Origin of the sequence: Paraburkholderia sp. BL10I2N1, assembly GCF_004361815.1 — a bacterium.
Classification (GTDB): Bacteria; Pseudomonadota; Gammaproteobacteria; order Burkholderiales; family Burkholderiaceae; genus Paraburkholderia.
Genome location: NZ_SNWA01000002.1, coordinates 2,917,644 through 3,379,016, shown reverse-complemented (window position 1 = coordinate 3,379,016; position 461,373 = coordinate 2,917,644). Strand labels below are relative to the sequence as shown.

Annotated in this window: 405 protein-coding genes, 19 pseudogenes and 1 riboswitch (2 of these 425 running past the window's edge); of the genes and pseudogenes, 181 read left to right on the top strand and 243 right to left on the bottom strand. The window is 61.7% G+C overall.

Annotated features, from left to right (window positions below):
* Positions 1 to 55, top strand: partial view of an epoxide hydrolase family protein gene (locus B0G77_RS37610; protein WP_133666783.1) — the 3' portion only. The gene continues 1,100 nt to the left of window position 1, outside the view; the window shows 55 of its 1,155 coding nt (coding positions 1,101-1,155); its start codon lies beyond the left edge, outside the window; it ends in the stop codon at positions 53 to 55.
* 44 nt (positions 56 to 99) lie between these two features.
* A riboswitch (ZMP/ZTP riboswitch) is annotated at positions 100 to 194 on the top strand.
* 34 nt (positions 195 to 228) lie between these two features.
* On the top strand, positions 229 to 861 hold the full coding sequence (locus tag B0G77_RS37605; RefSeq protein WP_133666782.1) for a LysE family translocator: 633 nt from the start codon (positions 229 to 231) through the stop codon (positions 859 to 861).
* A gap of 125 nt (positions 862 to 986) precedes the next feature.
* On the opposite strand, the gene B0G77_RS37600 is transcribed toward B0G77_RS37605, so the two are convergent.
* The 4 genes from B0G77_RS37600 to B0G77_RS37585 form a co-directional block, all read right to left on the bottom strand.
* The gene (locus B0G77_RS37600; RefSeq protein WP_133666781.1) at positions 987 to 1,274 is read right to left on the bottom strand and encodes a YodC family protein; all 288 of its coding nucleotides are present in this window, start codon (positions 1,272 to 1,274) and stop codon (positions 987 to 989) included.
* Positions 1,275 to 1,935: 661 nt separating this feature from the next.
* On the bottom strand, positions 1,936 to 3,411 hold the full coding sequence (locus B0G77_RS37595; protein WP_243751374.1) for an MFS transporter: 1,476 nt from the start codon (positions 3,409 to 3,411) through the stop codon (positions 1,936 to 1,938).
* A gap of 68 nt (positions 3,412 to 3,479) precedes the next feature.
* Positions 3,480 to 4,100 (bottom strand): TetR/AcrR family transcriptional regulator, encoded by a 621-nt coding sequence (locus tag B0G77_RS37590; protein ID WP_133666779.1) that lies wholly within the window; start codon positions 4,098 to 4,100, stop codon positions 3,480 to 3,482.
* 130 nt (positions 4,101 to 4,230) lie between these two features.
* The gene (locus tag B0G77_RS37585; protein ID WP_133666778.1) at positions 4,231 to 4,656 is read right to left on the bottom strand and encodes an OsmC family protein; all 426 of its coding nucleotides are present in this window, start codon (positions 4,654 to 4,656) and stop codon (positions 4,231 to 4,233) included.
* Positions 4,657 to 5,040: 384 nt separating this feature from the next.
* Here B0G77_RS37585 and B0G77_RS37580 point away from each other — a divergent pair, with 384 nt between their 5' ends.
* From B0G77_RS37580 to B0G77_RS37570, 3 genes are all read left to right on the top strand, one after another.
* Positions 5,041 to 5,352: a DUF4148 domain-containing protein gene (locus B0G77_RS37580; protein WP_133666777.1), complete on the top strand. Its 312-nt coding sequence runs from the start codon at positions 5,041 to 5,043 to the stop codon at positions 5,350 to 5,352.
* Positions 5,353 to 5,586: 234 nt separating this feature from the next.
* Entirely contained in the window at positions 5,587 to 5,958 is a 372-nt protein-coding gene (locus tag B0G77_RS37575; protein ID WP_133666776.1) for a helix-turn-helix transcriptional regulator, read from the top strand.
* Positions 5,958 to 7,265, top strand: a complete 1,308-nt coding sequence (locus tag B0G77_RS37570) for a HipA domain-containing protein (RefSeq protein WP_133666775.1) — start codon at positions 5,958 to 5,960, stop codon at positions 7,263 to 7,265. The genes B0G77_RS37575 and B0G77_RS37570 overlap by 1 nt, the downstream gene beginning before the upstream one ends.
* Before the next feature lie 67 nt (positions 7,266 to 7,332).
* On the opposite strand, the gene B0G77_RS37565 is transcribed toward B0G77_RS37570, so the two are convergent.
* The 7 genes from B0G77_RS37565 to B0G77_RS37535 form a co-directional block, all read right to left on the bottom strand.
* Positions 7,333 to 7,887, bottom strand: a complete 555-nt coding sequence (locus tag B0G77_RS37565; protein WP_133666774.1) for a carboxymuconolactone decarboxylase family protein — start codon at positions 7,885 to 7,887, stop codon at positions 7,333 to 7,335.
* Between the two features lie 243 nt (positions 7,888 to 8,130).
* Positions 8,131 to 8,991, bottom strand: a complete 861-nt coding sequence (locus B0G77_RS37560; protein WP_133666773.1) for a MurR/RpiR family transcriptional regulator — start codon at positions 8,989 to 8,991, stop codon at positions 8,131 to 8,133.
* Between the two features lie 104 nt (positions 8,992 to 9,095).
* Positions 9,096 to 11,378 carry a glycogen debranching N-terminal domain-containing protein gene (locus B0G77_RS37555; protein WP_133666772.1) on the bottom strand — a complete coding sequence of 761 codons (2,283 nt, stop codon included), beginning with the start codon at positions 11,376 to 11,378 and terminating at the stop codon, positions 9,096 to 9,098.
* Between the two features lie 278 nt (positions 11,379 to 11,656).
* The gene (gene gltA, locus B0G77_RS37550) at positions 11,657 to 12,961 is read right to left on the bottom strand and encodes a citrate synthase (protein WP_133666771.1); all 1,305 of its coding nucleotides are present in this window, start codon (positions 12,959 to 12,961) and stop codon (positions 11,657 to 11,659) included.
* A gap of 202 nt (positions 12,962 to 13,163) precedes the next feature.
* Entirely contained in the window at positions 13,164 to 13,961 is a 798-nt protein-coding gene (locus B0G77_RS37545) for an alpha/beta hydrolase (protein ID WP_133667052.1), read from the bottom strand.
* A gap of 319 nt (positions 13,962 to 14,280) precedes the next feature.
* Positions 14,281 to 15,327 (bottom strand): rod shape-determining protein, encoded by a 1,047-nt coding sequence (locus B0G77_RS37540; RefSeq protein WP_133666770.1) that lies wholly within the window; start codon positions 15,325 to 15,327, stop codon positions 14,281 to 14,283.
* A gap of 222 nt (positions 15,328 to 15,549) precedes the next feature.
* Positions 15,550 to 16,209, bottom strand: a complete 660-nt coding sequence (locus B0G77_RS37535) for a dienelactone hydrolase family protein (RefSeq protein WP_133666769.1) — start codon at positions 16,207 to 16,209, stop codon at positions 15,550 to 15,552.
* A 244-nt stretch (positions 16,210 to 16,453) separates the two neighbouring features.
* Here B0G77_RS37535 and B0G77_RS37530 point away from each other — a divergent pair, with 244 nt between their 5' ends.
* A complete protein-coding gene (locus B0G77_RS37530) occupies positions 16,454 to 18,088 on the top strand; it encodes a DHA2 family efflux MFS transporter permease subunit (protein ID WP_243751373.1) in 1,635 nt (544 codons plus the stop codon).
* A gap of 32 nt (positions 18,089 to 18,120) precedes the next feature.
* Here the strand turns inward: B0G77_RS37530 and B0G77_RS37525 are convergent, their stop codons facing one another.
* Positions 18,121 to 18,870: an AraC family transcriptional regulator gene (locus B0G77_RS37525; RefSeq protein ID WP_133666767.1), complete on the bottom strand. Its 750-nt coding sequence runs from the start codon at positions 18,868 to 18,870 to the stop codon at positions 18,121 to 18,123.
* 124 nt (positions 18,871 to 18,994) lie between these two features.
* Here B0G77_RS37525 and B0G77_RS37520 point away from each other — a divergent pair, with 124 nt between their 5' ends.
* Positions 18,995 to 19,909, top strand: coding sequence for a glutaminase (locus B0G77_RS37520; RefSeq protein WP_133666766.1), 915 nt, complete (start codon positions 18,995 to 18,997; stop codon positions 19,907 to 19,909).
* Between the two features lie 372 nt (positions 19,910 to 20,281).
* On the opposite strand, the gene B0G77_RS37515 is transcribed toward B0G77_RS37520, so the two are convergent.
* The 4 genes from B0G77_RS37515 to B0G77_RS37500 form a co-directional block, all read right to left on the bottom strand.
* Entirely contained in the window at positions 20,282 to 21,427 is a 1,146-nt protein-coding gene (locus B0G77_RS37515) for a porin (protein WP_133666765.1), read from the bottom strand.
* A 75-nt stretch (positions 21,428 to 21,502) separates the two neighbouring features.
* A complete protein-coding gene (locus B0G77_RS37510) occupies positions 21,503 to 23,143 on the bottom strand; it encodes a 3-(methylthio)propionyl-CoA ligase (protein ID WP_133666764.1) in 1,641 nt (546 codons plus the stop codon).
* Positions 23,144 to 23,257: 114 nt separating this feature from the next.
* Positions 23,258 to 24,097 carry an SDR family NAD(P)-dependent oxidoreductase gene (locus B0G77_RS37505; protein WP_133666763.1) on the bottom strand — a complete coding sequence of 280 codons (840 nt, stop codon included), beginning with the start codon at positions 24,095 to 24,097 and terminating at the stop codon, positions 23,258 to 23,260.
* Between the two features lie 81 nt (positions 24,098 to 24,178).
* On the bottom strand, positions 24,179 to 24,652 hold the full coding sequence (locus tag B0G77_RS37500; RefSeq protein ID WP_133666762.1) for a 2,4'-dihydroxyacetophenone dioxygenase family protein: 474 nt from the start codon (positions 24,650 to 24,652) through the stop codon (positions 24,179 to 24,181).
* Between the two features lie 194 nt (positions 24,653 to 24,846).
* Between B0G77_RS37500 and B0G77_RS37495 the strand changes: the two genes are divergently transcribed.
* A complete protein-coding gene (locus B0G77_RS37495; protein WP_243751372.1) occupies positions 24,847 to 25,884 on the top strand; it encodes an AraC family transcriptional regulator in 1,038 nt (345 codons plus the stop codon).
* 105 nt (positions 25,885 to 25,989) lie between these two features.
* On the opposite strand, the gene B0G77_RS37490 is transcribed toward B0G77_RS37495, so the two are convergent.
* The 5 genes from B0G77_RS37490 to B0G77_RS37470 form a co-directional block, all read right to left on the bottom strand.
* Complete coding sequence (locus tag B0G77_RS37490) at positions 25,990 to 27,492, bottom strand: DUF1254 domain-containing protein (protein WP_133666761.1); 1,503 nt, start codon at positions 27,490 to 27,492, stop codon at positions 25,990 to 25,992.
* A gap of 592 nt (positions 27,493 to 28,084) precedes the next feature.
* Positions 28,085 to 28,504: a DoxX family protein gene (locus B0G77_RS37485; RefSeq protein ID WP_243751438.1), complete on the bottom strand. Its 420-nt coding sequence runs from the start codon at positions 28,502 to 28,504 to the stop codon at positions 28,085 to 28,087.
* Between the two features lie 65 nt (positions 28,505 to 28,569).
* The gene (locus B0G77_RS37480; RefSeq protein ID WP_133666759.1) at positions 28,570 to 29,382 is read right to left on the bottom strand and encodes a DNA-binding domain-containing protein; all 813 of its coding nucleotides are present in this window, start codon (positions 29,380 to 29,382) and stop codon (positions 28,570 to 28,572) included.
* On the bottom strand, positions 29,354 to 30,244 hold the full coding sequence (locus B0G77_RS37475; protein ID WP_133666758.1) for a DUF692 domain-containing protein: 891 nt from the start codon (positions 30,242 to 30,244) through the stop codon (positions 29,354 to 29,356). Before B0G77_RS37475 ends, B0G77_RS37480 begins: the two co-directional genes overlap by 29 nt.
* Positions 30,245 to 30,258: 14 nt before the next feature.
* Complete coding sequence (locus B0G77_RS37470) at positions 30,259 to 30,570, bottom strand: DUF2282 domain-containing protein (protein WP_133666757.1); 312 nt, start codon at positions 30,568 to 30,570, stop codon at positions 30,259 to 30,261.
* Between the two features lie 127 nt (positions 30,571 to 30,697).
* On the opposite strand from B0G77_RS37470, the gene B0G77_RS37465 reads away from it, so the two are divergent.
* A complete protein-coding gene (locus tag B0G77_RS37465) occupies positions 30,698 to 31,354 on the top strand; it encodes a sigma-70 family RNA polymerase sigma factor (RefSeq protein WP_133666756.1) in 657 nt (218 codons plus the stop codon).
* A complete protein-coding gene (locus tag B0G77_RS37460; RefSeq protein ID WP_133666755.1) occupies positions 31,351 to 32,010 on the top strand; it encodes an NrsF family protein in 660 nt (219 codons plus the stop codon). Before B0G77_RS37465 ends, B0G77_RS37460 begins: the two co-directional genes overlap by 4 nt.
* 295 nt (positions 32,011 to 32,305) lie before the next feature.
* Here the strand turns inward: B0G77_RS37460 and B0G77_RS37455 are convergent, their stop codons facing one another.
* Entirely contained in the window at positions 32,306 to 33,928 is a 1,623-nt protein-coding gene (locus B0G77_RS37455; protein WP_243751371.1) for a sialidase family protein, read from the bottom strand.
* A 604-nt stretch (positions 33,929 to 34,532) separates the two neighbouring features.
* Between B0G77_RS37455 and B0G77_RS44945 the strand changes: the two are divergent.
* The 3 genes and pseudogenes from B0G77_RS44945 to B0G77_RS44940 form a co-directional block, all read left to right on the top strand.
* Positions 34,533 to 34,652 (top strand): annotated as a pseudogene (locus tag B0G77_RS44945) (integrase); the annotation flags it as partial.
* A 153-nt stretch (positions 34,653 to 34,805) separates the two neighbouring features.
* On the top strand, positions 34,806 to 36,035 hold the full coding sequence (locus B0G77_RS37445; RefSeq protein WP_133662124.1) for an ISL3 family transposase: 1,230 nt from the start codon (positions 34,806 to 34,808) through the stop codon (positions 36,033 to 36,035).
* A 33-nt stretch (positions 36,036 to 36,068) separates the two neighbouring features.
* A pseudogene (locus B0G77_RS44940) lies at positions 36,069 to 36,266 on the top strand (hypothetical protein); the annotation flags it as partial.
* A 538-nt stretch (positions 36,267 to 36,804) separates the two neighbouring features.
* Here B0G77_RS44940 and B0G77_RS37435 read toward each other — a convergent pair.
* The 5 genes from B0G77_RS37435 to B0G77_RS37415 all read right to left on the bottom strand — a co-directional run bounded on the left by B0G77_RS37435 (position 36,805) and on the right by B0G77_RS37415 (position 45,485).
* Positions 36,805 to 38,649, bottom strand: coding sequence for a TnsD family Tn7-like transposition protein (locus tag B0G77_RS37435; protein ID WP_133666754.1), 1,845 nt, complete (start codon positions 38,647 to 38,649; stop codon positions 36,805 to 36,807).
* A gap of 238 nt (positions 38,650 to 38,887) precedes the next feature.
* Entirely contained in the window at positions 38,888 to 40,390 is a 1,503-nt protein-coding gene (locus B0G77_RS37430) for a TniQ family protein (RefSeq protein ID WP_133666753.1), read from the bottom strand.
* 256 nt (positions 40,391 to 40,646) lie between these two features.
* Positions 40,647 to 42,185: an ATP-binding protein gene (locus B0G77_RS37425; RefSeq protein WP_133666752.1), complete on the bottom strand. Its 1,539-nt coding sequence runs from the start codon at positions 42,183 to 42,185 to the stop codon at positions 40,647 to 40,649.
* 9 nt (positions 42,186 to 42,194) lie between these two features.
* Positions 42,195 to 43,931 carry an integrase gene (locus B0G77_RS37420; RefSeq protein ID WP_243751370.1) on the bottom strand — a complete coding sequence of 579 codons (1,737 nt, stop codon included), beginning with the start codon at positions 43,929 to 43,931 and terminating at the stop codon, positions 42,195 to 42,197.
* 738 nt (positions 43,932 to 44,669) lie between these two features.
* Positions 44,670 to 45,485, bottom strand: a complete 816-nt coding sequence (locus B0G77_RS37415) for a TnsA endonuclease C-terminal domain-containing protein (RefSeq protein WP_133666750.1) — start codon at positions 45,483 to 45,485, stop codon at positions 44,670 to 44,672.
* A gap of 1,755 nt (positions 45,486 to 47,240) precedes the next feature.
* On the opposite strand from B0G77_RS37415, the gene B0G77_RS37410 reads away from it, so the two are divergent.
* Complete coding sequence (locus tag B0G77_RS37410; protein ID WP_166656341.1) at positions 47,241 to 48,272, top strand: hypothetical protein; 1,032 nt, start codon at positions 47,241 to 47,243, stop codon at positions 48,270 to 48,272.
* 299 nt (positions 48,273 to 48,571) lie between these two features.
* Here B0G77_RS37410 and B0G77_RS37405 read toward each other — a convergent pair whose 3' ends face one another.
* The 14 genes and pseudogenes from B0G77_RS37405 to B0G77_RS37345 form a co-directional block, all read right to left on the bottom strand.
* The gene (locus tag B0G77_RS37405) at positions 48,572 to 50,059 is read right to left on the bottom strand and encodes an ISNCY family transposase (RefSeq protein ID WP_243751369.1); all 1,488 of its coding nucleotides are present in this window, start codon (positions 50,057 to 50,059) and stop codon (positions 48,572 to 48,574) included.
* A gap of 330 nt (positions 50,060 to 50,389) precedes the next feature.
* Positions 50,390 to 50,890 (bottom strand): hypothetical protein, encoded by a 501-nt coding sequence (locus B0G77_RS37400; RefSeq protein ID WP_133666748.1) that lies wholly within the window; start codon positions 50,888 to 50,890, stop codon positions 50,390 to 50,392.
* Positions 50,891 to 50,988: 98 nt separating this feature from the next.
* Positions 50,989 to 51,477 carry a hypothetical protein gene (locus tag B0G77_RS37395; protein WP_133666747.1) on the bottom strand — a complete coding sequence of 163 codons (489 nt, stop codon included), beginning with the start codon at positions 51,475 to 51,477 and terminating at the stop codon, positions 50,989 to 50,991.
* Positions 51,470 to 53,785 (bottom strand): hypothetical protein, encoded by a 2,316-nt coding sequence (locus B0G77_RS37390; protein WP_133666746.1) that lies wholly within the window; start codon positions 53,783 to 53,785, stop codon positions 51,470 to 51,472. Before B0G77_RS37390 ends, B0G77_RS37395 begins: the two co-directional genes overlap by 8 nt.
* Positions 53,785 to 55,326, bottom strand: a complete 1,542-nt coding sequence (locus tag B0G77_RS37385) for a site-specific integrase (protein ID WP_133666745.1) — start codon at positions 55,324 to 55,326, stop codon at positions 53,785 to 53,787. Before B0G77_RS37385 ends, B0G77_RS37390 begins: the two co-directional genes overlap by 1 nt.
* 2 nt (positions 55,327 to 55,328) lie before the next feature.
* The gene (locus B0G77_RS37380; protein ID WP_243751368.1) at positions 55,329 to 56,567 is read right to left on the bottom strand and encodes a tyrosine-type recombinase/integrase; all 1,239 of its coding nucleotides are present in this window, start codon (positions 56,565 to 56,567) and stop codon (positions 55,329 to 55,331) included.
* A 507-nt stretch (positions 56,568 to 57,074) separates the two neighbouring features.
* Complete coding sequence (locus tag B0G77_RS37375; RefSeq protein ID WP_279571373.1) at positions 57,075 to 57,800, bottom strand: sensor histidine kinase; 726 nt, start codon at positions 57,798 to 57,800, stop codon at positions 57,075 to 57,077.
* Between the two features lie 12 nt (positions 57,801 to 57,812).
* Positions 57,813 to 58,349, bottom strand: a pseudogene (locus B0G77_RS44935) (electron transfer flavoprotein subunit beta/FixA family protein); the annotation flags it as partial.
* Between the two features lie 682 nt (positions 58,350 to 59,031).
* On the bottom strand, positions 59,032 to 59,421 hold the full coding sequence (locus B0G77_RS37370) for a GMC oxidoreductase (protein WP_133666744.1): 390 nt from the start codon (positions 59,419 to 59,421) through the stop codon (positions 59,032 to 59,034).
* Positions 59,418 to 60,893, bottom strand: a complete 1,476-nt coding sequence (locus B0G77_RS37365; RefSeq protein WP_243751367.1) for an MFS transporter — start codon at positions 60,891 to 60,893, stop codon at positions 59,418 to 59,420. Before B0G77_RS37365 ends, B0G77_RS37370 begins: the two co-directional genes overlap by 4 nt.
* Before the next feature lie 671 nt (positions 60,894 to 61,564).
* Positions 61,565 to 62,752 (bottom strand): thiolase family protein, encoded by a 1,188-nt coding sequence (locus B0G77_RS37360; RefSeq protein ID WP_133666742.1) that lies wholly within the window; start codon positions 62,750 to 62,752, stop codon positions 61,565 to 61,567.
* Between the two features lie 102 nt (positions 62,753 to 62,854).
* Positions 62,855 to 63,853, bottom strand: a complete 999-nt coding sequence (locus B0G77_RS37355) for a ketopantoate reductase family protein (protein WP_243751366.1) — start codon at positions 63,851 to 63,853, stop codon at positions 62,855 to 62,857.
* A gap of 40 nt (positions 63,854 to 63,893) precedes the next feature.
* Positions 63,894 to 64,475, bottom strand: a complete 582-nt coding sequence (locus B0G77_RS37350; RefSeq protein WP_133666741.1) for a DUF302 domain-containing protein — start codon at positions 64,473 to 64,475, stop codon at positions 63,894 to 63,896.
* Positions 64,476 to 64,543: 68 nt separating this feature from the next.
* On the bottom strand, positions 64,544 to 65,476 hold the full coding sequence (locus B0G77_RS37345; protein WP_133666740.1) for a 3-keto-5-aminohexanoate cleavage protein: 933 nt from the start codon (positions 65,474 to 65,476) through the stop codon (positions 64,544 to 64,546).
* Positions 65,477 to 65,677: 201 nt separating this feature from the next.
* Here B0G77_RS37345 and B0G77_RS37340 point away from each other — a divergent pair, with 201 nt between their 5' ends.
* From B0G77_RS37340 to B0G77_RS37320, 5 genes are all read left to right on the top strand, one after another.
* Complete coding sequence (locus B0G77_RS37340; protein ID WP_133666739.1) at positions 65,678 to 66,052, top strand: DUF485 domain-containing protein; 375 nt, start codon at positions 65,678 to 65,680, stop codon at positions 66,050 to 66,052.
* Positions 66,045 to 67,631, top strand: a complete 1,587-nt coding sequence (locus B0G77_RS37335; protein WP_133666738.1) for a cation acetate symporter — start codon at positions 66,045 to 66,047, stop codon at positions 67,629 to 67,631. The genes B0G77_RS37340 and B0G77_RS37335 overlap by 8 nt, the downstream gene beginning before the upstream one ends.
* 46 nt (positions 67,632 to 67,677) lie before the next feature.
* Complete coding sequence (locus tag B0G77_RS37330; protein WP_133666737.1) at positions 67,678 to 68,457, top strand: enoyl-CoA hydratase/isomerase family protein; 780 nt, start codon at positions 67,678 to 67,680, stop codon at positions 68,455 to 68,457.
* 13 nt (positions 68,458 to 68,470) lie between these two features.
* Positions 68,471 to 69,691, top strand: coding sequence for a CaiB/BaiF CoA-transferase family protein (locus B0G77_RS37325; protein ID WP_133666736.1), 1,221 nt, complete (start codon positions 68,471 to 68,473; stop codon positions 69,689 to 69,691).
* Positions 69,692 to 69,825: 134 nt separating this feature from the next.
* Positions 69,826 to 70,275 carry a MarR family winged helix-turn-helix transcriptional regulator gene (locus B0G77_RS37320; RefSeq protein ID WP_133666735.1) on the top strand — a complete coding sequence of 150 codons (450 nt, stop codon included), beginning with the start codon at positions 69,826 to 69,828 and terminating at the stop codon, positions 70,273 to 70,275.
* Positions 70,276 to 70,708: 433 nt separating this feature from the next.
* On the opposite strand, the pseudogene B0G77_RS37315 reads toward B0G77_RS37320, so the two are convergent.
* The 8 genes and pseudogenes from B0G77_RS37315 to B0G77_RS45370 all read right to left on the bottom strand — a co-directional run bounded on the left by B0G77_RS37315 (position 70,709) and on the right by B0G77_RS45370 (position 79,347).
* Positions 70,709 to 71,097 (bottom strand): annotated as a pseudogene (locus B0G77_RS37315) (carboxymuconolactone decarboxylase family protein).
* A 116-nt stretch (positions 71,098 to 71,213) separates the two neighbouring features.
* A complete protein-coding gene (locus B0G77_RS37310; RefSeq protein ID WP_208116548.1) occupies positions 71,214 to 72,401 on the bottom strand; it encodes a porin in 1,188 nt (395 codons plus the stop codon).
* Between the two features lie 544 nt (positions 72,402 to 72,945).
* Positions 72,946 to 73,993: pseudogene (locus B0G77_RS37305) on the bottom strand (ISNCY family transposase); the annotation flags it as partial.
* 186 nt (positions 73,994 to 74,179) lie between these two features.
* Positions 74,180 to 75,598, bottom strand: coding sequence for a methyl-accepting chemotaxis protein (locus tag B0G77_RS37300; protein ID WP_347814202.1), 1,419 nt, complete (start codon positions 75,596 to 75,598; stop codon positions 74,180 to 74,182).
* Positions 75,599 to 75,745 carry an MCP four helix bundle domain-containing protein gene (locus tag B0G77_RS44930; RefSeq protein WP_243751364.1) on the bottom strand — a complete coding sequence of 49 codons (147 nt, stop codon included), beginning with the start codon at positions 75,743 to 75,745 and terminating at the stop codon, positions 75,599 to 75,601.
* A 701-nt stretch (positions 75,746 to 76,446) separates the two neighbouring features.
* Positions 76,447 to 76,848, bottom strand: coding sequence for a hypothetical protein (locus B0G77_RS37295; protein WP_133666734.1), 402 nt, complete (start codon positions 76,846 to 76,848; stop codon positions 76,447 to 76,449).
* An 815-nt stretch (positions 76,849 to 77,663) separates the two neighbouring features.
* On the bottom strand, positions 77,664 to 78,113 hold the full coding sequence (locus B0G77_RS37290; protein WP_133666733.1) for a MarR family transcriptional regulator: 450 nt from the start codon (positions 78,111 to 78,113) through the stop codon (positions 77,664 to 77,666).
* Between the two features lie 1,105 nt (positions 78,114 to 79,218).
* Complete coding sequence (locus B0G77_RS45370) at positions 79,219 to 79,347, bottom strand: hypothetical protein (protein ID WP_279571362.1); 129 nt, start codon at positions 79,345 to 79,347, stop codon at positions 79,219 to 79,221.
* A gap of 527 nt (positions 79,348 to 79,874) precedes the next feature.
* Here B0G77_RS45370 and B0G77_RS37285 point away from each other — a divergent pair.
* Positions 79,875 to 80,807: a 3-keto-5-aminohexanoate cleavage protein gene (locus B0G77_RS37285; RefSeq protein ID WP_133666732.1), complete on the top strand. Its 933-nt coding sequence runs from the start codon at positions 79,875 to 79,877 to the stop codon at positions 80,805 to 80,807.
* Between the two features lie 673 nt (positions 80,808 to 81,480).
* Here B0G77_RS37285 and B0G77_RS44925 read toward each other — a convergent pair.
* The 3 genes from B0G77_RS44925 to B0G77_RS37270 form a co-directional block, all read right to left on the bottom strand.
* Positions 81,481 to 81,879: a tautomerase gene (locus B0G77_RS44925; RefSeq protein ID WP_133666731.1), complete on the bottom strand. Its 399-nt coding sequence runs from the start codon at positions 81,877 to 81,879 to the stop codon at positions 81,481 to 81,483.
* A gap of 103 nt (positions 81,880 to 81,982) precedes the next feature.
* Positions 81,983 to 83,377: an amidase gene (locus B0G77_RS37275; RefSeq protein WP_133666730.1), complete on the bottom strand. Its 1,395-nt coding sequence runs from the start codon at positions 83,375 to 83,377 to the stop codon at positions 81,983 to 81,985.
* The gene (locus B0G77_RS37270; RefSeq protein WP_133666729.1) at positions 83,374 to 84,747 is read right to left on the bottom strand and encodes an MFS transporter; all 1,374 of its coding nucleotides are present in this window, start codon (positions 84,745 to 84,747) and stop codon (positions 83,374 to 83,376) included. Before B0G77_RS37270 ends, B0G77_RS37275 begins: the two co-directional genes overlap by 4 nt.
* Before the next feature lie 88 nt (positions 84,748 to 84,835).
* On the opposite strand from B0G77_RS37270, the gene B0G77_RS37265 reads away from it, so the two are divergent.
* The 4 genes and pseudogenes from B0G77_RS37265 to B0G77_RS37250 all read left to right on the top strand — a co-directional run bounded on the left by B0G77_RS37265 (position 84,836) and on the right by B0G77_RS37250 (position 88,821).
* A complete protein-coding gene (locus B0G77_RS37265; protein WP_133666728.1) occupies positions 84,836 to 85,513 on the top strand; it encodes a LysR family transcriptional regulator in 678 nt (225 codons plus the stop codon).
* Positions 85,510 to 86,739 carry an ISL3 family transposase gene (locus tag B0G77_RS37260; RefSeq protein WP_133662124.1) on the top strand — a complete coding sequence of 410 codons (1,230 nt, stop codon included), beginning with the start codon at positions 85,510 to 85,512 and terminating at the stop codon, positions 86,737 to 86,739. Before B0G77_RS37265 ends, B0G77_RS37260 begins: the two co-directional genes overlap by 4 nt.
* A gap of 46 nt (positions 86,740 to 86,785) precedes the next feature.
* A pseudogene (locus tag B0G77_RS37255) lies at positions 86,786 to 87,217 on the top strand (LysR substrate-binding domain-containing protein); the annotation flags it as partial.
* A 426-nt stretch (positions 87,218 to 87,643) separates the two neighbouring features.
* Positions 87,644 to 88,821 (top strand): IS3 family transposase gene (locus tag B0G77_RS37250; protein WP_208116547.1). Its coding sequence is split into 2 segments (ribosomal slippage): positions 87,644 to 87,911 and positions 87,911 to 88,821, totalling 1,179 coding nucleotides; the frame shifts between segments, so codons are not numbered across the junction.
* On the opposite strand, the gene B0G77_RS37245 is transcribed toward B0G77_RS37250, so the two are convergent.
* Entirely contained in the window at positions 88,796 to 89,500 is a 705-nt protein-coding gene (locus B0G77_RS37245) for a GNAT family N-acetyltransferase (protein WP_243751435.1), read from the bottom strand. The two genes, B0G77_RS37250 and B0G77_RS37245, sit on opposite strands and share 26 nt — an antisense overlap.
* A gap of 319 nt (positions 89,501 to 89,819) precedes the next feature.
* Positions 89,820 to 90,413 (bottom strand): TetR/AcrR family transcriptional regulator, encoded by a 594-nt coding sequence (locus B0G77_RS37240; RefSeq protein ID WP_166656339.1) that lies wholly within the window; start codon positions 90,411 to 90,413, stop codon positions 89,820 to 89,822.
* A gap of 378 nt (positions 90,414 to 90,791) precedes the next feature.
* Between B0G77_RS37240 and B0G77_RS37235 the strand changes: the two genes are divergently transcribed.
* Complete coding sequence (locus tag B0G77_RS37235) at positions 90,792 to 91,793, top strand: LysR family transcriptional regulator (RefSeq protein WP_133666724.1); 1,002 nt, start codon at positions 90,792 to 90,794, stop codon at positions 91,791 to 91,793.
* Between the two features lie 216 nt (positions 91,794 to 92,009).
* On the opposite strand, the gene B0G77_RS37230 is transcribed toward B0G77_RS37235, so the two are convergent.
* The 3 genes from B0G77_RS37230 to B0G77_RS37220 form a co-directional block, all read right to left on the bottom strand.
* A complete protein-coding gene (locus B0G77_RS37230; protein ID WP_243751362.1) occupies positions 92,010 to 93,617 on the bottom strand; it encodes an amidase family protein in 1,608 nt (535 codons plus the stop codon).
* Between the two features lie 265 nt (positions 93,618 to 93,882).
* Positions 93,883 to 94,284, bottom strand: a complete 402-nt coding sequence (locus B0G77_RS37225) for a response regulator (RefSeq protein ID WP_133666723.1) — start codon at positions 94,282 to 94,284, stop codon at positions 93,883 to 93,885.
* A 450-nt stretch (positions 94,285 to 94,734) separates the two neighbouring features.
* Entirely contained in the window at positions 94,735 to 95,856 is a 1,122-nt protein-coding gene (locus B0G77_RS37220; protein WP_133666722.1) for an alkene reductase, read from the bottom strand.
* 478 nt (positions 95,857 to 96,334) lie between these two features.
* Between B0G77_RS37220 and B0G77_RS37215 the strand changes: the two genes are divergently transcribed.
* Positions 96,335 to 97,651: an IS701 family transposase gene (locus B0G77_RS37215; RefSeq protein WP_133666721.1), complete on the top strand. Its 1,317-nt coding sequence runs from the start codon at positions 96,335 to 96,337 to the stop codon at positions 97,649 to 97,651.
* Positions 97,652 to 98,054: 403 nt separating this feature from the next.
* Here the strand turns inward: B0G77_RS37215 and B0G77_RS37210 are convergent, their stop codons facing one another.
* The 4 genes from B0G77_RS37210 to B0G77_RS37195 all read right to left on the bottom strand — a co-directional run bounded on the left by B0G77_RS37210 (position 98,055) and on the right by B0G77_RS37195 (position 101,686).
* A complete protein-coding gene (locus B0G77_RS37210; RefSeq protein WP_133666720.1) occupies positions 98,055 to 98,636 on the bottom strand; it encodes a TetR/AcrR family transcriptional regulator in 582 nt (193 codons plus the stop codon).
* 26 nt (positions 98,637 to 98,662) lie between these two features.
* Positions 98,663 to 99,154, bottom strand: coding sequence for a DUF302 domain-containing protein (locus B0G77_RS37205; protein WP_133666719.1), 492 nt, complete (start codon positions 99,152 to 99,154; stop codon positions 98,663 to 98,665).
* 61 nt (positions 99,155 to 99,215) lie between these two features.
* Positions 99,216 to 100,682 (bottom strand): amidase family protein, encoded by a 1,467-nt coding sequence (locus B0G77_RS37200; protein ID WP_133666718.1) that lies wholly within the window; start codon positions 100,680 to 100,682, stop codon positions 99,216 to 99,218.
* 602 nt (positions 100,683 to 101,284) lie between these two features.
* A complete protein-coding gene (locus B0G77_RS37195; protein ID WP_133666717.1) occupies positions 101,285 to 101,686 on the bottom strand; it encodes a hypothetical protein in 402 nt (133 codons plus the stop codon).
* Here B0G77_RS37195 and B0G77_RS37190 point away from each other — a divergent pair.
* Positions 101,685 to 103,199 (top strand): winged helix-turn-helix domain-containing protein, encoded by a 1,515-nt coding sequence (locus B0G77_RS37190; RefSeq protein ID WP_133660315.1) that lies wholly within the window; start codon positions 101,685 to 101,687, stop codon positions 103,197 to 103,199. The genes B0G77_RS37195 and B0G77_RS37190 overlap by 2 nt on opposite strands.
* A gap of 7 nt (positions 103,200 to 103,206) precedes the next feature.
* On the opposite strand, the gene B0G77_RS37185 is transcribed toward B0G77_RS37190, so the two are convergent.
* Positions 103,207 to 103,818 carry a hypothetical protein gene (locus tag B0G77_RS37185; RefSeq protein ID WP_133666716.1) on the bottom strand — a complete coding sequence of 204 codons (612 nt, stop codon included), beginning with the start codon at positions 103,816 to 103,818 and terminating at the stop codon, positions 103,207 to 103,209.
* 315 nt (positions 103,819 to 104,133) lie between these two features.
* Between B0G77_RS37185 and B0G77_RS37180 the strand changes: the two genes are divergently transcribed.
* The gene (locus B0G77_RS37180; protein ID WP_133666715.1) at positions 104,134 to 104,457 is read left to right on the top strand and encodes a type II toxin-antitoxin system RelE/ParE family toxin; all 324 of its coding nucleotides are present in this window, start codon (positions 104,134 to 104,136) and stop codon (positions 104,455 to 104,457) included.
* 578 nt (positions 104,458 to 105,035) lie between these two features.
* Here the strand turns inward: B0G77_RS37180 and B0G77_RS37170 are convergent.
* Together B0G77_RS37170 and B0G77_RS37165 are read right to left on the bottom strand one after the other, a co-directional pair.
* Positions 105,036 to 106,300: pseudogene (locus tag B0G77_RS37170) on the bottom strand (IS110 family transposase).
* A gap of 250 nt (positions 106,301 to 106,550) precedes the next feature.
* A complete protein-coding gene (locus B0G77_RS37165; RefSeq protein WP_133666714.1) occupies positions 106,551 to 106,829 on the bottom strand; it encodes an HU family DNA-binding protein in 279 nt (92 codons plus the stop codon).
* A gap of 968 nt (positions 106,830 to 107,797) precedes the next feature.
* Between B0G77_RS37165 and B0G77_RS37160 the strand changes: the two genes are divergently transcribed.
* The 7 genes from B0G77_RS37160 (at position 107,798) to B0G77_RS37130 (ending at position 115,010) form a co-directional block, all read left to right on the top strand.
* Positions 107,798 to 108,418: a hypothetical protein gene (locus B0G77_RS37160; protein ID WP_133666713.1), complete on the top strand. Its 621-nt coding sequence runs from the start codon at positions 107,798 to 107,800 to the stop codon at positions 108,416 to 108,418.
* A 395-nt stretch (positions 108,419 to 108,813) separates the two neighbouring features.
* Positions 108,814 to 109,866, top strand: a complete 1,053-nt coding sequence (locus B0G77_RS37155; protein WP_133666712.1) for a ParA family protein — start codon at positions 108,814 to 108,816, stop codon at positions 109,864 to 109,866.
* Positions 109,859 to 110,287 carry a hypothetical protein gene (locus B0G77_RS37150; RefSeq protein WP_133666711.1) on the top strand — a complete coding sequence of 143 codons (429 nt, stop codon included), beginning with the start codon at positions 109,859 to 109,861 and terminating at the stop codon, positions 110,285 to 110,287. The genes B0G77_RS37155 and B0G77_RS37150 overlap by 8 nt, the downstream gene beginning before the upstream one ends.
* A complete protein-coding gene (locus tag B0G77_RS37145) occupies positions 110,284 to 110,751 on the top strand; it encodes a transposase (protein WP_133666710.1) in 468 nt (155 codons plus the stop codon). Before B0G77_RS37150 ends, B0G77_RS37145 begins: the two co-directional genes overlap by 4 nt.
* Positions 110,751 to 111,104: an IS66 family insertion sequence element accessory protein TnpB gene (gene tnpB, locus B0G77_RS37140; RefSeq protein WP_166656338.1), complete on the top strand. Its 354-nt coding sequence runs from the start codon at positions 110,751 to 110,753 to the stop codon at positions 111,102 to 111,104. The genes B0G77_RS37145 and tnpB overlap by 1 nt, the downstream gene beginning before the upstream one ends.
* Positions 111,105 to 111,191: 87 nt before the next feature.
* Positions 111,192 to 112,775 (top strand): IS66 family transposase, encoded by a 1,584-nt coding sequence (locus B0G77_RS37135; protein ID WP_133666708.1) that lies wholly within the window; start codon positions 111,192 to 111,194, stop codon positions 112,773 to 112,775.
* A gap of 658 nt (positions 112,776 to 113,433) precedes the next feature.
* Positions 113,434 to 115,010 (top strand): IS3 family transposase gene (locus B0G77_RS37130; protein ID WP_243751304.1). Its coding sequence is split into 2 segments (ribosomal slippage): positions 113,434 to 113,893 and positions 113,893 to 115,010, totalling 1,578 coding nucleotides; the frame shifts between segments, so codons are not numbered across the junction.
* Between the two features lie 406 nt (positions 115,011 to 115,416).
* Here the strand turns inward: B0G77_RS37130 and B0G77_RS37125 are convergent.
* The 5 genes from B0G77_RS37125 to B0G77_RS37105 form a co-directional block, all read right to left on the bottom strand.
* Positions 115,417 to 115,965 (bottom strand): MbcA/ParS/Xre antitoxin family protein, encoded by a 549-nt coding sequence (locus tag B0G77_RS37125; RefSeq protein ID WP_133666707.1) that lies wholly within the window; start codon positions 115,963 to 115,965, stop codon positions 115,417 to 115,419.
* A 3-nt stretch (positions 115,966 to 115,968) separates the two neighbouring features.
* Entirely contained in the window at positions 115,969 to 116,355 is a 387-nt protein-coding gene (locus tag B0G77_RS37120) for a hypothetical protein (RefSeq protein ID WP_243751361.1), read from the bottom strand.
* Positions 116,356 to 116,515: 160 nt separating this feature from the next.
* Positions 116,516 to 116,911 carry a hypothetical protein gene (locus B0G77_RS37115; protein ID WP_133666706.1) on the bottom strand — a complete coding sequence of 132 codons (396 nt, stop codon included), beginning with the start codon at positions 116,909 to 116,911 and terminating at the stop codon, positions 116,516 to 116,518.
* Between the two features lie 258 nt (positions 116,912 to 117,169).
* Entirely contained in the window at positions 117,170 to 117,955 is a 786-nt protein-coding gene (locus B0G77_RS37110; RefSeq protein WP_133666705.1) for a metallophosphoesterase, read from the bottom strand.
* Between the two features lie 4 nt (positions 117,956 to 117,959).
* Complete coding sequence (locus B0G77_RS37105) at positions 117,960 to 118,445, bottom strand: hypothetical protein (protein WP_133666704.1); 486 nt, start codon at positions 118,443 to 118,445, stop codon at positions 117,960 to 117,962.
* Between the two features lie 307 nt (positions 118,446 to 118,752).
* Here B0G77_RS37105 and B0G77_RS43640 point away from each other — a divergent pair, with 307 nt between their 5' ends.
* The 3 genes from B0G77_RS43640 (at position 118,753) to B0G77_RS37090 (ending at position 122,115) form a co-directional block, all read left to right on the top strand.
* Positions 118,753 to 119,136, top strand: a complete 384-nt coding sequence (locus B0G77_RS43640) for a helix-turn-helix transcriptional regulator (protein WP_166656337.1) — start codon at positions 118,753 to 118,755, stop codon at positions 119,134 to 119,136.
* A gap of 262 nt (positions 119,137 to 119,398) precedes the next feature.
* Entirely contained in the window at positions 119,399 to 120,469 is a 1,071-nt protein-coding gene (locus B0G77_RS37095) for a DNA-binding protein (protein ID WP_133666702.1), read from the top strand.
* Positions 120,466 to 122,115, top strand: a complete 1,650-nt coding sequence (locus B0G77_RS37090; protein WP_133666701.1) for a tyrosine-type recombinase/integrase — start codon at positions 120,466 to 120,468, stop codon at positions 122,113 to 122,115. Before B0G77_RS37095 ends, B0G77_RS37090 begins: the two co-directional genes overlap by 4 nt.
* A gap of 564 nt (positions 122,116 to 122,679) precedes the next feature.
* On the opposite strand, the pseudogene B0G77_RS37085 reads toward B0G77_RS37090, so the two are convergent.
* Together B0G77_RS37085 and B0G77_RS37080 are read right to left on the bottom strand one after the other, a co-directional pair.
* Positions 122,680 to 122,795 (bottom strand): annotated as a pseudogene (locus B0G77_RS37085) (IS5/IS1182 family transposase); the annotation flags it as partial.
* The gene (locus B0G77_RS37080) at positions 122,789 to 123,421 is read right to left on the bottom strand and encodes a TetR/AcrR family transcriptional regulator (protein WP_018421953.1); all 633 of its coding nucleotides are present in this window, start codon (positions 123,419 to 123,421) and stop codon (positions 122,789 to 122,791) included. The gene B0G77_RS37080 and the pseudogene B0G77_RS37085, both read right to left, overlap by 7 nt.
* A 285-nt stretch (positions 123,422 to 123,706) precedes the next feature.
* Here B0G77_RS37080 and B0G77_RS37075 point away from each other — a divergent pair, with 285 nt between their 5' ends.
* The 3 genes from B0G77_RS37075 to B0G77_RS37065 all read left to right on the top strand — a co-directional run bounded on the left by B0G77_RS37075 (position 123,707) and on the right by B0G77_RS37065 (position 127,192).
* A complete protein-coding gene (locus tag B0G77_RS37075) occupies positions 123,707 to 124,600 on the top strand; it encodes an NAD(P)/FAD-dependent oxidoreductase (protein ID WP_133666700.1) in 894 nt (297 codons plus the stop codon).
* Between the two features lie 95 nt (positions 124,601 to 124,695).
* Complete coding sequence (locus B0G77_RS37070; protein WP_026226061.1) at positions 124,696 to 125,559, top strand: class I SAM-dependent methyltransferase; 864 nt, start codon at positions 124,696 to 124,698, stop codon at positions 125,557 to 125,559.
* Positions 125,560 to 125,797: 238 nt separating this feature from the next.
* A complete protein-coding gene (locus B0G77_RS37065; RefSeq protein ID WP_243751360.1) occupies positions 125,798 to 127,192 on the top strand; it encodes an NRAMP family divalent metal transporter in 1,395 nt (464 codons plus the stop codon).
* Between the two features lie 277 nt (positions 127,193 to 127,469).
* Here B0G77_RS37065 and B0G77_RS37060 read toward each other — a convergent pair whose 3' ends face one another.
* Positions 127,470 to 128,771: an SH3 domain-containing protein gene (locus tag B0G77_RS37060; protein ID WP_166656336.1), complete on the bottom strand. Its 1,302-nt coding sequence runs from the start codon at positions 128,769 to 128,771 to the stop codon at positions 127,470 to 127,472.
* A gap of 524 nt (positions 128,772 to 129,295) precedes the next feature.
* Between B0G77_RS37060 and B0G77_RS37055 the strand changes: the two genes are divergently transcribed.
* Entirely contained in the window at positions 129,296 to 130,498 is a 1,203-nt protein-coding gene (locus B0G77_RS37055) for a restriction endonuclease (RefSeq protein WP_133666698.1), read from the top strand.
* A gap of 445 nt (positions 130,499 to 130,943) precedes the next feature.
* On the opposite strand, the gene B0G77_RS37050 is transcribed toward B0G77_RS37055, so the two are convergent.
* Entirely contained in the window at positions 130,944 to 132,215 is a 1,272-nt protein-coding gene (locus B0G77_RS37050) for a hypothetical protein (RefSeq protein WP_133666697.1), read from the bottom strand.
* An 828-nt stretch (positions 132,216 to 133,043) separates the two neighbouring features.
* Here B0G77_RS37050 and B0G77_RS37045 point away from each other — a divergent pair.
* The 5 genes and pseudogenes from B0G77_RS37045 to B0G77_RS44920 all read left to right on the top strand — a co-directional run.
* Positions 133,044 to 134,738: a phage integrase family protein gene (locus B0G77_RS37045; RefSeq protein ID WP_133666696.1), complete on the top strand. Its 1,695-nt coding sequence runs from the start codon at positions 133,044 to 133,046 to the stop codon at positions 134,736 to 134,738.
* A 333-nt stretch (positions 134,739 to 135,071) separates the two neighbouring features.
* Positions 135,072 to 136,031: a site-specific integrase gene (locus B0G77_RS37040; RefSeq protein WP_208116516.1), complete on the top strand. Its 960-nt coding sequence runs from the start codon at positions 135,072 to 135,074 to the stop codon at positions 136,029 to 136,031.
* Positions 136,028 to 136,972, top strand: a complete 945-nt coding sequence (locus B0G77_RS37035; RefSeq protein ID WP_133665280.1) for a tyrosine-type recombinase/integrase — start codon at positions 136,028 to 136,030, stop codon at positions 136,970 to 136,972. The genes B0G77_RS37040 and B0G77_RS37035 overlap by 4 nt, the downstream gene beginning before the upstream one ends.
* Positions 136,969 to 137,967 carry a site-specific integrase gene (locus B0G77_RS37030; RefSeq protein WP_133665279.1) on the top strand — a complete coding sequence of 333 codons (999 nt, stop codon included), beginning with the start codon at positions 136,969 to 136,971 and terminating at the stop codon, positions 137,965 to 137,967. Before B0G77_RS37035 ends, B0G77_RS37030 begins: the two co-directional genes overlap by 4 nt.
* 142 nt (positions 137,968 to 138,109) lie before the next feature.
* Positions 138,110 to 138,289, top strand: a pseudogene (locus B0G77_RS44920) (integrase); the annotation flags it as partial.
* 11 nt (positions 138,290 to 138,300) lie between these two features.
* Here B0G77_RS44920 and B0G77_RS37015 read toward each other — a convergent pair.
* The 5 genes from B0G77_RS37015 to B0G77_RS36995 all read right to left on the bottom strand — a co-directional run bounded on the left by B0G77_RS37015 (position 138,301) and on the right by B0G77_RS36995 (position 145,377).
* Entirely contained in the window at positions 138,301 to 139,197 is an 897-nt protein-coding gene (locus B0G77_RS37015) for a nucleotidyltransferase (RefSeq protein WP_133666695.1), read from the bottom strand.
* Positions 139,198 to 139,211: 14 nt separating this feature from the next.
* Positions 139,212 to 140,138, bottom strand: a complete 927-nt coding sequence (locus tag B0G77_RS37010) for a patatin-like phospholipase family protein (RefSeq protein WP_243751359.1) — start codon at positions 140,136 to 140,138, stop codon at positions 139,212 to 139,214.
* Between the two features lie 366 nt (positions 140,139 to 140,504).
* Positions 140,505 to 141,011 (bottom strand): hypothetical protein, encoded by a 507-nt coding sequence (locus tag B0G77_RS37005; RefSeq protein ID WP_133666693.1) that lies wholly within the window; start codon positions 141,009 to 141,011, stop codon positions 140,505 to 140,507.
* On the bottom strand, positions 141,011 to 141,235 hold the full coding sequence (locus B0G77_RS43635) for a hypothetical protein (protein ID WP_166656335.1): 225 nt from the start codon (positions 141,233 to 141,235) through the stop codon (positions 141,011 to 141,013). Before B0G77_RS43635 ends, B0G77_RS37005 begins: the two co-directional genes overlap by 1 nt.
* Before the next feature lie 449 nt (positions 141,236 to 141,684).
* Positions 141,685 to 145,377, bottom strand: coding sequence for an SIR2 family protein (locus B0G77_RS36995; protein ID WP_133666691.1), 3,693 nt, complete (start codon positions 145,375 to 145,377; stop codon positions 141,685 to 141,687).
* Between the two features lie 808 nt (positions 145,378 to 146,185).
* On the opposite strand from B0G77_RS36995, the gene B0G77_RS36990 reads away from it, so the two are divergent.
* Together B0G77_RS36990 and B0G77_RS36985 are read left to right on the top strand one after the other, a co-directional pair.
* A complete protein-coding gene (locus tag B0G77_RS36990; protein WP_133666690.1) occupies positions 146,186 to 146,911 on the top strand; it encodes a PadR family transcriptional regulator in 726 nt (241 codons plus the stop codon).
* 29 nt (positions 146,912 to 146,940) lie between these two features.
* Positions 146,941 to 147,771 (top strand): siderophore-interacting protein, encoded by an 831-nt coding sequence (locus B0G77_RS36985; RefSeq protein ID WP_133666689.1) that lies wholly within the window; start codon positions 146,941 to 146,943, stop codon positions 147,769 to 147,771.
* Positions 147,772 to 147,866: 95 nt separating this feature from the next.
* Here B0G77_RS36985 and B0G77_RS36980 read toward each other — a convergent pair whose 3' ends face one another.
* The 6 genes from B0G77_RS36980 to B0G77_RS36955 all read right to left on the bottom strand — a co-directional run bounded on the left by B0G77_RS36980 (position 147,867) and on the right by B0G77_RS36955 (position 155,316).
* Complete coding sequence (locus B0G77_RS36980; RefSeq protein WP_133667040.1) at positions 147,867 to 149,042, bottom strand: enoyl-CoA hydratase/isomerase family protein; 1,176 nt, start codon at positions 149,040 to 149,042, stop codon at positions 147,867 to 147,869.
* An 8-nt stretch (positions 149,043 to 149,050) separates the two neighbouring features.
* On the bottom strand, positions 149,051 to 149,866 hold the full coding sequence (locus B0G77_RS36975; RefSeq protein WP_133666688.1) for an enoyl-CoA hydratase: 816 nt from the start codon (positions 149,864 to 149,866) through the stop codon (positions 149,051 to 149,053).
* Positions 149,866 to 150,759 (bottom strand): 3-hydroxyisobutyrate dehydrogenase, encoded by an 894-nt coding sequence (gene mmsB, locus B0G77_RS36970; protein ID WP_133666687.1) that lies wholly within the window; start codon positions 150,757 to 150,759, stop codon positions 149,866 to 149,868. The genes B0G77_RS36975 and mmsB overlap by 1 nt, the downstream gene beginning before the upstream one ends.
* A gap of 34 nt (positions 150,760 to 150,793) precedes the next feature.
* Positions 150,794 to 152,320, bottom strand: a complete 1,527-nt coding sequence (locus B0G77_RS36965) for a CoA-acylating methylmalonate-semialdehyde dehydrogenase (protein ID WP_133666686.1) — start codon at positions 152,318 to 152,320, stop codon at positions 150,794 to 150,796.
* Between the two features lie 118 nt (positions 152,321 to 152,438).
* On the bottom strand, positions 152,439 to 154,130 hold the full coding sequence (locus tag B0G77_RS36960) for an AMP-binding protein (RefSeq protein WP_133666685.1): 1,692 nt from the start codon (positions 154,128 to 154,130) through the stop codon (positions 152,439 to 152,441).
* 52 nt (positions 154,131 to 154,182) lie between these two features.
* Positions 154,183 to 155,316, bottom strand: a complete 1,134-nt coding sequence (locus tag B0G77_RS36955) for an acyl-CoA dehydrogenase (protein WP_133667038.1) — start codon at positions 155,314 to 155,316, stop codon at positions 154,183 to 154,185.
* 249 nt (positions 155,317 to 155,565) lie between these two features.
* Here B0G77_RS36955 and B0G77_RS36950 point away from each other — a divergent pair, with 249 nt between their 5' ends.
* The 6 genes from B0G77_RS36950 (at position 155,566) to B0G77_RS36925 (ending at position 161,660) form a co-directional block, all read left to right on the top strand.
* Positions 155,566 to 156,603: an AraC family transcriptional regulator gene (locus B0G77_RS36950; protein WP_133667039.1), complete on the top strand. Its 1,038-nt coding sequence runs from the start codon at positions 155,566 to 155,568 to the stop codon at positions 156,601 to 156,603.
* 65 nt (positions 156,604 to 156,668) lie between these two features.
* On the top strand, positions 156,669 to 158,195 hold the full coding sequence (locus tag B0G77_RS36945; RefSeq protein ID WP_133666684.1) for a nodulation protein NfeD: 1,527 nt from the start codon (positions 156,669 to 156,671) through the stop codon (positions 158,193 to 158,195).
* 29 nt (positions 158,196 to 158,224) lie between these two features.
* Complete coding sequence (locus B0G77_RS36940) at positions 158,225 to 158,998, top strand: slipin family protein (protein WP_133666683.1); 774 nt, start codon at positions 158,225 to 158,227, stop codon at positions 158,996 to 158,998.
* A gap of 164 nt (positions 158,999 to 159,162) precedes the next feature.
* Positions 159,163 to 159,432, top strand: a complete 270-nt coding sequence (locus B0G77_RS36935; protein WP_133666682.1) for a DUF4148 domain-containing protein — start codon at positions 159,163 to 159,165, stop codon at positions 159,430 to 159,432.
* A gap of 244 nt (positions 159,433 to 159,676) precedes the next feature.
* The gene (locus B0G77_RS36930; protein ID WP_133666681.1) at positions 159,677 to 160,180 is read left to right on the top strand and encodes a YaiI/YqxD family protein; all 504 of its coding nucleotides are present in this window, start codon (positions 159,677 to 159,679) and stop codon (positions 160,178 to 160,180) included.
* A gap of 178 nt (positions 160,181 to 160,358) precedes the next feature.
* Positions 160,359 to 161,660, top strand: coding sequence for an NCS2 family permease (locus tag B0G77_RS36925; protein WP_133666680.1), 1,302 nt, complete (start codon positions 160,359 to 160,361; stop codon positions 161,658 to 161,660).
* Between the two features lie 197 nt (positions 161,661 to 161,857).
* On the opposite strand, the gene B0G77_RS36920 is transcribed toward B0G77_RS36925, so the two are convergent.
* Both B0G77_RS36920 and B0G77_RS36915 read right to left on the bottom strand, forming a co-directional pair.
* Positions 161,858 to 162,148 (bottom strand): DUF1488 domain-containing protein, encoded by a 291-nt coding sequence (locus tag B0G77_RS36920; RefSeq protein WP_133666679.1) that lies wholly within the window; start codon positions 162,146 to 162,148, stop codon positions 161,858 to 161,860.
* A 252-nt stretch (positions 162,149 to 162,400) separates the two neighbouring features.
* On the bottom strand, positions 162,401 to 162,592 hold the full coding sequence (locus B0G77_RS36915; RefSeq protein WP_133666678.1) for a DUF2964 family protein: 192 nt from the start codon (positions 162,590 to 162,592) through the stop codon (positions 162,401 to 162,403).
* Between the two features lie 294 nt (positions 162,593 to 162,886).
* On the opposite strand from B0G77_RS36915, the gene B0G77_RS36910 reads away from it, so the two are divergent.
* On the top strand, positions 162,887 to 164,833 hold the full coding sequence (locus tag B0G77_RS36910) for a sigma-54-dependent Fis family transcriptional regulator (RefSeq protein WP_133666677.1): 1,947 nt from the start codon (positions 162,887 to 162,889) through the stop codon (positions 164,831 to 164,833).
* A 100-nt stretch (positions 164,834 to 164,933) separates the two neighbouring features.
* A complete protein-coding gene (locus tag B0G77_RS36905; RefSeq protein ID WP_133666676.1) occupies positions 164,934 to 165,251 on the top strand; it encodes a 2Fe-2S iron-sulfur cluster-binding protein in 318 nt (105 codons plus the stop codon).
* A gap of 20 nt (positions 165,252 to 165,271) precedes the next feature.
* Here the strand turns inward: B0G77_RS36905 and B0G77_RS36900 are convergent, their stop codons facing one another.
* From B0G77_RS36900 to B0G77_RS36885, 4 genes are all read right to left on the bottom strand, one after another.
* A complete protein-coding gene (locus B0G77_RS36900; protein WP_133666675.1) occupies positions 165,272 to 165,466 on the bottom strand; it encodes a YqaE/Pmp3 family membrane protein in 195 nt (64 codons plus the stop codon).
* 48 nt (positions 165,467 to 165,514) lie between these two features.
* Complete coding sequence (locus B0G77_RS36895; protein WP_133666674.1) at positions 165,515 to 165,706, bottom strand: DUF1653 domain-containing protein; 192 nt, start codon at positions 165,704 to 165,706, stop codon at positions 165,515 to 165,517.
* A 67-nt stretch (positions 165,707 to 165,773) separates the two neighbouring features.
* Entirely contained in the window at positions 165,774 to 166,418 is a 645-nt protein-coding gene (locus B0G77_RS36890) for a PAS domain-containing protein (protein ID WP_133666673.1), read from the bottom strand.
* Between the two features lie 107 nt (positions 166,419 to 166,525).
* A complete protein-coding gene (locus B0G77_RS36885) occupies positions 166,526 to 167,497 on the bottom strand; it encodes an ornithine cyclodeaminase family protein (protein WP_133666672.1) in 972 nt (323 codons plus the stop codon).
* Between the two features lie 222 nt (positions 167,498 to 167,719).
* Between B0G77_RS36885 and B0G77_RS36880 the strand changes: the two genes are divergently transcribed.
* From B0G77_RS36880 to infA, 5 genes are all read left to right on the top strand, one after another.
* Positions 167,720 to 168,502, top strand: a complete 783-nt coding sequence (locus B0G77_RS36880) for an ABC transporter substrate-binding protein (protein WP_133666671.1) — start codon at positions 167,720 to 167,722, stop codon at positions 168,500 to 168,502.
* Positions 168,503 to 168,615: 113 nt separating this feature from the next.
* Positions 168,616 to 169,857 carry an FAD-binding oxidoreductase gene (locus B0G77_RS36875; protein ID WP_133666670.1) on the top strand — a complete coding sequence of 414 codons (1,242 nt, stop codon included), beginning with the start codon at positions 168,616 to 168,618 and terminating at the stop codon, positions 169,855 to 169,857.
* 136 nt (positions 169,858 to 169,993) lie between these two features.
* Positions 169,994 to 170,212, top strand: coding sequence for a hypothetical protein (locus tag B0G77_RS36870; RefSeq protein ID WP_133666669.1), 219 nt, complete (start codon positions 169,994 to 169,996; stop codon positions 170,210 to 170,212).
* A 528-nt stretch (positions 170,213 to 170,740) separates the two neighbouring features.
* Complete coding sequence (locus tag B0G77_RS36865) at positions 170,741 to 171,022, top strand: hypothetical protein (RefSeq protein WP_133666668.1); 282 nt, start codon at positions 170,741 to 170,743, stop codon at positions 171,020 to 171,022.
* A 130-nt stretch (positions 171,023 to 171,152) separates the two neighbouring features.
* Positions 171,153 to 171,428 carry a translation initiation factor IF-1 gene (gene infA / locus B0G77_RS36860; protein WP_133666667.1) on the top strand — a complete coding sequence of 92 codons (276 nt, stop codon included), beginning with the start codon at positions 171,153 to 171,155 and terminating at the stop codon, positions 171,426 to 171,428.
* Between the two features lie 331 nt (positions 171,429 to 171,759).
* On the opposite strand, the gene B0G77_RS36855 is transcribed toward infA, so the two are convergent.
* Positions 171,760 to 172,494 (bottom strand): GntR family transcriptional regulator, encoded by a 735-nt coding sequence (locus B0G77_RS36855; RefSeq protein WP_133666666.1) that lies wholly within the window; start codon positions 172,492 to 172,494, stop codon positions 171,760 to 171,762.
* On the opposite strand from B0G77_RS36855, the gene B0G77_RS36850 reads away from it, so the two are divergent.
* From B0G77_RS36850 to B0G77_RS36820, 7 genes are all read left to right on the top strand, one after another.
* A complete protein-coding gene (locus B0G77_RS36850) occupies positions 172,493 to 173,656 on the top strand; it encodes a cyanate transporter (protein ID WP_243751433.1) in 1,164 nt (387 codons plus the stop codon). The genes B0G77_RS36855 and B0G77_RS36850 overlap by 2 nt on opposite strands.
* A gap of 347 nt (positions 173,657 to 174,003) precedes the next feature.
* The gene (locus tag B0G77_RS36845; protein ID WP_133666664.1) at positions 174,004 to 174,264 is read left to right on the top strand and encodes a hypothetical protein; all 261 of its coding nucleotides are present in this window, start codon (positions 174,004 to 174,006) and stop codon (positions 174,262 to 174,264) included.
* A gap of 17 nt (positions 174,265 to 174,281) precedes the next feature.
* The gene (gene nirB / locus B0G77_RS36840) at positions 174,282 to 176,714 is read left to right on the top strand and encodes a nitrite reductase large subunit NirB (protein ID WP_133666663.1); all 2,433 of its coding nucleotides are present in this window, start codon (positions 174,282 to 174,284) and stop codon (positions 176,712 to 176,714) included.
* A gap of 16 nt (positions 176,715 to 176,730) precedes the next feature.
* Complete coding sequence (gene nirD, locus B0G77_RS36835; RefSeq protein WP_208116545.1) at positions 176,731 to 177,054, top strand: nitrite reductase small subunit NirD; 324 nt, start codon at positions 176,731 to 176,733, stop codon at positions 177,052 to 177,054.
* 19 nt (positions 177,055 to 177,073) lie between these two features.
* Positions 177,074 to 179,755 (top strand): nitrate reductase, encoded by a 2,682-nt coding sequence (locus B0G77_RS36830; RefSeq protein ID WP_133666661.1) that lies wholly within the window; start codon positions 177,074 to 177,076, stop codon positions 179,753 to 179,755.
* Between the two features lie 30 nt (positions 179,756 to 179,785).
* Positions 179,786 to 180,361 carry an ANTAR domain-containing protein gene (locus B0G77_RS36825; protein ID WP_133666660.1) on the top strand — a complete coding sequence of 192 codons (576 nt, stop codon included), beginning with the start codon at positions 179,786 to 179,788 and terminating at the stop codon, positions 180,359 to 180,361.
* 10 nt (positions 180,362 to 180,371) lie between these two features.
* Positions 180,372 to 181,520: a CmpA/NrtA family ABC transporter substrate-binding protein gene (locus B0G77_RS36820; protein WP_133666659.1), complete on the top strand. Its 1,149-nt coding sequence runs from the start codon at positions 180,372 to 180,374 to the stop codon at positions 181,518 to 181,520.
* Between the two features lie 88 nt (positions 181,521 to 181,608).
* On the opposite strand, the pseudogene B0G77_RS36815 reads toward B0G77_RS36820, so the two are convergent.
* Positions 181,609 to 182,061, bottom strand: a pseudogene (locus tag B0G77_RS36815) (phospholipase D-like domain-containing protein); the annotation flags it as partial.
* A 156-nt stretch (positions 182,062 to 182,217) separates the two neighbouring features.
* Between B0G77_RS36815 and B0G77_RS43630 the strand changes: the two are divergent.
* A complete protein-coding gene (locus tag B0G77_RS43630) occupies positions 182,218 to 182,382 on the top strand; it encodes a hypothetical protein (protein ID WP_166656334.1) in 165 nt (54 codons plus the stop codon).
* 58 nt (positions 182,383 to 182,440) lie between these two features.
* On the opposite strand, the gene B0G77_RS36810 is transcribed toward B0G77_RS43630, so the two are convergent.
* The 13 genes and pseudogenes from B0G77_RS36810 to rhaM all read right to left on the bottom strand — a co-directional run bounded on the left by B0G77_RS36810 (position 182,441) and on the right by rhaM (position 194,385).
* Positions 182,441 to 183,382 (bottom strand): choline ABC transporter substrate-binding protein, encoded by a 942-nt coding sequence (locus tag B0G77_RS36810; protein WP_133666658.1) that lies wholly within the window; start codon positions 183,380 to 183,382, stop codon positions 182,441 to 182,443.
* A gap of 20 nt (positions 183,383 to 183,402) precedes the next feature.
* Positions 183,403 to 184,404, bottom strand: a complete 1,002-nt coding sequence (locus tag B0G77_RS36805; RefSeq protein ID WP_133666657.1) for a GlxA family transcriptional regulator — start codon at positions 184,402 to 184,404, stop codon at positions 183,403 to 183,405.
* Between the two features lie 84 nt (positions 184,405 to 184,488).
* The gene (gene choW, locus B0G77_RS36800) at positions 184,489 to 185,391 is read right to left on the bottom strand and encodes a choline ABC transporter permease subunit (RefSeq protein ID WP_133666656.1); all 903 of its coding nucleotides are present in this window, start codon (positions 185,389 to 185,391) and stop codon (positions 184,489 to 184,491) included.
* Positions 185,384 to 186,667, bottom strand: a pseudogene (locus tag B0G77_RS36795) (glycine betaine/L-proline ABC transporter ATP-binding protein); the annotation flags it as partial. The gene choW and the pseudogene B0G77_RS36795, both read right to left, overlap by 8 nt.
* 20 nt (positions 186,668 to 186,687) lie before the next feature.
* Entirely contained in the window at positions 186,688 to 186,987 is a 300-nt protein-coding gene (locus tag B0G77_RS36790; protein ID WP_133666654.1) for a hypothetical protein, read from the bottom strand.
* Between the two features lie 11 nt (positions 186,988 to 186,998).
* Positions 186,999 to 187,607 (bottom strand): hypothetical protein, encoded by a 609-nt coding sequence (locus B0G77_RS36785; protein ID WP_133666653.1) that lies wholly within the window; start codon positions 187,605 to 187,607, stop codon positions 186,999 to 187,001.
* 184 nt (positions 187,608 to 187,791) lie between these two features.
* A complete protein-coding gene (locus tag B0G77_RS36780) occupies positions 187,792 to 188,205 on the bottom strand; it encodes an FKBP-type peptidyl-prolyl cis-trans isomerase (RefSeq protein ID WP_133666652.1) in 414 nt (137 codons plus the stop codon).
* Positions 188,206 to 188,396: 191 nt separating this feature from the next.
* A complete protein-coding gene (gene rhaS / locus B0G77_RS36775; RefSeq protein WP_133666651.1) occupies positions 188,397 to 189,404 on the bottom strand; it encodes a rhamnose ABC transporter substrate-binding protein in 1,008 nt (335 codons plus the stop codon).
* Positions 189,405 to 189,489: 85 nt separating this feature from the next.
* Complete coding sequence (locus B0G77_RS36770; RefSeq protein WP_133666650.1) at positions 189,490 to 190,500, bottom strand: ABC transporter permease; 1,011 nt, start codon at positions 190,498 to 190,500, stop codon at positions 189,490 to 189,492.
* On the bottom strand, positions 190,493 to 191,557 hold the full coding sequence (locus B0G77_RS36765; RefSeq protein WP_133666649.1) for an ABC transporter permease: 1,065 nt from the start codon (positions 191,555 to 191,557) through the stop codon (positions 190,493 to 190,495). The genes B0G77_RS36770 and B0G77_RS36765 overlap by 8 nt, the downstream gene beginning before the upstream one ends.
* The gene (locus B0G77_RS36760) at positions 191,554 to 193,083 is read right to left on the bottom strand and encodes a sugar ABC transporter ATP-binding protein (RefSeq protein ID WP_133666648.1); all 1,530 of its coding nucleotides are present in this window, start codon (positions 193,081 to 193,083) and stop codon (positions 191,554 to 191,556) included. The genes B0G77_RS36765 and B0G77_RS36760 overlap by 4 nt, the downstream gene beginning before the upstream one ends.
* A 57-nt stretch (positions 193,084 to 193,140) precedes the next feature.
* Positions 193,141 to 194,034 carry an amidohydrolase family protein gene (locus tag B0G77_RS36755; RefSeq protein ID WP_133666647.1) on the bottom strand — a complete coding sequence of 298 codons (894 nt, stop codon included), beginning with the start codon at positions 194,032 to 194,034 and terminating at the stop codon, positions 193,141 to 193,143.
* Between the two features lie 36 nt (positions 194,035 to 194,070).
* On the bottom strand, positions 194,071 to 194,385 hold the full coding sequence (gene rhaM / locus B0G77_RS36750) for an L-rhamnose mutarotase (protein ID WP_133666646.1): 315 nt from the start codon (positions 194,383 to 194,385) through the stop codon (positions 194,071 to 194,073).
* A 131-nt stretch (positions 194,386 to 194,516) separates the two neighbouring features.
* Here rhaM and B0G77_RS36745 point away from each other — a divergent pair, with 131 nt between their 5' ends.
* The gene (locus B0G77_RS36745) at positions 194,517 to 195,512 is read left to right on the top strand and encodes a LysR family transcriptional regulator (protein WP_133666645.1); all 996 of its coding nucleotides are present in this window, start codon (positions 194,517 to 194,519) and stop codon (positions 195,510 to 195,512) included.
* On the opposite strand, the gene B0G77_RS36740 is transcribed toward B0G77_RS36745, so the two are convergent.
* The 8 genes from B0G77_RS36740 to B0G77_RS36705 form a co-directional block, all read right to left on the bottom strand.
* Complete coding sequence (locus B0G77_RS36740) at positions 195,506 to 196,288, bottom strand: SDR family NAD(P)-dependent oxidoreductase (RefSeq protein ID WP_133666644.1); 783 nt, start codon at positions 196,286 to 196,288, stop codon at positions 195,506 to 195,508. The two genes, B0G77_RS36745 and B0G77_RS36740, sit on opposite strands and share 7 nt — an antisense overlap.
* Before the next feature lie 53 nt (positions 196,289 to 196,341).
* Positions 196,342 to 197,520, bottom strand: coding sequence for an L-rhamnonate dehydratase (gene rhmD, locus B0G77_RS36735; RefSeq protein ID WP_133666643.1), 1,179 nt, complete (start codon positions 197,518 to 197,520; stop codon positions 196,342 to 196,344).
* A gap of 56 nt (positions 197,521 to 197,576) precedes the next feature.
* Complete coding sequence (locus tag B0G77_RS36730) at positions 197,577 to 198,905, bottom strand: MFS transporter (RefSeq protein ID WP_133666642.1); 1,329 nt, start codon at positions 198,903 to 198,905, stop codon at positions 197,577 to 197,579.
* A 108-nt stretch (positions 198,906 to 199,013) separates the two neighbouring features.
* The gene (locus tag B0G77_RS36725) at positions 199,014 to 199,766 is read right to left on the bottom strand and encodes an SDR family NAD(P)-dependent oxidoreductase (protein WP_133666641.1); all 753 of its coding nucleotides are present in this window, start codon (positions 199,764 to 199,766) and stop codon (positions 199,014 to 199,016) included.
* Positions 199,767 to 200,182: 416 nt separating this feature from the next.
* On the bottom strand, positions 200,183 to 200,407 hold the full coding sequence (locus B0G77_RS44915; RefSeq protein WP_133666640.1) for a hypothetical protein: 225 nt from the start codon (positions 200,405 to 200,407) through the stop codon (positions 200,183 to 200,185).
* A 308-nt stretch (positions 200,408 to 200,715) separates the two neighbouring features.
* Positions 200,716 to 201,555, bottom strand: a complete 840-nt coding sequence (locus B0G77_RS36715; RefSeq protein ID WP_133666639.1) for a tetratricopeptide repeat protein — start codon at positions 201,553 to 201,555, stop codon at positions 200,716 to 200,718.
* Positions 201,552 to 202,466, bottom strand: a complete 915-nt coding sequence (locus B0G77_RS36710) for a Ku protein (protein ID WP_133666638.1) — start codon at positions 202,464 to 202,466, stop codon at positions 201,552 to 201,554. Before B0G77_RS36710 ends, B0G77_RS36715 begins: the two co-directional genes overlap by 4 nt.
* Positions 202,467 to 202,894: 428 nt before the next feature.
* Complete coding sequence (locus B0G77_RS36705) at positions 202,895 to 203,506, bottom strand: hypothetical protein (RefSeq protein WP_133666637.1); 612 nt, start codon at positions 203,504 to 203,506, stop codon at positions 202,895 to 202,897.
* Between the two features lie 848 nt (positions 203,507 to 204,354).
* Here B0G77_RS36705 and B0G77_RS36700 point away from each other — a divergent pair.
* The 7 genes and pseudogenes from B0G77_RS36700 (at position 204,355) to B0G77_RS36670 (ending at position 209,855) form a co-directional block, all read left to right on the top strand.
* Entirely contained in the window at positions 204,355 to 204,816 is a 462-nt protein-coding gene (locus B0G77_RS36700) for a hypothetical protein (protein ID WP_133666636.1), read from the top strand.
* 234 nt (positions 204,817 to 205,050) lie between these two features.
* Positions 205,051 to 205,707, top strand: coding sequence for an NAD(P)H-dependent oxidoreductase (locus B0G77_RS36695; protein WP_133666635.1), 657 nt, complete (start codon positions 205,051 to 205,053; stop codon positions 205,705 to 205,707).
* A gap of 396 nt (positions 205,708 to 206,103) precedes the next feature.
* Positions 206,104 to 206,319, top strand: coding sequence for a transcriptional regulator (locus B0G77_RS36690; protein WP_133667037.1), 216 nt, complete (start codon positions 206,104 to 206,106; stop codon positions 206,317 to 206,319).
* A gap of 108 nt (positions 206,320 to 206,427) precedes the next feature.
* Positions 206,428 to 206,679: pseudogene (locus tag B0G77_RS36685) on the top strand (ferritin-like domain-containing protein); the annotation flags it as partial.
* 82 nt (positions 206,680 to 206,761) lie between these two features.
* Positions 206,762 to 208,216, top strand: a complete 1,455-nt coding sequence (gene iaaH, locus B0G77_RS36680) for an indoleacetamide hydrolase (RefSeq protein WP_133666633.1) — start codon at positions 206,762 to 206,764, stop codon at positions 208,214 to 208,216.
* A gap of 138 nt (positions 208,217 to 208,354) precedes the next feature.
* Entirely contained in the window at positions 208,355 to 209,086 is a 732-nt protein-coding gene (locus B0G77_RS36675; protein WP_133666632.1) for a FadR/GntR family transcriptional regulator, read from the top strand.
* Positions 209,076 to 209,855, top strand: a complete 780-nt coding sequence (locus B0G77_RS36670; protein ID WP_243751358.1) for a CDP-diacylglycerol diphosphatase — start codon at positions 209,076 to 209,078, stop codon at positions 209,853 to 209,855. Before B0G77_RS36675 ends, B0G77_RS36670 begins: the two co-directional genes overlap by 11 nt.
* A gap of 80 nt (positions 209,856 to 209,935) precedes the next feature.
* Here the strand turns inward: B0G77_RS36670 and B0G77_RS36665 are convergent, their stop codons facing one another.
* Positions 209,936 to 210,856 (bottom strand): lysozyme inhibitor LprI family protein, encoded by a 921-nt coding sequence (locus B0G77_RS36665; RefSeq protein ID WP_133666630.1) that lies wholly within the window; start codon positions 210,854 to 210,856, stop codon positions 209,936 to 209,938.
* A gap of 263 nt (positions 210,857 to 211,119) precedes the next feature.
* Here B0G77_RS36665 and B0G77_RS36660 point away from each other — a divergent pair, with 263 nt between their 5' ends.
* The 5 genes from B0G77_RS36660 to B0G77_RS36640 all read left to right on the top strand — a co-directional run bounded on the left by B0G77_RS36660 (position 211,120) and on the right by B0G77_RS36640 (position 215,792).
* Positions 211,120 to 212,382, top strand: coding sequence for an ABC transporter substrate-binding protein (locus B0G77_RS36660; protein WP_133666629.1), 1,263 nt, complete (start codon positions 211,120 to 211,122; stop codon positions 212,380 to 212,382).
* 131 nt (positions 212,383 to 212,513) lie between these two features.
* Positions 212,514 to 213,383 (top strand): branched-chain amino acid ABC transporter permease, encoded by an 870-nt coding sequence (locus tag B0G77_RS36655; protein WP_133666628.1) that lies wholly within the window; start codon positions 212,514 to 212,516, stop codon positions 213,381 to 213,383.
* Positions 213,380 to 214,339 carry a branched-chain amino acid ABC transporter permease gene (locus B0G77_RS36650; RefSeq protein WP_133666627.1) on the top strand — a complete coding sequence of 320 codons (960 nt, stop codon included), beginning with the start codon at positions 213,380 to 213,382 and terminating at the stop codon, positions 214,337 to 214,339. Before B0G77_RS36655 ends, B0G77_RS36650 begins: the two co-directional genes overlap by 4 nt.
* Positions 214,336 to 215,085, top strand: a complete 750-nt coding sequence (locus B0G77_RS36645; RefSeq protein WP_133666626.1) for an ABC transporter ATP-binding protein — start codon at positions 214,336 to 214,338, stop codon at positions 215,083 to 215,085. Before B0G77_RS36650 ends, B0G77_RS36645 begins: the two co-directional genes overlap by 4 nt.
* Positions 215,082 to 215,792: an ABC transporter ATP-binding protein gene (locus B0G77_RS36640; RefSeq protein WP_133666625.1), complete on the top strand. Its 711-nt coding sequence runs from the start codon at positions 215,082 to 215,084 to the stop codon at positions 215,790 to 215,792. Before B0G77_RS36645 ends, B0G77_RS36640 begins: the two co-directional genes overlap by 4 nt.
* Before the next feature lie 170 nt (positions 215,793 to 215,962).
* Here B0G77_RS36640 and B0G77_RS36635 read toward each other — a convergent pair whose 3' ends face one another.
* The 7 genes from B0G77_RS36635 to B0G77_RS43625 form a co-directional block, all read right to left on the bottom strand.
* On the bottom strand, positions 215,963 to 216,670 hold the full coding sequence (locus B0G77_RS36635) for a substrate-binding domain-containing protein (protein ID WP_133666624.1): 708 nt from the start codon (positions 216,668 to 216,670) through the stop codon (positions 215,963 to 215,965).
* A 14-nt stretch (positions 216,671 to 216,684) separates the two neighbouring features.
* Positions 216,685 to 217,368: a 4-carboxy-4-hydroxy-2-oxoadipate aldolase/oxaloacetate decarboxylase gene (gene ligK, locus B0G77_RS36630; protein WP_133666623.1), complete on the bottom strand. Its 684-nt coding sequence runs from the start codon at positions 217,366 to 217,368 to the stop codon at positions 216,685 to 216,687.
* Positions 217,369 to 217,571: 203 nt separating this feature from the next.
* Positions 217,572 to 218,921, bottom strand: coding sequence for an aromatic acid/H+ symport family MFS transporter (locus B0G77_RS36625; protein ID WP_133666622.1), 1,350 nt, complete (start codon positions 218,919 to 218,921; stop codon positions 217,572 to 217,574).
* A 122-nt stretch (positions 218,922 to 219,043) separates the two neighbouring features.
* Entirely contained in the window at positions 219,044 to 220,348 is a 1,305-nt protein-coding gene (locus B0G77_RS36620; protein ID WP_133666621.1) for a gallate dioxygenase, read from the bottom strand.
* Positions 220,349 to 220,584: 236 nt separating this feature from the next.
* Entirely contained in the window at positions 220,585 to 221,142 is a 558-nt protein-coding gene (locus B0G77_RS36615; RefSeq protein ID WP_133666620.1) for a hypothetical protein, read from the bottom strand.
* A 753-nt stretch (positions 221,143 to 221,895) separates the two neighbouring features.
* Positions 221,896 to 222,327, bottom strand: coding sequence for a hypothetical protein (locus tag B0G77_RS36610; RefSeq protein ID WP_133666619.1), 432 nt, complete (start codon positions 222,325 to 222,327; stop codon positions 221,896 to 221,898).
* 264 nt (positions 222,328 to 222,591) lie between these two features.
* Entirely contained in the window at positions 222,592 to 222,750 is a 159-nt protein-coding gene (locus tag B0G77_RS43625) for a hypothetical protein (RefSeq protein WP_166656333.1), read from the bottom strand.
* Between B0G77_RS43625 and B0G77_RS36600 the strand changes: the two genes are divergently transcribed.
* A complete protein-coding gene (locus B0G77_RS36600) occupies positions 222,749 to 223,540 on the top strand; it encodes a PhnD/SsuA/transferrin family substrate-binding protein (protein WP_133666618.1) in 792 nt (263 codons plus the stop codon). The genes B0G77_RS43625 and B0G77_RS36600 overlap by 2 nt on opposite strands.
* 13 nt (positions 223,541 to 223,553) lie before the next feature.
* Here the strand turns inward: B0G77_RS36600 and B0G77_RS36595 are convergent, their stop codons facing one another.
* The 4 genes and pseudogenes from B0G77_RS36595 to B0G77_RS36580 all read right to left on the bottom strand — a co-directional run bounded on the left by B0G77_RS36595 (position 223,554) and on the right by B0G77_RS36580 (position 229,261).
* Complete coding sequence (locus B0G77_RS36595) at positions 223,554 to 225,563, bottom strand: acetyl/propionyl/methylcrotonyl-CoA carboxylase subunit alpha (protein WP_133666617.1); 2,010 nt, start codon at positions 225,561 to 225,563, stop codon at positions 223,554 to 223,556.
* A 64-nt stretch (positions 225,564 to 225,627) separates the two neighbouring features.
* Entirely contained in the window at positions 225,628 to 226,413 is a 786-nt protein-coding gene (locus tag B0G77_RS36590; protein ID WP_133666616.1) for an enoyl-CoA hydratase/isomerase family protein, read from the bottom strand.
* A 23-nt stretch (positions 226,414 to 226,436) separates the two neighbouring features.
* A pseudogene (locus tag B0G77_RS36585) lies at positions 226,437 to 228,045 on the bottom strand (carboxyl transferase domain-containing protein).
* Between the two features lie 34 nt (positions 228,046 to 228,079).
* Complete coding sequence (locus B0G77_RS36580; RefSeq protein WP_133666615.1) at positions 228,080 to 229,261, bottom strand: isovaleryl-CoA dehydrogenase; 1,182 nt, start codon at positions 229,259 to 229,261, stop codon at positions 228,080 to 228,082.
* Positions 229,262 to 229,526: 265 nt separating this feature from the next.
* Between B0G77_RS36580 and B0G77_RS36575 the strand changes: the two genes are divergently transcribed.
* Entirely contained in the window at positions 229,527 to 230,312 is a 786-nt protein-coding gene (locus B0G77_RS36575; RefSeq protein ID WP_133667036.1) for a TetR/AcrR family transcriptional regulator, read from the top strand.
* Between the two features lie 381 nt (positions 230,313 to 230,693).
* The gene (locus B0G77_RS36570) at positions 230,694 to 230,951 is read left to right on the top strand and encodes a hypothetical protein (protein ID WP_133666614.1); all 258 of its coding nucleotides are present in this window, start codon (positions 230,694 to 230,696) and stop codon (positions 230,949 to 230,951) included.
* 74 nt (positions 230,952 to 231,025) lie between these two features.
* On the opposite strand, the gene B0G77_RS36565 is transcribed toward B0G77_RS36570, so the two are convergent.
* The 3 genes from B0G77_RS36565 to B0G77_RS36550 all read right to left on the bottom strand — a co-directional run bounded on the left by B0G77_RS36565 (position 231,026) and on the right by B0G77_RS36550 (position 234,658).
* Positions 231,026 to 231,694 carry a type IV pili methyl-accepting chemotaxis transducer N-terminal domain-containing protein gene (locus B0G77_RS36565; protein WP_243751357.1) on the bottom strand — a complete coding sequence of 223 codons (669 nt, stop codon included), beginning with the start codon at positions 231,692 to 231,694 and terminating at the stop codon, positions 231,026 to 231,028.
* Between the two features lie 105 nt (positions 231,695 to 231,799).
* Positions 231,800 to 233,161 (bottom strand): MFS transporter, encoded by a 1,362-nt coding sequence (locus B0G77_RS36560; protein ID WP_133666612.1) that lies wholly within the window; start codon positions 233,159 to 233,161, stop codon positions 231,800 to 231,802.
* A gap of 1,218 nt (positions 233,162 to 234,379) precedes the next feature.
* The gene (locus B0G77_RS36550) at positions 234,380 to 234,658 is read right to left on the bottom strand and encodes an HU family DNA-binding protein (RefSeq protein ID WP_133666611.1); all 279 of its coding nucleotides are present in this window, start codon (positions 234,656 to 234,658) and stop codon (positions 234,380 to 234,382) included.
* 301 nt (positions 234,659 to 234,959) lie between these two features.
* Here B0G77_RS36550 and B0G77_RS43620 point away from each other — a divergent pair, with 301 nt between their 5' ends.
* Complete coding sequence (locus B0G77_RS43620) at positions 234,960 to 235,244, top strand: hypothetical protein (protein ID WP_166656245.1); 285 nt, start codon at positions 234,960 to 234,962, stop codon at positions 235,242 to 235,244.
* A 58-nt stretch (positions 235,245 to 235,302) separates the two neighbouring features.
* Here the strand turns inward: B0G77_RS43620 and B0G77_RS36545 are convergent.
* The 5 genes and pseudogenes from B0G77_RS36545 to B0G77_RS36525 all read right to left on the bottom strand — a co-directional run.
* Positions 235,303 to 235,505 (bottom strand): annotated as a pseudogene (locus B0G77_RS36545) (porin); the annotation flags it as partial.
* 175 nt (positions 235,506 to 235,680) lie between these two features.
* Positions 235,681 to 236,394, bottom strand: coding sequence for a response regulator (locus tag B0G77_RS36540; protein WP_133666610.1), 714 nt, complete (start codon positions 236,392 to 236,394; stop codon positions 235,681 to 235,683).
* Positions 236,391 to 237,806 (bottom strand): sensor histidine kinase, encoded by a 1,416-nt coding sequence (locus B0G77_RS36535; protein WP_133666609.1) that lies wholly within the window; start codon positions 237,804 to 237,806, stop codon positions 236,391 to 236,393. Before B0G77_RS36535 ends, B0G77_RS36540 begins: the two co-directional genes overlap by 4 nt.
* 170 nt (positions 237,807 to 237,976) lie before the next feature.
* Entirely contained in the window at positions 237,977 to 239,014 is a 1,038-nt protein-coding gene (locus B0G77_RS36530) for an ABC transporter substrate-binding protein (protein ID WP_133666608.1), read from the bottom strand.
* 300 nt (positions 239,015 to 239,314) lie between these two features.
* On the bottom strand, positions 239,315 to 239,701 hold the full coding sequence (locus B0G77_RS36525) for a BON domain-containing protein (protein WP_133666607.1): 387 nt from the start codon (positions 239,699 to 239,701) through the stop codon (positions 239,315 to 239,317).
* An 847-nt stretch (positions 239,702 to 240,548) separates the two neighbouring features.
* Between B0G77_RS36525 and B0G77_RS36520 the strand changes: the two genes are divergently transcribed.
* On the top strand, positions 240,549 to 241,535 hold the full coding sequence (locus tag B0G77_RS36520) for a patatin-like phospholipase family protein (RefSeq protein ID WP_133667035.1): 987 nt from the start codon (positions 240,549 to 240,551) through the stop codon (positions 241,533 to 241,535).
* Between the two features lie 231 nt (positions 241,536 to 241,766).
* Positions 241,767 to 242,969 (top strand): sodium/glutamate symporter, encoded by a 1,203-nt coding sequence (gene gltS, locus B0G77_RS36515; RefSeq protein WP_133666606.1) that lies wholly within the window; start codon positions 241,767 to 241,769, stop codon positions 242,967 to 242,969.
* A gap of 24 nt (positions 242,970 to 242,993) precedes the next feature.
* Here gltS and B0G77_RS36510 read toward each other — a convergent pair whose 3' ends face one another.
* The 3 genes from B0G77_RS36510 to B0G77_RS36500 form a co-directional block, all read right to left on the bottom strand.
* Positions 242,994 to 244,004 carry a LysR family transcriptional regulator gene (locus B0G77_RS36510; RefSeq protein WP_133666605.1) on the bottom strand — a complete coding sequence of 337 codons (1,011 nt, stop codon included), beginning with the start codon at positions 244,002 to 244,004 and terminating at the stop codon, positions 242,994 to 242,996.
* A 381-nt stretch (positions 244,005 to 244,385) separates the two neighbouring features.
* A complete protein-coding gene (locus B0G77_RS36505; RefSeq protein WP_208116544.1) occupies positions 244,386 to 244,850 on the bottom strand; it encodes a hypothetical protein in 465 nt (154 codons plus the stop codon).
* Between the two features lie 235 nt (positions 244,851 to 245,085).
* Positions 245,086 to 246,159: an AI-2E family transporter gene (locus tag B0G77_RS36500; RefSeq protein ID WP_133666604.1), complete on the bottom strand. Its 1,074-nt coding sequence runs from the start codon at positions 246,157 to 246,159 to the stop codon at positions 245,086 to 245,088.
* Between the two features lie 428 nt (positions 246,160 to 246,587).
* On the opposite strand from B0G77_RS36500, the gene B0G77_RS36495 reads away from it, so the two are divergent.
* Positions 246,588 to 247,880: a phospholipase A gene (locus B0G77_RS36495; protein ID WP_243751356.1), complete on the top strand. Its 1,293-nt coding sequence runs from the start codon at positions 246,588 to 246,590 to the stop codon at positions 247,878 to 247,880.
* Positions 247,881 to 247,912: 32 nt separating this feature from the next.
* Here the strand turns inward: B0G77_RS36495 and B0G77_RS36490 are convergent, their stop codons facing one another.
* From B0G77_RS36490 to arcA, 4 genes are all read right to left on the bottom strand, one after another.
* A complete protein-coding gene (locus B0G77_RS36490) occupies positions 247,913 to 249,466 on the bottom strand; it encodes an efflux transporter outer membrane subunit (RefSeq protein WP_133666603.1) in 1,554 nt (517 codons plus the stop codon).
* Positions 249,453 to 252,524 carry an efflux RND transporter permease subunit gene (locus tag B0G77_RS36485; protein ID WP_133666602.1) on the bottom strand — a complete coding sequence of 1,024 codons (3,072 nt, stop codon included), beginning with the start codon at positions 252,522 to 252,524 and terminating at the stop codon, positions 249,453 to 249,455. Before B0G77_RS36485 ends, B0G77_RS36490 begins: the two co-directional genes overlap by 14 nt.
* Positions 252,521 to 253,642, bottom strand: a complete 1,122-nt coding sequence (locus B0G77_RS36480; RefSeq protein ID WP_243751355.1) for an efflux RND transporter periplasmic adaptor subunit — start codon at positions 253,640 to 253,642, stop codon at positions 252,521 to 252,523. Before B0G77_RS36480 ends, B0G77_RS36485 begins: the two co-directional genes overlap by 4 nt.
* Before the next feature lie 220 nt (positions 253,643 to 253,862).
* Positions 253,863 to 255,125: an arginine deiminase gene (gene arcA, locus B0G77_RS36475; RefSeq protein WP_133666601.1), complete on the bottom strand. Its 1,263-nt coding sequence runs from the start codon at positions 255,123 to 255,125 to the stop codon at positions 253,863 to 253,865.
* An 833-nt stretch (positions 255,126 to 255,958) separates the two neighbouring features.
* Between arcA and B0G77_RS36470 the strand changes: the two genes are divergently transcribed.
* The 5 genes from B0G77_RS36470 (at position 255,959) to B0G77_RS36450 (ending at position 259,864) form a co-directional block, all read left to right on the top strand.
* A complete protein-coding gene (locus B0G77_RS36470; RefSeq protein ID WP_133666600.1) occupies positions 255,959 to 256,342 on the top strand; it encodes a hypothetical protein in 384 nt (127 codons plus the stop codon).
* 111 nt (positions 256,343 to 256,453) lie between these two features.
* Complete coding sequence (locus B0G77_RS36465; RefSeq protein ID WP_133666599.1) at positions 256,454 to 257,044, top strand: phosphatase PAP2 family protein; 591 nt, start codon at positions 256,454 to 256,456, stop codon at positions 257,042 to 257,044.
* A gap of 247 nt (positions 257,045 to 257,291) precedes the next feature.
* Positions 257,292 to 258,002, top strand: coding sequence for a response regulator transcription factor (locus B0G77_RS36460; protein WP_133667031.1), 711 nt, complete (start codon positions 257,292 to 257,294; stop codon positions 258,000 to 258,002).
* A gap of 141 nt (positions 258,003 to 258,143) precedes the next feature.
* Positions 258,144 to 258,677: a MarR family winged helix-turn-helix transcriptional regulator gene (locus B0G77_RS36455; protein ID WP_133666598.1), complete on the top strand. Its 534-nt coding sequence runs from the start codon at positions 258,144 to 258,146 to the stop codon at positions 258,675 to 258,677.
* On the top strand, positions 258,674 to 259,864 hold the full coding sequence (locus tag B0G77_RS36450; RefSeq protein WP_133666597.1) for an MFS transporter: 1,191 nt from the start codon (positions 258,674 to 258,676) through the stop codon (positions 259,862 to 259,864). Before B0G77_RS36455 ends, B0G77_RS36450 begins: the two co-directional genes overlap by 4 nt.
* Positions 259,865 to 259,880: 16 nt before the next feature.
* Here the strand turns inward: B0G77_RS36450 and speB are convergent, their stop codons facing one another.
* From speB to B0G77_RS36435, 3 genes are all read right to left on the bottom strand, one after another.
* Entirely contained in the window at positions 259,881 to 260,846 is a 966-nt protein-coding gene (speB, locus tag B0G77_RS36445; protein WP_133666596.1) for an agmatinase, read from the bottom strand.
* Between the two features lie 132 nt (positions 260,847 to 260,978).
* On the bottom strand, positions 260,979 to 262,469 hold the full coding sequence (locus tag B0G77_RS36440; RefSeq protein WP_133666595.1) for an aldehyde dehydrogenase: 1,491 nt from the start codon (positions 262,467 to 262,469) through the stop codon (positions 260,979 to 260,981).
* Between the two features lie 85 nt (positions 262,470 to 262,554).
* Entirely contained in the window at positions 262,555 to 263,106 is a 552-nt protein-coding gene (locus tag B0G77_RS36435) for a cupin domain-containing protein (protein WP_133666594.1), read from the bottom strand.
* Positions 263,107 to 263,515: 409 nt separating this feature from the next.
* Here B0G77_RS36435 and B0G77_RS44910 point away from each other — a divergent pair, with 409 nt between their 5' ends.
* The 12 genes from B0G77_RS44910 to B0G77_RS36375 all read left to right on the top strand — a co-directional run bounded on the left by B0G77_RS44910 (position 263,516) and on the right by B0G77_RS36375 (position 277,523).
* Positions 263,516 to 263,740: a hypothetical protein gene (locus tag B0G77_RS44910; protein WP_243751354.1), complete on the top strand. Its 225-nt coding sequence runs from the start codon at positions 263,516 to 263,518 to the stop codon at positions 263,738 to 263,740.
* Positions 263,741 to 264,038: 298 nt separating this feature from the next.
* On the top strand, positions 264,039 to 264,827 hold the full coding sequence (locus B0G77_RS36425) for a gamma-glutamyl-gamma-aminobutyrate hydrolase family protein (RefSeq protein ID WP_133666593.1): 789 nt from the start codon (positions 264,039 to 264,041) through the stop codon (positions 264,825 to 264,827).
* A 44-nt stretch (positions 264,828 to 264,871) separates the two neighbouring features.
* Entirely contained in the window at positions 264,872 to 266,206 is a 1,335-nt protein-coding gene (locus tag B0G77_RS36420; RefSeq protein WP_133666592.1) for a glutamine synthetase family protein, read from the top strand.
* A 36-nt stretch (positions 266,207 to 266,242) separates the two neighbouring features.
* Positions 266,243 to 267,685: an aspartate aminotransferase family protein gene (locus B0G77_RS36415; RefSeq protein WP_133666591.1), complete on the top strand. Its 1,443-nt coding sequence runs from the start codon at positions 266,243 to 266,245 to the stop codon at positions 267,683 to 267,685.
* A gap of 72 nt (positions 267,686 to 267,757) precedes the next feature.
* Positions 267,758 to 268,879 carry a polyamine ABC transporter substrate-binding protein gene (locus B0G77_RS36410; protein WP_133666590.1) on the top strand — a complete coding sequence of 374 codons (1,122 nt, stop codon included), beginning with the start codon at positions 267,758 to 267,760 and terminating at the stop codon, positions 268,877 to 268,879.
* 197 nt (positions 268,880 to 269,076) lie between these two features.
* The gene (gene potA / locus B0G77_RS36405; RefSeq protein WP_133666589.1) at positions 269,077 to 270,231 is read left to right on the top strand and encodes a polyamine ABC transporter ATP-binding protein; all 1,155 of its coding nucleotides are present in this window, start codon (positions 269,077 to 269,079) and stop codon (positions 270,229 to 270,231) included.
* Positions 270,228 to 271,199 (top strand): ABC transporter permease subunit, encoded by a 972-nt coding sequence (locus B0G77_RS36400; RefSeq protein WP_133666588.1) that lies wholly within the window; start codon positions 270,228 to 270,230, stop codon positions 271,197 to 271,199. Before potA ends, B0G77_RS36400 begins: the two co-directional genes overlap by 4 nt.
* Positions 271,196 to 272,107: an ABC transporter permease subunit gene (locus B0G77_RS36395; RefSeq protein WP_133666587.1), complete on the top strand. Its 912-nt coding sequence runs from the start codon at positions 271,196 to 271,198 to the stop codon at positions 272,105 to 272,107. Before B0G77_RS36400 ends, B0G77_RS36395 begins: the two co-directional genes overlap by 4 nt.
* Before the next feature lie 38 nt (positions 272,108 to 272,145).
* Complete coding sequence (locus B0G77_RS36390; protein ID WP_133666586.1) at positions 272,146 to 273,726, top strand: DUF3138 family protein; 1,581 nt, start codon at positions 272,146 to 272,148, stop codon at positions 273,724 to 273,726.
* A 70-nt stretch (positions 273,727 to 273,796) separates the two neighbouring features.
* Positions 273,797 to 275,089, top strand: coding sequence for an FAD-binding oxidoreductase (locus B0G77_RS36385; protein WP_133667029.1), 1,293 nt, complete (start codon positions 273,797 to 273,799; stop codon positions 275,087 to 275,089).
* A complete protein-coding gene (locus B0G77_RS36380; RefSeq protein ID WP_133666585.1) occupies positions 275,089 to 276,396 on the top strand; it encodes an FAD-binding oxidoreductase in 1,308 nt (435 codons plus the stop codon). The genes B0G77_RS36385 and B0G77_RS36380 overlap by 1 nt, the downstream gene beginning before the upstream one ends.
* Before the next feature lie 116 nt (positions 276,397 to 276,512).
* Positions 276,513 to 277,523, top strand: a complete 1,011-nt coding sequence (locus B0G77_RS36375; RefSeq protein ID WP_133666584.1) for a DUF2891 domain-containing protein — start codon at positions 276,513 to 276,515, stop codon at positions 277,521 to 277,523.
* Between the two features lie 178 nt (positions 277,524 to 277,701).
* On the opposite strand, the pseudogene B0G77_RS45640 reads toward B0G77_RS36375, so the two are convergent.
* Positions 277,702 to 277,878: pseudogene (locus B0G77_RS45640) on the bottom strand (LysR family transcriptional regulator); the annotation flags it as partial.
* Positions 277,879 to 277,954: 76 nt separating this feature from the next.
* Positions 277,955 to 280,072: a D-(-)-3-hydroxybutyrate oligomer hydrolase gene (locus tag B0G77_RS36365; protein ID WP_133666583.1), complete on the bottom strand. Its 2,118-nt coding sequence runs from the start codon at positions 280,070 to 280,072 to the stop codon at positions 277,955 to 277,957.
* Positions 280,073 to 280,338: 266 nt separating this feature from the next.
* Between B0G77_RS36365 and B0G77_RS36360 the strand changes: the two genes are divergently transcribed.
* Positions 280,339 to 280,719 carry a nucleotide pyrophosphohydrolase gene (locus tag B0G77_RS36360; RefSeq protein ID WP_133666582.1) on the top strand — a complete coding sequence of 127 codons (381 nt, stop codon included), beginning with the start codon at positions 280,339 to 280,341 and terminating at the stop codon, positions 280,717 to 280,719.
* A gap of 65 nt (positions 280,720 to 280,784) precedes the next feature.
* On the opposite strand, the gene B0G77_RS36355 is transcribed toward B0G77_RS36360, so the two are convergent.
* Complete coding sequence (locus B0G77_RS36355) at positions 280,785 to 281,225, bottom strand: hypothetical protein (RefSeq protein ID WP_243751353.1); 441 nt, start codon at positions 281,223 to 281,225, stop codon at positions 280,785 to 280,787.
* Between the two features lie 340 nt (positions 281,226 to 281,565).
* Positions 281,566 to 281,946: an SHOCT domain-containing protein gene (locus B0G77_RS36350; protein WP_133666581.1), complete on the bottom strand. Its 381-nt coding sequence runs from the start codon at positions 281,944 to 281,946 to the stop codon at positions 281,566 to 281,568.
* A gap of 592 nt (positions 281,947 to 282,538) precedes the next feature.
* Between B0G77_RS36350 and B0G77_RS36345 the strand changes: the two genes are divergently transcribed.
* The 3 genes from B0G77_RS36345 to B0G77_RS36335 all read left to right on the top strand — a co-directional run bounded on the left by B0G77_RS36345 (position 282,539) and on the right by B0G77_RS36335 (position 285,147).
* The gene (locus B0G77_RS36345; RefSeq protein WP_133666580.1) at positions 282,539 to 283,198 is read left to right on the top strand and encodes a glutathione S-transferase family protein; all 660 of its coding nucleotides are present in this window, start codon (positions 282,539 to 282,541) and stop codon (positions 283,196 to 283,198) included.
* A 54-nt stretch (positions 283,199 to 283,252) separates the two neighbouring features.
* Positions 283,253 to 283,963, top strand: a complete 711-nt coding sequence (locus B0G77_RS36340; RefSeq protein ID WP_133667027.1) for a DUF899 family protein — start codon at positions 283,253 to 283,255, stop codon at positions 283,961 to 283,963.
* Positions 283,964 to 284,064: 101 nt separating this feature from the next.
* On the top strand, positions 284,065 to 285,147 hold the full coding sequence (locus B0G77_RS36335) for an MBL fold metallo-hydrolase (RefSeq protein ID WP_208116577.1): 1,083 nt from the start codon (positions 284,065 to 284,067) through the stop codon (positions 285,145 to 285,147).
* A gap of 1 nt (position 285,148) precedes the next feature.
* On the opposite strand, the gene B0G77_RS36330 is transcribed toward B0G77_RS36335, so the two are convergent.
* The 14 genes from B0G77_RS36330 to B0G77_RS36265 form a co-directional block, all read right to left on the bottom strand.
* On the bottom strand, positions 285,149 to 285,517 hold the full coding sequence (locus tag B0G77_RS36330) for a Rieske 2Fe-2S domain-containing protein (RefSeq protein WP_133666578.1): 369 nt from the start codon (positions 285,515 to 285,517) through the stop codon (positions 285,149 to 285,151).
* Between the two features lie 9 nt (positions 285,518 to 285,526).
* Positions 285,527 to 286,390, bottom strand: a complete 864-nt coding sequence (locus tag B0G77_RS36325; RefSeq protein ID WP_133666577.1) for an intradiol ring-cleavage dioxygenase — start codon at positions 286,388 to 286,390, stop codon at positions 285,527 to 285,529.
* A gap of 8 nt (positions 286,391 to 286,398) precedes the next feature.
* A complete protein-coding gene (locus tag B0G77_RS36320) occupies positions 286,399 to 287,490 on the bottom strand; it encodes a branched-chain amino acid ABC transporter permease (RefSeq protein WP_133666576.1) in 1,092 nt (363 codons plus the stop codon).
* Positions 287,491 to 287,500: 10 nt separating this feature from the next.
* Complete coding sequence (locus tag B0G77_RS36315; protein WP_133666575.1) at positions 287,501 to 288,367, bottom strand: branched-chain amino acid ABC transporter permease; 867 nt, start codon at positions 288,365 to 288,367, stop codon at positions 287,501 to 287,503.
* Positions 288,364 to 289,071, bottom strand: coding sequence for an ABC transporter ATP-binding protein (locus B0G77_RS36310; protein ID WP_133666574.1), 708 nt, complete (start codon positions 289,069 to 289,071; stop codon positions 288,364 to 288,366). Before B0G77_RS36310 ends, B0G77_RS36315 begins: the two co-directional genes overlap by 4 nt.
* Positions 289,072 to 289,073: 2 nt before the next feature.
* Entirely contained in the window at positions 289,074 to 289,796 is a 723-nt protein-coding gene (locus B0G77_RS36305; RefSeq protein WP_133666573.1) for an ABC transporter ATP-binding protein, read from the bottom strand.
* Positions 289,797 to 289,816: 20 nt separating this feature from the next.
* Positions 289,817 to 291,118 carry an ABC transporter substrate-binding protein gene (locus B0G77_RS36300; protein WP_133666572.1) on the bottom strand — a complete coding sequence of 434 codons (1,302 nt, stop codon included), beginning with the start codon at positions 291,116 to 291,118 and terminating at the stop codon, positions 289,817 to 289,819.
* Between the two features lie 39 nt (positions 291,119 to 291,157).
* Entirely contained in the window at positions 291,158 to 292,216 is a 1,059-nt protein-coding gene (locus B0G77_RS36295) for a maleylacetate reductase (RefSeq protein WP_133666571.1), read from the bottom strand.
* Positions 292,217 to 292,222: 6 nt separating this feature from the next.
* Positions 292,223 to 293,686 carry an aldehyde dehydrogenase family protein gene (locus B0G77_RS36290; RefSeq protein WP_133666570.1) on the bottom strand — a complete coding sequence of 488 codons (1,464 nt, stop codon included), beginning with the start codon at positions 293,684 to 293,686 and terminating at the stop codon, positions 292,223 to 292,225.
* A gap of 105 nt (positions 293,687 to 293,791) precedes the next feature.
* Positions 293,792 to 294,787 carry a hydroxyquinol 1,2-dioxygenase gene (locus B0G77_RS36285; RefSeq protein WP_133666569.1) on the bottom strand — a complete coding sequence of 332 codons (996 nt, stop codon included), beginning with the start codon at positions 294,785 to 294,787 and terminating at the stop codon, positions 293,792 to 293,794.
* 37 nt (positions 294,788 to 294,824) lie between these two features.
* The gene (locus B0G77_RS36280; protein ID WP_133666568.1) at positions 294,825 to 295,316 is read right to left on the bottom strand and encodes a hydroxyquinol 1,2-dioxygenase; all 492 of its coding nucleotides are present in this window, start codon (positions 295,314 to 295,316) and stop codon (positions 294,825 to 294,827) included.
* 163 nt (positions 295,317 to 295,479) lie between these two features.
* Positions 295,480 to 296,445, bottom strand: coding sequence for a LysR family transcriptional regulator (locus B0G77_RS36275; RefSeq protein WP_133666567.1), 966 nt, complete (start codon positions 296,443 to 296,445; stop codon positions 295,480 to 295,482).
* A gap of 351 nt (positions 296,446 to 296,796) precedes the next feature.
* Positions 296,797 to 297,192: a nuclear transport factor 2 family protein gene (locus B0G77_RS36270; protein ID WP_133666566.1), complete on the bottom strand. Its 396-nt coding sequence runs from the start codon at positions 297,190 to 297,192 to the stop codon at positions 296,797 to 296,799.
* A gap of 87 nt (positions 297,193 to 297,279) precedes the next feature.
* Entirely contained in the window at positions 297,280 to 298,929 is a 1,650-nt protein-coding gene (locus B0G77_RS36265; protein WP_133666565.1) for an FAD-dependent oxidoreductase, read from the bottom strand.
* A 145-nt stretch (positions 298,930 to 299,074) separates the two neighbouring features.
* Between B0G77_RS36265 and B0G77_RS36260 the strand changes: the two genes are divergently transcribed.
* The 5 genes from B0G77_RS36260 (at position 299,075) to B0G77_RS36240 (ending at position 303,638) form a co-directional block, all read left to right on the top strand.
* The gene (locus B0G77_RS36260) at positions 299,075 to 299,350 is read left to right on the top strand and encodes a hypothetical protein (RefSeq protein WP_133666564.1); all 276 of its coding nucleotides are present in this window, start codon (positions 299,075 to 299,077) and stop codon (positions 299,348 to 299,350) included.
* A gap of 136 nt (positions 299,351 to 299,486) precedes the next feature.
* Positions 299,487 to 300,491: a sugar ABC transporter substrate-binding protein gene (locus B0G77_RS36255; protein ID WP_133666563.1), complete on the top strand. Its 1,005-nt coding sequence runs from the start codon at positions 299,487 to 299,489 to the stop codon at positions 300,489 to 300,491.
* 102 nt (positions 300,492 to 300,593) lie between these two features.
* Positions 300,594 to 301,571, top strand: coding sequence for an ABC transporter permease (locus tag B0G77_RS36250; protein ID WP_133666562.1), 978 nt, complete (start codon positions 300,594 to 300,596; stop codon positions 301,569 to 301,571).
* A 20-nt stretch (positions 301,572 to 301,591) separates the two neighbouring features.
* Entirely contained in the window at positions 301,592 to 302,389 is a 798-nt protein-coding gene (locus B0G77_RS36245) for an ATP-binding cassette domain-containing protein (RefSeq protein ID WP_133666561.1), read from the top strand.
* Positions 302,390 to 302,417: 28 nt separating this feature from the next.
* Positions 302,418 to 303,638 (top strand): ROK family transcriptional regulator, encoded by a 1,221-nt coding sequence (locus B0G77_RS36240; RefSeq protein ID WP_133666560.1) that lies wholly within the window; start codon positions 302,418 to 302,420, stop codon positions 303,636 to 303,638.
* On the opposite strand, the gene B0G77_RS36235 is transcribed toward B0G77_RS36240, so the two are convergent.
* From B0G77_RS36235 to ugpC, 6 genes are all read right to left on the bottom strand, one after another.
* Positions 303,632 to 306,706 (bottom strand): transglycosylase domain-containing protein, encoded by a 3,075-nt coding sequence (locus B0G77_RS36235; RefSeq protein WP_133666559.1) that lies wholly within the window; start codon positions 306,704 to 306,706, stop codon positions 303,632 to 303,634. The genes B0G77_RS36240 and B0G77_RS36235 overlap by 7 nt on opposite strands.
* 154 nt (positions 306,707 to 306,860) lie before the next feature.
* Positions 306,861 to 307,712: a carbohydrate ABC transporter permease gene (locus B0G77_RS36230; RefSeq protein WP_133666558.1), complete on the bottom strand. Its 852-nt coding sequence runs from the start codon at positions 307,710 to 307,712 to the stop codon at positions 306,861 to 306,863.
* An 11-nt stretch (positions 307,713 to 307,723) separates the two neighbouring features.
* The gene (locus B0G77_RS36225; RefSeq protein WP_133666557.1) at positions 307,724 to 308,659 is read right to left on the bottom strand and encodes a sugar ABC transporter permease; all 936 of its coding nucleotides are present in this window, start codon (positions 308,657 to 308,659) and stop codon (positions 307,724 to 307,726) included.
* Between the two features lie 88 nt (positions 308,660 to 308,747).
* Entirely contained in the window at positions 308,748 to 309,968 is a 1,221-nt protein-coding gene (locus B0G77_RS36220) for an extracellular solute-binding protein (protein WP_133667026.1), read from the bottom strand.
* Between the two features lie 69 nt (positions 309,969 to 310,037).
* A complete protein-coding gene (locus B0G77_RS36215) occupies positions 310,038 to 311,999 on the bottom strand; it encodes a beta-galactosidase (protein ID WP_133666556.1) in 1,962 nt (653 codons plus the stop codon).
* 9 nt (positions 312,000 to 312,008) lie between these two features.
* Positions 312,009 to 313,196 carry a sn-glycerol-3-phosphate ABC transporter ATP-binding protein UgpC gene (gene ugpC, locus B0G77_RS36210; protein WP_133666555.1) on the bottom strand — a complete coding sequence of 396 codons (1,188 nt, stop codon included), beginning with the start codon at positions 313,194 to 313,196 and terminating at the stop codon, positions 312,009 to 312,011.
* A gap of 220 nt (positions 313,197 to 313,416) precedes the next feature.
* Here ugpC and B0G77_RS36205 point away from each other — a divergent pair, with 220 nt between their 5' ends.
* The gene (locus tag B0G77_RS36205) at positions 313,417 to 314,514 is read left to right on the top strand and encodes a LacI family DNA-binding transcriptional regulator (protein WP_133666554.1); all 1,098 of its coding nucleotides are present in this window, start codon (positions 313,417 to 313,419) and stop codon (positions 314,512 to 314,514) included.
* On the opposite strand, the gene B0G77_RS36200 is transcribed toward B0G77_RS36205, so the two are convergent.
* From B0G77_RS36200 to B0G77_RS45360, 3 genes and pseudogenes are all read right to left on the bottom strand, one after another.
* Complete coding sequence (locus B0G77_RS36200; protein WP_133666553.1) at positions 314,481 to 315,416, bottom strand: LysR family transcriptional regulator; 936 nt, start codon at positions 315,414 to 315,416, stop codon at positions 314,481 to 314,483. The genes B0G77_RS36205 and B0G77_RS36200 overlap by 34 nt on opposite strands.
* A gap of 93 nt (positions 315,417 to 315,509) precedes the next feature.
* Positions 315,510 to 316,304 carry a zinc-binding alcohol dehydrogenase family protein gene (locus B0G77_RS45365; RefSeq protein WP_279571371.1) on the bottom strand — a complete coding sequence of 265 codons (795 nt, stop codon included), beginning with the start codon at positions 316,302 to 316,304 and terminating at the stop codon, positions 315,510 to 315,512.
* A gap of 125 nt (positions 316,305 to 316,429) precedes the next feature.
* Positions 316,430 to 316,648: pseudogene (locus B0G77_RS45360) on the bottom strand (alcohol dehydrogenase catalytic domain-containing protein); the annotation flags it as partial.
* Between the two features lie 218 nt (positions 316,649 to 316,866).
* On the opposite strand from B0G77_RS45360, the gene B0G77_RS36185 reads away from it, so the two are divergent.
* The 4 genes from B0G77_RS36185 (at position 316,867) to B0G77_RS36170 (ending at position 320,381) form a co-directional block, all read left to right on the top strand.
* Complete coding sequence (locus B0G77_RS36185; protein ID WP_133666550.1) at positions 316,867 to 317,436, top strand: sigma-70 family RNA polymerase sigma factor; 570 nt, start codon at positions 316,867 to 316,869, stop codon at positions 317,434 to 317,436.
* Positions 317,436 to 318,230, top strand: a complete 795-nt coding sequence (locus tag B0G77_RS36180) for an anti-sigma factor (protein ID WP_133666549.1) — start codon at positions 317,436 to 317,438, stop codon at positions 318,228 to 318,230. Before B0G77_RS36185 ends, B0G77_RS36180 begins: the two co-directional genes overlap by 1 nt.
* A 50-nt stretch (positions 318,231 to 318,280) precedes the next feature.
* Complete coding sequence (locus B0G77_RS36175) at positions 318,281 to 319,567, top strand: FAD-binding oxidoreductase (protein WP_133666548.1); 1,287 nt, start codon at positions 318,281 to 318,283, stop codon at positions 319,565 to 319,567.
* A 133-nt stretch (positions 319,568 to 319,700) separates the two neighbouring features.
* The gene (locus B0G77_RS36170) at positions 319,701 to 320,381 is read left to right on the top strand and encodes a TetR family transcriptional regulator (protein WP_133666547.1); all 681 of its coding nucleotides are present in this window, start codon (positions 319,701 to 319,703) and stop codon (positions 320,379 to 320,381) included.
* Between the two features lie 67 nt (positions 320,382 to 320,448).
* On the opposite strand, the gene B0G77_RS36165 is transcribed toward B0G77_RS36170, so the two are convergent.
* From B0G77_RS36165 to aroQ, 3 genes are all read right to left on the bottom strand, one after another.
* Entirely contained in the window at positions 320,449 to 321,735 is a 1,287-nt protein-coding gene (locus B0G77_RS36165; RefSeq protein WP_243751431.1) for an MFS transporter, read from the bottom strand.
* 103 nt (positions 321,736 to 321,838) lie between these two features.
* Entirely contained in the window at positions 321,839 to 322,696 is an 858-nt protein-coding gene (locus tag B0G77_RS36160) for a shikimate dehydrogenase (RefSeq protein WP_133666545.1), read from the bottom strand.
* Complete coding sequence (gene aroQ, locus B0G77_RS36155; RefSeq protein WP_133666544.1) at positions 322,693 to 323,148, bottom strand: type II 3-dehydroquinate dehydratase; 456 nt, start codon at positions 323,146 to 323,148, stop codon at positions 322,693 to 322,695. Before aroQ ends, B0G77_RS36160 begins: the two co-directional genes overlap by 4 nt.
* Before the next feature lie 296 nt (positions 323,149 to 323,444).
* Between aroQ and B0G77_RS36150 the strand changes: the two genes are divergently transcribed.
* The 4 genes from B0G77_RS36150 to B0G77_RS36135 all read left to right on the top strand — a co-directional run bounded on the left by B0G77_RS36150 (position 323,445) and on the right by B0G77_RS36135 (position 327,673).
* On the top strand, positions 323,445 to 325,340 hold the full coding sequence (locus B0G77_RS36150; protein ID WP_133666543.1) for a sugar phosphate isomerase/epimerase and 4-hydroxyphenylpyruvate domain-containing protein: 1,896 nt from the start codon (positions 323,445 to 323,447) through the stop codon (positions 325,338 to 325,340).
* Positions 325,341 to 325,468: 128 nt separating this feature from the next.
* On the top strand, positions 325,469 to 326,671 hold the full coding sequence (locus B0G77_RS36145) for a porin (protein WP_133666542.1): 1,203 nt from the start codon (positions 325,469 to 325,471) through the stop codon (positions 326,669 to 326,671).
* A gap of 303 nt (positions 326,672 to 326,974) precedes the next feature.
* Positions 326,975 to 327,304 carry a hypothetical protein gene (locus B0G77_RS36140; RefSeq protein WP_133666541.1) on the top strand — a complete coding sequence of 110 codons (330 nt, stop codon included), beginning with the start codon at positions 326,975 to 326,977 and terminating at the stop codon, positions 327,302 to 327,304.
* Positions 327,305 to 327,403: 99 nt separating this feature from the next.
* Complete coding sequence (locus B0G77_RS36135; protein WP_133666540.1) at positions 327,404 to 327,673, top strand: hypothetical protein; 270 nt, start codon at positions 327,404 to 327,406, stop codon at positions 327,671 to 327,673.
* 83 nt (positions 327,674 to 327,756) lie between these two features.
* Here B0G77_RS36135 and B0G77_RS36130 read toward each other — a convergent pair whose 3' ends face one another.
* The 6 genes from B0G77_RS36130 to B0G77_RS36105 form a co-directional block, all read right to left on the bottom strand.
* The gene (locus B0G77_RS36130) at positions 327,757 to 328,092 is read right to left on the bottom strand and encodes a hypothetical protein (protein WP_133666539.1); all 336 of its coding nucleotides are present in this window, start codon (positions 328,090 to 328,092) and stop codon (positions 327,757 to 327,759) included.
* Positions 328,093 to 328,103: 11 nt separating this feature from the next.
* Positions 328,104 to 328,871, bottom strand: a complete 768-nt coding sequence (locus tag B0G77_RS36125; RefSeq protein ID WP_133666538.1) for an AraC family transcriptional regulator — start codon at positions 328,869 to 328,871, stop codon at positions 328,104 to 328,106.
* Positions 328,872 to 329,020: 149 nt separating this feature from the next.
* Entirely contained in the window at positions 329,021 to 330,304 is a 1,284-nt protein-coding gene (locus B0G77_RS36120) for an FAD-dependent oxidoreductase (protein WP_133666537.1), read from the bottom strand.
* Positions 330,301 to 330,567 carry a 2Fe-2S iron-sulfur cluster-binding protein gene (locus B0G77_RS36115; RefSeq protein WP_133666536.1) on the bottom strand — a complete coding sequence of 89 codons (267 nt, stop codon included), beginning with the start codon at positions 330,565 to 330,567 and terminating at the stop codon, positions 330,301 to 330,303. Before B0G77_RS36115 ends, B0G77_RS36120 begins: the two co-directional genes overlap by 4 nt.
* Positions 330,560 to 331,687 (bottom strand): FAD-dependent oxidoreductase, encoded by a 1,128-nt coding sequence (locus B0G77_RS36110; RefSeq protein WP_133666535.1) that lies wholly within the window; start codon positions 331,685 to 331,687, stop codon positions 330,560 to 330,562. Before B0G77_RS36110 ends, B0G77_RS36115 begins: the two co-directional genes overlap by 8 nt.
* A complete protein-coding gene (locus B0G77_RS36105; RefSeq protein WP_133666534.1) occupies positions 331,684 to 332,631 on the bottom strand; it encodes a 4-hydroxyproline epimerase in 948 nt (315 codons plus the stop codon). The genes B0G77_RS36110 and B0G77_RS36105 overlap by 4 nt, the downstream gene beginning before the upstream one ends.
* A gap of 358 nt (positions 332,632 to 332,989) precedes the next feature.
* On the opposite strand from B0G77_RS36105, the gene B0G77_RS36100 reads away from it, so the two are divergent.
* Positions 332,990 to 333,895 carry a dihydrodipicolinate synthase family protein gene (locus B0G77_RS36100; protein ID WP_133666533.1) on the top strand — a complete coding sequence of 302 codons (906 nt, stop codon included), beginning with the start codon at positions 332,990 to 332,992 and terminating at the stop codon, positions 333,893 to 333,895.
* 169 nt (positions 333,896 to 334,064) lie between these two features.
* Here the strand turns inward: B0G77_RS36100 and B0G77_RS36095 are convergent, their stop codons facing one another.
* The 4 genes from B0G77_RS36095 to B0G77_RS36080 all read right to left on the bottom strand — a co-directional run bounded on the left by B0G77_RS36095 (position 334,065) and on the right by B0G77_RS36080 (position 336,636).
* Entirely contained in the window at positions 334,065 to 334,304 is a 240-nt protein-coding gene (locus tag B0G77_RS36095) for a hypothetical protein (protein WP_133666532.1), read from the bottom strand.
* A gap of 91 nt (positions 334,305 to 334,395) precedes the next feature.
* Positions 334,396 to 335,901 (bottom strand): type I glutamate--ammonia ligase, encoded by a 1,506-nt coding sequence (glnA, locus tag B0G77_RS36090; protein ID WP_133666531.1) that lies wholly within the window; start codon positions 335,899 to 335,901, stop codon positions 334,396 to 334,398.
* Between the two features lie 80 nt (positions 335,902 to 335,981).
* Positions 335,982 to 336,185, bottom strand: a complete 204-nt coding sequence (locus tag B0G77_RS36085) for a hypothetical protein (protein WP_133666530.1) — start codon at positions 336,183 to 336,185, stop codon at positions 335,982 to 335,984.
* A 166-nt stretch (positions 336,186 to 336,351) separates the two neighbouring features.
* Complete coding sequence (locus B0G77_RS36080) at positions 336,352 to 336,636, bottom strand: hypothetical protein (protein WP_133666529.1); 285 nt, start codon at positions 336,634 to 336,636, stop codon at positions 336,352 to 336,354.
* 423 nt (positions 336,637 to 337,059) lie between these two features.
* Between B0G77_RS36080 and B0G77_RS36075 the strand changes: the two genes are divergently transcribed.
* The 8 genes from B0G77_RS36075 to B0G77_RS36040 all read left to right on the top strand — a co-directional run bounded on the left by B0G77_RS36075 (position 337,060) and on the right by B0G77_RS36040 (position 344,048).
* Positions 337,060 to 337,887, top strand: a complete 828-nt coding sequence (locus B0G77_RS36075; protein ID WP_133666528.1) for a transporter substrate-binding domain-containing protein — start codon at positions 337,060 to 337,062, stop codon at positions 337,885 to 337,887.
* A gap of 94 nt (positions 337,888 to 337,981) precedes the next feature.
* Positions 337,982 to 338,629 (top strand): amino acid ABC transporter permease, encoded by a 648-nt coding sequence (locus B0G77_RS36070; RefSeq protein WP_133666527.1) that lies wholly within the window; start codon positions 337,982 to 337,984, stop codon positions 338,627 to 338,629.
* 9 nt (positions 338,630 to 338,638) lie between these two features.
* On the top strand, positions 338,639 to 339,301 hold the full coding sequence (locus B0G77_RS36065) for an amino acid ABC transporter permease (protein WP_133666526.1): 663 nt from the start codon (positions 338,639 to 338,641) through the stop codon (positions 339,299 to 339,301).
* 15 nt (positions 339,302 to 339,316) lie between these two features.
* Positions 339,317 to 340,180: an amino acid ABC transporter ATP-binding protein gene (locus B0G77_RS36060; RefSeq protein ID WP_133666525.1), complete on the top strand. Its 864-nt coding sequence runs from the start codon at positions 339,317 to 339,319 to the stop codon at positions 340,178 to 340,180.
* The gene (gene hisC, locus B0G77_RS36055) at positions 340,177 to 341,319 is read left to right on the top strand and encodes a histidinol-phosphate transaminase (protein ID WP_133666524.1); all 1,143 of its coding nucleotides are present in this window, start codon (positions 340,177 to 340,179) and stop codon (positions 341,317 to 341,319) included. Before B0G77_RS36060 ends, hisC begins: the two co-directional genes overlap by 4 nt.
* Before the next feature lie 77 nt (positions 341,320 to 341,396).
* Positions 341,397 to 342,155 (top strand): histidine utilization repressor, encoded by a 759-nt coding sequence (gene hutC, locus B0G77_RS36050; protein ID WP_243751429.1) that lies wholly within the window; start codon positions 341,397 to 341,399, stop codon positions 342,153 to 342,155.
* 44 nt (positions 342,156 to 342,199) lie between these two features.
* Positions 342,200 to 343,750 (top strand): histidine ammonia-lyase, encoded by a 1,551-nt coding sequence (gene hutH, locus B0G77_RS36045; RefSeq protein ID WP_133666523.1) that lies wholly within the window; start codon positions 342,200 to 342,202, stop codon positions 343,748 to 343,750.
* A 10-nt stretch (positions 343,751 to 343,760) separates the two neighbouring features.
* Complete coding sequence (locus B0G77_RS36040; RefSeq protein WP_133666522.1) at positions 343,761 to 344,048, top strand: hypothetical protein; 288 nt, start codon at positions 343,761 to 343,763, stop codon at positions 344,046 to 344,048.
* A 59-nt stretch (positions 344,049 to 344,107) separates the two neighbouring features.
* Here the strand turns inward: B0G77_RS36040 and B0G77_RS36035 are convergent, their stop codons facing one another.
* On the bottom strand, positions 344,108 to 344,578 hold the full coding sequence (locus tag B0G77_RS36035; RefSeq protein ID WP_133666521.1) for a universal stress protein: 471 nt from the start codon (positions 344,576 to 344,578) through the stop codon (positions 344,108 to 344,110).
* Positions 344,579 to 345,152: 574 nt separating this feature from the next.
* Here B0G77_RS36035 and B0G77_RS36030 point away from each other — a divergent pair.
* From B0G77_RS36030 to B0G77_RS36010, 5 genes are all read left to right on the top strand, one after another.
* Complete coding sequence (locus tag B0G77_RS36030; protein WP_133666520.1) at positions 345,153 to 345,926, top strand: ABC transporter substrate-binding protein; 774 nt, start codon at positions 345,153 to 345,155, stop codon at positions 345,924 to 345,926.
* 125 nt (positions 345,927 to 346,051) lie between these two features.
* The gene (locus B0G77_RS36025) at positions 346,052 to 346,741 is read left to right on the top strand and encodes an ABC transporter permease (RefSeq protein WP_133666519.1); all 690 of its coding nucleotides are present in this window, start codon (positions 346,052 to 346,054) and stop codon (positions 346,739 to 346,741) included.
* Positions 346,738 to 347,451: an ABC transporter permease gene (locus B0G77_RS36020; RefSeq protein ID WP_133666518.1), complete on the top strand. Its 714-nt coding sequence runs from the start codon at positions 346,738 to 346,740 to the stop codon at positions 347,449 to 347,451. Before B0G77_RS36025 ends, B0G77_RS36020 begins: the two co-directional genes overlap by 4 nt.
* Before the next feature lie 37 nt (positions 347,452 to 347,488).
* Complete coding sequence (locus B0G77_RS36015; RefSeq protein ID WP_133666517.1) at positions 347,489 to 348,256, top strand: ATP-binding cassette domain-containing protein; 768 nt, start codon at positions 347,489 to 347,491, stop codon at positions 348,254 to 348,256.
* A 167-nt stretch (positions 348,257 to 348,423) separates the two neighbouring features.
* The gene (locus B0G77_RS36010; RefSeq protein WP_133666516.1) at positions 348,424 to 349,539 is read left to right on the top strand and encodes a M14 family metallopeptidase; all 1,116 of its coding nucleotides are present in this window, start codon (positions 348,424 to 348,426) and stop codon (positions 349,537 to 349,539) included.
* A 149-nt stretch (positions 349,540 to 349,688) separates the two neighbouring features.
* Here the strand turns inward: B0G77_RS36010 and B0G77_RS36005 are convergent, their stop codons facing one another.
* Complete coding sequence (locus B0G77_RS36005; RefSeq protein WP_133666515.1) at positions 349,689 to 350,405, bottom strand: response regulator transcription factor; 717 nt, start codon at positions 350,403 to 350,405, stop codon at positions 349,689 to 349,691.
* Positions 350,406 to 350,757: 352 nt separating this feature from the next.
* On the opposite strand from B0G77_RS36005, the gene B0G77_RS36000 reads away from it, so the two are divergent.
* Together B0G77_RS36000 and B0G77_RS35995 are read left to right on the top strand one after the other, a co-directional pair.
* Positions 350,758 to 352,059 carry an MFS transporter gene (locus B0G77_RS36000; protein ID WP_133666514.1) on the top strand — a complete coding sequence of 434 codons (1,302 nt, stop codon included), beginning with the start codon at positions 350,758 to 350,760 and terminating at the stop codon, positions 352,057 to 352,059.
* Positions 352,060 to 352,267: 208 nt separating this feature from the next.
* Complete coding sequence (locus B0G77_RS35995) at positions 352,268 to 353,728, top strand: MFS transporter (protein WP_133666513.1); 1,461 nt, start codon at positions 352,268 to 352,270, stop codon at positions 353,726 to 353,728.
* A gap of 79 nt (positions 353,729 to 353,807) precedes the next feature.
* Here the strand turns inward: B0G77_RS35995 and B0G77_RS35990 are convergent, their stop codons facing one another.
* The 3 genes from B0G77_RS35990 to B0G77_RS35980 all read right to left on the bottom strand — a co-directional run bounded on the left by B0G77_RS35990 (position 353,808) and on the right by B0G77_RS35980 (position 355,467).
* The gene (locus tag B0G77_RS35990; RefSeq protein WP_133666512.1) at positions 353,808 to 354,080 is read right to left on the bottom strand and encodes a hypothetical protein; all 273 of its coding nucleotides are present in this window, start codon (positions 354,078 to 354,080) and stop codon (positions 353,808 to 353,810) included.
* Between the two features lie 115 nt (positions 354,081 to 354,195).
* Entirely contained in the window at positions 354,196 to 354,630 is a 435-nt protein-coding gene (locus tag B0G77_RS35985) for a DoxX family protein (RefSeq protein WP_133666511.1), read from the bottom strand.
* A gap of 396 nt (positions 354,631 to 355,026) precedes the next feature.
* Positions 355,027 to 355,467, bottom strand: a complete 441-nt coding sequence (locus tag B0G77_RS35980) for an RbsD/FucU domain-containing protein (protein WP_279571370.1) — start codon at positions 355,465 to 355,467, stop codon at positions 355,027 to 355,029.
* A gap of 285 nt (positions 355,468 to 355,752) precedes the next feature.
* Here B0G77_RS35980 and B0G77_RS35975 point away from each other — a divergent pair, with 285 nt between their 5' ends.
* From B0G77_RS35975 to flhC, 5 genes are all read left to right on the top strand, one after another.
* Positions 355,753 to 356,625 (top strand): helix-turn-helix transcriptional regulator, encoded by an 873-nt coding sequence (locus B0G77_RS35975; protein WP_243751352.1) that lies wholly within the window; start codon positions 355,753 to 355,755, stop codon positions 356,623 to 356,625.
* A gap of 51 nt (positions 356,626 to 356,676) precedes the next feature.
* Positions 356,677 to 357,213, top strand: a complete 537-nt coding sequence (locus tag B0G77_RS35970) for a GNAT family N-acetyltransferase (RefSeq protein WP_133666509.1) — start codon at positions 356,677 to 356,679, stop codon at positions 357,211 to 357,213.
* Positions 357,214 to 357,310: 97 nt separating this feature from the next.
* Positions 357,311 to 358,141 (top strand): 2OG-Fe(II) oxygenase, encoded by an 831-nt coding sequence (locus tag B0G77_RS35965; RefSeq protein ID WP_133666508.1) that lies wholly within the window; start codon positions 357,311 to 357,313, stop codon positions 358,139 to 358,141.
* An 821-nt stretch (positions 358,142 to 358,962) separates the two neighbouring features.
* The gene (gene flhD, locus B0G77_RS35960; protein ID WP_133666507.1) at positions 358,963 to 359,283 is read left to right on the top strand and encodes a flagellar transcriptional regulator FlhD; all 321 of its coding nucleotides are present in this window, start codon (positions 358,963 to 358,965) and stop codon (positions 359,281 to 359,283) included.
* A gap of 12 nt (positions 359,284 to 359,295) precedes the next feature.
* Positions 359,296 to 359,859, top strand: a complete 564-nt coding sequence (gene flhC / locus B0G77_RS35955; RefSeq protein ID WP_133666506.1) for a flagellar transcriptional regulator FlhC — start codon at positions 359,296 to 359,298, stop codon at positions 359,857 to 359,859.
* 118 nt (positions 359,860 to 359,977) lie between these two features.
* Here flhC and B0G77_RS35950 read toward each other — a convergent pair whose 3' ends face one another.
* From B0G77_RS35950 to B0G77_RS35925, 6 genes and pseudogenes are all read right to left on the bottom strand, one after another.
* Positions 359,978 to 361,306, bottom strand: a complete 1,329-nt coding sequence (locus B0G77_RS35950) for an Nramp family divalent metal transporter (RefSeq protein WP_133666505.1) — start codon at positions 361,304 to 361,306, stop codon at positions 359,978 to 359,980.
* Between the two features lie 55 nt (positions 361,307 to 361,361).
* Positions 361,362 to 361,469 (bottom strand): annotated as a pseudogene (locus B0G77_RS35945) (acyl-CoA dehydrogenase); the annotation flags it as partial.
* Between the two features lie 196 nt (positions 361,470 to 361,665).
* Positions 361,666 to 363,192, bottom strand: a complete 1,527-nt coding sequence (locus B0G77_RS35940) for an efflux transporter outer membrane subunit (RefSeq protein WP_133666504.1) — start codon at positions 363,190 to 363,192, stop codon at positions 361,666 to 361,668.
* Positions 363,193 to 363,205: 13 nt separating this feature from the next.
* Positions 363,206 to 366,400 (bottom strand): efflux RND transporter permease subunit, encoded by a 3,195-nt coding sequence (locus B0G77_RS35935; RefSeq protein WP_133666503.1) that lies wholly within the window; start codon positions 366,398 to 366,400, stop codon positions 363,206 to 363,208.
* 76 nt (positions 366,401 to 366,476) lie between these two features.
* Positions 366,477 to 367,706, bottom strand: coding sequence for an efflux RND transporter periplasmic adaptor subunit (locus tag B0G77_RS35930; protein ID WP_133666502.1), 1,230 nt, complete (start codon positions 367,704 to 367,706; stop codon positions 366,477 to 366,479).
* A gap of 46 nt (positions 367,707 to 367,752) precedes the next feature.
* Complete coding sequence (locus tag B0G77_RS35925) at positions 367,753 to 368,604, bottom strand: alpha/beta hydrolase (RefSeq protein ID WP_133667023.1); 852 nt, start codon at positions 368,602 to 368,604, stop codon at positions 367,753 to 367,755.
* Between the two features lie 173 nt (positions 368,605 to 368,777).
* Here B0G77_RS35925 and B0G77_RS35920 point away from each other — a divergent pair, with 173 nt between their 5' ends.
* Both B0G77_RS35920 and B0G77_RS35915 read left to right on the top strand, forming a co-directional pair.
* Positions 368,778 to 369,782 (top strand): LysR family transcriptional regulator, encoded by a 1,005-nt coding sequence (locus tag B0G77_RS35920; RefSeq protein WP_133666501.1) that lies wholly within the window; start codon positions 368,778 to 368,780, stop codon positions 369,780 to 369,782.
* Between the two features lie 161 nt (positions 369,783 to 369,943).
* Complete coding sequence (locus B0G77_RS35915; RefSeq protein WP_133666500.1) at positions 369,944 to 370,258, top strand: DUF4148 domain-containing protein; 315 nt, start codon at positions 369,944 to 369,946, stop codon at positions 370,256 to 370,258.
* A 208-nt stretch (positions 370,259 to 370,466) separates the two neighbouring features.
* On the opposite strand, the gene B0G77_RS35910 is transcribed toward B0G77_RS35915, so the two are convergent.
* The gene (locus tag B0G77_RS35910) at positions 370,467 to 371,543 is read right to left on the bottom strand and encodes a purine nucleoside permease (RefSeq protein ID WP_133666499.1); all 1,077 of its coding nucleotides are present in this window, start codon (positions 371,541 to 371,543) and stop codon (positions 370,467 to 370,469) included.
* A 425-nt stretch (positions 371,544 to 371,968) separates the two neighbouring features.
* On the opposite strand from B0G77_RS35910, the gene B0G77_RS35905 reads away from it, so the two are divergent.
* Complete coding sequence (locus tag B0G77_RS35905) at positions 371,969 to 372,739, top strand: hypothetical protein (RefSeq protein WP_133666498.1); 771 nt, start codon at positions 371,969 to 371,971, stop codon at positions 372,737 to 372,739.
* A gap of 110 nt (positions 372,740 to 372,849) precedes the next feature.
* Here B0G77_RS35905 and B0G77_RS35900 read toward each other — a convergent pair whose 3' ends face one another.
* The gene (locus B0G77_RS35900) at positions 372,850 to 373,122 is read right to left on the bottom strand and encodes a hypothetical protein (protein WP_133666497.1); all 273 of its coding nucleotides are present in this window, start codon (positions 373,120 to 373,122) and stop codon (positions 372,850 to 372,852) included.
* A 188-nt stretch (positions 373,123 to 373,310) separates the two neighbouring features.
* Between B0G77_RS35900 and B0G77_RS35895 the strand changes: the two genes are divergently transcribed.
* Complete coding sequence (locus B0G77_RS35895) at positions 373,311 to 374,117, top strand: hypothetical protein (protein ID WP_133666496.1); 807 nt, start codon at positions 373,311 to 373,313, stop codon at positions 374,115 to 374,117.
* A 101-nt stretch (positions 374,118 to 374,218) separates the two neighbouring features.
* Here B0G77_RS35895 and selD read toward each other — a convergent pair whose 3' ends face one another.
* Both selD and B0G77_RS35885 read right to left on the bottom strand, forming a co-directional pair.
* Positions 374,219 to 375,283 (bottom strand): selenide, water dikinase SelD, encoded by a 1,065-nt coding sequence (gene selD, locus B0G77_RS35890; protein WP_133666495.1) that lies wholly within the window; start codon positions 375,281 to 375,283, stop codon positions 374,219 to 374,221.
* A 182-nt stretch (positions 375,284 to 375,465) separates the two neighbouring features.
* On the bottom strand, positions 375,466 to 380,307 hold the full coding sequence (locus tag B0G77_RS35885; RefSeq protein ID WP_133666494.1) for an NAD-glutamate dehydrogenase: 4,842 nt from the start codon (positions 380,305 to 380,307) through the stop codon (positions 375,466 to 375,468).
* Positions 380,308 to 380,925: 618 nt separating this feature from the next.
* Here B0G77_RS35885 and B0G77_RS35880 point away from each other — a divergent pair.
* Positions 380,926 to 382,428 (top strand): acetate kinase, encoded by a 1,503-nt coding sequence (locus B0G77_RS35880; protein WP_133666493.1) that lies wholly within the window; start codon positions 380,926 to 380,928, stop codon positions 382,426 to 382,428.
* A 50-nt stretch (positions 382,429 to 382,478) separates the two neighbouring features.
* On the opposite strand, the gene B0G77_RS44900 is transcribed toward B0G77_RS35880, so the two are convergent.
* The 7 genes from B0G77_RS44900 to B0G77_RS35840 form a co-directional block, all read right to left on the bottom strand.
* The gene (locus tag B0G77_RS44900) at positions 382,479 to 384,272 is read right to left on the bottom strand and encodes a hypothetical protein (protein WP_243751351.1); all 1,794 of its coding nucleotides are present in this window, start codon (positions 384,270 to 384,272) and stop codon (positions 382,479 to 382,481) included.
* 8 nt (positions 384,273 to 384,280) lie between these two features.
* The gene (locus B0G77_RS35870; RefSeq protein WP_133666492.1) at positions 384,281 to 384,967 is read right to left on the bottom strand and encodes a C39 family peptidase; all 687 of its coding nucleotides are present in this window, start codon (positions 384,965 to 384,967) and stop codon (positions 384,281 to 384,283) included.
* A 3-nt stretch (positions 384,968 to 384,970) separates the two neighbouring features.
* Positions 384,971 to 385,465, bottom strand: coding sequence for a hypothetical protein (locus tag B0G77_RS35865; RefSeq protein WP_133666491.1), 495 nt, complete (start codon positions 385,463 to 385,465; stop codon positions 384,971 to 384,973).
* 191 nt (positions 385,466 to 385,656) lie between these two features.
* Positions 385,657 to 386,889 (bottom strand): hypothetical protein, encoded by a 1,233-nt coding sequence (locus B0G77_RS35860; protein ID WP_133666490.1) that lies wholly within the window; start codon positions 386,887 to 386,889, stop codon positions 385,657 to 385,659.
* Between the two features lie 16 nt (positions 386,890 to 386,905).
* Positions 386,906 to 388,138 (bottom strand): hypothetical protein, encoded by a 1,233-nt coding sequence (locus B0G77_RS43935; protein ID WP_208116543.1) that lies wholly within the window; start codon positions 388,136 to 388,138, stop codon positions 386,906 to 386,908.
* Positions 388,139 to 388,756: 618 nt separating this feature from the next.
* Positions 388,757 to 389,548 carry an alpha/beta hydrolase gene (locus B0G77_RS35845; RefSeq protein ID WP_133666489.1) on the bottom strand — a complete coding sequence of 264 codons (792 nt, stop codon included), beginning with the start codon at positions 389,546 to 389,548 and terminating at the stop codon, positions 388,757 to 388,759.
* A complete protein-coding gene (locus B0G77_RS35840; protein WP_133666488.1) occupies positions 389,545 to 390,579 on the bottom strand; it encodes a M14 family zinc carboxypeptidase in 1,035 nt (344 codons plus the stop codon). Before B0G77_RS35840 ends, B0G77_RS35845 begins: the two co-directional genes overlap by 4 nt.
* Before the next feature lie 279 nt (positions 390,580 to 390,858).
* Between B0G77_RS35840 and phnC the strand changes: the two genes are divergently transcribed.
* From phnC to B0G77_RS35820, 4 genes are all read left to right on the top strand, one after another.
* On the top strand, positions 390,859 to 391,707 hold the full coding sequence (gene phnC / locus B0G77_RS35835) for a phosphonate ABC transporter ATP-binding protein (protein ID WP_243751350.1): 849 nt from the start codon (positions 390,859 to 390,861) through the stop codon (positions 391,705 to 391,707).
* Between the two features lie 82 nt (positions 391,708 to 391,789).
* Positions 391,790 to 392,764 (top strand): phosphonate ABC transporter substrate-binding protein, encoded by a 975-nt coding sequence (gene phnD / locus B0G77_RS35830; protein WP_133666487.1) that lies wholly within the window; start codon positions 391,790 to 391,792, stop codon positions 392,762 to 392,764.
* Positions 392,761 to 393,603, top strand: coding sequence for a phosphonate ABC transporter, permease protein PhnE (gene phnE, locus B0G77_RS35825; RefSeq protein ID WP_133666486.1), 843 nt, complete (start codon positions 392,761 to 392,763; stop codon positions 393,601 to 393,603). Before phnD ends, phnE begins: the two co-directional genes overlap by 4 nt.
* Before the next feature lie 253 nt (positions 393,604 to 393,856).
* Positions 393,857 to 394,693 (top strand): DMT family transporter, encoded by an 837-nt coding sequence (locus B0G77_RS35820; RefSeq protein WP_133666485.1) that lies wholly within the window; start codon positions 393,857 to 393,859, stop codon positions 394,691 to 394,693.
* Between the two features lie 26 nt (positions 394,694 to 394,719).
* Here the strand turns inward: B0G77_RS35820 and B0G77_RS35815 are convergent, their stop codons facing one another.
* Entirely contained in the window at positions 394,720 to 396,240 is a 1,521-nt protein-coding gene (locus tag B0G77_RS35815; protein WP_133666484.1) for a PLP-dependent aminotransferase family protein, read from the bottom strand.
* Positions 396,241 to 396,368: 128 nt separating this feature from the next.
* Between B0G77_RS35815 and B0G77_RS35810 the strand changes: the two genes are divergently transcribed.
* Positions 396,369 to 397,658 (top strand): 4-aminobutyrate--2-oxoglutarate transaminase, encoded by a 1,290-nt coding sequence (locus B0G77_RS35810; protein ID WP_133666483.1) that lies wholly within the window; start codon positions 396,369 to 396,371, stop codon positions 397,656 to 397,658.
* A 36-nt stretch (positions 397,659 to 397,694) separates the two neighbouring features.
* Complete coding sequence (locus B0G77_RS35805) at positions 397,695 to 399,161, top strand: NAD-dependent succinate-semialdehyde dehydrogenase (RefSeq protein WP_133666482.1); 1,467 nt, start codon at positions 397,695 to 397,697, stop codon at positions 399,159 to 399,161.
* 38 nt (positions 399,162 to 399,199) lie between these two features.
* On the opposite strand, the gene B0G77_RS35800 is transcribed toward B0G77_RS35805, so the two are convergent.
* The 4 genes from B0G77_RS35800 to B0G77_RS35785 are packed head-to-tail and all read right to left on the bottom strand — an operon-like array spanning position 399,200 to position 403,891.
* Positions 399,200 to 399,970, bottom strand: a complete 771-nt coding sequence (locus B0G77_RS35800; RefSeq protein ID WP_133666481.1) for an ABC transporter ATP-binding protein — start codon at positions 399,968 to 399,970, stop codon at positions 399,200 to 399,202.
* Positions 399,958 to 401,769 carry an ATP-binding cassette domain-containing protein gene (locus tag B0G77_RS35795; protein WP_133666480.1) on the bottom strand — a complete coding sequence of 604 codons (1,812 nt, stop codon included), beginning with the start codon at positions 401,767 to 401,769 and terminating at the stop codon, positions 399,958 to 399,960. Before B0G77_RS35795 ends, B0G77_RS35800 begins: the two co-directional genes overlap by 13 nt.
* A 3-nt stretch (positions 401,770 to 401,772) precedes the next feature.
* Complete coding sequence (locus tag B0G77_RS35790; RefSeq protein WP_133666479.1) at positions 401,773 to 402,672, bottom strand: branched-chain amino acid ABC transporter permease; 900 nt, start codon at positions 402,670 to 402,672, stop codon at positions 401,773 to 401,775.
* A 25-nt stretch (positions 402,673 to 402,697) separates the two neighbouring features.
* A complete protein-coding gene (locus B0G77_RS35785; protein WP_133666478.1) occupies positions 402,698 to 403,891 on the bottom strand; it encodes a branched-chain amino acid ABC transporter substrate-binding protein in 1,194 nt (397 codons plus the stop codon).
* Positions 403,892 to 404,150: 259 nt separating this feature from the next.
* Between B0G77_RS35785 and B0G77_RS35780 the strand changes: the two genes are divergently transcribed.
* Complete coding sequence (locus B0G77_RS35780; RefSeq protein WP_133666477.1) at positions 404,151 to 405,395, top strand: D-amino acid dehydrogenase; 1,245 nt, start codon at positions 404,151 to 404,153, stop codon at positions 405,393 to 405,395.
* A complete protein-coding gene (locus B0G77_RS35775) occupies positions 405,392 to 406,168 on the top strand; it encodes an aspartate/glutamate racemase family protein (protein ID WP_133666476.1) in 777 nt (258 codons plus the stop codon). Before B0G77_RS35780 ends, B0G77_RS35775 begins: the two co-directional genes overlap by 4 nt.
* Here the strand turns inward: B0G77_RS35775 and B0G77_RS35770 are convergent.
* From B0G77_RS35770 to B0G77_RS35740, 7 genes and pseudogenes are all read right to left on the bottom strand, one after another.
* Positions 406,109 to 406,318: pseudogene (locus B0G77_RS35770) on the bottom strand (hypothetical protein); the annotation flags it as partial. The gene B0G77_RS35775 and the pseudogene B0G77_RS35770 sit on opposite strands and share 60 nt — an antisense overlap.
* A gap of 138 nt (positions 406,319 to 406,456) precedes the next feature.
* On the bottom strand, positions 406,457 to 407,338 hold the full coding sequence (locus tag B0G77_RS35765; RefSeq protein ID WP_133666475.1) for an RNA polymerase sigma-70 factor: 882 nt from the start codon (positions 407,336 to 407,338) through the stop codon (positions 406,457 to 406,459).
* Between the two features lie 217 nt (positions 407,339 to 407,555).
* Complete coding sequence (gene lipA / locus B0G77_RS35760) at positions 407,556 to 408,521, bottom strand: lipoyl synthase (RefSeq protein WP_133666474.1); 966 nt, start codon at positions 408,519 to 408,521, stop codon at positions 407,556 to 407,558.
* A gap of 2 nt (positions 408,522 to 408,523) precedes the next feature.
* The gene (locus B0G77_RS35755) at positions 408,524 to 409,636 is read right to left on the bottom strand and encodes an acetoin dehydrogenase dihydrolipoyllysine-residue acetyltransferase subunit (protein ID WP_133666473.1); all 1,113 of its coding nucleotides are present in this window, start codon (positions 409,634 to 409,636) and stop codon (positions 408,524 to 408,526) included.
* Between the two features lie 3 nt (positions 409,637 to 409,639).
* Positions 409,640 to 410,644: an alpha-ketoacid dehydrogenase subunit beta gene (locus tag B0G77_RS35750; protein ID WP_133666472.1), complete on the bottom strand. Its 1,005-nt coding sequence runs from the start codon at positions 410,642 to 410,644 to the stop codon at positions 409,640 to 409,642.
* 37 nt (positions 410,645 to 410,681) lie between these two features.
* Positions 410,682 to 411,665, bottom strand: coding sequence for a thiamine pyrophosphate-dependent dehydrogenase E1 component subunit alpha (locus tag B0G77_RS35745; RefSeq protein ID WP_133666471.1), 984 nt, complete (start codon positions 411,663 to 411,665; stop codon positions 410,682 to 410,684).
* An 80-nt stretch (positions 411,666 to 411,745) separates the two neighbouring features.
* Positions 411,746 to 412,804 (bottom strand): NAD(+)/NADH kinase, encoded by a 1,059-nt coding sequence (locus B0G77_RS35740; protein WP_133666470.1) that lies wholly within the window; start codon positions 412,802 to 412,804, stop codon positions 411,746 to 411,748.
* Between the two features lie 428 nt (positions 412,805 to 413,232).
* On the opposite strand from B0G77_RS35740, the gene B0G77_RS35735 reads away from it, so the two are divergent.
* On the top strand, positions 413,233 to 415,161 hold the full coding sequence (locus B0G77_RS35735; protein WP_133666469.1) for a sigma-54-dependent Fis family transcriptional regulator: 1,929 nt from the start codon (positions 413,233 to 413,235) through the stop codon (positions 415,159 to 415,161).
* Between the two features lie 9 nt (positions 415,162 to 415,170).
* On the opposite strand, the gene B0G77_RS35730 is transcribed toward B0G77_RS35735, so the two are convergent.
* The gene (locus B0G77_RS35730) at positions 415,171 to 415,854 is read right to left on the bottom strand and encodes a transcriptional regulator (RefSeq protein WP_133666468.1); all 684 of its coding nucleotides are present in this window, start codon (positions 415,852 to 415,854) and stop codon (positions 415,171 to 415,173) included.
* Positions 415,855 to 415,969: 115 nt separating this feature from the next.
* Between B0G77_RS35730 and B0G77_RS35725 the strand changes: the two genes are divergently transcribed.
* Positions 415,970 to 417,316 carry an amino acid permease gene (locus B0G77_RS35725; RefSeq protein WP_133666467.1) on the top strand — a complete coding sequence of 449 codons (1,347 nt, stop codon included), beginning with the start codon at positions 415,970 to 415,972 and terminating at the stop codon, positions 417,314 to 417,316.
* A gap of 16 nt (positions 417,317 to 417,332) precedes the next feature.
* Here the strand turns inward: B0G77_RS35725 and pcaF are convergent, their stop codons facing one another.
* The 8 genes from pcaF to B0G77_RS35685 form a co-directional block, all read right to left on the bottom strand.
* On the bottom strand, positions 417,333 to 418,535 hold the full coding sequence (pcaF, locus tag B0G77_RS35720) for a 3-oxoadipyl-CoA thiolase (RefSeq protein WP_133666466.1): 1,203 nt from the start codon (positions 418,533 to 418,535) through the stop codon (positions 417,333 to 417,335).
* 405 nt (positions 418,536 to 418,940) lie between these two features.
* On the bottom strand, positions 418,941 to 419,927 hold the full coding sequence (gene denD / locus B0G77_RS35715) for a D-erythronate dehydrogenase (protein ID WP_133666465.1): 987 nt from the start codon (positions 419,925 to 419,927) through the stop codon (positions 418,941 to 418,943).
* A 19-nt stretch (positions 419,928 to 419,946) separates the two neighbouring features.
* Positions 419,947 to 420,732 (bottom strand): 2-oxo-tetronate isomerase, encoded by a 786-nt coding sequence (otnI, locus tag B0G77_RS35710; RefSeq protein WP_133666464.1) that lies wholly within the window; start codon positions 420,730 to 420,732, stop codon positions 419,947 to 419,949.
* 97 nt (positions 420,733 to 420,829) lie between these two features.
* The gene (locus B0G77_RS35705) at positions 420,830 to 422,161 is read right to left on the bottom strand and encodes an MFS transporter (RefSeq protein ID WP_133666463.1); all 1,332 of its coding nucleotides are present in this window, start codon (positions 422,159 to 422,161) and stop codon (positions 420,830 to 420,832) included.
* A 140-nt stretch (positions 422,162 to 422,301) separates the two neighbouring features.
* Positions 422,302 to 422,955 (bottom strand): aldolase, encoded by a 654-nt coding sequence (locus tag B0G77_RS35700; protein WP_208116542.1) that lies wholly within the window; start codon positions 422,953 to 422,955, stop codon positions 422,302 to 422,304.
* Positions 422,955 to 424,274: a 3-oxo-tetronate kinase gene (otnK, locus tag B0G77_RS35695; RefSeq protein ID WP_133666461.1), complete on the bottom strand. Its 1,320-nt coding sequence runs from the start codon at positions 424,272 to 424,274 to the stop codon at positions 422,955 to 422,957. Before otnK ends, B0G77_RS35700 begins: the two co-directional genes overlap by 1 nt.
* Positions 424,275 to 424,293: 19 nt before the next feature.
* Entirely contained in the window at positions 424,294 to 425,184 is an 891-nt protein-coding gene (gene ltnD, locus B0G77_RS35690) for an L-threonate dehydrogenase (RefSeq protein ID WP_133666460.1), read from the bottom strand.
* A gap of 51 nt (positions 425,185 to 425,235) precedes the next feature.
* Positions 425,236 to 425,940 carry a FadR/GntR family transcriptional regulator gene (locus B0G77_RS35685; RefSeq protein ID WP_133666459.1) on the bottom strand — a complete coding sequence of 235 codons (705 nt, stop codon included), beginning with the start codon at positions 425,938 to 425,940 and terminating at the stop codon, positions 425,236 to 425,238.
* Between the two features lie 266 nt (positions 425,941 to 426,206).
* Between B0G77_RS35685 and B0G77_RS35680 the strand changes: the two genes are divergently transcribed.
* On the top strand, positions 426,207 to 427,025 hold the full coding sequence (locus tag B0G77_RS35680) for an IclR family transcriptional regulator (protein WP_133667021.1): 819 nt from the start codon (positions 426,207 to 426,209) through the stop codon (positions 427,023 to 427,025).
* A 108-nt stretch (positions 427,026 to 427,133) separates the two neighbouring features.
* Here B0G77_RS35680 and B0G77_RS35675 read toward each other — a convergent pair whose 3' ends face one another.
* The gene (locus B0G77_RS35675) at positions 427,134 to 428,324 is read right to left on the bottom strand and encodes a M20 aminoacylase family protein (RefSeq protein WP_133666458.1); all 1,191 of its coding nucleotides are present in this window, start codon (positions 428,322 to 428,324) and stop codon (positions 427,134 to 427,136) included.
* A gap of 131 nt (positions 428,325 to 428,455) precedes the next feature.
* On the opposite strand from B0G77_RS35675, the gene B0G77_RS35670 reads away from it, so the two are divergent.
* Positions 428,456 to 429,370, top strand: a complete 915-nt coding sequence (locus tag B0G77_RS35670; protein WP_133666457.1) for a LysR substrate-binding domain-containing protein — start codon at positions 428,456 to 428,458, stop codon at positions 429,368 to 429,370.
* Between the two features lie 78 nt (positions 429,371 to 429,448).
* Here B0G77_RS35670 and B0G77_RS35665 read toward each other — a convergent pair whose 3' ends face one another.
* Positions 429,449 to 430,237, bottom strand: a complete 789-nt coding sequence (locus tag B0G77_RS35665; RefSeq protein ID WP_133666456.1) for an alpha/beta hydrolase — start codon at positions 430,235 to 430,237, stop codon at positions 429,449 to 429,451.
* Between the two features lie 149 nt (positions 430,238 to 430,386).
* On the opposite strand from B0G77_RS35665, the gene B0G77_RS35660 reads away from it, so the two are divergent.
* Positions 430,387 to 431,871 carry an HD domain-containing phosphohydrolase gene (locus tag B0G77_RS35660; protein WP_133666455.1) on the top strand — a complete coding sequence of 495 codons (1,485 nt, stop codon included), beginning with the start codon at positions 430,387 to 430,389 and terminating at the stop codon, positions 431,869 to 431,871.
* A 32-nt stretch (positions 431,872 to 431,903) separates the two neighbouring features.
* On the opposite strand, the gene phnN is transcribed toward B0G77_RS35660, so the two are convergent.
* The 3 genes from phnN to phnF all read right to left on the bottom strand — a co-directional run bounded on the left by phnN (position 431,904) and on the right by phnF (position 433,963).
* A complete protein-coding gene (gene phnN / locus B0G77_RS35655; RefSeq protein WP_133666454.1) occupies positions 431,904 to 432,458 on the bottom strand; it encodes a phosphonate metabolism protein/1,5-bisphosphokinase (PRPP-forming) PhnN in 555 nt (184 codons plus the stop codon).
* Positions 432,455 to 433,117: a DUF1045 domain-containing protein gene (locus tag B0G77_RS35650; protein ID WP_133666453.1), complete on the bottom strand. Its 663-nt coding sequence runs from the start codon at positions 433,115 to 433,117 to the stop codon at positions 432,455 to 432,457. The genes phnN and B0G77_RS35650 overlap by 4 nt, the downstream gene beginning before the upstream one ends.
* A gap of 87 nt (positions 433,118 to 433,204) precedes the next feature.
* A complete protein-coding gene (gene phnF / locus B0G77_RS35645; RefSeq protein ID WP_133666452.1) occupies positions 433,205 to 433,963 on the bottom strand; it encodes a phosphonate metabolism transcriptional regulator PhnF in 759 nt (252 codons plus the stop codon).
* A gap of 176 nt (positions 433,964 to 434,139) precedes the next feature.
* On the opposite strand from phnF, the gene phnG reads away from it, so the two are divergent.
* The 13 genes from phnG (at position 434,140) to B0G77_RS35580 (ending at position 446,794) form a co-directional block, all read left to right on the top strand.
* Positions 434,140 to 434,622: a phosphonate C-P lyase system protein PhnG gene (phnG, locus tag B0G77_RS35640; RefSeq protein ID WP_133666451.1), complete on the top strand. Its 483-nt coding sequence runs from the start codon at positions 434,140 to 434,142 to the stop codon at positions 434,620 to 434,622.
* Positions 434,622 to 435,263 (top strand): phosphonate C-P lyase system protein PhnH, encoded by a 642-nt coding sequence (phnH, locus tag B0G77_RS35635; RefSeq protein WP_133666450.1) that lies wholly within the window; start codon positions 434,622 to 434,624, stop codon positions 435,261 to 435,263. The genes phnG and phnH overlap by 1 nt, the downstream gene beginning before the upstream one ends.
* Entirely contained in the window at positions 435,263 to 436,393 is a 1,131-nt protein-coding gene (locus tag B0G77_RS35630; protein ID WP_133666449.1) for a carbon-phosphorus lyase complex subunit PhnI, read from the top strand. Before phnH ends, B0G77_RS35630 begins: the two co-directional genes overlap by 1 nt.
* Complete coding sequence (locus B0G77_RS35625; RefSeq protein ID WP_133666448.1) at positions 436,390 to 437,298, top strand: alpha-D-ribose 1-methylphosphonate 5-phosphate C-P-lyase PhnJ; 909 nt, start codon at positions 436,390 to 436,392, stop codon at positions 437,296 to 437,298. Before B0G77_RS35630 ends, B0G77_RS35625 begins: the two co-directional genes overlap by 4 nt.
* Positions 437,295 to 438,065 carry a phosphonate C-P lyase system protein PhnK gene (gene phnK / locus B0G77_RS35620; protein ID WP_133666447.1) on the top strand — a complete coding sequence of 257 codons (771 nt, stop codon included), beginning with the start codon at positions 437,295 to 437,297 and terminating at the stop codon, positions 438,063 to 438,065. The genes B0G77_RS35625 and phnK overlap by 4 nt, the downstream gene beginning before the upstream one ends.
* A gap of 8 nt (positions 438,066 to 438,073) precedes the next feature.
* Entirely contained in the window at positions 438,074 to 438,865 is a 792-nt protein-coding gene (gene phnL, locus B0G77_RS35615) for a phosphonate C-P lyase system protein PhnL (RefSeq protein WP_133666446.1), read from the top strand.
* Between the two features lie 3 nt (positions 438,866 to 438,868).
* Positions 438,869 to 440,026 (top strand): alpha-D-ribose 1-methylphosphonate 5-triphosphate diphosphatase, encoded by a 1,158-nt coding sequence (locus B0G77_RS35610; RefSeq protein WP_279571369.1) that lies wholly within the window; start codon positions 438,869 to 438,871, stop codon positions 440,024 to 440,026.
* Between the two features lie 502 nt (positions 440,027 to 440,528).
* Entirely contained in the window at positions 440,529 to 441,311 is a 783-nt protein-coding gene (locus B0G77_RS35605) for an ABC transporter substrate-binding protein (RefSeq protein ID WP_133666444.1), read from the top strand.
* A 291-nt stretch (positions 441,312 to 441,602) separates the two neighbouring features.
* Complete coding sequence (locus B0G77_RS35600; protein WP_133666443.1) at positions 441,603 to 442,724, top strand: succinylglutamate desuccinylase/aspartoacylase family protein; 1,122 nt, start codon at positions 441,603 to 441,605, stop codon at positions 442,722 to 442,724.
* Positions 442,725 to 443,171: 447 nt separating this feature from the next.
* Positions 443,172 to 444,335, top strand: coding sequence for a porin (locus B0G77_RS35595; RefSeq protein WP_133666442.1), 1,164 nt, complete (start codon positions 443,172 to 443,174; stop codon positions 444,333 to 444,335).
* A gap of 242 nt (positions 444,336 to 444,577) precedes the next feature.
* Positions 444,578 to 444,991, top strand: a complete 414-nt coding sequence (locus B0G77_RS35590; RefSeq protein ID WP_133666441.1) for a DUF6232 family protein — start codon at positions 444,578 to 444,580, stop codon at positions 444,989 to 444,991.
* A gap of 140 nt (positions 444,992 to 445,131) precedes the next feature.
* Positions 445,132 to 445,482 (top strand): hypothetical protein, encoded by a 351-nt coding sequence (locus B0G77_RS35585; RefSeq protein ID WP_133666440.1) that lies wholly within the window; start codon positions 445,132 to 445,134, stop codon positions 445,480 to 445,482.
* A 241-nt stretch (positions 445,483 to 445,723) separates the two neighbouring features.
* Positions 445,724 to 446,794 (top strand): hypothetical protein, encoded by a 1,071-nt coding sequence (locus B0G77_RS35580; RefSeq protein ID WP_133666439.1) that lies wholly within the window; start codon positions 445,724 to 445,726, stop codon positions 446,792 to 446,794.
* Positions 446,795 to 446,876: 82 nt separating this feature from the next.
* On the opposite strand, the gene B0G77_RS35575 is transcribed toward B0G77_RS35580, so the two are convergent.
* Positions 446,877 to 449,330, bottom strand: a complete 2,454-nt coding sequence (locus B0G77_RS35575; protein ID WP_133666438.1) for a glycogen/starch/alpha-glucan phosphorylase — start codon at positions 449,328 to 449,330, stop codon at positions 446,877 to 446,879.
* Positions 449,331 to 449,641: 311 nt separating this feature from the next.
* On the opposite strand from B0G77_RS35575, the gene B0G77_RS35570 reads away from it, so the two are divergent.
* On the top strand, positions 449,642 to 449,869 hold the full coding sequence (locus B0G77_RS35570) for a hypothetical protein (protein WP_133666437.1): 228 nt from the start codon (positions 449,642 to 449,644) through the stop codon (positions 449,867 to 449,869).
* Positions 449,870 to 450,196: 327 nt separating this feature from the next.
* Positions 450,197 to 451,591, top strand: coding sequence for an MFS transporter (locus B0G77_RS35565; RefSeq protein ID WP_133667020.1), 1,395 nt, complete (start codon positions 450,197 to 450,199; stop codon positions 451,589 to 451,591).
* A 40-nt stretch (positions 451,592 to 451,631) separates the two neighbouring features.
* On the opposite strand, the gene ltaE is transcribed toward B0G77_RS35565, so the two are convergent.
* The 3 genes from ltaE to B0G77_RS35550 all read right to left on the bottom strand — a co-directional run bounded on the left by ltaE (position 451,632) and on the right by B0G77_RS35550 (position 453,962).
* Positions 451,632 to 452,636 carry a low-specificity L-threonine aldolase gene (ltaE, locus tag B0G77_RS35560; protein ID WP_133667019.1) on the bottom strand — a complete coding sequence of 335 codons (1,005 nt, stop codon included), beginning with the start codon at positions 452,634 to 452,636 and terminating at the stop codon, positions 451,632 to 451,634.
* Between the two features lie 189 nt (positions 452,637 to 452,825).
* Positions 452,826 to 453,545, bottom strand: coding sequence for a LysM peptidoglycan-binding domain-containing M23 family metallopeptidase (locus B0G77_RS35555; RefSeq protein ID WP_243751428.1), 720 nt, complete (start codon positions 453,543 to 453,545; stop codon positions 452,826 to 452,828).
* A 105-nt stretch (positions 453,546 to 453,650) separates the two neighbouring features.
* Entirely contained in the window at positions 453,651 to 453,962 is a 312-nt protein-coding gene (locus B0G77_RS35550; RefSeq protein WP_133666435.1) for a cupin domain-containing protein, read from the bottom strand.
* A 270-nt stretch (positions 453,963 to 454,232) separates the two neighbouring features.
* Here B0G77_RS35550 and B0G77_RS35545 point away from each other — a divergent pair, with 270 nt between their 5' ends.
* A complete protein-coding gene (locus B0G77_RS35545; protein ID WP_133666434.1) occupies positions 454,233 to 454,553 on the top strand; it encodes a hypothetical protein in 321 nt (106 codons plus the stop codon).
* Between the two features lie 77 nt (positions 454,554 to 454,630).
* Here B0G77_RS35545 and B0G77_RS35540 read toward each other — a convergent pair whose 3' ends face one another.
* From B0G77_RS35540 to B0G77_RS35510, 7 genes are all read right to left on the bottom strand, one after another.
* Positions 454,631 to 454,954: a DUF4148 domain-containing protein gene (locus tag B0G77_RS35540; RefSeq protein ID WP_133666433.1), complete on the bottom strand. Its 324-nt coding sequence runs from the start codon at positions 454,952 to 454,954 to the stop codon at positions 454,631 to 454,633.
* A 242-nt stretch (positions 454,955 to 455,196) separates the two neighbouring features.
* On the bottom strand, positions 455,197 to 456,606 hold the full coding sequence (gene gndA / locus B0G77_RS35535; RefSeq protein WP_133666432.1) for an NADP-dependent phosphogluconate dehydrogenase: 1,410 nt from the start codon (positions 456,604 to 456,606) through the stop codon (positions 455,197 to 455,199).
* Between the two features lie 204 nt (positions 456,607 to 456,810).
* The gene (locus tag B0G77_RS35530; RefSeq protein WP_133666431.1) at positions 456,811 to 457,425 is read right to left on the bottom strand and encodes a DUF938 domain-containing protein; all 615 of its coding nucleotides are present in this window, start codon (positions 457,423 to 457,425) and stop codon (positions 456,811 to 456,813) included.
* A 3-nt stretch (positions 457,426 to 457,428) separates the two neighbouring features.
* The gene (locus B0G77_RS35525; RefSeq protein WP_133667018.1) at positions 457,429 to 458,034 is read right to left on the bottom strand and encodes a pyridoxamine 5'-phosphate oxidase family protein; all 606 of its coding nucleotides are present in this window, start codon (positions 458,032 to 458,034) and stop codon (positions 457,429 to 457,431) included.
* Between the two features lie 64 nt (positions 458,035 to 458,098).
* Positions 458,099 to 458,965: an NAD-dependent protein deacetylase gene (locus B0G77_RS35520; protein WP_133666430.1), complete on the bottom strand. Its 867-nt coding sequence runs from the start codon at positions 458,963 to 458,965 to the stop codon at positions 458,099 to 458,101.
* Positions 458,962 to 459,159 carry an oxidoreductase-like domain-containing protein gene (locus B0G77_RS35515; RefSeq protein WP_243751427.1) on the bottom strand — a complete coding sequence of 66 codons (198 nt, stop codon included), beginning with the start codon at positions 459,157 to 459,159 and terminating at the stop codon, positions 458,962 to 458,964. The genes B0G77_RS35520 and B0G77_RS35515 overlap by 4 nt, the downstream gene beginning before the upstream one ends.
* A 170-nt stretch (positions 459,160 to 459,329) precedes the next feature.
* Positions 459,330 to 460,097, bottom strand: a complete 768-nt coding sequence (locus tag B0G77_RS35510; protein ID WP_133666428.1) for an SDR family oxidoreductase — start codon at positions 460,095 to 460,097, stop codon at positions 459,330 to 459,332.
* A gap of 311 nt (positions 460,098 to 460,408) precedes the next feature.
* Here B0G77_RS35510 and B0G77_RS35505 point away from each other — a divergent pair, with 311 nt between their 5' ends.
* A complete protein-coding gene (locus tag B0G77_RS35505; protein WP_133666427.1) occupies positions 460,409 to 461,269 on the top strand; it encodes a polysaccharide deacetylase family protein in 861 nt (286 codons plus the stop codon).
* Between the two features lie 37 nt (positions 461,270 to 461,306).
* On the opposite strand, the pseudogene B0G77_RS35500 reads toward B0G77_RS35505, so the two are convergent.
* Positions 461,307 to 461,373: pseudogene (locus tag B0G77_RS35500) on the bottom strand (DUF2252 family protein) (its annotated part continues 170 nt past the right edge of the window); the annotation flags it as partial.

Genomic DNA, 461,373 nt, shown 5'->3' with positions numbered 1-461,373 from the left:
ACCGGCCTTGCTCGCCGAAGAAATCCGCCGCTTCTTCCGGCCGCTGCGCCGCTGACATGGACGCCGGGTGCGCGTCTTCCTGCGCCGTGGATATAATCACCCGGTCCGCGTAACTGGCGCTGAAGATGGAAACACCATCGGGGAACGTGGACCGCGAGCCCGCTCGCGTTGCGCCGCGCGCCTGGGCATTGCCTGATCAACCTGGATCAACCTCTACGGAACCCTGCAATGCCGCACACTTCCAGTCTGCTGACCTTCGCACTCGTCGCGCTCGGGATGGCGCTCACGCCAGGCCCGAACATGATCTATCTGATTTCCCGCTCTATCTGCCAGGGGCGCACCGCCGGTCTGATTTCTCTTGGCGGCGTCGCGCTCGGCTTCCTGTTCTATATGCTGTCCGCAGCGTTCGGAATCACGGCGCTGCTGCTGGCAGTGCCATTCGCTTATGACACGTTGCGCTTTGGCGGCGCATTGTATCTGCTCTGGCTTGCATGGCAGGCCGTGAAGCCCGGCGGCCGCTCGCCGTTCCAGGTGCGCGACCTGCCCGCCGACAGTCCGCGCAAGCTGTTTACGATGGGCTTTGTCACCAACCTGCTGAATCCGAAGATCGCGGTGCTGTATCTGTCGCTGCTGCCGCAATTCATCGATCCGGAGCACGGCAGTGTGCTCGGTCAATCGCTGACACTTGGGGTCGTGCAGGTCGCGCTCAGTCTGACGATCAATTCGATCGTTGCGGTGACGGCAGGGTCGATCGCCACATTCCTTGCCAGGCGTCCGACATGGGTCGTCATCCAGCGCTGGTTGATGGGCACCGTGCTCGCCGGCCTCGCCGTGCGGATGGCGACCGAGGCGCGTCGTTAGTCTGCGATTGCCGGAGATTGAGTGCCGCGTGCCATGGTGCAGCGGCCGCATCTAAAGCGCGGATTTACCGCGGCTGTGTCAATGCAGCCGTGCTGCAGAACTGAAGCGGAGCGTGAACCCTGGTGTCACGCGCGTCCGGAATATCCGAAGCGGGCGAATTTCTGCAACTGCACCGAGCCCGCCGGAATGGAGCGCGGTTCGAGCCGCACCCTGTCTGGCTCGAACAGTTCCTGGCGCAGTTCGCCATCATCGTCGAACCACTGGCACACGAGCCAGTCGCCTTCGACCAACGCGACGGGACCGACGTGCGTCACCGTCATGCGTGGGCCGCCTGACCTCAGCGTCACCACGTCGCCAACGCTGAATGAGGCGGTTTGCGGCGTGTCAGATGTGTCGAAGGTAGCGGTCAGCATGGGATCCCCGGTACGAAAGCATCATTGCGCCCCTGCTGTCCCTGGCCGCGGCTTGCGCCGTTATGGCAACAACCGCGCGGCAAGACAGACTATCCGTCAGCCTCAAAAAATGGGCTAACAACACAGTTGACAGCGAGGTCGGAAACGCCCGAACCAGAAAACCGGTGAATGCCGATGATGAAAACCAGGAAGCGACCGACTGCCAGGGATAACCCACATTTCGACCGCAAAACTGTTTATCGCCGGACTCACAACCACCGGATAGGCGAGCGATTTAAAAGACGAGTCAAGATTAACAATTGAATTTATTTGAAGCAAGTGATTTTTAAAGATACGGTTTTATTGCTGCGTGGATTAGCCCTCCGCCACGCCCCAGACCTGTGACGCACCGCCGCACGGCTTATCTGTCTAGCACCGCCAGAATAAAAACAAACCACCTGGTTACTTTTTAAAGTCGTAAAACACACTACCGCCATTTGTCAGACATGCGAAACCAGACGGCCATGAAATCGATATTATTTTGAATAGATACCCTCTTTTTCATCACCCATAAATACATGGTGCATCAATGATCGCAGCAAACCGCCATTATTTGATTAGATGAAACGCTGAAAACGTTTCCGCATTGCAGTATTCGCGGAGGAACACTGCAACACGCCCGTTAGCGATCGGGCTGGGCTCGCTGCAGCACAGCACGCTGATGTCTCACCAGCAGCACGCTCAAACCAATGCAAGCGACCAGCAACGCCGCGGTGATGCCGATACAGAACTGGAAGGCCTGGGCGTATGCCTCTGGCGTCGCGCGCTGGCCCAGAACACCGAAGAACGCGCCGCTGATCGCGGCCGTGCCGAACGCGGCGCCTATCTGCAGCGTCGACGAGACGACGCCCGATGCCAACCCGGCCTTCTCCGGCACGACTTCGGCGAGCACGATGCGCATGAGCGAAGGCAGCACGAGACCGTGTCCGATGCCGGCGCACACGAGGCTCACGTAAAAGATCAGATCGGGCAAGGCGCTCTGGCCAGCGGCCCATGTCGTCACAGAAAAACCGACCGCCAGCATCGAGAACCCGAGCGTCAGGACGTGGGCACCGATATGCCGCACGACAACCGGCGACAGCAACGGACCGACGATGAAACCCGCCGCGAACGGCATGATGGCGATGCCCGACTCGAGCGGTGTCCAGCGCAGGCCGGTTTGCAGATAGATACCGTAAGTCAGGAAAAATGCGCTTTCACAATAGAACAGGAATGCGAGCACCAGGCCGATCGCAAAAGCCGGGTTGCGGAACAACTGGAGATCGACGAGCGGGTGGCCGCCTGCGCGCTCGATCCCGCGTTCCGTCGCGATGAATAACGCCAGCACGGGCAGGCTAAGCGCGAACATCATGAACGTCCATGCGGGCCAGCCGGCTTCCCGCCCGTGAGTCATCGGATAGATGATCAGCAACAGCAGCAGCGACAGCAGCGCGACCCCCTTCAAGTCGACACCCGTGCGAACAGCCGGCTGACTTTCCGGCACGAACTTCCACGTTCCGAAGAACGCAACCAGCCCAACCGGGATGTTGATCAAAAAGATGATTCGCCAGTCGAGGCCGAACGGATGGTAAGTGATCAGGGCGCCGCCGCCGAGCTGGCCCGCGATCGACGAGAGTCCGAACACAAAGCCGTAGAAGCTCATCACTTTGGTCTGCTGGTGCGCCGGAACGACGGCCCGGATCGTGGCGAGCACCTGTGGCGCCATCACGGCCGCCGCAATCCCCTGAACGATCCGGGAGAGCACGAGCGCGTGGCCGCTCGTCGCGAAGCCGCACAACGCCGACGCGATCACAAACCCCGCCATGCCGGCCATGAACATCCGCTTGCGGCCGAACAGGTCGCCAAGCCGTCCGCCCGTAATCAGCAAAACCGCGTAGGCCGACGCGTACGCCGAGACAATCAGTTGCAGCTGCGCGTCGGTGGCGCCAAGGCCGGCATGAATCGATGGCAGCGCCAGGTTAACGATGAAGTAATCGAGTGGCGCCAGAAACGCGCCGATGAAGAGCACGGCCAGCGCGAGTCCCTGGCGCTCGAAACGCTGGGGAGACGCGGCAGGCGGCGCGCCTGCCACGAACGGGCTGGTTGCTGACTCTGTCATACCCACTCTGGCGGACTTCAGGCATTCACTATTCATGACTGATCGTTCAACAATTATCCAAAAAAATTTCAGACCAACGCGCGCATCGCCAGATCGACGATGGCGCTCAGCTGAGCTTCGTCCCGCGGCACTTTGCCGAGTACACGCAAGCCTTGCGTGATACACAGCAGAAAATCGCCGACGGCTTTTTCATCGAGACTGGAACTGAATGCGCCACTGGCCTGCCCGCGGATGACCGCGGCTGCCAGCAAGGTGGCGGTACGGCGCTGGATCGATTCGATGCGTGCACGTAGCACCTCATCGCCCGGCAGCATTTCAAGGGTGGCGTTCGTGATGAAGCAGCCACGTTGTCCGCTCAGCGCCGAAGCGGCCCGGGCGTAGTGCATCAGTGCGTTACGCAATGCCTCTTCCGGCGGAACGTTGGCATTGAGGCGCTCGACGAGCCGCGCAACCGAACCATCTGCGTAATGATCCAGCGCCGCCAGCATGATGCTGTGCTTGTCGCCGAATACACCGTACAGGCTGCCGCGCAGCACGCCGGTGGCCTTGCAAAGGTCATCGATCGAGGTGGCGTGATAGCCGTGCTTCCAGAACACCTCGCTCGCGTTCGCCAGCACGGTTTCCGTATCGAACTCGCGTGGGCGGCCGCGGGCAGCGGCAGATTTTTTCGAAGCGGCGGGCTTGTCCATTGATCGATATTATGACCAATCGTTCAAGAATTCAAGCCCGCTTTTTGACGTGAGGCAAAAGAGCTGGCACCTGCCCCACGTCTGCGACGCTTTCGCGAACAGTCGACCTGACAGGTACGACTGGCCGCGCTCAGGTTTCGAGCTTCGCCTCCATCGTGATGGTGGCGTTCAGCACCTTCGATACCGGGCAACCTGCTTTGGCGTCGGCAGTGGCCTTGTCGAATGCGGCCTTGTCGCCGCCCGGAATCTTGACGTTCACGTCGAGATGAACCGCCGTAATTGCGAAGCCGCCATCGGACTTGTCGAGCGTGACCGTGGCGGTCGTGCCGATGCGTTCGGGCTTGATGCCGGCCTTCCCCAATTCGGCCGAGAGCGCCATGGAGAAGCAGCCCGCGTGCGCCGCTGCGATCAGTTCTTCAGGGTTCGTGCCGATGCCGCTTTCGAAGCGCGTTGCAAACGAATACTGGGTGTCCTTGAGTACGCCGCTATCGGTGGAGATCGAGCCTTTGCCGTCCTGCAGGCCACCTTGCCAGACTGCTGATGCCTTACGCTTCATCGTCTTCTCCTGTTGTGCCCTGTCTGCGCAGCCGTGATGCCGCCTTCATGCCGGGTGCAACGGTCTCGCCCGAGAGGTTTGCGGTTCGGCATGCGTCACGTGCGCCGCGCTTCGCGACAGGCGCGGGCGTGGACCGGCTTTCATCATAGGCTGTTCGCAGTGTCAGCGCAGTGAAGGTGAGGTGAAAGGCCAGGGCAGATGCCGTTGCATACTCCGCCTGCCATGCCGCGCTTTCGAACCCACCAGCTATTTCATCAAAATTCGCAATAATTCATATCTAAAATCGTGATTTATCACCCATGAGACGAGGAATAAACTTGATTCAACGGTTCAGGCAAGGCGATTAAGCCGCAAAGAACCAATAATCAAACCTCGGAGGTTGTCATGAAGTCAGTTCTTTCCGCAGCACTCATTGCATCGGTTCTCGCTATTCCGGCGGTCTCGTTCGCGCAGCAATCGAATGGCCCGGTGACCCGCGCCCAGGTTCGCGCCGAGGTTGTCGAAGCGCAAAAGGCCGGCCTGCTTAACCAGAACGACACGACTTACCCGAAGCTGTACGCGGCGCAAACCTCAACCCCGGACTCGGTTACGCCGCGACAAGCCGAAGCAGTCGGTGGCGTGAACACCGGGACGTTGCAAGCGGGTGCCCGCCCGACAGTCGAAAACCCGATCTTCTCGACCTATCGCGGGCAGTAAGTCCAGGCGTAGGTTCAAGCAGCAAAGCATCAGACTCAAGAGAAACGCCCCGGCTGGCAGCGCCAGTCGGGGCGTTTTTCATGTGATTTTCGGGCGCGCAGAGCGTTGGTGCACTCACCCCACAGCAGACATTATCGGTCACTTAAGACCTCTTATATCGCTTAAAGGTCACATATGAATCCATAAAATGAACCGCACTGGCATCACCGCGTTCCTTGATCTATAATCGGTCACATGAAACTCGAAAACGCCCCTAATGAGTCATTTAAGGCCTCGATCAGCGAGCGGCTACCGCTCCCCGTTCGCCGGGGCCTCGAGAAACTCGGGCACGATATCTCGTTGGCGCGTCGCCGCCGCCACATTTCCACCCAGTCGATGGCTGAGCGGCTCAATGTGTCGCTCAAGACCTTGCAGCGACTGGAAAAAGGCGACCCGACGGTGGCAGTCGGAACCATTGCAACGGCGATCTTCGTTCTGAACGAACTCGACCGCCTTGCAAACCTGCTGGACACGGCCAGGGACGACGTCGGCCTGGGCCTGATGGATCAGGCGGTCCCCAAGCGGATTCGCCGCCGGAAAGATACCTCGCCAGCCGGGGTAATCTGATGGCGCCGCCCGTCGAGCGTGTCGTGCGCGTGGCGCTAGGGGCATCTGCGCTGCCACTCGGTCAGTTGGCCTACGCGAGACAAGGGGCTCGCGAGAGTTCGGCATTCGCCTACGCGCCTAGCTGGCTGCAAAACAAAAGCAGCTTCAACATCTCACCCGATCTCGCGTTGACGACGGAACGCCAGTTCCGCAAGGCGTCGACCAGAAGCGATTCAGTGTTTCACTTCGCTTTTGCGGATACCGAGCCTGATGGCTGGGGTTGCCGGGTTATTGCACGCGACCATGCGAAGCGGCGCAAGCTGGCACTCGACCAAGGCGTATCGTTCGTCGGCGGTGCGCTGACGGAGATGGACTACCTTCTGGGTGTGGACGACGAAAGTCGTATCGGCGCGATCCGTTTCGCAGACGACCACGGCGGATTCCTGCGCACGATGGAAGACGGCGGTCGTCGCGCGCCTCCCCTGCTCGAGTTGTCGCAATTGCTGGGGGCGTCCCAGGCGATCGAACGCGGCACGGAAACCGAGGCTGACCTGCGCTATCTGCGTGGCCGCGGCACATCGCTCGGCGGCATGCGGCCCAAATGCACGATCATCGACGACGATGGCCATCTCGCGATAGGCAAATTCCCCAGCATCAGCGATGAACGCGCCGTCACGCGGGCAGAAGTGATGGCGCTACGTCTCGCACGCAAGGCCGGTATCGAGGCCTCCGACGCACGCATCGTACTTTCCGACGGAATCCCGGTTGCGCTCGTGCGCCGCTTCGACCGCCACAATGGAGGACGGATTCCGTACCTGTCGGCGGCATCGATGCTGCAGGCGTCGCGCGAGGAAGACCACGCCTACACCGAGATCGCGGAGCGCATTCTTGTCGTGAGCGATACCCCCCGGCGCGATCTCGCTGAGCTGTGGCGTCGCATCGTGTTCAGCATACTGATCACCAATGTCGACGATCATTTGCAAAATCATGGTTTCCTGCACGTTGGCCACGGCCAGTGGCGTCTTGCCCCGGCCTTCGACATCAATCCGATGCCCGACAAGGATCGGGAACTCAAGACGTGGCTGACCGAAGATTCGGGGCCGAGCGGCTCCATCGAAGAAGCGCTCGGCGCTGCCCGGCATTTTCATTTGACGCGTCCGGAAGCGCTCGACGTACTGGCATCTGTGTACCGTGCAGTATTGAACTGGCGTGATGATGCGCGCACGCCGCACGTGGGCATGACGGCGCGCGAAGTCGCCGAGTTCGAGCCGGCATTTGAACATGCGGAACTCGCTGCAGCAAAACGGCTGGTGGAAGGTGGCCGATAACATCCGCCTGCTCTCTACCTCACGCGCGTGGGAGCCGCGTGCATGCACGTTAAGCAGGCACCTGTCGCTACTCCGCAAACGGCAACGTCTCCTGCCCCTCTGCTCGCATGCCGAACACGTTCAGCGTCATCGCAACGAGCGCGTAATAACCAAGCAGTGCGACGAGATTGATCGTCACTCCATGCCCAAAGCGCGCGACCGTTTTCGCATACGTCGCGTCCGACACGCGTTTCTCGTCGTAAAGCTCGCTTGCGAAATCGAAGATCAATGCATCGTCGGGATCGGCCATGGACGGCCGCTGGCCCTGGCGGATGGCTTCAGCCACCGCTTCCGGCACGCCGGCCTTCAGCGCGATCGGATAGTGGATGTACCACTCTGCCTGAGCCTGCCAGCGCTGAGCCGTCACGAGGATCGCCAGTTCCGAAAGACGCAGCGGCAAGCCCGTCTCATAGCGGCAGAACGCACCCAGCCGCTGCGCGTGCTGCGCGAGTTCCGGGCTGTGAATCCAGCCGAGGAAAGGCCCGTTCAGATTGCCGCGCGGCCCCGACAGGATCTCGTCCAGCACGGCTTTCTGTTCCGGCGTCGCTTGCGACGGGTCGAAGGGAGGTAAACGATCGGTCACTGCCAGGCTCCTCGTAACGGTTCAACGCGCATCGCGGTGCGATCGACGTGGCCCCGACGTATCCGCGATGCTTGCCCATCAACCTGCCGATGTCACACCCGCTTCAGATAGACGGCAGCGCCTGCGGTTGAACACTGCCGCACCATCAACACGCGATGCACATTTATACATTACAACAACATATGTTGTCAAAAATGGATGCGGCACGCAGAGACGCGATCCACCGCCGTGACCGGGCAGGGATCAGGTCACGTACGCGCCTCTGGAATGCAGCGAGCGCTCCACCTTCTCGAGTTGTTCGACGGCGCCCGCACCTTCGAGCGCGAGCAGATGGGCGACAAGCGATTCCGCAATTGCCGTCGCCGCGACGAGCGAAGGAAAGAACGAAGGACTCTCGTGCGAAAAGATCAGCACCTTGTCGGCGTTCAGCGCGATGGGGGAAACGGCGCTGTCGGTGATCGCAATCAGCTTGCTGCCCTTCTCGAGCGCTGCCTCCGCAACGCGCACCGCTTCGACCGAATACGGCGCGAAGCTGATGACGATCGTGGCACTATCCCGATCGATGCCGCGCAGTTGCATCTCGAGCGTGCCGGCCTCGCCCGTCAAAAGCGACACTGACGAGCGGAACAGCCGGTAGCCGTACACCAGCCCGAACGCGACCGCATAGCATGAGCGAAATCCCGCGACATGCACATGCTGCGCGCGGCGCAGCACGCGCGCCGCTTCGACTGTCACGCGGGCGTTGTGCGCGGCGGTCAGTTCAAGGTTGTGTTGTTGCGCGACGAGCAGATCCTGCGCCAGCGCGTCCCGCGCGTTGGTTTTGACGAGCGAACGTGCACGGCTCGTAAGCGGCTCCGGCCGTGTACGCACCCGGGCGACGAACAGATCGCGCAGTTCGTTCCAGCCGGGAAAGCCGAGTTGCTGCGACAGCCGCACGAGCGACGCCGGCTGCACCAGTGCACGCTCGGCCACCTTGCGCATCGACGAGACCGCGACTTCGTCCGGGTGATCGAGCAGGAATGCCGCCCCCGTCTGGAATTGCGGACTCAGTTCGGAGAAGCGCGCCCGGATCAGGGCGGCAAGCTGGTCAAAACTGTCGGGCATGCGATGTACCAGGAACGAGGTTGGCGATCGGTTAAACAACAACTTAGACGACAAGGTTTAACCGCAAATGTTACCACCCGATGCATCGCACGCGACCCTGGTTTCTACAGCAACGCGATCACCCTCACATCGCCCTGCTCCGCGGACGCGACCACCTTGCCGGCCACACGCCTGAACGTGATCGACACCGTCGAATCGCCCACCCGCAGATCGCCGACTTCGAGCCAGTCGATACCTTCCGGCAGCATCGGCTGTTCGATGATGACCTCGCGTTTCGCGGCATCAATCGTGAGGCCGAGACACGCTTCGAGCATCATGAACGGCGATCCTGCGGCCCACGCCTGCGGCAGGCAGGCGACCGGATACGCAGTCGGCGGCTCGCCCCGCCGGCGCGGAAAACCGCAGAAGAGTTCGGGCAGGCGCATGTCGAAATTGACGGCCGCCTGGAACAGCGCCTGCAACAGGCGCACGGCCGCCGCCTTTGCGCCGTAGCGCGCGAGGCCGCGCGCACACAATGCGTTGTCGTGCGGCCAGACCGAGCCGTTGTGATAGGCCATCGGATTGAAGCGCGCCTGACCCGCCGCGAGCGTGCGTACGCCCCAGCCCGTGTGAAAGAGCGTCGATTCGAGCCCGCGCGCGACCGCCTCGCCACGCTCCTTCGAAGGCAGCCCGAACGCCAGCAGATGTCCCGCGTTCGATGCGAGCACGCGACACAGTTCGCCGCGACCGTCGAGCGCGATGCCGTAGAAGCTCGAATCTTCCATCCAGTATTTCTCTTCGACGCACGCGCGAATCGACGTTGCGCGCTTTGCGTAGCGCGCGGCGTCGTCATGCTGGTCGCGCAACGTGGCGAAATGCGCCATCGTGTCGAATGCGGCGCTCGCGTAGGCTTGCACTTCGACGAGCGCGATCGGCCCGTCCGGAAAGTGGCCATCCGCGTGAAAAACCGAATCGTGACTGTCCTTCCAGCCCTGGTTCGCCAGACCACCGTCGGAGGCGCGCTGATAGTCGAGCAGCCCCAGACGGTTCCTGTCGCACACGCCCGCGACCCACTGCGCCGCGCGTTGCAACGCGGGCCACAATTCGTCGACGAGCCCCGTATCGCCCGTGCGCGCGACGTAAGCGCCTGCCAGCACGATAAAGAGCGGCGTGGTGTCGACGCCACCGTAATACAGCGCGAACGGGACTTCGCCGGTAGCGGCCATCTCGCCCTTGCGCATCTCATGCATGATCTTGCCGGGCGCGGCGTCGCGAAACGCGGAATCCTCGCGCGCCTGATGCTCGGCAAGAAAACGCAGCACGCCACCCGCAAGCCCTGGTTGCAGCCACAACGTCTGCAACGACGTAATGACGGCGTCGCGGCCAAACGGTGTCGAGAACCACGGAATGCCTGCATACGGATACGGGCCCGTGGCGAGATCGGTGGTCAGCAGACCAAGGTCGGCAAGCGAGCGGTCGATCCATGCATTGAAGAGCGGATTGCTCGAGCGCACGCGGGCGGTTGCCCGGCGGCGTTCGCGCATCACCAGGTGAGCGTCGACGAGCGCTGCGCGCACTGCGGCCCGGCCGACGCGCGGACGCGCGGTATCGATCTGCGACAGATGCGCTTCACTTACGCCGTGCGTCGGCTGCGAAACATCGACGCCACGCGACGACGCATCGCGGCCCCGCACCTGTACCGCCACCGACAGATAGATCGATACGCATGCCTGTGCGGGCAGGTTCACCGAATAGTCCGCGCGATCCGCGAGCAGTTTGGGCGGGGCCGGCGAAAACGCAAGGCGCACGCCGCGCGTGACGTCGTCGAGACCAACGTACTCGAGCAGCACTTCGCCATTCTCGATGCGCGGCGCCTTGATCGTGCCCTGCTTCGGCCGTTTCAGACCGCGCACCTCGAACATGTCGCGAAAGTCGCTCGAGAACGAGATCGACAGGGGCACCACTGCATCGCTCGTGCCGTAGTTGGTCAATTCGATTGCTTCGTTCAGCACGGTGCCTGACAGCACGCGGATGCGTTGGACGTGGATCACGCCTTCCGGCGTACTCGTGCCGCCGAGCGGCGGCAGCGGCCGGTTTGTCAGGTGCGCGGTGAACGCGGTGTTGTCGCTGCTGACGCTGCCAGACAGCAGCGAGGGGGCACGGCCGCCAAAGGTGAGCCGCAAGCCGGACAGCACGCGCATATCGTTGACGAACAGGCCGTCGTCGCGGCCTGTGATGTCGCCGAGCGGATCGTTGACGATGAATGTGTCGCCCGATTTCAGCACGTACTGGTTCGCGCTGGCGACGTTCAGATTTTCAGTCGGGATGAATACGGCGTCCGGATCCGGCGCCGTCAGGTCCGGCTTGCCTGCATGGGTCAGTCCACCGAGTGCTTCTGGATCCTGCATCAGCTTGCTCCTTCCAGTTGGCTTCGTACCGATTGTAGAAGGTCTTCGGCGATCGCACGAGTTTAGAGCGGCCGCGCAACCTGAATGGTGCTGCGTTCAGGCTACGGGAGTAGCGGACGAGGCAACACTGCATCGAGTGTGCCAGCAGGCGCGTTTCCCGCCGCGGCGTCCCGCACGGGCGCGCGCCAAGTACAGATGACAACGGGCGCTTTTCCCTGTTCACGGAAAAAGCGCCCGTCTGTTGAGGCCCGAAAGCGCGATTGAAGTGCGATAACTGTTTAAGCGCGCTTTGCAATCGACTTTGCTTCACGCGGCGTTTCGCCGACGAAAAGCTGACGCGGACGGCCAATCTTCTGCTCCGGATCGGCAATCATCTCGTTCCACTGACCGATCCAGCCGACCGTGCGTGCCATCGCGAAGATGCACGTGAACATCGACGTCGGAATGCCCAGCGCGCGCTGCACGATGCCCGAGTAGAAATCGACGTTCGGGTACAGCTTGCGCGACACGAAGTATTCGTCTTCCAGCGCGATCTTTTCGAGCGCCATGGCCAGCTTGAACAGCGGGTCGTCGTGCAGGCCCAGTTCTTCGAGCACTTCGTGGCACGTTTCGCGCATCAGCTTCGCACGCGGATCGTAGTTCTTGTACACACGGTGACCGAAGCCCATCAGCTTCACGCCCGAGTTCTTGTCCTTCACCTGCCTGATGAACTCGGGAATGTTGTCGACCGAGCCGATTTCTTCCAGCATGTTCAGCGCGGCTTCGTTCGCACCACCGTGCGCCGGGCCCCACAGACAGGCAATACCCGCGGCGATACATGCAAACGGATTGGCGCCCGACGAACCGGCCAGACGCACGGTCGAGGTCGAAGCGTTCTGTTCGTGGTCCGCGTGCAGGATCAGGATGCGGTCGAGCGCGCGCACCAGCACGTCGTTGACCTTGTACTCTTCAGCAGGCGTCGAGAACATCATGCGCATGAAGTTCGCGCTGTACGACAGGTCGTTCTTCGGATACACGAACGGCTGGCCGATGCTGTACTTGTACGCCATCGCGACGAGCGTCGGCAGCTTCGCGATCATGCGGATCTGCGACACTTCGCGGTGACGCGCATTATTGATGTCGAGCGAGTCGTGATAGAAGGCCGACAGTGCGCCGACCGCAGCGACCAGAATCGCCATCGGGTGCGCATCGCGGCGGAAGCCTCGGAAGAAGAACTGCATCTGCTCGTGCACCATTGTGTGCTGCTTGACGGTGTCGACGAATTCTTTCTTCTGCTTCGCGTTCGGCAGCTCGCCCTTCAGCAGCAGGTAGCAGGTTTCGAGGAAGTCGGCGCTCTGCGCGAGATTGTCGATCGGGTAGCCGCGATACAGCAGTTCACCCTTGTCGCCGTCGATGTACGTGAGCGCCGAATTACACGCCGCCGTCGACATGAAGCCCGGATCGTAAGTGAATTTGCCGGTCTGGCCGTACAGTTTGCGGATGTCGATGACGTCAGGGCCCATCGTGCCCTTGTAGACCGGCAATTCGACCGTCTGATCGCTGTCGGAAAACTTCAGTATTGCGTGTGTGGTCGAGTTGTTCATCTGCGCGTGTCCTTTTCACTGTGTCATCGCACGAGTGCCGGTTCGCATGAGGGGCATGCACCGGCTCTGGCAACGCATTCTACGGCTCGGAACGCGATTAATTGCGTCGATGGAACGCAACAATCCATCTCGGCGTCAGCAACATTCATCGGGTTTTCACCGCGTCATAGCGCCCGCGCACGCCGCAAACCGGGGCGGAACCTCAGCCTGCGCGGCCTTCGCCAGCGCTCCGGATGAATTCGTCGACGTAGCGGTTGAACGCCGCCGGATGCGCGAGATTCATGCCGTGCGACGCGCCATTCACCGTCTGGCGCCGGGCATCGGGCAGCCAGGACGCGAGCGTTTCGGCAGTGCGGCGGAACATGAGCGGACTTTTCTCACCATCGACCAGCAACACGGGGCAGCGCACCTGGGCGGCCTCTTCTGGCGTGTACGGCGGCAATGGGTCGCGGAACTGACGCGCCAGCGTGTGCGCGTTGTCGATCGCCATTCGCTGGAAGGCCGCCGTGCTCTTCGCCCAGAAACCGGGACGGCTGACTGAATCGACGAAGAGTTGCAGGCCGGCATCGAGGTCGCCTTCTTCGATCAATTGCGCTGCGCGGGCGCGCAGCGCGTTGACGGGCTCCGGCAACTTCGCGGGCGGCCGGCCCGCGACCTGTAGTGGGCCGCCGGGATCGGCCAGCGTCAGCGTGCGAACCTGCCGCGGATGACGCCGCGCACAATGAAACGTCACGCACCCGCCACGCGAGTGACCCACCACATGAGCCGGCCCCGCGCCGAAACGCCTGATGAATTCAGCGACCTCGTCAGCATGCCGGCTCCAGCTGAATGGCATGTCGGCGGGCGTGCCGGCAGCGGGCCAGTAATGCGTGAGACTGACCGCGACGCATTGATAGTGCTTCGACAGCCCGGATACCTGCGGCTGCCAGTAGCGGTAGTCGCACAACGAACCATGCACGAACAGCAGCAACTCACCATCGCCTTGAACGACGTACGGCATACGCAGACCATTCTGCAATTCGATGAACGACGACGAGGAAACGGGATCGGAATGCGTCACGGAAGAAAGGTGGAGACAGAGACAGAGACCCAGACAGAGACGCAGGCAGCGCCGCTGCGCCTGTGCGGAGGGCGAGCAGATTGAAACCGGAGTCGCCACTTGCCGGGCGGCGGCGGTCAGGCTCATCGCGCACGACGGCGGATGTACTCAGCAAGGCAGCATTGTTACACAGCCGGTCCGGGTTCGCCGGGCGGCCGGCGCGCGGGAATGGCGGGAATGGCCGGAATGACTGGATTCGCGGCTGCCGCCGCGCCCTGCATCAGTCGAACGCGTGCGGATCGAGCACAGCGGAGGCTGCGCCGGCGCCACGCACGGCGCACGTCAGCGGCTCGTCGGCAAGCCGCACATCGAGACCGATCTGGTCGGACACACAGCGGTCCAGATTACCCAGCAGCGAGCCGCCACCCGTCAGTACGATACCGGCGTCCGCGATATCCGTGACGAGTTCCGGCGGCGCCGATTCGAGCGCCGCCTTCACCGCGCCGATCACATGGGCGAGCGGCGACGCGATGGCTTCCGCGATATCGTGATTGGTCAGCTGGACGGTGCGCGGCAGGCCGTCGTCGAGACTGCGCCCGGTTGCGTTCATGCGTTCGGTGGGCACGTCGCGAATCGCCGTGCCGATGGTCTTTTTCACATGCTCGGCAGTCTGGTCGCCGAGCACCACGCCGTAGACATTTCGGACGTAGTTGACGATTGCCAGATCGAACTGGTCACCACCGACGCGGATGGAACCGCTATACGCCATGCCGCCCAGCGCGATCACGCCGACTTCGGTCGTGCCGCCGCCGATATCGACGACCATCGAGCCGGTCGCCTCCGATACCGGCAAACCGGCGCCCACTGCCGACGCGAGCGATTCGCCGATCAGGTTCACTTTCCACCCGCCGGCCGCGATGGCCGCCTCGCGAATCGCACGCCGCTCGACCTGGGTCGCGCCGGCCGGCACGCAGATCGTGAACGACGGACGCCGGCCGAGACGTGAACGGGTGCTCGACATGTCGACGAACTGCCGGATCATGTGTTCGGCGGCGGCGAAGTTGGCGATGACGCCGTGCCGCATCGGCCGCACCGCTTCAAGGTTGACCGGCACCCGTCCGAGCAGTTGCTTGGCTTCCTTGCCGACGGCCGCGACGCGTTCGCGCCCGACCGTCGCGTGCTTCTGGAAGCAGACTACCGAGGGCTGGTTGAGCACGATGCCCTGATCGTGCGTATAGATGAGCGTGTTGGCCGTGCCGAGGTCCACTGCCACGTCGTGGCTGAACAGACGTTTGAAAAATGAAGGTTGCGGCATCGCTCTGGCCATGGGCGGCTCTACTGGTTTCGGTGCCGCCCGTTGCCGGGCCTGCACAAATGGTCTCCCCGGCAACGTGTCGCGCCTTGGCGGGCACAACGTCGATCGGCGCGTCGGGTGCTTTTTTCGCGGCTATTGAACCATTAACGGCACCCACGCCTAAATCTTTAGGCTTTGTCTGACATTACAGATGGTCACAAAAGATCAAACGCAGCCGGACGCAGCCAAACGCAATCAGCCGCGCGCCGGCCCAGCGAACGCCCGCATCAATGCATCGCGCCCCAGTGCGACGCCGTCCGCCGAAATCGCATGACCGACGCCCGGTAACGCGTAGGCCTCGACGGCGAATCCTGCGTCGCTGAAAGCGAGCGCGGCGCGCTCCAGTTCCTGCGCTGGAATGACCGGATCGGCTTCGCCATGGATCAGCGTGAGCGGCGTCCGACTTTTCGCGGTTACCCGCGATGCCAGCCGTCCCGAATAGGCCACCACGGCCGCCGCGCCCTGCGGATTCGTCGCGACGTGATGCATCGCCATGATGGATCCCTGCGAAAAGCCGACTAGCGCCAGTTGCGTAAAATCGAGATGCCAGTGCGCGAGTTCGGTCGTCAGGATCCTTTCGACCGCAGGCCACGCATCGGCGACGCGCTCCGCACGCAGACTTTTATCCACGTTACGCACACTAAACCACTGCCGGCCGCCGAACCCGCCATCGAACGGCTCACCGCCGTCGAGCGAGGCGAAGGCCGTCGACGGCAGGGATTGGCGCCAGACATCCGCGAGCGGCACAAGGTCGCGCGCATTGCTGCCTACGCCATGCATCAGCACAACGAGCGATTGCGCCGGTGCGTTGGCCGGCTCGAGCCGCCAGCCATGTTCGAACTGCTCCCAGGCCATGTTGGGGTCCTCTGCTGGTGAGGTTTTTCGGGGGCTCCCGGCTGCGTCGCGGGCGGGTCCGCGAGCACATCCGGGGTGCGCTACAAGACGCATCAAGTGCGATGCCGCGAGCATACCTTCTGCATCGTGATCGCGCTGCGGGAGAATGCCCATGCCGCCCGTTCAATGCCGTGTTCGACGGCATCGGCGCACGAATGAAGGTATCCTCTCCCAAGCCGTTTGACCGTCTGACCGCCCGCGCCGCATGCACCGTGGCAGGCCCGATCCGGAGAATTGCTTGAGCCAGCCACCGTCCGCACCCGGTCGTCCCGAAGGCACCCGGAATCCGCCCGCCCTTCCCGCGCCCCCGCCTCCATTGCATGGCGGCCAGCTCGTGCTGGCGACCATCGCGGTCGCGCTCGCCACCTTCATGAACGTGCTGGACACGTCGATCGCGAACGTCGCGATTCCGACGATCTCGGGAAACCTCGGCGTCTCGGTCGACGAAGGCACCTGGGTCATCACGGTGTTCGCGGCAGCCAACGCCGTGTCGATTCCGCTCACTGGCTGGCTCACGCAGCGTCTCGGCCAGATCAGGCTGTTCGTCGGCGCGATCCTGATGTTCGTGCTGGCGTCGTGGCTGTGCGGCGTGGCGCCGACCCTGCCGATCCTGCTCGTCTCCCGTGTTCTGCAAGGCGCGGTGGCCGGTCCGCTGATTCCGCTGTCGCAGGCGATCCTGCTCAGTTCATGGTCGAAGGAAAAATCATCGACCGCGCTCGCGCTCTGGGCCATGACCGCCACGGTCGGCCCGATTGCCGGGCCTGCGCTCGGCGGCTGGATCACCGACAGCTATTCGTGGTCGTGGATTTTCTACATCAACATTCCGGTCGGCATCTTCGCCGCGGGCGTCACGTGGATGATCTACCGGAACCGCGAAACGCCCACCAGAAAACTGCCGATCGACGTGGTCGGGCTGGGGCTCCTGATCGCGTGGGTTGCATCGCTACAGGTCATGCTCGACAAAGGCAAGGATCTCGACTGGTTCTCGTCGCCGGTGATCGTCACGCTCGGTATTACGGCGGTGATCAGTTTCGCGTTCTTCCTTGTCTGGGAGCTCACTGAAGAGAATCCGATCGTCGATCTGCGGCTTTTCACGCAGCGCAACTTTCTCGGCGGGACGATCGCAATTTCCGTCGCGTACGGCGTGTTCTTCGGCAACCTCGTGCTGCTGCCGCAATGGATGCAGGAATACCTGAACTACCGTTCGGTCGATGCCGGTCTCGTCACCGCGCCGCTCGGCATTTTCGCAGTGATTCTTGCGCCGGTGATGGGGCGCGTGCTGCCACGCTCCGACGCGCGGATCATCGCCACGCTCGCGTTCGTCGGCTTTGCGATCGTCTTTTACATGCGCTCGAAGTACGTGATCGAGATCGACACGTGGCACCTCGTGCTGCCGACGCTGCTGCAGGGCATCCCGATGGCGATGTTCTTCGTCCCGCTGACGGCGATCATCCTGTCCGGCCAACCGCCGCAGAAGATACCGGCCGCGGCGGGGCTGTCGAACTTCGTGCGGGTGTTCTGCGGCGCCGTGGGAACGTCGATTGCGGGCAATGCGTGGAACAACCGGACGGTGCTGCATCACGAACGGCTCACCGAACAGGCGTCGCTCAACAACCCGACGTTCACCCAGCAGATGGACACCACACAATCGCTGCTGCATCTGAACACGCCGTCGGCGCACGCGCTGTTCGATTTTCAGCTGAACACGCAGGCCGCGATGATGGGACTGAACGACATCTTCTATGTGTCGGCGATCATTTTTATTCTGATCATTCCGCTGATCTGGATCACGAAGCCGGCCAAAGGCGGCAGCGGGCCGGGCGCAGCCGGCGCGCATTGAGATCTGACCCGCCCCGTCCGCCGGACGGCACGTCAGCGGAAATACCGCGCAGGTGTCTCGCCCAGCGCCTGCCGGAATACCGCGATGAACGACGATACGTCGTGGTAGCCCACCCTGAGCGCGACCTGCGTGACGCTCTCGCCGGAGCCGAGCTGTTCCAGCGCAATCAGTAACCGCAGCTGCTGTCGCCACTGGCCGAACGTCAACCCGGTTTCCTTGACGAAGAGCCGTGCCGCCGTGCGCGCAGTCACGCCCGCCGCGCTCGAGAAGTCGTCGAGTACGCCGGTGTCCGCCGGGTCGGCCACCAGCGCGTCGGCGATGTGCTGGGTACGCGGATCCTGCGGCCAGTTCAACGAGAGCGGCACGACGGCCAGATGCGGAAGATGGTCGAGTAGCACGCGCACGATACGCGCCTGCGGTCCGTCCGGCGCATAACCAGCGCCGAATGTGGCCGCCTCCGTCAGCAGCACATCCGCCAGAGAATCGACCGCCACGACGCAACAGCCTGACGGCACCACGTCGACATCGGCGTCGGCGTACAGCGAGCGCAAAGCCACGCCCACTGTCGACGACACCCGATGCAGCGTACCCGGCAATACCCACACCGCGCACTTCGGTGGCGCGACCAGTCGGCCGGTTTCCGTGTGCAGGGTCAGTACCGTGTCACCGGCGACGATGAGCCGGGCACGCGGATTCGCGTGCCACATCTCCTCGGCGGACTCATACAGTTCCGACAGGACAAACACGGCACCGCCGTCCGCATCCTGATCGATGACGTTCATTGATTGTCCGTTTTGCCGTAAAAAATGTTAAAACGGAGCCAGATTAGCACGCGAAGCGCCCGCGTGCAGGCGCCGCAGAGCGGCGTCTGACACGCGCACTGTCACTAGAGTCGCAACCCATCTCATGAACTATTCAGGCATCCTCGAACAGATCCATCACGATCTCAAACCCTGGCTCGGAACGGGCCGCGTGGCTGATTACATCCCCGAACTGGCGAAAATTTCCGCCGACCGGTTCGGCATGGCGGTCGTCACCATCGCAGGCGACGTTTTCCGCACCGGCGAGGCTGATACGCGCTTCTCGATCCAGAGCATTTCGAAACTGTTCGCCTGCACCATGGCCTTCCAGCTGCTCGGCGACGCGCTCTGGCAGCGTGTCGGGCGCGAGCCGTCGGGAACGGCGTTCAACTCGCTCGTGCAACTCGAAGCCGAACAGGGCAAACCGCGCAATCCGTTCATCAACGCCGGCGCGCTCGTCGTAACCGATGTTCTGTGCCGCCGCTTCGTGCAGGCGGAAACCGCGCAAGTGGAATTCATCCGGCGGCTGACGGGAGAGCGCGGCATCGGCTACGACATACAGGTCGCGCAATCGGAGCTGCAGCACGCGCACCGCAATCGCGCGATGGCGCACTTCATGGCGAGCTTCGGCAATCTGGAGATGCCGCCCGAAGTCGTCGTGGATGCGTACTGCCGGCAGTGCGCAATCTCGATGAGTTGCGTGGAACTCGCGAAGGCGGCACTCTTCCTTTCCAACCATGGCGTGGTGCCGTCGACCGGCGAGCGTATCGTCGATGCCAGTTCCGCCAAGCGGCTGTCAGCGCTGATGCTGACCTGCGGCACCTACGACGCAGCCGGCGACTTCGTCTATCGCGTCGGCTTGCCGGCGAAAAGCGGCGTCGGCGGCGGGATCGTCGCGGTGCTGCCGGGCGAGATGGCGGTGTGCGTCTGGTCGCCCGGGCTGGACGCGAATGGTAATTCGCTGGCCGGCACGCTGTCATTGGAATGGTTGACCACGCTTACCAGGCAGTCGATTTTTTGATAGCACTCGCACAGATACCACCCAAAAGTCTACTTCTGCTGAACGCAAGCACGCTCCAAAGCGAACGTCATCCGGCTGACTCCGGGCCACTAGCCGCCGTTGGAGGATCGGTAAATCTACGCTTCCGAGCGTCCGGAGTTCGCCATAAAGGGGACATCTGCTGGGATTCGCATGGCGCCGCCACCACGGCCGAACCCACCGCTGAGGCTCTTTTGATAGCGCACAGTCTATAAGGCACTGCATCGTTTTGCGCGCCATGTCCGAGGTGGCAATCTCATGGCCACACTCGTGTGAAAAACGAGCCGAGCGTTTTAGCGAATAGGCGACGGGTCCCGCGTCCAACAGTTGCGCGCGGGCCACTTTCCGGATCGATCAGAAGGCGTGACGCAGGCCCAGCATGACCGCCGTGGTCCCCATTCCTGGCGCGGCTGGCTGGCCGTACGCAATCGTCTGGGTCATATCGCCATGGTTATTGACCCAACCCACCTGGCCGTAGACCACCGTACTCTTGGACAGGCTGTACTCCGCGCCCCCGGCAACCTCGAGCGATTTGTTGTCCGAGTTGTTCCTGTCCTTCAGGTAATAGACGCCGCTGGTGACCTTCAACGCCGCCGACACCTGATAGCCGAGACCGGCTGAATACATGTCAAGGCTCGTGCCACCAAAAGGATTCGATGCGCTCTTCGCAGCCGGGTTCGCGCCGTTGCTGTACGACGCGGACATCGAGATGCCATTGAGCGTCGTATATTTCGCCCCAAGATACCAGAAGCGGTTGTTCTGGAGACCGGTGGCGATGCTCGTCGGACCAGGGTTGGTGTCATGTCCGCTGTAGTACACGGCGGACAGGTTAAGCCCATAGTTCGAGTACTTCAGCACCGCCGACTCACGCGTGCCGCCCTGGAAGCTCCCCGCGACGCCGCCGGGCGCGTATTCGAGCAAAGCGCTCGCGCCGTGGAATTTCGGCGACTCATAGACGATCGCATTGCTGTCGTACAGCGCGCCGATCGGCCCGTTGGTGCTGGTGCCGGGCCATCCTGCCGCGGTGTTCATGCCGATCCACGCGGTCAGGATGCTGCCGAAGTAATTCGCCGAACGAACGTCGGTCTCAGCCATGGCGTAGGCCATCGGCACGATCTGCCGCCCGGCTGTGACGGAGCCGAACGGGCTGGACACGCCGACAGTCGCCACCTGGTTGAAGATTGCAGTGGCGCCCGCCGTATCGGCGAGACCAAACTTGCCCGTGCCGCTGTCGAACGACCCTTGCAGCCTGAAGTTGACGTGATAGCCACCGCCAATATCCTCGGTACCCTTCATGCCCCAGATACTCGAGTAGATACCGCCATCCTTGTAGCGATATACCGCGCCCAGGTTGGGCGCTTTAGGATTAAACGAGGCCGCCGCCGTGCTTTGATATAACAGCCCCGAATCGGTGACGCCATACAGCGTCACCGATGATTGCGCGTGCGCCGTGCCGCCGACTGCAGCCAACGCGGCCGCCGCTACCCATTTCAGTTTCATTGCGTCTCCAGTTTTATAGCTCTAAAACAACCCGTAACGACCTACGTCCATGCTCAACACAACAGGCCTGCCCGTTCACGAGGGCAGCAGATAGTCCTGAAACTCTTCGCGCAACTGGTTTTTCAGCACCTTGCCGGTGGCGCCCAGGGGCACCGCATCGACAAATACGACGGCGTCGGGGGTCCACCACTTCGCGATTTTTCCTTCGAGGAACGCCAGCAATTGCTCTGCCGTCACCTGTGCATCGGGCACTTTCACGGCGACTAGCAGCGGCCGCTCATCCCACTTCGGATGCCTTGCCGCAATGCAGGCCGCACTCGCTATCGCGGGGTGCGCCGCTGCAATGTTCTCGATTTCGATCGAGCTGATCCACTCGCCGCCGGACTTGATCACGTCCTTGCTGCGATCCGTGATCTGCATGAAGCCGTCAGCATCGATGGTCGCGACATCGCCGGTCGGGAACCAGCCATGCGTATCGGCATCGATGCGCAGCGGGTTTCCGCCCTCGTTCCGGAAGTAGTTGCGCACCACCCATGGGCCGCGCACCAGCAGGTCGCCTGAAGTCGCGCCATCCCATGGCAGTTCCTGACCGTCTGCGCCGATGATTTTCATATCGACGCCAAACACGGCACGACCTTGCTTCGACTGCACAGCGCAACGGTCTTCCTGGCGCATCGCCAGGTGTTTGTGTTTCAGTGCGCCGACCGTCCCGAGCGGACTCAGTTCGGTCATGCCCCACGCGTGCAATACCTCAACGCCGTAGCCATCCTGAAACCTGTGCAGCATGGCGGGCGGACAGGCTGCGCCGCCAACGACGGTGCGCTTCAGGGTCGAGAACTTCAGGCCGGCCTGTTCGAGGTGGGTCAGCAGGCCTTGCCATACGGTTGGCACGCCGGCCGCAAATGTCACCTGCTCGGCTTCAAGAAGCTCGTGCAGCGATTCGCCATCCAGCCCGGGACCGGGGAAAACCAGCTTGGCCCCGACCATGCACGCGACGTACGGGAGGCCCCAGGCGTTGACATGGAACATCGGCACCACCGGCAGGATCACGTCGCGCGCCGAGCAGTTCAGCGCATCCGGCAAGGCTGCGGCATAGGTGTGCAGCAGCGCCGAGCGATGGGAGTACAGCACGCCCTTCGGGTTTCCCGTCGTGCCCGACGTGTAGCACAGCGTACAGGCGGAATCCTCGTCGAAGTTCGGCCACGCGTAAGTGGCGGAACTCCGCTCAAGCAGATCCTCGTAGCACAGCAGGTTGACGATGCCAGTATCCCGCGGCATATGTGCGAGGTCGGTCATCGCGATGAACGCCTTGACCGTCTTGCAGCGGGCGGCAATGGCCTTGACCAGTGGCAGGAACGTCAGGTCGAAGAACAGATACTGGTCCTCCGCATGGTCGATGATGTAGGCGATCTGGTCTGCGTGCAGGCGCGGATTGATCGTATGCATCACTGCGCCCATGCCGGATATGCTGTAGTACAGCTCCATGTGGCGATAGCCGTTCCACGCCAGCGTGCCGATGCGGTCGGACTCCTTGACGCCGAGACGGGTCAGCGCATTGGCCATCTGCCGGGCGCGGCGGTGACAGTCGCGGAAGGTGTAGCGATGGATGTCACCCTCTACCCGGCGTGACACGATCTCCGTATCGCCATGATGGCGATCGGCGTGCACGATCAGCGAGGAAATCAGCAACTGCTTTTGCAGCATCAAACCGTTCATTTCGGCAGTCCATTCTCTAAAGCGGAGTCGCGAGGCGACACCGCGCTCCGAGGACGAGGCCATCGACGTGCGTCCTTGCGGCGCCCGGTTAGCGGAGTCCTCCGATTGCGAGTGTTACGAGTAGCCGAGCTTCTTTGCCTCGGCGAGCATCAGCTTTTCGACCAGACGGCGTGACAGCCGCTTCGCGTTGTACATGAGGCGCGCGAATGGCCCGACCAGCACGATCGCCTCTCCGGCCATCACGGCATTGACGATCGCACCGGCGACGAGATCGGCACTTGCCCCGTTCTTCCGGTAGTAGGCCTGAAGTGTGGACAACTGCGCGTCGCTGATTGCGTCTGCGACGTTGGCACGCGAACTGGTGATATCGGTGTTGATAACCCCCGGACACACAGTGGTAACGCCAACTGAAGTCCCGGCGATTTTCAGTTCCATCGTCAGCACGTCCGAGAATCCCAGAACGGCGGATTTTGTCGCCGCATACGCGCTCATGTTCGGTGCCGGCGCAATCGCCGCCAGCGAGGCGACGTTGACAATCCGCCTACAACCGCCGGCCGCGATCATCCTTGGCAGGAAGTAATGGCAGCCGTGCACCACCCCCATCACGTTGACGCCAAACGTGCGGTTCCATGATTCGAGCGGGCTGCCGATAAACGGCCCCAGATAGCCGATGCCTGCGTTGTTGACAAGGACGTCTACGGCGCCCACCTGATCGTGGACGGCATCGGCGAAGGCCTGCATGGTGGCTTGGTTCGAAACGTCGGCTATCCTGGCAAAGCAGTGAACGCCCAGCTCGTCGATCGCCTTGCGCGCCGCGTCCAGCCGCCGCTCATCAATATCGGTGATGACGAGATTTGCGCCTCGCCGCGCGAACGCCAGTGCGGTTGCGTAGCCGATGCCCGCTGCAGCGCCCGTAACAAGGACCTGCTTACCCCGCAAATTACTGATTTTCATATGCATCTCATGAACTAGCGAACTTGAGCCGCCGGTCGGCAGGCGGCCGTAAGGATTTGCGGCGCGCCGACCAGCGTGCGGTCAACCACCGAATGCCGTCAGGTCCTTGGGGATCAGGCGGTTTGCCTCGCAGTACGCGAGATAGCGCTCCATGCCTGTCTTCCAGTTTTCCTTCGCGATCACCTGATCGTTGTCGTTCAGGTAGAGGAGATCGCCCTGGACGATGTTCAGCGCGATGATCTCGTCATCGCCGGGCAAGGCCAGCGGCGTGTGACTGGAACCGGCCGTTTCGAAAACGATGCTGCCCGGACCAGCGACCCAGTCATGCTCGGCATATTTCCAGCGACCCTTTATCGTGTAGACGATGACCGTGCCGGTGTGGTGGTGCTTCGGCATCTGTACGCCCGCGGGTGCCTTCAGAAGCGTGATTGTTTCGCCGCGTGTGGGGTCGAGCTTGAAGTACTTCACGAGGACATCAGTCGAGTACGGCGCAAACGGTACCCACGGAATCGACGCATCATCAATGCACTCGGTGGCCACTTTTTCATAAAACATGCTTGAGTCTCCAGATCAGGGTTATCAGCGCTATCACGCGGAACACCTTTATCCGTACGATGTGCCCCGCTGTGCTTGCGTAACGACATGATCGAGCTTGAATAGCATCGCTGGCTTGGTCAGAATGAGACACCTGCTTGTCACTTTCAGACAGGTGAAATATTTGGCAATCAGACCAGATACGGAGACAATTTGTGGGCATCACTGCGGACCGTGTTCCCAGTCGCTACTACGCGGTGATTGGAGAGATCCTGCGTGCACACACTCCCGACTACGAGCGCTTGCTCGCGAACGCGAACATCAATGTGCAGGCTCTCGAGGACCCGGAGGGCACGCTCACGATCACCGAGCTTGAAGCCCTCATTGACGTCGCATCCCGGATAACTGGGCGTAATGACCTCGGCTACGAACTGGGACGACAGGTACGCCTCAATTCACACGGCCCGCTTGGCTACGCGCTGCTCAGCAGCCGAAACGTCGACCAGATTCTGCGGCTCGCGGTGCGCTTTTATCACCTGATCGTTCCGATTTTCACGATGCGCTACGAGCGGCGCGGAAAATACGCAGAAATCGCATTTACGCCCTCCGCGGTGATGCACAACCGCACGCTGCAGTTTTTCCTCGAAGCGCTAGCGATGTCGTTCCATGTGCAAGCCCAGATGCTCCTGGGAACGGACAACGAAGGCTACGACATTTATCTCTCGATGGAGGCACCGCCTCATGCCCACCGTTATCACGGGAACGCACCGGCGCGCTTTCACTTCGGCGGATCGCGGGTACCCGGCGTGACCGTCAGAATCTCGACTGATATGCTGGACAAGCCACTACCCATGGCGGACGAGCGCGTCGTACGACAGGCAGAGGCCCAGTGCGAAGTACTGTCTCGCAGATCGCCCCGGCGAGGCGAGTGGGGCGAGTTCGTCACGATGATGGTGCGCGAGAGTGAGAATCTGCAGCTCACGCTTGAGGATGTGGCACGCTCGCTAAATATCACGTCGCGTACGATCAGCCGCTACCTCAGTCGGGAGGGCTTAAGTTTTCGCGATGTTTCGCAGCGTGTTCGATTTGAGCGTGCATGCGAACTTCTGGAGGCCGGCGAATTGACGGTTTCACAAATTGCTTTCCGGCTTGGCTTTACGGACATCGCCAATTTCAGCCGGGGGTTCCGCCGTTACAAGGGCATCAGTCCCACTGGTTACGCTGAATCGCATCGATCCCAACGATCACATTAGATACCGGACGCGGTGCCGCACACGCCACATCCACGACGTTGTGCTGCGCGGCACTTCCTGACAGCTGCGGCGAGAGGTTCACTCGCCGTTCCACCGCAGCAATAATTACCCGTTTGTCAGCTGCTGAACGGACGGGGGAACCCATTTCCCGTCAAGAACCTCCGCCTTGGGGTCGTATAGGCGCAGCATGAGTTTGAATCGACCCGGGGGGGCCGGGAGCCAGTTCGACACTTTTTCGTCGCTGGGCCGCGAATGTTGAAGCCATAGATCAAGCGAACCATCGGGATTGAAGTGCAAAGCGTCGCGATCGCCAATTGCGTATCGTCTGATGGGATTATCGACAAAGAACATCCTGTCGTCATACATCGTGAGCGACCAGAATGCCTTCGCGGGCGGTAGCTTGTCGCGGTCGAAATGCAGAACGTACCGGGTTTCTCCGGTTAGCGGATTCCCCTTTGCGTCAATCGCGGTCATGGGGTAGACCGCATCCTTCGGCCCGTTCGCTCCGAACCCAACAAGGCTCACAATGGCGCGTAGAGGATAGTGTGTCTCGTATTGCCCCAGGTTCAGCGGAATCCGCCAGCCATTGCGGACATTGAGCAGGACTTTGTCCATTGCCGATGTCGTCGCGCTGAACAACGCACGTTCTACTGGATTGGTATCTGGCAGACCTTGGGTTCCCGGCGATCTCGCGTCGAACAACGCCCGCACAAACCAGACCGAATCTTCGAGAGCGCGGCGTGTCGTCGGGTCCATCCGCTTCCAGACGAGGGGCATACCCGGTTCAATGCCGAGGTGGCGAAGTTTCTCCACCATAGCCGCGTCCGCTCGACTTGGCGGATTGTCTCCCATCAGCATGGACATACGCGAAAAGTAGTCCTGTGCATTCAGGCGAGCGACCTGCGTCACAACGGGTGTTTGGGTATCGATCGACACATCAGTGTGAGCCGTCGCGGCATCATTTTCCTGATGCTGCAGAAACCTCGAAAGCGGGACCAAATGGTATTGGGCCTGAACCTGGTGTACCGCAGCAAAATCTGCGGGATCGCGCGTATAGGTGCGGCCAATGATCCAGTTCATGGCAGTGGGTGACTTTACCTGGATCATCCCTTCTGGTACGGCTCCGTTCCAACCTGGCCCGGAGATCAGGTACTGCTTCGGCTCACCACCATATTGGCGGGTGCCTAGGGACGCGAACGCGTTTGTCCAGGCGTCCAGGACCTCCATCAGCACCCATCGACCGTGCATGTCCGGCATGCTGAGCACCATTGGCTCCGCCTTCAGCTCAAGCCAGGCGATGCTGTACAGTGTATCGGCATTGGGAGCGACAACGTCTTTGAATGTATTGTCGGGAAATGCCCTTACGTGACTGAACTGATTAGCCGGACCAGTTCCGGGTTTGCGATGTACGTCACCCTCGGTCATCGGGGCGGGCGCGGTCATTACGCGCTTCGTCATGTCCATTGTGATCAATGGATACGCGTATAGATAAGCTTGCACCCCGTTTTTGAACGCCAGCCAATAGGGCAAATTTATAAGACTGACGATTCCGACGAAAGTAACAAAGGCAATCGGCACCGCAATTCGGAGTTTAAGTCGACTAGTCATTCGTTCTAGTACCCAGCGTGACGAAGAAGTTGAAAGCCGCCCGGCGATTATCGTCGGGCAACGCGTTTTCGGAGCGCGTCAAACGAGGAGTTCCCGGACGGCGTAGATGTCCCTCTGCTGAACAGGACGCGTCAGCACGCCTGCCAGCACCTTGCATGATGACGCGGTGTTGACGGTCTTGGCTCGGTCAGATCCGGACAACCGTTTGTCATTTTCGGACAGCCGGGCAGCCACCTTCATCGTGTCACCCGTCTTACGGGTTCGAGCACGCATGACGGTTCGAATCACGCTTAAAATCGATCACCTGCGTTGCCGATAGCAGCGCGGAAGATGCGGGCGCTGATCGGTCAATGGACTCCGGCGGCGATAAAGCCCGTTGATGGAGCAGATGTTTTCCGCAGCAGCGAATACGCCAGTCGGCCGCAGCAGCCGACGGACACCTCTCCGAGCTAATTTTCTAAATATGTTCGCTGTACGCCTTTGAGCGGAAGGCGGGCAGTCGGAGGTCGATTGTCTCTTCAGGGTCGTTTTCGGCCGCCCATGCAACCGAATCGGGCCAGCAAACAACGTTCACCTGCTCCGTGACAAGCGGCTAAAGGTCGAGCTCCGACGAAGCCACCCTCCCCCATCGCTGACGTATCAGATGGTCCAGCGACAATGCCCCCGCGCCCCGGCAGAGCAGGACGAGCAACATGGCTGCCCACTGAATATGCGTCGGCCACGCCTGCGGATAGACAAATATCTCAATCACCAAGGTCATCCCGAGCAGCACCAATGTTGCAGGCCTGACGCCCAGGCCGAGCACCAGCAACACCGGCGTGCTCAGTTCTATCGACACGGCGATGTGCGCAGCCACATCCGGCGGCAGCACCGGCACCTTGTATTCCTCGCGAAACAGTTCAAGCGCTGCGTTCCAGTCGGCGAGCTTGGTCATCGCCGAATTCCAGAAGACTGTCGCAACCGCGAGGCGCAGCGGGATGGCCAGCAGCCAGTAAGGCACGCGTTCCAGCATCCGCACTGCGCGCAGGTAACCGTTGCGGGCAGGCGCCCGAGTGTCAGCCGCATGAGAGAGGCGAGTCATGATGGTGATCCTTCGTCGACCAGACTGTGGCTAGCAGGCGGTAACCCCTGAGCGAAGCATCTCCGCGCAAGGTATGCGCCGACGAGCGCATACCCGTCCGCTTCGGGAGCGCAAGCCAGCGCATCGCCGACAGCCTCGCCCGCAAAAAGCGCGGCGCTGATGCGCCACTCTCCAACGCTCAAACGGAGCGTATCCACGCCTTCTGTCACGCGTTGCACGAGCAGGTGCACGGGTCCGTCCGCGAGCTGGATCGCACCCAGGGCACGATCGTCCTGTTCGAGCACGGCGCGCCAGACGACGTCAGCGGGATACTCGCAGCGCAGCAGGCGCGCGGCCGGATGAGGTCGCAACCGCAGCGCGCCAAGCGCATCCTCGTCGAGTTGTGCGAGACACGCAAGATCGAGCGGCGCAACGTCAGGCGCGTGCAGCACGCAATTCACCTGCCATTCGAGCCGGGCAACGTCGGCCACGTACGGCACCGAGGCGATTTGCGGCATCTGCGCGAGGAATTCTGGAAACGCTGCGCCGAATTCATCGAGCCACGCGCTGCGCGGCGGTGCAGCAGTGCAGAAGAGGCGCGCGGCGCCTTCGAAAAAGTCCGTGCCAACGAGACGCTGCAGGCAAGGAAAGGCGAGACGCAGCGCATTGACCAGCACGCCTGCTGCCGTGTTCCGGTAGATGTTCAGACGTGCCTGCGGGTCGAGCCCATCTGCGAGCACGACGGCCGCCACATCGTCGTGCTCATGGTGCAGCAGGCTCTGTCGCATGGCCTGTTGCAGTTCAGTCAGCGAGGGCGTACGCGTATTCATGTCGAACCGCCTCCAGGGCCGATTCTGCCGTTGCAGCTTCATCGATGAGAACTTCGAGAGATGGCATATCGGTGTCCCATTCGATCAGCGTCGGCACGGGTCCAAAGCGGTTCAACGCCGCTTGGTACAGTGCCCAGACTTCCGGCGCGACACGCGAGCCGTGATCGTCGATGCGCAACGTGCTGCCGTTGTCGAGTTGCCTCACACTGTGGCCGGCAAGATGGATTTCGCCGACGGCCATCGGCGGCAGCGCTGCAAGATAAGTACCAGGATCCCAGCCGTGATTGCACGCGCTGACGTAGATGTTGTTCACGTCACACAGGATTCCACAACCCGTGCGTTGTGCGACCTGCGCGAGGAACTCCCATTCCGGAATCGTCGAATGCGCAAAGCGGAGATAGGTGGACGGGTTTTCCACCAGAATCTGCCGGCCAAGCGCCGTCTGCACCTGATCGACATGCCGGCAAACGACGTCGAGCGCTTCTTCGGTCAGCGGCAACGGCAACAGATCTGCAAGGTAGGTACCACCCGCCACGCTCCAGGCCAGGTGCTCGGAGACGAGGCCGGGCTGTACGCGCGCCGCGACCTCGCACACGCGGGCCAGATGCGCGGCGTCCAGCCCGTCGGCGCTGCCGAGGGAGAGGCCCACGCCGTGCAGGGAAACCGGATAGTCGCGGCGAATGGCATCCAGGTCGCGCGTGCCCGGAACGCCGCCCATGTAATTCTCGGTATGCACCTCGAACCACGCCACCGCCGGGCGTTCGTCGAGCACGGTCCGATGATGGCAAAAGCGCAGGCCCACACCGGCCCTGGCGGGCATCTGGCTGGCTGGCGTGCGTGGCGGGGTCACTGTTGCGCTCATGGTCATAGCGGCTCTCAGCCTGCCTTCGACTGCCCACCCGCGATCTTGCTGCAATCGCCTGCCGGCAGTAATACGAATGACTTCGGATCACGCGCCTGCGAGGCCTGGCCGGCACACGAATGCGCGCCTTCGGCGCAGTCGTTCCTGGCTGCCGCGTTGACCCCGTAGCATTTCTCGAGGTGGTTCTGCGCCATCCTCGCCATGTTGTCTTTCACGACCTGCGGCGGATTACCCATGCCCTGCGCCTGCGCGGGCAGCGCCTGCATCGCGAGCGCCATGCCGACTGCTGCCGACAGCGACGAAATGGTCAAAGCGGACTTGCTCATAGTATCTTCTCCAAGGGTGGGATCGCGAACACGCGACCCTGTAAGCAAGTTCGGTCCGGCGCGGCCAAAGGTTACGCGGCGTGCCGGGATTTTTTCGCGCCGCTTGCCTCCTCCACTAATTGCAACGATGTCCGACTTCCGACACCGCCGCGCCACGCACATCCGTCTGGTCCGGTCTTCGCCGGCAGGCACTCAGCCGCCGGACGCCACACGTGATGAAGCAACTCGTCCCGACGGCTCGCCCGACTGGTCCGTATTGATGGCGCACGCGCAGCGAGGCGATCGCGACGCCTACCGCCGGCTGCTGCAAAGCATCACGCCGTATCTGCGGGGCGTCGCGAGCCGCCACGGCGTCCGTCCGGACGCCGTCGAGGACGTCGTGCAGGACATTCTTGCTACCGTGCACCTCGTGCGCCACACATACGACCCCACGCGGCCGTTTGGCCCGTGGCTGCTGACGGTCGCCATGCGCCGCGTGGTCGACACGCTTCGGCGCGAAGGGCGTCTTGACGCGCGGGAAGTGCCGCTGGACGATGAGCATGAAACCTTGGCCGGCGCCACAGCGAATCTGATGGAAGAAGCCACCGATGCGCGCGTGCTGCGTGAGGCAATCGAGCGTCTGCCTCCCGGGCAGCGCGACGCGATCCGGATGCTCAAACTCGAGGAGATGTCATTGAAAGAGGCGGCCGTGGCAAGCGGAATGACCGTTGCCGCGTTGAAGGTTGCGGTGCACCGCGGGCTGAAAAGCCTGCGCAAGCTGCTGGCAAAGGGCGACGGCAAATGAAAACGACCCCCGACCTGATCGAATCGCTCGTCGCCGATGCAAGGCCGGTGCGTCCGCTGCGCGCGCCCGCGCTGCGGGCGGCGGGCTGGCTGCTGTTTGCTGTCCTTGTGCTCATTCTCGTCGGCGTTGCGAACGGCACGCGGCCCAGCCTCGTGGCAAAGCTCCATCAGCCGGTTTTCGTGGCGGGCGTGGCGGCAGCCGCGCTGACAGGGGTGCTGGCCGCCATCTCGTCGTTCGTTGCCAGCGTGCCGGGACGGTCCCTGCGCTGGTTGCTGCTGCCGCTGCCATCACTAGCGGCCTGGCTGTCGACAGTCGGTTACGGGTGTCTGACGAACTGGGTGGAGATCGGCCCGAACGGCATATCGCTCGGGGAAACTGCGCGCTGCTTTGCGACGCTCGGGCTCACAGGCATCCCCATGTCGCTCGCCCTTCTGATCATGCTGCGCCACGTGGCCCGGCTCGCCCCTGCGCCCGTCGTGATGACGGGAAGCCTGGCGGTATCCGCGCTGACGGCCGTGGCGCTTTCGATGTTTCATCCGCTCGACGCGACGGTCATGATCCTGGTCTGGAATTTCGGCGTCGCGGCCGTTCTGCTGATGGTCAGCGGGCGCTACGCACGCCGGATGTTCGCGTGGGTCACATCGACAGTCCGATGACAGCGTCGGCGGTTGGCGCCCCGATGTACCGAACGGGCGCACGTCGACCCGGCATTCGGACCTTGGGCAGACGTCGGGCCATGTACGGTCCCCCGCTCACGCTGGCTCCGGTCATTGAAACGGCTGATCGGCATCCAACTGTGGTCGTTCGCTGGGCTGTTACCACCAGGCCGTGCGCTAGAGGTAATCGGCCCAGCCGGACATCGGCTCCTCCCGTACGCATTCATTTCCGAATGGCTTGCCTTAGCGCGTTCCAGGGGACTGGGCGGCGACCTCCGGTCGCCGCCCGTCACGCTCAAGGCAATGTGATTTTGCGGGTGAATTCGGCCGTCACGTTGAGACCGGTGGCTATGCCGAATACCGGGTACACGTTATCGGGTCCGCTAGCAGCCAGCCCCATGTAATCGCCGAGAAAATGGCCAGCCGCTACCGGAGCGTTCAGTATGTTGAACGAGGTTGTGGTCAGCCGCTTCTCATGGTGCCAGTTGGCGGAGTTCGCGCAGTCGGTGGCGGTAGAGCAGAAGAGCGCGAAATAGTCAGTACCCTCGAAGCCGGCAGGTGTGTTCGTGTCGTTACGAAAGTCGTAGTAGGTCACCACGATCGACTGGCCGTCCCCCGACGCCACCACTGCGGGGATGAAAGCCTGCTGCCGGCACGGGTTTGTGGCATTCGCGGGCGTCTTGTTGACCATCACCGGTGCCGACCAGGTGGCCCCGCGGTCACGCGACTCGCTGAAATAGATCCCGTCGACCGGGATTGACCCAGTGGGCGTGGTGCAGGTGGCTGTCGAAAAGCGATCGTCCTGCCAGGCGAGATAGATCGCCCCCGTCACCCGGTTCACAGCGACACTGTAGAGTATGGAGGCATCGCGCACCGGCTGGCCTGTGTCCGGAGTGACTACCCCGACCACTTGAATGTCGCTGGCGAACGCTGGCCCGCTCCAGTGCGCGCCCTTATCCGTGGACCTAATATAGCCGATGTCGAGGCCTGTTGCCGTGACACCGATCGCGGTGAAGAAATCGAGCACGGTCCCATCAGGCAACACCTGCACGATGTTGTCGATCGTCTGATTGTTCGTGCCGGGCTGATAGATCGGAGCGGCCGTGCTCCAGGTCACGCCATTGTCAAGGGATCGGGAGAAGAACGTCGGTCCGACAGTATTGAACGTGACGGCCTGGGCACTGGCGGCCTTGCACGGCGACTTCGTGACCGGCGCGCACACCAAAGACGCGCCCGCCGTAGAGTTAAGCAATTTGCGCGCGATTGCGACACCCTCGCCTTGCGCGAGCATCTGGGCGCCGGCGGTGGTTGCCGGGAAGACGCGCAGCTGATCCCACACCGCATAGACTAAACCGTTCGCGGTCGGATCGGCGGTGAGCGAGTTCTTGTCATTTAGCACGTCCTGCGTGCTGTTGCTGATCAGCGTAACCGGAGCTTGCCACGTCGCGGCGTGGTCGACGGAGCGGCTGACCATCATCCCGCTTCTTCGTGTCCCAAAGGGTGTCGTCGGCTTCGCGGGGTCCAACACCAGTGAGAAGAAGAAGGCCGTTCCGTCCTTCGCAAAGTCTACCCAGGGATCGGAGGCGCGACGGAATTTACCTCCGGTGCAATCGGTAACGCCGGACGGGATCGTATTGGTCCAGTTGCTGCCCGCATCGTTGGAGACGACGCCAACGAGCCCGCGTGAGCCACCGTCGCTCCAGCGGTCCTGCTGGTGACCGACGAGGAGGCGAGACGGGTTCGTCGGATCGGATGCCACCCATGGCTCGATCGACGTGGCTGGATAGAGGATGCTCCCGAATGCGGTCTCCTGCTTGTGCACCTGGTCGGCAGTGCATCCGCTGAATGGATCGCCCGCGGCCACCTGGACGAGCGGACCGAGCGTTTGCGCCTGGGCGCCTGGGCAGAACGCGCACATGAGTGCGACGGCGCTGCCACCAGCGAGACCTTGAGAAACAAAACTGGATAGGCGTCTGAAAGTTGATTTCATTCTGTGCCTCGCGAAAAAGGGTAAAACGCCAAATGCCGGCTTTACACCACCGGCACCTTGACTCTCGCACTGTGATCGGCCGATCCAGGTGCGAAAACGACTTGCCCGACCGCAATACCAACGCCTGCTGCGACCCACCGAGACAATCGACTGCAGAAATGCCCCCGCAGAAACACACTAGGTCGCGGCAGCCTCATTTGTGTGAAAAGTTCATTACGGATGCTGGTTTGTCGCGTTGCGTCCCCACCCCGATTGACATGGCATGGGGCATGCAGAAGAGCGGTCAAAACATGTATGCGCTTGCAGAAGCACTGCGCCCCAGAATGGTGGCCTCAGCGATGCCAAGTCGCTGCGCATCGAAGTCTGCACGTTGGACGGCAGAACCGGGCCGCCTCGGCTGCTTCGTACCCGCGATAAGGTTGAGAGCCAAAGGCCGCTCTGAAGTACCCGCCCCGCAGTGTCCGAACTACTGCTCATTGGGGGCATTGGTGAGGTTAACTTGCGAGTGGCAGCACCGGGTCGGGTAGCGCCCATTACCGAACAGACTCGCGAGAGTGTCGCGGCATGGATAGGGCATGCGGGGCTGCACGCAACCGACTTCCTGTTCCCGGGCAGAATTCACGACTCTCCGCACTTGTCGACACGGCAATATGGCCTATTTCAAATTCCGAGTGGCTGGTTTGGCGGGTCAAGTACGGGCGTCAGCCCGGCGAAGCGAATACTTGACGCGCGTTGAAGAAGTAAGCTGGGACAGGGCTGGTTGCGGCAGAATGCGGCAACCAGCCCTGCAAGACAACGTGAACCGATGAACCAGACCCAACTGTTTGAAGCCGCCTTGGGAATCAAGGCCCCGTGGTACGTGCAAGGCGTCGATTTCGATGCCGCGCGGCGTGAACTGACCATTGCCGTGGACTTTGTCGCGGGTACGCGCTTTCCCTATCCCGGCGTCGCGGGCGAGCATCCGGCTCACGACACCCAGATCAAGCGGCTGCGCCACCTCAACTTCTTTCAGCACGAGTGCTATCTGGAGGTTCGGGTGCCGCGGGTGCGTCTGCCGGACGGCTCGGTGCGCCTGGTCGAACCCGACTGGATAGGCAAGCTGGACGGCTTCACGCTGCTGTTTGAAGCGCTCGTGCTGACGCTGTGCCGGGAGATGACATTTGCCGCGGTGGCCCGCGTGGTGAACCTGTCGTGGCATCGGGTGAAGGCCATCTGTGACCGTTACGTGGACCTGGCCGTGGCCGCGACCGACCTGTCCGAAGTTACCGCGGTGGCCATTGACGAAACGTCGGCCCGACGTGGGCAGGACTATATCTCGCTGGTCGCCGACATGGACGCAAGGCGCGTGGTCTTCGTCACGCCAGGCAAGGATGCCGGCGTTGTCGAACGCTTTGCCCGGCACCTGGAGGAACATAATGCCACGCCTGCACAGATCGAATCGGTCAGCATCGACATGTCGGCTGCCTTCATCAAGGGCGTGGACGAACACCTGCCCGACGCGCGTGTGACCTTCGACAAGTTTCATGTCGTGGCGCATGCGTCCAAAGCGCTTGATGGTGTGCGCCGCGCGCAGCAGAAAACCGATCCCTCGCTGAAGGGCATGCGCTGGTCGCTGCTCAAGGATGCCGAGAAACTCGATCTCGCGCAACTGACCGATCTCGAGGCGCTGATCAGCCAGTACGCCACCAACCGCACGGCCCGAGCGTGGATGTACCGCGAGCAACTGCGCGAGATTCTCGATCGCAAACAGATCCACGTCGTCTCCAAAATGCTGCGCCGGTGGTGCGGCAACGTCATGCGTTCCAAGGTCGAGCCCATGAAGGACGTCGCGCGCATGATCCGTCGTCATTTCGACGGCATCATCGCGTGGGCGCAGACACGCCAGACCAATGGATTCATTGAGGCGATCAACGGCCTGTTTCAGGCCGCCAAGCGCAAGGCACGGGGATACGCCAGCTTCAAGACCATGCGCACCGTGCTGTTTCTCATCGCGGGCAAACTCGACTTCTCAGCACTCAATCCGCATGCCTCGTGAGCCGCATTACCCACTGCGCTTTTAAAAGAGCCGCAATATGCCCGGCTGGTTCATCGGTGGATCGCGTCAATCGGCTTTGACGACACTGCCTATGGATCCCACACGATGCGCCGGACCAAGGCGTCGTTGATCTATCGACGCACCAAGAATCTAATTCGACTACATACGTTTCGACGTAGGCGAACATCGAATCGAAGAGCGCAATCTTTTCTTCATTGCTGGGTGGTTTGAGGTTCCGAAGATTCGCGCGCGCAACGAAGCATCTAGCGATTCAGACATGGCCGTCGTTCCTCTGGGTCCACTGAATGAATAACAACCATAGAGTATGGCTGACGCGCGGGCCTGCGAGGTCAGCGCGCGCCTGCCCTCGTATGGAGATACATCAAAGTCCGCGGGGAAAAACGCTCAGAGGGCTGTAGTCACCGTTGCGGTCCCGAGTGCAAAAAAGAATCAAAGTCTGCAGCAGCGATCGCGATCTTTTGAATTGTATCGATTCCAGTTCAGCAAAGTCTGCGAGACCGCCGGCCGGCAAGGCTCGGGAAAGCAAATACAAAAAGGGGCACATCAAAATCATGCTGCATCGCCCAAGCCCGTATAACCGGCATTGCTTTCGAAATTCCGTTGGCGGATAGGTGCGATTCGCCGCGATGCGTCAGCAGAATTGGCCACCTCGTCAGTGACATGCTCAATCAGGGCGCCTGTTACAGGATTGATGACTACGAGAGAGGATCCCACGATTGCACTGCGCAGCCGGAAGGGCCCAGCAAGTTTAAATAGAGTGATTATCTTCCCAATGAACATTTGCCAGTGGAGGGACCTCGGCAGAACCCATCCGTTCGATTTCCCGGATTCGCTCCTGCTGCTCCCTAGTAAAGCTACGTCGCCGCAACCCGGCCATGTATATGGCTTCGTCGCAGTCGCCCAACTGTCGTTTCGATGCCATCGTGGCAAGCCAAGAAACGACGCGTTCGCAATAGGCCGGTCGGCATTCCACAACTTCTGCCAAAACGGCCGAAAAAGATCGGCTCGGGGTCCGTACTCGTCGGAAACCTGTTCGATCGAGGATAGCGCTTTGAGTTGCCATGATCGGGGGCTCGATTAACATTAATCTGCGCCACGCCTCGCGAATCTCGACAGAGGTTGGTTCGTACAGAATGCACGGCCGGTGCGACCGGTGGCGTCGATTAAATGAGCGTAGCCAATCCCGGTCATTTTTTAGCAGTGCCGCATATACAGCTGGATCCGTTTCAGCAGCGAAGGTGATGCGTCTTTCCGGTGAGGCATTTTCAACCAGCCGGCGCCACGTCACGCGCAATCTCCTGACTTCGCTCTGAGGCAACAGTTTGATATTTTCCACATCTTTCCTGCCCGCCCAACGAGAGGCAGTAGTCCTTCCCAAACGTAACGCTTGTGCTGCACGGAAAGCGCTCGCACCTGTAGCAATCAACTCGTGAAACCGGTCGCGGTAGCGAGAACCATATGAGAGTGGTATCAATTGTGCAGTAACACGTGGCGTTGCCTCCGACATCCGATACGATATCCCGCAGGTACACACGAGCTTCCAACCGCCTGTCTTCAGTGATGAAGAGTTAAGGACATCACCATCTCGATGCAACGCACCCGTGCATGAGGGTGGTCCTAAAATGGGAGAAACTATTTTGCTCTCACCTGAGGAGGTCGAAGCTTTACACCGGATCCGCGGCAAATATGACCCCGGCAATTCGACATGATGTTCAAGAAACGACTGACCTGCAATAAACATGAATGGATGACGGCATTCGAAAACGGGAGCACGTTCCCTCAAGCTCGAAAGCCAACTTGAGATTCTTTCCGCAGTCATGCCCGTCATATGACAATATTCACGTCCAAAATAATCAAGCCAGCTGGAAATCAAAGCGTGTTTTTTTATTTTTGAATTTTCTCGCAGAAATCCTGCCTCCAGAATAAAACTTAGAAAGGCTTCTGCTGGCTTGCATGGACCGCCCTCCGCTCTCTGCTGCACGCTTCTTTTTGCAATATCATCAATGGCATGCTTTTCTGATGCTGCCGTCCTTTGCAAAACCTGCTCATCTGAAGCACTAATCAAGTGCATTACAGTTGGGTCAAAGGTACCCCGAGGAAATATTTTATTTACTGACTTCAATATAGAAGAGTGCCTAACACAGCAGTACACTCCGGCCAACTGGTGATCGATTTTCCAATAGGGTATTTCCTGTTTCTCAATCCATTCGACTAGACATTCCTTGCAGTATCGCAATGCCACGGTGCGCTCACCATTCAATCGAATAATTCTCGGCACGAATTCTGTGTTTTTTGGATGCTCTAGCATTCCTCGAAGTATCTTTTCTCTTGTCGGTGACGAGGCCATCATCGTTGCATATCTGAATTCCGTATGCTCATTAATTATGACTTCTGCTTTAAGATTCCAGTAGTCACGCGTTTGCTCTGCAAGATATCCAATGCCACCAGGAAGCCGCGTAAGTCGCCTGGAAGCATAGCCGAAAAGCGATCGCTTAAAATTGTGAACCAACTTCAAATCCGCTAACTCGGCGTAACGTCCGAAATTACCCCCAAGAGTCTCACCTTCCTTCAACGGTAAAAGTGCAATAGCCATCGAATCAATCCTAGTTTTGACAGTTCAGAGTTTTGACCGCACGCGATATCGACACACCAGCTTTTCGCTAATTCCTTGGATTTTCCGCGCATTTCACGCGGCAATCCGATACCACCAAGCGTTGACCAGTCGGTCCACACTTCGCATCGAATTTTCCCGGTCTCAGAAAACTTCTGACGGCTTATACTCCGATCACGAACGCATTCACCATCGCGAAGAACTGCTTGATTCCGCGAACCTAATGGCTAACAGGTTCCGTCCCCCTCCGGTGGACAACGAATGCAAGGCGTGTTCGATTCGCGAAGTTGAAAGCCGCAAACCACTCGTGGTCGTGTCGACACAAGGTTCTATAGAGTGCAGGATCAACGCGATAGGCCGAGGTAATTTTCTTGCTCCGCGGAGCATTTTGAACGAGCGAGCACCAGCGGTCACGCATGCGTTGAACCTCATCTCGGGACAAATCCGTGTTTTTGCGAAATCCCGCATAGCGCGCCCAACGAAGGAACCTCTCACGTACTGCGCGTGATGCGGTTGGAGCGCTACCGTCATCGGCGAGCCCCATGAGAATGAGGTCTCGATATCGCGCTCCATACGCCTCCACTGTCAACGGCGCTTTTTCAGATGACGACAAGCCGGGCACCCGATAGGATACTCCGCATGAGCAGACAAGCTTCCATCCAGCCCTTTCACTCAAGCATTCTCTCCAGGTGTCGTTCCTCCGATGAAGGATTCCGACGCATGACAGCTCACGCATTTTTTTATTGACAGAATTATCACGACAATCCAGCCAATCAGTTCCACGAGCAATCATCGTATTCCATGTCGCAGGCACAAACGATCCGGGCAACGAGCAACGGCGATTCAGTAACGACTCGGCTGCGATGAACATAAGCGGATGGGAAGCATCCTTGTCTCTACTTTGATCTGCGATGTTACGCAGCCAGACTGTCATTTTTTGCCAATCCAAACCAGCCAATCGGCAATATTCGTGGCCGAAATGCTTCAAAAAACATGCAATAAAGGCACGATGGTCCATCCTACCGTCAGGCCACACAAACCCCGCTTCCCGAAGCAATTCTCGATAGGTCGTCGCCGATGGGAGACCATCATTCGGCATCCTGTACTGCACGCTACGTTTAGCTACATCCTCAATCGCGCTCCTCTCTGAAACTGACAACCGAGTCAAAACCTCTTCATCGGCACGCCCCCTCAGTTCCACTACCGTCGTGTCCGTGAGATTTTTGGAGAAATCCGAGACCGTTACTTTGAGCATGCGTGAATGCGTGCAACAGACATACACGCCCGGGATTTGATGGTCGACCATCCAATGGGCTGGAATCCGCTTCGCTTTCCAATCCAATAGGCAGTCTTCGCAATATCGGAACCTTGATACGATTTCCCCACTCCAGCCACAGGCGCTTCTTCGTGAACATCTACCGGCAGGTCGACCGAGCATATCCGAGCGCATCGCCTCTCTTTGTTTCTCCGAGACCGTCAAGGTCGCGTAATGGAACTCCGTGTAATCACGGATAATTGCCTCTGCGTCCAGATCCCAATAGTCTCTGGTTTCCGCGACGAGATGATCAAGTCCGCTCGGGAGTCTGGTATCCGGCATACAGGCATAGCCAAAGAGACGTTGCCTAAGCGGCAGCGTAGTTTCTAGACCAATGAAGTTCCCATAGCGGCCTAGATTGCTGCCAATAGTTTCACCATTTAAAAGCGGAAACAACGCGATAGCCATAACCTTTCTCCGTGTTCTCCCAACCGCATTACCCTACGTATCCTCGTCTACTCTCGTCCAAGTCACTTTAAAATCCAGCGCTCACAGACCTCTTCACCAAGTATGGCGGCGTGATTCAGCAGACGACGGATCGCCTCTCACAACCCAACGCGCTCGCATGAGACCGGAATGGGTGAACCGACTGCTGGTGGCAACTGAATTTCAAGATGGAGGCCCACCGAAGCCACCCCCGGCTTCGGAGTTGTCAAATAATCTCCTATTTCGACTCCTTGCCGCTTGTCTTCAGAGATTCCGCAGGAGATTTGTGTTTATAGAAACGGCGCGCTGCCTCGTTACTCAGATCTTGCGATGATGCGGAAGGGTACTCCTTTTGGACCGTGCAAATGAGCGACGACGCCACCTCTTGCGGCACGCCCAGAAGCATCAGTCTGGAGACTGCACTGATCGCTGACTCGTTCCTGTCATGCTCCATGGCCACCTCATAGTAACCATGTCGCTTCGCCGCCGCCTCCATCGAGTCGACGATGTCGTCCAGCGTGTCGCCCAACAGGTCGTCATATTCCACCATTCTTGCCTTATTCCCAGATCGCACCGCGTTCATCATCGGCCTCAACGAAGCCATCTTTTCATCGAATACATCTCTAATGATTTTTCGCGACAACCGCTCCTCCCCTGACGAGATTGCCGCGTACTGCGCCAGCTGAAACAGAGGAATCGCAATCCCAGGCAGCCCCTGAGTCAAGAAATACAAGTACTTCCTCATGGCATCCGAAAGAGGCACCGGGTCGGCAATCCACTGATATTTCTGTAGCTGATCACAGAATCGCTTCCAGTCGTCCTCATTCCTCATACCGCTCCAGACGGTAACGCCCTGACTGCTAATGCGCCGCGCAGACCGCAACGTCTTCCGAAAAAGCTGAGCTGCTTTCGGAGTGCCGCTCACGATGACTGGAATTCCAACCACGTTAGTAAGATTGACAAAGAAGTCAAAGAGCGGGTCGTTCCTTGCCACCGCCTGTAGCGCGTTCTGCATCTCGTCAATAACAATGAGGCCCGTGTGATGCCGTTGGCAGATACGGTGTAGCTTATTCGCGTAGTCAGCCAACGTGGCTCTGAGCCCAATCTCCTTCGTATAGTCCGTCCCAAGCAGGTCATCAAATTTCAATATGAGAAGCTTGAGTGTGTCTTTGAGACTGGCACTCTTGGGACAATCAACCTTTATCCAGACAACCTGACTCATCCCATATTCCTTATGCAGGATCACCTTGGGGAACAAGCGTAGCGCAGCTTCCAGCGCTGTGGTTTTGCCACCACCCGAAAGGCCGAAGATGCCGGCACAATACGCATGTGAACGCTGATGCAGGTAAACAGGAGAGAGCTGCCCATCTTGGTTCGCCCTATATCGGTCCTTGAGTCCTTCTGCGTAATCGTCCCGTAGCTCGCTTCCAATATAATGCTGACGAATAATGATCTGAATTGTGCTGACCACGTCAACATGAGCAGGAAGTGCGACGACAAGTCGAGACAGTCGCCCAATCGCATGCAAGCGATACTCTTCAGACTTCGTGCGCTCCTTCTCATCGAAGGCGACGGGCACGTTGAGCGCCTTCAAAATCGACTTCTGATCCCAAACAGGCCCCAATGCTGAAATCAACGGATTGCTTCGGTACTCGGGCAAGAGCGTTTCACCGCCGTAGTAACATGCCTCCACTGCTTCGACACATTGCCTCACCGGCTCAGGTTGGCTCGATGTTTGGTTTTTCGTCTGATTGGTGACGATTTTCTTGATGGTCATGATGCGCTCCTATGCGTCCATTTCCGCAAGTAACTCCCTCGTGCGCTTCTCACGGAGTTCCTTCGCGGTCATGCGATCAGCCTCGGGAGAGGCCGCGTTACCTTGATTTTCCAACTCGTCGTACGCGTCTCCTTCCTCGTCATACGTTTCTTGCGTTTCCGGGTCATCCAAGTTTTTTCCTTGCTGAATCGTCTTGATGATTTTCTTGAACGACGCACCATTCCTTTTGCGCCTCCCGTTTCGCTCAGACTTCTTCGAACCTTTCCCTGCACGCGACGTCGATTCAGCGGCTCGCTCAAGGTTACGCATTTCGTCCATATCACTGATGTTCGATCGCATCATCCCTGCGTCTTTTAGCGCCCTCGAAGTTTTGGAGACGGCGTCTTTGGCGATCTTTGCAATGTTGAAGTCCGTCATCGCGCGATCGGACTCGGACGCCTCCTTACTCATGCCTCCATTAGTTGCATTGTGCTCTGTATAAAGCAACTGTTCGGCGTATGTCAGCCCGCACATCTTGTCGAGTTCGTGCTCAGAAAGCTGGCAAGACACGGGCTCGCCCAGTCCATGAAGTTGAATGCTGCTGTTATCCGCGGAGTCGTAACCGATCTCGACCATGGACTCCACGTTCTGGGCGCGAAACATTGCCTGGCGCTCAATGAGCGAAGGCGTAGGACAGTCGTAGTGCATCCCGTTATGAAGGATCCCATCGCCATCGATCGGAACTGTTGTTCGCGGCATGACTTTCGCACGAAAATCGTCTATATCGACACGCCTCCCGCAACCATTAATCTCAGTACCGCATTTCCAAAGGTTGAGCGGCGTTGGTGCGAGGCCTCGCTCTACCATTTCTGGTGGCGTTGGATAACCGCGGATGAGCCGATTGATATAGCTAAGTATTGCATAGCAAACGATGCGCCGAAATTCGATAATGTCCAAGGCCGCGTGATATGCGGGGTGTTCAATGCCACGGTCAAACGAACTCTTTTCAACGACCCCAGGCACGAGCGAGTTCCAGATCGCCGGAATGATGCCGAATCGCCTTTCCATAACAGATCGCAGGTCTGGGCGATAGGCCGGAGGGTTTTGCATTTCTACGCGAAAGTGCGCGATCAGAGGGTGTGCCTTATGCACACTGCTTAGCTCACCCTGATCCCCATAGACGATTTCACACAAGCGATCCGCTGGCCACTGCTCTTCTCGGATCGCAATGTCAATTGACGCGCAAAACTGGACTTTGGGACTGACGGCGTTGGCAAGCGCCATCATTGCTCCATCCCATGAGGGCGGCTCAAATGTCACATAGAAGCCAACAACCATCGCTGTATAGTCGTCGATAACAAGATAAAGCGTCGGTCTGCCGATTACCTTCGTCCGCAACACTTGCCCCACCAGATAGATATCAGCGATCGTCGCGTCAATGTGGAAGCGTTCACCGGGCCCACGTGACCTTCTAAGTCGACCGGTCAAAGGGCGCTCGTGCAGCAAATACCGCCTCAGACCAACCTTGTGGATGCGACGTTCTTCGTAACTGTAGTTCCGATAGATATGGTATTGAAGTTGGCGGGCAGTTATAACGATACGGCGACCGAGTTCCAACGCGATCATTTCTCCACGTTCGTTGTAGACGACCCTATCATGCAGAAAGGTTGCGTTGATCCAGTTTATGGCTTGTTCTAACGTTTTTTGGGCCCGCTTTCCTTTCGAGTATTCGAACGCAAAGTAGTGATCGGCCGCCAGTTCGAGCAAGCACTGCACCTCGTGGTTACGAGCTGAACCCTTCAACTTCCTGCGTTTCGGCTTTCTACCGGGTGCGCACTCCCAGTTCCGAAGCTGACCTCTCCCTCCGCACCGATCGTAATCATCTGCGGCCGCTGCCGGTGTCATCCCCTGCTGGCAAAATCGCCTGAACGTCCTGTAAACCGTTGACTCTGTCACGCCCGATGCCGCGCAATATCGCAAGATTCGCTTCCTGCGGGTTTCGCGGTGAAGCAACTCCTCGAATGCATCCCCATAAATCGAAGGTTGCGGTGAAGATCCGTCGTCGTTCGGTGGTAAATCGAATGTTAGTAATCCCGATATAAGGATCCAGCCTTTAGACTTGGTTGGTTCATCGGCGATCTCCCGATATTTTCTGGACCGACGAGAGAGACCAAAAGCCAGTACACATCTTCGCTCTGACACGTTACCCGGAAGCTTTGCAAGTTTTTCGAGAGCACGTTCAGGCTCGACATTGGTTGACAGTCGCAACAGCAGATCGTCCGTTTTTTCCTTAAACGGTGATGCTCTTCGACCGGCTGCCGATTTTGCGTTATGTTCAATGTCGATAAGATGGGTCCACCTGGCGTTCCTCCCTGTTTTCAACACTATATATATGTGATCACCGTTGCGATCCCTGAGCACGTCTCCCACAGCGATTTCGTGTGGGCACGTCGATTTCATGAGCATTCGTGCCTCCGTCAAGTAAGCACAAAACAGTGGCGCCCTTCAAAGCTTTGGCCGCCAGACTTCACCGAGCTTCAAGTCCAGCGGGTCGGAAACGTCGAAGTCAAACGCTATTCGTTTGGCGCCAGCTAGTTGCCGAAAGGCCTGTACGCCCGAGCCCGCCGGGAGACCTCGTGTTCTGTCAACGAGTCCACATGCCTCGATAACTCGTAACTCCTTCCTCCATCGAACCAGATGAAGCAACTCGCGCTGCGCCGCCTTCTCGAAGTCAGACAGACTTCGGCCTACCGTGTCGTTGTGCGCTCGAAAGATCCACGCCAGATTTTTGGAGCGCCGCGCATGCATACCGTTAGCCCTGACGGCAGAGTACGAAGCGCCGTCGTCTTCCCATGTTTTTTGCTCTATAAGTTGCGAGCGCGTTCGTTTGCGTGGTTTGTTAGTGCTGCTCGACCTGACTGACCTCGCCTCCCGCTTGTGCGTCGTCCCGTGCTCCGTCAGGTACACGAGGGCCGTACTAATCACCGCGGGTTCGCCGAGTTGCCGATAGAATGGATGTGCAACATTGATGGACGCCGCCGCTCTCTGGGTCTTGTCGCGCTCGAGGGCTACCTGATCGTAGATAATCTTCACATCGTGCCGGTACCATCCTTCAAGGAATTCGGCGTGCTCTGCCTCGGATAACAGGTGCAGTTCCCCGCCTGCTGCCTTGTCGCACACAAGTCGCGTTCTGATTCCAGCGCCTGGCCTGTCCCGCGTATGCAGCCAACGTTGATGCAATCCGCTCTCTTTGGCGTTCGTCTGTTCCTTCAGCTTGCGCGATAGCGTTCCTTTTCGAATTCTCAACGCATCTGTCGTCATGTCACTCTCCAATATGTTGGATATCCCGGAGCGTCTTATAGGCGCCTCGGGAGGAAAGGAGAAAGCGCTATGTCGAATCACAGCCCATCGCTAAATCGAGGACGACGCAATTTCGTTGCCCTTTGCTTTTCTGATCATTGCGCCGCGGTCGGGCGATTGATGCGCCTGCTGCGCGCGACCTGCTGAAGACCAGGATGGCCTCACACGCAGCAGTTCAGCGTCGCTGTGATCGCTCCCGTGCCTAGACGTCAAACAACTCACGCAAAAGGCGATTGATGGCAAAGTGGTTCCGATATACCCGCGCGTATTCGTTCTGTTTGTATTGGGAAAAAGCGGAATGAGTCCCGCCTTCGCTTGACCAGCGGTGCGTCAACTCCCGCTGCTGGCCGGCCCGGTTATTCCGCGTAGGTTGCAACTTGACGTGTTGGAGGTCGGACGCGTATGCAGCCAGTGCCGGGATCTGGACACTGGGGAATCGCCGAACTGGTACCCCACACTCCGCTTCAGGCGAGAGACGCTGCGTCTCGGGGTCAGTCGAAACACTGGTCAGCCTTTTCGGGAGACGAGGCTCACGGATCACCTCGATCCCAAGAATGCGCAGGTGAAGTGTCAGCAAACGGAAATCACCATATCTCGAGTCGACCGCGCATACGACCTCGGCGCCGACGTTGAGTAACGCTCGCAGTTGAGACGCAGCTGCACTCGCTGATGTCAGCCATTGGTCCATTCCGTCTATGCCGACAACAACCGGCCGCATGGGACTTCGGACACATCGTTCTGTCGCCCATGTCCTGACGTGATCAAGCTGCTCGTCGAGTCCACCTTGCTTGCGTGGCACGACCAGCTTCTGTCCTCGCGGACCCGCGAGATGATTCACACATGCAGCCAACTCCCTTCTCCGGCTGGGTGTGTCTGGCCCAATGACAAATCGGATCTCTTGCCGCTCGTGATCGCTGCTGACGGCACGCGGCGAAAGCGGCGGAAGCCTTCGGTCCACAAGCGATTCCTTGGCGGCGAAGATCCGTTCCACCACGTTCCTGGCGCACGGAACTACTGCTCGCGGTGTCTGCGAGAGCGCTCCGTGCAGTCGCCTACAACTCGCATTCACCATCTTTGAATCACCGCCTGGAGCTTTACTGCCCCTGATAATGCCGCCAGCTACGGGTTTGTCCGACTGCACGAAATCTACAGACGAGTTCATATCAGCCTCCATTAAACAAAGCTTGACTTGAGGCCGGATTCGGCAGATTATGGATTTGTAGATTGTCCACTCTGCCGATCAGGCCGAGACGAACGGGCGTCTGGTCTTGAGAGGACCGGGTGCCCGTTTTTTATTGCTTGGCGATTTTCACGGACCTTGCTTCATAACTGAAGTACCTCGTGAATTTGCATTGCTTGAGAAGGTTGTAAAAGCTCCCGGCACTCCGCCCTGACGGACGTCCAGGCAGGCGCCCAGCACGATTGACTACCCCGCAATCTATATATTTTTCCTATCGACTACTGGCAACCGATTCCCAACTGAGAGTTGCCGAGCCTCGAAGCACAAGGTCATTTCGTTAAGTTCCTGAGTGCTACTCGTGACCCAATATCCGCCTCCAGGACTGCGTACTGCGCGCCAATGTGAAGCTTAGCCACAGAAGTCAAACTCACGACGTCGAGACGACAACTCGATGCGAAAACCCTCACCAGCCAAGGCTCCGAGGGAATCGGCAACGGCTCGCGCTGGCGGTGCATTAGTGTATTTGGGGTCCCCCAATGGCTGACGAAGCTGTAAACCGCTCTTCCATGCAGGACTACCGATACTGGCGCCGACTTTTGCCGGCCCCGGCGGATATTCAAGATCGAAAGGAGATGTCACTTTCTCGACGTCTGCGGGGATTGAAGGGAATGTCATGGGCAGCAGCCGCCGTACTCAAAATTGGCCAAACGGCCTCACGACTCAGCTGTTTAGGACGCTCAGTCGCTTCACGATCAGACGGCCGGGCACGGCGGGGCGATCGCTGCGCCCCTAACAGCAAAATCATGCACCAGTACTTGCGCGGAGACCGGTGTCCAGTGGAAGGGCCGCGCGGCAAATACAAGGTTGATCTGACTGGCGCAGTGCACGCCCTACCCGGTGGGGCGACGGCTCGTCTCTGGTTGCATTCCTTGCTATGGGAAGTGCTCGACAGCACTATCACGCTGGACCGCCTGACGACCATCCGTCTTACGATCGACTCTGCTCCTCAAAATCTTTTTCTAGGGAAATATATCGAGTTATGGATCCGATATCGGCTGCTGACACTTACGGGTAGCGGCGATACGGACCTGCAAGGGCTGGCAAATGCAATCGACGCGTGCCACGACGAACTGCGCAAGACCGACGCGGTCTTCAATCACATATCTCAGCCGCTGCTGCGTTACTTGAAAATAGCCGAGCCGCGACTGCCCTTGGCGCGCAGTTATTCATCTCTTTTACCCTGCAAAACTGCCCCTTCGTCTACAGTCCGCCTTTGGGCGGCATTCGAGGCAAAAATGCGATACGTGGAACAGCGGAGAAACCGATTTAACAACGGCGTAACCCGATATCTTCGCTCAGGTCGAGTTCGACTGCCCGATCATCGGTTCTTAGCCTTTTTTCGCGCGCAGTGGGAGCGTTTCCTCAGAATCGAAAAGGCGGCGGATTCGTTGGACTGGGACTGGAAGGTAATCAAAGGGATGGCTCCGAGAGGCGTCGGCTGGGAGTGTCTTTACGAGGCATGGGGCATAAACTTCCCCGAGATACGCCCGAAATCGGCACGGCGTTAGAATCCTCCGCAGGGGACGCGAGGAGCTAATTTGGGCGTGGCTATCGGGTTACTGACCGCACCGCAACTGCACATGGCAGTATGTTGCGAACAGATCTCGCCGTGCATGTTGTCCGATGCCGCGATAAGGCGCGGGTTATCACCGCTACGCCCCGGGCAACTCCGGCGCAGTCTCCCTACGTGCTGACGCGTATGGTTCGGATGGGACCGTGGTTTAGAAAACATCCGCACCTATGCCAAGCACTCCTACGGACTCCTACGGAAAAATGTCAAAGCCAGATTGAAATGTCGGGGTCTTAGCTAGATACAGATGTCGGGGTTGAGGTCGGTTCTGGGTGTTGGGCTAGGGTTGTCTTGCGGTCCTTTTATATCTCTCTGGAGGGGGGTTTTTAGCACCGAGCCTCCCGGGTTCTGGTGTGTCCCCATGACTGCCGCATTCCAGTCATCGAGCGTCACTTCGCGCTGCTTCTTCGTGCCAGGTAGCCGCGCCTTCGCACGCACGGGTTCACCGCGGTTCGTGCGTGACGGTGAGCCGGAGATCCGGCGGTTGTCGCGCTGGGCCTGGAGCGCCTGCGCGACCTGCAGCGCATGACCAAGACGCTTGTGCTCGATCACCGCGCCCTGGTCGATCTCGGCAAGCTTGTCGTACTGGACACAGGGCAGTGCGACACCATCGGCACGGATCTCGAGGCGTCCGTCCGGATACTCCCACACGTCGATATAGCGGTGAATCAGCCTGCGGTTGGCCGGCGTATCGTCAAGCAGCCAGATCACGCGGTCGTTCAGCAGCGTCAGTGAATCCGAGACCTTGCGCAGAACCCGCCAGGTCAGGACCGCGTCGAGATCCTCGTCAGCGCGCACGGGTCGATGCGCATCGAAAGCGCTGCGTGGCGGCTTCGCAAAGCGCGCGTTATAGGCTGCCATGAACGCGGGCGCCCAGGCGTTGGCAGCCTCGATGGTGCTGATACCGCGCAGCCGGAGCTCCTTGACGAGCCGGTCCTGCAGCGTGAGGTGGGCGCGCTCGACGCGTCCCTTGGCGGGGCTTGAGTTCGCGCAGAACGTGTCGATGTTCAGCTCGTACATCGCCCGGCCGAACTGTGTAACACCTTTACCCGCTGTCTCCGAGCGTCGCTTCACGTAAAAGACGCTGGCCCTGTCACTGTAGAACGCCACCGGCTTGCCATGCTGCTCAAGATACGCGCGCGTCGCCTCAAAGTAGCTGAAGGTCGATTCGGTCGACGTAAAGTGCAGCATCATCAGGCGGCTCGTGGCGTCATCGACGTACACCAGCAGCGTGCAGGCCGGCGCCCGGTCCTCGAACCAATGATGGTCGCTGCCGTCGATCTGCACCAGCTCACCCAGGCATGCACGCCGCGCACGCGGCTGGTAGATCTTCGGTGGCCGCTGCCGGCGCGGTACCCACAGGCCGGCGTCCATCATCAGGTGCCGCACGGTTTCCTTCGACAGCACGAGGCCATGACATTCGCGCAGCTTCTCGCACGCCAGCGTCGGCCCAAAATCGGCGTAGCGCTCGCGAATGGTGGTCAGGGCCCGCACGGCCAGTCCTTCATCGAGCTTCCGGTTGCCGGGCGACTTGCGCTTGCGTGAAGCCAGTCCCGCCGCGCCCGATTCCCGATATCGCGTTACCAGCCGCTCGACCTGACGCACGGTCAGACCCAGTCGCCCGGCGGCACGCCCTGGCTTGAGCCCCATGTCCACCACGGCCTGGATCACCTTCAAACGGTCGAGTTCGCGCATGTTCAATGTCACCAGTGCGGCTGGGCTCATGACTGGCTCCTGCGATCACGCTGCAAAACGCCAGCTTGCCAGCCACCGTAAAACACGACATTTGTATCTTGCTAGAACACGACATTCTCATATTGCCGCTACAAAAAAAATGTTGATTCTTGGCACCTCGGGCATCGTGTTGCGAAGGTTTGTTCTTCAACTCTCCCTTTATCTATAGGGGGGAAGTTATCCACAGGCGCCGCTATTCGCTGAAGGGCTGTTGCATCACCGAAGTGCAACGTCTGTTGCGCGATGGGACGTGCGACTGCGCAACAACGGCGGCCGGGTCGTGGCATCGCGTGATCGGATGTTGTTGCGGATCCGCGCTACCTAGGCAGGAAGGGTAGACTTCGTTCCGAGCTGCCACAGCATGTCGATGTTCTTCAGATAGGTCGCGACGTTTTCAGCAGACGCCTGGATGATCGAATGTTGTGTGCTATCCAGGCTGTTGATTTCTGCTGTCCACGGATCATCAAGATGGGCGCATACGGCGACGATGTCCTCGCGATATTGCTGGAACGTGTCATTGTCCCAGGTCTTGACGGTTGAAGGTGCAAGCAGCACTGAGAGCACGCCTTTGCGTTCGCCGATGAATCGCACGGGCGCAAGCAGGCCAGTGAGGTACATGATCAGGATCGCATCGAGCACCCGGTCGTCGTGATCTTCGTCCCAGATAATTGCGAAGTCGAGGAACCTGCCGTACTGAAGCTGGTTCATCAGTTCGTCGTGCCACGTCGGTATGCGTAAAACAGAATAATGCGTACCTCGCCCGAGGTATCCGACTGGACCGGCCTCATCGTGCAGTCTCTGGAAGCAGGGTGGGTAAGACATTTCGTGCTCCTTTCGGGAGAGAGGCGGCTTCCGCCGCCGAACCGCAGCCATTTCGTAGCTGCGGCGATCACGCAAACACTATCACGTCACGCTGCCAGTCAACGCTGCCTTCTATCTCCACGTCGCACCGGGATATCTACCGGCATTGGAGAAACTTCCGCCTCGGGAATCGCGCCGTGCTTCGCAAGTGTGTCTCGCGCCTCGCGATGATGTTCATAGAACCTGGCCCATTTACTGAAACCACCCATCTCGCCGACGGCACGCAGCATGGCGAGGTGGGAAGCGGTCAGCAATTGCACAGTCGCTTCAAGTTCGGCAATCCGGATGTCCTTGTCGGCGAGCGATGCTGCGGTGTCGGCACCAGAGCGTTTCGCCACGCGGCCTCGCCAGCGCCGGTATTCGGTCTGCCGTTGCTGATATTCAGCGAGCAGCGCTCTCCGTGATTCGCTACGGGTGATCGACGATGCCGCACAGATGGACGGATGCAACCGTGCAACAGCGCGAGCCGTAATGTCTTCATCATCGGCGAGCAACGCTTCGAGCGTCTCGCGCATCGCGTCGTCGCCGGACCCTTTCGGTTCAGTCATCAAGTACTCCTCGTTGCCGCGGCATTGACAGGTCAACGCCGTCAGGGAAGGGGCGCTTCCCCGATGGTGTTGCAAGGAGCCTCTGTACGCCGGCCAGCCGTTTTTCCGCGTGATCAAGCTGGTTTTTCCAGCCAATGCTGGTCGATGGCCGGGCCCTGATTGTTTCCAGCGCAAGCTTGAACTTGCCCTCGAGCTGGATCAGGTTCTGCCGGTTCTCCGGCAGATCGGTCGCCGAGAGGTGACGGCAATCCGCGAAGCATTCGAGGTGTCTCGGGCAGGGGTCAACCGTGAACGAATTCAGGCAGTGCCCATACGGCGTGGCATGGAAGCCGTCCGCTTCGGCGCGCAGGTACGCGTACGCGGCAGCGTCGCCCTCTGTTGCCTGAATGCGTCGGAACGCATCAACGATCGGGCCGTTGGCCTTGCCGCCCTTGATGAGCCTGGCAACCGTGCTGGCCTTCTCGCCGAGCATGACCTCGATGTCCTGCGGGATTTCGATCTGGTCGAGCTCTTCTGCAAGACTGCGATGGTCGTACTCGTAGCTCTGTGCGACGCTGCGCCGGTTGAAGCGCTTCGAGATGATCGTATCGGCCACGCCCAGGCGGAACAGTTCGGTGTTTTGCAGATGGCGCAGCATGTGCGACTCGATCTTCATTGCCCTGTCTTCGTCGGTCTGCCCGTATTTTTCGAACAGTGACGGTATTCGCTTGTCGTCACCCAGCGCGAGTCCTATAAAGCGTGGTACAGGGCGGCTAACTGACATGCAGCGGGTGACGTCACACAAGCCATCGTTGCGCTCCTCCGAGAGCGATCGCTTCGGCTGGACGAACAGGAATTCCCACGACCGTACGACGCCGACCGCGAGTGGCAGCGGCATTGTGTCGGAGACCTTGGTCGGTATTGTGGCCCGGATATGGTCTTCGAGCTCGCCCACATGGAGATAGGTGTTGTGCCAGCTCATGCGTTCCCGCACCCCCTGCACCTGTCCGTCCGCTCGACGGAAGCGCAATTCGATCTGCCCGTCACGCATCCTGTCGAGCAGCCGTTTTCCGAACTGATATACCGCCATGTCCAGCGAGATCGGACCATTCCGGGCTCTTTCTGCCTGATATCGCTGGAGGTCGATCAGCACATCAGGATCGAAGCTTTTCCGATAACGTTCGATGAACGGCTCGCGCTCGATGTCCAGCCAGAACGGGTTGCCCATCAGCCGCACATACGCTTCCGTGAACGGCACGACGTCATTGGCCCGATACCAGGGCAGTAGCCGACCGGTCTCGCACTGCAACTTCAGCGTCGCGCGCAGCGGCTCCGTGAGCTTTGCGACGTGATCGAGCGTGTCGGTCAGCAATTGCCGGAACATGTCTGGCACAGGCTGCGCATTCTCGAACAGAACACGGCCATCCGACTCCTCGATCTGTTGCTTTTCCGCGAAGTGGCGAATCATGAGCGACGTCGAGATGCCGCCGGCTTCGCCGGCAGGGCGGCCCTTGGCATCGACGTAAGTTCGCTCACGCTTCCAGCCAACAGGTAGCAGCGCGGCTTCGCCTATCCGGAGCCCCGTCACGATCATTGTCCGGATCGCGGCGAATCGGAGATCGTCCATGAACGTACGCGGCTTTTCGGTCATCACGATGCGGGTCAGCTCCCAGAACGCCTGGCGCTCCGGCAACCGCTCCTCACGCTTGCGCGCATCGAGGTCAGTGCGCAACTCCTCCTGCGACCAGGTATGCTTCGCCTTGATCGCATTTTTCATTTTCATACGGGGAACGGCGAGCGACGAGTACAACTGACCAGCGTCGCAGAGGTGCTGGGCGTCGAACACTATTTTGATGATGCCGGCCACCAGGTCTCCCAGCTTCCCTGTGGCCTGGATCGCCTTTCCGACGCGGATCGCCAGACACAGATCGTCGACGGTCAGTTGCCATGGCTCCCTGTTCACGCATGTAGCGATTACACGCAGCGGACGTGCGATGGACTGCGAGACATACCCGGAGGTGTTCCGTTTGAACAGCAACTGTTCGGCGACTGCTGCCTTGACCAGGTCCTGCCATGCGGGCGACAGCGGTTGGCGTGCCAGTGGCGTCAGGTCGCGCTCGGCGTTAATGATCGCCAGCGCCTTCGCATCAGCTCCAAGGTCTCGCAGATAATGCGTGGGCGGCGGCACGTCATTGGCAATAGCGGTCAGGTTCCAGCCGACACCATCGAGTGCGGCGCCTGTTTCATCGAGAGGCATGTCCCACGACAGGCCTTTCTCACGGGCCAGCGTTTTGCCCAGCTCGATGAACGCGGAGTAGTGTGGGTTCATCAGTCGTCGCCTTCCAGTTCGTCAATGACCGTCTGGATCTCGGCGATCGTGCGCTGCAGCTGCAGATAGGCCGGCGACCGGGTGTCGCCGCGGGAACTCCTGTCGAAGAACACAACCACTTCACGCATGGTGGCCAGCACCCGCTCATGCATCGATCTATCGTGTAACGGCATGAACTTCCTGCATCCATAGCACGACGTGACCGGGTTATAGGGGCAGGCCGGCTGCCCCGAAGAGCATCCGCCGATACCTGCAATCGGAATGCCGTGAGGCACACCAGCGATCTGTTGCTCACCTTTAAGAAGGGTGAGCTCTTCCGGGAGGATGAACCGGTCGTGCGCAATTTTCGCCACACGCCGGTATATGTCCGACGCGCCGAGCGCCCGGTTGACCCGTTCCGCGTGGGAGGCCGATGTCGCAAAGTACACCAGCCCCCTCTGGACATGAGAATGCCCCAGGAATTCCGCAAGTTCCTCATGAGTTGCACCAGCGTCAACGAGCCGTTGCGCTGCGGTGTGCCGCAAATCCGTGGCCGTACCGAGGTCATCCGAGCCGATCAGTTTCCTGACGAGCGCGGCAATCCGGGCTCCAGCCTCGTAGTTCGACTGCACAGCGAAGAAGCGCGCAGCGCCAGCGGCCCCTTCAGACCGCCGCCATGTATTGAGTACAACGAAGATCGGGACCCACTCACGTTTGACGCGGCGTGTAAGCGGCTTTCTTTTCGAGTCGCTTCGCTGCTTGGCCATATGGAAGGTTAAATGAACCGTCGGCAGTCCATCCGGCGCATCCTGCCAGATGCGAACATTGCGCATGCCCAGCATCGCAATCTGGATCGGGCGCATGGCGAACTGGTAGGCGCACAGCAACATGCCAGCGTCGCAGACGTCCTCGTACGCTAACGGCGTTTTCACTGACGACGTGAGAACCGAAACCACTTCGTCAAGATGCCGAACGATCGCGGCCTCTTCGTCGGCCGACAGGAAGGCGTCGCCGGAATGCACTCCCGCGTAGGCGTCGCTCGCAGGGCCCGGCAGGGAAGATCGGATGAATTCCGCAAATGTTGGAGACCAGCCGCCAAGCCGGTGAGCACAAAGCAACCGTAGCAGCGTTTTACCAAACCGGTACGCGTCCTGAGGCAGATCGCGTGCGCGCATGACAGTCCATTCGCGGCTAATCTTGTGGGGGCCGGCGTCGATCAGCTTTTCGACTTCAGCAACCGGGAAGTGCATCGCTCCACTTGCCGCCTTGAAGGCCGAAACGACGTGGAGATCTTCCCCCAGCAGATACAGGAAGAGCTGCTTCACCAGCATGGCGTATGCACCTGGATAACGATCGAAGTCCAGCCTGTGCGGTCGCCCGTATATCGACAGCTCGAATACTGTTGCGTCGGCAGGCGCAGGGATCGAACGGGTAGCGTTATCAAACTCGTCGTAGTAGCGGATGACAGGGGGAAGAGCAGGGAGTCGCGAGACCACGTCGATGATCAGTTGCCCGGCCCCAACGGCAACATCTGCGCCGTCGCGACGATGGGGCGGCCGCATGGTCAGAGCCCCTTCGGGATGGCGCGCAGCAGCGCCACCCGGTCATCGAAGCTGTCGTTCCAGACGTCAGCGAGCCGGTCTTCGAAGACGGCCCGCGCGTAGCGCAAGGGCATCACAGATTTTTTCGACCAGCCGAAGAACGTGCGCATCTTCTGAAGCGCCTCATCGATCGAATCGCCGTTATCGATCAGCTGCTGTAACCGGACAACGGCGCCTGTGTGCCGCAGGTCGTGTGGCATCACGGAAGCCTTGCCAGTGCGATCGCGCAATTCCTGGCGTACGGCGTCAGGCAACGCATTCGATATCTCGCGAAACGCTTTCGTCAGCGATTCCGTCGCGAACGGGCTGTCGAAATGCGAATTGAGCAGGAAGGGGTGGCCAGGGCGACCGCGATAGTTCTCGATGTATGTCTGAACCAGCTGCGCCGTCACTGGGCTGACCGGCATCTGACGAACAGAATGGGCTGTTTTGATGCTCGGCTTCGAGTAGCGCGAGTCGATCGAACCATCCGTGTCGTCGTCCTCGTACTCATTTTGCTGCACGTTGAGCCAATGGCGCAGCGTCTGCCGTTTTCGGTCAAATCCTGTCTTGATGGCGTCGGCCGCCAGGAGCAGTAACTCTCCACGCCGCAGACCTTGGTGCAGCATCAGAATGAAAGCAATGTAAATACGCCAGCGGGTCTTTGTATGTCTGAATGGGTTCCGGCTTGACACGGGGTCCAGCAGATCGTACAGCGTCTCGACCACTGCGGCAGGCAACGAGCGGATCATCTCCGTCTGCCTGCATTTCCGGACGTGCAATTGGCCGTACAGCGTTGAGAGCCTGTGCAAGCGTGTCTCGATGTCCCGTAGCCGGTCATCTGGAATGCGGCTCCTGGAAAGCCACGTCAGCACGTCTGTCAGGAATCCCAGGCCCGCATGCCAGCGCAGTTCGTCGGCTCGCGTGACGCGTGGCCGGTTCCGGATCGAGACAAACCACGATTCGAGCACATCGGCCAGCGCGGCATCGTTCATATCCGCGAGCGCGTCATCGAGACCGCTCGGTCCCAGCAACCGGTCCGCATGCTGATACAGATCTTCAATGTACCGAAGCTTGCCCGCCTGGGTCGATGCGGCCAGATGACCCATCGAAACAATCGACCAGATGTTCGCCCAGTATCGCGGAACGGCGGCTTCGCTCACCAGTGTGGGACTTCTGAGATGCGGCGGCACCAGCGGATCCGATAGCTGTAGAAATGCCATTGATTCACGCAACAGTGATCAGGTACCAAATGGTACGAAGCCGTTGCGTCGAATTCGTGAAAGGAACGGGAAATCCGCAACGCTCTTTCCCGTACCACTGACGATGACAAACTTAATTATGTCAAATGCGCGGGGCTAATCTGTGGCCGTGATCGAACGCCGATGCAGACTTAGTCCGGGCAATCACGGCAGGCAGCCAGTATCGACACAATCCCATTAGGCATCCGGTGCCCCAGCCCACAGTCGTAGGTGGCAATGCGGCGAGCACCGTCGGAAGGTTCTTATGCGAACGCATTCGCGCAAATGACTGCTTGAGCCCGGAAAGCCGAGAGCCGATGCTCAGTGTGTTGATGAGCAAGCGAGCTTGGCCCCAAAGGCAACGAAAATCCCGTCCGTCACGCGAACACCTCGGCCGTTCTTAGATCGGGAGTAAACTGCGACACTATGCAGAGTATATCATTGTGACATTTACGAGAACTCGATGGATGCTTGTTATCGTTCGTAAAACTACGTGATGCCGATACTGGCCTCTGGGAAAGGTGTTTCCACAGGGATGCGCGCGACGATTGAAGTACCCTTACCTTGTGCACTTGTGATCGAGAGTTGGCCACCAAGAATAAGTGCCCTCTCCCTCATGCCCAAGAGGCCAAAAGACCTCGGGCGCGCGGATTCGCTATCGAATCCGCACCCGTCGTCATGTACTTCGAGCAACCAAAAAGAATCGGCCTGCGAAAGCGAGACGGTGACCTGATTCGCGTGCGCATGGCGTGCGGCGTTCGTCAACGCCTCTTGTGCGATCCGAAACATCGCAGCTTCCCGCTCCTCGTCGAGCACCACGGTGACCTTGGGAGTCTGAAGCCGACAAGCTATGTTGTTGTCCCGGGAAAACGTCGTAGCGAGCAATTCCAATGCGGGAATAATGCCGGCGTCCAGTGCAGCTGGTCGCATGGACACTATTGCATGGCGCACGACCTGCATCGTCTGATCGCAAAGGCTCAACAATCCCTGCAACCGGTCGAGAAGTTCGGGGTTGTCGGCTCCAAATTCGATCCGCAGCGCAGAGATGTTCAGTCGCAATGCGGTCAGTTGTTGGCCTAACTCGTCGTGCATCTCGCGGGCAATACGCTTACGCTCCTCTTCGCATGCCGTTTCACGTCTCGTCGTTGCTTCCTGCAGTAGCAGATATGATTCACGTAGACTTCCGCTGGCCTCAGGCTGCTCCGTGCGAGTCAACGAAACAGCTGGGAGGTCTTCAGGTTTGATCGTTTCCAACGGTTTCTTCTTCGCCTTCATGATGTTGGGCAGCGTCACATAACGCGGCTCGTTCAGGCGCAGATCCGTCGTCACCACCGCCGGCACCGTCAAGGCGAGCGTCTCGCCACCCCCGTCCACTTCACGCGCGACCGTCGCTTTGCCCTCGGCAATCGCCTGCTTGCCCAGGATAACGAGCTGCGGCTGCTTTTTGTCGCTGAGCATCTTGAGCAGCTTTGCCACAGCCAGCGGCTGCAGATCTTCGTTCGATTCGATCAGGATCACGCGATCGGCACCGATCGCCAGTGCCGTGCGCAGCGTCTCTTGGCGTTGCGCCACACCGGCCGACACCGCCACCACTTCCGTGGCCACGCCCGCCTCCTTCAGACGCACCGCTTCTTCAATCGCGATTTCGTCGAAAGGGTTCATCGACATCTTCACGTTCGCAATGTCGGCGCCCGTGCCATCCGATTTCGCGGCGACTTTGATGTTCGCATCGATCACACGCGTTACCGCTACCAATATCTTCATCCATGCTCTCCTGGGTGCGGTCGGTCGGCAACAACGTAGATACACGGACGACCGAAACTCTTGACCAGTAAAAAATTAAAAGTGACCGCGATGGGGTAAATTTCCTTTCGTGTGGAAAATGGCGGTTAGGGAAGGTCCGCACAACCCGCTTTTGAAGCGTTATCTTTCACATCGAGCGCAGCCTCGGCCTCCGGACTTTGTTGGTGAGTTGGTTGCCATGGTTTTTCTGCGCGCCGGAACGCCCCCACCCGACATATGACCTTCATCAGCCCGGTGTTTCAGCACATCCCCTAATCTCGTCATTGCGCGGCAACACCAGGCGCCATGTGCAACTGGCCGGCGTCCAACCCAATAGCCGCCCAGGTGATTTCTCGCAAAGGCCGATAAAACATGCTCGCTGCGGTGTGCCGTCCATGACAAAGATCAGAAGCAGCACGATGCCTACGACTTCCCGAGAGATGCCCTTTGAAGATAGGGTGCAAGCAGAGAGCGATACTATAGAAACGTTGTTGAATACCGAACAGGATGCCGGTCTGTTGGGCAACCGCCAGATCAATTGAGCACAACAGGCGTCGATGTGATTCATACACACGACGGCCAAAAGCATCACGACGCCTATAAGCAAGCGCCCGCCCGCTCCCCCCTCGACGGACCTCGCTCGCATCGATGCGCAACCCGCACGTCAGTTCCGCCCCATCATGATGTCAACTCCTCTGTCCGCGACTGCCATGACCGTTGCATTGGTATTTGCGCTAATGACCGACGGCATCATGGAGGCATCGAATACGCGCAAACCCGCTACGCCCTTCACCCGAAGATCGGCAGTCAAAACGGCCATGGGATCGCCAGATCGGTCCATACGGCAAGTCCCGCAAGGGTGATAGTTGCTGTCCGTTGTACGGCGCATATAGCTCAGCAACTGCTCGTCCGACGGAATGGCTGCACCGGGCTGACTCTCTTCGCTGATCACGTTGGAAAGCGGCGCAGTAGCTGCGATGCGACGCAGGTAATTCATCGCGTACAGCAGCCGGGACTGGTCAGAGGGATCACTCAACCAGTTTGGATCAATCAATGCGTCATCTTAGGCTGGGGAGCAGTTTCCCAAACATCGACAAGTAGATAAGTGAGCATTGCGCAGACTGCAGCAACAGCGGCTGCAACGAACAACACCGAGGAAAAGCCAAGCTCAAAGCTATTGCGGGCCACAAAAATCACTTGATCTGTCACAGCCGGGACGGTACGTCCCCCGGTGTCCCCGGCGACAATATGCGAGACAACCAGTTCGATCGTCTTCCCATCGAGTTGCGGGAGCCCTTCATTCGCTGCGGCCCGTATGAACTGACGCCTTGTCTCGCTGGTCAAGATCGCGCCAAGGCATGTGATACCGAGTACAAGTCCAACGAAGCGCAACGTGGCACCAATTCCAGATGCCATTCCACTGCGTTCGGGCGGGATCACAGTCATAGAAACCTTCGTTGTTTCACCGTTGAGCAGACCTGCCCCGCAACCAGTGATCAACATCCCAATCCAAAGCAACTTCAGCGAACCACCCGAAAGTACCACCAGCGCAGTACTGAGGTTGCCGCAAGCAACAATGCATAGGCCGATCGTGAGAATGGCTCGCCCTGACATGCTGCGAGCGAGAATCGCCCCGACGCGGGGAAGAAAAAACAAGGGGAGCGCGAACGGCATCATGGTAAATCCAGCCAAGGCCGGATTGAAGCCGAAGCTATTCTGCAGGTACAAAGGCAGATACGTCATCATGACTTGGGCCGCTGATGCAAATCCAAGCATGGCAATACTGCTGCCCAAGAACGTCCGCCTGCGAAACAGCGAAAAATCAACCATGGGGCGCTTTTGAACCAGTTCAGCGATCACGAAACAAAACAGCAGTGCGGCCGCGACGGAAAGCTTGCCGAGAGTTACGTTGCTGAGCCAGCCGTCAACGTTGGCGTTTATCAGCCCCCAAACCGAACAAAAGAGCCCGCCTCCGAAAAACGTTATCCCGGCGAAATCCAACTTCTGCGAATGCGGGTCGTTTGATTCGTCGACTGATGAGAATCCGACGGCGATCAGCGCGGCCCCAACAGGGACGTTGACCAGGAACGCCCATCGCCAGCCGACGGTAGACGTAATAAAGCCGCCAATTAGAGGGCCTATCGCTACAGCTACTCCGACGAGCGTTCCCCAAAATGCGAACGCTCGTGCCCTCTCGGCGCCGCGAAAAGTATGACCCAGTACTGCCAGAGCAGCACTAAGCTGGAGTGCCGATCCAACACCTTGCAGCCCACGCGAGGCATTTAGAATAAGGAAATTGGGCGCCAGACCGCAAACAAAGGAGGCAGCCGTAAAGAGCAACATGCCGGTCAGTAACAAACGGCGCCGTCCGAATCGGTCAGCGAGGGCTCCCGCAGGCATCAGGAACGCCGCAAACGGCAAAACGTATGCGCTGACGACCCACTCGATGTCTGTAAAACTAGCGTTAAGATCTCTAGCTATCGTCGGTAGCGATACCGCGACAATATTCGAATCCAGCATGATCATGAAAGATACGCCAGATGTGCAAAGCAGAACTCGAGCACTTCGCGTCGACAACCAGCGCCTCACTCTTGCGCGGCGAGCGCTGTTCGGCAGGGCTTTTTTGGCGGAATCGCCGAAAGCACGTGACCTTTCATCCATATGAGTGCTCCAATCTCGATTTTAGACGCCTCCGAGCCGCTGCGGATGCTGACGAATCAGATCGACGTTCAACGGTCAACGGCCCCAACCGCTCATCGTTTGTTTGCGTCGCCAATATTGGGCGTATGTGCACATACCGCCAAAGGCGACCCTTGTGCTCGATGTTCAGCGAGTCGCGGCGAGTTGGAATTCTTATGCAGGCAAGGGCCCTGGGATCGACTGGGCCATCCGTTTGCCCACCCCACAACGTTCATCGCACCGTTGAACGATGAAAACGGGAAGTCCGTCAATACGAATTTCCGGCTGCTGCCACACCAGAACTCCGAGCGCTTGGTCCTGGAGAGACTGAGCGCCCGCTCACCAAGCGGCGGAAAGGCTGGACCCTGACGGGCGCAGGAAACATGAAAGTCAACGTAGAGGAAGACCCGTGCAATAGTCTGGACGGGACCTCTGCGGCTACGCGTCTTATACCCGCGTCAGCGTCGTTTGCTCGGTGGGGCCAACGACTCAGTGATCCTTTGCTGCTCATGAAGGGGTCACAGAAGTTCGACCGCAAGCGCAATACCTTGGCCACCGCCAATGCACAGCGTGACGATGCCACGCTTCAAGCCATCGCGCAGTAAGGAGTGAAGCAGGCGGGTCGTGAGTACAGCGCCCGTTGCGCCGATCGCGTGACCATGCGCAATCGCACCACCCTCCACGTTGACTATTTCGTCTGGCAGACCAATCCGTTTCATGACGGCTAGCGGGACAGCGGCGAAAGCCTCATTGATTTCAACTCGATCGACATCCGTCAGGCGCCATCCCGCGCGCTCAAGCACCAGCCCGACTGCGGGGGCAGGCGCGATACCAAAGATGCCCGGCTCGACCGCAGATACTGCGAATGCAACGAGCTTCGCTACAGGCTCGAGATTGTTCTTGTCAGCGAAGGCCCGGGTCGAGACGAGCATGCCCGATGCTCCGGAGTTCAAGCCTGGCGCGTTGCCTGCAGTAATAGTGCCGTCCGGCCTGAAGGCTGGCCGCAACTTCGAGAGGGTCTCGAACGTCGAATCGGGGCGGGGCTGCTCGTCGACAGAAAACTCGACGAGTCGTTTCCCGAGGGATATCTCAAGGGGGACGATCTCATTTTTGAATCTTCCTTCTGCCTGGGCATTCGAAAAGCGGGTCTGTGACCGCTCTGCCCAACGATCCTGCGCCTCCCGGCTGATACAGTATTCCTTGACCAGGTCTTCAGTGTGCCATCCGGAATGCTCGTTTGAAAACGCATCGTTGAGGCCATCGCGCAGCATGCTATCAATGATCAACGTATTCCCCATGCGGCTGCCCCATCGGCCGTCAGGAAAGAGATAAGGCGCTCTGTCCATGTTTTCCATCCCCCCGGCAATCACAGCCGCGGCTGTGCCAAGGGCTACTTCCTGAGCGGCTGTTACGATGGCCTGCGCACCGGAGCCGCATACGCGGTTGACCGTGAGGGCGGGGGAAGACACCGGAAGGCCGCCTTTAATTGATGCCTGGCGCGCCGGATTCATGCCGTTACCAGCCTGAATCACGTTGCCGAGGACGGCAGAGTCCACCTTCGAAGCGGGCAACCCGGTTCGACGAAGGACCTCCTTGACCACTGAGGCACCCAAGTCGGTGGCAGGTACGCCCTTGAGAGAGCCGTTGAACGCGCCAATCGCCGTACGAACCGGTGCGGTCAATACAATTTCCGTGTCTTTGAACATATCATTTCTCCGTGTGCTGCATATCTGCGCTGACAGCGACGCACGCCCATGCGTGCGTCAAACCTATTGGAGGCGTGGAACGGACTGCATCGTCGCGCCGGTTTACGATGCGGTACGCTGGAGTCCGTATGCCTGAAGGTGCGAATAAGCGACGTCCAGATAAGGGGTGTCGATCGAGTGCTGCTTTGCGCGCTGGATCATGTCGCCAGCGATGGCGTCTGCCTCAATCTGCCGCGCCCCAACGTCAATATCGCGCATCATCGAAGCCGCCCACGTTGAGTCCGGATCAAGCAGAGAACCTTCCAAGCTGCGGACAGCGGCATCCTCAAGCGCAAATCCCGATCTCAGCGCAACTTGCTGGCATTCGCTGATCAACGCGCGAATCAGGTGCTCGCCCTTGGCCGTATGCATGATTTGGCCGATCGTCGAGCGCATCAGACAAGTCGCTGCGGCGCCTGCGCAAACCATGACCCATTTTTCCCAAAGCTGAGCTTCAATCCGTTGGGACAGAGTGCGGTCCCCCGCGGTGCGAGAAAAACATTCAAAAATCTTCCGGGCAGCATCCGCCTGGACCGGATCGCGCGTCCCGATAATCAACTTGTCGAATGGACTCAGATGAGCGATATCACCATTCGGCAACAACTTTGTGGCGATGTAAGCGATACCACCAAGCACGCGGTGACGACCGAAGTGGCGGTCGAGAGCGTCGTAAGTCGCAAGTCCGTTAAGCAAGGGAAGGATGACAGAGTTTTCTGCAACGGCGGGCGCAATGGAGACAATAGCCGCATTGAGGTCGTAAGCCTTGCAAGTGAGAAGCACCAGGTCATACCGGGGGTCTACATCCTCTGCCAGTACAGTTTTGACGTTTGACAGGATGTCACCGGAGGCACTTTTCACGACAATCCCGTTGGCCTGTAGGACCTCCCGGCGCTTGGGCCTGACGAGGAAGGTCACATCGGCTCCTGCCTCTAAAAGACGAGCACCGTAATATCCACCCAGCGCGCCTGCTCCCAGCACTAGAATTCTCATCTCATCACCATTGTGAAGACATTGGCAATCGCGCAAGATAATCGCGCGCTCGCGAGGAATAACACCCGCCATTTCACATTCCGATGGCGGGTAGAGGTGCGTCAGAAACCGTTTATTGAAGCACCGCGTTGCAAAGCTTCGCGAGGCGCTCGTCGAGTGACCGACCCTGTACGTCGATTGCAGCGCTGTGGTACTGACCCAACAGACTTGACGGCTTGTCGTACTCGATGGTCGTACCGCCCTGAGAGTTTTCATAGACCATGATGCGCAATGGTGCATATAGACCGGCACCCATGTTCTGACTTGTCATCTCCACGGCCGTCAAAATGTTGCCGGTAAAGTACTCGGTTCCATGCTTCTGAACCCCCTTCAGAGCCAACCAGTTGGTAAAGGAGCCTGTGTAATGGATCATCAGGCCGTATTTTCCCGCTGCCTTCTGGAGCTCGGTCTGAAGTTCATCTGTACGCTTCTCCTTTGCCATTTGGCGGTAGCGGTCATCGAGCTTTGAGAGACTGCCCTCAATGTCCGCAATCACCGCCGGGTAAGGCTTGCTCGAAGAGACAGTCACGTGTTGCACAACCATCGACGTTTCCGAAACGTCCACAGTTGCCGCGTGGGCGGACATGCTCGCGAAGAAGGATGCAGACAGGCAAAGGGTGGCCAATCGGCGTGCGACGTTGACGGTTGACTTCACGATAAATATCTCCTTATTGATGATGGTTCGAGTACCTGATTCTTTACACGCGACACGCGATGCTTTGCTCAGAAGCTAACGTTGTCTCCGCCCTTCAGGTGCAGCATCTCCCTCGCTTCGTCCGGCGTTGCGACTTCCAGCGAGAACTCGCTAAGCATGCGCGTTATCTTGGTAACTTGATCCGCGTTACTTCTGGCAAGCTGGCCTCGTTCGATATACAGGCTGTCTTCAAGCCCCACGCGGACGTTTCCTCCCATAAGAGCCGACTGCGTTGCCACCGGCATCTGGTGGCGGCCCGCAGCAAGAACGGACCAGATGTAATCGGTACCGAAAAGACGGTCCGCGGTACGTCGCATGAAAACGACGTTGTCCGCCTCAGGCCCAATTCCGCCCAAGATGCCGAACACACTCTGAATAAAGAAAGGCGGTTTGACGAGTCCCTTATCGAGGAAATACGCGAGGTTATATAGATGGCCGATGTCATAGCATTCGTGTTCGAAGCGGGTGCCGTGGTCGGTCATCAACTCATAGATTCTTGCAATGTCTCGGAACGTGTTGCGAAAGATGAATGCCTCGCTCGCCAGAAGGTATTCCTTCTCCCACGGAAATTTCCATTCAGAAATTTTCCCCGCAAGCGGATGCATTGAGAAATTAATGGAGCCCATGTTCAGCGAGCACATCTCTGGATGAAACATGAGCGCTGCCGCGAGCCGGTCTTCAACTGTCATTTCGGGACTACCGCCCGTTGTCAGGTTAATGACGGCGTTCGTACGTTCCTTAATAACTGGCAGAAACTTCGAGAAAATCTCTGGATTGCCGGTCGGGGCGCCCGTCTCCGGGTCGCGTGCGTGAAGATGAAGGATTGATGCACCTGCTTCTGCAGCGGCAATCGCCTGCTCTGCGATGTCCTCAGGCTTATACGGCAGATAGTCGGAAAGCGTAGGGGTGTGAATAGCGCCTGTCACGGCACAAGTGACAATGACTTTACGCTGCTTCTTCATGGCGGCTCCTGATTGATTGCAACCTGACAGCGCAGGTCCCTGTTGGTGTTTACACCAAGTGATGCGAATTGCTTTGATGACGCTATATTGCGTGTATATACTCGCATTGTCAACGGTGTTTACGCGAGTACAACGCATACACGGAAGACGCAGCGCAATGAAGTCAGCGCGTCACGAAAACATTGAGGCAAGGAGGCGGAGATGCACCCGACAGAGTTTGGAAATCTTGAGTTCGACCGGCTGGAATCGGCAGGAGCGGTGGAAGAGTCGACAGAGCTTGTTGCGAAGACGTGGGAGTTGGCCAAGACCCGGAACCGGTTTGTCTGGCCGCTGCTTGGGGGATCGCTCGCTATCTACTTTGGTCTGTTGATTTTGGTCCTGTCATCGCCCGCTGCGATGAGCCAGTCTCTGTATGGTGAGATCAACATCGGCCTGGCAGCGGTGGCTGCGCAACTGCTTGTAACGGTGGCTGCTTTCTGGGCCTATTGCACGTGGGCGGCCGCGAAGTTCGACGCACGCGCGGCCTCTTTGAGGTTGCATGCGCAACAAGCTACTCGCGAGGTCCAACATGTCTAATTTCATATCTGGCGGCGGCGTCCGGATTGCTGCATTCGCCGCGTTCATTCTGCTCAGTCTGTTGTTGACGAGTTGGGCTTCGCGTCGGTCAAAAGGAGCGGCTGGATTCTTTGTTGCAGGGCGCAATCTCACGCCAATGCAAAATGGGCTTGCGATTTCTGGCGACTTCATGTCCGCCGCGTCGTTCTTGGGGGTAACAGGGCTCGTGGCGCTGTTCGGGTTTGACGGTCTCGTTTATCAGGTTGGGTTTATCGTCGGTTGGTTGATGATCATGTTGATTGTCGCCGAGCCGGTGCGCAACTGCGGCAAATACACTCTGTCGGACGTTGTTGCGCTTCGTCTGCCGTCGGCATCGGTGCGGGGGGCAACTGCCGTGTCGTCGCTGCTCATTGCCCTGGCCTATCTGCTTGCGCAACTCGTGGGTGCTGGCGCGCTCGCAAGCCTCTTGCTGCCGATTGGCACGGATGCAGCAGTGATTCTGATCGGCGTGCTCATGATCGCCTATGTGCTGTTCGGCGGCATGGTCGGAGCGACGTATGTTCAGATCGTCAAAGCTATCCTCGTATGGTCTGCGGCAGCTTTTCTGCTCGTGCTAGCGCTCGCACATTTTTCGTTTGACGTTGGGGCGATGTTCACGAAGGCTAAAGCCTCTTCTTTGCATCCGGATCACTATCTGATTCCAGGGGCGTACCTTAAAAACCCTCTGGACACCGTTTCGCTCGCGATCGCTCTCGCTCTTGGAACGGCTGGACTTCCGCACGTCATGACACGTTTCTACACCGTACCGTCGGCGGTCGACGCAAGGCATTCGGCAAAGATCGCACTCGTTGTCATGACATCATTTGCAATCATGGTCTGTCTCTTAGGCTTTGCAGCATGCGCAATCGTGGGTCCGCAGTCGATCCTCCAATCAAACAAGGCAGGTAATAGCGCAATAACGCTGCTCGCTGTCTCGTTGGGCGGTGGCGTGGGATCGTTCGGCGGGGAAATGTTGCTTGCCTGTGTATCCGCGATCGCGTTCGCGACGATCCTCGCGGTTGTGTCCGGCATCATGATTTCCTCCGCATCGACGATTGCCCACGACATTTTTGCGATGCTGATCTTCCGCAACGACGCGCAGGACAAGCGTCAGGTTCGTGTGGCCAAGATTGCGACTGTGACGTTTGGGATAGTCGCAATCTGCCTCGCGCTGGCAGTGAAGTCCTTGAACGTCGCGTTTCTTGTCGGACTTGCTTTTGTCATTGCGGCCAGCGCGAATCTGCCCGTCATCCTCTTGACACTCTACTGGCGCCGATTCACTGACGCAGGCGCCGTCGCGGCCGTCGTTGTTGGTGTTCTCTCTTCAATAGGACTTGTCCTTGTGGGACCGGCCGTCATTGGCGCACATGGTCTCGTGTTCAAAACTACTACGCCACTGATTTCCCTCGCCAATCCGGGAATCATCAGCATCCCTTGCGGCTTTGTGGCTGGTTGGCTCGTCTCGTTGATCACTTCTCAAAGAACGTCTGCCAGTAGCTTCGAAGAGCAGCAGTTGCGGATGCTTAGCGGGTACGGTGCCGAGGAGGCGATCGAGCACTGACGCCGGCACCCTCGCTCAACTACACGTTATCTATAAAGGAAACAAGATGACTTCACTTGATACCGAAGCGATCCAATTCGCGAAAGACGGCGATGTTGCCGTCATCACAATGCAGTTCGCCCCCCATAACCTTGTGGGAAAAACGCTGTCAGAAGCGTTGATCGACAACCTGAAGCGTGCCGAAAGAGAGAAGGCGCGAGCGGTCGTCATCAAAAGCGGATTGCGACATTTTTCGGCTGGAGCGGAGATGTCGCTTTTTGAAAACGCAGGCGCGCGTCGTAACGACGTTGACTTCGTCGGTGTCCTTCGCGCCTTTGATGAACTTCCGATCCCGATCATTTCCTCCGTCCATGGTATCGCCGTTGGCGGTGGATTTGAGATTGCTCTTGCTTCAGATCTGATTATCGCCGCAGCATCCGCAAAGATGGGCCTAGTCGAAGCGACGCTGGGGCTGCACCCTCTCATGGGGGGCGTGCAGCGCCTTATCGACCGCGTCGGCCTCGCGAGGGCGAAAGAAATCGTCTTGCTTGCTCGCAGGCACGACGCGGCGACGCTCGAGCGCTGGAACGTGATCAATCGTGTCGTCCCCGACTCTGAACTGGAAGCTGTGACGATGTCGGTCGCTCGAGAAATTGCGGCTGGTCCGACCGTCGCTCATGCCGCCACCAAGCGGCTCGCCTCGCTTTACAGTAACAATGGGATGCGTGCAGCGGATGAGGCAATGGCCGATATCGCTGATGCCATCTACCGGACCGCTGACCTTCAGCGCGGTCTAGACGCATTTGCAACGACGGGACCCGGTAGTGCGGTCTTTGAAGGCAACTGAAAACGAGGATGACATGAGCAAGGGGCCACTTTCAGGCATCAAGGTAATAGACTTCTCGCGCGTGCTTGCGGGACCGCACTGTGCGAAGACGTTGCATGACCTCGGCGCCGATGTAATTAAGGTCGAGCCGCCGCGACCTGACATTTCGCGTTCGGCGTTGCCGCAATACAACTCGATTTCGTATTACTATATTCAGCAAAATGCTGGAAAGCGCAACGTCAGCCTTGACCTGAATTACCCGGAAGCGCGGGAGATTGCGAAGAAGCTGATCAGTGAAGCCGATATTCTGGTTGAGAACTTCAGAGCCGGGACACTGGCGTTCTTCGGTCTTGACTACGAGTCCGTGCGCGAGATTAACCCGAGACTCATCTACGTCTCCATCAGCGGATATGGTCAAGGCGGCCCGCTGTCGCATCGTGCTGCCTATGCGCCTACTGTGCATGCAGAGTCAGGGTTCACGTCCACTTTCCTCTCCCATCTGGGAGACGACCTCGCGCAAGACCGACACGATCCCTATTCGCACGCTGACATTTACACCGGTCTTGAAGCTACCATCGGGGTGCTCGCAGCCTTGCATCGCCGCGGCGTAACCGGTGAGGGGCAGCATATCGACGTGGCAATGGCTGCCACCATGCTGGCCATTAACGAGCGGGTGCACGTGGACTTGTCCGATGCCGATCTCGGGGCCGAACCTCCGGCGCTGGGGCCGTCATTCTCGCCATTCTTCCGGACGAGCACCGGCGAGAAGATCACAATTGCTACGAGCGTCGTTGCGAGCCTGTCGTTCCCCCTCTACATCGGCGCAATGCGACGTGCGGACCTTGCGCGCGATCCACGCTTCCAGACGCCGGAACTTCGCAAAAAAAATCTCGCCGAGTTTCATCAGATCGTACAGGACTGGATCCTTACGTTCGATAGCCTTGCGGCGTTGGACGCTCAACTGGACGAGGCCAAGCTGGCGTTCGGCGTGGTTAGGGACATCAAGGATTTCGCCGAATCAGAGTGGGCGCAATGGTGGGGTGCGACCGAAGCTATCGATGACCGCGCGGGCGGCACAGCACGTGTGCCGGGGAAGCCGTGGCGATTTTCGGCCAATGAACTCGAGCATCCCGGCATTCCCGCCTTCCGCGGAGAACATAACTGCGAAGTGCTTCGCGAGTTGGGCTACACCTCGGAACAGATTGCGGAGCTGACTAACCGGAACGTCATGACGAAAGACCCAGCTGTTCAGTAGTCGCTGATCCAAGGAAGAATCTCTGCGCCGGTGGCAGAGATTCCCAGTTTTGTACTGTCGTTTTGCAACGTCGATAACAAAATGCATATGCCCGTATACTAACTTTTGACATGGATTTTTCCTGAGAGGCCCCGATGGAATTGCTGCAATGTAACTGTTCGTTTTTGCGCAGTGCGACCCGTGCCCTTTCACTAGCGTACGACGAAGTACTTAGACCAAGCGGACTACGTATCACTCAATTCTCCATGCTTGCGCGTGCGTCGGCAGTGGGGGAGATGTCGTTGAGTGAGTTGGCAGATTTGATGGCAATGGATCGCACAACACTGGGCCGCAATCTGCAGCCACTCGAACGGGAGGGCCTCGTACAAATCAACGTTGGGGAAGACAGGCGCGAGAGACTTGTCAGCGTCACTCCGGCTGGCCGGAAGCTCTTGGCTCGTGCATTGCCCCTATGGGAGAGCGTGCATCTGCGGTTTGAGCAGAAGTTGGGGAAACGCGAATCTAAGGAACTACGCCACACGCTCAAGAGGATTGTGAATGTAGGCAGGGAATTGTCTGCGGAGAATGAGACAGTCATTGGTTGAAGTGGCTCATTGGCCTCATCGACTGCGGATCGGCGATCGACTTACGTCATCGAAAGCTGGAGGCGACGATGTAAGCACCAACCGACGGCTGCATTGCACAGCAATATCGTATCCACTGATATGCGGGCTTCGCGGATTTGGATGGCTTCGACCGCACTTACCGGGTAGTCGTCAGGGCCATACTGGATCGTGCTTATACCTCTGTTGCCTTAAAGCCCGGAGCGAAACCGGGGCGGAGCGTTGCACACCACTTTGATTTGGTCAGCGGGTTACTGTCGCGATGCCTTGATCAGGTGAATTGCGTCGATGAAAGTGGGAACTCGGGGACTGGTGGGCCCGGTACGAGATCGCGGTCTTTCTTGATACTGACGTGTTTGCGACACGACGCTTTCTTGGAGCGTGTTGTTGCGGGATCCTTTTGGCGGAGGTTCGGCTATTCGGGGATGCTCGCACCAAGTTCCTGCAGCACTTCGCCAGCGTTTCGAAACGCTTCGACAGCTGCAGGCGCCCCAGCATATATTGCACTGTGAAGTAAGACCTCGCGGATTTCGGTTGTAGTCGCACCATTGTTAATGGCGCCACGTATATGGCCTTTCAGTTCGGCACCTTTTCGAGCGCGGCAAGCATTGCGCATGTGCAGAGGCTCCGGGTCTTGAGATCAAGCCCGTCGCGTAACCACGTCGTGCCCCACGCATGCTCATTCAGCCATTCCTGCAAAGGGCGGGAAAACGCGTCAGCAGACGACATCGCACGCTCGACGAAGTCTGCCCCCATCACTTGGGTGCGGCGGGCCATACCGGCCTCTTGTGAATTGTTGCTCATCATGTGCTCCTTAGTTCTCGCGTACATGGTCTACTAGCGCGTTCTTCAGCGGGTCCCAATGCTGCCTCGTTGGCGGTGGGGTGCAGCACCGAGCCGGGTTGCGTCTTCTGCGAAAATCAAAACTTGTGACGAAGCCCAACGCGAGTCACGAGTTGTGAGTTCGCACCTGCGTTCCCGATGAAAGAAGGTGCGGAACCGATCTCAGCCTGAACTTGGACAGAGCGGCCGGCAACCGAGTTGCTGCCCGATGCCTTTTGATAAACCGCCAGGAAGTAAATGTCCGTACGCTTCGACAGCGCGTAGTCAACTGCTCCATTGACCTGGTGCCATTTCCCTTCGAAACGATCACTGAGGTCGGAGAATGTGTAGCCTAATCCGACATTAAGTGCTGCAGTGAACAGATATCGGCCGCCAATTTCGTAGTTGTTCAGTGTTGACGATCGACCCGCCAGCGGTTCCAACTTTGTGCGCGTCCAGTTAGCCCATGCCAGGCCAGCGCCAATTGCATACCGGCTCCCGATGCCGAACGTTTCGAGGTCGCGGAGGCCTCCGGTATTTACGTTCGCGACGCTCACGCCAAACGGTGGTGTTGCTCCGTTGGGATAGCGAGTATTGGTGTAGGCGGCGCCGATGGCGAAGGGACCGTTCGTATAATTCGCACCGAAGCTATAGGCGCTCGATGAACCTTGGGTGGTCGTGGTGCCGGCGGTTGTCGTCGGCGCACCGGAAAAGTTCGTCGAGTTTGAGAAAGCGTACATCGCGCCGAATGTCAATCCCGCAAAATTTGCGCTGCTGAACTTTACGGCATTGTTGAGACGACTCTGAACGAGCTGGTCGAGGTCGTTAATGTGATAAGCGTAATTGCCCGCAGGTGTCTGACTACCCGTCGTGTACCCAGCGCCGAGAATATCGGTTGAAAGCGAGTACTGGCGGCCAAGCGTTAGGGAGCCGATTCCAACCTTCGCCAGACCGACGTACGCTTGGCGTCCGAACATTGCACCGCCTTGTCCCAGCGTGCCATCACCGCTGTTGAAACCATTTTCCAGCACAAACAGTGCTTTGAGGGCGCCCCCGAGGTCTCCGGCACCTCGAATTCCGAAGCGGCTACCTTGCGAGACACCGTCACCATATTTTAGAACGCTGCCATGTCCTGTGGCGCTCGCTACCTTGTTGACGTATGGGAAACCAGCGTCAATAACGCCGTAAAGCGTCACGCTATTTTGTGCGTGACTATCGACAGGTAATGCGCTGGCAGGGCTGCCAGCGGCTGCGGCTGCGGCTGCAAAGAAGGTTTTCTTCATCATGACGTCTCCGTTGACTCTTGTCTTGCTGTATGGTCGTTTTCATAGCGCCAGCCTTCTGCCCGCCCCGATTCCCAGTTCGCGCCGAAGACGAGAGAAGGGCGTACAGGCCTGCCTTCCACAGCCTGTTGCTGTCAGTGCCGCCGACGGCAGTCTCCAGCCGCGCGGACACAGCCGGTTCCTACCTTTGAGCACTTCCCAAACTGCATCGTGAACTACCTCACGTTAACGACGTTTTCACGAAACGCCGTAAGCCAGTGTTCACATCGGAGCTGAATAATGGGTGCATATACGCGCAATGTCAACTGGGAGTCTTGCGGATTAACGGGGTGAGCAAAACGTACCGTAGGCCACTGCGAAGGGTTCCGCCGTGGCATCATGGGTTGCGTCGAGTAGGCGATGGCAGGGGCGCCTGCCTTGTCGCACAGGGGCGGCATGCCTTGCTTGCGGGGCGTAGTGAGCCAACGTGGAATCGCAGAGAATGGGATTCGACGATGAGATCGCAGGGAGAAAATTTTTGAGCAGGCTGGTGTCTGGCGCAATAGGCTTTCTGGTTTTCCGGCGTGTCGTCCAGTCGATACATGACCCGGGCGTACTGCACCGTCAACGACTTCGTCACCTTTCGCGGCTCGCGCTACGTCATCACCAGCTCAGGGCTCTCATTCGCGCGTAGCGGCCGGTGCGCATCCAGGTCGCTCTTCGGCGGCTTAGCGAAGCGTGCGTTACAGGGCCGCCATGAAAACACGTGCATAGGCGTTGGCTTCGCCGACTGTGCTGATACCACGTAGTCGCAGTTCCTTGACGAGCCGGTCAGGCGACGTCACATGCGCACGGTCCACGCGCCTCGTGGCCGGACTGCCATTTGCGCAGAATGTATCGACGTTCAATTCGTACGCATCGAGCGGCTAAAGTGAGTCAGGCTATTGCCGTCCTTGTTCGCGCCCGTCTCGCGAAACACGCTGTACTTGTTGCTGTACAGCGCCACCGTCTTGCCACGCTGTTTAAGGTACGCGCCATCGCCTCGAAATAGCTGAAGGTCAATTCGGTGGCGAAGTGCAGTGCCATCAGCCGGTTCGTGGCATCGTCCACATAGCCCAGCAGCGTGCACGCCGGCGCCCGTTCCTCGAACCAGCGATGATCGCTGCCGTCGATCTGGATCAGCTCGCCCAGACAGGCACGACGGCTTCTCGGCTGGTAGATCTTCGGCGGTCGCTGCCGGCGCGGAATCCACAAGCCAGCCTCCGTCATCAGGTGACGCACCGTTTCCTTTGACAGCGCCAGCCCATGACATTCACGCAGTTTCTCGCACGCCAGCGTCGGCCCAAATCCGTGTAGCAGTCCCGGATCAGGTTCAACGCCCGCTCAGCCACGCCATCGGCCAGCTGGTAGTTGCTCGGATGCCCACGATGCCGTGACAGGACGCCTGATGCGCCCTGGCTACGATACCGCACCGTCAGCCGCTCGACCTGACGCCGGCTCAGATGGAGCCGCTCCGCAGCCTGCCACGTCATCAGCATGCCATCGACTACCGACTGGATCGTCCTGAGCCGGTCAACCTCGCGCATCGTCATGGTGATCGTCCCGGATGTCGTCATGTGAGCCTCCCATCAAAGGTCAGCCAGCATGACATGCGACGCTTCAGCTTTGCCCAGGTACGACACTACAGCTTTGCCGTAACATTCGGCCGGCAAACCTGAGGCGTCGCAGCCGGAATTCCGACTGGACTGCAGCAAGCTCTGCGGCCGCTCCGCGACGGCCGGATCTTGGCGTAATAGGACTGGCTATCTGTCGAAATCGGGCACCTTGAATACCGACACCACGTCGCGCAAAGAACGCGACTGAGCCGCCATCGATTGAGCCGCCGCCGAAACCTGTTCCACCAACGCCGCATTGCGCTGCGTCACCTCGTCCATTTGCGAGATAGCAACGGTCGCCTGCGCAATTCCCGAATCCTGTTCCTCGGATGCAGCGCTAATTTTTTGCATCAATTCGGCAACCCGTTGCACGGATTCCAGAATCTCACGCATTGTGAGTCCAGCATCTTCGACCAAGGCGCTGCCATCGCTGACCGTTGCGACGGCCTGAGTTATCAGGTCCTTCACCTCCTTGGCAGCCGAAGCGCTTCGCTGTGCTAGCGTACGCACCTCGCTGGCCACTACAGCAAATCCCCTTCCCTGCTCGCCAGCGCGCGCGGCCTCGACTGCGGCATTGAGCGCCAGAATGTTTGTCTGGAAGGCGATGCCTTCGATCACCGAAATTATCTGCGTTACTTTCCCGGAACTGGTCGATATGTCGCTCATGGTCTGGACAACCCGGCCTACGATCGCCTCGCCGCGGCTAGCAGTCTGGCAAGCCTGCGAAGCGAGCGAATTACCTTTTCCTGCGTCGTCTGTATTTCGCCGTACGGTCGCCGCTAGCTGTTCCATGCTGGCAGCCGTTTCTTGCAAGGAGGCCGCCTGCTCTTCGGTACGCTGGCTCAGGTCCGCGTTTCCCGTCGCGATCTCCGCAGAGCTGATCGCAATGCTTCCGCTGCCAGAAAACACGCGTGCTACCGTCTCGCGAAGACCCTCGTTCATGCGCCCAAGCGACGCGAGCAGTAGGCTGATCTCATCTTCACCGTCCGCTTGTATCGTTGATGTTAGGTCGCCTTTTGCGACGCGCTCGGCTAATTGCACGGACTGTTGCAGTGGAACAGTAATAGACCGGGTGATGAGGAAGGCGATCGAAACACCCCCGATCAATGCAGCAATCATGAGGACAAATGTCCATACGCGCGCGCTAACGAACGCCGCATTTGCAGCCTCAACTTCCCGCACAGACCCATCATGATTAAGCTTGCTGTCCGCGTCTATGAACGACAGAGTAGTCGCAAAGCGCGTAACGCCTTCGCTGGCCGCAAGCTGACGGGCGCTGGACAAATTGGCGTCTGCTGACCCCATCAACCGTTCAATCTGGTCGCTCGTATCAAGATAACGCGCCCACGACGATTCGATACCTTCGTAAAGCCTTCTTTCATCGTCAGAGGAAAGATACCTTTTATATTCTTGCATCGCAGCCGCAAATCCGATCACCCCTGCCGCGCGACGTGCGTGCAATTCGCTGATCCCCTTTTCGTCTGCCGGAAGCAGTTCGCGCAGGGAAATGCGACGCACGTCGTCGGCCCTGCGCCGGATTTCGCTCAACGCCTCAACACTAGGCAATCAGTCTTCCGAGATGGCGCGGGTCCCGGCGTAGATCCTGGACGACTGCACCACGCCAATGCAACCGACAGCAGTCAATAGCAGCAGTACGAGTGCAAAGCCGACACCGAGGCGTCGCCCAACCTTCATGTTCTTGATAAACGCCATCTTGGCAAACCTCGAGTTGAACCCATCGGGACCTCGATCTAAGGATCGGTCTTCGATTACTGTTGAGCTAACGCGGCTTCGGCAACCGCTCGGCTAAAACCGAGCAGTTGTCGGAAACCGTCGCCGGCCCCGTTCCATGGACGGCGAGCGAGCTCAGATCTGTTGTTGGCAGCGCAGCTTTCCGGGCGTTCTGATCCAGGGATAGCGCCGCATCTGCTGCATGTAACGCTCACATCCTGCTTGCCCACTCGGGACCTATAGCTGCGGATGACATACGGATTGCGCAACGGACAATACGTGTATATACGCGCATTATATCCTTAATTCGCGCACACGGCGGCCAGTTTCCGGCGTGAGACATTCCATTGCCACGCGGGCAAACAATGGTTGGCGAACGGTGAAGAGTTCTGCGACGGCTGCTGCCGGTATGCGCTATAAGGGAACCGCGCTACGCTGGCCCACAGTCGTACGGGATGGCATCGCTATCTGTTCGCGCGAGCATTGCGGTCGGTCTTTGGACGTTGCAGCGCAAGCTCTACGGCATGGCCTAAGCAATCATGCCGCACAGTAATCCGCCGATTACGGAAGGCGCCGCTGCCTGGCCTCCAGGTAGCTAACGCCCTGAACTTTCGTGCTACTTCAGCGACCGCAGCGTAGCGACCTGGTGCCTTCGCGAAGGCGGCTCAAAGCACATGGATCTGTCAATAAGCCCACAAATCCGCCGGCACAATGTCTTTGATAAGAGGATAAAGCAGGTCACGGAATATCTCGACAGCGGGCAGCGGACGATACGCGATTGTCCGCTCAACTAGAAGGCCTGCGGCGTCATCAACTAATATCTCGATGCTTTCAAGTAAGTGACCCTGAACGGTGCCTTGCCATCTCAGAACCGTCGTGACTGCGTCAACGCGGTACTCCGATACATACTGTCCCCCGATACCCCGAGCGAGCGCCGACGCTGCGAGTACAGCAGAGACGATTTCTGCGCCAGCTAACGGCCGGGTCAGAACCGGGGAATTGAAGACTACATCTTCGGCAAGTATTGCCCTTATATCCTGTGGACTGTGTACCCCGGATTCTCTGAGCGCTCGCAGTGCATGCATTTTTGGTCTCTCCCACGGTTTAATCTCAAGGCGCGGCCACTTCGACGCGATCCTTAGATCACGCACGCCACGAAGATCACCGCAAGTGCGCTTGCCGTCAATACGTTCTGTTACCTATCTGTAAGATCCAAGTAACTATCAACGTGACACCCAAACGCAAGGGGCCGGCGCGTCGGGTTCGCCGGACATCGCAACGTAAGCGGCACTTCGATTTTTCAGTCGGTTGCGGTTGCGATAGAGGCGCCGGCCCGATTAGAAGTGCGCGTGGCGCGCCTGCAAAACCGGTGATGCAAGCGTCGCCACGCCCTCGTGGCCGCCCCAGTGACCACGGGCCGCCACCGTGCCGGCGCGCATCAGCAGCGCCAGGGATCGTGGCGGTGTTACAACGACGGCTTATGCGGGACCAAGCAGCCGCTGATCCGAAAGTACCTCAGGGAAGGGGCCTTTCGATTCTCAGTCACCCGGATAACCGCTTTCCGGGTCGGTAATAATCCTGATACGGCCCTCATTGTCACGGTTCGCGTGCCCTGCCCTTGGGTAGCTTTGGCAACCGCAATCGTGACGATGGGTGTCGATCTGACCAGCGGACAACGACATCCTTTTGATGCCTCAATCTATCACGGCATCGGCCAGCGTCGACAGCCGCAGAGCAACTGCGTACAGGTTGTCAGAACCATCCTGACGTTGTCCCCGTCGAGGCTCCGCACCCCGGCGGTCACACCGCACGCGAAACGCTTGGGATACCGAGCATCACGAGGATGGAGCGCACGGACTATGCCCTGCCAGCAGCGGACCGCGATGGCCACTGGCAACGCTCATTGAGGATGGCACGCGTTTTCCGCAGACAACTCTCGGCCCACGCTTACAAGCCGTTTCAGAGCAAATCGCAACTCTTTAGCTTCACGTTTACCCACCTTTCGCTCAAAACGTTGGTGCACTTGCTCCCACAACGGCAGGGCACTAGCCAGGACCTTCACGCCAGCGGGCGTCACGGTAACCAGCCTTTCACGCCTGTCTTCCCCGATGTCAACTTGCACGAGGCCCTCGCGCTCGAGGGGCCGCAAGTTTCTTCCGAGAGTAGTACGGTCCATCGCCATCAGGTCGGCCAGCTCGCTCAGTGAAATTTCGCCTACCGCTGACGCTCGCGCGAGCATGGAGAATTGCGTCATACGCAAGCCGCTTGGCCTGAGCACCTCGTCATATGCCTGCGTCAACGCACGCGTTGCACTGCGTAGAAACGAACAGTTACATTGAAGCAATTCCATCGAACGTCTCCGGGTGGTTGTGGCAACTTGGAACAGTATACGCGCATATGCATCCAGTTCGCACGCGTCCGAAAGGGACCGGCGCCTGGGCAATCTCGCCACACTAAGCAGCGCTCCGTATCTCCACAACAAAGGCAACCAGCGACTCAATCAGATGACATAACCTTCCTGACAACGACATCGTCAAATACGTCTGCGCTGTACCCAAGTTCGGACAGTGCTTCTCGGATATGCTCGTCGTGGAAAGCCGGGATTCCGAGGTGTTCGGGTGCATCTCAGGAAGATTTCCACGGCTTGCCCCGGTACGCGGGCTGTACCTCTCGAGCGGTTGTCACCCTCCTCGGTGGTGCCCCACTATCTCGTCCATTCCGGCGAACCGAAGTCCTTGCTATGGCGCAACATCCCCAAGACGCAAGCTTGGCCTAGTCGAGCGGAGCATCCAGCGCCTCGACGCTAAAGCTCGGGAGTAAGGAACCGCGTATCGCGAACAAGGTCGGCACGCCGCATCGCGCCAATTTAGAGGCGGAATGCGAGGCTACCGATTACACCTGCTGCGACTGTGATTTTCCTTTTCGTACTCGTCCTGAAGGATGGCGAAATCGGTGCCCGCAAACGGGGGCGGCTCACGCGAGAAAGTTTCCGATAAATTAACATGCACGCGCTCATTCACGGCCTGGTTGCGGCCGTGGCAACATCGATGTGCCAGACCCCATTGCAAGTCCGCTGACTTGTAGCACGGTGAAAAAATGTCACGGATTCCTTCGCCGCGGCGTGCGCGCCCTAATTGTTTAAAGCAGGGCATGCTCTATGGTTGAGCCGGCCGCGATCTCGTAAGCAAGCCACATAGTTGGAATTTGGAGCTCGGCGCCGCACGCCTCCCGTAAGCAGATGAACGCCGGGCATCGTCGCTCCGATAAAACTGTTGAAGAAACAGCCGCAACGATGAGATCGGAAGTGAGCGCAATCTCCAATTACCCACCACCAACCGCAATGCCGTGAACCGACGGGATATCCGAGATCGGCAATTGGTCGACAGTACGAGAACACCGGCGAAATCTACTTCGGGCTGGTGAGGCCTCCCTCGTCGACGCGGGACACCTCCGTCTCAGCCGAAAATCGCCTTGAGCCGCTTCTGATTACCGTTGCCGTGCGCTTTCGGTCCCGGCACGCAGCACGCACTCATCAGCAGCTTCCACAGCACGCTGTGCACCAGATTATGGGGAGCGAGTTGCATGGCAATGACGGCGACGTTACCTCTTTCTGAACAGCATCAGTTCTTCGGAAAGGCAGTTATCCCATATCCTCGGTAGCTAGCGTGCAGCCTCGGGGCAAGGCACAGACATGGATCTTTACTTCACCGCCCTCTCGGCACCAAACCGCTGAGCGCGCAGGGTTGCTGGTTTTCTGATGTTGTCGCAAATCCTTTCCAGCGGAAACGGTTAAGCACTTTGGCGCGAGCCCATGTTCGGGCTCAATTTCTTCAAACTCATTCTTCAGTTCAGCAGCCTACCAGCGGTCAAGCTCTCAATTTCCAGCCTACATCGGATGCGTTCTACCTCGTTGCGTCTGAACATTTCGTGTCGCGTCGGTCCGTCATCGCCTTCGCTCAATGACGTCAACGTTAGCCCGTAGTTAACACCGTTGACAATGCGCGTATATACACCCAATATCATCATCAAAGCAATTCGCGTCACGTAGCATACATCTCAGCGCGCTTGCGCCAGCAGCAGCGCGTAGCTTGCGGTTATACAAGGAGTAGACATGAAGAAGCAACGCAAAGTCATTGTTACCTGCGCCGTCACAGGTGCAATCCACACTCCCACACTCTCCGATTATCTGCCCTATAAACCAGCGGACATCGCAGCGCAGGCGGTCGCGGCAGCGGACGCAGGCGCGTCAATTCTCCACCTCCACGCGCGCGACCCCGAAACCGGAGCACCCACAGGCAACCCGGAGACTTTCAACAAGTTCCTACCTGTTATTAAGGAACGTACGAACGCTGTCATCAATCTCACGACGGGAGGCAGTCCAGAGATGACGGTGGAGGACCGGCTTGCGGCCGCGCTCAGGTTTCGCCCCGAAATGTGTTCGTTGAATATGGGTTCAATCAACTTTTCCATGCATCCGCTCGAAGAGAAGATTTCTGAATGGAAGTTTTCGTGGGAACGGGAGTATCTTGCCGCCAGCGAAGCGTTCATCTTCCGCAATACCTTCCGTGACATAGCCCGCATCTATGAGCTAATGGCGGATCATGGTACCCGCTTCGAGCACGAGTGCTACGACATTGGTCATCTCTATAATCTTGCATACTTTCTTGATAAGGGCGTTGTCAAACCGCCGCTTTTCATTCAAAGCGTCTTCGGCATTCTTGGGGGTATCGGTCCCGATGGGGATAATGTAGTCTTCATGCGCCAAACGGCCGATCGCCTATTTGGCGACGACTACATCTGGTCAGTACTCGCCGCAGGGCGGCACCAAATGCCTGTCGCGACACAAGCGGCCATTATGGGCGGAAACGTCCGTGTCGGGCTTGAGGACAGCCTGTATATAAAGAAAGGACGCTTGGCAAAAGACAATGCAGACCAAGTCCGAAAGGTCCGGCGACTGCTCAGCGAATTTTCGCTCGAAGTGGCGACGCCGGAGGAAGCCAGAACGATCCTTTCGCTAAAAGGCGCAGACAACGTTAACTTCTAAGTCGAAGTAGTTCCACAACCAATGCTCCGTGGCGAGCACCGAGGCGGATGCTTCTTTGGCCATATCGAAAAGATCCCCTTCCGATGGCGTAGCGAACGCACACTGCATGTTGTGGCCGTCATGACGTTCTCGGCTGCCATGTCGGAACAGGTGTGTGCGCGATTCACGGGAACATATCGGTGACTCCTAGAGACGGCATCAAATTTATTGGATCGTGAATATGTCGACGACAATCAGGAGGTGTGCGTCTATAGGGCGGTGGACCCTTAGGAGCCGCGCCAGAAATTTCGCCAATCCTCCTCCAAATCCGACCTCCGGTCCGGCGAGTTCGAAAATCCAAAATTGGCATTTCGACGATGCCTGTACTCGCCTGTTTGATGTCTTCTGCGAACGCCGAAGGATTGTCCAGCTTGCTTACCTGTTGCGCGCCTGGCCGGTGACGTCGGAGAGCGGCTCGTCGATCAGTGAACTACTGTCGGCGTTGCACGAGTTACTTCGAGGACACGGGGAGAGCATGGAGACGGATGAGACGGCCCTGCTGGTCCTCGCTATTACGCTGGCCGAGCACAGCGGATTGCCATCGGATGCCTTATCAACAGGAGGCATCCGCTAGGCGTCGGCGCAGTCGTGTTCCCGGGCTGGGAACGTTCAGAACTGCCCTATATAAGAACGATCACGCCCCTGACCTCTCGTCTTCAGACCACTCCGGGCTGTACCCACCTAGTGTCGGGTGGTACATTTCATCGCCGGCATGCTGAGTGAACTCAACATTTAGGCGGTCCTCGTGAAGCCCGAGGATTTCGATACAGTGCCGGCAGAGCGATTTAGCGACTTCGAGCCGCAACTCAGCGGAGCGTCCCCTTCGGATGTCGCACATTAGAACTGCGACAGGTTGCGGGCGGCCATCAATCATTCGCCAAACACCACCGTCTCCGCACTCCCTCACCGCGACACTAATGCGGCGGATGTCGACGCTCATCATGCTTGCATACGTTTCGCAAAGAAGCTGCGCAAGCCGCGCCTTTGCCTCTGGCGGGTACTGACCGTTTACATCGAGCTGCAAATATGGCATCTGCCTACTTCCTATATGTTAGGTTGGATAAAAAAGGAAAACGGACGGTGCAGTCGCGGGCATCCCGATCGTCCCCAAAGTGTTCGCTGATCTAAAAATAGCTTCAGCGTCCAGTGCCCGCAATGATTGATTCGATCGCGTTGGCTACTTTCAGCAGTTGCCAGTCGCCGTTCCTGTGTCCAGCAACCATCAGGCCGACCGGAGCTTCGCCTGGGCGGTGTACAGGCAGCGAAATCGAACAGCAGTCGAGAAAATTGAACGGGGCGGTATTTCGTAGTAGTTTCGTCCGGACAGCATCTTCCGCAGCCATACATTCGTCGAACGTCGGAGCGATAATTGAGGTCGTCGGGAGTAACAACGCGTCGAACCCTGACGTAGCGCCGTCGAACTCTCGCATGAGGCGACGACGATGTGAAAGCATCGACAGGTACTCGGCAGCCAGTATCTGTGCTCCACTTCTCACCCGGGCGCTAATGCGGGGATCGTAGTCGGTGCCACGCCGCTCGAGCAGTTCCCGATGCCATGCATATGCTTCTGCTAATTGAATTACGCGATTGCCATTGAGCGCATCCACTTCGCGAAGTGCTGTGAAAGAGACTAGTTGTATCCGCGCCCCAGCTTCCGAAATTAGCGCACAGGCGCGCTCGAACGCGCGCCCAACTTCGATGTCCAAGTCGTCAAGCACTATTTCGCGAGGCACGCCGAAGGTCAACCCACGGACACCAACCATATCCAGAGGTACTGCGGCTTCGCCTGAAATGACTGCATGAATCGCGGCGCAATCAGCCACCGATCGGGCAAGCGGTCCAATCGAATCAAGTGTCGCCGACAGCGGAACCGCTCCTGACAATGGCACCGCGCGCTGAGTAGGTTTGAAGCCGACAACGCCGCAAAGGGCTGCCGGGACGCGAATAGAGCCAACGGTATCAGAGCCGATCGCGGCGGCAACCATGCCGTCAGCCACCGAGACCGCCGCACCAGACGACGATCCTCCGGGAATGCGATCGCGGTCCCACGGGTTCCCTGGGGTGCCAAAATGAGAGTTGAGCCCGACCACCGAGAATGCAAAAGGCGTCATGTTGGTACGGCCAATGAGCACCGCCCCCGACGACCGTAGCCGAGATACCACAGGCGCATCGCACGCAGCTACCGGCATATCGTCGAGCGCGAGTGCACCAGCTCGCGTTACTTCCCCTTTAACGTCTAGTAGATCTTTTATAGACACCGGTATGCCGGCGATTGGGGAGGCCCGGTAGCCCGACCGAAGTAGCGTGTCCTGGGCGACGGCAACGTCTCGTGCTTGCTCGCGCCACACCTTTGTAAAAGTGCGAATTCCCTCGCCCATTGGATCGTCGATCCGGGCAATGCACAGTTCCACTTGTTCCGAGCTGCTTGCCTGCCCGGCTTCCATCGCAGCGGACTGCGCAAGTATCGTTGCACAATTACCGTCGTCGTCCGCCCCCTTGGACGCGCTGATTTTGGATTGATGTTTCGTCATGATGTTCTGTTGCCGTTGTCCGGAATTTCTGCCCGGCGTGCGTCAGGCTGCACAAGAGCGAGCTTACGTTTGACGAATACACCTGGCACTACGGATAACATCGCAATCATTCCGACAAGCGAGACTAGTCCGGCGGCAAAGAACATGGCGTTGTAGCCATTAACCTTGACCAGGTATCCGGTGAGCGTAGGTGCCGCGACAGACGAGATGTTCGCAATAAAGTGCGTCATACCACTAAATGTACCGATGCGGGCGCGCGGGGCGGTATCCAACACGACAACCCAATACACTGCATTTGGCAAGGTGTTCAGTGCGTTCGCGATCGTCATCAGCGCTAGAACACCTGCTGCAGATCCCGCCTTCGGGACCAGCAAAAAGCACACGCCCGCAAGCAGCAGACAGGCGGCCGCGAACTGGCCGCGTGCGATCCGCAAGTCACCCGTCTTTGTCAATATCAAATCCGAGAGTCGGCCGCCGATCAAGACCGCAAGACACGATCCGAGCCATGGGATGGCGCCGACGTACGAAAGAGATGAAAGACTATAGTGGAATTGGTTCTGAAGGTACTTTGGCGTCCATGTGAGCAGCAGAAACGTCACGTAAAGAAACGCAAAGTAGCCAATAGCGTTACATACCAATGTGCGACTTGAGAAAAACGAAAGCCAGCCCGGGATTTCTTCGTTCGAGTCCGGAGGGGGCGCTGTCGGTGAGACTGTTGGTGCGTGATGCCGAATCTTTCGGAGTTCGGCGGCATTGACCCGGCGACTCTCTTCTGGACTATCAGTGAACACCCACGCAAATATAGCGATCAGGAGAAGACTGCCAGCGCCAAGTATCGCGAATGTCATACGCCAGTTGCCAGTAGCGGTAAGCAGTCCGACAGTGATCGGCGCCGCAAGCATTGCACCAAACGGAGTACTCGCGAGCGCGAAAGATGAAAGCATCGCACGTTCACTCGGCGCCGCCCATCTCACAATTGTTTTGTTAATGCTTGAGAAGGCGGGGCCCTCACTAAAACCGAAAATGCTCCGCATGACTGCAAAGCCGGCAAGAGCGCTGCCTCCGAAGACGGTCAACCCGAGCTCTCCTGCAATGGCAGTGCCGCCCTCAAATATCGACCAGGCGACCCCTGCAACCATCCAGACCTTGCGGGCGCCCCAGCGGTCCAGCAACACACCACCGATTAGAGCTCCGAACATGTAACCGTAGCCGAAAAATCCCAGTATTTCACCCCACTGTGCGCTGTCGAATCCGAAAGCTCCGATAATGTGTTCTGACGCGAACGATAGCGCACCGCGGTCAACATAGTTCACAGTGGCGATCATGAACAGCAGTCCTACGACCACGAAACGAAAGCGCGTCGGTGCCATGGTGCCTCTGCCTCCGGCGTAATCTCTTCCATCGCTTGTTTTTCGCACGAGTTATCCCTTCAGTGTATTTGCGTTTCGGGCCCATGATATGGGGGCTGCGACCACACATCCAACGATAAATACTCGTGCTAAACGTTACTTCAATTCACATATGCCTCGTCCTCATTTACCCTTGTCAGCACTTCGTGCATTTGAAGCGGCGTTTCGCCAACGTGGGTACAGTCGCGCCGCTGACGAACTAGGCTTGAGCCATGGAGCCGTGAGCCATCACATCAAGAGTCTCGAACAATTGTTAGGTGTGAAGTTGTTCCGCCGCGATGGCCATGTCATGGTGCCTACCGAGGCGGGCCAACGGCTGGCGCTGCACGTTTCGGAAGGCATGTCGCGTCTTGCGCAAGGCATTGAAGAAGTCAGAGCGCGAAAACTACGCTCAAGGATTGTCACGGTCAGTGTTCTACCAGCCTTTGCTGCCAGATGGCTCATTCCCCGGCTCGCGAGTTTGCATCAAAGCAATCCGGATATCGAAGTCAACATACGGGCTTCCGCTCTGCTTGCAGACTTGTCGCACGAAGGGGTGGACGTTGGCTTGCGATATGGACCTGGAAAATGGGCCTATTTCAAATTCCGAGTGGCTGGTTTGGCGGGTCAAGTACGGGCGTCAGCCCGGCGAAGCGAATACTTGACGCGCGTTGAAGAAGTAAGCTGGGACAGGGCTGGTTGCGGCAGAATGCGGCAACCAGCCCTGCAAGACAACGTGAACCGATGAACCAGACCCAACTGTTTGAAGCCGCCTTGGGAATCAAGGCCCCGTGGTACGTGCAAGGCGTCGATTTCGATGCCGCGCGGCGTGAACTGACCATTGCCGTGGACTTTGTCGCGGGTACGCGCTTTCCCTATCCCGGCGTCGCGGGCGAGCATCCGGCTCACGACACCCAGATCAAGCGGCTGCGCCACCTCAACTTCTTTCAGCACGAGTGCTATCTGGAGGTTCGGGTGCCGCGGGTGCGTCTGCCGGACGGCTCGGTGCGCCTGGTCGAACCCGACTGGATAGGCAAGCTGGACGGCTTCACGCTGCTGTTTGAAGCGCTCGTGCTGACGCTGTGCCGGGAGATGACATTTGCCGCGGTGGCCCGCGTGGTGAACCTGTCGTGGCATCGGGTGAAGGCCATCTGTGACCGTTACGTGGACCTGGCCGTGGCCGCGACCGACCTGTCCGAAGTTACCGCGGTGGCCATTGACGAAACGTCGGCCCGACGTGGGCAGGACTATATCTCGCTGGTCGCCGACATGGACGCAAGGCGCGTGGTCTTCGTCACGCCAGGCAAGGATGCCGGCGTTGTCGAACGCTTTGCCCGGCACCTGGAGGAACATAATGCCACGCCTGCACAGATCGAATCGGTCAGCATCGACATGTCGGCTGCCTTCATCAAGGGCGTGGACGAACACCTGCCCGACGCGCGTGTGACCTTCGACAAGTTTCATGTCGTGGCGCATGCGTCCAAAGCGCTTGATGGTGTGCGCCGCGCGCAGCAGAAAACCGATCCCTCGCTGAAGGGCATGCGCTGGTCGCTGCTCAAGGATGCCGAGAAACTCGATCTCGCGCAACTGACCGATCTCGAGGCGCTGATCAGCCAGTACGCCACCAACCGCACGGCCCGAGCGTGGATGTACCGCGAGCAACTGCGCGAGATTCTCGATCGCAAACAGATCCACGTCGTCTCCAAAATGCTGCGCCGGTGGTGCGGCAACGTCATGCGTTCCAAGGTCGAGCCCATGAAGGACGTCGCGCGCATGATCCGTCGTCATTTCGACGGCATCATCGCGTGGGCGCAGACACGCCAGACCAATGGATTCATTGAGGCGATCAACGGCCTGTTTCAGGCCGCCAAGCGCAAGGCACGGGGATACGCCAGCTTCAAGACCATGCGCACCGTGCTGTTTCTCATCGCGGGCAAACTCGACTTCTCAGCACTCAATCCGCATGCCTCGTGAGCCGCATTACCCACTGCGCTTTTAAAAGAGCCGAAAATGGGACGGCCTTACGGCGGAGCTTTTATACACCGAGGACATCTTTCCAGTGTGCAGCCCTCAGTTTTTGGAGGAGAACAATCTTAAGGAACCGCGCGACCTGCTGAAAGTGGCACTATTGCGCGACCAACGCATACCTTGGTCGGTCTGGTTCCGCCATGTCGGCATGAACGACGATGTGCCGATCGCGGCTGGCTCGACTTATGGCGATGCAGGTTTGTTACTGCATGCCGCGGCTGCGGGACACGGCGTGGCGCTCGCTCGCAGTGCCTTGGCAGACAACGACCTGAGCGCAGGGCTGCTCGTACGGCCATTTCCCGAGAAGCTCGCCGCCGACTTTGCATACTATCTGGTTTATCCGAGTGACCGTCCTCTAAGAGAGCCTGCGGCAGGGTTTCGTCAATGGTTGTTCATGCAACTGGGCCGAGGCCATCTCCTCTAGGGTTATTGCGTCGAGCTTCGAAGGCAGACCGTGGTTTCTAAACACTTCTCGGGGACGCAAACTTTCCTTACGAACAAGACGGTGGCCGCAGCCATCTGCATCGGCGCCGTCCCATCGTTCTTGAGCTTATCGTTGAATCAGCAGACGGCCTGGTCGCTTATAGAACAGATTTTTGCTGTGCCTTCTCCGAGTGATACCGGATGCTATTTTTTTCAGCCGTAGCGAGGCCGGCCGCCCCAGCGATGTGCGTTTCGCCGCCAAAAAACAGCTTTTCAGCGCCCTATCGCCGTGCTTTCTTAATCACTATCGGAAGCTTGGCCGACGCTTTAACTGCTCACGCTTTCTCCGACAGGCTTATGTGATGGTCTAATTTCCTCGGACAGGTCGATAGGAGGACAATCCTGAATCGACGAGGAAAAACAATAGATGACAAGAAGGCGCCGACAATTTGACGCCAGCTTCAAGCTGGAAGTGGTACGGATGATACGAGACCAGGGTTTATCGGTCGGTGAAGTCAGCCGGTCGATGGACCTTGTTGAGACAGCCGTACGGCGGTGGGTGGCGCAGTACGATGCGGAACGTGCCGGCGGCCCCGGTGAGGGCAAACCGCTGACGGCGGAACAGCAGCGCATCCGGCAACTTGAAGCTGAGAACCGGCAATTGCGAGAGGACAACGCGCTGCTAAAAAAAGCGTCGGCCTTCTTTGCCCGGGAACTGAAGTGACTTACCGCGTGGTAAGTCACTTGCAACAGGAGGCCGTATCGGTCAGTCACGCCTGCCGGGTTTTGCAGGTGAGCCGCTCTGGCTACTATGCACACCGGCGCGCAAAGCCGAGTGCAAAGAGTCAGCAGGAGCGGACCCACGTCAAGGCAGCATTCGCCGCCAGCGGCGCGAGCTATGGCAGCCGGCGTGTGATGCATGCGCTGCGGCAGCAAGGGCTGCATATTGGTCGCTATCGGGTGCGTGCATTGATGCGCGAAGCGGGCCTGCGCACGAGCTGGAAGCGCAAGTTCGTCTCGACGACCGACAGCAGGCATACGCTACCTGTTGCGGAGAACGTGCTTGACCGGCAGTTTGACGTGGCCGAGCCGAATCGAGCGTGGGTTTCAGACATCACGTATATCCGCACGGCGCAGGGCTGGCTCTATCTGGCGGTCGTGCTCGACCTGTACTCACGCAAGGTCGACGGCTGGGCCATGTCGCCCACCATGCCGGCCGGACTGGTCATGTCGGCACTGACAATGGCGTTGCAGCAACGCCGGCCAGCGCCGGGCCTGGTCCTGCATTCGGACAGGGGCAGTCAATATGCGAGTGACCAGTACCAAGCCTTGCTGAAGCAGCATCACGTCGTTTGTAGCATGAGCCGAAAGGGAAATTGTTGGGACAACTCGGTGATGGAACGGTTCTTCCTGAACCTGAAGATGGAGCGCGTGTGGCAGCGTCTTTACGCCAACCACGACGAGGCACGGCGAGACATCAGTCAGTACATCGTCGGTTTCTACAATACCGTACGCCTGCATTCGACTTTGGGCTATCTGTCGCCCGCTGCCTACGAGGCGAAACCGACAGTGAAAGAACCTATCGGCCTGTCCGAAATAACTTGACCACTACAGACAGGCTTACAGCAACAATAGGTGTGACACTTCGTTCCGCAAACCCGAGTCGGCTATAGAGTGAGACAGCTCGGCGATTGTCCTGGCGGACGTGCAGGAAAGCTGTGTCTCCGCGCTCCACTATTCCCGCGGTGATTGCAGTTGTTACCATTTCCGCGAAACCTTTCCCCGAGTGCGCCGGATCCGTACACACGCTCGCTACCTCAACGTATCCCGGAAATGCGAGCCTCTCACCGGCCATAGACACCAGTTTCCCACCCGATTTGATCCCGACATAGCGTCCCATGTCTACTGTGCGGCGCTCCATCGGCCCCGGCTTTGCGGCGCTGACCAACTGCAGCATCGCGCGCGTATCCATCTTTGTGAGTGCCAGGACGTCGGCCGCGTTGCAACTGCCCCGAAAGGTGTCCACCGTGCATGTCATTTGCACAAACGGGAAATGCCAATGAATCGTCCATCCATCAGGGAGCAGTTCCGGCGCAACCCCAACCAGACCGACGACTTCGTTAGCGGCAAGCCTGCCAAGCGCAAGCCATCCCCTCTCATTGGCAAAATCAGCAAGTGCCGCGATCGGCGATACGTCAGCCAGGTAGCGCCGCGCGCACTCATCGCCCACCGAAATCGACCGGTGGTTGGTGGTCATAGCATGCCAGGCCGGATTATCCAGCACATGAGTCAAGATTAAGCCTCCCTTCAAACGGTGATACTGCGCCGCGCTTCATCCCTTCCAAAAAGGCGCTGCTGTCGGCCAGTTGCCCGTTTCCGTAGTTCCGAGCTTGCATGGACACGGGCCGCGAAGACGCCTTAGTGATAACGAACGCGACTCGTAACCGGTGGCGGCGATGGAGGCTAGCGGCTAGCTCCGACGACTGCGGTGACCTTTGGCACTAACCCACTGCTCGTTCAAGTAAGGCACTAGCCGCGTTTGCCGCCGATGAGTTGGACGTTTGCATAAACTTTTCAACATCGCTTCAACTTCGTCAGCCTCTCTATGCAGCTGCGGGGCGTCGCTGATACGCATCCAGCGTTCGTCTGACCATGCGGATAACATGCTCGGAGTCCCGCGCGATTGCAGCACGGCTGCGACCACACGACACCAATGCTTGCCACATCATATACAGTTCTATGCCAAGATTGACCCCCTCATCGGGAGCGATCGATCCTCCGATCTGCACAAAACGTGCGAGATCTGCGTCACGCTGTCGACATAGTGCCTGATGCAATTCTCCGAATCGCCCCGCCGCTTCCGTCGACAGCTTCAATAATGGGTCGCCAAGAATCGCATCATTAAGCACGAGCTCCCGTTGTTGCAGGAAGTAATTCATCACTAAGCGTTCGGGTCGTTGATCAGAGCGCAGAAGCAGGCCGGTCATCTCCCTATTGCGTTGCTCGCACAGCTTCCGTGCATAGGTCATCCAGACATCGTTCTTCGACCCAATTGCTCGATAGATTGACATCTTGTAGGTGCCAGCTTCTCTTGCAATTTCATCCATCGTGGCGCCGTGCAGGCCGGCCCGATAAAGGAAGGGGCCGATCCTTTCAATCATTGATTTCCGCTCTTCGGCTGCGTCACGACTCTGCATACTGGCGTTTCCTCGGCTACATCTCTGCTTTTCGACTGACGTCGCATGGTGCGCATGGATCCGCGAACGGGCCGTGGCCACCGTCGGCACCGTCGGCATCTGGTACGGGTTCCCTCGGTTCGATTCGCCGCATCAACGGTGGCCTAGTCGGCGCCTGCCTTCGTGGGATGCACCCTGTGCAGGAAGGCGCGGTGCAGCCGAGGCGCTATCGCAGATCCGCATCGGCTCGACAATGCTGGTATAATACGTGTATATGCACCTTCATGTAAACCGTATAGGGGCGGCAATGCCGGCCCGCGCCGGCGAGTTCGAAATACGCCGGTAGATCCTCTGACGAGTTTTTCCACAGACACCCAAGAACACTCTTTCGGCGCAGTTATGTTCAACCGTTTTCAGGCGATGGTTGTTTTTACCAGGATCGTGGAGACCAATAGTTTCTCTCGCGCCGCGGTCTCTTTGAATCTTCCTCGTGCATCAGCTTCGAACATCATCAAGAGCCTAGAGGCTCATCTCAGGGTTCGGCTACTGTACCGCACGACGCGCCGCATTAATTTGACCGCAGAGGGCGCTCAGTACTATGAGCGTTGCGTTCAGATCCTTTCTGAACTGGAGGAAACCGAATACTCGCTAACCAGTGGCGCGAGCGGGATTCACGGCACCCTGAGAATCAACCTGCCGCCGGCTATTGGCAGAACCGTCATCGTGCCGCGGATCCATGAATTTTGTAGCATGTATCCCCAAGTGGACCTTAGAATCGGCTTCAGCGACAGACGTGTCGACCTTGTTCAAGAAGGCGTAGACTGCGCAATCCGCGTAGGGCTGTTGGAGGACTCCAGTCTGATAGCCAGGCAGTTCGGACACATGGAAATGGTAACCTCGGCTAGCCCGCGGTACGTACAACGGCATGGCTGTCCTTTCGAAATCGACGATCTTCCACGGCACTTTGCCGTTCACCTGCTTTCCGGATCCGGAAGAAACCTTGACTTCAACTTCGTTCGTAATGGCCATGCTGCTCAAATCCGCATACCAGGAACCGTTGCGGTCACCGACGTTGATGCGTACATCAGATGCGGCCTTGACGGAATGGGGCTTATCCAAGTCCCCGCTTTCATGGTTAGAGAGCACTTGCGAAGCGGCGAACTGCTGGAGCTGATCTGCCATCACCGACCGCGACCAATCCCAGTTTCAGCGATATATCCCGCGAACCGGCACTTGTCATCAAAAGTACGCGCGTTTGTCGAATGGGCTGGGAGTCTTTTTGAAAACTACTTGAAACCTCAGGCCAACGCAGTCCACCGGAGACGCGCCTCCACTTCACATCTCGCAGTTATGCCAAATTCGTACAGCACCGACGCGGACACAAGAACCCCCGTCACCTGAAAGGCTTGCTAGATTGTGCCGCTGATCAAACGCTTGCCGTCGCAACGCGGGACGATGACAGTTGACGCTGCTTCGGACTCGACATCACCGGAAGGAAGCAAGTCCGATTCCGGCTACGTATTCATCCCAACAGCAAGCAGCGTCACATCATCTTCCCAAGAGCCGCAACGCTATGTGCATTCAGCCCGGAACCTGCGGATATCTGCCACGCAAAGATCAGGCCGAAACCGACGGTGGCCGCACGAAGCCAATGACCTGTTCGACACGTCGCGCAAGAGTTAATAGGGCTTTATCGCTTCCACTGCTTGCGTCCAACTCTAGCCCGAGCGGTAGGCCGTTCTGCGTCAGTCCCATCGGAATTGATATCCCCGGCAGTCCAGCAAAGCTAGCCGGATAGGTGTTCCTCGACAGAAAGACGTCGTTTACCGTCCGACCCGCAACCGTATATTGCCACTGCTCTGCAATGGCCGGAGCGGCGCACAGGGTTGTTGGAAACACGATCGCATCTGCGCGAGAGAAAACCTGACTGTCAAAGCGGCGTCGGACTTCTGGCCGGCGCCGGAAAAGAGCGTCGTTGTAGGCGCCGTCCCGCGTATAGCCGGCTCCAGTTGTCAGGACAAATCGTTGCCAGCGAGCTTTAATATGCGGCTCTAGCCCATCGTAGATCTCTTCGAACGTAAGAGGGATATTCTGGTCTCGCAGGAACGCCGTTACATCTGGCTGGGTATCATGAAAGAACAGCGCCCAGTTAGCTTCCTCGACCATGGGGCCGAAGTCTGTGCCAAGATCGACCTCTACGACACTGGCTCCCGCATCTTTCAGTTTAGAGATCGTGTCGTTGAAGACCTTTTCTACTTCCGCGTCCGCGCCGTCGAGATAATAGTGACGCGCGACTGCGAGTCTCGTGCCCCTTAAGCTTGCTGGAAGCCGTTGTGGGGACGAATAATTCCCCGTCGCGATCGAGTCTAGCAGGTCGCAATCCGACACCCGCCTTGCTATCGGACCGGTCGTATCCAATGTGTTTGAGATCGGTGCGACTCCACTTCCTGACCATCGGCCGGGTGTTGGTTTGAAGCCAACGACGCCGCATAGCGCTGCAGGAACGCGAATTGACCCGACCGTGTCCCCACCCAGCGCTGCCGGGACCAGTCTCGCGGCCACGCTAGCTGCGCCGCCGCATGACGACCCTCCCGTGATGTGAAGCACGTTGTACGGGTTCTTCGCCTGCCCGTAATGACCGTTAAGACCGGTGAGACCATACGACATTTCGACCAGGTTGTTCTTCCCGAGCACAATGCAACCAGCATCTTTCATCGCAGTCACGACCCTTGCGTCCGTCGCAGGCTTGAAGTCACGCGCCACGGCTGTCCCGAAGCTGGTAGGCAGGTCCATGGTCAGGTAGCTATCCTTGACGCCAATAGGCAGCCCAGGAAGTGCCCTTCTCTTGCCCGCGAGACGCGCCTTGTCGGCTGCTCGGGCTGCCGACAGTGCCTTGTCATCGTCGACGGTGATGAAAGCATTAAGGGATGCGAACTTATGCGTACGTTCGAGCAGGAGCTCCGTGTACCGCTCCGATGTTAGCCGGTTGGTGTTAATAGCGCGCGCCGCCTCGAACAAACTAACTTCGTGCACTTGCGATACGTCTACCAACGACCCTGCGGGCTCGATCGCTGCGGCAGCGTACGACATACTGGGCCCGACCGCAGTGCTGAGCAAAACTGCCGAGGTATCTCTTACGAAGCGACGTCGAGCAGGCGAATCGATCGTGTAAGGCTCATTCGGTTCGTCGTGAGTTGGTAGTGGGATGATCCGGGTCATTTTCATGTGATGGCGCCTGAGTTGACAAGTGAATGCGGCGTGGTATTGCAAGTAGCTCGGCCCTCAGCGATCCGAGGGTGACACCGTCAAGATTCGATGTCAACGGAGGATCTGAATCGGAGCGGTTCAGCCAAACGGTCTGGTGTTCAATTGAAGATGCAACCGCTGATGTAGCATTGCGTGCGTGAGGCAAGGCGCGGCTCATGCGCCGCGGACAAAGGACTATTAACGGCTACGGGCCTGCGCAACATAGGTGCGGTCGTTCGTCACATCAATATCTGAGGCCCGCCACACGGGCGGCTTTTCGACGACCATTGACGTCGCGTTCAGCAACGATTCGGTCTATCTCTGATATCAACATGGAGGCGGCAAGAGGTTTGTGAAGGATCGCATCACAGTACAGAAATGCAGGTGGACTTGGATCATCCGAAACAAGGATGAATACAACTTCGGCAAGCCTCCTGTCGTTGCGCAGGGAATAGCACAAGTCACATCCCGACATGTCCGGCATCTTGCGGTCCGCCACTACGACGTCGACCTCATTGGCCAGCAGAATGCCCAACGCGGCTTTGCCATTAGCAGCAGAAAACGTTGCATAGCCGCGCATCTCGCACATGGCCTGCCATGACGCGGCCGTTCCCTTTTCATCTTCCACCATCAGCACCGAAAGCACGACAGCCTCCTTCACATACGGTCTTGGAACGAGATGTCAGCTATGGTTGTTCGTAGGCGAGACGGAACGCGTGGAACGCAAAATTCGCTGAATCTCATTGCAGCAGTTAATCGTCTTGCGATTCTGCCGCTGGATGAACACAGCACTGCGGCAGGCAGACATGAGTCTTTCTCTCTTCGGACCTTCAAAGGCAATTGGCGAACTTCCGGTTCAGCACATCGCCACATAGCCTGAGGCATCGCCTCTTTGCATTCTCATGGCGGTTCAACTGGTTAAATTTGCACGGTCTTCGTCATCGACAGAGACGAGATGCGCCGTCGCCGCGGTCGACCGACAGGGACATCGAACTAAAGATGAATAAGGCAAACGCAAAGTCAGGCTAGGCAAAGAGCAAATACTCCAGCGCTATTCCGTGCGTAGTCAGACAGCGCCTCTGCTCTGACCGGACAATCAGGCCACGCCTTCGCCCTGAGACAGGAAAGGGTAATCCGTATAGCCTACAGCGTGACCGCCATAGAAAGTTGCCCTGTCATAGCGATTCAGGCGTGCATCGCATTTGAGTCGCAATGGCAGATCTGGATTCGCAATAAATAACCTGCCGAACGCTATTGCGTCGGCGTGGCCGTTCGCGATCGCAGCTAACGCCCCATCACGTGTATAGTTGCCGGCAGCGATAAGCACCCGAGGCCAAACCGGGCGGAAAATCTGAGACGCCGAAGGAACGTCCTTGTGATCGACCTCCGCCTGACCCGCCCCACTCGCTCTCGGCTCGACCAGATGCAAATATGCCAAATTGAGGCTTGCGAGCCGTCGGATGAGATACGTATATAAAGAGACCGGATCAGTCCCGCCACTGTCGTTCGCGGTTCCGAACGGCGACAGTCGAATGCCGACTCTATCTTCACCCCAAACCTCGGTCACCGCTTCAGCGATCTCGACTGCAAAGCGGCACCTATTTTCTAGTGACCCACCATATGCGTCTGTGCGTTGGTTGGTCCTGTCATGAAGGAATTGTTCAATGAGATAACCATTCGCCGCATGGATTTCAATTCCATCAAAGCCAGCTGCCATTGCATTTCGGGCAGCGTGAACGAAGTCCTGAACTACAGCAGCGACTTCTTTCGTCGATAGGGCACGAGGCTCTTCGTATGGCACGCGCTGGAAGTCAGCCGACATTCCATAGCCGCTCGCTGCGATCGCAGAGGGCGCGACTGGACGAGCGTCACGTGGCTGATGCGAGCGATGCGATATTCGTCCGACGTGCCACAGTTGCAAAAAAATGCGGCCGCCTCTCTGATGTACGGCATCCGTCACTTTTTGCCAGCCAGCGACTTGCTCCGAAGTGTAAATCCCAGGTGTCCCCGGCAGTCCGTGTGCAGCTTCTGAAACAGGCGATCCCTCTGAAATTATCAATCCTCCAGCCGACGCCCGCTGTCCATAGTACTCGGCGTTCAGTTGATGCGGTGTGCGTCCTGGATCCTTCGCACGCGTTCGCGTCAGGGGCGCCATGACGACCCGATGCTCGAGCTGAATGTTGCCGACCCTGAGGGGAGAAAAAAGCTGTTCGGGCATCTTAGGACTCCGTTGATACTTGACCGATTGCGCTGCGACGTGCTGAGAACTTTCACAGATATGTCGAAAGCATGATGCGAGTATATACGCGCATTATCCCGATCACAAGTCGATCTTCGACACGTGTCGCGACTTGTCGTCGGCTCGCCGCGCGACGCTCTACGAGGCGGCAAAGCAGCGCAATCCGCTACGATGGAAAGGCCCCACGCGAAACTGGAAGCGCGTACACACAGTCCACCTGAATCCCGATCAGACAGACAACTTCGAACCCATCAAACGCGACCACCGACAGGAGCAAAAAGCCGCCTAAATTTAATCGTTGAGGCGACATCTAGCTTGAAATTTACCGCAGTTCGCGCCGGTCGAACTCGGCGCGAACCGAACATCGGGAGCCGCCTAGTCTGACTGTGTCATAAAAAATATTTGCGGTGGAGTGATACCTGGTACTATTGAATAATACAGACTCCGGGCGATCGCGATGAGAGAAGATGTCGACGAATTTGACGCGTATCTGGACCATCTGGCGCAGGTGTTAGGGCACGCCGATCGGCATGCCGGCCTCAAGGGCTACTGTTCGGGCCTGGTCTTGCCGTTGTCACGCAAGAGCGTCGAGCCAATGGCCGCACATATTGACCCACTTCACGCGAGTGCGAAGCACCAGTCACTCCACCACTTTGTAGCCAAGGCAGAATGGTCAGACCGGGCGGTCTTGCAGCGGGTACGCGAATGGGTGATGCCCGCGTTAGGCGCGCACGCTGCTGAAGAATCCGGCTACTACTGGATTATTGACGACACAGGTTTTCCAAAGAAGGGGCGTCATTCGGTCGGGGTGGCACGTCAGTACTGTGGGCAGCTCGGCAAACAGGACAACTGTCAGGTCGCCGTGAGCCTGTCGATCGCGACGCAACGCGGCAGCCTGCCGATTGCCTGGCAGCTGTATGTCCCCAAGGAATGGATTGACGACCGGGAGCGTGCCCGTCGCGCGGGCATTCCCGACGGGCTTGCCTTCGAGACCAAGCCCCAGATTGCGCTGGCCCAACTTCGCCAGGCGATAGCATCCGGCGTTGCGCCGGGCATCGTGCTGGCCGATGCTGGTTACGGCGACGAAACCGCTTTCCGGGAGGGCGTAACTGAACTGGGTTTGTTGTACGCGGTAGGGATCCGGCCGGGCACCTCTGTGTGGGCGCCAGGTACGGCGCCGCTTCCGCCCAGGCCCTGGAGCGGGCGCGGCAAGCCACCGACATTGTTGCGCCGTGGGCCCGGCCACGAACCGATCGCGGTAAAGGAACTGGCCATGCAATTACCCGTGAACGGCTGGCAAACCGTCACCTGGCGGGAAGGCAGCAACGCAGCACTTTCCTCCCGCTTTGCCGCCGTACGGGTTCGTCCCGCACATCGCGACAATGAGCGAAGTACCGTTCGTGACGAAGAATGGCTGCTCGTTGAATGGCCCGATGGCGATACGGAGCCGCTCAAGTACTTTCTCACGACTGCCCCCGAGGAGGCGACACTTGAACAGCTTGTGTTCGTAACCAAGATGCGCTGGCGCATCGAGCGCGACTACCAGGATCTGAAGCAGGAGTTCGGACTGGGTCATTACGAAGGGCGTGGCTGGCGCGGCTTTCACCACCACGCCACACTGAGTATCGCTGCGTATGGGTTTCTGATGGCTCAGCGACTCAGAATGCAATCAGATGGACGCGATAAAAAAAACTTCGTTGAACGCGCGCTGCCTTCCCTTCCCCCGGATTACATCCCCCGGGGCAGTCCAGCGCGCTCAACGTCACGTTCCTGATTCCATAACTACGTTGCGCATCCTGCTTGGACTAAGGCTCATGCAACGATGGCTCTCTCTTCCTGTACGGCAATAGAGCGCGCAACTAATTATATGACACAGTACGACTAGTCAGTTGGAAGGAGCGCCTTCCGGAAGGAGCCATGCATTAGATAGGAAGCGGAGAATTGCACGGAGCGAAGTACGCCGCCCACATTGCGCATGACCACGTGAATTGCTCCGAGGAAACCTTGAACGAGTGGACTGGGACCTCTGCGCTAGGCGCCTGCGCTGTTCATTACGCCGAGGGGCAGAAACTGGAACGGCTCGCTGCACGCTCGCAGCCGGCGGCTACCAGTAGGTCCTTAAGCACCGAAACTTTGAAATGGATCGGTCGGGAACATCGGCACGCGCCTCAAGGCCCTCACTCGCGCGGTTCTCCAGCAAGAAGGAGCGCTGCTTCGACCCCCGCTTCCAGGATTTGCTCCGCCCTTGCGATGCTCGGAACCGCCCGCGCTAATTGAAGGGTTCCAACCATCAGACCGAAGATGGCTGTCGCCCGACGATCGGCGCGATTGGAATCAGCCTCGGGGAGCAATGCAGCCAATGTTGAAACGAAGCATTTCAGCCCGTGCTCATAAGTTGTCCGGGTTGGCTCAGACTGCCGTGCGATCTCAGGGAGCAAAGCCGCCGACGGGCATCCGCATGCAGGGTCTGCCCGATGAGCCTGATTGAGATAGCTTCGGATTACTTCCTCGAGGTCAGCGCCCATTTCAACTTTCTCTTCGAGGCTCTGCTGCCGTTCCGCGAGGGCGCTACTTACCGCCTCTCGGACAAGCGCGTCCTTAGAGTCAAAGTGCGCATAAAAGGCGCCGTTGGTCAGGCCTGCCGCTCCCATGATCCCGCTGATGCCTGCGCCGGAAACCCCTTCGCTGCGAAAGCATTTTGAGGCAGCCTCGAGAATATGCTGTCGAGTCGCGGCTTTGTGACCTTTTTCAAAACGCATCTTCTCTTCCTTGGTGCGCGCAGCCGTCAGCCTGCAGCCGCCTCCAACAAGGTTTGGAGGTCGCGATCGAGCTGACGAGCCACGATATTGACTTCTTCGCTGCCGAACTGGCCGAAAACCGAGGCCGGACGATCGTATTCAAACACAGCACCGCGATCACCACTGTCGTGTAGCAACACGCGGATGGGCGCATAAAGCCCAGCAGATAATTGATGACGGGTCATCTTCGATGCGGTGAGCGGATTGCCAATATCGTACTGTACCGACCGGTGGCGCAGACCAGCAATAGCCAGCAGTGCTCCGTGGTCACGCTGCCCGAAAATCGTTAGCGGAGGAGATGCTAGCAGTTCTTGCAGCGCGCGCGTGCTTTCACCGTACCTCAGAAGAGTAAAGATGCCGTCATCGATTTGGGGCGTCAAGCTCTCGAGCTTGGCTCGCACGTCATCGAAGGCATTCGTCGATCTGATGGTGACGTGCTCGATTGAAACTGTATGGGTGGAACACATTACATTGGCCATCTGTTAATCCTCGGTTCAGTGGTGTGAGGTCAGCCCCTTTGCTCGGAAAGGGGCGGCGGCATCAAAGCGACGGCGGCACAGTGCCCAAGATGCGCTCGATATGGCGACTAAGGCTCAAAAGCGCCCGGTCGCTCCCCAAGGGCGCGTCGAGCTCAAGACCAATCGGAAGACCGGCGCGAGAGAGGCCCGCCGGTAGGCTGATACCCGGAAGACCTACGCTGCTGGCCAACAAAGTGTGATTCGCCAAAGCGAGCGTGCTGACTTCCTGGCCAGCGATGCGAAGCCCCTCTTGCTCTCCGATCAAAGGCGCCGTGCAGGGTGTGGTCGGCTGCAGAATGGCATTGGCACCCTGACTTACGAACGCCTGATTCAGCCTGCGCTGGATTTCGGGACGACTCACACTGAGTGCAACCTTGTAGTCCTGCACGGATGTAGCACCGGCACCGCTGGGCAGTACCATGTACTCCCACGCTTGGCGAAGCTGCGGCTTCAGGCCCTCGTAGATCTCGCCGAAAGTAGTCGGGATACCATGCAGACGCAGGAAGTCCGAAATGGCGCCTTGCGTCTCGTGGCCGAAAATTCCCCACGTAGCTGTCTGGATGAGTGAGTTGAAATCTTCCCCGAGATCAATCTCGAACACCTCCGCGCCGGCGTCCTTCAACTGGCGTACCACCTCGCGAAATCGCTCCTCGACTTCCGGGTCCACCAACTCCAAAAACTGTCGGGGCGCGAACGCCAGCCGAGCTCCGACGAGGTTGGAATCCCGCTCGACGGACTCGGCAGTCTGATCGCCGGTCACGACTTCGTCCAACAGTATGCAATCCTCAACGCTACGCGCGAATACGCCCGTTGTGTCGAGAGTGTGGGAAATCGGTGCGACGCCGTTACGGGGCCAGCGTCCCGTAGTCGGCTTAAACCCGACGACGCCACAGAGTGATGCTGGCACACGAATGGATCCGACTGTATCGCCTCCCAAGGAAGCGGGCACTATCCCGGCAGCCACGGAGGCTGCAGAACCGCTTGACGACCCACCCGTAACACGCTCCAAGGCGCGCGGGTTCTTGACTTGGCCGAAGTGCTCGTTATGCCCAGTCAGCCCATAGGACATCTCTACCAGGTTGTTCTTGCCGAAGACGAGAGCTCCTGCATCCTTAACGGCGCGGACTGCATCGGCGTCCTCGGTGGGGACGAAATGCGCCAGGCGTTCAAGGCCGATGCTTGTGGCCAGCCCCGCCGTCAGATAGCTGTCCTTGATCCCAACGGGGACACCCAATAGGGGCGCCTCTACTCCTGCGGAGCGTGCCTTGTCCGCGTCTTTCGCAGCCTGAAGCAAGGCGTCTTCGTCAATGGCGATGAAGGCATTCAGGTCAGCATGCGCTCGAGCCTGGTATAGCAACGCGCTGGCGTACGACTCTGAGGTGATATCACCACTGCGTATCGCGTCCGCAGCTGCAGCGAGCCCGAGTGAGGCGAACTCCAGCACTTGTGATCCGGGAGTTTCAGTTGAAGCGGCGATCTTATCGTTCATATGTCCTCACATAAATAATGTGACGCAGTAGTACGGACCTCGACAAGAGGTTCGTCACGACCGATGTAATTACGATCATAATATAGCATTACGATCGTAATGCAACCGCTTTTTTTCATCGATTCGCGCTAAGCGCGGCAAGTGGTCGACGACATCAACTTGCGGATATGGACCGCGAGCGTTGCATCAAAATGTTTTAGCTGGTGATGTGCGATGACGACATCGATTGGGAACATTTGTCAGTAGCCGAGGCCGGGACAAAGCGAGCTCGGAATGGGATTTACGCGGCAGAAAAACCCGGTCGGCCAGCACCAGTTCTTGCGAGAATGAAAAGATTGCCCCTCGCCGTTCGCGCGATAGGCTTTCGAAGTTGCTGGACTTTTCAGAAGATGATGTGGGCAACCTTCAGCGGATTTCGGACTGATGCGCCGTCGCCACATGCTGGAGCAGACTTGCAACCGGATTGCTTCAAGTAGGACTTTGGAACCAGCTGCCCGGCCTCCGGCTCGAGCGCCATCTTGTGGAGTTGTCCTTTCAAGTGCTTGCGGCGGCAATTCGTTTGCTGCCCAAACTGACTGTGACGCGTGATGCCCGGACCCATGTCAATGATATGTGCCCCGAGTCGCTGCGGTCTCAATTCGGATGTCGACGCTGTTTGAACGTAGCAGTGCGGCTTTTGCCGCAGCGAAGTTGGTTGCGTGCGACCGTTGTTGTCCCTCGGGATAGAAATCGTGAGGCCGATCTGCCATGAATAGCCGGAGGGCAAGAATAGCGACGAAGTATCCACTAATGGTCGTGGCCGCGTCGGCGTACGCCCGCAAAGCGACGGTGGCGAAACGCGATGCCATCTCATTCTTCACGGCTTGGCTCAACACTGGCTCCATCAGCGTGCCGCTTGCGATCCAGGACGACAGCAAACTTGTGCTGCCTAAGCCGGACGAGCCGGAACCAAACAGGTAGTACGATGCGTAGCCATATAGCCAGCCGATGCCGAAGTGAACCATGAAGGCCGATCTGATTGAGCGTTACGCGGCGAATTTGCACGGCGTGCTGTCGTGCTTTGACCGAATCCTGATCACGGGCACGCTGCCTGGCGCGTGCTACGCAGCGGGCATGACGAGTTTTCTGAACGCCAACGGCATTCGCCTATTCGACTACGCCAGGTTCGCCGAACCGCTGCGCGAACGCATCCGTGTGCGCGCGCAAGAGGTCTGCGCTGCCGCCGGCATCGAGATTGAGCACGTCAACAAGAGCCACATCCGCAAGGAAGATCTGGTGGCACGCGTGCTGCAGGGGCGTGGCGATGCACCCGGGCTGGTGCACGTCATCTCGGCGATGGAGGCCTGCCCGAGCTACAAGCCGTGGCACGACAAGAGCAGCGGCAAGACCTACCTGCGCCCCGAGACGGGCAAGTGTCTGCACTACTACTTCTACTTCATCGATGACGAACTCGGGCTGTGCTACCTCAGGGTCCCGACCTGGGCACCGTTCGGCTTGCAGTTCTACTGCAATGGCCACGGCGCCGTGGCCCGTGCGCTCAAGCGCGAGGGCATCGGGTTCGTGCAGGCCGACAACGCCTTTTTGCGCATTGCCGATATGGACCGTGCACAGGCCATCGCCGACGCGCTGAGCCCCGATATGCTGCATGAGCGACTGGACCGCTACGCGCAGTGGCTGTGCCCGGTGCTCGACGTGTTCGGCCAGACCTACCACTGGAGCCTGCGGCAGGCCGAGTATTCCACTGACCTGATGTTCCGCAGCCAACAGACGCTGGTGCCGCTGTACGACGTGCTGTCGCGTCAGGCGGTGCTGGCCGCGCACGCCGGGAAAGTAGCCGGCTTCCTGGGCAAGAAGGTCACGCCGCAATTGGCGCAGGAGATCGGCTCGCGGCTGTCCACCCGCATCGAGGGACGCTGCATCAAGCACCATATGGGCGTTGCCAGCGTCAAGGTTTACGACAAGTTCTCCCATGTGTTGCGGATAGAAACCACCATCAACGACGTGAGCTTCTTCAAACACCACCGCAAGGTGGAACACAGGAATGGCCAAAGCACCTACGAACTCGCAGCGTTGAGGAAAACCATCTACAGCCTGTTCGACCTGCGCGAGATCATGCTGGGCTGCAACCAGCGCTACCTCGCGTTTTTGTCGAGTCTGGATGACCCCAGCGCAGGTGAGCGCGACCTTCAACGTTTGAGCCAGTCCCGCGTGGGCAGTAATGAGCGCAGGGTCAAAGGACTCAACTTCTTCAACGGCGGCGAGCAAGCACTGCTGCGTGCCTTGCAGCGCGGCGAGTTCAACGTGCATGGCCTGCGCCGTGCCGATCTGGCCAGGCATGTGGACATGAGCGCCCCGGTGCTGTCCCGACAGCTCTCGCGACTGCGCACACTCGGCTTGATCAAGAAGGTGGCCCATACCTACCGCTACTACCTCACGCGTCTGGGCCGCGCCGCCATCGCTGCTGCCTGTTCTCTCACCCGTTTCAACATCGTTCCAATTCTGGCCGCAGCACACTGAAGTCTTCTCACAAATCGCGAAGACTTAACTTTTTAGTTACTAAAGGTTCATTAACAGCGAGGTCAAAGGAGCGCATAAGCGCGCGGACAAAGTCCTTATCGACAGCGGGTTCGAGCTCGGTTAACGCTGCTTTAATTCGGGGCAGAATGCTCGAGGACAGTTCGAAGTACCTTACCGCAAAACTGGCGAGGCCCAAAACGGCATCGAAGATAGTCAGACGGTCGGTTGAATGTTCCAGCCGTGCGAAGTACACGTCCACAGCTGTCGGTCCCATCCACGTCGCGGCTAAAGCGCTCTGGATCGCCGGCACCAGCATCCGCTCCCGGGACAGAAAAAGTGACGGCGTCCACGTCTTTAGCCGTGGAAGCGTCGCGAGTTCGCGAAGCCAAGGCGTATCCGTCGCCGTGCTCGAGAGTGACATCAGCAGTCTCAACGACGAAACGACATTGTGGTAGTCGTTAAGGGCTGTCGTGTGGTGCGTTGACCTCAACCTAACCTGTCGTTGAATGGAATACCGGGTTTCGTCGACAGCAGCCGCCATGGCGGCTATCCATTTGTAGGCACTGGCGGCAAGCAAATGCCTCCACCGGAATAGATCCGAGAAGTCCTTGCGGGTCAACGTCTATTGCCTATCATGTAGAGGTGGCTCGTGCTAACAGCGCGTGGCCGCAAAACGGAGCACAGGCGGGGCTGGCGGGAGACTGGCCGCCCGTCTGTGCTCTGCCACGACGGGTCCGCGAAGGGTGCGGGCCGTTTTTTTGTCGGCTTCAATGGTGTCAGGTCGTATCACCGTTGCGTTTAATGGCTGACGTGCGGTGTGGCAGACGTACGTGTGCGTTCGACGACAGGCGTTATGTCAAGGGGCATTCATTCCTTCGCGTCGCTCGCCGGGTGATTGTTACACGGCCTCCGGCCTTTTCCGTCGAAGGATTCGGTGCCCGAGACTCGACTGGCCCAGGAGGACGTAGAAGACGAGCTCACGCACTACTTCCTGGACGAAGGATCGGAAGACGCCGCCCTCAGGTTCATCGGGGAGATCGAGCGGGCATACGCGCATCTCGCCAGGCACCCCAGCACCGGGTCTCCCCGTTACGCCTACGAGATGGATATACCGGGCCTGCGTTCATGGCCTCTTGTTCGGTACCCGCATCTGATCTTCTACATCGAGCGCAAGCATCACGTCGAGGTCTGGCGTGTCCTCAACGGCAAGCGCGATATCCCGGCGTGGCTGTCGAGCGACGACGGCGAGACTTACTGACACCGTCGGTACGGCAAAAGGCCCGCGAGCAGCCTATCAGCGTCGCTGAACTTCTTCAATTCTGCGCTTTGCGCGCTTGTGCACAAAGATCCGCGTGCCGGACATCGGGCAGGCGCTCATGGGCGCGAGCAGCTGGAGGGTTGCTACCATCGGCCCGATCGCAGCAAAGAATATTCGACGACGCGATCGTCCATCCAGGCTTGCCTGCTACGGTCGACAATGTCCGCCAGGCTGTCGATTCAAGCGAGCCTTGATATTACCTTCAGGACGGTGAATCGTGCGAATGTGTTAAGCCGATACGCACAGCCTGTCCGGAGCGGCGTTGCTTCGCGCATGCGGGCTCTGCCGCGGTTTCAGGTACCGACGACGTGCGCAGCGTCAGCCTGGTTCGTTGCATGCCGGAGGGTGCCGCGGTCGCTGCACCGGTTTTTCCCCGAGCGGCACCGGTTCCCGGGCACAGCCGTCCTGAGGCGTGACAGAAGGCAAGTCATCGCCGCAGCATGCATGGACCGGGAAGCCGTATGCATTCGTGCCCACTATGGTCGTCGGGCTGCGGGGGGTGCCCCCTATGTGTTTCGTCAAGCATTAGAGGCGGATTTCGGCTGGTAGAGGGTACCGTCGCGCAGCATTGCGAACAGCACGTCGCAGCGCCGTCTGGCAAGGGCGATGAGAGCCTGATTGTGGCGCTTGCCCTGCTGGACCTTGCGGGCGTAATAGTCCCTTGAGATCGGGTCTCGCAGGGCGGCAAAGGCAGAGAGAAAGAGCGCACGCTTGAGCACCTTGTTGCCCCGCCTGGATGGGTGTTCGCCACGGATAGAAGAGCCTGAGCGTCGGGTGACAGGGGCGAGGCCGGCGTAGGCGGCAAGATGCGCAGCTGAAGCGAAGGCTTTGTGGGCGACTTCCGTGAGGAGTCTGGCGGCGGTCCTGACGCCGACTCCCGGCATGCTGGTCAGGACCGGCCAAAGAGGGTGTGCATGCACCAGCCGTTCAACTTCGCTGGCAACCTCGTCGCGTTGTTTGCGCAAAGATGCGAGCTGCTGGGCTAGGCGCGGCATGACGATGGTCGCGGCCTGTGTACCGGGTACGACCACAGCCTGTTCGCTGAGCGCCTGAACGATTTCGGCAGCGAGGCTTTTGCCCATGCGAGGTGCAAGTTTGGTGAGGCGGTTGGCGAGTGTTTTCTCGCTGGTCGCGGCAAGCTCGGCGGGTGACGGGTATCGCTCAAGCAGATCGAGCACGGCCGGATGGTCGAGGCGCGGTCCCAGAACCCGTTCCAGCGCGGGATGGATCTGGGTAAGCAGCCCGCGAATGCGGTTGCTGGTCTGCGTGATCTGTGCGGCGAGATCATCGTCGAAACCGCGCAACATGGTGAGTTCGGCGAGCGGTTCGTCAGCCAGCCGAAGCGAGCGCAGCGCGTGCGGCATCGAGCGGGCAGCTTCGGCAATGATGGCGGCATCGCGGGCGTCGGCTTTGGCTTCGCCTGCATGCAGATCGGCGATGCGGCGCATGGCCAGTTTTGGCAGATAGGCGACCAGAACGCCTTCGTCGCGAGCGACTGCCAGCGGCAGCGCACCAATGGTGGCGGGCTGGTCGACGACGAATAGAAGTTGGCCGTGCGCCTTGAGTTCGGTGATGAGGGCGCGCAGTTTGGTCTCATCGTTTGGAAGCGCTTTGTTATACAGGCGCTTTCCGGTCCGGTCGAGAGCGACGGCGTGATGATGGCCTTTACCTACGTCAACGCCGACGAAGACATCGACGGAATCATGTTGTTGGTTTCTTGCTTCGAAGTGTTTATGCAGATTGAGCTGGTTTGGCCTGCAACATCGGTGGCAAGTCTCGGCATCCACGTTACGGACGGCCTCAAGATGTTCCCGGCCGAGCCCCTATTAGCGATCACCAGCCACCCACCAGGCCCGGTGACAACACCCCCCGGATCATGACTGCGACTGGGGGCGAGAATCATGCCGGGCCTAGCTGGCCAAATCCTCAATTATCGAGGAGTGAAGATAGTAACGGGGCACACCGCCTTTCGGGTATCTCCAAGAACATATTCGTCAACTCAAGGCGTACCGGGAGACCGGATGCAGCCGGTCTCAGGCGCCGTTCACTGCCTCCTTGAACGCCTTGCCCGCCGTGAACTTGACTGTCTTCGCGGCCGCGATCTGGATCTCGGCACCGGTCGCCGGGTTACGGCCGACCCGCGCCGCACGTGCCCCGGTCGAAAACGACCCGAACCCGACCAGCTGGACCGTGTCGCCCTTTGTGACCGCCGCCGTGATGGTGCCGAACAGCGCATCGAGAGTTTCGGCGGCCAACGCCTTGCTCGTACCGGCCTTCGCGGCGACCGCGTCGACGAGTTCCTGCTTGTTCATTGAGGTGTCCTGTTGACGTGATGAGAATCTGCCACCCTACCCGATTAACCGGCCTGAGCGCAATCCGCCCCGGGGCCCGTCGCTTTTCCGGCAGTCGGGCACCCGTCGGCGGGGACCGCGTCGTCCGGTGTCCGGCCGGACGGGTCCTGCGGACCCAAAGCCGGGGACGCTGGGGGCAAGGTGTACGGCTAGGGTTCTGCGCCTCAGGGCTCGATTGACGCCGCAAGGCAACGACCGGCGTCGATCACGGCTGGTGAGTTCTTCTGCCCTGCTTCCCGGCGCCGCAGTCATCCGCCGCCCCTCCAGACAAGGTCTGTTCACGCCCGCACGTTCGCCTACGGGCTGCTGCGGACGGCTCCGGGCTTTCAACCCGTTGAATTCAGTCACCGGAAAAGAACAAAATATCCTGAAACGAAGGGTCGGATAACTACTATCCGGGCCTTCATACCGACCGTGTCCGATCGGTCAGCCGTGGTAACTGCCTGTTATCGCGGCAATAGGCGTATCCAAAAGCGATAGACCGGTGTCGACCCTATGCCGCCCTTCGACCCAAACCGACTTCGCCGGCAGTTTACGAGGTGCAACGGCCGTTCGCGCGGCTGACCTCGAACGTAGGTGATGGTCGACTTCCAACGTTGAGCGGGCGGGCGGCCGTCCTAGTGCTGCCGAATGATCAAGCCTCAGCGGTCGTTGGCGAAGCGACGCGAATTTGGATTGTCGCCAGCAACGTCCCCGAAACAGGAAGTAGCTGGGGTCTGACCAAGCAGTTGAATCCTGCTACTCTTAAGGGAAGGGACTCGCATCCTAACCCGCTCTGCCGAGGTTCCTAGGTCGACTGACACAAGGCCCAAGCCGTAAAAAATGGTACCCGGCAGCAGTCGTGATTCAAAATCGCGACGTTCGAACCCTCCTAAGCGGGCTCTTCGGACGGAACCGGGCCTTTGAGATCGCGATGCTGGAGACAAGCTATGAGTACAGAGCCGTCAGAAGGGCATGCGCCGAATAAGAGTGCTTTTCGCCGTGTGTTAAAAAGCGACTCGTTTATTGAAAATGCCTTTTTGCTGATTCTCACTGCGGCGCTTTCTGGAGCCGTTGTTCCCCTAATTATCAAGTCAGTTGATGTTGCGAGTGATCGGCGGACGGAGCTAACGCGTGCTCAAGCAAAGCTATTCGATGATATCTCTGAGACCATCATGACCTGCGAGGCGCTTGCGCTCGATGTGAGTTGGTTCGGGACAGCGCAAGCCAAGAATGTTGAAATGCAAAAGAAAGCCTTCGACCGCTATACGGAGAGGACCGTCGACCTGATTGCACGTTGGCGAACTGAATCGGCGCGCGCGCAATCTTTAGCCTCGCCCGAAGTCGCAAAAAGAATTGACGCGTTTCAGTATCGTTTCTTCGCCGAACAGGATACGCCGATGAACGGACTATGGATCAAATGCAATACCAGTTGTGATTGGAAAGAGCAACACGCCCATAACGAGGCAATGCTTGCGCAAGCTAACCTGCTCATTCTTGACCTCGCGCATGAGCTGGGAATGGCGCGCGATAGTCAATCATCTTCTCCGGGCACGTCGAAAGAACGTTGAGAACATAATCGCTGTTGATCAACTGCAAGAGTTGATTTGCAGGCTGTCGTCCCTGGTCCGAAGCAATTCGGCTAATCCACCGCATGTGCGACCTCCAACTTTGCGTTGCAAATGGCCGTTTACGCGAAGCAGCAGTCGTTTGTGCGACCTAACTTAGTCAGCACTGACAGTCCGTTCCTGGCCGGGTGCTACCTGACGCTAATGGCGGACGACGACCAGATTCGGTCCGCGAACGCCGCAGCGGGTCAATGGCGGGTTTGCAGGGGCCGTTCCGTCACGCCAACCGTCTCCAGGTTGTCGGCAACATGAGCCGCACGCGTTGCTGATCAATCTTGGTAGGGCATAATTGCTCAATTCGTTGTCCACCTCCGACGCACAGTCAAAAAGGTTTCGTAATGACAGTCAGAATTTCGCTTTTCAATCATAAGGGCGGAGTCAGTAAAACGACGACCACCTTCAATCTGGGCTGGAAGCTAGGGCAAATGGGGCATCGAGTGCTCTTGGTTGATGCGGATCCTCAATGCAATCTAAGCGGCCTAATTTTGGGCGACCCCGACGAGAACCAGCTTGAGACGTTCTACAGGGGAGAGTCATCTCTAAGAAATATCAGGGCGGGACTTGCTCCGGCCTTCGAGTCCCAGCCGCGACCGATCCAAGCAGTCGAATGTGTAGAGGTTCCCGGACAAGCCAATATGTTTTTGCTTCCAGGGCATATCCGGCTGTCCGAATACGAAGTCACCCTCGGAATTGCACAGGAATTGTCGGGCTCCATTCAAACGCTGCAAAACCTTCCTGGCGCTCTCAGTCATCTCATCGACGCTACAGCAGACCGATACCACGCGGACTTTGTGCTCGTTGACATGAACCCTGGCCTTGGTTCCATCAACCAGAACCTGCTGATGACCAGTGATTATTTCATTGTGCCAACAACGCCAGACTACTTCTCAGTGATGGCACTTGAGTCGCTGACCTCAGTTCTTCCTCGCTGGCATTCATGGTCCGTCCGCGCGCAGCAGAATTCGGTCCTTCAAGCCGCGGCATACCCATATCCGACGCGCACGCCAAAATTCTTGGGCACTGTTATTCAAAAATATCGCCCGCGGGGTGGATCGCCAACGGCGGGATTTCAGCGTTGGATAGACGATATCAATGCGATGGTTTCCGGTCCATTTCAAGCAGCGCTTTCCGGCGCTGGGATGATGTTGCCCCTGCCAAAATATCAGCAAGTATACGGAGCCGATACGAGTCTCTGCCTTTGCCAGATCGCTGACTTCAATACGCTGATTGCAAAATCGCAGGACAAGAGGACCCCCGTGTTCGCTTTAACCGACGCCCAGTTTGAGACCGAGGGCGTAGTTCTTGATAGCTACAGGAGACAGGCACGCGATTTCGACGAGGTTTTTGCGCAGCTCACAACTCGAGTGCTCAACCTGACTCAAGATGAATGACGCGCTGAATAACTTCAGGGAAAACCTCAGACGCGCGCACGATCTTTTGGCGTTGGCGGATCGAATTTCCATCTTGACCACCAACGCTGTGGATGTGAGTGATTGCCTTCGAGCCGCGTTAATGCAAGGCGTAAGCGCTCTTGATCACTTTGTGCATGAAATCGTCCGAATTGGCATGCTCGAGGTCCAGCGCGGAAGGCGAGCCGCCACCGTAGCTCACTTGTCTTTTAAAGTTCCTATGTCCGCCACCCGGCGGGCTGTAGCCGACGCAGCAGACATGCAATGGCTCGATGAGGCGGTTCGCGAGGCACATAGCTGGTTGTCATTCCAGCGTAAGCGCGCGATTTCCCCCACCTGGCTTTTGCGTCTGGCAGGATCCACGATTGCGTCCGCAACCACAACTTGCGGACGCAATTTATGACCCAGGATGACCTTTCATTTTTGCCGTTGCGGGTGACACGCGTTGGGGTGGGCGGCAAGCGCAGCTTCGATTCTATGGACAAGCGACGGCTGGTGGAGGCCTGCCTGCAGCCGGGTGCATCTTTGTCTGCGCTGGCGCTGAAGGCCGGGGTGAACGCCAACCAGCTGCGTAAATGGGTTCGGCTGCATCGGCAGGCGGAAATGCCCTTGAGCGACAACGACATGGCCGCTTCAGCGTCGGCGTTTGTGCCGGTCGTCGCGATCGCCAATCCCGCACCGGCGCCTCCTTCGATGCCGTCTGCAAGCGCGCAGCAACAACATCGGTCGTCGCATCTGTCTTCGCGCTCGCCGACATCAGCATGGCTATCGGCCCAGTTGCCCAATGGCGTGAAGCTTGAGCTCGAATGCTCGGAACGCGATGCCGCCCTCGTGAGCGCCATGATCGCGGCATTGGGACGGTGCTGATGTTTCGCTTCGAAGCTGATTTGAAGGTGTTCCTGCACCGCGAGCCGATCGACTTCCGGGCAGGCATCAACAGTCTGGTGACGCTGGTCGAGCAATCCATGCAACTGGACCCGTTTGCGCGTGCCGTATACGCCTTCCACAACCGCAGACGCAACCGGATCAAGCTGCTCTTTTACGAGCGCAACGGTTTCTGGCTGATGTTGCGGCGCCTCGAGGAAGATCACTTCATCTGGCCGCGCCGGCAACAGGCGGTAATCGAGCTGACGACCGAGCAGCTACGCTGGCTGCTCGAGGGCATCGACATCGATGCAATGCACCGTCATCCGGCGCGGCGGTACCGCCACGCCAGCTAACGACCGGCATGCAGGTCAATACGCAACGAGGAACGGTTACAAATCTCCGTAAACCTGTAGCGCGTTGCTTTCGGCTATCCTGGGAGCATGAATGAAGATGACTTCTCCCGGTTGCCGCCGGCCGCCCAGGCCTATATTCGTGAACTTGAGTCAAGCAATCGTCAACTGGGCGAACGCATTGCCCAGCTGGAGGAGCAGTTCCGCCTGGCGCTGAGCAAACGCTTCGCCCCGAGCAGTGAGAAGCTACGCGATCGTGTGTTCGACGAGGCTGAGCAGATCGCTGCCACCGAAGCGCATGACGAGGACGTCGCTGACAACACCTTCACACTGCCCGATACTGGCCTTCCGGATGCGCCGGAACCGGTACGGCGCAGTCCTGGACGCAAACCGCTGCCGGCGGATCTGCCACGTCAGCGCATCGAATACGACCTGCCTGATGACCAGAAGATATGTCCGTGCTGCGCACACGAGCTTCACCGTATGGGAGAAGAGGTCAGCGAGCAGTTGCATATCGAGGCGAAGGCGTCGGTGTTGCAGCACGTGCGTTTCAAGTACGCGTGTCGGCATTGCGAGCGCCACGCCGAACGCACGCCGGTGATCACCGCACCGATGCCGCCGCAGCCATTGCCGGGCAGCAACGCCAGTGCGGCGATGATCGCCACCGTGACTGCTGGCAAGTATGTTGACGGAACACCGCTATACCGGATGGCAAACGCATTGGGGCGCGCCGACATTGAAGTTGGACGCGGCACACTGGCCAACTGGATCATCCGGCCCGCCGAGCTGCACTATAGCCGGCTCTATGAGGCCCTACGCAGGACGCTGCTGGCGCAGTCGTTGATTCACGGTGACGAGACGACGGTTCAGGTACTCAAGGAACCGGGCCGTGCTGCGCAGAGCACCTCGTACATGTGGACGTATCGCAGTGCCGAAGACAGCACGCAGCCGGTCGTGCTGTTCGACTACCAGCCGGGGCGCGGGCAGGAATATCCGCAGGCGTTCCTCGCGGGCTATCAAGGCCTGCTGATGACGGATGGATATGCCGCCTGGCGCACGCTCGAAGGCCCCACCCACTTCGGCTGCCTGGCTCACGCCCGTCGCGCCTTCGTTGATGCGCTCAAGGGGATGAAGAAACCGGGCGGCCGTGCCGCGCAGGCGCTCGAATACTTCAAGGCGCTGTATCAGGTCGAAACGCTCACCAAAGCCGATCTACCCGAAGGCGAGACACGCGCTGACTACACATATCGCCTGCGTCAGCAGCACAGCGTGCCACTACTCGAAGCATTCAGAAAGTGGCTGGACGACCAGGCCCCGCAAGTCCTGCCAGAAAGTCTGCTGGGCAAGGCGATCTCATACACGCGCAACCAGTGGGCGTATCTGCGTCGCTACGTGAGCGACGGGCTGGCCCCCATCGACAATAACGTCATCGAGCGAGACATCCGTCCATTCTGTACCGGCAGAAATTCATGGCTGTTCAGTGACACGGTTGCCGGCGCGAAGGCAAGCGCCATGATCTACAGTCTTATGCTGACCTGCAGGGCCTGCAACGTCGAACCCTACGCCTACCTTGTGCACGTGCTCACCGAACTACCGAAGCGCGAACCGCATGCCGACGTGACTGACCTCTTACCGTTCAACTACGCGAAGCTCACAGAAACAGCAGCGCGTTGAGCTTGATTCGGTCGCCACCTCGCAAAACCTCTATCGATCGATTTGCTCTCGCATACCCGTTCGCCTTCGCGCGTCGATGCGCGCTCGGTGTGCTAGATCGCGCGCTTACATTCCAGCAACCAGAAAAGATCGCTGATGCAGTTCGATTGATATCATCAGTCCCGCTTTGGGATGCGCTAAGTGCCCATCTGAACATCCCGAAGCGGGACCTAAAGGCAGAGTTGATGCTGATCGTGGATCGACGCAACAAGATTGCACATGAAGCTGATATAGACCCTACCAATCCGCCAGCTAGATGGCCCATAAGCGTCGCCTTGGTCCACGACGCTCTGAACTATCTCGACCGCCTTGGTACGGCGATAATTGCGGTCGTGTAACAGCGGGTGCTCCGAAATTGTTCAGTCAATCCGCCTGTAACTTCTAGCTCAATTTTCGAATGTTCGCTATTGAGACGTCGACCGGGTCGGATAGGTTCGAACGTGCCTGTAGGCCAGGCGCGAAAATAGACTTGTGGCCGTCGCATTTGTTTCTGGCGCGCGGGTCGGATTGGCCGATGACTGCGCGCCTGTAATCGGGAGGGTGAAGGTCCGCTACCCCCCTGCGTCACACTAGATGTCGCCTCTGAATTTTCTTAATTTGAAGAACTCAGAGGTGCAGGTTGAATGCCAAACGGACGTATTCTGTCGAATTCAGGGAGCAGGCGCTGGCAAAGGTCCTGCAACGAGGCAACCGGTCCGTAGGAACGGTTGCCTCGGAACTGAACATGAACGTATTAACCTTGAGGAAGTGGATCCGCGTGTCTAACGCCGCAAACCGCAACCCGGGGCCAGTCGATGCACGGCGCCCGGAAGACTGGTCTTTGGAAGAGCGCCTGCTGGCCTTGCAGCAGAGCCATGGACTGAGCGACGAGGCACTGAACGCGTGGTGCCGTGAACGGGGTCTGTTTGCCCATCACCTGGACCAGTGGCGCGCCCAGTTCTGCTCGGCCGGCACCTCAGGCAGCGCACGTGCAAACGCTCCAGAGCTGCGCGAGCTGAAACAGGCCAATGCGCAACTGCAGCGCGAACTGAAACGCAAGGAAAAGGCTTTAGCGGAGGCGGCCGCGTTGCTGGTACTTTCAAAAAAGTATCAGGCGCTGTTCGGGGACGAGGACGAATGAGCTCCCCCGAAGAGCGCGCGACATTGCGGGAGCTGATCGGTGAGGCGACCACAGCCGGGGCTCGTCAGGCACGCGCATGTGCCGTGCTCGGGCTAAGCGCGCGCACCGTGCAACGCTGGCAAGGCGGCGGTCCTGAAGCAGTGGATGGGCGCACCTTACGCCATCATGATGCTGTTCACAAGCTGTCGACCGATGAGCGCGCTGAACTACTGGCGGTGGCCAACTCTGTCGAATTCGGCCATCTGCCACCGAGCCAAATCGTGCCTCGCCTGGCCGACCAGGGCCGCTACATCGCCTCTGAATCGACGTTCTACCGGGTGCTGCGTGAAGAGAAACAGCTTGCTCATCGGCGCAGTGAACGACCAGCCCGCGCCCGCAGCAAGCCTCGCGCAGTATGTGCCGACGGGCCCAATCAGTTGTTCAGCTGGGATATTACTTACCTGCCGACGACAGTTCGCGGGCAGTATTTCTATCTCTATCTGTTCATGGACGTGTTCAGCAGGATGGTCGTCGGCTGGCAGGTCTACGCCGAAGAGAGCAGCGCCCAGGCCAGCGAGCTCCTGAAGGATCTATGTGCGCGGGAAGCAATCAAACCGGGCCAGGTGATTCTGCATTCGGATAACGGCGGCCCAATGAAGGGTGCCACGATGCTCGCCACCCTGCAGGCTCTGGGCGTCATGCCGTCATTGAGTCGACCGGGCGTGAGCAACGACAACCCGTTCTCGGAATCGTTGTTCAAAACACTGAAGTACCGGCCGGCCTATCCTCTGCAGGCGTTCGACACGCTGTTTGCCGCGCGCGCCTGGGTCACGGGGCTGGTGCGCTGGTATAACCACGAACATCGTCACAGCGCGATCCGTTTCGTCACGCCTGCCCAACGGCACGCCAACCTCGACCAGCAGGTCCTCGATCGCCGCGCGACGCTCTACGAGGCGGCAAAGCAGCGCAATCCGCTACGATGGAAAGGCCCCACGCGAAACTGGAAGCGCGTACACACAGTCCACCTGAATCCCGATCAGACAGACAACTTCGAACCCATCAAACGCGACCACCGACAGGAGCAAAAAGCCGCCTAAATTTAATCGTTGAGGCGACATCTAGCTTGAAATTTACCGCTACCTTGGTGATGCGGACGTCCGAGCGTCCGCCTGAACCAGTGGGTGAACGGCTGAAATTGGCCGACTGTACGCGTTCAGCAACGGAACCTTGATCAGCCATTCGCAGGCTCGCACGATGCCACCGGCCGCTTGGTGGCTTGATAGCTCAGTGAGCGCAACCCGAGCGCACCGGTCAGCCGGATGTCGGGGCTAAAGACGTTTTTCCGGTTGCGTCCGAAACTGCGCGGCGAAAAGGCTTGCTCAAGGGGATGCCCAGCGACAACATACAAGTTATCGCATCGGATGATCGTCGGCTTCAGGCGATGTGCGCATGCGCAATCGGGCAACAAGTTCTGCAGTCGCGCCCCCAAAGTCCGGCCTTTTGCTATCCGTACCCTTCGTCAATCCGCACCAGCGCTTCCTCAACCAGCCGTGCGTCATCCTCGGTCTTCGCCATTTCGAGCGCAGTTCGGCCGGCAAACTGCCTGTGCGGCATGACCAGCCACCGGATCGCCTTATCCTGCTCCCGGAAGACGGCTATCGCCTGCGCGACTATTTTCGCGAGACGTGTCGCAAGGAGTAACGTGCCACGGGACTCGTCTTGCTCGCCGAACAGCAATGGATTCATCTGGTCCACAGTTACCCGCACGTCGGGTCGGGAAACGACGCCCTTCAAGGCTTCAATCACGTTATCCGTTGCGGACGGCGGATCGACCCGCAGCCATGACCCGAGCGTATCGCGGAGACACTGCTGACAAAGGTCAATGCTCAGATGGGCACCGTCGCCAAAAACCGAGCCAAAACCGCCGCGCCAGTCGAGCGACACTTTTTCATACCACTCCCCCTGGTCATCATCGGGCGACATGCGCTGGCTGCAGCGGTCGCATGTGCAGGCGGCGATCTCCTGCACCATCCTGTCACGGTATTCGCGCATGACCTACTCCCTTTCCCAGCCCGACTTTTTCCACCCCGGAGGCACGAGACCGAGCTGCTTCGCGGTGGCGACCGGCAGGCGCAACAGCACCGTGCCCGGCCCGCGCTCCAGGTTCCCGAGCATCGTGACTTCAGCGGCTACACCGTCAAGTTCCAGATACACGACGTCCTCTGGCTCAAAAATCTCGGCGTAAAGATCCCAGCCGGGCTGATCGTCCTCTTTCGCCTGATACCGGATGCGGTCCTTGCTGCTCATAAATCGCTGTTCCTTTTGCGGGCGTTTAGCCGACGCGCCACGTGTCACGGGCAGTCGCTTCAGATACTGGACGCAATCCGCGTCGTCAATGACATAAGCCTTTTTCTGCCACGCGGCGGTCGCGCGTTCGGACATGTGCCCATCAGATCGAGCTGACACCTGCATCCTGGCACCAGCGATGACCGTTGAGAAAGTCGAACCAGTCTTGCGCGTAAGCGCACCCTTGATCGGGAATGCCCGAACCGGACAGTTTCCGGTCGGAAAGGTCCTGTCGGGTCGGGAAATTCGTCCATGGTTATGCTTCAAATGTTCCGCGGAACCGGCGTGCGGCATCAACGACCGCAACGTGGTGATCAAGCGCATCCTTGGGCGCGATCGGGGCGGTACCACCCTCCTCCACAATCCAGCCGTTGGGAAAGTGAAACCAGGCGGCAATTGTCCACGGGTCCGTGGCGGGTCCGAGCTCCGCCAGAATCTCCCTGATGACCGGCAGCGGCTGATCACGATCATCGAACTGGTATCGGGCAAAGTACCGCTGACCTTCAGCTTCCACGCCAAAGATCCAGCCGCGTTGCTGCCATCCGGCTACGTCCGCGGGAACGGTGTCTGCCCCGATCCACTCGCCCTCGGCCAGTATTTTCAGTATCGTGTCTTCCCGCTGAACCTGAAGACTGTGCAGGGCTGTAGGCATCGCTGTTCCTGTGTTACGCGTGGCGAGCGCAAAGGCCTTCAGGCGCGCCCGTAACTGTGCGCTGCTCTCGTCAGGCGGCAATGACTGTCGCCGTCTTTTTCGCCGGTTCGCCCTGGTCAAGCGCGCTCCATGTCGGGATGCTCCCTCGAGTCCGTAGTCCTGGGGGTCAACCATTTTTTTGCAGGCGATCTCCTCGCGGCAGCGCCCATGCGCATCGCCAGACGTTTGCGCCGCCTCAGCGCGCCACGGCACAGCTGCTCACAACTCGATCATCAGCGCCGGATCAAACGCCGGGTTTTCCCATTCCAGGTCGGTCGGCGCACCCGCCATCAGACGGTTCGTCGCATAGCCACGCGGGTTGGCAATCACCCGCGACTGGCCAACGCGATAATCGAACGAGTCATGCACGTGACCGTGAATCCACACGTCGGCCAGCTCGAGCACAGGTCGCAGGTCACTCACGAATGCAGCGTTGACCGGGTCGTTCGCATAGCGCGGATGCACCGACGGCGGAGCAACGCCGTGATGGGTTACGACGACCGTGCGCCCGTCGAAGGGCTTTGCCAGCTCGGTCCGCAGCCACTTCACTGTCTTTTCGTGCTCCGCCAGCGCGTGCTCCGGCCGAAAACGTGTGCCGTCGCCGACGCGGATCACACGATGGTCATGCAGCATCCGCCCGGCCAGCGCCATACTCCGGTCGCGCACGCCACTGAGCGCATAGTCTGTCCAGAGGCAACAACCGAGAAACCGCACATGACCCATGACAAACGTGTCGCGCTCAAGGTAATGAATCGCAGTACCGGCCGCGCGCATCCGGATGGAGTTGGCAAGCGTGTCGTACTCCGTGCCATACGCTTCATGGTTGCCATGCACGTAGATGACGGGCACCGGCCAGCGCGCAAACGGCTCAACCGCATCGGCCCCTTTCGCAATGTCGCCCGCGAGCACCAGCACGTCCGCATTCGTCAGCCTGACGGGGTTGTGACCCGGAAAACTCTGGTGCACGATCTCCAGATGCAGATCCGAGGCGATCTGGATACGCATGCCGTCAGCTCATACCTGCGACATCAACCGTCGGTTTCCGGCGACCAGCCTTCGACGAACGCGCCGGCGTGGACGGGTAAATGCGCTTTCCGAGGGAGTGTTTCTCCGCGATACCGACAGGCATCGAGAATTCCTCACCCGCTGCTGTCGTGAATCGCGCAAACGACACCAGCGGATGGTCCTCGTCATAGGCTGCCGTTGCGCCGATGTGAATTTCGCTCAGCGGCTGCAGACTCCATTGTGCCGAGTCCTTGTGCGGCTTCGCGCTCAGCACTGCCGCGCCCCGCACGATCTGGCCGTCTGCCGTCAGTTGTAGCAGCGTCTTCGCGGCACCAGAGGCGAATTCCACCATGACAACCCGGGGCAGGTCGCGTTTTCCAGCGGCAAATTGCAGGATGAGCACGTCCCCGCAACCCGCCATCTCGGCAACAGCCGACAACGTCACTCCGGGCCATGCCGGCAGAAGGTTCTGCTCAGAAATCAGAAACATACACTCACTCTTTCAACGACAGGCTGAAAAACCGGCGCGACACGCGATGCGTTGGGATACATGAAATGGCATGACGGCCCGGCCACGATGGGCATGCCGGGTGACCGTGCATGCATGGGCCCGCGCTGCCACACACGGGCTGGCCGAGTCATCGTTACGCAACTTCAGTGAGCACACAGGCCGCACCTCGAACCACCAGTTCGATATAGGCATATTTTGCCTACATTGTAGGCGTTTGGCGATGTTACCAGATTACGCGAACACAGCGACGATTCCACGTCGATCAACAACCAAAGGTGTTCACCCGGTGGCTTCGCGCGCAGAAGAAGAATTTACGGTTCAGGTAGGGCAGGCGCTGGCCAATGCGCGTCTTGAAGCTGGAAAGACGCAGGAAGAAGTCGCGGAAATTCTCGATCTCGACAAACAGACCATCAGCCGGATTGAAACGGGCAAGTCCTGGCCATCGCCAGCGCGACTCGTTGCCCTGTCCTCGCTCTACGGGGTTGAAGTCAACAGCCTCTTCATGTCCCCGTCCAGCAGGTCCAGGCAGGTGGCTGGCGACATCGTAGAGATGCTAGCGTCGCTCAGCCCGACCGACCGCGTCTGGGTCCGGCGCTGGCTCAAGCAGTTGTGCGGGCGCCTCGCGCGGACACCGGCGCGGGCAGCGCGCCGCAGCAAACCGCGCGGTTGAACCCCGACGACCGCCCGCCGCAGGACGAAGCGACCCTCCGCCGCGTGCTGGCGCCGTCAGTCAGCCTCCATCACCCAAGAATTGCACGTCAGTCCCGCCGGCGCCGCGCGACGCTTTCCGGTGATAAGGAGGTTTATCACCGCAATTGCCGCCATTCCCGCACGAAAAACGGTTTCCTGACGTCCGGTGCGTGCGTAATCCCGGCCGTGAACTAGACTGCAGTGAGCGCCCAGTTCCTTCCACCGGGCTCCGGAGTCCCGCCATGGCCCGTCCCGCCGCCGTCACCGCCGACCAGATCCGCGCGACCGTGCTCGCGATGCTCGCCGAAGCGGGCGACGCTGCACCCACCGCGTCGGCCTCGCCGCCCTCGCCGGCCTCACCGGCTGTCCCCGCCGCGCCCGTGACGCGCGAGCGCTTCCGCCGCGCGGTGTCGGTGCGGCGCCTGCGCGCGCGCCTCGGCGCCGGCGACCCAGCGTTGCTGTCGCGCGCGCTGAACGACCTCGAGGCGGAGCTCGTGCAGGCGGGCATGGCGGACATTGCGCTGCCCGGTCTGCCCGTCGCGATCGCCGAACAGATGCGCGCCCTGTGGGCCGCGGCCGTCGGCGTGCAGCTCGATGACGTCGTCCGGCTGCAACAGCACGCGCGACAGGCGGCGGCGGAGGCCGACACCGCGCGACACGACGCGGATGTGCGCAGCGAAATGCTGCGCCTCGAGCTCGGCGAGCTGCGCGAGCGGCTCACCGCCCGCGACGCCGAACTGATCGAATTACGCGCCAGCAGCCGCCACGCGACCGAGCGCGCGCAGACCCTGAGCGCCGACGCGGCGGCGCTGCAGGCGCGGCTCGATACCGCGCGCGACACGCTCGAGGCCCTCCGACACACCCACACGAAGGAACTGGCCGATGTGCGGACCCGCTACGACGGTCTGTCGAAGCGCCTGCTGCAGGAGACCGAGCACCAACGGCATGCGCTCGCCGCCGAACGCGAGCGGCTCACGACGCAGCTCGCCGACGCCCAGACCCGGCTCACCGCGCTCGAGGGTCTGCGCGAGCGGCTGCTCGACGAGCTCGCGACCGGACGCGACGCGCACCGGCAGGCAGCCGCCGAGGCCGCGGCACTCGCAACCGTGGTCGCCGAACAGCGCCATGCACTGCAGGCGCTGCAGGCCCTTCAGGCACTGCCAGCGGCGCACGCAACGCAGTCCGCCGTGCAGAAACAACCCGCCCGGCACAAGCCCCCACGGCACGTGAGCTCCGGCCACGCCGCCGCGGTGGCCGCTGCACCGCGCCCAGGATCCCGCTCATCCCGTTCACGTAAAGACCCGTCATCATGACGCCCGCCGACTGGATCGATGCGGGCGTCCGGCCACCGCAGCGGCTGCCGCCCGGCGTGGACGCCGCGCTCGCCTATCTTGAGGAGGCACTGGGTCACGCGGTCTACCGCCGCTGGACCCTCGCCGACCTGAAACGCGCTGCGCCGTCGCTTGCCGACGCGAAGCACGCGCATCCCGCCGTGTTCGCGCTGCTGCTGGAGCACGATGCCGCGATCGAATACTGGACACAGGGGCGCCTGCATCTCGCGGCCGCCGCCGCAGCGCCCTCACCCGATGCCGTGCTCGCCCGTGCGCTGCACGCGCACCGCCGCCGGTTCCGTTACCTGCCCGACGGAACAGTGAACAACACGGACCGGACCGGCGTGAGCGCAGGCAGTGAGAGTGACGGGGTCATCCCGTCCGCTGAGGCACTGACCCAACCCGCCAGTACCGGGGTCGCTGACACGGTGTCACTGGCCGCCCTGGTCTCGAAGCATGGTAGCGATCCGGCAGCGCTGCGCGCGTGGCTCACGCGCGCCGGCCGCTTCATGAACGCGACGACCACCAATTCCCTCGGTGTCACCGACGACGCCCGGGCCCTCGCGCTGTTCCTGCGCGACCGCGCGCAGCGCTCACCGCACACCTTGCGCGCGTACCGCACCGAAGTGCGCCGCCTGATCGGCTGGTGCGAGGCGCACCGGCGCGGGCCGCTATCCGACCTGACGCGCGACGACCTGCTCGCCTTCCGGCACACGCTCGGCCCCGCGGGCAGCATCGATGCCCCCTCCATGGTCCCGTCCCGACCCCACGCCGCGCGTGCGAGCAAGCCGTCCCGCAGCGACGCGAGCCGCCGCCGAACGCTCGCGGTCATCTCAAGCCTGTTCCGTTACTGGCAGAAGACCGGCTACCTGGTGATCAACCCGGCCGCCGAGCTGTCGGGTGATGGCGCTGCGCGCATGACGTGGACACCAGCGAGGATCCTGCCCGCCCGGGTGCTGACGCTGTGCGACACGGTGACGGCCGGCGCGCGGCCGCCGGGGGTATCTGCCCTCGTCTGGGCGCGCCGCTGTGCGATCTGGTCGCTGTACCGCTTCGCCGGGGTGCGGCTGGCCGAACTCGAGTGGTCCGCGGAACAGGGTCTGCCGCGCCTGAGTGTCGAGCCGCACTCAACGACGCCGGGCGACCCGGCGAACAGGCCGTCTGCCGCGAAAGATGGCCAATGGACGCTGCACGTACGCGGCAAGGGCGGCAAGCTCCGGGCGATCCCGCTGCCGTCGCGCTGCGCGCCCGTGCTGCGTGGCTATCGGGTTCTGCGGGGTCTGCCCGCCGAACCCGCGCCGTTCGAATCGGTCCCGCTGGTTCACAGCGAGAAGCGCGACGCGCTCGGACACAGCGGCCTGTACGATGAGGTGAAGGCGGTGCTGCTGGCGGCGGAAGCAACGGTTCCGGCCGACGACACGGCGACCCGCGCGCTGATCCACGCGGCGTCGACGCACTGGCTGCGGCACGGCTATGCGCGCACGCTGGTCGTCGATCACGCCGTCCCGCTGCCCGTCGCGCAGACCCTATTGGGACACGCGTCGGTGCAGACGACGGCCGCGTACGCGCGCACCGATCTCACGCAGCTGCGGGATTTCGTCGAGGGGAGCTTTCCTCAATCAAGCTGAGAGCCTCCGAACACGAAGAGTACTCAGATATCTGGCCGCTCGTCGGCCAAAGCCGACGATCGCTGATCGGACGGCGTGCGGCGGCTGCCCGTCGCCTTGCTGACATTCGCAAACGGGTGCCGGCGAATGTCAGCTCCCGTTACTAACGAGTGAGTCTTCTCGACCCGTTGCAGCCGGTCGAGCAGTCTCTGTTCTAAGGGTAGGTATCGGAGTGGAACGGTCATTCCGTGCCGTCGCCTGGGGGACAAGTCATCGGCCTCTGCGGACGCTTAGACCCGTGAGTTGGTGAGGCGGCTTACGCCGTGCAAGAATGACGTCTTGCTCGACCCTCGAATTGCTCTCGAACTTAAGTTTGATTTCTCTATAAGCAATCAGCTTGTCGTTCACCAGATCGAAAGGAAGCGCCCGCAAGGTTAGGGATGGTGTTCAGAACTCGTTTTGCCGCACTGAGCCATCCACATAGGGCCGATGCGGTGGAAGCGGTGCGGCACCTGGCTCGAATGCAGCGCTACGTTCGGTATAAGGAAGGCGCCGATTGCCTGCCCGCGCGGGCGGCTTTTGCGCTCATGCAGCGGCCTCGCGCATCAGTCGTTCGCGCGTCATCCACAGATTGCTTAGAGCGAACAGCGTGTGCAACTCTGCGGGTTCTTCATCAAGCCGCGATAGCCCACCTTTAGATGCCACCGTGCGCGGCGATGAACATGGCGACGGCCGACCGGCAATAGGATTCGATTTCGTTGTCATCCTCTGCTCTCGCCTCATCGAAGCGTGCGACAAGCAGAAGATCGGATCCTTTGAAAAGCGCGGCAAACAAGCGGGCGGATCGGAGAGCATCGGGTACGTTCAGAATCGCTTTCGCGTGCAACTGACGCAACACGGCCTCGATTTGGGCGATGACATGGGCGGGCCCGGCTTCGTAATGGAGCTTGCTTAACGACTTTTGATTCGTCTTGTCGGCCAAAACCATGGCTTCGACACTGCGGACGTCCGGGCTCAACAGCGTGCGAAGCAGGGATGATCCCACCGCCATGAGCTGATCTTCGGCTGAACCGTCGACGCTTTCAGAAAGGGCCTGGGGTGCAAATTGATGGCAGTGGGCCACCATGGCCGCGCTGAACAGCGCCTCCTTGTTCTCGAAGTGCCGATAGATGCTGAGCTTGGATATCTTCGCCCGCTGCGCGACCTTGTCCATGGTCGTCGCTTGAAAACCCAATTCCACAAAGAGTTCGCAGGCGGCGTCGACGATCGTTTGGCGAAGCGCCTCGTTGGCGGGCCGGCCGCGCCGGCTCTGGCTGTTTTCGGTCACAACAATTCCAGTACTTGACAGTATTCAAATTCTTGCACTACGATACCACGCAGTATCTTAAATGTGCAAGCCAAGGACAGGTTTCAACCAGTTGCCCAAATCAGGTTTCCCCGGGGCGCCTGGCGATATCGAATGCGGGATTGTGGGGCCGATCAATACAGCCATCAGCAACTTTCTCGCCAATGCCGAAGCCCTACTCGCTGACCGTCTCAAGCGCGTATCGCTGGACGATATTGCACACCACGCCCAGCCCACCCCTCCAATCACAACACGGAGCCCATCACCATGGATGACGTCATCATCATCGGCGGCAGCTTTGCCGGCCTCGCCGCCGCCCTGCAGCTCGGCCGTGCCCGCCGCAAGGTCACGGTTCTCGATACCGGCCGGCCGCGCAACCGCTTTGCAGGCCACTCGCATGGCTTGCTCGGCCACGATCACAAGCCACCGCTGGACATCCTGGTCGAGGCGCGGCAGCAGTTGACGCGCTATCCAACGATCAGGCTGGTCAATGCCCAGGCCGAGAGCGTGTCTGGCGCCATCGACGATTTCTGCGTCGTCACTGACGATAACGAAAGCCTGAGGGCGCACCGCCTGATCCTGAGCTATGGCGTCGCCGACCAGATGCCTGATGTTCCGGGCTTTGCCGAAAGCTGGGGCACGTCCATCGTGCCCTGCCCCTATTGCGACGGCTTTGAAGTCGCCGGCCAGCATTGGGGCCTCGTCTGGTCCAGCCCGCAGTCGCACCAGTCTGCCAGGCTGTTCCGCGATTGGACGGACAAGCTGACTGTCTTCGCCGATGGTCATGACATTGCGCCCGATATCCAAGTCGATCTGGCGCGTCGCAACATACCTGTCGTCGATGGCCGGATCGTCGAGATCGCCCATCACAAGGGCCATATCAACACCGTCAATCTCGATACCCGCCGCAATGTCGCGGTCGACGTCCTGTTCGCCCATCCGCGCAACAAGCCGTCCGCACGCCTACATGAATCACTGGGCCTCGCCACGGTCGATACGCCCACCGGCATCGTCCTCAAAGTCGACGAGCGCCGCCAAACCAGCATGCCCGGCATCTACGCCGCTGGCGACCTCGCCACGCCCTTCTTGCCCTCGGTCACCCAGGCTTCATCGCAGGGCGCGATGGCGGGTATCTTCGCCCAGCAGTCGATGGTGGTTTGAGAGCACAGATCCCTGCTCTTGTTGCGTCGTCGCCTTCGAAAAGGTTGGCGTAAATCGACGCGGCGAAAGGCGGATCGTCGAGTCAAGGAGATGACATGGCAAAGCAAAGTGCTGATCAGGTGGGTGACTGGAATGGTCAAAGCGGGGAGCGCTGGGTCGCCAACCAGGCCCGGCTCGACGCTCTGGTGGCGGTGTTCGGCCAGGCCGCGATCGAAGCCGCCGCGCCCGCGACGGGTGAGCGCGTGCTGGACATCGGCTGCGGCGCGGGTGCGTCAAGTCTGGCTCTGGCCGCTCGCGTCGGCGCGGGGGGCCAAGTGCTGGGCGTGGACATATCCGAACCGCTGATCGATCGAGCGCGCGCGCTTGCGCGCCACGATACGCCGGCCCTGTTTCAGGTGGCCGACGCCAGCAGCGCAGAGCTGCCCGAAGGCGCGTTCGACATTCTGTTCTCGCGTTTCGGCGTGATGTTTTTCCCCGATCCGACAGCGGCATTCGCCCATATGCGACGCGCGCTCCGGCCGGGCGGCCGGGTCGCTTTCGTCTGCTGGCGCGGTGCGGCCGAGAACGATTGGATGCGACTGCCGGTGGGCGCGCTCAAGGACATCGTCCCGCCGAGCGCGCTCCCCGATCCCGAAGCGCCCGGCCCGTTTTCGTTCGGCGACCGGGAGCACGTGGCGCGCATCCTGACGGCGGCCGGTTTCACCGAAATCGTTATCTCGCCCTTCGACGCGGCCGTCCCATTCGGCGAGGGCGAAACGCGGGACGCGGCGATCGACGACGCAGTGAGGATGACGCTTGAGGTCGGCCCGCTGTCGCGTGCGCTCGCTGGTCAGCCCGACGACATCCGCGCCCGTGCCTCCGCCGCAGTTCGTGCCGCCTTCGCGAGCCTCCCCGGCGAGGGGTCGGTGATGATCAACGGCGCGGCATGGGTCGTCATGGCACGAAATCCGGCAAGCTGACAGGGATTAACAGGGGAGATGCCTCCGCTCGGTGGAACAGGGCGTCTTTGGCCGGCCAGATTGATGTCCCTTCTGGCCGCTGAACGAGCGCTCGCCTTGCGACAATCAGATGGCCGGTTGCGAAGCAGAGCCGGCGCCTGAGCGGCCTTCCGGCGGCGCATGTGACCGGCAGTTTGTGGCCGACCTCTGCCTGACGGCGATCGGCGGCACGCGGCTCACTTCGGCCGGTGGACGCCTCATGAACCAAGCGACAGCTTTCGCCCCGTGGCCGACGGCACGGAAGAAACCAACTTTTGGCACCCTGGCCCTGCGGCTTACGGTCGCATTCACACCACGTCTATTGCACGCGATCATCTCGTTTCTAGTAATGAATCGCATTCTCAATAAATCGATGAGTTCACCCACACTCGCCTCGCAATCGCGCTGGTGGATCCGAGTTTTCGCCATCGCCGGACCGGGGTTGGTCGTGATGCTGGCCGACACGGACGCGGGTAGCGTCATCACCGCGGCGCAAAGTGGCGCCCAATGGGGATACCGGTTATTGCTGCTGCAGCTGCTATTGATTCCGGTCTTGTTCATCGTTCAGGAGTTGACCGTTCGCCTTGGCATGGTCACGCGCAAGGGGCACGGCGATTTGATCAGGCAGCATTTTGGCCCTCGTTGGGCGTGGCTGTCGGTAGGCACCTTGATGCTGGCGTGCCTGGGTGCCTTGTTATCGGAGATGAGCGGGTTGGCCGGAGTTGGCCTGATGTATGGCATTCCGTCCTGGCTTACGTTGACGCTAACGGTCGTCGGGCTATCCTGGATGGCGTATACGGGGTCATACCTGTCGGTGGAGCGGATCGCGATTCTGCTTGGCGCCTTCGAATTGGTGTTCGTGCTGGTGGCCTGGCGCGCCGATCCGGATGCTGCGAGCATACACGCCGAGCTTGCCAGCATGCCGCTCGGCAACCACGACTACCTGTTCCTGCTGTCAGCCAACATTGGCGCTGTGATCATGCCGTGGATGGTGTTCTATCAGCAATCGGCCGTGGTGGAGAAAGAGCTCGAACTCGAAGACCTGCGCGCCGCTCGCTGGGATACAGCGGTCGGCGCGGTATTGACCCAGTTGATTATGGCGGCCGTGCTGGTGGTCACAGCAGCGACCTTGGCGCGTTCCGGCCTGCATAAACCGCTCGACACAGTGCAGCAAATCGGTGATGCCCTTACCCCGTTCCTTGGCGCGCAGACCGGCAAGCTACTGTTCGGCATGGGAATGGTTGGCGCGGCGCTCGTGGCCGCCATCGTCGTGACGCTGACTGCGGCTCGCGCGCTTGGCGAGATACTGGGCTACCGGCATGCGCTTGAGCATACGCCGCGCGAAGCGCCGTGGTTTTACGCTACCTATACCACGGTGTTGATCATCGCCGCGTTCATCGCGGGCTCCGGCGCGAACCTGGTCTCGCTGGGCGTCGGCGTGCAGGTGATGAACGCGCTGCTGTTGCCGATCGTGCTCGGCTTCCTGTACCTGCTCGCCCGGCGCCTGCCCGAGCCGTATCGACTAAGGGGAGGCTACGGGATGTTGGCCGGAGCGGTGATCGCCATTACGATAGGCCTGGGCTTGTACTCTGGAATTGCCGGAACGTTTTCCTAATCCGCCCGATGACGATCGGCGGCAAGCGACCCCGAACAGGCCTTCAGATTGGCGCAACACCAATGACTGTTCTTGGGGATACAACTGCCCGCCCTATGTCCCGAAGTTGTCGAGGCGCATGAACAGCCTTTTCGGGAACTTCGGACTCTACTTGGCATGGTTTCCCGACCGTCGTGCTCCGCGCCGGGTTGAATGCGCTCAAAAGGGAAAACCTGCGCGAGAGCGACGAGCGCGATGCAGTGGTTGCTGCTATCAGCGACGCGACTTGCGCATAACTCTAGACGATCTTGCTCACATAGCGCGAGTACACCCACCCGTGGACTGCGGGTGACTCGTCATCGGCAGTCCACGCGACGGAAGACCACGCTTTCTGCCTCTCGAGCAGCATAACCACCTGCCCGAGCGCGAGATTCCCGACAGCCGGAGACTTGCTCGACGGGTGGGTGTGTACTTCCAGTTCTTCTTTCAAGACGAACCGGAACGACTGAAGTTGTTCCCGATCTGCGGCATAGATCACGGCTTTCTTGCGGACGTTCTGTTTGACCTCGCGCGGCGAGGCGGTGCGGGAGTGTTCCTCAAGCGCCCGTTTTATATAGAAATCGGCGACGGGATTCAGGATCATGTAAATCGCGCTGATTAGAACTGGGACGATAAAGAGCACCACAAAGGCCTTAAGGCGTGAGTCCTTCATCGACTGGATTTCGTCAACAATCGTCTTCACGAACGGCGCCATCCTGGCTTCTGCCTGCTGTGCGGCGCGATCGATGGCCCTGTCAACGATTGCTTGCACATCAGCGATGTCCCCAGCTGTCATCGATACGGGTGCCGGGGGATTCGTCGCAATCAGACGGGTCGCCGATTCGACGAGCCCATTCGACCTCATCGCCTCGACCACTTCACTGAGTTCCGTGATGGGATTGGCGGCCTTCCATGTCCTCAGTAAGTCGGTGAACTTGTCAGTCTGCAAATCTTGCAGCCACTTGTTCACGTGCATATCGGCATAAGCGGATTCGAACGCCTTCGCCGAAGCCACGAACGAAGGTTCCAATCTGAACGCGTCGATTGCGCTAAGCTGCCGCGCCCAAGCAGGATTGAGAGCAGCCTCAATCGCCTTATGGTGCTTAGCCCATCCAGTGACCAAAGTGTCCTGAATCGCTCTGATCTGCTGTTCCCGCCCGGTATCGAAGGAAGCCTGAAGCGTCCTGATTTGCTGTCCCAATCCGTTGTCGAAGGAAGCTTGGAGCGCTCTGATCTGCTGTCCCAATCCGTTGTCGAAGGAAGCCTGGAGCGCTCTGATCTGCTGTCCCAACCCGTTGTCGAAGGAAGCCTGGAGCGACTTGATCTGCTGTAGTAAGCCGGTGTCGGCTTTCAGCGCCTCCATCGCCTTGAAGGAAGATGTCATCGAGGGTTCGAGCTTAAGGGCGTCGATCACTTTAAGTTGCTGGGCCCAGCTCGCGGTCTGCATTGCATCAATTCCTTTGACGGACTGCATTATCGAAGGATCCAGTCCGAGCCGCTCCATCTCCGGCATCGGCCCCGCGCCCGGTCCCTTCGCTTTATCTAACGGTCCCTTTTCCATTTCGAGTCGTCCCCGGATCACTCTACAGAATCGCTTAAGGCCTAGTCTCCGGCGCATGTCGATTTTATCGGATTAGCCGAGATACGGGCGTCGTTCCTTCTCTACCTAGCGCGTCGTGATGCCATATGCCTGCATCACGCGTACGGCGCGCGCGGCACCTACAGCCGGTCCTGTGGATATAAGGAACAATCCCTCGTTGTTACCTCGTGTCTCGGGAGGAGAGCCGCCATTCGAACTGCAGGTTTCAAAGTGACTGAGCGACTCTTAATGGCCGGACGTCGCCCGACGCGGCCGGCGACGTCCGACCCCGAAGCAGCCCGTGTGTGTTGTCGATTTTCAAATCGGCTTTGCGATTGAAGCGAAGTGGGCGGGCGGTTATGCTTCGGCGTGGATCGAATGCGGGCTTAGGTGGTCGCAACGCAATTAATGCAAGACGTCTTTCTAACATTGCAGGGTTTGCAGTGTAGATTTAATTGGCAAGATGATGGCTACCAAACAACAGATTTACAGTCTGGAGAGAATTCGTGATCTACCAATGTACTTCGTGCAGACGCAAATCATTCGAAACTAAGTGTCCATGGTGTACGAATGCTCCGGTCCAAGCATCGGGCCAGCCCGCGCCTGCGGCGCTCCAGGTCCCGCTTGACCCTTCCTTCTACCCGGAATTCCAGTATCAGACGAAGGGGTTTCTGAAAGATCTGCTCGGCAAGAAAAAGGAGCAGGCGCAGCTTAACGACCTTCTTCGCGCGGTGCTCAGAAAATATTCCGAGCTCAAAAAGCCTTACTTTGCCAACTTCTTTCACACAGTTCGAAACGTGGGCGTCGAGCCCAGTGACGCCGAGACGCCTAGCGCACGAGAAAATGGAACATATTCTAACCGGGAACTTTTTCGCGAAGTTCTGATCCGCAAGGGCTTTACCGAACTGGAAGAGCTCCCGCATCTGTTGGACAAACTTTTGCTGACGACCGGGTTCAACTCGGCATACCTTGGTTTCTCCACCGAGATATCGAGACACATCAAGGGTTCACTGCGTGAGATTCTCCGGTCTAGGATAGCGGAAGCAGGGGTGAGCTATCGCGATGATCTCAGCCTGTTGTTCTATTTCCTCTGGGATAACAACATCCGGCACCCGGAGATACAGTACGCGGATCAGGCGTCCTCGGCATTCGGCACGCCGCTCTTGCCCTGGCAGACCGTGAAAACCTGGCTTGACGTCTGCGAACAGATCAACTTCGACATCCTTGTCAAGAGGCTGGCAACGAAACTGGAGTTCTTCGATCCCAATCAGTTCGTCACGATGTACCACGTGGACGCCATGAATGGATACGAATTTGAGAAATTTCTCGCCCAGATCTTCCAGACAGCGGGCTACGATGTCGAGGCAACCAAATTAAGCGGTGACCAAGGCGCAGACCTGTTCGTAAGCAAGTTCGGCAAAAAGATGGTGATTCAGGCGAAAAATTATTCAGGAAACGTTGGTAACTCGGCGGTCCAGGAAGCCATCTCTGCGAAGAGCTTTTATGGTTGCGATGACGCCATGGTCGTCACAAACTCATATTTCACACGATCAGCCACCGAACTCGCCAACGCTGCATCAGTGCGGCTGATAGGGCGCCGTGAGTTGCAAGCCTACCTTGACGACCACAACCAACGGATCATCGAGCAGTTCCGTCTGGACGGTAATGATACGGAGGAATCTACATCCCAAGCCTTCACGGGGGCGTGACCAGGCTACTTCGCAACTGTTTGAGCGGTCAACCCTAGACCTCTCCTCGCAAAGCCGACGTGCGAAGTCAGCTTTCTACAAGCATTGGCCGCTTTCGGGGGGGCAAAGCGGTCGGCTAGATGCCGCTATCACAGCGAGGGTGAACGGCGGCAATTGGCCGACCGTACGCATTCACGAAAGCCGTCCGAAAGCTCGTCGAAGATTTCAACGGCAGCTCTACAACACCTTCATTGAACTGGTGCTCTCGACCATAACCGGCCGCTCGGTGATCGCGGAACGGCGAAGTCGAGTTCGGACGTCTTGGACCGCTTGTGGGCTGCGATGCGAGCACACGCAACACGCATCGCTTCCTGTGCATTGGAGCCTCGGCGACTGATAGCTATCACTATCCAATGGCATTCTTATCAAAGATAGATCGAGGTTCCGACCGGAAAATCGCCGCGCGTCATAGATGCTGCCCAGCCGATCGTATTAGCGCAAGCTTTTCAGCAGTCGTGCACAAAACACCGTCGACCTGATCCGAGCAATCGCCAATGCGGATCAGATGCTGCATTGCCTTTTGAACGGTTTGCGGTCTGAGTTGCAACTGCGCAGCCACTGTTTGGTGTACTCCTTTTGGCCAAGGTTGCTTCGGAAGCGCTTGGCGTACTCGATCGACGATCTCTGGTGTAATGGGCTGGAGTGCTTTGGGCTGTCGAAGCACGACACGAAGGTCTTTGCCAGCGTCAGCCCGCGATACTCGAATTACTTCTTGGCATTGGGGGCATGCGGTATTCGAGGACGCCGACGGCCATTCATCCAGATCAACGGTGAAAGGGAAGTTGCACTCTGGACAATGTATGGGTTCAGGAATCTCTTGCCGCTGGCGTAGGATAATGCCCTTATCTTCACGGTACTCAGCGATAAGGTTCGACTCACAGTGCTTGCACTGAACGGCTTTAATTTCTCCGTCTCGCTCACGAAGCCGGAAGCTCACATCTACGTTGCAGACAGGACAAGGTGCGACCACTTCTCGGTAGGGTAGACGGACTTTTTTGGGGCGGAACGAGATTCCGTTGATGTCTGCGGCAAGAGCCCTGACTTCGCGCTTAAGCGCCTTTATCTCAAGGTCCTCTGTTACGGGAACATTTTCGGCTGACGCGCGCTCAAGGGTTGCGAGCCGATCTGTAAGTTCGCCGAGGGCCTCGGCTCGCACTTCTTCCGTTTGTCTTTGCTCGTCCAACTCCGCGCCAATTACTCCTTGCCAATCGCTTAAGCTTGTGTCGTTGATAGATCGAAGGGAGCCCAGAATATGGATGGCGCTTTCAATCCGTTCCTCTTTTGCAAACAGCTCCTCCTCGGCGCTTTGATATTCAGTGTACTGCAGTTCTTCCTGCAAGTAAGTCGAAAGCCTGCTTAGTTCCTTTGATAGATTTGTGACTTTTTCTGCAGCCTTGAGCGCGTATGTTCTAAGATTCCTCTGCTCGAACTCGCGAACCTCAGTCACTGCCTGCGCCTTGTCCATTGAAGCATAGTAGTGAGAGATGCCCCAGCCGATACCGACCGCAAGTAGGGTAAGAAGCGTCCCCAGCAGAGTGCTTTCCTTGCTTGTCAGAGTTTCAACGCTAATAACAATGAGGATTGCGACGATGAAGCCGATCCCTGCGATGAGCGCCCAGATCAAGGCTCTGGGTGCTTCTTTTTTGAATTGCGGGGTTTGTGGATTGGATTTCGTCATCTTAGATGTCTGCAAAAGCAATTCTATTTTTTGATGTCGGGTCGCCCCCTTTCCGGGGCTTACTTTCTATGAAAGTCGAGTGAAATCCGAAGTCTCAGCGTACTAGGCTTGGGTCTTCTTTCCCGCAGCAAGTACTTTATCCAGTGTGATCGAGTCTCCGAATATGTCAAGCGGCGTTCCTGAACCCCAACGCGCGATCCTCGCGTGTATTTCGCGCGCGTCCCCCACTCGCGGATCAATCATTTGACGGTAGCTATCGAAAGAGGTAACCGTTCGCGCAAGCAGCGTATATGCGGTGTCCGTGATCCTACCCGGCTTAAGAATTCGCTGCATTAAATCGATAGTCGCTTTGTAAGCCACAAAAATCGAAGTTGATGAATTTATTTTTGATTCAAAGACTTATCATTCGAACGAGTGTGAGAGGGGCCTCCGTTGCTAAACTCGCCAGCTTTTCCGGTTTTTTCGGAATGCCGCGTCCCCGACATAATAAAACCACCAGGAGTCTGAACATGGAGCACGAGGGTACCACATGCCCAGACCGTCAGTTTCGATCGGTTGGCTACAAACGGCCGGATCACGGCGATCAGCCGCCTTTCCAGAGAGAGGTCATGAACGTCCGCAATGGCCGACTTTGAGACGCTCATGCGCTTTCGCCGAACGTTGGCAACGTGATCCAACCCTTATGCAGGCAGCGTGCAGGCCGACACCGCAGCGCGTGACCGAAGGGCCCGGGAGCGAGCACGGCGCCTCACTACCCTGCCAGCTAATACGGCTCTTGCGATAAATCGCCTTATCGCAAGTACCTTCCGCGCGACCTAAACTGTTTCCATGAAAACCGCCCCTGTCCCCCGCGCGCGGCCGGGATGCCGGCCTTCGCGTGAAACGCCCGCCGCGCTGACCGACCCACCCGACCTGCCCGGCCTGGCCGCGCTCGCCGCGCTGCGCGCGTGGTACGAGGGGCTCACCGCGCGTGAGGCGGTCACGCACTACCTCGCTCACGTGCGGGTCGACGGCCAGTCCTCGCGCGGCCTGATCGCCCGCCTCCGCCGCCAGCTCATCGCCTGCGCCCGCGTGCGCCAGCGCGACGATCTCATTCCACTCTTCACGCAGCCGGCTGCCGGGCGCACGCAGTGCGCCGCGCGGGTCGTGGCTGCGCTCGACGCGCTGCGCGCCACCGCCGTCGCCGCGCCGCAGCCGGCGGATGCTGTTGCCCGCTGGCTCGCCCCGCGCACGGCGCGGGCACTCGACGCCGCCGGAATCGGCACGCTCGCGGAACTGCTGCTCTTCGTGCCACGCCTGCGCCGCTGGTGGAAACGGATGCCGGGGCTTGGGACAACCGGTGCCCAGGCGGTCACGGCGTGGCTTGACGCACACCCGGAACTCACGCGGCGCGCCGCGCAGGTCATGACAGCCAGTCCGGGCACGGGGCAGTTAGTCCCGGTCTGGTCCCTCGCGTCACTGCCCGCGGCGCTCGACGGTTCGCAGGGTCGCTATCGCGCCCCGCGCGAGACGTGCGGCCTCGCGGCCACGAACGATGCCGAAGCGATTGCGGCGTGGCTCGCGCTGCACGAATCGGCGCATACGGCACGCGCCTACCGGCGCGAGGCCGAGCGCTTGCTGCTGTGGGCCGTCGTCGAGCGCCGCCTGCCACTCTCGTCGCTGACCACCGAGGACGCGACCGCCTACCGTGCCTTCCTGCGGCGTCCGGCGGGCGCTGCGCGCTGGGTCGGTCCACCCTGCCCGCGCACCTCGCCCGCGTGGCGCCCGTTCGTGCGGGGACTGTCTCCGCGCTCCGTCGCCTACGCGCTGGCCGTCCTGCGCGCGCTCTTTGCGTGGCTGGTCGACCAGCACTACGTCGTCGTCAATCCGTTTGCGGGAGTGACGGTGCGCGGTGGCCGCCCGCGTACCCCGTTCGACGCGGCGCATGCGCTCGATGGCCGCGAGTGGAAGACCGTGCGGGCGTTTGCGGACCGGCTAGAACGTCGGGGCTGGACGGCGCTGGCTGCGCAGCGCCTGCGCTTCGTGCTCGATTTCGGCTATGCCACGGGGCCACGCGCACACGAATTCGTCGCGGCGACGCTCGGTGACATCGAGTTGGAGGGGCGCGGCACGTGGTGGCTTGCGGTAACCGGCAAGGGCGCGAAACCGGGACGCGTGGCGCTGCCGCCGCTCGCGCGTGACGCGCTGCGGCACTACCTGAAGTCACGACACCTGCCGGTGACGCGGGCCCGGTGGGCACCATCCACGCCACTGGTGGCGACGCTCGTTACCAATCAGGAAACAGGCCGGCGTGGTACGCGCGACACGCCGAGCAGGACCGGCATCTGTCCGGCGCGGCTACGCCAGGTGATGGGTGAGTTTTTCCAGGAGGCGGCGGACCATGTGGAGACACGCAATCCGTCGCTCGCCGCAAAGCTTCGTAATGCGAGCCCGCACTGGCTGCGGCACTATGTTCCCTGCCGGACTATGTCTTGTAAGCCCGGGATGCTGCTCTTTTCGAGGGCAATGGGCGAAGCCAGATAGAGATAGTCTGGGGCTCCTTTCCACTGCACCCCAACATCGGGGAAGGAGCTCAACGTGAAGTACGTCATCCATGATCAGGCGGTCCTTTCACGACCACCTGAGGGGCCACTTGCGACGCTTCTCGCCTCGTTTGCAAGAGCGCTGAGTGAACAGGGATACAGTGCGTATTCCCTGCATCGGCAAGTGCGCATTGCAGCAGACTTTAGCAGATGGCTTGAACACACAGATATCGGAATACGCCGCATCTGCGCTGACCATGCCAGACGGTATTTGCGACATCGCGCACGAATCGTTCGACTGTGCCGCGGAGATCGCGCCGCGCTTGGACACCTCATGGAGTTCCTACGCAGTAGGCAAGCAATTCCCGCTGAGAAGGCACCGGTTTCCCAGCCGTCGCCTATTGAGCGCTGTATCAATACCTACGTAGCGTACTTACGCGAAGCACGCGCCCTGACCGAGGCGACGATTCGCAACTACGTGCCCTTTGTCCGCGGTTTCCTCGAGGACTGCTTCGGCAATCATCGGGTCAAGCTTTCCCGCTTGCGCGCGAGCGATATCGTGAGATTCGTGCGACGTCAGGCGCCACGTTTACACCCGAAGCGTGCGAAGGTCTTGACCGCTGCGCTGCGATCCTTTCTACGCTATGCGAGCTATCGGGGCGACGTGGCGCTCGATCTCGCCGCAGCCGTGCCCGTTGTCGCAAACTGGTCGATGCCTGCGATTCCTCGCGCGATTGCGCCGGATCAAACCCGACGATTGCTTGCAAGCATCGATCGACGAAGCGCCGTTGGCCGTCGCGACTATGCCATTGTGCTCCTGCTTGCCAGACTTGGATTGCGATCGGGAGAAGTAGCTTTCCTTGAACTCAGTGACATCGACTGGGCCGAGGGACGCCTGACCGTTCGCAACAACAATGGGTTGCGCAACGAGTTGCCCTTACCCGCCGACGTCGGCAGGGCAATCGCTGCATATCTGAGCCACGACCGACCGCCTGGCCCATGTCGGCGGGTATTCTTGCGCTCAAGAGCTCCATTCACCGGATTTCGCAGCGCGTGCGCGGTCGGCTCCGTTGTGAGTCATTCGCTCCAGCGTGCCGGCATCGTTGCACCGACTATGGGAGCACACCAGTTTCGCCATGGATTGGCCACTGAGATGCTGTGCCATGGTGCGTCGCTTGGCGAGATCGGCGAACTCCTTGGACACCGGCATGCGCAGACCACGAGGATCTACACGAAGGTCGATATTAAGGCGCTGCGTGCGCTGGCCGTTCCATGGCCGGGAGGTCAGCGATGAACACGCTTCGGCAAGCCATTCAGGAGTACGTTGTCGTGAGACGTGCCCTGGGATTCAAGCTGTATGAGGCAGACAAGGGATTGCGCGACTTTGTCTCGTTCATGGAGAAACGCCACGCCTCTTATATCACGCAATCGCTCGCTCTCGAGTGGGCCCAGCAACCATCACATTACCAACCTGCAAGCTGGGCACAGAGGCTAAGCTTCGTTCGTATGTTCGCGCGTTATCGCAGAGCGACCGATCCACGCACTCAGATCCCAGCACAGGGCCTGCTTCCATTTCGTCCGAGGCACGCACGACCATATCTCTATTCGGACGGCGAGATTCGGGCGCTGTTGGGCGCAGCACTGCAAATGCCATGTAGGTTTCAACGCGATAAACTGCAGCCATGGACTTATCACTGCCTGTTTGGACTCCTCAGCGTGACGGGAATGCGTCTGGGCGAAGTCAGAAACCTTGAGCTTGAAGACGTCGATCTGACGACAGGAGTGTTGACGATCCGCGGCACCAAGTTCGGCAAGTCGAGACTTGTGCCTTTACATGCCTCGACCTGCAAGGTACTGGCCGCCTACATTGCACGACGGGGATGTCATTGGACAGGGCGAACCGTGTCACCCTATGTGTTCGCTTCCAACAGGGGGAACCGGCTGGCCAGCAGCGAGATTCATCGCACCTTTTATCGACTCTCCCGTCAGATTGGACTGCGCGGCGAATCCGAAAGCCACGGGCCACGCCTGCACGACATGAGGCACGTCTTTGCGACGAGAACACTTTTACATTGGTACCGCTCTGGACAGGACCCCGAGCGCCGTCTGCCCATCCTCTCAGCCTACCTCGGTCATGTCCATGTGGCCGATACGCAGTGGTACCTCAGCGCATCGCCGGAACTCATGCGCGAGTCGATGCGCCGACTCGAGGGGCAGTGGGAGAACCGCTCATGAACACATCAGCCAGCTTTGCTCCGCTTCTGGAGCGTTTCTTTATGCAGCGCCTGATGCAGCAGCGGCAGGCCAGTCCTCACACGATCATCTCGTATCGCGACACCTTTCGTCAGTTTCTGAGGTTCGCCCAGCAACACCTGCATAAGCCGCCGTCAAGTATGGACCTCAAGGAGATTGACGCTCCTTTGGTCGTCGCATTTCTGGACGACCTGGAGAAGCATCATGGCGTAAGCGTTCGCAGCCGCAATCTTCGTCTCACTGCAATTCATTCGTTCTTCCGGTTCGCGGCACTCGAAGCCCCGGAGCATTCCGCGCAGATCCAGCGCGTGCTTGCCATTCCCAGCAAGCGCTTCACCCGCACGCTTGTCAACTTCCTGACCCGTCCGGAGGTTGACGCACTGCTTGCCGCACCTGATCAACGTACCTGGTCCGGTCGACGTGATCACGCCTTCCTGCTAGTGGCTGCGCAGACCGGCCTGCGTTTATCCGAGATGACTGGTCTCAAACGGGAGGACCTCGTTCTCGGTGCCGGCGCTCACGTGCGCGTGATCGGCAAGGGACGCAAGGAGCGCTGCACGCCGGTCACAAGGTCTACGCGTGCCGTACTGGAATCCTGGTTGCGTGAGCCGCAGCGCGGTGATGGTGATGTGCTGTTTCCGAGCGCTAGCGGAGGGCGTCTCAGTGTCCACGGCGTTCAGTATTTGCTAAACAAACATCGCGAAGCGGCGTCAAGAATGTGTCCCTCCTTGAACAAGAAGCGGATCACTGTCCACTGCTTGAGGCATACGGTAGCTATGGACCTTCTTCAATCGGGCGTCCCCCGTTCAGTGATTGCGTTGTGGCTCGGACACGAATCGGTAGAAACGACGCAGATCTATCTCGAGGCGACGCTTGCAATGAAGGAGCAGGCCCTTGCGAAGATGTCGCCTTTACGCGGCAAGGCGGGACGCTTCCGCCCTCCAGACCAGCTGCTCGCCTTCCTGAACAGCCTGTAGGGTCACGAAACTATGTCGGGTGACCGGAGCGGTGCTTCTGTTCTGAGGCGCGCAACCGTTGGGCCAATATGAACTCTCATCCATATCGCCCGACATAGTCCGGCAGGGAAGATAGTGCCGCCTATCTCTTTGAAGAGATAGGAGACACACACACGCGACACACGCGCTGGGCGCCGGGGTCGAACTCGTGGCGGTGCGAGACAACCTCCGCCATGCCTCCGTTGCGACGACGTCGACCTACCTACACGGGGAAGATCTGAAACGGTCTCGTCAGGTCAATGCGGCGTTCCGGCGAGCTTCACGGCCCAGGTCGCACCCCTAGACCCATTCCGCCTAAGCTTGCCAAGCGTTCCAATACTCCCTCACCGCCGTGAGGTACGCTTCAAAGTTTGCCGTCGCCCAGCAGACGCTTGTGTTGTCGCGCACGAGCCAGTGCAGGTCGCTCGCACATGCAAGATTCGTCTTGTCGGTGTTTGAGATCCAGTTGAAAGCATTCACGAACGTATCTTCATAGCTCTGGACGAACTTGTCGTTGGGAACGTTCCACAGCATCCCCTCAAGAAAGTAGGAAGGCGCCACACCATCCGCGATGTAACCGTCGTCGATCATACGGTTCCGCATGTTCTTATAAACGCGGACGATGCGTTTGAACTGCGAGTTTGTGCTCTGGTGCTTGGTCGTACAGTTCGCTGCGTGCTGCTTCGGGAAGTTTATGATTTGGGTGCCGTCGCTTGTCCAAAAAGTAATGCCCTCGTCGTACTGACCGTCCAAACCGTTGCTCGTCGCGCGGTAGCGTCGATGTTGCGCACAAACAAGTACGTCCGCGTCACGACGGGTGCCCTTTCCCTTGATAACGATAGCCTTCTTTCCCGGCGTCACATCGGTGCCAAACTTCTTCTGAAGCCACGCAAGGACATCCCTTTTGAAGTCCGGATACGCGTAACCCGCCAGACTGAACGCTTTGTCGTAGTTTGCCTTCGCCCCCGCGTCTAGCTTGACGGTGTCCGCATAATAAGTCTGGTTTAGGCGGATTACGATATCGACGTCACTATCGCGGAACACGTTTGTTTCGTTTCCATACGACCCTTGAAGGAAGATCGAGAAGTCCTTCGCGTAGTATGGCGAGTTGCCGTCATTTAACACGTTCCGCATCGTATCGTACGTCTGGGCAGACTGCACCACCGATCCTATGTGGGACCATGTTTCGATCTGAGATTCCGGAATTGCCATTTGCTGCGCCCCCGTCAAAGAAGAAAAGCCTGAAGCGTTTGCTCGTGTTCAGCAAACGACTGGACTCCTCGCTGCATCAGCACGTTAAGCTTTTTTAAGTCGTGCTCGAACAGGTCGGCCGCCATCGCTGGCTCAGAGAACGACTGGCTGATGCGGATCGTCTGAATGTGCTTGTAAAGAATCACCCGGAGTTGGTCCATCGACTGCGTGTTGATTTCCAACGTCTTTTGCAGGAGTTGGACGCCCGGGGTCTTCTGCTTCCAATAGTCGAGTGTCCACCAGTTCACAGGCGGGGGCGGATAGTTGCCGCAGCCAAGGCTCACCACCCGGATGTTGTCGGGAACAATGCCCAATGCGACTGTCGCATCAGCGATGGCGTACAGCGTCGGATTGTTTGCACAGAAGCCTCCATCAATCAACTCAATGCTGTCGCCGTCCGACGTGACTACGGTCTTCCGGTTGAAATATGGATATGCTGAGCAGGAGGCCTGAACCGCATCACCGAGTTTCACGCCGAATCCAGGCACGAATGAACCCTTCATCCCGTGCGCCTGCCCGATATGTGCCTTGAAAATCATCGGCTTCTCGAGCATCCACTTCGTGGCGACGATGCCGACACTCGTCTTGAGGTCCGTGAACATCGCGTCGCCAAAGATGGTCTCAGAAAGGTTGGCCAGTGCCCCCGATCTGCCATTTGCATCCTTGTTCTTCATGACAGTAGGGACGTGCTCCTGGTACAGCGCGATAATCTCAGGAACGCTCTTTCCCAAGGCGAGCATTGCAGTGATGATTGACCCGGTACTCGTCCCGAAAATCAGATCGAACCGCTCGTGAATGGCGCACTTAATCATTGCTTCGATTTCACGCAATATTCCAAGGGTGTAAAAACCCTTGGCCCCGCCGCCGTCAAGACAGAGTACGCGAAAGGGTTTCCCAGACATAAGCATCCTCTCCAAAGTTAATCACCTCAGGTGTCACATCTGCCCTCCTGGCCGCTAACAGCTTCCCCAGCACCCGCGAGCCTTGCAATTCTGTGGCGGCTCTGCGGATGTAAGGCGACGCGCGCAATACAACAGTGCCATACCGACAACAGGACAAATGGCGGCGGAGCCGGCGCTCGCTTGGCGGTATGCGTGTCTCATTTCACGTACCAGAGCGGTCCCACCGGCCACTTCTGGGCAGCGTCTTCATAGCGCTTTATCTCACCTGGGCGCGTCGACACACGCCGCATGATCAACGAACCGTGAGTCGGGCTACTGGTCCAATAGCTGCCTTTGAGAACCGTATTTCCAGCGAGCAACTCAAGGTCACCCGCACCATTGACCAACTTGCGTGCACCAGGGTATTCGTTCTTTAGCTCGAAAACGTAAGCGAGTCGCGTCGTCGTTACGCGCATTGCAAATGATTGCCTCCACTCTCGAATCCCCAGTTTGTCTCTGCGTGAAACTTTGAATCGATAGAGTGAGATACGTCTGTCTGATGACAAAGACGATAGGTAACGTGAGCGCAGGAGTGCCGGGCGCTTGACCGTAGTCAGACGACAGGAATCCAACCCATACGCCTTGAAGTAGCGGCCGCCCGCTCCAAGCTGGCAATGGGCCAACGCGCCATGCCCATTTATAAAAGATAAAAAATAGTAAAGATGCCGCTGACAGGCCTGTCGTGAAGCAACGAAATAAACTCGTCGCGCTCAACGGGGTATGAGAGAAGCGAATGTTAAACACCGCGACTGCGCCCGCCACCAACGCCACGGTCCAGGCGAAAGACTTCTTCAACAGATTGAATTGCTGATGGGTGAGCGTGAGATTTTCCATCAACCGCCCCTCCGCATCACACGAACACCGCCGGAAAAGACGACCGGATCGGAGGTTTTGCTCAGCAGCCCAGTACAAGCCACCGTATCCATTCGAGAGCCTGCCATTGCTGCCAATTGGCGAGCGCCCATCGGCGTGCCATGTTGCACCGACGCCTGCAAAATCTCGACAGGTGGAGCAAAGAACTGGGACGCATGCGTCAGTTGAGTCGTTTCGACATCCACGAGGTGAAATCCATCATGCCAAACAGATGCGACTGTAGAGATGGACGCGAGGACTCGGGCAATGTTCTCGAATCCGGCTACTGGTAGAGCCGGATCGAAAAGAGTCTGGTCGCCGAGAGGTACCACTGGCAGACGCAGTGGCCCGCGGTAAAAGAGAATTCCGAGACCACTGAAGTTCTCGGTAGCGATGCTGCTCACGGCGTCCAGGAGGTGGAACGCAAATTCTGTGTGGAATGACATGGGTTAGGGAGAGCTCAATGAAGCAACCAGCCATCGTCGACACCGAACACCATGAGGTCGACGAGGCGCTTGATGACCGTGCTGCGCCAAATCCCCTGCCGGCGCATCTCGAAGTTTCCGCGCACATCCGTTAAACAGATGGGTAACGAGCGCTCATTCTGTCTTCAATATGCGCGAGCAGGAATCTCGGGACTCCGTCAAAAGTATTATCAAATCCTATTCAGCAAGGAAAATCGCACCTCAGGCAGTGGGTCTTTCTCTGCTTCGTTTAACACATCAAGTAGCGGTTTATTTTCGTCGATCTGCGTGACCAGTAACTTAGCCAATCCTGCGCACCCCGCGCGTATAGTGGATGCAGTAACAGCCTCGCGACCATGCGGATCGACGTTGCTGTAGTCCATAGCATGGAACACTTCAGGTACAACTTCCGCTAGTATAAGACGCTGCTCTTCCGTCAATCTCTCTACCTCACAAAGCTCCAACGCGAGCCACAGAAGTTGCTGGAACTCGATCAAACGGCCAGACTCGATTGCACCAATCACCTTCGAAGTAAGAATTCTTAGTTCTTGAGATTCATCCGAGCCCTCCAATTCCAGCCACTTCTTTATCGCGAACAAAGCATACGAAACCCGATCAGACGTCCTATCTCGAAGAGATATAGCTATCATTTTTCCAACTTCATGCTCCATTCCCGCATTGACATTCACAAACTGCACGAAGGCAGGAAGCGCAGTATGCGCGCCAACTACATCCGTATAAAACTCCTGTAAAGCGAGGAACCGTGCAAACGTCTTTGCATCTGTGTCCAACGCAGGCGCAATACTGTATGCGAGTGCTCGTCCAATACTCGACACAATTGCGCGACGCTCCGATCTGACCCATTCCCCGTTACGCTCCTCATCCTCCACCGGCCGCCATGCGACTAGTCGGTCGAACAGTCTTACAGCCTGCTCGGCCGTCGGATACATAGATGCCTCCGGATCCTTCGCTGCATTTGCGAGTCCTTCGTACAGAGCCATTGCAGTATTGAAATCCTGAGATGGTCTGACGTTTTGCGTCGCTTGAGTCGCGTCTAATATTTCCGGACCGTGATCGTAAAGTATTGCGCGTACCGCTGCCTCAACACGATTCTTATCGAGCGAAGGTAGCGCCAAGAAGACGTGAGGATAGAAATTGGTTTTGGGGAAAACACTGATTTCGTTTTCGGCTCCCCAAATGGCCTTAGCCAGCTTCACACGCTCGCTTTCTGTCAGGAAGTTAGTGCGCCCACTGAGGGGCAACAATCTCTCCAAGGCCGCATGGTTGACTCCTCCGTTGATATCACGAACAAGGCCTATCAGCTGATCGATACGCTCGTCGAGCCACAGCGCCACCGGCCGATTACCGGGATTTTTGACTACTATATTCGGCCAATTATATGGATTTGAATCTTCCAATTCGCTCGCCAGTGGAAACAACATCGCAGCTTGCAGCAGTTCTCCTTGTCGCGGCGAGGGAACACTTTTCATCGCGTTATGCAGCAGCGATCTCTGTGAATCAGCGAGCCAAGGATGTTGCATTTCCGGCTGCTTCCCCAACGAAACAGCAAATTCAAACAAATCCTTCGCCCGCTCCACGGAAACCCGTACAGCGAGGCGCGCCAAGATTTCGATAAGAACTCTAAGTCGTCCCGTACGATTGGTCGACTTTTTGCCAATACGCACGCCTGCATGCTGCCAAAATTTGACTGCTTCAAGGACTCGGTCAACCAGTATATGGATCGTTTCGTCGCTGCAGCGTGCGATCTGGATTCGGCCAAATACCTCCTTGATAGCCTTGGAATCCTCGCTACTCGCCGAACGGATCACCAAAGTGCAGTCAGTAATCTCACTGCTGGTTCCACCGTGTCGCAGTAACTCCTCCGCGTGGCCAGAGAGCATCGACACACCAAAGTTTTCGCCCTCCATTCTCAATGGGATACCACAAATTCGGCCTATGCCATCGAACACGAAGAAATGATCTGAACGTGCGTCATCGCCCGAGTCATTTGAGTGGTCTCGGTACCGCCCCTGCTCAAACTGCGGCTCTATCGGGTTGCGACGTTGCAATTCTCTTTCTCGACGATTGTCGACGTCCCTGTCAAGGGCCTCCAACCATGTCCATGGATCACATTTCCATTTTCTGTAGTTCGCGTCGACAAACGCACTCAGCTCTTCGGACTCGTCGTGAATACTTCCACGACTGACCGCGACAAGCAGCCAGTGAGCCCAAAGCAAACGAGACATAATGGGAATAGATTGCCGATCTCGTCGATGATGTTCCCTTAGTATCCCGTAAGCTTCTGCGAGCAATTCGCGGGCATCATTGCCGCGGTCGATCTCCGAGAGCAGTGCCGCTTTACGAAGCATCCAGACGGGGTCTTCCCCCTTAATGCTGTCAGCCAGACCTTCCAAGGTCTCGTAATCCAATCGATCACGAGCCGTGAGCGCTTGGTGATACTTAATCTCGGCCTCGCAATCCCGCACAGAAAACGCCCTGTTTCGCAAAATATCGAGCAATTCGTCTATGCGTCCGTCGACGACCTTCTGCTCGTCCTCACCACTTGGCACGAGCCACCTAGTATTGTTTAGCAAGAGTAGAGCGATTTCTGCTTGCTGTCTTTCGTTCAGTGCGTATGGTCGATCCCGCTTTGCCACGTCAAATAGGGCATCCGAAAGCCAAGGAGCGATGTATTCAAATGAATGACTGAGTCTCCATGCGACTTCGTACAGAAGCTTCTCTCGCGTCTCTCGATCCAGCTCTTCAACAATTGCGGGCGTTGGAAATGGAGTAGATATTTGTCTACTGAGTTGAGATCTAAGCGACGGCGGGCACACGAGCCACCCGGGATATGTCTCCCGATCGTGCTGCATAACGGGCAACTGCGAAGCGAGCAATTTTGCGCCAAATTTTGCATCTCGATAGATTCGACCGTGATCCGCTGGGTCGATTTCCTTTGCAGAAAGCAAAGATGGCACCCAGTCTTGCGGTTTGGGCCGAGACGCCACCTCGCCTTTCATCGTCTCCAAAAACAACTTGATCGCTGCTTCGTGACGGGCGTCTGGCTCAGTGATATGAGCGACCGCGGGGTACAAGTCTACGGGAGCAACGTTTGTTAGCTCAAGCTGCTTGCGGCGCGCTGCAGAGAGATTCAATGCCCCGACTAAGTATATTTTGCGAGCATGGTCGGCGAGATGATCGCGCACCCACCCTGCCCATTGGAGGAAATTCGGATCCTCACCAGAAAATCCCAGCAGACACAACTCATTCTCAATGAATACCTGTCTGGCAAAGTTCACAAACGGAGCATAGCGCTCGGGATAAGTCCGATAATCCTCTTGTGCAGCGATGAAAGCGTCGGTGACTCCAATGGTTCCATGAAGTTTGACGATTCGAGGCGACTGCGCCCAAGCCAGATCGGACGCTTTCGTGACTGTAGTGTAGAAGGGGCTGTGAACGCTTTGAGCCGCCCGTTCAAGCAGGGTATCCCAGTTCGTGGTCAACATCTCTGCCCACGGCAACGAGAGAAGCGAATCATACAGCGGTCCAGTTAGCCAAGCGCTATCATCAATTTCGAAGCGAATTCGATCGTTGAGTGCGCCTTGCCCAAAGTAGGCCCGGTACTCCTCGGCAACACGCAGTGGATCAGCAAAGGTCAAAGCCTTATCGCTTCCGTAGAGCTCGTCCGCCAGCTTTCTCGTGAAATTCGTCCAAAGGGGCACCCTCTGGTTTCCGCTAACGTGGCGTGCAGCACTTCGGCTAAAACCCGCACCAATCATGACAGCAGCGCCATGATGATTCGCATCCATGCGATGTAATGCCGAGGCGAGCTTCTTGATGGCCGGATAATCCTGCAGATCGGTGATATTTTTAGTTGTTTGCATTAAAGCGTTGTCGTTATCTTGAGCTGGATGGCGCACCCGAAGTTGATAGGCTCATGCGTTGCGATTCATATCACCGGACCCTGTAGCTAGAGTACTCATATACGTATGGTGGCAAGTTTGGCAGCTACGTTACCAGAATCGCGATCCCAAAAACGAGCTCGCAACTCGCTGAAAGCTGAGCGCCTTTCAAGTTTCTGACAGCAACCGTGGGGAAATTGGCGACGACAACGCGCTGATATGCAGTAACTCGAGGCGTCGTGGATTCTCGACGCATCATTGACGCCAATCGGCAAAGCGTAAGTCCAGCCCTAGTCTAGTGTGCGCTAGCTGCCCATTGGCTGAGATCGCGCCCTTCGCGCTACCGCGAGCCAGCCATCATTGCGTATCTGCGCAAACTCGGCCTTGCGTCTGAAATTTAACATCGCCATCAGCGATTTGTGCGTACGACGGTGCGCTGCGCCGTTTCAGACCTGAGCGAAAGTTCTCGCCGTAACAGACAACCTAGAGGCTCCCGCGCGCGCGTGGCCATTTCGCGAATTCGATATCCGACCATAGCGAATTACCGCATTCCCAGACCCCAAGGCGCCCAATCAAACTACTATCAAAATAAAAAGGTGATAGTCGATACGATCACAATTGTGCATTGCACAACAAATTTTCCCGATGCAGCAAACTTTGTTGTCTCCAGACGCCGGCTTTCCCGTTACTGCAGACTTTGTTGTGCGCCCATACCTCGTGATTTTCCGGTTGACAAGCTATCTTAAGATATATATCTTAAGACATGTTTTAAGACAATCGGAGCATCACCATGCGTCATCACAATCATCATCAGCACGCTCATTCGCGCTGGCACAATCACCGGGCCCTCGCCGGGCGCTTCTCGCTGCACTCGCTTTGGCACGCCATCGGGCGCCATCACCACCGTCGCGGCGGCGGCGCTTCCGGTGCAGGTCCCTTTGGTGGCGGCCCATTTGGCGGCGGCCCGGGAGGGTTTGGCGGCGAAGGCGACGGGTTTCCCCGCGGCCGCAAATTCACATCCGACGACCTGCAACTCATGCTGCTCGCCCTGCTCGCCGAGCAGCCGAGCCACGGGTACGAGTTGATCCGGGCGCTCGACGCGCGTTCCAACGGCTTTTACTCGCCCAGCCCCGGCATGGTGTATCCCGCGCTGACGTACCTCGAGGAAGTCGGCCAGGTCACGGTCGAAGTCGAAGGCAACCGCAAGCGGTACGCCTTGTCGGAAGCGGGCCGCGAGCAACTCACCGCCAACCGCGAGCGCGTCGACCTGATCTTTGCGAAGCTCACCCATATTGCCCGCAAGATGGATTCGGTGCGCCGCGCATTTGCCGGCGAAGAGCCTGCCGACGTGAGTGAAGGCGGCTGGGTGCCGGAACTGATCGAAGCCCGCCGCGCGCTGAAACGAGCGCTGCTTCTGCGCACCGATGCGCCCGCCGACGAACAGCGCCGCATCGCCGCGATCCTTGCCCGCGCGACCGCCGAGATCGAAGGCAAGACCAGCACTGCAAGCGTCTGAGCTCACGCCGCCAATCTGGAGAAGAACACATGTCCAACAGCGACAACAACGCCGGACTGACGGTCACCCGTGTCCGCCATCCGCTGAAATTCCGCCTGGTGCAGGTATCGCGCGTCGAATCGCTGACGCCGCATCTGGCGCGCATCACCTTGACTGGCGATGATCTGCGCGACTTCACGTCCGCTTCGTTCGACGATCACATCAAGGTCTTTTTCCCCGAACCGGGCGCGGACAAGCCGGTCCTGCCCGTCGCCGGCCCTGACGGCCCGGTGTTCGCCGCGGGCCAGCGCCCGGTCGCACGCGATTACACGCCGCGCCGCTTCGATCGCGAGACGGGCAAACTGGTCATCGACTTCGTCCTGCACGATGTCGGACCAGCATCGACATGGGCCATGCAGGCGAAAGCCGGACAGTATCTCGGGATTGGCGGGCCACGCGGCTCGTTCGTGATTCCGGACGGTTTCGACTGGCATCTGCTGATCGGCGACGAAACCGCGCTGCCAGCCATCAGCCGGCGTCTCGAAGAACTGCCCGTCGGCACACGAGTCGCGGCGGTCGTGGAAGTGCGCGACCCGTCCGCACGAATCGAATTCGACACGCAGGCAGATCTGTATGCGGTGTGGTGCTACCGGAACGAAGAGCACGGCACGGCAAACACCGGAGACGAACTCCTGCGCGCAGTGCGCGAGACCTTTCTGCCCGAAGGCGAAGGTTACGTGTGGGCCGCAGGTGAATCGGCGACGATCCGCGCGGTCCGTCAACACCTGAACAGCGAACGCGGCATCGACAAATCACGCATCCGCGCTGCCAGCTACTGGAAACGGGGCGCCGCTGCCGTGCACGAATCGATCGACGATTGATGCCCGCCGCCCTGACAGTCGGCGAGCCGCTGACTGAAGCCTGAGAACCGGCAGGCGCTCGCCCAAGCACGAGCGCGCTGCCGGAGGCTGCATCGTTACGCGACCGCCCGCTCCTCGCCGAGCGCGGCAAGCGGATGCGCGTCGCACCGCCATGGCGACGACAGGAAATGCCGCACCCGCTCCGGCCGCACTTCGGCGAGCGTCGCCGGCGCCCAGCGTGGCTTGCGATCCTTGTCGACGAGATGTGCGCGCACGCCCTCGCAAAAGTCGCCCTCCCCGATCACACGCGTGACGATACCAAGCTCCATCCGGAAGCATTCGGCGAGCGTCATCTGGCGTCCGCGCAGCAGCGCTTCGCGGGTGACGTGGAGCATCGTCGGCGAATGCGTCGTGAGCGCATCGTAGGTCGACTGCAGCCATTGACGCACTTCGCGCGGCGGCTCGCGGTCGAGATCGTGGTACAGCGACGCGACGATCCGGTCGACACCCGAGCGTCGATCGAAGTGCCGCAGGATCAATTGCGTAAACGGCCCGAGCGCCGAATGCGGAATGATGTTGCAAGGCGGCTCGAACACGTTGCGCAAGGCGGGCAACAGCGCGCCGTCAGTCGGCATGCGTTGCAGCCGCTCTTCGAACGTGGCGAGCCATTCCGCCGGCACGCAGAGATCCGCCAGCTGACAGCGCAACGCGTCTGCGCCCGACAGCGTGACGCCCGTCAGCCCGACATATAGTTCGACCTCGACCGGCATCACGCTGAGAAAGCGCGTCGCGCCGACGTCGGGCAGAAAGCCGATGCGCGTCTCCGGCATCGCGATTTTCGTACGCTCGGTGACGATGCGCAGTTGCGCACCCTGTCCGAGCCCCATGCCGCCGCCCATCGAAATGCCGTCAAGCAGTGCGACGACCGGCTTGGGAAACGTATGCAGCACGTAGTCGAGCCGGTATTCGTCGACAAAGAACTGCTGCCAGCCGTGCTCGCCCTCTTTTTGGCCGAGCCGGGCCAGACGATGCAGTTCGCGCACGTCGCCGCCAGCACAGAAGCCTTTTTCGCCCGCCCCGCGCAGTATCACAGCGACGATGTCGTCATCCGTGCGGCAACGTTCGATCAGCACGGCCAGTTCACGCACCATCTCATGCGACAGCGCATTCAGGGCGGACGGCCGGTTCAGCGTGATGATCGCAACGCGGTTGACGACCCGATAGAGAACCGCCGGTTCGGCCTCGACAGGCTGCCCAGTTTCCGGGGCGCGCATTTTTTGCGCGGCGTTCATCGCTGCATTCATCTTTGCCCCTCCTGCTCGATCTGTACACCCTGCTGCAAACCCGACTGCCAGCGCGGCGCCCGCTTTTCGAGGAACGCATTGACGCCCTCGCGCTGGTCGGCGCCGTCGAACAGATTGACGAAGCATTCGCGCTCAACCGCCAGCGCCGCCGAACGCGACACGCCGTTGCGCGCCTGATGGATCAGCGACTTGCTGAAGGTCACGGCCTGCGGACTCAGCGTCGTGACGCGCGTGGCCATTGCCAGCGCGGCTTCGCGTGCGGCGCCCGTTTCGACCACCTCTTCGACGAGACCGATGCGCAACGCCGTCTGTGTATCGACGCGCTCGCCGGTGAGGATCATCCGCTTCGCCCAGCCCTCGCCGACAAGCCAGGGCAAGGTCTGCGTGCCGCAGCCGCAGGGCAGCAATCCGACTGCGGTTTCCGGCAACGCGAGAAGCGCATGTTTCTCTGCGATGCGGATATCGCACGCGAGCGCGCATTCGAGCCCGCCGCCCATCGCGTAACCGTTGATCGCCGCAATCACGACAAAGCGCGCATTCTGCAGCGCTTCGAACGCCGCGCCGAAGCGCGCGGCCGCCACGCGGGCGACTTCGCGGTTGCCATCGGCGAATGTGTTCAGGTCCGCGCCTGCGCTGAAGAATTTCGGACCATCGCCGGTGATCACGAGCACGCGCACGCGTGGCTCGCCGTTGAGACGCTCGACCGTCTTCTGCAACTTGAGCAACCCGTCCGGCGTGAACGCATTCGCGGGCGGACGCTTGAGCGTCAGCAGCGCGACCGCGCCATCGTGTTGATAGTCGAGATCGAACATCACGCCTCTCCGTCCGGACGGTACAGCTTGATCACCGCCGAAAAATCCAGTTTGCCCGCGCCCTTGACGCTCATCGTTTGATACAGCTGCTGGGCGAGTGCACCGAGAAACACCGGCTGACGCGCAGCCTTCGCCGCATCGGTGGCGAGGCCGAGGTCTTTGAGCATCAGGTCCGTGCCGAAGCCGCCGGTATAGCCGCGCGACGAAGGTGCGGTTTCGATGACACCGGGAAACGGGTTGTACGTATCCGAACTCCAGCAACGTCCGGTCGATGTGTTGATGATTCCGCCGAGCACTTTCGGATCGATGCCGAGCGTCTCGCCCAGCGACATCGCTTCCGCCACGCCCGCCATCGTGATGCCCAGCACGAGGTTGTTGCAGATCTTCGCAACCTGTCCTGTGCCGGTCTCGCCGCAATGGACGATGTTCTTCCCCATCGCCGACAGCACCGGCTTGACCTGCTCGAATGCGGCAACACTGCCGCCGACCATGAACGTCAACGTGCCCGCCGCCGCGCCGCCCGTGCCGCCCGAAACAGGTGCATCGACAAACGTGTTGCCATGCTTTGCTGCCAGCTCCGCGCATGCCTCGACGGTCGCCGGGTCGATCGTGCTCGAATCGATGATCGTCACGCCTTTCGGAATGCCGGCCAGCACGCCGTCTTCGGCGGTGAGCACGCTCTTCACGTGGGCCGCGGCCGGCAGCATCGTGATCACGCATTTGACGTCCGTCACCGCTGCTTTCGCCGAACCCGATGCTCTCGCGCCCGCATCGACCAGCGTCTGCACCGCCTGCGCGTTCAGGTCGAACACGTTGACCGTGTGGCCCGCCTTCAGCAGGTTGAGCGCCATCGGTGCGCCCATGTTGCCGAGTCCGATGAAACCGATTTTCATGATGTCGTCTCCATACATCCGCGGGTAGGCGTGGTTAGCGCAGGCTGATCGTCGTGTTGACGCCGTCGTTCACGGTCGCGTCATCGAACCAGCGCGCCGTGACGGTCTTGGTCTGCGTGTAGAACTGCACGACCTGCTTGCCATACGGGCCAAGATCGCCGAGCTTCGAACCGCGCGAACCCGTGAAGCTGAAAAACGGCACCGGCACCGGAATCGGAATGTTGATACCGACCTGACCCACATCGATATCGCTCTGGAACTTGCGCGCCGCCGCGCCGCTTTGCGTGAACAGACCCACGCCGTTGCCGAACGGATTGCGGTTGACGAGTTCGATCGCGTCGTCGAGCGTCGGTACCGTCAGGACCAGCAGCACCGGGCCGAAGATCTCGGTGCGATAGATTTCCATGTCGGTCGTGACGTCGGTGAAGATCGTCGGCCCGATGAAGTTGCCGTCTTCGTAACCGCGCACCTTGATGTTGCGGCCGTCGAGCGCGAGCGTCGCACCTTCCTTCACGCCCGCTTCGATCAGCCCGAGAATGCGCTGCTTCGCGGCACGCGACACAACCGGGCCGATATCCGTTCCTGGCTCGTTACCGGCGTTGACCTTCAGCGTCTTCGCCTTCTCGACGAGATCCGGCAGCCATTGCTGCGACGCGCCCACCAGCACGACCACCGAGGTCGCCATGCAGCGTTGCCCCGCCGCGCCAAAACCGGCCCCGGCGAGCGCGTTGAGCGTCTGCTCACGGTTCGCATCGGGCGACACGACGGCGTGATTCTTCGCGCCCATCATCGACTGCACGCGCTTGCCATGCTCGCTGCCGAGGCGATACACGTGCGTGCCGACCGCCGTCGACCCGACGAACGAAATCGCCTTCACCAGTTCATGCGTGCACAGCGCATCGACGACTTCCTTGCCGCCGTGGACCACGTTCAACACACCCGCCGGCACACCTGCTTCGATCGCCAGTTCGACGAGCTGCATCGTCGACAGCGGATCCTGCTCGGATGGCTTCAGCACGAAGGTATTGCCGCAGACGATGGCCATCGGGAACATCCACAGCGGAATCATCGCGGGGAAATTGAACGGCGTAATACCTGCGCAGACGCCGATCGGCTGCCGCAGCGTGTACGTATCGACACTGCCCGCCACGTTTTCCGCGAATTCGCCCTGCTGCAGGGTTCCGATCGAGCATGCATGCTCGACCACCTCAAGGCCACGAAAGATATCGCCTTCGGCATCGGGCAGCGTTTTACCCTGTTCGGCGGAAAGCGTCTTCGCGATGCGCGGCATATGCTCGCGAATCAGCGCCTGGTACTTCAGCATGATCCGCATGCGCGCGCCGACCGGAGTGGTCTTCCACGTCGCGAACGCGGCATGCGCGGAACGGATGGCGGCATCCACCTCGTCGACGGTCGCGAACGGTACACGCGCCAGCACCTCCTGGGTCGCGGGATTGACGATGTCGCGCCATTCGGTGGTTTTCGATTCGACGAACTCGCCGCCAATCAGCAGTTTGACCGTTGACACCTTGTCGGCGATGGTCGAAGGAATTGCGCTCATGCTGGGTCTCCTGTGGCATGGCCGCAGCGCGGCCGGATAGCAATTCAAGTGATAGGCGGCAGCACGCCGCCCGCGGCTTCAATGCGTGGATTCAGGACATGCGTCCAGCGCGGCGTGCTCAGCGAAGATCGGGAAAATCCTCTTCCCAGTACTCGCCCGGCAGACGCGCAGGTTCGGTCTCGCGCTCCAGTTCGCGCCGACGCAGTTCGACGCGGCGGATCTTGCCGGAGATCGTCTTGGGCAGTTCGCTGAACTGCAGCCTGCGAATGCGCTTGTACGGGGCGAGCTTTGCGCGCGAGAAGCTGAAGACGGCGCGCGCCAATTCCGGACCCGCTTCAAAGCCCTGGCGCACGGTGACGAACGCTTTCGGCACCGCCAGACGCACGGCATCAGCGCTAGGTACGACAGCCGCTTCGGCAATCGCTTCATGTTCGATGAGCACGCTTTCGAGTTCGAACGGGCTCAGCCGGTAGTCGGACGACTTGAACACGTCGTCGGCGCGGCCGACGTAGACGTAGTAGCCGTCGTCACGCCGCATCGCAACATCCGACGTGTGATAGAAACCGTTGCGCATGGCCTCTCCGGTGGCCTTCTCGTTGTTCGCGTAGCCGGTCATCAAGCCGAGCGGACACTGCGCGAGCGGCAGCGCAATTTCGCCTTCGCTGGCGGGCTGATCGTCGGCATCTACGAGTTCGATCCGGTAGCCCGGCAGCGGCCGGCCCATCGACCCCGGCACGACGACCTGGCCCGGTGAGTTGCCAATCTGGCAGGTGGTTTCGGTCTGCCCGAAGCCATCGCGGATCGTCACGCCCCACGCATGACGAACGCGTTCGATGACCTCTGGATTCAGCGGCTCGCCAGCGCCGACGATCTCGCGCAGCTTCACCGCATACGACGCCAGCGGCTCCTGAACGAGCATGCGCCAGACGGTGGGCGGCGCACATAGCGTCGTGACATTGAAGCGCACGAGCACGTCGAGCGTTTCCTTCGGCACGAAGCGCGCGAAGTTGAAGACGAAGACGCACGCCTGGGCATTCCACGGCGCAAAGAAGCAGCTCCACGCATGCTTCGCCCAGCCGGGCGAGCTGATGTTCCAGTGGACGTCTCCCGGCTGCAGGCCGATCCAGTACATCGTCGACAGATGGCCCACCGGATAGCTCTGATGGGTATGCTCGACGAGCTTCGGCTTCGATGTCGTACCCGACGTGAAATACAGCAGCATGGGATCGGTTGCGCGCGTGGGTCCGTCGGGTGTGAACGACGGCGACGCATCGTAAGCCTGGGACAGGTCCGTCCAGCCTTCGCGTGGCGTGCCGACCGAGATACGCTTCACATCCGCATCCATCGCATCGAACTTCGCCAGTTCACCACTATCGACCACCACAAACTGCGCGCCGCCGATCTCTACCCGGTCACGCACGTCGTCGGGGGAAAGCTGCGTCGTGGCAGGCAGCACGATCGCGCCCAGCTTCATCGCCGCGAGCATCACGTCCCACAGTTCGACGCGATTCGGCAGCATCAGCAGCAACCTGTCTCCGCGTCCGACGCCGATGCCGCGCAGGAAGTTGGCCATGCGCGCCGAGCGCTCCGACATCTGCGCGTACGAATACTGCGTGCCCCGGCCGGAAAGGTCATCGACGATCCACAGCGCCGGCTTGTCGTTATCGCGGGCGATCACATCGAAGTAGTCGAGCGCCCAGTTGAACTCGCCGAGGACCGGCCATGCGAACTCGCGATATGCGCGGTCGTAGTCCGTTCGATGGCGCAACAACAGGTCGCGCGCATCGAGAAAGCCCTTCGCTGCAGTCATCGTCGTCTCCTGATCGGCGCGGATGCGCTCTATGTGGCGGATTATTCTGCGCTCAAACGTGCCGCGCAATCACCATTCGTTGTACTTCGCTGGTCCCTTCGTAAATCTGCGTAATGCGGGCATCGCGATAGTGACGCTCGACGGCGTAGTCCTGCAGGTAGCCGTAGCCGCCGTGGATCTGGATCGCCCTCGAGCAGACTTCTTCCGCCAGTTCGGATGCGTACAGCTTCGCCTGCGAAGCCTCCGACAGGCAGGGTTTGCCCTCACTGCGCAGACGTGCGGCGTGATGAACCAGCAGACGCGCGGCGTTCAGCCGGGTCGCCATGTCGGCGAGCATGTTGGCGATGGTTTGATGCTCCTTCAGCGACTTGCCGAACTGAACGCGCTCATTCGCATAGACCCGCGCCGCATCGAACGCCGCCCGTGCAATGCCGACCGCCTGCGCCGCAATGCCAATGCGCCCTCCTTCGAGGTTCGACAGCGCGATGCGAAGGCCCTCGCCCGGCTCGCCTAGCAGGTTTGCTTCGGGCACCGCGCATTCGTCGAGAGAGATCGGGCAGGTATCCGACGCGCGAATGCCCAGCTTGTGCTCCGGTCTGCCGACGTTGAACCCGGGCGTATCGGTCGGGACGATGAAGGCGGACAGGCCGCGCTTGCCGCGATCCGGGTTGGTGACTGCAAATACGATGGCGACGCTCGCGCGCGCCCCGTTCGTCACGAACTGCTTGTTGCCGTTGATGACCCACTGCCCATCGCACAGGACGGCGCGCGTGCGCAGGTTGTTCGCCTCCGAACCGGCCTGCGGCTCGGTCAGGCAGAATGCGCCAATGCGGCGCCCCGTCGCGAGATCGTGCAGATAGCGGTCTTTCTGGGCGCCAGTGCCAAAGTTCAGGATCGGCCCACAGCCGACCGAGTTGTGCACGCTCATCAAGGTGGCGCTTGCGGCACAGCCCGCGGCGATCTCTTCAAGTGCGAGCGCATAGGCCACATAGTCGGTGTACGACCCGCCCCACTCCGGCGGCACCATCATGCCGAGCAAGCCGAGATCGCCCATCTGCTTCACGACCTCATCCGGCAGCTGACCGTTGCGGTCCCACTCGCCGGCATGGGGGGCGAGGCAATCGACGGCGAACTCGCGCGCTGCATCGCGAATCATCCGTTGTTCGTCGGTGTAGAAGTCGTTCATCGCGTCCGCCTTGCCTGTTGCGTCTTCATGGAATGCCGGAGGGCGGCCCATGGCGCGCCGCATGTGGCCTCGTCTACACTATGTCGCCTTCCGCCACGCCGTAAGCGCGCCGGGAGGGCTCGATAGTTGAGATCCATCCGGTTGGGAAAAGTGTAGGCAGTCCGGCATGCGGGTTCGATGCTCAGCCCGATCAATCTGGGTGAGCGCATTTGCCATACCGGCCGGCCACGCGTCGGCTTCAGCAAACACATGAAAAGCGAAAAAGGCACCATCTCCGTCAGCCTCGTCGAAGAAACGCTGGCGCTCGCGCGGGCGCAGGGAATCGACGTGCGGCCGCTCCTCGACGTGGCCGGCATTGCGCCGCAGATGCTCGCGTCACCGAAAAGCCGGGTGACATCGACGCAATACGGCGCGCTATGGGCGAACATCGCCCGCGCGCTCGACGATGAGTTCTTTGGCCAGGACTCACACCCGATGCGCAGCGGCAGTTTCATCGCGATGACACAGACTGCGCTCACGGCACGCTCAGGCGCCCATGCGCTTGCGCGCGTGGTCGGCTTCATGCGGCTCGTGCTGGACGATCTCGGTATGCGGGTGGTGCCGGACAAGACCCACGTACGGCTCGAATTCACGCATCGCGAAGGCACAGCCACACCGACCATGTTTGCCTATGCGACGTATTTCATCCTGATCTACGGGTTGATGTGCTGGCTCGTCGGGCGCCGCATTCCGTTGCTCAAGGCGCGGTTTCGCTGCGCCAGGCCGCCTGCTGCGCACGAATACCGGCTGATGTTCTGCGACGACATGGCGTTCGATCAGGACGCGTCGTATGTCGACCTGTCGCCGGCCTTTCTGGATCTGCCGGTGGTACAGACGACGAAAACAGTCAGGCCGTTTCTGCGCGATGCGCCAGGCAGCTTTGTCGTGAAGTACCGCAATCCGGGATCGTTCGCGGCGCGGGTGCGCAAGCTGCTGCGCGCGCTGCCGATCACTGCGTGGCCCGGCGCCGACGACATGGCGCTACGCCTGCACGTCGCGGAAGCGACGATGCGGCGCCGGCTGAAGCAGGAAGGCTACACGTATCAGTCGATCAAGGACGACCTGCGGCGCGACATCGCGATCGGCGAACTGCAGGACACCGAGCGCACGGTCGCCGACATCGCGGCGGCGGTGGGCTTCGCGGAACCGAGCGCGTTTCACCGCGCGTTCCGCAAATGGACGGGCATGCGTCCGTCCGATTACCGGATGGCCGAGGCCGATCTCACGCAACGCGCAGAAGCAGACTAAGCTATAAATATCAGGCCAGTCCTTCAAGGCTGGCGCCAACCGACAAGGTGCGCCAGTCGTCCGCGATGAGAACGCACCGGTTTCTCCCGTTCCGGCAGTCTGGTCCGCGCAGGCCACCCACCTGCGGCGGCGTTGCGGCCCGGTTCTTCCGGCTCCTGCGCGGCGCCCGCGCGCTCGGACTTCTGCTGGCGCTCGGCAGCGCCCCCTTCCTGTTGCAATCGTCGCTCCATGCGGCGGCCGCTCGAGGGGTTGTGGTGGTTATCCCCGTGAACGGCGCCATCGACCCGGCGAGTGCCGACTTCATCGTCCGCGGGCTGACACGCGCGGCACAAAGCCAGGCGCAACTCGCGGTAATCGAACTCGACACGCCCGGCGGGCTCGATACGTCGATGCGGCAGATCATCAAGGCGATCCTGTCGTCGCCGGTGCCGGTTGCGTCGTTCATCGCGCCGGGTGGCGCGCGCGCAGCAAGCGCCGGCACCTATATCGTCTATGCCAGCCACATTGCCGCCATGGCGCCGGGCACCAACCTTGGCGCCGCGACACCCATTCAGGTCGGCATGGGCGGCGCTGCACCGCAACAACCGGAATCGCCGCTGTCGCCACCTTCGCCCCCTGGCGGCAAGCCTGGCGAGGCAGGCAAGGCGGCGTCGGGAGCCAGCGCGGCGTCCGCAGCGCCCGCACTCGATGCGCAGTCAACCGAAATCCGCAAGCAGGTTCACGACGCCGCCGCTTACATCCGCGGGCTCGCGCAACTGCGCGGCCGCAATCAGGCCTGGGGGGAGAAAGCGGTACGTGAAGCCGTCAGCCTGTCCGCCACCGAAGCGCTCAACCAGCACGTCGTCGACCTGCTTGCGCGCGACGTGCCTGACCTTTTGCGCCAGGTGGACGGCCGCACGATCAACACCGCCACCGGAGACCAGCGGCTCGCGACGGCCGGCGCATCCATCGTCACACTCGAACCGGACTGGCGCACCCATTTCCTTTCCGTCATCACCGACCCGAACGTCGCCCTGATCCTGATGATGATTGGCATGTACGGACTCTTCTTCGAGTTCGCCAATCCGGGCTTTGTGTTGCCGGGCGTGGCGGGTGCGATCAGCCTGCTCGTTGGGCTCTTCGCGCTGCAACTGCTGCCGATCAATTTCGTCGGTCTCGGACTGGTGTTTCTCGGCATCGCATTTCTGATCGCCGAAGCCTTCCTGCCGACCTTCGGCACGCTCGGCTTCGGCGGCATCGTGGCGTTTGCGATCGGCGGGCTGATGCTGATCGATACCGATGTGCCCGGCTATGGCATCCCGTTTCCGCTGATCGCCGCGCTCACCCTGTTCAGCGCGCTCTTTATCTTCACGGTCTCGGGCGTCGCGCTGCGCGCGCGCCGACGGCCCGTCGTGACGGGCCCGGAAGCCATCATCGGCAGCATCGGTGTCGTGCTCGACGACGGGCTGCAGCCGGACGGCGACGTGGTGATCGGCTGGGCCCGTGTGCGCGGAGAGCGCTGGCGCGTGACGAGCCCCGGGCCACTCGCCGCGGGACGCGAGGTACGCGTCACCGGACGGCGCGGCCTCATGCTGACCGTCGTTCCCGTCTGAGCAAACCAGTCACAGCAGGGAGAACCCTCATGATCGGATTCACCTTCGGCTTCAGCAGCATCCTGCTTGTCCTCGTCATCTTCCTGATCGCTTCGTCGGTGCGCATCTTCCGCGAATACGAACGCGGCGTGGTCTTCATGCTGGGGCGTTTCTGGAAGGTCAAGGGGCCCGGCCTTGTGCTGATCATCCCGATCGTGCAGCAGGTCGTGCGGATGGATCTGCGTACTGTCGTCTTCGACGTGCCGCCGCAGGATGTGATCACGCGCGACAACGTGTCGGTGAAGGTGAACGCCGTAATCTATTTTCGCGTCGTCGATCCGGAACGCGCGGTGATTCAGGTCGCGCGCTATTTCGAGGCCACCAGCCAGCTGTCGCAGACCACACTGCGGGCGGTGCTCGGCAAGCACGAACTCGACGACCTGCTCGCCGAACGCGAGCGACTCAACGCGGACATCCAGAAAGTGCTCGATTCGCAAACCGACGCGTGGGGCATCAAGGTATCGACGGTCGAGATCAAGCATGTCGACATCAATGAAACGATGATCCGGGCGATTGCGCGGCAGGCGGAAGCCGAGCGCGAACGGCGCGCGAAGGTGATTCACGCGGAAGGCGAACTGCAGGCATCGGCACACCTGCTTCAGGCCGCGCAGATGCTCGCCCAGCAACCGCAGGCCATGCAGTTGCGCTATCTGCAGACGCTCACCAGCATCGCGGCCGACAAGAATTCGACAATCGTTTTCCCGCTGCCGATCGACGTGCTCAACGCCGTGCTCGACCGGATCGGGAAGCCGTCGAACGCGTGAGGTCCTGTCTGTCCTCCTGCCGGACGGTGACGGCAGACGACTGCGATGAGCCGGCTCGACTGTATCTGGCGGCGCAACGCAGAATTGTTACTTTTGACCTTACTTATTGCCTGATCGAGACCTAGAATGTAGGGGTTACCACCGATAGATTTTCCCCTGCCACCATGAATCCAATTTCACGCCTCGCTGCGGGCGCGCTGCTCGGTGCGCTGCTTGCACCGTCAGTCTTTGCCCAGCCAACACAGTCCTACGACCCTTCTGCGCCGAAAACACGCGCCGAAGTCCGCGCCGATCTCGCCGCGTGGCGTGCGGCAGGCTACGATCCGGACGACTGGATCAACTATCCGTGCAACGCGCAACGTGCAGGCCGTATCGTTGCTGCGCAGCGGGCGCAGTCGATGGGTGTCGGCGCAGGTTCGGGCACGACCCAGTAATCGTTCGATTTCACAGTGTTGGTTTCGCCGCATGGTGCGGAACGGGCAATCTTGTGCGCCTCGATCAGCATGAAGCCGACGCCCCCAGGTTTTACTCGCCGCTGCATACGATCGAGCCGCGCCAAACCCATGCGTCATGCGCGCTGTTCTCGTCGCAGCACGCGTGAGCACTGCGCCTTCTGCCGGGCCGCGCTATCCACCGGCGGGTTATCATCCCGCCCCTTCGACACCTGAAGCCGACACGATGCAAATCTGGATAGACGCGGACGCCTGTCCCGTCGTGATCAAGGACATGCTGTTTCGCGCCGCACGTCGGGTCGGTGTGACGCTCACGCTGGTGGCGAACCAGTTCCTGCGGGTGCCACCGTCGCCGTTGATCCGTGCAATCCAGGTGCCGGCCGGCTTCGACGCCGCCGACGACCTGATCGCCGAACGCGTCGCGGCGGGCGACCTCGTGATTACCGCCGATATCCCGCTGGCCGCCGCCGTGCTCGCGAAAAACGCCCACGCGCTTGATCCGCGCGGCAACTGGTACTCCGGCGACACCATCGAAGAGCGCCTGCGCATGCGCTCGATGCTCGACCAGTTGCGCAGCAGCGGCGTCGATACCGGCGGCCCGCCGGCTTTCAGCGCACGCGACAGCCGGACCTTTGCCGCCGAACTCGACCGCTGGCTGGCCCGCCACGTCAAACGCCCCGCTGCGCCGCAGGACAACGCGCCTGCGGTCCCCGACCCGCACGACGGCTGATGCACGTCAACCGCGTGTTGCAGCGGCTACACGCGGCGCACGCCGATGCGGCACCTGACGGACATTCGTGTTTACAATCCGCCCGTAGCCTTGCGGCAAGGGCCGACTGCATTGCGCCGGCCCCGTTCCGGCCGACCCTCACAAGAAGACAACTCAGCAATAACGAGAGGCGCGACTCATGGACTCCATCAAACGCTACTTCGGCTTCGACGAAGCGGGCACCAATCTGCGTACGGAGGTGCTCGCCGGCGTGACGACCTTTCTCACGATGGCCTACATCATCTTCGTGAATCCAGCGATTCTCGGCGATGCGGGGATGCCGAAAGATGCCGTATTCGTCGCGACCTGCCTCGTCGCCGCGCTCGGCACGCTGATCATGGGGCTGTACGCAAACTACCCGATCGCCTGCGCGCCAGGCATGGGCCTCAACGCCTATTTCGCGTACACGGTCGTCAAGGGGATGGGATTCACGTGGCAGGCGGCGCTCGGCGCGGTCTTCATTTCGGGCTGCCTGTTCATGATCGTCACGCTGTTTCGCGTACGCGAAGTGATCGTCAACGGCATCCCGCATTCGATCCGCATCGCGATCACAGGGGGCATCGGGCTCTTCCTCGCGATCATTTCGCTCAAGGCTGCCGGCATCGTGGTCGGCAATCCGGCGACACTCGTCACTCTCGGCAATCTGCACGACCCGCACGCGATCCTCGCGATCGTCGGCTTCTTCACCATCGTCACGCTCGATTTTCTGCGCGTGCGCGGCGCGATCCTGATCGGTATCGTCGCCGTGACGATCCTGAGCTTCTTTTTTGGCGGCAACCAGTTCAACGGCGTGGTGTCGGCGCCGCCGTCGATCGCGCCCGCGCTGTTTCAACTCGATATCCGCGCTGCGCTGTCGACCGGCGTGCTCAACGTCGTGCTCGTGTTCTTCCTCGTCGAACTGTTCGATGCGACCGGCACGCTGATGGGCGTCGCCAATCGCGCCGGACTGCTGGTCGAGGGCAAGATGCATCGTCTGAACAGGGCGCTGCTCGCGGATAGCACCGCGATTCTGGCGGGCTCGATGCTGGGAACATCGTCGACGACGGCCTATATCGAAAGCGCATCGGGCGTGCAGGCTGGCGGTCGTACAGGCGTGACGGCGATCACCGTCGCCGTGCTGTTTCTGGCATCGCTGTTCTTCGCGCCGCTCGCCGGCGTCGTGCCGGGCTACGCGACGGCGCCGGCGCTGCTTTACGTGTCGTGCCTGATGCTGCGCGAGATGGCGGATCTGCCGTGGGACGACGCCACCGAGGTCGTGCCGGCCGCGCTCACCGCGCTTTTGATGCCGTTCACGTATTCCATCGCGAACGGTGTGGCGTTCGGGTTCATTTCATACGCCGGGCTCAAGCTGCTGACCGGGCACGCGCGAAAGGTGAAGCTGGTCGTCTGGATCATCGCCGCCGTGTTCCTGTTCCGCTACTTTTATCTCGGCGCCGAGTAAGCCTTGCCTTGTGCGGGTAACGCCAGGCAACCCCTCGTCCCGTGGTTCCGGCAGTTGGCTGCGGCAGGCGTTTTCCGACGGCACGACGCCTGCAAAGACGCAGCCGTCCAGAGGGAGAATCGCGGGTGCGCGTTTCGCGCGGAGGTCTACGCGCCGCCGGTTGCACGCGGCGGCGGTCTCATGATGCCCGGCTCGAGTCAGTTACGCCAGTTCGCCTCGTAGAAGCGGACATAGCCGCTGCGCAGCACCAGACACTGCGCGCGCGTTTCCGACAGCAACCGGCGCGTCGCGGCTTCGATTCGTTCGCGATGCGTATCGAAAGCCCCGATCATATCTTCCTGACGTGGCGACGCCGCGCCAAAATGGTCTTCGAGTGCTTCCGCGGTGATCATGCATTCCACCCTTTCACCATCGACCATCGCCGGGAACGCCAGGGTCAGTTCTCGCCCTGAATACTCAGGGGTTTCGTTCAGGAAAATGATCTGCATGGGAATCGCCTTCAGGGTGATGAACAGTCCAGAGGGTCGCGCAGGCCTGCTTTTAACGCCTCCTTGATTCTTTGCATGCGCGGGCGGCAGCCGCACGATCCGCAACAATCCGCGCTCGACGGCTGATTTCATCACTTTAGACGACTTCCGGCAGGCCGCAAGTTTTCCCTTCGAAGTACACCCTCGTGGTGCACAACGAAACGGAAATCCTGTGCGCCAGTGCATCAGTCCCGCTGCCGGCGAACGGCGCGGCTAGGCGCTCTTCTTGTGCAACGGGTTGAGCATCACGACCATTGCGGCAATACCGAGGCCGATCGCCACGACGCCCGACCACATCACCTGGTCCTCGTCGTATAACAAGCCGTGGATCGACACCGCTATGCCGCCCAGCGCGACAAACGTCGCGATGGCGGCCAGTATTATCCTTGGTTCAAGTCGCACCATGACGTTCTCCCGAACGGGCGCTGATCGAGGCTGGCACCGCCTGCATGGGCCGCGGCGCGAGCGCGTCCCTGCCATGTTCCTCTTTTTGACTGTCTAATCCTCTTTAATCATTGCACCTGCGGGCCGGAATGCAAGTGAGATTGGAGCGCCGCGCATCGTGCTGTTCGCGGCGGCGGCACATCTTGTATGATGGGCAATCACCGTGCGTTTCTGTTGCAGTGCGCAACAAGAGCCATGGATGCCGGGCGAGGCACCGCACCTCGCCTGCGTATGGAAACAAACCGGAGACATGCAGTGACCCATCGTTCCGCCACGCCCCCCGTGGCGGGCCGGCCCGACGTGATTGCGCAGGCTCATGCGCGCTCGCTCCGGGTTGGCCTGCGCGAATCTGAGACGCCCGATTTCCATCCGTTGCGCCGCCCGGTGCTGCGCGAGCTCGTCGAGCGCAATCACTCGCTGTACACGCATGCGCTGCCGGTCATGGAGACGCTGCACGCGCAGATCGTCGATACGCAAAGCATGGTGCTGCTCACCGACAACCACGGCGTGATCCTGCACAGCCTCGGCGACAGCGATTTCGTCGAAAAGGCGAATCGCGTCGCGCTGTGCCCCGGCGTGTCGTGGGCGGAAGCGGATCGCGGCACGAACGCGATCGGGACGGCACTCGTCGACGGGCAACCGACCATCGTGCATGCCGACGAGCATTTTCTGCACGCGAATCACATCCTCACCTGCTCGTGCGCCCCCATCGTCGATCCGTTCGGCCGCACGATCGGCGCGCTCGACGTAAGCGGCGACACGCGCGGCTTTCACAAGCACACGCTGGCGCTGGTGCGGATGTCCGCGCAGATGATCGAAAACCATCTGTTCGCCAACCAGTTCGCGGACTTGATCCGCATCCACTTTCACGCACGCACCGAATTCATCGGCACGCTGTTCGAAGGGCTCGCCGCGTTCGCGCCGGACGGCGCGTTTCTGTCCGCAAACCGCAGTGCGCTGTTCCAGTTCGGGCAGCCGCTTGCGACCCTCCAGCGGCAGACGTTCCCCGAGCTTTTCGGCATGCCGATCGCCGCGCTGTTGCAGCACACGGCCCGCAAGCCCGGCGAATGCGTCACCCTGACCCTCCCGAGCGGCGTGCGCGTCATCGCCCGCAGCGACTATGCGGCGGCCGTCCGGCAGGTGTTCAGCCCGGCCTCGGCCGACGCTGAAGGCGAGATCGGCCTGCGGCCGGCGAGAGCGCGTGGTACGCAGCAGCCCGCAGCCAGCGTTACGTTCGAGACGCTCGATACCGGCGATGTGCAGATGGCCGCAGTGCTCCGGCGGGTCGAAAGGGTGCGCGGCCGCGACATTCCCATTCTGGTGCTCGGCCGCACGGGTACCGGCAAGGAGTGGCTCGCGCGCGCGATCCATCGCGATTCACCGCGCCGCGATGCGCCGTTCGTCGCGGTGAACTGTGCATCGCTGCCGGATACGCTGATCGAAGCCGAACTGTTCGGCTACGAAGACGGTGCATTCACGGGGGCGAAAAAGCGCGGCAGCGTCGGCAAAATCGTCCAGGCCGACGGCGGCACCCTGTTTCTCGATGAAATCGGCGACATGCCGCTCGCGCAGCAGGTGCGCCTGATGCGCGTGCTGCAGGAACGCACCGTGGTGCCGCTCGGCGGCACGCGCGCGATTCCCGTCGATCTGCGCGTCGTCTGCGCGACCCACCGCAACCTGCGATCGATGATCCAGGCGGGTACGTTCAGGGAAGACCTGTACTACCGGATCAACGGGCTGGTCGTGACGTTGCCCGCGCTCGTCGAGCGGTCGGATCTGTGCGTACTGGTCAAGCGGATTCTCGAATTGCAGCGCGACAGCGACGCCGTGCCGTTGCGCGTCTCCGCTGCAGTCCTCGGACGCTTTACCCGTTGCCGCTGGCCGGGGAATCTGCGGCAACTCGCCAACGTGCTGCGCACGGCGGGCATCATGGCCGAAGGCGAAGACGAGATCGGCGTCGAGCATCTGCCGGAGGATTTCCTGCAGGATTGCGACGCTGCGCCTTGTGACGATCCGGTTTGGGCTGACGCTGCGCAACCCGGCAACGCACCTGCCGCACCGTCCCGCATGCAGGACGTGCAGACGACGTTAATCGAACAGACGCTGACGCGTCACGGCGGCAACGTCTCCGCGACCGCGCGCGAACTGGGGCTGGCGCGCAATACCATCTACCGCTATCTGCGCCAGCGCCCTTCACATTGACGCACGTGGCGCGCTGCGGTTGGGCCCGGTATGCTACGTGTGCTGCTCGCGAAGCCGCGACTGAAAGCGTCCACGCGCCTCACCACGTACTGCCGGAAAGATGTCCGAAAACTCCTCTCCCGTCCCTGCCTGCCGGGTTTTTGCCGTCCGCGTCGAACCGTCGGGACGCACATTCGAAGCGCCCGAGTCGCTCACCATTCTGGAAGCCGCCAGCTTTGACGGTTTGCGTTTGCCGAGGTCGTGCCGCAATGGCACGTGCCGGACCTGCATGTGCCATATGAACGCAGGCCGCGTGCGGTATACGATCGAATGGCCGGGTCTGAGCAAGGAGGAGAAGGTTGAGGGCTTTATCCTGCCCTGCGTCGCGATCGCTGAGTCGGATCTCGTCATCGAGGTGCCGCACGCGACGGAAATCTGAGCGGCGCCGGCACCGTTGAATCAGCGCCGTGGCCCCAGCGCGCGCTCGATCTTGCGGTCGGTGTTGTACTGGCTGAGCGCATAGACGGACCAGATCGCAGCCGGAATCCAGCCGACGATCGTCAGTTGCAGGATCAGGCAGATGATCCCAGCGAGCGGACGCCCAATCGTGAAAAACTGAAACCACGGCACGATGAGGGCAAGCAATAGACGCATTCCTGTTTCTCCTTCGATACGGCGCGCCAGGACGCCGGGCGCGTGGGATCAATCGATCGGTTTGAAGCGCGGCACCATCGTGCCGTCGCGCTCGACCAGTTCGAAGAACACCGAAGCTGGACGTGTCCAGATCGTACCATTGGCCGCTCGGTAGACGATCATGGTGACCGTCGGGTCCGATTCGAGCGTCGCCTCGCAGACCAGTTCGTAAATGCCGCCCTTGTAGTGCTGAAAGCGCACAGGTTTTCCCTCTTCGATTGAACCGGTTAGCGGAAGAATTCCAGGAGAGTGTGGCGGCTGCGCCGCTTCAGTTCCCACTTTCCTTCATCTGCTTCAAATGCTTGTATACCGTCGCGCGGCCCATACCGAGCACTGCCGCGACGTAATTCGCCGAGCTCTTGCCGCGGAATGCGCCTTCGGCATACAACGCCTCCACCAGTTCACGACGATGATCGCGGGTCAGCGAATTGAGGCCGATCTGCCGCTCGCGCAGCCAGGCATGCAGAAACGTGTTGATGCGGTCCTGCCAGTCGTCGCGGAACAGTTCGTCCGGCTGCGCGACGACGCCCGCACCCTTGATGAAGAGATCGAGCGTCGAGCGCACGTCCTCGAACACCGCGATATTGAAGTTGATGCACATCATGCCGGCCGGTTCGCCGCTGTCGTCGAACAGCACGTTGCTCACGCAGCGCATGCGCCGGCCATCCCAGTTCAGCTTCTCGTACGGGCCGATCACGCGCTCGCGCGCGGCGTGATCGATTTCCTCCAGCGCCGAGTCGTCGCCGACTTCGCGCTTCGACAGATTGTTCGCCAGATACAGCACGGTTTGGTCATGCAGATCGTGAATCACGACCTCGGCGTACGGAAAAAAGAGTGTCGCGATACCGTCCGCGATCGGCGCATAGCGGTTCAGCAGCAGATCCTTGACGGGGGAAGTCTTTTTCTTGCGCATGGTTATCGCAACCTTCTTTGAGTGCTGTGGGCGGGTTCGGCGCGCACCAGGCCAATCAAACGGCGTTCACAGGCGCGCTGGAATCCTGGACATCCCCGTCATTTCTGTCAAGCGCGCTCGCCCTGGGTCAGATGCCGCAGCAACTCGTAAGCAATCGCGACGTCCTCCAGCCCGAGCCCGATCGAGCGGAAAAATGCATGCTTGCGGTACGACGGTTTTTCACACGTGCCGCACACCAGTTCCGGCAGATCGCCCACGACGCTCGCAGCCGTCCACCCGTGCCGTTCGGCGGCAAGCTTCATCTCGCCGGCGCTGCCAGGCGTCGTGCGGCGGTAGTCGCAATAGACGTCCATGTCCGGCAGCCAGGCCGGCGGAATTTCATGCGCGTTCGCGACGTTCGTGCTGATCGACGTGATCAGCGCCGGCTTCGTCAACATGCCATCGGACAGCACCGGCGTACCCGAGGACGTACACAGCATCACCACGTCGGCATCGCCAACGCATGCCTCGATGCTCTCGCTGATGGTCGCGCGCGACTCGATTGCTGCAATTGCCGCGCGTTTCGCCGCATCGTGAGGCAAATCCGGCGAAAACACGCTGATCGATTCCCACGCACGCAGCCGCGCGACGTGCCGCAGATGGGCCTGCCCCACCGCGCCGGCCCCGACGATCGCCAGTCGCCGCGCGTCGGCACGCGCGAGATGATCGACGGCAAGCGCAGTGGCGCCCGCGGTGCGCTCGGTCGTGAGCAGCCCCGCGTCGCACCAGATCAGCGGCTGCCCGGTTTCCATCGACATCAGCGCTGTCCACGCAGTCACGATCGGGCGCCCGCCGGTGACGATGTACGGCGACAGCTTGGCGCCGAACACCTTCGCCTCGGCGATCGCGCCGAGATAAGTGATGAAGTCGCCGGCATCGGCGGGAAACAGCGTCAGCGTCTGCGGCGGCTGCACCGCGCTGCCGCTCCCCAGTTCGCGAAACATCTGCGTCAGCGCGCGACGCACATCCAGCGCGGGCAACGCGCCCTGCACAGCGTGTTCATTGACGATCAACGGAACGGTTTTTTCGTTGCTGCTCATGGCGGGCTTCTCCAGATCGATACCGCTTGCGGAATATTGGTGAGTGGACGTGATAGAGACTTTAAGTCTATTCTAGACTTTTAACAACACCTATCAGGCGCATCCCCTATAGTCCACAATAGACTTTTCGTCTATATTTGATCCACGCGATGAAGCCGCCTCCCGCCACAGACGCCCAGCTACGGCCGATTTCGCCTTTCCCAACCCATGCCAGGAACCGTCATGAACCTGAAGCCTTCCCTTTGCATCGCCCTCGCGTTCGCAAGCATCGCCGGCGTCGCCCACGCCGAATCCAACGGCACGCTGCGTTTCGGCGTTGAAGCCGCCTATCCCCCGTTCGAGAGCAAGAGCCCGTCGGGTCAACTGCAAGGCTTCGACATCGATGTCGGCAATGCCGTCTGCAAGAAGTTGAATGTGAAGTGCGTGTGGGTCGAAAACGCGTTCGACGGCCTGATCCCGGCGTTGCAGGCACGCAAGTTCGACGTGATCAATTCAGCGATGAACATCACCGACAAGCGCAAGCAGAGCATCGATTTCACGCCAGCGGTCTATGTCGTGCCGATCGTGATGGTGGCAAAGCGCGATTCGAAACTGCTGCCGGACGTGAAGAGCCTGCAGGGCAAGCGTGTGGGTGTGCTGCAAGGGTCGTCGCAGGAAGATTTTCTGAAGGCGCATTGGGCGAATGCGGGTGTTTCGGTGGTCTCGTATCAGGATCAGGACCAGGTTTATTCCGACCTCATCGCCGGCCGCCTCGACGCCGCGGTGCAGGAAGCGCAGACGGTGCAGGACGGCTTCCTCGGCAAGCCCGAAGCGCGTGACTACGCGATCCTCGGCGAGCCGCTGCACGATCCGGCGACGCTCGGCGAAGGCACCGGTCTCGGTCTGCGCAAGGGCGACCAGGCGTTGAAGACGAAGGTCGTCGCCGCGCTCGACTCGCTGAAGAAGGACGGCACGCTGAGCTCGCTGTCGCAGAAGTATTTCAAGCGCGACATCATTGCGAAGTAGCCCGACCCTGATTTAGAGTCGACAGCTTCGAGGCACGTGCATGCGCCTCGAAGCCTCATTTTTTCTGGCGGCGCACCTGAGTCGCCCGACGGCTGAAACGGACAAGCGAGTCTATGGATTTCGACGTGATCGTACTGGGGGCCGGCATCGTCGGCGTATCGTCGGCGCTGCATCTGCAAGACCGCGGGCGGCGCGTCGCGCTCGTCGACCGGCGCGGCCCCGGGGAGGAAACCAGTTTCGGCAATGCCGGGTTGATCGAGCGCTCGTCGATCGTGCCGTATGGCTTTCCGCGCCGTCTCGGTACGCTGCTGCGCTATGCGCGCAACCAGTCGACCGATCTCTACTGGGACTATAAGGCCATCCCGTCATATGCATCGTGGCTCGCCCGTTTCTGGTGGCATTCGTCGCCGCAAAGGCTCGCCGCCGCCGCACGGGACATGCTGCCGCTGATCCGGCAAAGCGTAACTGAACACGACGCGCTGATCGCGCGCGCCGGCCTCGGCGCTCTCGTCCACGATGGCGGCTGGATCGAGGCGTTCCGTACCCAGACCGAATTCGACACCGAAGCCGCCGCCGCTGAAGTCTCCGCGCGCGAGAACGGCCTGCGGATGACGCCCCTCGATAGCACGACGCTGCGTGTCCGCGAACCTGGCATCGCCGAAAGCTTTTGCGGCGCGCTGCATTGGCAGGACCCGAAGAGCGTCGCGACCCCGGGTGAACTGACGAAGGGTTACGCGCGCCTCTTCGAGGCGGGCGGCGGCACGCTGTTCACCGGCGATGCGACTACCGTGCGCGCTGAAGGCGACGCCTGGACCGTGCAGACCACGGCAGGCCGGATCAGCGCGAAGGAAGTTGTCGTCGCGCTCGGGCCGTGGTCGGACACGGTCTTCGCGCCCCTTGGCTACCGCATCCCGCTGCGGGCGAAACGTGGCTATCACATGCATTACCAGCCCGAGCGCCAGATTCTGTCGGTACCGGTCGTCGATACCGAGAAGGGATATGTGATCGCGCCGATGCAGGGGCGTCTACGGCTCACTACGGGCGTCGAAATCGCGAAGCGCGGCGCGCCGCCGACGGGCATCCAGCTCGAACGGGCGGAACGTTTCGCAAAGCCGGTCTTCGGCCTGGGGGCGCGCATCGACCCGGCGCCATGGCTCGGCATGCGGCCGTGTACGCCGGACATGCGGCCTGTGATCGGCCGCGCGACGCGGCATCGCGGGCTGTGGTTCGCCTTCGGCCACAATCATCACGGCCTCACGCTTGGCCCCGTCACGGGACGCCTGCTGGCAGAAATGATGACGGGCGCCACGCCCTTCACCGATGTGCGGCCGTACCGTCCAGAACGGTTCGAGTAACGTCGCTGTCATCGGGATCCCTGGGCTAAAAGCAACCGCGCGCTGACGTGCTTGCCGGCGTGTGGGGAATTTTGTCCGGTTGGCGCGTCACTATTGGCGTGCGATAAGACGCCAATCCAATTCCCGGAGCGACACGATGGCCACGCTAGAAGCGTTTCGTGCGGTGCTCGACGACGAAGGCACGCCCGAAATCATCCGCAACCACATCATCGATTCGCTGCAGTACGCGCTGCGCAATCACGGACAGGTTTTCACCGCGAAGGAAGTCGAATGGCTCGCGGCTTGGGACGATGCCCGGATCCCGCTTGCCGCGTCGCACGAACTGAAAAAAAGGGCGCCCGCCAGAGCCAGCTGAACCTCGATTAGCGACGCAGCCGCCCTGGCCGGGCAGCGGGACGGCCCCTCTCCGGCCGCGCCGTCCTGGGGCGCCCAGTAGAACGCGTTCGTCGCCAATTGGCGGCGCAGGAAACTTTTTGCTATCCAATCGGGCCTATTTAGTGCATCATATTGGTATAGCTGTATTCCGGATTTGCAGTACCGGAGCTTTCAATCGGCATTTCCGCAGTACCCCCGACAGTTCGACCGTCGCCCGTCGGCGGTCCCGTCAATCCGGCAATGCGCATCGCGCATTCGCTGTCGCGAGTTGTGCAGCTTTTCATGCGCCCAGTGCCCACGCGGCATCGGCGTGTTTCTTCTCCATCGAATCCGCGAATCGCCGCGGCCAAGCGCAAGCAAGTGCAACTGGGCGCAAGCTTCGTTGAATCGGGCTGGCGCCATTCTTTTTCCGTGGCAGCGCGCCGTTGTCTGGCTGCGCCGCCGGGTCGGCCGTTCCGGCGCGTCCATGCGCAGGGAGCGGCGGCCAGTATTACAGGACAGGTGTTTTATGACTCAAGCTGTCAGAACCTATAAGGGCTTTGAAATTCATCCGCTCGTCTATCCGCGCCGTCCCGCAGACGGCCAGACGAGTCGCAACCCCGACGCCGGCTATGAAGCGTCGGTGCGTATCTGCCGCGTCGGCGCGAATCCGTCGTCCGACGGCCGCGTTTTCCGACTGCCGCATCTGTGGCCGTTCGAAGGCACGGGCAAGGCGCGTATTGCGTGTATGGCGCACGCCGAACAGCTGATCGACGGCCGTGTGGACGGCCAGTCGGTGGCCGACCTTTAAGCGGCATCGTTTCGATCCGCACGACGGGCGCACGGCACATCGACGCGCCGCCCGCCAACGTATTACCGGCATTACACGCTTCGTCGGCATTCGAGCGAAGCGACCCCCTCTCATTGACCAGGAGCTATGCATGGCAAAAGAAGAACTGCTTGAACTGGACGGTATCGTCGACGAAGTACTTCCGGATAGCCGTTACCGCGTGACGCTCGACAATGGCGTCGTGGTAGGCGCATACGCGTCCGGCCGCATGCGCAAGAATCACATCCGTATCCTCGCGGGCGACCGCGTGACGCTCGAACTGTCGGTCTATGACCTGACGAAGGGCCGTATCAATTTCCGCCACAAGGACGAGCGCAGTGGTGGTGGCGGCGGCGCAGCCCGCAGCTCGCAATTCCGTCGGCGCTGAAGCCGGCTGGCGGCGGTTTGTTCCGGCGCATGCCGGCGCTTTAATGCTGGTTTCAATCCAGTTGCCGCCGCAACCCCTGGTACTTGCAACACCATTGTCCAGCCCGTTTGACGCGCTTTGGCGAATCCGCTCAACCGCGGTTCAGCGCGTCTTCGCGGGTTTGAGGAGCTCGAGTTCCGCATGCGGCAGTGCCGCGTCGCCGCCCAGCATCCCGCTCGCTTCGATCGCGGTCTGGGACATCATGCGGTGAAAGGGCTGGAACTGGAGCGCATCTCGCACTGAGCACACAACGCTCTAAACGACACGCGGCATGGATTCCATGCCGCGTTTTTCATTGGCTGAAGACGGCGCTGAGATCGTCGCCGGAATGCAGACGGACCTGCTGCACGACACGTTCCTCCAGTTCGTCAAGGTGCGCACGCATGACGCCAAGCGCCGCTTCGAGGTTGCCGCCATCGAGCGCTTCGATGATCTGCGCGTGTTCATCCCCGGCACAGGTCGAACCCTTCGACGGGTCGTAGAGCGCCTTGTACAGTTCAGTCTTCGCGACGAGCTGCGACACGAGACCTAGCAGCTCCGTGCCGCCCGCGAGTTCTGTGAGCAGTACGTGAAACTGTCCCGCAAGACGCACCGCATCATCGACACGTCCATCGCGCTGCGCTTTTTCTTCACAGCGCACATGCGCGTTGAGACGGCGTTTCTGCTGCGCCGACAGCTCGCCGCATAGCGATGCGACGATCCCCGCCTCAACGATCTGTCGTGCGCGATACACCTGCCGGATGTCCTCTTCGGAAGGCGACGGTACAAATGCGCCGCGATTCGCTTCCAGCACCAGCTTGCCTTCGAACCCCAGCCGGGCGAGCACCTTGCGCAACGCCCCGCGCGTGCAACCGAACGCGGCCGCCAGATCGCGCTCCACGAGCTGCGCTCCGGGCCGCAATCTGCCCTGCAACAACGCCGAAGTGATCGACGCGTAAATGCGCGCTTCGACAGAAGTGGACACGTCGGCGGCATCGCCTGATGGCGACGCAGCGGTGGTTGAAGTCGAGCGGGTGCGTGAGGCCATGGATGCGAATCGGGGAAGCCGGCGTGGCGATATCAGCCCGCTGATGACGACGATCCGCGCCTCGACCGGTCTCAGCTTCTACGGCGCCTCGCTGTTGACCAGCCTGCCTGTGGTAGCGATGGGTCTCGGCGCGTTCGGCGCGAACGCCCTTGCCCGATCGGTCGGGGAGGCGCGCGGTGTGGCGCTTGGTCTGATCGCGATTGCGCTGGCATGTGGCGCACGTTGGTCCACGAGCAGCGGCGCGGCATTGCTTCTGACGGCCGCGCTTGCCGGTATCGGTGTCGCATCGATTCAGGCTCTGCTGCCGGGCGTCATCAAACAGCGGTTCCGCATGCGCATGCCGCTCGCGATGGGTATGTTTTCCGCGTCGATCATGGGCGGTGGCGGACTCGGCGCGAGCGTGAGTCCGTGGATCGCAGACGTGTTGGAGTCATGGCACGCAGCCCTTGCGGTGTGGGCGATACCGGCGCTGATCGCCCTTATCTACTGGTTCCGCCTGAACCGGCGAACATCGGACGCGGTCTCTCACAACGATGAAATCGCCAGACAGCCTGTATCCACCGTCAATCTCTGGCGCAAGCGGCGCGCGTGGGCGCTCGGTTTGCACTTCGGGCTGGTGAATGGCGGCTATACGAGTCTGGTCGCATGGCTGCCCGCTTACTACCAGCAGCATGGCGCCAACGTCGCGAGCAGCGGCTCGCTGCTCGGTGCAATGGCGGTATTTCAGGCTGCATCCGCCCTGCTGCTGCCGCTCGCCGCCGCGTCGTTTCGCGATCGACGGCCATGGCTGGTCGCAGGCCTGTCGGCGCAACTGGCGGGCGTCGTCGGCCTCGTCGTCTGGCCTGAGGCCATGCCGTTGCTCTGGGTCGCCCTGGCGGGCGCGGGGCTGGGCGGCACGTTTTCGGTGACGCTCGTCACCACCCTCGATCACTCCGACGACCATCACGTCGCCGCCCGACTGATCGCGTTCGTTCAGGGCGTCGGCTTCGTCGTGGCCGCCGCGGCGCCGATGATCGCAGGGTTCGTGCGCGATCTCACGGGCACCTTCACGGCAGCGTGGATCATGCTCGCATGCAGCATCTCGGCGATGATCCTGCTCACTTTTGCGTTTTCGCCGCGCAGCTATGCAGGCGCATTGAGCACGCGTGCGGCGCGCGATTGAAAATGCATTTCGCCCTTCTTCACTTGCCCCGCCATTGATCCAGTGGCGCTAAACCAGTGCAGCCCTGCTTGCCCGCGCACTGCTGCGGTGCAATATCCCACCTCGGCCATTTCGACCGAACCCAATCGCATCAGGCCTCAGCGCCGATGACGCAGCATGGCATATCTGTTGCTACACAGGTTTCGCTCCCTGCAATGATGCAGGGGCGCAAGGCTCGGGCACCTGACGGAACATCAGACCCGGGCCAGGCAGCGAAACGGCAACCTGCCGTTCATCAGGTCGGGCAATGACGTTCGACGTTTGTCGCAACCGGTACGATCCGGGCGCGATCCAACGACGGAACCATCATGGACCGCAGCTTCTGGCGCCACGCCCATCTCCGCACGCTGTTTGCCGCACTCCCGCATTTCGATCTGAGCCGCATGGTCTGGCATCTGTGCGGCATGCAGCAAATCCAGATCGTCCCCACCTTCCCGCTGACCACATCGCACTGTCCGTCGACGGCCGTCACGTCCACCCGCGCCGCGCTCTGCCTGCCCGTCATGAACGACGCGATGCGTCGGGCGCTCCGCGCCCGGCCGGTAGTAACCGTGTGCGCCTGCGCGTGAAACAGGAGACCTTCGTCATGAACAAACCTCGTCTGGTCGTCATTGGCAACGGCATGGCCGGTATCCGCACGATCGAAGAACTGCTGGCGATCGCGCCCGGCCACTATGACATCACCGTGTTCGGTGCCGAGCCTCATCCGAATTACAACCGCATCCTGCTGTCACCGGTACTCGCCGGCGAGCAGGCGTTCGGCGACATCATCCTCAATACCGTCGAGTGGTATCAGCAAAACGACATCACGTTGCATCTGGGCAAGACGATCGACCGGATCGATCGCGTGCGGCGCGTGGTCGTGGCCGACGACGGCAGCGAAGCGCCGTATGACCGTCTGCTGATCGCAACGGGATCAACGCCCTTCATCCTGCCAGTGCCCGGCCGAGATCTGAACGGCGTGATCACGTATCGCGACATCCGCGACACGCAGGCGATGATCGATACCGCCGCGCTCAAGCGTCACGCCGTCGTGATCGGCGGCGGGCTGCTGGGCCTCGAAGCGGCCAACGGCCTGAAACTGCGCGGCATGGACGTCACCGTCGTTCATCTCGCCGATACGCTGCTCGAACGTCAGCTCGACTCGACTGCCGGCAAACTATTGCAACGCTCGCTCGAAGAACGCGGCCTGAACTTCCTGCTCAACAAGGCGACCTCGGAGATCATCGGCAACGACGCGGGCGAAGTCAGCGCGGTCCGCTTCAAGGACGGCGACAGCATTCGCGCCGATCTCGTCGTGATGGCCGCCGGCATCCGCCCGAATACCGCGCTCGCCGAAGCAGCGGGCCTGTACTGCAATCGGGGCATCGTCGTCAGCGACTCGCTGCAGACCTATGACCCGCGCGTCTATGCGGTGGGCGAATGCGTGAGCCATCGCGGCATCGCGTACGGCCTCGTCGCGCCGCTCTTCGAGCAGGCCAAGGTTTGCGCAAACCATCTGGCGCTGCTGGGCATCGGCAGCTACAAGGGCTCGGTGCTGTCGACCAAGCTGAAGGTGACGGGCATCGACCTCTTCTCCGCCGGCGACTTCATGGGCAGCGACGGCACCGAGGAAATCGTGCTGTCCGATCCGTCCGGCGGCGTCTACAAGAAGCTCGTGATCAAGGACGATCAGCTCGTCGGCGCATGCCTTTACGGCGACACCGCCGATGGTGCGTGGTACTTCAAGTTGCTGCGCGAAGGCCGCAAGCTCGGCGAACTGCGCGACCACATCATGTTCGGCGAATCGCATGTGGGCGATTCCGGCGTGCAGGGCCAAAGCCGCGCCGCGGCGATGGCCGATAGCGACGAAGTGTGCGGCTGCAACGGTGTATGCAAGGGCACCATCGTCAAGGCGATCACCGAAAAAGGACTCTTCACGCTCGACGAAGTCCGCAAACACACCAAGGCGTCAAGCTCATGCGGCTCGTGCACGGGCCTCGTCGAACAGATCCTGATGAGCACCGTCGGCTCCGACTTCCAGGAAACGCCGAAGACGAAAGCAATCTGCCCCTGCACCGAACACAGCCACGGCGATATCCGCAGGGTGATTCGCGAGCAGCATCTGCTGTCGCATCGCGAGGTGTACGACTTCTTCGAATGGCGCACGCCGAACGGTTGCGCGACCTGCCGCCCGGCGCTCAACTACTACCTGCTGTCGACGTGGCCGCGTGAAGCCGTCGACGATCCGCAAAGCCGCTTCGTCAACGAGCGTGTGCATGCAAACATCCAGAAAGACAACACGTTCTCGGTGATTCCCCAGATGAAGGGAGGCGTGACCACGGCCGCCGAACTGCGCCGCATCGCCGACGTCGCGGACAAATACAACGTGCCGATGGTCAAGGTGACGGGTGGTCAACGCATCGACCTGCTTGGTGTGAAGAAGGAAGACCTGCCCAATGTGTGGAAAGACCTCGGCATGAAGTCGGGCCACGCGTACGGCAAGTCGATCCGCACCGTCAAGACCTGCGTGGGCAGCGAGTTCTGCCGCTTCGGCACGCAGAACAGCACGCAGATGGGCATCGATCTCGAAACGATGCTGGCGAACATGTGGTCGCCGCACAAGGTGAAGCTCGCCGTCTCCGGTTGCCCGCGCAACTGCGCGGAAGCAGGCATCAAGGACGTTGGCGTGATCGCGGTCGATAGCGGCTGGGAACTCTATGTCGGCGGCAACGGCGGCATCAAGACCGAAGTCGCGCAGTTCCTCGTCAAGGTCAAGACCGCGGATGAGGTCAAGGAATACACCGGCGCCTTCCTGCAACTCTATCGCGAGGAAGCGTGGTACCTCGACCGCACGGTGCACTACATCGAGCGTGTCGGTCTCGACTACATCAGGAAGAAGGTCGTCGACGACGACGCGAATCGCCGCGCCCTGTTCGAGCGCCTGCTGTATTCGCTCGACGGCTTGCCGGACCCATGGGAAGCACGCATCGCCGGCAGGCAGAAGCACGAATACATTCCGCTCAAGGTCGTGGCCTGAGGACGACATCATGGACATGAAAGTGACTCAACAATGGACCCGTATCTGCGAAATCGCGGATATCCCTCAACTGGGCAGCCGCGTGCTGCAACGCGCGGAAGGCAACGTGGCGATTTTCCGCACCGCGCAGGACAAGGTGTTCGCGTTGCTCGACCACTGCCCGCACAAGGGCGGCGCGCTGTCGCAGGGCATCGTGCACGGCGAGAGCGTCACGTGCCCCCTGCATGCATGGAACATCGATCTCGCAAGCGGTGAAGCCCGCGCACCCGATGAGGGTTGCGCGCGCCACTTTCCGGTGCGGGTCGACGATGACGGCTCGATTTTCCTGAGCCTCGCCTGAACACACGCACGGAGACACGATGAAGACCGTCACCCGTTCCACCTGCTGCTATTGCGGCGTCGGCTGCGGCGTGCTCATCGAGGCGCAGAACGGCCGCATCACCGGTGTGCAGGGCGACCCGGACCATCCGGCGAACTTCGGCAAGCTCTGCACGAAAGGGTTGTCGCTCGCGCTGACGGCGCACAGCGACACCGGTCGCGCGCTGGCTCCGGAAATGCGTCTGCGTCGTGACGAGCCGCGCGAACAGGTGTCATGGCCGGCGGCGCTCGATACGGTCGCTGCGCGTTTTGCGGAAGTCGTCGAACAGCACGGCCCGGATGCGGTGGCGTTTTACGTATCGGGCCAGTTGCTCACCGAAGACTATTACGTCTTCAACAAGCTCGCGAAAGGCCTGATCGGCACCAACAACATCGATACGAACTCGCGGCTGTGCATGTCGAGTGCGGTCACCGCGTACAAGATGGCGCTCGGCGCGGACGGACCGCCCACCTGCTACGAGGATCTCGAACAGGCGAAAACCGTGCTGTTCGCCGGCAGCAACATGGCATGGGCACATCCCGTGCTGTTTCGCCGGCTCGAGGAAGCGAAGGCGGCGGATCCGTCGATCCGCTGGATCGTCGTCGACCCGCGCCGCACCGATACCGCGGCGATGGCGGACCTGCATCTGCCGATCCAGCCCGGCACCGATGTCGCGCTCTTCAACGGGATGCTGCATCACCTGATCTGGGAAGGCCTCGTCGATCGCGATTTCATCGGTCGCCATACCGCTGGTTTCGACGAGCTCAAGGCGCTCGTGCGCGACTTCACGCCGCCCATGGTCGCAGGCCTGTGCGGCATCACCGAGCGCGAAGTCATGCAGGCAGCCGAATGGTTCGGCGCGAGCGATGCCGCGCTGTCGCTGTACTGCATGGGTCTCAACCAGTCGAGCCATGGCACCGACAAGAACCTCGCGCTGATCAACCTGCATCTTGCGACCGCACAGATCGGCCGCCCCGGCGCCGGGCCGTTCTCGCTGACCGGGCAACCGAACGCGATGGGTGGCCGCGAAGTAGGCGGCATGGCAACCATGCTTGCGGCGCACCGCGACATCGGCAATCCCGCCCACCGCGAAGAAGTTGCGCGCCTGTGGGGCGTGTCGCAACTTTCCGACCGGCCGGGCCTGCCCGCTGTCGACATGTTCGAAGCGGTCCATAGCGGCAAGATCAAGGCAATCTGGATCGCCTGCACGAACCCGATTCACTCGATGCCCGATATCGCACGCGTGCGTGAAGCGCTCGAGAACGCCGAATTCGTCGTCGTGCAGGACGCCTTCATGCAGACGGATACGGTGCCGTTCGCCGACGTGGTGCTCCCCGCCACAACGTGGGGCGAGAAATCCGGCACGGTCACCAACTCCGAACGCCGTATTTCCCGCGTGCGCGCGGCTGTCGCAGCGCCTGGCGAAGCGAAGCCCGACTGGTGGATCGTCAACGAAGTCGCCCGGCGCATCGAACAGCGCAATCAGGCTGCTTCGACACTCTTCGCGTTCGACAAACCGGAAGACGTCTTCAACGAACATCGCAAGCTCACCGAGGGCCGCGACCTGGATATCGGCGGCCTCAGCTACGACACGCTCGAAGCAGCCGGTCCGCAACAATGGCCGTTTCCCGCGCAAGGGGCACAAGGCCAGGCACGTCGCTATACGGACGGCGTGTTCGCAACCGCCGACGGCCGCGCGCGCTTTCATGCGACCCGCTATCTGCCGGTCGCCGAGGCCACGAATCCGCGCTATCCCTTCCGTCTTTTGACGGGCCGCCTGCGCGATCAATGGCACGGCATGAGCCGCACAGGCCGCGTCGGCAAACTGTTCTCTCACGCCCCCGAACCGGCGCTCAGCATGCAGCGCGGCGACGCCGCGCGACGCGGCTTCAGCGAAGGCGATCTGGTACGGATAGCGAGCCGCCGCGGCGAACTCGTGCTGCCGTTGCAATTGTCCGACGATGTCCAGTCGGGGACCGTTTTTGCGCCGATGCACTGGAACGCCCAGTTTCTCGCCAGCGGCGGCATCAATGAAACCACCGTCGCCGCAGTCGATCCGCTGTCGTCGCAACCCGAACTGAAGCACGCCGCCGTGCGCATCGAACCGGCGGAACTGCCCTGGCGGCTCGTCGCCGCCCGCCGCGGCGACGTGCTCGCCCTCCATGCAGCCGTCCAGCCGCTGCTGAGAGACTGCGGCTACGCCTCGCTCAGCATCGAAGACGACGACCTGCTCGTGCTGCGCGCCGCACACACGGCGGCGCCGGAACACTGGCTCGCCCGTCTTTACGAAGCGATGGCACTGCGCACCGGCGAAGACACGCTCGAATACCGTGACGCGCGGCGCGGTCTTGACAAGCGGGTCGTCTGGCGCGACAACGTCATTGATGGCTTCGTATTTGCAGGCGACGCGGCGAACGCCGACGCGCTGCTGGCAAAATTGCGCGAGGCCGCGCCGTGGCAAGGTCCGCGCTTCGCGGTGTTCTCGACCCGGCAGCAGGCCGGCGCGGTGCGCGACCGCGTGGTGTGCAACTGCACGCAGATCACGGAGTCGCGCATTCAGGAGGCGATTACCCATGGCGCCACGGTGCCCGAACTGAAAGCGCAGCTGGGTTGCGGCACCGTCTGCGGCTCATGCGTGCCCGAACTCAAACGAATGTGCGCCGCGCCAGCGCTTGCAATCTGAACCGAAGCCGCCGATGACAACAGACAGAAGATGCTGCGCGTACTACTCGTAACCGACACCGACAAGCCGATCGGCGATCTGCGCGATGCGCTCGCGCGGCTCGGCTACGATATGCTGGCCGACACGGCGACGCCGGATGCGCTGCATCGCGTGGTCGCAAGCGAACGGCCGGACGTCATCATCATCGATACGGAATCGCCGTCGCGCGACACGCTCGAACAGCTTGCCGTGATGAATGCAACCGCGCCGCGCCCGGTGCTGATGTTCAGTCCCGATGCGAGCCACCAGCTGATCCGCGACGCGGTGAGCGCGGGTGTCACGGCGTATCTCGTCGAAGGCCTCGCGACGGAGCGCCTCGCGCCGATTCTCGAAGTCGCGCTGGCCCGCTTCGCCCAGGAATCGCAGTTGCGCGAACGTCTCGCGCAGGCCGAGAACGAACTGGCCGAACGAAAACTGATCGACCGCGCCAAACGCCTGCTGATGGACCGGCAGAAAATGACCGAGAATGCCGCGTATGCGACGCTGCGCAAACGCGCGATGAACCAGGGGGTGAAGCTGGCCGAAATCGCGCGCCAGATCGTCGCTTCCGCGGACGCGCCCAAATGAAGCCCTGCTCATGAACGAACCCGCCAATCACGCCCGACCGGAATCCGCGGAACGGCTCGAGAAAACGCATCTGCGGCTCGGCTTTGTCGCGCTCTCCGACGCCGCCCCGCTGGTGGCCGCCAAGCTGTTCGAATTCGGTCACGCGCACGGACTGACGCTGGAGTTGTGCCGCCAGCCATCGTGGGCTGCCGTGCGCGACAAGCTGCTGTCCGGCGACCTCGACGCGGCTCACGCGCTGTACGGTCTGGTCTACGGCGTGCAGCTGGGACTGGGCGGTCCGCAAACGGATATGGCCGCGCTGATGGTGCTCAATCGCAACGGCCAGGCGATCACCGTATCGAATCGCCTCGCTGACGCGCTGGCCGAACACCAGAGCCTGCGCGCGGCGCTCGCGACCCTTGGGCGCAAACCGGTGTTCGCGCAGACCTTCCCGACCGGCACGCACGCGATGTGGCTGTATTACTGGCTGGCGGCGCAAGGCGTTCATCCATTGCGCGATATCGAGAGCGTGGTCATTCCGCCGCCACAGATGGTCGATGCGCTCGCGTCGGAACGGCTCGACGGGCTGTGCGTGGGCGAACCGTGGAATGCTGTTGCAGAAGCGCACGGCGTGGGCAAGACCGTGGCCTATACCAGCGAAGTCTGGCCGGATCATCCCGAGAAAATACTCGCCTGCCGGCGCGACTTTGTCAGCCATCATCCGAACACGGCGCGCGCCCTCGTGCAGACGATGCTCGAAGCGTGCCGCTGGCTGGACGACGGCGAACATCGCATCGAAATCGCGCGCCGGCTCGCGCAACCGGAATTCCTCGGCGTGCCGGAGGAACTGATCGCGGCGCGGCTCTCCAGCGAGGGGGGCAACGCCGTGCGGCTGCCGGTGCGGTTTTTCGAAGGCGGCGCGGTCAACTATCCGCGGCCATCGGAAGGCGCCTGGTTCCTGACGCAATATCAGCGATGGGGCATGATCGACAGTGGCCGCAGCGAAGATTACGCGGCAATCGCCGCTGCGATCAACCAGAGCTCGCTGTATCGCGAGGCCGCGCTGAAAATGGGGATTCCGGTGCCGACCAGCGAAGCATCGCCGGTGCTGATCGATGGTCGTGCATGGGACGGTCGCGATCCCGATGCGTATGTGAAGGGGTTCGCGATACGCCATTGACCGGACGGCGGTTCGCTACCGGAAGCGCCCGCCGCCCCTGCCTACCGCAACGCAACGCCTACAAAAGCGACTCGATCGGCAGAATCGACAGCATCCGGTCAACCGGATAGGCCGAGGCGCTCGCCCAGTAGCGGTCGAAGTCCCGTGCGACATCGGCTGCCGGCGGCCCCACGGCGAGCACGTCGAGGTCGGCGAACACAACGCCGTCGGTTGCATCGAAGTACTCGTCGCCGATGTTGCGGCCGCCCACGATGGTCGCCGTGCTGTCCGCGGTCGGCGACTTGTTGTGCATGCGCCGGTTGGCGCGCGGGAAGTCCGTCAGAAAGCCCACGAATTTGGGCTTGCGGATCACGAACGGATTGAACAGCCGAACCTCGACGTTCGGATGCGCCTCCAGAGCCGCCAGCGTCTCGTCGAGCGACGACCCGATGCCGTGTTCGTCCAGCAGCAGGCGCACGTGCACGCCGCGGTCGGCGGCCTCGTGAAACTCTTCCAGCAGCAGCGTGCCGGTCAGGTCATTGCGCCAGATGTAGTACTGGACGCGCGCGTCAACCCGTCTGGAATCGAGCAACCTGAACACCGCCCGACTGCCAGCGTGTCAGCTGGGTACAGATGCTGATCATGGTCGTGGCATCGACGGGAACGGTCGGATACTGGCTGGTAACGGGCAGCCTCCGGCCCTATGCGATCGTGCAGTTTGGTCGGCGCAACCATCGCCCGCAAGGTCGACGCACCGCTGGGTTGGGCGACGGTGATTGTCTTCTATGCGATTGCCAAAGTCTTCGAAAGCCTCGACTGGCAGATATGGACGCTAACGGGCCACCTGGTCGCCGGACACGCACTGAAACACACCGCACGGTGACAATGCAGCGCCAGTCCGCCTCTGCATCCCGCCGGTTGACCCGCTATGCCAGCGAGTCTCAATGCGACGCGATATACGCCTTGACCGCCGGCAGTCCATCCTTGCCGTCAATCGTCTGCACGCCAGCCAGCCACTGGTTCAGCACCTGCGGGTTCGACTTGAGCCAGTCGAGCGCAGCCTTGTTCGCGTCCGTCTTGTTCATGATCGGCGCCATCACGTGATTCTCGATCGCCGTCGTGAACTGCAGATTGGACACGAGCTTCGCCGCATTCGGGCAACGCGCGGCGTAGTCAGGCGGTGTCGCCGTGAACACCTTCGCTTCGCCGTAGTTCGGCCCGAACACATCGTCGCCGCCGCTCAGATAATCGATCTTCATCTGCACGTTCATCGGATGAGGTTCCCAGCCAAGAAACACAATCCACTTCTTTTCTCGAATCGCACGATTGACCTCGACGAGCATCCCCGCTTCGCTCGACTCGACCAGCTTGAACTTGCCAAGGCCGAACTGGTTGCCGTCGATCATCTTCTTGATGAGCGCATTCCCATCGTTGCCGGGCTCGATGCCGTAGACTCGGCCGTCGAGCTTGTCCACGTACTTCTGGATATCGGCGAAGGTCTTGAGACCGCCGTTGTACACATAGTCCGGCACGGCGAGCGTGTATTTGGCGCCGGTCAGGTTCGGCGTCGGCAGCACCTTGATCGTGCCCGCTTTCACGAACGGCGTGATGATCGGATCCATCGTCGGCGCCCAGTAGCCGAGGAACACGTCGATCTGCTTGCTCTTGATACCCGCGAAGGTAATCGGCACCGACGCGATGGTCTTCGTCGGGTTATAGCCGAGCCCCTGGAACACCGTTGAGGCGAGGCCCGTGGTGGCCGCGATATCGGTCCAGCCGACATCGGCAAAGCGCACGTTCCTGCACACTTCCGGATCGGCCGCATGCGCCATCGTGGTCGCAAGAGCCAGTACGCACGCAGTGGTCGTCAGCTTTCGTTTCATCTTTCTCTCTCCTCGGAGATTCATCGGTTCTGGTTGGGGTGACGTCTTTCAATGCTCGGGGCGTGGCCAAACTGCGCGCGATACGCCTTGCTGAAATGGCATGGCGAGTGAAAACCGCAGACGGTCGTTACGCGAGCGATCGACGCGTCGGTCGTGCGCAGCAGATCCCGCGCGCGACGCAATCGCAGCGACAGGTAGTAGTGGGTCGGCGAAACGTTCAGATACACCTTGAACATCCGCTGCAGATGCCGTTGCGAAAGCTGCACGAGGCGGGCCAGCTCGTCGAGCGACAATGGCTCTTCGATGTTCGCTTCCATCAGGCGCACCACTTCGATCAACTCGGCGCGCGAGAAGCCCACACGTGCATCGACGGGGATCGGCTGCGGATCGCTGGCGCTGCGGATGCGTTCGAGAATGAATTGCTCCGACACCTGGGCGGCAAGCTTTTCCCCAAGCCGGCTGCCAACCAGGTTCAGCATCAGATCGAGCGGCGCCGTCCCGCCCGTGCAGGTCAGGCGATCGCGGTCGATCACGAACAGTTCGTCCGCGAAAAGGACGCGCGGAAATTCCCTGTAGAGCGTCGACAGGTCTTCCCAATGCACGGTGCAACGATAGTCGTCGAGCAGACCCGCCGACATCAGCGCATACGCCCCCGTGCAGATGCCGCCGAGCGGTATGCCCCGACCGGCGACTTCGCCAAGCAGCGTCTTGATGTTGCTGTCCACGGCGCTGCGAATCTGCGTGCCGCCGCACACGATCAGCACATCGGGCGTGCCCGCTTCCTCCAGCGTACGTGTCGGCTTGACCGTGATGCCGTTGCTGGCGCGTACCGGCACGCCATCGGGCGTCAGGATCGACCATCGATAGTGCTGGGCCCGGCCGACGTAGTTCGCCATGCGCAGGACTTCGACCGCGCTCGTGAACGCGATCATCGAAAAACTCGGCAGGGTGAGAAATCCGAAATGCGCAAGGCTCGACAACGGCGATCCGGCGGCCGGCGATCCGGTCGTGGCTGAGCTCACGTCGCGCTCTCCAAAATGCACAGGGTATGTTCAGCCATCGCGAAAGCCCTGAGGCTTTCGCGAGGCATGCTGTTTTCCACGTGTTCAGCTTTGGGCGACTGGCTGCTCGCGGCGTACGCGCATCACGTTGCGCAGCCCGGCAAAGCGCGGTGCGTTGGCGGTTCCTGGCGAACGGCCGAAGCTTTCGGTGATGCGGTCGAGAATGATCGCCAGCAGCACGACCGAAAGACCGCTTTCGAAACCCAGCCCGATATCGAGACGCTGGATGCTGGCCAGCACATCGTTGCCGAGGCCGCCCGCGCCCACCATCGACGCGATGATCACCATCGACAGCGCCATCATGATGGTCTGGTTGACGCCTTGCATGATCGACGGCAATGCGTTCGGAAACTGCACCTTGTAGAGCAGTTGCCACGGCGTGCAGCCGAACGCCTGCCCTGCCTCGACGATTTCGCGGTTCACGTGCCGGATGCCGAGGCTCGTCAGACGCACGGCGGGCGGCATGGCGAAAATCACGGTCGACAGAATCCCCGGCACGCGGCCAAGGCCGAACAGCATCGCCGCGGGAATCAGGTAGACGAACGCGGGCATCGTCTGCATCAGGTCGAGAATCGGACGCACGATCATGGCCACGTTCTTGCTCTTGGCGGTCCAGATGCCGAGCGGGATGCCGAACAGCAGGCTGATCAACGTCGACGACAACGTGAGGCCCAGCGTCACAACTGTCTGGTCCCAGAAGCCGGTTGCATAGATCAGCAATAGCGACAACGTGGCAAAGATCGCGAACCGCCAGCCGACCCGCCAGAGACCGATGCCGATGAAGAACGCCATCAGCGCCCACATCGGGATCGCCTGGAGGCCGTGTTCGATCAGTGCGGCAAAACTCTCGATCGCCTTGCCGATCGAATCGAAGGTGCTTGCGTCGTGGTCGAGAAGATAGTGGACAGACTCATCGACCCAGCGGCCGAGCGGGATGATCTCAGACATGGGAACCTCGATTACGCGTAAGAACCTTCAGGACGCCCGCCCGATCGACGGAACCGCAATAGCGGGCTTCGTCGTCGACAACGGGCAGCGCGGTCGAATTTGCGCACACGCGCGACACGACATGGTCGAGCGACGCGCTGCGCGACAGCACCTCGACGTGATTGACCCGCGGCGATGCATGACCGATGGCATCGCGTGTGACGAAACCCTGAATGCGGCGTTCGCCATCGAGCACGAAGGCATACTCGGCGCTGCCGTTCAGCGACTCCGCCACGCTCGACGCATCGAGATCGCGCAGGAGCGGCACGTCATTGGTCCGCATCAGGTCGCCCGCCGTCAGATAACGGCTCGTGTCGACGCCTTCGAAGAACGCCTGGACGTAATCGTCGGCGGGGTTGCTGATGATGTCCTGCGGCGTGCCGATCTGCACCACGCGGCCGCCTTCCATGATCGCGATACGGTTGCCGATGCGTAGCGCTTCTTCGAGATCGTGCGACACGAACATGATCGTTCGTCGCTGGTTCTTCTGCAGTTCCAGCAGCACGTTCTGCATTTCCTTGCGCTTCAACGGATCGAGCGCGGAGAACGCCTCGTCCATGATCATCAGCGACGGGTTGACCGCAAGCGCCCGTGCGAGACCGACGCGCTGCTGCATGCCGCCCGACAGCTCCGACGGTAGTTTCTGCGCAAACTGCGCGAGCCCCACCTGTTCGAGCACCTGCAGCGCCCGCTTCTCGCGTTCCTTGCGGCTGACGCCGCCAACCTCCAGCCCGAACGCCGCATTCGACAGCACGGTGCGCTGTGGCATCAGTGCGAACGACTGGAACACCATGCTCATGTCGGTGCGGCGCAGCGCGGTCAGTTCCGAGCGTCGCACGGCGGCGATATCGCGGCCATCGACGAGCACCTTGCCTGCCGTCGGCTCGACCAGACGGTTGATCAGGCGAATCAGCGTCGATTTGCCCGAACCGGACAGGCCCATCAGCACGAAAATCTCGCCTTCCTGAACGTCGAACGACACGTTGTGAACGCCGACTATCTGGCCGGTTTTCGCAAAGATCTCGTCCTTGGTTGCGCCGCGAGCGAGCAAGTCGACCGCTGCCTTGGGATTGGCTCCGAAAACCTTACAGAGACCTTCGACCACGACTTTTGGGGAATTCATCGAATCCATCTCCTTCGTGGTGCAGGCGCCGGCCCGCACAATGTGCCTACATGGTTGCCAGAAAAAAGGTCGACTGGCCGACTAATTGCGACAGACGCTTGCGCAAATACGACACAGGCCGAAAAGCACGGTCGTCAACCTGCCGCCTGAAGCCTTGGCAGACAAGGATTTCGGACGATTCTGAGCTGCGCCGCACCATGATGGGCGATGTCGCGAGAAGGAAGATTCGCGTCCGGAATCGGATGCAGGTTGGCGGGATTTTGCAGGGTTTTCGGGATGTCCGGGGTGAACGCGTCGGGACGGAGAACCCGCGAGCGCAAAAAACCGGGGATGCGGGCTTGCGCGAACGCTAACCGTGCGGTGGAGCAGCCATGCGTGAGGCTCGGGCCGGTCGGCTCAGTCGCCCCGGCAGCGTCGCTTTCCTGGATGAACACGCAGCGGCGGCCTACTGAGGCTTTGCTCCGCCGCGCGTCACCGCCGCCGCAATAGCGGACACGAACACGGCACGCACCGAATCGCCCTCCTTCAGGTTGTCGAGCGGAATGTCCGGAGCGACGTCCAGGACCTCCGTGCGTGTCGGGCCACGGAGCGTCACCCGGCGATTCTGCCTGTCGATCTTCTGCACGGTCGCCAGCACCTCCACCATGTGCCCGGTTGCGACGACACCACCGGAAGCCGGTTGTACCGCTTCCGTATCGACGCGTGCCCGGATGCCGTTCGGCGCCACCTTGTCCACGTGGACGAGAACGGCCCTCTTGTAGGCGATGGTCAGCATATCGCCGACATGCAGCTTCTTCACGTCGGCGATGTCGGGATTCACATTGATGACGGCGATATTGCCGCGCGAACCCTGCAGGATGAGGCTGTTCGAATCGGGTTCGATACCGATGACGCGCGCCTGAACATGCAGCACAGCTTCGGCGCCGACTGCCGGCTGGCCGGCATTGGGCGCGGGCGTCTGAGCCATGCCCGACTGGAAGCCCAGCAGTGCGATGACCGATACGGTAGCCACGACAGTGGCGCGCAGGGATGGAACAACACGGGCATGGATCATCGAAGTGCTCCTCGAGGGACGGACATTCCGCGTAGGGTCCTGATGGACAGCGCCGTAGAACCGCCCTGCCGGGCAGCCCTGACGAACAGGATATCGCACACCGGTAAACGAACGGGCCCTACCACCGGCCGTTCGAACAGGCGACGCCCCCTGCCCGTGATGAAGAAAGCGCCTCGCGAGCGGTTTACTTCACGATATCAAGAAGTTCGACTTCGAACGTCAGGTCGCTATTCGGCGGAATCGCGCCCACGCCGCGCGAACCATATGCCGTCGCTGCCGGGCACGTCAGCTTCGCCTTGCCGCCCACCTTCATCGTCGCGACGCCTTGTGTCCAGCAGGGAATGACGCGTCCGAGCGGGAACGTCGCGGGGCCGCCATGCTTTGCCGAACTATCGAACTCCGTGCCGTCGGCAAGCGTGCCGCGATAATTCACCTTCACGACATTGTCAGCGGTCGGCTGCGCGCCCGTGCCCTGCGTCAGGTGTTCGACAACGACGCCGGAAGGGAGCTTTTCGACGGAACCCGCATTGGCAGGCGTAGCGGCGAATGCCATCGAAGTCAGCGTAGCGGCAGCAAGCATAAGAAAACCAGATTTCACACAGATCTCCTGATCGACAGTTCAATAACCGGCCCCCATTCTATCGGATAGGGGCGCCCAGGCGGTCACTATTGACGTGCTTGCGGGCCTCTACGCGAAACGCCTCTGAACTCCGGCCTCATATGAAAAGACGCCCCGAAGGGCGTCTGCGTCAATTCGTGAAATAACGGCGGTTTGCAGTCGCGCTATCTCTAGAAATTGAAATTATCGATGTTGCTCGCATCGAAAGTCGTCGGCGGTCCAAGAATGATTTCGCCCTTGGGACCGATCGTGCGCTTGCCCAGCTTGCCCGCCTCGAACGACTCGCCTTCCTTGCCCGAGATCGTCCCCGACGCAAGATTCGCCGCTGCATACGCCGCGAGGTAGCCGAGTTGACCCGGATCCCACAACTGGAACGCCGTCACGGTGCCGTTCTTGACGAACGCGCGCATCTGGTTCGGCGTGCCGAGGCCGGTGACCGCCACCTTGCCCTTGCTCGACGACGTCGAGATATAGCGCGCCGCAGCCGCAATCCCGACCGAGGTCGGTGCGACGATCGCCTTCAGGTTCGGGTACGCCTGCAACAGCCCTTGCGTTTCAACGAACGACTTCTGATCGTCATCATTTCCATACGCGATCTTGACGAGCTTCATCTTCGAATACTCGGGCTTTTTCAGCTCTTCCTGCATCCACTTGATCCAGGTATTCTGGTTCGTCGCGTTGGGCGTGGCGGAAAGAATCGCGAATTCGCCTTCGCCGCCCATCAGTTTCGACACCAGTTGGATCTGCCCGCGGCCGATGCTCTCCGCGTTGGCCTGATTGACGAACAGTTGCCGCCCTTCAGGCGCCGTGTCGGAATCGAACGTCACGACCTTGATACCCTGCGACATCGCCTTTTTCAAATACGGCACGAGCGCGTTCGCGTCGTTGGCGGCGATCACGATGGCGTCCTGGTGCTGCGTGGTCAGCGTGTTGATGTACTGCACCTGCGACGACGCGCCCGCGTCCGATGGCCCGACCACCTTGCCGACGCCGTTGAAGTCCTTGATCGCAGCCAGGCCGCCGTCGTCCGCGATCACTTCATAGGGGTTGTTGATCTGCTTGGGGACAAACGCGATTTTCAAGCCGCTCTTGAGGTCCGCCGCGCCCGCAGCGCAACTGAGACCGAGCAGGGCCGCGCACAGCGCTACCGCGCCGGCGCTACGTAGTGGTCTAAACATGAAATGTCTCCTGGCTGTGTTGTCGGACGTAGGCCGCCCGGGGTTGTTAATCGTTCGGATGTGGACTGCCACCTTCTCCCTGTCTTCAGGGCGTGGATTTCGCAATGAAGCGCCGGTCGCGCATGGCGCGCCAGCGCGCCACCAGATTCGGAATCAGCACCGACGCGAGCAGCAGCACGCCGGTGACGATGGTGAGCGTTTCGCTGGAGACGTCGTCGAGCGTGAGCGCATTCTTCAGCACGCCGACGATCAGCAGCGACAGCAACACGCCATACATCGAGCCGCGTCCGCCGAAGATGCTCACACCGCCGAACAGCACCGCAGCGATCACCGACAGTTCGAACCCTTCACCGTTATCGCCGCGCGCACTGGTGAAGCGCAGCGTGTACACGATGCCCGCCAGCGCGCTCAGCGTGCCGGACAGGATGAACAGACGCAGACGGATCCAGGCGACATCGATACCCGAAAACGCGGCAGCCGTCGGATTCGCGCCGATCGCATACAGGCTGCGGCCGAACGCCGTCGCCTGCAGCAGCACCGTGAACACCACGGCGCAGACAATGACGATCACAAACGGCAAGGGAATGAACGTGGACCACAACGAATCCATGCCGAACGCGGTATAGGCCGGCGGGAAATCCGCGACGGCCTGATCGCCCAGCAGCACATACGCGAGACCGCGAAACAGCGCCAGCGTACCGATCGTGACCGCCAGCGAAGGCAGATTCAGCTTCACGATCACGAGCCCGTTCAGCAGGCCGGCGAGCGCGCCGCCGACCAGCACCAGCACGATGACCACCGGCATCGGCAAGCCCATGTGCCACAGCACACCCATCAGGGCGCTCGACGCGCCCAGCACCGACGCCACCGACAGATCGATTTCCGCGGCCACGATGATGAGCGTCATAGGCAGTGCCATCAAGGCGATTTCGGTCAGATCGGCGAGCACGTTGCCCAGATTCGCCGAGGTCAGGAACACGGGCGACAGCACGCGGCCCAGCACAAGCGCGAGAACCAGCACGACGACAAGCAGCACTTCCCATTGCAGCGGCGTCTCGCGCCGCCGGGTCAACAAGCCGGAATCGGGTTTAGCCATGATCGCGTTTCCTCATCATGCGTTTAGCCACGGAGCGCGCGAGCAACGTGTCCGCAGCGATAGCCGCGACGATCAGCGCGCCCTGGATCGCCTGTTCCCAGAATGGCGAGACGTGCAGTACGACCAGCGCGATACTGATCACGCCCAGCACGAGTGCGCCCAGCGTCGCGCCGAGTATCGTGCCGACGCCACCGGTAATCGCCACGCTACCCACGACCGCTGCGGCCACGACCTGCAACTCGATGCCCTTCGCCGTGCTGGCGTCGACGGTGCCGAAACGCGCGAGCCACAGTGCGCCCGCAAATCCTGCAATCGCGCCCGAGATGAGGAACCCGGCCATCACCCTCCGTTCGACGTTCACGCCGGCGAGGCGCGCCGCCTCCGGGTTCGAACCAATCGCGTAGTGCTCGCGGCCACCGCGAAACTGCTTCAGGTAGATGGACAGACCGGCGAGCACCGCGGCTGCGATCAAGGCGAGCGAGGGGATGCCAAAAACGGTGCCCGTCGCAAGCCGTGAGAATGCCTCCGGCAGACTGGTCGCGTTGATCTGGCCGCCGTGGACCCACGCGTAGTCGGCGCCGCGGAAGATGTAGAGCGTCGAGAGCGTCGCGACCAGCGAAGGCACGCGGCCCACGGCCACCAGCAACGCGTTGATCCCGCCTGCGACAAGACCGATCGCGAGCCCCGCCGCCAGCGCGACGACCACCGGCATGTGTGGAAACACGACGTACAGGCTGCCGACCGCATAGGCACTCACGCCGACCGTCGACCCCACCGACAGATCGATGTGCCGCATCAGGATCACCACTGTCATCCCGGCTGTCAGCAAACCGACGATCGACACGTTCAGCAGCACATCCCGCAGATTCTGCAAATTGAGGAACTGCGGCTGCGCAAGCCCGGTGCCGACGATCAGCAGGATCAGCACGACGAACAGCGTCGTTTCGCGGCTCTTCGCAATGCCGGCCACGAGTCCGCCCGCGCCGGACGCGGATCGCTTCATACCGGGCTGCTCCAGCTTTGCCACGGGCGAGTGAGTGGTGGAGTGGCGCATCATGCCGCGTGCCCCAGTGTCACCGGGGACTGGCCCAGCGCCGCGCCCATGATCCGTTCCTCGTTGGCATCGGCGCGCGCGATGTCAGCCGTGATACGCCCTTCATGCATCACGAGCACGCGGTCGGCCATGCCGAGCACTTCAGGCAATTCGCTTGAAATCATCAACACGGCCATGCCGTCGCGCACCAGTTCCGCAAGCGCGCCGTAGACTTCCGCTTTGGCGCCGACGTCGATGCCACGGGTGGGCTCGTCGATGATGAGCACCTTTGGACTCGTGGCCAGCCATTTGCCTAACACCACCTTCTGCTGATTACCGCCCGACAACGTGCCGACCGGGGCGGACGGATCGCCTGCCTTGAGATGAAGCTTCGCGCCCCACTGCGTCGCGAGGTTGCGCTCGCTCTTCGTGGAGATCAAACCATGCCGGACCAGCCTGCCGAGCACGGTCATCGAGGCGTTGCGCGCGATGCTCAGTTCCAGCGCGAGGCCCTGTTGGCGGCGATCTTCCGGCACCAGCGCAAGCCCGGCCTGAACGGCGGCGGCGGGACGTCCCGGGCTTAAGCGCTTGCCTGCAATGTGAATCTCCCCAGCGTCCAGAGGATCGATACCAAAGATCGCCCGCGCCACTTCGCTGCGCCCCGCGCCGACGAGCCCCGCAAGCGCGACGATCTCCCCGGCGCGGACATCGAACGAGATGTCCTTGAACACGCCGATGCGCGTCAGTCCGCGCACCGAGAGACGCACTTCACCAGGCGTCACATCGGCCTTCGGATAGAAACTTTCCAGATCGCGTCCGACCATCTTTGCAACGATCGCCGGGGTGGTGAGATCAGCGGTCGGCGCGTCGAAAACCTTGGCGCCGTCGCGCATGATCGTCACATGCTGCGAGAGTGCGAAGACTTCGTCGAGACGGTGCGTGATGAACAGAATGGCGACGTCGCGCTCGCGCAGCCGGCGCACGATCGTGAAGAGCCGCTCGACCTCCGGCAACGAAAGCGCGGCGGTCGGCTCATCCATGATCAGCACGTTGGCATTCAATGACAGCGCCTTGGCGATTTCGATGACCTGCTGGTCGGCAATCGACAGTCCCCGCACCAGTTGCTCCGGACGCAGATCGACACCCAGCGACGCCAGAAGATCGCGCACTTCCCGATGCATCGCGTCGTACTGGATGCGGCCCACGCGGTCGACCGGCTGGCGGCCCATGAAGATGTTCTCGGCAATCGACAGATCGAAGAACAGCGTGGGTTCCTGATAGATCACCGCGATGCCGGCGTCACGCGCCTCGGCTGGCCTGATGAACTGCCGGGCGATGCCATCGATGTGCAGGTCGCCTGAGTCGGGGCGATGCACGCCCGCCAGTATCTTGACGAGCGTCGACTTGCCCGCGCCATTTTCGCCGAGCAGCGCGTGCACTTCGCCCGGCCACAGCACCAGTTCGCCGTCGGACAGCGCACGTACACGTCCGAACGATTTGCTCGCATGCCTGAGTTCGAGCCGCGGTAGGCGTGAAGTTTGATCCTGCACAGCGTTGTCTCCTTCCCTGCAGCGCGTTTGACGCCGCCTGAAATTATGATGCCGGGGCTAGATGCGGTAAAACCGTTCCGCGTTGCTTCTGAAAAGCGCCGTTTTCTCATCTGCACTGGCGCCTTCGACAATCGACGCATACGCATGCCACAGATCGGTGTACGACCCGAACAGTCGGTCGACCGGAAAGTTCGATGCAAACATCGCGCGTGCCGTGCCGAACGTATCGATCGTTTCGAGCACGTACGGGCGCAGGCTCTCCACCGTCCATCGATGGTCGAACATGGCAAGCCCGCTGATCTTCACCGCGACGTTGCCGCAGGCGGAGAGGCGCCGCATGCCGTCGCGCCAGGCGCGATATCCTTCGACGCTGCTGCGATCCACGAACATGCCCGCGTGATTGACGATGAACTGCGTATCCGGATGCGCATTCGCGAGCGCGACGGCTTCGTCCATTTGCGACGGATAAAGCTGCATGTCGAACGACAGCCCGTAACGCCGTAACAGCGAAAAGTTCTCGCACCACAACGGATCGCGCATCAGATGCCGGCCGACATAGTCATAAAGCGGGTCCGAGTGAACGTTCAGAATCTGCCGCACGCCGCGCAGATTCGCAAAGGCTGTATGCCCTTCCAGCACCTGCGCCGCATTCGGCGCGCACAGGTCCACCGCTGCCACGATAGCCTGCGGCATGCCACGCGACCCAGCCGAGTCCGCAACGGACTGCAACCAGCGCGTCTCCTCGACCGGATCCGCCGGATCGTGATTCGCCTCGACATGCACGACCTTGAGCACGTCGATATCCTGCGCATCGGCATGCAAATCCGCGACCAGATAGTCATGCTTCAGGTCTCGCGCATTGCCGACGAATGACACACCCGGCTTCGCCAGCCACGGATAGTGATGCGCCTTCAGGTCCCACAGATGAATGTGCGGGTCGACCACTTGCATGGGACACCCTCCGCCCGTTGAAGGTTTGATGATCATTCAGGGAAGATGAAATACCGGCACGAGCGGCTGCTGCAGCGGCGCGTGATCGGGCTGTGTCTGCATGATGTCGGCCATGTAGTCCCACCATTTGCGCATCACGTCGAGCGTCGGCAGTTGGTCCATCCGGTGATCGTCCGGCCGGCTCAACACCGCAAAAAGGTGGTGGGTTTCCTCGTCGAGAAAGATCCGGTAGTCGCGCACCCCCGCGTTGTGCAGCGCATCAACCAGCTCAGGCCAGATGTCCCGATGCCGGCGTTCGTATTCTTCTCGCATGCCGGGATTGAGCGCCATCCGGAAAGCCACTGTCTCCATTACGGCCTGTCTCCAGTTGTGTTCCGCGCTTTCTCGGGCGAAGCGTCTGGAACGACTATAATTCGGGCGTCGATAGCATCTCAATCCGAAGTTGGGATTGGGCGATCCAGAAACCGAATCGCACAGGGTCCATGAACCACAACGCCGCCACGGTCGCCCTCGTCAACCGGCTCAAGTTCAAGCATCTCGCGCTGCTCGTCGCACTCGACGACGCCCGCAATGTCCATCTGGCCGCCGACGCCATCAACGTCGCGCAGCCCAGTGCAAGCCGTATGCTTGGCGACATCGAAGAGGCTTTCGGCTTCCTGCTGTTCGAGCGCAATGCCCGTGGCATGCAGCCCACGCCGCTTGGCGTCGTGACCCTCGCCTATGCGCGGCGTGCGCTCGCCGAATTGACCCGCTTCGCCGAAGATCTCGACGTGAAACGTAAAGGCGGGCACGGTCAGTTGACGGTCGGCGCGATCATGGGCGCGGCGCCCGATCTGCTCGCGATGGCCGTGGCTGCGCTCAAAACCGGGCGGCCGCTCCTTAACGTGCGCATCCTCGGCGAAACCAGCGATCAGGTCGTCCAGTTGCTGCATCGCCGCGAAATCGACCTTGCACTCGGCCGCCTGACCAATCCGCTCCAGCACAACGACTTCAGCTTCGAACCGCTTGCCCGCGAGACCTTGCTGCTGGTTGTGCGAAGCGCGCACCCGCTTGCCGGCTGCACATCCATTATGCTGCGCGAGTTGATCGAGTGGCCGTGGGTCGCTCAACCGCTTTCCAGTCCAGCACGGGTGCTCTTCGAAGAGGAACTCGCCCGCGCGGGTCTTGCGACGCCGGTGAATCTGACCGAATGCGCATCCATCTTCGCCACGCTCCAACTGCTCGAAAACTACGACGCCGTTGCGATGTTGCCGGAATCCGTCGTGCGCGATCATGTGCGCGGCGGACTGCTTGTCGCGCTGCCGGTCGAGATCGGCAAAAGCCTGCCGGGTTTCGGCCTGCTGACACGCAAGGGCGAGCCGCTTGCCGAGCCGGCCGAACACTTCGTCAGCCTGCTGCGCGGTTTTTCGCATGCGCTCGTTCGCGACGACCCAGGTACGGCCGACGCACCCACCATCACGACGCAGCCCGCTCACTGAAGGTTGACGAAGAGGCCGCCGTCCACCAACAACGCCGCGCCCGTTACATAGCGCGCGCGGTCGGACGCGAGAAATACCACGCAATCCGCGACATCTTCGGGACGGCCCAGCCTGCCAAGCGGTATGCGCTTCTCGAAGTACGCTTTTTTTGCTTCATCGGCGAGATCTTCGGCATTCAGGTCGGTGGCGATCGTGCCCGGCATCACCGAATTGCAGCGGATGCCGTAAGGCCCAAGCGCAATCGCGCACGACTGCATCAGCGAATGCACGCCCGACTTCGTCGGTGTGTAATGCGTCTGCATGCCGCCGCCGACGAGCGCACTGATCGAGCTTGTCGCGATGATCGCGCCACCGGTGCCCTGCGCCTTCATCTGCCGCGCAACGGCCTGCGTCACGTAAAACGCACCGTTCAGGTTCACACCCACGGTCGTTTCGAGCACCGACGCCGGCATGTCGAGAAATGCATGGAACGGACAGATGCCCGCATTGCTTGCAAGCACGTCGACCTTGCCGAACGCACCGACCGTGCGACTCACGAGTTCTGTGGCCGTCTCAGGCTTTGCCACATTGCCTTCGACCGCGATCACGCGACGGCCAAGCGCCTCGATTTCCACGACCACCTCGGCAACCGCTGAACGACGGCCATATGAGGCATCGTTGTCGCCCCAGAAGTTGATCGCCACGTCGGCGCCTTCGGTTGCACATGCAACGGCAATGGCCCGGCCAATGCCGCGCGACCCGCCTGTGACGATGACTACCTTGTTCTCGAGCAGCACGTCTTATCCCCCAGGTTCTTCGCCCTATCACGCTCAAACTTCAGCTTCAGCACTCAGTGCGCGTAAGGCCGCGCGAGCGCGCATTCCGGATTGATCCGTACGCCGAAGCCCGGCGTGTCGGGCACCTTCATACGGCCGTTGACAGGCACCGGTTCGTCGAGCAGCAATGGCGTGAACATCGGCACGACCTGGTCCGCTTTCGGTGCCATCATCAGGAACTCCGCAAACGGCGAGTTGTGACGCGTGACCACGAAGTGATAGCTGTATACCGACGAACCGTGCGGCACGACCATCACATTGTGCGCGTCGGCAAGCGCCGAGATCCTGATCAGTTCGGTGATGCCGCCACACCAGCCGACGTCCGGCTGGATCAGGTCGCAGCACTGCATCTCGAGCAGCATGCGGAAACCCCAGCGTGTCGCCTCGTGCTCGCCCGTCGACACCATCATGCCGCGCGGCACGTTGCGGCGCAGTTCGGCGTAACCCCAGTAGTCGTCGGGCGGGAGGCACTCTTCGAGCCACTTCAGGCCATACTCATGCGCCGCCTGCGCAAGACGCGTCGCATACGGCACGTCGAGGCTCATCCAGCAATCGAACATCAGCCAGAAGTCGTCGCCGACTTTCGAGCGCATGTCGGCGAGCTTCTCGATGTTCTTCTTGAACCCTTCCCCGCCTTCGGCCGGCCCATGTTGCAACGGCATCTTGCCGCCGATAAAACCCATCTGCTTCGCAAGGTCCGGCCGCGCGCCGGTCGCATAGAACACGAGCTCATCGCGCACCGGACCGCCCAGCAACTGGTACACCGGTTCCTTGCGGATCTTTGCGAGCAGATCCCACAACGCGAGATCGACACCCGAGATCGTGTTCAGCACCACGCCCTTGCGGCCGTAATACAGCGTGGAGAAATACATCTGATCCCACATTTTCTCGATGTCCGTAACCCGTTGCCCCTCGAGAAAACGGGCAAGATGTTTTTCGACGATGAAGGCGCCGATCTCTCCGCCCGTTGTCACCGCAAAGCCGACGGTTCCGTCGCTCGCTTCGATTTCGACCACGAGCGTGCCCAGCACATTGATACCGAACGACTGACGGCTCTGACGATATTCCGGGTAGCGCGCCATGGGTGTCGCGATGTGATCGTCGATCCAGTGACCGCCTGGCTGATCGTGGTAATCGGCGCCGCCGCCGCGAACGATGAAGGCACGCACGTGCCGTATGGTGGGCATGGTCATGAGAACGGGCTCCGTTTTTCCGTTTGCGATTCGCGTCCGCTAGCGTTGCTGCATGGTTATCTGGCGCGATGCATCGGGTGGTGAAAGAGAGAGGTCGAAGGGGCGTCGTTGCGGCGAAACAGCGTGCCGATCAGCAGTGCCGCGAGGATGCTGGCGGCTCCGAGCACGGCAAGGCCCGCGGATGTTGCGGGAAACGCGTGATCGACGCTGGTTCTGAGCGTCGGCGCGACAAAGCCGCCGAGGCTGCCGAGCGAATTGATGAGCGCGATGCCCCCCGCCGCGGCGGCGCCCGTGAGATACCGCGTGGGCAAGGTCCAGAAAAGCGGCTGCGCGGCGATGAAGCCACTGGCTGCGAAGCACAGCGCAACCAGAGCCAGGGCGGGGCCGTGCAACATCCCGGACAGCGCAATGCCAAGCCCTGCGACGACCAGCAACAGGACGGCCCAGCGACGATGACCGCCAAAGCGGTCCGCGCGACGCGGCACCCACCAGGTCACGGCGACCGCGCACAACCAGGGCAAGGCCGTCACGAGACCCACGCGCAGACCCACTTTCGCGCCGAGCAATGCAGCAACCTGCTGCGGCAGATAGAAGATCACGCCATATACGCTGACCTGGATCAGCAGATAGATCAACGCAAGCGAAAGCACCCGGCGATCGAACAGCGCGGCCAGCACGCTGCGCGGGCCGTGTGCCGCGGCATCGCGCGCATCCGCGTCGATCGCGGCTGCCAGCACATCGCGTTGTGGGGCATCGAGCCAGCGTGCGTCGGCGGGCCGGTTGTCGAGATACCAGAAAGCCCAGACGCCCACGGCCGACGCGAGGCCGCCTTCGATCAGAAACAGCCATTGCCAGCCGGCGAGACCGAATGCGCCATGCAGTTCGAGCAACAGACCCGATAGCGGGCTACCGAAAATAAACGCCAGCGGCGCACCGAAGTAAAAGACGCCGAGTGCACGTGCGCGCGCCGCTTGCGGAAACCAGTATGTCAGGTAGTAGATGATGCCCGGGAAAAAGCCCGCTTCCGCGACACCCAGCAGAAAGCGCAGCGTATAGAACGCCGACGGCGTGTGCGCTACGGCCATGGCCGCGGAGACCATGCCCCACGTCACCATGATCCGGCACATCCAGAGCCGCGCACCGACCCGATGCAAGAGCAGGTTGCTGGGCACCTCGAACAGCGCGTAGCCGACGAAGAACACCCCTGCACCGAAGGCGAACGCGGCATCGGAAAGACCCGTGTCATGTTGCAGGGCCTTTTGCGCAAATCCGATATTCGCGCGATCGAGGAACGCCAGCACATACATCAGCAGCAGAAACGGCAGCAGGCGCCGCATGACCTTGCCGACAACGGCCTCTGTCGAGGCAGGCGACGTCGCATCCATGGTGTCTCCTGATACGCCCGGCGTCGTGACCGGGTCGGCTAGCTTGTCTGATGCAGGCACGAACGGATCTTTCAGGTGTTGCTGGTGTCAGGCATTCGCACGGCGAACTCAGTACGTCGCCCGGCCACCCGAGAGATCGAATACAGCGCCGGTGCTGAACGCGCAGTCTTCCGAAGAGAGCCAGAGGATGAGCGATGCCGCCTCTTCAGGCAGCAGGAAGCGGTTCATCGGGATCTTCGACAGCATGTAGTCGATGTGCTCCTGAGCCATCGAGTCGAAGATTTCGGTCTTCGCTGCGGCGGGAGTCACGGCGTTGACGAGGATGTTGCTGGTGGCCAGTTCCTTGCCGAGCGATTTGGTGAGGCCGATGAGACCGGCCTTTGACGCGCTGTAGTGCGACGCGTTGGGATTGCCTTCCTTGCCGGCCACCGAAGCAATATTGACGATGCGGCCGTAGCCCTGCTTCAGCATGACCGGAACGATGGCGCGGCTGGTGAGGTACGGGCCGATCAGGTTCACGTCGATGACGCGGCGCCAGACTTCCGGCTCCAGTTCCCAGGTTTTGCCGTTGCCGCCCGTGATGCCGGCGCAGTTGATCAGTACGTGGATGCCGCCGTGCCGTTGCACCGTTGTGGCGGTGGCGTCGGCCACAGAGGATTCGCTGGTCAGTTCGACCACGACCGACGATACCTTGCCGCGTTCGCTCAATTCCCGTTCGCTGCGGGCAAGGCGGTCTGCATCGACATCCCAGAGCGCGACCGAGCCCCCCGACTCCAGCGCCCGCTGTGCCACGGCGTAGCCGATGCCACGTGCGCCCCCGGTTATGACGACTACGCGGCCTTCGAGATCGATCCGGTTCATACCTGTCTCCTGTGTCGACCAGAGTTGGCGCTTTAGCGCCTACTCTGGTCCCATGCAACATGTATGTCGACCAGAGTTGGCGCTTTAGCGCCTACTCTGGTCCCATGCAAGATGGTTGTTGTACCTGGAGTTGGCGCTTTAGCGCCTACTCCGGTCCCATGCAAGATGGTTGTTGTACCTGGAGTTGGCGCTTTAGCGCCTACTCCGGTCCCATGCAAGATGGTTGTTGTACCTGGCTTGTGTGCCTGTCGGCTTGTGACGCCAATATACGGGGAGACCGATACCTCAACAATTCGAGTATTGGATGAAGCGATAACAAAAGCGGATTGGACGGCTGGGGCAGCTCGTGGCGGATGGTCCGTCACAGGGATGTTGGGCGTCTCGCCGCAGGCACGAGGACATCTGAGGCAGCCAGGCTACCGGAATAGCGTTTCCGGGTCGGCACGGTCTTCCACCGGTGTTTCGCTGAGCTCGCGAAACGTCGCAATAAGGCTCTGCCACGATGCGGACCACGTGGTTTCCCTCAAGCGGGCGCCTGTGGGGTCGGTGATTCGCAAGACACCAGTGTCGGGCAAGAATGTGAGCGTGACAGCGACGCCGTCAATTACACAGGTTGCGATGCAGGGTTTCGTCGCCAGCACGTTTGCCTCCATTGAGATTCGGCAGTCTGAGAGCCGCGCCAGAAGCGGGCTCTGAGCCTTTTACGCAATGAGTGTGCCTGTGCAGGCACCGCTCGCCCCTCTGGCCTCTTACACAAGCCTTCAGCGCGCTACTTTGGCAGGATCAGGTCAACGGCGGGCGGAAAGGATGTCGCAGTGTCGGGTTCTGGCTAACACCTGCATCAGCCTGCCAATGCGGAAAGCCAACACTTGCATTCCACCGGTGCTGGGAGGCGTGTGAACCACCGATCCATGGGTCCTGGCTCAAGCGCAGCCGGGCCGGTTTCCTGTCAGCTGTTGAGCCGGCGCCAGGCGCTCAAATGACGCACGAGCCCTTGCTTGTCCCCGCGCCTGTCCCGAAGCAAACCGAGGTTATGGTGCGCGTCCGCGTAGGAGGGATTGATCTCGAGACAGCGCGCATAGCTGCGCTCCGCGTCTTCCAGGCGGCCGACGCCTTCGAGGGCCACGGCCCGGTTAAAGTGCAGGACGGCGTCTTCCGGAAAAAGAGCCAGAGCCTGCTCGAAGATGCCGAGCGCATCCTCGCATCGCTGTTCGTCCTCGCAAAGGAGCGCGCCCAAATCCACATACGCAGCGTAAAACGGTTCCGGGGAGAGCTCGATGGCCTTTCGATACGCCTGCTCCGCGCCCCCGGCGTCCACATCGGCCAGTTGCTCAGCCAGTGCGTACCATTCCTCGGCATGAACTACAGCGTCCTTTTGCTCTGGCGATGTCTCCAGAAATACGACATCGCCCTTGATTTCAGCGATTTCGAAATCCAGAAAAAGCTGGCCGGTATTGGCGTCCCATTTCGAAGGCCCGGTTTTCACCGCAACCGTGTTACCCACAGCGGTGACTCGAATGCCTGAAAGAGGAAGCTCATCGGGCAGTTCAGCTTTCAGGCGGGCAAGTGCAGCAAGAATTTTGCGCGAGGATATCTTCGCGGACTGCAGTTGAAAGGCGGTGCGGAGCACGACGACGTCCCGGAAAGTAAATCGCAGCTCATTTCGTGGCCCCCGCGAAGGTGTCACGAATCCGGCTGCGATCAAACCGGACAACACTCGCCGGGAGACACCCAGCAGCGACTGGAGCTTGCGTAACGAGATGTCGTGTTGATTGCGTTTGCGTGTCACTTGCGAGCCCGAACCCTGGCTGGAATGGCGGGCGCCTTTTCGGCGCGTTGCGCCGGCTTCCTCGTCCGCGGTGGCGCGCTCGCAGCGATTTCGTCAGCCTCCTTGCTCTTGCGGACGCCTGTTTTCGCCTTGGCGCCTCCCTTTGCAAGGCTTGCCCGCAATGCCTCCATCAGATCGATGACCTGCCCACCGGAAGCCGGCTCTACCGGCTCGGCCGAGACAACCTGCTTGCCTTCGATCTTCCGGTCAATCGCGGCGAGTACCCGCTTTTTCTCCTCGTCCTCATAAGCGGTCGGGTCGTAGTTGTCTTCAGTGCCCTGTTCGATGATCCGCAGCGCGAGGCTCAGCTCCGCGTCGGATACCGGTACGTGCTCGATGTGCAGGTCCGCCAGAGACCTGACTTCGTCGGCATAGAAGAGCTGCTGGAAAATCAGCCCCTCGTCGGTCGGTCTGACAAGAACAATGTGGGTCTTTCCCTTGGAAGCCCATTTTGCAAGCGCACATCGATGGCTTTCGAGCAACGCCTGCTGCAGCAGGCTGTACGGTTTGCCGCCGCGCTTGTCCGGTGCGATGAAGTAGGCTTTGTCGTAGTAAATCGGGTCGACGGATTTTTCGGGAATGAAGGCCACTATCTCTACGACATGGCTCGCACCTTCTTCGAGCGCCTTTAGTTCGTCGGCAGTGAAAACGACGAATCTGTCCTTCTCGAACTCATAACCCTTGTTCATCGACGACCGTTCGACGACTTCCCCCGTCGACTCCGACACGTACTGCTGCTTTACGCGGGATCCGTCCGGCGCCATCAGGTTGAACCTGACGTCCGAAGCGCTTTCGGTGGCCGAATATAGCTTGACGGGGATGGAAACCAGACCGAAGGATAACGATAGCGATGCGATTGAGCGCGCAGGCATGTGCTTCTCCTCGCAAGCCAGCACCGTGCGCCGGCTCGGTATGGCCGGCTCCCCGATGCCTGCCGGATTTAGATGCGGCCCCTATTCATGGCCGAACGATGCCAAAAGCTTACCACCGCGAAAGTTCCAATTCCCGGCCGTCGCATGGGCGCCCCAGCGGTTCGATTGCCGTCTTGCGGGGCCGTTCGGTCAAGTTAACGAAACTGTAATCTTGGCGATGAAATCCGGCAAGCGCGGGCGCGCCTGGGTTGGTCGCCAATCGCTAACCTTCTTTCAACTTGCGAATGCGCGGGGAGATGGACTGTCGGTCTCAAGTTAATCACTCTCTCTAGAGCGTTCCGCAAAAGTGTTCATCAATATATAAACGTCTCTGACCTTATATTTCTTATATACGCAGTACGAATCAAATCATTGATTTCCTGAGTACATCATTCGGGCGCGGCCCCCTCCCGCGCAACCGATACCGCGACAGCACTGACAAAGACCGCGCGAACCGAATCACCGACCTTCAGGTTACCGAGCGAGATGTCCGGCGCAACATCGAAGACCTCCGTCTGGATCGGACCGCGCAGCGTGACCTGGCGATGCTTTCGGTCGACTACCAGCACTGTCGCCGATACTTCCACGCTGCGAGTGGATGTCACCACGCCTCCCGACGCTGGCTGCACGACTTCGGTTTCGACGCGCGCCCGGATTCCACTCGACGCCACCTTGTCCAGATGAATCAGAATGGCGCTCCTGTAGGCAATGTTCACTCTGTCACCGACCTCCAGCTTCGTTATGTCGGCGACATCCGGATTGACTTCGATCACGGCCATCTCGCCGCGAGGGTCACGCAAGGTCACACTGTTGTGCACGGGGTCTATCCCGGCGACACGGGCCTGAATATGCCGAAGCGCCATCGCGCCGATCGCCTGCCGTCCCGGAGGGGGACTGGCCTTCTGCTTCTGGGCAGCGACCGGTTGCAGCAACAGAAAACCGACCGAAACAGCCAGCGCAACCCGGGCCAGGCGGGATGCATCAGTCTTGTATCCACTCATCTGCGTTTCCCCCGGGAGTATGGGCCGCTACGAAAAGCCGGTCAGGACGAAACCATCGCGAACATGAACCGGAACATACCAAAAAGAACGCTCGCGCGTATGACCGCTGTTGCTCCCCCGCTCTGGACGCGGGGCAACCAGCCCTGCACGGTGCCTCGCAGACTCCAGCGGGCAATCCGGTGCCTCCCTCATTACCCGGCGGCGCCGCTCCGCGCGGCCATCCCGAAGTCCGGTGCGCCGCCATCCGGCGAATTACGCGGGCAATTGCCCTCGCTTCGAGCGATTGCCGACGCGCTTTTTTCCTTAAACTGCTTTCCATGGGCGCAACAAGTCATTGAACCCATCGACGCGGTTCCCCTCCGCGTTGGTTTGAACCGTACCGTTGATAGCAGTTTGTCCTTGTTGTTCGTTGAAGCACCGGGCAGTAAACGCAGTCGTTGGTGAAACAGATAGTGTTGCCGTGCATTGCAAAGAAAGTCGCCAGGCGACAAAAGTTGTGGGGTTCGCACCAAGCAGCAGGTGAAGGACCAGTCGTGACGCAACAGGTGGTTGAATCAACAATATGGTTGTTGTAGTGGGACGAGATCCACAGGCCTCCACGGGCCTGATCGACTCTTCCATCCTGCCGGGCCCTGTTCCCTCGTGGAACAGGGCTTTTTTTCGTCAACCTCCACGACCGCGGCCTCGCTCCCCCCGACGATTAAGCCTGTCTTAATAATCGCTTGCCATGATGAATCCAAGCGTGTGCAGCAACTCTGTTCCGGTCGCTGGCGGATCGTATGGCGTTTTTCCGGCCAGCAGCGCTTTAGTGGCGGTATCGAGAGTTACGGAAGGAGATTCAACCCATCATGTCAGGCAAATCGCGAACCCGCAAACCTACGCAGCCGGCCATGTCACCGCTGCTTCGTGCACTCACCTATACCCGAGCCGCACATGAGCCCGTCACCGAGGCAATGCTTTTGCAGTGCTACACCGCTCTGGATGCCTTCCGGCGAGGCCATGGCTCGCGCGACCTCTTCGTGACCCTGGCTCGACAACTGCTGGTCGCCGAGGAGTTGTGTCGTCTCGGACACGAACCGTACGCACTTCCGGATGTCGAGGCAGCGCATTCGACAATGATGCATATCGATATCGGTGAAAAGAGAGAAGGCACATGGTTCATCTGCGATGCAGACTACGCGCAGCTTTGCGTTGCGCTCGAGATCTTCGACCGGCAACTGTCCGTCGCATCGCTTGGCGACATCGCAAGGGCCGAAGCGCAAATGCTTGAAGGCATCCTTCGCTCCGCGCGCAACACCGCCATTGCCTGACGCACGGCTTGCAGGAACCCGTAGGTCAGTGTCGTCGAATGCAGGGGCCGCACGGGCGGTTCTGGCTCGGCCAGTCACCCGCAGCACTCCTCCCGCTTATATCGTTAGAACAAAAAACACGTTCGCGCCGGCGCAATCAGTCACTAAGATGGCGATTCAAGTCTGGTTCGTTCGGGTTCCCGCGCGCGCAGCCCGCCGCATGGGCCTGACGGCCACCGTTGAAGGAGCATTTCCTTGACCCGTTTCGATCATCATCGCCGGCCACTCGTCGTGGGAATCGGTGGCACGACGCGCGCGGCGTCGTCTACCGAGCGTGCGCTCGGTTTCGCGTTGCGCGGTGCCGAAAGCGCTGGTGCGCGCACCCATCTGTTTGGGGGCATCTTTCTGCACAGCTTGCCGCATTACGCGCCGGAAAATTCGCAACGTACCGACGAACAGCTTCAACTGATCGAAGCGGTTCGCGACGCCGACGCGATCATCATCGCGACGCCGGGCTATCACGGCGGCGTCTCCGGCCTTGTCAAGAACGCACTCGACACGCTGGAAGAACTGCGTTCCGACGAGCGTCCGTATCTGGACGGCCGCGCGGTCGGCTGCATCGTGACTGCGTACGGGTGGCAGGCGGCCGGTTCGGTACTCACGTCGCTGCGCTCGATCGTTCATGCATTGCGCGGCTGGCCAACGCCGTTCGGCGCGGGCATCAATACACTCGAGACACGCTTTGAAACCGTCGATACCTGCTCCGATCCAAAGGTCGTCGAGCAACTCGCAACCGTCGGCCGTCAGGCGGCGCAATTCGCACTCGCATTCGGGGCACAGCACACACCATCCCGACAGGCTGGCGTATCGCAGGAAAACCGTTCGGCAAAGGTCCTGACGTTCGCAAACTGAGCGCGGCGTCATCCGCAGATACCGTGACGTCAGAGGCGAGGTCATCGCGCCTCGTCGCCCCCTCGCCCCGTCGTCGTTTGCCTCGTGCGACGGGCCACCTGTCGGCAAGGCGGTCAGGGTGCGCCACCGCACACATCCCGTCCTGCGCCCCCGTCTTTCGTGTGCCAAACCACAGACGCCCCCTGACGCGCGCGGGATATTGCTCTCAAGCGCATACGACACCGCCACATCCGAATCTCAGATGACCGTTACAGGCCGCCCCTGATTTGCTTGCGACGAAAGCCTGGTTCACGCGGTACGCGGCGCGGCCTACGCCTGGTCCCTGCCCGCACATTAATCGACCTTCGCTTGATGCGTGAACCCAGAACGCAAGCGGGCACGATCATCGCCACGACCATGACTCGAAATATTCGCTATAAAGGCTACGAGGTCGCGCCCATGGCGCAGCGGCTTCCGAACGGCCTGTTCGCCGCCAATCTGACCATCGAGAAGCTCACTGCCAGCCGCGGCCCTGCGTATTCGTTCGACGCACTCGACTACTTCTTCGACGAAGAGCACGCCCTCGCCTACGCGTTCCGCTGGGGACGTTTGTGGATCGATAGCCATCAGTGATCGACGGACCGGATCCGGGCGCAGGCGGTGCACTGGCGGCTTCGGCATCATGTTTTTGCAGGCTGTGCCAGAATAGGCGAACTGTTCGCTCGCCCATTTTCGCCTGCCATGTCCGATACCCTGACGCATGCACCCGAAGATCGCGCCTTGCGCCAATGGACGTTTCGTCATCCAGCACGCGTCAAGATCGGCTCCGACGCGCACACGCAGATGTTCAGCCGCCTGCTGCTGGAAGCGCACAATCCCTGCAAAGCTGCCGTTCCAGACTGGCCGCCGCTCCCGCCTGATGCGCTCAGGCGTCTGACCTCGCTGCCGGTCTGGAACATTGCCCGTCGGACCGAAGGCCGCGGCTCCTCGCGCTACTTCCACTGCGCTTCATGAAACGATAGCGCGCGGCGGACGTCTTCACCGCGCACCCCTGGTACGGACAGAGAGGCACAGCATGGCATGGACGGTCGATGAACAACTGGCGCTGACAGCCACCGAGGCGGTCGCGGCAATTCAGGCGGGGCGTCTTTCGGCTACCGACTATGTCGCCACGCTGCTTGCCCGCGCGGCCGCGCTCTCCACGCTCAATGCGCTGACGGCGCTCAATATGGAAGGAGCACTCGACGCCGCCGCGCGCATCGATGCACTGTCCGCAAGGGAGAAAGCGCGCCTCCCACTGGCCGGCCTGCCTGTCGTCATCAAGGACAACATCAATACGATTGGCCTCGTGACTTCGGCCGGCACGCCCGCACTCGAGAATTTCGTTCCGCAGACCAACGCGCCTTCGGTACAACGGCTGCTCGATGCCGGCGCGATCGTGCTCGGCAAGGCCAACATGCACGAACTGGCGTTCGGGATCACGAGCACCAATCTGAGCCTGCACGCTGGCATCGTGCGCAATCCGTATGACGCGGCGCTGATTCCCGGCGGATCATCGGGCGGCACGGCGGCGGCCATTGCCGCGCGCATCGCCCCGGCCGGACTCGGCACCGACACCGGCGGCTCGACGCGCATTCCCGCCGCACTCACGGGCACAGCCGGCTTTCGTCCCTCGGTCGGCAATGGCGGGCGCGAACGGCGCTATCACGACACGAATGCAGTCGTGCCGATCAGCCGCACGCGCGACACGGTCGGGCCCATGGCGCGCACGGTCGCGGATATTGCGCTGCTCGACGGTGTCGTGACCGGCGATACCGCGTTGCCGGCCATTGCACTCCCGGGCCTGCGCATCGGCCTGCCTGCACAGTTGTGGGCCGGGCTGGAGCAGGCGCTTGAACAGGTCGTCCGTGCCGCGCTGGGCCGGCTCGCGGCTGTCGGCGTGACCTTCGTCGAGGTCGATATGCCAGAACTGCTCACGTTCAACGACAGGATCAGTTCGCCCGTGGCGCTGCATGAAGCCGCCGATGACGTGCCGGCCTGGCTCGTCGCCAACCAGGCGCCCGTGAAAACCCTCAACGCACTGGCCGCGCGAATCGCCAGCCCGGACGTGCGCGGCGTCTACGATGCCGTCATCGCCGATGTCTTCGCCGGACAATACGAAGACGCCATGAAGACATGGCGTCCGCAACTTCAGCGGCTCTACGCCGATACGTTCGCGACGCACGGGATCGACGCGCTGCTGTTTCCGACCACCCTGCTCGCAGCCGTGCCGATCGACGAGGTGAACGGTTCGTCGTCGGTGTCGGTCGATGGAGGGCCGACCGTCGACGAGATGGCGGCGTTCCTGCGCAATACCGCTCCAGCCAGCAACGCCGGTATTCCCGGACTGTCGCTGCCGGCTGGCATGACTGGCGACGGCCGTCCCGTTGGTCTCGAACTCGATGGCCCGACCGGCAGCGACCGGCACCTCCTCGCGATCGGCGTGGCGTTCGAGACGGTGCTCGGATCGTTGCCCCCGCCGGTGCTGTGACGCCCGCAAGGGCTCGCGGCACGCCGGCGCGGGCTCCAGCTGACGGGCGCTATAATCCCTCCGTTCCGTCGGCGGTCCGCGTTTGCGCGTGTCGAGCGCCGGGACACGCCGCCGTCCATCGCCACGCCCGCTGATCTCATGCAATTTCGCCCGATCCCGACCTTCACCCGCAAGCGCCTTTCCGACGTCGTATCGGACCAGATTAAGCAGCTGATCTCGGACGGCGCGCTGCGTCCGGGCGACCGTTTGCCTGCGGAGCGCGATCTGGCAACACAGCTGGGCGTGTCGCGTCCGTCGCTGCGCGAAGCGTTGATCCGGCTCGAAGCGGACGGCTACATCGAAATGACCGGACGCGGCGGCTTTGTGGTCGTCGACATGACGGCCGCCGTGATCTCGAAGCCGCTCGCCGAACTGCTGCTGCAAAATCCACGCACGAGCGCGGATATTCTCGAATTGCGGCAAGGTCTGGAAGCCATTGCAACCGTCTATGCCACCGAGCGCGCGACACCCGGCGATCTCGAAGCCATCCGCGCCGCATTCGAGGCGCTGAAGGCCTGCGCGCTGTCGTCCGATCGCACGCAACTGGCCGACCTCGATGCCGCCTTTCACCTCGCAATCGCCGACTCGACCCACAACATCGCGCTTGCACATGTGATGCACGGCATCCACACGTTGATCCGCGAATCGATGCGGCAATCGCACCGGCTCATCGACTACGACGACGCAATGGAACGGCAACTGCTCGACCAGCACCAGGCGATCTACGACGCCGTGATGGCGCGCGATTCGCAGCAAGCACGCAAGGCCGCCGAACAGCATCTGATCTACGTGCGCCATCTCTACGAACAGCATGCCGCAAATGAGACCTGAATCGCGTAACAGACGCCCCCTGCGCGTCGCGCTGTGGACAATCGCCAGCATGCTGCTCGCCGCAGCAAGCGCCGGCTGCGCGCAACTCGCCGCGGCCGATTCGAATGCACTGTGGAAGATCGTCGACGGACAGTGCGTGATGTCGATGAGGTCGGCAGGCAATCCGGGCTTCTGCACGCGCGTCGATCTGGCCGGGCATTATGCGATCCTGAAGGACATCAACGGCTCGTCGCAGTATCTGCTGATTCCGACGGAGCGCGTGCCCGGCATCGAAAGCCCAAGCCTTCTCGATCGCGATGCGCCCGGATACTGGTCTGACGCGTGGGATTCGCGCACCTACGTCGAAAAGGCCGTCAAGAGGCCGCTTGGCGACGATCAAATGGGGGTTGAGATCAACTCGGCATATCGCCGCTCGCAGTCGCAACTGCATATCCATATCGACTGCATGCGCGCCGACGTAATCGACGCGCTCGCGCGGCATCGCGAGAATATCCCCGGCAAATGGCACTGGGACACACTCGACGGCAACCGTTACCGGGTCATGCGCGTGACGGCGTTGACACAGGGCGATGACCCGTTTCGCATCGTCGCGCGCGATCGCGCTGCGTCCGATGCAATGGCTTCGCAGACCGTGCTGGTTACCGGCGCGGGACCATCGGCTGCGCGCGACGGCTGGCTGATCGTCAACAGTGGTCTCGATCTCGATGAAGGCAGCGGGTCGGCGGAACCCCTGCTCGATCACACCTGCAAGATCGCGCGCCAACCGTAGCCGTGTTTCAACCGCTGCTGGTCGCGCTCGAGGCGCCCACGCTCCGGCGGTTGAGCGTGGCCAACTCAGTCAGCACATCATTACGACCGCATCCGATTAAGTTCATCGATGCGGAGACGATAGCTTCGCAGTAGACAAGCTTTATCACCACACACGTTGCGAGAATCGCGAAGCCATGCTCGTTGATCCGCTCGTAATCGCGTCTTGTTAGCCGATACTTTCATCTTTTGGCTATAGAGTTCTGCCAATGTTTTATCGACACGGGTGAGCTCCGCATCCCCGCAGATAAGCTGCGCTTGAACAGATATAAGCTTGCTGCAATCGAGACTTTGCATCAATGCAGCCTTCGTCCCATAGCGGATTTCCATTAGCCCTGGTTTGCATAGCCCTTGCAACGACTTGCAAGCAGCGTCGTGCCCGACCCATGCCATGTCTCCCGCACCAAATTGCTTAACGAAGTGATTGATGCCTGAGTGGCTTACCCCCCTTCGCATGGCGTTTGCCGCGATTATTTCGTTGCAGAGCGAGTCCTCGGTGGAGGTTCGCCCGTCGCGCCGGTAGCAACTGTGAAAACCGAGCAGCCCAGTCCCGAAGACACTTCGGCGTTCCCCGGAAGCGAACAGGATAGAAGCGCAAGCGGACGCGCACTTGAATTTATCGGGAACTGCTGTATAGACGCGTACTTTATCCATTGCGTCAACGACCCGGAAAGCGGCTTCAACATTCCCTCCTGGACTATTTAAAACGAGGATAACGAGTCCTTCGTCATCACGGTCGGCCGTCCTGGCGAGCGCCAGAAACTTCTCCGCGTCACCGTCCTGAATCCTCCCTTCACCGACAACCATTTTCAGCTTTAGTTGTGGTTGGTAGGAGATGCTGAAATCCATCCCTGGCGCCGCACCGGGAATCATCAGCAAAGTGAAACAAAGCCACGAAAGCAACCGCTGGATCAAGCTTTGTACGGCCGCGCTTTTGGCTATTGGGTACTCAGTGCCGCGCATACGCTTCTCCTCGGAATATCAGAAGCATAGTCTCGAGTCTGTCTTGAGCGGTGTCATGGAGCGATCGATCCATGCAAGCCGGTGTACCGTCGACCGAAGCGTGCTCGTGAACACTACGGTTACCCGAACTCCGAAGCGCCATAAGGAGGACTTGTGGATCCCCTCCAACAAGATCAAGATTGAGCTGACCGAGGATGCTCAAGCTTCGGTTCAGGATTCAGGCGTTTGACCGGTTCGACGTAAAAAAATCAGGGAGAACCCCTATGAAAAGTCCGGGTCATATCCGCGCCGTCAGTCGTCGCACGGTGCTCAAGGGGGCCGCTGCTGCTGCAGCGTTGCAGCTCGCCTCGCCCTTCATCATCAAGGCACGTGGCGAGACACCGCTGCGCATCGGCATGGTCGATCCGATGACCGGCGTTTATGCTGCAGTCGCACAGAATGAAGTGACGGGCGCCAGGCTCGCCGTGCAACAGGTCAATGCCAACGGCGGCATTCTCGGGCGCCCCATCGAGCTGCTGGTAGAAGACTCGGCGAACGACGTCGGCACTGGCGTGCAGAAGGCGCGCAAGCTGATCGATCGTGATCAGGTCACGTTTCTGATCGGGGACGTGAATTCCGGCATCGCTCAGGCCATCGCCCAGGTCAGCAACGAGAAGAAGGTGTTGCACATCGTCTCGGGCGGCCACACCGACACGATCACCGGCAGCGATTGCAAGTGGAACGTCTTTCGCGTCTGCAATACGACAAGCATGGAGGCCAACGCGGTCGCCGACCTCCTCTTCACCAGGTATGGCAAGAAGTGGCATTTCATTACCCCGGACTACGCCTTCGGTCATACGCTGCAAAAGGCCGCGCTGGGGGATTTGCAAAGGCTCGGCGGCACGATGACCGGCAACGAACTCACGCCGCTCGGCACGACCGATTTCTCCGCGTACCTGATCAAGGCGCGCGCAGCCAACCCCGATGTTCTGCTGGTGCTGCCGCAAGGTTCCGACATGGTCAACTGCCTGAAGCAGATCGCGCAGTTCGGCATTGGAAAGCAGATCCACGTTGCCGGGCTTCAGCAGGAGCTCGAATCGCTCGAGGCGATGCCGCCGGAGGCGCGCGTCGGCATCTGGATGTTCGAGTGGTACTGGAAGCAGCCGGGTGTTCCGGGCGTCGAGAAGTTCGTCGCCGACATCCGCAAGATGAATGGCGGCAAAGTCCCCACCGCACGCCACTGGTTTGGCTACACGTCGGTTCATACACTCGCCGCGGTCGCCAATAAGGAAAAGAGCCTCGATGCGAAAAAGCTCGCCGAGGCGCTCGGCGGGTTCGAACTCGCGGACGACGTCAAGCTGCAGCCCAACAAGTGCTACTACCGCAAGGGAGACCACCAGCTGATGACCTCTTCGTTCGTCGGCGAAGCGCTGTCTCAGCCGGCGGGCGACCCAGAGGATCTGTTTCGCGTCGAGCGCGTGGTCGCCGGCGACAAGACTGCCCCGCCCGAGGCTGCGACCGGCTGCCAGCTGCAGTGGCCGGCCTGATCCCGAGGACGATGTCCGCGCGGTAATGCCGGAAACCGTTGCCACGAACCTGCCACGCATGCGTGGCAACACAGCGGCCCAGGCTGCCCGACGCGGCGCGTGCATGGGTTGCGTCAGGACATGAGCGGCCGATGACTCAACTACTCCTTTTCAACGTCACCAACGGGCTGATCATCGGAGCGTTTTACGTGCTGATGGCGCTTGGCCTGTCGCTCATTCTCAACCTGAGCAACGTGATCAACTTCGCCCATGGCGGCTTTCTCGTGATCGGCGGCTACATTGCCTATACGATCACGCCGTATGTCGGGTTTTGGGGTGCATTGCTGATCGCGCCAATATGCACGGCCGTCATCGGTCTCGCCGTCGAGCGGGTACTCATCCGGCGAGTCTACGGGCGCGATCCGCTCTACAGTCTGTTGCTGACGTTCGGCCTCGCCTTCATGATCGAGGACGGCACCCGTTCCATCTGGGGTGCGCAGGGCAAGCCCGTGACCATCCCGCCCGTGCTGGCGCGGCCCCTGAGCAACGAGTTCTTCTTCATCACCGGCTACCGCCTGTTCATGGTCTGCACCGTGACCGTCGCCGTTGCACTGCTCTTCATGCTTTTGCGCTACAGCCGGCTCGGCATACGCATCCGCGCCGGCACGCTCGACCTCGAGACCGTCGCGGCGCTTGGCATCAACGTGGGCAGGCTGCGCGCACTCAATTTCGCCGTCGGCATCTTTCTCGCCGGTCTGAGCGGCGTGCTCGCCGCGGGCCAGCTCGGGCTGGAGCCGACAATGGGAACCGGCCTCCTGATGCCGAGCTTCATCGCCATCATCGTCGGCGGGGTTGGCAGCCTCACCGGTACACTGCTCGGCGGCTTGCTGATCGGCGTCGCTTCCGGCATCACCGCCGTGTTCCTCCCTGCGGCGAGCGAGGCCATCATGTACGTGCTGATGGCCGTGGTCTTGCTGATCCGCCCGCGCGGCCTGCTCGGCGAAGAAGGCATGATGACATGAGCACATACCCCCACGCTCCCCGGCTGGTCGTCATCGCGGCGCTCTGGGCAACGCTCCTGCTCGCGCCCTACTGGATGCCGTTGCTGGGCGGCTACACCGCGCTCGGCACGCGCGTGCTCGTGCTCGGACTGGCAGCCATGTCGGTCAACTTCCTGCTCGGCTTCACCGGCGTGCTGTCCTTCGGACACGCGGCGTATTTCGGACTCGGCGCCTATGGCGCCGGCCTCGCGCTGAAGTTTATCGCGCCGAGCACACCGCTCGCGCTGCTGTGCGGCACGCTGCTCGGCGGCATTGCCGGCACGCTGCTGGGCGCGCTCATCGCACGGCGACGCGGCGTCTACTTCGCCATGGTCACCATCGCGTTCGGGCAGGTCTTCTACTACATCGCCTTTCAATGGAGCGCCGTCACCGGCGGCGACGACGGGTTGCGCGGCTTTTCACGCCAGCCGCTCGATCTCGGCGTCGCCCGCATCGACATCCTGTCGAACGCAAACGCGTTCTACTACTTCGTGCTGTTTTGCCTTGCGTTGGCGATCGGCGTGATGGGCTTCATCCTGCGCTCCCCGTTCGGGCGCACCATGATCGCAATCCGCGAAAATGAGCGGCGTGCGCGCTTTCTCGGCATTCCCGTCGATTGGCACATCTGGATCGCCTTCACGCTGTCCTGTTTCTTCATGGGGTTCGCCGGTGCGCTCTACGCTCTCCTGAACAACTTCGCCGATCCGCGCGGGCTGCACTACAGCCAGTCGGGCGATTTCGTGATGATGGCGGTGATGGGCGGCATGCGCAGCTTGTGGGGGCCGCTGCTCGGCGCCGCGGTATTCGTCGTGCTGCAGGATTATCTTTCGAGCATCACGGTCAACTGGATGTCGTTCGTCGGCATGCTGTTCGTCGCAATCGTGCTGTTTTTCCCGCGCGGGCTGCTCGGCTTCATTCAGCGCAGGAGCGACTCATGAGCGTGCTCGAAGTCAGGCGCGTCAGCAAGCGCTTTGGCAGCCTGACCGCGGTGCGCGACGTATCGCTCACGGTCGAGAAGGGCGAGCTGCGCGCTGTCATTGGGCCGAACGGCGCCGGCAAGACCACATTTTTCAATCTCATCAGCGGCTTTTTCCCACCTAGCGTGGGAACGATCGTGTTCGACGGACTCGACATCACGGCGCTTCCTGCGTATCGGCGCGTTGCGGCCGGCATCGCCCGCACGTTCCAGATCACCGAGATTTTTCCTGAACTGACCGTATTCGAGAACGTGCGCATCAGTGCGGAGGTGACGGAGGGCTTTCGCCTGCGCCCGTGGATCAGCAGCACCGGGCGGGCGCGGGTTCGTCGTCACATCGAAGAGACGCTTGAGCTCACGGGTCTTGCTGGCAAATCGCACCGGCTGGTCGGCGAGCTGCCGCACGGTGACCAGCGGGTTGCCGAGATCGCCATGGCGCTGGCGCTGCGGCCGCGCCTCCTGCTGCTCGACGAGCCCACCGCCGGCATGGGCGATCAGGAGACTCACGAGATTACGCAGCTCGTGCGCCGCCTGCACAGCGGCGGCAATTTCACCATCGTGCTGATCGAGCATGACATGCGCGTGGTCTTCCATCTCGCCGATCGAATCACGGTGCTCGATCAGGGCGGCCTCCTCGCCGAAGGCTCGCCAGCTGAGATCGCTTCCAACGAGGCCGTACAGGCCGCCTATCTGGGTAACACAGCATGAGCGCCGCACTGACCGCCGAAGGGCTGCATACCTACTACGGCAAGAGCCATATCCTGCATGGCGTGAGCCTGAAGGTTGCGGAAGGCCGGATCACGGCACTGCTCGGTCGCAATGGAGCCGGCAAGACCACGACCTTGCGTACCCTCGTGGGTTTGACGCCCGCACGCCAGGGGTGTGTGACGATTTTCGGCGCGGATACCACGCGCTGGCCGACCTTCCAGATCGCCGCGAGCGGCGTCGGCTACGTGCCCGAGGGGCGAAGAATCTTCGCCAATCTCAGCGTCGAGGAAAATCTGATGGTCCCGTTGGAGCGCGGCGGACCATGGACGATCGCACGAATCTACGAGCTGTTTCCACGCCTCGCCGAGCGCAGGTTCAGTCGCGGGCGCCTGCTGTCCGGCGGCGAACAGGAGATGCTATCGATTGCCCGCGCACTCCTGCTCAATCCCCGGCTGCTCATTCTCGATGAGCCATCGCAAGGTCTGGCCCCGCTGATCGTTCGGGAGGTGTTTCGAGTCGTGTCGCAGATGCGCGGTGATGGGATTTCGGTATTGCTGGTGGAGCAGAACGCACGCATGAGTCTCGAGATCGCCGATGATGCTTACGTGCTGGACGATGGCGGCATCGTCTACTCGGGAGACGCGGGCACGCTCGCCGCCGATGAAAGCCGGGTACGAGCCCTAACCGGTGCCAGCGTGGAGCAGTAGACGCCATGCGCGCCTGTCTTACTGCACCTCGTTCCCGCCCATGCGGGATTCGAAATGCTGGTGCAGCAGACTCCGGAGTACCAGCGGTTTTTCGGCAGGCCGAAGCTCGCTCAGGAATTGCAGGACGACATCTCAGAAGTGCGCGCTCTGCTCTATCCGAAGTGACGGCATCATGCCGACTCCATACCGTGACCACGCTTGGCGGAGTCAGCCTTGGGTGAGGCCAGAAAGGAGAGCAGCGCCTTCGCGGCTTCATGCCGCGCGGATGCCGTGCAGATGGCAGCCGTGAAGACGGTAACGACCTGGATCTCAACCGGCAGAGAGCCGATGACCTCAATGCCTTGCAAGTGCATCAATTCGCTCAGTTGCTGGAAACCTAGCTCGACCTCCCCGCGCGCGACGAGCGTGCCCACCGGCACGCCGGGGGGCGCCTGCACGATGGGCGGCGCGATTGTCTCGGCGATGCCCCAGCGCTCGAACAGGCGAGTCAGGTGCGAACCGCTCGGACCCGTCGAATAGCCGATGCTGCGCGCGGCCAGAATGGCGTCGCGAACTGCGGCTTCAGTGCCGATGTCGGGTCGCGGTGCCCCGGCCGCCACCGCAATTGCCACGCCCGAACGGGCCAGGTCGACCCGACTGCGCGGATCGACTCGGCCAGCGGCGGCCAGCCGATCGATCGCGTCGGCTGCAAGTACGACAAAATCGAACGGCTCCCCGTGCTGGACGCGCCGGGCAGCCTCAACGCCCCCGACCGACTCGACGACCACCTGCTGCCCCGACAGCCGCTCATACTCTTCAACCAGATCGGCAAGCACGTTGCGGGTGGACATCGAAGAGATGCCGGTGATCGGTTCATTGATGGTTTGACCCGTGACCATGGTTGCTGCCCTTTTCAATCGATATAGCGCAGTCCAGCTTGTTGCAACGGTTCGCGCATGTTGTACATATCCAGACCGAGCACGCCGGCGGCCAGCTTCGCGCGCTTCCCGCTTTCGTTGGCTTCGCGCGCGGCTGCCTTTTCCAAAACCTTCCGCGCCGAGGCCGCAGGCACCACGACCACACCGTCGTCGTCCGCCACGATGACATCGCCCGGCGTCACCAGCGCCCCAGCGCATATCACGGGTATGTTCACGGAACCCAGCGTCGCCTTGACGGTCCCTTTGGAGGAGATCGCCTTGCTCCATACCGGGAAGTTCATGTCGGCCAGCACACTCACATCGCGCACGCCACCATCGATTACCAGTCCCTGGGCTCCGCGGGCCTTGAAGCTCGTCGCCAGCAGGTCGCCGAAATAGCCGTCCGTGCTGTCGGCCGTGACCGCCGCAACGACGACGTCGCCTGGCTGGATCTGCTCGGCCGCCACATGCAGCATCCAGTTGTCGCCCGGTTGCAGCAGGACTGTGACGGCGGTGCCGCCCGCCTGCCCGCCGTTATAGATCGGGCGCATATAGGGCTTCATCAGGCCCACGCGCCCCATCGCCTCGTGAACAGTCGCGGACCCGAGCGCGCCAAGTCTGGTGGCCGTATCGCGATCCGCGCGCTGAATGTTTCGATATACGACTCCGAGTTCATACATGATCAATTACCTTTCGTTTTGAGCGCTGCATCGAGGCGCGGGTAGACACGTCGCGGACGGGTTCCCGATGCTCGAAATCTGGCGGTTGCGCCACGTCTCCAGCGCTTTCGGCGCGGTGGTGTAATGGCCATGGATGTCGATGATCATCGCCTCTCCCAAGAACTGATCCGGTTGTCGGCGCGGTGCCACCCGCGCCGACTCCCTTAATGTGCCGCGTTTGGTTGCGGAGCAGCCTCGCCAGCTTTTGTGCGCTGGGCCAGCAAGATAGCGATCCCAGCCAGCGTAGCGGGGATAGCCAGCATTGCCAGAATCGCGCCAAATTGCCAGCCGAGCCCGAGCAGCGCTCCGCCGATGGCGGACCCAAAGATGCTGCCGAAGCGGCCCATGCCGAGCATCCAGCTAACCCCGGTCGCGCGCGCGACCGTCGGGTACCGGCCCGGTGCGAAGGCGTTCAACCCCGTCTGCGCACCGCTCATGCAGAAGCCCGCGGCGAAAACCAGCAAGGTGAGCGACGAGGACAAGGCGCCAATCCATCCCAAGCCGAGCACGCAGAGGGCGCCGCCGACATAGGCAGCACTGATCACGGGGGCCGGCCGGACCTTGTCCATGAGCCAGCCGACGAGGATTGCGCCAATCGTTCCGCCGATCTGGAACATTGCCGTGGTGTTGGCCGCCGTGGTGACGCTCAGGCCGGCGTCCTTCATCAGCGTAGGCAGCCAGCCGGTCAGCAGATAAATGACGAGCAGGCCCATGAAATAGGTGACCCAAAGTGCCACGGTCATCAGGCCGTACCCATGCGAGAACAGCACGCCAATTGGCTTGCGCGTGGGCAATGGCGGTTCGTTGGAGACGAACACCTCATCGCCGGAAAACCGCTCGCCGCACACCCGGCCCAGGACAGCGCCGATACGCGCGTCCGGTGCTCCGCGCACTGCCAGCAGTCGGGCCGACTCCGGCAGCAGCCACAGTTGCAATGGAATCAACGCCAGCGGCAGGGCGCCACCGAAAATCAACACCGAACGCCAGCCCTCTACGGGAATGAGCCAACCGGCAGCAAAACCGATCAGGGCCGATCCCAGGTTGAAGCCGGTGAACATGATCGTGATCAACAGCGAGCGCTTGCGTTGCGGCGCATATTCCGACAGCAGCGTCGTCGTGTTAGGCATGGCGGCACCCAAACCGATGCCGGTCAGCAGTCGCAACAAGGCCATCGCCATCGGCGTCTGGGTAAATGCCGTTGCAATCGTAAAAACGCCAAAGAGGAAAACCGATGTAATCAATACGCCCTTTCGCCCAGCACGATCGGAAGCGGGTCCTGCCGCCAGGGCGCCGATCACCAGACCAATCGGCGCGGCGCTCATCACCAGACCGAACGCGGGGCGCGAAATCCCCCAGTCGTGAATGATCGATGGCGCTACAAAACCCATGATGGCCACATCCATGCCATCGGTAATCACCACGAGAAAACATAGCGCTACCAGTAGCCACTGGTAAGGCGAGATCGGTCGATCGTCAATAAAGGCCTTGATATCAATCATTTTTCCACTTGTCATCAGCTTTCTCCTGTCTCCTTGCGTTGGTGTTCTGGCATGACCGCCCTCTTCCCGCTTGCCATGCGTCTTGCTCGACCTGGACGGCGCCCGGCGCGCAAGCACCGGGGCGCTCGATCCGCTCGTCAGCTCTTTTGTGTATCTGCACTACTGTCCCAATCAAGTTTCCCGGCTGTTTTGCCTGCCACCGAATACAGCGCGCCGGGTGCGTTTCGCGTGCGCTGGAAGGCTTCCAGCGTTTCCCCGCGCATGGTGGCGTAGATGTGCAGGTTCGACACTCCGGTCACTGCCCCCAGCTTCTCGAGCATGAAGAAGATCACGCCGTAATGCAGCAGGCCGCGCCAGTCGCGTCGGCGGATCAGGTCCTGCTCCTCCGCGGTCAAACCAGCCGCCGCGAAGCTGGCCTCGGGATCGCGCAAAAAGGCTTCACGATGACTGGGCTCCACCATCCGATGCAGGTATTTGTTGATCCGGTACGCCTTCACCGCAAGCTCGATAGTGAAGGGATACGTACCATCGAGCTTCTCGGCACCGGCCAGCTCATTCGCCATCTGCCGCCGGTGGCGCTCGACGATCGCAGGGTTCGTATCCCCATCTTCCCCTTCGTAGATTGCGGTCGCGATACCTGCCATCGATGGCAGGTAGTAGCTGCGATGCTTGCACACGACGTTGGCCGACAGCGCACCGCGCATCGTGAGCCACATGACCACTTCCGCGCCCTCATATCCGCCCAGCTCGGCGTATTCGGCGAGAGTCATCGCGGCCAGCTGCTCGGGGTCGCGCTCAAAGAGATCGAGAAAGCGCTGGTCCCATTCCGTGTTGTTGAATCCGGCTCGCTCTCCATGCACCTGGTGTGACAGGCCACCCGTTGCGAGGATCGCGACTTTAAGATCCTCCGGATAGCTTTCGATTGCGCGTCTTAGCGCTTGCCCAAGCTTGTAGAAGCGGCGCGCACTCGGGACCGGCAATTGCAGCACGCCCATCTGCAGCGGCACCAGTTTCACGGGCCACTCGGGCTTATGCGGGCAAAGCATGGACAAGGGCGAAAAGCAGCCGTGATCAAGCGCCTTGTTCTGAAAGAAGGACATGTCGAACTCATCGGTCATGAGCGAGTTCCCAATGTGCGCGGCCAACTCCGGATGCCCCTTGATCGGGGGAAGATCACGGGCGCCGCCGCCTTCGTCCGCGACGTGCCACTCTGGCCCGACGCCTAGCGTGAACGCTGAATAGTGATCGAAGAAGAACGAAGTGACATGATCGTTGTAGATGATCAGAATCACGTCAGGTTGCTTTTCAGCGAGCCAGTCAGCCAACGGTGCGAAATTTTCGAAGATGGGTGCCCAGACAGGATCGTCGCGCTTGTTCTTGTCGAAAGCGAAACCGATGGTGGGTGTGTGCGAGGCGGCGATACCTCCAATGATCCGTGCCATTCCTGTACTCCTTCAAACGACTCATCTAAACCGCTAGTCGAGCCCCAACACCTGATACATGACGGGCAAGCGCAACTTCGGTCACGATGGCTGGCGCCACGGGAAGCGTCATCGCTCTGGCATAAAGTGCAGGTGTCAAGGCCGCAGCGTGCGCAAGCGCTAGATGGCGTTTCTCTCCCATGACGTCACTACATCATCACGCCGTCACGAAGTGCGATCCGAAGGCATGCCTTTGCTTATCGTGCCGACGTTTCGGGCGTGACCGGAGCCAGCATTCTTTTCACGATGAGGGCAAGCGTAACCGTGAAGCAGAAGTGAGACATGAATCCACCAATGATCACGACGGGGTCATAGTAATTGGGGTGGTTATCGCCAGCGATTATGATTGCCACATGCATCACGATCCACGCGAACATGGCGTAAAACAACGCCACGAACGTCGCTTCATACCCGCGCCGGCGGAAATACGGCCAGATCATCGCAAACAGGATGCCCCATGCAATCGAGAAGAAAAAGTGAATGCCGGTGCCAAGAAAATACGCCCATACACCGAGCGAATCCTGCACCGCCTTGCCGAACACAAGGCCTGTTGCATTACGCGGAATGCCTGCCAGGGGCATCAAGTGCTGAGCGCCTACCCAGATAAGAGCCTCGTAAATCCAGATGCACACTGCCCCAGCGAGTCCGCCGATCACTCCCGCACGAATGGTCACGTTGAGACCGGGTTTGTCCGAAACCGCCGGCACCAAGCCTTGGTTGACATCATTCCCGCTCGCGCTGAAATCTCCACCCATGACTGCTCTCCTCGAATAAACTGAAGTTACCGACTAAATACCGTGGTCTATAACTACCTGCGCAAGACCTTTGTTAAACAAACGTGCGTATCGCCCACCGGGATGGTCGTGCCTCTGAGTTCCCGTTGTTGTTTGAACATTGCCGGGGTATCGGACGCTCGCACGAACAACGAGCACTTCCGTCGCAAGGCATGTCATGCCTCCGGTGTGCGGGGAGCTGGATCGAACATTCGGCATTTAGCCAGGAGCTCGAACCGCCGACTGAGACGGAAGGTACCCAGGCGGCCTCGGATTTCAAAGGGGCGGGTTAACCAGATGCAATGACGAAAACGTCCGCCTTTTTTGCTGTTCCATGTCTCGCTCTGCAAGGCAGGAATCCCACTCGAAGCCCCGTCAATCAAGGCCAAGGCGAATATCCTCAGGTCCTCGCAGGGAACGTTTGCGACGACCTGCTGCAATACCGCGTCGATAAGTGGATCAGATGGGAAGATAGCGAAGTTGCAGTAGGACGGGCAACGGCCGACGACTCGACGGACATCATCGGCGCGCGTATGTCCGTTACTTATGCGGAGGCGACGGTCGAATGTCCGTGTATCAGCGCGGGTCAACAGCCGAGGCTGGCCAGACCCGGTCCCACGACGACGGGCTCAGCTCGCCCCACAAGAGGTCAAGGCGACCTGGAAAAAGTCAACGGCGTGCGCACCGAGGCGACCTATGTCATTGCTGGTTCGTGTGATCGGGGTGCGCGCGTAGTCAATGGTACGTCGTCTTAGACGACTGCAGCTTCGTCAGGACGCCGCCTTTGAATCGGAACCAGCCTTGCGAGCTTTGCATCACAACTTCATCGCCTTGCCAGAATACGCGCTTGACCGTCATACGCTTACCCAAGCGTTGCACCAGTGGCGGATGGTGGCGAAAGTCGTACAGCACCGGCCCGGAGTCAGTCTGCACGAGCGTGCGCGTGACGCTGTCATTTGCGTTGCCGACATCATCGAAATGCGTGAGGGTGCTTGCGCTGAAGCGATCGAAAATTTCCTTGTCGAGCATCCCCTCGAAATCGCGGTCGACACGCACGAATTGCAATTTACCCCCAGGTGTGAAGAGCGGGCCGGACGCGTGACTTTGCGCATGAACGCAAGTCACGAAAGAGGTGGCTGCAAGCGCAGCGAGGAATAGCCGTCTCATGGTTCCTTTCAGATTCAGCGGCGTCTCCGACGACGGAGCACGACTCGCATTCGTTCCCTGGGAACATTGTCGTCAATTTTGGTCGACACGTCGACGGACTTTAACTGGCCGCACCCGGTCCAACATTGACCGGCTCGCCGCCGGCATTGACGAACAGCACATCGATGCGACCTGTCTCTGCCTTCACGCGCTCGTAGAGGCGGACAGTTCCTCGAACGTAGGTGCCGCTATAGTGATTATGGGCTACGGCGAATGGGTTGGACGTTACGCGCTGAAGCCTGCCACATAAGTCGTCCATCCGTTTGCCAATGGTGTGCCCATGCACCCGGCGAGCGTCGATTCATCGACGCTCGTTGCAAACGCCGCCATCAGCAATGCCGGAAGCACGCGCCTCGTCGGCAGATGTGCCAGAATCGCCTGCATGAACTGGATCGCCGCGCTACCGATGTACAACGTCACGCCCGCACTCGCTGCCGACTGGTGCAGCCTGCTGGCCGACGTGCTGCACGAGGCCGCGCCACAGACGCGCATCGTCGATCCCGGCGACGATCTGGTCACCTTCTGGCGACGCCCCGATCTCCTGATTTCGCAAACCTGTGGTTATCCGCTGATGCGGGGATTGTGTGAGCGCGTGCAGTTGATCGCGACACCTCACTTCGATACGCCTGGCTGCGTGGGCGCGAATTATTCGAGCGTGCTGGTCACGTGCGCAGGCGCGACGGGCGAAGCGATCGAAGATTTTCGTGGCGCGCGGGCAGCCTATAACCAGGACGATTCGAATAGCGGCATGAACGCGCTGCGGCATAGCGTTGCCCCGTTTTCACGCAACGGCTCATTCTTCGCTGAAACCATTCGCACCGGTTCGCATCTCGCTTCGCTGAGGGCGGTTGCGGACGCTCGCGCGGATATCGCCGCGATCGACTGCGTGACGATGGCGTTTGTACGCGACGCACTACCGGAACTGGCGCAGACCGTCCGCGAAATCGGCTGGACATCGACTTCGCCGGGATTGCCGCTGATTGCGGCGAGAGAGGTGCCGCCGGCAATGATCGAGGCTCTGCGCACAGCACTCGAAGAGGCACGCAAAGCGGACCCCGTGCGCGCGGAACGTCTCCGTTTGAAGGGCTTTTCGACGCTCACGCTCGCAGACTACGCGCGCATCGAACAACTGCAAGACGAGGCGCTCGCCGCCGGCTACGCGCGCCTCGTCTGACACGCGTGGTCGTTCAGCCCACTTCCATCACGAGCAACTGCGCACCGTCGGCAACCTGATCGCCGACGGCATACAACACCTCGGCCACCTTTCCCGCTGCCGGCGCGCCGATCGTGTGCTCCATCTTCATCGCTTCCATCACGATGAGCGGCGCGCCCTTCTCCACCACGGCACCCGGTTCCACCAGCACCGCGATCACCTTGCCAGGCATTGGTGCGGTAAGACGCCCTTCTCCGTGCTCGGCGTCGGCCGCGTGGGCGAGCAGGTTCTGCCATTCGAACGCGAGCGCTGCGCCGCCGCAGAACACGTGAAACGTATCGCCATCGATAAACACGCGCCCTGTCACATGTGTATCGCCGATGGTCGCGCCGAATTCATGCGCGCCTTTGGCACTCCACCACGTAAAAGCATCGCGATGTCCGGCGTATTCCAGCGTCTGCGTCGCGCCCTCGCGAGCGAACGTGACCGCGAAGGCTGTTTCGCTATCGATGTCGCGCCATGCCAGCGTCTGCGTGTAGCCGCTGTTCAGTCGCCAGTGCGACAGCGCGTCCCACGGCGACGCACCGTGAGCCGTGCCGCCCTCGCGGGTGAGCAATGCCCCGCACGCGAGCGCCAGCGCTTCCTTGAACGGCTTTTGCACCGGCGCAAACAACGCATCGTAATGACGCTCGATCAGCCCGGTATCGAGATCGGCCGTCGAGAAGGGCTCGCTCGTCACGATCCGCTGCAAAAATTCCACGTTCGTATGCGGTCCGACCACTTCGCATTGACGCAATGCGCGACTCATTCGCGCCAGCGCATCTTCACGCGTCGCGCCATGAACGATCAGCTTCGCGATCATCGGATCGTAGAACGGTGTGATCGTATCGCCTTCGCGCACGCCGCTGTCGATCCGCACGGGCGCGCGCAAGCCCACCTCGCCCAGGCTGAACTCAACGCCAGCCGACATGCGCAGGTGCTTGAGCGTTCCGGTCGACGGCAGAAAGCCGCGCGCCGGATGTTCGGCATAGATGCGCGCTTCGATTGCATGACCTTCGATGCGCAGCTGGCTTTGAGTGAGCGGCAGCGTTTCATCCGCCGCGACGCGCAACTGCCATTCCACCAGATCCTGGCCCGTCACCATTTCAGTAACCGGGTGCTCGACCTGCAGCCGCGTGTTCATCTCCATGAAGTAGAACGCGCCACCCGTCATGATGAACTCGACGGTACCCGCGCCGACGTAATTCACTGCCCGAGCCGCGGCCACTGCCGCTTCGCCCATCGCGCGACGCAACTCGCTCGTAAGGCCAGGCGCCGGCGCCTCTTCCAGCACCTTCTGATGCCGGCGTTGCACCGAGCAGTCGCGATCGAACAGCCACACCGCGCCGCCGTGACGATCGGCGAACACCTGCACTTCAACGTGACGCGGCCGGGTCAGATATTTTTCGATCAGCACGCGATCGTTGCCGAAGCTGCTGGCGGCTTCACGTTTGCACGACGCAAGCGCCGCCGCGAAGTCCTCGCTGCGCTCGACCACGCGCATGCCCTTGCCGCCGCCGCCCGCACTCGCCTTGAGCAGCACCGGATAGCCGATCCTGTCGGCTTCGCGCTGCAGCAGTAGAGGGTCCTGATCGTCGCCGTGATAGCCTGGCACGAGCGGTACCGCCGCCGCATGCATCAACGCCTTGGCGGCCGCTTTCGAACCCATCGCGGCGATGGCCTCGACCGGTGGTCCAATGAAAACGATGCCCGCCTTTTCGCAGGCGTGCGCGAAGTCCTCGTTTTCCGAAAGAAAGCCGTAGCCGGGGTGCACGGCCTGCGCACCGGTCGCGAGTGCGGCCTCGATGATGCGCTCGATACGCAGATAGCTTTCCGTTGCCGTCGAGCCGCCGATATGCACGGCTTCGTCGCACGCCGCGACGTGCTTGGCGTTCGCGTCTGCATCGGAATACACCGCAACGCTTGCAATGCCAAGCCGCTTGCAGGTTGCGGCGACGCGGCACGCAATCTCGCCCCGGTTCGCAATCAGGATCTTGTTGAACATGAGGTGTCTCGCTCTCGTGCTGTTCTATCTGCTGTATGTCGTGGGACGCGCGGTGTCACGCGCATCAGTTGCGCCAGAGAGGCGTACGCTTTTCGAGGAACGACGCGACGCCTTCGCGGCCTTCCGCGCCCGCACGCACGCGTGCGATGCGCACTGCGGTGTCTTCGATCAGCCCGGCATCGAGCGGCCAGCCCGCTACGTCCTGCACGAGCTGCTTGCATTCGCGCACCGCATGTGGGCCATTCGCGCAGAGCGTGTCGGCAAGCTGCTGCACCGTGGCGTCGAGTTGATCCGCAGCCACGGCTTCGCTTACAAGGCCGAGACGCAGCGCCGTCGCGCAATCGAACTGCTCCGCAGTAATGAAGTAACGGCGCGAAGCCTGCTCGCCCAGCGCGCGGATCACGTACGGCGCGATCGTCGCGGGAATCAGGCCGAGGCGCGCTTCGGACAGACAGAATCGCGCCGTATCCACAGCCACGACGATGTCGCATGCGCAGACGAGACCCATGCCGCCCGCGTACGCGTCCCCACTGACCTTGGCGATGACGGGCTTGCCGCACCGATAGATTGCGCTCAGCATGTTCGCAAGACGCAGCGCATCCGCACGGTTCTCCTCGTCGGAGAAGCCGGCCATCTTCTTCATCCAGTTCAGATCCGCGCCTGCGCAGAACGCCTTGCCATTCGCCGCCAGCACGACCGCGCGAACATCGTCACGATCGTTTAGCGCTTCGAATGCGACGGTAAGTTCCGCGATCATCCCTTCGTTGAACGCGTTACGCACTTCCGGGCGATTCAGTGTGACAGTTGCCACCTGCCCGGCGAACGTGACACTCAGGTTCTCGTATTGCATGTTCCTTGCCTCCTGCGCCTGCGTCACATTCTGAACACGCCGAAGCGCGTCTCTTCGATCGGTGCATTCATGGCCGCCGAAAGACCCAGACCGAGCACATCGCGCGTTTGCGCCGGATCGATCACGCCGTCGTCCCATAAGCGCGCGCTGGCGTAATACGGGTGACCCTGATGTTCGTATTGATCGCGAATCGGCTTCTTGAACGCTTCTTCCTGCTCCGCCGTCCACGCGCCGCCTTTCGCCTCGATGCCGTCGCGCTTGACGGTCGCGAGCACCGACGCGGCCTGCTCACCGCCCATCACCGAAATGCGCGCATTCGGCCACATCCACAGGAAACGCGGTGAATACGCACGGCCACACATGCCGTAGTTGCCCGCACCGAACGAGCCGCCGATGATCACCGTGAACTTCGGCACCTTCGCCGTCGCAACCGCGGTCACCATCTTGGCGCCGTTACGTGCGATGCCTTCGTTTTCGTATTTGCGGCCCACCATGAAGCCAGTGATGTTCTGCAGGAAGATGAGTGGGATCTTGCGCTGGCAGCACAGCTCGATGAAGTGCGTGCCCTTTAACGCGGACTCGGAAAAAGAGAATCCCGTTGTTCGCGATGATGCCGACCGGATGCCCCCAGATATGCGCGAAGCCGCAAACCAGCGTGGTGCCATAGCGCGCCTTGAACTCGTCGAACGCGGAATCGTCGACGATGCGGGCGATGACTTCACGGATATCGAATGGCTTGCGCGTGTCGACGGGTATCACGCCGTACAGGCTCTTGACGTCGTAGCGCGGCGGCTTCGGCTCCTGCAAGGTGACCGGCACCGTCTTCGCGCGATTCAGATTGCCGACTATGCTGCGCGCAATCGCGAGCGCGTGTGCGTCGTTTTGCGCCAGATGATCGACGACGCCCGACAGACGGGTATGCACATCCCCGCCGCCAAGGTCCTCGGCCGTCACAACTTCGCCCGTGGCCGCCTTCACGAGCGGCGGGCCGCCGAGAAAAATCGTGCCCTGGTTCTTGACGATGATCGACTCGTCGCTCATTGCGGGCACATATGCGCCGCCGGCCGTGCACGACCCCATCACGACGGCGATCTGCGGAATGCCCGCCGCCGACAGGTTCGCCTGGTTGTAGAAAATGCGACCGAAGTGATCGCGGTCGGGAAACACGTCGTCCTGATTCGGCAGGTTAGCGCCGCCGGAATCGACCAGATACACGCAGGGCAAACGGTTTTCCGCCGCGATTTCCTGGGCGCGCACGTGCTTCTTCACGGTGACGGGATAGTAGGTTCCGCCCTTCACCGTCGCGTCGTTACAGACGATCATGCATTCCTGCCCGGCAATGCGCCCGATACCTGTGATGACACCCGCGCCGGGCGCATCGTCGTGATACATGCCGAACGCCGCGAGTTGCGACAGTTCGAGAAACGGCGTACCCGGATCGAGCAGTTGCGCGATGCGCTCGCGCGGCAACAGCTTGCCGCGCGATATGTGCTTGTCGCGGGCAGCCTGCCCACCGCCCAGCGACAGTTTCTCGATCTTTGCCCGCAGGTCGGCAACCAGCGCTTCGAGCGCGGCGGCATTGGCCCGGAAATCGTCCGAGCGCGGATTCAGCTTTGTTTCGATGATCGGCATCGCCGTGACTCTCCCGTTCGCAGCGTGATCTGTCTCACATCGTTTCCGCGAACAGTTCGCGGCCGATCAGCATGCGGCGGATTTCGCTGGTGCCCGCACCGATCTCATAGAGTTTCGCGTCGCGCCAGAGACGGCCGACCGGATACTCGTTGATATAACCATTGCCGCCGAGAATCTGGATCGCCTCGCCGGCCATCCATGTCGCTTTTTCCGCGGTGTAGAGGATCACGCCGGCGCAGTCCTTGCGAACCTGGCGGACATGGTCGCCGCCGATGGTGTCCAGTTGACGGCCGACCGCATACAGATACGCGCGGCATGCCTGCAACGTGGTGTACAGATCGGCGACCTTGCCCTGGATCAACTGGAATTCGCCGATCGATTGCCCGAACTGCTTGCGGTCGTGGATATATGGCACGACCGCATCCATCACCGCGACCATGATGCCGGTCGGGCCGCCGGCCAACACGGCGCGCTCGTAATCGAGCCCGCTCATCAGCACCTTCACGCCGCCATTGAGCTGACCAAGAACGTTTTCCTCCGGCACCTCAACGTTCTCGAACACGAGTTCGCCGGTATGCGAGCCGCGCATGCCGAGCTTGTCGAGCTTCTGCGCGACCGAAAAGCCCTTCATGCCCTTTTCGACGATAAATGCCGTGATACCGCGCGGCCCGGCTTCGATATCGGTTTTCGCGTAGACCACGAGCGTGTCGCAGTCCGGGCCGTTGGTAATCCACATCTTGGTGCCGTTCAGCACGTAACGGTCGCCCTTTTTGTCCGCACGCAGTTTCATGCTGACGACATCCGAACCGGCGTTCGGCTCGCTCATGGCGAGCGCGCCGACGTGTTCACCCGACACGAGCTTCGGCAGATATTTCTGCTTTTGCGCTTCCGTGCCGTTGCGGTGAATCTGGTTCACGCACAGGTTGGAGTGCGCGCCATAAGACAGGCCGACTGATGCCGAGGCCCGCGAGATTTCCTCCATGGCCACCATGTGCGCCGTGTAACCCATGTTCGCGCCGCCATATTCTTCGGAGACGGTCATGCCGAGCACGCCCAGGTCACCGAACTTGCGCCACAGGTCCATCGGGAATTGATCGGTGCGGTCGATTTCGCCGGCACGCGGCGCGATCTCCTTCGCCGCAAACCCTGCGATGCTGTCACGCAGCATCTCGATCTCTTCACCAAGTGGAAATTGCAAACCGGGCAGATTGGTCATCTATGTCTCCTGGAATTCTCTGGCGGCAGCCCGAGCGCTGGGGCAGCCGGCTTCTGAGCGTTGCTCAGCGATCTTCTCGGGCCGTCCCCATCATCCTCCGCCAGGCACGACCGTTCAAGGCGAATTTCACGCCACATTTACGTATACGTCAAGAGGTTTTTTGAGTGTTACTCAAATCCGGATTTTGCGGAATTTATCCATGACCTGCCGTGCTACTATGGTCGTCACGGGAATCCTCCCGCTCCAGAAACTGACCTTGACTCATATGATGGCCGCCCCGAAGGCCGAACGCCCTCTGTCGCGCCGCCAGCCAGCCGGACGCAAGTCGCAACAGCGTGTGAAGGAAATCCTTCAAACCGGCCGCGACGTGTTCTCCGAGAAAGGCTACGAGCGCGCGACCACAGCCGAAATCGCGCAGCGCCTGGGCATTTCCGAGGCGACCGTGTTCAGCTACTTCCGCGGCAAGCGGGAATTGTGTGCGCGCGTGATTGGCGACTGGTACGACGAAATCATCGATGCGATCGAATCCGGCCTGCCGCGCGACGGCACCGTGCGACAGCAGTTCGCATTCATCGTACGGATGCATTTGCGGCTGATGCTGGTGAACGGCACAGGGTTGTGCGCGCTCGTGCTATCCGAAGGCCGCTCGCGGCAACATGAACTCAGCGAAGCGCTGGTCGACCTGCAACGGCGCTATACGGCGCCGCTGATGCGGGTGCTCGCGCACGGTCAGGAAACCGGTCAGATTCGTCGCGACATGCCGTTGCGGCTCTTGCGATCGATGGTGTTCGGCCCGATGGAACACGTGCTCTGGGACGCGACGCTCGTCAATCGCCGCACCGACATCGAAGCTACCGCGGAGCGGCTCATCGACGTGCTGTGGTCTGCCTTGCAGCCACCCGACGCGTCGCTCGCCGCGTTGAGGCAGTTCCGCAATGTCGTCGGCGAAGCGACCCGCCAGCTGGAAGAGGCGGAAGCCGCGCACAAGGCCGGCGATGCCGCAGCGGTCACGCGGCGCACGCGCAAGGTAACGGCCAGCGGCGCCGCATAAGACCTGAACGCGATCGTCCTGAAGGCTTGAGGCGCGCTGCAATGCACCGGCAGCGTTAGCGGATATTTTCAGGCCCGTCTGGCCCACTTTTTTGCCGCGCCGAATTTTTTTCCAGTTCTCGCGCGCTGAACCGATATGGTACTTTAGCGGCTCGGTAATACACGAGCCGGCAAAGGTGCAGCCCGTGTGGTTATCAGACCGTCCCTTACTGGTCGACGGCAGAAACAGACATAAGGACAACGGCGTCCCCTCGTGCCACGACACGAGCGGACGCCGTTTTTTTCGGGCTCGCCTAAGGTGGGTCGATAAGCGCTACACGAACATGCGAGGGCGCAGGCCATGCCAAACGGCTGGCCTGCGAACACGTCAAGGAAGATCGCCATGAACAAGCATTCGCTCGTCGCTTCAGGAAACGGCACGGCCCGTGATTTCTTCGACAGAAATGACGCCGACCCGATCAACGTGCCCGAGCTTCCCGTCGGCAGCGATGCGCGTCAACGACACACAGCGGACCTGCGTCCAGCGGGTCTGCGCGCAAGACGGACCCGCCAGGAAACGCGGCATCGTGGACGCAACCCGCATGGCGTAGCCCGGCCAGGCGCGAAACCGTGCCGCTCGCTCGACGGCGAGCGTGACTGAGGTCCACGCGAGAGAAGCATCCCATCCAGGGATTCAGACCGGCGATCGATCAACGATAGAACCCATCACGTCCGTCACGCCAGCGCGGTTCGCTTCGCAAAGACACTCACCACGTTCTCCATCTCGCGGGTGATGTTGGTCATCACCCCGGCCACGACAGCGAACTCGCGCCCGGCGATGCCCGCGCGGCTCGCCACAATCTGACCGTTGAACGAAACGATGTGCGCCTCCTTTGCGATCGCCTTGATTCTGCCGATCAATTCCTGCTGCCCCTTCCTCTGAGCCAGCGCAATTCGCCTGCTTTCCTGTTCGTACACCGATGTGACCTGATGCAGATGGTTCAGCAACGGATCGACCATGCCGATCAGTTCATGGAGCGCCGCTTCAGCCTGTGAGGACTGACAGTCGATCGCATCGAGCACACTCGCGGCCCGATTGATGAAACCGTCGATCTTCGTCGCGACGTTCCCGCTGCCGTAAAAGGCCTCGCGTATCGCGGCCGAGAAAAGTCCTGGCAAGCCATTGCGTCCGTGTAACAACGTCGCATGGCTTTCCGAAAAGACCCGCAGCGCTTCCCTTGCCACGGCATATGCGCCTTCGAACTGCTGAAACGCCAGCATGGCCTGCAGCGCAATGCGTTGGGAAAGCATGCGTTGACGGCCAGCCATATTGAGGAGCGTGCCCAGTGTCTCGCCGGACACGCCCGCCTCAGGCTGTGCGGTCTGGTCATGTTCCCGCTTCATGCCCATGTTCATTCTTCTTTTGCCTGTTTGCACGGCCAGCCGGATCGGCGCGAACGGAGTCCCGGACACGCCAACCGGCTGAAGTTTCCAGTCACGCCTTGCGCGTTATTCGGTGGCATGCACGATGCTGGTCTGCATCGACCACGCCATCCAGGGCCGGCGCAGCGCTACGATCGCCAGAAACCCGCAGCCCGCCACCACGCCGAACGTCGCAAAGCCCATCTGATAGCTACCGGTGCTTTCTCGCGCGATGCCCATCACCACCGGAAGGTAGAAGCCGCCAATGCCGCCTGCCGCGCCAACGATGCCTGACAGCAAACCCGTGCGTCCCGCCCAACGATGCGGCACGAGCTGGAACGTTGCTCCATTGCCGAGTCCAAATGCGACGTAAAGGCAAAGCAGCAGCGCGATGCCGCCAGCAAGAGAAGGCATCGCCGCAGCGAACACGAAGTCGGCAATGGAGATAACCGCGAGCAGAATCGTCAGCGCGCGCACGCCCGATACCTTGTCGGCGATCAGGCCGCCCAGCGGCCGCACCATCGCCCCCGTCGCGGCAAGCAGCGCCATGAAGAGACCGGCCTCGATCTTGGGCATCTGATACAGGTTCGTCAGCAGCAGCGTCACATACGACGACATGCCGACGAAGCCGCCAAACGTCACGCTATAAACCAGCATGATGACCCACGTATCGCGTTCTGCCAGTACCGCACGATAACGCTTCGGCAGCACGGCGATAGCGAGCAGCGCGCCGATCACCGGCAGGAGCAGCACGCCCGTCTTGCCCGGACCGAACAGGCCCGCCTCCACCAGCAGCACGAGGACAATCAGTCCTGCGAGCGTTATCGCGAAGCTGCCGAAAGCACGTACCGCGCTGCCCGACTTGAGGCCGGCATCGTTCGCCCAGAACAGCAGTGCCAGCCCGGCTATCGCCAGCAAAGGAAGCGCACCGCCTGCGGCCACCTGCCAGCCGAAATGCGTGGCGAGTTGCGGGAACAGGAAGCCATCGAGCACCGCACCGATATTGCCTGCGGCGGCCAGCCCGAGCACGAGCCCCTGCACTTTCGGCGGATAGTTGCTGCCGGCCATCGGCAACGCAACCGAGAAGCTCGCCCCACCCATACCGAGAAACACCCCGAGCACCAGCAAGAGCGTGTAGGACGGCACGAACGGCAGCAGCGGCAACACGATAGTCGGAATCGCCGAGAGCGCGACGCCAAAGAGTGCGATCCGCTTACCGTTCGCCGACTGGTACAGATTGCCTAACGTCACGCGCAGGATTGCCGCGGACAGAACCGGCACCGCGACGAGAAAGCCCTGTTCGGCCTGCGTCATCGCGACGCTCTTGCCGATGAACGGAGCGAGCGGGCCATATAGCACCCACACGGTAAAGCCCGTGTCGAAATACAGGAAGCACGCGAGCAACGCACGCCAGTCGCCGCTTTTAAGGGAGCCAATCACGTTCTTCATTAGAGTTCCTCATAAGTCCGAATAGTCGTTCGGTTCGGGCTTCCTGGTCCGCCCGGTGGTTTGCCGGAAAACAAAAACGGCATCCCGCGATCTCAGCCGGAAGACTGGGTTCGGGGGACGCCGTTGTCCAAAAGTCTGAAGATAATGGCTGCCACTCACCTGCATGTTGCAGCCAGAAGGATCACCGTTGATCCGACGAAGATTCCAACAGCAAATGCCGTGCCATGTCGCCAAACTCCGCCGGCGCGGCCTTAGACGGGATATCCGCCAGAACATCCGATGCGCCGGGCGACGCTTTCTGACGCAGGCAGGCACAGCTATGGTGCGACGCAGCACTGAGCACGTGCGGGACCACGTGGCCCACAAGGGACGCTTTTTGCCCAATCTCGTGCCTGCTGCACACCGTGACCGTGACGGTGAGGTATTCGCGACAACCGCACCAATCCCTCACGCTCGCGCGACAATTGCAGGCGGAAACGGACCTCTTGTCGATTGTCAATTGCACATACCGGTCGAGCAGATTCGACGTGCTTACTTCGATGCGACTCGAAGTCGATGAGCAGGCGGCAAGGGAAGCGCTGCGGGAAGGTATCAATAGACTTCGGGCATGGGGTGTCGTCGCAACCGGTCACTACTCGGCCGGGAACGCAATTGACGGGATATCCCGTCTCGCCGAAGCACTCGGAATCGACCAGATCGTCATCTGGACATCACCCGCACGGCTATTTTGCCAGATGGTGGATCGGGGAAAATCATGCACTGCTGCTGGACCAGGTCTCATGCGGCGTGCTATTTGAGGTCGAGGGCTGACGCGCGTACATCCACTCGAAGTGCAGGCTTGAACGATCGCGGATACGAAAAAGACACGACGACTTGTTGGAGCACTGTCGCGCAACGATCCGCTCAAACCGTCGATTGGCCAGTTTGAAGAAGCGCACAAGAGGGAACACTTCCGGCGCCTGAAATTCAACTCAGGCAGGCGTCGGTCTCCTGCGGTTCGCCAGGCCGCAGGAAGCGATACCTGGCTTCTGCGCCCGGATTTCGGGCTGCATCCGCGCTGGTGTCCGTTGATCAGGTACAGCTACCGGATCAACGAACCACCCGGCAATCTTCCGCGCGTTTCGCCAGTCAGCCTACGCAATGTGTCATGCAATAAGCCACGCAACGAGCCACGCAATGAGCCGTGCCGGGTAGCCAGGTAAGGCGTCAGCCAGCCATTCAGGACCCGTTCACGGCTTCCTTGAATGCCTTGCCCGCGACAAACTTCACGGTCTTTGCGGCGGCGATCTGGATCTCTTCGCCCGTCGCCGGGTTGCGACCCACGCGGGCGGCCCGGGAGCCGGTCGCAAACGAACCGAAACCGATCAATTGCACGGTTTCTCCCTGTACGACTGCGGCAGTCACCGCATTGACGATGGCGTCGATGGCCTCGCCGGTGGCCGCCTTGCTTTCGCCTGTCGCCGCGGCGACCGCATCAATCAGTTCCTGTTTGTTCATAGCACGTCCTGTTTCGTATTCATGGAACCAGCGCCGCCTCCGCAGCGCCGGGGAATACACAGTAACGCATGGTTGTGCCTCCGTGCAAATCCGCTGAGTTGCCGGCCTGGCGCGCCCGCTCACGTTTTCTGGCACGCACGCTGCAGTGGACAGCGGATTTTGCCAGTCGGAACCGGGGTTTGCAAATCTTATGACAGCCTTAAGCGAGGCCTTATAGCGCGAAAAATATAGGTCTAAAGTGCCTCAGATATCCGCCGATACCCCGACTGCAGTACAGGTGTTTTAACCTCGGGAGTGTCAAATGTCAGTTCAGGCCATCAGTCAAAACACGGCGCAAATGCCGGAATTACCCACCACTACGTCAGGCGCGACCGGCACGGCGTCGGCTACCGCCCAGTCGACCACCGGCAACCCGGCTGGCAGTGGCACGCCGCCGGCGTCGTATAGCGTGAGCATCAGCAGCGCCGGTCGCGCGGCCCTCGCCGAAGCGACCGAAACCTCGGTTCAAACCGCGAAGGAAGCGGGCGCTGGCGATCTGCAGGCGAGGAGACTGCTCGCGAAGGAGGCAGTTGCCAAAGCAGCCTGATCGAGGAGGTAACGGGTTGGACCAGACCGCCGCCAGCATCTGGGGCGGTCCGGGTGCGATACTCGGCTTCATGCCTGAAGATCGCCTTCAGGCCGCCGCCGAGGTCCTCGGCGCCCTTCATGCCGAAGCGGCTGCCGCTAAACCACGGCCCATCGAAATCACATGCTTGCCGTGGGCGTTCGCATTCGTCTGATAAGACAGGACGCTCAAGTCCATCAGACCATACAGCTGCACGCTCGACTGCGCGTGCACACTCCCCATCGCCAAAGCAACGCTGCCCGCTACAGCCAGCAACCGGGTCTTCTTTACCACCCTCTCCTCTAATCCCCCACTACGTTGAAATGATCTGTTTCCTACTTTCGTAGTAGACCAAAGCATAGCGAAACCGACCGTTCGCAGCTCTTCAACGGCGAGAGAGGAAACGTCGGCGAAAACACTAGTCGCATTTCGCAGCCATTGCACTCGCGAACACCTCGCGCGGTTCGTGTTCGCGAAGGATGTAGCCGAGACCGCGCAAGGTCATGATCTGCGCGCTCGATTTCGTGAGATGTTTGCGCAGCCGGTGGATATAGATATCAATCGCATCGGCGCTCGGTTCGTCGTCGAGGTTAAAGACACTGTCCATCAGCGTCGTCTTCGAGACCGTCTTGCCCTGCTTCAGGATCAACGCCTCGAGAATCGCGTGCTCGCGGCGGCGCAACTGCAACGGCTCGTCGTGCAGCACGAACTCGCGTGAGTCGAAAAGATAATGCAGATCGCCGCAGACGAGGCGTTGCCCCTTGTCGCCGGCAGCCTGACGGCGAATCAGCGCCTTGATGCGCGCGACGAGTTCGCGCGCATCGAACGGCTTGACGACATAGTCGTCGGCGCCGACCGAAAAGCAGGCCACCTTGTCATCGGTCGACCCGTTGGCGGTGAGCATCAGCACGGGCACGTTGTCGCGTTTGCGGCGCAGACGCGCCAGCACGTCCTTGCCGCTGATTCCCGGCAGACGGAGATCGAGCAGTACCGCGTCGTAGCGCTGCAGGTTCAGCAGTGTTTCGGCGCGCTTCCCATCCGGCGCCCAGTCCAGCGCAAAGTTCTCGACCTGCATGAGGTTGATGATCCAGCGCGCAAGATCGGCATCGTCTTCGACAAGCAGCAGTTTCATATGTCTCCCCTGGTTCCTGCTGTCGACGCGACAGCTTCCCATAGCCGCATCTCGACGGTCACCACGAGCCCGATGCCGCCCTCACCCGGCTCAAGCGTGACCGTGCCGCCGTGTCGATGCGCGATTTCCCGCACGATCGGCAAGCCAAGGCCGGTGCCATCCGTTCCGCTCGACGCACGATAGAAGCGCTCGAACACGCGCGCCCGCGCCTCAGCCGTAATACCCGGACCATCGTCGACGACCCGTATCAGCGCCCTATCATGGTCTTCATTGCAATGCGCCTCGACCGTCACTCGACCACCCGCCTGCGTGTAGCGCAACGCGTTGTCGACGAGGTTGGTCACCAGCGCCGCGGTCAGCGCTTCATCGCCCATCACGAACAGATCGTCTTCGAGTTCCGCGCCCAGGTCGATCTGCCGTGTCTGGGCGAATGCGATGAGCCCTTCGAGCACCCCAGCGATCACCGCGTTCAGATCGACCCGCTCCCGCACCCGGGAAGGCTGCGCCGATTCTGCTTGCGCGAGCAGCAGGAGCTTGTTGGTCAGTCTTGTCATCCGGTGGCTGCTCTTGTGCATGCCTAGCAGGGCATCCGCAAGCGGCGCGTCGCTGTTCTCACGCTGGCGTGCGAACTGGATCTGCGCGTCGAGCAACGTGAGCGGCGTACGCAACTGATGAGCTGCGTCGGAAATGAACTGGCGCTGCGTTGCGGTCTGCTCGCTCATGCGCGCAATGCAACGGTTGATCGCGTCGACGATCGGCCGCAGCTCGAAGTGAAGTCGAGCCACGCGAATCGGTTCGAGCTGCGAGGGATTGCGATCGGCGACATCGTCTTTCAGCTTCATCAGGGGACGCAGTTCGAACGTGAGCCCGAGATAGACGAACACCATCGCAAGCACGAGCGTGAGCACCTCTCCCAACAGTTGAGGACGCAACAGTTGCCAGACCATCGCGTCGCGCGAGCCCGGCGTCTTCGCGACCACCACGGTGACTTCTTCTCTGCGCCCTGAATCGTACAGTTGCCGGACATAAGCGACGGCCCTAACGGTGCGTCCGTCATCGAGGCGCGTGGAGAAAAAGGTGGGGTCGTAGCCGGTCCGGGGCGGCAGCGGCAGCTCCGTGCTGCCGGCAAGCAGACGGTGTCCGCTCGCCTCGACACGGTAGAACACACTGTCCTGCTCCGGGGACTCGAAGAGTTCCAGCGCGGCAGGCGGAATCTGCACCACGACGCTACCGTTATCCCAATCGATGTCCTCGCCGATGATCCGCATCGAGGACACAAGCGCATTGTCCTGCATCAGATCGGCAGTCGCCTGGGCGCTACGCAGGGACATCCAGCCGGAAACGGACACGAACGCAGCCAGTGGCAACAACAGCCACCAAAGCAAGCGACCACGAAGACTGCCCAGAAACACCGTACGCCTTTCCTTTTTTGTGTTACCGGCGTGCCCGCAACGCCGCCGGCCTCCATGCCAAGAATCGCCTGCCGACGCGTGCCGGCAGATGGTTCGCTATGAACGCATCCATGCCCGGCGTGATGATCGCAGCGCAGAGATCGCTCACGATGCCGGGCCTGGAAATGGTCTTACTTGACCTGATTCACAAAGTCGTTCGTATATGTCCTCGACAGGTCGATGTGCTTGCCCTTGACCGACGGGTTAAAAGCACCAAGCACCTTCAACACTGTCCCGGGGCCGTCGGCGGGCATCTTGCCGTCCGCCGTGTACATCGGCAGCGAAGCCTTCAGTGCGCTGACGTAAAGCTGTTTGTCGCTGCCGTAGTAGTCCTTCGGCATCTGTGCGGCAATTTCATCCGCGCTGTGCGTGTGCAGATACTGCAACGTGCGCACGAAAGCGCGTGCGAGTTTCGCCGCCTCGTCCTTGTGACCGTCGAGCCACGCGCTCTGGACGTACAGGCTCGACGCGGGATAGGTTCCGCCGAGTGCCGCGCGGGTGCCCTCCACACTGCGCATGTCGACCAGCACACGGGCGTCGCCGGATTTGAGCAACTGCGACACGGTGGGTTCGGTCGTCATGCCGGCGTCGATACGCTCCTGCTTGATCGCTGCGATAAAGCTGTTGTCCGCCCCGACGGGCAGAAGCGTGTATTGCGAACTGGCAACGCCCTGCAGACGCGCGAGATACTGCGTCAGAAAGCTGGTCGAGGAGCCCAGTCCGGTCACGCCGAGCGTCTTGCCCTTCACGTCGGCCATGCTTTTGATCGAACCGGCGGCCTTGCTCCCCACCATCTCCACTTCGCCCGGCACCTGCCCGAATACGACGATCGCCTTCACTTCCTTGCCTTTCGCCTGCAGGTCGATCGAGTGATCGTAGAAGCCGACCACAGCCTGCACGGCGCCGGCGAGCAGTTCGTTCTCGGCGTCGACGCCTGCCGGTTGCGACAGCAGTTCGACATCCAGACCCTCGGCCTTGAAGTAGCCAAGTTGTTCCGTCAGGCGCGCGGGAAGGTAGATCAGCTTGGTCATGCCACCGACCATGATGGTCAGTTTTTCAGGCTCTGCCGCCCGGGCGCCGTTCGCGACGGACGCGCCGACGCCGAGTGCGAGCGAGGCCGCTACGGCAATGCGGACGGCGCGCGTGGCGACGCCAAAGCCATGCTTCATTGATGTGTCTCCGCTATATTCCACGCGCAATCCGGAGCGCGGGCCGGCGTCTGCTTGAGCGCCATGGAAAATTCTATGGGCGCGAACCCTTCTCGAAGCTTTCGCACCTTCGCTTTTGGAGTGCGGGTTTGTCCTGAGAACCCCGCGATCACATCGTTACGACCGGAATAGTCCCCATTTATGAACGACCCGCATCCCTCGGGCCGAGCGGGAAAACCGGGCATGTTGGCAGAAAAATGCTTGATGCACAACTCGGTGCAGGCGCGCGCCGCGCTATGGATCGGCAGCGACGTGCAGGGTCTACCTTGAGTTACCGCCCCTGGTTTGTACCGTCAGCCTGTTCGAAACGGACCTTACCCCTCGAACCGACCTTGCGACACTCCCGGCCCGCTGGACCTGTGCGCGCTGGGGCACGCGGCCAGTTAGCGTCACCACGCCATTACGTGCCTGCACGTGAATCCCCGAAGCATTCACCCCCGATGCACGCGAGAGCGCGCGGCGAACGTCGCGAACCAACTCGCTATCCGGCCTGCGTCGTGATGAGGAAGTGGTGATTGGCTGGCTTTGCGTGGACGCACCGGGCGCCGTGCCGCCGCTTGTCTGCGCATCCGCGTATGTCGCGAAGACCGCGCAAGTCGCGACGGCCGCAATCGCGCCGATTATTCTGATTGCGCCGCTCGTTTTCACTATTCCTCCTTCGCCGCTTTTCCGGATCTGCCGTTTCTGCCGCGTCGAGCCACGGGCGGCGAGGCAACGAAAAGCGACGCCACCTCGAAATTATTATTCGCCCGCCTGATCGATCGAATTATATGCTGCCTTGACGCGCGGGAAATGCATGAATACAAAACATATTTTCCACATTGAACTGGGTCGATCTTCGATTACATGAAAGATCAGCCAATCATGAATCAAACGCCCAGAGAAAACTTTTACCTGCTTTACAGATAATGTTCGCCAACCAATAATCGGCTCAATATTCGTTAGCAGCATCCAGAAAATATTTAAACCCGCATCCCAAAATAAACACCAGGTTGTCCTTTACTATCCGCAAGCCATATCACGCAACCATGAAGCATCGCATCAATGTCTTGCCCGATCCTCGAAAACGGTGTCGTGAAGCACGCAGCGCTATGCGCCTGATCCACTTATAGTCCTTACCACTTTCGCTGTACCGGGAAACCAGCATTACTACCATCCCGACATCGCTCCAGTCACCTGGGAAATCCACGATACCCCAAGAAAGCAATTATTCACCAAACACACACGGCCAGATTCTCACACCAACCATTGAAAGCCAGCGTTAATATTTACCTGCAGCCCAGATCACCACACAAAACAATCCCGCCATAATTTCATCTTCCGAAATTCATCCATTATTTGTTCTTGCACCTGGAGCGGTCAGCTAGAATTGCAACGGAATTGACGCATCTGCCGGCATCTCCCTCGCCGGCGTCGACCACACCGCAGCGGGGTCATTGTGAACACGTCAACCGGTCAATCTACGCGCAGCGTGCCCAAACCCGTCGACCTCGCCTTGCAGGGCGGCGGCTCACACGGCGCCTTTACGTGGGGGGTGCTCGACCGCCTGCTCGAAGAGCCGTGGCTGCAGATCGACGGCATTTCCGGCACGTCGGCCGGCGCGATGAACGCCGCCGTGCTCGCCAGCGGATATCTGCAAAACGGTGCGGCCGGCGCCCGCACGGCTCTGGAAGACTTCTGGCGGCGCGTGTCGGACGCAGCACGCCTCAGCCCATTTAGCCGCACGCCGCTCGACGTGCTGATGGGCCGCTGGACGCTGGATCACTCGCCGATGTTCATTTCATTCGATCTGGCCGCGCGCCTCTTTTCGCCGTACGACCTCAACCCTTCGGGTGTCAATCCCCTGACCCGCATTCTGCTCGACAGCATCGACTTCGATCACCTGCGTGAAGCGCCAATCAAACTCTTCATCACCGCCACACGCGTGCGCACAGGCCAGGGCCGCGTGTTCCGCAACGCCGACCTGACGCCAGACGTACTGCTCGCGTCCGCCTGTCTGCCGACCATGTTCCAGGCCGTCGAGATCGACGGTGACGCGTACTGGGACGGCGGTTACGCCGGCAACCCGACCATCACGCCGCTCGTGCGTGAATGTAGCGCGAGCGATACGTTGCTGGTCCAGGTGAACCCGATCGAGCGCGACGAAACCCCACGCAGCGCGCGCGACATCATCAGCCGGCTTAACGAAGTCGCCTTCAATGCGCCACTGCTGAAGGAATTGCGGATGATCGCCCTGCTGCATCATGCCGCCGACGCCGGCAGCGACGAAGGACGACACTGGGCGGAAATGCGCATCCATCGCATCGCCAGTCCGATGATGACCTCGCTTGGGTACTCGTCGAAACTCAACGCGGAATGGGCGTTTCTCACGATGCTGCGCGACGAGGGGCGTCGAGCGGCCGAGGCATTCCTGGCCGCCCATGCCGATCGGATCGGCGTGAGTTCGTCGTTCGATCTCGACGCGCTGCTGGAAGGGGTCTGACAATGCGCATCGCCAGCGCGGGGGCGCTTTCTCGCGTGGCCGGTTCCCGCAGGCATGAGTTGGAGACATCGCTCACCACATACCTGGTCGTAGATAGAAACTGATGCAGGCGTGACAGGAGTCAAGGGCCGAGGCAACCGTTCAGGATCATGACGTCGAGCGGTTAGCCGGTTCACCGCGAAAGTCGCGCTTCGGAATGACACGTTTCATGTTCGCGCTCCGAGGTCACTCATGAATATTGGAGTATTCGCCACGCTGGTCGCAGCGTCGCTTGTTCTGCTTTTCGGCGAAAAGCTCGTTGGGTGGGTCGCGTTTCTGCGAACTTACTCCATTCCCGCTCCGGTCGTGGGTGGATTGATCGTGGCTCTCATCGTCCTGCTGATACGCATTGCATTTAATGTTCAGGTGCGATTCGACGCCGTTCTGCAAACACCCTTGATGCTTTCGTTCTTTGCGACTATCGGTCTTAGCGCAAACGTGTCCAGCCTTAAAGCGGGCGGTCCGGTGCTGATCAAATTCCTCGCGGTCGTTTCCGGGCTGCTGATATTGCAAAACGTCGTCGGCGTGCTGCTGACTTTCGCTCTCGGCGTCGATCCGCTGTACGGACTCCTGGGCGGGTCAATCACGTTGTCAGGCGGCCACGGCACCGGCACCGCCTGGAGCAAGGTCTTCATCGAACACCACGGACTGCAGTCAGCGACAGAAGTCGCCATCGGCTGCGCGACGTTTGGACTCGTGGCGGGCGGCGTATTGGGCGGTCCGGTTGCGCGCCTGCTCATGCGCAAGCTCGGTAGCAACGAAATGCCGCAGACGAAAGACCTGGCAGACGAGGCACTGGCATTCGAAGAACCCAAAGCAGAACAGCCGACCACACCGTCGGCGTTTATCGCAACGCTTGCCCTGATCTGCGTCTGTCTGGCCGCAGGTGAAGTCGTCTACGGATGGTTGTCTGGAACCGCCTTTCAATTGCCGAACTTCGTCTGCGTGCTGTTCATCGGCGTCGTCCTGAACAACGTGCTGGCGCTGATGCATGTGCAACTTGCCCAGCATGCCGTCGCGCTGCTGGGCAATGTCAGTCTCGGGCTCTTTCTGGGGATGGCGCTCATGACACTCGATCTTTGGGGACTTGCGGCGCTTGCGTTACCTGTGCTCGTGATCCTCATCGCACAGATGATCCTCATGGCGCTCTATGCCGTGTTCGTGACGTTCCGCATGATGGGTCGCGACTACAACGCGGTCGTTCTGGCTACCGCCCATTGTGGCCTGAGCCTCGGTGCCACGCCAACGGCAATAGCCAACATGCAGGCTGTCACCAACCGCTACGGTCATTCACATGTCGCGTTTCTGATCGTCCCGATGGTCGGCGCATTCTTCATCGACATCATCAACGCGATTGTCATCAAACTATTTCTCCTGCTGCCGTTTTTTTCATGATCCAGCGCGGGCATATCGCGCGGCCTATCGCGCTGCGTGAATCGCGCCATACACTGCGGCGGGAATCGAAAAACCGTGGTGCGAGGCGGCCTTTAGCGCCTCGACATCCGGTTCGCCTCTTCGCAGGTCAACCTGTTCGCCGAAGCTGAAACAGGCGAGTACGTGTTCCACAAAGAGCCGCGTCTTCGCCGCGAGATATTTCCGGCTCGGATAGACAATCGACATGCTCACTTCAGGGTCATCGATCGAATAGTCCGGGATGAGTCGAACCAGCGTGCCGTCCTTCAGATCGGCGGCTGCAACGTCCTGAGGCACAATGGCCGGCCCCATGCCAGCGAGCGCAGCCTGCCGGACCATCAACGCGTTGTTGACCGTATAGCTCGGCTCCAGCTTGACCGATTGTGAAGACCCGTCATGGTGACGGAAGCCCCAGGCGGCGTCGCGCGACTCCTGCGGGAGCCCGATGAAACCATGCCGGGTGAGATCCTCGGGGGACTCGGGCACGTCGTGTTGACGCAAATAGGCGGGAGACGCCACTGCAACCATCGGATTAGTCACGAGAGGATGTTCGACGACTTCGGCACCCGATGGCATAGAGCCCGTGACGAATCCGGCGTCGAAGCCGCCTTCGATGAGATCGACACGCTTGTCACTGAGGGTGACGTGCAATTTAACCTTGGGATAACGCTTCCGGTAGCCGTCGAGAAGGCCGGTCAGCGACGTCATCGAAAGCGCGCCGGCCGCAACGATGCGCAGTGTGCCACCCGGCTCGCCATCGCTGCACAATATCGCCGCCTCAAGTTGATCGAGTTCCTCCAGCAGCGACCGGCAGCCGTCCAGGTACTGTGCGCCAGCCTCCGTCAACGAGAGTGTCCGTGTCGTGCGATTAAGCAGCCGCACATGCAACTGCGCTTCAAGCATCGCGATCGCCCGTGTTGCAAGCGCATTAGAGACTGTGAGGTGCTGGGCTGCCCGGCGAAAGCTATGGTTCTCGGCCACCTGAACAAAGACACGCATCGCCTGAATGTGATCCATGGAATATCTCCGTCATGAGGTTGCCCAGACCGTCGGCACATCGTTTCAATTCATGAAACACTGTCCCGACCATGCAGTTTCATCGAGGGATAGCATTTTCAATATGATGCGCCGGTCATGCATACGAGATTGCTATTGACACTGTGTTGCGCGGCAGGTCGAACTTTCGGTTCCAGTTGCCTGGCAAGACAGAAAACAGTTGCTGCAATCAATTCAAGAACCCGATACCTCAATACCTCAACGATAGGGCCGCAGCAAATCAGTCCGCGGCCTTCTGGACAACGCTACGGAACAGGGAAAACAGAGAGCCGGGTTGCATGCAAGCCAGGATGACGAACAAAAGTTACGACCGGCTTGCGATCACACACAGCAAAGATCGATCTAGCGTGTGACGCGGGTCACGCCACCGCCACTCAACACGCGCACCCGGTCGCCAGGGCTGATTGGCTGGTCGGCGTCCTGCGTCACCGCGATCAACTGACCGGAGTCAAGCCGCACGCCTATCTCGACACCAGCGCGGCGCGTGACACGCGATTCGACTGCATTGCCCGCCATACCGCCAAGCAACGCGCCGCCCAACCCGGCGAGAATCGAACCGTTTCCACCGCCTATGGTGCTACCCGCGGCGATGCCGCCCATTGCGCCCCCCGCTACTGCGCCCACGCCGGTAGGTCCGGGCTGGATCGTCACGGGCCGCACCGTTTCAACCACACCCATCGTCACCGATTGAACCTGTTGCGCCTGGCCAGGTGTAAAGGTGGAAGCGGAAGTGGGATGCGCGCAACCTTGCAGAAGACTCACTGCGGCCGGCAAGAAAAGGAGTGGCGCCAGATGGTTCAATTTCATCGTTATCCTTTGCTCTCATAGTCGATATCAGGACCGGCCCTCGATGAAATAATAGGGCAAAAATCGACCGGTTCAAGGTCGGCGTTACCTGTTACTTCGTGCCGGAGCGGCGAGCGTCGCAAAGCCGCTGGATGGCACGCTGGGCATCCCTTCGATAGCAGCGGCCTGCATGTTTTCCTGCGGCAAATGACGCTATTTTTAAGGGCTTTCCGATTTGAACTCTTCGACGCGTCAATCAGGTCAGCGGCGGGCTTTCTCCGTAAGACAGCCGGCCGTTTTTCGACAGCAGAACGGCAACGGGTCTCGTCATCTCGAACTCGGAGAAGATGATGGTCATGCTGACTGTGATCGGCACTGCCAGGAAAGCGCCAGCCACGCCCCATATCGAAGACCAGATCGCCATGCTCGCCAGTATCGCGAACGGACTCAGGTTGAGCGAGTTGCCCATCAGGTACGGATCGAGCACGTTGCCGATCGCAAAATGGACGACCGACAGCGATATCAGCACGATGAGCACTTCGTTCCATTGCCCGAACTGCAGGACAGACATGAGCGTGGGAAAGACAATGCCGAGCACCGAACCGATATAAGGCACGTAGTTGAGGAGCGCGATGAGCACGGCCCATAGCCCGGCGAATTCAAGTCCGACGCCGCGCATCGCTATCCAGCACACGCCCCCCTGCAAAACGCCCAGGATCGTTTTGAGCGCGAGATAGGCGCCGATACGCCCGTTGATGTCGATGATCACGCTCTTGATCCGCGCCGCGTTACGTGCATTCGCTGCGACATTTGTCAGCTTCTCGCTGAACGTTCGTTGCTCGAGCAGCAGAAAACTGGCGTACAGGGCCACGACAAATACGTTGACGATCACAGACGACAACGAGGCCAGCATACCGGTGAGGATGGCCTGAAGATTGAACTGCGCGAGCATGTCACGCCGTAGCGAATCCCACGTGGGCTCGGTTTCGAGATGCAACAGTGCGGCGATTTTCTGGATCAGTGCGAGTATCGAATCCTGGTATCGCGGCGCCAATGCCATCAGGCCGTCCCTGTTCGCCACCAGCATGTCCACCGCAAAGAATATCCCGGCCCCAATGAGCAACACGGAAAGCGCATACCGCAACTGCGCAGGCAGTTGGCTCCCCACGACAGGAATGCGCTGTAACAGCCGCGTAAAACCGACAACCACATACACCGCGATGACGCCGAACACGATCGGAACGAAAACGGCGCGCCCAACATAGAGCACCCAGCCCACAATCAGCAACAGCACGACAACGCATACTGACGCCTGCAATCTGTCGTTCATGTGTCAGTGCTCCATTGAGCGGCGAACTGCCAACCTGTTCGGGTATCACTGCTACAGCCAGGCCGCGAGGCCGCCTTCCAGCACCCTTGTCCATCACCGGACGACTGCCCTGAACGGCGGTCACGCGAAGACTGAACGGCGAGTTTCAGCACCATTCAATCGATGCCACGACGGGTGCCCTATTGCACTTCAGCTTCTAAAAGTGCGCGCATTTTATGGGGAATATCTTCGCACATAAACCCCGTTTGCTATATAAAATGCTTGAATGATCGTCTCTGAACCAGGCTTCTCCCACGCTGATCGCTTAGGAGTTCAATGTGCGCAATCTGCCGGGTCCGGCGCCATATCGTGCTGGTCGTCTCGACATCGAATTCCTGTCACCACGGTCATTTATCCGTGTGCCATCAACCGGGGCGACCCTCGAGTCGATGCGGTCACTGAAGCGTGGCGGGCACGGCGTGCCCCGGGTTGTCGCGATGTCCGCGCTGTCCATTGCGCTGGCGTGCCCCGCACTGTCCCATGCCACGGTTTCCATACTGCAACCACCGCGCGAAGCGACCACACAGCAACCGCTTGAAGTCACGCTGATGTATAGCGGCGACCAGCAGACGCCCAGCGACTTCGAGATACCCTCCCAGCTTACAGTCACGCTCACGAACGGCGACGCCCCTCCGAAGCCGGTCGTCCTGACCCGCGAGCCGGGCGCACCGGACCATCTCACGTTGCCCGCGGGGCAGTTCCGCAAGATACGCTTTTCCGCTGCGTGGCCTGACTGGGCACGAGGCTTCCTGAAAATCGACGTGGTGGGTCTCGATGTCTCTCCGGTGATCGTCGCGCTTACCCGGACTGGACCTGGCGCAGCGGTGGCGACGGCCGGGCAGCCTGCCGCCACTTCGCAAACGAGCCTGCCGGCGCAACCGGATCAATCGGCCGTGCAAGCCTCGACGCAACCTGTATCGACAGCGTCGGGCAACAGACCGCTTCCAGGTATGGACAACCTGTTCATGAGCCGCTTCTCGATTTTCGAACCGATCTATTTCGCGGATGGCTCGAACGGCAGGAATATGGCGAGGTTCCAGTTCAGCCTGAAGTTCAGGGTCGCGATTCCGGATGACCCACGTTCGCGCGGCTTGTTCGACAACCTGTATTTCGGGTACACGCAGACGTCGGTCTGGGACATCCGTGGGGACCAGTCGCCGTTTCACGATACTGCCTATCAGCCGCAAGTGTTCTACTCCATTCCGGATACGGGATGGACAAGCCCCATCTTCAAACAGATGTCGGCCATGGCCGGGCTCGGACACGAATCCAACGGCCGGGATGGTGACGAGTCACGCAGCATCGATATCGTCTTCGTGCGTCCCACCTGGGAAATCGGCGACCCCCAGACGACTCATCTGACGATCTCGCCGAAGGTCTACTACTACTTCCCCTCCCGAAAGGAAGACAATCCCGACATCGCGGACTACCGTGGCTATGTCGATCTGCTCATCAAGTACGGCAACCCCAACGGCTGGGAGCTTGCAACAACGCTGCGCAAGGGCACGAAAAGCTGGTACGGCAGCATCGATACGCAGTTGACCTATCCGCTCGCGAGGATCTTTGGCAACAAATGGGGCGGCTATCTCTGGCTCGGTTACTTCAACGGCTTCGGCGAGACCATTCTCGACTACAACAAGAAGCACTGGATCGCCCGCATTGGCCTGAGCCTCGCCCGCTGACTCCCGTGGTCATTGCGGCAAATGTGCCTCGGCTACTGGTTCGCCGCTGGCGCCGGGTACGGCGGTGACACACTGACGGCGGAACCCGCCGGTTGCCAGCCGCCACCCATCGCGCGGAACAACGCGACCTGGGCCTGCAACTGCCCGACCTGCTCCCGCACCAGCGCCGCCTGGCTCTCGAGCAGCGCGAGACGTGCCTGATCGATATCCAGCCGTCCAACATCGCCCACCGTGTACTGACGCGTCGTTTTCCTGAGCACCTCGTTGCGCCGTGCGACCTCTTCATTGCGCGCCTTCTGCAACGCTTCCTGCCGGTTCAATCTGGACAGCGCCTGCTCGACGTCGAATAGCGCGCCCGACGCGGCTTTTTCATAAGCGCGAAGCGCCTGTTGCGCCTGCGCATCCGACGATTCCACCTGCGATTCACGCGCGCCGAAATCGATCAATGGCAACGCCGCGGCCGCGCCGAACAGCCAGAACGTGCTGGGCCCCAGCCCTTGGCCAGCAATATTCCAGCCATTACGCGCCAGCAGCGCGCTCAGTGAGAACGTCGGCCAGTAGTTCAGACGCGCGGCGTCCGACTGCTTCACGCTCGCCAACAGCCTGTCACGCGCGGCGATAAGATCGGGGCGCCGCATCAATAGATCGACCGGCTGTCCCGGCGTGATGTCCGGCAGCGGCTTGGGCAGACCGCTTACCGAGCTCAGCGTGGCGGTGAGTTCACCCGGTTGGACCGCGCACAGATTCTCAAGCGACAGCTGCGTAGCGGCGATGGCTGTCTCCACATCCTGTTGTCGCGCCTCGACCTGCGCGAGCCCTGCGCGGGCCACGTCGATGTCCGTGCTCAACACCACGCCAGCGGTAAAGCTGTGCTCGGCAATGACAACGAAGTCGGCGGCTATCTGGCGGCTTTGCGCGAGCAGCTCCCGCTGCTGCAATAGCCCACGGTAGGTCATATACAGATCGGCGGTCGCACCGATCACGCTGAGCCGCACGGCCTCCGCGTCGCCCGCTGCGGCGAGCGTCGTCGCGCGCGCGGCGGCAAGACGCGCGCGTCCGCGACCGAACACGTCGATCTCCCATTGCGTCTGAAGCCCGATGCGCCAGAACTTCGCATCGACATCGTTGATCCCGAGAAACTCCTGAAACTCCAGCTGGGTTTCCCCACCGTGATAGCTCGCGGCCTGTGCGCCCACGCCCACTGAAGGCAGCAGTTGCGAGCGCGCGAGGCGTATGCTGGCGCGCGCCTGATCGACCCGCGCGGCGGCGATCGAGATGTCGTAGTTGTGCGCAATCGCCGTCTCGATCAACTGGGTCAATGCCGGGTCGTTGAACTGCGTCCACCACGCCGCGAGCTGCTCGTCGCTCAGAGAGGCGTGCGTGTCGGCGACGCCCGGCGACAACTCGTTGAAGCGCTGCGGAAGCGTCTGCGGCGAATCAAGTTTCAGTGAACCCGTGCAGCCCGATGCTATCGCCACTACAAGCGAAGCCAGCGGCAAATGACGCGCGGCGCGCCACGTCGAACGCTGCGCAAGCAGCGACGCGAGCGGCGCCACGGAGCAGATCCGGTTTTCAGGGCTTTCCATGTTGATCCCCGGGTTGCTGGCCTTCTTCCCACTCCGTACCCTTGATCGAGAAGAACAGCACATAGAGCGCAGGAACCGCAACCATCGTCAGGACCGTCGCGAACGCGAGCCCTGCCATCATCGTGATCGCCATGTCCTTGAAGAAGGGATCCCATAACAGCGGCGCCATGCCGAGAATCGTCGTGCCCGCGGCCAGCGCCACCGGCCGCAGCCGACTCATCGAGCCATAGATCACCGCCTGCATGCGCGGCACGCCCGAGGAAATCTGGCCATCGATCTCCTCCACCAGCACTACGCCGTTCTTGATCATCATGCCAATGAGGCTGAGCAGCCCGAGCAGCGCCATGAAGCCGAACGCGCCGCGAAACAGCAGCAGACCGACCGTCACACCACAGATCGACATCGGCACGACGAGCAGCACCACCAGCGCAGGCTTGAGGCGGCCGAACATGAACAGCACCAGCAAGATCATGCCGACAAAGCCCATCGGCAACTGACGGAACAAGCTCTCCTGCGCAATGCTCGACGATTCGTGTTCGCCGCCCCACTCGAAGCTGTAACCGGGCGGCAACGGAATCGCTTCAATCGCATGCCGCACCCGCTCGAACGCAGCCACGCTGTTGCTGCCGTACGTGACGCCAGACGATACGGTCAGCGTTCGAATACGGTCGTTACGCGAAATGATGCTTTCTTCTGTCTGCGGCGAGACTCCGTTCAGCACGTCGCCTAGCGGAACATAGCGCCGCTGTCCGGCACTGAAGACCTGCATCGTGAGCAGCCGCTCCATACCCTGCTCGCTATCCGGTGCCCGCAGGACGATCGGCAGCAACTGGTCGTGTTCCCGGAAGATCCCGGTGGTGATGCCTTCGGTGGCATACGCGAACACGTCGTTGACCTGGCGCCGCGTCACACCGGCGGAGCGGGCGCGCGAGTCATCGAACACCGGCCGCACCACGTTGACCGGGTTTTCCCAGTCGTCGCGGATCGAAACCATGCCGCCGTCCTTGTGCAGGATCGCCTGAGCCTGGCGGCCCAGGGCGCGCAACACTCCCGGGTCCGGGCCTATGAAGCGCGCCTGGATCGGCGTGCCGCCGCCGGGGCCGAAGCTCGGCCGGCTCACCGTCCAGCTCGCGTCGGGGAAGCGCTTCTCCAGTTGCTCCGTAATGGGCGGGATCATCCCGTCGATGTCTCGTTGATCCTTGACCGTGACGATGAATTGCGCATATCTCGGGTCACGGGTTTCCGGGTCGTAGACGAGGAAGAAGCGCGTCGCGCCGCCGCCGATATAGGTACCGATATTAGCCACGCCCTTTTGCGCGAGCAGGAACTTCTCCGCGTCACGGGTCTTTTCAGCGACCGCGCGAATATCGGTGCCGAGCGGCAAACGCATGTCTACATAGAATATCGGCGTCGTCGAGCTGGGAAAGAAGCTCTGTTCGACAAAGCGAAACCCCCACATGCACACGCCCGTGACCACCGCCAGAAAAATGACCACCGGCACCCGGCGGCCCGCCACCCAGCCCAGCACGCGCCCGTATCCGCGATACAACCGCGAATCGAAGGGATTGGGTTGCTCGCCCTCGTCGGCCTTGAACAGGTAGTAGCCAAAGAGCGGCGTAAGTCCAATTGCAACCACCCAGCTGAACAGCAGCGAGATTGCCGCCACCGCGAAGAGCGACGCGCAGAACTCGCCGACCGCGTCCGGCGAAAGACCGATGCCCGAAAACGCGAGAATCCCCACTACGGTCGAAGCCAGCAGAATCCACTGGCCCTGTTGCAGCACTTCATTTGCCGCGTCGATATGCGACATGCCTTTCTGCACCCGCACGAGCATGCCTTCGCACACGACGATCGTATTGTCGGTGAGCATCCCCATGACGATGATCAGCGCACCCAGCGAGATCCGCTGCAACTCGATACCCGCGGCATACATGACAAACAGCGTACCGATAATCGTCAGGAACAGTTCGACACCGAGCACCACCCCCGCACGCCAGCCGAGCCCGATGCCCAGCGCCACGCCCACAATGGCCACCGCCAGTATCACGTCAAATACAAAGCCGCTGACAGCGGCGTCGACGGCTTCCGGCTGATCGTATAGCACATGCAGTTCCATCCCGAGCGGGCGGCTGCGCTCCAGCTCCTGCATCTTTGCCTTTACGTCCATGCCCACCTTCACGACGTTCACCCGTGCACGCGCACTGATACCGATCGTGAGCGCCGGCTCGCCGTTATAACGGATCAAAGATGTCGGAATCTTCGAGTATCCGTAAGACACGCGCCCCAGGTCGCCCAGCAGAACCGGCCCGGAGGTCGTACCCACCGGCAGTGAGCGGACGGCCTCAAGCGAATCCAGCGTGCCCGTGGGCGCGACCCGCATCAGCAGATCGCCCACCCGCTCACGGCCCGCTGGACGGATATCGTTTTGCAGGGCGAGCGTTTGCGCGAGATCGTCGGTCGAAAGATTGTTGGCCACCAGTTTGGTCTGGTCCGCCTCGACCGTGACCTGCTCCTGCTGGTTTCCCGCGATCACGATGTCAGCGACATCCGGCACCGTCAGCAATTGCTTGCGCAACTCGCGTGCGTATTCAAAGAGCTGCGCCTGAGTGTAGCCCTTGCCCGTGATGGCATAGAACATCCCGTAGACGTCGCCGAACCTGTCGACGACCTGCGACGGCCCCGCGCCAGGCGGCAGGCGCGGCTGAACGTCGCTCACCGCGCGGCGCAGTTCATCCCAGACCTGAGGCAGGTCGGCAGACGTATACCGGTCCCGGATCTGGACGCGAACTTCCGAATAACCCGGCAGCGAGCGCGAGCGCAGAAAATCGATCTGCTGCATCTGCTGAATCGAGCTCTCGATCCGGTCGGTCACCTCGTTCTCCACCTCCTTCGCGCTGGCGCCAGGATAGAGCGTGACGACGACCGCCGTCTTGATGGTGAATTTCGGATCTTCGAGCCGCCCAATGTTGTCGTACGCAAAAAGTCCGCCGAACAGCGAGACGAGCGTGATAACCCACGCGATCAACGGCTTTTCGATAAGGGGGCGCGCGAGGCTCATTGATTCACGTCCATTGGCCGCACCGCCTGCCCTTCAGCGACAAACTGCGAGCCGCCCCCTACGACCTTATCCCCCGCCTGCAAATCGCCCGCCACGATCGCCGTGTTATCGCGGATCTCGCGCAGATCGACTGGCACAGCATGCACCTTGCTCGACGCGGCGTCATAGCGCCACAGCCTGTGCTTGCCGTCGGGCGCGACGGAGAGCGCAGCGATAGGCACTGAGAGCGCAAGGTTCGCTGCCGGCGCCTGGTTCACGCCGATCCGCACGCGCACCGCCATGCCCGGCAGCAGCGTCAACTTCTCGGGCTGTCTGACGCTGAACAGCAACCGGTACGAACTCGAGGTGGGCGTGCTCTGCGTAGCGTGCTCGCGATAGACAAGCGGGAACACGTTGTCCGGGCGGTCCGGCGTCCACGCCTCGGCGCGCAAGGTGTTGTTGAGCGGCAGGCTTTCGGCGATGTTTTGCGGCAGCTCCACACCGATTTCGATGCGCTCCGCGTTCTCCAAGTTGAACACGGGTGCGCCTGCCTGAACCGTCTGCTCGGTCTCGATGGTACGTCGCGCGATCCGGCCGTCGAACGGAGCGAGAAGACGGGTATTGCGCAAGTCCCTGCGTGCGAGATCGCGTTGCACACCGGCGACTTCCACTGCCGCCTTCAACTGATCGAACGCGCCACCCGACAGGATGCTTTCGCTGTGCAGCACCGCCTTGCGCTTGAGGTCATCGGCAAGCTGGGTGTACTGCGCCTCGGCTCGACGCACCTGCAGTTCATAGGGTTCAGGGTCGATTCTCGCGATCAGTTGCCCCTTGCGCACACGTGCCCCGTCGAGCACGGCGATCTGGACTACGCGCCCGGACACCTCGAAGGCAAGCTGTGAAATGCTGGTCTGCTCGACCCGGCCGGTGAATTCCCGAAGCTCGTTCGCCCCCTCCTGCGTAACAGGCACCAGTTGCACCATGCGCGGCCCGGTTTCGGTGGCGACCTCCTGATGTCGGCTGCAAGCACCCAGCATCACGAGTGCCAGAACGACGACTATCTGCGAACGGCGCGCCGGTCGCTTTACCTCGTGCAGCACGCAGGACCGCACTGCAGGGCGGCTTTCGTGAGCGGTCATTCGAGCCCCTCGCTATGGTTGATCCTACCTCGCGATATGACGACACCTGCCACCGCCTTCAGCGACGCCTCGATCGAAGCATCACCGAAAGCGTAGTCCACGCAGACAGCGGCCCCGTTCTGGCGTTGACGCAGGCCGTGCGACGCAGGCAGGCGGCACGAGGTGGAGGCTACGCTGCCACCTGCGTGCCTGGCTTCGCGACTGTCGGTATTCGTGAGCGCTAGTAATCCACCGCGTCACGCACGATCGGACAGGTCATGCAGTGACCGCCGCCACGTCCGCGACCCAGCTCCGCACCGACGATCGTCACGACCTCGATGCCTTCCTTGCGCAGCAGCGTGTTCGTGTACGTGTTGCGGTCGTACGCGAAGACCACGCCCGGCGATGCGCACACCAGGTTCGCGCCGCTGTCCCACTGCGTGCGTTCACGCTGGTAGTCGCTGCCGCCCGCCTCGACCACGCGCAGCTTCTTTAACCCCAGCGCGTCGGCCACCACATCGACGAAAGGCTTTTCTTCCTTGTGCAGTTCCACCCCGCTCGGGTGGCTACTCGGGCGATACGAGAACGTGCGCGTCTGGTTCATGAAGTCCGGTGCCAGCAGCACGCAGTCGCGGTCCGCGAAGGTGAACACCGTGTCCAGGTGCATCGCCGCGCGGATCTTCGGCATCGCCGCCACGATCATCCGCTCGGCCGCCCCCTTCCTGAACAGCGTCGCGGCAAGCTGGCTGATCGCCTGGCGCGACGTGCGCTCGCTCATGCCGATCAGCACGACGCCCTTGCCGATCGGCATCACGTCGCCGCCTTCCAGCGTCGCCAGCCCGTGATCCTCGGTCGGGTCGCCCCACCACACGTTGACCTTGCCGGCAAAGTCCGGATGAAACCGGTAGATCGCCGCCGTGAGGATGGTCTCCTCATGGCGCGCCGGCCAGTACAGCGCATTGAGCGTCACGCCGCCGTAGATCCAGCAGGTGGTGTCGCGCGTGTACAGGGTGTTCGGCAACGGCGGCAGCAGGTACTCCGTCGTCCCGGCGGCCTCGCGCACCATCGCCAGCGCCTTGCCGCCGTGTGCTTCCGGAAAGTCGTGGGTCGACAGCCCGCCAATCAGCGTCTCGGCCAGCTTGCGGTTGTCCAGCCCCTCAAGATAGCTCCTCAGTTCGTCGATGAAGCCCAGCCCGACCTGATTCGGCACCACCTGGTTGTCGAGAATCCATTTTTTGCCCTCGGCCACCGCCACGGTCTCGGCCAGCAGGTTGTGCATTTCCAGCACCTCGACGCCCCGGTCGCGCATCTTGGTGATGAAATCGAAGTGGTCGCGCCTGGCGTTCTCGACCCACAGCACATCGTCGAACAGCAGTTCATCGCAATTGCTCGGCGTCAGCCGCGAATGCGCCAGACCCGGCGCGCAGACCATCACCTTGCGCAATTGCCCAACTTCCGAGTACACGCCGTAGCCACCCGACGAACTTGCAGTTGCATTAGCCATATCACCCTCGCTTAAAGTGGGATCCGACCAGTCGTGGGTCCGCTGATTTTCGTCACGGCACCGGGGACGGCGGCCGTAACGAACGCTCGCTCAGCCCCGGTGAAGGTCGACTTCCCTTGCTCGCGTCGCGCGATTAAAGACGACAACGTTGCAGGTGCACACAGCAACGCCTGAATGACCAGGTATCTGCGTTTGCAACGGTAGAATGGGAACACCGCGAAGACGGGTAGCGACCGCGGCGGTAATGCGGGCCGAAGATTGTACCGGGGCACACCGGCTGTGGTCCACGCGATGAATGCAACAGCAGGAACACCGGCCATTCGCGAGAATGACTGTGGCAACGAGAACAGCTCCACTACGGACATAGCGCCAGCAAGCTTCGCGGCAAGCCCCCGAAGAGACATCATTCCCGTCTGGTTCATTTCCAACGTCCTCGTCGAAATTCCAACCCGGCAAGTATGTTGCTTAGTCTTACTTATTCCGATGCGTTGTCAAGGTCATTTTTTCAAGATTTAACATTGGATTTACCCCGATCTTCTGCTATGACCCGGCGCGCCTGACAGCCGTCGATTTTTCGCCGATGTTCGCCTGGTCGGCAGGAAACCCATCCACTACTAACGACTCACGCAAATCAGACAACGTGACTCTACCGCCTCGCGCTTGCATGTGCATCCGTGCGGGATGCAGGTGAGGCGTCGTTGCGTAGACAACCCTGTACCCGGACACACCGTCCCATATGACAAAAGCGTCGCGCGACCCCACTCGCAAGCCCTCATACACCGCCCCGAAACGTCTCACCCAATGTATCTACCAGCTGGTATTCGATACCACCTGTGAAACAGTACCTTCCACTATTTCAGATTGCGCCTGCCTTTCATCGATACAATCGCACGCTGCCCGTCGCTTATGAGATTTATCGCTGTCAATTTGATTATTTCAAAATTGGAATTAACATCACGCTGGTCTTCCGCGCCTCGGATTTCTCCTCAACTCCGGTAGCGTTTGCGCTTCCCAACATCCAGAACATCGATCACGAGGCGAAAGCCCGGCAAGGTCGGGGGGTATCCGGGATGCTGGTTGGCTCGCGTCTGAAGTTCATGGATGCTGAGAGCCAACATAAGGTTAGGCATGCACACTTTATATTGACTCAAATCGAGCCACCGAAACCCTCGAACAAGATTTCGACGCGGGCGAGCGCGAGCAATGACTCCGGGTGAGCACTGCGTCTCTCGATAAAGAATGAACCTCCCCCGCTGCCAGTATCCTGCGCGCCGCCTCGTGCTCATGCGCTAAACTGCGCCGTTTATCTCCGCTCATGCCAACACCCTATGTGGAACGCTATCAGTAACGTGGGCGATGCCGCGTTGACCATTCCCGTCGCCATTACCTGCGCCGTCTGGCTCGCGCTCTCCGATCGCACGCTCGCGATGCGCTGGACGCTACTTCTTGCGGCGGGCATGGCGCTCGTCGGAGTGACGAAGATCCTGTACGCCGGCTGCGGCATCGAAGTCTCTACGATCGGGTTTCGCGTGATTAGCGGTCACTCCACCCTGTCAACGGCCGTCTGGACGGTCGCCATCACGCTGCTTTGCCGGGGAGCCGGAGGTCGCGTGCTCGCCGGAGCCGCGAGTGGTCTCCTGGTCGGCGCGCTCACCGCTATCGCCCGTCTTATTGATCATGCGCATACCGTTCCGGAAGTCATCGCGGGTTGGCTTCTGGGTGCCGCGATTGCGGCCTTGTTCATACGCTCACTGACGCGCTCTGACGTCAAGCTGTTCCGGCCGGCAGTTGCCGCCATCGGGCTATCGCTCGTGACAACCCTGGCGTACGGACATCACGCGCCCTTTCAGGCCATGATCGAGGACTATTCTCCTGGCCTATGCAGCGGCGTGCTGGCCGACTTTTTTGGCAGATTCTGATCCGTTGCTCCCTGCGAAAGCGCTTATCGAACACTCATCGCATCACACCAGAGGCCGGGTGCGTTAAGGTCCGCCTCCATCGCGAAAAACGGATAGCCCCCTGCGTACAACACCAGGACCCAGCCTATCCCGGGCGACATCGTTTCTGACATGTCCGACATTCCCACGCCCGCTACCAGGATAAATTCCAGCCGTACTGCGCATCGACGCAGCAAATTCCTCTATCGGAATCCTGAATATGTCAACCATGACGATCAAGCTCGCGCTGGCGGACGACCACCCAGCGGTACTTGCCGGGATCAAGCACGAACTGGCCGGAATTCCAACGATCGACATCGTCGGCACCGCTCGCAACTCAACCGAAATCATCGAACTGCTGGACCGCACGCCGTGCGACATACTCGTCACTGACTACGCTATGCCTGGCGGCGCGTACGGCGACGGGATGACACTCCTGTCTTTTTTGCGGCGCCATTATCCAGCCCTGAAAATCATCGTATTCACGACCATCGACAATGCGGCGATTGTCGGCGAGGTCTCGAAGCTCGGCATCCAGGCCGTGCTCAACAAGGTCAGTGAAGTCGGGCATCTGATTTACGCAATCTATGCCGTATACGCGGGCGCGTCGTATTTTTCACCCGGCGCGGAGCAGCAGACATTGCGGATCCGCCATGGTCGCGCCACGACAGACCGCGTCAGGCAGTTGACCCCGCGCGAAACCGAAGTGATACGACTCTACCTGTCCGGTCTGTCGATCAACGAGATCGCGGGAGTGGTGAGCCGCGCCAAGCAGACCGTCAGTGCGCAAAAAAAGACTGCGATGCGCAAGCTCGGCATCGAGCGCAACGCGGATCTGTTCCGGTTTGCCAATGAAACCGGCTTGATCATCTCGACCGGCCCATCGGGCCAAGGCGACACGCCCATGCCCCTTCCTGCCCCACCACCGACCGAAATCTGAATTCGAGTGCGGGCGGGAGGGGGCGAAACGTCTGGCAGATGCCGGAATAAGTCCGCCAAGGGGAGCGTAACGACATCTTGCGTTTTCGCCCAAATATGTGCATTATGCACATATGCACGATGCACATGTTGAGGTATCGCCATGACGCAGCGCACAGAGAATCTCCTGGGCGTCCTCGCCCTTCTCGTCACCGACGAACTGAACGCTCAGCCGGCGATTCCCGCCTTGGGCGGCCCGACCGCCCGCGCGATGCTCAACGCGGTCGGCATGTACCCCGATTCGTCTATCGAACTGCTGCGCGATGCCGTCGATCTGTCCCATCCTGCTGCAGTTCGCGCAGTGGCGGGGCTGGTCGACGCCGGTCTCGTCGAGAAAAAGCCTGGTCCGGATAAGCGTTCGGTTGCGCTTGCCCTCACCGCGTCTGGAAAGCGCGAAGTGAACAGCATGCGGCTCGCGCGCGAACGTATGCTAAAGCGCGTCGTCGGCCATCTCGATGAAGCGGAACACCAGGTTCTGGAAAACCTGCTGATCAAGATCCTCTGGCACGAAACGCGCGACGCATCGCATGCGATGCAACTCTGCCGTCTGTGCGACGAAGCACCGTGCCTCAAGGCCGGCTGTCCTGTCGAATGCCGCGACCAGGGACTGCCGATGCCGCAGCGGAGCGGATCATGACCTCGCCCGCCCCTATCCGGTGGCACGCAATTGCGGCGCTGACGGCCGTCTCGACGCTGTCGCAGATCGGTCAGTTCGGCATGGGCTTCGTCGTGCTGCCGGTATGGCTCGCGCACGAGGGTCTCGACGCGCCGCGCGCCGGTCTCTTTTCTGCTGCGCAGTGGGCCGGCATCCTTGCGGGCCTGCTCGCCGCCCCCGTCCTTGTAGAGCGGATCGGCTCAAAACGGACGGTATTGATCGGGCTCGCTTCGTCGATTCTCGCCTTCGTTAGCATGGGCATGCTGTGGTGGCCGCTCTGGATAGCGCCCGGCGCGCTGATCGGCCTGGGCATCGGACTGCGCTGGATCGCCAACGAAACATGGCTATATCGGCTCGTGCCGCCCGAATCGAGCGGACGTGTCGTTGGTTTTCATGAAGCGCTGATCGCGACAGCCGGTGTCGTAGCGCCGGGACTCGCGGTATGGTGCGGGACCAGCGGGCAGATCACCTTCATCAGCGGCGCGGCGTTCACCCTCGCCGCAGCGATTCCGCTCTGCCTCACGCGCGGCGATAAGCCTGCCGAAGCCGCAACCCGGCCGCAACCCACTCGCGCGCAAGGAGCATCACTATCCATTGGCCCGCTGGTTGCGCTGGGCATGGTCGTCGGGGCCGTTGCTGGTCTTGCGGACGGCGCACTCTATGGACTCTTTCCGTTCTTCGCCAGCGGTCGTGGATTGACCAGCTCGCAGACGTCGACGCTGCTGATGCTCTTTGGCATCGGCGCGATGGCCTGCCAGTATCCGGTCGGCTGGCTCGCCGACCGGCTTGGCCTGACGGCTACCGTTATCGCGTTCGGTGCGGCCGATACGCTGGCGATCCTCGCGTTCACGTTCGCCGCGCCGTCATCCGCGTGGCTTGTTGTGAGTGCGCTGCTGCTAGGCGGCATGAACGCCGCCCTGCTGACGCTAAGCATGTATGCGGGAGCGGCCGGCGACAAGGCAACGCTGGCGCGCAGCATGCGGCTGATCTCGCTCGCGTTCACGGCGAGTTCCATTGTCGGACCGCTCGTGGCGGGTGTCGCAATGAAGGCGCTAGGCAGCGACATGCTGATGTGGCAACTTGCGCTGATCAGCGGCGCCGTCACGGTGTACGCACTCGGGATCCGTCAGGGTCGGCGTCAGCCTGCGGCACAGTCGTCCGCGGGCTGACGCCGACGTGGTACTACTAGCGTGATGCAGCAACCTTGCGCTGCCGCCACATGCACAGCAGATCACACGCGATGTGCGCTGCGGCGATCGCCGTGATGTCGCTCTGGTCGTATGCCGGGGCCACCTCGACGACATCCGCGCCCACGATGTTCACCGCGCCGAGCCCGCGCACGATCGAAAGACCCTGTGCAGACGACAGGCCGCCCGCCACCGGCGTGCCTGTTCCCGGCGCGAAAGCCGGGTCGAGGCAGTCGATATCGAAAGTCAGATACGTGGGCCGGTCACCGACAATCGACACAATCCGCTCGACCGCTGCGCGCGGTCCATGATCATGCACCCATGCCGCATCGAGGATGTTGATGCCGAGAAAGTCCTCGTTCCACGTGCGGATGCCGACCTGCACCGACGTCTTCGGATCGATTAGCCCTTCCTTGACGGCCTTGTAGAACATCGTGCCGTGATTCAGGCTGTCCGGATTGTCGTCGGCCCAGGTATCGCAATGCGCGTCGAAGTGGATCAGCGACAAGGGCTTGCCGTACTTCTCCGCGTGCGCCACCAGCAGCGGATAAGTGATGTAGTGGTCGCCGCCGAGCGTCAGCATCTTCGCGTTCGAACGCAGAATGGTGCGTGCGTGTTCCATGATCGCCGGCTTGATCGACGACGGATTGTGAGCGTCGAACCAGCAGTCGCCGTAATCGGTCACGGCAAGATCGTCGAAGGGGTTGAAGCCCCACGGATACGGATGCAGCTCGGCAAGCTGCACGCTCGCCGCGCGCACCGCCGATGGGCCGAGACGCGCGCCGGAGCGGAAGGTCGTGGCGACATCGAGCGGCACGCCCGACACAACGACATCCACGCCATCGAGTTCGCGTGTGTACTTGCGTCGCATGAACGAAAGTACGCCGGCATAGGTGTTTTCGATCGAAGACCCGTAGAGGGACGGACGGCGGATTGCACCGTCGCCATAGAGAAGTTCAGTCATGGGATGACCTGATGGAACATGCCGGCAACGCACGCGAAGTGTCCTGGGTTGTGCGCGTGTCGCACGGCGTCGGATTCATTGGGAACGCGACGGCACGGACAAGGTGTGCCGCCGCGCTGGCTTGCGAATCCTTTAGCGCAGCCGCACCAGCGTAGACTTCAGCTCGGTGTACTTCTCCAGTGCGTGCAACGACTTGTCACGGCCGTTACCCGATTGTTTGTAGCCGCCAAACGGGAAGTTCATGTCGCCTCCCTCGTCATAGCAGTTGACCCATACCGTGCCCGCGCGCAGGCTGCGTGCGACTTCATGCGCGGTGGTCAGGTTTGACGTCCAGACGGCGGCGGCCAGGCCGTAGTCGCTGTCGTTGGCGATCTTCACGGCCTCCTCGACCGTATCGAACGTGATGACCGACAACACAGGCCCGAAGATCTCTTCGCGCGCGATCTTCGAATCGGCCTTCGTGTCGAAGATCGTCGGCTCGATGTAGAAGCCGCCCGCTTCCGGAGTCACACGGCCGCCACCCAGCAACAGCTTCGCTTCGGCGCGGCCCGCTTCGATGTAGCCCAGCACGCGATCGAGCTGAACCTGGTCAACGATTGCTCCCATCGACGTGCCCGGATCGAGCGGATTGCCAGGCGTATAGCTACGGGCCGCGGCGACGAGCTTGTCGAGGAAAACGTCTTTGATGTCGCGATGCACGAGCAGCCGCGAACCCGCTGTGCACATCTCGCCCATGTTGTAGAAAATCGCGCCCGCGGCGGCATTTGCCGCGCGATCCAGATCGGGACAGTCGGGCATGACGATATTCGGCGACTTGCCACCGAGTTCGAGCCACACCCGCTTCAGGTTCGATTGCCCCGCGTATTGCATGATGAGCTTGCCGACGTTCGTCGAACCCGTAAACGCCAGACAGTCGACGTCCTGATGCAATGCCAGCAGCTTGCCAGGCTCGCCGCCGCCCGGCACCACGTTGAACACGCCTCGCGGAATGCCTGCTTCGAGCGCGAGTTGCGCGAGACGGATCGCAGTAAGCGGCGACTTCTCCGAAGGCTTCAACACGACGCTATTACCCGCCGCCAGTGCGGGACCGAATTTCCAGGATGCCATCAAGATCGGGAAATTCCACGGCACAACCGCCGCCACGACGCCGATTGGCTCACGCGTCACGAGGCCGACGAGATGATGATCGCTCGGCACGACCTCGCCGCCGACCTTGTCGATCGCCTCGGCGAACCATTCCACGCAATAGGCCGCCCCCGGCACATCAACCGATGTCGTATCGCCGATCGGCTTGCCGGCATCGAGCGTTTCAAGCAGCGACAGCTCATCGAGATGTTCGCGGATGAGCCCCGCCCAGCGCAGCAGGATCGCCTTGCGCGCACGCGGATTCAGGCCCGCCCATCCACGCGCGTCGAATGCGCGGCGCGCGGCCGCTACGGCGGCGTCGACGTCCGCCGCACCGCTATCCGCGACCTTGACCAGCACCTTGCCGTCGATCGGGCTCACGCAGTCGAACGTGCGCCCCGATTGCGCGTCGCGATACTCGCCGTCGATAAACGCCCGGCCCTCGATCGAGAGCGTTGCGGCCTTGTCTTTCCAGTAAGCAAGTGTCTTCTTTTCCATCAGGATGCCTCAATTGTTAGGCGACCGACGTCGATGTGGAGCCGGGCGGCGGCCCGGCGTTCGCGTCGGACGCATGGGCGCGGCGTCAGAAGCTCGGCGGTGAATTCGCGGACACGACCTCGCAGACCTGCTCCGCGCTGGGATTGCGAAAGCGATGCGGCAAACGGCTTTCGAAGTAATAGCTGTCGCCGGGGTCGAGCAGCCACGTCGTGCCGTCGACGGTCAGTTCGAGTTGACCGCTGACGACTACGCCGCCCTCGTGTCCTGTGTGCTGCAACATCTCCCCTCCGGTATCGGAGAGTGGTTGGTAGACCTCGCGCATGATGCACATGTTGCGGTCCTTCACGCTCGAGGCCGCGAGATAGAACTCGATCGACTCCGTGCCGAGATTGGGCATTTCGGCGCGGCGCGACACGATCGAGCGGCTAGCCTCGATCTCGAACGTGAAAAATTCCGCGAGACTCATCGGTATGCATTCGAGCAGCTTTTTCAGCGATCCGACGGAAGGACTCACCCGGTTCTGTTCGATCAGTGAGATCGTGCCGTTCGTGACGCCCGCGCGCTTGGCCAGCTCGCGTTGAGAAAGACCATTCTTCTTACGGATGTACTGAAGACGGGTCGCTACTTCGATGGACATCGATCGACTCTCGAAACAGGTTGAAGGATCTGCTGCTGTGTCATGCGCGAGTGTTGAATATTCTAATCACTTTAATTCGGGCGCAGTACGGAAAAACCCCTGAAAGCTAATCGAAATATTTCTTTAGCATGCCTCATTCCTGCGCCGCCAGTTTCGCGTGCACGGTAAGGGAAAGCCCTGATCAAGCTTTTTAAAAAATGATTTGACGGCCTTTTTGGCTCGTATATGCTGAACTACAGGTCACCGTCATACCGGTGTAACGGAACCAGGCAACAGTTTCCGGAGCGCGGCGAAGTTGGGTTCGCAACGGCATGAACGGATGGTCAATGTCCCGTTTCTTTAAACGCTGTACGCGTTTCATCGAACGAGGCGTTCAATACTTTCAACGTCGCCCCAGTCGAGTGTAATCGTGAGAGTCCGCGGCCCTTTGGTTAGGTGGGAAAGAAGTCAGCATGCGAGGTGTCTTCGCGCTGACCGTACCATCGCCGACGGCAGCAACGGCAGCCTTGCGTTTCGCCGGTTTCTGTCCGTCTACACGATCCTTTCCCGCCGCTCCGTTCGTCGTCACAACGCCATTTCAGCACGCGCCTTCATTGCCGTCCGTACGGACGAAGTCGCGTCACTGCTGCCGTAGGTCCTCTCCCTCTTTAGCGGTTCGATTCATCCGTTTGCACAAGCGCGTCGCAGCTGCGTCTGGCCGCATATTGCCTGCGCAATTCGCACGCCTCGCGCTTGCCGCGCAATGCAGCGGACCGGATCGAACCGCGTATCTGATTGCTACGCGCGGCGCGGTCCGCTGACGACCGTCGCACGCCTGCACCACTTTGCGGCTTTGCGCCTGGCGCTAGCCGCGGAACCGTGCCGCGCGTACGTCATGCTGTTTCCGCCGCGTCCCGCGGTGACCCAATACGATTGTCAGTTTTCTGTCAGTTATGCAAACAAAACCATTGGTCGGCGTGAGCGCCGACAGAACGATGATGGGTGCGCATGCGTCGCACGTGGTCGGCGAAAAGTACATCGCCGCGATCGTCGACGGTTCGGACGCACTGGCCATGCTATTGCCCGCGCTCGGCGCGAAGCAATCCGCTACGGACATTCTCGCGGCGGTCGATGGCCTGCTGTTCACCGGCAGCTATTCGAACGTGGAACCGCATCACTATGGCGGCGATGCGAGCGCACCCGGCACGCTGCACGACGCCGCACGCGATGCGACGACCTTGCCGCTGATGCGCGCGGCCATCGAAGCCGGTGTTCCGGTGCTGGCCATCTGCCGTGGTTTTCAGGAAATGAACGTCGTGTTCGGCGGGACGCTGCATCAAAGCGTTCACGCAGTGGAGGGCTTTAACGACCACCGCGAGAACAAGGACGACGAACTGGCCGTGCAGTACTCACCTTCCCATCCGATCCAGCTCACCGAAGGCGGCTTGCTGCAGCGCCTCGCAGCGGGCGCGAATGAGGCGCGGGTGAATTCGCTGCATGGACAGGGCGTCGAGCGGCTGGGCAACGGTCTCGTGACCGAAGCCACCGCGCCGGATGGCTTGATCGAAGCGGTCAGCGTCAAGGGGGCCCGCGCTTTCGCCCTGGGTGTGCAGTGGCACCCCGAGTGGAAGCATGCCGACGACGCGCTGTCCACCGCGATCTTTCAGGCGTTCGGCGCAGCCTGCCGCGATCGAATGCGCATCAGGGCTGGTCTTGCCGCGGCATCCGCCGCGGCGCTGTGAACGACACAGCCAGGACCAGCCGCGCAAACAATAGAGAGAACATCATGCATGACATCGACGAGTTTCTGAAGAAACACCGCATCACCGAGATCGAAGCAATTATTCCCGACATGGCCGGGATCGCACGCGGCAAGATCATTCCTCGCAGCAAGTTCGAATCCGGCGAATCCATGCGCCTGCCGCAAGCGGTGATGATCCAGACCGTAACGGGTGACTATCCGGAAGACGGCACCCTGACCGGCGTCACCGATCCCGACATGGTTTGCGTACCCGACCCGTCGACGATCCGCATCATTCCGTGGGCTGTCGACCCCACCGCCCAGGTGATCCACGACTGCGTCCACTTCGACGGCACGCCCGTCGCCATCTCGCCGCGCCGCGTTCTGCGCCGCGTGCTCGAAATGTACAAGGCCAAGGGCTGGAAACCGGTTGTCGCACCGGAGCTGGAGTTCTACCTGGTCGACATGAACAAGGATCCGGATCTGCCACTGCAACCGCCGATCGGCCGGACGGGCCGTCCGGAAACGGGACGTCAGGCGTATTCGATCGAAGCCGTCAACGAATTCGATCCGCTCTTCGAAGACATCTACGAGTACTGCGATATCCAGGAACTGGAAGTCGACACGCTGATCCATGAGGTCGGCGCCGCGCAGATGGAAATCAACTTCCTGCATGGCGACCCGCTCAATCTGGCCGACCGCGTGTTCCTCTTCAAGCGGACCGTGCGCGAAGCCGCGCTGCGCCACAAGATGTATGCGACGTTCATGGCCAAGCCGATGGAAGGCGAGCCAGGTTCGGCCATGCACGTCCATCAGAGCCTCGTGGATGAAGAAACCGGCCATAACCTCTTCACCGGCGCGGACGGCAAGCCGACCGAACTGTTCGACGGCTATATCGCCGGCCTGCAGAAGTACACGCCTGCTTTGATGCCGATTTTCGCGCCCTATATCAACTCGTACCGCCGGCTGTCGCGCTTCATGGCCGCGCCGATCAATGTGCAATGGGGTTACGACAATCGCACGGTGGGTTTCCGGATTCCGCATTCCGGCCCGCAGGCGCGCCGGATCGAAAACCGCATCCCCGGCGTGGATTGCAATCCGTATCTGGCGATTGCCGCGACGCTTGCGGCGGGCTATCTCGGCATGACGCAGCGCCTCAAGCCGACCGAGCCGCTGATCAGCGACGGCTACGAGCTGCCGTATCAACTGCCGCGCAATCTCGAAGAGGGTCTGACGTTGATGGGCGCCTGCGAACCGATGGCCGAAATGCTCGGCGACAAGTTCGTCAAGGCCTACCTCGCCCTGAAAGAAACCGAGTATGAAGCGTTCTTCCGCGTGATCAGTTCGTGGGAACGCAGGCATTTGCTGCTGCATGTTTAAGACGGCGCAAGCAAAGGCAGAACAACTGGAGGCAACATGAGCTACAGAACAGAAGAAGTCGCATACGTACAACCCGCTCAGCCAGCGGCGAGCGCGCAGGTCGCACAGGTCACGCAAGGACGCAGCACCGCCGAGTATCGCGCGCTCGATGCCGCGCACCACATCCATCCGTTCTCGGACATGGGATCGCTCAATCAGGCTGGCAGCCGCGTGATCGTGAAGGCGCAAGGCGTCTATCTGTGGGATTCGGAAGGCAACAAGATCATCGACGGCATGGCGGGCCTGTGGTGCGTGAACGTCGGCTACGGCCGCAAGGAACTCGCCGACGCCGCCTACAGGCAGTTGCAGGAACTGCCGTTCTATAACACGTTCTTCAAGACGACCCATCCGCCCGTCATCGAACTGTCCGCACTGCTCGCGGAACTGGCGCCCGCGCCGTTCAATCACTTCTTCTACTGCAACAGCGGCTCCGAAGGCAACGACACCGTGCTGCGCATCGTCCATCAGTACTGGGCCACGCAGGGCAAGAAGCTGAAGAAGTATGTGATCTCGCGCAAGAACGGCTATCACGGCTCGACGATCGCCGGCGGCACGCTCGGCGGCATGGGCTACATGCATGAACAGATGCCGTCGCAGGTCGAACACATCGTGCATATCGACCAGCCCTACTGGTTCGGCGAAGGCGGCGACAGGACGCCGGAAGAGTTCGGCCTCGAGCGCGCGCGGCAACTGGAGACCGAGATCCTCGAACTCGGGCCGGAGAACGTTGCGGCCTTCATCGGTGAGCCTTTCCAGGGAGCGGGCGGCGTGATCTTCCCGCCGTCGACGTACTGGCCGGAAATCCAGCGGATCTGCCGCAAGTACGACATTTTGCTCGTCGCGGACGAAGTGATCGGTGGCTTTGGCCGCACCGGCGAATGGTTCGCCCATCAGCACTTCGGCTTCGAACCCGACCTGATCACGATGGCCAAGGGGCTGACGAGCGGCTATGTGCCGATGGGCGCAGTCGGCCTGCACGACCGCGTGGCGAAAGCGATCATCGAGAACGGCGACTTCAATCACGGCCTCACCTATTCCGGTCACCCGGTTGCGGCAGCGGTCGCGGTCGCGAACCTGAAGCTCCTGCGCGACGAGAAGATCATCGAGCGCGTGAAGAACGAGACGGGTCCCTACTTCCAGAAGCGCCTGCGCGAGACGTTCGCCAATCACCCGATCGTCGGCGATATCTCCGGCGTGGGGCTCGTCGCCGGCATCCAGCTCGCGAAGGATCCGAAAACACGCACGCGCTTCGAAAACGGTGGCGACGTCGGGACGATCTGCCGCGACTTCTGCTTCAACGGCAACCTGATTATGCGCGCCACCGGTGACAGGATGCTGCTGTCGCCGCCGCTCGTGATCACGAAGGAAGAAATCGATGAAATCGTATCGAAGGCGAAAAAGGCCATCGACGCGACCGCACAACAACTCGGCCTTTCATAACGGCAGTCCTTACCGGTGCGGGCGCGTGGCGACGCGCGCTCATGCCGGACCTTACCTTCAGGGGAAAAAAGCATGAGCGTTTGTCATCTTCGTCACGCGGTCGCGGGGGCCGCTCTTCTCGCCATGACGGGTCTGTCAGCGCTGTCCGCGACTCCGGCACTGGCGGCGGACACCGAACTGAACGTGTACAACTGGTCGGATTACATCGCCAAGGACACGATTCCGAACTTCGAGAAGCAGACCGGCATCAAGGTCAAGTACGACAACTACGACAGCGACGACACGTTGCAGGCCAAGCTGCTTGCAGGCAGCTCGGGCTATGACATCGTCGTGCCGACCTCGAACTACATGGCCAAGCAGATTCAGGCCGGTGTCTACCAGAAGCTCGATAAGTCGCAGATGCCGAACCTCAAGAACCTCAATCCGGTTCTGATGAAGATGATCTCCGACGCCGATCCGGGCAACCAGTACGGCGTGCCCTGGGCCTACGGCACGGACGGTATCGGCTACAACGTGCAGGCCGTGCAAAAAGCGCTCGGCGCGAATGCGCCGGTGGACAGCTGGGCACTCGTATTCGATCCCGCCAATCTGTCGAAGCTCAAGGGTTGCGGCGTGTCCTTCCTCGATCAGGCAGTCGACGTATTCGCCGCAACACTGCAGTACATGCACAAGGATCCGAACAGCACGAACCCGGCCGACTATCAGGCCGCTTTCGAAGTGCTGAAGAAAGTCCGCCCGTACATCACCCAGTTCAATTCGTCGGGCTACATCAACGACCTGGCGAACAACGACATCTGCGTCGCGCTGGGCTGGTCAGGCGACGTCGGTATCGCCCGACGCCGATCGATGGAAGCCAAGCGCTCGTACGAAGTCAAATTCTCGAACGCGAAGGAAGGCGGCCTGCTGTGGTTCGACGTGATGGTCGTGCCGAAGGATGCACCGCATCCGGAAGCGGCGATGAAGTGGATCAACTACATCGAAGATGCGAAGGTCAACTCGGAAATCACCAACGAAGTGTTCTATCCGACGGCGAACCTCGCCGCACGCCAGTTCGTGACGCCGGCCGTCGCACAGGACCAGACCGTTTATCCGCCGGACGACGTGCTCGGCAAGATGACGCTGATGAAGCCGATGCCGACCGACATCCTGCGGCTTGAAAACCGCCTCTGGGCCCAACTGAAAACGGGTCACTAACCGCCTCACCAAAACCGATATCCCCGGTACAGGGGTCGCTTGACCCCTGTACCGATCGAAGCAAGCTTTATCGCAGTCAGCCTGCGCCGTTAAACGCGCAGTCCCCTGTTTCCCGATCGCCGCGAACCTTTGTGAGCCGCCTCCCGCGCCTCGCACGGGGACGCTTACGCCTGCGATCCGCACGGAATGGCACCACCATGAACTTGACACCCACTCTCAGCGCCACTCCGGTGGCCCGCAACACGGCCGCGACGGCAAAGAAGCCGGACGAATTCGTCCGCATCGAAAACGTCGTGAAGAAATTCGGCGACAGCACCGCGGTCGACAACGTCAACCTGACGATCGCGAAGAACGAACTCTTCGCGTTGCTCGGCAGCTCCGGCTGCGGCAAGTCGACCCTGCTGCGCATGCTCGCGGGACTGGAGACCGCGACCTCCGGCAAGATCTTCGTCGATGGCGAAGACCTCGCCTCGCTGCCGCCCTACCGACGGCCCGTGAACATGATGTTCCAGTCGTACGCGCTGTTTCCGCACATGAGCGTCGAGGCCAACGTGGCGTTCGGCCTCAAGCAGGAAGGCACGCCGAAGAACGAGATCAGGGAGCGCGTGGGCGATGCGCTCCATCTGGTGCAGATGAGCAGGTATGCGCAGCGCAAGCCGCATCAGCTCTCCGGCGGCCAGCAGCAGCGCGTGGCGCTCGCCCGCTCGCTGGTCAAGCGGCCGAAGCTGCTGCTGCTCGATGAACCGATGTCCGCGCTGGATAAAAAGATCCGCCAGAAGACCCAGCTCGAACTGGTCAACATTATCGAGAAGGTCGATGTCACCTGCGTGATGGTCACGCACGATCAGGAAGAAGCGATGACGATGGCAAGCCGCCTTGCCGTCATGAGCGAAGGCCGCATCGTGCAGATCGGCTCGCCCAGCCAGGTCTATGAATTTCCGAACAGCCGCTTCTCGGCCGAATTCATCGGTTCGACCAATCTGTTCGAGGGCCTCGTCGTGGAAGACGAGCCGGATCACATCTTCGTCGAAAGCGAAGACCTCGAAGCCCGCATGTACGTGAGCCACGGCATCACCGGGCCGCTTGGCATGCCGGTGGGCATCTCGGTGCGCCCGGAGCGCGTCAGGGTGTCACGCGAGCGTCCCGCCTCGCCGCACAACTGGGCCCGCGGCGTGGTCTCGGATGTCGCCTACATGGGCAGCTATTCGCTCTATCACGTGCGCCTGCCCAGCGGCAAAACCGTGATGTCGAATCTCTCCAGTTCGTACCTGATGAACGAAGGTGCGCCCGCCTACAACGACGATGTCTTCGTCTCCTGGTCGCCCGCAAGCGGCGTGGTGCTGACGCAATGAGAACGCCTGCCCCCACCTCCGTGCTGCCTGGTGCAGCCCCCGCGAATCCGCGCTTCGTCGCGCTGCGCGCGTTTCTCTCGCGCTTCGTGCCCTCTGGCCGCACGACCGTCATCGGCGTGCCCTTCCTGTGGCTGACGGTCTTCTTCGCGTTACCGTTCGTGCTGGTGCTGAAGATCAGCTTCGCGGACCTGCGCATGGGCATTCCGCCCTACTCGGAACTCGTGACCATCAAGGACGGCGTCGTGCATTTCGCCATCCAGCTGAGTCACTACGCGTTCCTGCTGCAGGACGACCTGTATATCGCGACCTACATCAGTTCGCTGAAGATGGCTGCGGTCTCAACCATCTGCTGCCTGCTGATCGGTTACCTGATTGCGTACTACATCGCGCGCTCGGAACCGCAGACACGCAACCTGCTGATGATGGGTGTGATGCTGCCGTTCTGGACGTCGTTTTTGATCCGCGTCTATGCGTGGATCGGCATTCTGAAAGACGACGGTCTGCTCAATCACACACTGATCTCCATCGGTCTGATCCACTCGCCGTTGCGGCTGTACCACACTGATATTGGCGTCTATATCGGCATGGTCTATTCGTACCTGCCGTTCATGGTGATGCCGCTGTACGCGCACCTCGTGAAGATGGATCTGACGCTGCTCGAAGCCGCGTACGACCTCGGCGCGAAGCCATGGACCGCCTTTACCCGCATTACGTTGCCGCTGTCGAAGAACGGGATCATCGCGGGCAGCCTGCTGGTGTTCATTCCGGCGGTGGGCGAGTACGTGATTCCTGAACTGTTGGGTGGCGCCGACACGCTGATGATCGGCCGCGTGATGTGGGATGAGTTCTTCAACAATATGGACTGGCCAATGGCTTCCGCGGTGACGGTGGCGATGGTGCTGCTGTTGCTGGTGCCGATGGCCGTCTTCCAGTACTACCAGGTGAAGGAGCTGGAGGGCACAAAATGATCAAGCCAAACAAACCCCTTTCCGCCGGTGTGCTGACGCTCGGGTTCCTGTTTCTTTACATCCCGATCTTCAGCCTCGTCGTCTACTCATTCAATGAATCGAAACTCGTCACGGTCTGGTCCGGCTTCTCGCTGAAGTGGTACGCGGCGCTGCTGCAGGACGATGAACTGCTGACCGCCGCCTGGCTGTCGCTCAAGATCGGCTTGTTGACGGCGTGTGCGTCGGTCGTGATCGGCACCTGGGCGGGCTTCGTGCTGGCGCGCTTCGGCAGGTTTCGCGGCTTTACGTTCTTCGCCGGGATGATCAACGCGCCGCTCGTGATTCCCGAGGTGATCCAGGGCATCTCGCTGCTGCTGCTGTTCGTCGCGCTCGAACAGATGCTCGGCTGGCCAAGAGGCCGCGGCGTGCTGACGATCTGGATCGGCCACGTGATGCTGTGCGTGTCCTATGTGGCGATCATCGTGCAGTCGCGCGTCAAGGAAATGAACCGGTCGCTCGAAGAGGCGGCGCTTGATCTCGGCGCCACGCCGCTCAAGGTGTTCTTCCTGATCACGCTGCCGTTGATTTCGCAGGCGCTGATGTCGGGCTGGTTGCTGTCGTTCACGCTGTCGATCGATGACCTCGTGCTGTCCGCGTTCCTCTCCGGCCCCGGCTCCACGACGCTGCCGCTCGTCGTCTTCTCGCGCGTGCGGCTCGGCCTGAATCCGGAGATGAATGCGCTCGCCACCATCTTTATCGCTGCGGTGACGATCGGGGTGATCGCCGTCAACAAGTGGATGCTGGCACGCGAGCGCAAGCGCACCCGTGACATGCAGATCGCGTTCGCCCAGGCCGAACCAGCCGATGCCAGTCCCGCAGTACCGCAACCCGCCACCGTACGGCAGTCACTCGATACGGCAAAAGCATAAGAAGTTCTTTGCAATACGACCAACAAGGAGAAATTTGCATGAGAAAGAAACTCATCTGTCTGCTGGTGGCGGGGAGTCTGCCTGGCCTTGCCATGGCAGATGCCACCAGCGACCAGATCAAGGCCCTGCAGGCCCAGCTCAACGCGCTGCAAAAAGAAGTCAAGCAGCTGCGCGCAGAGGTGGCCAGCAAGCCGAAGGCCGCTGCAACAGCGGCGGCCCCGGTGGCGCCTGTCGCTGCGCCGGTCGCGGCAGCGCCGCTGGACATCACTTCGCCTGAATACGGCAAGGCTCAGGCAACGTTGACCAACGACGAAGTAACCGCGATGAAGCAGCAGATCGCGAACCAGCAGTTGAAGGTCGATTCGCTTGAAGACGCGGCCAATACCGGGCCGATCGCAGGTCTTTCGGTGACGGGCTATATCGATCCGACCTACGTCTACAACCGTGCGCAAAGTTCCTCGTCGTTCCTGTTCGCGAACCACGAAAACGCCTACACGTACTACAACAGCACGTTCGGCGACCTCTACCTCGACATCAAGAAGACCTTCGGCGTAGGCCCGATGGCGCCGTCGGCGGAAGTCACGTTGATGCCGAACCGCGGCAACGGCATCACGTTGCTGCAGAATTCGCACGGCGAGATCGGCAACAACATCCTGAACACGGCCGTGGTCAACGTGCCGATGACGGCGGAAGCGACCTTCGTCGCCGGTCTGATCCCAAGCTTCGGCGGCTACGAAGTGCAGCAGTCCAACCAGATGCTGACGCTGACGCACAACCTGCTGTATGACTTCTCCGATCCGGGCAGCTATGTCGGTATCGGCGCGAACTACACCAAGGGTAACTGGGCCTCGAAGTTCTTCCTCGGCAACGAGCAGTATCGTACGTTCGGCTCGATCACGCAGACGGGCGTCAATGCGTTGGGCGACCCGATCACGACCAGCAACAAGGTACCGACCTTCACGGCACGTACGGACTACACGTGGTCGAGCGCGCTGGATATCGGCGGCTCGTTCAACATTGGCCGGCAGACACTCCCGAGCGCGTTCAACGCGGCGACGAACACCACCGCATTCGGTGTCGGCGGCCAGGCGCCTAGCGCCTATGGCGCGTTCCTCTTCGGCGAGGTCGACCTCACGTATACGTTGGCGGACGTGCAGTACAACGCCGAAGTCGACTACGGTCAGCAGGACCATGCGGCCTTCAACGGTGGCCAGGCACAGTGGTACGGTATCTCGCTGCTCGCCCACCGCAAGTTCAACCTCGAGGGCATCGGGCGGATGGGTGCAACGCTGCGCTATGACTACCTCGCTGACAGCAAGAACGGCGGCGGTGGCGGTGGCATCGCGCTGAACTCGAACGGCATGGATACCGCCAACGGCTTCGGCATCGGCGCTGACTGTCTGGCGAACTCGCAGGCGAACGGCGGCCTCGGCTTCGAATGCAAGGGCGCGAACCGTCAGGACGTCGCACTCGACCTGCTGTTCTATCCGACCCAGCAGATCCAGGTCAAGGTGGAATATCGCCACGACTGGGCCAACAACAAGGTGTTCCTGCGTAACGACGGTTCGTACGGCAAGTCCAACGACCTGCTCGCCACGCAGTTCATCTACTCGTTCTAACGCTGCACGCCGAAACATCGCGCCCGGTTTTCAAGGCGCGATGTTTCGGCCCATCCTGTCCTTCCTGCCTATGCTCAGGCTTTCGAACCAGCCCCACGCCGCGTCGTACTACGCGGCCACCGTCAACGACACAACCCGCCATCCCGCGCTCGACGATTCCATCACGGTGGACGTCTGCGTGATCGGCGCCGGGCTGACCGGCATCTCCGCCGCGCTCAATCTCGCAGAACGCGGCCATTCCGTCGCGGTCCTCGAAGCATCGAAGGTCGGCTGGGCCGCGAGCGGCCGCAACGGCGGCCAGCTGATCGGCGGCTTCGCGTGCGACATCGATACGTTCGCGAAGTACCTGCCCGCCGACGACGTAAAACGCGTCTGGGATATGGGCGCGGAAACACTCGATATCGTCAGGGAGCGGGTCGAGAGACACCAGATCGACTGCGCGTTGACCCCCGGTTACCTCACCGCGGCGAACAAGCCGCGGGACGTCGAAGCGTTGCAGCAATGGCGCGACGAAGCTGCAAGGCGTTTCGGCTACGACCGTTTCAAGTATGTGGACGGCAACGCGATGTCGCACTATGTGCAATCGTCGCGCTACCTGGGCGGATTGTTCGACCCGGACAGCGGTCATCTTCATCCGCTCAATTACACGCTCGGCCTCGCTCGCGCCGCCGTCGCTGCTGGCGCGCGCATCTTCGAAGACAGCTGCGTCACCGCACTGCGCGCCGAAGGTGGGCGGCACGTCGTCGAAAGCGCCCGCGGCAAGGTGCATGCGAAGTTCGTTGTGCTCGCATGCAATACGTATCTCGGCTCGCTTGCGCCCGCCGTCGCGCGCAAGATCATGCCGGTCGGCACCTACGTCGTCGCGACCGAGCCGCTCGATGAAGCGCGCGCCAACGCCTTGATGCCCGCGCAGGCTGCAGTCTGCGACAGCCGTTTTGTGCTTGACTATTTCCGGCCGTCGAAGGATCGCCGCCTGCTGTGGGGCGGCAAGGTCAGTTACTCGAAGCTTGCGCCGCGAAATCTGGCACAAGCCATGCGCAGCGATATGCTGAAGACCTTTCCGCAACTCGCCGATGTCAAAATCGACTATGTGTGGGGCGGTTTTGTCGATATCACGATGAATCGGGCGCCGCATTTCGGACGCCTTTCGCCCACCGTCTACTTCGCGCAGGGTTTCTCGGGGCACGGCGTCAACACGACGGGGCTCGCGGGCAAGCTGATCGCGGAAGCGATCGACGGGCAGGCGGCTCGCTTCGATCTCTTCGGCAAGATCCCGCACCGCGATTTCCCCGGTGGCGATACACTGCGTACCCCTGCCCTCGTGCTCGCGATGGCCTGGTATCGGATGAAGGATCTGCTGTGATGACCAACGACAGTCTCGACCGCCGCGCCGACGCGCTCGCGCGCGACTCTTACTACGAAGCGACAGCCAGCCGGCCGCTCGCGGACGACCCGATGCTCGACGGCATCCATGAAGCCGACGTCTGCGTGATCGGCGCGGGTTTTGCGGGCCTTTCCGTCGCGCTCGAATGCCGGGCACGCGGCCTGTCGGTGATCGTCGTCGACGCCCATCGTCCGGGCTGGGGCGCATCGGGACGCAACGGCGGGCAGACGCTCGTCGGTTTTGCGAAAGATGAAGTCATCGAAAAGCAGCTCGGTCTCGACGGCGCGCGCGCCGCCTGGGCCATGTCGGTCGAAGGCGTGGCACTCGTGCGCGAGCGAATCGCGCGCTACGGCATCGACTGCGATTTCACGCCCGGCTATCTGACCGTTGCGACGAAGCCCAAGCGCGTGCCGGATCTGCGCGCGTGGATGGAAGCTGCTTCGTCCCGCTGGGGCTATGGGAATCTGTCATGGCTCGACACCGACGCGATACGCGCGCGCATTGCGTCGCGCAACTATCTCGCGGGCGTCTACGATCCGCTTTCGGGCCATCTGCACCCGCTCAAATATTGCCTCGGTCTCGCCGATGCTGCGCGGCTTGAAGGCGCGCAGCTCTTTGCGCATTCGCCGGTGCTGGAAGTGGTACGCGGCTCGCGCCCCGTCGTCCGCACCGCGACGGGAGAAGTGCGCTGCCGCTTCGTCGCTGCCTGCGGCAACGCAACACTCGGCGACGTGCTGCCCGCCGAAGTCGCTTCGCGCATTGCGCCGATCGCTTCCTACATCGTCGCGACCGAGCCGCTCGGCCGCGAGCGCGCAAATTCGCTGATAGCGGGACGCGCTGCCGTGTGCGACAACAATTTCTTTCTCGACTACTACCGCGTCGCCGCAGACCATCGCCTGCTGTTCGGCGGCCGCGCCAGTTCCACCGGCGCATCGCCCGCGCAGCTCGGGGAAGAGATCCGCCAACGGATGACGGGCGTCTTTCCGCAACTATCCGACGTCAAGATCGAATTCGCGTGGGGCGGCTTTGTCGATGTCACGCGCAATCGCGCGCCGGATTTTGGTTCGATCGATTCGAACTACTACTACGTGCAGGGCTTTTCCGGACATGGTGTGGCATTGACGGGCGTTGCAGGGCGCGTCGTCGCGCAGGCGATGGCGGGCGAGACCGGCGCCTTCGATCTCTTTGCGAAACTTAGGCATGCGCGTTTTCCTGGCGGGCCGGCGTTTCGCGGCCCGGCGCTCGAACTCGGCATGCTGTATCACCGGATTCGCGAACTGTTCTGAGCGGCTGCCAGTGTGACGACAACCAGGGCGTAATCGAGGCACAATGGTTCACTGCCTGCGGCAGCAGCATGATCCTTGCCGCAGGCCTTCATGGACCGTTTCCTGACGATACGCCAATGACTACCCAACTGACCTCCGCCATAGCGTCGAAATTCGCTGCGCTGGCGCTCGACCACCTCACGCGCGAGTATCCGAACAAGCTCACCCATTCGCTTGCCGGTCCGCAGGACGTGCAGGGTCCACGCGCGCTCCATCCGATCTTTTACGGCAGCTACGACTGGCATTCGTGCGTGCACGGCTACTGGCTCGTGCTGCGCCTGATCGATCGCTTTCCGGACCTGCCTGAGGCGGATCGCATCATCGCGGTCGTTGAAGAACATTTCACGGAGAGGAATGTCGCCGGCGAACGTGTGTATCTGGATCTGCCCCACAATCGCGGCTTTGAACGGCCGTACGGCTGGGCCTGGCTGCTTGCGCTTGCCGCGCAGGTGCAGTCGATGAAACTGCCGCAGGCCCAGCGCTGGACGCAAACGATCGCGCCGCTGACGGACACCTTCGTCGAGCGCTTCGAGGAGTTTTTGCCGAAGGCAACGTACCCGTTGCGCGTCGGCACGCACTTCAACATGGCGTTTGCACTCGCGCTGTCACTCGACTTCGCGCGCCAGACCTCACGCGATTCGCTCGCCGGCCTGATCGTCGAAACGGCGAAGCGCTGGTATCTGAATGACGCGGGGTGCCAGGCGTGGGAGCCGGCCGGCGACGAATTCCTGTCGCCGTCGCTGATGGAAGCCGAGTTGATGCACCGCGTGTTGCAGCCCACGGAATTCGTCGAGTGGTTCGGCCGTTTCCTGCCCGACGTTGCCCGACGCGAACCGGCCACGCTATTCCTGCCAGCCACCGTCACCGATCGCAGCGACGGCAAGATTGCGCACCTCGACGGCCTCAATCTGAGCCGTGCGTGGTGCCAGCGGTCCATTGCGCGTGCGCTGCCCGATGGCGATGCGCGTGTCGCCGTCCTGCGCGAAGCGGCGGACACGCATCTCGGCGTGGCACTCGCGCACGTCGCGGGCGACTACATGGGCGAACATTGGCTCGCGACCTTCGCGCTGCTTGCGCTGGAAGCGTAGAAAAACAAAAGCGGACGGTCCCAGCCTGGGGCATCCGCCTGTCCGGTTGCGCGACCCGGCTACCGGGCGCTAGCGCGAAATCGTCTCCAGCGCCCGCCCTTTGGTGCGCGGCCCCATCAGACCGATCACGGCCATTACGATCAGCATCGCACCCGCAATAAAGACGAACACGCCGGTCGCTCATCCGTTCGATGTTCGCGATGATCGTTTGCGCGTAACGCAGCACGGTTTCGCCTACCGGTGTGACCGTCACGCCGCGCGACTGCCGCTGGATCACGGGCAGGCCGACCAATGCCTCGATCTCCGCGATGCGCCGGCTGACCGCGGACGAGGCGCAGCACGACAAAAAGTGGATATTTGCGGCGGGCCGCGTTCGGCGGCCCGTTCGTTCGTCACAGTCCACGTATCGCTGTGAATGGCGCAACGCGTCTTTAGTGCGGTACGTTCACCACCCCGCGGTTCACGCCGATCGCATTGCTGCCGGGGTTCGCCACGATGGCCGGCAGGTTCGCCACGCTCAACTCGGGCACACCGCTCGCCGTGACGCCGCGCGGCACCGTGCGGATCACCTGCGACGGCGGTAGCGGCGTGCCGTTCTTCAGGTGGCTCCACATCAGGTTGAGCGCCTGGATGTTGTAGTAGTGGACCGGCACGAAGCGTGAGTCAAAGCCGGACACGCCGAGGAACGCGTCGAAATGCTGTCCGTTCGTCACCTCGTAGAACGACAGCTGGCTGCGCGAGCCTTCCCTCACGCTGTTTGCCGCAAGATACGCGCGCGACGCATGATTCACCGGCACGAGTGCATCGCTGCGGCCCTGAACGATGATCGCGGGCTTGCCATGCAGGTTTGCATTCACGCGGATCGCCTCGACACTCGCCAGCATGCGCGAGTCCCTACCTGTCCATAGCCTGCGTACGCATGCCGCACCCGCGAAGCTTGCATCGGCTGTCGCGAGCCGGTGGTCGGCCCCCCCTGGCGGCGTGACGTTGTAGACGAGACTGATGCCGTTGGTCGGCGGCACACCGTTGCCCAGCGCGAACACGGTCAGCATCGGCGAGACGGCTGGTGTCACGCCCGCTGCGCCTGAAGGGTTCGTCGTGCCGAAGCTGAAGCCGCAAAGGTTGTCGATCACGCTCGACCTCGTGTACGCATCGGCGTACGTGACGGCGACGGCCGGCACGGCCTGCGAGTCCCACATGGGTGCGTGCAGGAGATCGGAATCGGCTTCATAACCTGCCTCGTGCAGCAACGTGAGCGCGTCGTTCGCCTGGGTTTGCGTGTCGGTGCCGTGTATGTAGCCTGCCGCTGCCAGCGAAGCGCAGCGGGCCTGGCGGATGGCCGACGTTGTCGCGGTGGGCAACGCCGTCAGATACGGAGCGCCCGAGGCCGCCTCCGCGAGTGCGGCGCATGGCTGGAGCAGGTTGGCGAGCGTCATGTAGTCCGCCAGCGGTTTGCCGGCCGCGGCGATACGCTGGCCGCCCTCGATCACCTGCGCGTTGTCGGGCATCCGGACGTTGACCTGTGGCTCGCCGACCACTACCGCCGTGATCCACCCTCCCGTATCCTGCTCGGCGGCCTCGAGCGACGCGCCACCGCCGTTGCTCACAGACGCCGCGATCGTCGTGATGCTGCCCTGCCGGTAGCGCACGCCGTGATTCGACGGGCCGACGCGCGGCGCAAACTGCTGGTTCAACGCCCAGTACGCGAACTGCACAGCCGCGAGCGTGTCCCTGCCCCAGTCCTCTTCCGGGTTCTGCTGCGAATGTGCATGCTTGAACGCATAGCGGTTCGGAAACGCCTGATTGTAGGTCGCCAGGCTGCCTGCGGGCACTCTGGCGGTGAAGAGACTGCTGCCCCCGGCGGCGGCGGCATCGGCGAGGCGGCCATCAATCAGCGTGACGAGACCGGTCATCAGTTCGTGGGCTCCATTGCCGGTGCCCTTGTCGGTATAGGCGACCGCACAGCCGCGCTTGAGTCCCCACTCGCCAGCCGCCGATATCGCGCCGTAGACCCCGCGCGAACCCGATGATGTCGCCGTGACAATGCACGGGTTCGCCGGATCGAAGCTCGCCGGCACCTGAACCAGCAGGCTGACGTTCTGCCGGCCACGGCCGTCATCGGCATACGCCAGGTATTCGGTGCCGGCGATTTTTCCCTCGCCAAGCGTGTCATTCCCGGTCAGATCAACATTGGGCCCCCAGAGACGACCGTAACCACCGCTCGGCTTTATGTCGACGAGCGCGCGGTAATTCGTCCAGATCGCGAGCCGCCGCAACTCGGCTGCCGTCGGGCTCGCCGGGTTTGCAATAGCGGGTGCCGCGCCTGCGAGCCCCGTCTTGCCAAGGCCGGCTGTCAGCAGATCGTCGCTGACGCCGTCATACGTGGTGGTCCTGAGGCTGCTTGCCACGACGAACGACGGCAGGCGATTCAGGGCGGGCCGCCCACCGTCGTGATCGTCGGCCCACGCGCCGGGGACGAGTACTGCACCCACTAGCGCGGCACTGAGCAATACCGCTGCACGCCGGGTTGCGGTCGATTTGTCTCTCATCGGTTTCTCCTTGTCTGTTCTTCGGATGCGCCGCTCACCGCCCGTCTTCCAGATGAATGCGGAACACCTGGCGTGGCCTGCCAGCGTCCCGGGTGGGGCGAGTTCGGCCGACCGTACAGTGCAAAGGGCGGCCGTCTGGGAACGTCGGGTCACGGCGTCAATAGACATTAGAACGTCGGGGCCCCGGATACAATGAAGGTTTGCGCGGTCGGCATGCCCGTCGTGCAGGCGGTGTCAATCATTTCAGATCTGCAGCAGGGAGCGGCATGACGAAGGTTGAACAGAGAAACGACCTGATGGAACTGCGCGAACTCGTTCGTCAGTTCGTGAGCGAGCGCGACTGGGACAAATTCCACACCCCAAAGAACCTGGCCACAGCGCTCAGCGTAGAAGCGAGCGAGTTGCTCGAACCTTTTCAATGGCTTGTCTCGGGCGACAAAAGCGAACTGGACGAAGCGAAGCTGACCGCCATCCGGCACGAGATGGCCGACGTGCTGGTGTACCTCGTTCGCCTCGCGGACAAGATGGATGTCAATCTCTTTCAGGCTGTGCTGGAAAAGATGGCCCTCAATCGGGCGAAGTACCCAGCCGATAAAGTGCGCGGCGACTCGCGAAAATACTCCGAGTACAAAGACGGAAAGCAATGAGACGATCAACCGGGACGTCCGCCGCGACACCGACGCCTGGACAGTTCAGACTTGCCCTTTGCGACTTATTTCGGATGACACTCGAAGGCGAGTTCGGAGTCGTGCTCGTCAAGCATCCGCACGCCGCTCGTCGTTTCGAGTTTGACGCTGCTTCGCATGCCGCGCTGTGCGCACCAGGCATCGGCCTGGGCGAGCGCGGCCTCGTGCGCGCGCGCCCACGCGAGGTGCCCGCCGCGGGCGTTTGCCGTCACCTTGAAGACGTCGGGCTTGTCCGTCGCGACTACGCTGCTGGCGGTTGCACAACCGCCTAGCAGGAACGCCCCGGCAACAATGGCCGAGACGAGCCGCGTCACCCTGTGGCGCGCAGCCAACGCCGACTTCGCGAACGCGGTCATGCCCGTCGTTCGTTCATCCGGGATACACGCCGCGCCTGCCTGCTCTACGCCCGTTAGCAACTGAAAACGCTCACTTTCGGCTCGGGTGCGAAGATAGATCTCGCTCTTCATTGAAGACTTCCATGCGGTCGCAAGCCGTGTCGCGAGAACGCATCACGCGCCCGAAAACCGGCCTGCCATCTGTCGGACAGGCCCACGCACCTCATATTCGACGCGTAGGCCGAAAGCTGGAAGTATGGCGGATGCCGGACGCAAGATCAGCCAGCATGTGATGAACACTGCGTTTCGGTGACGTTAACAATCGCCGTCGACTCCACCGCTGGAGGTTCGTCTTCCAGCGGGCCGGCGTGAGTGCCATCCGGGACGAAGCGCACCGAGTGCCGGCACGCACAGGCAGTGGCCGGACGACGCGGCTCGAATACCTGCCGTCCGGCGCAAGGCGCTTCCCGGGCTACTGCACGACCCGGGCTCTCAGCCGCGCGTACTCGTCTTCCGAAATCGCCCCTGTCGACTTCAGGCGGTCAAGCTTTTCGATCTCGTCGGCAGCACTGAAACCGACGACCTGACGCAATTCATCGCGAGCCTGTTTCGCTCGCGCTTCGTTGCGCTCAGCCATGCCACGCCCCTGCGTCAAGAGGTACGCAAAAATGCCGATATAAGGCAACAGAATCAACAGAATGACCCATAGCACCTTGCCAAATCCCGACACATCGTGGCGGCGGAACAGGTCGCTCGATACGGTGATGAGCAGCCAGAACCACAAGATAAACATGAACACGGAAAAGATGTCGACCACAAAATTGGTGAATGTAAAGCCACCTGAAAATAGCATTGTCGTTCTCCCGTTATTCCGCTTGCGATTGAAATAATCAGCGTGCCGATGCATCCTTCATTACAGGCCGTAGCACAACAACGTGCATCATCATTCGAATTGCCACGCAATTATAGGTTCTTTTCGCACGTCACTTAGAAAAGCTAATCAAACCGGCTGATAAATTCTGTGTCGGGGGCACGCCAGCATAGGTGAACACGGCAATGAAGATATCGAAACGTCGTTTAAAGCGAATTCGGGCAATGCAATATGCATCCACCATTCTCTCGTCTGCGACTTTGCCGCAAGCATCCGCACTTCAGACAAACCGATCCTCCTTCGACCCACCGCGGGACCTCTGCGCCCCAAAAGGGGGGACGGAATTCTTTGCCGGCGTCGGGGTTTCATCCTGACCCGAACCTCTCCTGTGACGCGTTTGTCACAAACGGCCAGGCGTGCAGCGGAAGCCGCTCCAAAAATATTCCCAGCCGGATGTCGATTTCGTCCGGGCTCGTTCGTCGTCAGGTAAAGCGGTGCTTCCAGCCGGCTCCCTCTGCATGGAACGCCTCCTTCAGGCACGGCTGTGCCTCCTTTTCCACTGAGGTAAAACCCGATGAAACCCAGGCTCTACGCCCACCCTTTTTCCTCATACTGTCAAAAGGTTCTGGTTGCGCTGTACGAAAACGACACGCCGTTCGAGTGGCGCCTGCTGTCGCACGATAACCCGCAAATAGTGGAAGAATTCTCCGCGCTTTGGCCGCTCAAGCGCTTTCCCGTGCTCGTGGACGCCGGTCGCACGGTGATCGAGGCGAGCATCATCATCGAGCATCTTGGCCTGCACCATCCGGGGCCGGTGAGGCTTTTGCCCGCGGATGCCCGAGCCGCGCTGGACGTTCGCACCATGGACCGCTTCTTTGACAACTACATCTCGACGCCGCAGCAGAAGATCGTGTACGACAGCCTGCGCCCGGAGTCGGAGCGCGACGCGCGCGGCGTCGCCGAGGCGCGCGCGATGCTAGACACCGCTTACGGCTGGCTCGACGGGATCATGGCCGGCCGTGAGTGGGCGGCCGGTGACGACTTCAGTCTGGCTGATTGCGGCGCCGCGCCATCGCTGTTCTATGCCGACTGGACGCATCGCATCGCCCCATCGTTCCCGCACGTGATCGCCTACCGGCAACGACTGCTCGAGCGCCCGTCATTTGCACGCGCCGTCAACGAAGCGCGGCCGTATCGCCCGCTATTCCCGCTTGGCGCGCCAGATCGAGATTGAGCGCACCTAAGCACCATTGAGCGCCGTTGATTCGCCCACTCCAGGAGACTGATGATGACACCCGTCCCGCCCTTCGTTCCCGCCACCGAACTCGCCAGGCGCAACAGCATGACCCTCCCGAACGAAAGCGACGCATACCGCCGCGCACGCAACGCACTGCTCGCCGAAGAAATCGAACTACGGCGGCACATCGAACGTGTCGCCGAACAGCGTCGCGCCCTACCGCCCGGCGGCAAGGTGACTGTCGACTACCGCTTCCAGGGCGAAGCCGGCCCGCTCGATCTCGCTGGCCTTTTCGGCGACAAGCCGACCCTCGTCGTCTACAGTTTCATGTTCGGCCCGCAGCGCGAGCGGCCCTGCCCGATGTGCACGTCGTTGCTGGGCGCCTGGAACGGTGAAGCGCGCGACATCGAACAGCGCGTGGCGCTGGCCGTCGTCGCGCGCTCGCCCATCGAGCGCCTCCTCGCGTTCGGCAAGGAGCGCGGCTGGCGCGATATCAAGCTCTATTCCGATACCGACGGCCGCTACAGCCGCGACTACCATGCGCTGACCAAAGACGGCGGCGACGACGCGGCCATCACGGTCTTTACCCGTCGCGACGGCGTCATCTGTCACTTCTGGAGCGGTGAAATGGGCTTCGAAACCGCGGACCCCGGCCAGGACCCGCGCGGCGCACCCGACCTGATGCCGATCTGGACCATCCTCGACATGACGCCCGAAGGGCGAGACGCCAACTGGTACCCGAAACTCGACTACCGGGACTAACGCACATTCGCCGGGCCACGGCACTTGCTGCCTCCTCCCGGTCGGCATAGAGTGTTCGCACAATCTACAGGCCGACCGCGGAGGGTCTGATGTTTGGCAACCTGATCTTTCGACAACTGTATGACGTAACGTCGTCGACCTATACCTACCTGTTGGGCGACCGGCAAAGCAGACAGGCCGTGATCATCGACACCGTGTTCGAACAGCATGCCCGCGACCGCGCGCTGGTAGAGGAACTCGGGCTGCAACTGACTGCCGCGCTCGACACGCATTGCCACGCCGACCATGTCACCGGCGCCTGGCTGATGCAGCAAGCCACCGGATGCAGGATCGGCGTCTCCGGACGCTACGGCGATGCGTTGCAGGGCGCCGACCTGCGGCTCGATCATGGCGACCGGGTGACGTTTGGGAAAATGCACCTGGATGTGGTCGCCACGCCTGGGCATACCATCGGATGCCTCACCTACATCACCCACGACCGGCGCATGGCCTTCACCGGCGACGCCCTGCTGATCCGCGGGGCCGGCCGCTGCGATTTCCAGCAAGGCAATGCGGCTATGCTCTACCGCTCGATTACGACGCAGATCTTCAGCCTGCCCGACGACTGCCTCGTCTTCCCGGGGCATGACTATGCCGGCCGGACCGTATCGTCCGTCGCCGAGGAGCGGGCATACAACCCGCGCATCGGCGGCCACGCCGATGAGCGCGACTTTGTCGGCTTCATGGAAAACATGCAGTTGCCGCACCCCAAGAAAATCGACGTCGCAGTCCCCGCCAACCTGCGTTCGGGTAAACCGGAGAACGGCGAGGTGCCTCGCCCGGCGGACTGGGGGCCGGTGCGGCAGAGCTATGCCGGACTGCTCGAAATCGAACCGGAGTGGGTTGCCGAGCATCTGGGCGACGTGCACGTGCTCGATGTTCGTCAGCGCGAGGAACTGGATGAGCCGCTGGGCCGCATCCCCGGCGCGCTGTTCATTCCACTGAACGAACTCCAGAACCGCCTGACGGAAATTCCCAACGACCAGCCGGTGGTCCCCGTGTGTCACTCCGGGATGCGTTCGGGCCAGGCGACGGTCATGCTGCGCCAGGCTGGCTTCCCGCGTGTCGCCAACCTGCGAGGGGGCATGCTGCTCTGGCAACAGACAGGGCTACCGGTGGTGCACGGCGAAGGGCCGCAGGCTTAGGCTAGCCGGTGATATCGAAGATCCTTCGCTGCTCGATCCGGATCGGGACAGGCGTCAGCGCCGAGCCCTCGCATGGCCCGTCGACGCACATCCCGTCCTCGAAGCGAAACATCGCACTGTGATGCGCGCACATCAGCAGTTCGGCGTCGTAGGCCCAGAATGTGTTCGGCTCGTAGTTCAGCGGAATCGAAAAGTGCGGGCAGACGTTGCGATAGGCCCAGGCGGCATCGCCGCGGCGCAGCACGACGATGCCCGGCCCGCCGGCCTGCCCGCTGAACTGCCTGAGCGGTATTTCGAGCGCGCCGCCGTCAGGAATGTCGTCGAGCGCGCATAGATAGCCGGGCTGCTGTTCGAGACTCACCGCATTCATGGCCGCCTCTCAGGAGCGTTGCCGCACGAGCACGAAGTCGCGCTCGACTTCGAAGAACGGGCCAGGCAAGTCCCACTCTTTTGCGCTCGCCGCATTGTCGTTCGGCACGTAGTCGACCACGAGCGATGGCTTGACGCCGAACACCGCATCCGACTGGACATACGGATCGCCCGCGGAGAAAAGCGCCGTGGTCAGCGTCTCGTACCCCGGCGCTTCGATCAGGAAGTGCACGTGCGCAGGCCGCATCGGATGACGTCCGGTTGCGAGGAGCATTTGCCCGACAGGGCCATCGGTCGGGATCGGATAGCTCGTCGGCTTGATGGTCCGAAACGCGTATTCGCCGTTCGGTCCCGAGCGGAATTTGCCGCGCAGATTGCTCTCCGGCTGGTCGGGGTCCTGGCCTTCGTACATGCCGTTGTTCGCGGTCTCCCACACTTCGATCAACGCGCCGGCCACCGCTTTGCCCTCTTCGTCGACAAGGCGTCCACGAATCAGCGCCGGTTCGCCGTCGGTGCGCGCGATGTTCGCGCCGAAGTCTTCCTCTTTCGCGCCTTCGCGATAAAATGGCCCGAGCAGGCTGGTCTCGGTGGATTCGTCCGGGCGCCCGTGATTGATCGCATCAACCAGGGTCGACAGCCCTAGCGTATCCGAGAGCAGGATGAATTCCTGGCGTATGCCGACGCACTTGTTGCCGGTCGCGGTCAGGAACTCGATGCCGCGGCGCCATTCGTCACCGGTCAGCTCGACCTCGGTCGCGAACGCGTGCAGGTGTTTCACGAGCGCCGTCATGATCTGCTTAAGGCGAGCGTCGGTGCACTCCGAAAACGTATCGAGCACGGTGGCTGTAATGGAATGGGTTGTCTCTCTGCTCATTTGTCACCTCATGCACGGTGGGTGGCCTGCGGCGTATCGAGGGTATCCGTCATGCCGCCGGTTGACCGTTTCTGCGCCGGGTCCGCGTCAACGAACACCACGCGCCGGCCCACCGGAAACAATTGCAGACCGAAGCGGCTCGACACAAAGCCCCACAGACCCTGTGGAAAAAACATCGTCACGACGATAGCCAGCGCTCCGAGCCCGATCAGATACCAGGTGCCATAGTCGGACAGAAACCGGTTCAATACAAAGAAAATCAGTGCGCCGATAATCGGCCCTTCAAGCGTACCCAGACCGCCGATCATCACGATGAAGATGCCGAACGCGGTCCAGTTCACGGAGAACGCGGCATCCGGCGAGATGCGCAGATTGCCGAGAAAGTACAGGCCGCCAGCCAGCGCCGCGCCGCACGCAGAAACCAGATAAACGATGAGGCGCGCGCGCTTCACATCGACGCCCTGACTGCTGGCGGCAACGGCATTGTCGCGCATGGCGGTCAACGCGAGGCCGGCTCTGGAGCGCAGAAACACATACACCAGACCGATGGCCGCCGCGACGATGGCAAGCGCGAGCCACAGCGTAAGCGACTCCCGCAACGCACGCGGCACGTCCTGCAGCGCCGTTAGACTCGTCCCTGAGCCTCCGCCCAGCACCGATACGTTCGCCACCGTCAGGCGGAACACCTCTGCGATCACCCATGTCCCGATCGCGAAGTATCCGCCTTCCAGACGGAACGCCACCCGCGACACCGGGATCGCCACCACCGTGGCGACGACTGCCGCAAGCGGCACCGCGACGAATGGTGACACCCCGCCGTAGTTCGAGAGTATCAGCATCCCATAGCCGCCGATGCCGAAGAACGCCTGCTGTCCGATCGACACCATGCCGCCGTATCCGGCGAGCAGATTCCACATCATTGCGAAAACCAGATACGACGCGAGTTGCACGAAGTCGTGCAGCGCATCGCGCCCGGCCCACCAGGGGGCGCTGGCAACCGCCAGCGCGACGATCAGCAATCCGGCCACGGCCACCCTGCTCGCGCGCGTCGCACGGTGCACTTCGAAAGATGAGGCGGGTCGGTTCAAATGCATGGTCATGTCGACACCTCTATGCGGTTTTGGGCAACAAGCCCTGCGGCCGGGCAACCAGCACGCAGAGAAACACCACGTGGCCAAGCCAGATGCCCCAGCCGGGGTCGAAATAGAAGCCCGCCTGCTGCGCAATGCCGAGCGCCATGCCACCGACGAACGTTCCCCAGAACGAGCCCATGCCACCGATGATCACCGCCTCGAAGGCATACAACAGCAAGGCAGGTCCATCTGTCGGGGACACGGCAGTGCGCATCGAATAGAGTGCGGCGGCCACCGCGATCAGCACGAACGCGATACCCATCGCCAGCGCATAGGTGCGACGGTACGAGACGCCCATCAACTGAACGATCTCGCGGTCGTCCGAGGTCGCGCGAAAGGCGCGGCCGAGTGGCGTTTTGCCGAACAGCCACTGCATCGCGAATGCGAGCGCCACGGCTGCGGCGAGTGTGGCAAGCGGCAGATAGCCGAGCGTGATGCCGCCCGCGAGGGTGATGCTCTTCGCTTCGAAGCTGCCTGTGGCAATCGAGCGCGGGTCTGCGGAAAACACCTGCTGCAGCACGTTCTGGATCACGATCGACAGCCCGAAGGTGACGATCAGCGAAGGCAGCGGGTCGCGGCTGCTAACCCGGTTCAAAATCGCGTATTGCACCGCGTAGCCGGCGCCGAACGCGATTACGAGCAACAACACGATCGCAACGGCAAGCGGCAGATGAGCGAACGCCGTCAGGGCGAACAGCACGAACACCAGCAACACGATGAAGTCGCCGTGCGCGGTATTGGTGAGCCGCATCACGCCGAATACGAGCGACTGCCCCATTGCAAAGAGCCCATACAATGCCCCCAGCAGCACGCCCTGCACGACGATATTGATGACCGTATTCATGCGACAGCTCCAAAATACGCCTGCGTGATTGCCTCGTCGGAGACATCGGCCGATATGCCCGACAGCGACACACGCCCTTCCTGGAAGCAGTAGAAACGCGATGACACGCGGCGCGCGAGCTGCACGTCCTGCTCGACCACGATCGCGCTCATGCCGTCGGCCACAATGGCGGGCAACGCCGCATAGATCTCGCGCACGATGACCGGCGCGAGGCCGAGCGAAAGCTCGTCGCACATCAGCAGGTCCGGGTTGCTCATCAACGCGCGGCCGATCGCGACCATCTGCTGCTGGCCACCCGAGAGCGCAGTGGCGGCATGATGGCGGCGCTCGCGCAACGCCGGGAACAACGCATAGATGGTTTGCAGGTTCCATCGCCCCGGACGTTTGCTATACGCGCCTAACAGGAGGTTTTCTTCGACAGTGAGGCTCGCGAAGAGCCGCCGGCCTTCCGGCACGAGCGCAATGCCCTTGCCGACGATATGCTCCGGTGCCGTCCCGCCAAGCGGCTCACCGCGGTACAGAATCTGCCCGGCACGCGAGCGCAGCAGCCCGGCCACCGATTTCAGAAAGGTCGATTTGCCCGCGCCATTCGAACCGATCAGCGCAATCACTTCGCCTTGCGCCACCGTCACGTCGATTCCGAACAGTGCCTGGAAATCACCGTAGAACGCAGTGAGAGCGTGCGCCTCCAGAAGAGCCGACATGGTCATGCCTCCAGTCCGAGATAGACCCGCCGCACCTCGGGATCGTCCATCACAGCGGCAGGCAGGCCTTCGGCGAGCCGCTTGCCGAAGTTGATGACGAGCAGCCGGTCGGCCACCGCGAGCAAGGCATGCACGACGTGCTCGATCCACACGATCGTCACGCCGCGCTCCTTTACGCTGCGAATTTCATCTACGAGTTCATGTGTCTCCGGTTCGGTCAAACCGCCGGCGATCTCGTCGAGCAACAGCAGTTGCGGCTGCGTCGCGAGTGCGCGTGCCAGTTCGAGGCGCTTGCGGTCGAGCAGCCCAAGCGTGCCCGCCAGCTGGTTTGCGCGCGCCTTGAGGCCGGTGCGTTCGAGGACGTCGATGCAGACCTCATAGGCGGCATGTTCTGTCAGCTGGCCGCCGAAGGTCGCGCCGACCAGCAGGTTCTCGAACACCGTCATGCCGCCGAACGGGCGCGGCACCTGATACGACCTGCCGATTCCAGCAGCGCAGCGGCGATGCGGCGGCAGGTGCCGGACGTCGGCGCCGTCGAACTCGACGCCGCCCTTATCGGGCCGCACGTCGCCGCTGACGAGATTGAACAGCGTCGTCTTGCCGGCGCCGTTCGGTCCGAGGATGCCGTACGTCTCACCCCGTTCGACGGCGAAGCTGATATCGTCGGTCACCAGCAACGCCCCGTAACGCTTCGAGACGCCAGTCAGTTTCAGCACAGCACTCATCGCAGTTCTCCACGCACAGGTCACGCGATCAGCTTGAGCGGGCCGCCAAGCGGCACAGAAGGCTCAAGCTGGTTGTTGACGATCGTCAGATCGAAGGGATGCTTTTTCCCCGGTCCCTGTGCCTTGAGCCACTGGCCACCGACAAGCGGTGTCTTCGCGACGTTCTTCACCGGCCCGCTACCCCAGGCCACGTGCCCGACCAGCGTATCGAGCTTCGTCGACGCCACGGCGTCGCGAATCGCTTCGTTCGAGTCGACGTCTTTCGCGCGTTTCAACGCATCGACTGCGATTTCGAACAGCGCGTGTGCGAAGCCGATTGGCTGGGTCCATTGCTTTGATGTGGCCCGCTCGTAATCGTCGGCGACCTGCCGGGCGCTTTGGCCCGTCAGCGACGATTTGAACGGATGCGACGGCGACCACCACACTTCGGTCGAAAGGCCGTCGCCGAGATCGCCGAGCGCCTCGATCGAGGTGGGAAACAGCAGTGCCTTGCCGATCGAGATCACCTTGGGCTTCAACCCTTGCTGATGCGCCTGCACGAGGAAGTTCTTCGCATCGGGCGGAATCACCACGCCGGTCACGATCTGCGCATTCGCCTGCCTGAACGATGCAATCTGCGCGGAGAAGTCCTGCGTCATGCTCTGAAAGCGGCCAGGGTCTTTCAACGCAAAGCCCTTTTGCGCCAGCACGGGAGGAAAACCGAGTTTCGCGTCGCCCCATGCGTTGCCGTCGCCGTCGTTCGGAAACAGGCCGCCCACGCTGCGATTGGTCTGCACCGATTGCCACATGCCGGTGTAGACGGCGATCACGTCCTCCAGCCCCCAGAAGAAGTGATACGTAAAACGGAAACCCTTCTTCGGATCACCTTTTCTGCCGAAAAACCACGGCTGCCACGGCACCACGGTCGACACACACGGCATCTCGTTCAGCTCGCAGACGTCGCTGACGGGATTCGCCGTTTCAGGCGTGCCGGACACCAGCATGATGTCGACCTTGTCCTTGAGGATCAGATCGTTCGCGACTTCACCGGCGCGATTCGGATTCGACTGGCTGTCCTTCACCAGGATCGATACCGGATACGGCTTGCCGCCGATGACGATGCCGTTCTTCAACACCGTCTGCATCTGCTGGATCGTGAAGCGATCAGCTTCGCCAAACGGCGCCAGTGGACCTGTTTGCGGGGATACGTAGCCGATCTTGAGCGTGCGCGTGCCTGCGCCGAATACCAGCGGCGACAGCACCGACGTCGACGCGGCAAGCGCGCCGCCCGCAGCGACGGTGACGAAGCGGCGCCGTCCGGCATCGAAGGAATGTCCGTCCATGGTTGTCTCCTGTATTTATGTATGTGCTGATGCGTGCGGCTACGTCGGCCTTCGCCCCTCGAATGCGGCTTCAAGCAACGCTCGCAGCGGTGCAGGTTCGACCGGCCGCGGGTTCCAGTACGGGTTCTTCAATGCGAGATTAAGCGCCACGTCCAGTTCCGTTGCCGTGAGGCCGATGTCTTTCAGCGCGGTCGGCGCACCGTAGTCTTGGGCGAGATCGAAGGCCCCTTGCGCGGCATCGTCGGCTCGCAAAGCCCGCGCGATGCGCTTCATTGCTTCCGGCGCGGCCTCGCGGTTATACGCGAGCACATGCGGCAATACAATCGTGTGCGTTTCCGCGTGCGGCAGATTGAAGGTACCGCCCAGCGTGTGACACAGCTTGTGGTGCAACGCCATGCCGACGCTCCCGAGCACCGCGCCGCACAGCCACGCGCCATACAGGCAATCGGCGCGGGCGGCGAGGTTGCCGGGCTCGTCCATGACGAGCGGCAAGCCATTTCCGAGCGCCCTGATGCCCTCCTCCGCCATCAGGCTCACGATCGGGTTCGCATCCTGTGCGTACAGCCCTTCAGCCGCATGCGCGATGGCGTTGATGCCACTCGTGAGCGACAGCGCCGGCGGCAGCGATGTTGTGAGCGCGGGATCGTAGATGACCGTCCTCGGCAACACGCGCAGGTCTCGGCCGGTCTTCTTCACGTCGCCTTCGGTCAGCCCGTAGATCGGCGTCATCTCGGAGCCCGCGTAAGTCGTCGGGATCGCAATGATCGGCAGCGACGTTTCGAGTGCGATGGCCTTGCCGAGACCCGTGGTCGATCCGCCGCCAATCGCAATCGCGCAATCGGCGCCGACCTCGGTCGCGAAAACGCGCGCCTGTCGCGCCGTTTCGACCGGCACGTGCATGACGGCTTCGGCAAACAGACCCGCTGCGCGCTCACCCAGCTGCCCGGCGAGCGCCTCGGCCTGGGCGCGCTGCTGCGGCGTGGACAGCACGAGCGCGCGGGTTGCGCCGAGCAGTTCGATCTCGCGGCCCAGTTGCGCGAGGCTGCCCGCACCGAAGATCACGCGCGAAGGCAGGCCGTTGTAGACGAAGGGTTGCATGACGGTTCACCGCGGGTAGTAAGGGGAAATCTGCGCGTCCACATTGACCCAGACCGACTTGGGCTGTGTGTATTCGCGCATCGCTTCGAAGCCCATCTCCCGGCCATAGCCGCTCGCGCCGACTCCGCCGAACGGCGATGCGGGGCTCACGCGCTTGTAGCAGTTGATCCACACCATGCCGGCGCGAATCTCACGCGCAATCAGGTGTGCCCGTTGCAGATCGCGCGTCCACAGACCCGCGCCCAGACCGTACTCGGTGCCGTTCGCGATCGCGAGGGCTTCCTCATCGGTGCGGAACGTGGTGACCGTCATGAACGGGCCGAACACCTCTTCCTGCGACACCCGGTGCTCAGGCTGCGCAGCGACGATAGTCGGTTCGACATAGCAGCCATTGGCCAGCGCCGCCGCATCGGGCGCCTTGCCGCCGGCCAGCACGCTGCCGCCCTGCTCCCGTGCGATGTCCACGTAGGACAGCACGCGGTCGCGATGCTGACGCGACGTGAGCGGGCCCATTTCGGTCAACGGGTCGAGCGGATCGCCGATCCGGATCGTGCGGCTCAATGCAGCGAACTTCTCCAGCACTTCGTCGGCGATGGATTCATGCACGATCATCCGCGAGCCCGCGATGCACGCCTGCCCCTGGTTGTGGAAGATCGCGAACGCAGAGCCTTGCACGACCGCATCGATATCGGCGTCGCCGAAGACGATGTTCGCGCCTTTACCGCCCAGTTCGAGCTGCACCTTCTTCAGGTTGCCGCTCGACGCCTGCACGATTTTGCGGCCGACCGCCGTCGAACCGGTGAACGCGACCTTGCTGATCTCCGGATGCTCGGCGATGTACTGGCCCGCCACGTGACCCAGACCCGGCAGGATATTGACGACCCCTTCGGGAAACCCGACTTCCGCCATCAGTTCGGCAATCGCGAGACTCGACAGCGGCGTGAGTTCGGCGGGCTTCATGATCACGCAGTTGCCTGCGGCGAGCGCCGGGGCCATCTTCCAGCTTGTGAACATCAGCGGGAAATTCCACGGCACCACCTGCCCGACGATCCCGACCGGCTCACGCGTCAGATAGTTCAGAAAGCCCTGCTCGACCGGAATCACCGAGCCTTCGAACTTGTCTGCCATGCCGCCGAAATAGCGGAACGTGGCCGCCGTGCGCGGCACATCCAGATTACGTGTGTCACGGATCGGATGGCCGGTGTCGAGCGATTCGAGCCGGGCGAGCGCATCGGCGTTCGCCTCGATGACGTCGGCCAGTTTCAGGAGCAGACGGCCCCGCTCCATCGCGGCGAGCTTGCTCCACTTCGGAAATGCTGCCTTCGCAGCCACGACGGCGCGGTCGACATCGGCGGGGCCGGCTATCGCAACGTCTGCGATCACCGAGTTGTCATGCGGATTCAGGGTGGCGAGCGTTTCGCCGTTTGCAGCCGGCACGAAGCGGCCGCCGATGAAGAGTTGCGTTTGCATGTCAGTCCTGCACGAGTGAGACCTGGCTGGAAGCCCGGACGCGACATCCCCCGCGACGCCAGCGGTCTGGAGCCGTTCGATCGACGATCGGAGGATGCCGGGAAGTTACATCTGGATCGGGTACGGCGGCAGTTCGCCGCTTTCGTAACGCTTCGGCAGATCGGGCGTTGCGTTCTCCCACACCAGCAGCATCGAACGCTTCTGCGAGTAGCCCTTGTGGCGGATGTCGGCGGGCATCGCGGCGATATCGCCCGCGTTCATCGTGATGCGCGCGCGCGGCTCGCCGCTATCCTTGTCGGCGACGTCCCAGATGATCTGGTCGGACAGTTGCAGGAACCACTCGACGCGGTCGTTGCCGTGAAAGATCGGCAGCACGAACTCTTCCGTGGTCGGGCAAAACAGGCTCTGCTGGCAGACCGACGTCACCGACGGATTCCATGTCACATCGGAACGCGACAGGTACTTGAACAGGCTGAACGCATGCAGCGCCTTCTCGAAACCGGGCTCTGCGTGAATCTCCGGCTCGTCCTGCACGACGTCCGCGAACTGGCGGTTGACCGGTAGATCGTCGCGCAACGGCGAATCGCCTTCGAGACCGGGCATGCGCTTCGTCGCAATGCGGGTGCGCTCGATCGCCGCGATGTTGTCGCCATGCTTCGTGCCGAATGCAGAGCCCGTCTCTTCGGGCGCGGCGAACGGATCGAAGCCTTCGTTGACCCAGTCCTTCAGGATCGCCTTGAAGGTCGCCATGATGACCGGCGTATCGAACTGCTGCGTGTGGTCGACGCCCGCTTCCTTGAAGCTCGCGTTGTACGCACCGGCGTACATGTCGACCTTGCCGTAGTGATTGCGCGTGCCGATCACTTCGTCGAAATTGACCCAGCCGTAGAAGAAGCCCCATGCGACGTCGCGCATCATCGCGCGCAGGAAGTCGTCGGCGTGCATCTGATGCGAACGCGTCTGACCATTCGCGGGCCACTTGATCGTGGCGAAATAGGCGTCGCGGCTGAATTCGAAGTCGCCCAGCCTGAATACGCGATAGCCGGAGGCCTGATCGGGTTCGCTTGCGGTGACGTTTTGCAGCCCGGTTACTTTGTCCATGATTGACTCCATGTGTTGATCGATCGTGTAGGGAGGGTCACTGGATGCAGATGTCGGCCCACCTCTCGACCGAGCAGCGTCCGAGGATCGTTTGCACGAGCACCACACCTTTCTTCACCGCTTCGAAACGGTACGCAGCGCCTGCGGGCAAGAGCGCCTGGTGGCCGCGACGCAGCCGCACATAGCCCATCGACTGCCCTGAAGGTTGGCCTTCGAGACGCACCGTGCCTTCCGTCTGCGCATCGACGAGCGGGCCATCCGAGGGCTTGATGAAGTGCACGTCGATCTCGCCGTCGAGCACGACTGCGAATTCGTCGTGCGACGCCCCAAACCACGGCGACGAACCTTCCGCGCGCAGCGTCTCGATCACGTACTTGAGATTCTTGCCGACGACGATTTTCTGCCAGGGCTCTGCGCGGCTCGCGACTTCGAACACGTTCGACATCGCGTAATGCTCCGGCTTGCCCTTGATGATTTCGATGGAGCCCTTGCGGAAATTGTCCAGGCTGCCGAACCAGGTCTGTTGCATGTCTGCCTCCGTTAATCTGTAAATGCGTTTTGCCTGCATTGAAGATTAGGTGGCAACGGGTCTGACGGCAATGATCTGAGGGTCGGGATTCGCGAACGATGAGTGCGTCAAAAACCCGCCAGGGAAACTACGTGGTGGGCGTCTCAGTCAGGCCTGCGCAGGCTCAATCCTCGGCCAGTTCCTCGCCTACGCTCTTTGTCTCGTCGTCGGGCGGCGCGATGCCGAGCGCCTTGTCCCATTGCGGCTCGCGCAGATAACGGGCGCGCAGGAAATCGACGAACGCCTTGACCTTGGTCGTCGAGCGATGCGACGCCGGATAGACAGCGGAGAGCCACAGCGGCGGTGCGGCGTAGTCCGGCAGGACACGCTCCAGACGCCGCTCGAGCAGATCGGCAGCGGCGACCATCGTCGGCAGATAGACGACGCCCGCGCCGGCTCGCGCGAACTCGAGCAGCAGATGCACGCTATTGGTTTTGAGCACCGGGTTGAGGGCAATTTCGAAGCACTCGTTGCCCTTCATCAACGGCCACTTGTCGCCCCAAGGGTAGTAGGAATAACGCGCGAAGTCGTGCCGCAGCAGGTCGAGCGGCGTCTCGATCACAGGCTCTTCCTTCAGGTAGCCGGGCGCGGCGCACAGCACGCCACGCACGGGAAAGAGCCTTCGTTCGACGAGCAGGTTCGACGCCGGTGGGTAGATCTGCAGCGCAAGATCGAAGCCTTCCTGAACGGGATCGATGACCCTGTCGTTGACGGTGACCACGAACTCGACGCGCGGGTACGCTGCGCGAAATTCGATAAGCGTCTGCGAAAAATGCCCGAGCGCAAAGCCCGGCAATACATGGACGTTGAGCGTACCGGATAGCGAATCGGCCTCGCCGCGCGAACGCCCCGATAGATCATGGACCCTGGTGACCAGTTCGGCGCATTCGCGGTAGTACGTCTCCCCGAGTTCAGACAGGCGCACCGCCCGCGTGGAACGGTGAAAAAGCGGCACGCCGAAGTGCTCTTCGAGCTGCTTCACGCGCGAGGTCACGACGGATTTGGCGACGCCCAGCTGGCGCGCGGCGCTCGCAAAGCTCTGAGCCTCGGCAGCCCGCACGAAGGCCTCCATCGATATGAACAGGTCCATCCTGTCTCCTGGGGGCCACTGTGGTCGCGGCCTGATCTGATGGACTCAAGTGTAATTTGTTTCGCTCGGCGTTGCCGTCCGCGGCGTCACGTATTAAATGAAAACTTAACGGCTTGTCATGGGACCTCGTGAGGTTTTTATCAAACCTCGCAGGCAACCGGCCAGAAATACCCAGGCGAGGCGTGCAGGCTTTTATCCGAGCGGCAAGACTCCATACGCAAGCTCGGCGTCGCACCCGAGGCGCCGAAGGATACCGAGTGGTCCATGTTCGAATGGCTGCGCGAAGGCATGCCCAAGCTGCATGAGCTTTCCACCTGAAGGGCGCGCGCCCGGGCACCAGGCCTGCGCTCGCTAGTCCTGATTGAGCCACGGATAGCGGGCGGTATCGCGGCCCGCATAGTCGGGGTCCAGGTAGATATAGACGCGCTGGATCTTCCAGTCGCGATGCTCGCCGTGACTCGTCCCTTCGCATATCACAGTATCGCTCCCTGAGAACACCCAGTTGAAATGCGCATAGTGGTGAACGATCGACTTCAATGTGCCGCCGACGTCGGTGAACAGCTTGCCGATCTGATCCTTCCCGTTCGCCAGTCCCCACTTGGGGAAGAACACCTGCGCGTCGTCAGCGAAGAGGTCGAGGATGCTGCCTCCTGCCGATGTGACGCCGCCGTTGTCGAAGGCCTTCAGATACTCGATGGCGACCGATTTTCTCTGCTCGTCGGTCATGGTTTGCGTGGTCAACGCCATGGTTGTCTCCTGTTGATGGATTCGTTCGCCAGGGATGGTCGGCAGCACTGATGATGCCCAACGGCTAAAGGCAGTTCACGTCGAGTTTCAACGCGGGGTCTGTCTGTGTGCGCTGCGCGCCGCAAGATACGAGAAGGCGAGGATCGGCCCGAGTGTCGCACCGCCCGCCCAGTAAGCGCGCGCCGACGCCGATGCAACACAGTTTCCGACGCCGTATAAGCCCGGAATGGCCTGCCCCGTATGGTCGAGCACCTGCCCTTCTGGATTCGTGACTGGGCCACCCTTCGTATCGAGGTTGCCGCCCGTCAGGAGCGTTGCATAGAAGGGACCGCTCTCGCTGAGCGGATACATCGTCGGATTGGGACACGCTGGCCCGGGTGCCGTCGCACCATTGAACAGCAGTTCGACAGGCCGCTCGCCACGCGCGAAATCAAGGTCCTTGCCACTCCGCGCAAACCCGTTGAAGCGCTCGACAGTTGCCGGAAGATTGGCGTCGAAGTCGTCCTCGAAGGTCAGATTGCCGATCTGCGGTGCGAGCTTCGCCACACGCTCACGGATCTTCCGTGCGAGTTCGGTGAGTGTGTCGGCCTTGATCACATGCGCATCGTTGACGCCTTCGGGCACGATGAAGCGTCCGTACTCGGTGCTTGCAGAGTGCTGCTGACTGCGCGCATCCCAGATCGCCGCGAGGACGAGGTTCGGATACTCCGACTTCGCGGGGTCCCACTTAAAGAAGGCCTGCGCGGATTCGTTGTAGGCGAGCTTTTCGTTGGTGACGCGCTCGCCATGCCGGTTCACATAGATCATCGAATCGCCCGATGGCGAGAACGTCCCGATCAGGCCCGGATCGTCGTTAAGCGCCTTTTCGAGGACGATCGGACACATCCACGAATAGTTCATGTTGCGCAACTCGGCGCCGACCGCCGTGCCAATACGGACGAAGTCCCCTTCGTTGGTGCGCGCGGCACATCCGCCGAAGACGGGCGCGCTCAGGAAGTTCTTGCGCATCGTCTTGTTGTGCGTAAACCCGCCTGTGCCGAAGATGACCGCCTTGCGCGCCTTGACGATCATCGCGCCACGTTGCGCATCATCCACTTCGACGCCTGTTACAGCGCTCGTCTCGTCAGTCACGAGGCGCTTCACCGGACAACTCGTACGGATATCGACGCCCGCCCGGCGCGCAGCTTCGGTCATTGAACGCACCGCCACCGCGCCGCCATCGGACATCGATTCGCAAGCGCCTTTGGGCAACAGCACGCGGCCTTTCGGCGCTTTGTCCTCCGGCAACTCGGCCCAGTAGTCCGGCACATCCGGGCAGTGGCGGTATTCGAGCGCGCCCTTGTCCGCGAGCAACTCGGCAGCAAGCGACGCGTTGTCGTAGATCGCCTCGCACATATCGAACTCCCACTGCGTCATACCGAAGCGCGGCAGTTCCGGGCTGTATGTCTCCGGCCTCGATAGACGAGCCATGTAGCGCAGACAATCCTCCTTCCGGTCTTCGATACCCTGTTCACGCATCGGCCGGTTGTTCGGCACCCAGTACCAGAACGCGGCCTTCTTCGCCGTCCCGCCCAGCTCGGGCGCCTTCTCTAGCAGCAGGACCTTGTTGTCCTGCCACGCTGCGAACAATGCGCAGGCGAGGCCAGCGGCTCCCGCGCCCACCACCACGATGTCGAACTGCTCATCGAACTTCCCGGCGCCTTGCGGCGCGGCAGTCTCGCGTGTCATCACACTCATGGACGTCTCCTGGTTTGCGTATCGACCTGACCGGTGCGCGGACTCGCTATGGATGGCTTCGGCTCAAACGGTCTCGTTCTCTGTAACGAAGAGTAGGGAGCGAGGGACCCGAGGGCAATGCTTCGAGGGTCGGCAATGGCGAACGATGGGTGCTTCGAAAACCTGCCAGGGAAAGTACCTGGCGGGCGATGCAAGGAAGACCCTGACGCCGGATTCCGGCTGGCGAGTCACTGTTATTCGTCCTCCGGTCATCCTGATTTACCCCAACCAGACGGGCTCCGGCAAACGCCGCACGACATCGCTCGACGCCTTACGTGGCGGGCGTTCCAGCCTCTCCGACGGCAACTTCGTTGCGCACCGCAGCATTTCTCCTTTCTTGACACGCCTCGGCTTGGCTGGTGTACTAAATAAAACAAAGTGATTTAGTCACGGGCGCCCCGGTTTCCAGCAGCCGTATTCACCGGGCGCGATATTGAGAGGCGTCATCAGCGCCCGCTGTCATTGAGTCGACCGTCAGTTCGAAACGTCGCTGTCAACAACCCGGAGGAGCGTCCCCCATGAATCTGAATTCAAGCAGGCAACCTGTCGCAAGACGAATCGTATCGATGTGCGTGGCCGCCACGGTCGTGTGGTGTGCGGGTGCTTCGCACGCCGCCGATCAGCCTGTCATTGGCCTCATCACGAAGACCGACACCAACCCGTTCTTCGTCAAGATGAAACAGGGCGCCGATGCCGAAGCGCAAAAGGACGGCGTGAAGCTGATCAGTGCGGCCGGCAAGTTCGACGGCGATAACGCGAGCCAGGTCACCGCGATCGAAAACATGCTGACGGCCGGCGCCAAGGCGATCCTGATCACCCCTAGCGACACGAAGGCCATCGTGCCGAGCATCAAGAAGGCGCGTGCGGCCGGCGCACTCGTGATTGCCCTCGACACACCAACCGACCCGCAGGACGCCACCGACGCCCTCTTCGCCACCGACAATTTCAAGGCCGGCGTGCTCATCGGCGAATACGCGAAGGCGGCGATGGCAGGCAAGCCCGCGAAGATCGCCACGCTCGACCTGGCGCCTGGCGTATCGGTCGGCGTGCTCCGGCATAACGGCTTCCTGCAGGGCTTCGGCGTGAAGGAAGGCGATGCGTCCATCGTCTGCAGCCAGGATACGCGCGGCGACCAGGCGAAGGGCCAGACGGCGATGGAAAACTGCCTGCAGAAGTCGCCCGATATCAACGTCGTCTATACGATCAACGAGCCGGCCGCGGCAGGCGCTTATCGCGCGCTGAAGGCAGCAGGCAAGGACAAGAGCGTGATGATCGTTTCGATCGACGGTGGCTGTGAAGGCGTGCGCAATGTGAAGGCTGGCGCCATCGCGGCAACCTCACAGCAGTATCCGCTGAAGATGGCGTCGCTCGGCGTCGCCGCTGGCGTCGACTACGCCAGGAGCGGCAAGAAGGCGACGGGCTATCACGACACCGGCGTCACGCTGATCTCCGACAAACCCATGTCGGGTGTCGACAGCAAGGACTCGAAGTTCGGTCTCGACAATTGCTGGGGTAACAAGTAACACCGCTCCAACAGGGCCCGCGCCCGCGGGCCCTGACAGGATTCGTTAGCGGATTTGTTTGCGTGGGTCACCTGCCACGCTGTTGCATCGAGGAATCAGATCATGTCCACTCCGTCGGCTACCAGCGCTCGCCGCCTTGGCGATCGCCTGCCTTCTCTCGCTGAAATCGGCCCCCTGCTCGCGCTCCTGCTTGCGTGCGCATTCTTCATTTCGCAGAGCAGCCGCTTTCTTTCGTTCCAGAATCTTTCGTTGATCCTGCAACAAACGATGGTCGTCGCCGTCATCGCGATCGGTCAGACCTTGATCGTTCTCACCGGCGGCATCGATCTGTCGTGCGGGATGTTGATGGCGTTCGGCTCGATCGTGATGACCAAGTTCGCCGTCGTGCTCGGCGTGCCGCCAGTCCTTGCGATTCTCTGCGGCGTCGCGGCCAGCACGGCGTTTGGCCTCCTCAATGGCGTGCTCATCACGCGCATTAAGCTGCCCGCGTTCATCGTGACACTGGGTACGCTGAACATCGCGTTTGCGCTCACGCAGATCTATTCGAACGCCGAGAGCGTGTCGAACCTGCCGGACGCCATGATGTTCTTCGGCAACACGTTCAGCATCGGGCCGGCCGAGGTAACCTACGGCACCGTGCTCACGTTGCTGATGTATCTGCTGACCTGGTTCGTGCTGCGCGATACGGTGCCTGGACGACACCTCTACGCACTCGGCAATAACGCCGAAGCGGCACGGCTGATGGGCCTGTCGTCGCAAAAGATCCTGCTCACCGTGTACACACTGGCCGGCGCGATCTACGGGATTGCCGCGCTGCTGTCGGTATCGCGTACCGGCGTGGGCGATCCGCAGGCGGGGCAAACCGAAAACCTCGACAGCATTACCGCGGTCGTGCTCGGCGGCACGAGTCTTTTCGGCGGGCGTGGGTCGATCGTGGGGACGCTGCTGGGCGCGCTGATCGTCGGCGTGTTCCGTAATGGCCTCACACTGATTGGGGTGTCCTCGGTGTATCAGGTGCTGATTACCGGCATGCTGGTGATTCTCGCCGTCGCCGCCGACAAACTGTCACATCGCCGCTAACGCGAACGAGGGAATCTGTCATGTCGACTACTCACACCGCCTCCAATGCCACGCCGGTTCTGCAGGCACGCGGACTCATCAAGCGTTATGGCCATGTCACCGCACTCGACGGTTGCGATTTCGAAGTGCTGCCCGGCGAGATTCTTGCCGTCATCGGCGATAACGGCGCCGGCAAATCTTCGCTGATCAAGGCGCTTTCGGGCGCAACCGTGCCCGACGAAGGCGAGATCCTGCTCGACGGTCAAGCAGTGAAATTCCGCAGTCCGCTCGATGCACGCGAACAGGGCATCGAAACCGTGTATCAGGAACTCGCTGTTGCTCCAGCGATGAGCATCGCGGAAAACCTGTTTCTCGCCCGCGAACTGGTCAAGCCTGGCTGGCGCGGCTCGATCCTCAAGATGATCGACAAACGCCGCATGCTGGAAGAAGCGACCGCGCACATGAAGGGCCTGCAGATCGGCATCCGTTCGATGCGGCAGGCCGTCGAAACGCTGTCAGGCGGACAGCGTCAGGGTGTCGCCGTTGCGCGCAGCGCGGCGTTCGCGCGGCACGTCGTGATTCTCGACGAACCCACTGCGGCGCTCGGCGTGAAGGAAGGCAACATGGTGCTCGAACTGATCCGGCGCGTTCGCGATCGCGGCTTGCCCGTGATCCTGATCAGCCACAACATGCCGCACGTCTTCGAAGTCGCCGATCGCATCCACATCCAGCGGCTTGGCCGGCGCGCCGCGCTTGTCAACCGCGCGGACATCCACATGTCCGAGGCCGTGGCGATCATGACCGGCGCGAAGGAAGCGGACGTGAAGGCAATCGCATGATGCACCGCCCCCTCACCGGCCTTTGACGATGGATACCGGTAGCCGCTCGCCGCTCAAACGCACGGTCGGATCGAATCAGGTCGGCATGCGGCAGTTCAACGAACGGATCGTCCTGCAGGCGATCCGGCTGCATGGTCCATTGCCGAAAGCCGACGTCGCGAGGCTCACGCGGCTGTCGATGCAAACCGTCTCGATGATCGTCGAGCGCCTGATCGATGACGGTCTGCTCGCGAAACAGCCGCGCGTGCGGGGGCGAATCGGCCAGCCTTCGGTGCCGATCGCGTTGCGTCCCGATGGCGCGTTCACGATCGGCATCAAGGTCGGGCGCCGCAGTCTCGACGTGCTGGCGATGGATTTTACCGGCCAGGTGTGCAGCCGCGATGTATTCGAGTACGCGTATCCCGATCCCGTCACGCTGTTTCCGGCGCTGGAAAGCAGGCTCGCGCGCACGAACGAAGCGCTCGGCGCGCGCGCCAAGAAAGTCGTCGGTGTCGGCGTGGCCGCGCCTTTATGGCTCGGAGGCTGGCGTGATTTTCTGGGCGCACCGCCCGACGCGCTCAACGCATGGAACGATATCGACATCCGTTCGCGCATCGAGACATTGACCGGGCTGCCCGTCGAGTTCGCCAAGGACACGATGGCCGCCTGCGCCGCTGAACTGGTGATGGGCCAGGGGCGCGGCATCCACAATTTTCTCTACCTCTTTGTCGGCACGTTCATTGGCGGCGGCCTCGTGATCGACGGACGGTTGCACGGCGGTCCGCATGGCAATGCGGGCGCAGTGGGATCGATCCCGCTTGCCCGCGATGGCTCGAAGCCCGCACGGCAGTTGCTGCATGCGGCCTCGGGCTTCGTGCTCGAAAAGCTGTTCACGGATGCCGGCGCACCGCCTGCGGCCGCGCACGATCATCGCGCCTTATCTCCGGATCTATGGCGTTTGACGGAACAGTGGCTCGACACGGCCTGCCCGGCCATCGCATCGGCATTGACCAACGCAGCGGCATTACTCGATCTCGAAGCGGTGGTGATCGACGGCGAGTTCGACCGGCAGCTGGTGCGCGAAATCATCCGTCGCACGGAGCGCGTACTCGATCGCTTCGAATGGGAGGGCATGGCGCGGCCACAGCTGCTGGAAGGCGCAATCGGCGCCGACGCGCGCGCGATGGGCGGCGCCATCCTGCCGCTGTATGCGCATTTCGCGCCGATGCATGAACTGTTTCTGAAGCCTGCCGCAGACGTCGATTATTGATCCGTGCGCACAGTCACTTTTGCCGCCTCGCCCTTGTCCGACGGCAACGCAAGCAACGGTTGCAACGCGGGTGCCAGCGACTTCAGCAACTGCACCGCCAGAGCGCTCGTAAAGTCATAGCGCGCCGCGTAAGGCTCGTGAACCCACGCGGTCAGGGAGCCATAGAAACGATCGCCGATCACGAACACGAAGGTCGCGCTCCGGTTGACCTTGCGCGACTCGATCAGCCGCGCGCCGCGGGCGAATACGTTAAAGCGCTGATCCCCGGTGCCAGTCTTGCCGTACACCTCGAGCGTGCGCCCGTTCGGGAATGTCATGCCCTGCGCCAGGCGCTTTGCGGTTCCACCGGTTACGACGTCGCGCAGCAGACCGTGCACGATATCGACCACTTCTGGCGGCAAGGTCGTCTGCGGCGCAATCGACGCGTGGGTGAAGCGTGTTTCGTAGGGCGTGCCCTTTGCAAACTCGAGTTCCGCAATGCTGTGCGTCGGGACCTTGTTTCCGCCGTTCGCGATCAGGCCGATCAACTGCGCAAGTGCGGCGGGCCGGTCGCCCGATGCACCGATTGCAGTCGCATAGGAAGGGGTCAGCGTAGCGAACGGGTAACCCAGCTCACGCCATGACCGCCCTATCACCGCATACGCCTGCAGCTCCACCATCCGCCTGATGCGCCGGTCCTGCGTGGCGTGATAGCGGGTCTTGAAGAGCCACGAATAGGCATCCGTACGCGCCGGGCGGCTCGCGTCGAGCAGCTCATCGAGCTTCGCCGCTGGATGACTGCGCAGATAGTTGAGCGTCCACAGTTCCAGCGGATGCACACTCGATATGTAGCCGCGGTCGTTCAGATTGAAACGGTCGATACCGTACTTGGCGTAGAGCTTCGCAAGATCGTCATCCGATAGAGACGCGGCAGGCGTCTTCTTCAGTGCGGCCCGCATCTGCACGTCAAACCACGCCTGCGGCTCGTCAGGCGCCACGCTGCGCAAGACGGTCGCGATCTTCGGCGGCGATTTGCGGACATTGCGAAGAAGCAGCGCGAGCGCATCATCCGGCGTCTTGCCCTGATACTTCGTGTAGAAACGCTTCATGTACACCTGGCTTTCCTGATCGGCGAAACGCGTCAGGTAGACATGCCGCGAAGCCGGATCGTCCAGCCATTGCGACGTCGGTCCTGCCACCTGGAGAGTCTCGTAGTGCACGATGTCGCGCATCAACCTGACGAACACCAGATTCACCGAATGCTGGAAGGCGCGATGCACCGTCAGGATCTGGCTGTTGTCGCTCGATTCGAAATTGTTGAAGGTCTGTGCCCCGCCACCCGTAAAGAACGTCTCGCCAGGATTCGCCGAGTATTTCCGTTCGATTGCGGCAGCCAGCATCGACTGCAGTGAACGGTCTGACGTGTGCGCCAGATAATCGACAGCCCAGCGCGTCAACGCGTCCTGCCTTTCGGGCTTGACCGCGCGCAACTGGGCCGCGCTTAACGACGCATAGCGCTCATGCAGTTGCGTCATGATCTGCAGGTAAGTGATGACCGTACGCAACTTCGCTGTCGAGCCGAGGTTAAGACGCGCGCCCTGATTGACGTCGAAAGGCTGGTTGAGGCTATCCGTCTGCACGCGCAGCACGTTTTCGGTACCACGCCGCTCGAACAGCGTGAAGCTGTACGCAATTTTCGAAGGATCGTCGTGCGTGCGCAGCATCTCGAAGCCATACAGACCGGCGGCGCTCGCCCCGTCGCGCGTGCCGGCGCTCGCGAGCCGGGCGCTCACGACCTGCTGTACCGCATCGTCGAGGGTCGCGCGTACCGTGACATCGAGCCGGTCGAGATCGTAGAAGTTGCGCACACCCAGCGCCGACAGCAGTTGCGCCCGCAACGACATGACGGCCTTGCGGGAGACGTAGGACATCGGCGGATGAATGACACGTGTGCGGTCCAGTTGAAGGGACGCCGCGAGTGCCGCATCCCGCAGCGAGGCGGAAATAATGCCGCCGCCCGCCAGCAAGCGCAGATAACTGTCCGTCAACCTGCCGAGTTCCGCATTACCGCTGCGAAGAAAGTACGACGGCGCACGCTGCGCGATCATCAGCGACAGCACCTCGCGAAACGCAAGCGCCTGCTCGCCGAGCGTGTCCTCGGTGACGGGTGCCCTCAGGATGCGATTGACCTCGTCGAAATCGCGGCCATACCACGCGGCGAGTCCGTCGCCGATGCCATTGATTTCACCGACGCCCGCCTTTGCGGACAGCGGCACCGAATTCAGATAATGCACGACGATCTGCCGTCGCGCGGGCAGCGTCTGCGGCCCGTCGAGATAGGCCCTCACCGAGGCGGAAGCGATCTGCCGCAGTTTTTCCATCGGCGTGCCGGTCTTGCCGTCCGGCGAATGGCGGAATTTCTCGATCTGGGTCGCCAGCGTGCTGCCGCCGGGCGTTTGCTGATGGCGGTCGAAAACCCGTACGCCCTGATCGACCAGCGCCCGGCTGAACCGGCCCCAGTCGAGCGCCGGATTGCGGTTCGGCTGGTCGGCGTTGAGCAGATTGCGGTCTTCGATGAAAAGCAGCGAGTCGACCACGAGCGGCGGAATCTCGTCGAACTCCGTGTAAATCCGGGCGGGGTAGCTTGCACCGAAAAGAGGCGTGCCGCTGGCGTCGAAGAGCCTGAGCCCCGCCTGATCCTTTTCTTCGTAGGGAAGGAAGAGGCCCTCGTCGGCGAGCGAAAGCATCTTTTCGGAATCGCGCGCCTGGGTCGCGACAGCAAAGCCGCGCTCAGTCAGACGCTGTTCGAAGGAAGGCAGCCACGCGTAGCCTAGCCGCTCGTCATACGGCCCGCCGGACGGAAAACGGATGCTGTTGCTGGGACCGTCGGCGGCGGTAAAGGCAATATCGCGCGTCAATTCGGACAGGTAGCGCGCCTGAAGGCGCGACGTCTCGATTTCGATCTGCGCGAAGCGCGCCCCAATGACAAGAACGACAAGGAAAGCTGCTATAAGCAGCCATTTAATCCACTTCCAGACCGAACGTGCACCGGTCAAGCGAAGCGGAATCCGAACCACCGGCCGATTCATGACGGCTTCTCCATGGCAAGGGCCTGGCCGCAAAAGCACCTCCCATTAGTCTAATACTTCATGGAAAAAGTGCTCGGTCCGGACTTACCCGAGAGTGTGCGCCGCGCAACATACGGCTGGCCGGCCCGCGGCAAACGCCTTCGGGCGGCCGGATCTAGCCTTTGGTTGCCCCAAAAGTGAGCCCGGCGACGAACTGCCGCTGCATCGCGAAGAACATCGCCACCGACGGCAGCGCCGCCAGTATCGAACCGGCGGAAACCAGGTTCCACGCCGTCGTCCATTGGCCCTTGAGCGCCGCGACGCCGACGGTGATGGGCGCGGCGTCGTCGCCCTGCGTCAGGCACAGTGCCCAGAAATAATCGTTCCAGACAAAGGTAAAGACGAGAATCCCGAGCGCCGCGAGCGCCGGGCGGATCAGCGGCAGCACGATGCGGAAAAACACGGTCCATTCGCTCGCGCCCTCGATGCGCGCCGCCTCGACGAGCTCGAATGGCAACTGCTTGATGAAGTTGCGCAGGAACAGCGCGCAGAAGCCGGTCTGGAACGAAACGTGAAACAGGATCAGCGCGCCGAGCGTATTGAACAGGCCCATCCGCAGCGACAGATCGCGAACCGGAATCATCAGGATCTGGATCGGCACGAAATTGCCGGCCACGAACGTGCCGAACAGCAGCATGTTGCCGCGAAAACGATAGATCGCCAGCGCGAAGCCGGCCATCGCGGCCAGCGTGATCGAACCGATTACCGATGGAATCGTGATCAGGCAACTGTTCCAGAAGTAGTGAAGCATGGGCGACGTCGTGAGCGCTTCGCGATAGTTGGCGATCAGCGAGATGTGCTCGGGCCAGCCCCAGTAATTGCCTCTCGATAGCTCGTCGGTCGAGCGCACGGAAGTCACGAGCACGGCGATCATCGGCAGCAGCCAGATCAACAGCGCGACCGGCAGCGACATCTTGTACAGCGCACGGTTGGCCGGTTTCCATTTCTCGACGGGAAGCGGGTACATGGCGTCTCTCCTTACTGCTCTTCGCGCACCATGCGGCGCAACTGGAAGCCGATATAAACCAGCACGATCGCAAACAGCACCACGGCGATCGCGGCCGAATAGCCGAGGCGGTAATACTTGATCGCCTGGTCGTACATGTAATACGCAAGCACCGTCGAGCTTTCGAAGGGGCCGCCGCCGCTCATCACGGCGATCAGGTCGAAGCTGCGCAGCGCACCGATCACGGTCACGACGATCGCCATGAAGGTGGTGGGCCGCAATTGCGGCAGCACGACGTGCCACAGCATGGCCCAGCCTTTGGCGCCTTCCATCCGTGCAGCTTCGAGCTGCTCCGAACTGAGGGTCGTCAGCCCGGTCAGATACAGGATCATGCAGTAAGCGGTTTGCGGCCACAGCGCCGCGAAGATGATGCCGAACGTCACGTAGCGCGGATCGCCAAGAACCGGGACACCGTGCCCAAGGATGACTTTCAGCAAGCCAAAGGTCGGATCGTAAAACCAGCTGAAGATCAGCCCCACCACCACGCCGGACAGCACAAACGGCGCGAAGAAGAGCGACTTCACGAAGCGGATGCCGCGCACCGCCTGATTCAGGTACAGCGCAATCGCAAGGCCCATCGGCGGCGCGAGCATGAAGAACACCAGCCACAGCACGTTGTTCTTCAACGCCGTATAGAAGGTCGGCGCATGCAGCAGTTCGATGTAGTTGCCAAGACCGATGAACACCTTGTCCGTCATGCCATCCCAGTTGTAGAGGCTGAGTGCGAGCGACGACAGAATCGGATATACGACGTAGATCGCGACCATGATGCACGCGGGCGCAAGGAACAGAAAGGCCGCACGGCGCTGCTGCCTGGCACTGGGCGACGCGCGCCTCGGCTTCGCGCGGCGCGGCGTGACCGCCTGCGGCACGTTCACCTCCACGCTCCGGGTCGAGACAGTTTTCATGACGATTACCTCTACGGCCTCTTCGATTGCCAGCGATACCGGCACGCGTGAAACGGCACACGTGTACCGGTATCGTTCTGTGCTGCGATTACTTCTTGTAGATCCGCTTGCGCGTCGTTTCGAGCTGAGCGAGGATTTCGTCGATCTTCGTCGGGTCGGACATGAACTGCTGCATGCCCTTCATGCCTTCGTCAGCCATTTCCTTGGTCATATCACGATCATAGAACTGCGCGATGCCACCCTTCGTGTTCGACAGGATCTGGAAGCCGATCTTTGAAATCGGATCGTCCGGTTCCGGCGACTTGCTGTTCGCGGGCAGCGAACCGAGTCCCTGCGCAAGTTTCGCGCTGATCTCGGGCGTTTCCATGAACGCGAGGAACGTGTGGGCGTCGGCCTTGTTCTTCGCTTTCGACGGAATATGCAGCGATTCGACCGGGCCATCTTCAGCGGTCGGAACCTTCGGGTCGATGATCGGGAACTGGAAGAAGCCCATTTTCGGCTTCACGTCCGCCGGAAATCCACCGGTGATGAACGTGCCCATCAGCATCATCGCGGCCTTGCCCTGGAACAGGAACGGCTGTGCCGCATCGAGATCGTATGACAGCGAGTTGTCGATGAAGACCTTGTCGTCGATCAACTGCTTCCACGTCGTGTAGACCTTCTTCACCCGCGGATCGGTGTACGGTACTTCACCCGCCATCAGCTTCTGATGGAACGCATTGCCGTTGATGCGCAGGTCGAGGTAATCGAACCAGCCCGCGAGCGTCCATGCGTCGCGCCCTGCCACGGCAACGGGCGTAATGCCAGCGGCCTTGAGCTTTTTCGATGCTTCAAGAAACTCGTCCCACGTCTTCGGTTCGCTGGTGATGCCCGCCTTTTCAAACAGGTCCTTGCGATAGAACATGCCCCACGCGTAGTACACGGTCGGCGCCGCGTACTGCTTGCCGTTATACGACGACGCTTCCTTCGTCGACGCGTACATGCTGTTCCAGTTGTTCCTGTTCCAGTCGTTCGTCAGGTCCTCGAGCAGACCACGTCGCGCGTAGTACGCCATGCGTTCGCCGTCGTGCCAGTTCACGACGTCCGGTGCGACCGTCGACAGCCAGCCGGGCAACTGCACCTTGTACGCCTCTTCATCGACGAACGACACCTTCACGTCGATATCCGGATGCGCCTTCTTGAAGTCGTCGATGGCAGATTGCCAGACGGCCCGCTGGCTCGCGCCCTTGAACGCGATGTTGACGGCGAGCGTGCCCGCGTGGGCAATGTTGCCGGCAATCATCGTTAGCCCCGCGGCTGCGAGCAGCATGCCGATCAGCCCTTTGCGTACCGCACTTTTCGTGCTTGTCATGCCTGTCTCCTGATGGGTGATGGAATCTTATGCGGCGCGAAAAACCGCCACGCCCTGCGGTTCGACCAACGACGACCCGATCACGAACGCGTCCGCACGGACATTGTCGATCGTGTAGGCGGTATCGCCGTAGTTGAAAACATAAGTCAGCGCGCCACGCCGGCTCACACGGACCGTCTCTGCGAGCGGCGCGGCATCGAGTTGCGCCGCCCTGGCTACCTGCTGGAAGATGCGTTGCGTCAGTGCGTCGTCGAAGAGGCTCGCGCAGTAGTGTAGCGAGCCGTGCCGCACGAACGCCGGGTGACCATCGTCGAAGCGCGCGAGCACGTCGATACCGGATGGTGCCTGCAACAGGTCGCGCCAGTGGTGCGCCGTGCCTTGCGGTGCGCCGTCCCCGCCCGCTACGGGTACGCTGACGTTCGGACGGATCGAGTCGACACGCCATACGCGGATCGGCAGGACATCGGCAAGTGCGCCGGGCGGGAGGTTCGCGGGAATCTGCAGATCGCGCGTTTTCGAGCCGGTACGCGGACCCAGCACGACCTGCGCACCGCTCGCTACGAGCCGTGCGCCGAAGTCATCGGCGACAACGGGCAGCGGCGGCACGACGATCATCCGGTAGCCATCGAATGGCGCGTCCGACGGAATCACGTCGACATCGAGACCGAGCGAACGCAGCGCCGAGTAATACTCGAACGCGAAACGCGGATAGTGGAAATCGGCGGCCTGCGGATGGATCTCGAAGAGCCACTTCGCCTCATAGTCGTAGACCAGCGCGACTTTCGAACGGACCTGCGGCTCACCATCGGCCGCCACGACGGCACGGATTTCCTCGGCCACGCGCGCCGCCTCTTCACCGCCGATGTCGAGTTTGTTGTCTGGCGTGTTCAGCCCTGCATGCATCTGTTCCTGCGCGAACGGCGCCTGCCGCCAGCGGAAATACGACACACAACCTGCGCCGTGCGCGAACGCTTCCCAGCTCCACAGACGCACCATGCCAGGCAGCGGCGCCGGATTCCACATCGCCCAGTTCACCGGGCCCGGCTGTTGCTCCATCACCCAGAACGGCTGCTTCGACATGCCGCGATACACGTCGTGATTGAACGACGCGAAATCCGGATGGCCAGTGCGCAGGAAGCGCGCCTTGATTTCAGGCGCGAACCATTGCTCTTCGAGCGCCCCGAGCGGATAGCTGTCCCAGCTTGCGATGTCGAGATCGGCGGCGACCTTGTAGTGATCGAATTCCGTGAACAGTTGCATGAAGTTATGCGCGATCGGACGGCCCGGCGAATGCTGGCGCACAATCTCCGTCTGCATACGGTTGAACCGCACCACTTCGTCAGACGCAAACCGCCGATAGTCGAGCCGATGCGACGGATGCGCTTCCGTCACGGTGCCGATGGGCGGATCGATTTCGTCGAAGCTGCGGTATTCCATGCTCCAGAACACTGTGCCCCATGCTTCATTCAACGCATCGATGGTGCCGTAGCGCGTGGCGAGCCAGCCGCGAAAACGCCTGGCCGCCGCAGGCGAATAGCTGACCACGGTGTGATGGCAACCGTATTCGTTATCGGTCTGCCAGAACGCGACGGCCGGATGCGAACCATAGCGGCGCGCCACCGCTTCGCAGATCACGCGTGCCGCCTCGAAGTACGAGGGCGACGAGAAATCGTAGTGACGTCGCGAGCCGAACGCACGAGGCCGCCCGTCGGCACCGATCGCGAGAATATCCGGATGCTGGTCGATCAACCACTTCGGCGGCGTTGCGGTCGGCGTGCACATCACGACCTGCAGGCCGGCCGAGCCGAGAATATCGACCGCTTCATCGAGCCAGTCCCATCGATATACGCCCGGTTCCGGTTCGATGCGGCTCCACGCAAATTCGCCGATACGGACGCGCTCGATGCCGAGCACTTTCATGCGCGCGGCGTCGTCGCGCCACATGGCGGGCGACCAGTGTTCCGGGTAATAGCAGACTCCTAAACGCATGCAGCGCTCCTACGCGAGCTGAGTGACGGAATGATTCGAGGTGTCCGCGCGATGCGTCAGCGCGAAACCATCCTCGGTGAAGAGATGACACGACGCAGCCGGGACGTTGAAACCGAGACGCTCACCGCTCTGCACCGCGATGTCGCCGGGCGCCTTGGCGATCAGCACGTCGCCGCCCGGCTGATCGAGATGCAGATAGCTGTGCTCGCCAAGCTGTTCGATCAGCGTCACGCTGCGATGAATCAACTGGGTGGCCGCCGTCGCCGAAGGCGCGCCGGTTGCGTGTGCAACGGTCTGAGTCTCGAGATGTTCGGGCCGGATACCCAGCGTGACCGGTTGCCCGACGGTGAGCGTCCCCGCCTCGACCGGCACGTCGAGCGATTCACCCGTGTGTGAAAGCGTGATCCGTACGTGTTGCGCATTGAGCGCCGCGACCGTCGCAGGCAGAAAATTCATGCGCGGCGAACCGATGAAACCCGCGACGAAGCGGCTCTTCGGCCGGTGATACAACTCGAGCGGCGAGCCGACCTGTGCAATGCTGCCGTGGCGCTCCGTATCCTTGCTCGCATGCAGCAGCACGATGCGGTCGGCAAGCGTCATCGCCTCGATCTGGTCATGCGTCACGTACACCACGCTTGCCTTCGCGAACTGCTTGTGCAACCGCGCGATTTCGATACGCGTCTGGCCGCGCAAGGTGGCATCGAGATTCGACAACGGCTCGTCGAACAGGAACACGCCCGGCTCACGCACGATCGCGCGGCCGATCGCCACGCGCTGGCGCTGCCCACCCGACAGCGCGCGCGGCTTACGCTCGAGCAACGCTTCGAGTTGCAGCACGCGCGCGGCTTCCCTGACCTTGCGGTCAATTTCGTCCCTGGGCTTTTTCGCGAGCTTGAGTCCGAACGCCATGTTCTCGTACACGCTCATATGCGGGAACAGCGCGTAGCTCTGGAACACCATCGCCACGCCGCGCTCCGCCGCGGGCACCTCGTTGACAAGCCGGCCGCCGATGTACAGGTCGCCGTCGGTGACATCCTCCAGACCGGCGATCATCCGCAGCAAGGTGGACTTGCCGCAGCCCGACGGCCCGAGGAACACGCAGAATTCGTTTTCGCCGATCTCCAGATCCACGCCGCGGATCACCGGCGGATGGTCGCCGTACGCTTTGTGCACTGCTTTCAACGAGATACTGGCCATTGCCTCGCCTCCATGCTTTAATGCGTCACAACAGGAGGTTAAGCGCTTAATCAGGCGGCAGAGAAAAAGACGATTGATGAACAATCGCCTGATCTTGCGCTGTCTCCAGTACGTTCTGTTTTGCGGACTCTATCGCGATGACTACTGACGTTGCAAATGTCAGGACGCCATCCCAAATGCTGATCAACCCCGCTCAACCCTGTTTAACTGCGTTACACCGATGACCACGCTCAATGAAGTCGCCCTCCACGCAGGCGTCACGCCCGCGACGGTCTCCAACGTGCTGCGCAATCGCGGCCGGGTTGGCGCGGCGACGCGCGAACGCGTGCTCGAAGCGATCAGGGAGTTAGGTTATCGCCCTCACCTCGCGGCGCGCGCACTGGCCGAAGGCCGGGCACCAACATTCGCGCTGATGGTATCGAGCATCGCCAATCCGTTCTACCCGGAATTTACCCTTGCCGCCGAGCGCGCCGCGCGCACCAGCGGGCACTTCCTGATCGTGTGCAACACCAACGACGACCAGCAGATCGGCCGCGCGTACCTCGAACAGATTGCGGGCACGTTATCGGAAGGCTTGCTCGTGACGAACGCCGAACTGGCGTTCGACGATCTGCGCGCAACCGCCGAACGCGGCACGCCGGTCGTGCTGTGCATGTGGGAACGCCCCGACGATCCGCCGGATCTGCCGTGCGTCGCGGTCGATTTCAGCCTCGCGGGATCGCTTGCCGCCCAACACCTGCTTGAGCTTGGGCATACGCGCGTGGGCGCGCTCGTCGGCAGCAAGAGCCACGACCAGGACAAATGGCCTTGCGGGATTCATGGCGCGCGTCGGGACGGATTTGTGGCGACCTTCAATGCAGCAGGCGTCGGTCCGCTGGTTGCGGAATTCACCTGCGAGTCGGACACGATACGCGGTGGCTACGACGCGGCACGGCAACTGCTCGAGACGCATCCCGAGATCACGGCGATTTTCGGCACGAACGACCTGCCCGCCCTCGGCGCGATGCACGCCGCCGCCGACTTGGGGTTGTCGGTGCCGGAAGATCTGTCGGTGATCGGCATTACCGACATCCAGCTTGCACGTGATTCACGCCCTGCGTTGTCGACGGTTGCCGTGCCGACCGAGGAAGCGGCGCGCATGGCGGTCGACTTGCTGCGCGAACTGATCGAGCGCGCGCCACACGATACGCGTGCGAACCCGGGCTCCGTGCCGATGCTGGTAACGTCTGCGCCCGTGCTGGTGCCACGCGCATCCACCGCGCCGCCGCGCCGCGTGGCAGGCGCTCAGCGCGCCCGTGCCCCATCGCGCAGGCGTTGAATGAAGGCCTGCGCGGGTGGAGAAAGCACGCCGCCCTTGCGCGTCACGATGCCAAACGTCGGCGATGGCGACTTCAATGTGACGGGCAGGATCCGCAGCATCTTCTTGCGCACGAACAGTTCAGCGATATCGGTCGGCAGCAGTGAAACCAGATCGGCGCTGTGCTGAAGCAGCGCGACCGTCACGAATGTCGATGCGGTCGAGATCGGGTTCGCGGGCATGCTCAGCCCGGCGAGATCGAGTTCGCGCTCCAGCAGCGCATGCAACGGCATGTGGCCAGGGTACGTCACCCATCGATAGCCGTTGAGGTCCTGCAACCCCATCTCCTTCGCCGCCATGCGCCGATGGCCATAGCCCACCACGACCGACAGCGGTTCATCGCCCAAGGGCCGGTAGTGGTAACGCGCAGGCTCGTCGCTGACGATCGACCGCCCGATCACGAGATCCAGCCGGCCTTCGTCGAGGAGCATCAGCATCCGCGCGCTCGTATCCTCGACGATCTCGATCGACAGGTTCAGCTGGCTTCTATGCAGTTCATCGAGAATGGGGACGACTACGTCCGGAATCGCGCCCATGATCGTGCCGATCGCAAGACGCCCGCCTTTACCCGAACGGATTTCCGCCAGGTCCTGGCAGAGCGACGTCAGATCCGTCGCGAGGAGTCGCGCATAGCGAATCACGCAATGCCCGAACTGATTCGGAATGAGACCGCTCTTCGCGCGCTCGAAAAGCGGCGCCTCCAGCATCGATTCGAGTTCGTGCAGCGCCTTGCTCGCCGCTGACTGCGTCATCGACATCGCACCCGCCGCCTTATGCAAAGACTTGTGATCGTCGAGCGCGATGAGCAGTTGCAGCTGTCTCATCCGCAGCCTCGACATCAGCACGTTCAGGGTGTTCTTCATGTGAGTCGTAAAAGTGATCGTCATCTGGAAACGATTCACTATACCGCGCGGGCAAGCGGGCCGTACACCCGTCGTCGTACGGTCAACCCACGCTCAACACTCGACGATCGCCTTCACCACACCCGCCTTCGCATCGAGCAACCCTGGGAATTGCGTGGGCACGTCAGCCAGTTGCAGACGATGTGTATTGAGCGCCGCGCCCGGCACCTTGCCTGCGCGTATCGCCGCGAGCACTGTTTCGAAGTCTTTGGCTGTTGCATTGCGGCTGCTGAGCAGGGTTGCTTCGCGTTTGTGAAACTCAGGGTCGGGAAAGGAGATGTTGTCGCGCACGATCGAGATCAGCACGTAGCGCCTGCCATGCGCGATGAATTCGAAACCCCGTTCCATCGCTTTTGCATTGCAGGTGGCATCGAACACGACGTCGAAGAATTCGCCGTCGGTTAGCTGCGAAAGCTCGGCCTTGTCGTTGTCCCCGATTCGCACCGCTGCGTTCACACCCAGTTCGCGCCTGCAGAAGTCTAGCCGGTCCTGGCGCGTATCGAGTGCCGTCACGTTCGCGCCGCGCAAACGCGCGAACAGAATCGCGGCCATGCCGATCGGCCCGGTCCCGACAACCAGCACACGCTCGCCTGCCTTCACGTCGCCCCGCCGGGCCGCATGGGCGCCGATCGCGAGAAATTCGACCATCGCGGCTTCGTCGAGCGATACGCCTTCGGCCTTGTGCACGAACTGCGCAGGCAGGCTCAGATACTCCGTGAATGCGCCGTCGCGATGGACGCCGAGCACCTGGATATTGACACAGCAATTGGTCTTGCCTTGCCGGCAAGCGATACAGTGACCGCACGACAGATAGGGCATGACGTAGACAGGCTCAGATACTCCGTGAATGCGCCGTCGCGATGGACGCCGAGCACCTGGATATTGACACAGCAATTGGTCTTGCCTTGCCGGCAAGCGATACAGTGACCGCACGACAGATAGGGCATGACGTAGACAGGGTCTCCTGCGCGCAGGCCGCTGTCAGCATCCGCCTCCTCCACGACACCGGATAGCTCGTGTCCCATCACGCGCGGATACGCGAGATACGGCTGATTGCCCGTGAAAATATGCAGATCGGTGCCGCATACGCCGACGCGCTTCACGCGCAGCAGAACCTGGCCTTGTTCACGTTGCGGCTTCGTACGGTCAACGGCAACGAGCTTGCCGGGTGTTTCGCAAACGACAGTCAGCATGGCATTCCTTGATGACCGGACACGGGCCGGTCGCGAATCGATGACGAAGGCAATTTAGCGAGAACCCGGCAATCTGGTCAAGCCAATTTATAACATCACTTGATTGGTCTGACCTTATGACCGTGGCTTCGGTCCCGTGCCCTCGTCGCCGGGAACCGGTGTAGGCCGCCTTGCAAAAGTTGAGTAACATAGCCGCGCATGCCATCACTCATCTCTCCATGACTGCCAACCCACAGGAATCGACACCGGAAACGCTTGTCGCCTTGCTCGAGCGAGTCGCCGGTGAAGATGCGTCGGCGTTGCGGGAGCTGTATGACGTCGCGTCGCCGAAACTGTTTGGCCTCGCCCTCCGTATATTGAGCAAACCCGAGTGGGCCGAGGAGGTGCTGCAGGACAGTTTCGTCAATATCTGGCGCTTCGCGGGCGACTACCGCCGTGGCTTGTCAGCGCCGATGACGTGGATGTCCGCCATTGTGAGAAACCGTGCCTTCGACCAGCTGAGGCGGGTCAACGCGACGGAAACCGAATGGAACGATATGTTGGATGAGCTGGTCGCGTCAGGCGACCCGACCCCCGAGGAACTGTCATCGATGAGTGCTGAAGCGCGCCAGCTCGCGCGCTGCATGGAAACGCTCGAACCGGTGCAGCGGCAGGCGGTGGCGCTCGCGTATCTGCGCGACCAGAGCCATAGCGAGATCGCCGAGGTTCTGACCGTGCCGCTCGGCACCGTCAAGTCGTGGATCCGGCGCGGCCTCCAGAAGCTCAAGACCTGTCTCGGGGGTGTCTGATGAATCTGCATCGGTATCCCGAACTGATGGATCGCCTCGCCGCCGAATTTGTGATCGGCACGCTGCGCGGCGGCGCCCGCCGCAGGTTTCAACGCTATGCCGACCACGATCCGGTGATCCGGGGCGCGCTGCAGGACTGGGAACGGCGGCTCGCGCCGATGGCCGAACTGGGGCCCGCCGCCACGCCGCCGACGCGGGTCTGGCAAGCCATCGAGGAACAACTGGGATTCGCCGCACGTCGTCAGCTTGAGTCGCGCGCGGCCGAAGCTGCGCGTCCGACGCCAGCCGCGCAGTCCGAACGGCGCCCATGGTTTGAAAGTCTTTCGTTCTGGCGCGGCTGGGCGATCGGTGTCACCGCACTCGCCGCGATTGCTTTCGTGCTCGCGGTGCGTAGCATCCTGCCGCTTTCACCGACCCAGCCGACGCCGCCTACCGTTGCGCAACAGCCTGAAAGCGAGATTTCGCACGTCGCCGTGCTGGACAACAAGGACGCGCAGGCGGTGATGCTGATCTCGTGGGACCCAGTCCACGCGAAGGTCAAGCTGCACCGGCTCACCGACGCCGCGCCGCCGGCAGGCCGCTCGATGCAGCTATGGGGCTTGCCGGCGAATGGCCATCCGGTGTCGCTCGGGGTGATGCCGGATCACGGCGACGCCACGATGCCGGCCGGCGAGCAGCAGCCTCAGCAATATCCCGTGCTGGCGGTGTCGATCGAACCGTCGGGCGGCTCGCCGAATCCGAATGGACCGACAGGACCCGTCGTGTTCACCGGCAAACTTCTGCCGGTTTCCTGATTACCTGAAGATGACCGGCGCCGCCATACGGCGCCCGCAAAACCCATCATATGCAAAGCTTTTACGAAGCAACCGTCGCCCGTCCTGCACGGCCGCCGCTGACCGGCAAACGCAGCGCCGAGGTGTGTATCGTCGGTGCGGGTCTCGCCGGCCTGTCGACTGCGCTGGGTCTTGTCGAGCGTGGCGTGCGCGAAGTAGTCGTGCTGGAAGCGAAGCAGGTTGGCTTCGGTGCGTCGGGACGCAATGGCGGCTTTGTCTTCGGCGGCTATAGCCTCGACTGCGCGGACCTGCTAAAGGCGCTCGGCCCGCAACGCGCGCGCGAACTCTACACACTTACTACCGATGCGGTCGATCTGATGCGCAAGCGTATCGAGCGCTATCGCATCGACTGCGACGACACGCATGCCGGCGTGATCCTCGCGAACTGGTTCGATGAACCCGCGCGCCTCGAGGCGCAGCGGCGTCTGATGAAAGAGTCATTCGGGGTCGACTGGGAACCGGTGGGCAATGCGGAGCTTGCCGAGCGGCTGAAGACGCGCCGTTATCACGGCGGCCTGCTCGAACATAACGCGTTCCATTTCCATCCGCTGAAATACGTGCTTGGCGTGGCGAGAGCCGCTGTCGACGCCGGCGTCGACGTCTACGAGCAATCGCCCGTCATCGGTCTTCATCGGCAAGGCAGCGGCTTTCTGGTCGAAACCGCGAACGGCGCGATCGACGCGAAGCACGTCGTCATGGCAGGTGGCGGCTATGCGCGCAACGTCTATCGACGCGTGGAGCGTGCCGTGCTGCCTATCGCAACGTATGTGATGGCCACTGAACCGCTCGGCCCGCGTCTGAAGGATGCGATCGATTGCGCATCGGCAATCTACGACACGCGCTTCGCTTTCGACTACTACCGGCCCCTGCCCGACACGCGCATCCTGTGGGGCGGCCGCATTTCCGTGCTCGACCGCCAGCCGGAAGTGATCGCACGCCTGCTGCGGCGCGATCTGCTGAAGGTGTATCCGCAACTGCACGACGTGCGCATCGACTACGCGTGGGGTGGCCTGATGAGCTACGCGCGGCACAAGATGCCGCAGATCGGCCAGAGCGCGGATGGTGTCTGGTACGCGGTCGGCTTTGGCGGACATGGCATGGCGCCCACCACCGCGTCAGGCGAACTGCTGGCGGCCGCCATCTCCGGCGAGCGGCCGGTGCCCGAAGCCTTCGGCAGTTTTGGATTGACCCGCACCTTCGGCGCGCTTGGTCTCGCGGCTGCGCAGCTCACCTATACGACGATGCAAACGCGCGACGCGCTCGCTGCGCGGAACACACAGAACAGGCAGACATCCTGAAAGCAGGCGCGCCAGAAGCGCGCAGCCCAACGCCCGTTTATGCCGGAAACCCGCGTCTAACGGGCGTCTAACGGGGCGCCTGGCGGGGATTTGGCCATGCTAGAATGACCCGTCATCGCCGCTTATACGCAAAATGAAAATGGGAAGCAAGGCCGCCGAGCCCGACAACCACGGCATCGTGTCCGAAGCCCGGCGCAAGTACGATCCCGAAGAGACAAAGCGCAACATCCTCGACGTCGCAACGCAGGAATTCTCCGCGATGGGTCTCACCGGCGCCCGCGTCGATGCTATCGCGGAGCGCACGAACACCACCAAGCGCATGCTCTACTACTACTTCGGCAGCAAGGAAGGGTTGTACGAGGCCGTGCTCGACAAGGTGTACGGCGACATCCGCGCGCTGGAGCAGGATCTGCACATCGATGAACTGGATCCGCGCGAAGGCCTGCGCAAGCTCGTCGAATTCACGTTCGACTATCACGACAAGCATCGCGATTTCGTTCGCCTCGTCAACATCGAGAACATTCACGGCGCGAAATACATCGAGCAGATGAAGACGTTCAAGAGCCGCAATGCAAGCGTGGTGAGAACGATTGAAGATCTGCTCGGGCGCGGCGTGGCGGCGGGACAGTTCCGCGGCGACGTCGATGCCATCGATCTGCATCTGATGATCAGTTCGCTGTGCTTTCACCGCGTCGCGAACCGTCACACGTTTGGCGCGGCGTTCGGTCGCGATCCCTCGCATCCGCGTCTGCGGGCGCGGCATCGGGCGATGGTCGTCGACGCGATATTGCGCTTTGTGAAGCAGGAAAACTAGGAACAAACCGGCGCGTTCGATACTGCAACGCGCCGGTGTGCTGGTTCAAACAGCGTGCGGATGGGCTTCAGTCAGTCAGCACGATCCGCTTGATATCGCCGACGATAAAAATATACGAAAGCGCGCCAATCAACGCGACGACGCCGATGAACACCAGCGCGCCGACGAACGACCCCGTCGCCGAAACGATGAAGCCGACCGCAAGCGGCGTCACGATCCCGGCCAGGTTCGCCGCGAAGTTGAAGATGCCCCCCGTCACGCCGAGCAGGCCGTCCGGTGCGATATCGGACACGAGCGTCCAGCCGAGTGCCGCCATCCCCTGTGCAAAGAACGCCACCGACAGGATCACGATGACCGTGACATTGCTGTCGACGTAGTTGGCCAGAATGATCGTCGAGGCAAGCAGCAGGCCGGCGATGATCGGCAGCTTGCGCGCCACGTTCGGCGAGACACCGCGACGCAGCAGCCAGTCGGAGAACGTGCCGCCGAACATCACGCCGACCGAAGCCGCAATGAACGGCATGATTGCGAAGAAGCCGATCTTGAGCCAGCCCATGTGCCGCTCGGTCGCGAGATAGGTCGGGAACCACGTGAGGAAGAACACCAGCGTCGAGTTGCCGGCGAACTGGCCAAGGCAGATGCCGGTAAGTTGACGATGCTTCAGCAGGCGGCCGATCGTGCGCCATTCGAAGCCGCTCTTCTTTTTCTGGCCGGATTCCTTGTTCGCGTGCGTCAGCCCGCCACCCTCTTCGATATAGGCGAGTTCAGCCGCATTCGCGCCCTTGTGATCGAACGGCTCGCGATAGAACATCCACCAGATCCCGCCGAACACGATGCCCACCGCGCCCACCACATAGAACAGCGAACGCCAGCCAAAGGCGCCCATCAACGCAAACAGGAACGGGCTGAAGAACGCCAGGCCAATGTATTCGCCGACGGTGTACGTGCCGGTCGCCATCGCGCGTTCGCTTTGCGGGAACCATGTCGCGACGACCCGGCTATTGGTCGGGAAGCACGGCGCCTCCGACACCCCTAGCCCGAGACGGAACGCAACCAGCCCGCCGATGCCATGCACGAGCCCCTGCGCCAACGTGCACAGCGACCAGAACGTCATCGACAGGAAATAGGTGACCTTGCTGCCGAAGCGGTCGAGGAACAGTCCGCCTGGAATCTGCGCGAGCACATAGCTCCATGAAAACATCGAGAAAATCACGCCCATGACGGCCGCACTGATGCCGAGTTCTTTGGTCAGCTGCGGCGCGGCGATGCCGAGAATGGTGCGATCAAGGTAGTTGATCATCGTCCCGATCGCGAGCAGCGCCAGGATGCCGTAGCGCGCGTTCGAACGACGCATCCCGCTGACGCCGGCTGCAGATCCTGCCGGTGGCGACACCGGAGTTTCCGGCCGGGTTGCTTGAGAGCTTTGCGACATTTTAGTCTCCACGTTTTGTAGTGTATTAGCGGCTCAACAGCGACTGAAAGTGCGTAAACATGCGTTCGGCGTCAGGCTCGAGTCCGGTGAAAAGCCGGAACGCGTCGACAGCCTGATAGACCGCCATCCCGCCACCCGTCAGCGTGCGGCAACCCACGGCCTCGGCAGCCTGCAGGAGCGCGGTGCGAATCGGGAAGTACACGACATCGGCAACCCACAGGCCCTTGTGCAGTAGTTCCGCCGGTAACGGCAGGCCAGGGAGCTTGGCCATGCCGGTCGGGGTTGCATGGATCAGGCCGGTGGCGGCCGCCATTGCTTCCGGCAGCGAACCGCCCGCCTTGACCGTTGAAGCGGGGAATCGCTTCTGCAGTTCGTCCGCCAGTGCGCTTGCGCGCGCGGCATCGACATCGAACAGCGTAAACTCGCGCGCGCCCATCGTCATAGCGGCATGCGCCACGGCTGCGCCCGCGCCGCCCGCGCCCAGTTGCACCACACGCTCGAGCGACACATCCGGCAGCCCGCGCCTGAACGCGCGCGCGAAGCCGGACCAGTCGGTGTTGTGGCCGATGCGACGCCCGTCCTTCAGCAGCACGGTGTTGACTGCACCCAGCGCGCGCGCATCGTCCGACAGTTCGTGCAGCAGTGGAATCACGCTCTGCTTGCAGGGATAGGTGATGTTCAGGCCGTTGAAGCCCATCCGCTCGGCGGCGAGCAACAGGTCCGGCAATGCGGATGCATCGAGCTTCAACGCTTCGAGATCGATGCGACGATAGACATAGCTCAAGCCGAGTTGCCGCGCTTCTTCTTCGTGCATCGCAGGGCTCAGCGAGCCGCCGATGCCCGAGCCGATCAGACCAACCAGATAAGACGATGACGCGCTCATTTCAGGTTCCTTGCGTTCAGTATCGTGGCCATCCGTTCCAGCGCGAGCACATAGCCTTGCGTGCCGCATCCGCAGATCACCGCCTCCGCCAGCGCGGACACATACGAGTGATGGCGAAAAGCCTCACGCTTGTGAATGTTCGAGATGTGGACTTCGATCACCGGCTTTTCGATCGCGATGATCGCGTCGGCAATGGCGACCGATGTATGCGAGTACGCCGCCGGATTGATCACGATGCCCTGCATCGTCGTCCGGGCTTCGTGCAGCCAGTCGATCAACTGATGCTCAGCGTTCGACTGACGGAAATCGATTGCAAGATCCAGCCGCTTGCCGGCTTCGCGGCAAAGCTGCTCGACGTCGGCAAGCGTCTCCGAGCCGTAGATCGCCGGCTGGCGCGTACCGAGCAGGTTGAGGTTGGGTCCGTTCAGGACCAGCACCGAAGCAAAACTCATCAAATACCACTCCAGAAGAAAGCACGCGGAACTCACCGCAGGCCGGGCAGCCTTCCCCGACGGTAGCGCAGTGTGCGCTCGATCGCGCACGATGTCTTTCCGGGTTTATCCGAATTTGTACCATCTAGTTAGTTTGTATAGAATCGCGCCGCTAACTGGATAAAGTGTCAAAGTCCGTGGTCCAGATATGTAATTGACGGGTAGCCGATGGCTCACGACGCTGCGCACACCGCCCTGCCGCGGTACGCCGTCTGCTTCTTGTCAGTCACACCCTTTCCCCTCGCAGGAGCCGTTTCATGCAGCGTTCGATTGCCACCGTGTCCATCAGCGGGACACTCGTAGAGAAGTTGACCGCCATTCAGACGGCCGGCTTCGATGGCATCGAAATCTTCGAAAACGACCTGTTGTATTTCGACGGCTCACCAGCCGATGTCCGGCGCATTGCCGCCGATCTCGGTCTGAAAATCGTGCTGTTCCAGCCATTCCGCGATTTCGAGGGCGTCAGCGCCGAGCGCCTCGCGCGCAACCTCGATCGTGTGAAGCGCAAGTTCGATCTGATGCACGAACTGGGCACCGACCGCATTCTGGTTTGCAGCAATGTCTCGCCCGATACGATCGGCGACGACGCGCTGATCGTCGATCAGCTCGGCGCGCTTGCACGCGCGGCACAGGAAGCCGGCGTCATAGCGGGTTATGAGGCGCTTGCGTGGGGGCGGCATGTGAATTCATACCGGCACGCGCGCCGGCTCGTCGATGCGGTGAACCACCCGAATCTCGGGCTCGTGCTCGACAGCTTCCATACGCTATCGATCAACGATCCGGTCGACGAAATCGCCACCATTCCCGGCGACCGCATCGTGTTCGTGCAGATCGCCGACGCGCCGAAGCTCACGATGGACGTGCTCGAATGGAGCCGCCACTACCGCTGCTTTCCAGGCCAGGGCAACTTCGACCTGGCGAATTTCACGGTACGTGTGATCGAAGCGGGCTATCAGGGACCGCTGTCGCTGGAGATCTTCAACGATGGCTTCCGCGCGGCGCCGACCGCTGCGACCGCGGCTGACGGCTATCGCTCCTTGCTCTATCTGGAAGACGAAACACGCGCGGCATTGAAACGTGAGGGCGCAGCAACGCATCAGCTGTACGAACCGCCGGCCGCGCCGGAACACGTCGGCATCCAGTTCCTCGAATTTGCCGTCGACGATACCGCGCGCAACCAGCTGGTCGACTGGCTCACGCGTCTGCGTTTTCGTCCGGCCGGGCGGCATCGCTCGAAAGATGTCGCGTTGTATCAGCACGGCGCGGCGTCGATCGTGCTCAACGCAGAAGCCGATTCGTTCGCGAGCGCTTTCTTCATGCAGCACGGCCTGTCGCTGTGTGCATCGGCATTTCGTGTCGACGACGCGAAACTTGCTTTCGAACGCGCGGCAGGCTTTCGCTACGCGCCGTTCTCAGGTCGCATCGGGCCGAACGAACGCGTGCTGCCAGCCGTGCAGGCGCCGGACGCCAGCCTGAACTATTTCGTTGACGAAGCACCCGACGAACCCACGCTCTTCGAAGCCGATTTCGTGCTGACGGATACGAACGGACCGAGCGAAGTCGGCCCGCTCTGCGGCATCGATCACGTGTGCCTGTCGCTTCCGGCCGACTCGTTGAACGCCTGGGTGCTCTACTTCAAGACGGCGTTCGGCTTCGAAGCCGAAGCGGACTGGCTGGTGCCTGACCCGTACGGTCTCGTACGCAGCCGCGCCGTGCGTAGCCGCGACGGCTCGGTGCGTATCGTGCTGAACGCGTCGCTCGACCGGCATACCGCGGTGGCCGAATCGCTGTCGATGTATCGAGGCTCGGGCCTGAACCATGTCGCATTGGGCACGAACGACATCTTCAGCGCCATCCCGAAGTTCGTCGCCGACGGCCTGCCGCTGTTGCGTATTCCGGGAAACTATTACGACGACCTTTCGTCTCGCTACGCGCTACGTGATGAAACGCTTATGACGTTGCGTAGGCACAACATTCTGTACGACCGCGATGAACGCGGTGGTGAGTTTTTCCACGCTTATACGGAACAATTGGACCAGCGTTTTTTTCTCGAGATTGTGCAACGGCGGGGCGGATACGACGGGTACGGTGCAACCAACGCCGCCGTCCGCCTCGCCGCCCAGGCTCAACACAAAAAACACGCAGCATGCTAAGTGTTTTTCTTGTTTGACAAGGAAAACGGTTTCCACCAACATGCTTGACAAATAAAAACCGGGATCCGGTTTAAGACATTCTTTTCTCGCCTCGCAACCGAATGCGAAAACAACGAAGGAGACTGCAGATGAAATCTGGCGGCACACTCAAGAAGGTCCTTATCACGGCCGGCGCGGCGCTCGTCGCGGCACCTGCTTTCGCGCAAAGCAGCGTCACGCTGTACGGCATGGTCGACGATGCGCTGGTCTACGTGAATAACCAGAAGGGCCATGCGAACTGGTATCTGCGTCAGGGCAACCTGTACGCGTCGAAGTGGGGCCTGCGCGGCGCCGAGGACATCGGCGGCGGCACCAAGGTCATCTTCGACCTGCAGAACGGCTTCGACCTGAATACCGGCGCGCTGTCGTCGTCCACGCAGATCTTCAACCGCCAGGCCTACGTCGGTGTGCAGAACAACACCTACGGCACGTTCACGGCGGGCCGCCAGTACACGCCGTACTACCAGTTCGTCGGGCCGCTGGCCTCGAGCAACTGGCTGACCGGCGCGACCGGCGCACACCCGGGCGATATCGACGGCCTTGATACGACGATCCGGATCAACAACGCGATGGTCTACTCGACGCCGATCTGGAACGGCCTCCAGGCCAGCGCGATGTACGCGCTCGGCGGCATTGCCGGGCGCACCGGCGCAGGCCAGACGATCAGCGGCGCGCTGCGCTACTCGAACGGTCCGCTCGGTGTGGCCGCGGGCTACCTGAAGCTGGACAACGCGCAGACCAACCTGCCGCTGGCGCCGACCGCCACGGCGGCGTTCGACCCGGCCTCGACGGGCAGCTTCGGCGCTTCGGCGCTGAACAACGGCTACCTGACCGCGGCGTCGGTCGAGCACGCGTCGGTGGCCGGCAACTACACGCTGGGCGACCTGATGCTGGGCCTGAACTATTCGAACGTCAAATACGTGCCGAATGCCCGCTCGATCTTCACCAATACGGCGGTCTTCAACACGTATGCGGCGCTGGCGGTGTACCGCTTCACGCCGGCCTTCGATGTGGCCGGCGCGTTCGCCTACACGCTGGCCTCGAAGGCGAACGGCATCAACGACGCGGCGCATTACCAGCAGTACTCGCTGAAGGAGGCCTACCACCTCTCGAAGCGCACCACGCTCTACGCGCTGCAGGCGTACCAGCACGCCAGCGGCCAGACGCTTGGCATCAAGGGCGCGGGCAACATCATCAATGCCGCCCCGGCAGTCGGCGACTCGCAGAACTCGACGCCTTCGTCGACGAACGGGCAGTTCGTCGGCATGGTGGGTATGGCGTTCACGTTCTAAGGTTCGCCTGAACCGATGGCCGCCGGCACCGTCCGGCGGTCATCGAATTCCTTCTGCAGAACCGTCGATACGGCCCCGCAACAGGGTCACGACCGGACAGAATACGGCCAGAATCAGGCCATCATCCCGACACAGACAAGCCCCGGGCAGGCCGCCTCCCCGGCCGGAAATACCGGACCCGATATAATGAAGATTGGTCCGCACTACCGCGCCTGTCTGTGTTCTCGCCGATAGCGGCATTATTCTGGCGCCATCCTGGCGTCGCGAGCACAGCCCGCGTGGATTCGACATGCCAGGAGAGTCATGAAGAAATTTGCTGCAACGCTGTCGATTCCGTTCCTTCTTGCCGCTTGCGCGCAGTTCCAGAATCCGGACGCGGGCGAACCGGTCTCCGATCACCCCACCCAGCGCTCGGTCAACGATGTCGTCGAATGCATGACGCAGGAAGCCGCCAAACACGACGCCAGCTTCAAGACCACCGCCATCCCGCAGGGCTCGATGCTCGACTTCGGTGATTCGAACATCGTCAAGGTCCGCAGCGACAACGGCGCGACGCAGTACCGCTTCTACACGGGGAAACGCCATGCATCGAACCTGTGGATCGAAGGCGCCAGCAAAATCTGCGCGCCCTGAGCCGGCAATTATTTCCGGTCGCATAGGACAAGTCTTAATCATTCTTTAAGACTTCATCCGTATGATCGTCCGGACCACAATGCACAACGAGGTGCGCCCATGGATGAGCCGAACTCGCAGAACACGAACACGAACGTAGTCCCGGCTTCCGCGAAGCGGCCGACAATCCTGCGCCGCCTGTTGAGCCATCACGAACTGGCGACGCTGCTGCTCTTGCTTCACGCACCTGTCGACGCGATGGCAAAGCCCGAAATTCCGATACTTCAGAAGGCCGGGCTGGTTGAAAGCGTTTCGTCGGATGCCGGCGCTCCGCGAATCCGCCTGACGTCTGAAGGCAACGCGATCCTTCGCGGACTCGGCGTGAAGTGATGCAGATACTGACTCTGAAGCGGTGAGGCGACGTCCCCACTCGCTTCGTGCGCCGCCTCCGTTTGCCACTCCGGTTTGCCCCGTCAAGCCTGCCAGACTGCATATCCTGCCTCACGCAGTCCGATTCCCAGTTCCACTTCCATGTCCGCCGCGCCGTCATATGGCATCGGATTGAAGACTTCATACAACGCCGGCAAGAGACGCAATCCGTAGTCGCGTACGAACCGGTTCGCCTGAATGCCCGCCTTGTGCCGGTCGAAGCGCACGTCGGGGTCGAGTCCTGTCATCCCTACGTACACGCACGGCTTGTCGAAACGGTAATCCGGGTTGGCACCGCGAAAGCGCGGCTCGTTCCACACCGTATCGTCAAGTTCGACGACATAGACGTAGTAGTGGTAAGTCTTCTGGCGACGTGCCATGTGCCGCCGCTTCAGCCGCGCGCGGTGCCGTGCAGCAGCATCCGGTACTCGGTCGGCGTTATGCCGACGGTCGCCTTGAACTGCCGCGTGAACGCGCTGTGATCGGTGTAGCCACATAACGCGGCGACGTCGGTGACCTTGTCGTGCGAAACGAGCAGCGCAGTGGCCGCGTCGAGCCGCGTTTTAAGCAGAACCTGGCGCGGCGTCAGATGAAACACCTTGTGAAAATACCGCTCAAGCTGCGCCACCGACATGTCCGCCATTGCGGCGAGATGCTTCAGGTTAAGCGGCTGAACGTAGTTGTCCTGGATGTACTGGACCACGGTCGCGAGCCGGCTGTATGCGGGATGGCCGCCCTCATCAGCTTTCAGGTCGCGGGAAATGCCGGCGAGCCCGACGATATGACCTTCCGGGTCGCGCAGCGGCTGCTTGTTGGTCAGGCACCAGCCCGGCTGGCGGCCGGGATACAGATGCAGCTCCAGTTGATCGACCAGCTGGTTCCCGACGCTGACGATCGCTTTGTCCTGCGCGGTGTAGACGCGTCCGAAGCGGCGCGGAAACACGTCTTCGGCAGTTTTGCCGAGCAGCGCCTCTTTGTCCTTGTAGCCGCAGCGCGAGGCCAACGTCCGGTTCACGAGCACGTAGCGCGCCTGCGTATCCTTGATGAAGAAGACGACGTCAGGCATCGCATCGAAGACCGGTTCCAGCAGCGTGAAATGCGAAAGCATGCCGGTCAGCGTGGCGGCGCCCGGATCGAGCGGGTAAGCCAGCGTATTCATTGTGCGTGTCCAGGTGTCGGTTGCGAAGCGGTCGTCTTGTGCAGTCGATTATAGGGCCGCCCAGCAAGCGAAAAGAATCCGGATAAGCCGCTGAGATCCCCTACGGGGGTCCGGGTGTCCGCACCCTTCCCCTCACCCGACCGATGCGCTCAGCCAGCGCATGCACCGTCGTCCAGGCAGGCAGCCATCAGCGTGCCAATCTGTGCTGGACTAAACGGCGGACGCGCCTGCGCCACATCCCAGCCGAAGTATGTATGCGCTGCCGTGCCGCAGATACGACCCTGACACGCCCCCATGCCGCATCGCGTGTGCAGTTTGGCGTCGCGCCACGTCGGATAGACGCGGACGTCGCCGACCGTTACGTCTTCGCAACGGCATAGCAGGGTTTCGTCGGACGGCATCGCAAATGCGGCCCGCGTCACCGGGAAACTGTCTTCCAGGCGCGCCGCGAAGCGCCGCCAGCGCATGCGTTGCGCGCGCAACGATGTCGCCTGGTGCGGTGCGCCGCTTGCCACGAGTCCGGCGATTTCCCCCTCGACACGCGCCAGTTCCATTCCGCCGATGCCCGTGCATTCGCCAGCCGCCAGCACGCCGTCGACCGATGTGCAAAGCGCGTCGTCCACGGCAATCGCGCCGGCATCGTCGAGCGTGCATCCCAGCGCCTGCGCGAGCGTCACATTCGGCACGAGGCCGTAACCGCACGCGACGCGATCGCAGGCCAGCGTCACGTCACGCGCCCCTCTGCGGATGACCACCTCTTCAACGCGACCGTCGCCGCGCACTTCATGCACCGCGCTGCCAGTCCAGTATCGCAGGCCTGCAAAGCCCCGCGTGAGTTGTGCGGCCTGCAGCAACTTCGACGGCGTCGCAACGAGCGATGCCCCGAAGCGCGCCACCGCTGACGCTGGCGCCTGCTCGACCACGGCAAGCACCCGCGCACCGGCCTCGCGCGCAGTCGCAAGCGATGCGATCAGCAACGGCCCGCTGCCCGCGATCACGATCCGTTCACCGCGCACCGGAACACCGCTTTTGATCAGAGCCTGCAGACCGCCCGCGCCGGTGACACCGGGCAAAGTCCAGCCCGTAAACGGTAACAGGCGCTCGCGAGCGCCCGTCGCCAGAATCAGGCGGCCGTAGCTCAGGCTAAACCCACCGTGCTCCACCGATTCGACCAGCAGGCCGTGTTCAGGCAGCGGGGCGATGACGCGTGTCGAAGTCAGCAGCGTGACGTTGGGATGTTCGTGCAGACGGGTCAGCAGCGCGGACAACTGCGCCTTCGGTGGATGGGCCGGCCCTTGACGCCAAACCTGACCGCCTGCGAGCGGATTGTCATCGAGTACGGCCACGCGCGCGCCCTGCTTCGCGGCCACCCATGCCGCGCTCAGTCCCGCCGGACCGGCACCCGCGATCGCGATATCGAAGCGCCGGGTCATAGGGATCCCGTCGTTTCAATGATCTGCCCGTCCCGGCTGAGGGCCTGGCACGCGAGAACGTGGGCGCGCCCGTCGACCGTGACACGGCATTCCTGGCAGACGCCCATGCCACACAGCGGCCCGCGCGACTGGCCGCTCACCGACGTGCGCGTGATGCGCACGCCGCTAGTTGCAAGAGCCGCAGCGACCGTGACTCCCGCTGCGACTTCCCTGAAGTCGCCATCGATCGTCACACGGACCAGACCGGCGTTGGCGCTAGACATGACAGGCTCCCTGCGCAAAGCGAGCCGGCAGAAAGGGGGCTACCGGAATCGCGGCGGCGGTCCGCGTGATCTGCGCGGCGAGCAGCTTCGCCGTCGCCAGCGATGTGGTCACGCCAAGACCTTCGTGGCCGACCGCAAGCCAGATGCCCTGCGCGGCATCGCCCGCCGGTCCGATCAAAGGCAAACCGTCCGGCGATGCCGCCCGAAAACCGGTCCATGCGCGGATGCCGTTCAGCCTCGTCAGCGCGGGCAGGTAGCGGGCCGCACGCTGCAACATCTGGGCGAGCACGGGCATTTCGACGGCAGGATCCGTCGTATCAAACTGACGCGATGAACCGATTAGCAACTGCCCGGTTGGCCGTGGCTGCGCATTGAATGCGACCGACGTTCCTGTCGCGTGATGGGCGCTCTTGATGTAACCCAGTTCCAGAAGCTGGTGGCGGATGAAGCCGGGGTAACGGTCAGTGATGAGCAGATGCCCTTTTTTAGGCTGCAACGGAATAGACGGCACCAGCCGATGCGCGCCAAGACCGTTCGCCACGATCACGTGTGCCGCGCTCACATGCTCGCCGCTCGATAGCGTCACGTGCTGCGCGTCCACCCTGGCTACTTCGGTATTCAGTCGCACGCGGATGCGGGCTGCGTGAGGTGATTGCGCGAGCAACCATTCAGCCGCGGTCGGCGCATAGACGATGCTGTCTTGCTCGATCAGGAGACCACCCGCCATGGACGGCGCGAGTGCGGGTTCGCGGGCACGCAACGCCGCAGCATCCAGCATTTGCGCTGCCACGCCCTGCGCCGCAAACGCGTCGTGCATGGCGCGAGCGGCCTCGCATTCCTCATCGTCAGTGGCGACCCACAGCGTGCCGCAGCGCGCGAACGCGTCGCACCCGCGCAACTGCGGCCCAATCTCATGCCACAGATCACGCGAGTACCGGCTCAACGCGAATTCGGCCGGCGAATCGTTCATCACGACGATATGGCCCATTCCTGCCGCCGTCGCGCCGCCGCCGATGCCGTGCGCGTCGATCACCTGTACCCGCATGCCGCGCGCCGCGAGTTCGGCCGCACATGCCGCGCCGACAATACCGGCCCCGACGATCACTGCATCCGCTGTCATACCGTCCGGATACCCCACGCGAACGGATCGCGCTCGTCGAAACAGAGCCGTCCTTCGGACATGATGTGCGCGCGACCAGTGATAGTGGGCACCACCGTCGCGCCGTCGCCGCTGTAGCGATAGCTCGCCTCGAACACGCTGCCGATGATGCTTTCCTGGCGCCACACAGCACCTTCCGCGAGCTTGCCGTCGGCCGCGAGGCAGGCGATTTTCGCACTCGTGCCGGTGCCGCAGGGCGAACGATCATAGGCATTGCCAGGACACAGCACGAAGCTGCGGCTGTCGATGCCTTCCCGCGACGGCGGCCCGAAGAGTTCGATGTGATCGATCAGCGCGGCGTCGGCGCCCGTGATGTGCTGGGCGCTCAGCGCGTCCCGGATCGCAGACGTGAACGTCGTCAGTTCCGCGATATTCGCCGGCACGAGCGTGCGGCCGTGATCGGCGACCAGAAAAAACCAGTTGCCGCCCCAGCCGATATCGCCCGTCAGCGTGCCGTAGCCCGGCACGTCGACCGCGACCGCCTTGCGGAACCGGTACGCGGGAACGTTACGCACAGAGACGCTGCCGTCGCGGTTGAGCGTCGCCTCGACAATGCCGACTGGCGTTTCGATCCGGTGCTGCCCCGGCCCGATGCGTCCCATATGTGCGAGCGAGACGACGAGCCCGATCGTGCCGTGTCCGCACATGCCGAGATAGCCGACATTGTTGAAGAAGATCACGCCGGCCGCGCACCCGGGATCGTCCGGCTCGCACAACAGCGCGCCGACCACCACGTCGGAGCCACGCGGTTCGGTGACCACACCCGCGCGCCAGTGGTCGAATTGCGTGCGGAATACGTCGAGCCGTTCGGCTAGCGTTCCGCTGCCGAGATCGGGGCCGCCCGACACGACCAGACGGGTCGGTTCACCGCCGGTGTGCGAATCAATCACGTTCAGGGTTTTCATGCCGCCATGTTAGAAACGCGGCTGATATGAGTCTTGGTGACATTGCGCGCGGATTGTGACGATTTCAGCATAATCAATCTGAATACACCGCGAACCTTGCATGCCTTTCCCACTATGTCGATAACGTCATCTGGCAGCACGCATTCCTGCCATGTTGGGGACGCGATGCGCGTTGCTCGCCATCTGTCAGCTTCGCACCGGCAACATCTGACTCAGTACGGCACGTCAGCATACCTACTGGCGTTTTCGCGCCTGGCCGCTGTGCCGAAATCGTCATCCGGCACGCGCTAAACGCGCAAGACGGGGGATTTATACCTGCTTAAACTGCGTTCAATTCATCACACTCAGGAGAGCAATCGTGGCGCATATCTGGGAAGGCGTCTGGCCCGCAGTCACCACCAAGTTCAACGCGGATTTCAGCATAGATCACACATGGACGAAAAAGAACATCGAGGCGCAGATCGATGCGGGTGTCGACGGGATCATCGTGTGCGGCTCGCTCGGCGAAGCATCCACGCTGTCGCTCGATGAAAAGCTGGACGTGCTGGACATCGCCGTCGACGCGTCGCGTGGCCGTGTGCCGGTACTGCTGACGATTGCGGAAAACAGCACGCTCGACGCCTGCCGTCAGGCGGAGGCTGGCGTGAAGCGCGGCGCGGCTGGCTATATGGTGCTGCCGGGCCTGCGCTACCTGTCGGATCGACGCGAGACGCTGAATCACTTCCGCATGGTCGCTAACGCCAGCGCGCTGCCGCTGATGATCTACAACAATCCGCTCGCTTACGGCGTCGACATGACACCGGAGATGTTCGCCGAAATCGCCGACGAAAAGAAAATCGTCGCGATCAAGGAGTCGTGCGGCGATGTGCGGCGCGTGACTGACCTGATCAATGTCGTGGGCGACCGCTTCGCGATCCTGTGCGGTGTCGATAACCTCGCGATGGAAGCCATTCTGATGGGCGCGCACGGTTGGGTAGCAGGACTTGTGTGCGCGTTTCCGCATGAAACCGTCGCGATCTACAAGTTGCTCAAAGCCGGACGGATTGAAGAAGCGCGCGCAATCTACCGATGGTTTGCGCCGTTGCTTGCATTGGATGTATCGGCAAAGCTCGTGCAGAACATCAAGCTTGCTGAAGCGATCGTCGGACTCGGCACTGAGCCCGTGCGTCCGCCACGCCTGCCGCTCGCGGGCGACGAGCGCAAGGCTGTCGAAGCGTTGATCCGCCGCTCGATCGAAACGCGCCCGGTGCCGCCCAAACTCTAGGTCAGAGGCGCGAGACTCAGACAGCGCAGCAACCGCGTTTCGGCGCGGCCGCTGCCTGTCGCTATTTCAACAGGACGGCCACTCGCGCGGCCTCGTGCTTTTCCAACAGCACCCACTGATGCTGGCCCGGTCACTGTCTCCGATCCCCTGCGAGGCGTAGCAGACGAACCTACAGCCCGACGTCACCATTCCTGGCACGCTCAATGGCATACGTGACGGCGGTCTGCATGGCGTCGTCGCGACTGGCGAATTTCTGGGGAATCTTGTGCCTCATGACCTGCACGAATGTCCTGGCGAGATCGCTCTTGAGCTCGAACAGCACGGATGCCTCCCACTGCCCCGGCGATGACTCAAACACCGTGCAATGTCCGACGTAGCCACTCTCTTCAAAAACAGTACATTCCGTCATGGCACTCTCCTTCGCCATTCCCGATCTCTTCGTTCAAGCCACGCTGCTCGACATAAAGTCTGCGGGCAGTGGTCATGTCAGGCTCCCGTGCCTAAGTATCGAAGTACAGGTAAAACTCCCATGGATGCGGACGCAGCTTGATGCTGTCGATTTCGCGTTTGCGCTTGTATTCGAGCCATGTCGCGATCACGTCGTCGGTGAATACATCGCCTTTGCGCAGAAACGCGTTGTCGGCTTCGAGCGCCGCGAGCGCCGCGTCGAGTGAGCCAGGCACCTGCCGTATATTGCTGGCTTCTTCGGGCGGGAGGTCGTAGATGTTCCGGTCGAGCGGGTCGCCAGGATCGATTTTGTTTTCAATGCCGTCGAGGCCGGCCATCAGCATCGCGGCAAAGGCGAGGTAAGCATTGGCCGACGGGTCCGGACAGCGGAATTCGACGCGTCGTGCGTTCGGCGAGTCCGAATACATCGGGATGCGTGCCGCGGCCGAACGGTTGCGCTGCGACATCGCCAGATTGACGGGTGCCTCATACCCCGGCACCAGACGCTTGTACGAATTCGTCGTCGGTGCGCAGAAAGCCATCAACGCGGGTGCGTGTTGCAGCAGGCCGCCTATGTACCAGCGGCACAATTCCGAAGTCAGCGCCCAGCCATTTGCGTCGTAAAAGAGATTCAGTCCGTCTTTCCACAGGCTCTGGTGGCAGTGCATGCCGCTCGCGTTGTCGGCAAACAATGGCTTCGGCATAAAGGTTGCAACCTTCCCGTGCCGGCGCGCGACGTTTTTGCAAACGTATTTGTAGATCATCACGTTGTCGGCCATGCGCGTGAGCGTAGTGAAACGCATGTCGATCTCGTTCTGGCCGGCGGTCGCCACCTCGTGGTGATGCACTTCGACCTGCACCCCCGCCTGCTGCAACGTCAGCGCGATCTGCGAGCGGATCTCCTGGAGCGTGTCGTGTGGCGGCACCGGGAAATAGCCCTCCTTATAGCGCTGCTTGTAGCCGAGATTGCCGCCGCCATACGCGCCCTCGTCGCGACCGGTGTTCCAGTCGCCCTCGGCCGACTCTACGTAGTAGTAGCCGCAGTGCTGATCCTGCCCGAAGCGGATCGAGTCGAAGATAAAAAATTCCAGTTCGGGCCCGACGTAACAGGTCGTCGCGATACCCGTCTGGCGCAGATAGTTCTCGGCTTTTTTCGCAACGAAGCGCGGATCACGCGAATACGGTTGCTGCAGCACCGGATCGACCACATCGCAGATGATCGACAGGGTCGGCGTATCGCAAACGGGATCGACGAAAGCAGTCGCCGGGTCGGGTCTCAGCAACATGTCGGACTCGTGGATCTCCTGAAAGCCTCGGATCGACGAGCCGTCAAAACCGATCCCGGCGCTGAACAGGTCTTCGTGGACCTCAGGGAGCGTGATCGAGAAGTGCTGCCACAGGCCGGGCAAATCGGTGAACTTCAGATCGACGATCTGGATAGCGTGTTTCCGCAGCAGGTCGATCACATCGCTCGCACTTGCCGGTCGCGTGACGCCGTAGCTGCCTGCTTCGACGGATACAGCGAAAGGCGATCCGGAAGCGCCTTGAGTACTGGCCATGGACACTCTCCTCTTCCGGCTCCTTGAGCTTGATCCAACCCTCGTACGTGCACGAACGACAACGGCATACCTGAGTGCAGCTAGCGGTCTTCCGCGAGGGCTTTCAGATGGGCTTCGCCAGCATCCTGCGCAGCGGCGCGCGTGGTATACGACTCGTCCGAAACGAGCGAGCGCTTGACCTTTTGGGCGCTGAAGTCGACCAGCGTGATGACCCACACATGGGCGCCAGCCTGCTCAGCGGTTTGCACGAAAGCGCGCACGTCGCCGCTGTCGTCTGTTTTCATCGTGACCTCCCAGGAAGTGTGTCGGGATTAAGACGCTGGCGGCGCCGCACACGCAAATGCCCGCGTGTCGCCGGAGCCGTTCTTCGCGTAACTTGATTTTAGGCAATGGCGCCGGGTGCTGCGGGTTGTTTGCAGGCTTTTCCTGAGGATGGCCTTAGATTCATCTTCACGCACGCCAGACTGACTTCAACCGGCCAAACTCAGCAGGCCGGGTATATGACCGATACAGCTCGCCGACCGTGCCGAACGCCAGGGCTGGCTTAAGCGTCGCGCCCGGGAGAACCCGTGTAATCCAGTCGTATGCGTTCATATCGCGCTGCCCGGCACGCACTGCGTCTGTCAGCGCGATGAGCGCCTTGTCCGCCGAGTGCTCCCCAAAGTCCACGAAAAGATGCTCTAGCGGATGTCTCGCAGCGGTTGTAGCGCGCAAAGCGGGGGTTGCCGTCGTCAAGTTGCTCTCCTGCGTGGGTGGGTTCTTCCGTATAGCAAAGCCATGTGACACGACATCCAGTGCCTCGGTGACGACCTGCTGCCACGACAGAACCTGGGCGCCGTCTGGAAAACCGAGGCCCGCCCCGGACGTGGAGGTGGCGGCTCGACACGTAGTCTTGAGCTAGCCGCATCCTTCAGAGCGAAGCAACGTTCGAAGGCCGTTCTGTCAATGAAGTATTCGAAATGGATTTGAAAGCTCTCCCGGAAAAGATCCGTCCGATCTGGCACGCGGTATATACCGCAATATATAAACCTGCAATAACGGGTAAACGATGCCAGCAAATCAGGCCTTTCGGTAAAAATCGCGGTATATACTGCACATCGCACTGACCGGACCAGGCGGTACGACCCCACAGAGTCTTTCTATTCCCAGGAGAATTGCATGAACATGTTTTCAGGCTGGAAGAGCGGTGCATTAACGCTGGCATTGTGCGCGGCGAGCCTGTGCGCCCACGCGGACGACCAGTTGGCGAACGTCAGGAAGGCCGGCGAGCTGGTGGTCGGCACGGAGATGCAGTTTGCGCCGTTCGACTTCCTCGATAACGGCCAGCAAGCCGGGTTCAACAAGGACCTGTTTGCCGAAGTCGGCAAGGAACTCGGCGTGAAGGTGCGCTTCATCGACCTGCCGTGGCCGAGCGTGCTTCCCGGTCTGGAAGCAAAAAAATTCGATATGGTCGGCGGTCCGTTGACGGTCACGAAGGCGCGCATGGACCGCTATGCCTATACCCTCCCGATCGCTGATGCAACCGACGCCCTGCTCAAGCGCACCGGCGACAACTCCGTCAAGCAGGCGTCGGATATCGCCGGCAAGACGGTCGGCGCGGGCAAGAGCACCGCGCAGTACGAGCAGCTGAAAAGCTGGGCTGCCACGCTGCCGAAGCCGCCGGAAATCCGCGAGTACGTCGACTTCAATCAGGCTTACTCCGATCTCGCCGCGGGTCGCATTGTCGCCGTCGCGAACTCGGTGACCAATATCGCCTATGTCGCGAAAGAGCGTCCCGACACGTTCACCGTCGTGCAACCAGCGTTCGGAGCGAAGGTCTATTACGCCTACTGCATGCGTAAGGATGCAGACAGCAAATCGCTTCTTGACGCATTCGACGCTGCGCTCGTGAAAATGCACAACGACGGACGCCTCGCCGCCCTGCAGAAGAAGTGGCTTGGCGTGGCGATGGATACCCCCACCACACAGCCCGCACCGAACTATTGAGCGAGCCTGCACTGTTCACCGGACGTATGCGGCGGCTCGATAGCCCACACGTCCGGTCTGCCTCACCGCCCCCCTCTCTTCGACGCTCTCGACCATGTTCAGTCCGACTGTGTTTGCGCACGCATTCCCCCTGTTGCTCCAGGCGGCAACTGCGACAGTGGGTATCTCGCTGACCGGCCTCGTGATCGGTTTCTTTGTGGCACTCGCCGTCTGCGCCGCGCGCCTCTCCGCCCGTCGAACCCTACGCGCATCCGGAAGCGCGTACGTGTTCTTTTTCCGCGGCGTGCCGCTGCTCGTGCAACTGCTGCTCGTGTACTACCTTCTGCCGTTCGTGGGCATCAACGTGCCGCCGCTTGTCGCGGCCATTAGCGCGGTGTCGCTTTGTTCCGCTGCATATATCGCGGAAATCCTGCGCGGCGGCTTTCTGGGCATTGCGCATGGACAGATCGAGGCCGCACGCATGCTCGGCATCCGGCCATTCGACATGCTTCGGCGCATCCAGGTGCCGCAGGCATTTCGGCTTACCCTGCCATCGCTCGCCAACGAGATGGTGCTGCTGATCAAGGCATCGTCGCTGATTTCGGTAGTCGGTGTTGCTGAAATCACGCGCACCGCGCAGAACATTGCCGCCGGCACCTATCGGCCGCTCGAAGCGTATCTGGCCGCCGGCCTGATCTATTTCGTGATCAACGGCACGCTCGCGGCGCTCGCCCATCTGGCCGAACACCGGCTCCACGCATGAGGCCTCACGATGAAACAGTTCGATCTCACCGTCATCACGCAGAACCTTCAGCCGATACTGTCCGGTCTCGCCAATACCATCGGCACATGGACGGCCGGCGTGGTGATCGGCATGGTCCTCGGCTTCCTGATCGCCGTCCTGCAACTGTTCAGCGGTTCGCTGGTCCGTGGCGTACTGCGCGCCTATGTCGAGTTTTTCCGCAGCACGCCCTTTCTCGTCCAGCTCTTCCTGCTTTACTACGGCGGTCCGTCATTCGGCCTGACGCTCGAACCCATGACAACTGGCGTCATCGGGCTGGGTCTCTATGGAAGCGCCTATTTTGCTGAAGCCTTCCGCTCCGGGTTCCGCTCGATCCCTCGCGGCCATCTCGAAGCGGCCCAATGCCTTGGACTGACGCGCTGGCATATGGTACGGCGGGTCCAGCTTCCGCAGATGCTCGTCCTGATCGTGCCCGCACTCACGAATCTGACGATCGTGTTGAGCAAGGAAACCGCCGTCCTGTCGATCGTCACCGTTCCGGAACTCACGTTCGTCCTGACGGGTATCGGTTCGGCAACGTTCGCCTTTATGGAAACACTGCTCGTGCTGTGCGTCTGCTATCTCGCCCTCGTCGAACTCACGGCGCGCGCCGGCGCATGGGCAGAAACACGTCTTGCCCGCTTTAGCGCCTGACCGGAATCCCCAGCCATGAATGCGATTACCGATATGCCTATCTCCTCCACTCCGAACGCCACTGCTTCAGCGCGTCAGCCTCTGATCGAGGTGCGCAAGCTCGGCAAGCGGTTCGGTGAAGTTGAAGTGTTACGAGGTGTCGACCTCGAAATCGACAAATCCGAAGTGGTCTGCATCATCGGGCCGTCCGGATCCGGGAAAAGCACGTTGCTGCGCTGTGTCGCGGCGCTCGAAACCTACGACCGGGGCGAAGTGCTGATCGAAGGCGAACTGCTCGGCTACACCGAACGCAACGGTCGCCGCATGCGGGCGTCGCAGGGCGAGATCAACCGGGTGCGGCGCAACGTCGGCATGGTGTTCCAGCAGTTCAACCTGTGGCCACACATGAGCGCGCTCGGCAACGTCATCGAAGCACTGAAGCGTGTGCGCGGCCTGTCGCACGACGATGCGAAACGGCGCGGCATGGCGATGCTGGAGACCGTCGGTCTCGCGCACAAGGCCGACGCTTACCCGGCCAAGCTCTCGGGCGGCCAGCAGCAGCGCGTCGCCATCGCACGCGCGCTGGCGATGGAACCGCACATCATGCTGTTCGACGAGCCCACCTCGGCGCTCGATCCCGAACTGGTCGGCGAGGTGTTGCAGGTGATGAAGCAGCTCGCGCGCGACGGCATGACGATGGTTGTTGTGACCCATGAAATGGGATTCGCCGCCCAGGTCGCCGACAAGGTGGTGTTCATCGATCAGGGACGCATCGCCGTGCAGGGATCGCCACAACAGGTGTTTCATGATGCAGCCAATCCACGCCTGCGCCAGTTCCTGCAAAACTACTTTGATCGCAACGCGTTCTGGACGCGAAACAACGACACGGAGCCAGCATGACCCCAACCGATGCGCTGATTGGCGCGCTTCGCCCCGAAGTGCGCCAATTGCCCGCCTATAACGCGGGTTTGTCCGCGCGACATGTCCGCGAGCAGTTCGGTGTAACACGCGTCGTCAAACTCGCCAGCAACGAAAACCCGCACGGCGCGAGCGCACGCGTGACCGAGGCACTGGCGCAGGCGCTCGTCGACGGCGTGGGGGTCTATCCGGACCCGACCTGCGGCGCGTTGCGGGCAGCGCTTGCAGAACACGTTTCTGTCGGTGCTGGACAACTCATTTTTGGCAACGGCTCCGAAGATCTTCTCTCGGTGGCAGCGCACACGTTTCTCGCACCCGGCGACGAGGTCGTCACCGTCGTGCCGTCGTTCGGCCTGCACGTCATCTGCCCGCAGAGCATCGGCGCCACCGTCAGGACCGTTCCCATGCGCGGCTTCGAATTCGACATCGACGCGCTCTGCTCCGCGCTCACGCCACGCACCCGGATGCTGATCGTGAGCAACCCCTCCAATCCGGTTGGCTGTGCGATGGACGGGGCGCAAATCACGCGGCTGTTGTCCTGTGTGTCGCCTGGTACGCTGGTCCTCTGGGACGAAGCGTACTACGAGTATGCGACGGCCACGCCCGGCTACGCAGACTGTCTGGCGCTGCTGGCGGCGTCCGGCTTGCCGTGGCTGGTGCTGCGGACCTTTTCCAAAGCGTATGGTCTCGCCGGCTTGCGGATTGGATATGGCATCGCGTCCGACCCGCGACTCGCCGATCTGATGAACCGGGTTCGTACGCCGTTCAATATCAATCATTTCGCGCAGTGCGCCGCCGTCGCGGCATTGTCCGACGTGGAGCACGTTGCGCAGAGTGTCGCGCACGTCAGTCATGAACGCGAGGCGATGCGTGCTTCGTTGGTCGCCCTCGGCTATTCGCCCGCGCGATCCTGCGCGAACTTCCTCTTTTTCGACACGCATGAAGATGCGGTCGATCTGTCGCAGCGCCTGTTACGCGAAGGCGTCATCGTCAAGCCGTGGCGTGAACAGGGCTACGCCAGTTGCATCCGCGTATCGATCGGCAGCAGCGACGACAACGACCGCTTTGTTGCGGCGCTCACCCGCCTCTCGCGGGGTACAGAAGCGAGGGACACAAATTGAAATCCGCTGAACGGACCAGGTCATCCCCGGCGAAGGGTCTCGCACACCCGCCTGGCGCCGCGGCCAAACGCGCTATCCTGGCGACGGCAACGCCTACGGTGTCGAGCGAAGGCCCGGCCATCGCCCGCTACGAGCGAGTCAAGACCTACATCCGCACCACCATCGACTCCGGCACCTGGAAATCGGGAGACCGGATACCCTCCGAGCTCAGTCTGGTCGAAACGCTCGGCGTGTCGCGCATGACGATCAATCGGGCATTGCGCGAGTTGAGCGACGAAGGCCTGCTCACGCGGCTGTCTGGTGTCGGCACCTTCGTCGCGGAATCGAAACCGCAATCCACGCTGCTGATGATTGCGCATATCGGAGACGAAATCCGCTCACGCGGTCACGCGTACAGCTACGCAATACTGCTCCAGAAGCGGGAAACGGCCCCGGCCTTCGTGTCGAACGCTCTGGGACTTGAGCCTGGCGCATCCGTGTTCCACGTGATCTGCGTGCATCGTGAAAACGGCCTGCCGGTTCAGCTCGAAGACCGCTATGTCAATCCTGAGGTCGCACCGGAATTCCTCGATCAGGACTTCAGCAGCAAACGTCCGTCGGCCTATCTGTTTAGTTCCGTGCCCCTCGATGAGATCGAACACGTGGTCGATGCAGGCCTCGTGACAGCGGCCGAGGCGCAACTGCTCGACATCGCCGTCGAGGAACCCTGCCTCATCCTGGTGCGGCGAACCTGGACCGCAGGCGTCGCTGTCACCTTCGCGCGTTTCGTTCATCCAGGTTCGCGCTATCGGCTTGGGTGCCGCTTTACGCCCGATGTCGCTCGACGACAAAGCTAGCGCCCCCTGCAATCTCTTCTTTATTTTTTTAACATCGGACAGTCATGACTCAAATCGAAAACGTTGTCACCCTCGTGCCTGGCGAGGTCAGGCTCGATCGGTTGCGCAGGATCCTGCGCGACGCCACGCCGGTTGCGATCGATGCGCTTGCGTTTCCAGAGGTCGATCGCAGCCACGCAGTCGTCGACGATGTGATCGCGCGCGGCGCAGTGGTCTACGGAATCAACACCGGCTTCGGCAAGATGGCGCAAACCGTGATCCCTTCGGACAAGCTCGCCGAACTGCAGAAGAATCTGGTGCTGTCGCACAGCGTCGGCACGGGCACGCTGCTCGACGACAGCACGGTCCGCCTGATCATGACGCTGAAGGCGATCAGCCTCGCCCGCGGCCACTCCGGCGTGCGGCCGGAAGCGATCCATGCGCTCGTGAGTCTCATCAATGCGGGTGTCTATCCGTGCATTCCGGCCAAGGGATCGGTGGGCGCTTCGGGCGACCTGGCGCCGCTCGCGCATATGACGTCCGTGCTGATCGGCGTCGGTCATGCACGCGTCGGTGGCGAACGTGTCAGCGCGATCGAGGGATTGCGCTACGCCGGGCTCGAGCCCCTGCAACTCGGCCCGAAGGAAGGACTTGCGTTCCTCAATGGCACGCAGGTTTCCACTGCCCTGGCACTGGTGGGTCTGTTTGCTGCTGAAGACGTGTTCGCGTCCGCGGTACTTGCAGGCGCCTTGTCGCTCGAAGCGATCAAGGGCTCGCTCGTGCCGTTCGACAGCCGCATCCATGCGGCGCGTGGGCAACCGGGCCAGATCGATGTCGCCGCGGCTTACCGCGCGCTCCTCGCGGACAGCCAGATCGTTTCGTCACATCAGGATTGCGGGCGTGTGCAGGATCCGTATTCGATCCGCTGCCAGCCGCAGGTGATGGGCGCATGCCTGGACCAGCTGCGTCATGCCGCTGAGGTATTGCGTATCGAAGCGAATGCGGCCTCGGACAATCCGCTTGTATTCGCCGAACAGGGCGACGTGCTGTCCGGCGGAAACTTCCACGCCGAACCGGTCGCCATTGCGGCAGACAACATTGCGATAGCGATCGCTGAAATCGGTGCGATATCCGAACGTCGTCTCGCCTTGCTGCTCGATACGAATCTGTCGGGTTTGCCGCCGTTTCTCGTGAGCGACGGCGGCCTCCACTCGGGCTTCATGATTGCGCAGGTGACCGCCGCAGCGCTCGCCTCGGAGAACAAATCGCTCGCTCATCCGGCCAGTGTCGATAGCCTGCCGACATCCGCCAACCAGGAAGATCACGTGTCGATGGCGACGTTTGCCGCACGACGCCTCGGCGACATGGCGGAAAACACCGCTGTTGTGGTAGGTATCGAAGCCATGGCGGCGGCGCAAGGTGTGGACTTTCACCGCCCACTGCGCTCGACCGATACGATCGAAGGCGTGATCGCGGAGATTCGCCGGCACGTCGCGTTTTACGAAAAGGACCGCTATCTGGCCGACGACATCGAAGCGATGAAAACGTGGGTGAGGACCATTGAGGCGCCCGCTTCCGTGGCAAAACTTTTGCCCAGTGCGGCGCGCCATGCGTAGGGACGTAAGGATGGCGACCCATCTGATCGCGGCACCTTCCGACGCACCTGAGGAGGAGGAGGTGCCGTCCTCTACGCTTGCGGCTGACGTTCGCCGCCCGTCAAGGGTCGCCGCTCAATTACAGGTGCGCGACAATGCGCAGCGCACCCGTTTTGTCCTCGTGTGGAGCAGCGCCGACGGGCAATCGGTGACACCTGCGACAAGCCGGACTTTCCGCACCATCCGCGAGGCGTTGGCAGAAGGCGTCGCGCGCTTTGGCGTTCTGCCGATACGCCAGCGCCAGATCACGGGGCTTTGATAGTCATGTGGCGGGCCTGAAGGATCGCTTCAGCGAGGCGCTCGACGGCCCGTGCCGGGTTACGCCCGGTGGCCCTCGCCAGCTTGTGTCGGCTGCCGGACAACCAGAACGGGAATGGCACTGTGTGTCAGGACCTTCTGGGTTTCACTGCCGAGCAACATGGCGCGCATACCGCCCCGGCCATGGGATGCCATGACAATGAGATCGCAGTTTCGTTGCTCTGCAACGCTGATAATCGCCTCATACGGGTGAGCGTGGTTCCTCGCAACCGTGTCGCACTCGACGCCGGCCTGCGTGGCGGCCTTCGTGACCACTGCGAGATAGTTCTCCGCGTGCTTCCGGGTAACCTGAATGAATCGGTCCTCGGTGTCCGCAAGCATTTCGGTGCCGTACGCGAGGACGTGGAATTCCGGAATGACATGGAGCGCCGTCAATCTGGCTTCGCTTTCCCTGGCGAGAGTCACCGCCATCTGAACGGCGGCGTCGGAGAGTGCCGAACCGTCGGTCGCAACCAGCAGATGCTTGAACATACCTTTCTCCCCGCGGACAGACCTGTTCGCCTTGACGTCCTGTTCGGGGCCAACGTTTGACCCAGGCGAGCCCGAATCAGGGCGATTCCTTTCAGTATAGTCAGCGCGAACAAGACCTGCTCCTCCTGATTCGCGAAAGCCGGCATCGACGGCGCCCAAACCCGCGGGATCGTGACGGTGTTCATGCGTAGTCTGCGGCCGCCACGAAAAAGTCAGACGAGCAGACGCAGGCGCCCTGGCGGAGCAACCTGTCTATACATATTCAGCGAGGTCAATGACAACGAAATCTGTATATACAATCTGGCTTGATTGCCTGTATACCCGATCCCCGACTCTCCCTCTCCGCGTAACGATTCCGTAATTTCCCGGCCTTTTCACGATCGCTCCGCGAGAAAACCCTAGTTGCGATCCACAATGTGGATCGGCTATCTTGTATGTACAAGTTGTAGATTCAAGTGCATGGCGCCGTATTTGAATGCGATATGCCTATACAACATTTTTTCTGCCCCCGACGTTCCAGGATGCTCCGAATCCTGTTGCATTTAGTATCACGAAGTACCTCTCTGGAGATTCCATGAAGAAACTCGCTCTGTGTATCGCCCTCGCAACCATCGCCACCGGTGCCTATGCAAAAGACTGGTCCACCATCCGGTTCGGGGTCGACGCAAGCTACCCGCCGTTCGAGTCGAAGGGCGCCGACGGCAAGCTGACCGGTTTCGACATCGATCTCGGCAACCAGATCTGCGCGCGCCTGAAAGCGAAGTGCGTGTGGGTCGAAAACGACTTCGACGGCATGATCCCGGCGCTGAAGGCGAAGAAGTTCGACGGCGTGCTGTCGTCGATGTCCATGACGCCGCAACGTGCGGAACAGATCAGCTTCTCGTCAAAGCTGTTCAACACGCCGACACGCCTCATCGCCAAGAAGGGCTCGCCCCTGCTCCCGACGCCGGAATCGCTGGCAGGCAAAGCGATTGGCGTCGAACAGGGCACGATCCAGGAAACGTACGCCAAGACATACTGGGAGCCTAAGGGCGCCAAGGTTGTGTCGTATCAGAACCAGGACCAGGTCTATATCGACCTGCTCTCCGGTCGTCTGGACGGAGCGTTGCAGGACGCGGCACAGGCCGACATCGGCTTTCTGAACACCCCGCGCGGCGCGGGCTTCCAGTTCGCCGGCAAGGACATCATCGACGCGAAGGTCCTCGGCAATGGCGCGGGCATCGGCCTTCGCAAGGACGATGCCGATCTCAAGGCGAAGATCGACAACGCGATCGCCGACATGATCAAGGATGGCACCTACAAGACGATCGAGAAAAAGTACTTCAACTTCGACGTCTACGGTAGCTGAGCGCTTTCCGTCGATTCCTCCGCAGCGTGTGCCCCGGCGCGGTTTCATCCGCCGGGCGGGCACGCAACAACGGCGCCGAGCGGACGCTTACCAATCGGGCGCCGGGCAATCAAGGGTACGAATACATGTTCTTCCACGGGTACGGCCCACTCCTCCTCGCGGGAACCTGGGAAACGGTCAGGCTGGCAGTGTTGTCGCTGGGGGCATCCTTCCTGCTGGGTCTTGGAGGCGCCGCGGCGAAGCTGTCGCGCAACCGGGTGCTCTCTCGCTTCGGCACACTCTATACGACACTGATTCGCGCAGTTCCTGATCTCGTGCTGATGCTGCTGCTGTTCTATGGCATTCAGATCCTGCTCAACAATCTGACCGACTCCCTCGGCGTCGCCCAGATCGACATCGACCCGTTCGTGGCGGGCGTCATCACGCTCGGCTTCATCTACGGCGCGTACTTCACCGAGACCTTCCGGGGCGCTTTTCTTGCTGTTCCTCGCGGGCAGCTTGAGGCCGGTTACGCGTACGGCATGAGTTCGTGGCGAGTGTTCAGGCGCATCATGTTCCCGCAAATGATGCGCTTCGCGCTACCCGGCATCGGCAACAACTGGCAGGTGCTCGTCAAGGCAACGGCGCTTGTATCGATCATTGGCCTCGCCGACGTCGTCAAGGCCTCACAGGATGCAGGCAAGAGCACGCTTGAATTTTTCTTTTTCACCGTGACGGCCGGGGCGATTTATCTTGCGATCACAACCGTGTCGAACCTCGTGCTGGTCTGGCTTGAGAAGCGCTACTCGGCAGGCGTACGGAGGGTCCCATTGTGATCGAACTCGTCAGGCAATACTGGCAAAATTTCCTCTTCACCGACGGATATCGCTACAGCGGTCTTGTCATCACATTGTGGCTGCTAGTCGCCTCAGTGGGTCTGGGGTTCCTGCTTGCTGTGCCGCTGGCGGTTGCCCGCTCGTCGAGCAACCGCTTCATCTCCGGACCCATCTGGCTCTTTACGTATGTCTTTCGCGGCACGCCGCTCTACGTACAGTTGCTTGTTGTCTATACGGGGCTCTACAGCCTTCACTTCGTGCACTCGCATGCGGCGCTCGACGCGTTTTTCCGCAGCGCGATGAATTGCACGTTACTCGCCTTCGCTTTGAACGAATGCGCCTACGTCACCGAGATATTTGCGGGAACGATCAAGGCGACACCCTATGGCGAGATCGAGGCCGCACAGGCTTACGGGATGTCGAAGTACAAGCTCTACACGCGCATCATCCTGCCGTCTGCGTTGCGGCGCGCGCTGCCCAACTACAGCAACGAAGTCATCCTGATGCTGCATGCGACGACGCTCGCATTCACGGCCACCGTACCAGACATCCTGAAGGTGACGCGCGACGTCAACTCTGCAACCTATGCATCCTTCCAGGCCTACACCATTGCCGCCGTCATGTACGCCTGCATCGTATTCGCGCTCGTATGGGCGTTTCGCCGGATGGAAACACGCTTGCTGGCCTTTTTGAAGCCGCAAGGGCATTGAACCTGGCTGCCTGCGGCCAAGATGGAGTGTATCGAGAATGTATAAGCTGACTGTCGACGATCTGCACAAGAAATTCGGTGACAACGAGGTTCTGAAAGGCGTATCGCTCAAGGCAAAGGCTGGCGATGTCATCAGCATCATCGGTTCGAGCGGCTCCGGGAAAAGCACTTTTTTGCGGTGCATAAATTTTCTCGAGCGGCCTTGCGCGGGGCGCATCATCCTCAACGCGGAAGAGGTCCAGACGACGCTCGACAGAAACGGCGCGTTGCAGGTTAGCGATCACCGCCAGTTGCAGAAAATGCGCACCAGGCTTTCGATGGTGTTTCAGCACTTCAACCTGTGGGCGCACATGACCGTGCTGGAAAACATCATCGAGGCGCCCCTCAGCGTGTTGGGTTTGAGTCGTGCCGAAGCGGAGCAGCGGACCCGCAAGTATCTAACCAAGGTGGGGCTCACGGCCGGCATGGAAAGCAAATACCCGTCTCATCTGTCTGGCGGCCAGCAACAACGGGTAGCCATTGCACGCGCGCTGGCGATGGAGCCGGAAGTCATGCTGTTTGACGAACCCACGTCCGCGCTCGATCCGGAACTGGTCGGCGAGGTACTGAAAGTGATGCAGTCGCTGGCGGAAGAAGGACGCACGATGATCGTGGTCACGCACGAGATGGGATTTGCGCGCAACGTGTCGAACCATGTGATCTTCCTGCACAAGGGGAAAATCGAAGAGGAAGGTCATCCTCAGGAAGTGCTGGTCAACCCGAAAAGCGAACGGTTGAGTCAGTTCCTTGCCGGGAACCTGAAATGACAACGGGCCTTGACCCGGTTCAAGGGGCTGTTCAGGACTCGATCGCCGGATACGGACTGTAATACGCGGTCGGTTTGGCGCTATGTTCGTCTTCCTGCGCACGTCGTCTCCGACACCTCCTGGCACCTCATCCACCTGACACGCACAACGCAACACGGGCTAAATCCATGCAAATCAAAACACACCCGCTCATCTCGCCGACGCTTGGTACTGAACGCCATCTGACCAGCTTTCACTATGGACCGACCGGCGGCCAGAAAATTTACATCCAGTCGTCGTTGCACGCTGACGAACTGCCGGGCATGCTCGTCGCCTGGCGCCTGCGCAAGCATTTCGCCGACCTCGAAGCCGCAGGCAAGCTGCGCGGTGAAGTGATCGTCGTGCCCGTCTCGAATCCGATCGGCCTCAACCAATGGATTCTCGGCTCGCACATCGGTCGCTTTGAAGGCAACACGGCGCAAAACTTCAACCGCAACTTCTACGACCTGACGACCCTGGTCATGCCCCGTGTCGAAGCGCGCCTGACGGGCAATATCGACGAGAACCGGCAGGTAGTGCGCACCGCCATGCGCGAAACACTTGACGAACAGACGCCACGCACCGAACTCGATTCGCAACGGCTTGCATTGCAAAAGCTCTCTTACGACGCGGACGTCGTGCTCGATCTGCATTGCGACTGGGATGCAGCGATGCATCTGTACACCAATCCGGATACCTGGGAGGAAGTGGAGCCCCTGGCGCGCTATATCGGCGCCAAGGCGTCGCTGCTGGCTCTGAACGCAGACGGCAATCCATTCGACGAGATTCACAGCTTCTGCTGGTCCAACCTGCGTTCGCGTTATGGCGAGCAACATCCGATTCCCAATGGCAGCGTTTCGGTGACCGTCGAACTGCGGGGCCAGCGCGATGTGTCGCATGAGTTTGCCGAACAGGATGCTCGGGCGATCGTCAATTATCTTTGCCATCGCGGCTTCATCGAAGCTGAAGCCGAGCCGCTGCCAGCGCTGTCGTTCCCTGCCACACCGTTTGCGGGTGCGGCAGCGGTCACCGCGCCAGTAAGCGGCGTGATCGCCTTTCGCGCTGAACTCGGCGCATGGATTGAATCTGGCCAGCCCGTTGCCGACATCATCGATCCGCTTACGGACCAGGTGACCACGCTGAACGCGCCGACGACCGGCGTGCTGTACGCGCGTCACTCACTCCGGTTTGCCTCGGCCGGGTTGTCGGTAGCCCACGTCGCTGGCGCGACAGCGTTTAGAACAGGCTCTCTCTTGCCGCTTTGACTATGTAGACGGCCCTGTCACGGTTACCCGCTGCCCCAAGCCGACATCGATCTCCAACGAACGACGTTGTGGCAGGTAATCATTTCGGGTAGCGGAGCAACTGTATTTCAACGCCAGCGCTGCTGCACCTGTGACGCAAGGAGGGCAACTCAGGCAGCCTTATGCTTGTCCGACTCGACTGTGCGGAGGGACAGCAGCCGGTAGCCGCTTCGGTACACTGGCTGCAACCGGAGCCCATTGCGCGCCTCGATCTCGAGCAGCAGACGCAGCCGCGACACATGGCTGTCAATCGTTCGGGTGGACTCGCGGAATTCCCGTCCCCATACCATCGCAAAGATGTGATCACGCGTCAGCACACGTCCGATATTCGAAAAGAACAGCGACGCAAGACGATACTGCGTGCCTGATAGACGCACCGGCGCGCCGCGCAGCGTCACCACCTGGTGGCGTGCATCGAAATGGTAGGGGCCGACATCGGACCGCACCGCGCCCTGCCTGTCTGGATACGCGCGCCGCAGCAGCGCAGTCACCCGCGCGCGAAACTCCGCGGGACGGATAGGCAGTTGCACGTAATCGTCCGCGCCGTACGCGAATGCGCGCACGATGGCTTCCTCCGAATCGTCGAACGACGCGAAAATAACCGGTATCTGCTCCGCCCCCACCCATCGCGCGGATCTGAGCACTTCGCCACCCGACAAACGGAGGCCCTGCCAGTCCAGCACCAGGAGGTCTGCTGTAGAAAGCGCCAGTGACTTCGACAGGATCAGCCCATCCTGATAGATCACGCACGTATGGCCCGCTTCGTTGAAGATTTTTTCGATCGCCCTGCTCTGAACCGGATCACGCTGGAGGATGGCAACACGCATTGGGAGGACTCACAACAGATTGACTCGCAAGAGATTCTGTTTGGACGTCGTGCTACCGCCTATAAGATGATTCTGAATATGGAGGTGGCGTACCGTGTTGCTTTCGGAACGCATGCGCAGCCACGCCCCACCGAACGCCTGCACATCTAGCCGGCTCGCGGAGCCCCCAGGAGCCTCGATCTTTCATCCTGTAAAATATCCGGTTGGCATAAAAGTCGTCAGCACGCGCGCCCTTATCCGGGCGGCCGTGCCTCGTGTTCCGTGCTCTACCCGGCGCCTTCACACTTCTCACCCGACGACGGCCGGTTTCCACGCGCTACGCGTGGCGTTCAATCCAAAAAAACACATCGCAATGCAAGCTACGGATCTGGGTAGGGCACAACCCGTCATGACACGCGCCCTCAAGGGCAGCGACTACAAAACGCTGGGACTCGCAGCACTCGGTGGTGCACTCGAGTTCTACGACTTCATCATCTTCGTGTTCTTCGCTCCGGCGATCGGACAGCTGTTCTTTCCCGCCTCGATGCCCGACTGGCTGCGCCAGTTGCAAACCTTCGGCATTTTCGCGGCGGGCTACCTGGCGCGCCCGCTCGGCGGCATCATCATGGCGCACTTCGGCGACCTGTTTGGCCGCAAGCGCATGTTCACGCTGAGCGTGCTGCTGATGTCGGTGCCGACGCTGATGATGGGCCTGTTGCCCACCTACACGAGCATCGGCGTGTTCGCGCCGGTGCTGCTGCTGGTGTTCCGTGTGCTGCAGGGCGCGGCAGTCGGCGGCGAAGTGCCGGGCGCATGGGTGTTCGTCTCCGAGCACGTACCGCAGCGTCACGTCGGCTATGCGTGCGGCACGCTCACCGCGGGCCTGACGGCGGGCATTCTGCTCGGCTCGCTGATTGCGGCTGCGGTCAACCGTCATTTCGCCCCCGCGGAAATTGCCGCCTACGCATGGCGGATCCCGTTCCTGGCCGGCGGCGTGTTCGGGCTCTTTTCGGTCTATCTGCGCCGCTGGCTGCACGAAACGCCGGTGTTCGCCGAACTGAAGCAGCGCAAGTCGCTGGCAGCGGAGATCCCGCTGAAAGCCGTGCTGCGCGACCACGGCCGCGCGGTCATCGTATCGATGCTGCTGACGTGGATGCTGTCGGCAGCGATCGTCGTCGTGATCCTGATGACGCCGACGTTGCTGCAGAAGCAGTTTCACATCGACCCGGCTACCGCGTTGCTTGCAAACTGCGCGGCGACGCTCTGCCTGACGATCGGCTGTGTCACCGCCGGCTCGATCGCCGGACGCATCGGCGCAGGCCGCACGATCTTCGTCGGCGGGCTGGCGCTCGCCGTGTCCTACTACGCGATGATGCAGCAACTCGCTGTCGATACGTCGTCGCTCGTGCCGCTCTACGCGGTCAGCGGTTTCTTCGTTGGCGTGATCGGCGCGATTCCGTTCGTGATGGTCAAGGCGTTTCCGCCGGTCGTGCGCTTCTCGGGCATCTCGTTCTCGTACAACGTCGCCTATGCGATCTTCGGCGGCTTGACGCCGGTTGTCGTGTCGCTAATGATGAAGTCGAATCCGATGGCGCCGGCGCTGTATGTCGGCGCGCTGTGCGTCGTCGGCGCACTGACGACGCTGTTCATCAAGGATGCTGCGGCGTCGCGCTGAATTCGTTCGAAAAGGCTGAGCCGGCAACGCAACATCATATGATCGACTGACCCGGTGCGTCGCCCTCACCGGCTCAGGCACGTGCAGCGGGCTCACGACGGCGCACCTCCCGGTGCACCGTTCCGCTTTCCGGGTACGTTCGCGGACGACATCGACACTTCACGCCGGTCCGAAACTTCCCGCCATGGAATGGTTCAGGCTACGTCCCATGAACTCATCCAGATCCTCTTTTACGCCCGCACTCGCCCGCATCGTGACAACGGTCAGCGTCGGCTTCGTCGTCACACAGCTCGACGTCACCATCGTCAACATCGCGCTCGCCAACCTCGGCGCCGATCTGCACGCGGGTGTCGCCGGATTGCAATGGATCGTCGATGCATACACGCTCGCGTTCGCGGTCCTGATGTTGTCTTTCGGTGTGCTCGGCGACCGGCTCGGCGCGCGCCGCGCGTACGCGGCCGGCATGACGCTGTTCGCGCTGGCGTCACTCGCCTGTGGGCTCTCATTGAACGCGCCGATGCTGGTGGCCGCCCGCGCGCTCCAGGGTGTGGGCGCCGCCGCCATGCTGCCGAACTCGCTCGCACTCCTCAATCAGGCATGCCGCCACGATCCGAAGTTGCGTGCACGCGCCGTTGGACTCTGGACCGCGGCCGGCGCGATCTCGATTGCGGCGGGTCCCGTGATCGGCGGCCTGCTGATCGCCGCATTCGGCTGGCGCAGCATCTTTCTCGTGAATCTGCCGCTGTGTGCCGCCGGTCTCTTTGCGACCTGGGCCTGGATACCGCGCGCCGCAACCCAGCCCTCATCGCAGCAGGTTGCGCAGCAGCGTCCGCGTGGGATCGATCTGCCGGGCCAGTTGCTCGCGGTCGTGACACTCACGGCGTTCACCGCCGCGGTCATTGAATGGCGGCCGCTGGGTCTCGCCCACCCGCTCGTGGCAGGCGGATTCATGCTGGCGCTCGTCGCGGGTGCGGCCTTCATCGCGGTCGAGGCCCGCGTGCGCGAACCCATGCTGCCACTGGCGCTGTTCGGCAATCGCACGTTCAGTGCCACCGTGCTGTTCGGCATCTGCGTGAATCTGACCTACTACGGTATAGTGTTCGTGCTGAGCCTGTACCTGCAACGTGTGCGCGGGGACACGCCACTTCAGGCAGGCCTGGCGTTCCTGCCGCTCACGGGCGGGTTCCTCGTCTCGAACGTGGTCAGCGGCTGGGTAGTCGGCCGGTTCGGTGTGCGCGTACCGATGATCGTCGGCGCAACGATCGCGGCGCTTGGGTACGGTCTGCTGCATTTCATCGAGGCGTCGACGCCGCTTGTCGCGATGCTCGTGCCGTTCCTGCTGATTCCGTCAGGCATGGGACTCGCCGTGCCGGCCATGACGACAGCCGTCCTCGCCACAGTCGAGCCGCGCCGCGCAGCCACCGCCTCCGCCGTACTGAATACGGCCCGCCAGGCTGGCGGCGCAATCGGCGTGGCAGCGTTCGGAGCGCTCGCGAGCGGGGCCGAAGCGACGAACATCGTCGCGGGACTGCATGGATCGACGGCGATCTGCGTCGGCCTGTTGCTCACGGGCGTGGTGCTCGGCTGCCTCGTGCATCCAGAGCCTCATGCGCGCAGACCGGATGGGGCAGCCACCCCTTCGCCCAACCGCCCGAGCAATGCAGGCTGAAGGCAGCCTGCCCGCCGGCGCAGAAAAGACAAAGCCCACGATGCGACTGCACAGTGGGCTTTGTCTTCCTGATATCGCGTTACAGACTGGCTTCCTGAATCTGGCCCGTATCGAGCGCGCGCTCCACGAGCCCTTCTTCCTGCACCTTGCGAATGGCGTTTTCGAGAAGCTTTTCGGGCTCTTCGATTTCCGCCTTGATGGCGCCGATCAGCCCGGAGGCATCGAGAATAACGAGTGTTTTCGCCGAATCGGCCTCGCTGATGATAACGCGATGCGGTGTCGGCCCTTCGCCGAGGCTCGCGCAAAACCGCATCACCTTGCCGCCGATCGTCTGGTCAAAACCCTGGATCATTGTCTGCTCCCTGCATCGATATACAACCCCGAACATGGGAAACTCTGCAGAAACAGTACGCGCAAACGAGCTGCGCCGCCACCATCCTGTTTTGTCCGCCTATGAGCCCGCAGGTTCACAAACCACTCAATCCGCCGCGCGGCGCACGCGCGCCGTCGACGCTGATGCGGCCCGCGCCAGTCACGCAAAGCAGCAGGAAACCGCCGGCAATGCCGATGTTCTTCCAGAAGTGAATGAGCATGTCATGCTGGACGGCCGCATCGGCAATGTTCCAGAAATCGTGACCCAGCACGGCGGTTGCGACCGTGTACACGGCCATGATGAGCCCGAGCGGCCGGATCTTGAAGCCGAGTACGAGGAACACCCCCCCGAGCGTTTCGACAGCGACAGCAATGGGCGCCGCGACCTGCACGAATGGCACACCCTTCGAGTGCAGATATCCGACGAAGCCTGCGTAGCCAAGCAGCTTCATCACGCCACCCCACAGAAACAGCACCGCGAGGGCAATACGTGCGATGAAGATTACGCCGGAATCGACGGGACGCGTCATGAGAGGGCTCCTGTGAAGAATATGCAGAAGACCGGGCTGATTAGTGACAGTTCCCGGACGCTGTCGTCAGAATATGTGCATTACCCAGGTTTTCCAAGCGAAAAGACGCGTCGCCCGGCCCGGGTGAGGCGCCGCAGCGGCAGCCAGAACGTCGTGTGGCGATCCGGGTCCGGCTTGCTGCGCACACGCCAACTTGTCATATTCCTTTCACCGCATCGAGCGGAATGTGTCGCCGCGCCGCGACCCGCGACGATCGCAAGGCAAGCCGGCCGCGTGCGCATTTCGCAGACGCGGCCGTCACACGAAATGTCGTATGCCCGAACGGCGGAGGCGGCTTTTCGATGAAGGCATCGAGGTCGCTCGCGTGGTGGGCGCGGCGCCTCCTCAAGAAACAGCTTACTTTGGAGCGTCCGGTGCGAGCAGCACGCCTTTCTTGAACACGAAGCATCCATAACCGCGCTGTTCGCCCGTCACGATCACGCAATACGCGTTGCGCGCACGTTCGTAGAAGGCAAAGCGCTCGATAGACGCAAACGGCACGTCGCGGCCTTCCGCCGCGTTCACTTCCACCTGCGCCTCACGTTGCACGACGGGAATCGTATCCGGCTCGCCGACCACTTCCATACGCAGGGCCGGGTGGTCGACAAACGTGTCGAGCGGCAACACCGACAGCACCGCGCGAATCGCCCGGGCCGAATCGACGCCGTCGAGACGCAGCGGCTTGCCGGTCACGGTTGCGCGCGCAACGGAGTCGGACGGGAAATTCGCGTCGCAGATGACCAGTTCGTCACCGTGGCCCATCGCGCGCAGCGCGTACAGCACATCGGCATTCAGCAGCGTGCCAGATTCTTCAGCACTTGATCTCCTTCATGGTTGGTTGGCATGCAGCCCGTCTTCGGCAGGCGGTCCGCCTGCGTAAGGTAACCGCATATTCGCCGCCTGCACAGGCGTGCATCAAAACAGCTGGCCCTCACTCCACGGTGCGAACCGGCCGCACGGCGCTTCGCCACGCGGCCCATCATCACGAAACCGAACGGCTAGTCGGGATCGGAGAAGCGCCTGCGGGAGTCGATTACGTCAGAAGTAATGGAATCGGGGCGGCGCTTGGCTATCATCGGCAACATGAACACACTTTCTCACTCCCCGTCCCTTCCGTCAGGTGGCTCGACGGACCGCCGCTCCGTCGGCGAACTGCTGCGCGAATGGCGACAGCGTCGGCGCATGAGCCAGTTGCTGCTCGCGGCCGAAGCGGACATCTCGACGCGGCATCTGAGCTTCGTCGAATCGGGCCGTGCGGTTCCTAGCCGCGAGATGGTGATGCATCTGGCCGAGCGCCTCGACGTGCCGCTGCGCGCGCGCAACGCACTGCTGGTCGCAGCCGGTTATGCGCCGCTCTTTCGCGAGCGGCCATTGACCGACCCGCAACTGGCGGCCGCGCGCGAAGCCGTCGATCTCGTGCTGAAGGGGCACGAGCCGTACCCGGCGCTCGCGATCGACCGCCACTGGACGATCGTCGCGACCAACCGCGCGCTCGCGCCGCTCGTCGCCAATGCGAGCCCCGCGTTGCTCGAAGCGCCGGTCAACGCGCTGCGGTTGAGCCTGCATCCTGACGGCCTCGCATCGTCGATCGTCAACTGGCATGCGTGGCGTACCCACGTGCTTGCGCGCCTGCAACGCCAGGTCGATGTGAGCGCCGATGAGACCCTTGCCGCCCTGCGCGACGAACTGGCCGCCTATCCGTCGCCGCCAGGGGCGCTCGCCGCGGACGACCACCGCACATCTGATGCTGGCCAGATCGCCGTTCCGCTGCGGCTGCGCACGCCGCTTGGCGTACTGTCGTTCTACAGCACGACGACGGTGTTCGGCACGCCTGTCGATGTGACGTTGTCCGAACTCGCGATCGAGGCGTTTTTTCCCGCCGATCCACAGACTGCCGCCGCACTGCGCGCGCATGCGGAAACTCAGGCGCCGACGGAACAGGACGGCGGAAGATAGGCCGTCACCATCAGCTACCATGCAGGGAAACAACCAGCATGGGGGACAGCGGTGGCTGATCAAGGCAACGACATCCTCGTCAGGCAACTCGGCCCTGACGACCGCGACGCGTATTTCACGCTTCGTCTGCAAGGCCTGAAAGCACATCCCGAAGCGTTTGCAACGAGCTACGACGAAGCCCTGCAACGAGGGCCGTCGCTGCACGACGCGACGTTGCAGGGCACGCGCACCGACGAAGGCGACTTTCTGCTGGGTGCGTTTGCCGGCGCAGGCGGTCCGCTCGTCGGCATTGTCGGGCTTTTTCGCGCACAACGAATCAAGAAGCGCCACAAGGCGTCCGCAGGCGGCATGTACGTCTCGCCGGAGGCCTCGGGACGCGGTGTCGGACGCGCGCTGCTCTCCGAACTGTTCGTGCGGGCCCAGCGGATGGAAGGCCTGCAGCAGATCCAGCTTGTCGTGGCGAGTACGAACGAGACGACGCGGCGGCTGTACGAATCGTTCGGCTTCCGCACGTACGGGCGGGAAATCGGGGCGATGTGCATCGACGGCGTCCTGTACGACGCCGACTACATGGCACGTCATCTGTGAAGTGAAACACACCGGATTGGACCGCAAGACCTGGAGTGTCAAGCGCCCCGCGACTCCGTAGACTGAACCTCATCGGTTACCCTCACTGGAGCAGGAAATGAATCAGACGGCGCTGTTTGAGCCCGCGAGCGACCTCGAGCCGCCGGCAGCCATCGCTACACGAAGTGCCACACCGCGTGTGCACCACGCGACACGCGAAACGTACCCGTTCGCCACGGCGGGATCCGTTGCGCAGCGTGTCGATGCGATCGACTGGGCGCGTGCCGAGGAAGAACTGGATAGCCACGGTTGCGCCACCATCGCGAACCTCCTCACATCGGCCGAATGCGATGCGCTGACCGCCCTCTATGGCCGCGACGAACTCTATCGCAGCCGTGTCGTCATGGCGCGCCACGGCTTCGGACGTGGCGAATACAGGTACTACGCGTATCCGCTTCCGGACATCGTCGGCGGCCTGCGTACGGCGCTCTATCCGCATCTGGCGCCGGTGGCGAACCGCTGGAACGCGGCCATGCACATCGACGTGCGCTATCCAGCGGCGCACGACGCCTTCCTGCGCCGCTGCCACGAAGCCGGCCAGCTACGTCCGACTCCGCTAATCCTCCAGTACGGCAAGGACGACTACAACTGCCTGCATCAGGATCTTTACGGCGAGCACGTGTTTCCGCTCCAGATCGCGATCCTGCTGTCAGCGCCGGGTGAGGAATTCACAGGCGGCGAGTTCGTGTTGACCGAGCAACGTCCGCGCATGCAGTCGCGCGCAGAGGTCGTCCCTCTGGGCAAGGGCGATGCGGTTATCTTTGCAGTGAACGATCGCCCTGTGCAGGGCACGCGCGGACCTTACCGCGTCAAGCTGCGTCACGCCGTGAGCCGGCTACGTTCCGGCCATCGACACACGCTGGGCGTGATTTTCCACGACGCGCAGTGAAGTCGAGGCGGTTGCCACAACGTGCGCAGCCATCTATATCGCGTGTCGAGCGATAACCGCCGCCGCCCTCGCCGACCTGTACCCACCGGTCAGCCGCGTCCCCGCCCACTCACTGGTTGCCACAATGGCGGCTGGCCTTTTGTCCCGCTGCGGCGAGCGTCTCGTCCAGGGTTGTCAATGACTCCAGTTTCAGCGGGAACGTGTCAGGCAGCCTGCACAGCTGGTAAGGGACTCGTCGCCGCATTCATCGTCAACATAACCGGCACCCGCCGCAGCTTACGTCTGGCCTGAACATGGAGCGCTCGCGCCCGGCCAGTTTCCAGCCGTTACAAATTCCCCTTGGTTTGTAACATCTGACTAAAAGCAGGCGTAACAAATTACATCAGCGGAACCCGCCAACAGAGCCCGTATTTTTTACCGTAAGCCATTTCAGCTTATCTTTCAGTTCTCTTCTGTTCTCTGTCTTCCCTGTTCCCGCCCGAATTTCTTTCACACTCCCTATGGATTACCATAATACTCCGCCTGGTAAGGCTTTGCGACCAGCTACTGGAATTCCTCCTGGCAAAAAAAAGCCTTAACCTCGACTGTTTCAATTGGATGAAAACATTACCGAAATCGAGTGTGGTTTTTTGAGATATTTTTTATGAAAGGGATTGCTTTCCGCAATCTGTGTTCATACAATTCGCTCCAAGGTGTTACTAGATGTAACACCTTGTATCAAAGATTCGATGACGCCGGAGATCTTCAGTGTCCGGCGGGGCAAAAAAGATAACGGCAAAAAGCCGGCATATAGATAGATCGGGGCTTCGGAAAACTGAAAAATGGACCGCAGCAGCGAGACGCTGGATTCAATCCGCGAGATCAATTTGTCTTACATCATGCTTGCGCAACGTATGTTGCGCGAGGACAAGCCAGTCGGGATGTTCCGGTTGGGACTGTCGTCGGAACTGGCCGATCTGCTTGCCGGTCTGTCGCTCGCGCAGATCGTCAAGCTGGCCGCTTCCGATCAGCTTTTATGCTTCTTCCGCTTCAATGACCACACGATGCTGTCGGCGTTGACGCAAACCGCGAAACACGCGGAAGTAGCGCCGACCCACGCGGCTATCCTGCTTGCAGGACAGCCCGCAGAGCAGTTCGCATAAAAGGTGACAGCGATGCTCAAGCGAAGCCTGACGGAAGACGCACAGGAAGTATTCCGCGCCATCGCGCTGATCGAACTCGGCGCGCGCATGCAGGTGCTCGAAAGTGAACTGACGCTTTCGCGCGACCGCATGATCCGCCTGTATCGCGAGGTCAAGGGCGTATCGCCGCCGAAGGGCATGCTGCCCTTCTCGGCCGACTGGTACATGACCTGGCTCGCGAACATTCACGCTTCATTGTTCTATAACACCTATCTATTCCTGAAGAAGGAAGCGCGTTGCTCGCATCTTGATGCGCTGACGAAGGGCTATCGCCTGTATCTGGAGCATTGCCAGCACAGCGATACGGATCCGGTACTGGATCTGACGCGCGCGTGGACCCTCGTGCGTTTCTTCGACGCCGATATCCTGCAACTCACGCCTTGCTGCCGTTGCAGCGGCAAGTTTGTGGCGCACCGGCACGATCTGCAGCGCAATGTCGTGTGTGGCGCCTGCCAGCCGCCGTCTCGCGCTGGCAAGACGAAAAAGGCCGCGGCTGCCGCGAAGCAGGAAGCATTGCAGGTCGCCGAAGCGGCTTGAGCTTCATCATCCGAAGCTTCATCTGAGTTTGTCACCCGCGTTTGTCAAATGAGCCGGCGCGACTTGCCGGCTTGCCCTCCAGACGTTCCAGGCGGGACGTATCCGCTTCTCCCCAAAATTAACTGAACAATCCGAATGTCTGCGCCACGAGCCACAGGTTCGCCGCGCTGATCACGCCGAAGAGCATCCAGGCGAGCAGCCTTGTCGGCAACCGGTTGGCAAAGTCGCCCATCAGGTTGCGATCGTTCGTCATACGGATCAGCGGATAGAGCGCGAACGGCAGTTGCAGGCTCAGCGCCACCTGGCTTGCCACCAGCAGTGTGCCCACCGCACCGTTGCCCAACATCGACACACCGATCAACGCGGGTATCAACGCCAGCGCACGCGTGATGAAGCGGCGCTGCCAGCAGGGAATCTTCAGGTTCAGGAATCCTTCCATGATGACCTGCCCCGCCACGGTGCCGGTGAACGTCGAACTCTGTCCCGACGCCAGCAGCGTGACGGCAAACAGCACTGCGGCCAGGCCGCCGCCGACGATCGGCGTGAGCAGCTTGTAGGCGTCCTCGATCTCGGTGACCTGATTGTGGCCGGTCGCATTGAACGCCGCGGCGGCGAGAATCAGGATTGCTGCGTTGATCAGCATTGCGAGCAGCAGCGAAACGATCGTATCGATCCGCGACAGCCCGATCGCCGACGCGATGCTCGGCTTGTCGCGCTTCACCACGCGCGTCTGGACTATCGACGAATGCAGATACAAGTTGTGCGGCATGACGGTGGCGCCGAGGATGCCGATCGCCAGATACAGCGGTTCGCGCTCGCCGACTGCGTGCCAGGACGGAATGAGCCCCTGCGCGACCGCCGGCCAGTGCGGCTTCACGAGAATGAGCTGGACGATATAGCCAAGTCCGATCGTGGCGATCAGGCCGAGAATGATTGCTTCGAGGGAGCGGAAATTCTTGCCCTGCAAACCGAGCACGATCAGCGTGTCGAACGCCGTCAGGATCACGCCGGTGGTCAGCGAGCAACCCAGCAGCAGGTGAAACGCCAGCGCACCGCCCAGCACTTCAGCGAGATCGCACGCGACAATCGATATCTCCGCCAGAAACCATTGCACCCGCGCGACATTGGGCGAATAACGCGCGCGCGACAGCATCGCCAGATCCTGCCCTGTCACGATGCCAAGCCGCATGCACAGGCACTGCAGCACCATAGCCGCGAGGCTCGACAGCATCACCACGAACAGCAGGTTGTAACCGTAGCGGGAGCCGGCCTCGATGTCAGTCGCCCAGTTGCCCGGGTCCATGTAGCCGATCGAAATCAGCAGGCCCGGGCCCGCGAACTGAAGGATCTTCTTCCAGAAGGGCGCGCCTTGCGGTACGAACACTGAGCCCTTGACCTCGGACGGGCAGAACGGCGCGGTAGCAGTGGTGGGTAGTTTGAATGGCAAGCCGGTCGTCTCTCGAGGGGGATGGAACGCCTGCCAGCTGGCGTTGCAGGCGACCTCAAGTGTACAAAGAAACGTCCGGCAATGTCCCGTTGAGCGCGTAGCGGCCGACGTCGCGCAATCGGTAGTCGAGAGGGTCGTGCAGCGTGTGGACGCGCGCGGTGCGCGAGGATTTTCGCCTTGGACGTCGCGAGCGCGACCTGCGCACTTTCTTTGGCGCTGAGCCAGTCCTGCCGGCGTACGTGGTTCGGGCCGTGCGAGCGACGACCGGCAAAACGACTGCTGCTTTCAATGCATTGAAACGGCGACAGGCTGGACGAACCGTCCAGCCTGTCGCTTTACCGCATAACGCGAGGCAAGGTCTATTGCTTCGCGACCTGCTGCGTCCCGTTTGCTGCCTGGTCGGAGTTCGCGTCAGGCTTCACGTCGCCCCAACCGCCGCCAAGCGCGCGAATCAGGTTGACCGTCGACACCGCCTGCGTGCCCGCAAGATGGCTCGCCTGCAGTTGCGACAGCAGCACCTGCCGCTCGCCGTCGATCACGTCGAGATAGCTCACCTGCCCTTCCTGATACTGGGTGCGCGACAGATGCGCCGCGCGCTCCGACGCGTTCACCGCATCGTTCTGCTCACGCATCTGGTCGTCGAGCAGCCGCAGGTCGGCCAGATTGTCCTCGACTTCGCGGAACGCCACGAGCACCTGCTGACGATACTGCGCGACATCTTCGTCATACTTCGCGCGCGCCTGATCGAGCCCGGCCTGACGACGGCCACCATCGAAAATCGGCACGGTCAGCGCCGTGCCTGCAAACGGCCCGAGCAGGAACGCACGGCTCGACCACATGAAGAGGTCGCCGAGCGTCGCCGACTCAAACCCGAACGCGCCGGTGATATCGAGCTTCGGGAAGAACGCCGACTTCGCAAGACCGACGCGCGCATTCGCCGCCGCCATCGCACGCTCGGCTGCCGCGATATCGGGCCGGCGTTCGAGCAGCGCGGACGGCAATCCAGCAGGCACACGCGCCGTCACGAGTGCAAGCGGCGTTTCGGGGAACGAGAAGTCCGCCGGCGCCTTGCCGAGCAGAATCGCAAGGCTATGCTCGGATGCCGCCCGCTGCCGCGCGACACCCACTGCATCGGCACGGGCGCTCGCCAGTTCGTTCTTCGACCGCGATACGTCGAGTTCGCTGATATCGCCTTCCTTGAAGCGCTGCTGGACGAGCTTCAGCGTATCCTCGCGCAGCGCCACCGTGCGACGGTACAGATCCTGATCCGTGTCGAGCTCGCGCAGCTGGAAGTAGTTCTGCGCCACATCCGCCTGCAAGGCAAGCTGCACCGAGCGGAACAGCGCCTCGCTTTGTTGCGCATCGGCGCGTGCTGCGTTGACGTTCGAACTGACGCGACCGAACAGGTCCGCCTCGTACGCGACGGTGCCCTGCGCGCGCCAGAGCGTCTGCGTCGGCACATCCGCGTTCTGCGGCAGGCCCTGCGATGCCGGCGAGAGACGCTCACGCGTCGGCCCGAACCCCGCATCGATCGATGGGAACCACGCCGCCCTCGCGGACTGCTGCAACGCGCGCGACTGCTGCACGCGCGCCGCTGCTGCCTTCAGGTCCTGGTTGGCCGCCGCAGCCTGCTTCTCCAGATCGTTGAGCGTCGCGTCGCCGAACACCGTCCACCATTCGCCGCGGTGCGCGTCGTCGGCGGGCTGCGCCGGCATCCACGTCCCCGCATCCTTCGCGTCGATGACCGGCGCTTCCTTGAACGCCGCCGGTACGGGTGCATCGGGACGTTTGTAGGTCGGCTCGACCGAGCAGGCCGCCAGCAACATGAACAACAGCCCGCTTGCTGCCGCGCGGCCCCACCCGCGCATGGATTCAAACCGTTTCATTTCTTTTTCTCCCTCAGGCGTCCGCCGCCGGCATGCCGCCGCCGGTGTAGTGCGGCGCATCTTTTTGTGCCACATGTATCGTTCCGCCTGCCAGCGTGCGCAGCACGACGTAGAAGACCGGCGTCAACATCAGGCCGAACAGCGTGACGCCCAGCATCCCGAAGAACACTGCGATGCCCATCGCGTGACGCATTTCCGAACCGGCACCCGACGACAGCACCAGCGGCACCACACCCATGATGAAGGCGATCGACGTCATCAGGATTGGACGCAACCGCATGCGGCTTGCCTCGATCGCGGCGGACAGCGGCGTGTGGCCATCGTGTTCCAGTTCACGGGCGAACTCGACGATCAGGATCGCGTTCTTCGAGGCCAGCCCCACCAGCACCATCAGGCCGATCTGCGTGAAGATGTTGTTGTCGCCCTGCGTGAGCCACACGCCGGTCAGCGCGGACAGCACGCTCATCGGCACGATCAGGATCACCGCCAGCGGCAGCGTCAGGCTTTCATACAGCGCGGCCAGCACGAGGAACACGAGCAGCACGCTGATCGGGAACACCCACAAGCCGGCGTTGCCTGCGAGGATCTGCTGGTACGTGAGGTCGGTCCATTCGAACTTGACGCCGCGCGGCAAGGTTTCCGCCGCGATACGTTCGGCCGCAGCCTGTGCCTGACCCGACGAGTAGCCCGGTGCCGGACCGCCGTTGATGTCGGCCGCCGTGTAGCCGTTGTAGCGCACCACCATTTCCGGGCCGTACGTCGGCGTGACCGTGACGAGCGACGACAGCGGCACCATTTCACCGGCGGCATTGCGCGTCTTCAGTTGCATGATGTCGTCCGCGCGTTGACGGAACGGCGCGTCAGCCTGCACCCGCACCTGATACACGCGGCCAAAGCGGTTGAAGTCGTTCACGTACTGCGAGCCGAGATAGATCTGCATCGTGTCGAACACATCCGTCACTGGCACGCCGAGCTGTTTCGCCTTCACGCGGTCCAGGTCGACGTTCAGTTGCGGCACGTTGATCTGGTAGCTCGAGAAGGTCGGGCCGAGTTCAGGCGCGGCCGAGGCGCGTTTGATGAACGCTTCGGTTGCCTTGTTCAGTTCCGCGTACCCGAGCGCGCCGTGATCCTCAAGCTGGAGCTTGAACCCTCCGAGCGTGCCGAGGCCCAGCACCGGCGGCGGCGGGAACACCGCGACGAACGAGTCCTTGATGGCGCCGTACTTCTGGTTCAATGCCCCCGCGATAGCGCCTGCGGAGAGTGCCTTGCTGCCGCGCTCAGCGAACGGCTTGAGCGTGACGAACACGATGCCCGCGCTGGAACTGTTCGTGAAGCCGTTCACCGACAGCCCCGGGAACGCAACCGCGCTCTCGACCCCTGGCTGCTTCAGCGCGATGTCGCTCATATCGCGGATCACATTTTCGGTGCGATCGAGCGACGCGCCGTTCGGCAACTGGGCAAACGCGATCAGATACTCCTTGTCCTGCGCGGGCACGAAGCCGCCAGGCACGATGTGCGACACGAACGCCGTCGCACCGAGCAGCACCGCATAGACCACGAGCATCGCGCCCTTGCGGCCCAGCACGCCCTTCACACCGCGACCATAAGCTTCAGAACCGCGATGGAACACCTTGTTGAAGCCCCTGAAGAAGGGGCCGAGCACGCGATTCATCACACGCGTCAACCAGTCTTCCTTCTCGCCATGGCCGCGCAGCAGCATCGCCGACAGGGCAGGCGAAAGCGTCAGCGAGTTGAATGCCGAAATCACCGTCGAGATCGCGATGGTCATCGCGAACTGCTTGTAGAACTGGCCCGTGAGACCGCTCATGAACGCGAGCGGAACGAACACGGCGACCAGCGTCAGCGCGATCGCGATGATCGGCCCGCTTACCTCCTGCATCGCCTTGTAGGTTGCATCGCGCGCACTGAGCCCGCTTTCGATGTTCCGCTCGACGTTTTCGACGACCACAATGGCATCGTCGACCACGATCCCGATCGCCAGCACCATTCCGAACAGCGACAGCGCGTTGATCGAGAAACCGAACGCGAGCAGCAGCGAGAACGTCCCGACAATCGACACCGGCACCGCAATCAGCGGGATGATCGACGCACGCCACGTCTGCAGGAACACGATCACCACGATCACGACGAGCGCGATCGCTTCGAGCAGCGTATGCACCACCGCCTCGATACTCGAGCGCACGAACTGCGTCGGGTCATAAACGATCTTGTAGTCGACGCCCGCCGGCATGTCCTCATGCAGTTCCTTCATCTGCTTGCGGACTTCGTCGGAGATCGCGAGCGAGTTCGCTCCCGGAGCCTGGTTGATCGCGAGCGCGACCGCCGGCTTGTTGTCGAGCAGCGAACGCAGTCCGTATTCCGAAGCGGCAAGCTCGATGCGTCCAAGGTCGCGCAGGTACGTGACGCCGCCATCCGGCGCGGTCTTGACGATGATGTCGCCGAATTCGCTTTCGGTCGTCAGACGCCCGCGCGCATTCACCGACAACTGCAGCGGCGTGCCCGGCACGGAAGGCGAGGCGCCGACCTGGCCGGCCGCAACCTGGATGTTCTGCTCGCGGATCGCGTTGACGACCTCGGTCGCGGTCAGGTTGCGCTGCGCCACCTTTTGCGGATCGAGCCACACGCGCATCGCATAGTCACCCGCACCCCACAGCTGCACCTGGCCCACGCCCTGGATCCGCTCGAGACGGTCCTTCACGTTCAGGAGCGCGTAGTTGCGCAGGTACGTCATGTCGTACTGGTTGTTCGGCGAGATCAGGTGGACCACCATCGTCAGCGTCGGCGAACTCTTGATCGTGGTCACGCCAAGACGCTGCACGTCTTCCGGCAGGCGCGGCAGCGCCTGGTTCACGCGGTTCTGCACCAGTTGCGTCGCGAGGTCGGGATTGGTGCCAAGCTTGAACGTGACCGTCAGCGTCAGATTGCCGTCGCTATTGGCCTGCGACTGCATGTACAGCATGTTTTCGACGCCGTTGATCTGCTCTTCGAGCGGCGAAGCCACTGCTTCTGCGATCACCTTCGGATTGGCGCCCGGATACTGCGCGTGCACGACGACCGATGGCGGCACGACTTCCGGGTATTCGGAGATCGGCAACTGGAAGAGCGAGATCACGCCCGCCAGCAGGATCAGGACCGATAGCACACCCGCGAAGATGGGCCGGTCGATGAAAAACTTTGATATGTTCATTGGAGGCTCTTGAGATGTGAGCGCTTGCGCGGAGCGAAGACGTCAAGTGCGCGAAACATCGTCTGCATGACGGGGTTCACGAGCTCTTCGCTGCTGCTTTCGCGCGCGCCGGCGTCTGCGTCTGGGCGAGCGGTGCGCCGTTCGGGTTGCTGTCGCCGGTCATCGGCACCATGTGCGCGCGGACTTCCGCACCTGGACGCACACGCTGCGTACCGTTGACGACAATGCGATCGCCTGGTTTCAGACCGTCCGCGACGACGCGCAGATTGCCCTGTTGACCACCGACCTGCACTTCGCGATAAGCGACATGGTTGTCCTTGTCGACCACGAACACGAACTTCTTGTCCTGGTCCGTGCCGATAGCCGCGTCATCGATCAGAAGCGCCGGATGCGGCGCGCTGCCGCCGACCTTGATGCGCGCATAGAGACCCGGCACGAGCGCGCCGTCCTCGTTGTCGAAGCGCGCCCGCACGCGGATCGTGCCCGACGACGTGTCGAGCCGGTTGTCCACCGAGTCGATCCAGCCGCTGCGCGAATAGCCGCTTTCGTTGGCAAGGCCGAGGTCGACCGGCACCTTCCGACCATCCTTGGCGCGGCCGATGTACTGGAGATACGTCTGCTCATCGGCGTCGAACGATGCGTAGATCGGCGACACGGACACGAGCGTCGTCAACGGCGCCGCACTCGCGCCCGCCGACACCACGTTGCCCACCGTGAATTCCGCGCGCGATACGCGGCCCGACACCGGCGCTACGATCTTCGTGTAGCCGAGGTTGATCTTCGCGGTTTCCAGCGCCGCCTGCGCGGCCTTCTGGTTGGCGCTCGCTTCGCGGGCCGCATTCTGCTTCTCGTCGTAGTCGCGCTTGGCGATCGCGTTATCGCCGATCAGGCGTTGCGCGCGCTCCCAGTCGCTTTGCGTGTAGCCCATCCGCGCCTGCGCGGCCGCCAGCTGCGCGTCGGCGCGATCGACTTCCGCCGCATACGGGCGCGGGTCGATCACGAACAGCGTATCGCCCTTCTTCACCAGCGCGCCGTCCTTGAAGTTGACCGACACGATCGTGCCCGACACCTGCGGACGAATGTCGACCTTCTCCACCGCTTCGAGCCGGCCCGAATAGGTTTGCCAGTCGGTGATCGTCTTTTCGATGACGGTCGCGACATCCACTTCAGGCACGACAGTCGGCGCCGACTGCGCCGGCGCACGTGCATCCACCCGGATCGCGCCGAGCGTACCCAGCCCGGCAAGCACGATGACGGTGACCACCGCGATCGTTAGACGTGAACGAGAAAGAGGAAACATGGACATGACAGACTCCCGGATTCGTTGGTTAAAGTTGGTTTTTTGAAGTCGACTAGCGTTGAGTGCGTGCGGCAAAGCGGGACTGGAAAAACCGGACGGCCTCCTCCAGCGCCGCCGTGTGTCCCGCGAGCGCCGAGTGCGACACGCTCGGATAGCGGACGACCTGCGTCGGCACGCCGGCATCGATCAGGCTGCTGGCATATTTCTCCGCCTCGACGTGCAGCACATCGTTTTGCGCGGTGATGATGAGCGTCGCCGGCAGACCCGCGAGCCGCGCCGATTCCAGCGGTGCGGCGTACGGGTGTATCCGTTGCGAGGCCTTCGGCAGGTACGCGCGATAGCAGGCCGCGCACTCGCTTGCAGTAATGTCCGAGCCGAGACGTTTCTCGTCGCCGAGCCTTGTCAGGCTTGGGTCGAGCATCGGGCCGAAGAGCGCCTGCGCGTCGATCCGCACGTCGGCGCGATCGCGGGCGATGAACGCCAGACAGTTCGCGAGCTGGCCGCCCGCATCATGGCCGGCGACACCGATCCGCTTCGTGTTGCCACCGAAGGCCCGCGCCCGCGTCTGAACCCAGAGCGCGGCGCGATGCGCGTCTTCCGGCGCGGCCGGAAACGGAAACTGCGGCGCGAGCGAATAGCCGACCGACACGACGAGCGCCGGTAAGTGTTCTGCAAAATAACGCGCGGCCGGATCGGCTTCGTCGACCGAACCGCGCACGAAACCGCCGCCGTGGAAATAAAGCAGTACCGGCAGTGCGGTTTTATTCGGCCGTCGATAGAGGCGCAGCGTGATGTCCTGCGCATATCCTTCAATCTCCACATCCGACACGGCAAGCGTCGCCACAGCCTGTGCGGGCGCGCCATCGGCGGCGATGAAGGGGTATGACGGCTTGAAAGCATCCATAGGGGCCAGCGCAATGCGCGTAAAACTCGAATGGTGCCAATTGTGGGTTCGGCAGACTCGCAAATAAATGCCTATAATCCGGCAACACAATTCGGCGCCCCTGAACAATCGATCGGCTTATTCGGTTGAGCGATTCCAGTCCAGCAGCGCCAGCCCCTATCCGGAGGTTTGCCATGGATCGGCTTCAGGCCATGCAGGTGTTCACACGGGTTGTCGATACCAACAGCTTCACGCGCGCGGCGGAAACGCTCGACATGCCGCGGGCGTCCGTCACCACGATCATCCAGAATCTCGAAGCGTTTCTCGGCGTGCGGCTCATGCACCGCACGACGCGGCGTCTGTCGCTCACACCCGACGGCGCGGCGTATTACGAGCGTTGCGTGCGCATCCTCGCGGATGTCGAGGAAACCGAGGCCAGCTTCCAGCTCGGCAACCGGAAGCCGCACGGTAAGCTGCGCATCGACATGCCCGGCTCGATCGGACGGCTGCTCGTCATTCCGTCCCTGTGCGAATTCCACACGCGCTATCCGGACATCGATCTGCAACTCGGCTTGACTGACCGGCCAGTCGACCTGCTGCAGGAAGGGGTCGACTGCGTGGTGCGGGTTGGCGCGCTACAGGATTCGTCGCTGGTCGCGCGACGCATCGGATTGTTCGAGGCCGTGTCGTGCGCGGCACCGGAGTATCTGGAGAAACACGGCACCCCGAAGACGATCGAAGACCTCGAGAATCACCGGGCCGTGAATTATTTCTCGAGCCGCACCGGCCGCGTCATCGACTGGGCGTTCAAGGTCGACGACAAGGAAATCGAGGTGAAGATGAAGGGCCTCATCTCGGTGAACGATGCGGATGCCTACTTGACGTGCGGCGTCGAGGGTTTCGGCTTGATCCAGCCGCCGGTTTTCATGGCGCTGCCGCTTCTTCGGTCAGGCCAGCTGGTTGAAGTGTTGCCCGACCTGAGGCCGCTACCGATGCCCATTTCGGTGGTCTATCCGCATAGCCGGCATCTGTCGTCGAAGGTGCGGGCGTTTGTCGACTGGATCGCGGAAGTATTCGATCGCTGCCCGCTTCTGAGCGGCCGGGGCAGCCTCGACAAGACCTGCACGAAGCGCACTTTCGAAGAGCGCGAATCCGCGCCTGCGCTCGATACGCCGGTCGACTCCGAGTGGGTCGCCTGATTCGCATGGTGTGTGGCAATCGCGGCCTCTGCCGCGATTGTTCTGGAATCGCGACAATTCATTTCGCGAAACCCGGATTTATCCCAACCCCTCCGAAGCCTACATTTCACCCTGTCGCAGCGCTGATGACAGCGCCTCAAACGAATCGACAGGAGTGAATCATGAAGCGCAATCTCGTTGCAGGTCTTGTTCTGTCGCTGCTCGCAAGCGCTCCGGCCTTTGCCGGCGGCGGTGGCGGCATCGGCCATGCCGGCACGTACAACGATCAGTGGTGGGCAGGTTCGAGCACGAAAACCCGTGCGGAAGTCCGCGCTGAAGTTGCTGATTCGTACCGTCAAGGCACGCTGCCTTCGCTGAACAAGACCAGCTATCCCGAGCAAGGCCTCATCGGCCGCACGCAGGCCGAACGCCTGGCTGTCCAGGCTGGCGGCGACACGACGCGCGTAGCCGGCTCGGTACAACAGGCCGCCCAGTAACGAGGACGCCGCGCGACCTCGTTGCAGGATCACGCGGCACTCTCTGAAACTGCACTGCGTCGGTGGCTGGATGCAATGCCGTTCAGGCAATGACTTTCGTGGAGTAAATCATGAGCAATGCCAATCCTTCGGAACTCGATCACTGGAATTCCGACACGCCCGTATGGGTGCCGTTTCGGCCGGCGCAACACTAAGCTGACGCGACGATTCAACGGCGCGGCACACCGCTGCGCCATTCGTCCCAGTGCGTGACGATGTCCTGCACGAGTGGATTGCCGGCACGATACAGATTGTCGATGGCCGGCGCGAAACCGCCTTGTGCCTGGTAGTTCAGCAGGTTATCAACACTCGACTGCCCGTTATGCGGACGGTCGAAATCCGAGCCTGCGCGCAATACGGCAATGCGGTTCAGGTCGACGCGATGCGCGGCTGCCGCGCGCTTTAAGGCCTCGTAGGTCGCGTTGTCTTCCTGCTGCGTCGTGCAATAGACACCTTTGCCGTCGGTCACGATTTTCGTCCATTCACGCGCCCGGTCGCCGAGTGCCTTGCCGGACCACCATGTGTCGCCTGCCAGCGTGTCGCACTGGATAACGGTGGGCGGCTGGTTCGCTGGCGCGTAGCGGTATTTCGCGCGAGCGGCTTGCGCCTGCGGATTGTCGGAGAGCGTCAGATTGCGCGACAGCGCGTAGGCCGCATCGGCAAGCTGCGGATTGAGCTGGAAGACCTCGGTTCGATAGTCGAGCGGCGGCATCTCCGTCGGGCTTTTTGTGTTGATGCCAAGGTAGCCCGAGCGCCATTTCGAAGGCTTCTCCCGCGCGTCGATTTCCCACTGGATGCCGAAGTCCACCAGATATTTTGCCCACGCTGCCGAGCCGATCGTGCCGCGCAGCGGGTCGATACCGGCGATGCCGGCGACCATGAAGTACGTGTCGCGCAGATCGAAACGCGGTGAGAATGCGAGCGCCATGATCGATGCGGCCGCGTTCGTATGGCCCATGCCGGTTGTGACAACACAGACGTCCTGGTTGTTGCAGTGGACTGCCGGGTAGTCGGGTGAGAGACCCGCGACCGGGATGTCCTGCCACGGGCCGAGGTGGTCGAGCCATACCTGGCCCTCGGGTGCGAACATCGAGACGATCATCACTTTGACGTGACGCGCGTGTGGCGCGGTTTCGCCGGTTTGGGCGAAGGCATCGGCGCTCTGGGCACCCGGCTGTGATGCTGTCATGGCTGCGCATCCTGCCAGCGACAAAGCTGTCAGCGCCGTTAAGGTTCGGGTCAACATCCGGTTTGTCCTTTCCTTTTTTGTCTGCGTTGCTGGTGTTTGCGCTCTATTGCGATACGCCCTGTTCTTCTATCGCGGTCGATGGTGAGTATAGGTTGTGATGGGCGTTTTTTGTTTCTCCCGCTGTGTTGGCGGAGGTGCTTGCCGTCGGGGTAGTTTCGCGCTCGAGCGCTCGTTGCTTCCACCGTCAGGAATGTGGAACGATGAATCTGGGTGCGCGAGCAAAAAGTGCGGCAAGTCGTTACCGAGGCTGGCGGGACTGCCGTGAGGCTCCTGAAGGAGCCATCTCCCATGTGAGCGGTAAACCCTATTTCCAGAAAAAAAACCTGTCGACTGCGAAGGAATATGCTAGAAAATAACAATCGTTCGGGGTACCAGATCTTGTTTGTGGCTTTCAAAAATCTTAATTGGCCGCGAGGTGGATCATGAGAATAGAGACGCTTTCAGGGGTAAAGCTGTCGGCGGTGGCACTGGCGCTATCGCTACAATTTAACCCCGCGTGGGCTGGCGTCCCTGAAGCCATGGATAGCAGCGACGATGTGCCGGCTGGCTCGCTCAGTCCGGACGAGTATCAGGTCAATGCAGACGGCATGAAGGAAGATCCGAACGCGAAGATGTCCGACGTGGCCCGGGCTTATCGCAACGGCTACATCAACCGCGGCAAGCAGGATCAGGCGGATTACAACGCCATGATTGACTCGCACAACCACGGTCAACGGCAACCCGCGAAGCAGCAGGTTGCCCGGGTGGATGTCCCTCCGCTGCCGCCGGGTGTTCCGGACGACGACAACCCGAACTACACGACAGTCCCGCCGCGACCGCAACCCCAAGCCCAGCCCCAACCGCGCCCGTACGTGCAACGTCAGGTACCGCAGCCGCAATACAGGCAGGTGTACCAGCAGCCGCAGTATGCGCCCGCGGCGCCGATGCAGTATCAGCAGGCGCCCGAATTTGTGCAGGCACCCACATTCGATGATGATAGCCAGCCGATGTACGTGCAACAGGCGTACGCACCACCGCCTCCGCCCCCTGTCCAGTACATTCCTGTCTACACCCAGCCCCAGTACGTGGAGGCGCCCGTGGTCCAGACAGTCGTCGCTCAACCCGTTCCGTATCAGGTTTACAGCCCCTACTGGGGCGCACCACGCGTGTATGCCTATCGTGCACCGATGGTGAGCTATCGCATGTGGCGGTGAGCGAATCGGGAATTCGATGACCGGGCGTCCGGCTATCCACGTCACGTCAAAGGTTCGACGGCAAGACGGCGAACAGTCATCGATAATTTCTGCATCGTTATCCTAATAGATTATTCCTGGATCTGCGTTGCCTGTCCAATCTCAAAGGCACTGCGTTCTAGCGGACAGTACACGCCGGGCAGACGTGCCGCGAAAAGATTGAACAAACAATTCGTGCTGCACTGGTGCGCGAGAGCATCAAACGTGGTCCCGGACTTCAAGGCCCCGAGCACGGCTTTCGCGGTCGCGTCGTCCGCTTCCGTGATGGTGCGCGGCTTATATTCTTCCTTGCCGAGCGAGGCGACGATAGCGTCGTAGCGCGCCTTGACCTCAGTGCCGGTCACCTGCTCCGGATAAACGTTGTCCCTCAGGCGTCATCGTGGCGGTCATGCTCCGCTTCCACATAGACCGCGATCGCCTCGCGGGATCAATCATCGTATGTTAGAAGGGGCACATAAGTCTGCGGAATGCCGGAATAGTATTCGCTGGTACGCAGGAATCTGCGCGCGCTCGATGGAATTGGGGGCCGGTAATGCAAGAATTGGGTTGCGAGCTCATCAGTCGTGCGGAACTGCCCACATTGCCCGCCGCTGACATCAACAGATTGGCCCAGACACTAGACACGTCCGGCGTTGCGGTTCTGCGCGATGTCATTCCAGCAGCGATGCTCGACAAGGCACGGGACTACATCAAGTGCCAATTGCACCAGCGCGACAACCAGTACTTCGGACTGACTGGTCGCGAGTGGATCGTTGCGAGCCCGCTCGCTGAACTGGCCCGCTCGTCCGCGTTCCATGACATCCTCGCCTCATTGTGGGAACACGCGATGCGGCGTGCAGCCCCAGACGTCGAGGTCACCTCGTCTCTCCGGGTGCTGGCCGGAACAATCGGTCTCAAGCACTCCGGTCTTTTTCATTACGATTCGTACGTCGTAACGGCGCTCGTGCCGCTCATCATTCCAGACGGCGCAGACGAACCGCGTGGTGATCTCATCCTGTACCCGAACCTGCGTCGCGTGCGCCGTCACGCGATAGTCAACGTTCTCGAGAAGGCGGTGGTCGAGAACGCTTTGTGCCGTGCGATCTGGCGCCTGCCGCTTGTTCAGCGCTGGCTGTCCGCGCGCGCCATTCCGATGCAGCCGGGGAACATCTATTTCTTCTGGGGCATGCGATCGTTGCATGCCAACCGGCCTTGCCTGCCTGAAAGCGTGCGCTGCACCGCGCTGTTTCATTTCGGAGACCCGCACGCCGCCAGCGTGCTCAAACGATTCAGCGCAAGACATCATCAGGCGAGGCTCAAGAACCTGAACCGGGCCCCACGCACTCGTGCTCCGCACTGATCCTGTGAAGCGGGTCCAGCTGCCAACAGGCTTCTTTCATCGACGCAGGAAGGTGCGGTCAGTGAACTCGACATGCAATGAAACCCGAACCCGCGTGAATCTCACCCCACCACGATTCGCGGCGCGCCGTCACGCATCTCGCCAATCACCGTCGCACGATCGAAGTCATCGGCATGGAACAGTGCCAGCACCTCGTCGACCGTATCGGGCGCGCAAGCAACCAGCAAACCGCCGGACGTCTGCGGATCGGTCAGCAACGGACGTGCGATTTCCGGTAAGCCGTGACCGAGCGACACGCTCTCGCCATACGAAGCCCAGTTGCGTCCCGAAGCGCCCGTGAAGACACCCGCCGACGCAAACGCCTCCACACCCGCGAGCCATGGCAGATCCGCATAGCGCAGGTGCGCGCTCAAGCCCGCCCCGCGGGCCAGTTCCAGCGTATGACCGAGCAGGCCGAAGCCCGTCACGTCGGTCAACGCATGCACGCCCGGCAGCGCGGCGAGGCCCGTGCCGGGACGGTTGAGCTTCGTCGTCGTGGCGATCATCGCGGCGTAGCCGGCCTCGTCCAGCTGGTCTTTCTTCAGCGCCGCCGACAGCACACCGACGCCCAGCGGCTTGCCGAGCACGAGCACATCACCGGCACGCGCCGCCGCGTTGCGCTTCACGCGCTGCGGATGCACGACGCCCAGCGCTGCAAGGCCGTAGATCGGTTCGACGGAATCGATCGAATGGCCGCCCGCAACCGGGATGCCGGCCTGCGTGCACACGTCTTCGCCGCCGCGCAGCACCGCCGCGATCACGTCGTGCGGCAGTACGTTGATCGGCATGCCCACCAGCGCCAGCGCGAGGATCGGCTTGCCGCCCATCGCGTACACGTCGGACAGTGCATTGGTCGCGGCAATCCGGCCGAAATCGTAGGGATCGTCGACGATCGGCATGAAGAAATCGGTGGTCGCGACAATGGCCTGCTCGTCGTTCAGGCGATAGACGGCCGCGTCGTCGGCGGTCTCGCTGCCGACCAGTAGATCGGGAAACGCAGGTAACGGCACGCTGCGCTTCAGCAAATCGGACAGCACGCCAGGCGCTATCTTGCAGCCGCACCCACCGCCATGCGAGAGGCTCGTAAGACGCGGAACTGCGGTGCTCGATGAGGTGTTTTGAGTCATGGCTGGTTAAAGGGCAAAAAAACGGTGGGGCAAAACCCGGTGGGCCAAAATTCAGTGCGAAATGGCGTCAGCCCGTATTATGGGCAATCCGCGCGCGATGCGTACAGTCAGCGCGCAACACCGCGTCGCGCCGATGCTGTTATACATCGGCGCGAACCTGCGTGAAACTTCGCCCGCTCCCGTTACGCCCGCTCCAGCACCGCCATTTCCCGCACGATCACAAGCAGCATCGACAGGCTCGCGCCGCCAGTCGCGCGCAGGTCGGCGAAGAGGCGCGCGAATCGCTCCAGCGACGCCTTGCGCTTCGCCTCCCATATCTCGACGAGGGTCTGCGGCAAGTCGTGCGCGGATGCGTGCGCGAGCGCACTGGTCGTAAGCGCCCGCTTGAGCCGCGCCAGTTCCGCAAGCGAAGCCGCGCGCGCCAGCATGTCCCAGTGCGTGGGCGTCGGCAACGCCATGGCGCGCTCGGCGATCCAGCCATAGTTGAGCCGCGTACCCAGTGCGAAGTACACACCGGCAACGAGTTCCAGGCTCGTATTGGATGCGGCCGATACTTCGGCGATGTCAAGCAGCGCAGCCGAGATATCGCCGCCTGCGACCCGCATCGCCAGTTCGCTATCGACACCGGCTTCCACCAGCTCGCGCTGCCGTGCCGACAGCGCCTCCATATCGGCCTCAGGCAGGAGTTGTGGCAACTGCGGCGTCAGGCGCTCGACCGCATCGCGGCACCGCTCGAGCAACTCCACCACACCACCGTCGTGCACCGCACCGGACTCGAACTGCCGGATGAACCACAACGCTGCGCGCTCCAGCAGACGGGTCACATCGACAAACATGCGCGCCTGCACATCGTCGGCGACGCGATTGTCGAGCGCATCGATCTTGCGCCATACGTCGTCGAGCTCGAACACATCACGCGCCATGACGCACGCGCGCACGATCTCGCCAGGCTGCGCATCGGTCTCCTCCATCAGCCGATGCACGAACGCGCAACCGACACGATTGACGAGCGCATTGGTCAGATAGGTCGCCAGGATTTCGCGTTTCAACGGATGGTGCTTCATCGGCGCGCTGAACCGGTTCTGCAGGGGCTTCGGAAAATACTCGACCAGCATGCCGGCGACGAGCGGATCTTCCGGCATATCGGATTCGAGCAGCGCGTCGTACAGCCACATCTTGCTGTAGGCCAGCAACACCGCACGCTCCGGCGTCGTGAGACCCTGTCTGGCGGCCTGGCGTTCGGCTACTTCTTCATCGGTCGGCAAAAACTCGATCACGCGATTCAGGCGCCCGGCGCGTTCGAGCCAACGCATCAACCGTGCTTCCGGATCGAGCATCTCGACCCCGTAGCGCCCTGCGATCGAAAGTGCCTGCGTCTGGTAGTAGTTGTCCTGCAGCACGAGCAGGCCGACTTCGTCGGTCATCTCCGCGAGCAGCGCGTTGCGCTGCTTTTCGGTCATTTCGCCGTCCGCCACGACGAGACCAAGCAGTATCTTGATGTTGACCTCGTGATCCGAACAGTCGACGCCCGCGGAATTGTCGATCGCATCGGTATTGATACGGCCCCCGCGCTGCGCGAACTCGATGCGCCCGTATTGCGTGAGCCCGAGGTTACCGCCCTCGGCGACCACCTTGCAGCGCAGATCCGCGCCGTTCACGCGCACCGCGTCGTTAGCCTTGTCGCCCACCTGCGCGTGCGTCTCGTGATTCGCCTTCACGTAAGTGCCAATGCCGCCGTTGTAGAGCAGATCGACCGGCGCCATCAGGATCGCGCGTATGAGTTCGTTCGGCGCGAGCGCGGCTGCATTGATACCGAGTGCCGTCTGCACGGCTGGCGAAAGTGGGATCGTCTTCGCCGTACGCGGAAACACACCGCCGCCCGCCGAGATCAACGACGTATCGTAGTCGGCCCAGCTCGAACGCTCCAGCGCAAAAATCCGGCCGCGTTCGACAATGCTCGTCGCCGGATTGGGTGTGGGATCGAGAAAGATATGCCGATGATCGAACGCGGCGACTAGGCAGATATGCGGCGACAGCAGCATGCCGTTACCGAACACGTCGCCCGACATGTCGCCGACACCGACCACCGTGAAATTCATCGTCTGTGTATCGACGCCCATCTCACGGAAATGCCGCTTCACCGACTCCCATGCGCCACGCGCGGTAATGGCCATTTTCTTGTGGTCGTAGCCCACCGAGCCACCGGAGGCGAACGCATCGTCGAGCCAGAAACCATACTCTTGCGAAATCGCGTTGGCGTAGTCGGAAAATGTGGCCGTGCCCTTATCGGCGGCGACGACCAGATACGGATCGTCCGGATCGTGGCGCACGACTTCCGGCGGCGGCACGATCGCGCCGCCCACGCGGTTGTCGGTCACATCGAGCAGGCCGCGCAGAAAGGTCTGATAGCACGCGACGCCTTCCCGCAGCCACAGGTCGCGATCGGAAGGTGGCGGCGGATTTTTCACGACAAAGCCGCCTTTCGAGCCGACCGGCACGATGACGACGTTCTTCACCATCTGCGCCTTCATCAGGCCGAGCACCTCAGTGCGGAAATCCTCGCGACGATCCGACCAGCGCAAGCCGCCGCGTGCAACACGTCCGCCGCGCAGATGCACCCCTTCGACGCGCGGCGAATACACCCAGATCTCGAACATCGGCTTCGGTTCGGGCAGCCCCGGCACCTCCGCCGGATCGAACTTGAACGACAGATACGGTTTCGGGTGACCATGCACATCGTGCCGGTAATAGTTGGTCCGCTGGGTCGCATTGATCACGCCCAGAAACTGGCGAAGAATCCGGTCTTCATCGAGATTCGGGACCTGGTCGAGCGCGCTGCCGATCGCTTTCAGCAACTCCTCTACCCGCGCCTCACGCGTCTCGCCCAGCACCGGATCGAAGCGTGTCACGAACAGTTCGACCAGCCGCTTTGCGATCTCCGGATTGCCCGTCAACGCCCGCTCGATGTAAGCGTCGCTGAAGGTCGACCCTACCTGACGCAGATATTTTGCATACGCGCGCAGGATCGTCACCTGGCGTGCGTCGAGTTGCGCGCGCAGCACGAGACGGTTGAAGTCGTCGTTTTCGATTTCACCCGTCCAGACCTGCTCGAACGCGTCTTCGAACAGATCCTTCACGTGCTCGATATCGAATTCGACATCGTCGGCCAGCTCCAGCCCAAAATCGTGAATCCATGCGGGCGTCACACCCGGCGCTTCGATCAGATACGGCCGCTCTTCGTCGACCCGCACACCCAGATGTTCGAGCATCGGCAGGCTGCGCGACAAGGCAATCGGCTCGCCCGCGCGATAGACCTTGAAACGGAATGCGCGCGGCCCCGCCTCGATCGGGCGATACAGATTCATCGCGAGCCGTTCGGTGCCCTGCAGGCGTTCGATCAGGTCGATATCGCGCACCGCCGTGCGTGCGGGATAGTCGTCGCGATAGCCCGCCGGAAAGGAATCGGCATAGCGTTGCAGCAAAGCGTTGCCCTGCTCCTCGCCAAACGTTTCAAGCAGCGCGTCGGCCAGATCGTCCTGCCAGCGGCGCGTAACCTGCACGAGCCGCGCTTCGAGCTCGCGCGTGTCGACGTCCGGCATCGCGCCAGGCTCGGCGCGGACCACAAAATGAATCCGCGCGAGCGCCGACTCCGACAACAGCGGCGTGAACTCGACACTCGTCCCATTGAACGCGCTCATCAGCAGCTTCGCGATGCGGCGGCGCAGATCGGTGTTGTACTTCTCGCGTGGCACGAAGGTGAGGCAAGACACGAACCGGCCGAAGCGGTCGCGCCGCACGAAAAGGCGCGTGCGCTGATGTTCCTGAAGACGCAGGACGCCGAGCGCGGCGTCGTACAGCTCTTCTTCGTCGGTCTGGAAGAGTTCGTCGCGCGGCCACGTCTCGAGTACCGTCACGAGCGATTTCGCGAGATGCCCCTTTGGCAGAAATCCCGCGCGTTTGACAATATTCGCGCACTTGCGGCGCATGATCGGAATATCCGCGGTTGATCCGAAATAGGCGGTCGACGTGTACAGTCCGATAAAGCGTCGTTCGCCGTTCACCTTGCCGTCCGGCCCCACCCGCTTCACGCCCACGTAGTCGAGATAGCCCGGCCGGTGCACGGTCGCGCGCGAATTCGCCTTGGTGATGAAGATGGGCGATGCTGCGCCGATAATGTCGGCGGCCGCGGCGGGCAACGGGGCGATCTCCGCCGCGCTTGCCGCACGCAGCGTTTCGCGCAGGATGCCAAGGCCGGTGCCGGGCACGCCACGCAGCCCGAAGCCGCCGTCGACCGGCACCAGATCGTAGTCGCGCTGACCAAGGAACGTGAAATGATCGGCCACCATCCATTCGACGAAAGCGCGCGCCTCGGCGCCATCGGCACCGCTTTCACGGGCCTTCATTTCCTTGACGGTGTCGCGCGCGATCTCGACGATCTTCGGCCAGTCTTCGACGGCCGCCCGCACATCGCCGAGCATCTTCGCGATGTCGCCGCGCAAGGCTTCGAGATTGGCAGCGTCGCCGCACCGGTCGACTTCGAAATGGATGAAGGAGGCCAGTTGCGAGTGTGGATCGGCGGCGTCCGTGGCACCCAGACCGACGCGCACGATGCTGCCATCGTTGCCGCGCCAGATCCGGAACACCGGGTGCACGACGGAATGCAACGCGAGCCCGAGCCGGTTGACGGCCATCGAGACCGAATCGACTAGAAACGGCATGTCGTCATTCACGATTTCGATGACTGTGTGATCCGAATGCCAGCCGTGCTGTTCGAGAATCGGGTTGTAGACCCGCAGCCGCTCGCTGCCTGGAACAAAGCGCTGGGCGGTCTGCCAGTGCGCCATGCCGGCGCCGTACAGGTCGGCGATGCTGCGGCTTTGCAGGTCGCTTGCATCGACAAAGTCATAGTAATGCAACAGAAACGGCTCGACGATCGCAAACGCCGGTTCAGGCAATCGCCCTCGCGCAAACTCGACGAGATCGTTAAGCAGATGGGCTACTGATTCTTCGTTCCTTGCTTGCATGATGTCCTCCACGGCGGGTGACTATCGATGGCATCGTCAGAAACGAATTATGCGCCCTTCGGGTGCAAAAGCACCGTGCATCCGCACATTGGTGCAGTGCCGTTTTCTCGTGTGCGGACGCGGCGCGTGAATGAGCAAACGGAGTATTCATCGATAAATCCATGTGCGAAATGGCAATCGCCGGACTCGCCCGACAGCCAGCCGACATGACGCGCACGTGACAGCACGCATATGTGGTCTGGCGCACAGAGTTTTTCTCAAGTCAAACCAGATGGAGTCCCAATCACTTTGAAAAATGGGTGTCTGGCTGTTGCGGAAATAACGCATCTCAGGGTTCAACTGATTAGCGTTAAGGCCATGCATGCGCTAGTCTTTTATGGTCCGCGTTGATGTGGATTGGCGGACCATAAGAACAGACTTTCCATGGAGTGCGGTCAATTCTTCCGCTCATCTCCATGTGCATGGCCAAGTACTCACCGTGCTGCCGGAACAAGGCACCCGTGATGAATTTTCGTCCAAGCTCAGAGCCCGACAACTGGACGTCATAGTCGCTAGCCCTGGCTCGCTGCCGAACCAAAACCGGGGTGGACCTGCAAGCCTTATCATGGAGACAGAACCATGAAGAGCGTGCCATACCGACGCATCGGTGTCATCAGCTACGCGGCGTTACTGCTGTTCAGCGCCGAAGGCCACGCACAGTCACTCGAGACGCAAGCCGAGCAGGCAAGGCAAGCCAGTCTGCCCAACCAGCCGAATCAGCCCGATCAGGCAAATCCGGCCGATCAGGCCACCCAGGCCACCCAGACGAATCAGCCCCCCCAGGCCAACCCGCCCAGCCAGGCTGACGTCAACGCATTGCGCGCAGAACTCAACCAGCGCATGAAGGAAATCGACGCCCTCAAGCGCAAGCTCGCCGACGAAGAGGCGGGCATCGCGCGGATCAGCCGTGCGCTGGATACCGGCAGGCTCGAAACGCAGCGAGCCACGGGCGGAGAAGATGCCAACGGACTGCCGGTCGGCGCGGCGGCAACAGGCGGAGCGACTGCAGCGGCGCAAGCCGTCACGGCAGACCAGGCCCAGAATGCGCAGAACGCCGGCAGCAACGCTCAACAACCCGCTGCGGGTGCAGAGAATCAACCGGTCGGCCAGGCGCCCGTGGCGGACACGCGCCCGCCTGCGGTCGCTCCGATCTTCGACCAGCCTGGCGTGCTTACGCCACGCCATACGCTCGTGGTCGAACCGTACTTCCAGTTTGCGTATTCGTCGGAAAATCAGCTCTCGCTCGTCGGGTACACAATCATCCCTGCGTTGCTGATCGGGCTTATCAATGTGAGCCAGGTCAAGACGACCACGCTGACAGGCGGCGTTGCCCTTCGCTACGGGATCACGAACCGGCTGGAGTTTGAAGTCCGCGTGCCGTACGTGTATCAGACCAACGATACCGTAGCCCGCGAGATCTTCACCGGTGCCGCTTCGAACAGCGTGATCAGCAGCAACGGCAACGGCATCGGCGATGTCGAAATGACGATGCGCTATCAGTTCAACCAGGGCGGCCCCGACAAGTTCTACTATGTCGGCTGGCTGCGCTTCAAGACCGCTACCGGCAAGAGTCCGTTCGACGTGACGACCGATTGCGTCACGAGGTGTATCGCCAATACGACCGGAACCGGCCTGCCGCTGCACCAGCCGACCGGCTCCGGGTTCCTCGCGATCCAGCCGGGTCTCACCTGGCTCTTCCCGACCGACCCGGTCGTGTTTTTCGGCAACTTCAGCTATCTGCACAGCTTCGGAAAAGACGAGAGTCTGACGCTCATAGACGGCGTGCATCAGGACCTCGGCAAGGTTCAACCGGGCGACATCTGGGGATTCAACATCGGGATGGGCCTTGCGCTGAACGAGAAGGCGTCGGTCAGTATCGGCTATGACATGAGCATCATCCAGCCGACCAGCCAGAACGGTGAGACCGTAACCGGCTCGGTGCGAACCATTCTTGGCACGTTACTGATTGGCTATTCATACCGGCTGACGCCGAAAACCACACTCAACTTCTCGATCGGCGCAGGTCTGACACGTGACACGCCAGACGTTACCCTTACGATGCGCGTGCCGATTGCCTTCTGAGCGGTCTCCAGGTTTCGCGATCCGCGCGGCTGGCATCCACCCCGATCTGTCTAGCGGGGGCGCACGGCGGCTGCCAGCGCGCTGTTCAGCGTCGTACCGATGTTCATTGCCTTGAACGCCGCGAGCGAATTAACGCTCGTGTTGATTGTCGTGAGGGCCTGGATCTGCTGGTTGCTCAACGTGTTCTGAATAACAGCTCCGGTCACCCCAGGCAACGCGCCCGGCTGCACGGTGTTGTTTAGCCCGTTCTGGACGAGCGCTCCGCTATTGGCGCTGGCCAGCATCTGCGCCTGCTGCGGGGTCATCTGGGCGACGTTCGGAATGTTGAAGCTCGTCGACGAAACGAGGTTGCCGTTGACGAAAGCGACGCGTGAAATGCCGAATGACACGACCAGACCCGACGGCAGGTCGAACCCGCCGCGCATGTTGTCCAGACGGGACTCGTCGACTGCTACGAGGTCGGCGGATGCCCAGGCGTCGGCATCGTCGTGCTTTTGCGCTGCGCGCGCAGGCTTGCCGTCGGTGGTCGCTTCGACCTTCTGACCGGTGGCTGCCGACGGCGCGCGTTGCGCCGACTGAACGGGCACATCCATGGAGACCTTCAGGTTCAGCGCCGCGGCACGTGCGAGCAGGCCGTCACTCGCTGACGGGGTAGCCGCGACTCCCATTGGGCGCACCACGTCCGGTTTGGCGTTTGCCATCGCTGGCATGGCAATCTTTGCGGGCGCGACCATCGGGCTCACCGTTTGTGCAACGTGAGGCGAGGCGCCAGGCGCCTCTCGCGCGACGTTCTTTGCCGACGCAACCACCTGCGTGTCCGGTCCGGGCACGGCGGCGCCCGGTGCAACACTTCCCGTGATGGGTGCGAGTCCCGCCGCAGACACCACTGGTATATCCGCCACACCCACGGCATCCGATGCGGTGCTTTCTGCGCGTGCGGCATGCTGTGCCGATGTAGCCTGCGCCTCAGCCACCTGAGCGGAAACCGGGACAGCGCTCATCACCGGGACGACAACCTTTACCGACACAGTCGGCATACGCGCGGCGTCCGGGACGGCATTCGTCGCCAGTGCAACGTCTTGTGCCGATACAGCTGGCACTTTCGGCACAAGAACGGAGTCAGGCACGGCACTCGTCACCGGCGCAACATCCTGTGTCGACGCAACCGGCATGTCCGGCATGCTCGCAAACTTCGGCACAGCACCCATCGCGGGCGCAACATCCTGTGTAGAAACAACCAGCACGTGCGGCACATGCACGGCATCAGACACAGCGCTCGTCACCGGAGCATCATTCTGTGCCGACGCGACCGACACATCCGGCACACGCACTGCATCAGGCACCGCACCCATTACCGGCGCGTCATCCTGTGCCGACGCGACCGACACATCCGGCGCACGCACCGCATAAGGCACCGCACCCATTACCGGCGCGTCATCCTGTGCCGATGCAACCGACACGTCCGGTACACGCACTGCATCAGGCAGAGCGCTCGTTACCGGCGCCACGTCCAGTGTCGACAGCACCGCCGTGCGTGCCGTGTACACGACGTCCGGCACAGCACTGCCCTGCGCAACCGGCGCTGCTTCCGGCACCGGGGCGACGCCTGCATCGTCCGCCTGCACGACTACATCAGGCGCATCGCCTGACGTCACCAGTGCAGTATCCTGCGCCACGCCATCCGTCATATTCGAAGCGGCGTCCAGCGCTGGATTGCGCATCGGTATGATCCGTCCCGTCGCGATGGTCGGCGATTCGCTGCTCGCCGCGCCCGCACCCAGGGACGACATGGCACCGCATACCATCGTGACGATGCTCGCGAGCTTTAGATGTTCGGGTCTCATCATCGCTCTCAGAATTCACCTGGGCCGAGTTTCGGAACCACCACACTGAACAGACCCTCGCGTGGAATGCCCGTATACAGCGGGGCGTCCGGCGCGACATGCCAGTCCCGCAGATCATTGAACCTCGACTGTTCATGTCGGTTGTGAATGACGAACAGCACGCGGTCTTGCCACTTCTCCTCGAAACTCTCCTTCGACATGGCATGCGTGCCGGTGGCGGGATCGCCTACCAGGACCCGCCCACCGCGTACCCCCTTGACGACGACGAAGTGGTGATAGCCATGTTCGACGATCAGCACGATCGCAGGCGTTTGGGTCTGCTCGAGTTTTTCCAGCGGAACCTCATAACCGTCAGCCTCGAAGCCTCGCGATGTCAGAAAATTGCGGATATCGAGCAGAGAGAAACCTTCCCTGCGAATCTTCTCCTGGTCGCCGTGCTCGAACATTTCGGCGAAGGCCTGCTGTTCGGTGACCGGAAAATCGTATTGATACGTCAGCAGCGTCGCCAACGCAGCCGAGCCGCAACTGAAGTCGTACTGCTGCCTGACGGTCCGCTTGAAGCGGGCTTCTTTCAGGCTCGTCACGTGCAACGCGTAGTACCCGCCAGAAGGATCGGCGATGTCGATCGGATCCGCGAGCGCGGCCGACATCAAGACCCCGCACGAGAGCGCGATGCACACAGCGACGGATTTCATCACTCAATCCCCAAAGTGCACGTTCAGGACAGTCGCATTCTGGATGAGCACGTTGGCGCCGGTATTCTGGATGACCGTCGGCAGACCGCTTGAACTCGCGAACGAGCCCCCGGTTATCGCGTTCGAGCCGGTTGAAACCTTGTAAGCCGTGTTGTCGGAGACCGTACCGGTCAAGTTGTTCTGGCCAACCAGCGCGTCACCGCCCCGATATGCGTCCAGTTGCTCGGAAGTCATTGCTACACCGAAGCCGTCCTGCTGAGCCGGTTGGGACGCCGTGGCACTGGAAGTCGTTGAGCGAGTGCCTGTTGTTGCAGTGGAAGTGGTCGCGGACGCGACGGACACAGACGTATCCGCGGATGCAGCCGGCCGGTCACCTGCCGCAGCGGCTTGCGCCGCCGGCTGGGGTGAAGACAACCCATCCGCCGCCTGCGCGGAGAAGGCAGCCATCGCCATCACGACCGGTAATACCAGCAGCGAAACGCTCTTTCGCGCTTGCATGGATGTCTCCCTGGCCTCTGTGCAGTCAGCGGCGACTGCACGAAGACCGGATATCTGTGACCTGTGCCGTGCGGGCTGCCCGCCGTGCACCGGCCACGTTGTCCACCTGACGTTGGGACGATTGCCGTGAGGCGTTTTGGATATACGCCCCACGGCAGATTCCCCCGCATTCACGCACAGCCGACTCTGACTCAATGTCCGACAGTCAGATTCGCCTGAACGGTGACAGCTTGTTGCGCGAAGGAAGCCATGCTACTGCTCTGGTTCATGACCGAGATGCCCGCTGCCGACTGAGCCGCCGCCGTCATGGTGTTAGACGCGTCGAACGTGCCGGCATTGACAGTGTTCGTGCCGCCTGCACCGCCCGCGCCGCCAACACCACCGTTGCCAACGCCGCCAGTCCCGGTCGCACCCGCTGCACCTGCAACACCTGCCGCACCTGCTGCACCTGCGCCTCCGGTCGCGCTGCCATTGGTGGCGGTCGACATCGCGCTGCCGTTGGTACCGCTGCCGCCGGTACCCGTGCCGCCCGCGCCGCCATTGCCAGCCGTGGCCGTCGCAGCGCCACCCGCACCGCCGGTGCCCGTACCTGCACCGCCCGATGCCGTGACCGCGCCGGTCGTGGCCGCACCTCCGGTAGCCGTGGCTACCCCGCCGGTGCCGCCGCCTGCGCCGCCAGCGCCACCCGCGCTGCCCGCGCCGCCCGCCGACGTCGAGGTTGCCGTGGAGTGACGGGCAGCACTTGCACCGCCACCGTCGCCGCCGCCTCCGCCGCTGCCGCCCTTGCCACCATTGCCGCTATCCTTACCGCCCAGGCCAACGGCCACACCGCCTGCGGCTACGCTCACGCCCAGGGCCGACCCGCCCTTGCCGTAGCCGCTGCCGCCCTGCGTGCCACCTGCACTCGCGGAGCCGCCCTTGCCGCCGTCGCCGCCATAGCCGATGCCAGCTGTGGCACTGCCGTTGGTGACGTCGCCGGCCTTCGCGCTGCCGTTCTTCGCGGTGCCACCATCGCCACCGCTGCCGCTATTGCCGCTATTGCCGCCATTGCCGCCGTAGGCAGCACCGCCATAGCCGTTGCCAGCCTTGCCGCCGCTGCCGCCTGCGGCACTGCCCCAGTTCTTGGCGACGTTGCCGATGCCTGTTACACCCACATAGGTGACCGAGCCTTCCAGCTTGCTCAGCGCGACAACCTTCGTGTGATTGAAGGAGTCCTGCGTGACCGAAGCATTAGAAGCCACCTCATTGGCATTGCTGCCGGTGGTTGTCGTTTGAGTCGAGGTCGCGGTACTGGTGAGACTGTTCGCTCCAGACGTTGACTTCTGATCGCACGACTTCTCGTTGTCACTACATGGATTGGCCATGGCGTATCCGCTGAAGCCCAGGGCCAGGGCTACAGCGGAGGCCATTAAAGTTCTTCGCATAACAGCCTCCTGTTCCTTAATGGCCAACAGTCAGATTCGCCTGAACAGTGACGGCCTGTTGCACAAGCGACGCCGCACCGCTGTTCTGGTTCATCACCACGATGCCCGCTGCCGACTGAGCCGCGCCCGTCATGGTGTTAGCCATGTCGAAAGTGCCAGCATTGACGGAATTGGTCCCACCGGCGCCGCCGGCACCGCCGACTGCTCCGTTGCCTACGCCGCCTGCGCCCGTGCCACCTGCGCCGCCCGCACCACCAGCTGCTCCAGCTGCGCCTACGCCTGCCGTTGCGCTGCCGTTCGACGCCATGGTGCTTGCGCCGCCGTTGGTCGCGCTACCGCCGGTGCCCGTGCCGCCTGCAGCGCCCGCGCCAGCCGTGGCTGTCGCAGCGCCGCCTGCACCGCCCGTGCCGCTACCCGCACCGCCGGTACCGGAGGTCGCGCCAGTCGTCGCCGCTCCGCCTGTACCTGAGCCCGCGCCGCCCGTGCCGCCGCCTGCGCCGCCCGCTGCGCCCGCGCCGCCCGCACCGCCTGCCGACGTCGCCGTCGCGGTCGAGTGCTTGAACGCATGAGCGCCGCCACCGTCGCCGCCGGATCCGCCGCCGCCGCCGCCGCCGCCGTTGCCACCTGCGGAGCCGCCAGCGCCCGCAGCAATACCGCCAGCTGCCAGGCTGCCTGCCGCTGCCCAGCCGCCCTTGCCGGTGCCGTTGCCACCCTGGGTGCCGCCTGCGTGCGCACTGCCGCCCTTGGCGCCGTCACCCCCAATGCCATCGCCGGCCGTTGCGCTGCCGTTAGAGGCATAGCCTGCCGTCGCGCTGCCATTGGTTGCGCTGCCGCCGCTGCCGCCGTTGCCGCCAGCACCGCCGTTGCCGCCGTTGCCGCCGTTGCCCGTGCCGCCCCAGCCGGAACCACCCTTGCCACCGCTACCGCCTGCAGCACTGCCGAAGTTCTTGGCAACGTTGCCGATCCCGTAGACGCTGACGTTACTTACCGTCCCGTCCAGTTTGCTCAGTGCGACGACCTTGGTGCTGTTGAAGGAGTCCTGCCAGACGCTCGCGCCAGAGGCAATTTCGTTGGCATTGCTACCGCTGCCGGTGGTTTGAGTGTTGGTTGCGCTGCTGGTCAGCGAGTTGGCACCCGACGTGGATGTCTGGTCACAGGACTTCGCGTTGTCACTACATGGATTTGCCATCGCGTAGCCACTGAAGCCTAGAGCCAAGGCCGCAGCGGACGCCAGTAAAGTCTTTCGCATGGGATCCTCCTGATGTTCATTCGGGGGTGGGGCGGCTTGGCAAACATCACCAATCCGCCGCACCTAAACGCATAGGCGATGCCATGTTGGTAAGTATTTGAAATTAAAGACAAAGTAATATTTTCCGCAATGCGGAATATTTTTATAAGGGTTTTCCCTGCCATTTTATGTTGCGATTTTGAAACGCATCGTGATATCGAATTGGGGTACGCACACTTTGTGCGATCGCACAATTGTCGTTAATTCAACAGGTTAGCGCGCATTTCTCGTGCGGAACCGGCTCACGGAAAAACGTTTCGCTTTTGTCGGGCCGAATCGGGAACTGCAGGCCGGACCGGTGCTTGCGGCTCCCACCATTTGGGGGCGAAGCCTTGTCCGGCTTGGTTTCTGCGGGATACCGCACGCATGTAAGGTGGCGAAAGAATCAGCCCGCACGATCTCGAAAACGTATCTTTTTGAGATAGAGCGGATTTACCCCGCCGCTTCTATCTGGCCGTATCACTCATTTGCGGGACGGGTAAACCCGCTTGACCTCAACTCATTTTTATCCGTTGGTTCGCAGTGCAACATATCTGACGGATATGCTTCATCCGATAATTTCGGCCTGACTTCGTACTGTCACTGAGAAATGGGCGTGTGCGTCGAAAGGGGCGCCTGAGCAAGCCACGTCGCGATGGCTTCACAAGTCCATTCAGGGTCGTCGTGCGGCAGGTCATGCCCCGCCCATGGATGACGACGATGCGTCGCGCGCCACGCGTTGGCGAGCTGTTCGGAACACACCGGGTTCACGAGCCGGTCATCTGCCGATGAAAGAATCAAGGCCGGACATTGCGGCACGCTCCGCCCTGCACTGAACCGCGCGGCGGCGAAGAGCTGGCGCAGTGCGTTGCCCCGGCCAACAGGCGCGCTGGCGCGAATCGCACACCACGCGGCGAGATCGTCGTTGACGCTGTTCCGGTTGTTACATGTAAGCCGATGAATGAGCGACTCCGGCTCCTGCCCGTCGCCCGTGTGACCCCAGTGCGCTGCAACACGCAGCAGATCCGGCCACGCGTCCGGCCGCAGGCGCTCCTGCGCGCGGCTGAACGGCCGCATGCTGGTATTGATGAGAACAATTCGTTCGATATCCTGTGGATGTCGCTGCGCCCACGCGGTCGCCACCATCCCTCCAAGCGACATCGCCAGAAGCCGGTATGGTCCCGGCACGCCGCTTTGCAGTGCAGCAAGGCGCACGAAACCGACCATATCGGCGACCTCCAGCGGCGCACGCAAACGCGTGTAGGCGCCGTTGCCGGGCAGGTCAGGCAGCAGCACATCGCCGGCATCCGTCGCGGCGCGCAGCAGCCCCGGGAAAGGTCCCCAATGCCTCGCTTCGCGCGTGAGCCCGCGCAGCAGGATCCATGTCGTCATGTGCCCGCCTTGCGGTACCAGTGGTCGATCGCACTTCGCTGTAACTGCTGCCTGCGTTTGCCTTCCGGCAGCCAGCGTTGCGCGGAGAACGCTGCGCGCGTCAGGAATTCAAGCAGGTTCGCGTGCCGCCTCAAAACGCGCGCCGTCCGATGTGCCTTGACCGGATTGAACATGCCCTGGCGCGAGAAGAGTTGCCACGGATTCTTCTTGATCCACAGCCACGAGCCGAGTTCGAGCGTCATCGGCAGCAGAACGTTGGTCGGCGGGGTACGATCGTATGCGTAGTCCCACAGGTCGCCGTGCAGCAGGTACTGATGGCTTTGCGGCTCGAACGTATAGCCGTGATGCGGATGGGCGTGTTCGAACATCGTCTTCAACGCGAACATTTCCGGCAGGTGGCGCATCAGTTCGCGCGTACGGGCATACGGGAACCAGATGCTGTCGCCCCAGCCGTAACCCGAATGACAGTCGAGCGCAAAGCTGAGCGGGCGCATTGCCAGTTCGCTTTCGACGACCCGCAAAAGCGCCTCTGCCTCCGCTTCCATCGGCGCGCCGCGTCGCCCGCGATACCACGGCAGCCATGCACCGAGGCGCTGGCCGCCCGCAAGAAACGGCACGCGGTCGTCGGCATCCTGCGGCGCGTTGCGCATCAGGTCGACGCCGTTCGGATTGGCGCGCGTCGCTGCCCACATGCCGCCGGGATTGACGATCGGCATAAAAATCAGGCGAATCGATTGCAGCTGCCGCACGAGCAGCTCGTCCCATTCGAGCCGCGTGAGCAACGCGCGCATATAGTCGAGCACGAGTTGCGTGCCGATCCGCTCCAGGCCGTGAATACCCCCGAAGAAACCGATGGCAGGCGCCCGTGGATCAGTCGAGCCAATGCTCGCCGTATGGATTGCGAAGGTGCGGCCTTGCACGCGTGTTTCGCAGATGGTCTGAATCTCGAAGCTGGCGCTGCCGTCCTCCAGAATTGCCTTCAGATCTTCGTACTCCGCAAAGCTGTCGGCAAGAAAGCTGAGTGGTTGCATGGCGACGCCGGGTATCGTTGGAAAAGTTTTCGGGGCGTTGGGACGGCACACGTCAATTTCGCCAATATATCCCGTCCACAGCGAATGAAGCGTAACAATGCGACAGTACCGGGCGTCATGTCATGGCGGTGTCACATAACCCATGAACGTTTGCGTGCATCGTGCGTCAACAGATATAGTCGTCTAGATGTCTCAATGCCTTCACCCAACTGTCATAGACGCTTTCTAGAATGTCCGTCAACTTTCCGGCTGTCGGTCGGATCCCTTGACGGAGCATTCATGGAAGCCATCCGCATTGAGCGTCTCAGCAAGACGTTCAACAACGGCCGCAAGGCACTCGACGAAATCGATCTGCGCATCGAGCCGGGCGAAATGGTCGCGCTGATCGGCGCCTCAGGCTCGGGCAAGTCGACGCTCTTGCGGCACATTGCCGGCTTCACGGTATCGGACGCGCAACCCTCGCAGATCTCGATTCTCGGCCGGCCGATCCAGCAGAACGGCCGCATCGTGCGTGAAGTGCGAAGCATTCGGCGCGATATCGGTTTCGTCTTTCAGCAGTTCAACCTCGTGAACCGGCTGTCGGTAGAGAGCAACGTGCTGATCGGCGCCCTCGCGCGGCTGCCGCTGTGGCGTCGTCTGACAGGCCGTTTCCCGCTCACCGAGCGCACGCTTTCAATGAACGCGCTGAGCGAAGTCGGCATCGCCGAGCACGCTTATGAACGCGCAGCGACGCTGTCGGGCGGCCAGCAGCAGCGTGCGGCGCTGGCACGCGCACTCGTGCAGCGCGCCCGCATCATTCTCGCCGACGAGCCGATCGCCTCGCTCGATCCGGAGTCATCGCGCCGGGTGATGGAAATGCTGCGCACGCTGAACGCCGAATATCAGCTGACCGTCCTCGTGTCGCTGCATCAGGTCGACATGGCCATGCAGTACTGCCCGCGCACTGTCGCCATGCGGCGCGGCAAGGTGGTCTACGACGGCCCGTCCAGCGCGCTTACGCCAGCACTGCTCAAGCAACTCTATGGCGACGACGCCCGCGAACTGCTCGACGAAAAGAGCAGCGGCGAGGGCACTGTCGCGCAGTCCGCGCGCTACGCCTTCACGCTCGATCCCGCTCCCACCGTTTGACCGCATCAGCATGCCGGTCACCGACCGGTCACGCTGATTGCGCACGCTCACTACACACGCTCATCCAACGGAAACTGAACCAATGAAACTCCTGCGCTCGCTGATCGTCGGCATGGCCGCATTTGCCAGCCTCGCCACCCAGGCTGTCCGCGCCGAAGACCTGAATCTCGGCATCATTTCGACCGATTCGTCGGCGGTGCTGAAGCAACGCTGGCAGCCGCTGATCGACGATCTCAACAAGCAGACCGGCCTGAACGTGAAGGCGTTCTTCGCTACCGATTATTCGGGCATCATCGAAGGGATGCGCTTTAACAAGGTGCAGGTCGGCTACTTCGGCAACGCGTCGGCGATGGAAGCCGTCGACCGCTCGAACGGCGAAGTCTTCGCGAAGGCGGTGTACGCAAACGGCGACTCGGGTTACAACTCGGTGCTCATCACCAACATCAACAGCCGCTTCAAGACGCTCGACGACGTGTTCAAGAATACGAAGGACGTCACGCTCGGTTTCGGCGATCCGAACTCGACATCCGGCTCACTGATCCCCGGCTATTACCTTTTCGCGAAGCACAACGCGCCGGTGCAAACCTCGTTCAAGACCGTGCTGCCGTCGAGCCACGAAGCGAACCTGCTGGCTGTCGTGAACAACAAGATCGACATTGCGACCAATAACACCGAGATGCTCGATACGCTGAAAAAGCAGCATCCGGACAAGTTCGCCCAGGTGCGCGTGCTGTGGACGTCGCCGCTGATTCCGTCGGATCCGCTCGTGTGGCGCAAGGATCTGCCGCAGGCAACCAAAGACAGGCTGCGCAACTTCTTCCTGAACTATGCGAAGAGCGATCCGCACGAGAAGGAAGTGATGGCCGGCATCACGGGCTACGCTGGTTTCGCGGCTTCGTCTGACGCACAGCTCCTGCCGATCCGTCAGGTCGCGCTGTTCCAGAAGAAGCAGAAGATCGAAAGCGATACGCATCTGTCGGACAGCGACCGCCAGACCCAGCTCGCCGCACTCGACGCCCAGCTTGGCGCGCTCAACGCCGCTGCGTCGAAGCAATGAACGGCGTCGACCTGACGGCTGCCCGTGAGCCGCAACGCACCGGCGCCGCGGGTCACGCGAGCGGGCATCCGGCTGCGCGCGCCGGCAAGCGCAGCTGGGTATCGCTCATCGGCTGGATCGTCGCGATCGCGGTGCTGGGTGCATCGTGGCACGGCGCGGACATGCGTCCGCTCGATCTGCTGACCGATTCCGGCAACATGGGCCAGTTCGCGAAAGACTTCTTTCCGCCGGACTTCACCGAACGGCGCACGTATGTGCACGAGATGCTCGTGACGCTTTCGGTCGCGGTGTGGGGCACGGCCCTGTCGCTCGTGTGCGCCGTACCGTTCGGCCTGATGTCGGCGACCAACATGGCGCCCGCCTGGGTCGTGCAGCCAGTGCGCCGCCTGATGGACGCGTGCCGCGCGATCAACGAGATGGTGTTCGCGATGCTGTTCATCGTCGCGGTCGGTTTGGGTCCGTTCGCCGGCGTGCTCGCGTTGTGGGTCCACACGACCGGTGTGCTGGCCAAGCTGTTTGCCGAAGCGGTCGAAGCCATCGATCCGCGCCCGGCGGAAGGGGTGCGCGCAACAGGCGCCACGAGTCTCGATGAAATCATCTACGGCGTGCTGCCACAGGTGATGCCGTTGTGGATTTCCTACGCGCTGTACCGTTTCGAGTCGAACGTGCGCTCGGCGATGGTGGTCGGCATGGTCGGCGCCGGCGGGATCGGCGTCGTGCTGTACGAAGCGATCCGCTCCTTCGACTACGCGCAGACGGCGGCCGTGATGCTGATGGTGATCGTGGTGGTGAGCGCGATCGATCTCGCTTCCGCCTGGCTGCGCGAACGGGTGATCTGAGGCTGTTCCTGCAATCGCGGTGCCGCGACGTGCGGCACGCACTCTTCTCCCCCTCTCTTCCTTTCTTCAAGCTTCGGACGAGGCCTGCAGCAAGCTTTCGCCGCCTTGAATAATCTGATAGAAAGGCATCTCCGCCGTACCCGGCCAGCGCGGACTCGCCCCGTTGGGCCGCGGACGGCTTCGCGGCAACCGGGTTCTGCCGGAATAACAACACGCTTGCGGCTTTCACCGCCCTCTTACGCCCTGGTCTTTGATGGAAACGTTTGTGGTGCTGCTGGTCCTGTTGTCCGCGTTGCTTCACGCGACCTGGAACGCGTTTCTGCATCTCTCCGAAGACCGGATCTGGCTGCTCGGCATGATGGCGATTCCGTATGTCGTCGTCAGTGCGATCGGTGTCGTCGTCCTGCCATTGCCCGCGCCCGCCGCCTGGCCTTACATCCTGGCTTCCGTGGTGCTCGAGTTCGGCTATTGCCTCGCCCTGATCCGCGCGTACCGTAGCGGCGACTTCGGTCAGATCTATCCGATCGCACGCGGCCTGTCGCCGATGCTCGTGTTCGTCGGCGCACTCATGTTCGCGCACGAGGCGCTCAAGCCGCTGGCTGCCATGGGCGTGATGCTGGTCTCGATCGGCATCGTCTCGCTGGCGTTTCGCCGGAACATGCGGTTTTCGGGCGAGAGCGTGCCATTTGCGCTGCTCACCGGCTTCTTTATCGCGACGTATTCGATCGTCGACGGGATCGGCGCACGTGTGGCAGGCAATGGGCTCAGCTACATCATGTGGGTCTATCTGATCTGGAATGTCCCGCAGTTCCTGCTCGTGTGGCACTGGCGCGGTGGCGCGAGGGGGCTTTTCATCGGGCGCGACAAGGTGTTCAAGGGCATGCTGTCCGGCGTGATCGCGCTCACCGCTTACTGCCTGATCATCGAGGCCTACCGCTATCTGCCGATCGCGATGGTGTCTGCGCTGCGCGAGCTCAGCTCGATCTTCGCGGTGCTGATCGGCTGGCTCGTGATGCGCGAAAAACTGACGACGCGACGCATCGCCGCCTGCCTGCTCGTCACGCTCGGCGCCGTGCTGATCCGCATCTGACTTGCGGTTCGTCGCGCGTCAGCGGCTCACGCAAATTGCGTGAGCGTCGTATCGATCGCCTCGGCGAGCGTATCGAACGCAGGCGCGATTTCATCGTCGGGCACGCACGCATAGCCGATCAGAAGCCCGGAGGGCGCGCGCGCCGGTTCCGCGTAGTAGCCGGACAGCGGCCGCACGACGATGTTGCGTTCCAGCGCGGCTTGCGCCACGGCGCGGTCGTCGGTGCCTTCGGGCAGCTGCATCACGAGATGCAGGCCCGCGTCGCCGCCGACGGCGGGCAGCGCATCGCCATAACGGCGCGCGGCAGCGTCGAGCAGCGTCTGCCGGCGCTGACCGTACAAGGTGCGCATCTTGCGGATATGCGACGTGAAATGCCCTTCCGCAATGAATTCCGCCAGCACCGCCTGCTGCAATAACTGCCCTTCGCGATACAGCTCCGCGCTCGCCGTCGCGAAACTTTCGGCGAGCGCCTCGGGCACCACCAGATAACCGATCCGCAGGCCGGGAAACAACGTCTTGCCGAAGCTGCCGACGTAGATCACCTGACCCGCCGTATCCAGCCCCTGCAGCGAAGCAAGCGGCCGGCTGCCGTAACGAAATTCGCTATCGTAGTCGTCTTCGATGATCCAGCACTGATGCTGGCGCGCATACTCGAGGAGCATCCGCCGCCGCGCGAGGCTCATCACCATGCCGAGCGGGTATTGATGCGACGGCGTAACCAGCATCAGCCGGGGCGGCGCCGCGAGATCGTCGGCGGACGGGTTGATCCCTTCTTCATCTACGGCAATCGGCCGCGATTGCAGGCCCGACACATGCAGCACGCTGCGCACGCCCCAGTAGCAGGGATCTTCGGTCCAGATCACGTCGCCGGGATCGGACAGCAGACGCACGGCCAGATCGACGGACTGGTGGATGCCCGTCGTGATGATGATCTGCTCCGGCGTGCAGCGCACCGAGCGCGACGTGCGCAGGTATTCGGCCAGCGCATGACGCAGCAGCGCGAGGCCGCCGCCCGGCGCGTAGGTCAGCAGGTCGGGACGCAGGCGCCGCCAGTACTTCGCGTGCAGCCGGCTCCAGACGCGCGCGGGAAAGCGCGACACGTCCGGTACGCCGGGCATGAACGCGCCCCATTGCCGCTTCGATACTCCGGCGCCGGCGATCAGCCGCGCGCCGCGCGACGACAGCGCCCGCGCAGCGGGAAGCGGCTGAGACGGTATGTCAGTCACGCTGGACGGTACGTTTGGGGCCGCGGCATCCGGCGCACCCATGATTTCGTCCGGTGCGCTGTCGGCGACGAAGGTGCCGCGCCCGGTCGCCGAACTGACGTAGCCTTCGAGCACCAGCTGCTCGTACACCTGCGTGACGGTATTGCGCGCGATGCCAAGTTCGGCCGCCAGAAGACGCGAAGACGGCACCTTGCTGCCTGCCGGCAGTTCGCGCGACAGGATGGCCTGCTGCAGCAGCCGGTGCAGTTGCCGGTAGACCGGCTGGCCGTTGCCCCGATCGAGCCGCTGGGCCAGCCAGTCGGACAGAACGCTCGCGCGCATGATTGGCTCCTACATTTTTATTGAAATGGCTCTGAAGTTAAGAGCCAAATCTGATTATAGTCGCTACATGTGCCGCTTTGCGCGGCGCCCGACCGCCCCCCGAAGAATGCCAAGCGAAGGAGATGACCATGGCCAACACCAATGCAGGACTTCAAGCCCGTAAGGACGCCGCGACCCCACGTGGCGTCGGCGTGATGTGCAACTTCTACGCCGAGCGCGCGGAGAACGCAGAGCTGTGGGACATCGAGGGTCGCCGTTTCATCGATTTCGGCGCCGGCATTGCCGTGGTCAACACGGGCCACCGTCATCCGAAGATCGTCGCCGCGATCCGCGAGCAACTGGATCACTTCACGCACACCGCGTATCAGATCGTGCCGTACGCCTCGTATGTCGAACTGGCCGAGAAGATCAACGCCCGCGCGCCGGGCGACCATCCGAAGAAAACCGCGTTCTTCACGACCGGCGCCGAAGCTGTCGAAAACGCGATCAAGATTGCGCGCGCGGCAACCGGCCGTCCGGGCGTGATCGCGTTCACGGGCGGCTTTCACGGCCGCACGCTGATGGGCATGGCGCTGACGGGCAAGGTCGCACCGTACAAGATCGGCTTCGGACCGTTCCCGTCGGACGTCTTCCATGCCCCGTTCCCGAACCCGCTGCATGGCGTCTCGGTTGCCGATTCACTGCGCGCGATCGAACATCTGTTCAAGGCCGATATCGATCCGAAGCGCGTCGCCGCGATCATTTTCGAGCCGGTGCAAGGTGAAGGCGGTTTCTATGCGGCGCCGACCGAGTTCGTGCGGGCGCTGCGCAAGCTGTGCAACGAGCACGGCATCCTGCTGATCGCCGACGAAGTGCAGACGGGTTTTGCACGCACCGGCAAGCTGTTCGCGATGCAGCACTATGACGTCGTGCCGGATCTGATGACGATCGCCAAGAGTTTGGCGGGCGGCATGCCGCTGTCGGGCGTGGTCGGCCGTGCGGAGATCATGGATGCGGCAGCGCCTGGCGGGCTGGGTGGCACGTACGCCGGCAATCCGCTGGCCGTGGCAGCCGCGCACGCCGTGCTCGACATCATCGACGAAGAGCAACTGTGCGAGCGTGCAACTGTTCTCGGCGAACGCCTGAAGGCGAGGCTCGTCGCGCTGCGCGGCGAAGTCGCGCAGATCGCCGACGTGCGCGGCCCGGGCGCGATGGTCGCAGTCGAGTTCAACAAGGCCGGCACCAGCGAGCCGGACGCCGACTTCACGAAGCGCGTGCAGGCGCGTGCACTCGAGCGCGGTCTTTTGCTGCTCACGTGCGGCGTCTACTCGAACGTGATCCGCTTCCTGTTCCCGCTGACGATTCAGGACGCCGTCTTCGAAGAAGGGGTCGCCATTCTCGAAGAGGTATTGAAGGAAACCGTGGGCATTGCCGCCTGATTCGCCTTCTTTCCAGAAACCTTCGAGAACCCGATCATGACGCAAACGCTTGCAAATCTGAAAGACCCGAAGCTGTTGCAAACTCGCGCCTGGCTCGCGGGCCAATGGCAACAGGCGGACGACGACACCACGTTCGACGTCGTCAACCCGGCAACCGGCGAGCGCATCGCCAAAGTGCCGCGCATGGGCGCGCAGGAAACCCGTCGCGCGATCGAGGCCGCCCACGCGGCGTGGCCGGCGTGGCGTGCAAAAACGGGCAAGGAACGCGCAAAGATTCTGCGCGCCTGGTACGATCTGATGCTCGCCAATGCCGACGACCTCGCCCTCATCCTGACGACCGAGCAAGGCAAGCCGCTCGCCGAAGCGAAAGGCGAAATCGTCTACGCAGCCTCGTTCCTCGAATGGTTCTCGGAAGAAGCGAAGCGCGTCAACGGTGACACGATCCCGACGCCGTCGCCGGACAAACGCATCGTCGTCACGAAAGAGCCGATCGGTGTGTGCGCGGCGATCACGCCGTGGAATTTCCCCGCCGCGATGATCACGCGCAAGGTCGGCCCTGCGCTGGCGGCAGGTTGCCCGATCATCGTCAAGCCGGCGGAAGCCACGCCGCTGTCGGCGTTTGCGCTTGCCGTGCTCGCCGAACGCGCAGGCGTTCCGGCCGGCGTTTTCAGCGTCATCACCGGCGACCCGAAAGCCATCGGTGCGGAAATGACCGGTAACCCGATCGTGCGCAAGCTGTCGTTCACGGGCTCGACGCCGGTTGGCCGCCTGCTGATGGCGCAGTGCGCGCCGACCGTCAAGAAGGTCTCGCTCGAACTCGGCGGCAACGCGCCGTTCATCGTGTTCGACGACGCCGATCTCGATGAGGCCGTCGCTGGCGCAATCGCGTCGAAGTACCGCAACAGCGGACAGACCTGCGTCTGCACCAACCGCTTCTATGTTCACGACCGTGTCTATGACGCGTTCGCGGCGAAGCTGCGGGACGCCGTCGGCGGTCTGAAGGTCGGCAAGGGCACCGATGAAGGCGTCACCCAAGGTCCGCTGATCAACGAAGCGGCCGTGCTGAAAGTCGAATCGCACATCGAAGACGCCTTGGCAAAAGGTGCGCGCCTCGTCACCGGCGGCAAGCGGCATGCGCTCGGCCATGGCTTTTTCGAGCCGACGATTCTCGCCGACGTCACGCCTTCGATGAAGGTCGCACGCGACGAAACGTTCGGCCCGCTGGCGCCTCTCTTCCGCTTCTCGTCCGACGAAGAAGTGATCCGTCTCGCGAACGACACCGAGTTCGGTCTCGCCGCCTATTTCTACAGCCGCGATATCGGCCGCGTGTGGCGGGTCGCCGAAGCGCTCGAATACGGCATGGTGGGCATCAACACCGGCCTGATCTCGAACGAAGTCGCGCCGTTCGGCGGCGTCAAGCAATCGGGACTCGGTCGCGAAGGATCGCACTACGGCATCGATGACTATGTTGTCATCAAGTACATGTGCATCGGCGGGATCTGAGCCTTTGCTGTATTCGCTGACGGATACAGCGCGAAGCCTCATCGGTCGCCGTCGCGAAATGTCGGCGCAACTGGCGTGTCACCCGCAGTCGACGCACTCCCTCCGAGATAAGCGGTACGAACACGGCTGTCCTGTGCCAGCTCCCGGGACGCACCCGACAGCGCCACGCTGCCGCTTTCCAGCACGTATGCCCGGTGCGCAATGCGAAGAGCCTGGCGGACATTCTGCTCGACAAGGAGCACCGAAGTGCCTTCGGTGCAGATGTCCGCGATCATGCCAAAGATCGCGCGTACCAGTTTCGGTGCGAGCCCCATCGACGGTTCATCCAGCAACACGAGCCTCGGCTTGAGCATCAACGCGCGCGCAATCGCAAGCATCTGCTGTTCGCCGCCGCTGAGTGTTCCGGCCAATTGTCCGCGTCGCTCGCCAAGCCGCGGGAAGGTCTCGTAGAGGACGGCGACCCGACGCTCGAGCGCGGCGGCGTCGCGTCGCAATAGATAGCCGCCAAGCCGCAGGTTTTCTTCGACCGTCAACACGCCAAACATCCGTCGGCCCTCCGGCACGTGCCCAATGCCAAGGGCGACGATCTGATGGGCCTGCAGCCCGGTCAGCGGCCGTCCGGAAAGCGCGATCCGCCCGGCGCGCGGCCGGATCAGACCCGAGATGGTTCTGAGCGTCGTGGTCTTGCCTGCGCCATTGGCACCGAGCAGCGCAACGATCTCACCCGGACCGACGTCGAGAGAGATGCCGTGCAGCACTTCGATGTTGCCGTAACTCACGCGCAGATCACGGACTTCTAGGAGCTCCACAGTGACTTCTCCCCATCGGCAGCATCGGCGGCGTCGTCGTCTTCGGCCGTGCCCAGATAAGCGTCGATGACGCGCGGATCGCTCTGGATCTGCGCCGGCGGCCCTTCAGCAATCATGACGCCATGATCCATCACGATGATCCGGTCCGACACGCCCATCACCAGGGTCATGTCGTGTTCGATCAGCAGCACCGTGACGCCCAGCGCGCGGATGCGCCGGATCAGGTCCATCAGGGCGTGCTTCTCAGTCGGATTCATCCCGGCGGCAGGCTCGTCCAGCAGCAGGAGGCGCGGATTGCTGGCCAAGGCGCGGGCGATTTCCAGCCGACGCTGATCGCCGTAGGGCAGATCGGCCGCGTATTCGCTTGCGCGCGCGGCAAGGCCGACCATGTCGAGCCAGCGCATCCCTTGCGCCTCATGTTCAGCCGCTTCCGCACGGGCAGACGGCGTGCCCGCCAGTTCGGCGACAAGCGGTGTCTGCAGTCGGTGATCCATGCCCGTCAGCACGTTCTCGAACGCGCTCATGTGCCCAAAGAGACGAATACCCTGAAACGTGCGGGCGATGCCGCGATGCACGTTGCGGTGCGGCGCGCCGCCGCCCATCGGTGCGCCGCACCAGAACATGCGTCCGGCGCTCGCGCGGGTGACGCCCGTCAGGCAGTTGAAAACCGTGGTCTTGCCCGCACCGTTCGGGCCGATCAGTGCCAGAATCTCGCCGCTGCGCACAACGAAGCTGATTCCACCGATTGCCAGCACGCCACCAAAGCGGCACGCGAGGTCGCGCACCTCCAGCAGCGTTTCGCCCGCCCCGGCTGTGATGGGCGGCGCGGGGGGAAGCGGCACGCCTGCCAGATCCGCATGCGGCATGGCGCGTTTTGCACGGACCGGCCACAAGCCCTGCGGGCGCAGCAGCATCAGGATGACGAGCGCGACGGCAAATCCGAAGATGCGCCAGAGGTTCAGAAAGCGCAGCAATTCCGGCACGCCAGCGACGATCATCGCGCCGAGAATCACGCCGGGAATACTGCCGCGACCGCCGAGCACGACGACGATGAGAATCGTCACGGACTGCAGATAAGTGAAGCCGGTGGGATCGATGGTGCCAAAGCGCGCGGCGAACAGGCTCCCCGCTATCCCGCCGATCAGCGCGCCCATCACGTAGGCCAGCAGCTTGACGCGCAGCGTCGGGACGCCGACTGCCTCGGCGGCCGATTCGTCCTCGCGGATGCTCGTCCACGCGCGCCCGAGCCGCGACCGGCCGAGGCGGATCGCGAACAGCAGGACGACGATAAGGAACGCCATGCCCAGTTCGTAGATCGCGCGCGGCGAGCTGATCTCGACGCCGAACAGACTCGGGCTGGCAATGCCGTAAATCCCGTTCGGACCACCCGTAATCTCGAGATTGGTGGCGACGATACGCGTGATCTCACCGAAGCCCAGTGTGACGATCGCCAGATAGTCGCTGCGCAGACGCAGGGTCGGATAGCCGATCACAACCCCCGACAGGCCGGCAAACGCGAGGCTGAACGGCAGCGTTTCCCAGAACGAGAAGCCCAGCAGCGTTTCGAGTAACGCCGTCGTATAGGCGCCGATCGCGAAGAATGCCGCGTAGCCGAGATCGAGCAGCCCCGCGTAGCCGACGACGATATTCAGCCCGAGGCCGAGGATCGAGTAGGTGACGATGGTCAGTGCAACATCGATCACGTAGTTGCTGGAGAACGCGGGGAGCGCGACGGCCAGGGCGATCAGCCCGGCGGCGGCGATCGTGGGCCAGGCTGGCATCGAAGCCGGTGCGCGCATGGGCTACATCCTCTCGACGACGCGCTCGCCGAACAGGCCCGTCGGCTTGACCACCAGCACGGCGATCAGGACACCGAACACGAACACATCCGTCCACTGCGACGAGACATAGCCGGCGCCGAACGCCTCCAGCAGCCCGATCAGGAAGCCGCCTGCCATGGCGCCCGGAATGTTGCCGATGCCGCCAAGCACCGCAGCGGTGAATGCGCGCAGGCCGAGCACGAAGCCCATGAAAAAGTTGATCTGCGTGTAAAAAAGTCCCTCCATCACGCCTGCTACGGCAGCGAGAACCGATCCGATGAAGAAGGTGAGATGGATCATCCGTTCGACATCGATGCCCATCAGGCGCGCCGCATCCTGATCAATCGCGAGTGCGCGCATCGCGGTGCCGATGAACGTGTGATTCACAAAAAAGTAGAGCGCCAGCATCAGCGCGAAGCTGGCGGCGACGATGCCGAGCTGGGAAAACGTGATTTGCACGTTGTGCAGATTCAGCCCCGCCTGGGTGAGCAGGTGCGGATAGGTCCTGAAGCCGGCGCCATAGATCAGCAGCACGGCGTTTTCGAGCACCAGCGAGATGCCGAGCGCGGTAATCAGAATCGACAGCCGCGGTGCGCGCAGCAACGGCTGATAGGCAACCCGCGCGATGACGACCCCGAGTCCGCCAGTTGCCGCCATCGACGCCCCGAAGGCAGCCAGCAGCGCGAGCGCGAGCGGCAGGTGCGCGCTCGCGAGCGTCGCGAGGCTGGTCCATCCGATGAATGCGCCGACCATGAACAGGTCGCCATGCGCAAAGTTGATGAGACGGATAATGCCGTAGACCATCGTGTACCCGAGGGCCACGAGCGCATAGAACGAGCCGATCGTCAGCCCTTCGACGACGAACTGGAAAAAGGTGCTCATGGCCGCAACGGACGCGCCGCGGCGCTCACTTCATGGCCACCCACTTACCCGCCGCGTCCTGTCGCTGGTAAGCCGCGAACTGGTCGTTGCGCACGATGATCGTGATATAGACCGCGAGGCTACGGTCGCCTTTCGGATTGAACCCGATGCTCCCCGTCACGCCCGAATAGTCCTTGATCTTGTGCAGCGCGGCGATGATCGCCGCCGGACTCGTCGACTTCGCGTCGGCGATTGCCTTCGCGGTGACACCAACGGCATCGTATTCATACACCGAATAGGGTCCGGGCCCCTGGCCATACGCCTTCGTGTAGTCGTCGACGAAGCCGTGGCCGCCCGAAAGAAATTGCGCCAGCGGAGAGGTGGTGATGATCATGCCCTCGGCCGCTGGGCCCGCCGTTTTCATCAGCGTCGGGTCGTTGGTGCCGTCGCCGCCCATGAGGGTCATCTTGAGGCCCAGTTGCCGCGCCTCCTTCACGAGCAGTCCGGCTTCGGAGAAGTAACCGGTGTAGTAGATCACGTCAGGGTTCAGCGACCCGACCTTGGTGAGCGTTGGCGAGTAGTCCATCTGGCCTGGCGTAATCGAGTCGGCATACACGACGTCGACGCCGTCTTTCTTCAGCGACTCGACCGTGTTCTGCGCCAATCCCTTCGCATAAGTTGTGTTGTCGTCGATCACGGCGGCGCGCTTCGCATGCAGCGAGTTCTTGATGAAGCTGGCGGCGAACGGGCCCTGTTCGTCATCGCGCCCAATGGTGCGGAAGACGTTGTTGTAGCCCATTTCCGTGAGCTTCGGGTTCGTCGAGGCGTCCAGCACGTAGGGAAGACCTACCCGATGAAACGTCGTCAGTTCGGGAAGCGCAGCGCTGGAGCAGTACCCGCCAGCTACTGCGACCACGCCCGCGTCGATCAGCTTCTGTGCGGCCTGAACGGCAGTTTGCGCATCGCAGGCGTCGTCCTCCGGCACGAGTTCGATCTGCTTGCCGAGCACGCCGCCTGCCGCGTTGATCTTCGCGGCGGCCAGTTTGGCGCCGTTGACGATATCGGTGCCGGCGTTCGCGTTGCTGCCCGAAAGAGGCACCGGTACGCCGATCTTGAGGGTCTGGCTGTGCGCCGCTTCGGGAGCGAGCGCGGCGAGCGCCGCCAGTCCGAGGATCGCGGCGCCGAAGGTTTGCCGCAAGACGCGGGTGGCGTCGGGCATGCCATTGTTCTGAGCATTCATGTTCGTGGCTCCTGGCAGGGAATCCGACCGGACGGTCCCGCGGGACGGGTAAGCCGGCGGTTAGTTGGCGGAACGTAATGGATCGTTGCGTGCGGGCCGGCGCGAGCCTGGTGCGCAGGTGTCGCGCGGTGCCGGCGCAAAGATGCCTTCTCCATGATAGGTCCCCAAGACTGCCTGACCGGTATAGGGTATGCGCGTATAAATCTCCCGGAAGTGCGGCAGCAGACTTATATTTCGTGAATGACAGCAGGGGGCGCGGATGAAGAGCATCGTGCTGGGTGCAGGCATCGCCGGCGTCACGACGGCGTACTACCTTGCGATGGACGGTCGCGCCGTCACCGTGCTCGACCGCCGCCCAGGCGTCGCGCTCGAAACCAGCTTTGCGAACGCCGGGCTCGTCGCGCCGGGGCATTCGTATACCTGGGCTTCACCGCGCGCGCCCAAAATCCTGCTGAAATCGCTGTTCGTCGAGGGACAGGCGCTTCGCCTGCGCCTCAACGCGGATCCGCACATGTGGGCGTGGTGTGTGCTGTTCCTGCGCAACTGCACGGCAACGCGCTCGCGCGAAAACACCGTGCGCAAGGTAAGGTTGTGCCGTTACGCGCAGGATCAGCTACAGCAGTTGACCGCCAGAGAGCAACTGCAGTACGACCGGATCAGCCGCGGCCTCCTGTATCTCTATCGTGATGCGGCATCGTTCGAGCGCGGCCGCTCGAACATGTCGATTCTCACCGAAAATGGCTTGCCGCTCGAAACGCTGGACGCCGCGCAGGTGGTCAAGCGCGAGCCCGCGCTCGAACACGCGCGCGACCGGATTGCCGGCGCGATCTATTGCCCCACCGACGAGAGCGGCGACGCGCATCAGTTCACCCGCGAACTGCAGAAGGTCTGCGAGCGACTTGGCGTACGCTTCATGTTCGACGCCCCGATCAGCCGCATCGAAGCGGCCGGCGACCGGATAACGGGTGTTCGCACGCCGGCAGGGCTGATCGACGGGGACGACTTCGTGCTCGCGCTCGGCTCGTATTCGCCGATTCTCGCGCGCCCGCTCGGTTACAGGCTGGCGGTCTATCCCGTCAAGGGCTACTCGGCGACATTTCCGGCAGGACGGGAACACCACCCCCCGCAGATTGGGGGAGTGGACGAAAACCATCTCGTTGCATGGGCACGCTTCGGTGCGCGGCTGCGCTTTACCGCGACGGCCGAATTTGCAGGCTACGACACACACCACGAGCCCGCAGACTTTGCCCCGATACTGCGCGCGGCGCGCGAGCTGTTTCCCGACGGCGCCGACTACACGAAGCCGAGCTACTGGGCCGGCCTGCGTCCGATGACGCCCGAGGGTACCCCGCTGATCGGGCCGACGCGCCACCGTAACCTGTTTCTGAACACGGGTCATGGCCACATGGGATGGACGATGTCTTGCGGCACCGCAAAACTGCTCGCCGACATCATGGCCGGGCGCACACCCGAGCTGGACCTGACAGGGATGACGATGAAATGAGCACCACCCCAATTCAGCACGACGCCTACACGAAGCTCGATTTCGCGCTCGATGCAGGAATTGCGGGCCGGGCGGCGATCGGCCTCATTGTGCTGGCGACCGACCACACGATCGAACACGAATGGCGCCAACTGCTCCGGCAGAATGGAGTCGCCTTTTACGAAAGCCGCTTGCAGAACTCGCCCGACATCACGCCGGCGCGACTGGCCGAAATCGAGCCGCACATCGCGCCGGCGGCCGGGTTGCTCCTGCCTGGCGAGCGGCTCGACGTGGTAGCGTTCGGCTGCACGTCGGCGGCCATGGTGATCGGCGAAGAGCGCGTGTTTGCACGCATTCGCGAGGCGCGTCCCGGCATTGCCTGCACGACTCCGATCACGGCTGCCGTCGCAGCGCTCGCCGCGCTACAGGTGCGGCGTGCCGCGTTGCTAACCCCGTATATCCGCTCCATCAACGACTTCATGCGCGACTACATCGAAGCACGCGGGGTTGCCGTGACCCGCATTGCATCGTTCGAGCACGCAGACGACAACGAGGTCTCCCGCATCGATGCCCCTTCGCTTTGCATGGCGGTCGAACAGCTTGCGCGACACGCCGACGTGGACGCGGTGTTCGTCTCCTGCACGAGCCTGCGTGTCGCTAGCCTGATCCCGCAGCTGGAGGAAGCGACAGGCAAACCCGTGATATCGAGCAACTTCGCGATGGCGTGGCACGCGTTACGGCTTGCCGGCGTGCGCGATAGCGAGCCACAGCTCGGGCGGCTGTTTGCGCTTTAGCCGTGTTTGTCGTGCCATCTTGATGCAAGGGCAAAAGCGTTCGGTGTTGCGCACCAGTTCCTCTGCGACGGCACGCTCGACGTCGGGCAAGCGGATGCGGGTACGCGCCGTCAGCATGAAGAGCCCGTCGATTGGCGTCTGCGTGTCCTGCCCGTGATACTTGTCGAGCAGCGTGAGCGGCGGCAAACGCAATGTGGTCATGGCGCGCCTCGGGGTGGTTCTCGCTAATTTCGCGACTTGTGTCCGGGAACCAGGCGTCGAAATTCATCGCCCGGGAGAAATCAGCGTTCAACCGTTAGCGCGTGCCGCCACGATGCGCGCCAGCTTGTCGGGGTTGCGCTGCACGTAGATGCGAACGATGCGCTCGCCGTCCGTTTCGATCGACTGCGCCGATTCGAGCTTGCCGTCGATAAAGCGCAGCAGCGCCCACTGACCATTGAGCATCACGAGCTTGACGCCGAGTTCGCTGCCGTAACGCAGCGACGACGCGTAGAAAAGCTGCGCGATGCGCCGGCCGCCCACCATCGGCTTCGGGAAGCTCGGGACTTTGCCGCCGCCGTCGCCGATCAGCATCGCGTCTTCGGCCAGCAATGCGTTGATCGCGGGGAAGTCGCCGCGCTCCAGCGCCTGCACGAAGGTCCGCAGCAGGCGAAGATGCGTCTCACGCGGCACCGCATAACGCGGGCGTTCGTCCCGTAGTTGCGCTTTTGCACGGCTTACCAGTTGCCGGCACGCCGCCTCCGTCTTGCCGATGGCCTCAGCGACTTCGTCGTAGTCCGCGTCGAAGACTTCGCGCAGCAGGAAGGCTGCCCGCGCTTCCGGCGTCAGCCGCTCGAGCAGCATCAGAAATGCCACGGAGACGTCGTCAGCACGCTCTGTGACCTCCTCGGGTGTAGCCGGTGAGGCGGTCATCTCCGGCTCGGGCAACCAGATGCCCGTGTAGTGCTCACGCTGAATCTTCGCGGTGCGCAGACGGTCAATGGACATCCGTGTCGTGACCGCGACGAGCCACGCCTCCGCGTTGTCGATGTTCTCGCGGGCCGCCGCATGCCAACGCAGCCAGACGTCCTGCACAATATCTTCGGCTTCGGCCACCGACCCCAGCATTCGATAGGCAATCTTCTGCAATCGGGGGCGGAGCCCGTTAAAGGCATGCGCGTCGTCGTCCATGAACAGACTTCCTCTTGAGCTCGGCACAAGCGCCGCGCGAAAAGCGGGCTGGCAGTTGCGTATTGCCACGGATGGGGCAACGCTTGAGACGCTCGGCACTGCCCTTTTGATCGACAGAAATTCTACAGATATCGGAGCCCTTGCGGTTCCGTTGGTCAAGGCGACAGGTCGGCATTCACGCGGCGGTTTCACAGGTGAGGAAGCGCGGGCGGCAATATCAGGCGAGACCCGAGATCTGGTCCGCGTGATACGACGATCGCACTAGCGGCCCCGCGACCACCTCCCGAAAGCCCAGCTTCATCCCTTCCTCACGCAACGCATCGAACGTCTCTGGCGGCATGTAACGCCGCACAGGCATATGAAACCGCGACGGTGCCAGATACTGCCCGATCGTCAGCACATCGACATCGTGGGCACGCAAGTCCTGCATCGTTTGCAGCAGTTCATCATCGGTCTCGCCGAGGCCGACCATCAAACCGGATTTCGTCAGCACCGATGCGTTTGCCCGCTTCACGCGCGCAAGCAGTTCAAGGGACCCGCGATAATCCGCCCCCGCCCGCGCCGCCCGATACAGCGACGGCACCGTTTCAATGTTGTGGTTGAAGACGTCCGGCCACGCCCCGGAAAGCGCCGCCAGGGCCCGCTCGATGCGTCCACGAAAATCCGGCGTCAGCAGCTCGACGCGGATGCCCGGCGCACGCTCGCGCACCGCCTCGACGCACCGTGCAAAGTGCGCGGCGCCCCCATCGCGCAGATCGTCGCGGTCCACCGACGTAATCACGACGTACCGGAGCCGAAGCGCCGCGACGACGGCCGCGAGCCGCGACGGCTCGTGTTCGTCGAGCGCCTCGGGGCGCCCATGCGCCACGTCACAGAATGCACAGCGACGCGTACAGATCCCTCCCATGATCATGAACGTCGCGGTGCGCTGCGCGAAACATTCGCCGATGTTCGGGCACATCGCCTCCTCGCAGACCGAATGCAGGCGATGCTCGCGCAACACTGCCGCCATGCTGGCGACGGTCTCGCTCATCATCGGCTTCGCATGCAGCCATGGCGGCTTCGGCAACGCGCCTTCGATGGCGGGCACGATCTTCACCGGAATGCGGGCCAGCTTGTCGCGGCTGCGCAATCCGTGCTGACCGAGCGCCGTGACACTGTCACCCTGTCGCGCGGCGCTCATCGTCATTGCCCGAGGAAGTCGTTGAGCAGGCGGTTCACCTCCGATGCGGCCTCCATCTGCACCATGTGGCCCTTGCCTTCGATCACGTATACACGAATGTCGCCCTTCAGGCCCTCGGCGTGCCGGGCTGGAATGATCTGATCCTCCGAGCCCCAGACGACCAGTGTGCGCGGCGCGAGATCCTTCAGCTTCTCCCGGTAGACGCGTTGCTGCGAACCGCCCTCGAACGCCGCTGCGGCGATCTTGCGCAACGCCTCGTCGACCCCTTCCAGCCGCTTGTACCTGACGATGTCCTCCACCAGTTGCCGCGTCACGAGCGAGCCGTCCGCGAACAGCTTCGTCAGATGCGGTTTCAGCGTGTTGCGGCTGGTGCCGGCGACGAAGCCGTCGATATATTCGCGGTTGATCTCTTCTCCGAGCCCTGCGCCCGCAATCAGCACAAGCGAAGCGACACGTTGCGGCGCGCGATCCGCCACGGTCATCGCCACGAGCGAACCCATCGAATGCCCGACGAGATGCGCACGTTCGATGCCGCGATCGTCGAGAAACGCAATCACGTTCGCAGCCAGTTCATCGACGCTTCCCGTATCGACCGTCTTGCCGGATTCCCCGTGCCCAGGCAGATCGAGCGCCCACACCTCACGATGTGCCGCAAGGTCGGCATGATTGAAGAGCCAGTTGTTCAGATCGCCGCCGAAGCCGTGAATCAGCACCGCCGGTGTGCCGCCCTCGCCGATCTTCAGATAGCGCACCGTGCGCCCGCCGATCAGCACCTTCTCCGGCTGCGGGCCGGCGTCGCGGTCCGCAGCGCTCGGCGGCACGAAATCGCGCTGGAACGCCTCGACGGCCGCGTCGATGTCGCCTTCAGCCGTTTCGACATCCGCGACTACACCGAGCAGCGCGCCGATCGGCAGTGTGTCGCCCTCCTTTGCGATCTGCCTGCGTAACGTGCCGTCGAATGCGCACTCGACGCCCGACGAAATCTTGTCGGTCTCTACGTCGAGCACTTCGTCGCCCTTGCCGACCTTGTCGCCGACCGCCTTCAACCAGCCGTTGACCTGTCCCTGCTCCATCGACAGGCCCCACTTGGGCATCGTAATCATGTGAATCGGCATTGCTCAGCTCCTTACTTTCAGTACGGCGGCGGCGATCTTGTCCGGAGACGGGATGTACATGTCTTCGAGTACGCCTGAGAACGGCACCGGCGTGTGCGGCGCGGTAACGAGTTCGATCGGCGCCTTCAGCGAATGAAATGCTCGCTCTGCGATGAGCGCCGAGATGTCGGTCGCCATTGAACAGCGCCGGTTGGCTTCGTCGACGACGACCACGCGCCCGGTGCGTTCGGCGCTTTCGAGGATCGTGTCCTCATCGAGTGGCGACGTCGTGCGCAGATCGATCACGTCCACCTGCACGCCGTCTTTGGCCAGCTTATCTGCCGCTTCGGTCGCGTAGTGAACCATGCGCCCGTACGTCACGATGGTCGCGTCGTCGCCTTCGCGCACGACATTGGCCTCGCCGAAGGGAATCGCGTACGACTCTTCCGGCACGTCGCCCTCGCGGCTGTACAGCAGCTTGTGTTCGCAAAATATGACAGGGTCGTTATCGCGGATTGCCTGGATCAGCAGCCCTTTGGCGTCATAGGGCGTCGACGGGCAGACCACTTTCAGCCCGGGAATATGCGTGAACAGCGACGTGAGCATCTGCGAATGCTGCGCGGCGGCCCGCAGACCTGCGCCCTGCATCGTGCGGATCACGACAGGCGTCACCGCCTTGCCGCCGAACATATAGCGGAATTTCGCGGCCTGGTTGAAGATCTGGTCAAAGCACACGCCCATGAAATCGATGAACATCAACTCGGCGACCGGACGCATCCCGCAGGCCGCCGCGCCCACCGCCGCACCGATAAAACCGCCCTCCGACAGCGGCGTGTCGAGCACGCGCCCCGGATACTTGTGAAATAGACCTTTCGTGACGCCGAGCACGCCGCCCCATGCGTCCTGTTCGCCGGGCGAGCCCGCGCCGCCCGCGTTGTCTTCGCCCATCACGATGACGCTTTCATCGCGCGCCATCTCCTGGCTCAGGGCTTCGTTGATCGCCTGAGAAAATGTGATCTTCCGTGCCATGTCTGTCTCCTGAATCGAATCGGTTTGCGTTTGCGCGTTACGGATAGGACACGTAGACGTCCGACAGCAGATCCTCAGCGGTCGGCAGCGGAGCGGCCTTCGCTTCGCTCACGGCGTTGTCGATCAGCTGCTTCACTTTCGCGTCGACACCGCGCAGTTCATCCGGCGTGAGCATTTCAGCGCGCACCACGCGTTCCTCGAAGCGTTTCAGGCAGTCCTTCTCGTCACGCAGTTTCTGCACTTCGCCGGGCGCGCGGTAGGTCTGCGCATCGCCTTCGAAGTGGCCGAAATAGCGCGAGAACTTCACTTCGACGAGCGTCGGGCCGCCGCCGTTGCGCGCGCGTTCGATCGCTTCGCCCAGCGCCTCGTGCACCGCAAAGAAATCGAAGCCATCGACGATCACGCCCGGCATGCCGAATCCGCTGGCACGGTCGGCGATGTTGTCCGTCGCCACTGACCACGTCGACGAGGTCGCTTCCGCATAGCCGTTGTTCTCCGCGACGAAAATCACCGGCAGACGCCATACGGACGCAAGATTCATCGATTCGAAGATCACGCCCTGGTTCGATGCGCCATCGCCGAAGAAGCACACGCCAACGCCGCCGGTTTTCTTCTGCTTCGCGGCAAGCGCCGCGCCGCAGACAAGCGGCCCGCCCGCGCCGACGATGCCGTTTGCACCCAGCATGCCTTTCGACAGGTCGGCGATATGCATCGAGCCGCCCTTGCCGTGACATACGCCGGTCTTGCGGCCATAGATTTCAGCCATCATGCCGCGCACATCCACGCCTTTGGCGATGCAATGCCCGTGACCGCGGTGCGTGGTCGCCACGTAGTCCACATCACTCAGATGCAGCATCGTGCCCACCGCCGACGCCTCTTCGCCGGCATACAGATGCACGAAACCAGGAATCTCGCCGGTCGCGAATTCGACGTGCAGACGTTCCTCGAACTCGCGGATCGTGCGCATCATCCGATACGCCTCCAGTAGTTTTTCCTTCCCCAACTGACTCGAAACAGACATGGTGCGTCTCCTTTTAGCGATTTCGCTGCTTGCAGAAATAAGCGTCGAACGAAGCCAGCTGCTTCAGCCGACGCGCGCTACTACAACCTGTCGTGCGGCGCGAGTTCGCGCATCAACTGCCGTGACGCCGAAAAGCGCAGCACGCGTTCGACATCCACGGTCAATGGTCCCGCCCAGTCGAGCGAGATTTCGTAGCGGTCGCCCCGCTCCAGTTCGATTTCGCGTTCGCCGTCGAACGCAAGCGTGCCGTGCTCTGCATGAAGCGGCATCCAGTAACCGGTTTCGAAGCGTTCGCAGGTGCGCATCGTCACCTGGTCGACCCGTCCGGGCGCGATGGGCGCGATGATCGGCATACCCGTTTCGCCAGGACGCGCAAACGTCAGGTGCAGGCCATGCGAAGCGGCGCGATCGACAGGCGCCCACGCACCACCTATCGACGAAAGCCCGATGCCGTCCGGCGCGGCGAACGTGAGAAAGAGCGTCTCGATGTCCGCCGGCTCCGATATGGCGCGCGCGCCGACGAAACGCTGCCGGCTCACGCATACGTCGACGAGTGCGATTTCTTCACGGCCCCGATTGGGCCCCTCGACGCAGCGGACCACGAGCCGCTTGTTGCGTGTGAGCGCAACATCCGGCGGCACCGCGCCCGAAGCCACCAGCGCGCCAGCCAGTCCTGCAACGGTTGCTTCGCGCAGGTCTGGAAACGCATTGTTGGTGCCGGTGGAAAGCGTGAGCAGCGGCACGTCGCCACAATGCGCCGCCACCGCCCGATGCGTGCCGTCGCCGCCCAGCACGGCAATCAGGTTCACGCCGCAGCGGACCATCTGCGCAACGCCGGCATGGGTGTCGGCCACGCTGTCGGTAAAGGGCAACTGGAGGAATTCCACTTCGGGCCATGGCTGATGTGCGCCCATCGCTGAATGGGTTTCGAGCGCCCGCAACAGCAAGGCGGCGATGCCGGTCTTGTCGCGCAACGTCAGCACGCGTTCGACGCGGGTCGCGCCGAGACCGGCCAGCAAACGCACAACCATGTTGGCTTTTTCCGCTGTCGGAAACACGGACGCGTGCGTGGTCAGTCGCCGGATATCACGACCCGATGCGGGGTTTGCAATCACGCCTACAGTGACGGGGAATGCCACGGGCTTGTCTCCTGCCTGCGAAATCGCGGGCCTTGCTTATGGAAGCGCGCTCGGCGCTTCGGGATAATGGAGACACCGCAAAGAGTGTGCCAAAACCTCTGAGGTCTGCTGCGAGCAATTAAAGCTCCGTATTTAAAGGGCTTCCCGAGAGCGAACAACGGTCGGGACCTCGCAACAATCTGTCGCGCGATCTCGCATGCTGCATCGCATCCGCATGCCTGGCGATGCAACGCGCTGCGACACATTGTCCGGAGAGACAGCGCGAATCCCTACGGGGCAAGCCTCCCCGCACCGCTGAGACTGCCTCGCCCAACCCTGAGACAAACGTCTCACGTGTGTTGCGTGCTGCATTGCAATGTGATTGGGTCTGTGAGTTGTGCTACAAGGACGTACCTGATCCCCTAGGTGTCGCTCGACTGGAGTCGACCATGCCTTACGTCCCGCAAAGCCAGCACGTCGATCGTGTACGCGGCGCCATCGAAGGTCGCTTGCCCGCCCCCGCCGGTTCGACACGCCTCGTATCGTCGTGGCAGCGCTCGTTCGAAACCTACCGGCTCGACCCAGGCTCGGTGATTGGCCCACGCGTGCTGACGTCGTCCGAGCTGCGCGAAATTCAGGGCAAGGAAGAAGCCTTTTTGCGGGCGTCGGGGCAATGTTTGTCGCGCCTGCACGACATGATCCGCGTCGCAGACTACTGCGTGATGTTGACCGACGCCCACGGCGTCACGATCGATTACCGGATCGATCGCGACCGGCGCAGTCACTTCAAACACGCTGGTCTCTATATCGGCTCGTGCTGGTCGGAGCGCGAAGAAGGCACCTGCGGCGTGGCGAACGTGCTGACGGACCTCGCGCCGATCACGGTGCACAAGAGCGATCATTTTCGCGCCGCGTTTACGACGCTCACGTGCAGCGCGGCACCCATTTTCGCGCCGACAGGCGAGCTGATCGGCGTACTCGATGCGTCCGCGGTGCAGTCGCCCGACAATCGCGACAGTCAGCGCCTGGTGTTTCAACTGGTGCGACAAAGCGCCGGTTTGATCGAGGACGGCTACTTTCTGAACCAGACCACGCAGCACTGGATCCTCTTCGGCCATGCGAGCCGCAACTTCGTCGAGGCGCAGCCGGAAATCCTGATCGCGTTCGATGAATGCGGCAACATCGTCGCGACCAACCGCAAGGCGAACGAATGCATCCCCGGCCTGGGCGGCCCGCGCCACATCGAAGAGATCTTCGATACGTCCGATGTGCACCTGCACGACATCGCACGCACCGACACGATCGTAGGACTCCGCTTGCGAGCCAACGGCGCAACGCTGTATGCGCGCATCCGCGCGCCGATGCGGCGCACGGCCCGTGCAGCGTCAAACGCTCCTCCACGCGAAACACAGGGCGACAGCCATCTCGGCGCGATCGGCCGCTTTCTGCGCAGCGCCGATCCACGGATCGCGCACAACGCGGAGGTGGCGCTTCGCATCGCCGGAAAACGGCTGCCTGTCCTGATCCTCGGCGAAACGGGCGTCGGAAAAGAAGTGTTTGCGCGGGCGATTCATGACGCCGGTGTGCGGCGGGCCCGTCCCTTCATCGCGGTGAATTGCGGCGCGATTCCCGAGCCACTGATCGAAAGCGAACTGTTTGGCTATGCGCCCGGTGCGTTCACGGGCGCACGCAGCCGCGGCGCACGCGGCAAGATCGTACAGGCGCACGGTGGCACCCTGTTTCTCGATGAAATCGGCGATATGCCGCTCAGTTTGCAGACACGTCTGTTGCGCGTGCTGGCCGAAGGAGAAGTGCTTCCCCTTGGCGGCGACGCTCCAGTACGGGTCGACATCGACGTGATCTGCGCCACGCACCGCAGTCTCACGCAGATGGTGGACGACGGCACGTTTCGCGAAGACCTGTATTACCGCCTGAGTGGCGCGACGCTCTCCATGCCGCCACTACGCGAACGCGCGGACATCCACGATGTGATCGCCATCGTGTTCGATGAAGAAGCCCAGGGCGCGGGCCACGTGCTGACGCTCGACGCGCGTCTCGCGGAGCGGCTCTGTGCATTCGCGTGGCCGGGAAATATCCGCCAGTTGCGCAACGTGCTGCGATACGCGTGTGCGGTCTGCGATTCGACGCGAGTCGAGTTGCGGCATGTGTCGCCGGACGTGGCAGCGCAACTGGTGCCGGATGCCGCTCGCGAGTTGCCGTTGCAATCAGGCGAAGCCGATGAGCGGGCGCGCATTGTCGAAGCGCTCACGCAAAACCATTGGCGACCCAATGCGGCCGCGCAGGCGCTGGGCATTTCGCGGGCGACGTTGTATCGGCGGATCGCCAGGCTGGAGATCGTCGGTCCGCATCGGCGCTGACTTCTCCGGTCACGGTGCATTGAGCGCCACCACACGCTCAGCAAGTTGTCGCACCCGCTCGCGCAACTCCGGCGGCTCCAGCACCTGCACGTGCTCCCCAAGCGACAGCAATTGCTCGCCCGCGTAAACGAGACCTTCGACGGGAATCGTGACCTCCTGCCAGCCATCGTCCGAAAACGGCCCGCGACGCGCCTGCTCGAGCGCGACAGCGCCGAGCCGATGCAACCGCTTCATGCCCTCCGGCGACAGACTCAGCTTTGCGACACCCTTCAGCAGGCCCTTCTCGAACGCGGCCACCGCCGACGACCATTGCGCCCGCAGATCGAACGAAGCGGGACGCTCGAACACCTCATCGAGCACAGTCAGATGCGTGATGCTGGCCACCTTGTAAATACGCGTTTGCGTGCGTACGCGCGCGATGAGATACCAGTCGCCTGCCTTGAGCACGAGACCGAGCGGCTCGCGCCTGCGATCACCGCCGGTGCCCCAGCTTGCGTAGCGCATCGTGATGCGCTTCTGTTCCCACACCGCACTCGCGAGGCGCGGCAGCAAGGGCGCCGGCTCGGGCCGCTGGTCGATGTCGCGATACACGGTGCGCATGGACACTTCGAACTCTTCGGCGAGCGCCTGCGCCGTCACGCGGCCTTTCACCTGCAACAGAAGCAGCATCGACACCAGCCGGCTGGTCCGCATCCGTCACCTCGTCCGGAAGAAATCCTGACATGGGTTGTCAGTTATTGGCGATTATAACGATCCTGTGAGCAGCGCCGCTTTCCGCGCCGTTGTGCTCCTCGACGGGATCGTACACATGAATTCACCTTCCGCAGTTCATCACGGCGCCGGTCATCTGACCGTCGTACAGGGCGCAGCGCTGTATGTCGGAGCCGTGCTTGGCACCGGTGTCATTGCGCTGCCAGCGCTCGCCGCCGAGGCCGCCGGACCCGCGTCTCTGCTGGCGTGGCTCGGGCTCGTGCTGCTGTCGATACCGCTTGCGGCAACGTTCGCCGCCCTGGGTGCGCGCTTTCCCGACGCTGGCGGCGTGTCCACCTATGTGCGCAACGCATTCGGGCCGCGCGCCGCTGCGGTGGTCGGCTGGTGCTTCTATTTCGCGGTGCCGGTCGGGTCGCCGGCCGCGGCGATGTTTGGTGGCGCTTATGCGGCGGCGGCATTCGGCGGTGGCCAGCAAACGGTGATCATCACGGCTGCTGCGCTAGTGCTGACCGTGACAGCCGCCAATCTGTTCGGTTTGCAGGTGTCGGGACGGCTGCAGCTTGTGCTGGCTGCGCTGCTTGTCGCGCTGCTGCTCGCCGCCGTGGCCGTATCGGTGCCGCATGCGCACGTGACCAACCTGCATCCGTTCGCGCCGCATGGCTGGCTTGCTATCTGGCCCGCCGCGGCGCTCCTCGTCTGGAGCTTCGCGGGTTGGGAAGCGATTACACATCTGGCCGGCGAGTTTCGTCATCCGCAGCGCGACCTTCCGCTTGCGGCCGGTATAGCGGTGGTGATCGTGGGGATGCTGTACCTGGGGATCGCTGGAGCCAGCGTGCTGGTGCTCGGGCCAGCGGCGGGCACGTCCAGCGCGCCGCTGGCGGAACTGCTGGCGCTCGGCATCGGCGGCAAGGTTCAGGTGCTGGCCGCCGCGGCGGCCCTGTTGCTGACGCTTGGCACGATGAACGCCTATTACGCTGGGGCAGCCAAACTGGGCGCAGCGTTGGGTCGTGACGGCGCGCTGCCTGCGTGGCTTGCGCACGGCAGCCGCGCGGGCGATGTGCCGCGGCGCAGTCTGGCCGTCGTCGCGGGACTGTCCGCGCTGGCGCTGTTGGCCGTGACGATCGCGGGAGTCGGTCCGCGGCCGCTGGTGCTTCTGACAACCGGTTCATTCGTCACGGTCTATGCACTCGGGACCGCGTCCGCCGTTCGGCTGCTTCCGCGCGGTAGCTGGGCGCACTGGTGCGCGCTGATTGCGCTCATCGCCGTCGCGGCGCTGTGTCTGGCGACGGGCTGGTATTTGTTGTGGCCGCTGGCAATCACAGGCTGCGCGTTGTTCTATCTTCAGATGCGCGGACGGGTTGTCGCTGTCGACAGAGATGCAAAGAACGCGGCCGCTCAAAGCGGCGAAAAAAAACGCCGCAAAAGCGGCGTTTCCGAAGCGTAGGTTACCGGGCGGAAAATCAGACCCGCTCAATAGCGATCGCAATCCCCTGCCCGACACCGATGCACATCGTGCACAACGCGAAGCGGCCCTTCGTGCGCTGCAGTTGATACATCGCGGTCGTCACGAGACGCGCGCCGCTCATGCCAAGCGGATGGCCGAGTGCAATCGCGCCGCCGTTCGGGTTCACACGTGCATCGTCGTCCGCCACGCCGAGCATGCGCAGCACCGCCAGCCCCTGCGATGCAAAGGCTTCATTCAGTTCGATCACATCGAACTGGTCGATCGTCATGTTCAGACGCGCGAGCAGCTTTTGCGTTGCCGGCGCCGGCCCGATGCCCATCACACGCGGCGCAACACCTGCCGTCGCGATACCCAGCACGCGCGCGCGCGGCGTCAGGCCGAAGCGCTTTGCAGTGTCTTCATTGGCGAGCAGCAAGGCGGCGGCGCCGTCGTTCACGCCCGAGGCATTGCCAGCCGTCACCGAGCCGTCCGGGCGCACGACGCCCTTCAGCTTGGCCAGCGTTTCGAGGCTCGTTTCACGCGGATGCTCGTCCTGCGAAACGATCAGCGGATCGCCCTTTTTCTGCGCCACCGACACCGATACGATTTCCTCCGCGAGCGTGCCGTCGCGCTGTGCACGCGCGGCTTTCTGCTGGCTGCGCAGTGCGAAGGCGTCCTGATCCGCGCGGCTGACCTCGTAGTCTTGCGCGACGTTTTCGCCGGTTTCCGGCATCGAATCGACACCGTATTGCTGCTTCATCAACTTGTTGACGAAGCGCCAGCCGATCGTGGTGTCATAGATTGCAGCCTCGCGCGAGAACGCACTCGTAGCCTTGCCCATCACGAACGGGGCGCGGCTCATGCTTTCGACGCCCCCTGCCAGCATCAGTGCCGCTTCGCCCGATTTGATCGCGCGCGCGGCAATACCGACCGCGTCCATGCCCGAGCCGCACAGGCGGTTGACCGTCGAGCCGGGCACGCCCTGCGGCAGACCCGCCAGCAGCAGCGACATGCGCGCGACGTTACGGTTGTCTTCACCGGCCTGATTCGCGCAGCCGTAGATCACATCGTCAATCGCGGACCAGTCGACATCCTTGTTGCGCTCCATCAGCGCCTTGAGCGGCACCGCGCCCAGGTCATCGGCGCGCACGGACGACAGCGAACCCGCATAGCGGCCGATCGGGGTGCGAATTGCGTCGCACAGGAAAGCTTCAGTCATGTGATGTCTCCAGTTTGTGGGCTGCGCCGCCTCGTCTTGCCGGCCGCCAGCCTGAGCGCGAAATCTGCCCGCCGGGGCATCCTTCACGACGAGCGGACGAACATTCCGTCAAGCCCCGCCGCGCTGCGGCAGTGGGACCCACGCCGCTCAGCGCGGGATTGGAACGGTTGAAATCGACAGGGCCAATTTGTTCTATATACGAACAATAGGTCATATATCGAACAATTAGCCACGATGATAGGCGGGGCCCGGAAAGTGTGTCAAGCAGCGCGGCGATGGAAACAGGGTATACGCCCAGTAGGAAACGTGGGGGCACAAATGCAGCGGACGCAAGCGCTTTTATTCGCGTCTGCGCCCGCAGGCAGGCCGCGGGCCGCGGCCTAGGCCAGAGAGAGCGAAGAATCGTCAGCGGGATTCGAAGCGGGGATTTTCGTCTTCGATGTAGCTTCGAATGACGTCTGCAAACGTGCGGTCGCCGGAAAGACCCAGTTGCACCGCACGCGACGTATCCCACTGTCCCGGCCAACTGCCGACAATCTTCTCGACACGCGGATCGGCTTTCCATTCTATCCGCTTGACCGCCTCGTCGCCCGCCACCTCGCGCAACGCGTCGATCATCTCGTCGACGCTGACGGAAATGCCGGGCAGATTGAGCGTACGGTGATTGCCGAGCGTTTCGGCGGCAATCTCGCAACCTGCAATCAGCGACTCGATCGCCTTGCGCGGCGACAGCAGCCACAGACGTGTGCTGCCCGCGACTGGGCACATCGCCGTTTCGCCATTCAGCGGCTCGCGAATGATTCCGCTCGCGAACGACGATGCCGCCGCATTCGGTTTGCCCGGCCGCACGCTAATGGTGGGCAACCGCAGCACGCGGCCATCGACGAAACCACGTCGCGCGTAATCGTTCAGCAGCAATTCGGCAATCGCTTTCTGCGCGCCGTAGGAGGATTGCGGATTCACCGCCGTGTCGTCCTGCACGACGTCAGGCAGATCGCCGCCATAAACCGCCACGGAACTCGTAAACACGACGCGCGGCCTGTGTCCACGCATCCGACACACGTCGAGCAGCAGCCGCGATGCATCTAGATTGATCCGCATGCCAAGATCGAAATCCGCCTCCGCCTGACCGCTGACGATCGCCGCAAGGTGGAAGATCGCTGCCGTTTCTGTATCGATCAGCCGCTCCAGCACGGCACGATCCGCGATATCGCCTACTTCGATGCGCACCCGGCTATCGCCTGTATCGGGAGCGGGCACGACGTCGAGCAGCACCAGTTCCGTGACAGGCCGCGGCCGCCCATCCTGCCCGTTGAGTTCGCCGCGTGCGAGCAGTTCGCGTGCAAGGCGCTGGCCGAGAAACCCCGCGCCGCCGGTAATCAGTACTTTCATGGTGTCAGGTATCCGGGAGTCAGACGTTGTGCAGCCAGGGCTTGAGCCAGCCGAGCCCAGCCGATGTTCCGGCGCGCGGCCGGTATTCGCAGCCAATCCAGCCGTCGTAGCCGAGCGAGTCGATCAGTTCGAACAGGTATGGGTAGTTCAGTTCGCCGATATCCGGTTCGTGCCGCTCGGGAACGCCCGCGATCTGGATGTGACCGATGCGCGGCATGTCGCGCTTCAGCTTTACTGCCAGATCGCCTTCGACGATCTGGCAGTGATAGCAGTCGAACTGCACCTGCAGGTTCGGCGCACCGACTTCCGCGCAGATCGCCTGTGCATCGTCCTGTCGATTCAGGAAAAAGCCGGGGATGTCGCGGGTATTGATCGGCTCGATCACGATCGTGATGCCGTCGGCCTGCGCAGCCTTCGCTGCATAGGCGAGATTCTGCAGATAGATCTCCCGGTGACGCTCGCGCGACTCATCGGGCGCGATCAGCCCGGCCATCACGTGCAGCTTGCGATTGCCGAGCACGCGCGCATAACCGAGCGCGGTGTCGACGCTGCGGCGGAACTCGTCTTCGCGGCCCGGCAATGAGGCAATGCCCCGCTCGCCCGCTGCCCAGTCGCCCGGAGGCGCATTGAAGAGCGCCTGCGTCAGCTGATGTTCGTCGAGCCGCGCCTTCAGGACCGCAGCGGGAAAGTCGTAAGGGAACAGGAACTCGACGGCCTTGAAACCGTCTCGCGCCGCGGCGCCGAAGCGGTCGAGGAACGCGTGTTCGTTGTACATCATCGTCAGGTTGGCAGCGAAGCGCGGCATCGAAGTGACTCCTTGATCGGTTGTGACGCCGGAAGCGCTGCGCCACCGGCGTGCATGTCATCGCGTGACCCGTGTGACAGGCGTGTCTAGCGGTTGTCTAGCGGTTGACGAGTTTTGCCGGCGTCATGAACACGGCGATGGCGCCGATCACGAGCATGCCGGCCAGCACGTACATGCCGGTCTGCGTGCTGTGCGTAAGGTCCTTCAGGTAGCCGATCATATACGGGCTGGCAAACCCGGCGAGGTTGCCGATCGAATTGATGATCGCGATCCCTGCGGCTGCCGTTGCGCCCGACATGAACGCCGTCGGCAGCGACCAGAAGAGCGGCGCGCAGGTCAGCACGCCAGCCGCGGCGAGCGACAGGAACACGATCGACACCACCGTATTGCTCGCGAACGATGCCGCGATCGTGAAGCCGATCGCACCGGACAACGCGGGCACGATCAGATGCCAGCGACGCTCGCGCCGCTTGTCCGCGCTATGCCCCATCACGTTCATCACGACGATCGCAACCAGGAAAGGAATCGCGCTCAGGAGACCGATATTGAACGCCCCCGCCACGCCGGTCGACTTGACGAGCGTCGGCATCCAGAAGGTCAGCCCGTACTGGCCCGTCACGAAAGCGAAGTAGATCAGCGACATCCACCACGTGCGCGGATCGCGAAACACCGCGCCAAGCGAATGCGACTTCACATGCTCCTGTGGCTGCGCGGCGATCTCGTCGGCCAGCAGTTTCTTTTCGGGGGCGGTCAGCCACTTTGCACCGGCGATGCCGTTGTCGAGATAGAGGATCGTCGCGATCCCGATAGCGATCGCCGGAATGGCCTCGATCAGGAACATCCATTGCCAGCCGGCAAATCCGTGGCCGCCGTGGAACGTCTGCATGATCCAGCCCGACAGCGGATTGCCGAAGATGCCCGATACCGGGATCGCAGACATGAAGACCGCGATGATCTTCGCGCGCCGGTGCGACGGAAACCAGTACGTCAGATAGAGAATCACGCCGGGATAGAAGCCGGCTTCGGCAAGCCCGAGCAGGAATCGCAGCGCATAAAACTGCCCCGGCGTCTTCACGAACACGAAGAGCGCCGACAGGATGCCCCACGTGATCATGATCCGCGCAATCCAGATACGCGCGCCGAGCTTGTGCATCAGGATGTTGCTCGGCAACTCGAACAGGAAGTATCCGAGAAAGAAAATCCCCGCGCCGAGACCGAACACCGTTTCGCTGAACGAGAGATCCTGCGACATCTGCAGCTTCGCGAAGCCGACGTTGACACGGTCGAGATACGCGACGACATAGCACAGCATCAGGAACGGGACGATGCGCCAGAACACCTTGCTGTAGGTGCGCTCGATGTCGGCGGCTTCGGGTTGTCGGGCGGCCTGCGTGGCGGGGCGGACAGAGGCCGCCTGATACGAAGTCATGAATCGTCTCCTTCAGATAGGTCGCCGTCGACGATCCGCCCGCTGGCGGTCATCCGGCTTTGCTTGCAAGCGGTCGATGCGGTGATGCGGCATTGCGTGGCGCCACGGGTGTCACCCCGATGCCGCCGTCCGCTGGCGGATTACCAGCGCGCGCCAAAAACCGTGCGCAGTTCTTCGAGCGACGCTTCGTCGAGCGGTTCGGGGCGCGGGCTCGACATCAGCCACAGCCGCGCGGTTTCCTCGAGTTCTTCGAGTGCATACGACGCCTGCGATACCGACCGCTCCCACACCACCGGACCGAGCCGCTCCAGCAGGACGCCCCGAACCTTGTCCGCGAGCGCTGCGATTTGTTCGGCGACCTCCGGGTCGCCGGGACGGCGGTAGCGGATCAGCGGCACGTGGCCCACCTTCATCACGTAGTACGGCGTAATCGGCGGCAGCACGTCGGTTTCGCTCCAGACACCTGCGAGCGTCAGCGCAACCAGATGAGTCGAATGCGTATGCACGATGCCGCGCGTATCGGCATTGCGCGCATAGATACCGCGATGCAGTGCCCATGTCTTCGACGGCCGCCCGCCGGAGATGGCATTACCGTCCAGGTCGACGCGCGCGATATCGGCGGGGTCGAGGCGGCCGAGGCACGCTTCGGTGGGCGTAATCAGCCAGCCATCGTCGAGGCGCGCGCTGATGTTGCCCGCGCTGCCCACCGTATAGCCGCGCGCATACAGGCTCGCGCCCACGACGCAGATCTCTTCGCGAATCTTCGCGTCGCTGCTTGTGTGGATCGCCACCATCACGCGTCTCCGTCGAGATGACGCAGCGCCTTCACAAAGAAGTCGGTCGCGCCGAAGTTGCCCGATTTGAGCGCGAGCGCGAGTGGCTCTGCATCGATGGTCGCGGTAGCTGGCACACCCGGATCGATTTGCGCGCCGATGCGCAGCGTTCGCACGCCGAGCGCCTGCACGACCGCGCCCGATGTCTCGCCACCCGCTACGACGAACTTGCGCACGCCGAGTTCGCGCAGTCCGCTGGCAATCCGTGCCAACGTGCGTTCGACGAGGTGCCCGGCTTCCGCGACGCCGAGTTCAAGCTGCACGCCCTTGACCTCCTCGGGTGTCGCCGTTGCATAGATCAGCACAGGCTGCGGCGTAGCCGCGCCGAAGTGCTCGCGCGCGAAGGCCAGCGCCTGCTCGACCACGGGCTCGCCGCGCACCGCTGCAAGCGGATCGACGCGAAACGCTGGCCGCGTTTCGCGCCATGCGGCGACCTGGGCATTCGTTGCCCTGGATGCGCTGCCGGCGAGGACCACTGAGCGCCCCGCCACACGCGGCAAATGGCTCGCGTCCGCCGTTCCGGCTAACAGTTGCGCGCGACGGAAGTTCGCTGGCAAGCCAAGCGCGATGCCCGATCCGCCGGTCACGAGCGGCAAGTCGGCACAGGCCTCGCCCAGCGTGTAGAGATCAGCGTCCGACAACGCATCGGCGATCGCCACGCGCACGCCATCGCGCTGCAACGCGGCCATCGCGTCACGCGTGGCTGGCATGCCCTTCGCCACGGCGTCATGACGCACGAGGCCGACTTTCGAGGCCGTCTGCCGCTGCAGCACACGCACCAGATTCGCATCCGTCATCGGCGTGAGTGGGTGGTTCTCCATGCCGGATTCATTTAGCAGCGTATCGCCGACGAACAGGTGGCCTCGATAGATCGTGCGCCCGTTTTCCGGGAAGGCAGGACAGACGATCGTAAAGCCACGCTCGCCTTTCGCTGCACCGTCCGACAGCGCATCGAGCAACGCATCGATCACGGGCCCGATGTTGCCGGCGTCGGTCGAATCGAAGGTCGAGCAATACTTGAAGAAGAACTGACGGCACCCTTGCGCGCGCAACCAGTCGAGCGCGGCGAGCGATTGCGCGACGGCGTCCGCGGCCGGGATCGTGCGCGACTTCAGCGCGACCACCAGAGCATCGGCATCGAGACGCTCATGTGAATCGGGCACGCCAATGGTCTGCACGGTGCGCATGTCGCCGCGCACCAGCATGTTCGCGAGATCGGTGGCGCCAGTGAAATCGTCGGCGATGCAGCCGAGCAAAGGCTTCTGTGTGGAACCTGTCATAGCGGTCGGACTCCAGCGGTCATTGCGGCGCCGGCACGTCGATGCCCGGGAAAATCTTGATGACCGCGGAGTCGTCCTCGCCGCCATGTCCGGCGGTCGACGCCATCATGAACATCTGGTGCGCCGCCGCCGACAGCGGCAACGGAAATTTCGTCGCGCGTGCGGTATCGAGGACAAGCCCGAGATCCTTGACGAAGATATCGACGGCGGACAGCGGCGTGTAGTCGCCCTTCAGGATGTGCGGCACGCGGTCCTCGAACATCCACGAATTGCCAGCGCTGTGCGTGATGACGTCATACAGCGCGTCCGGGTCGACGCCTTCGCGCAGGCCGAGCGCCATCGCTTCGGCGGCCGCGGCGATATGCACCCCCGCGAGCAGCTGATTGATGATCTTCACCTTCGAGCCGGCGCCGTGTGCTGGGCCCAGCCGGTACACCTTGCCCGCGATCGCCGCCAGCACGTCTTCAGCGCCTTCGTAAGCGGCGGCTGGGCCGGACGTCATCATTGTCATTTCACCCGACGCCGCGCGCGCCGCGCCACCCGATACCGGTGCGTCCAGCATCTGCAGCCCTGCCGCCTCGACGCGCCGGCCGAGTCGGACCGCGAATTCGGGAGACACCGTCGCGCTGGCGATCACCACACCGCCTGGCTTCATCGCGGCAACCGCGCCCTGCGGACCAAACAACACGGATTCGGTCTGCGCGGCATTGACGACGAGCGTGATGACCACATCGCACTGCGCGCCCAGTTCCGCCGGATTCGCACACGCGATGCCGCCTTCCACCGCGAACGCCTGCAGCACTTCGCTGCGCACATCGCTGGCGTGAACGCGCAGACCCGCACGCAACAGCGAGCGCGCGACGCCCAGCCCCATGGCGCCCAGACCGACGACTCCGATATTTCTCGACATACCCTGCCCCTGGAAAAAAGCGCTGCTCATGAACCGGACGGCACGTCCGGCTCAACAGATCCCGGCTTCCGCCAGACGACGGGCCGCGTTGTACATGTGGGTTTGCGCGGCGTTGCGTGCCGCCATCGGATCGCCCGCGCGGATCGCGGCCGTAATCGCCGCATGCTCTTCACGCACCTGCCGCGAAAAGTCCTCGCGCAGCGCCTCGTTGCGACGTGTCACGACCGTCCCCGCTTCCAGGTACTGGTTTAGAAAGGTCAGCGTCTTGAGGAAATAAGGATTGCCGGTGGCCACCGCAATCGCGCGATGAAAGGCCACGTCTTCGGCCACGCCGTCCTCGCCCTCGGCGACGGCCTCGTCGATCCTGGCAAGCGCGGCATCGATGGCTGCCATGTCGCTGTCGCTGCGGCGCATCGCCGCCTCAGAGGCGACTTCGGCCTCGATCGCGCGGCGCAGTGCGAGGATCTGCAGCACGGAGCCGGCCTCGACGGCTTCCGCGTAATCGATACGCAACGGGCGGATCGCGCCGTGTGCGGCGATGAACACCCCGCTACCCTGGCGCGGCTCGACCACCCCTTCGTTCTTCAGACGGGAGATCGCTTCGCGAATCACCGTGCGGCTGACGCCGAACTGCTCGGCCAGCACGGCTTCGGTAGGCAGCTTGCCGCCGCGGGCGAAGGTGCCCTTGTCGATCTGCTTGAGGAGCTGTTGCGCGACGGTGTCACTGAGGGCTCGCGCCGGAATTTTCTCGAACATCACGGTCTCGATTGATCATGTTATGTGGTCATCATACAAATTTTGATTGCACACGGCATCCGCAGTAACCCTGAGCGACCCATGCGAATGCAAAATATGGGAGGTACGACGAGGCCCCCCGATGAACTTTTCTGCAAGGTTGGCGAAATGCGAGGCATAAGCTATCGTCACGGCTTTCCGCGCGGTGGCAACGGCCCGCGCACAACGCTTTCCCCCAGAGGTCTATGAGCAAAGCTCCCCAGGCGCCCGCTTCACGGCCCGCTTCAATGCCCGACCAGCAGCTTGATCCGCAGTCAGCGGCATTGCCGGACGCACCGGACAAGCCGGGCGATTCGTACGTGCAGTCGTTCGCACGCGGTCTCGGCGTGATCCGCGCGTTCAATGCAGAGCGCCCCGAACAGACGCTCACCGATGTCGCCACCGCCACCGGCCTCACACGCGCGGGCGCGCGCCGCATCCTGCTCACGTTGCAGACGCTCGGTTACGTCGAAGCCGAAGGGCGGCTGTTCCGGCTCACCCCGAAGATTCTCGATCTCGGCTTCGCCTACCTGACCTCGATGCCGTTCTGGAATCTCGCCGAGCCGGTGATGGAAGAACTGTCGGCGCAGGTTCACGAAAGCTGCTCGGCAGCGGTGCTCGACCGTACGGAGATCGTCTATGTGCTGCGGATGCCCACGCACAAGATCATGACGATCAACCTTTCGATTGGCAGCCGTCTGCCGGCGTATTGCACGTCGATGGGCCGCGTGCTGCTCGCCGCCCTCGACGACGACACGCTCGAAGCCACCCTGAATTCGTCGCCGCTTTACGCGCACACGCCGCGCACGGTCACCGACAAGGAAGAACTGAAGAAGGTCATTGCGCAGGTGCGTCGCCAGGGCTGGGCGATTGTCGATCAGGAACTCGAGGCCGGTCTGATTTCGTTGTCGGCGCCGATCCGCAATCGCCAGGGCCGCATCATCGCGGCGATGAACATCAGCGGCAACGCACAGCGCAATTCAGCGAAGCAGATGGTGAAGGCGTTTCTCGAACCGCTGCAGCATGCTGCGCAAACGGTCTCGGAGATGGTCGCGCGGCGCGGCTGAGCGCCGGCCGCGCGTAGCTGGCGGTTCTGGTTGGTCCATTTTCGGTTGAGCACGCGTGATGCGCGGATTCGGACCGCCCCGGCGGCCCGAATCCGCGGATAACGCACGCTACCGCTCCAGGTAGCGCTCGACGAGCCGCGTCCAGTACGCCGCGCCAATCGGCAGGTTGCGATCGTTGAAGTCGTAGTGCGGGTTGTGCACCATGCAGCCGTCTTCACCCGCACCGTTGCCGATGCGCAGGAACGTGCCAGGCCGCTGTTGCAGCATGAACGCGAAGTCTTCGCTGCCCATCAGCATGTCGGTCTGCGCAACGACCTTGTCTGCGCCCACCAGTTCGCGCGCCACTTCGATCGCGAACTCGGTCTCCGCGTCCGAATTGACCACCACCGGATAGCCCTCGATGTACTCGACGCTTGCCTTACCGCCGTAGCTCGCGGCCTGTCCTTCCGCCAGTTCAGTAATGCGCTTTTTCAGCAGCGCGCGCACTTCCGGGCTGAACGAACGCACGCTCAACTCCAGTTGCGCCGTGCTCGCGATCACGTTGCTGGCGGTGCCCGCATGCATCGATCCCACGGTGACGACAGCCGGCTGCGACGGATCGACATTGCGCGCGACGATCGTCTGCAACGACATCACGATGCTCGACGCGATGACGATCGGATCAACCGTCAAATGCGGCCGCGCGGCATGACCGCCGACGCCTTCGATCCGGATGATCGCCTTGTCGCCCGCCGACATGAACGGGCCCTTGCGGAACAGCATCACACCCGGCTCTTCGCCCGGATGGTTGTGCAGCCCAAACACCGCGTCGCACGGGAAGCGCTCGAAGAGACCGTCTTCGATCATCTTCTTCGCGCCGCTGTCGATGCCGCTTTCTTCAGCCGGCTGGAAATACAGATGCACGGTGCCCGAAAAACGGCGCGTCGCGGCGAGGTGTTGCGCCGCGCCGAGCAGCATTGTCGTGTGGCCATCGTGGCCGCATGCGTGCATCTTGCCGTGCGTGCCGCTCTCGTAGGGCAGCCCTGTCTGCTCGATGATCGGCAATGCGTCCATGTCTGCACGGATGCCGATGCTGCGGTTGCCGTCACCGACCTTTAAGGTGCCGACCACTCCCGTTTTGCCAACGCCACGTGTGACCGTCCAGCCCCATTGCTCGAGCTTTTCGGCCACGAGGGCGGCGGTGGCCACCTCTTCGTAAGCCAGTTCGGGATGGCGATGGATGTGATGGCGGATCTCGCGCAGGGTTTCGACAGCGGGATCAAGGTCTTCAACTTCGGCAAAACGCGGTGCTTCACTCATCAGGGACTCCAGGTGTTTCCCGCCGCTAGGGTCGCGGCGAATGGTCAGCACTATATCGACGCCACTAATTTCGAATAAGATGCGATTTTTTTCACCCCGATTAACAGGCTTTATCACCGGGATTACCCCTAATGAAGCTGCAGCAGTTGCAGGCGTTCGTCGCCGCCGCGAAGCACCGGAGCCTGCGGGCCGCCGCACGCGAACTGGGCGTTACGCAGCCGGCCGTCACCCACACGATACGGGAACTGGAGAACGCATTGAATGCGGAATTGATGGTGCGCAGCGTGCGCGGCATCGAACTCACCGCGTGCGGGCTTGCGCTATTGCCGCGCGCCGAGCAGTTGCTCGGCGACATGCGGCGCACGGTTGAAGCCGTCGAACAGGTCAAGGGCGAGTTGGCTGGCCGGGTGAGCGTCGGCACGATGCCGTCGATTGCGCTGACGGCGCTGCCTCAGGCGGTGTCCCGCTTCCGGCAGACGATGCCGAAGGTCAACCTGCATCTGGAAGAAGTGACCGTGCCCGATGCTGTCGCCCGATTGCGCAACGGCGCGCTGGATATTGCAGCGATCCATCACGTGCAGACGCTCGACAGCGATCTCACGCAAGTGCCGCTCTACTCGACACAGTTCGTCGTGGCGATGCGCGAGGGGCATCCGCTCGCCCACGCGCGGCGTCTTCACGAACTGCTCGACGCGGAGTGGATCGTGACGGTCGGCGCCGATCACTTTCCGCACAGCGTGATGCGGGCCATGTTCGACGCGCATGGCCTGCCCGTGCCGAAGCGGTTGCTGCGCGCGCCGTCGTCGTTTGCGGTGACGCTCGGGCTCGTGTCGCAGACCGACATCATCAGCTGCTTTACGCGGCCGCTGGCCGCGAGGGTCGCACCACTGGGCATTCGCGTCGCGCAGATCGAAGAAGCGCTGCCCGATTACGACCTCAGCATCATCTCGCGCCGCGATCTGCTGCCGACACCTGCCGTCACTCAATTCGTGACGTGTCTGCAGGACGCGACGCGGGAACGGATGGCGCTGGCCGAGCCGGATTGACCAGGCCCGGCGCGCACGCGCCGGGCCTGGCTCGCCCCACCATCACTCACGCGGTCATGGAAACCGTCGCTCAAACCATCACTCAGCCTTGCTCGCCGCCGCGATGATCGCCTCCGCCACCGCTTTCGGCTGGCTCACCATCGCGACATGGCTCGCCTCCACGTGCGTCACCGTCGCGCCGATCTGGCTTGCCATCGCGTCCTGAAGGCGCGGATCGATCATGTGGTCGCGACCTGCGACGACGAACCATGAACGCTTCGAGTGCCATGCAGCGGTCGTGACCTTGTCGTCGGTGCAGCCGGCGAACCACGGGCCTTGCGTCGCGGCGACGATGCGGGCCTGCGCAGTCGGCAGATCCTGTGCGAACTGGTGAATCACCGCATCGGTCGGCAGCGTCAGGAAGCCCGCCGAGTCCTTGCGCAGTTCGCTCGCCCATGCCGGCGCCGGCTTGTCCTTGATCATGTCGTTGATCGACTGGCCGCTGTCCGGCGCAAACGCAGCCACATAGACGAGCGCCTTGACCTTGTCGTCATTGCCGGCCTGGCTGATCACCACGCCGCCCCACGAATGACCGACCAGCACCACGGGTCCGTTCTGCTGATCGATCACACGCTTTGTCGCGGCGGCGTCGTCAGCCAGCGAACTGAGCGGATTCTGTACCGCCACCACGTGCAGGCCACGCGCTTCCAGCAGCGGAATGACCTTGTCCCAGATGGAGCCGTCCGCGAATGCGCCGTGCACGAGGACGACGTTCTTGCCTTTCAGGTCCTGCGGCGAAGCCGCATGGGCTGCATGCGCCGCTTGCAGGGCAAACAGGCTGCCGAGCAGCAACGCCGACGCCAGACACTTTTTCAACAGGGTATTCATGATGGGCTTCCTCGCCGCGGTTCAGGGTGAGCGAAGCATCACACGCAGGTTGAGCCTGCGGTATCGGTCAAATAACTGACCCGTCGTGAGACCCTTGTCGCGTATAGTAGGCACCGGCACCTGGCCGATCTCGGGAGACAGCGAAAATCATGCAGGCAGACGGTTCCGCGATCCGCGCGTTCGATGCCGTCAAGGCGCTCGCCTTCATCGGCGACCTCAGCATGGGGCAGCCGACCGACCACTCGCTGCGCACCGCGTGGCTCGCCGGGCAACTCGCGCGCGCCGCCGGCTTCGACGTATCGACCTGCGATACGGTGCGCGAAGCGTCCCTGCTGCGATGGTCCGGCTGCACGGCGAACGCCTCGGGATTCGCCGACGCGCTCGGCGACGATATCGCGGGCCGCGAGGCGATGCTCGCGACGCGCCCCGACTGGGCCGAGCCGCTGGACGCACACGGCGGCCCGGCCGTCGCGCTCACACCACTCGCGCAGATCCATTGCGAGGTATCCGGCGAAGTCGCGCGGATGCTGGGCCTGTCAGGTGACACCGAGGCCGCCTTGCGGCACATTTTCGAAGCCTGGGATGGCAACGGCATGCCGGACCGCCTGACCGGCGGCCTCGTGCCACCCGCGGTGTTCGTCGTGTCGATCGCAGGCGATCTGGAGATTTTCAGCCGCGTATATGGACTCGAGCGCGCGCTGACGTTGATCGCGAGCCGCGCCGATGCACGCTATCCGGCGCAACTGACCGCGTTCGCCGCGACGCACGCGGCGCAGTGGCTGCGTACCCTCGACGATGAGCAGGCCGCCGGAATCGACGATGCGCTACTCACGCCACACATGCGCGAGGCCACGTCGCCCGAATTGATCGCCGATGTGATCGACCTGAAGCTGCCGTGGATGACAGGCTATTCGCGCACGGTGGCCACCACGGCCGCCGCGTGCTGTGCGCGCCTCACGGCCGACCCGCAGACGCAGGACCGCGTCTACCGCGCCGGGCTGATACATGGGATCGGACGCGCAGCCGTGCCGAATGCCATCTGGAATTCCCCGAACAGTCTTTCCGCATCGGCATGGGAGAAGGTGCGCCTCGTGCCCTACTGGACTTCGCGTGCGGGCAGGCAGACCGGTGCGCTCGAACAGGCAGCCGAACTCGCCTCGTACGCTTATGAGCGGCTCGACGGCTCGGGCTATTTTCGCGGTACAGCGGGCCACGCGCTCACACGGGAGGCGCGCGTCCTGGCGGCTTCGATTGCATGGGTGGCGCTGCGCTCGCCGCGTCCATGGCGCGATGCATTGACGGCCGGGGACGCCGCGCAGGAATTGCGCAAGGAGGCTGACGAGGGACGCTTCGACCGTGACGTCGTCGAAGCACTCCTCGCCTCGGGGCCCGCGCCGCAGACGGCGCCGCGCTATCGCCCTCAGGCAATTCGCCTGTCGGCGCGGGAGATCGACGTGCTGCGCTCAATCAGCCGCGGCGCCAGCAACAAGGAGGCGGCACGTGAACTGGGACTCAGCCCGAGTACGGTGCGCACACACGTCGAAAGCGTGTTCCGCAAGCTCGAATGCTCGACCCGCGCGGCCGCGACGCTGAAAGCGTCATCGATGGGTTTCCTGCACGAAGCCCTGCTATAGGCGCTAATAGGGGGGCTTGCGCTGGCCCTGGCTTACCGGCGCGACGCCGCGCGCCGCACGACCTCGACAAAGGCATGACCCGCGTCTTCGAGTGCGCCGGAGTTGTCGATCACGGTAAGCGATACCCCTTCGGGCACCGTAAACGCCGCGCGCCGGGCAAGACGCTCCGTCACCTGCTCTGCCGTTTCGCGCGCACGGGCGCCGAGCCGCGCTTCGAGAATATGCGGCGCCGCTTCAACGTGAACGACCAGCGCCTGCGGATAGCGTGTCAACGCTTGATGCAGATGCGCCCGCGACCCATTGACTACGACGGTACAACCGCGCGCGAGCCACGCATCGAGTTCAATGCCGATGCCGTAGCGCAGTGCATGACTCGACCATTCGAGCGCAAAGAGGCCATAAGAAGACCGCGCTTCGAATTCTTCGGGCGTCAACGCAATGTGGTTCTCGCCATTGCCGGTGGGACGCGTGATATAGCGATGCGCGAACACCACCGGTTCGCCCGGCACCTTTTCGCGCGCGAAGCCGAGCAGCGAATCCTTGCCCGCTCCGGACGGCCCCATGACATAGATCAGTTGGCCGCTCATCGCGCCTCCGTCAGACCGGCCTGGAATGGCAGGCGGTGCCACAACACAAACGGAGCGCCAGGCGTGCGTTCGACGAACAGCGCCGCGCCGTCGATCGACAGCGGGCCAAGCCGCGCTGCCTCTTCGCACCAGTACGTGGCCAACGCGTCACGGTCGTCCGCCGAATCGAGCGAGCTGGAGAGTGTCATATGGAAACGGTATTCGTCGAACACATAGGGGTATCCCCATTCGACGAGCAAGGCGCGCTGACGTTCCGTCAACGGCGCATCGAGACGGCGCGCGAGATCGGCGGGCTCGGGCGCTGTGCGCAGTGCGGCGAGCCTCGTCAGCGCGTCGGACGCCAGCGCGCGCATCTTCCCTTCGCCCTCGGTATCCGCGGGCCGCAGCGCGACGAAATCGCCTAGAGGCGCGGCTTCAACCTGCAATCGGAAGCTCCGTTGCGACTGCGCCCACGCCCGTGCTGCGTCGAGTACATCGCGCGGGCTCACGCCGTCGGCAAGACGGAACGGCGCAACCAGCGTGCCATGCCAGCCGTAGCGTTGCGGCGCGCGCGTGAGGTCCGGAACAGGGCGCGACAGCGTTGCCGGCTGAGGCGGCGTCAACAGGGTTCCGTTTTCCGGATCGCGGCCGAGCCAGCGGCACCCCGCGTGCCACCACAACGACTCGCGCGAGGGCGCGTAATAGACGGCAAAGCGTGCCTCTGCGGGCCATTCGACGGTCCACGCGTTTTTTCAGCGAAGCAGTGCTCATGTGTCGTGTTCCACCATCAGTTGCACGCGGTCCGCTGCAAAATGCGTGACGCCATACTTGATTGGCGTGCCTTCGAGATCGACATCCACGTTCTCGACCCACAGCACCGGCTGCTGCCGGTTGATGTTCAGGCGCCGGGCGACTTCCGCATCGGGCAACACGCTGCCAATCCGGCTCCACTTGCGCAGATAGTCGGTGACACCGAATTCCGCCATCGCTTTGGTAATGCCGCCGGTGCGTTCAAGCACGCCGGGCAGTTCGCCAAAACGCGCGGCCGGATACCAGTTGCGCGCAAACGTGAGCGGAACACCGTCCGCCTCGTGCAGCGATTCGATCCGGTACACCAGCGCGCCCGCGCGCAGACCTAGCGCCTTCGCAACGTTCGGCTCGGCCTTCACGCGCGCCGCCGACAACATGGTGCCCGCCGCCGCGTGATGTTGCTGACGCAGGTTCTCGGTAAAGCGCGTGCGACGGCCGATCGTATAGTCGATCGCGCCGGGCTGCACGAACGTGCCGCGTCCCTGCTCGACGCTCACGAGCCCGCGCGCCGCAAGCCCGAGCATCGCTCGCCGCACGGTGTGGCGGTTCACATCGAAGCGTTTTGCCAGTTCCCCTTCGCTCGGCAGACGGCCGTCTTCGCCAAATCCACTCGCTACAATTTCCGCGGCCAGGGTCTGTTCGATCTGCCGCCACACGGCGACGCCCGCGCCGCGTTCGAGCTGGGTACCCGGCGCCGCGTTGTCGTTCGATGTCATGGTACTGTCATTCCCTTCAGTTTCAATAGCGTTCTGTGCATTGTAGTGCGCAAGCCGTGATGAAAATATGAAACGCTCGTCCGGTTTGGCCCTTAGCGTGATTCCACCTCTAAACGTCTAGACGTTTAGACAAATAGATGTTCAAATGACCAGACACCGGACTCACAGGAACTTCCATGAGCGTATCTCCCGCCTCGCCTTCCCCTGCCATGCGGCGCGCGTGGATGGCGGTGCTCGCACGCACCCCGCGCGCCGAACTCGAAGCCGCATTCAACCGCGCGCTGGACGGTATTGAAGCGCCCGCGTTCGACTGGCTGCGTCCGCCGGAAACCGGCCTTGCGATGGTGCGCGGCCGGATCGGCGGCACGGGGGACGCCTTCAATCTCGGTGAGGCGACCGTCACGCGCGCCACGCTGCGGCTGCGCGAGTCGGGGGGCAATGCGCCCGTCGGCGTGGCGTGCCATCTTGGACGCGACCGTCGCCGGGCCGAACTAGCCGCGCTTGCCGACGCGATACTGCAAGTGCCTGAGCAGCACCCGGACTTGCACGCGCAACTGATCGAGCCGCTCGCCGCGCGCATCGCGGCGCAACGGACGGCACGCCAGCACGACGCAGCGGCGACGCGCGTCGAATTCTTCACGATGGTCCGGGGCGACTGATGAACGACGCGCAGATTGCCCTCTCCGCATTGACGCCGGGCTTTACCGATCCGGTCCACGACACGCAGGCCGTGTTCCGCACGCTGCTCGATGCGCTGTCGCGTCCGGGCACCGTGGGCGTGGTCGTTGCCGCGCCGCCTGCAGCCGGCGGAACAGCAACATCTGGTGCAACGGGCACGCGCTCGAAGGTCGATCTCGCGGCTTTCGCCTCGCTGCTCACGCTGTGCGACTACTCGACCCCTGTCTGGCTCGCCCAGCCTGACGCGGTGCTGGGTTCATCGCTGCGCTTTCACACGGGGGCGCCGCTCGTCGCCAACGCGCACGAAGCCGCCTTCGCTTACATCCACGATGCTGATACGTTGCCTCCGCTCGCGAGCTTCGCGCTCGGTGAAGCCGAAGCGCCGGAGCATTCGGCGACTTTGCTGATCCGCGTCGACGCGCTCACGGGCGGCACGCCCGTCGCGTTGCGCGGCCCAGGCATCGAGCGCACCACAACCATCGCCCCGCTCGGCCTGCCGAAACGCTTCTGGGCCGAGCGCGCGAAACTCGCGCCGCTCTTTCCGTGCGGCATCGATTGCTATCTCGTCTGCGGTGACGCTTTGATCGGCCTGCCGCGCACCACGCACCTGGAGGTGAACTGATGTACGTTGCCGTCAAAGGTGGAGAACGCGCGATCGAGGCATCGTGGCGCATGCTCGACAAGGCTCGCCGCGGCGATACGCGGCTTGCCGAACTGAGCGTCGGCCAGATCAGCGAACAGTTGCGTCTTGCGGTGGCCCGCGTGATGACCGAAGGCTCGGTCTATGACGAAGAACTCGCTGCGCTGGCGATCAAGCAGGCCGCGGGCGACCTCGTCGAAGCGATCTTTCTGCTGCGCGCCTACCGCACGACGTTGCCGCGTTTCGGCTATACGTGTGCGATCGAAACTGAAGCGATGCAGGTCGAACGCCGCATTTCCGCGACCTTCAAGGATGTGCCTGGCGGCCAGGTGCTAGGCGCAACCTACGATTACACGCAGCGTCTGCTCGATTTCACACTGCTGGCCGAAGGTCATGACATCGACGGGACGCCGGAACATCAGGCACCGACAAGCGTCAGTGCACCGCAGGAAGAACCGCTGGCGCGCGTCGTCGCGCTGCTGAACAAGGAAGGCCTGATCGAACAGGAAACGCCTTCGCCCAACGCATCGGAACCCGGCGATCTCTCGCGCGAGCCGCTATCGTTCCCCGCCAGCCGGGCGACGCGCCTGCAAAACCTTGCGCGCGGCGACGAAGGCTTTCTGCTCGCGATGGGCTACGCCACGCAGCGCGGCTACGCGCACACGCACCCGTTCGCGGGCGAGATCCGTTTCGGCTCGGTCGCGGTCGAAATGGAACTCGACGAACTGGGCTTTGCGGTGGAGATCGGCGATATCGACATCACCGAATGCCAGATGATCAACCAGTTCGCCGGCAACCATGACGTGCCGCCGACCTTCACGCAAGGCTACGGCCTCGCGTTCGGTCATTCGGAACGCAAGGCGATGGCCATGTCGCTGGTGGACCGTGCGCTGCGCGCCGAAGAACTCGGAGAAACGCTGTCCCAGCCGACCCAGGACATCGAATTCATGCTGTCGCACAGCGACAACGTCGAGGCTTCCGGCTTCGTCCAGCATCTGAAACTGCCGCACTACGTCGACTTCCAGTCGGAACTCGAACTCGTGCGACGCCTGCGCGCGCAGCACGCCGCGCGCCCGATTGACGATCAGGCTCAGGAGGAGCAGGCCGCATGAACGCGCCCGAAACCCGGCAAGCCCTCGCGACGCAGGTCAGCGCCGCCGAAGGCTACAACTTCGCCTACCTCGACGAACAGACGAAACGCATGATCCGTCGCGCGCTCCTGAAGGCGGTCGCGGTGCCCGGCTACCAGGTGCCGTTCGCGGCCCGCGAAATGCCCCTGCCATTTGGCTGGGGCACCGGCGGCATTCAGGTGACGGCGGCCATCATCGGCCGCAGCGATACGCTGAAAGTCATCGATCAGGGTTCCGACGAAACGACTAACGCCGTCAACATCCGCCGCTTTTTCGCGCGCACGACGGGCGTCGCCACGACGCGCCGCACGTCGGAGGCAACGATCGTGCAGACCCGCCACCGTATCCCCGAAACGCCGCTGACGGACAAACAGATCCTCGTCTACCAGGTGCCGATGCCCGAGCCGCTGTACAGGCTCGAACCGCGCGTCGCCGAGGCGAAAAAACTGCACGCACTGGCGGACTATGGCCTCATCAGCGTGAAGCTGTATGAAGACATCGTGCACCACGGCAGTATTGCGACCACCTACGACTATCCGGTGATCGTCAACGGCCGCTATCTGAGCTCGCCCTCGCCGATTCCGAAGTTCGACAATCCGAAGATGCACATGAACCCCGCGCTGCAACTGTTCGGCGCGGGCCGTGAGCGGCGTATCCACGCGATCCCGCCGTACACGCCGGTTCGCAGCCTCGATTTCGACGACCATCCGTTCGAAATCCAGCGCTGGGAACACGCCTGCGCATTGTGCGGTTCGCGCGAGAGCTTCCTCGACGAAATGATCGTCGACGACGCCGGCAAGCGGATGTTCGTCTGCTCCGACAGCGACTATTGCCACGACCGCCGCGATCAGCAGGCGAACGACACGACCGAAGGAGCTTCCGCATGACGCCGCTGTTGAGCGCCCGTGCGCTCACGAAACAATACGGCGGCCGCAACGGCTGCAGGAACGTCAGCTTCGATCTGTATCCGGGCGAGGTGCTGTGTATCGTCGGCGAATCGGGTTCCGGCAAGACGACGCTGCTCAATGCGCTCGCGTTGCGCACCGAAGCCGATAGCGGCTCGCTGCACTACACCGCTTCGCACGGTGACGTCGTCGATCTGCGCGCGCTGTCTGAACCGCGCCGGCGTCTTCTGATGCGCACCGAATGGGGCTTCGTGCAGCAGAACCCGCGCGATGGCCTGCGCAGCGGCGTGTCGGCCGGCGCGAATATCGGCGAGCCGTTGATGGCCGTCGGCGCGCGTCACTATGGGCGGATCCGCGATACGGCAACGCAATGGATGGAGCGCGTGGAGCTCGACCCCACCCGCATCGACGAGTTTCCCGGCGCATTTTCCGGCGGTATGCAGCAACGCCTGCAGATCGCGCGCAATCTGGTGACGGGGCCACGGCTCGTCTTCATGGATGAACCCACTGCCGGTCTCGACGTGTCGGTGCAGGCGCGTCTGCTCGACCTGCTGCGCACGTTGACCGGCACGCTGCATCTGTCGGTGCTGATCGTCACGCATGACATCGGCGTGGCGCGGTTGCTCGCACACCGGCTGATGGTGATGCAAGGCGGCGAAGTCGTCGAAGCGGGGCTGACGGATCAGGTGCTCGACGATCCGCAGCATCCGTACACGCAAACGCTGGTTTCCTCCGTTCTGCCGGTTTGAGGTTCACGATGTCTTCTACGCTCTCCTCCACGCTGTTTTCCGTAGAATCCGGCACGCCGTCGCGCGCCTTCATCGACAATGCCGCGCTGATGCTGCGCGCCGAGCATGTCTGCAAGATGTTCACGCTGCATGGCCAGGGTGGCGTGCGGATCGACGCGCTGGCCAATGTGTCGCTCAAAGTCGAGCGCGGCGAATGCGTCGTGCTGGTCGGGCCGTCCGGCGCCGGCAAGAGCACGCTGTTGCGTTGCCTGTACGGCAACTACCTCGCGAGCGCCGGCACGATCGCGATTCGCGACGACGCGAGCGACCCCCGGCACATCGCCATCACGGGCGCCGAACCGCACGACGTACTGCGCCTGCGGCGCACCGTCGTCGGTTACGTGAGCCAGTTTCTGCGCGTGATTCCGCGCGTGTCTGCATTGGCGCTCGTTGCTGAACCTCTGCTGTCGCGCGGCGTCGCCGAAGACGAAGCACGCAAACGCGCGGCCGCGCTGCTCGCCCGGCTGAACGTTCCCGAGCGCTTGTGGACGCTCGCGCCCGCGACGTTCTCCGGCGGCGAACAGCAGCGCGTGAACATCGCGCGCGGCCTGATCGCGGAGCATCCCTTGCTGCTGCTCGATGAACCGACCGCCTCGCTCGACGCCGAAAATCGCGACGTCGTGGCGGAACTGATTATCGAGGCGCGTGAACGTGGCGCGGCAATCGTCGGCATCTTTCATGACGAGGACACGCGCGCGAGAGTCGCTACGCGCCGTCTCGAACTCCAGCCGCCACTGCGTCACAAAGCGGCACCACACTAGACCATTGAAGAATCACGGAGCCTATCGATGTTGATCAGGAACGCCCGCATCGTGACGCGGAACGAAGCCTTTATCGGTGTCGTGCGGATCGCTGATGGCATGATCCAGGACCTCGCGCCAGGCACCACGTCGGCGCGTGAAGCCGAAGACTGGGGCGGCGACTATCTGCTGCCGGGTTTGATCGAGCTGCACACCGACAACCTGGAAAAGCATCTCGTACCGCGCCCCGGCGTGCAGTGGAATACCGACGCCGCGTTCGTGATTCACGACGCCCAGGTCGCGGCATCCGGCATCACGACCGTGTTCGATGCGCTCGCGATCGGCTCGCGATCGAACGTCGGCCTGCGCGGCCGCGACACGCAGACACAATGCGCACAGGCACTGGCACGCTTTTCGGAGCGCAAGTTGCTGCGGGCCGAGCACTTTCTGCATCTGCGCTGCGAAATCGCCACATCCGACGTGGTCGAAGTGTTCGACGCGTTGTGCACGCATCCGTTGTTGCGGCTCGCTTCGGTGATGGATCACACGCCGGGCCAGCGGCAATGGCACGATCGCGAGCAATGGCGACGCTTTCAGGAACGGCACGGCAAGTGGACCGATGAGCACGCCGCCGCCGCGCTCACCGAGCTTGCCGAAGAACAGCAGCGCTACGCCGACAGGCACCGGCGCGAGATCGTCGCGCGCTGTGCCACGCTCGGCGTGCCGGTGGCGAGCCATGACGACACCCTCGTCGAACACGTCGAACAGGCGGCTGCGGAAGGCATCGTGCTCGCGGAATTCCCGACCACGCGCATCGCAGCCGAAGCCGCGCACAAACATGGCATTTCGACGATCATGGGCGCACCGAACATCGTGCGCGGCGGCTCGCACTCGGGCAATGTGTCGGCGCTCGAACTAGCACAGGCGGATCTGCTCGATATCCTGTCGTCCGACTACGTGCCATCGAGCCTCTTGACCGCCGCCTTCGAACTGGTCGACAAGGCCGGCTGGTCGCTGCCGCGCGCCATGTCGACGGTGTCGTCGGAGCCGGCGCGCACGGCGGGACTGCACGACCGCGGCGCGATCGAGCCCGGCCTGCGCGCCGACTTCGTGCGTGTGACGATGCACGACGCGCTGCCGGTGCCACGCGCGACGTACCGCGAAGGGCAGCGCATCGTCTAGTCAAAAGGGCCGCCGGAACAGCGGCCCCGGGCGGGATCACCTACGACGCCGCGACAAACACAATAGAGGGTGGCCTCGAATAAAACCCACCCGAACCGCCTGGCAGGCACGTGGCAGCCAGAATCGACGCTGGCCACGCGCCTGTCACCCTCGCGCGAGGCGAACCAGGACCTGACAAACCGGCCGTGCAACACCGTAGGCCTTTCGCGCCGGGGGGTTTCACGCCGGCCCCCATTTACCGCGAAATACTATCAATCAGCTTTCATTTACCCTCTAAAAAGCTGTCCTCCGAAACGCAAACCGCCCCAACAGGCGCATGCACGTTTGCTATCCGGTGTTTCACTAGCTTCCGGATCTTTTTGTTTTGGTAAGCTTGGCGCGCGCTGCTGGCCGCCGGCCGGCAGACGAAAACCACGCCCGGTCGTAAATCGCGCCGGGCAACGCTTGGCACAGGCAAAACCTGATGCGAAGCAATTCGAACCACTCCGAGGAGTAGAACACAGTGAAAAAACTGCTAGCGGCTTTGACGGTTGCCCTGCTTGCCACCGTATCGATCGGCGCACACGCTAAAGACTGGTCGACGATCCGTTTCGGCGTCGATGCCAGCTATCCCCCGTTTGAATCGAAAGGTTCTGACGGCAAACTGGTCGGCTTCGACATCGACCTCGGCAACGAAATCTGCAAGCGCGTCGGTGCGAAGTGCGTGTGGGTGGAAAACGACTTCGACGGCATGATCCCGGCACTGAAGGCGAAGAAGTTCGACGGCGTGCTGTCGTCGATGTCGATGACGCCGCAACGTGCTGAACAGATCGCCTTCTCGGACAAGCTGTTCAATACGCCGACGCGCCTCGTCGCCAAGAAGGGCTCGAACATCCTGCCGACGGCGGAATCGCTGGCTGGCAAGTCGGTCGGCGTCGAACAGGGCACGATCCAGGAAACGTACGCGAAGACCTACTGGGAGCCGAAGGGCGCCAAGGTTGTGCCGTACCAGAACCAGGACCAGGTCTATGCCGACCTGCTGTCGGGCCGTCTGGACGCAGCCCTGCAGGATGCAGTGCAGGCTGACATCGGCTTCCTGAAGACGCCGCGTGGCGCGGGCTACCAGTTCGTGGGCAAGGATCTGAACGATCCGAAGATCCTCGGCAACGGCGCTGGCATCGGCATGCGCAAGGAAGACACGGATCTGAAGGCGAAGGTCGACAAGGCGATTGCTGACATCATCAAGGACGGCACCTACAAGAAGCTCGAGAAGAAGTACTTCGACTTCGACGTGTACGGCGGCTGATCCGGCATGGCGCGTCTTGCGACGCGCCAGCCGGAGTTGTACAGACGGGCCCCGCATGCGGGGCCCGTTTTGTTTTCACGCGCCCGGGCCCGCGTCGCGCTTTGCTTTCCGCGCCCCGCTCGACAAATCCTCTGCGGGCAGCCAGATCGGCTAAGATCGAATGATTCGCGGTCTGCGAGCCTGAATCGCCCAGCGGGCGGGACAGTGAGTTTCGCTCCGCCTTTCCGCCAGTTTCACCCTGCAACCAACCAGCAAACGTCGCAAGCCCCGGCTTTCGGCCTCTGAAGAACCATGCAAACCCAGACCCATCCGCTGATTTCCCCGACGCTCGGCACCGCGCGCAACCTGACGAGTTTCCACTACGGTTCCGGCGGAGGACAGAAAATCTACATCCAGTCATCGCTGCATGCTGATGAATTGCCCGGCATGCTGGTGTCGTTCGCGCTGCGCCGCAAGCTGGCCGCGCTCGAAGCCGCCGGCAAGGTGCGAGGCGAGATCGTCGTCGTGCCGGTCGCGAATCCGATCGGCCTAAACCAGCACACGCACAGCCATCTGGCGGGCCGCTTCGAATCGAACAGCGGACAGAACTTCAACCGCAATTTCTACGATCTGGCCGGACTCGTGCAGCCGGTCATCGAAGGCCGTCTTACCGGCGATATCGACCGGAACCGTCAGGCCATCCGCCAGGCGATGCGCGAAGGTCTGGACGCCCAGACGCCGAAGAACGAACTGGAATCGCAGCGCCTCGCGCTGCAGAAGCTGTCGTACGACGCCGATGTCGTACTGGATCTGCATTGCGACTGGGAAGCCGCGATGCACATCTACACGAACCCGGACATCTGGCCCGAGGTCGAGCCGCTCGCGCGCTATCTGGATTCGAAAGCGTCGCTGCTCGCGCTGGATTCCATCGGTAATCCGTTCGACGAGATCCACAGCTTCATCTGGTCGGATCTACGCGACCGTTACGGCGAACGCTTCCCGATTCCGAACGGCTCGGTTTCCGTGACGATCGAACTGCGCGGCCAGCGGGACGTATCGCACGAACTCGCGGAGCGCGACGCCCAGGCGATCGTCGAATATCTGACGCACCGAGGCGTGATCGACGGCACGGCCGCCGAACTGCCACCGCTCGAATTCGCGGCCACGCCGCTTGCCGGCAATGAGCCGCTCGTCGCGCCGGTCAGCGGAGTCGTGGTGTTCCGGCTCGAGGCACAGGTTGGCGCGTGGGTCGATGCGGGCACCGAGATCGCCGATATCGTCGATCCACTGACCGATCAGGTGGTGACCGTGAAGAACACCGTGGCCGGCGTGCTGTATGCGCGGCACTCGGCACGCTTCGCGACGGCCGGACTGGAAGTGGCGCGCGTCGCCGGTGCGAAGGCGTATCGCACGGGAGCGTTGCTGTCCACGTAAGCGGTTTTCCGCTACCCTGGAGAAAGCCCTGTTTGCCTGGAGACAAACGGGGCTTTCTATGAGAGGCGAGTGTGCGTCTTTAGAAAGCCAGCGCTTCAGTACGCCGGAATAATCGCGCTCTTGGACTGCGTATCGATGAACTTGCGCACATCGTCCGATTCATACGCCGCTACGTGTTATCGGCATGCGCAAACGTTGTCGTGAGCGTAGCGCGCGGCAATAACCAATCATCTCCCATACGCATATTCATGCGTGCGCGCGGCATATGCGCAGGCGGTCTGCCGGATCACCCCAACGAACGCGCCGATGTGTCGCACGAATGCGACACGTCGGCAAAATAACTTACCTGTCACATCCCTTTCGTATCGCTCCCTTAAATTTGCGGCCGTCGCGCGATCTGCCAGAGAGCTGGACGCGTCGATCGCTTCCTTTTAATCGGAGAATGTTTTGAACAAGAAAGTATTGACCACCGCTCTTCTAGCCTCGTTTGCTGGCGCCGCTCACGCTCAAAGCAGCGTCACGTTGTATGGCCTCATCGATGCAGGTCTCAGCTATGTGAACCACTCGAAGAATGCATCGGGCGGCAGCGATAACCTCTTCAAGTACGACGACGGTGTATCCCAGGGCAGCCGTTGGGGCCTGCGCGGCACGGAAGATCTCGGTGGTGGACTGAAGGCCATCTTTTTGCTCGAAAGCGGCTTTAACAGCGGCACCGGCGCAATGGGCCAGAACAGCACGCTGTTCGGCCGCCAGGCGTTCGTTGGCCTGACGAAGGACGGCATCGGCTCGTTTACGATGGGTCGTCAGTACTCGTTCAACACCGACTATCTCGGTTCGAACTACTCGACCGGTGGTCAAACGGTCGCGGGTAACTACGCCTACCACATCAACGACATCGACCAGCTGACGTCGAGCCGCATCAACAACTCGGTCAAGTTCAACAGCGCGAACTTCGCCGGCTTCACGTTCGGCGCCATGTACGGCTTCTCGAACCAGGCTGGCGCGTTCGCCGGCGCGCCGGCAGTGGGCACGACGGCAGGTTCGTCGCGCGCCTACAGCTTCGGCGCGAACTATGCGATGGGTCCGTTCGGCCTCGGCGCTGCCTACACCGACATCCGCTATCCGGGCCAATCGGGCGGCGGCACACAACCGTTCACCACCAACATTTCGAATATCAATCCGGGCACCATCCGTGACCTGCGTTCGTATGGTGTCGGCGGCCGTTATCTGGTTGGACCTGCCACGCTGTGGGCGCTGTGGACGAACACCCGTCTCGAGCCAATCACGGGCGCGTCGACGACGTTCGCTGCGTATGAAGCAGGCGGCAAGTACGCGTTCACGCCGGCGCTGACGGCTGGCCTCGGCTACACTTACATGCACCTGTCGAACGCGAACACCGGCCACTGGAACCAGGTTAATGCAAGCGTCGACTACGCGCTCAGCAAGCGGACCGACGTGTACGCACTAGCGATCTATCAGGACGCTTCGGGTTCGAACGGCGGCGTCGCGAACCAGGCACAGATCGGCTCGAGCACGAGCTACTTCAGCACGTCGGGTACGGGCTCGCAGAACCAGCTCGCATTCCGTCTCGGGATGCGTCACAAGTTCTGATCGTGGTTTGACTTCAGCACCCGGGTTGCAAGGCTCGGGAACTGGATAATGCAGAAAACGATAAACGCCCCTGCGGGGGCGTTTATCGCTTCTGGCCGCTATCGGCTTTTTCAGCATGTCGGAAATCGTCCCGGCGACGACGGTCGTTCGCTCACCACCGCGTCACTGCGTCCCAACGCCTCTTCCTGCACGACGGGCCATTCTGATACCCTGCGATCTTTCCCAAGTTTGCATTCGAATCGATGGAACTCCCTTTCAACGAACGCGGCGTCTCGGTTACGCGCAACTCCCTCTCCGCCGCCGGCCAGGTCTTCGCGCTGCGCGAAATCCAGAACGTGCGCGTCGAAACCGTACAGAGGAACCGGACCGTGCCGCTCGTCATCTCGCTCGTTGGTCTCGCCGGCGCGATCGTGGGCGGCGCCTTTGGCTCGGCCGCGGGACTCGTGTGCGGCGTGATGGTGATCGTGGTCGGCGTGCTCTCATGGTTCACCCAGGACATCACGCACCGCCTGATTGTCGAAACCACGAACGGCGATCGCGAAGCGCTGTCCAGTATCGAACGCGAGTTCGTCGAGCGCGTGGAACAGACGGTGCTGCAGGCCAAAGCCGCGATGCAGACGCACGGCGCCACGGCAGCGACGAAACCCGAAGCGTGACATCGTGGCGGCGCGTACCCCGTCGTTAACACAAAATTAACCTTGAACACGCGAGCTTTTGCACGGAGTTGAGATCCGCATCGCTACAGTGGTCGTGTACCAACAGCGCGCACCGGCAAGCAACTGCCGGCGACCCAACGATGCTCCATCCTGTCTCTGCCCTCGTCCCGCAAACGCCGCGCTCGCCGCGCAACGCGCGACCAGTCAGCCTCTCACGCCGGACACACGAAGTCGTTTCGTTCGTCACGATCGATGTGACCGTTCCAGGCACTTCGTCCGCGGCAAGCCGGCGCGCGCTGCACGGCGCGCTCGGCGACGATCTGCGCCTCTACGTCGTCACCGTCGACCGTACGAATGAGCGCACCAACTTCCGCATCGAAGTCACGTCGCGCACGCTCGACGACGTCATCTCCGCCCTCACCTCTTCTCTCCATCACGCGACGCTCGGCCGCGCCGTTTCGACCGTGTTGCGTCGGTCTCGCCAAGCCTGACCGTCTCATCACACATTTTTGCAACCTTGACTGACCGGGCACGTAGAGTAGACGCCCCTGTCATTCTGCGTTCCGTCGAACGCGGCATCGACGGCTCCCGGTCATCGCGCCCGAATCCCGCCTGCGCTGCCACAGGCAAGCGCTGCCACGGCTAGCCAGGGTCGTGGCTGCTTCGTGTACGTCGTCACCGGGCGCCTCGCTGCTGCGTGTGCGCGCGCAACGCCTACCGCGGAGTAGATCCATGCTTGAGTCTCGTCTGTGCAGCCGCCTCGTGGCTGTCATCACGTTGGCGTGCGTCGCCAGCCTTGTGTTAAACGGTTGCTCGACGACCATTACCGGGCCCACTCCACCCGCGCCCGCGGCGACCCTGCTGAACGGCGGGAGTGACGGCGTGCTGGTTCCGTTGCATGTCGAACGGAGCGACGGCGGTCAATCGAGACTGGGCTTGCCCGTTCAGATCGACGGCAAACCCGTCTACCTGATGCTCGATAGCGGCACGCAGGGCGTGCGCGTGCTGTCGTCGGTTTTGCCGCGCACGGGCTATCCCGGCGCGGGTGGTAGAACGTCAATCGCGCTGGCAAATGGCGCGCAGGTGTCAGGGGCGTTGGTCACCCTGCCGGTTGGCCTTGTCGGAGGGAAACCCGTCGACCTCACAGCGCAAGCTGTGGACGACGTGCGCTGTCTGCCGTATGCAAGAGGCTGCGTCGCGATAGACGGCTACACCGGCGAGTTCGGCTGGGCGTTCTCCGGCATGGCGGGCATCGGTGCGGAACTACCCGACGACACCTGTTGCACGCAACCGCTACGCGCGTTGCCGGGCAACGTCGGCCAGCGCTACCTGGTGCATGCGAATCTCGCGCGTCCCTGGCTGCTGCTGAGTCCATCGAAAACCATCACGAGCGGTTTCACGATGACGCCGATGACATCGACGACGTCAGGCGGCAAGAGCACACGGCAATGGCCGGCCGGTTGCGTGCAGATCGGCGACAGGATGCGCTTCTGCGCGCCGGTGGTCTTCGCGACGGGCGGCGCGGGCATGATCCGCGTCGAGACGGACCAGGCGCCCAGCTGGACACCTGACGACAACGAAGGCAAGGTACTTGCACAGGGCAACTACAATGTTGCGCTGGGCGTCGGCTCATGGGTCCATCGCTTTGACGGCGCACAGGTCACCATCGCGAAGGCGAAGCCCGGTCAGAACCGCATCGTGGTCGGACTGATGGCGCTGCAGAAAATCGACATCCTGTTCGATTTTGCAAACGGCCAGCTCGGCCTGCGTGCAGCACAGCCGGTCGAGGCGCTGGGCGGCTGAGCGCCCTCTGCGTCTTCTTCGCATGAGCGGGAGGCGGCGAGAGGAGCACTGCGGCACTGCGGCCCCGCCTCCCCGCCGCCACTCACGTCATGGTCAGCGGCTTCACGTGCCAGATATCGTGCGCATACTCCGCGATCGTGCGGTCCGACGAAAACTGGCCCATCCCCGCGACGTTTTCGATCGCACTTTCAGTCCATGCCCGCCGGTCGCGGAAGCGTTCATCGACGGCGTTTTGCGCTTGAGCAAAGGCCGCAAAATCGGCGAGCACCATGTAGTGATCGCCCCAGTCGACGAGCGTGTGGAAAATATCCGAGAAGCGCAGCGGATCGTCCGGCGAAAAGAACCCCGTGCGAATCTGGTCGAGCGCTACGTGCAGTTCCGGATTTTCCTCGTAAAGGTGCCGCGGGCGGTAACCCTGGGCCCGCAGATCGTCCACCTCGTCGGCGGTATGGCCGAAGATGAAGATGTTCTCGCGTCCCACCGCATCGCAGATTTCGATGTTCGCGCCGTCCATCGTGCCGATCGTCAGCGCGCCGTTCAACGCCAGCTTCATGTTGCCGGTGCCGGACGCCTCGGTGCCCGCCATCGAGATCTGCTCGGACAGATCGGCCGCGGGAATGATCAGCTCCGCGACGCTCACGCCATAGTTCGGCACGAACACCACCTTCAGGCGATCGCCGATCAGCGGATCGCTGTTGACCTTCGCGCCGACATCGTTGATCAGCTTGATGATCGTCTTCGCCATCCGGTATGCCGATGCTGCCTTGCCTGCGAACATCACCACGCGCGGCACCCAGTCGCGTTCAGGATGAGCGCGAATCTGGTTGTAGCGGACGATCACGTGCAGCACGTTCAACAGCTGCCGCTTGTATTCGTGAATGCGTTTGACCTGCAGATCGAAGAGCGCGTCGGGATCAAACGACACACCCGTTGCATGCGCGAGCCGTTGTGCGAGGCGCAGCTTGTTCTGCCGCTTCGCCTCGTGAAACGCGTCGACGAACGCGTCGTCCGTGCGCAATGGGCGCAGCTTCGCGAGGTCGAACAGATTGGTGCGCCAGTGTGTGCCGATCTGCGCGTCGATCAACGAGGATATCGACGGGCTCGCCTGTGCGAGCCAGCGGCGCGGCGTAATGCCATTGGTGACGTTGGTGAAGCGCTCCGGAAACATGCCCGCGAAGTCCGCGAAGATGTGGCGCGTCATCAGTTGCGAATGCAACTTCGAGACGCCGTTCACCTTGTGGCTCGCGACGATCGCGAGGTGGGCCATCCGCACGCGCCGCTGACCGTACTCGTCGACGAGCGAAATGCGCCGGATCATTTCGGCATCGTGCCCCGAGTGTTCGCTGACGTGCTTCAGAAAATCCGCGTTGATGTCGAAGATGATCTCGAGGTGACGCGGCAACAGTCGCGAGAGCATTTCCACGTCCCACGTTTCGAGCGCCTCCGGCATCAACGTATGGTTCGTGTACGAGAACATCTGCTGGATGCTCTTCCATGCCTTGTCCCAGGGCACGTGATGCACGTCGACGAGCAAACGCATCAGTTCGGGAATGGCAAGCACCGGATGCGTATCGTTCAGATGCACAGCCACCTTTTCCGCAAAGCGGCCGAACGTGCTGTGCGTGCGCTGATAGCGGCGGATCAGGTCCTGCATCGTCGCCGACACGAAGAAGTATTCCTGCCGCAAACGCAGTTCGCGGCCCGCGGACGTCGAGTCGTCCGGATACAGCAGGCGCGACACGTTCTCCGAATGCTCTTTCGCTTCGACCGCGCGCCGGTAGTCGCCGCGGTTGAATGCCGACAGGTCGAGTTCTTCGGTGGCACGCGCGGACCACAGCCGCAGCGTATTGGTGGCGCTCGTCGCATAACCCGGGATCACCGTGTCATACGCCATCGCGTTGACGTGCTCGGTCTCGATCCAGTCGATGTGGCCGTCGCGCTCCACCGTGCGTCCACCGAAGTGCACCATGTACTTCACTTCCGGGCGCGGGAATTCCCACGGATTGCCGGCACGCAGCCAGTAATCAGGCGTTTCGACCTGCTCGCCATCGACGATCTGCTGCCGGAACATCCCGTACTCGTAGCGGATGCCGTAGCCGAAGCCCGGGATGCCGAGTGTCGCCATCGAGTCGAGGAAACAGGCCGCCAGCCGCCCAAGGCCGCCGTTGCCAAGCGCCGCGTCCGGTTCGAGATCGGTCAGCGCTTCCATATCGACGCCAAGATCCGCGAGCGCCTCCTTCACCTGGTCATAGATGCCCAGCGCGAGCAGCGCGTTCGTAAACGTGCGGCCGATCAGGAATTCCATCGACAGGTAGTAGACGCGCTTCACGTCCTGCTCATACTGAAGACGCGTGGTATGCATCCAGCGCGCGACCAGACGGTCGCGCACGGCCAACGCCGCGGCGTGCAGCCAGTCCTGCGGGCGCGCCGTGACGGCGTCCTTGCCGACGCCGTACATCAGACGGTTGGAGATGGAGCGCCGTAGCGCGTCGACGGTACTGTTGAGCTGGTCGAATTCCAGATCCACGGCTGTCATCGAAGCCTCCGGGTTGGGCCCTGTGGCGCGCACCGGCCGCGCGGTCGGCGGGCGGAATGGCGCGTGCCGGTCAGGCGGTTAAATATGCAGAGTAGGACATTTTGCGGCTTCGCGTCATTGCGGCAGGTGGCAGGGCAATCCGCCTGCCCGCCCGCTGCGATGAACCGCTGTAGTCCGTCTTCGCACGAATCCAGTGCACAAGTGACGATGCGCGGTGTCCCGTGCACTAACATGAAAAGGCGCGTGAGACGCGCCGAAGGCCGCAAACGACGCACACGCGTTCGCTGCGGCCGGGCCCATGGAGAACCACCATGAACGTTCAGACAATGCTCGGCATGTTCCATGCCCAGGAACTCCTGCTGGTCTCCCTCATCCGCTCATTGCCGCCCGACGAGCGACGCAGGATCGCCGACGAATTCCAGGCGCAGATCGAACTTGCCGAAGCGCCCCACCTCACAACGAGTCATGATCGTGAAACGGCAGAGGCGTTCAAGGCACATCTTAGAAAACTCTCGATCCTGATGGCCTCGTTTTCCTGAGGCAGCCGCCTGCGTGAGACACTCGCGCCGCCCTCTGCAAGCGCTCTGGCGAGTTTGCGCCTCATTTGTCACCGGCCCTGGTGTTCGCGGGAGGGGCATCGGCTTGACCGTTAGTTGCGTGTTACGCGACTTCGTCAACCTTTCAAAAGCCTTGGCTCGCAGACCCGGCCCTGCACGATTCCGGCGCGTCTGTAACAATCGCTGAATTCGTGACCCGGCGACCGCAGAAAGACTGTCGGGCCAGCGAACATCCCGCAAAAATCAACGAGCCAGGTTTTGTCCGACCACACCCCTATCCCCGGCTATGCGCGCCGCGACGACGCGCCGATGTCACCCACCGACCGCCGCGCGATGGCAGCCATCATGCTCGCCGTCGCGCTCGCGACCCTCGACACCGCAATCGCCAATACCGCCTTGCCCGCCATCGCGGCGGACCTTCATGCGGCACCCGCCGCGTCGGTCTGGATCATCAACGCCTATCAGCTTGCGATGGTGGCGACGCTGCTGCCGCTCGCCGCGCTCGGCGACATCATCGGCCATCGCCGTATCTACATCGGCGGGCTGGTGGTGTTTACGGTTGCGTCGCTGGCTTGTTCAGTCGTTTCGACGCTGCCGATGCTCGCCGCTGCGCGCGTCCTGCAGGGGCTCGGCGCGAGCGCGATCATGAGCGTCAACACCGCGCTGATCCGCTTTCTGTATCCGCCACATCGTCTCGGACGCGGTGTCGGGCTCAATGCGCTGGTGGTCGGGGTATCGTTCGCTGTGGGGCCGACGGTGGCGTCGCTGATTCTGTCGGTGGCATCGTGGCCGTGGCTCTTTGCGATCAACGTTCCGCTCGGCGTGATCGCCCTCGCATTTGCGTTGCCCGCACTGCCGCAGACCACGCGCGGCAGCCATCAGTTCGACCCCATCGCTGCGCTCCTCAACGTGATCACATTCGCGGCGCTGATCTTCGCGCTGGGCGAAGCGGCGCAGCGCGCGCCGATGCAGGTCGTGGTGGGCGCCGCTGGCATCGCGCTGGTGTTCGGCCTGCTGCTGATGCGCCGCGAGGCGGGTCACCCCGCACCGATGCTGCCCGTCGATCTGTTCAAGCTGCCGGTGTTTGCGCTATCGGCGGTGACTGCCGTGTGCTCGTTCGCTGCGCAGGGGCTCGCGTTTGTGTCGCTGCCGTTTTACTTCGAGGATGTGCTGCATCGCAGCCAGGTCGAGACAGGCTTTCTGATGACGCCGTGGCCAGTGGTCGTTGCACTCGCCGCGCCGATTGCCGGGCGGCTGTCGGATCGCTATCCGCCCGGCCTGCTCGGCGGGATCGGTCTCGCGGTGCTCAGCGCGGGGATGGCATCGCTTGCGCTGTTGCCTTCGCATCCGCACGTCCTCAACATCGCGATACGAATGGCGGTGTGCGGCGCAGGCTTCGGATTTTTCCAGTCACCCAATCTGAAGGCGCTGCTGGCAAGCGCGCCGCCCGAGCGCGCGGGAGGCGCAAGCGGAATTGTGGCAACCGCGCGGCTCCTCGGACAAACCACCGGCGCGGCGCTGGTAGCGTTGAGCTTCAGCATGGCGGGCCGCGACGGTCCGACGCTCGCGCTCAGCGCCGGCGCGGTGTTCGCAGGCGCCGCGAGCGTCGCAAGCGGACTGCGACTTTTCGCGCCGGCGCACCGGGTGCCCGGCGCATCGATGCGGCAACCGGATACCCAGTCCCGCGAGCTGACGCCGAAGTGACGGGCTTCGACATCGGCGCTTCGACGCTAGCACTACGGCATCAACGCGCGAAGTAGGCTTTCACCGCCGACAGGAACGTATCGATGTCCGCCCGCGAAACGTCCATGTGCGTCACAAAGCGTGACGCATAAAGCATCTGCGTAAGAATGCCCCGCTCCTTGAGCCAAGCTTCGAGCGGCGCGCAGTGTTCCTGCGGAAACTGCGCGAACACCATGTTGGTTGCCTGCGACTGCATCTTCACCTGGTCGATCTGCGCAAGACCGGCGGCGAGGTGCGCGGCATTGGCATGATCGTCGGCGAGGCGCTCGAGGTTGTGGTCCAGCGCGTAGAGACACGCCGCCGCCAGCACACCCGACTGCCGCATGCCGCCGCCGAGCACCTTGCGCCAGCGATGCGCGCTGTCGATCAACGCCTTGCTGCCGACCAGCACCGAACCCACCGGCGCGCCAAGCCCTTTGGAAAAACAGATCGACACGGAATCGAACGGGCCGCACAGCGCCATGAGCGATTGCCCGGAAGCCACGGCGGCGTTGCAGACGCGCGCGCCATCGAGATGCGTCGCAAGGCCCCGTTGCCGCACGAACGCGACCGCCTCTGCGACGTAGCCCGCCGGCAGCACCTTGCCGCCAATGGTGTTTTCCAGCGCGAACAGACGCGTGCGCGCGAAATGGTCGTCGATCGGCTTGATCGCGGCAGCGACCTTGTCGAGCGGCAACGTACCGTCAGCGGCATTTTCGAGCGGTTGCGGCTGGATACTGCCCAGCACCGCTGCGCCGCCACCTTCGTACTTGTAGGTATGGGCCGCCTGACCCACGATGTATTCGTCGCCGCGCGCGCAATGCGCCATCAACGCCGCAAGGTTGCTCTGCGTGCCGCTGGGGAAAAAGAGGCCTGCTTCCTTGCCGGTGCGTTCAGCAACCGTGGCCTGTAGCCGCAATACGGTCGGATCATCGCCCCAGACGTCGTCGCCCACTTCGGCGCCGGTCATGGCGGCCAGCATTGCCGGAGTGGGACGGGTGACGGTATCGCTGCGCAAATCGATCATGGGAATGTCCTGGTCGGCTGCCGGTGCGGACACCGCCTCGAACGGCGTGCTGCATCCCGGCGGGGTAGAGCCTGCCAGTTTAGTCATTTCTGCACGGGTTGAAAACCGCCACCCTCTGACCGCCAGAGCGGACCGCCCGTGCGCGGTTTGATCATTTCCCTCTTGCGGGTCTTGCTACCCGTCAACTGGCTAGCCACCGGATCGCGGCAGCACACCAAGCGGATCGACCGGCTTGCCGCCGCTGCGCACTTCGAACTGCAACGAACCCGTGCCGTTTGCATCGGTGCCCATCTCAGCGATAGCCTGACCCTGGGCGACCGCATCGCCTTCCTTCACGAGCAGCGCGCCGTTGTGACCGTACGCGGTGATGAGCGTGTCGTCGTGCTTGATGATGATGAGCGGCCCGTAAGCCTCGATGCCCGTGCCGGCGTAAACCACCCGTCCTGCGGCCGCGGCCCGCACCGGGTCGCCCCCTCTGCCGCCAATCACGATGCCCTTGGTCTTGCCCGGCGTAAACGTCGACAGCAGCGGGCCGCGAACCGGCCACGCCAGCTTGACTGACGTCGTCTCGGGAGTCGGCGTTCCGCCCGCAGGCGGCGGAACCGCGCCGACCGGCCCGGGGACGACAGGCACGGCGGCCGGCGCGGGTGCAACCGGATAGGGTGGGACCGGATAGGGTGGGACCGGATAGGGCGGTGCGACGCGCAGGATCTGCCCCACCACCACCGTCGCGTTGGGCGGCAGCCGGTTCCATCGCGCAACGTCCTCCAGGCGCTGGCCGAACGCAATCGCGATCGACTGCATCGAGTCGCCCGGATTCACGCGATAGAAGCCGGCAGGCACGCCCGACGTCGCTGCATACGCCGGGGGGGCGTTGCGATAGTCGAGGGACTCGGGCCATGGCGTCATCGCGCAAGCAGCCAGAGCCATTGGTACGCCAACGCAAACCAGGACCTGCGCCCCTTTGCGCAACCAAGCTTGAATCATCGTATTGGCCCTCGCTGCTGCACTGCGTCAGACGCTACCCTCAGTTTCCACCACCAGTATCCGCGCTTCGCCGATCGGGTGCGCCACATGTTCTGTACCCATAGACGCGTAAAACACGTCGCCAGTTTCAAGAACCGTCGATTGTTCGACACCCGCTTCCCGAAACCGCATCTCGACGCGGCCGTCGAGAACGGCGAACACTTCCTCGCCGTCGTTCACATGCCACTGATAAGGTTGATCGGTCCAGTGCAAGCGGGTGGTGACGCCGTGCATGTTGGCAATATCCAACGCGCCCCACGGACGCGCGGCCGTAAAGGTCTTGCTGCGAATGATTTTCATGGTTGTGCAGTGGGGACGGAAAGCACCCGGACGGTTCCGGGGTCAAATACAGGTCAGCGACGTGCCGGTCGATCGGAGAACAGTGCGTGACTGATTATATGATCGGGCACGGTCCCTCGCTCCAAACTGGCAGTTTGTACAGCGAAATTGGCACGTCTGGCACATCATTGAATCCCCCCGACGCTCGCCTATACTGGCCATTACCGCCGCGACGTGCTGCGGGTGAGCCGATTGCCGATTCGCGATGTCCTGTCCGCGAGGAGTTCGAGGATGAACAAAGCCACGTTTCTGGCCCTGCAGCTCAATGTCGAGGATGTCGCGACGTCATCCGGGCTGGCCGAACTGTTGAATACGCATCTTGTCTTTGCCACCGACGTCGCCGAAGCGGCCGACGCGCTCGTTCAGCTGGCAAGCGTTGCGCGCCTGTCGAGCGGCGTGGAGGCGACCGTCGAACTGCCCGCGGTTGCCATCGAACGGCTGCGCGACGCCCTCGATACATTGAGCGGCTACGACGAGAGCTGGCTGCTCGCGCTCGAACCGAGCAGTGATCTGTTCGACGATATAGCCCGCCGCCATCGCACACTGCATTGAAATACAAAAAAAGCGCTGACCGGACATGCCGGTCAGCGCTTTTTTGCCTAAGGCGGACGCTCTACGCGTCCTGGCGATCAGTTGCCGAAGAACACCGATTGCGGGCCGGTGCGGTCAGCCTCAGCACGGAAACCGGCCTGCGACGAACCCTTGGTCGACGCGCCGTAGCCGCTGTTATCGGCTTGCGCAGTGCTGTTCTGCGCCGCGATGCGCGCTTCGGCGGCCTGGATGTGCTGCGGGTACGTGGTGCGGTCGTCGAGCGGGCTGTAGCCTGCCTTTTCCAGTTGCACGAGTTCTTCGCGAACCTGTGCGCGGGTCAGCGGCTGGTTCGATTGGGCAAACGAAACAACCGGGGCAGCCAGAACGACGGCGACAACTGCTGCTTTGATCAGTGACTTCATGGTGACTTACCTCCAGAACCTGTTTTAGCTCGCTTCGGACACCTTGTCCGGAGCGGATAAGCACAGTCTAGATAAGTCAACCTTAAGGGAAAACCCCTATCCCAATAAAACTCTTTTGCTCGATCCGCAATAATCCAATATTCGAGTCAGAAAAAGCCCATTGCGTCGACAGGGTTTCGCAATAATGCCCTTACAGGCGCCATGGAGGACAGTCGGCCCGCCACAGCGCCCGAATCGCTCCGTCAGGACCAGCTGGCGTGGAAACTGCCGGGCTTGTCGATACGCTCGAACGTATGCGCGCCGAAGAAATCGCGCTGCGCCTGCACCAGGTTCGCCGGCAGACGCTCCGACCGGTAACCGTCGAAATACGCCACTGCCGATGCAAACGCCGGCACCGGCACACCGGCCTGCACGGCGGCAATCACCACGTCGCGCAGCGCGCTCTGATACTTGGCCGCGATGTCGCGGAAATACGGATCGAGCAGCAGGTTGGGGAGCGCCTTGTCCTTCGCGTAGGCGTCGGTGATCTTCTGCAGGAAGCGGGCACGGATGATGCAGCCCGCGCGGAAGATCTTCGCAATCGTGCCGTAGTCGAGATCCCACTTGTAGTCGTCGGACGCCGCGCGCAGCTGAGCAAACCCCTGCGCATACGAGATCACCTTGCTGAAATACAGCGCACGTCGCACCGATTCGATGAGTGCCGCGCGGTCGCCGTTGAACGGTCGCTTCTCCGGGCCGGTGATGACCTTGCTCGCCGCCACGCGCTGATCCTTCAGCGACGACAGCACGCGCGCGAACACCGATTCGGTGATCAGCGGCAGCGGCACGCCAAGGTCGAGCGCGTTCTGGCTCGTCCACTTGCCGGTGCCCTTTTGCGCGGCGCGATCGAGGATCACGTCGACCAGATCCTTGCCGGTCTCATCGTCCTTCTTGCTGAAAATCTTCGAGGTGATTTCGATCAGGTAGCTGTCGAGCTCGCCCTCGTTCCATTCGGTGTAGACCTTGCCCAACTCTTCGTTCGACAGGCCCGCGACCTGCTTGAGCACCGAGTAGCTTTCGGCGATCAGCTGCATGTCGCCGTATTCGATGCCGTTGTGCACCATCTTCACGAAGTGGCCCGCACCGTCCGGCCCCATGTAGGCAACGCACGGTTCGCCGTCCGGCGCCTTCGCTGCGATTTCGGTGAGGATCGGCGCGACGAGGTCGTACGCATCGCGTTGTCCGCCCGGCATGATCGACGGCCCCTTGAGCGCACCTTCTTCGCCACCCGAGACGCCCGTGCCGATGAAGTGCAGCCCGGCCTTTGCGAGTTCCTGGTTGCGGCGGATCGTGTCGGTGAAGTGCGTGTTTCCGCCGTCGATCAGGATGTCGCCCTTCTCGAGGAGCGGCTTGAGTGATGCAATTGTCGCGTCGGTCGGCTCGCCGGCCTTGACCATCATCAGGATGCGGCGCGGCTTTTCCAGCGACTCGACGAATTCTTCCAGCGTGTAAGCCGGCACCAGTTTGCGATCCGGATATTCCTTGATCAGTTCGTCGGTTTTCTCGCGTGTGCGGTTGAAAACCGACACCGCGTGACCGCGGCTCTCGATGTTGAGCGCCAGATTGCGGCCCATGACCGCCAGCCCCACCACGCCGATTGCCTGCTTGCCCATGTGAATTCTCCAGATTCCAGAAAGACGGGATGCCGCGCCAGATTGCTGCCCGCACGGCGTCGAGGATGAAAGGATAAAAGAAATGGCCGCTTGTCGCTCGTTCGACCGTCTTGTTTGACCTGCTTGTTTGACCAGCCCGCTCGGCCATAGGGTGCCTTGCCTGCCGGACGATGCCCGAACGCGCATCGCCCTGTGGCGCCCGCGCTACCGTTTTCGAAATGCCAGGCTGAAGTTGTTGGCCGGCATCGCTACCGGCTCTTCACCTTCGAACCCGGCCGAGGTCGCCAGTTCAACGACCGCCTCCATATCGCGTACGCCCCACTCCGGATCGCGGCTTTGCAGTTGCAGATCGAACGCCTCGTTGCTCGGTGCAGTATGCGCGCCGTTGCGCCGGTACGGCCCATAAAGATAGATCACCCCGCCGCTCTTCAATATTTGCGCGGCGCCGGCGAACAATGCCTCGCAGGCCGACCAGGGCGAGATGTGGATCATGTTGATACAGACGATCGCGTCGGCGGACTGGATGCCCCAGGGCAGGCGCCTCACATCGAGGGCGAGCGGCGCACGCACGTTCGCCAGGCGCGTATGCGCGGTCCATGCCGCGATCGATGCGCGTGCCTCGGGGTCGGGGTCGCTCGGCTGCCAGTCGAGACCAGGCAACGCCGCTGCAAAATGCGTCGCGTGCTGGCCAGTACCGCTCGCGATTTCGAGCACGACGCCTGTTTCAGGCAACACGCGCCGCAACACGTCGAGAATCGGCTCGCGATTGCGCTCCGCCGAAGGCGAGCGTTGACGCAGATCCGGATTGGGCGTGTTCATCGCTCAGTAGAGGTTGGTGCGCATTCTTTCGACCCGTTCGCGATCGTACGAATCGGCATCGAAAGTCGCGCCATTGATGCGCCGATGCATCGCCCCCGCGCTCGGCAGGCGCGAACGTTCGACATGGTGCGCGGGATCCCACAGTTTCGAACGCGCAAGCGCCTTCGAGCAATGAAAGTACGCCGCGTCGACATCGACGATCAGCACAGTGCGCGGCAGTTTGCCATCGACAGCGAAGCTTTGCAGCAGCGAGGGGGCGTTCGAGATACGGCCGCGTCCGTTGACACGCAATGTCTCGCCGACGCCCGGCACGACGAACAGCAACGCCAGGTTCGGCTCGGCGATGATGTTGCTCATGCTGTCGATGCGGTTGTTGCCGATGCGGTCGGGAATCGCGAGCGTGCGTTCGTCGATGATGCGCACGAAGCCCGGCGCATCGCCACGCGGTGAACAGTCGACACCGCCCGGGCCGGCCGTGGCCAGCACCGCGAACGGCGCCAGTTCGATGAACGCGCGGTAATCCTCGTTGACGTAGGGAATTTCCTTGCGGACGGCGCGCTCGTGGGGCTGCCCGTAAAGCGCTTCGAGTTGATCCTGCGTCGTCAGGATCGAAGACTCCTTGTCAACTGCTGCCGTCATGTCGGTCGTCATTGTTGTCGGGGATGGGAATGGATCAGGCGCTCGCCAGCGCTGCCGCGAGCGCGGTCAACATCTCCGAGCAGGGCGCGGCGATTTTCAGTGCCAGCAGCGGATCGGCACGCGTCTTGCCAAGGTTGATCGCCGCCACCGGCTTGCCGGCCTTCCCGGCCCACACGCAGAAGCGATAGCCGGAATAAACCATCAGCGACGAGCCGACAACCAGCACCGCGTCCGCCGCTTCGAGCGCACGGCCGGCGGTCTCCACGCGTTCGCGCGGCACATTCTCGCCGAAGAACACGACCGAGGGCTTCAGCAGACCGCCGCAGGCCGGGCAGGCCGGAATGCGGAAGGTCTCGAGAGCATCCCATTCGAGATGCGCGTCACCGTCTGCGGCCGGTTCAGCGCTTGCCTCGAGCAGGGCCGGATTGTCGGCTTCGAGCATGCGCTGGATCGAAAAGCGCGTATGCGGCGTGCCACAGTCGAGACACGTCACGCCGCCGATGCTGCCATGCAGTTCGATCACATCCGTGCTGCCAGCCCGCTGATGTAAACCGTCGACGTTCTGCGTCACGAGCGTCTCAACATGTCGCGCGGCTTCCATCTGCGCGAGCGCGCGGTGCGCGGCATTCGGCGCAGCATCCGCGACGACTGGCCAGCCGATCATGCTGCGCGCCCAGTAACGCTTCCTCCAATCCTCGGAGCCGAGAAACGCCTGCAACGTAATCGGCGGCGAGCGCTTCCATTCGCCGTTTTCGTCGCGATAGCCAGGAATGCCGGAATCGGTGCTGATGCCTGCGCCCGTCAGCACAAAAAGACGCGGGTTGCGCTGGACGAACTCATGCAACGCAGCGAGCGCGTGGGGCTCGACAGCAGGTATGACAGGTAACTGAAGTTCGTTCATGTACGGGGACAGGCGGGCTTGTCTGCCTGGACGCTGCGGCGCGGCCGCGATTTTCCGGGCATTTGCGCGTGACGTGATTCCCACGCCGCCAGCGCGATCCGATAACGTTCGAGCGCATCCTCATGAAGGTCGAAAATACAGGGATCGCAACCGCTATGGCAGCAGTCTTCCAGCTGAGGCGGCGTGGGCGGCACGGGAAGCGGGTCGTCCTTCAGCGAGGCTTTGGTCACGGCAGCGTACGGAATGGATGGATCGATCAGTATAAGTTGATCCCGCAAGGCGCGTAGGCCGTGCCGCGCGTTCCGCGTATCGAAGCATGCCGCCGATGCCCGCGCCGACGTTTCCGCAGATGTTCACCCTGATGCTAGCCGCGTCCGACAAACGGCATCTTGCTCGCCATGATCGTCATGAACTGCACGTTCGCCGACAGCGGCAGCTCGGCCATATGCAGCACCGCATCGGCGACGAGGCCGACGTCCATCAGCGGCTCGACGGCAATCTCGCCGTTTGCCTGCGGCACGCCGCGCGCCATCCGTTCGGCCATTTCCGTCGCGGCATTGCCGATATCGATCTGTCCGCAGACGATGTCGTAGCGCCGGCCATCGAGCGACACCGATTTCGTGATACCTGTGATCGCATGCTTCGTCGCGGTATAGGCGATGCTGTTCGGCCGCGGCGCGTGCGCGGAAATCGAACCATTGTTGATGATGCGTCCGCCCCGCGGAGATTGCGCCTTCATCATGCCGAACGCCGCGCGCGTGCAGAGGAACACGCCCGTGAGGTTCGTATCCACGACCGCGCGCCAGTCGTCGACACTGATTTCGTCGATGTCGACCGGCGGTGCGTTGCGGCCAGCGTTGTTGAACAGCACGTCGAGCCGGCCATAGCGCAGGCGGATCGCATCGAACAACGCGGCCACGCTCGCCGCATCCGTGACGTCGCACGACACCGCCAGTGCATCCTGCCCGCGTTCGCACGCGGCGTCGGCAAGCGCGTCGAGCGGCGCCTGGCGCCGACCGGCCAGCACCACGCGGTAGCCGTGCTCGAGCAGCCTGAGCGCGCTCGCCCGGCCTATGCCGCTGCCCGCGCCGGTGATCAATGCGACCTTGCCCTGCTTCGTGTCCGTACTCACTGCTTTCTCCTTGTTCGCGGGACGCCTGATCGTCCGGGTTCGTGCTCATATGCTCCCGCACCATACAACAGCGGACTGTCCTTCACAAACGCCATGGCTTCCAGGCTTCCCGCCATGTGCATGGAGGTTTGAAGGCCGCGACGTCCCGGTCACGTGGCGTCACGTGGCGGCATGGCATTGCGTCCGCAGAACACGGGACGCATCGCAAACCAATGGCACGGCGAGGCCGGAGCGCCACAAGTGGTATCTTTATCGGTCATTCCCCCGGCGACTCACCAGCGACCTTCCCGGAACGGAGGAACAACAGCACCATGATCGAATCGAATCCGGCCCTGCAACACAACCCATCCCACACCCCAGCGCGCCGCTGGCCCTATGACGGCTATCCGGCGATGCTGAAAGCCACCATCGTCTGGCACGTACTCGCGCTCGCCGGCTTGCTGATTGCGCCGCATGCGTGGCCCTGGTGGCTCGCGAGCATCGCGGTCAACCACATCATCGTGACGGCGGCGGGCTTGTGGCCGCGCTCATCGCTACTCGGCGCAAACTGGACGCGCCTGCCCACAATCGACCGTAATGCGGACGCGATCGCCCTGACCATCGACGACGGTCCCGATCCGATCGTCACGCCCAAGGTGCTCGACATGCTCGACGCGCACGGCGTGCGCGCGACTTTCTTCTGCATCGGCGCGAAGGCGCAGCGCCATCCGGAGTTGACGCGTGAGATCGTCGCGCGCGGACACGCCGTCGAGAATCATTCTCAGTTTCACGTGCATACGTTTTCGGTAACGGCGCCCGGTGCGCTGAAACGAGAAGTCGAGGCGGCCCAGCGAACGTTCGAAGAACTGACGGGCGAGCGACCCTACTTCTTCCGCGCGCCCGCGGGCCTGCGCAACATCTTTCTCGAGCCGGTGCTGCAAAAGCTCGACCTGCGGCTCGCAGCGTGGACGCGTCGCGGCTTCGATACGCGCGAGCGAGACGGTGCAGTGGTCGCGCGACGGCTGCTCGAGGGCCTCGCCGGCGGCGATATCCTGCTGCTGCATGACGGCAACGCCGCGGCCACGCAGGAGGGCGAACCGCTCATCCTCGCAGTCCTGCCGCGTGTGATCGAAACGGCGCGCCGCCAGGGGCTGCGCTTCGTCACGCTGCGCGAAGCGCGCCCGCCCCTCTGAGTTCGCGTGCCCCCGACCCGGATCCCAGCCACCATCGGACGGCGCTGCCGCGAAAGAACGTGAACGGCGAAACCGCCACGCGCCCACACCGTAGTGGAATGAGC

Excerpts from the sequence above, each read along its gene's own strand:
- B0G77_RS36850 (WP_243751433.1), top strand. The coding sequence starts at position 172,493 with ATGGATGCGAATCGGGGAAGCCGGCGTGGCGATATCAGCCCGCTGATG.
- B0G77_RS36965 (WP_133666686.1), bottom strand. The coding sequence starts at position 152,320 with ATGAGCGCAATTCCTTCGACCATCGCCGACAAGGTGTCAACGGTCAAA.
- B0G77_RS37600 (WP_133666781.1), bottom strand. The coding sequence starts at position 1,274 with ATGCTGACCGCTACCTTCGACACATCTGACACGCCGCAAACCGCCTCA.
- otnK (WP_133666461.1), bottom strand. The coding sequence starts at position 424,274 with ATGACAGGTTCCACACAGAAGCCTTTGCTCGGCTGCATCGCCGACGAT.
- nirB (WP_133666663.1), top strand. The coding sequence starts at position 174,282 with ATGAACAAACCTCGTCTGGTCGTCATTGGCAACGGCATGGCCGGTATC.
- B0G77_RS36870 (WP_133666669.1), top strand. The coding sequence starts at position 169,994 with ATGGCCACGCTAGAAGCGTTTCGTGCGGTGCTCGACGACGAAGGCACG.
- B0G77_RS36215 (WP_133666556.1), bottom strand. The coding sequence starts at position 311,999 with ATGCGTTTAGGAGTCTGCTATTACCCGGAACACTGGTCGCCCGCCATG.
- B0G77_RS36120 (WP_133666537.1), bottom strand. The coding sequence starts at position 330,304 with ATGACCCGGCGCTTCGATATCGCGATCGCGGGTGCCGGTCCGGCGGGA.
- B0G77_RS36755 (WP_133666647.1), bottom strand. The coding sequence starts at position 194,034 with ATGCAAGTGGTCGACCCGCACATTCATCTGTGGGACCTGAAGGCGCAT.
- phnH (WP_133666450.1), top strand. The coding sequence starts at position 434,622 with ATGAACGACGCGCAGATTGCCCTCTCCGCATTGACGCCGGGCTTTACC.
- B0G77_RS36255 (WP_133666563.1), top strand. The coding sequence starts at position 299,487 with ATGAATCTGAATTCAAGCAGGCAACCTGTCGCAAGACGAATCGTATCG.
- otnI (WP_133666464.1), bottom strand. The coding sequence starts at position 420,732 with ATGCCGCGCTTCGCTGCCAACCTGACGATGATGTACAACGAACACGCG.
- mmsB (WP_133666687.1), bottom strand. The coding sequence starts at position 150,759 with ATGAAAATCGGTTTCATCGGACTCGGCAACATGGGCGCACCGATGGCG.
- potA (WP_133666589.1), top strand. The coding sequence starts at position 269,077 with ATGAACTTGACACCCACTCTCAGCGCCACTCCGGTGGCCCGCAACACG.
- B0G77_RS36140 (WP_133666541.1), top strand. The coding sequence starts at position 326,975 with ATGAAGAAATTTGCTGCAACGCTGTCGATTCCGTTCCTTCTTGCCGCT.
- B0G77_RS35750 (WP_133666472.1), bottom strand. The coding sequence starts at position 410,644 with ATGGCACGGAAGATCACATTTTCTCAGGCGATCAACGAAGCCCTGAGC.
- B0G77_RS37220 (WP_133666722.1), bottom strand. The coding sequence starts at position 95,856 with ATGCCCGAACAGCTTTTTTCTCCCCTCAGGGTCGGCAACATTCAGCTC.
- B0G77_RS36125 (WP_133666538.1), bottom strand. The coding sequence starts at position 328,871 with ATGAATACGCTGGCTTACCCGCTCGATCCGGGCGCCGCCACGCTGACC.
- B0G77_RS35545 (WP_133666434.1), top strand. The coding sequence starts at position 454,233 with ATGAACAAAGCCACGTTTCTGGCCCTGCAGCTCAATGTCGAGGATGTC.
- B0G77_RS35790 (WP_133666479.1), bottom strand. The coding sequence starts at position 402,672 with ATGAGCACCTTTTTCCAGTTCGTCGTCGAAGGGCTGACGATCGGCTCG.
- B0G77_RS37395 (WP_133666747.1), bottom strand. The coding sequence starts at position 51,477 with ATGACTGAACCGAAAGGGTCCGGCGACGACGCGATGCGCGAGACGCTC.
- B0G77_RS37400 (WP_133666748.1), bottom strand. The coding sequence starts at position 50,890 with ATGTCTTACCCACCCTGCTTCCAGAGACTGCACGATGAGGCCGGTCCA.
- B0G77_RS35735 (WP_133666469.1), top strand. The coding sequence starts at position 413,233 with ATGCCTTACGTCCCGCAAAGCCAGCACGTCGATCGTGTACGCGGCGCC.
- B0G77_RS36130 (WP_133666539.1), bottom strand. The coding sequence starts at position 328,092 with ATGGCACGTCGCCAGAAGACTTACCACTACTACGTCTATGTCGTCGAA.
- B0G77_RS37465 (WP_133666756.1), top strand. The coding sequence starts at position 30,698 with ATGTCCGACTTCCGACACCGCCGCGCCACGCACATCCGTCTGGTCCGG.
- B0G77_RS36885 (WP_133666672.1), bottom strand. The coding sequence starts at position 167,497 with ATGAGCAGCAACGAAAAAACCGTTCCGTTGATCGTCAATGAACACGCT.
- B0G77_RS37390 (WP_133666746.1), bottom strand. The coding sequence starts at position 53,785 with ATGAACCCACACTACTCCGCGTTCATCGAGCTGGGCAAAACGCTGGCC.
- B0G77_RS35940 (WP_133666504.1), bottom strand. The coding sequence starts at position 363,192 with ATGAAACGGTTTGAATCCATGCGCGGGTGGGGCCGCGCGGCAGCAAGC.
- B0G77_RS36930 (WP_133666681.1), top strand. The coding sequence starts at position 159,677 with ATGCAAATCTGGATAGACGCGGACGCCTGTCCCGTCGTGATCAAGGAC.
- B0G77_RS37060 (WP_166656336.1), bottom strand. The coding sequence starts at position 128,771 with ATGGAAAAGGGACCGTTAGATAAAGCGAAGGGACCGGGCGCGGGGCCG.
- B0G77_RS37590 (WP_133666779.1), bottom strand. The coding sequence starts at position 4,100 with ATGGACAAGCCCGCCGCTTCGAAAAAATCTGCCGCTGCCCGCGGCCGC.
- B0G77_RS36435 (WP_133666594.1), bottom strand. The coding sequence starts at position 263,106 with ATGTCCATCGAAGTAGCGACCCGTCTTCAGTACATCCGTAAGAAGAAT.
- tnpB (WP_166656338.1), top strand. The coding sequence starts at position 110,751 with ATGTTTCGCTTCGAAGCTGATTTGAAGGTGTTCCTGCACCGCGAGCCG.
- B0G77_RS35885 (WP_133666494.1), bottom strand. The coding sequence starts at position 380,307 with ATGCAAGCAAGGAACGAAGAATCAGTAGCCCATCTGCTTAACGATCTC.
- B0G77_RS37510 (WP_133666764.1), bottom strand. The coding sequence starts at position 23,143 with ATGAACGGTTTGATGCTGCAAAAGCAGTTGCTGATTTCCTCGCTGATC.
- B0G77_RS35795 (WP_133666480.1), bottom strand. The coding sequence starts at position 401,769 with ATGCGCGCACCGGCTTCGATGCCAGCCTGGCCCACGATCGCCGCCGCC.
- B0G77_RS36185 (WP_133666550.1), top strand. The coding sequence starts at position 316,867 with ATGACTGCCAACCCACAGGAATCGACACCGGAAACGCTTGTCGCCTTG.
- B0G77_RS36530 (WP_133666608.1), bottom strand. The coding sequence starts at position 239,014 with ATGAAGCATGGCTTTGGCGTCGCCACGCGCGCCGTCCGCATTGCCGTA.
- B0G77_RS37310 (WP_208116548.1), bottom strand. The coding sequence starts at position 72,401 with ATGATGAAGAAAACCTTCTTTGCAGCCGCAGCCGCAGCCGCTGGCAGC.
- B0G77_RS36325 (WP_133666577.1), bottom strand. The coding sequence starts at position 286,390 with ATGAGCAGAGAGACAACCCATTCCATTACAGCCACCGTGCTCGATACG.
- B0G77_RS35565 (WP_133667020.1), top strand. The coding sequence starts at position 450,197 with ATGTCACCCACCGACCGCCGCGCGATGGCAGCCATCATGCTCGCCGTC.
- B0G77_RS36240 (WP_133666560.1), top strand. The coding sequence starts at position 302,418 with ATGGATACCGGTAGCCGCTCGCCGCTCAAACGCACGGTCGGATCGAAT.
- gltS (WP_133666606.1), top strand. The coding sequence starts at position 241,767 with ATGAATATTGGAGTATTCGCCACGCTGGTCGCAGCGTCGCTTGTTCTG.
- B0G77_RS36165 (WP_243751431.1), bottom strand. The coding sequence starts at position 321,735 with ATGCGTCGTTCGAACGCGCGCTACGGCATCCTGGCGCTGCTCGCGATC.
- B0G77_RS35765 (WP_133666475.1), bottom strand. The coding sequence starts at position 407,338 with ATGGACGACGACGCGCATGCCTTTAACGGGCTCCGCCCCCGATTGCAG.
- B0G77_RS35865 (WP_133666491.1), bottom strand. The coding sequence starts at position 385,465 with ATGCAAGCGCGAAAGAGCGTTTCGCTGCTGGTATTACCGGTCGTGATG.
- B0G77_RS37235 (WP_133666724.1), top strand. The coding sequence starts at position 90,792 with ATGTTCAACCGTTTTCAGGCGATGGTTGTTTTTACCAGGATCGTGGAG.
- B0G77_RS36765 (WP_133666649.1), bottom strand. The coding sequence starts at position 191,557 with ATGATGCGCCACTCCACCACTCACTCGCCCGTGGCAAAGCTGGAGCAG.
- B0G77_RS35895 (WP_133666496.1), top strand. The coding sequence starts at position 373,311 with ATGCAAGAATTGGGTTGCGAGCTCATCAGTCGTGCGGAACTGCCCACA.
- B0G77_RS36480 (WP_243751355.1), bottom strand. The coding sequence starts at position 253,642 with ATGACCGCTCACGAAAGCCGCCCTGCAGTGCGGTCCTGCGTGCTGCAC.
- B0G77_RS36115 (WP_133666536.1), bottom strand. The coding sequence starts at position 330,567 with ATGTCTAGCGCCAACGCCGGTCTGGTCCGTGTGACGATCGATGGCGAC.
- B0G77_RS36465 (WP_133666599.1), top strand. The coding sequence starts at position 256,454 with ATGTGGAACGCTATCAGTAACGTGGGCGATGCCGCGTTGACCATTCCC.
- B0G77_RS36280 (WP_133666568.1), bottom strand. The coding sequence starts at position 295,316 with ATGCAACAGACCTGGTTCGGCAGCCTGGACAATTTCCGCAAGGGCTCC.
- B0G77_RS36490 (WP_133666603.1), bottom strand. The coding sequence starts at position 249,466 with ATGGAAAGCCCTGAAAACCGGATCTGCTCCGTGGCGCCGCTCGCGTCG.
- B0G77_RS37445 (WP_133662124.1), top strand. The coding sequence starts at position 34,806 with ATGAACCAGACCCAACTGTTTGAAGCCGCCTTGGGAATCAAGGCCCCG.
- B0G77_RS36460 (WP_133667031.1), top strand. The coding sequence starts at position 257,292 with ATGACGATCAAGCTCGCGCTGGCGGACGACCACCCAGCGGTACTTGCC.
- selD (WP_133666495.1), bottom strand. The coding sequence starts at position 375,283 with ATGACTCAAAACACCTCATCGAGCACCGCAGTTCCGCGTCTTACGAGC.
- B0G77_RS36360 (WP_133666582.1), top strand. The coding sequence starts at position 280,339 with ATGACGAAGGTTGAACAGAGAAACGACCTGATGGAACTGCGCGAACTC.
- B0G77_RS37580 (WP_133666777.1), top strand. The coding sequence starts at position 5,041 with ATGAAGTCAGTTCTTTCCGCAGCACTCATTGCATCGGTTCTCGCTATT.
- B0G77_RS36890 (WP_133666673.1), bottom strand. The coding sequence starts at position 166,418 with ATGCGCAAGAAAAAGACTTCCCCCGTCAAGGATCTGCTGCTGAACCGC.
- B0G77_RS35590 (WP_133666441.1), top strand. The coding sequence starts at position 444,578 with ATGGAACTCCCTTTCAACGAACGCGGCGTCTCGGTTACGCGCAACTCC.
- arcA (WP_133666601.1), bottom strand. The coding sequence starts at position 255,125 with ATGGCTAATGCAACTGCAAGTTCGTCGGGTGGCTACGGCGTGTACTCG.
- phnK (WP_133666447.1), top strand. The coding sequence starts at position 437,295 with ATGACGCCGCTGTTGAGCGCCCGTGCGCTCACGAAACAATACGGCGGC.
- B0G77_RS37015 (WP_133666695.1), bottom strand. The coding sequence starts at position 139,197 with ATGGCAATTCCGGAATCTCAGATCGAAACATGGTCCCACATAGGATCG.
- B0G77_RS36595 (WP_133666617.1), bottom strand. The coding sequence starts at position 225,563 with ATGTTCAACAAGATCCTGATTGCGAACCGGGGCGAGATTGCGTGCCGC.
- B0G77_RS35780 (WP_133666477.1), top strand. The coding sequence starts at position 404,151 with ATGAAGAGCATCGTGCTGGGTGCAGGCATCGCCGGCGTCACGACGGCG.
- B0G77_RS36865 (WP_133666668.1), top strand. The coding sequence starts at position 170,741 with ATGACTCAAGCTGTCAGAACCTATAAGGGCTTTGAAATTCATCCGCTC.
- B0G77_RS37480 (WP_133666759.1), bottom strand. The coding sequence starts at position 29,382 with ATGAATACGCGTACGCCCTCGCTGACTGAACTGCAACAGGCCATGCGA.
- B0G77_RS36345 (WP_133666580.1), top strand. The coding sequence starts at position 282,539 with ATGAAACCCAGGCTCTACGCCCACCCTTTTTCCTCATACTGTCAAAAG.
- B0G77_RS35730 (WP_133666468.1), bottom strand. The coding sequence starts at position 415,854 with ATGCGGACCAGCCGGCTGGTGTCGATGCTGCTTCTGTTGCAGGTGAAA.
- infA (WP_133666667.1), top strand. The coding sequence starts at position 171,153 with ATGGCAAAAGAAGAACTGCTTGAACTGGACGGTATCGTCGACGAAGTA.
- B0G77_RS36275 (WP_133666567.1), bottom strand. The coding sequence starts at position 296,445 with ATGGACCTGTTCATATCGATGGAGGCCTTCGTGCGGGCTGCCGAGGCT.
- B0G77_RS36845 (WP_133666664.1), top strand. The coding sequence starts at position 174,004 with ATGGACCGCAGCTTCTGGCGCCACGCCCATCTCCGCACGCTGTTTGCC.
- B0G77_RS36915 (WP_133666678.1), bottom strand. The coding sequence starts at position 162,592 with ATGGTGCGACTTGAACCAAGGATAATACTGGCCGCCATCGCGACGTTT.
- pcaF (WP_133666466.1), bottom strand. The coding sequence starts at position 418,535 with ATGACTGAAGCTTTCCTGTGCGACGCAATTCGCACCCCGATCGGCCGC.
- B0G77_RS37435 (WP_133666754.1), bottom strand. The coding sequence starts at position 38,649 with ATGGCTATTGCACTTTTACCGTTGAAGGAAGGTGAGACTCTTGGGGGT.
- B0G77_RS36015 (WP_133666517.1), top strand. The coding sequence starts at position 347,489 with ATGTATAAGCTGACTGTCGACGATCTGCACAAGAAATTCGGTGACAAC.
- B0G77_RS37455 (WP_243751371.1), bottom strand. The coding sequence starts at position 33,928 with ATGTGCGCGTTCTGCCCAGGCGCCCAGGCGCAAACGCTCGGTCCGCTC.
- B0G77_RS36990 (WP_133666690.1), top strand. The coding sequence starts at position 146,186 with ATGCGTCATCACAATCATCATCAGCACGCTCATTCGCGCTGGCACAAT.
- B0G77_RS37410 (WP_166656341.1), top strand. The coding sequence starts at position 47,241 with ATGGCTGACGAAGCTGTAAACCGCTCTTCCATGCAGGACTACCGATAC.
- B0G77_RS37320 (WP_133666735.1), top strand. The coding sequence starts at position 69,826 with ATGGAATTGCTGCAATGTAACTGTTCGTTTTTGCGCAGTGCGACCCGT.
- B0G77_RS36010 (WP_133666516.1), top strand. The coding sequence starts at position 348,424 with ATGCAAATCAAAACACACCCGCTCATCTCGCCGACGCTTGGTACTGAA.
- B0G77_RS36925 (WP_133666680.1), top strand. The coding sequence starts at position 160,359 with ATGGACTCCATCAAACGCTACTTCGGCTTCGACGAAGCGGGCACCAAT.
- ugpC (WP_133666555.1), bottom strand. The coding sequence starts at position 313,196 with ATGGCCAGTATCTCGTTGAAAGCAGTGCACAAAGCGTACGGCGACCAT.
- B0G77_RS35520 (WP_133666430.1), bottom strand. The coding sequence starts at position 458,965 with ATGAACGAACTTCAGTTACCTGTCATACCTGCTGTCGAGCCCCACGCG.
- B0G77_RS36770 (WP_133666650.1), bottom strand. The coding sequence starts at position 190,500 with ATGGCTAAACCCGATTCCGGCTTGTTGACCCGGCGGCGCGAGACGCCG.
- B0G77_RS35680 (WP_133667021.1), top strand. The coding sequence starts at position 426,207 with ATGCCCGACCAGCAGCTTGATCCGCAGTCAGCGGCATTGCCGGACGCA.
- B0G77_RS35915 (WP_133666500.1), top strand. The coding sequence starts at position 369,944 with ATGAAGCGCAATCTCGTTGCAGGTCTTGTTCTGTCGCTGCTCGCAAGC.
- B0G77_RS36660 (WP_133666629.1), top strand. The coding sequence starts at position 211,120 with ATGAAAAGTCCGGGTCATATCCGCGCCGTCAGTCGTCGCACGGTGCTC.
- B0G77_RS36365 (WP_133666583.1), bottom strand. The coding sequence starts at position 280,072 with ATGAGAGACAAATCGACCGCAACCCGGCGTGCAGCGGTATTGCTCAGT.
- B0G77_RS37545 (WP_133667052.1), bottom strand. The coding sequence starts at position 13,961 with ATGCCGTACGTCGTTCAAGGCGATGGTGAGTTGCTGCTGTTCGTGCAT.
- B0G77_RS37570 (WP_133666775.1), top strand. The coding sequence starts at position 5,958 with ATGGCGCCGCCCGTCGAGCGTGTCGTGCGCGTGGCGCTAGGGGCATCT.
- B0G77_RS35625 (WP_133666448.1), top strand. The coding sequence starts at position 436,390 with ATGAACGCGCCCGAAACCCGGCAAGCCCTCGCGACGCAGGTCAGCGCC.
- ltnD (WP_133666460.1), bottom strand. The coding sequence starts at position 425,184 with ATGTCGAGAAATATCGGAGTCGTCGGTCTGGGCGCCATGGGGCTGGGC.
- B0G77_RS36235 (WP_133666559.1), bottom strand. The coding sequence starts at position 306,706 with ATGAATCGGCCGGTGGTTCGGATTCCGCTTCGCTTGACCGGTGCACGT.
- B0G77_RS36900 (WP_133666675.1), bottom strand. The coding sequence starts at position 165,466 with ATGCGTCTATTGCTTGCCCTCATCGTGCCGTGGTTTCAGTTTTTCACG.
- B0G77_RS37365 (WP_243751367.1), bottom strand. The coding sequence starts at position 60,893 with ATGATCATGCTGGATTCGAATATTGTCGCGGTATCGCTACCGACGATA.
- B0G77_RS36950 (WP_133667039.1), top strand. The coding sequence starts at position 155,566 with ATGAAAAGCGAAAAAGGCACCATCTCCGTCAGCCTCGTCGAAGAAACG.
- hutH (WP_133666523.1), top strand. The coding sequence starts at position 342,200 with ATGACTCAAATCGAAAACGTTGTCACCCTCGTGCCTGGCGAGGTCAGG.
- rhmD (WP_133666643.1), bottom strand. The coding sequence starts at position 197,520 with ATGACCATGCCCACCATACGGCACGTGCGTGCCTTCATCGTTCGCGGC.
- B0G77_RS36035 (WP_133666521.1), bottom strand. The coding sequence starts at position 344,578 with ATGTTCAAGCATCTGCTGGTTGCGACCGACGGTTCGGCACTCTCCGAC.
- B0G77_RS37605 (WP_133666782.1), top strand. The coding sequence starts at position 229 with ATGCCGCACACTTCCAGTCTGCTGACCTTCGCACTCGTCGCGCTCGGG.
- denD (WP_133666465.1), bottom strand. The coding sequence starts at position 419,927 with ATGAAAGTACTGATTACCGGCGGCGCGGGGTTTCTCGGCCAGCGCCTT.
- phnN (WP_133666454.1), bottom strand. The coding sequence starts at position 432,458 with ATGAGCGGCCAACTGATCTATGTCATGGGGCCGTCCGGAGCGGGCAAG.
- B0G77_RS37475 (WP_133666758.1), bottom strand. The coding sequence starts at position 30,244 with ATGAGCGCAACAGTGACCCCGCCACGCACGCCAGCCAGCCAGATGCCC.
- B0G77_RS36455 (WP_133666598.1), top strand. The coding sequence starts at position 258,144 with ATGACGCAGCGCACAGAGAATCTCCTGGGCGTCCTCGCCCTTCTCGTC.
- B0G77_RS37210 (WP_133666720.1), bottom strand. The coding sequence starts at position 98,636 with ATGCGTTTTGAAAAAGGTCACAAAGCCGCGACTCGACAGCATATTCTC.
- B0G77_RS36145 (WP_133666542.1), top strand. The coding sequence starts at position 325,469 with ATGAAATCTGGCGGCACACTCAAGAAGGTCCTTATCACGGCCGGCGCG.
- B0G77_RS37490 (WP_133666761.1), bottom strand. The coding sequence starts at position 27,492 with ATGACTAGTCGACTTAAACTCCGAATTGCGGTGCCGATTGCCTTTGTT.
- B0G77_RS36810 (WP_133666658.1), bottom strand. The coding sequence starts at position 183,382 with ATGAAACGAAAGCTGACGACCACTGCGTGCGTACTGGCTCTTGCGACC.
- B0G77_RS36935 (WP_133666682.1), top strand. The coding sequence starts at position 159,163 with ATGAATCCAATTTCACGCCTCGCTGCGGGCGCGCTGCTCGGTGCGCTG.
- B0G77_RS35600 (WP_133666443.1), top strand. The coding sequence starts at position 441,603 with ATGCAAACCCAGACCCATCCGCTGATTTCCCCGACGCTCGGCACCGCG.
- B0G77_RS37005 (WP_133666693.1), bottom strand. The coding sequence starts at position 141,011 with ATGGAAAATCTCACGCTCACCCATCAGCAATTCAATCTGTTGAAGAAG.
- B0G77_RS37295 (WP_133666734.1), bottom strand. The coding sequence starts at position 76,848 with ATGCATGCACTGCGAGCGCTCAGAGAATCCGGGGTACACAGTCCACAG.
- B0G77_RS36350 (WP_133666581.1), bottom strand. The coding sequence starts at position 281,946 with ATGCTATTTTCAGGTGGCTTTACATTCACCAATTTTGTGGTCGACATC.
- B0G77_RS35550 (WP_133666435.1), bottom strand. The coding sequence starts at position 453,962 with ATGAAAATCATTCGCAGCAAGACCTTTACGGCCGCGCGTCCGTGGGGC.
- B0G77_RS35910 (WP_133666499.1), bottom strand. The coding sequence starts at position 371,543 with ATGTTGACCCGAACCTTAACGGCGCTGACAGCTTTGTCGCTGGCAGGA.
- B0G77_RS36560 (WP_133666612.1), bottom strand. The coding sequence starts at position 233,161 with ATGAAGAACGTGATTGGCTCCCTTAAAAGCGGCGACTGGCGTGCGTTG.
- B0G77_RS44930 (WP_243751364.1), bottom strand. The coding sequence starts at position 75,745 with ATGGCGTTTATCAAGAACATGAAGGTTGGGCGACGCCTCGGTGTCGGC.
- B0G77_RS37515 (WP_133666765.1), bottom strand. The coding sequence starts at position 21,427 with ATGAAACTGAAATGGGTAGCGGCGGCCGCGTTGGCTGCAGTCGGCGGC.
- B0G77_RS36570 (WP_133666614.1), top strand. The coding sequence starts at position 230,694 with ATGAACAAGCATTCGCTCGTCGCTTCAGGAAACGGCACGGCCCGTGAT.
- choW (WP_133666656.1), bottom strand. The coding sequence starts at position 185,391 with ATGTCTGAGATCATCCCGCTCGGCCGCTGGGTCGATGAGTCTGTCCAC.
- B0G77_RS35505 (WP_133666427.1), top strand. The coding sequence starts at position 460,409 with ATGATCGAATCGAATCCGGCCCTGCAACACAACCCATCCCACACCCCA.
- B0G77_RS36260 (WP_133666564.1), top strand. The coding sequence starts at position 299,075 with ATGGGTGCTTCGAAAACCTGCCAGGGAAAGTACCTGGCGGGCGATGCA.
- B0G77_RS35555 (WP_243751428.1), bottom strand. The coding sequence starts at position 453,545 with ATGACGCCATGGCCCGAGTCCCTCGACTATCGCAACGCCCCCCCGGCG.
- B0G77_RS37275 (WP_133666730.1), bottom strand. The coding sequence starts at position 83,377 with ATGACGAAACATCAATCCAAAATCAGCGCGTCCAAGGGGGCGGACGAC.
- B0G77_RS37500 (WP_133666762.1), bottom strand. The coding sequence starts at position 24,652 with ATGTTTTATGAAAAAGTGGCCACCGAGTGCATTGATGATGCGTCGATT.
- B0G77_RS36705 (WP_133666637.1), bottom strand. The coding sequence starts at position 203,506 with ATGAGTGGATACAAGACTGATGCATCCCGCCTGGCCCGGGTTGCGCTG.
- phnL (WP_133666446.1), top strand. The coding sequence starts at position 438,074 with ATGTCTTCTACGCTCTCCTCCACGCTGTTTTCCGTAGAATCCGGCACG.
- B0G77_RS37520 (WP_133666766.1), top strand. The coding sequence starts at position 18,995 with ATGAACTATTCAGGCATCCTCGAACAGATCCATCACGATCTCAAACCC.
- ltaE (WP_133667019.1), bottom strand. The coding sequence starts at position 452,636 with ATGATCGATTTGCGCAGCGATACCGTCACCCGTCCCACTCCGGCAATG.
- B0G77_RS35995 (WP_133666513.1), top strand. The coding sequence starts at position 352,268 with ATGAACTCATCCAGATCCTCTTTTACGCCCGCACTCGCCCGCATCGTG.
- B0G77_RS37095 (WP_133666702.1), top strand. The coding sequence starts at position 119,399 with ATGGCCCGTCCCGCCGCCGTCACCGCCGACCAGATCCGCGCGACCGTG.
- B0G77_RS36085 (WP_133666530.1), bottom strand. The coding sequence starts at position 336,185 with ATGAAAACAGACGACAGCGGCGACGTGCGCGCTTTCGTGCAAACCGCT.
- B0G77_RS37260 (WP_133662124.1), top strand. The coding sequence starts at position 85,510 with ATGAACCAGACCCAACTGTTTGAAGCCGCCTTGGGAATCAAGGCCCCG.
- B0G77_RS35745 (WP_133666471.1), bottom strand. The coding sequence starts at position 411,665 with ATGTCTGTTTCGAGTCAGTTGGGGAAGGAAAAACTACTGGAGGCGTAT.
- B0G77_RS36330 (WP_133666578.1), bottom strand. The coding sequence starts at position 285,517 with ATGAATGCGGTGAGTCTCGAACAGCAGCCCGGCTATCTATGCGCGCTC.
- B0G77_RS36710 (WP_133666638.1), bottom strand. The coding sequence starts at position 202,466 with ATGCCTGCGCGCTCAATCGCATCGCTATCGTTATCCTTCGGTCTGGTT.
- flhD (WP_133666507.1), top strand. The coding sequence starts at position 358,963 with ATGGACCGCAGCAGCGAGACGCTGGATTCAATCCGCGAGATCAATTTG.
- B0G77_RS37575 (WP_133666776.1), top strand. The coding sequence starts at position 5,587 with ATGAAACTCGAAAACGCCCCTAATGAGTCATTTAAGGCCTCGATCAGC.
- B0G77_RS37050 (WP_133666697.1), bottom strand. The coding sequence starts at position 132,215 with ATGACGAAATCCAATCCACAAACCCCGCAATTCAAAAAAGAAGCACCC.
- B0G77_RS36225 (WP_133666557.1), bottom strand. The coding sequence starts at position 308,659 with ATGAAAACTGTCTCGACCCGGAGCGTGGAGGTGAACGTGCCGCAGGCG.
- B0G77_RS36550 (WP_133666611.1), bottom strand. The coding sequence starts at position 234,658 with ATGAACAAACAGGAACTGATTGATGCGGTCGCCGCGGCGACAGGCGAA.
- B0G77_RS36205 (WP_133666554.1), top strand. The coding sequence starts at position 313,417 with ATGACCACGCTCAATGAAGTCGCCCTCCACGCAGGCGTCACGCCCGCG.
- B0G77_RS37045 (WP_133666696.1), top strand. The coding sequence starts at position 133,044 with ATGAAAACCGCCCCTGTCCCCCGCGCGCGGCCGGGATGCCGGCCTTCG.
- B0G77_RS36320 (WP_133666576.1), bottom strand. The coding sequence starts at position 287,490 with ATGACCATGCATTTGAACCGACCCGCCTCATCTTTCGAAGTGCACCGT.
- B0G77_RS36920 (WP_133666679.1), bottom strand. The coding sequence starts at position 162,148 with ATGCAGATCATTTTCCTGAACGAAACCCCTGAGTATTCAGGGCGAGAA.
- B0G77_RS35705 (WP_133666463.1), bottom strand. The coding sequence starts at position 422,161 with ATGACTTCGTATCAGGCGGCCTCTGTCCGCCCCGCCACGCAGGCCGCC.
- B0G77_RS36315 (WP_133666575.1), bottom strand. The coding sequence starts at position 288,367 with ATGAATACGGTCATCAATATCGTCGTGCAGGGCGTGCTGCTGGGGGCA.
- B0G77_RS36655 (WP_133666628.1), top strand. The coding sequence starts at position 212,514 with ATGACTCAACTACTCCTTTTCAACGTCACCAACGGGCTGATCATCGGA.
- B0G77_RS37265 (WP_133666728.1), top strand. The coding sequence starts at position 84,836 with ATGGGGGCTGCGACCACACATCCAACGATAAATACTCGTGCTAAACGT.
- B0G77_RS37525 (WP_133666767.1), bottom strand. The coding sequence starts at position 18,870 with ATGAACGTCATCGATCAGGATGCGGACGGCGGTGCCGTGTTTGTCCTG.
- B0G77_RS35905 (WP_133666498.1), top strand. The coding sequence starts at position 371,969 with ATGAGAATAGAGACGCTTTCAGGGGTAAAGCTGTCGGCGGTGGCACTG.
- B0G77_RS37405 (WP_243751369.1), bottom strand. The coding sequence starts at position 50,059 with ATGAGCCCAGCCGCACTGGTGACATTGAACATGCGCGAACTCGACCGT.
- B0G77_RS37215 (WP_133666721.1), top strand. The coding sequence starts at position 96,335 with ATGAGAGAAGATGTCGACGAATTTGACGCGTATCTGGACCATCTGGCG.
- B0G77_RS36620 (WP_133666621.1), bottom strand. The coding sequence starts at position 220,348 with ATGGCACGGATCATTGGAGGTATCGCCGCCTCGCACACACCCACCATC.
- B0G77_RS37355 (WP_243751366.1), bottom strand. The coding sequence starts at position 63,853 with ATGGCGGGTGTTATTCCTCGCGAGCGCGCGATTATCTTGCGCGATTGC.
- B0G77_RS36385 (WP_133667029.1), top strand. The coding sequence starts at position 273,797 with ATGCTCAGGCTTTCGAACCAGCCCCACGCCGCGTCGTACTACGCGGCC.
- B0G77_RS45370 (WP_279571362.1), bottom strand. The coding sequence starts at position 79,347 with ATGCAACTCGCTCCCCATAATCTGGTGCACAGCGTGCTGTGGAAGCTG.
- B0G77_RS36505 (WP_208116544.1), bottom strand. The coding sequence starts at position 244,850 with ATGAAATTGAACCATCTGGCGCCACTCCTTTTCTTGCCGGCCGCAGTG.
- nirD (WP_208116545.1), top strand. The coding sequence starts at position 176,731 with ATGAAAGTGACTCAACAATGGACCCGTATCTGCGAAATCGCGGATATC.
- B0G77_RS36170 (WP_133666547.1), top strand. The coding sequence starts at position 319,701 with ATGAAAATGGGAAGCAAGGCCGCCGAGCCCGACAACCACGGCATCGTG.
- B0G77_RS36875 (WP_133666670.1), top strand. The coding sequence starts at position 168,616 with ATGGATTTCGACGTGATCGTACTGGGGGCCGGCATCGTCGGCGTATCG.
- B0G77_RS35965 (WP_133666508.1), top strand. The coding sequence starts at position 357,311 with ATGAATCAGACGGCGCTGTTTGAGCCCGCGAGCGACCTCGAGCCGCCG.
- gndA (WP_133666432.1), bottom strand. The coding sequence starts at position 456,606 with ATGGGCAAGCAGGCAATCGGCGTGGTGGGGCTGGCGGTCATGGGCCGC.
- B0G77_RS37195 (WP_133666717.1), bottom strand. The coding sequence starts at position 101,686 with ATGGTTCACTTCGGCATCGGCTGGCTATATGGCTACGCATCGTACTAC.
- B0G77_RS36980 (WP_133667040.1), bottom strand. The coding sequence starts at position 149,042 with ATGAACGCCGCGCAAAAAATGCGCGCCCCGGAAACTGGGCAGCCTGTC.
- B0G77_RS36245 (WP_133666561.1), top strand. The coding sequence starts at position 301,592 with ATGTCGACTACTCACACCGCCTCCAATGCCACGCCGGTTCTGCAGGCA.
- B0G77_RS37335 (WP_133666738.1), top strand. The coding sequence starts at position 66,045 with ATGTCTAATTTCATATCTGGCGGCGGCGTCCGGATTGCTGCATTCGCC.
- B0G77_RS37470 (WP_133666757.1), bottom strand. The coding sequence starts at position 30,570 with ATGAGCAAGTCCGCTTTGACCATTTCGTCGCTGTCGGCAGCAGTCGGC.
- B0G77_RS37010 (WP_243751359.1), bottom strand. The coding sequence starts at position 140,138 with ATGTCTGGGAAACCCTTTCGCGTACTCTGTCTTGACGGCGGCGGGGCC.
- B0G77_RS36730 (WP_133666642.1), bottom strand. The coding sequence starts at position 198,905 with ATGGATGCGACGTCGCCTGCCTCGACAGAGGCCGTTGTCGGCAAGGTC.
- B0G77_RS35725 (WP_133666467.1), top strand. The coding sequence starts at position 415,970 with ATGAATTCACCTTCCGCAGTTCATCACGGCGCCGGTCATCTGACCGTC.
- B0G77_RS36540 (WP_133666610.1), bottom strand. The coding sequence starts at position 236,394 with ATGAAACTGCTGCTTGTCGAAGACGATGCCGATCTTGCGCGCTGGATC.
- B0G77_RS37240 (WP_166656339.1), bottom strand. The coding sequence starts at position 90,413 with ATGCAGAGTCGTGACGCAGCCGAAGAGCGGAAATCAATGATTGAAAGG.
- B0G77_RS36625 (WP_133666622.1), bottom strand. The coding sequence starts at position 218,921 with ATGACAAGTGGAAAAATGATTGATATCAAGGCCTTTATTGACGATCGA.
- B0G77_RS36615 (WP_133666620.1), bottom strand. The coding sequence starts at position 221,142 with ATGGGTGGAGATTTCAGCGCGAGCGGGAATGATGTCAACCAAGGCTTG.
- B0G77_RS37285 (WP_133666732.1), top strand. The coding sequence starts at position 79,875 with ATGAAGAAGCAACGCAAAGTCATTGTTACCTGCGCCGTCACAGGTGCA.
- B0G77_RS37035 (WP_133665280.1), top strand. The coding sequence starts at position 136,028 with ATGAACACGCTTCGGCAAGCCATTCAGGAGTACGTTGTCGTGAGACGT.
- B0G77_RS35675 (WP_133666458.1), bottom strand. The coding sequence starts at position 428,324 with ATGAGTGAAGCACCGCGTTTTGCCGAAGTTGAAGACCTTGATCCCGCT.
- B0G77_RS37595 (WP_243751374.1), bottom strand. The coding sequence starts at position 3,411 with ATGACAGAGTCAGCAACCAGCCCGTTCGTGGCAGGCGCGCCGCCTGCC.
- B0G77_RS36420 (WP_133666592.1), top strand. The coding sequence starts at position 264,872 with ATGCATGACATCGACGAGTTTCTGAAGAAACACCGCATCACCGAGATC.
- B0G77_RS36000 (WP_133666514.1), top strand. The coding sequence starts at position 350,758 with ATGCAAGCTACGGATCTGGGTAGGGCACAACCCGTCATGACACGCGCC.
- B0G77_RS36175 (WP_133666548.1), top strand. The coding sequence starts at position 318,281 with ATGCAAAGCTTTTACGAAGCAACCGTCGCCCGTCCTGCACGGCCGCCG.
- B0G77_RS36745 (WP_133666645.1), top strand. The coding sequence starts at position 194,517 with ATGAACCACAACGCCGCCACGGTCGCCCTCGTCAACCGGCTCAAGTTC.
- glnA (WP_133666531.1), bottom strand. The coding sequence starts at position 335,901 with ATGGCCAGTACTCAAGGCGCTTCCGGATCGCCTTTCGCTGTATCCGTC.
- B0G77_RS35880 (WP_133666493.1), top strand. The coding sequence starts at position 380,926 with ATGAAGAGCGTGCCATACCGACGCATCGGTGTCATCAGCTACGCGGCG.
- B0G77_RS36220 (WP_133667026.1), bottom strand. The coding sequence starts at position 309,968 with ATGCTGCTCGCAGCCGCGGGGCTAACGATGATTGCCGGCAACATTGCC.
- B0G77_RS36305 (WP_133666573.1), bottom strand. The coding sequence starts at position 289,796 with ATGAGTGCTGTGCTGAAACTGACTGGCGTCTCGAAGCGTTACGGGGCG.
- hisC (WP_133666524.1), top strand. The coding sequence starts at position 340,177 with ATGACCCCAACCGATGCGCTGATTGGCGCGCTTCGCCCCGAAGTGCGC.
- rhaM (WP_133666646.1), bottom strand. The coding sequence starts at position 194,385 with ATGGAGACAGTGGCTTTCCGGATGGCGCTCAATCCCGGCATGCGAGAA.
- B0G77_RS37530 (WP_243751373.1), top strand. The coding sequence starts at position 16,454 with ATGCACCGTGGCAGGCCCGATCCGGAGAATTGCTTGAGCCAGCCACCG.
- B0G77_RS35660 (WP_133666455.1), top strand. The coding sequence starts at position 430,387 with ATGCAGGCAGACGGTTCCGCGATCCGCGCGTTCGATGCCGTCAAGGCG.
- B0G77_RS37065 (WP_243751360.1), top strand. The coding sequence starts at position 125,798 with ATGAACCAAGCGACAGCTTTCGCCCCGTGGCCGACGGCACGGAAGAAA.
- B0G77_RS35930 (WP_133666502.1), bottom strand. The coding sequence starts at position 367,706 with ATGTCCATGTTTCCTCTTTCTCGTTCACGTCTAACGATCGCGGTGGTC.
- B0G77_RS37120 (WP_243751361.1), bottom strand. The coding sequence starts at position 116,355 with ATGTCCGAACGCGCGACCGCCGCGTGGCAGAAAAAGGCTTATGTCATT.
- B0G77_RS44900 (WP_243751351.1), bottom strand. The coding sequence starts at position 384,272 with ATGAGACCCGAACATCTAAAGCTCGCGAGCATCGTCACGATGGTATGC.
- B0G77_RS35840 (WP_133666488.1), bottom strand. The coding sequence starts at position 390,579 with ATGCAACCACTCAGCTTTCTTGCCGACAGCTTTGCGGAGTACGAAGAT.
- B0G77_RS35815 (WP_133666484.1), bottom strand. The coding sequence starts at position 396,240 with ATGCGCGCGAGCGTTCTGTCCGACTGGCTGGCCCAGCGGCTCGATCGG.
- B0G77_RS36675 (WP_133666632.1), top strand. The coding sequence starts at position 208,355 with ATGCAATTTCGCCCGATCCCGACCTTCACCCGCAAGCGCCTTTCCGAC.
- B0G77_RS35575 (WP_133666438.1), bottom strand. The coding sequence starts at position 449,330 with ATGACAGCCGTGGATCTGGAATTCGACCAGCTCAACAGTACCGTCGAC.
- B0G77_RS37135 (WP_133666708.1), top strand. The coding sequence starts at position 111,192 with ATGAATGAAGATGACTTCTCCCGGTTGCCGCCGGCCGCCCAGGCCTAT.
- B0G77_RS36180 (WP_133666549.1), top strand. The coding sequence starts at position 317,436 with ATGAATCTGCATCGGTATCCCGAACTGATGGATCGCCTCGCCGCCGAA.
- B0G77_RS37230 (WP_243751362.1), bottom strand. The coding sequence starts at position 93,617 with ATGAAAATGACCCGGATCATCCCACTACCAACTCACGACGAACCGAAT.
- B0G77_RS37360 (WP_133666742.1), bottom strand. The coding sequence starts at position 62,752 with ATGTTCAAAGACACGGAAATTGTATTGACCGCACCGGTTCGTACGGCG.
- B0G77_RS36955 (WP_133667038.1), bottom strand. The coding sequence starts at position 155,316 with ATGAACGACTTCTACACCGACGAACAACGGATGATTCGCGATGCAGCG.
- B0G77_RS35670 (WP_133666457.1), top strand. The coding sequence starts at position 428,456 with ATGAAGCTGCAGCAGTTGCAGGCGTTCGTCGCCGCCGCGAAGCACCGG.
- B0G77_RS36590 (WP_133666616.1), bottom strand. The coding sequence starts at position 226,413 with ATGCAATACGAGAACCTGAGTGTCACGTTCGCCGGGCAGGTGGCAACT.
- B0G77_RS35810 (WP_133666483.1), top strand. The coding sequence starts at position 396,369 with ATGGCCAACACCAATGCAGGACTTCAAGCCCGTAAGGACGCCGCGACC.
- B0G77_RS36160 (WP_133666545.1), bottom strand. The coding sequence starts at position 322,696 with ATGAGCGCGTCATCGTCTTATCTGGTTGGTCTGATCGGCTCGGGCATC.
- B0G77_RS37165 (WP_133666714.1), bottom strand. The coding sequence starts at position 106,829 with ATGAACAAGCAGGAACTCGTCGACGCGGTCGCCGCGAAGGCCGGTACG.
- B0G77_RS36200 (WP_133666553.1), bottom strand. The coding sequence starts at position 315,416 with ATGAAGAACACCCTGAACGTGCTGATGTCGAGGCTGCGGATGAGACAG.
- B0G77_RS37555 (WP_133666772.1), bottom strand. The coding sequence starts at position 11,378 with ATGCAGGATCCAGAAGCACTCGGTGGACTGACCCATGCAGGCAAGCCG.
- B0G77_RS37070 (WP_026226061.1), top strand. The coding sequence starts at position 124,696 with ATGGCAAAGCAAAGTGCTGATCAGGTGGGTGACTGGAATGGTCAAAGC.
- B0G77_RS36565 (WP_243751357.1), bottom strand. The coding sequence starts at position 231,694 with ATGAAGCGGGAACATGACCAGACCGCACAGCCTGAGGCGGGCGTGTCC.
- ligK (WP_133666623.1), bottom strand. The coding sequence starts at position 217,368 with ATGTATGAACTCGGAGTCGTATATCGAAACATTCAGCGCGCGGATCGC.
- B0G77_RS37125 (WP_133666707.1), bottom strand. The coding sequence starts at position 115,965 with ATGCGCGAATACCGTGACAGGATGGTGCAGGAGATCGCCGCCTGCACA.
- B0G77_RS37385 (WP_133666745.1), bottom strand. The coding sequence starts at position 55,326 with ATGCGGCCGCCCCATCGTCGCGACGGCGCAGATGTTGCCGTTGGGGCC.
- B0G77_RS36820 (WP_133666659.1), top strand. The coding sequence starts at position 180,372 with ATGAACGAACCCGCCAATCACGCCCGACCGGAATCCGCGGAACGGCTC.
- B0G77_RS44925 (WP_133666731.1), bottom strand. The coding sequence starts at position 81,879 with ATGCCATATTTGCAGCTCGATGTAAACGGTCAGTACCCGCCAGAGGCA.
- B0G77_RS36450 (WP_133666597.1), top strand. The coding sequence starts at position 258,674 with ATGACCTCGCCCGCCCCTATCCGGTGGCACGCAATTGCGGCGCTGACG.
- B0G77_RS35585 (WP_133666440.1), top strand. The coding sequence starts at position 445,132 with ATGCTCCATCCTGTCTCTGCCCTCGTCCCGCAAACGCCGCGCTCGCCG.
- B0G77_RS36040 (WP_133666522.1), top strand. The coding sequence starts at position 343,761 with ATGGCGACCCATCTGATCGCGGCACCTTCCGACGCACCTGAGGAGGAG.
- B0G77_RS35820 (WP_133666485.1), top strand. The coding sequence starts at position 393,857 with ATGGAAACGTTTGTGGTGCTGCTGGTCCTGTTGTCCGCGTTGCTTCAC.
- B0G77_RS37155 (WP_133666712.1), top strand. The coding sequence starts at position 108,814 with ATGACAGTCAGAATTTCGCTTTTCAATCATAAGGGCGGAGTCAGTAAA.
- B0G77_RS35925 (WP_133667023.1), bottom strand. The coding sequence starts at position 368,604 with ATGGATGCTTTCAAGCCGTCATACCCCTTCATCGCCGCCGATGGCGCG.
- B0G77_RS36095 (WP_133666532.1), bottom strand. The coding sequence starts at position 334,304 with ATGACGGAATGTACTGTTTTTGAAGAGAGTGGCTACGTCGGACATTGC.
- B0G77_RS36580 (WP_133666615.1), bottom strand. The coding sequence starts at position 229,261 with ATGACCAATCTGCCCGGTTTGCAATTTCCACTTGGTGAAGAGATCGAG.
- B0G77_RS36250 (WP_133666562.1), top strand. The coding sequence starts at position 300,594 with ATGTCCACTCCGTCGGCTACCAGCGCTCGCCGCCTTGGCGATCGCCTG.
- B0G77_RS36060 (WP_133666525.1), top strand. The coding sequence starts at position 339,317 with ATGAATGCGATTACCGATATGCCTATCTCCTCCACTCCGAACGCCACT.
- B0G77_RS36025 (WP_133666519.1), top strand. The coding sequence starts at position 346,052 with ATGTTCTTCCACGGGTACGGCCCACTCCTCCTCGCGGGAACCTGGGAA.
- B0G77_RS36665 (WP_133666630.1), bottom strand. The coding sequence starts at position 210,856 with ATGCGCGGCACTGAGTACCCAATAGCCAAAAGCGCGGCCGTACAAAGC.
- B0G77_RS36995 (WP_133666691.1), bottom strand. The coding sequence starts at position 145,377 with ATGCAAACAACTAAAAATATCACCGATCTGCAGGATTATCCGGCCATC.
- B0G77_RS37030 (WP_133665279.1), top strand. The coding sequence starts at position 136,969 with ATGAACACATCAGCCAGCTTTGCTCCGCTTCTGGAGCGTTTCTTTATG.
- B0G77_RS36230 (WP_133666558.1), bottom strand. The coding sequence starts at position 307,712 with ATGTACCCGCTTCCCGTCGAGAAATGGAAACCGGCCAACCGTGCGCTG.
- B0G77_RS36500 (WP_133666604.1), bottom strand. The coding sequence starts at position 246,159 with ATGAACGACAGATTGCAGGCGTCAGTATGCGTTGTCGTGCTGTTGCTG.
- phnE (WP_133666486.1), top strand. The coding sequence starts at position 392,761 with ATGAACGGCGTCGACCTGACGGCTGCCCGTGAGCCGCAACGCACCGGC.
- B0G77_RS36510 (WP_133666605.1), bottom strand. The coding sequence starts at position 244,004 with ATGGATCACATTCAGGCGATGCGTGTCTTTGTTCAGGTGGCCGAGAAC.
- B0G77_RS36270 (WP_133666566.1), bottom strand. The coding sequence starts at position 297,192 with ATGGCGTTGACCACGCAAACCATGACCGACGAGCAGAGAAAATCGGTC.
- B0G77_RS36105 (WP_133666534.1), bottom strand. The coding sequence starts at position 332,631 with ATGAAAACCCTGAACGTGATTGATTCGCACACCGGCGGTGAACCGACC.
- B0G77_RS37340 (WP_133666739.1), top strand. The coding sequence starts at position 65,678 with ATGCACCCGACAGAGTTTGGAAATCTTGAGTTCGACCGGCTGGAATCG.
- B0G77_RS37325 (WP_133666736.1), top strand. The coding sequence starts at position 68,471 with ATGAGCAAGGGGCCACTTTCAGGCATCAAGGTAATAGACTTCTCGCGC.
- B0G77_RS36395 (WP_133666587.1), top strand. The coding sequence starts at position 271,196 with ATGATCAAGCCAAACAAACCCCTTTCCGCCGGTGTGCTGACGCTCGGG.
- B0G77_RS36290 (WP_133666570.1), bottom strand. The coding sequence starts at position 293,686 with ATGCAAACGCAACTCTTCATCGGCGGCCGCTTCGTGCCGGCTGCAAAC.
- B0G77_RS36400 (WP_133666588.1), top strand. The coding sequence starts at position 270,228 with ATGAGAACGCCTGCCCCCACCTCCGTGCTGCCTGGTGCAGCCCCCGCG.
- B0G77_RS36975 (WP_133666688.1), bottom strand. The coding sequence starts at position 149,866 with ATGTTCGATCTCGACTATCAACACGATGGCGCGGTCGCGCTGCTGACG.
- speB (WP_133666596.1), bottom strand. The coding sequence starts at position 260,846 with ATGACTGAACTTCTCTATGGCGACGGTGCAATCCGCCGTCCGTCCCTC.
- B0G77_RS36355 (WP_243751353.1), bottom strand. The coding sequence starts at position 281,225 with ATGAAGAGCGAGATCTATCTTCGCACCCGAGCCGAAAGTGAGCGTTTT.
- B0G77_RS36575 (WP_133667036.1), top strand. The coding sequence starts at position 229,527 with ATGATGGCCGCCCCGAAGGCCGAACGCCCTCTGTCGCGCCGCCAGCCA.
- B0G77_RS37105 (WP_133666704.1), bottom strand. The coding sequence starts at position 118,445 with ATGTTTCTGATTTCTGAGCAGAACCTTCTGCCGGCATGGCCCGGAGTG.
- B0G77_RS36150 (WP_133666543.1), top strand. The coding sequence starts at position 323,445 with ATGCAGCGTTCGATTGCCACCGTGTCCATCAGCGGGACACTCGTAGAG.
- B0G77_RS37540 (WP_133666770.1), bottom strand. The coding sequence starts at position 15,327 with ATGGCCAGAGCGATGCCGCAACCTTCATTTTTCAAACGTCTGTTCAGC.
- B0G77_RS36410 (WP_133666590.1), top strand. The coding sequence starts at position 267,758 with ATGAGCGTTTGTCATCTTCGTCACGCGGTCGCGGGGGCCGCTCTTCTC.
- B0G77_RS37270 (WP_133666729.1), bottom strand. The coding sequence starts at position 84,747 with ATGGCACCGACGCGCTTTCGTTTCGTGGTCGTAGGACTGCTGTTCATG.
- B0G77_RS36855 (WP_133666666.1), bottom strand. The coding sequence starts at position 172,494 with ATGGCCTCACGCACCCGCTCGACTTCAACCACCGCTGCGTCGCCATCA.
- B0G77_RS37430 (WP_133666753.1), bottom strand. The coding sequence starts at position 40,390 with ATGGCTATCGCGTTGTTTCCGCTTTTAAATGGTGAAACTATTGGCAGC.
- B0G77_RS36340 (WP_133667027.1), top strand. The coding sequence starts at position 283,253 with ATGACACCCGTCCCGCCCTTCGTTCCCGCCACCGAACTCGCCAGGCGC.
- B0G77_RS35975 (WP_243751352.1), top strand. The coding sequence starts at position 355,753 with ATGAACACACTTTCTCACTCCCCGTCCCTTCCGTCAGGTGGCTCGACG.
- B0G77_RS36610 (WP_133666619.1), bottom strand. The coding sequence starts at position 222,327 with ATGAGACGGCTATTCCTCGCTGCGCTTGCAGCCACCTCTTTCGTGACT.
- B0G77_RS37290 (WP_133666733.1), bottom strand. The coding sequence starts at position 78,113 with ATGGAATTGCTTCAATGTAACTGTTCGTTTCTACGCAGTGCAACGCGT.
- B0G77_RS35630 (WP_133666449.1), top strand. The coding sequence starts at position 435,263 with ATGTACGTTGCCGTCAAAGGTGGAGAACGCGCGATCGAGGCATCGTGG.
- B0G77_RS35580 (WP_133666439.1), top strand. The coding sequence starts at position 445,724 with ATGCTTGAGTCTCGTCTGTGCAGCCGCCTCGTGGCTGTCATCACGTTG.
- B0G77_RS37145 (WP_133666710.1), top strand. The coding sequence starts at position 110,284 with ATGACCCAGGATGACCTTTCATTTTTGCCGTTGCGGGTGACACGCGTT.
- B0G77_RS35665 (WP_133666456.1), bottom strand. The coding sequence starts at position 430,237 with ATGAATACCCTGTTGAAAAAGTGTCTGGCGTCGGCGTTGCTGCTCGGC.
- B0G77_RS37535 (WP_133666769.1), bottom strand. The coding sequence starts at position 16,209 with ATGGCCTGGGAGCAGTTCGAACATGGCTGGCGGCTCGAGCCGGCCAAC.
- B0G77_RS36440 (WP_133666595.1), bottom strand. The coding sequence starts at position 262,469 with ATGGAAAAGAAGACACTTGCTTACTGGAAAGACAAGGCCGCAACGCTC.
- B0G77_RS37200 (WP_133666718.1), bottom strand. The coding sequence starts at position 100,682 with ATGAACGATAAGATCGCCGCTTCAACTGAAACTCCCGGATCACAAGTG.
- B0G77_RS36670 (WP_243751358.1), top strand. The coding sequence starts at position 209,076 with ATGAGACCTGAATCGCGTAACAGACGCCCCCTGCGCGTCGCGCTGTGG.
- B0G77_RS37040 (WP_208116516.1), top strand. The coding sequence starts at position 135,072 with ATGGAGTTCCTACGCAGTAGGCAAGCAATTCCCGCTGAGAAGGCACCG.
- B0G77_RS35935 (WP_133666503.1), bottom strand. The coding sequence starts at position 366,400 with ATGAACATATCAAAGTTTTTCATCGACCGGCCCATCTTCGCGGGTGTG.
- B0G77_RS36690 (WP_133667037.1), top strand. The coding sequence starts at position 206,104 with ATGACTCGAAATATTCGCTATAAAGGCTACGAGGTCGCGCCCATGGCG.
- B0G77_RS37190 (WP_133660315.1), top strand. The coding sequence starts at position 101,685 with ATGAAGGCCGATCTGATTGAGCGTTACGCGGCGAATTTGCACGGCGTG.
- B0G77_RS37150 (WP_133666711.1), top strand. The coding sequence starts at position 109,859 with ATGAATGACGCGCTGAATAACTTCAGGGAAAACCTCAGACGCGCGCAC.
- B0G77_RS35920 (WP_133666501.1), top strand. The coding sequence starts at position 368,778 with ATGGATCGGCTTCAGGCCATGCAGGTGTTCACACGGGTTGTCGATACC.
- B0G77_RS36725 (WP_133666641.1), bottom strand. The coding sequence starts at position 199,766 with ATGAACCGGATCGATCTCGAAGGCCGCGTAGTCGTCATAACCGGGGGC.
- B0G77_RS36135 (WP_133666540.1), top strand. The coding sequence starts at position 327,404 with ATGGATGAGCCGAACTCGCAGAACACGAACACGAACGTAGTCCCGGCT.
- lipA (WP_133666474.1), bottom strand. The coding sequence starts at position 408,521 with ATGAGCGCCGCGCGACAGGGTGACAGTGTCACGGCGCTCGGTCAGCAC.
- B0G77_RS36380 (WP_133666585.1), top strand. The coding sequence starts at position 275,089 with ATGACCAACGACAGTCTCGACCGCCGCGCCGACGCGCTCGCGCGCGAC.
- B0G77_RS36830 (WP_133666661.1), top strand. The coding sequence starts at position 177,074 with ATGAAGACCGTCACCCGTTCCACCTGCTGCTATTGCGGCGTCGGCTGC.
- B0G77_RS36415 (WP_133666591.1), top strand. The coding sequence starts at position 266,243 with ATGAGCTACAGAACAGAAGAAGTCGCATACGTACAACCCGCTCAGCCA.
- B0G77_RS36075 (WP_133666528.1), top strand. The coding sequence starts at position 337,060 with ATGAACATGTTTTCAGGCTGGAAGAGCGGTGCATTAACGCTGGCATTG.
- B0G77_RS37425 (WP_133666752.1), bottom strand. The coding sequence starts at position 42,185 with ATGACCATCAAGAAAATCGTCACCAATCAGACGAAAAACCAAACATCG.
- B0G77_RS36375 (WP_133666584.1), top strand. The coding sequence starts at position 276,513 with ATGACTACCCAACTGACCTCCGCCATAGCGTCGAAATTCGCTGCGCTG.
- B0G77_RS36785 (WP_133666653.1), bottom strand. The coding sequence starts at position 187,607 with ATGATCCATGCCCGTGTTGTTCCATCCCTGCGCGCCACTGTCGTGGCT.
- iaaH (WP_133666633.1), top strand. The coding sequence starts at position 206,762 with ATGGCATGGACGGTCGATGAACAACTGGCGCTGACAGCCACCGAGGCG.
- B0G77_RS37460 (WP_133666755.1), top strand. The coding sequence starts at position 31,351 with ATGAAAACGACCCCCGACCTGATCGAATCGCTCGTCGCCGATGCAAGG.
- B0G77_RS36635 (WP_133666624.1), bottom strand. The coding sequence starts at position 216,670 with ATGGTCACGGGTCAAACCATCAATGAACCGATCACCGGCATCTCTTCG.
- phnC (WP_243751350.1), top strand. The coding sequence starts at position 390,859 with ATGGAAGCCATCCGCATTGAGCGTCTCAGCAAGACGTTCAACAACGGC.
- B0G77_RS37485 (WP_243751438.1), bottom strand. The coding sequence starts at position 28,504 with ATGCTGGAACGCGTGCCTTACTGGCTGCTGGCCATCCCGCTGCGCCTC.
- B0G77_RS35990 (WP_133666512.1), bottom strand. The coding sequence starts at position 354,080 with ATGATCCAGGGTTTTGACCAGACGATCGGCGGCAAGGTGATGCGGTTT.
- B0G77_RS36945 (WP_133666684.1), top strand. The coding sequence starts at position 156,669 with ATGAGAACGCACCGGTTTCTCCCGTTCCGGCAGTCTGGTCCGCGCAGG.
- B0G77_RS37505 (WP_133666763.1), bottom strand. The coding sequence starts at position 24,097 with ATGAAAATCAGTAATTTGCGGGGTAAGCAGGTCCTTGTTACGGGCGCT.
- B0G77_RS36640 (WP_133666625.1), top strand. The coding sequence starts at position 215,082 with ATGAGCGCCGCACTGACCGCCGAAGGGCTGCATACCTACTACGGCAAG.
- B0G77_RS36065 (WP_133666526.1), top strand. The coding sequence starts at position 338,639 with ATGAAACAGTTCGATCTCACCGTCATCACGCAGAACCTTCAGCCGATA.
- B0G77_RS37380 (WP_243751368.1), bottom strand. The coding sequence starts at position 56,567 with ATGGCATTTCTACAGCTATCGGATCCGCTGGTGCCGCCGCATCTCAGA.
- B0G77_RS36425 (WP_133666593.1), top strand. The coding sequence starts at position 264,039 with ATGCAAACAAAACCATTGGTCGGCGTGAGCGCCGACAGAACGATGATG.
- B0G77_RS35985 (WP_133666511.1), bottom strand. The coding sequence starts at position 354,630 with ATGACGCGTCCCGTCGATTCCGGCGTAATCTTCATCGCACGTATTGCC.
- B0G77_RS36295 (WP_133666571.1), bottom strand. The coding sequence starts at position 292,216 with ATGCAACCCTTCGTCTACAACGGCCTGCCTTCGCGCGTGATCTTCGGT.
- B0G77_RS37075 (WP_133666700.1), top strand. The coding sequence starts at position 123,707 with ATGGATGACGTCATCATCATCGGCGGCAGCTTTGCCGGCCTCGCCGCC.
- B0G77_RS36700 (WP_133666636.1), top strand. The coding sequence starts at position 204,355 with ATGTCAGGCAAATCGCGAACCCGCAAACCTACGCAGCCGGCCATGTCA.
- B0G77_RS36285 (WP_133666569.1), bottom strand. The coding sequence starts at position 294,787 with ATGGACAAAGTAACCGGGCTGCAAAACGTCACCGCAAGCGAACCCGAT.
- B0G77_RS36940 (WP_133666683.1), top strand. The coding sequence starts at position 158,225 with ATGATCGGATTCACCTTCGGCTTCAGCAGCATCCTGCTTGTCCTCGTC.
- B0G77_RS37560 (WP_133666773.1), bottom strand. The coding sequence starts at position 8,991 with ATGCCCGACAGTTTTGACCAGCTTGCCGCCCTGATCCGGGCGCGCTTC.
- B0G77_RS37090 (WP_133666701.1), top strand. The coding sequence starts at position 120,466 with ATGACGCCCGCCGACTGGATCGATGCGGGCGTCCGGCCACCGCAGCGG.
- phnD (WP_133666487.1), top strand. The coding sequence starts at position 391,790 with ATGAAACTCCTGCGCTCGCTGATCGTCGGCATGGCCGCATTTGCCAGC.
- B0G77_RS37415 (WP_133666750.1), bottom strand. The coding sequence starts at position 45,485 with ATGACGACAGATGCGTTGAGAATTCGAAAAGGAACGCTATCGCGCAAG.
- phnF (WP_133666452.1), bottom strand. The coding sequence starts at position 433,963 with ATGACATCGAACGACAACGCGGCGCCGGGTACCCAGCTCGAACGCGGC.
- phnG (WP_133666451.1), top strand. The coding sequence starts at position 434,140 with ATGAGCGTATCTCCCGCCTCGCCTTCCCCTGCCATGCGGCGCGCGTGG.
- B0G77_RS36495 (WP_243751356.1), top strand. The coding sequence starts at position 246,588 with ATGCGGTCACTGAAGCGTGGCGGGCACGGCGTGCCCCGGGTTGTCGCG.
- B0G77_RS36265 (WP_133666565.1), bottom strand. The coding sequence starts at position 298,929 with ATGAGTGTGATGACACGCGAGACTGCCGCGCCGCAAGGCGCCGGGAAG.
- B0G77_RS35805 (WP_133666482.1), top strand. The coding sequence starts at position 397,695 with ATGACGCAAACGCTTGCAAATCTGAAAGACCCGAAGCTGTTGCAAACT.
- B0G77_RS36485 (WP_133666602.1), bottom strand. The coding sequence starts at position 252,524 with ATGAGCCTCGCGCGCCCCCTTATCGAAAAGCCGTTGATCGCGTGGGTT.
- B0G77_RS36905 (WP_133666676.1), top strand. The coding sequence starts at position 164,934 with ATGTCCGAAAACTCCTCTCCCGTCCCTGCCTGCCGGGTTTTTGCCGTC.
- B0G77_RS37330 (WP_133666737.1), top strand. The coding sequence starts at position 67,678 with ATGACTTCACTTGATACCGAAGCGATCCAATTCGCGAAAGACGGCGAT.
- B0G77_RS37110 (WP_133666705.1), bottom strand. The coding sequence starts at position 117,955 with ATGCGTATCCAGATCGCCTCGGATCTGCATCTGGAGATCGTGCACCAG.
- gltA (WP_133666771.1), bottom strand. The coding sequence starts at position 12,961 with ATGAACAACTCGACCACACACGCAATACTGAAGTTTTCCGACAGCGAT.
- B0G77_RS37160 (WP_133666713.1), top strand. The coding sequence starts at position 107,798 with ATGAGTACAGAGCCGTCAGAAGGGCATGCGCCGAATAAGAGTGCTTTT.
- B0G77_RS35785 (WP_133666478.1), bottom strand. The coding sequence starts at position 403,891 with ATGAATGCTCAGAACAATGGCATGCCCGACGCCACCCGCGTCTTGCGG.
- aroQ (WP_133666544.1), bottom strand. The coding sequence starts at position 323,148 with ATGAGTTTTGCTTCGGTGCTGGTCCTGAACGGACCCAACCTCAACCTG.
- B0G77_RS35755 (WP_133666473.1), bottom strand. The coding sequence starts at position 409,636 with ATGCCGATTCACATGATTACGATGCCCAAGTGGGGCCTGTCGATGGAG.
- B0G77_RS35540 (WP_133666433.1), bottom strand. The coding sequence starts at position 454,954 with ATGAAGTCACTGATCAAAGCAGCAGTTGTCGCCGTCGTTCTGGCTGCC.
- B0G77_RS36030 (WP_133666520.1), top strand. The coding sequence starts at position 345,153 with ATGAAGAAACTCGCTCTGTGTATCGCCCTCGCAACCATCGCCACCGGT.
- B0G77_RS35775 (WP_133666476.1), top strand. The coding sequence starts at position 405,392 with ATGAGCACCACCCCAATTCAGCACGACGCCTACACGAAGCTCGATTTC.
- B0G77_RS36825 (WP_133666660.1), top strand. The coding sequence starts at position 179,786 with ATGCTGCGCGTACTACTCGTAACCGACACCGACAAGCCGATCGGCGAT.
- B0G77_RS36005 (WP_133666515.1), bottom strand. The coding sequence starts at position 350,405 with ATGCGTGTTGCCATCCTCCAGCGTGATCCGGTTCAGAGCAGGGCGATC.
- B0G77_RS37585 (WP_133666778.1), bottom strand. The coding sequence starts at position 4,656 with ATGAAGCGTAAGGCATCAGCAGTCTGGCAAGGTGGCCTGCAGGACGGC.
- B0G77_RS35530 (WP_133666431.1), bottom strand. The coding sequence starts at position 457,425 with ATGAACACGCCCAATCCGGATCTGCGTCAACGCTCGCCTTCGGCGGAG.
- B0G77_RS35570 (WP_133666437.1), top strand. The coding sequence starts at position 449,642 with ATGAACGTTCAGACAATGCTCGGCATGTTCCATGCCCAGGAACTCCTG.
- B0G77_RS36960 (WP_133666685.1), bottom strand. The coding sequence starts at position 154,130 with ATGACTGCAGCGAAGGGCTTTCTCGATGCGCGCGACCTGTTGTTGCGC.
- B0G77_RS36985 (WP_133666689.1), top strand. The coding sequence starts at position 146,941 with ATGTCCAACAGCGACAACAACGCCGGACTGACGGTCACCCGTGTCCGC.
- B0G77_RS36645 (WP_133666626.1), top strand. The coding sequence starts at position 214,336 with ATGAGCGTGCTCGAAGTCAGGCGCGTCAGCAAGCGCTTTGGCAGCCTG.
- B0G77_RS35845 (WP_133666489.1), bottom strand. The coding sequence starts at position 389,548 with ATGACGACATGGATCCTGCTGCGCGGGCTCACGCGCGAAGCGAGGCAT.
- B0G77_RS36600 (WP_133666618.1), top strand. The coding sequence starts at position 222,749 with ATGAACTGGATCGCCGCGCTACCGATGTACAACGTCACGCCCGCACTC.
- B0G77_RS35860 (WP_133666490.1), bottom strand. The coding sequence starts at position 386,889 with ATGCGAAGAACTTTAATGGCCTCCGCTGTAGCCCTGGCCCTGGGCTTC.
- B0G77_RS35685 (WP_133666459.1), bottom strand. The coding sequence starts at position 425,940 with ATGTTCGAGAAAATTCCGGCGCGAGCCCTCAGTGACACCGTCGCGCAA.
- B0G77_RS37115 (WP_133666706.1), bottom strand. The coding sequence starts at position 116,911 with ATGCCTACAGCCCTGCACAGTCTTCAGGTTCAGCGGGAAGACACGATA.
- B0G77_RS36310 (WP_133666574.1), bottom strand. The coding sequence starts at position 289,071 with ATGTCGGCTCTTCTGGAGGCGCACGCTCTCACTGCGTTCTACGGTGAT.
- B0G77_RS35870 (WP_133666492.1), bottom strand. The coding sequence starts at position 384,967 with ATGAAATCCGTCGCTGTGTGCATCGCGCTCTCGTGCGGGGTCTTGATG.
- B0G77_RS37205 (WP_133666719.1), bottom strand. The coding sequence starts at position 99,154 with ATGGCCAATGTAATGTGTTCCACCCATACAGTTTCAATCGAGCACGTC.
- flhC (WP_133666506.1), top strand. The coding sequence starts at position 359,296 with ATGCTCAAGCGAAGCCTGACGGAAGACGCACAGGAAGTATTCCGCGCC.
- B0G77_RS43620 (WP_166656245.1), top strand. The coding sequence starts at position 234,960 with ATGTCAGTTCAGGCCATCAGTCAAAACACGGCGCAAATGCCGGAATTA.
- B0G77_RS37345 (WP_133666740.1), bottom strand. The coding sequence starts at position 65,476 with ATGAAGAAGCAGCGTAAAGTCATTGTCACTTGTGCCGTGACAGGCGCT.
- B0G77_RS36880 (WP_133666671.1), top strand. The coding sequence starts at position 167,720 with ATGAACCTGAAGCCTTCCCTTTGCATCGCCCTCGCGTTCGCAAGCATC.
- B0G77_RS36110 (WP_133666535.1), bottom strand. The coding sequence starts at position 331,687 with ATGACAGCGGATGCAGTGATCGTCGGGGCCGGTATTGTCGGCGCGGCA.
- B0G77_RS36650 (WP_133666627.1), top strand. The coding sequence starts at position 213,380 with ATGAGCACATACCCCCACGCTCCCCGGCTGGTCGTCATCGCGGCGCTC.
- B0G77_RS36300 (WP_133666572.1), bottom strand. The coding sequence starts at position 291,118 with ATGGACGGACATTCCTTCGATGCCGGACGGCGCCGCTTCGTCACCGTC.
- B0G77_RS35700 (WP_208116542.1), bottom strand. The coding sequence starts at position 422,955 with ATGGTGGCGATCCACACAAGCAGCGACGCGAAGATTCGCGAAGAGATC.
- B0G77_RS36390 (WP_133666586.1), top strand. The coding sequence starts at position 272,146 with ATGAGAAAGAAACTCATCTGTCTGCTGGTGGCGGGGAGTCTGCCTGGC.
- B0G77_RS43625 (WP_166656333.1), bottom strand. The coding sequence starts at position 222,750 with ATGCAGGCGATTCTGGCACATCTGCCGACGAGGCGCGTGCTTCCGGCA.
- rhaS (WP_133666651.1), bottom strand. The coding sequence starts at position 189,404 with ATGTTTAGACCACTACGTAGCGCCGGCGCGGTAGCGCTGTGCGCGGCC.
- B0G77_RS36070 (WP_133666527.1), top strand. The coding sequence starts at position 337,982 with ATGTTCAGTCCGACTGTGTTTGCGCACGCATTCCCCCTGTTGCTCCAG.
- B0G77_RS43935 (WP_208116543.1), bottom strand. The coding sequence starts at position 388,138 with ATGCGAAAGACTTTACTGGCGTCCGCTGCGGCCTTGGCTCTAGGCTTC.